General features: G+C 50.4%; 324 protein-coding genes, 8 tRNA genes, 2 other RNA genes and 4 pseudogenes (1 of these 338 cut by a window edge). 160 read left to right on the top strand and 178 right to left on the bottom strand.

What is annotated here, in order from left to right:
• From tuf (DFR47_RS13385) to rpsL, 4 genes are all read right to left on the bottom strand, one after another.
• The coding region (gene tuf, locus DFR47_RS13385) for an elongation factor Tu (RefSeq protein WP_113944899.1) at positions 1–1,141 on the bottom strand (1,141 nt) is incomplete at its 3' end.
• Between the two features lie 64 nt (positions 1,142–1,205).
• Positions 1,206–3,290, bottom strand: coding sequence for an elongation factor G (fusA, locus tag DFR47_RS13380; protein WP_113944898.1), 2,085 nt, complete (start codon positions 3,288–3,290; stop codon positions 1,206–1,208).
• Between the two features lie 30 nt (positions 3,291–3,320).
• Entirely contained in the window at positions 3,321–3,791 is a 471-nt protein-coding gene (gene rpsG / locus DFR47_RS13375) for a 30S ribosomal protein S7 (RefSeq protein ID WP_113944897.1), read from the bottom strand.
• Between the two features lie 70 nt (positions 3,792–3,861).
• The gene (gene rpsL / locus DFR47_RS13370) at positions 3,862–4,233 is read right to left on the bottom strand and encodes a 30S ribosomal protein S12 (RefSeq protein WP_022709963.1); all 372 of its coding nucleotides are present in this window, start codon (positions 4,231–4,233) and stop codon (positions 3,862–3,864) included.
• A gap of 486 nt (positions 4,234–4,719) precedes the next feature.
• Here rpsL and DFR47_RS13365 point away from each other — a divergent pair, with 486 nt between their 5' ends.
• Entirely contained in the window at positions 4,720–5,049 is a 330-nt protein-coding gene (locus DFR47_RS13365) for a hypothetical protein (RefSeq protein WP_483470855.1), read from the top strand.
• Positions 5,050–5,225: 176 nt separating this feature from the next.
• On the opposite strand, the gene rpoC is transcribed toward DFR47_RS13365, so the two are convergent.
• The 12 genes from rpoC to DFR47_RS13305 form a co-directional block, all read right to left on the bottom strand.
• Positions 5,226–9,428: a DNA-directed RNA polymerase subunit beta' gene (gene rpoC / locus DFR47_RS13360; RefSeq protein WP_113944895.1), complete on the bottom strand. Its 4,203-nt coding sequence runs from the start codon at positions 9,426–9,428 to the stop codon at positions 5,226–5,228.
• Between the two features lie 249 nt (positions 9,429–9,677).
• A complete protein-coding gene (rpoB, locus tag DFR47_RS13355) occupies positions 9,678–13,814 on the bottom strand; it encodes a DNA-directed RNA polymerase subunit beta (protein ID WP_113944894.1) in 4,137 nt (1,378 codons plus the stop codon).
• Between the two features lie 296 nt (positions 13,815–14,110).
• Positions 14,111–14,482, bottom strand: a complete 372-nt coding sequence (rplL, locus tag DFR47_RS13350; protein WP_113944893.1) for a 50S ribosomal protein L7/L12 — start codon at positions 14,480–14,482, stop codon at positions 14,111–14,113.
• Between the two features lie 50 nt (positions 14,483–14,532).
• Positions 14,533–15,051: a 50S ribosomal protein L10 gene (rplJ, locus tag DFR47_RS13345; RefSeq protein ID WP_113945018.1), complete on the bottom strand. Its 519-nt coding sequence runs from the start codon at positions 15,049–15,051 to the stop codon at positions 14,533–14,535.
• Between the two features lie 374 nt (positions 15,052–15,425).
• Entirely contained in the window at positions 15,426–16,124 is a 699-nt protein-coding gene (gene rplA / locus DFR47_RS13340; protein ID WP_113944892.1) for a 50S ribosomal protein L1, read from the bottom strand.
• A gap of 4 nt (positions 16,125–16,128) precedes the next feature.
• Positions 16,129–16,557, bottom strand: coding sequence for a 50S ribosomal protein L11 (gene rplK, locus DFR47_RS13335; RefSeq protein WP_113944891.1), 429 nt, complete (start codon positions 16,555–16,557; stop codon positions 16,129–16,131).
• 176 nt (positions 16,558–16,733) lie between these two features.
• Complete coding sequence (gene nusG, locus DFR47_RS13330) at positions 16,734–17,264, bottom strand: transcription termination/antitermination protein NusG (RefSeq protein WP_113944890.1); 531 nt, start codon at positions 17,262–17,264, stop codon at positions 16,734–16,736.
• Between the two features lie 51 nt (positions 17,265–17,315).
• A complete protein-coding gene (gene secE, locus DFR47_RS13325; RefSeq protein WP_113944889.1) occupies positions 17,316–17,516 on the bottom strand; it encodes a preprotein translocase subunit SecE in 201 nt (66 codons plus the stop codon).
• A 352-nt stretch (positions 17,517–17,868) separates the two neighbouring features.
• Positions 17,869–17,944: transfer RNA gene (locus DFR47_RS13320), tRNA-Trp, on the bottom strand.
• Between the two features lie 65 nt (positions 17,945–18,009).
• Complete coding sequence (gene tuf / locus DFR47_RS13315; RefSeq protein WP_113944888.1) at positions 18,010–19,185, bottom strand: elongation factor Tu; 1,176 nt, start codon at positions 19,183–19,185, stop codon at positions 18,010–18,012.
• Positions 19,186–19,397: 212 nt separating this feature from the next.
• Positions 19,398–19,471, bottom strand: a tRNA-Gly gene (locus tag DFR47_RS13310).
• Between the two features lie 24 nt (positions 19,472–19,495).
• Positions 19,496–19,580, bottom strand: a tRNA-Tyr gene (locus DFR47_RS13305).
• Between the two features lie 281 nt (positions 19,581–19,861).
• Between DFR47_RS13305 and DFR47_RS13300 the strand changes: the two genes are divergently transcribed.
• Positions 19,862–20,752, top strand: coding sequence for a TrmH family RNA methyltransferase (locus DFR47_RS13300; protein ID WP_113944887.1), 891 nt, complete (start codon positions 19,862–19,864; stop codon positions 20,750–20,752).
• Positions 20,753–20,829: 77 nt separating this feature from the next.
• Here DFR47_RS13300 and DFR47_RS13295 read toward each other — a convergent pair whose 3' ends face one another.
• Together DFR47_RS13295 and DFR47_RS13290 are read right to left on the bottom strand one after the other, a co-directional pair.
• The gene (locus tag DFR47_RS13295) at positions 20,830–21,264 is read right to left on the bottom strand and encodes a CBS domain-containing protein (RefSeq protein ID WP_113944886.1); all 435 of its coding nucleotides are present in this window, start codon (positions 21,262–21,264) and stop codon (positions 20,830–20,832) included.
• A 238-nt stretch (positions 21,265–21,502) separates the two neighbouring features.
• Positions 21,503–22,240, bottom strand: coding sequence for a rhomboid family intramembrane serine protease (locus DFR47_RS13290; protein ID WP_113945017.1), 738 nt, complete (start codon positions 22,238–22,240; stop codon positions 21,503–21,505).
• Positions 22,241–22,817: 577 nt separating this feature from the next.
• On the opposite strand from DFR47_RS13290, the gene DFR47_RS13285 reads away from it, so the two are divergent.
• The 3 genes from DFR47_RS13285 (at position 22,818) to DFR47_RS13275 (ending at position 25,962) form a co-directional block, all read left to right on the top strand.
• A complete protein-coding gene (locus DFR47_RS13285) occupies positions 22,818–23,756 on the top strand; it encodes a PAS domain-containing protein (protein ID WP_113944885.1) in 939 nt (312 codons plus the stop codon).
• A gap of 192 nt (positions 23,757–23,948) precedes the next feature.
• Entirely contained in the window at positions 23,949–24,581 is a 633-nt protein-coding gene (locus tag DFR47_RS13280) for a PilZ domain-containing protein (RefSeq protein ID WP_113944884.1), read from the top strand.
• 772 nt (positions 24,582–25,353) lie between these two features.
• On the top strand, positions 25,354–25,962 hold the full coding sequence (locus DFR47_RS13275) for a transglutaminase-like cysteine peptidase (RefSeq protein WP_113945016.1): 609 nt from the start codon (positions 25,354–25,356) through the stop codon (positions 25,960–25,962).
• Positions 25,963–26,058: 96 nt separating this feature from the next.
• Here DFR47_RS13275 and DFR47_RS13270 read toward each other — a convergent pair whose 3' ends face one another.
• Together DFR47_RS13270 and DFR47_RS13265 are read right to left on the bottom strand one after the other, a co-directional pair.
• On the bottom strand, positions 26,059–26,589 hold the full coding sequence (locus tag DFR47_RS13270) for a gamma carbonic anhydrase family protein (protein ID WP_113944883.1): 531 nt from the start codon (positions 26,587–26,589) through the stop codon (positions 26,059–26,061).
• 31 nt (positions 26,590–26,620) lie between these two features.
• Positions 26,621–27,076: an NUDIX domain-containing protein gene (locus tag DFR47_RS13265; protein WP_113944882.1), complete on the bottom strand. Its 456-nt coding sequence runs from the start codon at positions 27,074–27,076 to the stop codon at positions 26,621–26,623.
• A gap of 189 nt (positions 27,077–27,265) precedes the next feature.
• Here DFR47_RS13265 and DFR47_RS13260 point away from each other — a divergent pair, with 189 nt between their 5' ends.
• Positions 27,266–28,249: a metallophosphoesterase family protein gene (locus DFR47_RS13260; protein ID WP_113944881.1), complete on the top strand. Its 984-nt coding sequence runs from the start codon at positions 27,266–27,268 to the stop codon at positions 28,247–28,249.
• Between the two features lie 44 nt (positions 28,250–28,293).
• On the opposite strand, the gene DFR47_RS13255 is transcribed toward DFR47_RS13260, so the two are convergent.
• From DFR47_RS13255 to DFR47_RS13245, 3 genes are all read right to left on the bottom strand, one after another.
• Positions 28,294–28,971 carry a hypothetical protein gene (locus tag DFR47_RS13255; RefSeq protein ID WP_113944880.1) on the bottom strand — a complete coding sequence of 226 codons (678 nt, stop codon included), beginning with the start codon at positions 28,969–28,971 and terminating at the stop codon, positions 28,294–28,296.
• A 193-nt stretch (positions 28,972–29,164) separates the two neighbouring features.
• Positions 29,165–30,871, bottom strand: a complete 1,707-nt coding sequence (leuA, locus tag DFR47_RS13250) for a 2-isopropylmalate synthase (RefSeq protein WP_113944879.1) — start codon at positions 30,869–30,871, stop codon at positions 29,165–29,167.
• Positions 30,872–31,334: 463 nt separating this feature from the next.
• Positions 31,335–32,243, bottom strand: coding sequence for a cation diffusion facilitator family transporter (locus DFR47_RS13245; protein WP_113944878.1), 909 nt, complete (start codon positions 32,241–32,243; stop codon positions 31,335–31,337).
• Positions 32,244–32,893: 650 nt separating this feature from the next.
• Here DFR47_RS13245 and DFR47_RS13240 point away from each other — a divergent pair.
• Entirely contained in the window at positions 32,894–33,802 is a 909-nt protein-coding gene (locus DFR47_RS13240; RefSeq protein WP_113944877.1) for a cation diffusion facilitator family transporter, read from the top strand.
• A 109-nt stretch (positions 33,803–33,911) separates the two neighbouring features.
• On the opposite strand, the gene DFR47_RS13235 is transcribed toward DFR47_RS13240, so the two are convergent.
• From DFR47_RS13235 to DFR47_RS13205, 7 genes are all read right to left on the bottom strand, one after another.
• Positions 33,912–36,083, bottom strand: a complete 2,172-nt coding sequence (locus DFR47_RS13235; RefSeq protein WP_113944876.1) for an anthranilate synthase — start codon at positions 36,081–36,083, stop codon at positions 33,912–33,914.
• Positions 36,084–37,201: 1,118 nt separating this feature from the next.
• Positions 37,202–38,407, bottom strand: coding sequence for a zinc metallochaperone GTPase ZigA (gene zigA, locus DFR47_RS13230; protein ID WP_113944875.1), 1,206 nt, complete (start codon positions 38,405–38,407; stop codon positions 37,202–37,204).
• Positions 38,408–38,626: 219 nt separating this feature from the next.
• The gene (locus DFR47_RS13225; RefSeq protein ID WP_113944874.1) at positions 38,627–38,839 is read right to left on the bottom strand and encodes a DUF3126 family protein; all 213 of its coding nucleotides are present in this window, start codon (positions 38,837–38,839) and stop codon (positions 38,627–38,629) included.
• Positions 38,840–38,922: 83 nt separating this feature from the next.
• Positions 38,923–39,747, bottom strand: coding sequence for a serine O-acetyltransferase (cysE, locus tag DFR47_RS13220; RefSeq protein WP_113944873.1), 825 nt, complete (start codon positions 39,745–39,747; stop codon positions 38,923–38,925).
• Between the two features lie 176 nt (positions 39,748–39,923).
• Entirely contained in the window at positions 39,924–40,703 is a 780-nt protein-coding gene (locus tag DFR47_RS13215) for an alpha/beta fold hydrolase (RefSeq protein ID WP_374788314.1), read from the bottom strand.
• A gap of 54 nt (positions 40,704–40,757) precedes the next feature.
• Positions 40,758–41,240, bottom strand: coding sequence for a DUF192 domain-containing protein (locus DFR47_RS13210; RefSeq protein WP_113944872.1), 483 nt, complete (start codon positions 41,238–41,240; stop codon positions 40,758–40,760).
• Between the two features lie 91 nt (positions 41,241–41,331).
• Complete coding sequence (locus DFR47_RS13205; protein ID WP_113944871.1) at positions 41,332–41,913, bottom strand: cold-shock protein; 582 nt, start codon at positions 41,911–41,913, stop codon at positions 41,332–41,334.
• A 224-nt stretch (positions 41,914–42,137) separates the two neighbouring features.
• On the opposite strand from DFR47_RS13205, the gene DFR47_RS13200 reads away from it, so the two are divergent.
• Positions 42,138–42,578, top strand: a complete 441-nt coding sequence (locus DFR47_RS13200; protein ID WP_113944870.1) for a VOC family protein — start codon at positions 42,138–42,140, stop codon at positions 42,576–42,578.
• 36 nt (positions 42,579–42,614) lie between these two features.
• On the opposite strand, the gene recJ is transcribed toward DFR47_RS13200, so the two are convergent.
• The 6 genes from recJ to DFR47_RS13170 form a co-directional block, all read right to left on the bottom strand.
• Positions 42,615–44,417, bottom strand: a complete 1,803-nt coding sequence (recJ, locus tag DFR47_RS13195; RefSeq protein WP_113944869.1) for a single-stranded-DNA-specific exonuclease RecJ — start codon at positions 44,415–44,417, stop codon at positions 42,615–42,617.
• A 357-nt stretch (positions 44,418–44,774) separates the two neighbouring features.
• Positions 44,775–45,764: a class II fructose-bisphosphatase gene (gene glpX / locus DFR47_RS13190; RefSeq protein WP_113944868.1), complete on the bottom strand. Its 990-nt coding sequence runs from the start codon at positions 45,762–45,764 to the stop codon at positions 44,775–44,777.
• Between the two features lie 289 nt (positions 45,765–46,053).
• Complete coding sequence (locus DFR47_RS13185; RefSeq protein ID WP_113944867.1) at positions 46,054–47,583, bottom strand: ABC-F family ATP-binding cassette domain-containing protein; 1,530 nt, start codon at positions 47,581–47,583, stop codon at positions 46,054–46,056.
• A 507-nt stretch (positions 47,584–48,090) separates the two neighbouring features.
• Complete coding sequence (locus tag DFR47_RS13180) at positions 48,091–49,410, bottom strand: homoserine dehydrogenase (RefSeq protein ID WP_113944866.1); 1,320 nt, start codon at positions 49,408–49,410, stop codon at positions 48,091–48,093.
• A gap of 102 nt (positions 49,411–49,512) precedes the next feature.
• Positions 49,513–50,706, bottom strand: a complete 1,194-nt coding sequence (locus DFR47_RS13175; RefSeq protein ID WP_113944865.1) for an LL-diaminopimelate aminotransferase — start codon at positions 50,704–50,706, stop codon at positions 49,513–49,515.
• 198 nt (positions 50,707–50,904) lie between these two features.
• Positions 50,905–51,249 carry a hypothetical protein gene (locus tag DFR47_RS13170; RefSeq protein WP_113944864.1) on the bottom strand — a complete coding sequence of 115 codons (345 nt, stop codon included), beginning with the start codon at positions 51,247–51,249 and terminating at the stop codon, positions 50,905–50,907.
• A gap of 389 nt (positions 51,250–51,638) precedes the next feature.
• On the opposite strand from DFR47_RS13170, the gene DFR47_RS13165 reads away from it, so the two are divergent.
• From DFR47_RS13165 to map, 5 genes are all read left to right on the top strand, one after another.
• Positions 51,639–52,829 (top strand): YcbK family protein, encoded by a 1,191-nt coding sequence (locus DFR47_RS13165; protein ID WP_245416550.1) that lies wholly within the window; start codon positions 51,639–51,641, stop codon positions 52,827–52,829.
• A gap of 324 nt (positions 52,830–53,153) precedes the next feature.
• A tRNA-Glu gene (locus DFR47_RS13160) sits at positions 53,154–53,228 on the top strand.
• Between the two features lie 239 nt (positions 53,229–53,467).
• Positions 53,468–53,542 (top strand) — tRNA-Glu (locus DFR47_RS13155).
• A gap of 92 nt (positions 53,543–53,634) precedes the next feature.
• Positions 53,635–54,339 (top strand): DNA/RNA nuclease SfsA, encoded by a 705-nt coding sequence (gene sfsA, locus DFR47_RS13150; protein WP_113944862.1) that lies wholly within the window; start codon positions 53,635–53,637, stop codon positions 54,337–54,339.
• An 80-nt stretch (positions 54,340–54,419) separates the two neighbouring features.
• Complete coding sequence (map, locus tag DFR47_RS13145) at positions 54,420–55,247, top strand: type I methionyl aminopeptidase (protein ID WP_113944861.1); 828 nt, start codon at positions 54,420–54,422, stop codon at positions 55,245–55,247.
• A gap of 45 nt (positions 55,248–55,292) precedes the next feature.
• Here map and pdxY read toward each other — a convergent pair whose 3' ends face one another.
• Together pdxY and DFR47_RS13135 are read right to left on the bottom strand one after the other, a co-directional pair.
• Positions 55,293–56,147 (bottom strand): pyridoxal kinase, encoded by an 855-nt coding sequence (gene pdxY, locus DFR47_RS13140; RefSeq protein ID WP_113944860.1) that lies wholly within the window; start codon positions 56,145–56,147, stop codon positions 55,293–55,295.
• Positions 56,147–57,382 carry a benzoate/H(+) symporter BenE family transporter gene (locus DFR47_RS13135; protein ID WP_113944859.1) on the bottom strand — a complete coding sequence of 412 codons (1,236 nt, stop codon included), beginning with the start codon at positions 57,380–57,382 and terminating at the stop codon, positions 56,147–56,149. The genes pdxY and DFR47_RS13135 overlap by 1 nt, the downstream gene beginning before the upstream one ends.
• A 140-nt stretch (positions 57,383–57,522) precedes the next feature.
• Between DFR47_RS13135 and pdxR the strand changes: the two genes are divergently transcribed.
• From pdxR to DFR47_RS13085, 10 genes are all read left to right on the top strand, one after another.
• The gene (gene pdxR, locus DFR47_RS13130) at positions 57,523–59,019 is read left to right on the top strand and encodes a MocR-like pyridoxine biosynthesis transcription factor PdxR (RefSeq protein ID WP_113945014.1); all 1,497 of its coding nucleotides are present in this window, start codon (positions 57,523–57,525) and stop codon (positions 59,017–59,019) included.
• Positions 59,020–59,130: 111 nt separating this feature from the next.
• A complete protein-coding gene (locus tag DFR47_RS13125; protein ID WP_113944858.1) occupies positions 59,131–59,931 on the top strand; it encodes a YggS family pyridoxal phosphate-dependent enzyme in 801 nt (266 codons plus the stop codon).
• A gap of 277 nt (positions 59,932–60,208) precedes the next feature.
• Positions 60,209–60,979, top strand: coding sequence for a RadC family protein (gene radC / locus DFR47_RS13120; protein ID WP_374788323.1), 771 nt, complete (start codon positions 60,209–60,211; stop codon positions 60,977–60,979).
• Between the two features lie 210 nt (positions 60,980–61,189).
• Entirely contained in the window at positions 61,190–61,831 is a 642-nt protein-coding gene (locus DFR47_RS13115) for an outer membrane protein (RefSeq protein WP_113944856.1), read from the top strand.
• Positions 61,832–62,204: 373 nt separating this feature from the next.
• Positions 62,205–63,329, top strand: coding sequence for a dipeptidase (locus tag DFR47_RS13110; RefSeq protein ID WP_113944855.1), 1,125 nt, complete (start codon positions 62,205–62,207; stop codon positions 63,327–63,329).
• Positions 63,330–63,465: 136 nt separating this feature from the next.
• Positions 63,466–65,088 (top strand): ABC transporter substrate-binding protein, encoded by a 1,623-nt coding sequence (locus DFR47_RS13105; protein ID WP_113944854.1) that lies wholly within the window; start codon positions 63,466–63,468, stop codon positions 65,086–65,088.
• Positions 65,089–65,094: 6 nt separating this feature from the next.
• Positions 65,095–66,159: an ABC transporter permease gene (locus tag DFR47_RS13100; protein WP_113944853.1), complete on the top strand. Its 1,065-nt coding sequence runs from the start codon at positions 65,095–65,097 to the stop codon at positions 66,157–66,159.
• Positions 66,156–67,085, top strand: coding sequence for an ABC transporter permease (locus DFR47_RS13095; protein WP_113944852.1), 930 nt, complete (start codon positions 66,156–66,158; stop codon positions 67,083–67,085). Before DFR47_RS13100 ends, DFR47_RS13095 begins: the two co-directional genes overlap by 4 nt.
• Positions 67,082–67,918, top strand: coding sequence for an ABC transporter ATP-binding protein (locus DFR47_RS13090; protein WP_113944851.1), 837 nt, complete (start codon positions 67,082–67,084; stop codon positions 67,916–67,918). Before DFR47_RS13095 ends, DFR47_RS13090 begins: the two co-directional genes overlap by 4 nt.
• Positions 67,915–68,679: an ABC transporter ATP-binding protein gene (locus DFR47_RS13085; protein ID WP_113944850.1), complete on the top strand. Its 765-nt coding sequence runs from the start codon at positions 67,915–67,917 to the stop codon at positions 68,677–68,679. Before DFR47_RS13090 ends, DFR47_RS13085 begins: the two co-directional genes overlap by 4 nt.
• Positions 68,680–68,947: 268 nt before the next feature.
• On the opposite strand, the gene DFR47_RS13080 is transcribed toward DFR47_RS13085, so the two are convergent.
• The 3 genes from DFR47_RS13080 to DFR47_RS13070 all read right to left on the bottom strand — a co-directional run bounded on the left by DFR47_RS13080 (position 68,948) and on the right by DFR47_RS13070 (position 71,172).
• The gene (locus DFR47_RS13080) at positions 68,948–69,433 is read right to left on the bottom strand and encodes a hypothetical protein (RefSeq protein WP_162930513.1); all 486 of its coding nucleotides are present in this window, start codon (positions 69,431–69,433) and stop codon (positions 68,948–68,950) included.
• A gap of 171 nt (positions 69,434–69,604) precedes the next feature.
• Positions 69,605–70,468, bottom strand: a complete 864-nt coding sequence (locus DFR47_RS13075) for an alpha/beta hydrolase (protein WP_113944849.1) — start codon at positions 70,466–70,468, stop codon at positions 69,605–69,607.
• A gap of 161 nt (positions 70,469–70,629) precedes the next feature.
• Entirely contained in the window at positions 70,630–71,172 is a 543-nt protein-coding gene (locus DFR47_RS13070; RefSeq protein WP_113944848.1) for a flavin reductase family protein, read from the bottom strand.
• A 475-nt stretch (positions 71,173–71,647) separates the two neighbouring features.
• On the opposite strand from DFR47_RS13070, the gene DFR47_RS13065 reads away from it, so the two are divergent.
• On the top strand, positions 71,648–72,772 hold the full coding sequence (locus tag DFR47_RS13065; protein WP_113944847.1) for an ABC transporter substrate-binding protein: 1,125 nt from the start codon (positions 71,648–71,650) through the stop codon (positions 72,770–72,772).
• A gap of 22 nt (positions 72,773–72,794) precedes the next feature.
• Positions 72,795–73,847, top strand: a complete 1,053-nt coding sequence (locus tag DFR47_RS13060) for a P1 family peptidase (RefSeq protein ID WP_113945012.1) — start codon at positions 72,795–72,797, stop codon at positions 73,845–73,847.
• 161 nt (positions 73,848–74,008) lie between these two features.
• On the opposite strand, the gene DFR47_RS13055 is transcribed toward DFR47_RS13060, so the two are convergent.
• On the bottom strand, positions 74,009–74,461 hold the full coding sequence (locus DFR47_RS13055; protein ID WP_113944846.1) for a tellurite resistance TerB family protein: 453 nt from the start codon (positions 74,459–74,461) through the stop codon (positions 74,009–74,011).
• Between the two features lie 240 nt (positions 74,462–74,701).
• On the opposite strand from DFR47_RS13055, the gene DFR47_RS13050 reads away from it, so the two are divergent.
• Positions 74,702–75,487, top strand: coding sequence for a TSUP family transporter (locus tag DFR47_RS13050; RefSeq protein WP_113944845.1), 786 nt, complete (start codon positions 74,702–74,704; stop codon positions 75,485–75,487).
• Here the strand turns inward: DFR47_RS13050 and DFR47_RS13045 are convergent.
• Positions 75,484–75,912 carry an EamA family transporter gene (locus tag DFR47_RS13045; RefSeq protein ID WP_210207310.1) on the bottom strand — a complete coding sequence of 143 codons (429 nt, stop codon included), beginning with the start codon at positions 75,910–75,912 and terminating at the stop codon, positions 75,484–75,486. The two genes, DFR47_RS13050 and DFR47_RS13045, sit on opposite strands and share 4 nt — an antisense overlap.
• Before the next feature lie 854 nt (positions 75,913–76,766).
• On the opposite strand from DFR47_RS13045, the gene DFR47_RS13040 reads away from it, so the two are divergent.
• The 3 genes from DFR47_RS13040 to DFR47_RS13030 all read left to right on the top strand — a co-directional run bounded on the left by DFR47_RS13040 (position 76,767) and on the right by DFR47_RS13030 (position 79,923).
• The gene (locus DFR47_RS13040; RefSeq protein ID WP_113944843.1) at positions 76,767–77,777 is read left to right on the top strand and encodes an ABC transporter substrate-binding protein; all 1,011 of its coding nucleotides are present in this window, start codon (positions 76,767–76,769) and stop codon (positions 77,775–77,777) included.
• Positions 77,778–77,987: 210 nt separating this feature from the next.
• Positions 77,988–78,878, top strand: coding sequence for an ABC transporter permease (locus DFR47_RS13035; protein ID WP_113944842.1), 891 nt, complete (start codon positions 77,988–77,990; stop codon positions 78,876–78,878).
• The gene (locus DFR47_RS13030) at positions 78,868–79,923 is read left to right on the top strand and encodes a quaternary amine ABC transporter ATP-binding protein (protein WP_113944841.1); all 1,056 of its coding nucleotides are present in this window, start codon (positions 78,868–78,870) and stop codon (positions 79,921–79,923) included. The genes DFR47_RS13035 and DFR47_RS13030 overlap by 11 nt, the downstream gene beginning before the upstream one ends.
• A gap of 76 nt (positions 79,924–79,999) precedes the next feature.
• Here the strand turns inward: DFR47_RS13030 and DFR47_RS13025 are convergent, their stop codons facing one another.
• Positions 80,000–80,134 (bottom strand): entericidin A/B family lipoprotein, encoded by a 135-nt coding sequence (locus tag DFR47_RS13025; protein ID WP_113945011.1) that lies wholly within the window; start codon positions 80,132–80,134, stop codon positions 80,000–80,002.
• Between the two features lie 600 nt (positions 80,135–80,734).
• On the opposite strand from DFR47_RS13025, the gene DFR47_RS13020 reads away from it, so the two are divergent.
• Entirely contained in the window at positions 80,735–81,733 is a 999-nt protein-coding gene (locus DFR47_RS13020) for a GlxA family transcriptional regulator (RefSeq protein WP_113944840.1), read from the top strand.
• A 131-nt stretch (positions 81,734–81,864) separates the two neighbouring features.
• Here DFR47_RS13020 and DFR47_RS13015 read toward each other — a convergent pair whose 3' ends face one another.
• The 3 genes from DFR47_RS13015 to DFR47_RS13005 form a co-directional block, all read right to left on the bottom strand.
• Positions 81,865–84,375 carry a GcvT family protein gene (locus DFR47_RS13015; protein ID WP_113944839.1) on the bottom strand — a complete coding sequence of 837 codons (2,511 nt, stop codon included), beginning with the start codon at positions 84,373–84,375 and terminating at the stop codon, positions 81,865–81,867.
• Between the two features lie 335 nt (positions 84,376–84,710).
• Positions 84,711–84,995: a hypothetical protein gene (locus DFR47_RS13010; protein WP_374788313.1), complete on the bottom strand. Its 285-nt coding sequence runs from the start codon at positions 84,993–84,995 to the stop codon at positions 84,711–84,713.
• 183 nt (positions 84,996–85,178) lie between these two features.
• A complete protein-coding gene (locus tag DFR47_RS13005; RefSeq protein WP_170137499.1) occupies positions 85,179–87,668 on the bottom strand; it encodes a mechanosensitive ion channel domain-containing protein in 2,490 nt (829 codons plus the stop codon).
• A gap of 415 nt (positions 87,669–88,083) precedes the next feature.
• On the opposite strand from DFR47_RS13005, the gene DFR47_RS13000 reads away from it, so the two are divergent.
• From DFR47_RS13000 to DFR47_RS12985, 4 genes are all read left to right on the top strand, one after another.
• The gene (locus DFR47_RS13000; protein WP_113944837.1) at positions 88,084–88,473 is read left to right on the top strand and encodes a hypothetical protein; all 390 of its coding nucleotides are present in this window, start codon (positions 88,084–88,086) and stop codon (positions 88,471–88,473) included.
• 129 nt (positions 88,474–88,602) lie between these two features.
• Complete coding sequence (secD, locus tag DFR47_RS12995) at positions 88,603–91,137, top strand: protein translocase subunit SecD (protein WP_113944836.1); 2,535 nt, start codon at positions 88,603–88,605, stop codon at positions 91,135–91,137.
• A gap of 241 nt (positions 91,138–91,378) precedes the next feature.
• Complete coding sequence (gene ybaL, locus DFR47_RS12990; protein WP_113944835.1) at positions 91,379–93,163, top strand: YbaL family putative K(+) efflux transporter; 1,785 nt, start codon at positions 91,379–91,381, stop codon at positions 93,161–93,163.
• 174 nt (positions 93,164–93,337) lie between these two features.
• Positions 93,338–94,288: a lysylphosphatidylglycerol synthase transmembrane domain-containing protein gene (locus DFR47_RS12985; RefSeq protein WP_113944834.1), complete on the top strand. Its 951-nt coding sequence runs from the start codon at positions 93,338–93,340 to the stop codon at positions 94,286–94,288.
• A gap of 56 nt (positions 94,289–94,344) precedes the next feature.
• On the opposite strand, the gene DFR47_RS12980 is transcribed toward DFR47_RS12985, so the two are convergent.
• Positions 94,345–95,199 (bottom strand): branched-chain amino acid aminotransferase, encoded by an 855-nt coding sequence (locus tag DFR47_RS12980; RefSeq protein ID WP_113944833.1) that lies wholly within the window; start codon positions 95,197–95,199, stop codon positions 94,345–94,347.
• A 643-nt stretch (positions 95,200–95,842) separates the two neighbouring features.
• Between DFR47_RS12980 and DFR47_RS12975 the strand changes: the two genes are divergently transcribed.
• From DFR47_RS12975 to DFR47_RS12960, 4 genes are all read left to right on the top strand, one after another.
• Complete coding sequence (locus tag DFR47_RS12975; RefSeq protein WP_245416565.1) at positions 95,843–96,856, top strand: ABC transporter substrate-binding protein; 1,014 nt, start codon at positions 95,843–95,845, stop codon at positions 96,854–96,856.
• A 292-nt stretch (positions 96,857–97,148) separates the two neighbouring features.
• The gene (locus DFR47_RS12970) at positions 97,149–98,243 is read left to right on the top strand and encodes an ABC transporter ATP-binding protein (protein ID WP_113944831.1); all 1,095 of its coding nucleotides are present in this window, start codon (positions 97,149–97,151) and stop codon (positions 98,241–98,243) included.
• Entirely contained in the window at positions 98,240–99,433 is a 1,194-nt protein-coding gene (locus tag DFR47_RS12965) for an ABC transporter permease (protein WP_113944830.1), read from the top strand. Before DFR47_RS12970 ends, DFR47_RS12965 begins: the two co-directional genes overlap by 4 nt.
• Positions 99,430–100,221 carry an ABC transporter permease gene (locus DFR47_RS12960; RefSeq protein ID WP_113944829.1) on the top strand — a complete coding sequence of 264 codons (792 nt, stop codon included), beginning with the start codon at positions 99,430–99,432 and terminating at the stop codon, positions 100,219–100,221. Before DFR47_RS12965 ends, DFR47_RS12960 begins: the two co-directional genes overlap by 4 nt.
• Before the next feature lie 64 nt (positions 100,222–100,285).
• Here DFR47_RS12960 and cysW read toward each other — a convergent pair whose 3' ends face one another.
• The 8 genes from cysW to DFR47_RS12925 form a co-directional block, all read right to left on the bottom strand.
• Entirely contained in the window at positions 100,286–101,158 is an 873-nt protein-coding gene (gene cysW, locus DFR47_RS12955; protein WP_281011638.1) for a sulfate ABC transporter permease subunit CysW, read from the bottom strand.
• A complete protein-coding gene (gene cysT, locus DFR47_RS12950; RefSeq protein WP_113944827.1) occupies positions 101,142–101,984 on the bottom strand; it encodes a sulfate ABC transporter permease subunit CysT in 843 nt (280 codons plus the stop codon). Before cysT ends, cysW begins: the two co-directional genes overlap by 17 nt.
• 77 nt (positions 101,985–102,061) lie before the next feature.
• Complete coding sequence (gene cysP / locus DFR47_RS12945) at positions 102,062–103,072, bottom strand: thiosulfate ABC transporter substrate-binding protein CysP (protein WP_113944826.1); 1,011 nt, start codon at positions 103,070–103,072, stop codon at positions 102,062–102,064.
• Positions 103,073–103,320: 248 nt separating this feature from the next.
• Entirely contained in the window at positions 103,321–103,494 is a 174-nt protein-coding gene (locus DFR47_RS21785) for a hypothetical protein (protein ID WP_170137498.1), read from the bottom strand.
• A gap of 184 nt (positions 103,495–103,678) precedes the next feature.
• Positions 103,679–104,248 carry an NADPH-dependent FMN reductase gene (locus DFR47_RS12940; protein WP_113944825.1) on the bottom strand — a complete coding sequence of 190 codons (570 nt, stop codon included), beginning with the start codon at positions 104,246–104,248 and terminating at the stop codon, positions 103,679–103,681.
• Positions 104,249–104,543: 295 nt separating this feature from the next.
• On the bottom strand, positions 104,544–106,103 hold the full coding sequence (locus DFR47_RS12935; RefSeq protein ID WP_113944824.1) for a TerC family protein: 1,560 nt from the start codon (positions 106,101–106,103) through the stop codon (positions 104,544–104,546).
• A 13-nt stretch (positions 106,104–106,116) separates the two neighbouring features.
• Complete coding sequence (locus DFR47_RS12930; RefSeq protein ID WP_113944823.1) at positions 106,117–106,422, bottom strand: hypothetical protein; 306 nt, start codon at positions 106,420–106,422, stop codon at positions 106,117–106,119.
• Between the two features lie 481 nt (positions 106,423–106,903).
• Positions 106,904–107,581, bottom strand: a complete 678-nt coding sequence (locus DFR47_RS12925) for a DedA family protein (protein ID WP_113944822.1) — start codon at positions 107,579–107,581, stop codon at positions 106,904–106,906.
• A gap of 524 nt (positions 107,582–108,105) precedes the next feature.
• Here DFR47_RS12925 and DFR47_RS12920 point away from each other — a divergent pair.
• Positions 108,106–108,181: transfer RNA gene (locus tag DFR47_RS12920), tRNA-Lys, on the top strand.
• Between the two features lie 80 nt (positions 108,182–108,261).
• Here the strand turns inward: DFR47_RS12920 and DFR47_RS12915 are convergent.
• The 7 genes from DFR47_RS12915 to DFR47_RS12880 all read right to left on the bottom strand — a co-directional run bounded on the left by DFR47_RS12915 (position 108,262) and on the right by DFR47_RS12880 (position 113,033).
• Positions 108,262–108,786, bottom strand: a complete 525-nt coding sequence (locus DFR47_RS12915) for a Lar family restriction alleviation protein (RefSeq protein ID WP_113944821.1) — start codon at positions 108,784–108,786, stop codon at positions 108,262–108,264.
• Positions 108,783–108,998 carry a hypothetical protein gene (locus DFR47_RS12910; protein ID WP_113944820.1) on the bottom strand — a complete coding sequence of 72 codons (216 nt, stop codon included), beginning with the start codon at positions 108,996–108,998 and terminating at the stop codon, positions 108,783–108,785. The genes DFR47_RS12915 and DFR47_RS12910 overlap by 4 nt, the downstream gene beginning before the upstream one ends.
• 361 nt (positions 108,999–109,359) lie before the next feature.
• Positions 109,360–109,902, bottom strand: coding sequence for a hypothetical protein (locus DFR47_RS12905; protein WP_147245563.1), 543 nt, complete (start codon positions 109,900–109,902; stop codon positions 109,360–109,362).
• Positions 109,903–109,979: 77 nt separating this feature from the next.
• Positions 109,980–111,167: a site-specific integrase gene (locus DFR47_RS12900; RefSeq protein ID WP_113944818.1), complete on the bottom strand. Its 1,188-nt coding sequence runs from the start codon at positions 111,165–111,167 to the stop codon at positions 109,980–109,982.
• A 227-nt stretch (positions 111,168–111,394) separates the two neighbouring features.
• Positions 111,395–111,583: a hypothetical protein gene (locus tag DFR47_RS12895; RefSeq protein ID WP_113944817.1), complete on the bottom strand. Its 189-nt coding sequence runs from the start codon at positions 111,581–111,583 to the stop codon at positions 111,395–111,397.
• Positions 111,584–111,841: 258 nt separating this feature from the next.
• Positions 111,842–112,141: a hypothetical protein gene (locus DFR47_RS12885; RefSeq protein ID WP_113944815.1), complete on the bottom strand. Its 300-nt coding sequence runs from the start codon at positions 112,139–112,141 to the stop codon at positions 111,842–111,844.
• Positions 112,142–112,400: 259 nt separating this feature from the next.
• On the bottom strand, positions 112,401–113,033 hold the full coding sequence (locus tag DFR47_RS12880) for a helix-turn-helix domain-containing protein (protein WP_147245562.1): 633 nt from the start codon (positions 113,031–113,033) through the stop codon (positions 112,401–112,403).
• A 60-nt stretch (positions 113,034–113,093) separates the two neighbouring features.
• On the opposite strand from DFR47_RS12880, the gene DFR47_RS12875 reads away from it, so the two are divergent.
• The 33 genes from DFR47_RS12875 (at position 113,094) to DFR47_RS12725 (ending at position 145,835) form a co-directional block, all read left to right on the top strand.
• Complete coding sequence (locus DFR47_RS12875) at positions 113,094–113,369, top strand: helix-turn-helix domain-containing protein (protein ID WP_170137497.1); 276 nt, start codon at positions 113,094–113,096, stop codon at positions 113,367–113,369.
• Positions 113,366–113,638 (top strand): hypothetical protein, encoded by a 273-nt coding sequence (locus tag DFR47_RS12870; RefSeq protein ID WP_113944812.1) that lies wholly within the window; start codon positions 113,366–113,368, stop codon positions 113,636–113,638. Before DFR47_RS12875 ends, DFR47_RS12870 begins: the two co-directional genes overlap by 4 nt.
• 54 nt (positions 113,639–113,692) lie before the next feature.
• Entirely contained in the window at positions 113,693–113,992 is a 300-nt protein-coding gene (locus DFR47_RS12865; RefSeq protein ID WP_113944811.1) for a Gp49 family protein, read from the top strand.
• A gap of 73 nt (positions 113,993–114,065) precedes the next feature.
• Positions 114,066–114,323, top strand: a complete 258-nt coding sequence (locus tag DFR47_RS12860; protein WP_113944810.1) for a hypothetical protein — start codon at positions 114,066–114,068, stop codon at positions 114,321–114,323.
• Entirely contained in the window at positions 114,316–114,597 is a 282-nt protein-coding gene (locus DFR47_RS12855) for a hypothetical protein (RefSeq protein WP_113944809.1), read from the top strand. The genes DFR47_RS12860 and DFR47_RS12855 overlap by 8 nt, the downstream gene beginning before the upstream one ends.
• A 1-nt stretch (position 114,598) precedes the next feature.
• Positions 114,599–114,862, top strand: coding sequence for a hypothetical protein (locus DFR47_RS12850; RefSeq protein ID WP_113944808.1), 264 nt, complete (start codon positions 114,599–114,601; stop codon positions 114,860–114,862).
• Between the two features lie 54 nt (positions 114,863–114,916).
• On the top strand, positions 114,917–115,993 hold the full coding sequence (locus tag DFR47_RS12845; protein WP_113944807.1) for a DUF7146 domain-containing protein: 1,077 nt from the start codon (positions 114,917–114,919) through the stop codon (positions 115,991–115,993).
• Entirely contained in the window at positions 115,993–116,922 is a 930-nt protein-coding gene (locus tag DFR47_RS12840; protein ID WP_113944806.1) for a hypothetical protein, read from the top strand. Before DFR47_RS12845 ends, DFR47_RS12840 begins: the two co-directional genes overlap by 1 nt.
• Positions 116,923–116,994: 72 nt before the next feature.
• Entirely contained in the window at positions 116,995–118,839 is a 1,845-nt protein-coding gene (locus DFR47_RS12835; RefSeq protein ID WP_113944805.1) for a hypothetical protein, read from the top strand.
• A 394-nt stretch (positions 118,840–119,233) separates the two neighbouring features.
• A complete protein-coding gene (locus DFR47_RS12830) occupies positions 119,234–119,827 on the top strand; it encodes a hypothetical protein (protein ID WP_113944804.1) in 594 nt (197 codons plus the stop codon).
• A complete protein-coding gene (locus DFR47_RS12825; RefSeq protein WP_113944803.1) occupies positions 119,824–120,324 on the top strand; it encodes a hypothetical protein in 501 nt (166 codons plus the stop codon). Before DFR47_RS12830 ends, DFR47_RS12825 begins: the two co-directional genes overlap by 4 nt.
• Positions 120,324–122,015, top strand: coding sequence for a hypothetical protein (locus DFR47_RS12820; protein WP_113944802.1), 1,692 nt, complete (start codon positions 120,324–120,326; stop codon positions 122,013–122,015). The genes DFR47_RS12825 and DFR47_RS12820 overlap by 1 nt, the downstream gene beginning before the upstream one ends.
• On the top strand, positions 122,012–122,440 hold the full coding sequence (locus DFR47_RS21585; protein WP_147245558.1) for a hypothetical protein: 429 nt from the start codon (positions 122,012–122,014) through the stop codon (positions 122,438–122,440). Before DFR47_RS12820 ends, DFR47_RS21585 begins: the two co-directional genes overlap by 4 nt.
• 153 nt (positions 122,441–122,593) lie before the next feature.
• The gene (locus DFR47_RS12810; RefSeq protein WP_113944800.1) at positions 122,594–124,165 is read left to right on the top strand and encodes a portal protein; all 1,572 of its coding nucleotides are present in this window, start codon (positions 122,594–122,596) and stop codon (positions 124,163–124,165) included.
• Positions 124,165–124,530 (top strand): hypothetical protein, encoded by a 366-nt coding sequence (locus tag DFR47_RS12805; RefSeq protein ID WP_113944799.1) that lies wholly within the window; start codon positions 124,165–124,167, stop codon positions 124,528–124,530. The genes DFR47_RS12810 and DFR47_RS12805 overlap by 1 nt, the downstream gene beginning before the upstream one ends.
• Positions 124,531–124,544: 14 nt before the next feature.
• Positions 124,545–125,387, top strand: coding sequence for a hypothetical protein (locus tag DFR47_RS12800; protein WP_113944798.1), 843 nt, complete (start codon positions 124,545–124,547; stop codon positions 125,385–125,387).
• A gap of 142 nt (positions 125,388–125,529) precedes the next feature.
• Positions 125,530–126,405 carry a phage capsid protein gene (locus DFR47_RS12795; protein ID WP_147245554.1) on the top strand — a complete coding sequence of 292 codons (876 nt, stop codon included), beginning with the start codon at positions 125,530–125,532 and terminating at the stop codon, positions 126,403–126,405.
• A gap of 62 nt (positions 126,406–126,467) precedes the next feature.
• Positions 126,468–126,743 (top strand): hypothetical protein, encoded by a 276-nt coding sequence (locus tag DFR47_RS12790; protein ID WP_113944796.1) that lies wholly within the window; start codon positions 126,468–126,470, stop codon positions 126,741–126,743.
• Positions 126,744–126,811: 68 nt separating this feature from the next.
• The gene (locus tag DFR47_RS12785; protein ID WP_113944795.1) at positions 126,812–127,441 is read left to right on the top strand and encodes a phage connector family protein; all 630 of its coding nucleotides are present in this window, start codon (positions 126,812–126,814) and stop codon (positions 127,439–127,441) included.
• 2 nt (positions 127,442–127,443) lie between these two features.
• Positions 127,444–129,480 (top strand): phage tail protein, encoded by a 2,037-nt coding sequence (locus DFR47_RS12780; RefSeq protein WP_113944794.1) that lies wholly within the window; start codon positions 127,444–127,446, stop codon positions 129,478–129,480.
• A 9-nt stretch (positions 129,481–129,489) separates the two neighbouring features.
• Positions 129,490–130,050 carry a hypothetical protein gene (locus DFR47_RS12775; RefSeq protein ID WP_113944793.1) on the top strand — a complete coding sequence of 187 codons (561 nt, stop codon included), beginning with the start codon at positions 129,490–129,492 and terminating at the stop codon, positions 130,048–130,050.
• Positions 130,050–132,395 (top strand): hypothetical protein, encoded by a 2,346-nt coding sequence (locus DFR47_RS22110; protein ID WP_245416548.1) that lies wholly within the window; start codon positions 130,050–130,052, stop codon positions 132,393–132,395. The genes DFR47_RS12775 and DFR47_RS22110 overlap by 1 nt, the downstream gene beginning before the upstream one ends.
• A gap of 312 nt (positions 132,396–132,707) precedes the next feature.
• Positions 132,708–137,609 carry an LPD38 domain-containing protein gene (locus tag DFR47_RS12765; protein ID WP_113944792.1) on the top strand — a complete coding sequence of 1,634 codons (4,902 nt, stop codon included), beginning with the start codon at positions 132,708–132,710 and terminating at the stop codon, positions 137,607–137,609.
• 231 nt (positions 137,610–137,840) lie between these two features.
• Entirely contained in the window at positions 137,841–138,113 is a 273-nt protein-coding gene (locus DFR47_RS21580) for a hypothetical protein (RefSeq protein WP_147245552.1), read from the top strand.
• A 33-nt stretch (positions 138,114–138,146) separates the two neighbouring features.
• Positions 138,147–138,365, top strand: a complete 219-nt coding sequence (locus DFR47_RS12760) for a hypothetical protein (RefSeq protein WP_113944791.1) — start codon at positions 138,147–138,149, stop codon at positions 138,363–138,365.
• A gap of 83 nt (positions 138,366–138,448) precedes the next feature.
• Entirely contained in the window at positions 138,449–141,592 is a 3,144-nt protein-coding gene (locus tag DFR47_RS12755; protein ID WP_113944790.1) for a hypothetical protein, read from the top strand.
• Between the two features lie 59 nt (positions 141,593–141,651).
• Entirely contained in the window at positions 141,652–142,761 is a 1,110-nt protein-coding gene (locus DFR47_RS12750; RefSeq protein ID WP_113944789.1) for an N-acetylmuramidase domain-containing protein, read from the top strand.
• Positions 142,758–143,018, top strand: a complete 261-nt coding sequence (locus tag DFR47_RS12745) for a hypothetical protein (protein ID WP_113944788.1) — start codon at positions 142,758–142,760, stop codon at positions 143,016–143,018. Before DFR47_RS12750 ends, DFR47_RS12745 begins: the two co-directional genes overlap by 4 nt.
• 142 nt (positions 143,019–143,160) lie before the next feature.
• The gene (locus tag DFR47_RS22345; RefSeq protein WP_374788312.1) at positions 143,161–143,373 is read left to right on the top strand and encodes a hypothetical protein; all 213 of its coding nucleotides are present in this window, start codon (positions 143,161–143,163) and stop codon (positions 143,371–143,373) included.
• Between the two features lie 560 nt (positions 143,374–143,933).
• On the top strand, positions 143,934–144,665 hold the full coding sequence (locus DFR47_RS12735; protein ID WP_245416547.1) for a MarC family NAAT transporter: 732 nt from the start codon (positions 143,934–143,936) through the stop codon (positions 144,663–144,665).
• Between the two features lie 272 nt (positions 144,666–144,937).
• Positions 144,938–145,216, top strand: a complete 279-nt coding sequence (locus tag DFR47_RS12730) for a DUF4282 domain-containing protein (protein WP_113944786.1) — start codon at positions 144,938–144,940, stop codon at positions 145,214–145,216.
• A gap of 91 nt (positions 145,217–145,307) precedes the next feature.
• Positions 145,308–145,400 carry a GrpB family protein gene (locus tag DFR47_RS22105; RefSeq protein WP_147245550.1) on the top strand — a complete coding sequence of 31 codons (93 nt, stop codon included), beginning with the start codon at positions 145,308–145,310 and terminating at the stop codon, positions 145,398–145,400.
• A 15-nt stretch (positions 145,401–145,415) separates the two neighbouring features.
• Positions 145,416–145,835 carry a GrpB family protein gene (locus tag DFR47_RS12725; RefSeq protein WP_113944785.1) on the top strand — a complete coding sequence of 140 codons (420 nt, stop codon included), beginning with the start codon at positions 145,416–145,418 and terminating at the stop codon, positions 145,833–145,835.
• 784 nt (positions 145,836–146,619) lie between these two features.
• On the opposite strand, the gene DFR47_RS12715 is transcribed toward DFR47_RS12725, so the two are convergent.
• From DFR47_RS12715 to DFR47_RS12700, 4 genes are all read right to left on the bottom strand, one after another.
• Complete coding sequence (locus tag DFR47_RS12715) at positions 146,620–146,814, bottom strand: hypothetical protein (RefSeq protein ID WP_113944783.1); 195 nt, start codon at positions 146,812–146,814, stop codon at positions 146,620–146,622.
• Between the two features lie 3 nt (positions 146,815–146,817).
• The gene (locus DFR47_RS12710) at positions 146,818–147,759 is read right to left on the bottom strand and encodes a PhzF family phenazine biosynthesis protein (RefSeq protein WP_113944782.1); all 942 of its coding nucleotides are present in this window, start codon (positions 147,757–147,759) and stop codon (positions 146,818–146,820) included.
• A gap of 154 nt (positions 147,760–147,913) precedes the next feature.
• A complete protein-coding gene (locus DFR47_RS12705) occupies positions 147,914–148,621 on the bottom strand; it encodes an NUDIX hydrolase (RefSeq protein WP_113944781.1) in 708 nt (235 codons plus the stop codon).
• Positions 148,622–148,651: 30 nt separating this feature from the next.
• Positions 148,652–149,815 carry an endonuclease/exonuclease/phosphatase family protein gene (locus DFR47_RS12700; RefSeq protein ID WP_445482830.1) on the bottom strand — a complete coding sequence of 388 codons (1,164 nt, stop codon included), beginning with the start codon at positions 149,813–149,815 and terminating at the stop codon, positions 148,652–148,654.
• 185 nt (positions 149,816–150,000) lie between these two features.
• On the opposite strand from DFR47_RS12700, the gene DFR47_RS12695 reads away from it, so the two are divergent.
• A complete protein-coding gene (locus tag DFR47_RS12695) occupies positions 150,001–150,429 on the top strand; it encodes a BA14K family protein (protein ID WP_113944780.1) in 429 nt (142 codons plus the stop codon).
• A gap of 71 nt (positions 150,430–150,500) precedes the next feature.
• Here the strand turns inward: DFR47_RS12695 and DFR47_RS12690 are convergent, their stop codons facing one another.
• The 13 genes from DFR47_RS12690 to miaA all read right to left on the bottom strand — a co-directional run bounded on the left by DFR47_RS12690 (position 150,501) and on the right by miaA (position 165,843).
• Positions 150,501–152,066: an ABC transporter substrate-binding protein gene (locus tag DFR47_RS12690; protein WP_245416562.1), complete on the bottom strand. Its 1,566-nt coding sequence runs from the start codon at positions 152,064–152,066 to the stop codon at positions 150,501–150,503.
• Between the two features lie 318 nt (positions 152,067–152,384).
• Positions 152,385–153,602 carry an aminotransferase-like domain-containing protein gene (locus DFR47_RS12685; protein ID WP_113944778.1) on the bottom strand — a complete coding sequence of 406 codons (1,218 nt, stop codon included), beginning with the start codon at positions 153,600–153,602 and terminating at the stop codon, positions 152,385–152,387.
• Between the two features lie 301 nt (positions 153,603–153,903).
• Positions 153,904–154,413 carry a GNAT family N-acetyltransferase gene (locus DFR47_RS12680; protein WP_113944777.1) on the bottom strand — a complete coding sequence of 170 codons (510 nt, stop codon included), beginning with the start codon at positions 154,411–154,413 and terminating at the stop codon, positions 153,904–153,906.
• A 123-nt stretch (positions 154,414–154,536) separates the two neighbouring features.
• Positions 154,537–155,556, bottom strand: coding sequence for a ketol-acid reductoisomerase (gene ilvC, locus DFR47_RS12675; protein ID WP_113944776.1), 1,020 nt, complete (start codon positions 155,554–155,556; stop codon positions 154,537–154,539).
• A gap of 66 nt (positions 155,557–155,622) precedes the next feature.
• Positions 155,623–156,255, bottom strand: coding sequence for a TetR/AcrR family transcriptional regulator (locus tag DFR47_RS12670; RefSeq protein WP_245416561.1), 633 nt, complete (start codon positions 156,253–156,255; stop codon positions 155,623–155,625).
• A 176-nt stretch (positions 156,256–156,431) separates the two neighbouring features.
• Positions 156,432–158,276: a potassium transporter Kup gene (locus tag DFR47_RS12665; RefSeq protein ID WP_374788322.1), complete on the bottom strand. Its 1,845-nt coding sequence runs from the start codon at positions 158,274–158,276 to the stop codon at positions 156,432–156,434.
• 360 nt (positions 158,277–158,636) lie between these two features.
• A complete protein-coding gene (locus DFR47_RS12660; RefSeq protein WP_113944774.1) occupies positions 158,637–159,374 on the bottom strand; it encodes a pyridoxine 5'-phosphate synthase in 738 nt (245 codons plus the stop codon).
• A gap of 60 nt (positions 159,375–159,434) precedes the next feature.
• Complete coding sequence (locus DFR47_RS12655; RefSeq protein ID WP_113945008.1) at positions 159,435–160,562, bottom strand: ATP-dependent DNA helicase; 1,128 nt, start codon at positions 160,560–160,562, stop codon at positions 159,435–159,437.
• Positions 160,563–160,606: 44 nt separating this feature from the next.
• On the bottom strand, positions 160,607–161,209 hold the full coding sequence (locus DFR47_RS12650) for a LysE family translocator (RefSeq protein ID WP_113944773.1): 603 nt from the start codon (positions 161,207–161,209) through the stop codon (positions 160,607–160,609).
• A 98-nt stretch (positions 161,210–161,307) separates the two neighbouring features.
• Positions 161,308–161,880: an acetolactate synthase small subunit gene (ilvN, locus tag DFR47_RS12645; RefSeq protein WP_113944772.1), complete on the bottom strand. Its 573-nt coding sequence runs from the start codon at positions 161,878–161,880 to the stop codon at positions 161,308–161,310.
• 22 nt (positions 161,881–161,902) lie between these two features.
• Entirely contained in the window at positions 161,903–163,717 is a 1,815-nt protein-coding gene (locus DFR47_RS12640; protein WP_113944771.1) for an acetolactate synthase 3 large subunit, read from the bottom strand.
• Positions 163,718–164,085: 368 nt separating this feature from the next.
• Positions 164,086–164,844, bottom strand: coding sequence for a GGDEF domain-containing protein (locus tag DFR47_RS12630; RefSeq protein ID WP_113944770.1), 759 nt, complete (start codon positions 164,842–164,844; stop codon positions 164,086–164,088).
• Between the two features lie 90 nt (positions 164,845–164,934).
• Entirely contained in the window at positions 164,935–165,843 is a 909-nt protein-coding gene (miaA, locus tag DFR47_RS12625) for a tRNA (adenosine(37)-N6)-dimethylallyltransferase MiaA (protein ID WP_113945007.1), read from the bottom strand.
• Between the two features lie 41 nt (positions 165,844–165,884).
• Here miaA and serB point away from each other — a divergent pair, with 41 nt between their 5' ends.
• Positions 165,885–166,784: a phosphoserine phosphatase SerB gene (gene serB / locus DFR47_RS12620; protein ID WP_113944769.1), complete on the top strand. Its 900-nt coding sequence runs from the start codon at positions 165,885–165,887 to the stop codon at positions 166,782–166,784.
• Positions 166,781–167,359: a GNAT family N-acetyltransferase gene (locus DFR47_RS12615; RefSeq protein ID WP_113944768.1), complete on the top strand. Its 579-nt coding sequence runs from the start codon at positions 166,781–166,783 to the stop codon at positions 167,357–167,359. The genes serB and DFR47_RS12615 overlap by 4 nt, the downstream gene beginning before the upstream one ends.
• Before the next feature lie 193 nt (positions 167,360–167,552).
• On the opposite strand, the gene DFR47_RS12610 is transcribed toward DFR47_RS12615, so the two are convergent.
• The 7 genes from DFR47_RS12610 to DFR47_RS12580 all read right to left on the bottom strand — a co-directional run bounded on the left by DFR47_RS12610 (position 167,553) and on the right by DFR47_RS12580 (position 173,608).
• A complete protein-coding gene (locus tag DFR47_RS12610; RefSeq protein WP_374788321.1) occupies positions 167,553–169,055 on the bottom strand; it encodes a DegQ family serine endoprotease in 1,503 nt (500 codons plus the stop codon).
• Positions 169,056–169,312: 257 nt separating this feature from the next.
• The gene (locus DFR47_RS12605; RefSeq protein WP_113944767.1) at positions 169,313–169,498 is read right to left on the bottom strand and encodes a DUF2065 family protein; all 186 of its coding nucleotides are present in this window, start codon (positions 169,496–169,498) and stop codon (positions 169,313–169,315) included.
• A gap of 15 nt (positions 169,499–169,513) precedes the next feature.
• On the bottom strand, positions 169,514–170,437 hold the full coding sequence (hflC, locus tag DFR47_RS12600) for a protease modulator HflC (RefSeq protein WP_113944766.1): 924 nt from the start codon (positions 170,435–170,437) through the stop codon (positions 169,514–169,516).
• Positions 170,437–171,579 carry an FtsH protease activity modulator HflK gene (gene hflK, locus DFR47_RS12595; RefSeq protein WP_113944765.1) on the bottom strand — a complete coding sequence of 381 codons (1,143 nt, stop codon included), beginning with the start codon at positions 171,577–171,579 and terminating at the stop codon, positions 170,437–170,439. The genes hflC and hflK overlap by 1 nt, the downstream gene beginning before the upstream one ends.
• A 293-nt stretch (positions 171,580–171,872) precedes the next feature.
• A complete protein-coding gene (locus tag DFR47_RS12590; RefSeq protein ID WP_113944764.1) occupies positions 171,873–172,376 on the bottom strand; it encodes a dihydrofolate reductase in 504 nt (167 codons plus the stop codon).
• Positions 172,377–172,379: 3 nt separating this feature from the next.
• Positions 172,380–173,174, bottom strand: a complete 795-nt coding sequence (locus DFR47_RS12585; RefSeq protein ID WP_113944763.1) for a thymidylate synthase — start codon at positions 173,172–173,174, stop codon at positions 172,380–172,382.
• A 122-nt stretch (positions 173,175–173,296) separates the two neighbouring features.
• Complete coding sequence (locus DFR47_RS12580; protein WP_113944762.1) at positions 173,297–173,608, bottom strand: DUF2853 family protein; 312 nt, start codon at positions 173,606–173,608, stop codon at positions 173,297–173,299.
• 271 nt (positions 173,609–173,879) lie between these two features.
• Between DFR47_RS12580 and ssrA the strand changes: the two genes are divergently transcribed.
• Positions 173,880–174,246, top strand: a transfer-messenger RNA (tmRNA) gene (ssrA, locus tag DFR47_RS12575).
• A gap of 73 nt (positions 174,247–174,319) precedes the next feature.
• On the opposite strand, the gene DFR47_RS12570 is transcribed toward ssrA, so the two are convergent.
• Positions 174,320–175,537: a multidrug effflux MFS transporter gene (locus tag DFR47_RS12570; RefSeq protein ID WP_113944761.1), complete on the bottom strand. Its 1,218-nt coding sequence runs from the start codon at positions 175,535–175,537 to the stop codon at positions 174,320–174,322.
• Between the two features lie 446 nt (positions 175,538–175,983).
• On the opposite strand from DFR47_RS12570, the gene DFR47_RS12565 reads away from it, so the two are divergent.
• From DFR47_RS12565 to DFR47_RS12555, 3 genes are all read left to right on the top strand, one after another.
• A complete protein-coding gene (locus tag DFR47_RS12565; RefSeq protein WP_113944760.1) occupies positions 175,984–176,586 on the top strand; it encodes an SspB family protein in 603 nt (200 codons plus the stop codon).
• Between the two features lie 63 nt (positions 176,587–176,649).
• A complete protein-coding gene (locus DFR47_RS12560; protein WP_113944759.1) occupies positions 176,650–176,859 on the top strand; it encodes a DUF4169 family protein in 210 nt (69 codons plus the stop codon).
• Positions 176,856–177,125 (top strand): ribbon-helix-helix domain-containing protein, encoded by a 270-nt coding sequence (locus DFR47_RS12555; RefSeq protein WP_113944758.1) that lies wholly within the window; start codon positions 176,856–176,858, stop codon positions 177,123–177,125. Before DFR47_RS12560 ends, DFR47_RS12555 begins: the two co-directional genes overlap by 4 nt.
• A gap of 9 nt (positions 177,126–177,134) precedes the next feature.
• Here DFR47_RS12555 and DFR47_RS12550 read toward each other — a convergent pair whose 3' ends face one another.
• Positions 177,135–180,971: an AsmA family protein gene (locus tag DFR47_RS12550; protein WP_113944757.1), complete on the bottom strand. Its 3,837-nt coding sequence runs from the start codon at positions 180,969–180,971 to the stop codon at positions 177,135–177,137.
• Between the two features lie 356 nt (positions 180,972–181,327).
• On the opposite strand from DFR47_RS12550, the gene DFR47_RS12545 reads away from it, so the two are divergent.
• The 5 genes and pseudogenes from DFR47_RS12545 to DFR47_RS12530 all read left to right on the top strand — a co-directional run bounded on the left by DFR47_RS12545 (position 181,328) and on the right by DFR47_RS12530 (position 187,041).
• Positions 181,328–182,404 (top strand): serine/threonine protein kinase, encoded by a 1,077-nt coding sequence (locus DFR47_RS12545; RefSeq protein ID WP_113944756.1) that lies wholly within the window; start codon positions 181,328–181,330, stop codon positions 182,402–182,404.
• Positions 182,405–182,625: 221 nt separating this feature from the next.
• A pseudogene (locus tag DFR47_RS22340) lies at positions 182,626–183,517 on the top strand (ATP-dependent helicase); the annotation flags it as partial.
• Positions 183,518–183,627: 110 nt separating this feature from the next.
• Positions 183,628–185,241 (top strand): annotated as a pseudogene (locus DFR47_RS22335) (3'-5' exonuclease); the annotation flags it as partial.
• Positions 185,238–185,465, top strand: a complete 228-nt coding sequence (locus DFR47_RS12535) for an NUDIX domain-containing protein (RefSeq protein WP_113944754.1) — start codon at positions 185,238–185,240, stop codon at positions 185,463–185,465. The pseudogene DFR47_RS22335 and the gene DFR47_RS12535, both read left to right, overlap by 4 nt.
• Before the next feature lie 199 nt (positions 185,466–185,664).
• Complete coding sequence (locus tag DFR47_RS12530) at positions 185,665–187,041, top strand: dicarboxylate/amino acid:cation symporter (protein WP_113945005.1); 1,377 nt, start codon at positions 185,665–185,667, stop codon at positions 187,039–187,041.
• 52 nt (positions 187,042–187,093) lie between these two features.
• Here DFR47_RS12530 and DFR47_RS12525 read toward each other — a convergent pair whose 3' ends face one another.
• The 3 genes from DFR47_RS12525 to DFR47_RS12515 all read right to left on the bottom strand — a co-directional run bounded on the left by DFR47_RS12525 (position 187,094) and on the right by DFR47_RS12515 (position 189,870).
• Complete coding sequence (locus DFR47_RS12525; protein ID WP_113945004.1) at positions 187,094–188,458, bottom strand: Nramp family divalent metal transporter; 1,365 nt, start codon at positions 188,456–188,458, stop codon at positions 187,094–187,096.
• A 211-nt stretch (positions 188,459–188,669) separates the two neighbouring features.
• Positions 188,670–189,167 (bottom strand): CreA family protein, encoded by a 498-nt coding sequence (locus DFR47_RS12520; RefSeq protein WP_113944753.1) that lies wholly within the window; start codon positions 189,165–189,167, stop codon positions 188,670–188,672.
• Positions 189,168–189,222: 55 nt separating this feature from the next.
• Positions 189,223–189,870 carry a DapH/DapD/GlmU-related protein gene (locus tag DFR47_RS12515; protein ID WP_113944752.1) on the bottom strand — a complete coding sequence of 216 codons (648 nt, stop codon included), beginning with the start codon at positions 189,868–189,870 and terminating at the stop codon, positions 189,223–189,225.
• A gap of 108 nt (positions 189,871–189,978) precedes the next feature.
• On the opposite strand from DFR47_RS12515, the gene DFR47_RS21570 reads away from it, so the two are divergent.
• From DFR47_RS21570 to DFR47_RS12500, 4 genes are all read left to right on the top strand, one after another.
• The gene (locus DFR47_RS21570; RefSeq protein WP_147245548.1) at positions 189,979–190,158 is read left to right on the top strand and encodes a hypothetical protein; all 180 of its coding nucleotides are present in this window, start codon (positions 189,979–189,981) and stop codon (positions 190,156–190,158) included.
• Between the two features lie 11 nt (positions 190,159–190,169).
• On the top strand, positions 190,170–190,757 hold the full coding sequence (locus DFR47_RS12510; protein WP_113944751.1) for an SCO family protein: 588 nt from the start codon (positions 190,170–190,172) through the stop codon (positions 190,755–190,757).
• 79 nt (positions 190,758–190,836) lie between these two features.
• Positions 190,837–191,715: a 50S ribosomal protein L11 methyltransferase gene (locus DFR47_RS12505; protein WP_113944750.1), complete on the top strand. Its 879-nt coding sequence runs from the start codon at positions 190,837–190,839 to the stop codon at positions 191,713–191,715.
• Positions 191,716–191,757: 42 nt separating this feature from the next.
• The gene (locus tag DFR47_RS12500) at positions 191,758–193,581 is read left to right on the top strand and encodes an aminopeptidase P family protein (RefSeq protein ID WP_113944749.1); all 1,824 of its coding nucleotides are present in this window, start codon (positions 191,758–191,760) and stop codon (positions 193,579–193,581) included.
• A gap of 69 nt (positions 193,582–193,650) precedes the next feature.
• Here the strand turns inward: DFR47_RS12500 and DFR47_RS12495 are convergent, their stop codons facing one another.
• From DFR47_RS12495 to DFR47_RS12370, 26 genes are all read right to left on the bottom strand, one after another.
• Positions 193,651–193,950, bottom strand: a complete 300-nt coding sequence (locus DFR47_RS12495) for an AzlD family protein (RefSeq protein WP_113944748.1) — start codon at positions 193,948–193,950, stop codon at positions 193,651–193,653.
• Positions 193,947–194,738: an AzlC family ABC transporter permease gene (locus DFR47_RS12490; RefSeq protein ID WP_245416558.1), complete on the bottom strand. Its 792-nt coding sequence runs from the start codon at positions 194,736–194,738 to the stop codon at positions 193,947–193,949. The genes DFR47_RS12495 and DFR47_RS12490 overlap by 4 nt, the downstream gene beginning before the upstream one ends.
• Positions 194,739–194,915: 177 nt before the next feature.
• Positions 194,916–197,069, bottom strand: coding sequence for an NAD-dependent DNA ligase LigA (ligA, locus tag DFR47_RS12485; protein ID WP_113944746.1), 2,154 nt, complete (start codon positions 197,067–197,069; stop codon positions 194,916–194,918).
• Between the two features lie 174 nt (positions 197,070–197,243).
• Complete coding sequence (recN, locus tag DFR47_RS12480) at positions 197,244–198,923, bottom strand: DNA repair protein RecN (RefSeq protein WP_113944745.1); 1,680 nt, start codon at positions 198,921–198,923, stop codon at positions 197,244–197,246.
• A 19-nt stretch (positions 198,924–198,942) separates the two neighbouring features.
• Positions 198,943–199,779, bottom strand: coding sequence for an outer membrane protein assembly factor BamD (locus tag DFR47_RS12475; RefSeq protein ID WP_113945003.1), 837 nt, complete (start codon positions 199,777–199,779; stop codon positions 198,943–198,945).
• Between the two features lie 387 nt (positions 199,780–200,166).
• Positions 200,167–201,027: a UDP-3-O-acyl-N-acetylglucosamine deacetylase gene (gene lpxC, locus DFR47_RS12470; protein ID WP_113944744.1), complete on the bottom strand. Its 861-nt coding sequence runs from the start codon at positions 201,025–201,027 to the stop codon at positions 200,167–200,169.
• A gap of 146 nt (positions 201,028–201,173) precedes the next feature.
• On the bottom strand, positions 201,174–202,934 hold the full coding sequence (ftsZ, locus tag DFR47_RS12465) for a cell division protein FtsZ (protein ID WP_113944743.1): 1,761 nt from the start codon (positions 202,932–202,934) through the stop codon (positions 201,174–201,176).
• A gap of 241 nt (positions 202,935–203,175) precedes the next feature.
• Positions 203,176–204,498 carry a cell division protein FtsA gene (gene ftsA, locus DFR47_RS12460; RefSeq protein ID WP_113944742.1) on the bottom strand — a complete coding sequence of 441 codons (1,323 nt, stop codon included), beginning with the start codon at positions 204,496–204,498 and terminating at the stop codon, positions 203,176–203,178.
• Positions 204,495–205,430: a cell division protein FtsQ/DivIB gene (locus tag DFR47_RS12455; protein ID WP_374788311.1), complete on the bottom strand. Its 936-nt coding sequence runs from the start codon at positions 205,428–205,430 to the stop codon at positions 204,495–204,497. The genes ftsA and DFR47_RS12455 overlap by 4 nt, the downstream gene beginning before the upstream one ends.
• Positions 205,418–206,344 carry a D-alanine--D-alanine ligase gene (locus DFR47_RS12450; protein ID WP_113945001.1) on the bottom strand — a complete coding sequence of 309 codons (927 nt, stop codon included), beginning with the start codon at positions 206,342–206,344 and terminating at the stop codon, positions 205,418–205,420. The genes DFR47_RS12455 and DFR47_RS12450 overlap by 13 nt, the downstream gene beginning before the upstream one ends.
• A gap of 556 nt (positions 206,345–206,900) precedes the next feature.
• Entirely contained in the window at positions 206,901–207,866 is a 966-nt protein-coding gene (gene murB, locus DFR47_RS12445; protein ID WP_113944741.1) for a UDP-N-acetylmuramate dehydrogenase, read from the bottom strand.
• Positions 207,867–208,023: 157 nt separating this feature from the next.
• Positions 208,024–209,430: a UDP-N-acetylmuramate--L-alanine ligase gene (murC, locus tag DFR47_RS12440; protein ID WP_113944740.1), complete on the bottom strand. Its 1,407-nt coding sequence runs from the start codon at positions 209,428–209,430 to the stop codon at positions 208,024–208,026.
• The gene (murG, locus tag DFR47_RS12435) at positions 209,427–210,554 is read right to left on the bottom strand and encodes an undecaprenyldiphospho-muramoylpentapeptide beta-N-acetylglucosaminyltransferase (protein WP_113945000.1); all 1,128 of its coding nucleotides are present in this window, start codon (positions 210,552–210,554) and stop codon (positions 209,427–209,429) included. The genes murC and murG overlap by 4 nt, the downstream gene beginning before the upstream one ends.
• Positions 210,555–210,631: 77 nt before the next feature.
• The gene (ftsW, locus tag DFR47_RS12430) at positions 210,632–211,783 is read right to left on the bottom strand and encodes a putative lipid II flippase FtsW (RefSeq protein ID WP_113944739.1); all 1,152 of its coding nucleotides are present in this window, start codon (positions 211,781–211,783) and stop codon (positions 210,632–210,634) included.
• Positions 211,783–213,192 (bottom strand): UDP-N-acetylmuramoyl-L-alanine--D-glutamate ligase, encoded by a 1,410-nt coding sequence (murD, locus tag DFR47_RS12425; protein WP_113944999.1) that lies wholly within the window; start codon positions 213,190–213,192, stop codon positions 211,783–211,785. The genes ftsW and murD overlap by 1 nt, the downstream gene beginning before the upstream one ends.
• Before the next feature lie 126 nt (positions 213,193–213,318).
• A complete protein-coding gene (mraY, locus tag DFR47_RS12420; RefSeq protein ID WP_113944738.1) occupies positions 213,319–214,401 on the bottom strand; it encodes a phospho-N-acetylmuramoyl-pentapeptide-transferase in 1,083 nt (360 codons plus the stop codon).
• Positions 214,402–214,548: 147 nt separating this feature from the next.
• A complete protein-coding gene (locus DFR47_RS12415) occupies positions 214,549–215,988 on the bottom strand; it encodes a UDP-N-acetylmuramoylalanyl-D-glutamyl-2,6-diaminopimelate--D-alanyl-D-alanine ligase (protein WP_113944737.1) in 1,440 nt (479 codons plus the stop codon).
• A complete protein-coding gene (locus DFR47_RS12410; RefSeq protein ID WP_113944736.1) occupies positions 215,985–217,439 on the bottom strand; it encodes a UDP-N-acetylmuramoyl-L-alanyl-D-glutamate--2,6-diaminopimelate ligase in 1,455 nt (484 codons plus the stop codon). The genes DFR47_RS12415 and DFR47_RS12410 overlap by 4 nt, the downstream gene beginning before the upstream one ends.
• 86 nt (positions 217,440–217,525) lie before the next feature.
• Positions 217,526–219,334, bottom strand: a complete 1,809-nt coding sequence (locus tag DFR47_RS12405; protein WP_113944735.1) for a peptidoglycan D,D-transpeptidase FtsI family protein — start codon at positions 219,332–219,334, stop codon at positions 217,526–217,528.
• On the bottom strand, positions 219,331–219,747 hold the full coding sequence (gene ftsL, locus DFR47_RS12400) for a cell division protein FtsL (RefSeq protein WP_113944734.1): 417 nt from the start codon (positions 219,745–219,747) through the stop codon (positions 219,331–219,333). Before ftsL ends, DFR47_RS12405 begins: the two co-directional genes overlap by 4 nt.
• Complete coding sequence (gene rsmH / locus DFR47_RS12395; protein ID WP_113944998.1) at positions 219,744–220,814, bottom strand: 16S rRNA (cytosine(1402)-N(4))-methyltransferase RsmH; 1,071 nt, start codon at positions 220,812–220,814, stop codon at positions 219,744–219,746. The genes ftsL and rsmH overlap by 4 nt, the downstream gene beginning before the upstream one ends.
• 417 nt (positions 220,815–221,231) lie before the next feature.
• An RNA gene (gene rnpB, locus DFR47_RS12390) (RNase P RNA component class A) lies at positions 221,232–221,644 on the bottom strand.
• Positions 221,645–221,808: 164 nt separating this feature from the next.
• A complete protein-coding gene (locus DFR47_RS12385; protein WP_113944733.1) occupies positions 221,809–222,519 on the bottom strand; it encodes a lytic transglycosylase domain-containing protein in 711 nt (236 codons plus the stop codon).
• Positions 222,520–222,761: 242 nt separating this feature from the next.
• On the bottom strand, positions 222,762–223,565 hold the full coding sequence (locus tag DFR47_RS12380; RefSeq protein WP_113944732.1) for an N-acetylmuramoyl-L-alanine amidase: 804 nt from the start codon (positions 223,563–223,565) through the stop codon (positions 222,762–222,764).
• Positions 223,549–224,286 carry a J domain-containing protein gene (locus DFR47_RS12375; RefSeq protein WP_113944731.1) on the bottom strand — a complete coding sequence of 246 codons (738 nt, stop codon included), beginning with the start codon at positions 224,284–224,286 and terminating at the stop codon, positions 223,549–223,551. The genes DFR47_RS12380 and DFR47_RS12375 overlap by 17 nt, the downstream gene beginning before the upstream one ends.
• Before the next feature lie 111 nt (positions 224,287–224,397).
• A complete protein-coding gene (locus tag DFR47_RS12370; RefSeq protein WP_113944730.1) occupies positions 224,398–224,805 on the bottom strand; it encodes a hypothetical protein in 408 nt (135 codons plus the stop codon).
• A 252-nt stretch (positions 224,806–225,057) separates the two neighbouring features.
• Between DFR47_RS12370 and DFR47_RS12365 the strand changes: the two genes are divergently transcribed.
• Both DFR47_RS12365 and DFR47_RS12360 read left to right on the top strand, forming a co-directional pair.
• Positions 225,058–225,891 (top strand): glycoside hydrolase family 25 protein, encoded by an 834-nt coding sequence (locus DFR47_RS12365; protein WP_113944729.1) that lies wholly within the window; start codon positions 225,058–225,060, stop codon positions 225,889–225,891.
• Positions 225,892–226,047: 156 nt separating this feature from the next.
• Positions 226,048–227,313 (top strand): lytic murein transglycosylase, encoded by a 1,266-nt coding sequence (locus DFR47_RS12360; protein WP_113944728.1) that lies wholly within the window; start codon positions 226,048–226,050, stop codon positions 227,311–227,313.
• 250 nt (positions 227,314–227,563) lie between these two features.
• On the opposite strand, the gene DFR47_RS12355 is transcribed toward DFR47_RS12360, so the two are convergent.
• From DFR47_RS12355 to DFR47_RS12345, 3 genes are all read right to left on the bottom strand, one after another.
• Positions 227,564–227,875 (bottom strand): hypothetical protein, encoded by a 312-nt coding sequence (locus tag DFR47_RS12355; protein ID WP_113944727.1) that lies wholly within the window; start codon positions 227,873–227,875, stop codon positions 227,564–227,566.
• 210 nt (positions 227,876–228,085) lie between these two features.
• On the bottom strand, positions 228,086–228,982 hold the full coding sequence (gene metF / locus DFR47_RS12350; protein WP_113944726.1) for a methylenetetrahydrofolate reductase [NAD(P)H]: 897 nt from the start codon (positions 228,980–228,982) through the stop codon (positions 228,086–228,088).
• 90 nt (positions 228,983–229,072) lie between these two features.
• A complete protein-coding gene (locus tag DFR47_RS12345) occupies positions 229,073–230,059 on the bottom strand; it encodes an ArsR/SmtB family transcription factor (protein WP_113944725.1) in 987 nt (328 codons plus the stop codon).
• A 134-nt stretch (positions 230,060–230,193) separates the two neighbouring features.
• On the opposite strand from DFR47_RS12345, the gene DFR47_RS12340 reads away from it, so the two are divergent.
• A complete protein-coding gene (locus DFR47_RS12340; protein WP_113944724.1) occupies positions 230,194–230,514 on the top strand; it encodes a DUF2293 domain-containing protein in 321 nt (106 codons plus the stop codon).
• Positions 230,515–230,644: 130 nt separating this feature from the next.
• Here DFR47_RS12340 and DFR47_RS12335 read toward each other — a convergent pair whose 3' ends face one another.
• The 3 genes from DFR47_RS12335 to ettA all read right to left on the bottom strand — a co-directional run bounded on the left by DFR47_RS12335 (position 230,645) and on the right by ettA (position 233,947).
• Positions 230,645–231,256 carry an MOSC domain-containing protein gene (locus DFR47_RS12335; RefSeq protein WP_113944723.1) on the bottom strand — a complete coding sequence of 204 codons (612 nt, stop codon included), beginning with the start codon at positions 231,254–231,256 and terminating at the stop codon, positions 230,645–230,647.
• A complete protein-coding gene (tam, locus tag DFR47_RS12330; RefSeq protein ID WP_113944722.1) occupies positions 231,256–232,026 on the bottom strand; it encodes a trans-aconitate 2-methyltransferase in 771 nt (256 codons plus the stop codon). Before tam ends, DFR47_RS12335 begins: the two co-directional genes overlap by 1 nt.
• Positions 232,027–232,297: 271 nt before the next feature.
• On the bottom strand, positions 232,298–233,947 hold the full coding sequence (gene ettA, locus DFR47_RS12325; RefSeq protein WP_113944721.1) for an energy-dependent translational throttle protein EttA: 1,650 nt from the start codon (positions 233,945–233,947) through the stop codon (positions 232,298–232,300).
• Positions 233,948–234,146: 199 nt separating this feature from the next.
• Between ettA and DFR47_RS12320 the strand changes: the two genes are divergently transcribed.
• The gene (locus DFR47_RS12320) at positions 234,147–235,076 is read left to right on the top strand and encodes an alpha/beta fold hydrolase (RefSeq protein ID WP_113944720.1); all 930 of its coding nucleotides are present in this window, start codon (positions 234,147–234,149) and stop codon (positions 235,074–235,076) included.
• A 7-nt stretch (positions 235,077–235,083) separates the two neighbouring features.
• Here DFR47_RS12320 and DFR47_RS12315 read toward each other — a convergent pair whose 3' ends face one another.
• Positions 235,084–235,773 carry a D-lyxose/D-mannose family sugar isomerase gene (locus DFR47_RS12315; RefSeq protein WP_113944719.1) on the bottom strand — a complete coding sequence of 230 codons (690 nt, stop codon included), beginning with the start codon at positions 235,771–235,773 and terminating at the stop codon, positions 235,084–235,086.
• Between the two features lie 341 nt (positions 235,774–236,114).
• Between DFR47_RS12315 and DFR47_RS12310 the strand changes: the two genes are divergently transcribed.
• From DFR47_RS12310 to DFR47_RS12290, 5 genes are all read left to right on the top strand, one after another.
• The gene (locus tag DFR47_RS12310) at positions 236,115–237,359 is read left to right on the top strand and encodes an aromatic ring-hydroxylating oxygenase subunit alpha (protein WP_113944718.1); all 1,245 of its coding nucleotides are present in this window, start codon (positions 236,115–236,117) and stop codon (positions 237,357–237,359) included.
• A gap of 254 nt (positions 237,360–237,613) precedes the next feature.
• Positions 237,614–238,696 carry an FAD-binding oxidoreductase gene (locus DFR47_RS12305; protein WP_113944717.1) on the top strand — a complete coding sequence of 361 codons (1,083 nt, stop codon included), beginning with the start codon at positions 237,614–237,616 and terminating at the stop codon, positions 238,694–238,696.
• A 74-nt stretch (positions 238,697–238,770) separates the two neighbouring features.
• Positions 238,771–239,385, top strand: a complete 615-nt coding sequence (gene pncA / locus DFR47_RS12300) for a bifunctional nicotinamidase/pyrazinamidase (RefSeq protein WP_113944716.1) — start codon at positions 238,771–238,773, stop codon at positions 239,383–239,385.
• 104 nt (positions 239,386–239,489) lie between these two features.
• A complete protein-coding gene (locus tag DFR47_RS12295) occupies positions 239,490–240,671 on the top strand; it encodes a BaiN/RdsA family NAD(P)/FAD-dependent oxidoreductase (RefSeq protein ID WP_113944715.1) in 1,182 nt (393 codons plus the stop codon).
• 179 nt (positions 240,672–240,850) lie between these two features.
• Positions 240,851–241,510 (top strand): outer membrane protein, encoded by a 660-nt coding sequence (locus tag DFR47_RS12290; RefSeq protein ID WP_113944714.1) that lies wholly within the window; start codon positions 240,851–240,853, stop codon positions 241,508–241,510.
• A gap of 97 nt (positions 241,511–241,607) precedes the next feature.
• Here DFR47_RS12290 and DFR47_RS12285 read toward each other — a convergent pair whose 3' ends face one another.
• The gene (locus DFR47_RS12285; RefSeq protein ID WP_113944713.1) at positions 241,608–242,501 is read right to left on the bottom strand and encodes a dihydrodipicolinate synthase family protein; all 894 of its coding nucleotides are present in this window, start codon (positions 242,499–242,501) and stop codon (positions 241,608–241,610) included.
• A 215-nt stretch (positions 242,502–242,716) separates the two neighbouring features.
• Between DFR47_RS12285 and DFR47_RS12280 the strand changes: the two genes are divergently transcribed.
• Entirely contained in the window at positions 242,717–243,082 is a 366-nt protein-coding gene (locus DFR47_RS12280) for a hypothetical protein (RefSeq protein ID WP_113944712.1), read from the top strand.
• A gap of 23 nt (positions 243,083–243,105) precedes the next feature.
• On the opposite strand, the gene DFR47_RS12275 is transcribed toward DFR47_RS12280, so the two are convergent.
• Positions 243,106–243,465, bottom strand: coding sequence for an MmcQ/YjbR family DNA-binding protein (locus tag DFR47_RS12275; RefSeq protein ID WP_113944711.1), 360 nt, complete (start codon positions 243,463–243,465; stop codon positions 243,106–243,108).
• A 106-nt stretch (positions 243,466–243,571) separates the two neighbouring features.
• Here DFR47_RS12275 and DFR47_RS12270 point away from each other — a divergent pair, with 106 nt between their 5' ends.
• The 8 genes from DFR47_RS12270 to DFR47_RS12235 all read left to right on the top strand — a co-directional run bounded on the left by DFR47_RS12270 (position 243,572) and on the right by DFR47_RS12235 (position 250,769).
• Positions 243,572–243,766: a hypothetical protein gene (locus DFR47_RS12270; RefSeq protein WP_113944710.1), complete on the top strand. Its 195-nt coding sequence runs from the start codon at positions 243,572–243,574 to the stop codon at positions 243,764–243,766.
• Positions 243,767–243,793: 27 nt separating this feature from the next.
• A complete protein-coding gene (locus DFR47_RS12265; RefSeq protein WP_147245546.1) occupies positions 243,794–244,060 on the top strand; it encodes a hypothetical protein in 267 nt (88 codons plus the stop codon).
• A 151-nt stretch (positions 244,061–244,211) separates the two neighbouring features.
• Entirely contained in the window at positions 244,212–244,739 is a 528-nt protein-coding gene (locus tag DFR47_RS12260; RefSeq protein WP_113944708.1) for a putative pterin-binding protein, read from the top strand.
• A 332-nt stretch (positions 244,740–245,071) separates the two neighbouring features.
• On the top strand, positions 245,072–245,899 hold the full coding sequence (locus DFR47_RS12255) for an FkbM family methyltransferase (RefSeq protein WP_113944707.1): 828 nt from the start codon (positions 245,072–245,074) through the stop codon (positions 245,897–245,899).
• A 99-nt stretch (positions 245,900–245,998) separates the two neighbouring features.
• Entirely contained in the window at positions 245,999–246,997 is a 999-nt protein-coding gene (locus DFR47_RS12250; RefSeq protein ID WP_113944706.1) for a glycosyltransferase, read from the top strand.
• A complete protein-coding gene (locus DFR47_RS12245; RefSeq protein WP_113944705.1) occupies positions 246,990–247,922 on the top strand; it encodes a hypothetical protein in 933 nt (310 codons plus the stop codon). The genes DFR47_RS12250 and DFR47_RS12245 overlap by 8 nt, the downstream gene beginning before the upstream one ends.
• Positions 247,923–247,957: 35 nt before the next feature.
• Positions 247,958–248,926, top strand: a complete 969-nt coding sequence (locus tag DFR47_RS12240) for a hypothetical protein (protein ID WP_113944704.1) — start codon at positions 247,958–247,960, stop codon at positions 248,924–248,926.
• Positions 248,927–249,008: 82 nt separating this feature from the next.
• Entirely contained in the window at positions 249,009–250,769 is a 1,761-nt protein-coding gene (locus DFR47_RS12235) for an ABC transporter ATP-binding protein (RefSeq protein ID WP_113944703.1), read from the top strand.
• A 430-nt stretch (positions 250,770–251,199) separates the two neighbouring features.
• Here DFR47_RS12235 and DFR47_RS12230 read toward each other — a convergent pair whose 3' ends face one another.
• From DFR47_RS12230 to dnaG, 9 genes are all read right to left on the bottom strand, one after another.
• Complete coding sequence (locus tag DFR47_RS12230; protein WP_113944702.1) at positions 251,200–251,994, bottom strand: glycosyltransferase family 25 protein; 795 nt, start codon at positions 251,992–251,994, stop codon at positions 251,200–251,202.
• 46 nt (positions 251,995–252,040) lie between these two features.
• A complete protein-coding gene (locus tag DFR47_RS12225; protein ID WP_113944701.1) occupies positions 252,041–252,817 on the bottom strand; it encodes a glycosyltransferase family 25 protein in 777 nt (258 codons plus the stop codon).
• A gap of 28 nt (positions 252,818–252,845) precedes the next feature.
• A complete protein-coding gene (locus tag DFR47_RS12220) occupies positions 252,846–253,613 on the bottom strand; it encodes a glycosyltransferase (protein ID WP_113944700.1) in 768 nt (255 codons plus the stop codon).
• 807 nt (positions 253,614–254,420) lie between these two features.
• Positions 254,421–254,497: transfer RNA gene (locus DFR47_RS12215), tRNA-Ile, on the bottom strand.
• A gap of 243 nt (positions 254,498–254,740) precedes the next feature.
• A complete protein-coding gene (locus tag DFR47_RS12210) occupies positions 254,741–255,103 on the bottom strand; it encodes an antifreeze protein (RefSeq protein ID WP_113944699.1) in 363 nt (120 codons plus the stop codon).
• Positions 255,104–255,224: 121 nt separating this feature from the next.
• On the bottom strand, positions 255,225–255,671 hold the full coding sequence (locus DFR47_RS12205; RefSeq protein ID WP_113944997.1) for a YcgN family cysteine cluster protein: 447 nt from the start codon (positions 255,669–255,671) through the stop codon (positions 255,225–255,227).
• A 112-nt stretch (positions 255,672–255,783) separates the two neighbouring features.
• Complete coding sequence (locus tag DFR47_RS12200) at positions 255,784–256,077, bottom strand: HlyU family transcriptional regulator (RefSeq protein WP_113944698.1); 294 nt, start codon at positions 256,075–256,077, stop codon at positions 255,784–255,786.
• A gap of 120 nt (positions 256,078–256,197) precedes the next feature.
• A complete protein-coding gene (rpoD, locus tag DFR47_RS12195) occupies positions 256,198–258,219 on the bottom strand; it encodes an RNA polymerase sigma factor RpoD (RefSeq protein WP_113944697.1) in 2,022 nt (673 codons plus the stop codon).
• Positions 258,220–258,679: 460 nt separating this feature from the next.
• Entirely contained in the window at positions 258,680–260,653 is a 1,974-nt protein-coding gene (dnaG, locus tag DFR47_RS12190) for a DNA primase (RefSeq protein ID WP_113944696.1), read from the bottom strand.
• Between the two features lie 512 nt (positions 260,654–261,165).
• Here dnaG and DFR47_RS12185 point away from each other — a divergent pair.
• Entirely contained in the window at positions 261,166–262,842 is a 1,677-nt protein-coding gene (locus tag DFR47_RS12185; protein ID WP_113944695.1) for a Na/Pi cotransporter family protein, read from the top strand.
• Between the two features lie 74 nt (positions 262,843–262,916).
• Here DFR47_RS12185 and DFR47_RS12180 read toward each other — a convergent pair whose 3' ends face one another.
• The gene (locus tag DFR47_RS12180) at positions 262,917–263,372 is read right to left on the bottom strand and encodes a GatB/YqeY domain-containing protein (protein ID WP_113944694.1); all 456 of its coding nucleotides are present in this window, start codon (positions 263,370–263,372) and stop codon (positions 262,917–262,919) included.
• A gap of 605 nt (positions 263,373–263,977) precedes the next feature.
• Between DFR47_RS12180 and carA the strand changes: the two genes are divergently transcribed.
• A complete protein-coding gene (carA, locus tag DFR47_RS12175; protein WP_113944693.1) occupies positions 263,978–265,198 on the top strand; it encodes a glutamine-hydrolyzing carbamoyl-phosphate synthase small subunit in 1,221 nt (406 codons plus the stop codon).
• Between the two features lie 295 nt (positions 265,199–265,493).
• Here carA and ypfJ read toward each other — a convergent pair whose 3' ends face one another.
• The gene (ypfJ, locus tag DFR47_RS12170) at positions 265,494–266,414 is read right to left on the bottom strand and encodes a KPN_02809 family neutral zinc metallopeptidase (protein WP_113944692.1); all 921 of its coding nucleotides are present in this window, start codon (positions 266,412–266,414) and stop codon (positions 265,494–265,496) included.
• A 322-nt stretch (positions 266,415–266,736) separates the two neighbouring features.
• Between ypfJ and carB the strand changes: the two genes are divergently transcribed.
• From carB to DFR47_RS12155, 3 genes are all read left to right on the top strand, one after another.
• Complete coding sequence (carB, locus tag DFR47_RS12165) at positions 266,737–270,228, top strand: carbamoyl-phosphate synthase large subunit (RefSeq protein WP_113944691.1); 3,492 nt, start codon at positions 266,737–266,739, stop codon at positions 270,226–270,228.
• Positions 270,229–270,638: 410 nt separating this feature from the next.
• Positions 270,639–270,848 (top strand): cold-shock protein, encoded by a 210-nt coding sequence (locus tag DFR47_RS12160; RefSeq protein ID WP_113944690.1) that lies wholly within the window; start codon positions 270,639–270,641, stop codon positions 270,846–270,848.
• Positions 270,849–271,316: 468 nt separating this feature from the next.
• Positions 271,317–272,519, top strand: a complete 1,203-nt coding sequence (locus DFR47_RS12155) for a pyridoxal phosphate-dependent aminotransferase (RefSeq protein WP_113944689.1) — start codon at positions 271,317–271,319, stop codon at positions 272,517–272,519.
• A gap of 550 nt (positions 272,520–273,069) precedes the next feature.
• On the opposite strand, the gene DFR47_RS12150 is transcribed toward DFR47_RS12155, so the two are convergent.
• Together DFR47_RS12150 and trxB are read right to left on the bottom strand one after the other, a co-directional pair.
• Positions 273,070–273,975 carry a LysR family transcriptional regulator gene (locus tag DFR47_RS12150; protein WP_113944688.1) on the bottom strand — a complete coding sequence of 302 codons (906 nt, stop codon included), beginning with the start codon at positions 273,973–273,975 and terminating at the stop codon, positions 273,070–273,072.
• 244 nt (positions 273,976–274,219) lie between these two features.
• Positions 274,220–275,179, bottom strand: coding sequence for a thioredoxin-disulfide reductase (trxB, locus tag DFR47_RS12145; protein WP_113944687.1), 960 nt, complete (start codon positions 275,177–275,179; stop codon positions 274,220–274,222).
• A gap of 408 nt (positions 275,180–275,587) precedes the next feature.
• Between trxB and DFR47_RS12140 the strand changes: the two genes are divergently transcribed.
• Positions 275,588–276,988 (top strand): TrkH family potassium uptake protein, encoded by a 1,401-nt coding sequence (locus DFR47_RS12140; RefSeq protein ID WP_113944996.1) that lies wholly within the window; start codon positions 275,588–275,590, stop codon positions 276,986–276,988.
• Between the two features lie 252 nt (positions 276,989–277,240).
• Entirely contained in the window at positions 277,241–277,711 is a 471-nt protein-coding gene (locus DFR47_RS12135) for an Lrp/AsnC family transcriptional regulator (RefSeq protein WP_113944686.1), read from the top strand.
• A gap of 151 nt (positions 277,712–277,862) precedes the next feature.
• Here the strand turns inward: DFR47_RS12135 and DFR47_RS12130 are convergent, their stop codons facing one another.
• Entirely contained in the window at positions 277,863–278,942 is a 1,080-nt protein-coding gene (locus DFR47_RS12130) for a glycosyltransferase family 4 protein (protein ID WP_113944685.1), read from the bottom strand.
• A 3-nt stretch (positions 278,943–278,945) separates the two neighbouring features.
• Positions 278,946–279,419: a transcription elongation factor GreA gene (gene greA / locus DFR47_RS12125; protein ID WP_113944684.1), complete on the bottom strand. Its 474-nt coding sequence runs from the start codon at positions 279,417–279,419 to the stop codon at positions 278,946–278,948.
• 706 nt (positions 279,420–280,125) lie between these two features.
• Between greA and DFR47_RS12120 the strand changes: the two genes are divergently transcribed.
• The 9 genes from DFR47_RS12120 to DFR47_RS12090 all read left to right on the top strand — a co-directional run bounded on the left by DFR47_RS12120 (position 280,126) and on the right by DFR47_RS12090 (position 289,120).
• Entirely contained in the window at positions 280,126–281,043 is a 918-nt protein-coding gene (locus DFR47_RS12120) for a DMT family transporter (protein ID WP_113944683.1), read from the top strand.
• Between the two features lie 297 nt (positions 281,044–281,340).
• Complete coding sequence (locus DFR47_RS12115; protein WP_113944682.1) at positions 281,341–282,516, top strand: alpha/beta hydrolase; 1,176 nt, start codon at positions 281,341–281,343, stop codon at positions 282,514–282,516.
• 232 nt (positions 282,517–282,748) lie between these two features.
• Positions 282,749–283,306, top strand: coding sequence for an SH3 domain-containing protein (locus DFR47_RS12110; protein WP_113944681.1), 558 nt, complete (start codon positions 282,749–282,751; stop codon positions 283,304–283,306).
• A gap of 176 nt (positions 283,307–283,482) precedes the next feature.
• Positions 283,483–286,200, top strand: coding sequence for an excinuclease ABC subunit UvrB (gene uvrB / locus DFR47_RS12105; protein ID WP_113944680.1), 2,718 nt, complete (start codon positions 283,483–283,485; stop codon positions 286,198–286,200).
• A 65-nt stretch (positions 286,201–286,265) separates the two neighbouring features.
• Positions 286,266–286,388, top strand: coding sequence for a hypothetical protein (locus tag DFR47_RS22230; RefSeq protein WP_281011633.1), 123 nt, complete (start codon positions 286,266–286,268; stop codon positions 286,386–286,388).
• Positions 286,389–286,448: 60 nt separating this feature from the next.
• A complete protein-coding gene (locus DFR47_RS12100; RefSeq protein WP_113944679.1) occupies positions 286,449–287,345 on the top strand; it encodes a lytic transglycosylase domain-containing protein in 897 nt (298 codons plus the stop codon).
• A 419-nt stretch (positions 287,346–287,764) separates the two neighbouring features.
• On the top strand, positions 287,765–288,022 hold the full coding sequence (locus DFR47_RS21565; RefSeq protein WP_147245544.1) for a hypothetical protein: 258 nt from the start codon (positions 287,765–287,767) through the stop codon (positions 288,020–288,022).
• A gap of 27 nt (positions 288,023–288,049) precedes the next feature.
• On the top strand, positions 288,050–288,265 hold the full coding sequence (locus DFR47_RS12095; RefSeq protein ID WP_113944678.1) for a cold-shock protein: 216 nt from the start codon (positions 288,050–288,052) through the stop codon (positions 288,263–288,265).
• A gap of 354 nt (positions 288,266–288,619) precedes the next feature.
• A complete protein-coding gene (locus DFR47_RS12090; protein WP_113944995.1) occupies positions 288,620–289,120 on the top strand; it encodes a BA14K family protein in 501 nt (166 codons plus the stop codon).
• Positions 289,121–289,187: 67 nt separating this feature from the next.
• On the opposite strand, the gene DFR47_RS12085 is transcribed toward DFR47_RS12090, so the two are convergent.
• Together DFR47_RS12085 and DFR47_RS12080 are read right to left on the bottom strand one after the other, a co-directional pair.
• On the bottom strand, positions 289,188–289,832 hold the full coding sequence (locus DFR47_RS12085) for an MBL fold metallo-hydrolase (RefSeq protein WP_113944677.1): 645 nt from the start codon (positions 289,830–289,832) through the stop codon (positions 289,188–289,190).
• Between the two features lie 169 nt (positions 289,833–290,001).
• A complete protein-coding gene (locus DFR47_RS12080; RefSeq protein ID WP_113944676.1) occupies positions 290,002–290,280 on the bottom strand; it encodes a hypothetical protein in 279 nt (92 codons plus the stop codon).
• Between the two features lie 292 nt (positions 290,281–290,572).
• Between DFR47_RS12080 and DFR47_RS12075 the strand changes: the two genes are divergently transcribed.
• The 3 genes from DFR47_RS12075 to DFR47_RS12065 all read left to right on the top strand — a co-directional run bounded on the left by DFR47_RS12075 (position 290,573) and on the right by DFR47_RS12065 (position 293,318).
• Complete coding sequence (locus tag DFR47_RS12075; RefSeq protein WP_170137494.1) at positions 290,573–291,082, top strand: MarR family winged helix-turn-helix transcriptional regulator; 510 nt, start codon at positions 290,573–290,575, stop codon at positions 291,080–291,082.
• A gap of 146 nt (positions 291,083–291,228) precedes the next feature.
• Entirely contained in the window at positions 291,229–291,936 is a 708-nt protein-coding gene (locus tag DFR47_RS12070; RefSeq protein ID WP_113944674.1) for a response regulator, read from the top strand.
• Between the two features lie 86 nt (positions 291,937–292,022).
• Positions 292,023–293,318, top strand: a complete 1,296-nt coding sequence (locus DFR47_RS12065; protein WP_113944994.1) for an ATP-binding protein — start codon at positions 292,023–292,025, stop codon at positions 293,316–293,318.
• Positions 293,319–293,325: 7 nt separating this feature from the next.
• Here the strand turns inward: DFR47_RS12065 and DFR47_RS12060 are convergent, their stop codons facing one another.
• The 4 genes from DFR47_RS12060 to DFR47_RS12045 all read right to left on the bottom strand — a co-directional run bounded on the left by DFR47_RS12060 (position 293,326) and on the right by DFR47_RS12045 (position 295,509).
• Positions 293,326–293,718: a DUF4354 family protein gene (locus DFR47_RS12060; protein ID WP_113944673.1), complete on the bottom strand. Its 393-nt coding sequence runs from the start codon at positions 293,716–293,718 to the stop codon at positions 293,326–293,328.
• A gap of 120 nt (positions 293,719–293,838) precedes the next feature.
• A complete protein-coding gene (locus DFR47_RS12055; RefSeq protein ID WP_245416543.1) occupies positions 293,839–294,186 on the bottom strand; it encodes a tRNA-binding protein in 348 nt (115 codons plus the stop codon).
• A gap of 66 nt (positions 294,187–294,252) precedes the next feature.
• A complete protein-coding gene (locus tag DFR47_RS12050; protein ID WP_113944671.1) occupies positions 294,253–294,753 on the bottom strand; it encodes a type III secretion system chaperone family protein in 501 nt (166 codons plus the stop codon).
• A 462-nt stretch (positions 294,754–295,215) separates the two neighbouring features.
• Complete coding sequence (locus DFR47_RS12045; protein ID WP_113944670.1) at positions 295,216–295,509, bottom strand: accessory factor UbiK family protein; 294 nt, start codon at positions 295,507–295,509, stop codon at positions 295,216–295,218.
• A 297-nt stretch (positions 295,510–295,806) separates the two neighbouring features.
• On the opposite strand from DFR47_RS12045, the gene lgt reads away from it, so the two are divergent.
• The 7 genes from lgt (at position 295,807) to DFR47_RS12010 (ending at position 302,613) form a co-directional block, all read left to right on the top strand.
• The gene (gene lgt / locus DFR47_RS12040) at positions 295,807–296,649 is read left to right on the top strand and encodes a prolipoprotein diacylglyceryl transferase (RefSeq protein ID WP_113944669.1); all 843 of its coding nucleotides are present in this window, start codon (positions 295,807–295,809) and stop codon (positions 296,647–296,649) included.
• Positions 296,650–296,661: 12 nt separating this feature from the next.
• On the top strand, positions 296,662–297,753 hold the full coding sequence (locus DFR47_RS12035; protein WP_113944993.1) for a class I SAM-dependent methyltransferase: 1,092 nt from the start codon (positions 296,662–296,664) through the stop codon (positions 297,751–297,753).
• Between the two features lie 25 nt (positions 297,754–297,778).
• Positions 297,779–298,558 carry a peptidoglycan editing factor PgeF gene (gene pgeF / locus DFR47_RS12030; RefSeq protein WP_113944668.1) on the top strand — a complete coding sequence of 260 codons (780 nt, stop codon included), beginning with the start codon at positions 297,779–297,781 and terminating at the stop codon, positions 298,556–298,558.
• Between the two features lie 89 nt (positions 298,559–298,647).
• On the top strand, positions 298,648–299,799 hold the full coding sequence (locus tag DFR47_RS12025) for a M24 family metallopeptidase (protein WP_113944992.1): 1,152 nt from the start codon (positions 298,648–298,650) through the stop codon (positions 299,797–299,799).
• A 221-nt stretch (positions 299,800–300,020) separates the two neighbouring features.
• Positions 300,021–300,575, top strand: coding sequence for a hypothetical protein (locus DFR47_RS12020; RefSeq protein ID WP_113944667.1), 555 nt, complete (start codon positions 300,021–300,023; stop codon positions 300,573–300,575).
• Between the two features lie 376 nt (positions 300,576–300,951).
• Positions 300,952–301,884 (top strand): ribose-phosphate pyrophosphokinase, encoded by a 933-nt coding sequence (locus DFR47_RS12015; RefSeq protein WP_113944666.1) that lies wholly within the window; start codon positions 300,952–300,954, stop codon positions 301,882–301,884.
• Between the two features lie 111 nt (positions 301,885–301,995).
• The gene (locus tag DFR47_RS12010) at positions 301,996–302,613 is read left to right on the top strand and encodes a glutathione S-transferase family protein (protein WP_113944665.1); all 618 of its coding nucleotides are present in this window, start codon (positions 301,996–301,998) and stop codon (positions 302,611–302,613) included.
• Here the strand turns inward: DFR47_RS12010 and DFR47_RS12005 are convergent, their stop codons facing one another.
• On the bottom strand, positions 302,614–304,128 hold the full coding sequence (locus DFR47_RS12005; RefSeq protein WP_113944664.1) for a helicase HerA domain-containing protein: 1,515 nt from the start codon (positions 304,126–304,128) through the stop codon (positions 302,614–302,616).
• Positions 304,129–304,502: 374 nt separating this feature from the next.
• On the opposite strand from DFR47_RS12005, the pseudogene rplY reads away from it, so the two are divergent.
• The 5 genes and pseudogenes from rplY to DFR47_RS11980 all read left to right on the top strand — a co-directional run.
• Positions 304,503–304,796: pseudogene (gene rplY / locus DFR47_RS12000) on the top strand (50S ribosomal protein L25); the annotation flags it as partial.
• A 124-nt stretch (positions 304,797–304,920) separates the two neighbouring features.
• Complete coding sequence (pth, locus tag DFR47_RS11995) at positions 304,921–305,661, top strand: aminoacyl-tRNA hydrolase (RefSeq protein WP_113944662.1); 741 nt, start codon at positions 304,921–304,923, stop codon at positions 305,659–305,661.
• 195 nt (positions 305,662–305,856) lie between these two features.
• The gene (ychF, locus tag DFR47_RS11990; RefSeq protein ID WP_113944661.1) at positions 305,857–306,960 is read left to right on the top strand and encodes a redox-regulated ATPase YchF; all 1,104 of its coding nucleotides are present in this window, start codon (positions 305,857–305,859) and stop codon (positions 306,958–306,960) included.
• A 227-nt stretch (positions 306,961–307,187) separates the two neighbouring features.
• Positions 307,188–307,601, top strand: coding sequence for a MaoC family dehydratase (locus DFR47_RS11985; RefSeq protein ID WP_113944660.1), 414 nt, complete (start codon positions 307,188–307,190; stop codon positions 307,599–307,601).
• 20 nt (positions 307,602–307,621) lie between these two features.
• Positions 307,622–308,095, top strand: coding sequence for a MaoC family dehydratase (locus tag DFR47_RS11980; protein WP_113944991.1), 474 nt, complete (start codon positions 307,622–307,624; stop codon positions 308,093–308,095).
• A gap of 176 nt (positions 308,096–308,271) precedes the next feature.
• Here DFR47_RS11980 and DFR47_RS11975 read toward each other — a convergent pair whose 3' ends face one another.
• The 7 genes from DFR47_RS11975 to DFR47_RS11945 all read right to left on the bottom strand — a co-directional run bounded on the left by DFR47_RS11975 (position 308,272) and on the right by DFR47_RS11945 (position 316,254).
• On the bottom strand, positions 308,272–308,817 hold the full coding sequence (locus DFR47_RS11975; protein ID WP_113944659.1) for an adenine phosphoribosyltransferase: 546 nt from the start codon (positions 308,815–308,817) through the stop codon (positions 308,272–308,274).
• 141 nt (positions 308,818–308,958) lie between these two features.
• A complete protein-coding gene (locus tag DFR47_RS11970; RefSeq protein ID WP_113944658.1) occupies positions 308,959–309,819 on the bottom strand; it encodes a cytochrome c1 in 861 nt (286 codons plus the stop codon).
• 29 nt (positions 309,820–309,848) lie between these two features.
• A complete protein-coding gene (locus DFR47_RS11965) occupies positions 309,849–311,126 on the bottom strand; it encodes a cytochrome b (RefSeq protein WP_113944657.1) in 1,278 nt (425 codons plus the stop codon).
• A gap of 20 nt (positions 311,127–311,146) precedes the next feature.
• A complete protein-coding gene (petA, locus tag DFR47_RS11960) occupies positions 311,147–311,710 on the bottom strand; it encodes a ubiquinol-cytochrome c reductase iron-sulfur subunit (protein WP_113944656.1) in 564 nt (187 codons plus the stop codon).
• 140 nt (positions 311,711–311,850) lie between these two features.
• Entirely contained in the window at positions 311,851–312,228 is a 378-nt protein-coding gene (locus tag DFR47_RS11955) for a hypothetical protein (protein ID WP_113944655.1), read from the bottom strand.
• A gap of 60 nt (positions 312,229–312,288) precedes the next feature.
• Entirely contained in the window at positions 312,289–314,166 is a 1,878-nt protein-coding gene (locus DFR47_RS11950) for an ABC transporter ATP-binding protein (RefSeq protein ID WP_113944654.1), read from the bottom strand.
• Between the two features lie 222 nt (positions 314,167–314,388).
• Positions 314,389–316,254: an ABC transporter ATP-binding protein gene (locus DFR47_RS11945; RefSeq protein ID WP_113944653.1), complete on the bottom strand. Its 1,866-nt coding sequence runs from the start codon at positions 316,252–316,254 to the stop codon at positions 314,389–314,391.
• A gap of 234 nt (positions 316,255–316,488) precedes the next feature.
• Here DFR47_RS11945 and DFR47_RS11940 point away from each other — a divergent pair, with 234 nt between their 5' ends.
• Together DFR47_RS11940 and DFR47_RS11935 are read left to right on the top strand one after the other, a co-directional pair.
• Positions 316,489–316,692: a hypothetical protein gene (locus DFR47_RS11940; protein ID WP_113944652.1), complete on the top strand. Its 204-nt coding sequence runs from the start codon at positions 316,489–316,491 to the stop codon at positions 316,690–316,692.
• Positions 316,693–316,924: 232 nt separating this feature from the next.
• Positions 316,925–317,380, top strand: a complete 456-nt coding sequence (locus DFR47_RS11935) for a tRNA (cytidine(34)-2'-O)-methyltransferase (RefSeq protein WP_113944651.1) — start codon at positions 316,925–316,927, stop codon at positions 317,378–317,380.
• A 223-nt stretch (positions 317,381–317,603) separates the two neighbouring features.
• Here the strand turns inward: DFR47_RS11935 and DFR47_RS11930 are convergent, their stop codons facing one another.
• Positions 317,604–317,864, bottom strand: coding sequence for a hypothetical protein (locus DFR47_RS11930; RefSeq protein ID WP_113944650.1), 261 nt, complete (start codon positions 317,862–317,864; stop codon positions 317,604–317,606).
• A 334-nt stretch (positions 317,865–318,198) separates the two neighbouring features.
• Here DFR47_RS11930 and hemF point away from each other — a divergent pair, with 334 nt between their 5' ends.
• Positions 318,199–319,113, top strand: coding sequence for an oxygen-dependent coproporphyrinogen oxidase (hemF, locus tag DFR47_RS11925; protein WP_113944990.1), 915 nt, complete (start codon positions 318,199–318,201; stop codon positions 319,111–319,113).
• 36 nt (positions 319,114–319,149) lie between these two features.
• On the opposite strand, the gene blaOXA is transcribed toward hemF, so the two are convergent.
• The 4 genes from blaOXA to DFR47_RS11905 form a co-directional block, all read right to left on the bottom strand.
• Positions 319,150–319,959, bottom strand: coding sequence for a class D beta-lactamase (blaOXA, locus tag DFR47_RS11920; protein ID WP_113944649.1), 810 nt, complete (start codon positions 319,957–319,959; stop codon positions 319,150–319,152).
• 87 nt (positions 319,960–320,046) lie between these two features.
• Positions 320,047–321,297, bottom strand: a complete 1,251-nt coding sequence (locus DFR47_RS11915) for a CCA tRNA nucleotidyltransferase (protein ID WP_113944648.1) — start codon at positions 321,295–321,297, stop codon at positions 320,047–320,049.
• An 11-nt stretch (positions 321,298–321,308) separates the two neighbouring features.
• Entirely contained in the window at positions 321,309–321,920 is a 612-nt protein-coding gene (locus tag DFR47_RS11910; protein WP_374788320.1) for a CoA pyrophosphatase, read from the bottom strand.
• A gap of 79 nt (positions 321,921–321,999) precedes the next feature.
• Positions 322,000–322,638, bottom strand: coding sequence for a DUF1285 domain-containing protein (locus DFR47_RS11905; protein ID WP_113944989.1), 639 nt, complete (start codon positions 322,636–322,638; stop codon positions 322,000–322,002).
• Between the two features lie 167 nt (positions 322,639–322,805).
• Here DFR47_RS11905 and DFR47_RS11900 point away from each other — a divergent pair, with 167 nt between their 5' ends.
• From DFR47_RS11900 to DFR47_RS11885, 4 genes are read left to right on the top strand one after another with little or no spacing between them, the layout of a single operon-like run.
• A complete protein-coding gene (locus DFR47_RS11900; RefSeq protein WP_113944646.1) occupies positions 322,806–323,810 on the top strand; it encodes an AAA family ATPase in 1,005 nt (334 codons plus the stop codon).
• On the top strand, positions 323,810–324,724 hold the full coding sequence (locus DFR47_RS11895; RefSeq protein WP_113944645.1) for a DUF58 domain-containing protein: 915 nt from the start codon (positions 323,810–323,812) through the stop codon (positions 324,722–324,724). The genes DFR47_RS11900 and DFR47_RS11895 overlap by 1 nt, the downstream gene beginning before the upstream one ends.
• The gene (locus DFR47_RS11890; protein WP_113944644.1) at positions 324,725–327,613 is read left to right on the top strand and encodes a DUF4159 domain-containing protein; all 2,889 of its coding nucleotides are present in this window, start codon (positions 324,725–324,727) and stop codon (positions 327,611–327,613) included.
• Positions 327,614–327,615: 2 nt separating this feature from the next.
• Complete coding sequence (locus DFR47_RS11885; RefSeq protein ID WP_113944643.1) at positions 327,616–329,703, top strand: glutamine amidotransferase; 2,088 nt, start codon at positions 327,616–327,618, stop codon at positions 329,701–329,703.
• Positions 329,704–329,750: 47 nt separating this feature from the next.
• Here DFR47_RS11885 and DFR47_RS11880 read toward each other — a convergent pair whose 3' ends face one another.
• Positions 329,751–330,275, bottom strand: a complete 525-nt coding sequence (locus DFR47_RS11880; protein ID WP_113944642.1) for a GNAT family N-acetyltransferase — start codon at positions 330,273–330,275, stop codon at positions 329,751–329,753.
• A gap of 403 nt (positions 330,276–330,678) precedes the next feature.
• Here DFR47_RS11880 and DFR47_RS11875 point away from each other — a divergent pair, with 403 nt between their 5' ends.
• On the top strand, positions 330,679–331,656 hold the full coding sequence (locus DFR47_RS11875; RefSeq protein WP_113944641.1) for a glutathione S-transferase family protein: 978 nt from the start codon (positions 330,679–330,681) through the stop codon (positions 331,654–331,656).
• A 272-nt stretch (positions 331,657–331,928) separates the two neighbouring features.
• Positions 331,929–332,627 (top strand): OmpW/AlkL family protein, encoded by a 699-nt coding sequence (locus DFR47_RS11870; protein ID WP_113944640.1) that lies wholly within the window; start codon positions 331,929–331,931, stop codon positions 332,625–332,627.
• Positions 332,628–332,675: 48 nt separating this feature from the next.
• On the opposite strand, the gene DFR47_RS11865 is transcribed toward DFR47_RS11870, so the two are convergent.
• Positions 332,676–333,647 carry a small ribosomal subunit Rsm22 family protein gene (locus DFR47_RS11865; protein WP_113944639.1) on the bottom strand — a complete coding sequence of 324 codons (972 nt, stop codon included), beginning with the start codon at positions 333,645–333,647 and terminating at the stop codon, positions 332,676–332,678.
• A 166-nt stretch (positions 333,648–333,813) separates the two neighbouring features.
• A complete protein-coding gene (locus DFR47_RS11860; RefSeq protein ID WP_113944638.1) occupies positions 333,814–335,031 on the bottom strand; it encodes a DUF2333 family protein in 1,218 nt (405 codons plus the stop codon).
• Positions 335,032–335,729: 698 nt separating this feature from the next.
• Between DFR47_RS11860 and DFR47_RS11850 the strand changes: the two genes are divergently transcribed.
• The 3 genes from DFR47_RS11850 to choV all read left to right on the top strand — a co-directional run bounded on the left by DFR47_RS11850 (position 335,730) and on the right by choV (position 338,614).
• Positions 335,730–336,611: a choline ABC transporter substrate-binding protein gene (locus DFR47_RS11850; RefSeq protein WP_245416557.1), complete on the top strand. Its 882-nt coding sequence runs from the start codon at positions 335,730–335,732 to the stop codon at positions 336,609–336,611.
• Between the two features lie 126 nt (positions 336,612–336,737).
• Positions 336,738–337,574: a choline ABC transporter permease subunit gene (gene choW / locus DFR47_RS11845; protein WP_113944636.1), complete on the top strand. Its 837-nt coding sequence runs from the start codon at positions 336,738–336,740 to the stop codon at positions 337,572–337,574.
• A 2-nt stretch (positions 337,575–337,576) separates the two neighbouring features.
• The gene (gene choV / locus DFR47_RS11840) at positions 337,577–338,614 is read left to right on the top strand and encodes a choline ABC transporter ATP-binding protein (protein WP_113944635.1); all 1,038 of its coding nucleotides are present in this window, start codon (positions 337,577–337,579) and stop codon (positions 338,612–338,614) included.
• A gap of 120 nt (positions 338,615–338,734) precedes the next feature.
• On the opposite strand, the gene DFR47_RS11835 is transcribed toward choV, so the two are convergent.
• The 5 genes from DFR47_RS11835 to DFR47_RS11815 all read right to left on the bottom strand — a co-directional run bounded on the left by DFR47_RS11835 (position 338,735) and on the right by DFR47_RS11815 (position 344,025).
• The gene (locus DFR47_RS11835) at positions 338,735–339,577 is read right to left on the bottom strand and encodes a dipeptide ABC transporter ATP-binding protein (protein ID WP_113944634.1); all 843 of its coding nucleotides are present in this window, start codon (positions 339,575–339,577) and stop codon (positions 338,735–338,737) included.
• Complete coding sequence (locus DFR47_RS11830) at positions 339,574–340,428, bottom strand: ABC transporter ATP-binding protein (RefSeq protein ID WP_113944633.1); 855 nt, start codon at positions 340,426–340,428, stop codon at positions 339,574–339,576. Before DFR47_RS11830 ends, DFR47_RS11835 begins: the two co-directional genes overlap by 4 nt.
• Positions 340,429–340,430: 2 nt before the next feature.
• Positions 340,431–341,339 (bottom strand): ABC transporter permease subunit, encoded by a 909-nt coding sequence (locus DFR47_RS11825; RefSeq protein WP_113944632.1) that lies wholly within the window; start codon positions 341,337–341,339, stop codon positions 340,431–340,433.
• An 8-nt stretch (positions 341,340–341,347) separates the two neighbouring features.
• Positions 341,348–342,355 carry an ABC transporter permease subunit gene (locus DFR47_RS11820; RefSeq protein WP_113944631.1) on the bottom strand — a complete coding sequence of 336 codons (1,008 nt, stop codon included), beginning with the start codon at positions 342,353–342,355 and terminating at the stop codon, positions 341,348–341,350.
• 62 nt (positions 342,356–342,417) lie between these two features.
• Positions 342,418–344,025: an ABC transporter substrate-binding protein gene (locus tag DFR47_RS11815; protein WP_113944630.1), complete on the bottom strand. Its 1,608-nt coding sequence runs from the start codon at positions 344,023–344,025 to the stop codon at positions 342,418–342,420.
• 342 nt (positions 344,026–344,367) lie between these two features.
• Between DFR47_RS11815 and DFR47_RS11810 the strand changes: the two genes are divergently transcribed.
• From DFR47_RS11810 to DFR47_RS11800, 3 genes are all read left to right on the top strand, one after another.
• Positions 344,368–344,865 carry a HugZ family pyridoxamine 5'-phosphate oxidase gene (locus DFR47_RS11810; RefSeq protein ID WP_113944629.1) on the top strand — a complete coding sequence of 166 codons (498 nt, stop codon included), beginning with the start codon at positions 344,368–344,370 and terminating at the stop codon, positions 344,863–344,865.
• 490 nt (positions 344,866–345,355) lie between these two features.
• Complete coding sequence (locus DFR47_RS11805) at positions 345,356–345,691, top strand: ArsR/SmtB family transcription factor (RefSeq protein ID WP_113944628.1); 336 nt, start codon at positions 345,356–345,358, stop codon at positions 345,689–345,691.
• Positions 345,692–345,700: 9 nt separating this feature from the next.
• The gene (locus tag DFR47_RS11800; protein ID WP_113944627.1) at positions 345,701–346,528 is read left to right on the top strand and encodes a TrmH family RNA methyltransferase; all 828 of its coding nucleotides are present in this window, start codon (positions 345,701–345,703) and stop codon (positions 346,526–346,528) included.
• A gap of 725 nt (positions 346,529–347,253) precedes the next feature.
• On the opposite strand, the gene mnmA is transcribed toward DFR47_RS11800, so the two are convergent.
• Positions 347,254–348,465, bottom strand: a complete 1,212-nt coding sequence (gene mnmA / locus DFR47_RS11795) for a tRNA 2-thiouridine(34) synthase MnmA (protein ID WP_210207309.1) — start codon at positions 348,463–348,465, stop codon at positions 347,254–347,256.
• A gap of 309 nt (positions 348,466–348,774) precedes the next feature.
• Between mnmA and sciP the strand changes: the two genes are divergently transcribed.
• A complete protein-coding gene (gene sciP, locus DFR47_RS11790) occupies positions 348,775–349,050 on the top strand; it encodes a CtrA inhibitor SciP (protein WP_075655983.1) in 276 nt (91 codons plus the stop codon).
• Positions 349,051–349,452: 402 nt separating this feature from the next.
• On the opposite strand, the gene DFR47_RS11785 is transcribed toward sciP, so the two are convergent.
• A complete protein-coding gene (locus DFR47_RS11785) occupies positions 349,453–349,839 on the bottom strand; it encodes a flagellar export protein FliJ (RefSeq protein WP_113944986.1) in 387 nt (128 codons plus the stop codon).
• 447 nt (positions 349,840–350,286) lie between these two features.
• On the opposite strand from DFR47_RS11785, the gene ctrA reads away from it, so the two are divergent.
• Entirely contained in the window at positions 350,287–350,988 is a 702-nt protein-coding gene (gene ctrA, locus DFR47_RS11780) for a response regulator transcription factor CtrA (protein ID WP_113944626.1), read from the top strand.
• Between the two features lie 218 nt (positions 350,989–351,206).
• Here the strand turns inward: ctrA and chpT are convergent.
• Positions 351,207–351,833: pseudogene (gene chpT, locus DFR47_RS11775) on the bottom strand (histidine phosphotransferase ChpT); the annotation flags it as partial.
• Positions 351,834–352,342: 509 nt separating this feature from the next.
• On the opposite strand from chpT, the gene DFR47_RS11770 reads away from it, so the two are divergent.
• Complete coding sequence (locus DFR47_RS11770) at positions 352,343–352,927, top strand: DUF1134 domain-containing protein (RefSeq protein WP_113944624.1); 585 nt, start codon at positions 352,343–352,345, stop codon at positions 352,925–352,927.
• A 160-nt stretch (positions 352,928–353,087) separates the two neighbouring features.
• Positions 353,088–354,014, top strand: coding sequence for a coiled-coil domain-containing protein (locus DFR47_RS11765; protein ID WP_113944623.1), 927 nt, complete (start codon positions 353,088–353,090; stop codon positions 354,012–354,014).
• A gap of 84 nt (positions 354,015–354,098) precedes the next feature.
• On the opposite strand, the gene DFR47_RS11760 is transcribed toward DFR47_RS11765, so the two are convergent.
• The 3 genes from DFR47_RS11760 to DFR47_RS11750 form a co-directional block, all read right to left on the bottom strand.
• The gene (locus tag DFR47_RS11760) at positions 354,099–355,184 is read right to left on the bottom strand and encodes a siderophore-interacting protein (protein ID WP_113944622.1); all 1,086 of its coding nucleotides are present in this window, start codon (positions 355,182–355,184) and stop codon (positions 354,099–354,101) included.
• A gap of 193 nt (positions 355,185–355,377) precedes the next feature.
• Positions 355,378–356,496 carry a DegT/DnrJ/EryC1/StrS family aminotransferase gene (locus DFR47_RS11755; protein WP_113944621.1) on the bottom strand — a complete coding sequence of 373 codons (1,119 nt, stop codon included), beginning with the start codon at positions 356,494–356,496 and terminating at the stop codon, positions 355,378–355,380.
• A 361-nt stretch (positions 356,497–356,857) separates the two neighbouring features.
• The gene (locus tag DFR47_RS11750; RefSeq protein ID WP_113944620.1) at positions 356,858–357,817 is read right to left on the bottom strand and encodes a Gfo/Idh/MocA family protein; all 960 of its coding nucleotides are present in this window, start codon (positions 357,815–357,817) and stop codon (positions 356,858–356,860) included.
• 171 nt (positions 357,818–357,988) lie between these two features.
• Here DFR47_RS11750 and DFR47_RS11745 point away from each other — a divergent pair.
• From DFR47_RS11745 to DFR47_RS11730, 4 genes are all read left to right on the top strand, one after another.
• Positions 357,989–358,065 (top strand) — tRNA-Met (locus DFR47_RS11745).
• Positions 358,066–358,324: 259 nt separating this feature from the next.
• Positions 358,325–358,774: a ribose 5-phosphate isomerase B gene (gene rpiB, locus DFR47_RS11740; RefSeq protein WP_113944619.1), complete on the top strand. Its 450-nt coding sequence runs from the start codon at positions 358,325–358,327 to the stop codon at positions 358,772–358,774.
• A gap of 288 nt (positions 358,775–359,062) precedes the next feature.
• Positions 359,063–360,001, top strand: a complete 939-nt coding sequence (locus DFR47_RS11735; RefSeq protein WP_113944618.1) for a DUF3137 domain-containing protein — start codon at positions 359,063–359,065, stop codon at positions 359,999–360,001.
• Positions 360,002–360,332: 331 nt separating this feature from the next.
• Positions 360,333–362,642 (top strand): Tex family protein, encoded by a 2,310-nt coding sequence (locus DFR47_RS11730; protein WP_113944617.1) that lies wholly within the window; start codon positions 360,333–360,335, stop codon positions 362,640–362,642.
• Positions 362,643–362,703: 61 nt separating this feature from the next.
• On the opposite strand, the gene DFR47_RS11725 is transcribed toward DFR47_RS11730, so the two are convergent.
• The 3 genes in view from DFR47_RS11725 to DFR47_RS11715 are tightly spaced (each overlapping or abutting the next) and all read right to left on the bottom strand, a layout consistent with a single transcriptional unit that may run on beyond the window.
• Complete coding sequence (locus DFR47_RS11725; protein ID WP_113944616.1) at positions 362,704–363,447, bottom strand: 5'/3'-nucleotidase SurE; 744 nt, start codon at positions 363,445–363,447, stop codon at positions 362,704–362,706.
• Positions 363,447–364,607 carry an MBL fold metallo-hydrolase gene (locus tag DFR47_RS11720; RefSeq protein WP_113944615.1) on the bottom strand — a complete coding sequence of 387 codons (1,161 nt, stop codon included), beginning with the start codon at positions 364,605–364,607 and terminating at the stop codon, positions 363,447–363,449. The genes DFR47_RS11725 and DFR47_RS11720 overlap by 1 nt, the downstream gene beginning before the upstream one ends.
• Positions 364,604–365,424, bottom strand: the 3' portion of a protein-coding gene (locus DFR47_RS11715; RefSeq protein WP_113944614.1) for an ABC transporter ATP-binding protein. The gene runs 253 nt beyond the window's last position; the window shows 821 of its 1,074 coding nt (coding positions 254–1,074); its start codon lies off the right edge, out of view; the stop codon is at positions 364,604–364,606. The genes DFR47_RS11720 and DFR47_RS11715 overlap by 4 nt, the downstream gene beginning before the upstream one ends.

The following is a 365,424-nucleotide window of genomic DNA, read 5'->3' as shown; positions in this document are numbered from 1 at the left end:
CAGTGCGGCCACCTTCACGGATCGCGAAACGGAGCTTTTCTTCCATAGCGATTGGCACGATCAGCGCAACATCAACAGTTACGTTGTCGCCCGGCATAACCATTTCCACGCCTTCTGGCAAGGTCACAATACCGGTTACGTCAGTTGTACGGAAATAAAACTGCGGACGGTAGTTTGTGAAGAATGGTGTATGACGGCCACCTTCGTCTTTAGTCAGAATATAAGCTTCTGCCTTGAACTTGGTGTGTGGCTTAACGGAACCTGGCTTGCAGAGAACCTGACCACGTTCAACGTCTTCACGACCAACACCACGTACCAGTGCACCGATGTTATCGCCAGCCTGGCCCTGATCGAGCAGCTTGCGGAACATTTCAACGCCGGTAACAGTTGTTTTGCCGGTGGCTTTCATGCCAACGATTTCAACTTCTTCACCAACCTTGATGATACCGCGCTCTACACGACCGGTAACAACTGTACCACGACCGGAGATCGAGAATACGTCTTCGATTGGCATCAGGAACGGCTGGTCAACTGGACGTTCTGGTGTAGGGATGTAAGCATCAACTGCTTCCATCAGCTTGCGAACTGCATCTTCACCGATTGTCTTGTTGCTGTCTTCCAGAGCAGCAAGAGCCGAGCCCTTGATTACTGGAATGTCATCACCTGGGAAGTCGTATTTCGACAGAAGTTCACGAACTTCCATTTCAACGAGTTCCAGAAGTTCTTCGTCGTCAACCTGATCAACTTTGTTCAGGAATACTACGATCGCAGGAACACCAACCTGACGAGCGAGCAGGATGTGCTCACGGGTCTGTGGCATTGGACCATCAGCAGCGTTAACTACGAGGATCGCGCCGTCCATCTGCGCCGCACCGGTGATCATGTTCTTAACATAGTCAGCGTGACCTGGGCAGTCTACGTGTGCGTAGTGACGGTTTTCGGTTTCGTATTCAACGTGCGAAGTCGAAATGGTGATACCGCGGGCTTTTTCTTCCGGTGCGTTATCGATCTGGTCGTAAGCGCGGAAGTCACCAAAGAATTTGGTGATAGCAGCTGTCAACGAGGTCTTACCATGGTCAACGTGACCGATTGTACCGATATTGACGTGCGGTTTATTACGTTCAAATTTGCTCTTTGCCATCTGAGCTCTCCATTAATTTAGCCTGCTCAGGCATTCTTATTTTAACGAGCGTAAGCCAAAAGGCTTACGCAAACTTCTTCTGGATTTCTGCGGCTACAGCTGCAGGAACCGGCTCATAATGGTCGAACTGCATGGTGTACTGGGCGCGGCCCTGTGACATCGAGCGCAGGTTGTTCACATAACCAAACATGCTGGCCAGTGGAACATTTGCGTTAACTACAGTAGCGATACCACGGGCTTCCGTACCGGAAATCTGACCACGACGGGAGTTCAGATCGCCAATAACGTCACCAACGTAATCCTCAGGTGTCACGACTTCGACCTTCATGATCGGTTCGAGCAACTGAGCGCCGGCTTTCTGTGCACCCTCACGGAATGCTGCACGGGAAGCGATTTCGAAGGCCAATACGGAGGAGTCAACATCATGGTATGCACCATCGATGAGAGTTGCCTTCACACCGAGCATCGGGAAGCCTGCAAGAGGACCCGCACCCATGACGCTTTCGATACCCTTCTGAACGCCTGGGATGTATTCCTTAGGAACAGCACCACCAACGATCTTGGATTCGAAGATGAAGTCATCGCCGTCATGCGGTTCGAAAACAATCTTGACGCGAGCGAACTGACCCGAACCACCGGACTGCTTCTTATGTGTGTAATCGATTTCCGCTTTGCGGGTGATCGATTCACGGTAAGCAACCTGTGGCTGACCAATGTTAGCTTCAACCTTGAACTCACGACGCATACGGTCAACGAGAATATCGAGGTGAAGTTCACCCATACCAGCAATAATTGTCTGGCCGGATTCTTCATCGGACTTAACGCGGAACGAAGGATCTTCAGCAGCCAGACGGTTCAGGGCGATACCCATCTTTTCCTGGTCAGCTTTAGTCTTTGGTTCAATCGCGATTTCGATAACTGGCTCTGGGAATTCCATGCGTTCTAGAATAACAGGCTTCAGCGGATCGCAGAGCGTGTCACCGGTTGTGGTTTCCTTGAGGCCAGCCAGCGCAACGATATCACCAGCAAATGCTTCTTCGATATCTTCACGGGAGTTGGAGTGCATCTGCAGCATACGGCCGATACGCTCACGCTTACCTTTAACGGTATTCTCGAGAGAAGTACCCTTGGTCAGCTTACCTGAGTAGATACGCGCGAATGTCAGCGAGCCAACAAACGGATCGTTCATGATCTTGAATGCGAGCAGCGAAAGCGGCGCATCATCCGTTGATTCACGAGTTGTTTCTTCTTCAGTCTTTACGTCGATACCTTTAATCGCAGGCACTTCGTTCGGAGCTGGCAGATAGTCAACAACTGCATCCAGAACAGGCTGAATGCCTTTGTTCTTGAACGCGGTGCTGCAAAGTACAGGATGGAACTGAACAGCAATCGTACCCTTACGGATCAGCGCACGCAGCTCATCATTGGTAGGCAGAGTGCCTTCCAGGTAAGCTTCCATTGCAGCTTCATCAACTTCAACAGCAGTTTCGATCAGCTTTTCGCGATATTCTTCTGCTTTAGCCTGAAGGTCAGCAGGAATTTCACCAACCTGCGTCGGAGCGCCGATTGTACCATCCCATGTCAGTGCCTTCATCTCAACGAGATCGATCACACCGCCGAATTCGTTTTCAGCACCGATTGGCAGCTGGATAACGAGAGCAGTTGCACCCAGACGGGTTTTGATCATTTCTACGCAGCGATAGAAATCCGCACCGATCTTGTCCATTTTATTGACAAGAACCATACGCGGTACGTGGTACTTCTCAGCCTGACGCCATACGGTTTCAGTCTGCGGCTCTACACCGGCGTTCGCATCGAGAAGTGCAATCGCACCATCGAGAACGCGAAGGGAACGCTCAACTTCAATCGTGAAGTCAACGTGACCAGGAGTATCGATGATGTTGAAGCGACGCTTCTTGCCATCACGGCCTTCCCAGAACGTAGTTGTTGCAGCAGAGGTAATGGTAATACCACGTTCCTGCTCCTGCTCCATCCAGTCCATTGTGGAGGCGCCGTCGTGGGTCTCACCGATCTTATGGTTCTTACCTGTGTAGAACAGGATACGCTCAGTCGTTGTCGTTTTACCGGCATCGATGTGCGCCATAATACCGAAATTACGGTAGTCTTCGATTTTATATTCGCGGGCCATAATATTTGCTCTTTGAATAGAGTTCGACGATTACCAGCGGTAATGCGAGAATGCGCGGTTGGCTTCAGCCATACGGTGAGTATCTTCACGCTTCTTAACGGCAGAACCACGGTTGTTTGCAGCATCAAGCAATTCGCCGGACAAACGATCAATCATCGTTGTTTCATTGCGATTGCGAGCTGCATTGATCAGCCAGCGGATCGCCAGAGCCTGACGACGCTCAGGGCGAACATCAACAGGAACCTGATAAGTCGCACCACCTACACGGCGTGAGCGCACTTCCACGTGAGGCGCAACATTGTCGAGCGCCTGATGGAACATCACCAGACCATCCTGCTTAGCTTTCGCTTCAACAGAATCCAGAGCACCATAAACGATGGACTCTGCAACAGATTTCTTACCATGAAGCATGATTGCATTCATGAATTTTGTAACAACCAGATCACCAAACTTCGGATCCGGATTGATTACACGCTTCTCAGCACTATGACGACGTGACATGTCGATCTCTTTAATTACATCGGGCTCAACTCACCTGAGGATCAGGTGGCCGGTATCCCCGGAAAATTACTTATTTAGGACGCTTAGCACCATACAGCGAACGACGCTGCTTACGGTTTTTAACACCCTGGGTATCGAGAACACCACGAATGATGTGATAACGCACACCTGGCAAATCCTTGACGCGGCCGCCGCGGATCATGACAACGGAGTGCTCCTGAAGGTTGTGACCCTCACCCGGAATATAACCGATGACTTCAAAGCCGTTGGTCAGACGAATCTTTGCTACTTTACGCAGCGCCGAGTTCGGCTTTTTCGGGGTTGTTGTGTAAACGCGGGTACATACACCGCGCTTCTGTGGGTTTGCCTGCAGAGCAGGAACCTTATTACGCTTAACCTGCGCCTGGCGAGGTTTGCGAATTAGCTGGTTTACGGTAGGCATTGAACCTTCCTCTACTGAATTAACTCATATCTTTTGCCCCAAAGGGACGTTTCACCACTATGCAAATACACAGAATCGGACATTAAGCCAATGTTTGCATTGGCATGCCCGAACAAAAGCAGAGGAAGTTACCTTCATGCGAACGAGATTTACATATTAGATCGTAAAACGAACCCTGTTTGAGACAAACTCCAGAGCGAGACACTCCGGAACAGCCAGCCTCACATCGGCTCAGATGGTGTGCTGATACGCTTAAAGGTACGTTTCGTCAAGACCAGTGGCTTAGTTTTCTGATTTATGACAGGAAAAACCGGTTTCAGCCCTCCGTTTGGAGGTCATTTGGTCTGCTTTTGCCTGTTTTGTAATGCTAAACACATAAATCTTGGGCAGAATCCGTATCCCACTGTCTTTTTCTCGGATTATCTTTTATGCAGACAGTCTGATTCAGCCGTTTCAGGCCCTGATACAGGGCAGCTTTAACCGGAAATTAAGGAATACCCCGTGTCAGACACAAATCCCGATTCGAATGAAGTTTTTCTCATTATTGCAGATGCCTGGAAAGAGGGCGAGAGCGATCCCGTCAATGTCCACATCCTGTTTAAGTCAGAACCGGAAGAAGATGTCATTCAGGCCGCTTTGGAAATTCTTGCTAGTGAAGGTTTTGCTGAAGCCGAGATTTCTGAAATCGGCACCCTGAAAGAACAGCCGGAAGAAGAGCCATATCTGAGCGGTTATAATACTGCCCTCTCCGGTCAGGTTGCCATGATTGAATTCGATGGTTCCAGCGAAGAAGATGAGGATGAAGACGAGGAATAATCCCCTCTCTCATTTTAACGATCAAAGAGCATTTTCAGTGAAACTGGGAATGCTCTTTTTTTGCGCTCAAGTTGGCTTGCTAAAACTATTCCGATCACAAGCCTTTAAACTACCCTGCCCGAGCAACAAAAAAGGCCACCCGAAGGTGGCCTTTTCTTTATCTTATAAGAGGCAGATTATTCTGCAGCATTATTGGTCATATCAACCAGCATTGCATTTGCAGCATCCGCACCGGAAGTCTTGCGACGCTCATCGATGATCAGATCATCACGGGCTGTCGCAATACGACGGATCTGGCTCATCATACCGCCGGTACCGGCAGGGATCAGACGACCAACAATCACGTTTTCCTTCAGACCCTGCAGCGTATCCATCTTACCGGCAACAGCAGCTTCGGTCAGAACGCGGGTTGTTTCCTGGAAGGAAGCAGCCGAGATGAACGAAGGTGTCTGCAACGAAGCTTTGGTAATACCGAGCAGAACCGGCAGACCTTCAGCAGGTTTCTTACCATCTTCAACCAGACGATCATTAATTTCGTCAAGTTCAATACGGTCAACATTGTCACCAGGAATATAGGTGCTGTCACCGGATTCCGTGATTTCAACTTTCTGCAGCATCTGACGAACGATCACTTCGATATGCTTATCGTTGATCGTCACACCCTGCAGACGATAGACTTCCTGAATTTCGTTCACGAGGTAAGAAGCGAGTGCCTCCACGCCCTTGATCGCCAGAATGTCATGCGGCGCAGGATTGCCGTCGAGAATATAGTCACCCTTTTCAATCGCATCGCCATCCTGAAGATGGAAAGGCTTGCCTTTAGGGATCAGATATTCAACCGGCTCCAGATTATGGTCGTTTGGTTCAATAATAATGCGGCGCTTGTTCTTGTAGTCGCGGCCGAAACGGATTGTACCATCAACTTCAGCGATGATCGCATGATCTTTCGGACGACGTGCTTCGAACAGTTCAGCAACACGTGGCAGACCACCGGTAATATCCTTGGTCTTCGCGCTTTCCATCGGCAGACGGGCAATCACGTCACCGATGCGAACCGTTGCACCTGGCTCAACCGAGAGAATGGTTTCAACGGAGAGCTGGAAGCGGGCTTCCCCCCCCTTCGACAGTTTCGCAACTTTGCCGTTCTTGTCTTTAACAACGAGAGCAGGCTTCAGATCCGCACCGCGAGGTGTTGAACGCCAGTCAATAACAACGCGCTTGGTGATACCTGTGGATTCATCGGTATTTTCTGCAACCGACAGACCGTCAACCATATCTTCGAACTCAATCACACCTTCAACTTCGGTGATGATCGGACGGGTATACGGATCCCACTCAGCCAGACGCTGACCACGCTTCACGCCGTCGCCGTCATCGACGAACAGACGCGAACCATAGGTTACACGATGGCTTGCACGTTCCTTACCGGAAGCATCCATGATGAGAACAGCCATATTACGGCCCATCACCACGAGGTTGCCGTCAGCATTGCGAACCACATTGCGGTTACGCAGAGCAACAGTACCTTCATACGAAGCTTCAAGATACGAACTATCCACAACCTGCGCTGTACCACCAAGGTGGAAAGTACGCATGGTCAGCTGGGTACCAGGCTCACCGATCGACTGAGCAGCGATAACGCCGACAGCTTCACCTTTGTTCACCGGAGTACCGCGTGCAAGGTCACGACCATAGCACTTACCGCACACGCCGGAGCGTGTCAGACAGGTCAGAGCCGAACGGATACGAACAGTCTGGATACCAGCCTTTTCGATCACTTCAACATGACGTTCTTCGATCATATCACCGGAGGCAACAATCACTTCACCCGATGCCGGATGTGTAATGTCGTCCAGAGCAACGCGACCCAGAATACGCATGCCGAGCGAGGCAACGATCTGACCGGCATCAACGATCGGGTTCATCGTCAGACCAACGGTCGCACCGCAATCTGGCTCAGAAATGATCGCATCCTGCGCAACGTCAACGAGACGGCGTGTCAGATAACCGGAGTTAGCGGTTTTCAGAGCCGTATCGGCCAGACCCTTACGGGCACCGTGTGTCGAGTTGAAGTACTCGTTCACGGTCAGACCTTCTTTAAAGTTCGAGATAATCGGTGTTTCGATAATCTCGCCCGAAGGCTTGGCCATCAGACCGCGCATACCGCCGAGCTGACGCATCTGCGAAGGCGAACCACGGGCACCGGAGTGCGACATCATGTAGATGGAATTCATCTGCTTCTGACGACCGGTTTCCTTGTCGAATTCAACAGCCTTAATACGGGCCATCATTTCGTCGGCGATCTTGTCAGTCGCTTTACCCCAGGCATCAACAACTTTGTTGTACTTTTCGCCCTGAGTGATCAGACCGTCATTGTACTGCTGTTCATATTCCTTGGCCAAAGCTTCTGTATCAGCAACGATTTTCGCCTTGGCATCAGGAATGACCATGTCATCCTTACCAAACGAAATACCGGCGCGACAAGCATGAGCAAAACCAAGCTGCATCACGCGGTCACAGAAGATCACTGTCTCTTTCTGACCGCAATGACGGTAGACCAGATCGATCATCTTGGAGATGTTCTTCTTGGTCATTTCCTGATTGCAGATATCGAAAGGAACATTGGCGTTCTTCGGCAGCAACTCACCGAGGATCAGACGGCCAGGCGTTGTATCAAAGATTTTCGACACAGGCTTGCCTTCCGCATCAACTGACTTGTAGCGGCCTTTGATCTTGGTGTGCAGCGTAACGATCTTGGTTTCCAGCGCATGCTGCAATTCACCCATATCGGCGAATGTCATTCCCTGACCAGGTTCGTTTTCAGCAACGATCGACAGGTAGTAGAGGCCGAGAACCATATCCTGCGACGGCACGATGATCGGAAGACCGTTTGCCGGATGCAGGATGTTGTTGGTCGACATCATGAGAACGCGTGCTTCGAGCTGCGCTTCAAGCGACAGCGGCACGTGAACAGCCATCTGGTCACCGTCGAAGTCCGCGTTAAACGCAGTACAAACGAGCGGGTGCAGCTGGATTGCCTTACCTTCAATCAGAGTTGGTTCGAAAGCCTGAATACCCAGTCTGTGCAGTGTCGGCGCACGGTTGAGCAGAACCGGATGCTCGCGGATAACCTCATCAAGGATATCCCAAACTTCCGGACGTTCTTTTTCAACCAGCTTCTTCGCCTGCTTAACAGTCGAGGAGAAGCCTTTGGCGTCAAGACGTGCATAGATAAACGGCTTGAACAGTTCCAGAGCCATTTTCTTAGGCAGACCGCACTGGTGCAGTTTCAGCTCAGGACCGGTCACGATAACCGAACGACCGGAATAGTCGACGCGCTTACCAAGGAGGTTCTGACGGAAACGACCCTGCTTACCTTTCAGCATATCCGAAAGCGACTTCAGCGGACGCTTGTTCGCACCGGTAATAGTACGACCGCGACGGCCGTTATCGAACAGAGCATCCACAGCTTCCTGCAGCATACGCTTTTCGTTACGGATAATGATGCCAGGCGCACGAAGCTCCATCAGGCGCTTCAGACGGTTGTTACGGTTGATCACACGACGGTAAAGGTCGTTCAGATCGGAAGTCGCAAAACGACCGCCGTCCAGCGGTACAAGCGGACGCAGATCCGGCGGGATCACCGGAACGATCTTCATGATCATCCACTCAGGGCGGTTGCCGGATTCCATGAAGTTCTCAACGATTTTGAGACGCTTCATCAGTTTCTTGGTCTTCAGTTCCGATGTGGTTTCGGCCAGATCAGTGCGCAGCTGCACAGCAATCTTGTCGAGTTCCATCGAAGCCAACAGATCATAAATCGCTTCCGCACCGATCAGCGCTGTGAACTGGTCTTCACCAAATTCATCAACAGCGATCATGTATTCTTCTTCTGAAAGCAGCTGATGCTCTTTCAGGGAAGTCAGACCTGGTTCGGTAACAATGTAGTTTTCGAAATACAGAACGCGTTCGATATCCTTCAGCGTCATATCAAGCAATGTGCCGATACGCGAAGGAAGCGATTTCAGGAACCAGATATGGGCAACAGGAGCAGCCAGTTCGATATGGCCCATGCGCTCACGACGCACGCGTGACAGCGTTACTTCAACGCCGCACTTCTCACAGATAATGCCCTTGTATTTCATGCGCTTGTACTTACCGCACAGGCACTCATAGTCCTTGATCGGGCCGAAGATACGCGCGCAGAAAAGACCATCGCGTTCAGGCTTGAACGTACGGTAATTGATCGTTTCTGGCTTTTTGATCTCGCCGTATGACCAGGATAGAATCTTCTCAGGGGACGCAATCGAAATCCGGATGGAATCGAATGTCTGCGCCGGAGCCTGAGGATTGAAAAGATTCATGACCTCTTGGTTCATGCCGTTCTCCTTCGGGCATCATGCTTCACAAAAAGTTGGCCTACTCTTAGCAAAAGCATCATGCGTTTGAATCTATATGCAGAGCAGTATCCGGCACGCAATCTTGGCGCCTTGACACTCTCTGACGGGCAATTGCCCTTTGACCGCAACAGTCAGACGCTGGGTCTGAAACCGTCATAATTTCAAAACATATTGCCAAATAATGGCAATAATGGCGTGGCGCGGAAAACCGCGTCACGCCTGTTGTTTTTACTCTGCTGCGTCAGGCAGCTCTGCCGGCGCTACGAAGTCGCGTGTATCGTCGAGTTCAACATTCAAACCAAGCGAACGCATTTCCTTGACAAGAACGTTAAAGCTCTCAGGAATACCCGCTTCGAATGTATCATCACCGCGTACAATCGCTTCATAAACCTTGGTACGGCCTGCCACGTCATCAGACTTGATGGTGAGCATTTCCTGCAGCGTATAAGCTGCACCATAGGCTTCAAGCGCCCAGACTTCCATTTCACCGAAGCGCTGACCACCGAACTGCGCCTTACCACCCAGCGGCTGCTGTGTGACGAGCGAGTAAGGTCCGATCGAACGGGCGTGGATCTTATCATCAACCAGATGGTGCAGTTTGAGCATATAAATATAGCCCATTGTCACCTGACGATCAAAAGGTTCGCCTGTACGGCCGTCATAGAGTGTCGACTGACCGGAAGTTGCCAGACCTGCATCAGCAAGCATCGCATTGATGTCTGCTTCAACGGCGCCGTCAAAAACCGGTGTTGCAATCGACACGCCGCGCTTCACCTGATCTGCAAGCATGAGGACGGAATCGTCATCATAAGAGCGAACCGGTTCGTTACGGTCATTGTCAGGATAGATATGTTCCAGAGTGTCACGCAGCGGCTGGATATTTGCGGTCTCTTTATAGACCTCGATCAGTTCCCCGATCTTCTTACCCATACCGGCACATGCCCAGCCCAGATGTGTTTCAAGAATCTGGCCCACGTTCATACGGGACGGCACACCCAGAGGGTTAAGCACGATGTCCGCATGGGTACCATCTTCAAGGAACGGCATATCTTCTACTGGCAGAATGCGGGAAACCACACCCTTGTTACCGTGACGGCCGGCCATCTTGTCGCCTGGCTGGATCTTGCGCTTAACAGCAACAAAGACCTTAACCATCTTCATGACGCCCGGAGCCATTTCGTCGCCGCGCTGTACCTTTTCGACCTTATCCATGAAGCGTGTTTCAAGCAGCTTCTTGGAGGCGTCGTACTGGTTGCGCAGAGCTTCGAGTTCGCTCTGGCTTTTCTCGTCTTCAACGGCAAACTGCCACCACTGGGAACGCGGGTATTCAGTCAGAATGTCGCGTGTAACGGCAACGCCCTTCTTGAAACCCTTAGGACCCGCAGCAGTCATCTTACCTTCCAGCATATCTGCCAGACGACCATAGGTGTTACGGTCAAGAATAGACTGTTCGTCGTCGCGGTCTTTTGCCAGACGTTCGATTTCTTCACGCTCAATAGCCATTGCGCGTTCGTCTTTTTCAACGCCGTGGCGGTTGAATACGCGAACTTCCACAACAGTACCGTATGTTCCCGGAGGCATACGCATTGAGGTGTCACGAACGTCAGAAGCCTTTTCACCAAAGATAGCGCGCAGAAGCTTTTCTTCCGGCGTCATCGGGCTTTCACCCTTTGGTGTGATCTTACCGACGAGAATATCGCCAGGATGAACTTCCGCACCGATGTAGACAATACCGGCTTCGTCGAGGTTCTTCAGCGCTTCTTCCGAAACGTTCGGGATATCGCGTGTGATTTCCTCAGGTCCGAGCTTGGTATCACGGGCAGCAACTTCGAATTCTTCGATATGGATCGAAGTGAACACGTCATCCGAAACGATCTTTTCAGAAAGCAGGATGGAGTCTTCGTAGTTGTAGCCGTTCCAAGGCATGAACGCGACGAGCACGTTACGGCCAAGCGCCAGATCACCGAGATCAGTTGACGGACCATCAGCAATGATGTCGCCCTTGCCTACACGGTCGCCAACGCGCACAAGCGGACGCTGGTTAATGCAGGTGCTCTGGTTGGAGCGCTGGAACTTCATCAGACGGTAAATATCAACACCGGACTTCGAAGGATCGAGGTCTTCGGTCGCACGGATAACGATACGTGTCGCATCCACCTGATCAACAATACCACCGCGGCGTGCACCAATAGCTGCACCGGAGTCACGGGCAACAATCGGCTCCATACCGGTACCGACAAACGGCGCTTCTGCACGTACCAGAGGCACGGCCTGACGCTGCATGTTCGAGCCCATGAGAGCGCGGTTGGCGTCGTCGTTTTCCAGGAACGGAATAAGCGCAGCAGCAACAGAAACCAGCTGCTTCGGCGAAACGTCCATCAGATCCACGTTTTCACGCGGAGCCATCAGAACTTCACCCGAGTGACGCGAAATTACGAATTCTTCAACGAATTCACCATTGTCGCCCACTTCAGCATTGGCCTGTGCAACATAGTGCTTGGCTTCTTCCATAGCGGAGAGATAAACGACTTCATTGGTGATCTTACCGTCGATAATCTTACGGTAAGGGCTTTCAATGAAACCATATTTGTTGACGCGCGCAAAAGTTGCGAGCGAGTTGATCAGACCGATGTTCGGACCTTCCGGTGTTTCAATCGGGCAGATACGGCCGTAATGTGTCGGATGAACGTCGCGGACTTCAAAGCCTGCGCGTTCACGGGTCAGACCGCCGGGTCCGAGAGCCGACAGACGGCGCTTATGGGTAATTTCAGACAGCGGGTTGGTCTGATCCATAAACTGCGACAGCTGCGAGGAACCAAAGAATTCACGCACAGCGGCAGCAGCCGGCTTCGCGTTGATCAGATCCTGCGGCATCACTGTATCGATTTCGATCGAAGACATACGCTCTTTGATCGCGCGCTCCATGCGCAGCAGACCAACGCGGTACTGATTTTCCATCAGCTCACCGACAGAACGCACACGACGGTTACCGAGGTTATCGATATCGTCGATTTCGCCTTTACCGTCACGCAGCTCTACGAGTGTCTTGATAACAGCCAGAATGTCTTCCTTGCGGAGAACACGGACTGTATCTTCCGCATCGAGGTCAAGACGCATATTCATCTTAACACGACCAACGGCCGACAGATCATAGCGCTCTGAATCAAACAGCAGCGATTCGAACATCGCTTCTGCGGAATCCATTGTCGGAGGCTCACCCGGACGCATCACACGGTAGATGTCGAACAGTGCATCCTGACGGGACTGATTCTTGTCAGCAGCCAGCGTATTGCGGATGTAAGCACCCACATTCACATGGTCGATATCAAGAATATTGATCTCGTTGCCACCGGTTTCGAGCAGAACCTTCAGAGTCTTCTCGTCAATTTCATCACCGGCTTCGAGATAGATCTCACCGGTTGCATAGTTGACGATATCCTCTGCCAGATAAGAACCGAGCAGATCATCATCCGTTGCACGGATAGCTTTAACACCCTTCTCCGCGATCTGCTTGGCAGCACGCGCAGTCAGCTTACGCCCGCTTTCAGCAACAACTTCACCGGTATCAGCATCGAGCATATCGCCGATGATTTTCATACCTTTGAAGCGGTCAACCGAATACGGGATACGCCAATTTTCACCGTCACGCGAATAGGTGACAGCGTTATAGAAGGTCGAAAGAATTTCTTCACCATCCATACCCAGCGCCATCAGCAGCGATGTGGTTGGAATCTTACGACGGCGATCAATACGCGCGTAAACAATATCTTTGGCGTCAAATTCGATATCAAGCCATGAACCGCGATACGGGATAACGCGCGCTGCGAACAAAAGCTTGCCCGAAGAATGCGTTTTACCTTTATCGTGATCGAAGAATACACCAGGTGAACGATGCATCTGCGAAACGATTACACGCTCCGTACCGTTGACAATAAAGGTACCGTTGTCTGTCATGAGCGGCATATCGCCCATGTAGACATCTTGCTCTTTAATGTCTTTGATCGACTTGGCGCCGGTATCTTCGTCAATATCAAAAACGATAAGACGCAGCGTCACTTTCAGCGGTGCTGAATAGGTCAGATCACGCTGGCGGCACTCATCCACATCGAACTTTGGCGCGTCGAATTCGTATTTGACGAATTCGAGCATAGATGCCCCGGAAAAATCCGAGATCGGAAACACCGACTTAAAAACAGCCTGCAAACCTTCGTCAGGACGTCCACCCTTAGGTTCATCGACCATAAGGAACTGGTCATAGGATGCCTTCTGAACCTCGATGAGGTTCGGCATCTGGGCGACTTCTGGAATCTTGCCGAAAAATTTGCGTACGCGCTTACGACCGTTAAAAGAGTGGGTCTGAGCCATCGTCGCTCCTCGTTCTGTGCCTTACGGCGTTCTGAGCCATGGGAATACCAAGGCCTGTTGCTTGCCGTCTTACGACGGTCCTATGAACGGGTCAAAACCCGTTTCCTGACAGCTGCTCTTCTGTCAGGAAAAGGGTTTGTAACCGTTTGAACTTGATAATCTGCCATTAACTATGAAAGACATATTAAGTTCATTATGCTATCTGCTTTTGTTTGTCACCTAAAATCAGGCACTTACCAAAAACTTCCGCTACAAGCGGAAAACGGCGGGGTGTTAGGCCCGCCGAATAACTCAAATTACTTGAGTTCAACCTTAGCGCCAGCTGCTTCGAGCTGAGCTTTGATTTTTTCAGCTTCGTCTTTAGATGCAGCTTCTTTAACAGCTTTAGGTGCACCTTCAACGAGGTCTTTAGCTTCTTTGAGGCCCAGACCGGTGATTGCGCGAACTTCTTTGATCACGTTGATCTTGTTTGCGCCGCCATCAGCGAGGATAACGTCAAATTCAGTCTTTTCTTCAGCGGCTGGTGCAGCAGCACCGGCAGCAGCAGCAACTGCTACAGGAGCAGCAGCAGATACGCCCCACTTTTCTTCAAGAAGCTTGGACAGTTCTGCAGCTTCCAGAACGGTCAGAGCGGACAGGTCTTCAACGATCTTTGCGAGATCAGCCATGGTATATTCCTTTAATTAAGGTTTGAACTGTTGTAACAGCGAGAACGGCCTTACGCCGCTTCGTTCTTCCGGGCATGTGCGCCGATAACGCGAGCAATTTGACCTGCTGGCGCGCTTGTAAGCACAGCGAGACGGGTGGCTGGTGTCTGAACCATACCAACCAGCTTGGCGCGCAGTTCGTCGAGCGACGGCAGGGAAGCAAGAGCTTTCACACCTTCTGCATCGAGAGTTGTCGCACCCATAGAACCACCAAGAATGACAAGCTTGTCATTGGTCTTAGCGAATTCTACCGCTACTTTTGGAGCTGCAATTGGATCAACTGCATAAGCAATTACAGTCTGTCCAGTGAACAGATTTGCAATGCCTTCGGACTCCGTGCCCTGAAGAGCGATTTTGGCAAGACGGTTCTTCGCGACTTTAACGGCGCCGCCTGCTGCACGGATTTTTTCGCGAAGATCGCTCATCTGTGCAACTGTGAGACCGCTATAGTGGGCCACGACGACCGAGCCGGACTCTTTGAAAGTGCCGTTCAGCCAAGTGACAAATTCGCGCTTTTCCGCTTTTTCCACTGTCTCTCTCCAGTTGGCAAGAATGCACAGGAGCATCCTTACCGGGTTGCCTTTGCCGGATAACGTGTAAGAAGTGTCATCCAACATACGAGGTTCCTGTCCCCTTCCCCTTCACCGCCCGAGAGCAGATCCGGTCAAGGCAACTACGGTTCAAACCTTAAACACAGCAGAGCTGTAAAAAATAAGGTCATTCCACGTCTCATGCAGGCTCATAAAATTAAGGCGAGCCACCTGCAATCTCGGACAGGATACCGGAATTTTACTTCCGGTGATCCGGGCCCAAAGGCCCCGGAAACTTTTAAAAGATTCACATACTGCATTTACTCGGACAGCATTTGAATCAGGCTTTTACAGATTTATTCTGTAAATGCAAATCAGACGATTTTAACGCTTGCAGGTTCAACCTTGACGCCAACGCCCATGGTTGAAGAAACAGCAACGCGCTTCAGGTATTCACCCTTGGCACCGGCTGGCTTGGCTTTGAGAACTGCATCTGCGAAAGCGCGGATGTTTTCTTCCAGAGCCTTAACTTCAAAAGAAGCCTTACCAATACCTGCATGGATGATACCGGCTTTTTCGACGCGGAATTCAACAGCGCCGCCCTTGGAAGCCTTAACAGCACCAGCAACATCAACAGTTACAGTACCGACTTTAGGGTTTGGCATCATGCCGCGCGGGCCGAGAACCTTACCAAGACGACCAACGAGTGGCATCATGTCTGGTGTAGCAATACAACGATCGAAATCGATGTTGCCGCCATTGATGATTTCGTAGAGATCTTCCGCACCAACGATATCCGCACCGGCTTTCTTAGCTTCTTCAGCTTTGTCACCACGGGCAAATACAGCAACGCGAACAGTACGGCCTGTGCCGTTTGGCAGATTGACAACGCCGCGAACCATCTGGTCAGCATGACGTGGATCAACGCCGAGATTCATCGAAACTTCGATAGTTTCGTCGAATTTCGCAACAGCACGCTCCTTTACGAGACCGAGCGCGGTGCCCAGATCGTAAAGTTTCATTGGCTCTACGCCTTCACGGATTTTAGCGACACGCTTTGAAATTTTCGCCATCGTATCAGCCTTCCACCTTCAGACCCATCGAACGGGCCGAACCTTCGATCATGCGCATTGCAGCTTCGATGTCAGACGCATTCAGGTCTTTCATTTTGGCTTCAGCAATTTCGCGCACTTTGTCACGAGAAATCGTGCCGACTGAAGATTTACCTGGCTCTTTCGAACCGGACTTCAGGTTAGCAGCTTTCTTGAGGAAGTAGGTTACAGGAGGAGTCTTCATCACGAATGTGAAGGACTTATCCTGATAATAGGTGATGACAACAGGAATTGGCGAACCTTTTTCAAGTTCCTGTGTGGCAGCATTAAATGCCTTACAGAATTCCATGATGTTAATACCGCGCTGACCCAGAGCCGGACCAATTGGTGGCGATGGGTTTGCGGCGCCAGCAGCTACCTGAAGCTTAAGCTGGCCTGCAATTTTCTTAGCCATTACTATCTGCCTTTATTCTTGCCCCTCAGGGCAAAGTTAAATGTCTTTACAGACACTCTTTTACGCTGTGCAATACAGCGTTGCAGCGGGTGGTTCGGTTAACAGAGCGGCTAAGCCTGCGTTCCTTCCACCCATTTGGTCGCCTGAGCGACCTTTCAGCCCGAAGGCCGAATTGATCAGAGTTTATCAACCTGACCAAAATCCAGATCAACCGGGGTAGCGCGACCAAAGATCGAAACCTCAACCTTCAGACGGGCACGATCCTCATCAACCTCCTGAACGATACCGTTGAACGAAGCAAACGGACCATCGGAAACGCGTACAGATTCACCCACTTCGAACGATACAGAAGCACGCGGACGCTCAACACCATCCTGCACCTGAGACAGAATCTGCTGAACTTCACGGTCACTGATCGGAACAGGCTTTGATTCAGAACCAAGGAAGCCGGTTACCCGTGGAGTATTTTTGATCAGATGATAAACGTCATCTGTCAGATTGGCACGAACAAGAACGTAACCAGGGAAGAACTTGCGCTCTGCGTCAACCTTACGGCCGCGGCGCACTTCCACGATTTTTTCTGTAGGTACGAGAATTTTTTCAAAAAGATGAAACAGACCTTTCTGCTTCGCCTTTTCTTCGATTGCTTCAGCAACCTTTTTTTCGAAATTCGAATATGCGTGTACGATATACCAACGCGCAGTCATTATGCTTCTCCCGTATAGCTCACACCAGCCGAAACGCCAACAAAGCCACTCTTAACGCCCGAGACTCAGAAGCAATTCAACGCCATAAGCCATCAACTGATCAGCAACAAAGAAAAACAGCGCCGCCAAGAAAGCCATAATCACAACCATGATTGTTGAAATTACAGTTTCACGCCGGGTCGGCCACGTTACTTTAGCCGTCTCAGCACGAACCTGACGGAAAAAGGTAATCGGATTTGTTTTGGACGCCATTTGCCACTCTGCGCTTGATTAAAATTATTCCCAATCAAAACAAGTCATTAAGAATGCATTAATCAGAAAGAACCCACAAGATTACGGCACGCCGGACGAAAGCTCAATCCCACGCACCGCTATTTATCGACCCTACATAGTGCCGATTCCTCAAAAACACAAGCCCATATGCTAAGATATAATAAATTCCCGCATATCATGCACCAAAAGTGCATATTGATGCCCCTACCCTGCTACAGGCTGCACAGCTGCCCGACAGATATTATCAGGTCAGCATCTGCATTATGTATACACCAATAATCTAAGCATAAAAAAACGGCACTGTAAATTAATACAGTACCGTTTCTTAAAATGGCAGGGGCAGCAGGGCTCGAACCCGCGACCTACGGTTTTGGAGACCGTCGCTCTACCAACTGAGCTATACCCCTAAACTTTTCACTCTAAATCATTAGAGCAGAGACAAGGCTGGCTGACCAGCCTTGTAAAATCTTTATTATTCGATGATCGAAGCGACGATACCTGCACCAACGGTGCGGCCACCTTCACGGATCGCGAAACGGAGCTTTTCTTCCATAGCGATTGGCACGATCAGCGCAACATCAACAGTTACGTTGTCGCCCGGCATAACCATTTCCACGCCTTCTGGCAAGGTCACAATACCGGTTACGTCAGTTGTACGGAAATAAAACTGCGGACGGTAGTTTGTGAAGAATGGTGTATGACGGCCACCTTCGTCTTTGGTCAGAATATAAGCTTCTGCCTTGAACTTGGTGTGTGGCTTAACGGAACCTGGCTTGCAGAGAACCTGACCACGTTCAACGTCTTCACGACCAACACCACGTACCAGTGCACCGATGTTATCGCCAGCCTGGCCCTGATCGAGCAGCTTGCGGAACATTTCAACGCCGGTAACAGTTGTTTTGCCGGTGGCTTTCATGCCAACGATTTCAACTTCTTCACCAACCTTGATGATACCGCGCTCTACACGACCGGTAACAACTGTACCACGACCGGAGATCGAGAATACGTCTTCGATTGGCATCAGGAACGGCTGGTCAACTGGACGTTCTGGTGTAGGGATGTAAGCATCAACTGCTTCCATCAGCTTGCGAACTGCATCTTCACCGATTGTCTTGTTGCTGTCTTCCAGAGCAGCAAGAGCCGAGCCCTTGATTACTGGAATGTCATCACCTGGGAAGTCGTATTTCGACAGAAGTTCACGAACTTCCATTTCAACGAGTTCCAGAAGTTCTTCGTCGTCAACCTGATCAACTTTGTTCAGGAATACTACGATCGCAGGAACACCAACCTGACGAGCGAGCAGGATGTGCTCACGGGTCTGTGGCATTGGACCATCAGCAGCGTTAACTACGAGGATCGCGCCGTCCATCTGCGCCGCACCGGTGATCATGTTCTTAACATAGTCAGCGTGACCTGGGCAGTCTACGTGTGCGTAGTGACGGTTTTCGGTTTCGTATTCAACGTGCGAAGTCGAAATGGTGATACCGCGGGCTTTTTCTTCCGGTGCGTTATCGATCTGGTCGTAAGCGCGGAAGTCACCAAAGAATTTGGTGATAGCAGCTGTCAACGAGGTCTTACCATGGTCAACGTGACCGATTGTACCGATATTGACGTGCGGTTTATTACGTTCAAATTTGCTCTTTGCCATCGCTGTCGCTCTCTTTCACCACAACGCTAATTTAAATGCGCTGCAATAATTTTAATTGCCATATAACTTATTCCTGATCTTTCGATCTGGAAATTATATAGTAGAACAAAAGCTCCACACCATAGTAGCGCGAAACTTTATCAACTCGCTTCCGGCTTAGCTTAATTCAAAGCCCGCCAAGTTACTACACGCCAAACCGCTCTGAAATAATCTGGAGCGGGTAGCGGGAATCGAACCCGCGTATTCAGCTTGGAAGGCTGCTGCTCTACCATTGAGCTATACCCGCGCACTCTAAGTTACCGTCCGGTAATGGTGGAGGAGGTTGGTTTCGAACCAACGTAGGCTAAGCCAGCGGATTTACAGTCCGCCCCCTTTAACCACTCGGGCACTCCTCCACGTTACTCATTACCACCGGAACTGAGCGACTAGGCATTCCGTTCACTGTGACCCCGTAGCGCTTGGCTCGTTTGTCGCTGTGAACGAGGCGGGTTATGCCGATAACACACTGATAAGTCAACAGCTCTTTTTGAAAAAAATGCATAAAATTTTCACAGACTTATCAATAATCCACAATATCAGGGTTTTTCAGCCTGTTTTTTCCGCATCCCGAAACTTTCCGGCCTGTGAATAAGGAAAGACGCTACCTTGAGAGCATAAAAATCGCTATAGAAAGCCTATGAAAGATAAAAAATCGTCACCGGACTCATCCGGCTCCTCATCCGGCACACCAAAAGATTCGCATTATGCGCGTCTGCGGCGCCAATTTCGTGATCAAAAAACCGGTGGCAGCGAACAAAATTCGCAAAATCACCGGTTCAATAAGCGTAAGCCTGTAAAAGGTACGCCCGCAGGCGACGGAATCACCCGTCTTTATGGCCTGCATACGGTTAAAGCAGCGCTTGAGAATCCCCGTCGCCAGATTTTCCGTATGATGGTGACGAAAAACGCCCTCGCCCGTCTTGAATTAGACGAAGCAACGATTGCCCGTCTCGCACCAGAAATGGTTGAGCCGCGCGATATTGATGCTTTAACCGGCTCGGATGCCGTGCATCAGGGTGTTTTGATTGAAACCGCTGCCCTGAAGCCACGCAAATTGCAGGATCTTAAAGAAGGCAAACTGCTTTTGATTCTGGATCAGGTTACCGATCCGCATAATGTCGGCGCTATTTTGCGCTCCGCAGTTGCTTTCGGCGCCGATGCGCTGATCACCACATCACGTCATAGCCCGCAGGAATCAGGTGTATTGGCCAAATCAGCTTCCGGCGCACTGGAAATGATTGATCAAATCGAAGTTCGTAATCTTGCAGAAGCGATTCTTGAGCTGCATGAACTCGGCTACATGACCATTGGTCTTGATTCAGAGGGCCCGCTGGAAATGGAACACACCTTAAAGGGTGATAAAGTTGCCCTGGTGCTGGGTGCGGAAGGAAAAGGCCTGCGTCAGAAAACCCGTGAGACAGTGAATGCATTGGCACGACTCGATATGCCGGGCGCGATCAAATCACTGAACGTCTCGAATGCCGCAGCAATTTCTCTCTATGCTGCACAACGTTTTCTCAGCAAATAATAACCGGCGATAAAAACAAGCCCTGCCTGCATGATCTCCGGATCACACAGGCAGGGCTTTTTATTTTCAAATAAAAATCAGGCCGTCGCGATATATTGAATAATTTCGGCTGTCTCCTGCTCTGCCTGCTCAATACGACGCTTAACCACGTCACCAATAGAAATAATCCCGACAAGATCGCCTGAATCATTGACCACCGGCAGATGGCGAAAACGGTGACGGGTCATCATCTCCATCACATAATGCACAGTATCCTGAGGATTACAGTGCAGAACCTTCGTCGTCATGGCTTTAGATACCGGCAATTGTAAAGCCTGTACGCCATGATTGGCACAAGCTCGCACAATATCGCGCTCAGAAAGAATCCCTGCATATTTCCCTTTGCCTTCATCAACCAGCAAAGCACCGATACGGTGTTGGGATAGCAGCTTTGCAGCTGTTTCCAGATCTGCATCAATTTTCACAGTGAAGACACTGCTGCCTTTTTGTTCCAGAATTGCGCGTACAGTCATTCTTTCCTCCCGACAAAAACAAATCACAACCTCACCCCGTCGCAGGAGCGACTGTGTATCTGATCAGTTACCGGCACGAAAAATGCGGAATGATTATAATTATACTGAACATGCAGGCTACGTACCGGAGACCGCTCCGGCACTATAGCACAATTTACGCAGAAACATAAATGCGCATAGAGGCAAAGAACAAAGCGGCCTCAGTGATTCAAGCAACGCTGAAATCGCTCCGCTATATTCAGGAGCGACCACGCAATAAAAGCGCAATGCCGAAAAAGCCTGCAACAAAACCACCGATATGCGCCTCCCAAGCGATGCCGGACAATTCTCCCGGTGCAACACCATAAACACCGGTAATCACGTTAATAATCAGCCAGAAGCCAACAAAGGTGAGTACGGTTTTATTTTGCAATGTTTGCGAAACAGAAAGCAGCGGTCCGCCAAACGCAGGCACTTCCCGCCCTGTCCTGCTGTAATAAGTCACCCGCTGAAAACCAAATCGTGCAGCAGCGCCCATCATTCCCGATATCGCGCCGGATGCCCCGACAAGCGGTATATTACTGTCCGGATACAATGCGTAATGGGTAAAGGCAGCAATGATCGATGTCAGAATCCAGAAGAACAGAAATTTGCGCGTGCCGATCCGCCCTGCGAGAGGCGATCCGAAAGCGGCAAACCACACGCTGTTAACGGCAAGATGCGCAAAACCACCATGCATGAATGAATAAGTGACTGCGGTCAGCCATGCAAAAGGATCAAAGAAACCGCCAGCCAGACTGAATCGCTGCGGGATGAAAGCAAAGTTCAGCAAAAACCAGATATATTGCTGGTCACTGAGCAGATAAGCTTGTGTGATATAAACTGCTGCGCACAGACCGATAAGAGCGACAACGACCGGCGGCATATTAAAGACCGGTTGAGAACCGCCCTGCCCGCCATGATTATTGCTGCGGGAATCATTTACCGGTTGCTGCATATTTTCCTCATCATAACTGCGATCTGCCAGAGCGAGCACAACAGATAAAGCATTCTCAGCAAAAAGGAGAACCGCTCTGACTGCGCACTGCTTATATGATCTTTGAAGTACGAACCCAGCCAAATCAAGACAAGAAAAAACCGCCTGTCAGACAGGCGGTGAACGGACAACATTGGTCCGAATATAAATTCTGGAGTTCAGGCATCGAAAGCAGCCGACCATTCCCTATAAAAAGCCCGCAACTTATGCCTAAATGTATATAAACATAATTAATTTCTTAATGCAATCAAAGCAAAGCGTTAACCATATTTTTTATTGTTCGTGGATGTTCAGGCCATAATCATGGCTTGTTTACAATCATGTGCGCATATTATTGCCAGCAAAAGACACTGAAAATCAGCCATTCAAACCACAACCGGTGATGGATTTTTACGCAGCGTTTTAAATTTTAATGGTTTCGCGAAAGCATTGTTTCAATCTGAAAGACAAGCGCGCGCAATATGTTAAACGGGTTCCGGCATTGCAGACGAGTGCTGAAAATGTCTGATCTTTGGGATAATCGAGGAAGCGCCACCTCATGAAACATGACTGGACGGCAGATCTGCTCACTTATTGGGACAGGTTGCGCGGCACCCGCGCGGCGCCGGATCGTCGTGACATCAGCCCGCGCGATTTGAGCGGCAAGCTTCCGAATATCTTTATCCTTCGTAGCGACAATGAAGATATCATTCACGACGAATTAGCCGGTATTCCGCGTGCCAGACAATGGCAATTCAGACTTGCAGGAACACGCCTCTGCACAATCTATGGGCGAGAATTGCGCAATACACGTTTTCTCTCCCTCTGGCATGAAGATGTGCGCTCATGGCTTGCTGAACAGCTTCATCTTTCAGGAATGGACTATCGCCCGTTAAGACTGGAACATACCAGCCTGACACTGAACGAAAAAAGCTGTCATTTTGAAACATTGCTATTACCATTACATGAGAGCGACGGTTCACTGGCATGGATCGGCAGTATGGTTGCGCTTGACCAGCCGCTCTGGCTGGGTAGTGAACCGCTGATTTCCAACTATATGGGACTGACTTCCGCAGCCCCTGCGCATGCCGACAGTCTTCAGGCAGCAAAAGGCATGAAATCTGTTCTCCAGGTTCTACTCGATCGCCATCATGAATTATCACCTGTTGCGCAAACAAATCCGACGCAGGAAAACGTCCCCTTGGTCGCCACAAACCTGACATCAACGGGCGAAGCCTTTTCATATGACAGTGCCGTTGCCGATACAGCTTTTGCCAGAGCGCTCCTGCCGCAGATTGAAGCGCTTATGCCTTCCGCCCGTTCGTCTGATACCGCTCAGCATTCTGTGCGGTCTGCCCCTGTTAGCAGCCCTGCCCCGCTGACCGTTGCCGATCTGATCAAAAGTATTCATCCCGCTGCACCACAAAGCGAAGCTGTTCAAACAACATCAAAAACAGCACATCTCAAGGTGATCACCGGCGGCAAAGACAAAAACTGATCTGATCACAGTATATGCAGGGATAAACAGCAGAAAACAGTGCCAAAACCAACACCATCAAGTATAACTAATATAAAATAAACTTTTACTGGCCTGATGGTGAAAATTACTATAGCATATTAAAAAAGCCGGTGACATTGTTCGCACCGGCTTTGGTACTTACAGAATCATTCAGAGGCACATTTCAGTCATATGACGGCACAAACACCTGCATCTTCGCACGCATCAGAAACATCGCCTGCCAAGACAGCGGAGCAATCCGGTGCAACGATCAGACTGACTTTAAAAACACCGCTGAATGGTCGCTTTATGCGTACCGATGGCAGTGAATATACGTGCAGATTATGGCGTATCTCTGCCAACAATGCCGATCTCGGCGTGACAGGTGATGAGGCTGCGCTTCAGCCGGATGAACATATTATCGCTTATATTGAGAATCTCGGACGTATCGAAGGCACCATCATCAATATTCATCGCGATGATTTCAGCCTGCAATTGCAGCATAGCGAACATCAGAAGAAGAAGCTGCTGACAAAGATTAAATGGCTGAGCCAGCATGCCGATCAAAAAGATGCAGAGCAAAGACGTCACACCCGTCACACACCGGCACGTTCCGATGCGGTTTTAACGCTCAGCGACGGCTCTCAGCATGCCTGTAAAATTCTCGATCTGTCTCTGTCCGGTGCAGCGGTGGAAACGGCTTTGCGCCCGCCTCTGCGCAGTATCGTAACGCTCGGCAATAGTCAGGCAAAAGTTATGCGCCATTTCGACGACGGCATCGGTATTGAATTTCTCGTTCTGCAAACCGATTTGCCGAGAAATTAAGACCGCATCTCTTCCGGCGTCCTATTTTCAATTAATTAGCTGTCGTATATCGCTCTGGTGAACTCACGCGGGCATCAGATGAATCCACCTGTATTCTTCTCATGCTCTACGCTGTTAACATTCAGCGTAGATAAGCACTTTCAGCTCTTCATTTTATGCGGCCATAGCTTCTGAAATGCGGATTTTGCCTTGTGAACAAGCAAATCAGCACAATTTCAGCGATTCTCAGCCCTTTTTGATAAAGACCCAACCTCTTAAAAAAGGCAGAAACTGCATAATCATCCGCAATTTCAGCAAAATTTAATCCACAGCCGCAATGCATTGCTTTCTATAGTTAGCAAAGGCTGAAAATAATTTTCTTAAATTTTTCTGAAGCCAAAGTGGTGAGGTAAATATAAGCTTATCAGCAAGCGCAGAGTTTACATGGCCTGTTAACCAGCACCTGTGGACATCTCAGCAATTTCAACCCGCTGTTAACTGCACAACGCTCTGTTAACCTCAAGCTTTCACACAACTGAAACCTGCATGAATTTTGCGTATAGTAAGTACTAATTTTCGTTAAAACACTGATTTCACAGGTAGTTAAGGTTTACGAAAACTCACCTTCGTGTTTACTTTGTCTTATGCATATCCCTTTGGATAGTATCAATTTCTGACTGCCATGGTGCTCTCAACAAGGAGCGTCACAATGTATAACAAGACAGCACATAAAAAGAGTGCGCATGGCAAAACAGCAAAGCATAAGCTGGCCGCCGCAACTCTGCTGCTTACAATGACAGTGTTCGGAAGCGTATTTGGTACAACGGCCAGTCAGGCCGGACAGAACGCTAATCCGTGGATGCAAACCGGTGGCCGCACAAGCCAGCCTGTTGGCCATTACGATTTTTGCAAGCAGTATAAAAAAGAATGTAACCAGACCAGCCGTAACGAAGCCCCCCTGAAACTTACACAGGGTCTGTGGAATAAGATCGTTCAGGTCAATGCACAGGTAAACACCGCTATTATGCCACGCACCGATATGGAAATGTGGGGCAAGGAAGAGGTTTGGTCTTACCCGACCCAATATGGTGACTGTGAGGATTATGTTCTGCTCAAGCGCCGTATGCTGATCAATGCCGGTTTTCCGGTCAACACCCTGCTGATCACTGTTGTGCGCCAGAACAATGGCGAAGGCCATGCCGTGCTGACAGTCCGCACAGACCGTGGCGACTTCATTCTCGACAACTTGGAAGACAGCGTCAAAAACTGGAATCAGACCGATTACACCTATCTGAAGCGTCAGTCGGCCCGTCATACCGGCCAGTGGGTTGATATCCATAATGCGCCGCAGATGCTGCTGAGCGATATTCCGACATCGGCACTAGAGCGCCGTGTGCCATAGTTGGCACACAAAGGTCGCTCTAACACTTTAAATTTAGAGCATAATTTCACCTTAAACTGATCCAAGTTTAAGGAATTATGCTCTGGGTAACTAATTTTAAGGAGCAACTTCTAGTCCGCGCTGATAACGGCGACCATTGGCCACGTAATTTTGTGCTGACAAGCGCAATTTCTCAATCTGCTCGGTAGAAAGTTCGCGGACAACCTTGGCCGGAGAACCGACAATCAGTGAATTATCCGGAAACTCTTTGCCCTCGGTCACCAGTGCACCGGCACCGACCAGTGAGTTCTTACCAATTTTTGCGCCATTGAGAATAATCGCGCCAATACCGATCAGGCTGTTTTCACCAATGGTGCAGCCATGCAGCATCGCACGATGCCCGATTGTGCAGCCTTCACCAATTGTCAGCGGAAAGCCCATATCCGTGTGCAGAACAACATGCTCCTGCACATTGCTGTCCTTGCCGATGTGAATCAGCTCATTATCGCCACGGGCAATAACGCCGAACCAGATCCCTGCATTCTCGCCTAACCGTACTTTACCGATCAGCGTGGCATCCGGAGCGACCCAGTTGCTGGCACGGTGATCAAATTGCGGGCTGTGACCATCAAGAACATAGACCGGCATCAGGCACTTCTCCTCAATCGCTATAATCGTCTCACCATAATTCATCCGGCGAGGTCTGGGTGGCAACTTCTTGCAACCGGCGCATCGTGGCCTGTGTCACGCCCTCAGGCAAGTCGTTCAGCGGAAAAAAGCAGGCTTCCGCAATTTCCCGATCTGGCATACGTGGTTTCAGCTGTCTGAATGCACGGCAAATATAAAGCGCGACATGATCGCGGTTTGTAACATGCGCATTTTTATACAAGCCAAAGAGTTGCGGTGGTGCTGTCAGCTCAATATGCCCCTCCTCGCACAGCTCCTTAATCAGCGCCTGCATAAATGTTTCTCCGCGCTCCACACCACCACCCGGCAAATGCCAGCCTTTAACATAGGTATGGCGCACGAGAAAAACGCTTTGCGCCTCTTCGTCCAGCACAACAGCACGCACACCCAAAGTCATAGGACGGCGCAGCAAAAAATAAATATGGAACAGCCAGCTTTTAAATTTCATCGAATTTTCCGGATAATGCAGTCCTGTAGTCAGACCGGAAATTGCTCTGAAACGCAAAACAAACTTGCCATACAGGCCGATTTGTTTTCAACAGGAGTCGATACTATATGAACAAGCTACAGGCATTTTCATTCTCTGCATGCATGCTTTTCCATTGACTATGCTGCTATGAAGGCTAAATCTTCGCCAATGTTCAGACTTGCCCATATATCAGACATTCATCTGTCACCTTTACCGCAGGTACGCCTGCGTGAACTGGCCTCCAAACGCATCACCGGCTATATTAACTGGAAGCGCCACCGCAAAGGTGCGATGCATGACTGGGTACTTGAAAGCCTGATTAAAGATCTGAAAAGTAAAAAGCCTGACCATATTGCCGTGACCGGCGATCTGGTAAACCTCGCGCTTAATCTGGAAATTGACAACGGCTATGAATGGCTGAAGCAACTGGGTGACCAGCAGGACGTTTCCTTTGTGCCCGGCAATCATGATGCTTATGTACCGGGTGCGCTGAACAAAAGCTGCTGCAAGTGGGAACCGTGGATGCGCGGTGACGGCATCGACAATCACGAAAAACGACCGCAATTCCCTTATTTACGGGTGCGTGACGGCGTTGCTATTATCGGCGTCAGCTCAGCGCGTGCGACCGGCCCTTTTATGGCCAGCGGTGATTTTCTGCCGGCACAGGCGGAACGGCTTAAAAAAATCCTACAGGAAACCGGCGAGCAAGGTTTGTGCCGCGTTATTCTGATTCACCATCCGCCAATACGTAATGCAACACCCGCTTATAAGCGCCTGTTTGGTATTGCCCGCTTCCAGAAAGTAATCCGTGAAGTCGGTGCAGAGCTGGTGCTCCACGGTCACACCCATCTGGCTACGCATTATGAAATTGCTGCGCCTAATGGTGCAGTTCCGGTAATCTGCGTGCCATCGGCCAGTCAGGCTCCCTATGCACCTGGTCAGGAAGGGCGTAAGCCACCGGCACGTTATAATATGTTTTCTATTGAGGCTCTCAGGCAGCCGCAAAGCTGGAAATGTCATTGGCAGCAATATGGTTTTACCAATGAAAGCAATGAAGTGGCCTTGCTTGCAGATCAGGAACTGATGCTTGGCAAAGCTGCACCGCAAATTAGAGCGCCGTGTGCCAGTCTTGGCACACAAAGGTCGCTCTAACACTTTAAAATTAGAGCATAATTTCACCTTAAACTGATCCAAGTTTAAGGAATTATGCTCTGGTGCGGCATCACTTTCCACAGAAACGGCAGAGTAACGCCGTAAAGGTGCAAGACCGTAATCAGCACTAAACAGCCGAGCAATGCACCGCCTGCAAACCATAGAAGTTTAGCAGGCAAAGCATTGTTTGTTGATTCTGCTGTTACGCGCGGTTCTACCGCCGGTTCAGATGCAGCCACTTGCTGCCCTGCCTGTTCGGCAGGCTGAAGTGGCAGATCATCCATTAACCGCTCACGCTCCAAAATGCGTGATGCAATATAGCGTGTCACCGCATCAGAGATGACCTTGATGTCTTTATTTTCCGACAGAATGATCCGTCCCAACCGCGTATCACGGACGAAACGGTAACTGCGGCGGTCACGACCAACCATAATAAAAGCACTGGCATCCAGCCAAAGCCGTGGCTGCATTCCCCTATTGAGACAAAAATCCCATTGCTCGTCTGTCGCTGGCACCACATCAAAAACCGGTTGTAAATCCTGCAACAGCAATTCAAGCCGAGCAATATCGGTTTCTCTTATATCCGAAATACTGTCCAGACGATCCGCCTGTGCGGTTTTTGCTTGTCTGATCGCAGTTTTCAGCCGCTCCTCACCGGATAAGTCTTTCTCCGGTTGAGGCAATGACGGATATGCAATGAACTCATCTTCGGTTTTATTCATGCCGCGCTCTTGTCTGATCTTTCAATTTACAGGCAGTCATATGCGTGGCGATTTTATGGCTTTAAAGCGCCGTGTGCCCTCTTGGGCGCACAAAGGTCGCTCTAACATTTATACTGCAAGGCCGAATAATAGCAAAAAGGCCTGAAACCGCATGGTTTCAGGCCTTTTCATCTCATCTCTGTTCAGTCTGATCTTATTTGATCAGGCGGTTCGCAGCAGAAACAATCGCTGCAAGCGATGATGTCACAATATTATGGTTGACCCCGACGCCGAAGACCGCGCCTTTCGGATGTGAAAGCTCCACATAGCTGATCGCAGAAGCATCAGAACCGCGCTGGAGCGAATGTTCTGAATAGTCTGCCACCGAAATATCAATGCCGATATGTTTTGACAGGGCATCAATAAAGCCGTCAACCGGTCCGGTGCCGCGACCTTCAATGGTCTTGGTCACACCATTATCAATGATCTCAGCCTGCATAATACGGACCGCTTTATTATCCGGATCTGCAAAAGTGTGGTGATCAACAAATTCCAGACGCGAACCCGGCTGGCTCACATAGGCTTTCTTGAACTCTTCATAAATACGCTCTGCCTGCAGTTCCTTACCTTCATCATCCGTAATCTGCTGAATGATTTCTCGGAACTCTACCTGCATTTTGCGCGGAATGTTCAGACCGTAATCCTGCTGCAGGATATAAGCGATACCGCCCTTACCCGACTGGGAGTTAATACGGATAATCGCTTCATAAGAGCGGCCGACATCCTGCGGGTCAATCGGCAGATAAGGCACTTCCCATACCGGTGAGTTGGCACCTTTTTTGGCTTTCATACCCTTATTGATCGCATCCTGATGGGAGCCGGAGAAAGCAGTATAAACCAGTTCGCCGACATATGGATGACGCTCAGGAATCACCAGCTGATTGGAATATTCGTATACTTCTTTCATGCGGTTGATGTCCGAGCAGTCCAGCTCAGGATCAATCCCCTGCGTGAACATGTTCAGCGCCAGCGTTACAATATCCACGTTACCGGTACGCTCACCATTACCGAACAATGTGCCTTCAACACGGTCGGCACCAGCCATCAGCCCCAGTTCCGTTGCAGCAATGCCCGTACCGCGGTCATTATGCGGATGCAGCGAGATAATCAGGTTTTCACGATTATCGAGATTGCGGCACATCCATTCGATCTGGTCGGCATAAACATTCGGGGTGTTCATTTCCACAGTGGAAGGCAGATTGAGGATCAGCTTGTTTTCTGCTGTCGGTTTAACGATTTCGGTCACCGCATTACAGATTTCCAGCGCAACTTCCAGCTCGGTACCGGTAAAGCTTTCCGGCGAATACTGGAAACGATAACCGCCACCGGCTTTCGCAGCCATATCCATAATCATTTTAGCAGCATCGGTCGCAATCTGCTTAATGCCTTTAACATCCTTGCCGAATACCACGCGACGCTGCAATTCACTGGTGGAATTGTAGAAATGGATAATCGGGGTATTCGCACCTTCCAGTGCTTCAAATGTACGGGTAATCAGCTCCGGACGGCACTGCACCAGCACCTGCAAATCCACATCATCCGGCACATTGCCCTGCTCAATGCACCAGCGGCAGAAGTCAAAATCTGTCTGGGAAGCCGAAGGAAAGCCGATTTCGATTTCCGGAAAGCCCATATCCAGCAACAACTGGAACATGCGGGCTTTGCGGTCATGCCCCATCGGATCAATCAGCGCCTGATTACCGTCGCGCAAATCCACAGAACACCAGATCGGAGCCTTTTCAATCATTTTTGAAGGCCACTGGCGATCCTGCAAGATTGTGGTTCTGAACGGGTTATACTTTTCTGCCGCAATCGGCATACCTTTGCGGGAAGACTTGGAAACGGAAGCAATATTGGTCATTTTGAACTCTCATCAGCACTGCAACTGTTATAACCGGATAACAGCTGACTTATACTCGCCCTGTCTGCTCAATTTATGAAATGAGGATGCAGAAATATCGGGCACAATCGAAACGGATTCTTTGACCGGAGCGTGAGTCTGACGGCTCTGTACGACCGCCGGACGCTCCAATCAACGAGCCCGGCGATCGCCGCTAAGGCCGAGTAGAAGTAGAAGCGAGAGTGGACGCGCGCAAGTATCAGCGGCTGCAAAGCCCTGATCTGCTCCAAAGCTCATAAAAGAGCTGATATGTTGATGCGCGTTGTTCATGGGGCAAATGCTATACGCCTTGGCAACAAGTTGCAAGAGACTTCCCCGAAAACGAAATAAAATTACCTGTGTTTTTTACCGCCAATAAAAAATGCTGCCACACAGAATTGAGCGGCAGCATTTTATTATTTTATATCAATAACTTGCAAAAGCATCAGGCAAAAGGCACAGCAGCCGTTCCTAAAGGTAACTTGGCTTCATCTTCCGGCTCGACATGAATAACAACCTGCGAGTTTTCATATTTTTCATGCAGCGCATCTTCGATGCGGTCACAGATAATATGCGAGTCGCCAACAGTCATATCTGCCGCCACGACGAGATGGAATTCAATGAAAGTGACCCGTCCGGCAATACGCGTTTTCAGGTCATGAACTTCCAGCGCACCTTCTGCATTAGTGGAAATAATATCGCGCATTTGCATTTCTTCGGCAGGCTCAACCCCGACATCCATCAACCCTTGCACGGAAGCATTGATAACGTGCCAGCCCTGCCAGAGAATGTTGATTGCCACGATGATAGCGAGCAGCGGATCAAGGATTGCCCAGCCGGTGACAATAGCCGCCACCAGACCAACCAGCACACCGGCCGAGGTCACCACGTCAGTCATGATATGCTTGCCGTCGGCCAGCAATGCCGGAGATTTTGCAGCACGCCCTGCGCGGATCAAAATGCCAGCCCAGACCATATTAATCACACCGGCAATCAGGTTGATACCAAGTCCCAGCCATGGTTCATCCATTGTGCGCGGGTTCTGTAAAGCGCCCCATGCTTCATGCACAATCAACAGAGCAGCAACAACAATCAGCACACCTTCAACCACAGCTGAAAGATATTCCGCTTTATGGTGTCCGTGCGGGTGATTATTGTCCGCGGGCATAATGCTGACAGTGATCGCCCACCATGCACCGACAGAGGCGATAACATTCACAATGGATTCCAATGCATCAGAATAAAGCGCAACAGAACCAGTGAGCAGATAGGCCAGATATTTAAGCCCCATGACGAAAATGGATACGGGAATTGTCCACGTAGCCAGTCGCCGGATTCTCAGATTAGCTTCCATATCCAAACCTTTTTACATCTCCGGACATGGTATTGCGCCGTTCTGATGAGAAACGACGGTACAGCCGGAGATTTACAATTTTGCAGTTTTATAAAATTCGGCGGCCTATGCGGAGACTGTTTAACAGTCATCCAGCGCCGCCATCATCGAAAATGAATTCAGTTCAGCAATCTGCTGAAGCACTAACCGTCTTTAGCGCAAAACGCGCCAATTCCAAATCTCTAAAGTACCAAACCTGTCAATTTTCGCTTGTTTTTCTTGTCCAGTTGCAACTGATTTTCAGTCAGGCATATTAAAACAATAAATCAGCAAATTCAGAGGCTTAAAATCATTTGTACTGCAAATCATTTGCAAAAACTTTTGTCAAAACAGCTCAAACGAATCAGTAAAGCAAAGCTCTGAAAGCACGAGAAAAGTGCCTCAGCTTCCATTTTTCATCAAAATACTATATAGAAGCGCTATTCTTCAGTGCGCAGTTTTAAATTAACACTCCGCCCTCTGTTTTGGTTGTCAGCACAACCTCCTGCGGATCGGCGCCATCAGAATGCAAAAAAGTTTAAGAAGCAGCCATAAACCGTGCTTCACGGTATAAGTCTCTGTGCCCTGCAGTTTCTTAGCGGCTGCTGTTTCTACAAAGGCAGTATCTTTAAATGCAACGTCTTGCACGTTTTGAACAACTGATTTTACGACGATCAATATATGCAACTATCTTTATCGGACTATTCGGGATTGTTTTCGGCCTGATCTCAGGCTCCAGCGCCGTTATTTTTGACGGCATGTTCTCTTCCACCGATGCCGCAATGTCTATTCTTGCGCTGTTTGTTGCCCGCCTGCTGACCAGTGAAGGCACACGCCGTTTCCAGCATGGTTTCTGGCATATTGAACCACTGGTACTGGCGTTTAACGGCGTCGTCCTCATCCTTTTCTGTCTCTATGCTTTCGTCAATGCTATCAGCACCCTGCTTCAGGGCGGCACAGATTTGAGTTTTGACTGGGCGATTATCTATGCCGTCATTGTTTGCGTCATCTGTTTTGCGATGATGGTCTATCAGCAGAAAATCAACAAACGCCTGAAATCCAACTTCATCGCGCTTGATACACAAAGCTGGCTGATGACCGCTTTGATTACTCTGGCTCTTCTGATTGCATTCAGCATTGCATGGGCATTACAGGGTACCAGCTATCAGGAATGGACAACCTATGTTGATCCGGCCATTCTGATGGTTCTCTCTGCCGGTCTGATTTTTGTACCGATGAAAACCGTCGTCTCCGCCTTCAAGGAAATTTTGCTGGTGACGCCGGAGCGCATGGATTTGCGGGTACGCAAAATTCTCAATGAGATGAAGGTCAAACACGGCTTCAAAAAATATGCCAGCTATGTTGCCAAGATCGGCCGAGCACGTTTCATCGAAATTCACATTGTCCTGCCGGCCAACTTCCCGATTGCATCCATCGCGACACTCGATGCTATTCGCGAAGAAATCGCAGAAGAAATCGGCGGCGCAGGCCCACAACGCTGGATTACAGTGAGTTTCACCGGTGATGAGGTCTGGATCTAGAGCATTTCACAGTCAAGTTGGATCAACTTGGACAGTCCAGGATAATGCGTAAAACAAAAAAAAGCCGCAGATTTTCATCTGCGGCTTTTTCTTTAAGCATCAGCAATGCTTATTTTTTAACGAGCTTTGACACCACATTTTCAATCATCTGCATACCGGCATTGCCGCCAAGCGTCATGATTGATTCCGGATGGAACTGCACAGCCGCAACCGGCTCGCTTTTATGCTCCAGCCCCATGATCACACCGTCATCGGTTTCCGCTGTAATTGTGAAATCTGCAGGTAGTGTCGCTTTATCTGCATAGAGCGAATGGTAGCGACCAACGGTGACTTCCGAACCTAGACCATCAAAGACCACGCCGTTTTTCAGAATTTTGATGCGTGACGGCTTGCCATGCATCGGAATTTCCAGCTGCTTCAGCGAACCGCCATAGGCTTCCGTCAGTGCCTGCAAGCCCAGACAGACGCCGAAGACCGGCAGATCGCGCTCACGCGCTTTACGGATCGTGTTGGTGCAGTCGAAATCTTTCGGCGTGCCAGGCCCCGGTGAAAGCACTACCAGATCCGGTTTGAAGCGATCAAAAATTTCATCACTCACCGGCGAGCGTACTGTTGCAACATTTGCACCGGTCTGGCGGAAATAATTGGCAAGCGTATGCACGAAGGAATCTTCGTGGTCGACCAGCAAAACAGACGTTCCGGTTCCTGCTTTCATAGACTGCGCCTTCTCCTGCAATTCCGGCTTGATATGTGCCTCGCGGATCGCGGTCAGCATTGCCGATGCCTTCAATTCGGTTTCGGCTTCTTCTTCCTGCGGATTTGAATCATAGAGCAAGGTTGCCCCTGCCCGCACCTGCGCCACACCATCTTTAATGCGAATAGTGCGCAGTGTCAGGCCGGTATTCATATCGCCATTGAAATGCATCATGCCTACCGCACCGCCATACCATGCACGCGGGCTGCGTTCATTCTCTTCAATAAAGCGCATTGCCCAGAGCTTTGGCGCACCGGTAACAGTTACTGCCCATGCATGGCTGAGGAAGCCGTCAAAAGCATCCATGCCATCACGCAAGCGGCCTTCAATATGGTCAACCGTATGGATCAGACGGGAATACATCTCGATCTGACGGCGACCGATCACACGCACGGATTCCGGCTCACAAACACGGCTTTTATCGTTGCGATCCACATCAGAACACATGGTCAGTTCGGATTCATCTTTTTTGGAATTAAGCAGTTTCAGAATCTGCTCAGAATCTGAAATCGCATCCTCACCACGCTTGATGGTGCCGGAGATCGGGCAGGTTTCGATACGACGACCATTCACACGCACAAACATTTCCGGTGAAGCACCGATCAGATATTCCTGATCACCCAGATTGATGAAGAAAGAATATGGCGACGGATTAATGCTTTTCAGCTTGCGGGAAATGGCTGACGGCTGATTTTCGCATTTTTCATAGAAAATCTGTCCCGGTACCACCTCAAAAAGATCACCGCATTTGAAGCTGTCTTTGGCGCGTTCAACCAAAGCAGCATATTCGCCTTTTTGATGATCGCCTTTTGCTGCCAGTGTTTTAGCCGCTTTGAATTCATCTGCCGGTGTTTCACGCGGCAAACCATCGGTTTTTTTATTACCAACGGTAAAATCATAAGAGTCGACCCACGCTTTAGCGGAATAATGGTCAACGACAAGAATTTCATCCGGAATAAACAGAACCAGATCACGCTGATCTTCAGGACGCTTCAGCTTGTAGGTGATCGGCTCAAACTGGAAGGCCAGATCATAACCAAAAGCACCATAAAGACCGAGGTTGCTGTCTTCCTCGGAAAAGAACAGCGCTACAATCTCACGCAGTACGGTGAATACCGACGGCATACGCGAACGTTCTTCTTCCATATATTGCCGTGTCGGCTCAGCAATAGTCAGCTCAAGCTTCTGTTCGCTCTCAGCTTTAATTGTCACTTCCTGCAAGGCTGCAACAACAGGGCGAATACCACCGAGCAATATTTCACCACGGGCGTTCAGCGCTTCAATTCGCATTGAGCGGCCTTTGGAGGTGATAACCAGCGGCGGATCAATAATAGCGGTATCCCAGCGCGTATAACGACCCGGATATTCATAATTGGAAGAGAAAACTGCGCCACGTCGTGTATCCAGCGCATCAATGCGCTTATCAATAGCCGTTTTATATTCCACCGCATGACGGCGACGCGCGACGGTGACCCCGCCCTGCGTTCTGTAATCGTGCTGATCCTGATCGGCAGTCTTTGCCATAATCGCCCGCTCCTGTTGTTGCGATCCCTATAATGCCAAATGGCGGGTTTCGCACCTGTTTTTCAAAAGAGCATTTCTGCTCTGTTTTCGTAAATTACGATCAGGAGCTACAAGATTTCTGGGCTAAATATGAAAATGGCCGCCCGGTGAAACCTTGAGCGACCTGAATGACACTTATGCAAATGTCTGCGTTGGCCGCTAGAAGCGAGCCCACCACCAAACAAGAGATGCAAAAGTAAACTTAATCATGTCCTATTGTTATCTCCGCAAAGCAAAGCATGCAAGACCGATTGTCGTGTTTTTCTGTCCATTCAGAATTTTATTTAAAAGCAGAACACTCTTAAAAGTTGTAATTACTTATATAATCAATCACCCAATAGTCACATGCAACAACAAGCAATCAGATAAACCGCATTAATCAAGACCACTCGTGTTCCTCTTGTTAAACATATCAGTTGATGCCCGACGAACGAGAAAGCGCTTCAGCATATATAAATACAAAAAATATTTTAAGTAACAAAATTATACCATTAAAATCAATTCAATAGCACATACAAGAAAAACCCGGACCATAAATCGATCCGGGTTAAAGTGTCCGATATGCGAACCGTCAGGCGGGCCATAATAAAAGAGGAAGCTTGCCCGTCCCTTATTCCATAAGCAATTAATTTCAAAAAAATATTATGCTTTGATCTAAAATATATAGGTAAAATATGCTTTTCAGTACAAGGACAAAGCTACCTTGGGTTGCATATTTCGTCAACAGATTTCTGTGCATAAGTGTGAAATAAAAATTGCCCACCACACTTAATGTATGGCAGGCGAATCTTTTACAAAAACCGAAATTTTCTACTGTATGACAGCGAATAAAGAAAATCCTCTCTCAAGTCGTCAGAGCCATAAAATGCTATGCGCATTTAAAATACCGTAAAGCCGCAGATCAGTCATTTGCGGTGAGTCTCCCACCGGCAATGATAATTATTGCCTATTGCGATCAGCGAAGCATTACAACCGGCTACCGCAGGGTTAATCTACGCACTAGATCCGAAGTAAACACAGTGCCTTTGTGTGAATCTAATTCTTCACACAAAGGCGTAGAATATTGTTTTACAATAATAAACTTATGCTGCGCGCTGATCCCATGATTCAAACGGATCATAAAGCGATGCCCATTCATCGGGCACAAAATTATCAGCCTCGACCAGACAATCATCAAGGGCCGCACAGATTGCCCCCTCGTCCAGCGCTGCGGTGCCTATAAAAACCAGTTCCTGCCGACGATCACCCCAGAACGGATCAAGATAGGGCTGCATAGACTGACGCCAGCCCTCGTCTTCCGGCCAATATTGCTTGGGAATTGACGCCCACCACAGGCCGCGCTTGCCCGTGCGCAACAATGCACCCGCCTGACTTAACTCCCCCACATAGCGCGGACGTGTCGCCAGCCAGAAAAAACCTTTGGAGCGGATCAGCCCTGCCCAGCTCTCCTGAATAAAATCGTGGAACTTTGCCGGATCGAACGGACGACGTGCACGATAAACAAACGAACGGATGCCATATTCTTCTGTCTCCGGTACATGATCTTTGAAACCATAAAGTTCTTTGAACCATAGCGGATGTTGCTCGGCCTTTTCAAAACTGAACCGTCCGGTCTTCATAATCCGCGCTAACGGCACCTGCCCGAAATCGGCTTCTACCACATCGCAATCCGGATTGAGCGCACGGATAATTTTATAAATATCCTGCTTTTGCTCAAGAGACACTTCGCTGATCTTATTCAGCACCACGACATCAGCAAATTCTATCTGTTCAACCAGCAAATCCACCAAACCGCGCTCATCGCCCTCTCCGGCTGTTTCGCCGCGATCTTTCAGGAAGTCCTGCGAAGCATAATCGCGCAAGAGATTAGCACTGTCCACAACCGTTACCATCGTGTCCAGCCGTGCAATATCAGACAAGCTGAAACCCTCTTCATCCCGAAACTCGAAGGTCGACGCCACCGGTAAAGGTTCGGAAATACCTGTCGATTCAATCAGCAGATAATCAAAGCGCCCCTGTTTGGCGAGTTGTGACACCTCTTGCAAAAGATCGTCACGCAATGTGCAGCAGATACAGCCATTGGTCAGCTCAACCAGTTGCTCCTGTGTGCGGGACAAATTGGCACCACCATCACGCAGCAATGCAGCATCAATATTCACTTCACTCATATCATTAACGATCAGTGCAACGCGCGCCTGTTCACGATTATTCAGAATATGATTGAGCAAGGTGGTTTTTCCGGCTCCTAAAAATCCGGACAGCACTGTAACGGGTAATCGTTGATCCATAACATCTCCTGAATAGCAAAAACTGCAGACAGCTGTGACGCCGCCTGCATTTTAAAAAGCGTCAAGATTGATATGTTATACAATAACATTTGACAAGCCAGTTTCAGGTGAAAATAAAAAATGGCGGCTTGTAAATGTGAATCTCTTCACGCACAAACCGCCATAAATATTTATTTTTACTGATAAATTTATATCTTCAAAAGATACAAATAAAATCTATCAGCCTTCCAGATCGATATCCAGGATGGCCATGGAGAAGTTGTAAGACAGTTCGCCTTCGTCTTCATCCTTATAGATCAGGCCAAGGAATTCATCATCAAGGAAAACCTCGCAGGAGTCATCCTTACGTGGACGCGCCTTAACAGCGAGGCCCTGATTGTCAAAAGTCCGCTTGAAATAGGCGTCCAGTTTCTTAATTTCTTCGGGTTTCAAACGGATTCTCCTGTTTCATTTTTACGGGCTGTCTCATGCGCCTCTGCGCCCGATAAGTAAAGGGGCAACATGTCGCCTGTGTATTACTCGGCTGCGCTGATCAGCTGATCCATAGCACGCGACGGCTCTGCACATTCGCAGCCACCAATCACTTTCGCCGGAACACCGGCAACCGTGACATTATCCGGTACGGCTTTCACAACAACAGAACCGGCAGCAATTTTTGAGCATTCGCCAACGGTGATATTGCCGAGAATTTTTGCACCGGCACCGATCAGCACGCCGCGACCGATCTTCGGATGACGGTCACCACCAGCCTTACCGGTGCCGCCCAGTGTCACCTCATGCAGGATCGACACATCATCGCTGATCTGCGCTGTCTCACCAACAACCAGCCCTGTTGCATGATCGAGAAAGATACCGCTGCCAAACTTTGCAGCCGGATGAATATCCGTCTGGAAGATTGAAGAAGAGCGGCTCTGCAGATAATAAGCGAAATCCTTACGCCCGTCCTTCCACAGCCAATGTGCTAGACGGTGGGTCTGAATAGCGTGAAAGCCCTTCATATAAAGCAGCGGGTCAAGAAAACGGCTTGCAGCCGGATCGCGGTCATAAACTGCCTGCAAATCAATACGCAGTGTCTGTGACCATTCCGGCGAGGCATCGCGCATAGCAACGAAGGTCTGGCGCAGCAAATCAGCCGCAACATCCGCATGACCAAGACGCTCGGAAATGCGATGCATGACCACATCTTCCAGACTATCCTGATTAAGCACGGTGGAATAAAGAAATGCAGCCAGCAAAGGCTCTTTCAATGCCGCAGCTTCCGCTTCAGCACGCACCGAATGCCAGATCGGATCCATATGATCAACGATCTTGCTTACCGGCAGAGAATTTTGTGCGGCCATAACATGCCTCCTGCTTTGCATCTCTTTCAACGCAGATATCTTCAAACTCAAATCACGGCAGACAGAAAAACCGTCATCGCCTTCACCTGAGCCTTTATCTGGGAAGTCTACCCCTCATTGCAAGAGATGAAAATACCTCTGTCGCCCTTGTATGGAATTTCCTCACCAGACAAACATCAAACGATAGGATGTTCTTTCAAAAACTCCAGAACCGCCTGCTTGTAGACTTTATCACCGACAGCCAACATATGATCGCGATCAGGAATATCCACGGCGGATGCATTTGGCATTAAATCAGCCAGCTCCTGCGCGTCACCCGCAATATCGTCTTTTGTACCGACAGCCACCAATGCCGGCTGGCTGATCATGCCCATCGCCTGCGCCGGAATAAGTTCTTTAGAGGTAATAACACAGGCAGCCAGTGCAAAACGATCGCTCTTGGTCTGATCGGCAAATTTACGGAACATCAGGCCGCGCGGATGGGTAACACTGTCCACATCTTCCGCCAGCAGCGCTTCATAGATCGGATCCCAGTCACCGGCACCGGTAACCATGCCTATCCCCAGACCACCAAATACCAGACTATGCACGCGTGTCGGATGTTCCAGCGCCGCAAATGCACTGATGCGCGCGCCCATCGAATACCCCATCACATGAGCTTTTTCGATATTCAGATGATCCAGCAGTGCAACAGCATCAGCAGCCATTAATGACGGGTAGTAAAGTTCACGGTCATGCGGCTTATCGGAACGGCCATGGCCACGATTATCAATCGCAATAGCACGATAACCTGCATCGGTCAGTGTTTTGATCCAGCCCGGATTAAGCCAGTTGACCATACCGGAGGAAGCAAAACCGTGGATCAGCAAAATCGGCTCACCTTGTCCTTCATCACGATAAGCCAGTTTTAATCCGTCATGTTCGAAATAACGGACTTCATTCACATTCACGACCATAGTTCACTTCCGCAATCTTATTCCAGCTCGCCCTACCCTCAGGCAGGACTCATATTACTTACATTGCCCGCATATTATCCGGTGCTGCACCTTATCGCCAGCCTTGATGCCTTCTTTCTCAGCAATGCCCGCGTTCACTTCGATGACAAAAGCCACCGGCGCACCGGAAGAAACAATATCTTTTGAAAAAGGCTTTGTATTTTCAGCAATGTGGGCGATGGTGCCGTCCTTACGCACAAACAGCATATCCAGTGGCAGCGGCGTATTAGCCATCCACATCATTACGGGACGCTCTTCACCGAAAACAAAAATCATTGCCCGATCAGCAGGAAAATCCGTGCGATACATCAGCCCTGTGCTACGACTTTGATCAGTATCGGCAATTTCCAGCGCAAAATTATTCTCACCCGCAGCCGTTTGTATTTTTAATCCTTGCGCATCCACAGCAAGCTGCATCGGCGCTTCCTGCGCGGAGACAGACACACTGCCGGTTATAAGAGCTGCAATAAAAACAACAAAAGCAAACCACTGTTTCATCGGGCAAACCATACTTCAAAACGAGTTTAGAGAAATTAGAGGTGCAGTACATGATAGCACATATGAAAAAACCGGTCAGTGACCGGTTTTCTTAATGAGGATTTGTAAAAGGCGAACCAATATCCGGATGGATTTCCGCAGCCATCAGGCCTTTATCACCATCACCAAAACGCACCAGAACCACCTGTCCCGGACGCAATTCCATCATACCGAAACGGCGCAGCGTTTCCATATGCACAAAAATATCTTCAGTCCCCTCACCACGGCTCAGGAAACCAAAGCCTTTGGTGCGGTTAAACCACTTCACAATGGCACGTTCCAGACCGCTCGACGGGGTAACAACCACATGGGTCCGTGCTGGCGGCAAAGTCGAAGGATGCGCAACAGTCGACAGATCAAGCGCAACGACACGGAAACACTGCCAGCCGCGCTCACCGCGGCGAATTTCACAGACAACACGTGCGCCTTCCTGTGCCGTTTGGAAACCGTCTCGGCGCAGAATTGTTACGTGAACCAGAATATCGCCGTAGCCCTCCTGATCAGGAACGACAAAGCCGTAGCCCTTGGCTACATCGAACCATTTAATAACCCCGGAAATTTCAACAATATCCGTTGCGCTATCAGCGGAGTTGGCACCGTCCACAAACTCACGGGACAAAGACTTGTCGGTCATGGCACTCTCCTCCTTTCATCTGCAAGGCAAATCAGGTTGATTCTCGTCTCCAAGATAACACTTCCTTAACCGTATCCGGCAAGAGCAAAGTTTCATTATTCCTGTTTCGATCACAGACTTTATGAGTGTTACCGCAAAATAGTGATGAACCATTTGCGTTCTGACCTGTTTCTTAGCCAAGACCTGTTACAACAAACAGGAATCAGGTCACAGAGGAGCAATACATGCGCTATTTGCACACAATGGTTCGTATCCGCGATATCGATGAAGCCCTGGATTTTTATGTCAATAAATTCGGACTGGTTGAAACCCGCCGCACGGAAAGCGAACAAGGACGCTTTACCCTGATTTTCCTCAGCGCATCGCAGGATCAGGAAAATGTCGAAACCAACCGCGCACCGGAACTGGAATTGACCTATAACTGGGATGCGGAAACCTATAGCGGCGGTCGCAATTTCGGGCATCTCGCCTATGAGGTCGATAATATTTATGACTTCTGCCAGAACCTGAAAGACAAAGGCGTCACCATCAACCGTCCGCCACGTGACGGCCGCATGGCTTTTGTTAAATCACCGGACGGCATTTCCATTGAGATCCTGCAAAAGGGTGAAAAACTCGCACCACAAGAACCATGGGCATCCATGGAAAATACCGGAAGCTGGTGAGCTGACATCAAAACAGACTATAGCTGGTAAGCTATCTTACTGGCGCGAGAGATCAACTTTCGCAGCATCCACAATACGGATTTGGGTTGAGACTGAACCATTCCAGTGATTGAGCGATAAATGGCCGGCGATATGCACCATATGACCGGCCTGATCGAACAGGAAACGCCCCAGATCACTATCAGCAGCACGGAAGGCAATGCCGTCCACACGTTTGCCATCCAGCCCCTTCAGCGCGACTTTAACATGGTCGCGACCAACAGTACGCACATCGGCGATCGTATGGTTCGGCAATGCCAACAATGGCTGCACATGACCGGCACCATAAGGCCCTGCTTTTTCCAGTGCATTATATAATGCAACGGTCGCACCGGTGGCAGAAACAGCACCGTCAATCGCCAGACTTTGCTCGGAGCGCAACTCGTCCACCTGCTCGGCGGCCTGTTCTTCAAAAAATGCCCGCAAAGCACCAAGTTTGGATTTCTCCACCGTGATACCCGCCGCCATAGCATGGCCACCGCCTTTAACCAGCAGCCCCTGCTCAACGGCTTTGCGCACCAGCTTGCCAAGATCAAAACCGCTGATTGAGCGTCCGGAACCGGTGCCCACACCATTGGCATTGAAAGCAATGGCGAAGACCGGCCGCTTGGCTTTATCCTTCAGACGGGAGGCCAGCAGACCGACAATACCCGGATGCCATTCTTCATTCGCGGTGACCAGCACGGCTGGCCCTGACTTACCGGAAAGCTCAGCAAAAGCTTCAGCTTCTGCCTGTTGCAGCATGATCGCTTCCATCGCCTGACGTTCGGCATTCAGCCTGTCCAGCTCTTCTGCAATGGTATTGGCTTCAACAGGGTCGTCCAATGTCAGCAACCGGCTACCCAAAGCAGCATTGCCGATACGCCCGCCGGCATTGATGCGGGGGCCGATGAGAAAACCGAAATGGAAACTATTAAGCGGCTCACCGATACGTGAAACCCGCGCCAAAGCCGCCAGCCCTGCATTGCTCTGATTGCGGGCGGCAAGCAAACCTTTGACCACAAAAGCGCGGTTCACGCCAATCAGCGGCACCACATCACAAACTGTGGCCAAACCTACCAGATCAAGATAGCCCAGCAAATCCGGCGTGCCATTGGGCGCTTTAATACCCCGCTCGCGCAATTCCCGCGCCACCTGCACCAAGGTCATAAAAACAACACCGGCAGCACAGAGATGTCCCTGCCCTGAAATATCATCCTCGCGGTTCGGGTTAACAATCGCCGCAGCATCTTCCGGCAAGGCACCGCCAAGCTGGTGGTGATCCAGCACCACAACATCGGCACCGGCATCTTTTGCAGCCGTGATTGAGACAGCACTGTTGGTGCCGCAATCCACAGTCACGATCAGAGAAGCCCCCTTCGTGACCAGCTCGCGCATCGCGTCGGGATTAGGGCCGTAACCTTCAAAGATACGATCCGGAATGTAGATCAGATTTTTAATGCCATAGGCAGTGAGAAAACGTGACAGGAGTGCTGAAGAACAGGCACCATCGACGTCATAGTCACCGAAAATGGCTACATTCTCACGGCGCTGAATTGCATCGGCGATACGTACCGCGGCCTGTTTCATATCTGTCAGAGTAAGCGGATCAGGCATCAGGGAGCGGATGCTCGGATTGAGAAATTCTTCGGCGGCTTCAAGACCAACGCCACGACCGGCCATAACGCGGGAAACCAGATCAGGGATGCCGTAATTCTGGGCGATAGCGAGGGCGGTATTGGCTTCACGCAGACCTAAACGATCAACCCATTTCATGCCCGTTGCAGAAGAACGTATTCCGAGAAACAAACGCTCACTCATATCCACGCGGGCAACTCCTGTTCAGTATATTCGTGTATTACAAAAGCAAAAGGCGACATTTTTCAATGTCGCCTTATAGCAGAATTTAATTGTCGTGCCACTGTCTGGACTCTGCCGTAGCAGGCAATCTAGCGCCGAGGTTAAAAACCGTCAGGTTGCGGCGAAAATGGTGGCTGTTTTGGAACCGGAGCGGAGCGTACTTCTGCATAATCCTTTCATCTTACAGATGAAAGATAAGATTATGCAGCATCTAAAAGTCACGGCATACTTTGCACGTCCAATAGGACGTGCGTTGCCGTGTGTACGTGAGCACCGGATTTCGAGACAGACGCCATTTGCAGACCAAGCTGGCGATTTTTACGAGAACTTGGACAGGTCCTGATGACGCGCCTTAATCTCACGCACAGTCTGGGACTGGGCACGCATGACGATGGTGTGGGTCTGGATGTAGTCGCGGGCAAATTTAACGCCGGAGAGCATGTTACCATCGGTTACACCGGTGGCTGCAAACAGAACGTCACCTTTCGCCATTTCTTCCATCAGGTAGACCTTGTTCGGGTCTGTAATGCCCATCTTCAGAGCGCGGGCGATCTGTTCATCTGAATTGAACTGCAGACGACCCTGCATCTGACCGCCAATGCAGCGCAGAGCAGCAGCTGCGAGAACGCCTTCAGGTGCGCCGCCGATACCGATATAAATATCGATGCCGGTTTCATCAGGATTGGTGGTGTGCATAACACCGGCAACGTCACCATCACCGATCAGACGAATAGCAGCGCCGGTTGCGCGTACTTCTTCGATCAGGCGTGCGTGACGCGGACGATCCATGATGCAGGCAGTGATTTCATTGACCTTAACGCCTTTGGCTTTGGCCAGAGCGTGGAGGTTTTCAGTGGCGGAAGCATCAATATCCACAACGCCGCGCGGGTAGCCCGGACCAACAGCAATTTTCTGCATGTAAACATCTGGTGCGTAAAGCAGGTTGCCTTTTTCAGCAATCGCAACAACAGCCAGAGAGTTTGGCAGGTTTTTGGCACAGATGGTGGTGCCTTCCAGCGGGTCGAGCGCGATGTCAACTTCAGGACCGTTACGAGTACCAACTTCTTCACCGATATAGAGCATCGGCGCTTCGTCGCGTTCACCTTCGCCGATAACAACAGTACCGGAGATCGGCAGACGGTTCAGCTCTTTACGCATTGCATCAACAGCAACCTGATCCGCAGCTTTTTCATCACCGCGGCCACGCAGACGGGCAGCAGCCACAGCGGCGCGCTCGGTCACGCGAACCAGCTCAAGTGTCAGAATACGGTCGAGACCCTGCGGGGTCTGATCTGCAGAATTGGCCATTTAAACAGTCCTAAATTCGTTATCGAAAGTTATGCCTGCAATCCGGTATGGTATCTCTGCGCAACGGATACAAAACTGCTGTAGCCGATTATGATGACAGGGGATTGTCAGACATGGTCGCCATCTTTTGTCAAAATCGGGCTCTCCCTGCAAGAGACAAAGCAAGGCAAGTGAAAGTAAATCGATTATACTCGGTTGAAAAACCATCACATTTGAAAACGAATGATACCGGCAGTGTATTTTCGTGAAAATTCACTGCCGGTATCCTGTTTAACGAAACGCGTTTATGTCAGCCTGCGGTCTGTGCAGCTACTTCAAAAAACGGCTCAGGGCTTTCCACTTCCACCAGCTTGTTCTTCACAATCTGCCAGAAACGATTGCCGGTATTCCGCACAAAACTGCGATCGTGAGAAACCAGCAAACAAGCGGCATCACTATTGAGCAATTCGGCTTCCAGTGCCTCTTGGCCCTCAATATCCAGATGGTTGGTCGGCTCATCGAGAATATAGAAATTCGGATGCGTCAGACGCAGTACCAGCATGGCAAGCCGCGCTTTCTGCCCGCCGGACAAATGCGCAACCGCCTTACCCTGCATATCAATATTCATACCGGCACCAGCCAGAAGCGAACGGGCTTTCTGGTCACCGATATCAAAGCGCCGAATAATGGTTTCCAGAGGCGTAAATTTATCATTCAGCTCGGACAATGCCTGATCACTATAGCCCAGCACCAGAGACGGCGTGGCTTTAAGCGCAGCACTTTCCAGCTCAACACCCGTAATCACATTACGCACCATAGTCAGCAGGCGTGTTTTGCCCGTACCATTGGCACCAAGTAAAACAATACGATCCCCCGGATTGATCCATAAACGGCCGGTTTTATACAAAACGCGGCTATCCGGCGTGACCACATCGAGATTGTCAATCACCACCAGCGCACGGGCATGACTGCTCTGCCCTGCCAGCTTAATAACACCGGCAGAGCGCTCCAGATGCGCAGGCTTGGCTGCATCTTCGAGTTTCTCCGCACGGTCTTTCAGTTGCTTGGTTTTCACCACCAGCAGATCACTGCCCGAATTGATGCCGATATTATTGAGCTTTGCAGCCTGTTTGCGCAATTGTTGTGCCGTTTTCATATCTTTCTGATATTGGCGGGCATCAGCAGCATCGGCCTCATCCAAAGCAAGGCGGGCACGGCTATAAGGCAGCGCATAAATCTGCGAATTTTCCGGCCGCAAAAACAATGTGCGCTTGGTCACGGCATCGAGAAAAGCACGGTCATGACTACACATAATCACTGCCGTTGATCGTGGCAGATCATTCAGCCAGCCTTCCAGCAAGGCGATTTTCTCTAAATCCAGATGGTTGGTCGGCTCGTCCAGCAGTAACAAATCAGGCTCGGCAATCTGTGTTCGCGCCAGCAGTGCAAGGCGCTGCCAGCCGCCGCTCAGATGCCGCATTGCACGGTCGCGCATATCCTGCGGAACACTCAAATCATCGAGTATAATATCAACGCGCCAGCTCTCATGCATCTGCGCATCTTCATCCAGACCACCCAGCACGACATTATATAATGTGATATCCAGCCAGTCCTGCGGCACATATTGCGGCACCACACCAGTTTTCAAACCACGGGCGCGTGTCACCATACCATCAGTCGGCTCAAGCTCACCGCTGATCACACGCATAAGGCTGGATTTACCCCGACCATTAGCGGCAACCACACCAAGCCGCTCGCCCTCACCTACTACGAGGCTCAAATTGCGAAACAGATCAACAGACAGGACAAGAGAAAGATTTTGGAGATTCAATAAAGACATAGGTTCAGCTCAAAATTTACCATAGCCGTATACATCAGAAATTCTGCGAAAAGACAGAACTGGTTACGGAATGGCTCAGTCAGATACAGTTTGCCTGTCGCGAAACTGCACCTTTTAAAGAAAGGCTGAAAAAGACAGATTGTACGGTCTTAATCGGCCCTGCACGAATTAATGATGCAGGGCGTAATCAGGACCGAAAGTGTGATGATGCTGATGTCGCAGAGAAAACATCTTACGGCCCTCCTTATCTTTGCTGCGTTTGAACTCAAAGCATTTCGCAGTTAAATATTCTTATTTAACGTCCGCGAGAATGCGACCAGATAAAAAAATCAGAGCGAGTGCAACATCTATCAGATGTCACAAAACGCTCTGTGCTTTTTATCAAAAACATATTTTACTGACAAGACATATCAGCAATAAAAAGCCGCCGTAAAATCCGGCGGCTTTTCTTATTCATTACATGCTGCTCAGAGTACCCTGTACCAGACCTGATGCACGAAGGTCATTTTAACCTGCACGCTCAATGCGGATCATCTGCGGCTTGTCATAGAGATCACCATCCTCGGTAATCGCCTTCAAAGCCTGCTTCACAGCCGTTTCAGTGGTCGCATGGGTTACCAGAACCACTGTTTTAATCACAGCATCTTCAACGCTGGCACCGCTGCCACGCTGAACAATGGATTCCAGAGAAATATCATTCTCAGCCATACGCTTGGCAATGGTTGCAAAAACGCCTGCGCGATCATGAACATTGAGACGAATGAAATATCCGCCCGCATGAGTACGCATTTTTGCACGTGATGTTGGCTTCAAATCTTTAGCAGGCGTACCGAAAACCGGTCCGTGCTGGAAACCCGGACGGCTCTTGCCGATATCCGCAATATCACCGATCACCGCAGAGGCTGTGGCATTGCCACCGGCACCAGGACCGGACAACAGCAATTCACCAAGCAAATCAGTCTCAATCGCCACCGCATTGGTCACGCCATGTACCTGTGCAATCACAGACGATGTCGGCACCAGTGTCGGGTGAACGCGCTGTTCAATACCGGTTTCGGTTTTAACAGCAACGCCGAGCAACTTGATTTTGTAGCCCAGCTCTTCCGCAGCGCGGATATCCGCCAGCGAAATATTGCTGATACCTTCCAGATAAATATCATCGGCAGCAATCTGCGTACCGAAAGCAATGCTCGTCAGCAATGCCAGCTTGTGCGCTGTATCATTACCTTCAATATCAAATGTCGGATCAGCTTCCGCATAACCCAGACGCTGGGCATCGCTCAGACAATCTTTGAACGAAATGCCCTCCTCACCCATGCGGGTCAGGATATAGTTACAGGTACCGTTCATAATGCCGTAAACGCGCGATACTGTATTACCCGTCAGCGATTCACGCATTGCCTTGATCACCGGAATACCACCGGCAACCGCAGCTTCAAAATTCAGCAACACGCCTTTGGCTTCAGCGATTTTTGCCAGTTCCACACCATGATAGGCCAGCAGCGCTTTATTGGCTGTCACCACGTGACGACCGGCATTAAGCGCAGCCTCAACAGCGGCACGGGCTGTACCCTCTGATCCGCCAATCAACTCAACGAAAACGTCAATGTTTTCTGATTTAGCCAGCGCGACAGGATCATCGAACCATTCGATTTTGACAAGGTCAACACCACGGTCGCGCGTACGATCACGTGCGCTGACCGCAGTCACTACAATTTCGCGTCCGCATTGCCTTGTCATCATTTCGGCTTTATCGCGCAGGATGCGCAAAACCGATGCTCCTACGGTGCCAAGTCCGGCGACACCGATCCGCAATGCATTACTCATTATTGTGCCTCAGCAATATATACTATTCAGACAAAGCGGGAACTGTATGTTCCCGCCTCAATTGATTTGCACAGTTCAGGTGTCTGTCCTGAAACCACCTGTTCAGGCAGCTCCGTCAGCATTCCCTAAAAAACGCTTGATATTACGCGCGGCCTGACGAATGCGATGTTCGTTCTCCACCAAAGCGATGCGCACAAATTCATCCCCATGTTCACCGAAACCGAGGCCGGGCGCAACAGCTACATCCGCTTTTTCGATCAATAGTTTGGAAAAATCGAGCGAACCCATGGCGCGATAGCGTTCAGGGATCGGAACCCACGCAAACATTGTCGCTTGCGGAGCCGGAATTTCCCATCCTGCTCGGCCAAAACTCTCAACCAGAACATCGCGGCGCGTCTTATACACATTGCGCACATATTCAATATCGCTGCCGTCACCGTTCAGTGCAGCCGTTGCAGCCACCTGTACCGGCGTGAAAGCACCATAATCGAGATAAGATTTAACACGGGTAAGCGCCGCAATCAGTCTTTCATTGCCAACCGCAAAGCCCATACGCCAGCCAGCCATCGAGAAAGTTTTGGACATCGATGTGAATTCAACGGCCACATCCATAGCGCCCTCAACCTGCAACACCGATGGCGGCGGGTTGTTTTCGTCGAAATAGATTTCCGAATAGGCCAAATCCGACAGAATGATAATATTGTGCTTACGCGCAAAAGCTACAACGTCCTTATAGAAATCCAGCGTTGCCACACGTGCAGTCGGGTTCGACGGGAAACTCAGAATCAATGCAATCGGCTTCGGAATCGAGTGCTTAACGCCGCGCTCCAATGATACCAGAAAGCTTTCGTCCGGCTCTGCACTGATAGAGCGGATCACACCACCGGACATAATAAAGCCGAATGTATGGATCGGATAGGTCGGGTCCGGACACAAAACAATATCGCCCGGCGCAGTAATCGCCTGCGCCATATTGGCAAAACCTTCTTTAGAGCCAAGGGTTGCAACAACCTGTGTATCCGGATTGAGCTTCACACCAAAACGGCGTGCATAATAATTGGCCTGCGCTTTGCGCAAACCCGGAATCCCCTTGGATGAAGAATAGCGATGACTGCGCGGATCCTGCACGGCTTCGCAAAGCTTATCAATAATGCCCTGCGGCGTTGGCAAATCCGGATTGCCCATGCCAAGATCGATAATGTCGGCTCCGCCCGCTCGCGCACTCGCCTTCAGGCGGTTAACCTGTTCGAAGACATAAGGTGGCAGGCGGCGGATTTTATGGAATTCTTCCGACATATCTCTCTTCCATTAATTAGAATGCCAATGCAGCATCATTATCTTTAAAATCTGCATGGCTGTTAAAAGTCCGGATCAGTTTGACCCGAATCCAGAGCGCCAGAAACGACACCCCGATCTGTAAAATACTGAAATGCGAATAAATTTATGGCGTATAGCAGCGCCTGTCAGTCATTGGAGGCCACGATGAGCGGGAATTTACTGACCCGCTTCGATTGCCTTTAATGTGGCATCCGCCTCGGCCTGCATACGACGCTTCTGCGCCTCGATCTCCGCTCGGCTTGATCCGCTGGCGCTCACGGCACCCTGACGGGCTTTGGCGCTGCTGAGCGTACCGGCAATCTGGTCTTTTTCTTCAAAAGTCAGCTGCTTGGTTTCACCACGCGGCATAATACCGAAATTCGGATAAACACCGGTACGCAGCGCACCTTCCTGCGGCACACCGGCAGATGGCCCGCTTGTGCAACCCGCGAGCGCCAGAGCAGCCACAGCGAACAGTGCGAAACGCAGCGTTGCGGAGTGATTATTCTGTTGTGCGCTCATAAAGGACATTCCCTGCATATCGAAACTTTAGCCGAATAATCGGACAATAAACGTCTAGGCTCAATTGGCAACAGGAAGCTTACATTTACAGCCTGAAAAACGCAGTTATTCGCTATTTACTCTCAGCGCACACCGCGAACACGGAATGTAACAATTATTATTATAATGAAACTAATTGTTACGAATCGTAACTTGCACAGGATTTAATAAAGAATTAACACTTTTTTCCTGACTAAACTGGTCACTTCGCTTATAAATACATTAGAATTTCGCACAAATGCAGCTTCCTTTACAGCCATTTGTGCCACACGCTGCATAGGAAACATCTTATTTGGTCTCGGTTTCCGCAGATGCACTTCGTCAAGTCGCAGCATAATAAAGGGTTTGCTTTGTTCGATACGATAAAACGTATACGAGAAAAAAACGCTCAGCTTTTTTGCGGCTCGGCTATCATTCTCGCTTTAAGCATCAGCGGATGCACAACAAGCTCGGGCACGAACCTGCTGGAGAATGCGGCTGCTGACATCGCGGCGGCGGAAACAAGCGAATCTGCTGATAACGCAACGGCAACGAATACCAAGACTGCAAATGGCGCGGATACAGCCAAAGCGACGCTTGCAGCAAACACGCCTGTTCCGAACTCTCCTGAGGCCGCAAAGCAGCCTGCGGCAGCGCAGACTGAAAAACCTGTACAGGTCGCCTCCGCAGATACTGCTCTTGCCGCAACCGCACAGGTCATTCAACCTGCCGAGACTGTTGCACCGGCTGAACAACCTTCCACTCTGGCTGCGCTGTTTGGCACACGAAATAAACCAACGGCAGCACTCGCCGCCGCTGAACAGGCTGAAGCAGCACCGGCCAGCCAGCCGAAAGTGCAGGAAACCACCGCTCAGACTGAGACCACCAAGCCGGAAAATAATGCAAGAGCTGTACCGGTGGCTCCGGCCATTGACAGAACAAGCCAGAGCGCAGGCGCTGCAGCCCGTTTGTTCTCACCGGGTAAGAACAGCCCACGCGGCAATAGCAAGCAGGAAGCCACTGTAACCGCCTCCGCAACTTCGCCGAAGCGTACCACTGACTATAATTATACTCTGCCAGGTGTGCGTGCGAATGGTGGCATCGAGATTCGCCATAGCAACAAAGTCTTTGACGAGAGCGACATTGATCTTGATGAAGATGATTTCAGCGCACCGGTCACACTGGCCTCTGCCGGTGGCATGGCACGTCTTGCACCAAACGGCCTGCGTACCCAGCATGATAAAGTTCAGGTTTCCTGCCTGAAGCCGCAGCTGGTCTCAATGATCAAGCGTCTTGAAAGTCATTATCGCAAACCGGTTGTCATCACCTCCGGTTATCGCAGTCCGTCACACAATCGCTCTGTAAGTGGTGCCAAGCGCTCTTTACATATGTCTTGTGCTGCAGCGGACTTGCAAATCCCTGGCGTATCCAAATGGGAAATTGCCCGACAGGTACGCACATGGCCGGGTCGCGGCGGTGTCGGCACCTATTGTCATACAGAATCGGTACATATTGACGTTGGCCCTGAGCGTGACTGGAACTGGCGCTGCCGTCGCAAATAATTTTTTGCCGCTCAAAAACACAAAACAGCATTTTTTCGCAGGCCGGATCAAATCATTTGATTCCGGCCTGAATCATTTTTTGAGGTATTTTTCTCTCACCCGAGTGGTTTTGCATTTATTTTCGGGATAAATTTGCCCAGTCAAAACATTTTCAAAATTTTCGAAGCCCTAAACACCTCATTTCAAACGCAAAACACGGCTTCAGCCATAGTTTATGCACAGAGAGGAGCGTACAGAACAAAAAAATCTGCATTTTTTTCAAATTTCTTATTTTACCCACTTGCGCGATAAATATCCTGTCGCTATAAGCCGGTTCACCAGCAGGCGCCCATCGTCTAGCGGTTAGGACAGCGCCCTTTCACGGCGCAGACAGGGGTTCGATTCCCCTTGGGCGTACCATCTTCTCCACAGTGCAGAAGATTGAAAATCTCAAAAACTGAGATAAAAACTCTCCTCTTCGATACGACAAAACAATAAAAAGAATGCCTGAACCGCACCGAAAAATGCTGCGTATTTCGATTCACGCGCATTTACAGATATTTTCATAAGCATCAGATTTTTTTCACATATTTTGTATTTTTTTGCATTTTCCCTATTGCGTATTCAATACGGCTTAGCTATACAGCGTTCACCGGCAGGCGCCCATCGTCTAGCGGTTAGGACAGCGCCCTTTCACGGCGCAGACAGGGGTTCGATTCCCCTTGGGCGTACCACTTCTCTTCAAGAGAAACATCAATACCGGAACAAACCTACCAGAATAAAATTTCAGTTTTGCATTCAGATAAAGTCTGATCTATGCAGAAACATGCTTTTTCCCTCTCCCCTTGTTCGCGGCACTCTGTTGCAGCGTTATAAACGCTTTCTGGCTGATATCCGGCTTGATAGTGGCGAATCTATTACTGCCTCGGTGCCCAATACCGGTTCTATGCGCGGACTGACCACACCAGGCTCTGAAGCATGGCTCAGCATCTCCGACAGTCCGACTCGTAAATATGCCCATACGCTGCAAATTGTGCGTGCCGACGATACGCTTGTTGGGATCAATACCGGTCTGCCGAATAAAATTGCCGAAGAAGCGATTCTCTCCGGCATGATTCCGCAACTCTCCGGCTTCAGCACACTGAAACGCGAACAAAAATACGGGCAGAATTCCCGCATTGATTTATTGCTGCTTGGAGAAAGCGGTCAGCAGACCTATGTAGAGGTTAAGAATGTGCATTTTAAGCGCACAGGACAACTGGCAGAGTTTCCCGATAGTGTAACCGCCCGTGGTGCCAAACATCTCGTTGAACTCAGCGAGATGGTCAAAGCCGGTCATCGCGGCGTTATGGTTTTCGTTATCCAGCGTCAGGATTGCGATTCTTTATCGATCTGCGGCGATCTCGATCCTGTTTATGCCGCCGCATTTGCGAATGCGCGGCAGCATGGGGTTGAGGCTTACGCAATTCGGTGCCAAATAAGTCCTGAATCAATTATCGCGGATCAGACAGTACCCGTTCTGACCCTGTAAATTTTTGTCCTGCGGGATTCGCAAGGCAACAACTTCCGGCACAGCATTGCTGCTGTCCTAACATATATACGGATCACCCGATGGTAACCTATGTCAACGCCGACAGCGCCCCGATTAAATATACAGGCCAGATCAAACTTTACGGGCCTGAAGGTTTTGCAGCCATGCGCAAGGTCTGCGCAATTACGTCCGAATGTCTTGATGCACTGAATGATATTGTCAAACCGGGCGTTACCACCAATGAGATCGACCGTTTTGTTTTTGAATTCGGTGCGGATCGTGGCGTTGTGCCTGCCACGCTGAACTATCGCGGCTATACAAAAAGCTCCTGCACCTCGATCAACCATGTTGTTTGTCACGGTATTCCGGACGACAAGCCGCTGCGTGAAGGCGATATCGTCAATATCGACATCACCTTCCTGCAGGATGGTTGGTACGGTGATTCAAGCCGTATGTATGCAGTCGGCCAGATCAAGCGTGCTGCAGAGCGCCTGATGGAAGTCACCTATGAAAGCCTGCTGCGTGGTATTGCAGCCGTAAAGCCCGGTGCAAAAACCGGCGCAATCGGTGCAGCCATTCAATCCTATGTGGAATCAGAGCGCTGCTCTGCCGTACGTGATTTCTGCGGTCATGGCGTCGGCCAGCTTTTCCACGATGCACCGAATATTCTGCACTATGGTAAAGCAACAGACGGTATTGAAATGCGTGAAGGCATGATCTTCACTATTGAGCCGATGATCAATCTCGGTAAGCCGGATGTGAAAGTGCTGAAAGATGGCTGGACAGCAGTCACCCGTGACCGCTCGCTGACAGCGCAATATGAGCATACCATCGGCGTCACCAAAGACGGATGTGAGATCTTCACTCTGTCGCCAAAAGATATTTTCTACACAACGACTTCAAAATAATAAAATGGCCGCGATATCTCCCGATATCGCGGCCATGATCCTGCATTAAATGTCTGAAGCAGGCAGCAGGGCGGTAATAGCACCGCCCAACTGCATCTCATATTCGCCTTGTTCAGCAGTGCGCCCGACAACGTTGAGCACGGTTGACGCAGCATTGCGGGCAGCTTCGGTCAAAGTGCTGCCATGCGCCAGATTAGCGGTCAGCAGGCCGGTGAACAGATCACCGGTTCCCACCGGTACAATCGGCACACGCGATGAAGTCAGTCTTGTCTCTTCCCCGCCTTCAAACACCACATTCTCCAGTGAGCCATAGGGTGTATCGGGAAAGACACAGCCCGTTGCCACCAGTCGTGCATTGTTAAATGCCTGTATCTGACGCACCTTTTCCTGCAAAATATCGAAAGATGAAATCTCACTACCGGTAATCAGCCCGACTTCAAACTGGTTAGGCGTCAGAAGATCAGCCAGCGGCACCAGCTCATTGATGATACATTCCATCACCTGATCGGCCACGAATACGCCTAAGCCCGTATCGCCCATCACCGGATCACAAATATAGATGATATCAGGATTGATCTTGCGCGCCCGTTTGACAAAATCCGCCACAACCTCGCCATTGGCACGCGATCCCAGATAACCGGAAACAATATAACGGCTGGTACCGATTAGTCCGCGCTCTTCTACCCCGCGCAACAGATCACTCACCAGCTCCGGTTCCAGCACACGCCCGCGCATGGTTTCATAACCCGGATGGTTGGAGAGCAATGTCGTCGGCACGGCAGCAACATTCAGCCCGCGCGCCTGCATCGGCAGCACCGCAGCACTGTTGCCGACATGACCATAGACAACCTGACTCTGGATAGAAATGACCGAGGTCTGCATTGATAACGGGAACGACATTACTTTACTCCTTCTTTGGCAGCGACCAGCGCCTCACGATCCCGCTTAGGTAACTGTCCGTTGAGCAGAATATAGGCAACCAGACCAATCACCAGCCCCCAAAATGCCCCGCCAATACCCAACAGATTAATATTGGCAGCGGAGGCCAGAAAGGTGATCAATGCCGCTTCACGGGTTTTCGGATCAGCCAGCGCACCTGCCAAACTGCCGCCAATAGTACCGAGCAAAGCAAGACCAGCCAGCGTAGTGATGAATGTTGCCGGAAAAGCCATAAAGACCGCGGCAAGCGTGACACCAAACACACCGACAAGCACATAAAAAACGCCCGCAGCAATACCGGCAATCCAGCGCTTGCGCGGATCTTCATGTGCTTCACGGCCAGTGGCAATCGCAGCAGTAATTGCCGCAATATTAAAAGCATGGGAGCCGAATGGCGCCATGATCAGCGAGCCGAGGCCGGTGACTGTGACAATCGGATTGGCACTGGTTTTAAAGCCGTCATTGCGCAGCACCAGCATTCCCGGCATATATTGGCCGGTCAAAGTGATGAGGAATAGCGGCAGGGCAACACTCAGCAATGCATTCAGCGAGAAGACCGGCATTGTAAAGACCGGAGCCGCAAGCGTGAGGCTCAAGTTGGAGAAATCCACCCGCCCCTGCACCAGCAGAAAACCAATCCCCAGCACCAATATCCCAACCACCGCATAGCGGGCGGTAAAGCGCTTGAGCAACACATAAGCGACAATCAGCCCGCCAACGAGCAGTGGATCAATCGTTGCACCGCCAAAAGCACCGATACCGAATTGCAGCAAAATACCGGCCAGTAAACCGGAAGCGATACTCGCCGGAATAAGCCGGATTACTTTTTCAAAGGTGCCGGAAAGCCCCAGCACGACAAAAGCAAGAGCCGAGATAATATAAGCACCGACAGCTTCCGCATAAGGTGTTGTGGCCAGTGCTGTAACCAGAAAGGCCGCCGCCGGTGTTGACCATGCAGTGATGATCGGCTCACGAAAATACCAGCTCAGCATCAGCCCTGTCACACCGACACCGATAGACACAGACCAGACCCATGACGCAGTCAGCTCAGGACTGAGACCGGCAATCTTTGCCGCCTGAAATACGAGAATAAAAGTTCCCCCGTAATTGACGATCACAGAAATCAACCCGGCAACAATCGGATGGGGCAGATCGCTGAAACGCAACGGAGACGGTGGCGGAATAGTCTGGGACATAAGGCAGGCTTTCTAATATGGCTGCGGCTCTGCCGGTTCTGTGTAAAGCGGCAGATTGCAGGTTCGTCATGATGCGCTTGACTTTTAACTCGCAAATGGTCTGTTATCTCCCTCCACTTGTCTCATCGGAACCAGACCAATTGTTCAGGCACTCCCAACTTGAATCTGTCAAAGCATGGATCGCCCATCCGGCGAATGCCGCAATGCCGCTTCATGCACGTATACAGCGCGCTATCCGCCAACTGATCGTCAACGGGGCTTTGATGCCGGGAAAGCCGCTTCCCGCCTCCCGTGCTTTGGCCGTATCGCTGGATGTCTCACGCGATACGATTGAGGCCGCCTATAGCCAACTTCATGCAGAAGGCTTTATTGAGCGTCGCGTCGGCAGCGGTAGTTTTGTGGCTGAGATGACTGATTTTTCTGCAGGGCGCAGGCTTTCTCAACGGGATGCATTGGCACGCAATCAGGCACCCAACTTAAGCAAGCGCGGCAATGATATGTTTCGTAGCGGCGGCGTGCGTGAACAGCTGATTCCCCGCCCCTTTGCACCGGGTTTGCCGGAAACCCGCAGTTTTCCGATCCAGCTCTGGGAACGGTTAGAGCGGCAGGTTCTCAAAGAAACCGGCACACAGGCACTGCTGCATGGCAATCCGCAAGGCACAGAACCGCTGCGTCGTGCGATTGCCGACTATGTCAATCTGGAACGCGGTGCTCGTGCAACCGCCGACCGTGTGCTGGTGCTGACCAGTTCGCAACAGGCACTAACACTCTGCGCCAATATGTTGCTGGATGCAGGCGACAGTATTTTCATTGAAGACCCGGTCTATTACGGTGCCCGCAGAGCTTTTGATGCCGCTGGTCTGATCCCTGTCCCCGTTGCCGTCGACTGGCAGGGCATTGTTGCCGAGCATATTCTCGAAGACCCGTTCAGAGCCAAGGCTGTCTTTCTCACCCCGTCCCATCAGTTTCCGACCGGTGCAACACTGGCTCTGGACAGGCGTCTGGCCTTGATTGAATGGGCATCCCGTCATCAGGCATGGATTATCGAAGACGATTATGACAGCGAGTTTCGCTATACCGGCAAACCGACAGCCTGTGTGCAGGGGCTCGATCCTCATGACCGCACCATCTATATCGGTACTTTCACCAAGTCTCTGTTCCCGGGTCTGCGTATCGGTTACATCGTGCTGCCGCCGCAACTGGTCAAACCCATGACTACTGCGCGCACCCTGCTGGACGGTCACACGGCTTCGCTTGCACAGCTTACCCTTGCCCGCTTTATGGAAGGCGGGCATTTCGGTGCCCATATCCGCACCATGCGCAATATCTATGCAGAGCGGCTTGAGGTTCTCACAAGGCTTGTCACGACACATCTGAGCGAGTTTATCGAGCCGCGTGTGCCGATCGGCGGTCTGCAAATGCCGTGCCTGCTCACCTGCGAAATATCTGAGCGTGCAGCCATTGATGCTGCAAGACGCGTTGGTGTTGAACTGCTGGGGCTCTCTCCGCTGCATGCATCCGGCACAGGCAGAGCCGGTTTCTTAATGGGTTTTGCAGCCTATACACCGGCAGAGCTTGAATCTGCGGTTAAAAAGCTCAAAACGGCTTTTCAGAACATCAAAGTGCCAGTAGTTTAAATGGCCTGCCGGTGAAATGAAAAGCGGCCGGTTAAAAGCAACCGTCTCCGTAGTATGCTCTGTGCCGTATTTTGCCTGCATGTAAGGCAACCAGCATGAAAGATATGTGCCATGGATCAGTTGCTTTCCAGCCTTTCACCTGAAGATATAGCCCGCTTTGGTGAAACACCCGCAATTCGCTTTGCGGAGAATTTACAGCTGGTTCAGCAGCGTATTGCAGCTGCGGCTTTACGCAGTGGCCGCAAGCCAGAAGATGTACGTCTGCTGCCTGTTACCAAGACAGTACCGGCGCACATTCTGCGTTACGCCTTCGCTGCAGGGATAACGGATTTCGGCGAGAACAAACTTCAGGAAGCCCGCGATAAACGTGAGAAACTCGATGATCTGGCGATTAACTGGAGCATTATCGGCCATCTTCAGACCAATAAGGTCAAATATCTCACGCGCTTCGCCACAGAGTTTCATGCGCTCGACAGTATCCGCCTTGCGGAAGAACTGAACCGCCGGCTTGAGAATGAAAATAAAGATCTTGATGTGTTTGTGCAGGTCAACACATCCGGTGAAGAGAGCAAATATGGCCTTCATCCCGACGATCTGCTGCCTTTCATTGAGCGTCTGCCGGATTATCCGCGTTTGAGACCGCGCGGTCTGATGACCCTTGCTTTGTTCAGCTCTGATCTGGATAAAGTGCGCCCTTGCTTCCGGCTGCTGCGTAGTTTGCGCGATCAGGCGGCACAGCGCCATTCCGGCATCACCAAACTCTCTATGGGCATGTCCGGCGACTTTGAAGCCGCGATTGAAGAAGGCGCAGATATAGTCCGCGTTGGGCAGGCAATCTTTGGTGCACGCCCGACTGCGGATGTTTATTACTGGCCGGGTCTCATTCCTGCGCCCGATGAAAAGACAGCGTAAAATCAATTTAAGAAATACAATCAAATACTTAAATTGTTCAGCAATCCCGCTTCATCGCATTTTTTCATAGACCATTCTGTAAAATTCCGTTTAATTTGCAAACGGAAACCGCATCGAGAGGCGGTAGCCATCTGTGCATTCGGGGGCAAGTTACAGAATGGCCAAGCAATTTCCGCCTGCGGATGATGAAGAGCACTATCTGTCAGATGATGATAAACAGCATTTGCAAAGTTTTGACGAGGTGAGTGCGGTGCGTCAGCTGCCTGCTCGCCTTTCGATTTTAAAAGGGCTGGCAGAGAACCACCCGCCCCGCCCGCCGGATAGTTTTTTCGCACCTCCAGAAACTGCTAAGCCTGCCATCGCATCTAAAAAGGCCAAGCCGCATTATAGCGGCCACCGTCAGCGTCTGCGTGAGCGTTTTGTCAATCATGGCGATGACGTATTGGCTGATTACGAGTTACTGGAATTGCTGCTGTTTCGCACGATTGCACGGGCAGATACCAAACCATTGGCCAAAGCCTTGCTCAACCGTTTTGGCAGCTTTGCCGCTGTTCTTGGCGCGGAGCCGCACTTACTAAGGGAAGTTGCAGGCTGCGGTGAAGCCGTCGCACAGGATATTAAATTGCTCAATGCCTGTGTCCGCCGGTCAGGCAAAAGCGAAATCATGAAAAAGGATATTCTCGATTCATGGAGCAAGGTCATCGCCTATTGCATGACCTCTATGGCCTATGAAAATCGCGAGCAATTCCGCATTCTGTTTCTTGATAAGAAAAACCGGCTGATCGCCGATGAGGTGCAACAGATCGGCACCGTGGACCATACGCCTGTTTATCCCCGCGAAGTCATCAAACGCGCACTCGAATTATCCTCTACAGCCCTTATCTTATTCCATAATCACCCTTCCGGTGACGCCAACCCCTCACGGGCGGATATTGATATGACCAAGCTTATTATCTCGATTGCATCGCCGCTGAATATTGCTGTCCATGATCATATTATTATCGGCAAAGCCGGACATGTCAGCATGCGCGGACTGGGGCTAATCTGACTGTAGCACAGCATTCCATGCTGTTAACCCGCTGTTAATGATAAACAAAACAATAAGGTGTCTGACCCGCGATTATGGCAAACATAAACCAAATTGGTCACAATTAACCGTCATAACCGGCTCAAAGGCGCACGTCCCGAAAGACTCATCTGAGAAGATTGGCGCCAGCAAGTTTAAATATTGCCTCTCAGGTAAAGACGGAGCCGTACTATGCGTCACATTACACTTTTCAGCACAGCAGCACTCGCGCTGGCATTGACACAGGCCCCTGCTCTGGCAGCGGACGCCTTCAACAATAACGACTATAGCTATAATGACAGCTCATCAAGCTATGATGCCCCTGCAACTTGGGAAGGCAACTATGTCGGTGCGCAGCTTGGTACCACATCGTCCAAAACCCCTAGCCCTTTCTCAAGCCGTACTTCGGCTTTGGGCGGTATCGTTGCCGGTAAGAACTTCCAGTCCGGCAATTTCGTCTATGGTGGTGAACTCGAAGGTAATTTCGGTGAAGCCGAACACAAAATTCAGGACAATGGACGTTTGCAGCAGTCCTGGAGCGGTGTTGCCAAGGTGAAAGCCGGTTACGCTATGGATAAAACCCTTGTTTACGGTACCGTTGGTTATGGCACCACCAAGTTCAAGCCAAAAGACAATGTAACATCCGGTTCCAAATGGGCTGGTGGTGTACAGCTCGGCGCCGGTGTTGAACAGCAGCTTTCCGGTCCGTTCTCGGTGAAAGCAGAATACAACTACATGCGCCACAATGGTGTTAAAACCAGTGTGAATGACACCCGCTACGAAAACAATCTGAAGACACACGCCCTCAAGGCCGGTGTGAACTACCGCTTCTGATTCTTGATAGCTTAGTCAAAAAAATGCAAAGCGCCGTATTTTTAAAAATACGGCGCTTTTTTTATAATTTCAGAAATTTTGCTAAAATACATTGATTTTATTATAAAAAACAAAAGCTTGAATGAAGACATTCACTCTGAATATGGATTGTTTTTTCAGCATAGGTTTATGCATATTCTGCATATTGCTATTTGAAAAATGAAACATTCGCCTCTTTTTCCAGCATTTTGAGCTTCGTCTTCGTCATTTTGGATAGTTTCACAATCTGTCGCATATGTCGCAAAACGACATCAACAATCTGCTTCTCTGCCCCTGCTTGACTTAAACAGCCTCCCTGATTTTATGTAAGGCTGAGGAAATTGGGAATTATATCATGCAAGCAGTTTTTGACGGCCATAATGATGTGCTGCTTCGTCTGTGGGAGAGCCGCAATAAAGGCGAGGATCCGGTAAAAGAATTTATCGAGGGAACAGATCAGGGGCATATTGATTTGCCGCGTTCCCGTAAAGGCGGTCTGGCTGGCGGTCTGTGCGCCATTTACATTCCCAACCCTGCTACCGGAGAAACCATTTTCGACGAACCGGACAGTAACGGCCATTATGATACACCTCTGGCCGAACCGATTGACCGTACCTATTCTTTCGATATCGCCAGCGAATTTATCGACATTGCCTATAAGCTTGAACGTGCAGGCGGCTGGAAAATCTGCCGTACCGGTCAGGATATCGACAATGCGCTGGTTGACGGTGACTTTGCAGCTGTTCTGCATATGGAAGGCTGTGAAGCGCTTGATAAAGACCTGAAAGCACTGGAACTGTTTTATCAGGCCGGTTTGCGTTCACTGGGCCCTGTCTGGAGCCGCCACAATATTTTCGGCCACGGCGTACCTTTCTCCTATCCGATGAGCCCTGATACCGCTCCGGGTCTGACTGATGCCGGACGCGAACTGATCAAGGCCTGTAACAGCCTCGGCATTCTCATTGACTTGTCGCATATCACTGAAAAAGGTTTCTGGCATGCCGCTAAACTGAGCAATCAGCCGCTCATTTGCAGCCATTCCAATGCCCATGCTCTGACACCGGTCGCGCGCAACCTTACCGACAAACAGCTTGATGCAATTGCTGAAAGCAATGGTCTGGTCGGCCTCAACTATGTCACCACCATGTTGCGGGCAGATGGTCAGGTCAATACGGCTACGCCGTTCAGCGATATGGTACGCCATATTGATTATCTGGTCGGCAAAGTCGGTATCGACGGCGTGGCTCTCGGTTCCGATTATGACGGCGGCCCGATACCGGATGGTATTAAGGATGCTGCCGGAACACAGAACCTCGTGCAGGCGCTGCGTGAAGCAGGCTATGGCGAAGATGATCTGGCAAAAATCTGCCGTGACAACTGGCTGCGTGTGCTGCGTTCCGCATGGCATGAAAAGCACGAAAACAAACAGTTGACGACGAATGTTGGCCTGCTTGCGGAGTCCCGCCATTCGGACATATGATACATTATAAAATTTCTGCCGGTTGATATCGGCAGAAGTGAAATAAAACCCGGAATAACACGGTGTGATAGACGTGTATCAACTATCGCAAGCCGGTCAAACGGCTAATCATTTGGGATGAAATATGGGGTATATAATGATTAAAAATTCCGCTGGGATTAAATCTTTAAATCGTTTTGGATATCTGGCTGCGACCGCCGCTCTCGGCGTATTTGTCAGCGCCGCAGCTGTGCAGGCGGCAACACCGGCTGACACGCTGGTTCTGGGCTGGACATTCGATGATATGATCACGCTGGATCCGGCGGAATCTTTCGAGCTGTCCACCGGCGAAATTCTCGGCAACACCTATGACCGTCTGCTGCGTCTTGACCCGAATGATGCCTCGAAAGTTATCGGCGATGCTGCGGAAAGCTGGGAAGTTTCCGAAGACGGCCTGACCTATACTTTCAAAATCCGTGAAGGTCAGAAATTTGCTTCCGGCAATCCGCTGACTGCTGAAGATGTTGCTTACTCGCTGATCCGCGCTGTTAAAATCGACAAGAGCCCGTCTTTCATCCTCACACAGTTCGGCTTCACACCGGACAATATTGAAGAAAAAGTCAAAGCAACAGACGCCAACACTCTCGTCATCACTGTTGACCAGTCCTATGCACCAAGCTTTGTGCTGAACTGCCTTACCGCTGACGTGGCATCCATTGTTGACAAGAAGCTGGTTGAAGAAAACGCCAAAGACAATGATTACGGCTATGGCTGGCTGAAAACCAACTATGCCGGTTCCGGTCCGATGATCGTTCGCGACTGGCGCGCCAATGAAATCATCGTGCTTGAGCGCAATGATAATTACCGTGGTGACAAATCCCCGCTGAAACGCGCGATCTACCGCTATGTCAAGGAAAGCGCCACCCAGCGCCTGATGCTTGAAAAAGGCGATATCGACGTAGCACGTAACCTTGAGCCGGGCGACATTGATGCTGTTACAAAAACAGACGGCATTTCCCTGTCAGCTTCGCCAAAAGGCACTGTTTATTACTTCAGCCTCAACCAGAAAAACGAAACTCTGGCCAAGCCTGAAGTTCGTGAAGCGCTGAAATATCTCGTTGATTACGATGCGATTTCATCAACTCTGGTGAAACATATCGGTGTTCAGCACCAGACATTCCTGCCAAAAGGCCTGCTCGGTGCATCCGATGAAAAACCTTACAAGCTCGATGTAGCCAAGGCCAAAGAACTGCTGGAAAAAGCCGGTCTGAAAGACGGCTTCAGCATTTCCATGGATGTACGCTCTTCCCAGCCGGTAACCGGTATTGCTGAATCCATTCAGCAGACCTTTGCTCAGGCCGGCGTCAAAATGGAAATCATTCCGGGTGACGGCAAGCAGACACTGACCAAATATCGTGCCCGCAAGCACGATCTCTATATCGGTCAGTGGGGTACAGATTATTGGGATCCGAACACCAATGCGGATACTTTTGCCAGCAATCCTGACAATGCAGATGATGCATCGGCTAAAACACTCGCATGGCGTAACGCATGGGATATTCCTGAGCTGACAAAAGAAACCAAAGCTGCAGTTCTGGAACGCGATACAGAAAAGCGTGCACAGATGTATCTCGACCTGCAGAAGAAACTGCTGGATGATGGTCCGTTTGTCGTGCTGTTCCAGCAGACCGAAGTTGCCGCTTACCGCAACAATGTTGAAAACTACAAGCTGGGCGTGACCTTCACCACCAACTCTGTCTACAACGTATCGAAGAAATAACACGGTATGAGTGTAACTACTGTAACAACATCCGGGCGCAAAAACGCCCGGATCAGCAAATGGGCTCTCGGCATCGGGAGCTTCTTGCTGGTCGTCATCACAACCTATCTCGGATTGCTCGCAGTGACCTTCTTTATCGGTCGCGTCATTCCGGTTGATCCGGTTCTTGCAATTCTCGGTGACCGCGCACCGGCTCATGTTATTGAGCGCACCCGCGAAGAGTTAGGATTTAACTTACCTGTCTGGCAGCAGTTTATTATTTATGTCCAGAAGGCTCTGTCCGGCGATTTCGGCATGTCGGTTCTGACCTCTAATCCGGTCATGACAGATATCAAACGCGTTTTCCCGGCAACCATGGAACTGGCCACCATCGGTACGCTGATCGGTGCAGTTATTGGTATTCCGCTTGGCGTGCTCGCAGCTGTAAAGCGCGGCAGCTTTATTGATCAGCTGGTACGCGTTGTCGGCCTGTTCGGTTATTCTGTGCCGATTTTCTGGCTCGGTATGATCTGCCTGCTGATTTTCTACGCAAAGCTTGGCTGGGTTGCAGGTCCGGGTCGTATTGACGTGGCCTATGAATATACCTTTACCTCAATCACCGGTCTTTACATTCTCGATGCGATTATTCAGCGTCAATGGGATGCACTGGGCAATATTCTCTCGCATATTATTCTGCCTGCATCGCTGCTCGGTTATTTCTCGATGGCCTATATCAGCCGCATGACCCGTTCTTTCATGCTGAATGAACTGGATCAGGAATACATCGTTGCTGCCCGTGCAAAAGGCCTGAGTGAGACAAAAATCATCTGGGGTCATGCTCTGCGCAATGCTGCAGTGCCGCTCGTTACCGTGATTGCTCTATCCTATGCCGGTATGCTTGAAGGCTCGGTTCTGACTGAGACCGTATTCTCATGGCCGGGACTTGGCCTCTATATCACCAATTCTCTGCAAAGCGCTGATATGAATGCTGTTCTTGGCGGCACCATTGTCATCGGCTCTGTGTTTATTGCCCTTAATCTGCTTTCCGATCTGCTCTATCGGACACTCGACCCACGGACGCGCGCACGATGAGTGAGACGACACTTCCTAAAGAAACATGGCGGGAATGGCTGCTCTCCGAGCGTCCGCAATCCCGTGCACAGGCTAAACTCGGCCGCTCCTATATGATCTGGCGCCGTTTTACCGCGAATAAACTTGCGGTACTCGGTCTGGCGATTATCGGTCTGCTGGTTTTTGTTGCAGCTTTTGCACCATGGCTTGCACCACATTCACCGGTTTCCGGTGATCTGGCCAATTCACGCCTGCTGCCAATGGGTTCACCGGGCTACCTGCTGGGTACAGATGATCAGGGGCGTGATATTCTCTCCCGCCTGATCTACGGCTCCCGCTGGACACTCTATGTTGTTCTGCTGGTTGCTATTCTGTCCGCACCGGTCGGCCTTCTGGTTGGCACCGTTGCCGGTTATGCCGGTGGCTGGGTTGATGCGCTTCTCATGCGTATTACCGATATTTTCCTTGCGTTTCCGAAGCTCATTCTGGCGCTCGCTTTTGTTGCGGCTCTCGGACCCGGCATTGAAAACGCGGTTATCGCTATCGCCATCACCTCATGGCCGCCTTATGCCCGTATTGCCCGTGCGGAAACACTGACCCTGCGCAATTCGGATTATATCTCGGCTGTCAAACTGATGGGGGCATCGCCTGCCCGTATCGTTATCCGTCATATTATGCCGCTTTGCCTGTCCTCGCTGATCGTTCGTGTGACGCTGGATATGGCCGGTATTATTCTGACTGCTGCTGGCCTGGGCTTCCTCGGTCTTGGTGCTCAGCCGCCGCTGCCTGAATGGGGTGCAATGATTGCTTCCGGCCGTCGTTTCATTCTCGACCAGTGGTGGGTTGCCGCTGTACCGGGTATGGCCATTCTCATTGTCAGCCTTGGCTTCAACCTGCTTGGTGATGGCCTGCGTGACGCTCTTGATCCGCGAGGCAACAACCAATGAGTGACAAATTACTTTACGTTGACGATCTGCGGGTATCCTTCCCTACCCGCACCGGTGCGATTGAAGCCGTTCGCGGCGTCTCTTTCACACTTGGCCGCGAGCGTCTCGGCATTGTGGGTGAATCCGGCTCGGGTAAATCCCAGACCGGCCGTGCCATCATGGGGCTGACACCGCCCCATGCTAAAATCACTGCCAAGCGTCTAGAGTTTGATGGCATTGATCTGCTCGGCATCTCCGCAAAAGAACGCCGGTCTTTACGCGGCAGCCGTGTGGCCATGGTTCTGCAGGATCCGAAATATTCGCTCAATCCGGTGATGACCATTGGTCGCCAGATCATTGAGACCCTTTCGGCTCATGCCCGCATCAACAAATCCGAAGCCCGTCAAAAGGCTCTGGAAATGCTGGAAGCGGTGCAGATCCGTGATCCTGAGCGCGTGTTTGATCTCTATCCGCATGAAGTATCCGGCGGTATGGGACAGCGCGTAATGATCGCGATGATGCTGATTGCCCAGCCAGAACTGCTGATCGCTGACGAGCCGACCTCGGCTCTTGACGTGACCGTGCAGCTCGAAGTGCTCGGCATTCTCGACAAGCTGGTAGCTGATCGCGGTATGGGGCTGATTTTCATCAGCCACGACCTGCGTCTGGTTTCCTCTTTCTGCGACCGCGTTATCGTGATGTATGCCGGACGTATTGTTGAGGAAATTGCTGCAAGCGATCTGGCCAATGCAAAACATCCATATACTCAGGGACTATTGAACTGCATGCCAAAGATCGGTTCTGACCGTCATCCGCTGCCAACCCTGCAACGTCAGGCGGAGTGGCGCACATGACAACCGGCAACAGCACAAAAACACCGGCTCTTTTCATTGAAAATCTCAATGTGATGTTCAATGAATTCCATGCCCTGAAAGATGCTTCAATCACAGTTGAAAGCGGCTCTTCCTTTGGTCTGGTCGGCGAATCCGGTTCCGGTAAATCCACGCTGCTGCGCGCAGTGGCTGGATTGGCACCAACCTTCTCCGGCAAGGTAGAAATAAACGGCAAGCCGGTACCGACACCACGCGACAAGGCTTTTTACAATACTGTGCAGATGGTGTTTCAGGACCCTTACGGTTCCCTGCATCCGCGCCAGACTGTAGACCGCCTGTTGCTGGAGCCATTGGCGATCCACGGCATCAAGGATACAGAAAAGCGTATCGTGCGTGCATTGGATGAAGTGGGCTTAGGTTCCGGCTTCCGCTTCCGCTATCCGCACCAGCTTTCCGGTGGTCAGCGCCAGCGTATCGCAATTGCCCGTGCTCTCATCGTAGAGCCGAGCATTTTGCTGCTGGATGAGCCAACCTCAGCGCTTGATGCTTCCGTTCAGGCGGAAGTGCTCAATCTGCTGGAGCAGATCCGTCGCGACCGTAAGCTGACCTTCGTTATGGTCAGTCACGATCTGGCCGTTATCACCCATATGTGTGACGAACTGGCTGTGATGCAGAACGGTACGATTGTTGAGAAGCTGAAGGCAGATGATCTGGCCAAGGGCAATCTCAAAGAAGATTACACCCGCAATCTGATGAATGCGAGTGAAGGCTTCAAACGCTGATCTTATACCAAAACACCATGAGTATAACTCATGGTGTTTTGGTTAAGCCCGAGTGGCGATTGAAATTTTTCAAGGCGTGATGCGTCAGCATCTTAAAGCCTTGGTATTACGCATATAAAAACCAATCAGGCCGCACGTCTTACGACTGCGGCCTTTTTTATATTTAAAACCAATTTTTCAATACCTTACACGAAAAACCGGAATCATTTCCTCAAACAAAAAAGCCGCTCTGTTACAGAGCGGCTTTTTGTAATTCTCAGCTTTAATATCAGCTGGCTTTTTTCTGCTTTGCAGCTGCTTTCTTCGCAGGCGCTGCAGCCGGTGCACTGGCAGCTTTTGCAGCAGCTTCATTGGCTGCGCGCTGATCTGCGCTCATCGGGCTGGTATCAACGACCGAGCGCACAGTACCATTGGCGCTGATGGTGCAGCGTGCATCGCGTGAATCCACTTTCAGGATTACATCTGTATTGCCGCCGCCGCCGGAGCGGCTGTCAACGGCAGTGATCACACGCTCAGGAATGAAATAGCGGTTTGCAGCCGCTGTAATGCACGGATTGGCCAGCTCAGGAGCCACATTGCTGCGTACCAGCTGCGGGAAGCTTGGCAGCTGTGCTGCAACCGGTGCCGGAGCCTGTGCAGCGGCTGTGGTCGGCGCAGTCGTTGTTGTGCCTGATGTGGTTGTACAGGCGGCAACCAGCGGAGCAAACATTGCCAATAGTACCAAACGTTTTGCGTTACCCGTGCTGGTGCGCATTACATGCCTCATTTTTATAAAACAGATGATAACTCTGTGAAATCTTCACATTTTCTGAGCCGAAACTATTCGGTTTTTCTGAAATGTCGAGTGGCAGCACGGTCACACTGGTAAACAATCCTTCATGCTCCACAAACAAAACGCTTAGGGTTGCCTTTTACCTTTGCGTCATCATGGCGCTTTACTCGCCAGCCAGTTCAATGCAACCCGCCAGTCAGTCATACGGATCGGTGTACCGTGATTGCCGGTCTCATAACGATGCATCACCACCGGATATCCGCCCTTGGCTTTCCGCAACGAGCGATAAAAGGCTTCCTGACTATCAATGGCAAAAACCGGATCACGGCTGCCATGACTTAGGAACACCGGTATTTTGCGCTTAAACGCAGCACTCTTGCGAAACTCATCATCCCAGAGCGAGCCGAGCAGTGCCAGCCCGTCAATTTGCGTTGAGGCATTTGCATCGGATGCCAGCTGCCAGCATAAGACGCCCCCTGCTGAACCACAGGTAACAAACACTTTGGCCTTTGGTGCGTTTTGTTTTGCAACTGCAATCAATCCGGCAATTTCGGCAGTGCCCTTAGCAGCAAAATCGGAAAAGTCAGGCACCAGATAAACACCACCGGTCTGTGTGACCAGATTTTTCAGCCGGTTGAAATTCCCGCCAAAGGTAAAATCATTCACGCCCTGATGACGGCTGCCACCCTTGCCATGCAGATAGAGCACAATCATCGAGGTCTGCGGTGTCAGCTTGCCAATCTGGTAGGTTTTGACCATACCGGCCGCAGTCTGCACAGTCAGGTCTTTCTGCTGTGCACGTATTTTCAGCGAGACATATTTATCCTGAACGCGCTTTTCAACAATCGTATCGCGCCCGTTGATGTCGCGCATTTCATCATAATCAAGAATGAGATAATTGCCGCTATCCGCGCTTTTCAACACGGTTTGCGCAGAAAACAGGTCATCCTTAAACGGTGAAACAGACGGCTGACCATAGGCCATGCCGGACGCGAACAAACCAGCAGCCAGAACCATCACGCCCGCAGGCCGCAATGAATTACGTAAAATTCCCACTGCAATCTCCCTTTGCAGCCTCCCCTTTTAGTCCTTGAGCATTCCTATAATAAAAATACCCGCGCGCAGAGTGCTGCGCACGGGCTTCATTGTCAAACCATGTCTTTGTTAATTAACAGGCTTCAGATTTTAAGCTGATGATAGGCGCGGTTGAGATAAACCAGCGCTTCATTACCGTCAGCCTGTGACTGCTCTGCCGAAATCTGGCGTAGCGCCAGCACTTCCCCGAACAGCACATGATGCGTTGCATGATCCTGACAGGAGATAATTTTGCAATCGAGGCTTGCCAGTGCATTTTTCAGCACCGGTGAACCGGTCTGAAGCGTATCCCACTCACCCAATGCAAAACGCTCACCCATTGTCAGCTGATTGCGACCGGCAAAAGCTTCCGCGAGATCTTTCTGCCCTGCATGAAGTACATTGAAAGCAAAGACACCGTTTTCAATAAACATCAAATTATCAGTATGAATGCGCTGCAAGCAGATCAAAATCGTTGCCGGATTGTCTGAGACCGAGCAACCGGCAGAAAGCGTCAGAGCACGGCGCCCTGCAGGTCCGTCTGTCGTTACAATATTAACCGCACCGGCAAACTGGCTCATCGCATTGCGATAACTCAACGGATCCACGGCCTGATTTGTCGTCACGATAGACTTCACCATATTCATCTGCGTCGCTCTGTTTGTATAAATGCGTATAGATTTAGCACACCCTTACACGTCCGGTGCGCGTTTTACAGCATCATGTGTCTCATTTCGGCAATCAAATGACAGTGATGTCAGATTTTGCAACTCATAAAAACTAAATCCTGAGTTTACAGCGGTTCCAGTTAAGACTGAATCGTTGGAACCGCCGTAACTATTTGCTTTTACGCATTATCCGACGCAAAACCGCTTCGCACTTTTACTGGAAATGCTATAATACTCATTTTAAAGCACATCCCGAAAACTGCGAAGCGGATTTCGGAACAAGATGTACACCACAATAAATAGTTAGAGCATTTCCAATGCTTCAATCAAAACAGGAACTGTTCTAACGACAGATTATCTGCCCTCTCCTGCAAACTTATGCCATTGCAAGCGGATACAGAACATTCTACCTCTGGTGCAGGATCTTTTATTCATCAGGGTTGTACATAAACGCATGAGACTGGTCGCCAAATTTTGCTGTCTTTTTACAGGACTGAGCGTTCTGACAACGGGTTATGCCTACGGACAGGCAAATACTGATGATAAGCTGCAGAAGATCGCTGTCGTCGCCCCGTTTGAAGGCCCTTATGCCGTTTTGGCGCAGCAAATCCGGCTTGGAACCGAGGCGGCAAAATTACAAAATCAATATCCGGTCAGCCTTGTTTATATGCAGGAAGCTTGCAAAGCCGATCAGGATGCAGCCACGGCAGAAAAAATCCGGCAGGCCAATATCAAATATGTCATCGGCTATCTGTGCAGTGAATCGCTGGAAGGCGCTGCACCGGTTTTGGAACAGGACGGCATTGCCATCCTCAGCCTCGGCAGCCGCCAACCGATCCTTCAGGAGCAGGAAAACAGACAGAACTTAGGTATTTTCCGCCTCACTCCGGATCGCAAGCTCGCAGCTAATGTTCTTGCGGATAAGCTCGCACCTCAATGGCAGAAGACACCTTTCGCTCTGCTGGAAGATGGCACTGTGCAGGGACGTGACTTTGCGCGAACAATCCTGCAGGCATTGAAAGCCCGTGGTCTGGAGCCTGCCCTAAACGACACTTACCGCCCTGCCCAGACCTCGCAAAATGCTTTAATCGCCCAACTGAAACGCGCCGGTATCAACCATATCCTGCTTGGCGGTGAAGGGGATGATGCTGCAATAATTGCCCGTAGTGCTGCAGCAGCAGGCTGGCCATTGACCATTGCCGGTACGGAAAGCCTGTTGCGCTTCGATCCGCAAAACCCTCTGCCAGTCGGTTTGCTAATGAGCGGCCTACCGGACATGTCAATGCAAGCTTCGGCTGAGGGTGCCGTTAAAGCCATATCAGCGCTGGCACAAAAACAAACAGATACCGGTGACATGCTGGCTGATGGCTATGCGCTACCAGCCTATAGCGCCGTGCAAATTGTAGCGCAGGCATTGGCGGATCAATCCAATCCACCGAAACAACCGGCTGAAATCCTGCGCAGCACACAATTTGACACAGCCATTGGCGCTGTCAGCTTTTCGCCGGCAGGCTTGCGAAAACAAAACCCGTACCGGCTGATGCGCTATAACGGTAAGGACTTCGAGCCGGTCGAATAAAAATTACAGAGGAGGAATGGCAATGACACAACCGGCTAAGGGAACATCCGGTTCGCATCGATCCGGCAAGCGCAATCTCATTACCGATGTCGCGGGACTTCGCGTCGGTAATGCGCAGGATGATCATATCAAAACCGGTGTCACCGCCATTCTCTGTGATTGTGCCACAACCGCCGCCGTTCAGGTTTTAGGCGGCGCTCCCGGTGCACGGGAAACCGATTTGCTGGAACCGCATAATACAGTGCAGACAATCAATGCGATTGTGCTTTCCGGTGGTTCGGCTTTCGGACTGGATGCTGCTTCCGGCGTACAAGCCTATCTGCGCGAGCGTAAAATCGGTTTTGAGGCAGCCGGTCATCATATTCCCATTGTGCCCTCTGCCATCCTTTTTGATATGCATAATGGCGGCAATAAAGACTGGGGGCGCTACCCGCCCTATCGTGAGCTCGGCTATCAGGCCGCAGACAGTGCTGCGGAGGACTTTGCCCTTGGCAGTTGTGGTGCCGGAGCCGGTGCATTGGTCGCTGGTTTTAAAGGTGGTCTTGGCTCCGCGTCCCACATTCTGCTGAACGGCATCACAATGGGCGCACTGGTCGCCGTGAATGCAGTTGGCTCGGTGACGGTCGGCAGCGGCAAGCATTTCTGGGCTGCACCATTTGAGCTGAACAATGAATTTGGTGGGTTAGGCTATCCGCATCCACTGCCCGCTGACGCCACTGAGCTGCGAATTAAATTCCGTGATAGCGCCAGCGATGCTCCAGCTATGCCGCCACAAGCGAATACCACCATTGGGACAATCGCAACCGATGCAGTGCTCACCAAAGCACAGGCGAAGCGCCTCGCCATTACCGCCCATGATGGTTATTCACGCGCCATCTGGCCTGCACATACACCTTTTGACGGCGATCTGATCTTTGCACTCGCCACAGGTGCCAGCGGCATAGAGCCAACCGTTGAGGAATTTATCGATCTCTGCGCTTCCGCGGCCTCAACAATGGCACGTGCCGTAGCCCGTGGGGTTTATCTGGCAACGCCGCAAAAGAATGATCTCTTTCCATGCTGGAATGCAGGCTAGAGCGCCGTGTGCCATAGTTGGCACACAAAGGTCGCTCTAGCACTTTAAAATGAGAGCATAATTTCACCTTAAACTGATCCAAGTTTAAGGAATTATGCTCTAAAATAAAAAAGAGTACATCCGACGATGCGCTCTTATCCTATCTGTCATAGCAATTTTGATTAATTGTTATTCTGGCCAATATTCTGGCGACGCTCAAACAGTTCTTCCGGAGTAACATTGAGCTGCTCGATCACACGCGAGATCAAAGCACTTTCAGCCGGATGAATTTCATTATCCGCCTTTGCAATTGTCAGAAGGTGCCCGACCAGTGAATAACGACGCTCCGGCACCATTTCATTAAACAAAGCAGCAGCCTGCGTGCTGGTTGTTTCATAGGCATAGGTCTTCAGATAATCCGCCACTTCCGGCAGTTCTTCCGGCTTGATATCAAACTCATGCTGCATGATATGCAAAAGCGCGTTCATTTCAGCCGGATCTTTCTGCCCGTCGGCAAAAACCAGCCGCACCAGCAACAATAATTCAGAGACCAGAGCCGGATCTTCCGACAAGCGCTGTACAGCAGTCTTTTTGCTCAAATAAGCGCTGATACGCTCAAAAATCGTTTCACTCATCATTCGTCCCCGAAAAATGCATTCTTTTAAGAAATGCAGTGTTGGCAAGACTGTGACCAAATGACAAGCCCTCGCCCGCAATTCTTTAGATCTAACGCAGATTTAAAAAACAAAGCGGTTATCACTCGGCTGCATCTTGCACGGCAAACCGGCAATCTTTATGGATTGTTTTGCATTTTAGTTTGCTGCCTGCTTTGCCTCACTTTGCAAACCCGCTGCACAGTTCTGAACGGTTTCCCCATGTCTGCTTCCATTGATTCCATGCTTCTGCTGCTGGCCTTTGCCGGTTTTATTGCCGGTTTTATTGATGCTATTGCAGGCGGAGGCGGCATGATTACCGTTCCGACGCTGATGCTGGCCGGTATTCCGCCAGTCGAAGCACTGGGCACCAACAAGCTGCAATCCCTGTTTGGCTCGTCATCCGCCACGATTTCCTATGCGCGCAAAGGCCATGTGAACATCAAAGAGCAATGGCCGATGGCAGTTATGTCCGGTCTCGGCGCCGTACTCGGTGCCCTACTTGCCACCTATATTCCGGGCGATATGCTCTATGGCCTGCTGCCGGTTTTGTTGATTGCCATCGCACTCTATTTTGCTTTGAAGCCGAATGTTGGCGATGTCAGCCGTACACAGCGGATCAAGCCATTTCTGTTCGGTATGACTATTGTCCCGCTGATCGGCTTTTATGACGGCTTGTTTGGCCCGGGCACCGGTTCTTTCTTCATGTTATGCTTTGTGTCGCTGGCCGGCTTTGGCCTGCTTAAAGCAACCGCACACACCAAATTGCTGAACTTTGCTTCCAATTTCGGCAGCTTCCTAACCTTTCTGGCCTTTGGCGCAATCAACTGGAAGATCGGTCTGGTGATGGGCGCAGCACAGATGTTCGGTGCCACTGCCGGTGCGCATCTGGCTATGCGTGTTGGCGCAGGCCTGATTAAACCATTGCTGATTATCACCTGCGTCTTGCTGACAGTGCGCCTGCTTATGGAACCAACCAATCCGCTGCGTCTGTGGCTCGGTTTCTAAATCTTCAGGGTAAGCAGAATAACGCCACCGGCGATCAGCACAACGCCTGCCCAGTTGATCGCGGAGAGCTTTTCGCCAAGGAAAAGCACGCCGAAAATTGCCACCATAATGATTGATAATTTATCCACCGGTGCAACGCGTGCGGCATCACCGATTTTAAGTGCGCGGAAATAAGCAATCCACGATGCGCCGGTGGCAAGACCTGACAAGACCAGAAACACCCAGCTTTTCGCGGAGATATCCGAAGTCTTCTGCCACTGCCCGCTGATTGTCAAAAACAAACACAGCGCCGCAATAATCACCAATGTACGGATAAAGGTCGCAAAATCCGAATTAATACCGGCAATGCCCAGCTTGGCAAAAATTGCCGTGAGTGCCGCAAATGCCGCCGATACCAGCGCCCAGAACTGCCAGCTTTCCGTCATCATCTTTTCCTTAACTTGGATCAATCCGGCTTTTAATAAATAACCTTCTGAATTTTCTGAAGGTTTTAACAAGAATAACCGGTTTTCTCATCTTTAATTGCATTTCTGATGAGAAATAATCTGTATTGCAGGTGAAAAACAGCCAAAAAACTTCAATATTTACCAGTCATTAAACTCTTGATAACCGAACGGTAACGATGTGTCTTTAAAAGAGTGGATAAGAGACAGCGATGTCTCCTACTCCGGATCAGGTACTGCGTACCGGAGTTGTTATTTAATCTGCCGCGTTGAGTGAGGCAGATGAGCCAAGCGTATTTTGGCAATTACCGCGCAAGCTATTCAGCGACAGCGCGGTTTTTGCCGTCGCAAATATCGCTCCCGTTCAGGCCGTTACTTGTTGCTCTTGCCTGCCTCTCCCCAAGGCTTCATAATCCCATTTCAAGCCATCTTCCCGACGTCTCCGCTGGAAGCGATCGCATAACTGCATTCAAGTATTAAATATCCCTATTTTCAATTTAAAATTCAAAAATATTATTAAAATTCAAACAGATAAAAACAAACCTTGAATCAATTTCATAGAATTCAGAATAATCAAAAGCAAAATTAATCCGACAAAAACAGTCTTCTTTAAAATCTCCAATACAGCGCAATTATTGAATTCTTCAACACTGAAATAATCGTCTTTTCCGGCAACAAATAAACAAATGTCGTTAATTCGTTACAGTTCGTCGTTGAGGAACCGCACAGTTTCCTCCTTAAAATATTGCATATAGGCAGTGAAAAATAACTGTTTCCGGCACCGGTGCCACCGGACACAGAAAATAACCGGCACCACGGGGAACAGGAGAATAAACATGAAGAGGCTTCTTGCTTCAACTATTCTTGCCGCCGGAATTTTCAGCGCTTCCGGCCTGATATCCGCCTCTGCACAAGCTGCCGAATGCGGTGATGTCACCATCTCCAATATGAACTGGCAGTCTGCCGAACTGCTTTCCAATCTTGATAAAATCATTCTGACCGCCGGCTATGGCTGTAATGCCGAGATTGTTGTCGGCGATACAGTGCCAACCATCACCTCCATGGTGGAAAAAGGTCAGCCGGATATCGCGCCGGAAGGCTGGGTCGATTTGTTGCCGGATATTGTCAAACAAGGTTTTGATGATGGCAAAATCATCGCCCTGTCTGAATCTCTGCCTGACGGTGGTGAACAGGGCTGGTGGATTCCGAAATATATTGCCGATAAAAATCCTGATCTGAAAACCTTTGATGATCTGTTGAAACATCCCGATCTTTTCCCTGATCCGGAAAACCCGTCCAAAGGTGCTATTTATAATGGTGCGCCAGGTTGGGGCGGAACGGTCGTCACCAGTCAGTTCTACAAGGCATTTGAATTTGAAAAAGCCGGTTTCAATCTGATTGATACCGGATCGGCAGCCGGTCTTGACGGCGCTATTGCCAAAGCCAATGAGCGTAATGAGCCAATTGTCGCCTTTTATTGGGCACCAACCGCTCTGCTTGGCAAATATGACATGGTCATGCTGAAAACCGGCCATGACATTGATGAGGCCGAGTGGAAGCGCTGCAATACAGTGCTTGATTGCCCTGATCCGAAGAAAAACGGCTGGCCGAAAGACCGCGTGGAAACACTTGTTACCAAGAAGTTCTCCGACCGTGCCGGCCCTGCTCTTGATTATCTGAAAAACCGTTCATGGTCGAACGACACGCTGAACAAGCTGCTCGCATGGATGACTGATAATCAGGCAACCGGTGAGCAGGCAGCCGTTCACTTCCTGAAAACACAGGAGGATATGTGGACAAAATGGGTGCCTGCCGATGTTGCGGAGAAAGTAAAAGCCGCAATCTGACCAGCCAATCCAACCTGTCCGGTGCTCAATACCGGACAGGCATTGCCTCCGGATATCCTGTCAAAATTCACACAGAACCGTATGCCTGCCCGATCACCGGCTTTGCCGCTGTCAGGGGCGATTGAAGTGCAGAAACGCAGATATTTTCATGGCTCAGCGGCACATAATTGCGCTGGTTCCGCCTGAAAATAAAAGGAGAACAGACGCTTTATGGACTGGCTGTACCGCTTCCCCAATCTCGACAATGCTACGCTCACCAATCTCAAAAAAGCGATTGACGAGACATTTCGCAATTTTACCCGTGCTTACGGGGATGCCATTGAGGGCTTCTTCAATCCGCTGCAATATTTCCTGATTCAGGCTGAGCGTTTTATGACCGGCACACCATGGCCGGTGATCCTGTTGCTTATTGCTGCGATTGCATGGTTCTCCAGCCGCAGCATCAAAATCACCATCGGCTCCGTCATCACATTGTTTATCATCGGTTATCTCGGCATGTGGGAAGATACGATGAAAACCATCTCGATGATTTTCGTCTGTACTGTCATTGCCATTCTGGTCGGCATTCCGACCGGCATTCTGATGGCTAAATCCAACCGGCTGCAAAGCGTTATCAGCCCTGTGCTGGATATTATGCAGACCATGCCGAGCTTCGTTTATCTTATTCCGGTGGTGATGCTGCTTGGTATCGGTCGTGTTCCGGGGCTGATCGCTGTGGTGATCTATGCCATTCCGCCGATTATCCGCCTCACCAATCTCGGCATCCGGCAGGTTGACCGCGATGTTCTGGAAGCCGCCGATGCTTTTGGCTCCTCGCCATGGCAGAAACTGAAAAATGTGCAGCTGCCGCTGGCTCTGCCAACCATTATGGCAGGAATCAACCAGACAATCATGATGGCGCTGGCCATGGTCGTCATTGCCTCGATGATTGGTGTGCAGGGTCTCGGACAACCGGTACTTAAAGCGATTTCCAACCAGTATTTCACGCTGGGTATTTTCAACGGCATGGCCATTGTCGGCATCGCTATTATTTTCGACCGCATCAGTCAGGCTTACGGCGCAAGACTGCAGAAACATCTGGAGATCACCCATGGCCAATAATCCTGCTTCATCGGCTTCGGAACAGCCTGCGGCTGGTATCTCCATCCGCAATCTCTACAAAATCTTTGGTCATGACCCGAAAGCCTTTGTGCAACTGGTCAAAGACGGCATGACCAAAGCCGAGCTTAACGACAAACACGGCCATATTCTGGGGCTGCGCGATATTAATATCGACATGCCGGCAGGTGGTATTCAGGTGGTGATGGGGCTGTCCGGCTCCGGAAAATCCACCCTCATCCGCCATATTAACCGGTTGATTGACCCGACCAGCGGAGAGTTGCTGGTCGGCGATGAAGATGTTGTCACCATGTCTCCCGTACAGTTACGGGAATTCCGTCGGCACAAGACTGCGATGGTGTTTCAAAAATTCGCACTGCTGCCGCACCGTACAGTTTTGGAAAATACCGTTTACGGGTTGGAAATTCAGGGCGTGCCGCGCGCTAAACAGCTGGAAGAAGCCCATCGCTGGATTGAGCGTGTTGGCCTCAAAGGTTTTGAAGCCAAATATCCAAACCAGCTTTCCGGCGGCATGCAGCAGCGTGTCGGCCTTGCCCGCGCGCTCACTAATGATGCACCGATCCTGCTGATGGATGAGGCCTTTTCCGCGCTCGATCCGCTCATTCGTGTCGATATGCAAACTGTGCTGCTCGACTTACAGAAAGAAATCAAAAAGACCATCGTTTTCATTACGCATGATCTTGATGAGGCACTGCGCCTTGGTGACCGGATTGCAATTCTGCGTGACGGCGAGATCATCCAACAAGGCACGGGGCAGGATATCGTGCTCAGTCCGGCCGATGCCTATATTGAAAGCTTTGTGCAGGAGGTTAATCGCGGGCGCGTTATCCGTGTCGATACAATCATGTCAGCGCCACAAGGTGATAGCAGCAATCTGCCGGTGATCCGTTTTGATTGCCTGCTGGAAGAAGCCATGCGCAAACTGGTTGAGGAACAGGCAGAGCAGATTAATATCTGCTGTGAAAAAGGCACGATCATCGGCCAGACATCTGTCGGCTCCGTGATGGCAGCTATGGTAAGACGCTGAACATCAAAAATATTTTTATGCAATAAACCCGCATTGCTAAAGCAATGCGGGTTTTATTTTTAATTAAAATAGCAATTTATTCAATTGTCTGCTGCACAGCGCGGCCGGTATCTTTCACGTCTTTGCCCACACCGCGCACAGTATTCGCGCAGGCAGCAAGAGCAAAAGCACACACAACAAGTACAAGCGGGGTAAATACAGAAGTCTTCATCAATTTATCTCCCAAAAACATAACCGGAAAGGCTGTCCTGTTTTCAACCCTGAGCTGCTTTACTGAAATATTTCAAACCTCAGACAGCACAGATGCGCATCAACAGACAAAACAGTCTCATTCTTATGAACGCATAACGGCCCGCTATGGTTGCACAATAAAATCATATTTTGAGAAGGATGAAGCTCTTTTCCTGCGCGTAGCGACGGGAGAAAATCGTTTCCGGTACACATCATATACCGTTCGCGACATATTTATAATTTATAGCCATTCTAAGATTACAAAAAATCTGCTTTTGCGCGCCATTTTTCGATATCAAAATACCATTTAGCGACAGGCATTTGGCCGCACTTCCCTAACTGCGAAGAATATGTCTCAATACCGATATCCTGATTGCGTCGTCTGTATGGGACAGAGATAAGGCGTAACAAGATATCAACGATACAAAGTAGTGACGACAACAACAGAGGCCGCTTTTGCGGGGAGATTATCCTTCAGGATGAGATCCGTTTTCTCTCTGCTCAGTCCGGTGCTGCTTAAAATAAATAATTGAGCATTTTGCCTCAGGCAAAACAGCTCTGAATATGCGGGAACACGGCCATGAATGATAAAGCGCGGCTTAAGCGGTCTATTGTCTTTTTTCTGGTACCAAATTTTTCGATGATTGCCTTTGCCACGGCGATTGAGCCGTTGCGCATAGCCAATCGTATGCTGGGCTATGAGGCCTATCGCTGGCGCTTAGCGTCTGCAGACGGCAAGCCGGTTATGGCCTCCAGCGACATTGAGTTTTCCGCCAATACTTCGCTGGATGATGAGCGCCGTAACCTGATCGGTGAAAACCGCCCCAGCATGGTCTTTGTCTGCTCCGGCGTGAATGTGGAGAGCTACCAGAATAAGTCCGCACTGGCATGGCTGCGCGAATCCTATAATCGCGGTATTTCCGTCGGTGGCCTGTGTACCGGTGCTCATATTCTGGCCACCGCAGGGCTGCTGTCCGGCAAACGCTGTGCGATCCATTGGGAGAACCTGCCGGGTTTTTCTGAAGCCTTTCCGAAGGCTGAGGTCTATGCGGATCTGTTTGAGGTCGACAGTAATCTCTATACCTGTGCAGGCGGCACTGCGGCATTGGATATGATGCTGAAACTGATCGGCGATGACTTCGACGAAAATCTGGTCAACAGCATCTGCGAACAGGCTCTGACTGACCGTGTACGCAAACCGCATGACCGTCAGCGTCTGCCACTGCGTGCACGTCTGGGCGTTCAGAATTCCAAAGTGCTGTCTATCATTGAAATGATGGAAGGCTGCCTTACCGAGCCGCTGTCACTGCTGGATGTTGCTGGTAATGTCGGTCTGTCGCGCCGCCAGATAGAGCGCTTGTTCCGTCAGGAAATGGGACGTTCCCCTGCCCGCTATTATCTGGAAATCCGCCTTGACCGCGCCCGTCACTTGCTGATCCAATCCTCAATGCCGGTGGTTGAAGTTGCCGTTGCCTGCGGCTTTGTCTCTGCCTCGCATTTCTCCAAATGCTACCGCGAGCTTTATGGCCGCTCACCCCAGCAGGAACGTGCCGACAGAAAACAACTCATTGCTGCGTAATTCCATATAAAAGGCCGGTTGAACCGGCCTTTTTCTTTGCCTGTCTTTGATACCGCTACTATCAATCCGCACATAAAAACCACCGGCACTTCGTGAGAAATGCCGGTGGTTTTTATTTCAGTGCCTGAAACTTATCCCCGCAGACGCTCATTCTCCGGATCAAATGGCGATTCAGGAATAATCGTTACTTTATAGTCTTTGCCCAGAATGCTGATTTCCAGCTCTGTGCCGACTGCGGAATATTCCGGCTTCACCATAGCCAGTGCAATGCTCTTGTTGAGACGCCATGCAAAACCGCCATTGGTTGCACGTCCAACCAGCTTGCCGTCCTTATGGATCGCTTCAGAGCCGCGGGCATCGGCATCATCAACACCATGAACCTCAAGTGTCACGAAATTCCAGCGCAAGCCTTTTTCCTGAGCAGCAACCACGGCGTCACGACCGATAAACTCGCCCTTACTCGGATGAACAAAACGATCTAATCCGGATTCAAGAGCATTATATTCAACGGACATTTCACGCGGGATCAGGCGATAGGACTTTTCAAGCCCCATCGAAGACATGGCGCGGATACCAAACGGTTTAATACCAAACTCCGCCCCTGCTTCCATCACCAGATCATAGATCGTGTTCTGCTGCTCAATCGGATGATGCAGTTCCCAACCCAGTTCGCCGACAAAGTTAACACGCAGAGCATGGGCGGTTGCGGTGCCGACACTGATTTCCTTACCTGTCAGCCAAGGGAAATCCGCATTGGACAGGCTGGTGCGGGTCAGCTTCTGCAAGACTTTACGGCTGTTTGGCCCTGCAAGAACCAGCACACCATATTTCTGCGTGATCGGGCGCAGAGTGACCGAACCATCCTTTGGTGCAAGCTTATAGAGATAATCGTGATCAATATTCTCATAGGCACCGGCAGATACCAGATAAAATGTGCCGGGCTTCCACTCATAAACGGTGAACTCACTCTGCACGCCACCCTGCGGTGTCAGCAAATGGCTCAGCGCCACACGGCCTTGCTTCTTCGGCACACGGTTGGCCAGAATGCTTTCCAGCCACTGGCGGGCACCGGAGCCTGTCACTTCCATCTTGGCGAAAGCGGACATATCCAGCAGGCCGACATTATTGGTGACATTCTTCACCTCATTGCCGACATGCTCAAAATAATTCGAGCGGCGGAATGACCAGAGTTCCTGTATTTTGCCATTGGCATCCGGATCAGGATGGTTCTGATTAAGCAGCACATCCGGTTTGTCGAGCGAAGCCACATCAATGGCATAACCCTCCGGCGCAAACCAGTTGGCACGTTCCCAGCCATAGACAGAACCGAACACACCACCCAGCGCCTTCTGGCGGTCATAGGACGGCGAGCGCTTCAGCGGACGGGCACCACCGCGTTCTTCATCAGGATAATGAACAGAGAACACATCGGCATAGGCTTCTTCAGCTTTTTCTTTGAGATAACCTTCCGTGACATAAGGGCCGAAACGACGCGGATCAACACCCATCATATCAATCGACGGTTCCCCCTCGACAATCCACTCTGCCAGCTGCCAGCCAGCACCACCGGCGGCAGTCACACCAAAAGAATGGCCTTCGTTGAGCCAAAAATTCTTCAGACCCGGCGCCGGGCCAATAATCGGATTACCATCCGGGGTATAGGCAATCGCGCCGTTATAGACTTTCTTGATACCCACTTCACCAAAGGCCGGAACACGTGCAATCGCGGTTTCGATATAAGGCATCAGGCGTTCGAGGTCTTCCTGAAACAGCTCATATTCGCTTTCATCAGAAGGGCCGTCCTGATAGCAAACCGGTGCGCCGATCTCGTAAGGCCCGAGCAGCAAACCGCCATTTTCCTCGCGCATATACCATGAGCTGTCGCTCTCGCGCAGCACGCCCATTTCCGGCAGGCCTTTGGCCTTGCGCTCCATCACCGCCGGATGCGGTTCGGTCACAATATACTGGTGTTCGACCGGCACCACAGGCACAGTCAGACCTACCATCTTACCGGTTTTCGCAGCAAAGCTACCCGAGGCTGATACAACATGATCGGCGGTAATATCGCCCTTATCGGTTTTGACCAACCACTTACCATCCGGTAATTGCTCAATATCTGTCACAGCTGTGTAGCGATAAATTGTAGCGCCCATATCACGGGCGCCTTTGGCCAGTGCCTGTGTCAAATCGGCAGGCTGAATATAGCCATCATCCGGATGCTGGATCGCCCCGAGAATACCGTCTGTCTCTGCCAGCGGCCAAACCTCTTTGACCTCATCCGGCGTCAGCAGTTTAACCGGCACGCCAATGGTTTCGGCAACGCTGGCATAATACATATATTCATCCCAGCGGTCTTTGGTACGCGCCAAACGAATATTGGTGCAATTGCTGAAGCCGACATTCAGGCCGGTTTCTTCCTGCAGTTCCTGATAGAATTTGACGGAATATTTATGGATCTGCCCAACCGAATAACTCAGGTTAAACAATGGCAAAAGCCCTGCCGCATGCCATGTCGAACCGGAAGTAAGTTCTTTGCGCTCAATCAGCACAGAATCTGTCCAGCCTTTTTTCGCCAGATGATAGAGCGTTGATACGCCTACCACACCGCCACCAATAACCACCGCACGGGCATGGGTCTTCATGAAATCTATTCCTCTGAACCGACAATGCCGCGTCTCCTGAGGAAAGCGGTCCGGCACTGCATCACTCTGAAACAGCCTGTTATTTCAGTGCCTTCAACCGGCACAGCAACAACGTGGCAGGGCGCAAATCTCCCGTTACAAGCACTCCTCCCAAGGTAGGCCCGCAGCCGGTTTCGCTTACTATGCTGCCAGTTCAATGCGTTGTAAGGTCTGTTTGCGACACAGCCGAAAAGCGCCGCGACGCAGCCTCTGATCCGCAAAATTTTGCGTAATAAAAAAGCCGCAACGGTGATGACCATTGCGGCTTTTTATTTAATCTCTTAGGCTTTCAGCACTTACTTATGGGTGCCGCCGCCATTCAGAATGGTAATGGCTTCATTACCGGTCAGCGCCTCACGGTCACCATTCGGAAAAGTCACGAAACAACCGCTCGGGCAGATCGTTACTTTTTCACCCGGCTGCACTGTTACCTGCTGCTTGGTAGAACCTTCTGTGACCACAAGCGTTTGCGCGGTGCTGTCACTGTTCAGAACGGATGCAGCTAAGGCGGACACTGATCCGGCCAGAATAGTTGCAACCATTACAAGGCTGCCAAATCCGGTTTTTTTGATATTCACCATAGCACTCCTCAATCCCTGAACTCTGATACACATAAATGGCCTGTCATCAGTCACATTTTTGTCTGCAGTGCATCATTTCATGGCCTTATTTATAATCATTACCGATGAACCGCAACTGAATGGCCGGTTAATAAAAGCTTAATCCCGAAAAGAATAGAACAACTTTACGGGAGCACCATTATTCTAGCCCTCTGCAACCTCTTCTGAATTCACATGTGGCTCCGGATAAAGAATCGGTGACGGTAAAGGCATAACGCTGATGCCTTCTTCTGCAAAACGCTCAACAATGGTGAATTGCAGCTCATTACGCACACCGAGAGCACTGGTAATATCCGCAAGGAAGATACGAATTTCAAAACGCATCATCATATTACTGCTGACGAGTTCTGTCATATTGATCAGGAACACCATCGGCTCCGGATTTTTCAAAACCAGCGGCGTCTCTTTGGCAATCTCAAACAACATCGCCTGAATTTTACGCACATCCGTACGATAACCGATCAGAATTTGCAGATCAGACCGGCCAAGTTTATTGCGATGCGTCCAGTTACCAACATTATCATTAATCAGCGTTGAGTTCGGAACGATGATCGTTTCACGCTGGAAAGTCTCAACCTCGGTCGCGCGGACACTGATCTTTTTTACGAAACCGCTGACGGTTCCGGTCTGCACCCAGTCGCCTACTTTCAACGGACGCTCGGCCAGCAGGATAAGCCCCGAAACAAAGTTCGAGACAATATTCTGCAAGCCGAAACCGATACCAAGCGAAAGACCACCGGCCACGAGTGCCAGACTGGAAAGATTAATACCGGCAGCAGAAATACCAAGTAGCCCTGAGAGCGCCAGACCAACGTAACCAACCACTGTTTTAATGGAGTTACGTACCCCCGGATCAATGCGGCCCCGTGCCATCACACTGCCGTCCAGCCAGTTCTGGAACAAGCGGGTCAGAAAGTAGCCGAAAATAAACAGCAGAATACCGGTGATTATACTCAGCAATGAAATTGAAAAGGTGCCGATCTGGAAACCGGTCATAATGCGCACAAAGGTTGTACGCATTTCCGACCATTGGAAGCCGAACTGCATCAGGACCAGCGGCACACCAATGAAGAGTACAATCAGATTAATAAAAATACCGGCTGCTAGCCCGAGCTGATCCAGCGTTGCTTCAGTGGCATTGAATTTATCGCGGAGCTTCCGCCCCAGACTGGTATTAGCAAAAGCCTTCTCATGCGTAATTGCACGCGCCGTCAGGAAGCCCAGATACATGGTGACGATGAAAGCACCGGTCACCACAATCTGCTGCGCTACAAAACGTGCAAGACCAATATAACCGAAGATTGCCGCTAAAATCGGAACCAATCCGAGCACGATCAGAATAATCTTGGTAAGATTCGGCCATGCGCGCAGCTCACCCGTCCTCGGGTTCTGGATTGGCCTCAGGAAGGCGATTGCCAGCAGCAAAGCACCAACCGTGGCCGTGCCAATCACACTTTTCGCAACGGTCAGCGACAAGGGGGATGACATTACGCCATTCAGGATTTCCAGAAAATATTCAATACTCTGCGTAATGGCCGCTGCGGTCAGCAACCAGATCAGTATACGTGCCGGTTTTGGTGCAATCGGCAGAAGACGCCAGCTCGGCATATCCGGACTGAGTACACCGCAGGCCAGCCGGTAAATAAACAGCACCACACAGAAAAGTGTAAATAATGCCGCTAGCAGTTTTGCCACGTCCGGTCGCAAAAGATCAAAGCGCTCAAACAGCACATAAACCAGCGCAAGAAACACTACGATTGCCAGCGACGGAATAACCGTGGACCAGAAAGCTACGGATAAGCGACTGAGGTAGCTTGGTTTTTCTTCCAGCGGATCACGTTCATACAATTCCGCAAGCCAGCGCCTTGCGCCAAGATGGATCAGCAATGCAGGAATGACCGAAACAGCGATCACACCCAGTAATGTCCAGAGATTTGGATAGAGTGTGAAATCCCACCAGGATTTCAAAAGATAATAAAATGTCTTGGTTTCATAACCGGCCGCATTGATCACTTCTGTAACCAATGCCGTGTTAATATCCACACGCTGCGACAGGGTCTGCGTGAACAGATCACGGCGCATAGTGCCAATTTTTTCAATTATTTGACTGGTCTGAACTGATGCATCTTCCGTAAAACCAAGAACCGTATTGATCTCGGCTTTTTCCGCTGCCAGACGGGCGCGCTCAGTAGCTACAATTTCAGCTTCAGCGGGTTTTCCCTCTGCTGGCGGCGGGCCGATCTGATCCAGACGAGAATTGATTTCGCCTAACCGCGGACGAAATGCGATACCCGCATCAAGCAATTTCTTAGAGATGGCTTCCAGTTTAACTTTAATATTGGCCAGCGTCTCGTCATTATTCTTCGACTTGTCGAGTGACTTGGCAATATCCTCGATCTGCTTGCGCAAATCCTCCACGACAGCTTTTTGCTGCGTCACCAGATTTGGCTGCACGACTGCGTTTTGCGGTGCCTCTGGTGCTTTAAGTGTTGCAGGAGCTTCTGCACTCTCCGGTATCGTTTGTGCCTGCGCACTCATCCAGCCGGTATCCGCAATTTCTCCGGCAGTCAGCCCTGCAAACAGCAGGAACAAACTTAACACGAACCGTAAGGAAAATGCCGATAGCTTTTTCAAAATCTGTCTCTCAATAAACTGCTGTTTGTGATTCATCTCATTGGCTTTTTCGCGCCTGACAGTCCAGCAAAAACTACATCTGAAGATGCCGCCTGTGACAGCGCTCTTCACAAAGAATATAGACGTAAATAAGAGCAGCTGACAAATAGCCTGCCCAATGCTGTCTGACCTGTAGTTTTCCATAAAATTTTTACAACAAACATTAATCAGCGCCGGAGCAGCGGTTCACAGGTAAACAATGATGTACAAAGCCGCTATTTTTCTTGTGATTGCGGCGATGAATGGTTAATGAAGTCGTAAAGTTTATTTTGCAAATCAGCACAGAGAACGGGCCGGAACAATTTTCAGATCCAGACTTTGCAGTGATATAAAGAAAAAGACATGGGAAGAACAGCGGAAGCTGTCGCTTCGCTCTGTGCTTTATTCTTTTGGCCTGCTGTGGTTTCTGAGCGGCTTGCTCGCATTACAATCTGCGCTGATCGGTGCCAATGACCCCGCTTCTCTCAGTTACCAAACTGCAGCTGTTCTGCAGGAACGTCAGAATGTTCAAACAACTGATCCGGCTGGCAGGTCACAAAACGGCACACTGAGTGCACCGGTCAGAGCTATTCTGACCCCTGTTCTGTACTTCAGCAATAAAACTTTGCCTTTCAGCGGCAACGGGACATTCATTCTCCCGGCCCTGTTTACCCTTCTGGCAACCTTTACTGCATTATTTGTTGCCCGTTCGCGCAACAATCCGGCAGCCCAAATCTGCCGTCATATTGTCCGTGCGCGCGCACCACCCGCACTTAACTCCCTTTAATACTGCTTTTGCAGCTATTCTTCAGGCAACCTTGTCTCGGCACCGGTTTCCTTAAACTCCATCTGTCGCACTTTCTTCGCATCTGAACTCACATGCGGATTTAGCGAACACTCAGACCGGATATTTCTCATGCGTACACCCAAATGGGCTGTATATCTTTACAGCTTCATCATTCTGGCGGGGATGCTTATCGCCCTGCCCAATCTCTTTACCAAAGAGCAACTGGCCAATATGCCTGGCTGGTTCCCGAAAAATCAGGTCACACTCGGGCTTGATCTTCGCGGCGGCTCCTATCTTGTTCTTGAAGTCGATGCGGCTGGTCTGAAAAAAGACCGTCTGCGTTCTCTTCTTGATGATTCCCGCAGCAAGCTGCGCTCCGAGCGTATCCAGCCACAGTCCATTCGCCTTGCCGGTGATGCGGTTCTGGTAAATATCGCGGATACAGCGCAGCGTGAGCGTGCAGTGACAGCCCTTAAAACGCTGATCAACCCAATCTCGACCAGCGGTTTTGGTACACCGATCAATGATATTGATGTGACCACACCGGGCGAGCAGATCCGTTTGGCTCTGACCGATGCAGGCTTTACCTATCGTCTCGACAGCGCACTGACACAGAGCCTTGAGATCATTCGTCAGCGTGTGGATCAGGTCGGTGTATCCGAGCCTTCTATCCAGCGCGTCGGCAGTGACCGTATCGTTGTCCAGCTGCCGGGTCTGCAAGATCCGACACAGCTGCGTCAGCTGCTCGGTTCTACAGCTAAAATGGCCTTCCATATGGTTGCGGATGCAGATCCGAACAGCCCGCCGCCTCCGGGCGTCACCATTATGGAAGATTCAAAAGATCCGAATATCAAATATCCGATTGAAGATCAGGTCGCACTTAGCGGTGAACGTCTGACTGATGCCCGCGCCGGATTTGATCAGCGCTCCAATGAGCCGATCGTCTCCTTCCGTTTCGACAGTCAGGGTGCCCGCCAGTTCTCTGAAATCACCACAAAGAACGTTAATCGTCCTTTCGCCATCGTGCTCGATGACAAAGTGCTTTCAGCGCCAACCATTCGTGAACCGATTACCGGTGGTTCCGGTCAGATCAGCGGCTCATTCACAGTAGAAGACACTGTTGTGCTTTCTGCCCTGCTGCGTGCCGGTGCCTTGCCTGCACCGCTGACTGTTATTGAAGAACGTACCGTTGGTCCCGATCTCGGTGGCGACGCCATTAAAATGGGTGTCTATACCGGTATTCTCGGCTTTATTCTCGTCGCCGTCTTCATCGTCATGCTCTATGGCGTATGGGGTATGATCGCGAATTTCGCGCTGCTGCTCAATATCGTGCTGACTTTTGCGGCACTGACATTGATCGGCGCGACACTGACACTACCCGGTATCGCCGGTATTATCCTCAGTATTGGTATTGCTGTGGACGCGAATATTCTCATCAATGAGCGTATCCGTGAAGAAACCAAAAAAGGCATGGGCGCTATGGCTGCGCTCGATAAAGGCTTTAATTTCGCCTATTCGACCATTGTTGACGCCAACGTCACTTCTGTGATCGCAACCCTGCTGCTGTTCATGTTCGGTAGTGGTCCTGTTCGCGGTTTTGCGATTACCATGATGCTCGGCACCGGTATTTCCATGTTCACGGCTGTTTCGGTTGTCCGTATCATCATGGCCTGGTCGGTTCGTCGCCGTAAACTCAAAGTTCTCGAAATTGAACCTTGGATTCGCGTTGCGCCGGAAAACACCAACTACCAGTTTATGAAAGCCCGTTATTTCGGGATTCTCGTATCGGTGGTTCTCTCTATTGCCTCGCTGTTCCTGTTCTTCAAACCGGGTCTGAACTACGGTCTCGACTTTACCGGTGGTATTCAGGTTGAAATCACAACCTCTACACCGGCTGATCTTGCACAGCTTCGTTCTTCGCTCGGCGGCCTTGGCCTTGGTGAAGTGGCTCTGCAAAACGCAGGCAGCGATCAGAGCGTTCTGATCCGTGTTCAGCGTCAGGACGGCGGTGAAGAAGCGCAGACTGTTGCAGTCAATAAAGTCCGTGATGCGGTTGTTGCCATCGACAAAGATGTGAAAATCGAGCGTACTGAAGTCGTAGGGCCAAAAGTCAGTGGCGAGCTTGCCCGTTCCGGCTTTATCGCGCTGGTACTGGCTGCCGGTGCTATGCTGATCTATCTCTGGTGGCGGTTTGAATGGTATTTCGCTATTGGTGCGATTGCCACGCTGGTACTGGATACGACCAAGCTGGTTGGCTTCTTTGTTATCACACAGCTCGACTTCAACCTTACGGCGATTGCCGCAGTGCTGACGCTGGTCGGTTACTCCGTCAACGATAAAGTGGTGGTCTATGACCGTATGCGCGAAAACATGCGTATGTATAAGTCCAAGCCGCTGCGTGAAATCATTGATATGAGTATCAATCAGGTTTTCGCCCGTTGTATCTATACCTCGCTTTGTACCTTCCTTGCCGTTCTTCCGATGGCAATCTGGGGCGGTAGCGCGGTTGAGAACTTCGCGATCCCGATGCTGTTCGGTGTGTTCATTGCAACAACTTCGTCGATCTTCATTGCGGCACCAATTCTGATGCTGCTCGGCACATGGTGGGAACGCACACATAAGCGCGGTCTCGGCGATACAGATACGACTGTTACCGCTAAGTAATCAGGCACAAACTAGAGCGGTTTACGTCTAGATTAGATCATGGCACTCGCTCTAGATTTTTTAGTTGTCGCATTATCACGACGTCAAGTTGAAGCAACTTGACTGTAAAATGCTCCAGTATCACGCGGTTTAATTGCCGCGTGATACTCCTCCCTTACCGCCCTTTTTCTGAACTGCATAATTCCGCCGATATTGCAGTTGAGACAAACGGCACAAAGATACCTTATAAGGACAAGCCGCCATGCCTCACGACACACCTCTCATCGCCACGATTGTTGTCGGTCTGTGTCTGGCCTTTCTCTTCGGAGCCATTGCCAATCGTCTTCGTATCTCCCCGCTGGTCGGTTATCTGCTGGCAGGCGTTTTATGCGGCCCCTATACGCCGGGTTTTGTGGCCGATCAGGAGCTGACACTTCAGCTGGCTGAAATTGGCGTGATCCTGCTAATGTTTGGTGTCGGCCTGCATTTCTCGGTCAAAGAGCTGCTGTCGGTGAAAGCCATTGCCGTTCCCGGAGCCTTGGCGCAGATTTTTGCTGCCACCGTGCTGGGTACAGGTCTTGGACTGATTATCGGCTGGGATCTCACCGGTTCTGTTACCTTTGGTCTGGCGCTCTCCACAGCATCCACCGTTGTGCTTCTCCGTGCCATGCAAGAACGCCGTCTGATGGAAACGGATCGCGGCCGTATCGCTGTCGGCTGGCTGATCGTTGAAGATCTGGTGATGGTGCTGACACTCGTATTGATGCCAGCGATTGCCGGTCTGTTGCATGGCAATTCCGGCACTGTGCCGTCCGATCCGATTGCCTCATATCTGGGGCTTGGCATTACCGGCATCATTGTGCTGACTCTGATCAAGATTGCGCTTTTCATCGCTCTGATGCTGGTGGTTGGCAAGCGCGTTGTGCCTTGGGTTCTCGAAGTTATCTCCGCCAGCGGTTCGCGTGAATTGTTCCGCCTTGGTGTGCTGGCCATTGCGCTTGGTGTGGCCTTTGGCGCTGCCAATCTGTTCGGCGTGTCACTGGCGCTCGGTGCATTCTTCGCCGGTATGGTGATGAGTGAATCAGAACTCAGTCATCAGGCTGCCGAAGAATCTCTGCCACTACGCGATGCTTTCGCGGTGTTGTTCTTTGTCTCTGTCGGGATGTTGTTCGACCCGATGGTTCTGATCAACAATCCGCTGTCACTGCTGGCAACATTGCTGATCATTATGATCGGTAAATCGGCTGCCGCCTTTTTCATCGTTCGCGCCTTTAAACATCCGACAGGCACTGCACTGACAATTTCTGCCAGCCTTGCGCAGATTGGTGAATTCTCATTCATTCTCGCAGGCCTTGGTGTTTCGCTGAAACTGATGCCGAAAGAAGCGCAGGATCTGGTACTGGCAGGCGCAATTCTATCTATTCTGTTCAATCCGTTGGTGTTTATCGGCTTTGAAAAACTGCGTCCTTTCATTGAGCGCAAACTTGGCGCCAAACAATCACCGGATGTCACAGAGCTGACAAAAGAGGATGATGAATATCACACCATCAAATCTTTCAGCGCCTATGCAACATCCCTGACCGGCCATACGATTATTGCCGGTTACGGTGAGGTCGGTTCACGCGTTGCGGAAAAACTGCTCGCGGAAAAATGCCCGATCGTGGTGATCGAGAATGCAGAAAAACCGGCGATTGAACTGCGTGAAACCGGTGTTGAAGTCATTCTCGGCAATGCGGCCGAAAAGGAAACGCTGAACCGCGCCGGTCTCGCCGATGCGCAATGCCTTATCCTCGCACTACCCTATGCTTTTGAAACAGCACGCGTCATTGCACAGGCCAGCCAGAAGAATCCAGGCCTGCATATTATTGCCCGCGCTGAATCAGTAGTAGAGGCGGATTATCTGCGTGATCTCGGGATCGGCACCATTATTCTGGCTGAAGAGGAAATCGCACGCGGTATTCTTGAAAAAATTGCAGAGAATAATGCCGGAAAACAGGAAAAACTGACAGAAACTTCACCTGAAGAACCCTTAAGTTCCATAAATTAATGATTAAGACATAAAAATCGTTAAAAGTGCGAAACAGTAAAACTGACAACATGTGAATACCTGTTACAAATATGTGATGTGGAATCAATCAACAGAGAACCGGTCTTTTAAAGGTCTGCAATCCGGCGATTACATAAGTGACCACACCAACAGCAAGAAGGTGTCATCTGATAGATGAAATGGAAAGATTACATCTGGCCGGCAATCGGCCTCGGTGCGGTTACCATATCCGTATGGCTTCTTTATAAAGAACTGCGCAGCATTTCTCTTGAAGATGTAATTGACAGTCTTGCGGCAATTACGCTGAAACAATGGCTGCTAAGCGCAAGCTGCGCTTTGCTGTCCTATATGTCTTTGGCCGGTTATGACCGTATTGCGCTAAAACATTTGAACAAAAAGATCTCATGGCTGTTTATCAGCCTCTGTTCCTTCACCGCCTATGCACTGTCGCATAATATCGGTGCATCGGTGATTTCCGGTGCTGTTGTCCGTTATCGCGCCTATTCATCCAAAGGCCTGTCCGGTGCGGAAGTTGCAGTTCTCGTCGGTTTCTGTTCTTTCACCTTTGCGCTCGGCACGCTGATCCTCAGCGCGATTGTGCTGCTGATCGAACCTGAGCTGCTGCAGCGTTTTAATGGTGATATTCCTGAAAGCCTCGCAATTGCTGCAGGTATTGTCATTCTGATACTGGTTGCGCTTTATGTATTCGGCAGCTGGATGCAATTGCGCCCACTACGGATCGGCTCCAAGTTCCAGCTATCCTACCCGCGGCTTTCCGTGGTGAAATGGCAGCTTCTGATTGCACCGCTGGAGCTAATCGGCGCGGCAGGTATTATCTATTTCGCATTGCCGGAAGCCGGTCACCCGGGTTTCCTGATTGTGTTGGGTATTTTCCTGATTTCCTTCTCAGCAGCTTTGATTTCCAATGCACCGGGTGGCCTCGGTGTTCTGGAGTTCCTGTTCATCACCGGTCTGCCTAATCTTAATCCGGCAGATGTGCTGGCAGCGCTGATTGTCTTCCGCCTGCTCTATCTGCTGATACCATTCGGTATTTCCCTGATAGTGGTGCTGGTTTTTGAGAAAAGTGAATTCTCTAAAAAGCGCAAAATTGATATCAAATCATAACAACAAAAAAGCCCGCGACAATCGCGGGCTTTTTATTAACACAGTGAACAGCACTCTTATGAATGTGCCCAATCCCAGTAGAGCTTACGGGCTTTTTGCGCAACCGGACCATAGCTCAGCTGCTTGTCATCAAAGCCGATCACCGGCACAACTTTGGAATGATTGCCTGTTGAGAAAATCTCATCAGCTTCGCGGAAATCTTCCACGCGCAAAGTCGTTTCAGTCACGGTCACGCCATTATCGCGCAGCAGCCCCATCACACGCTGACGGGTAATACCATTGAGGAATGTGCCATTTGGCGCAGGCGTAAACACTTCACCGTCACGCACCATGAAAACGTTTGAAGAAGCCAGTTCCGCCACATTACCCAACATATCGCAAACCAGCGCATTGCCGAAACCTTTGGCACGCGCTTCACGGATCATGCGGGCATTGTTGGGATAAAGGCAGGCAGCCTTTGCATCCAGTGGCATGGTTTCAATCGTCGGACGACGGAAACGTGTGGTCGTAATAGTAAAGCCGGTCGGCTCGCCTAACGGAATTTCTTCCAGACACAGCGCAAAGTCAGTGCTTTCAGCCGCCGGCAGAACCACATTGGCTTCGCCCTCTTCCGCCCAATACATCGGGCGGATATAGACCGCAGCATTCTCGCCGAATTTCGCCATGCCCTGACGGGTCAGCTCCATGATTTCTTCCGGCGTATAGGTCGGCTTTAAGCCGAGCGCTACCGCAGAGCGGTTTACACGCGCACTATGGAGATCAAGATCAGGGATCACGCCTTCGAAACCGCGTGCACCGTCAAAGACAAGGGAACCAAGCCAGGTTGCCTGCGAAGATGCGCCCAGAATGCGCACATCGCCCTCATGCCATTTGCCTTTATAAAATGTCCAGCTGCGACCAATCTGGCCCATGTCACTTCTCCATATGCGAATCAAACTGAAATCCGGAAACCTGTCTCTAGCAAATTCCGGCCTGCTGCGATGGTTTGCATAACACAAGAACCGGCTGGTCCCGTCAAATATGACCCGTCACCTGCCCCACCGCATGCACGGATTACAATAAAATTCTTCGCCGGAAGTGCAACAGCGCAATTTAAAATCAGGTATTTTTTAAATTTATTCCTGTGTGCAGAAGCTGCAATAAAATCAGCAAACCATCATTTCAGCGCACAAATTCATTCCGAAATCGCATCAACTTAAACAGATGAAGCATACAGCCCGGCAAACTGACGTTTACGGAAGACAAGCATTTCAAGCGCTGGAAAACAAACACCATTCCCCGCATGGTTTCATATATCAGAAACCATTTTCAACCGCAGATAAGGTTCAAAAATTAATGAGAAACACGCAGAAGCTGTAACAAAAGGTCATGATTTAAATGAGAACAGCGCTAAATTAGCTCATCACTTATGCGACATTAATTGTACGCGAACCGCATAATCAGCACTTGCCCCTCTGCATTTCCTATGAATAACTTGTTGCAACAAATTTCATAACAATAAACTGTGGGGAATAATCAATGAAGCTTACGCATATTGCATTCACTGCCTGCACCATGCTTGGCGGTCTGGCTCTCGCAGCCGGTTCTGCTCAGGCACGCGACCTCACTGTCGTCTCCTGGGGAGGAAGTTATCAGGACGGTCAGCGCGAAATTTATTTCAAACCTTTTGCCAAAGAACTGGGCAAACCGGTGCTTGATGAAAGCTGGGACGGCGGCTACGGCGTGCTGCAAGCTAAAGTCAAAGCCGGTGAAACCAATTGGGACGTTGTTCAGGTTGAAGCCGAAGAGCTGGAACTTGGTTGCGCCGACGGCATCTATGAAACAATCGACTGGGAAAAGCTCGGCGGCAAAGACAAATTCATTCCGGCTGCAGTGCATGACTGCGGCGTCGGCGCAATCGTCTGGTCAACCGGTATTGCCTATAATGGCGACACGATGAAAGAAGCGCCGCAATCATGGGCTGACTTCTGGAATGTTGAAAAATTCCCGGGCAAACGCTCGCTGCGTAAAAGCGCCAAATACTCCCTAGAATTTGCTCTGATTGCAGACGGCGTTGCCGCCAAAGATGTTTATGATGTGCTGGCTACACCGGAAGGTGTGGACCGCGCATTCAAAAAACTCGATGAAATCAAACCGCATATTGTGTGGTGGGAAGCCGGTGCACAACCGGTGCAGTTGCTCTCCTCCGGTGAAGTTGTGATGGCTTCGGTCTATAACGGCCGTATCAACGCCCTGAACCGTACGGAAAACAAGAATTTCGGTTTTGTCTGGCCCGGCAGCATCTATGCCGTAGATAGCTGGGCAATCATGAAAGGAACGCCTTTCCCGAAAGAGTCGATGGATTTCATCGCCTTTACCAGCAAGGCAGACAATCAGGCCAAGCTGCCTGAATATATCACCTATGGTCTGCCGAATATCGAAGCCGATAAATTCGTTGATGAAAAATACCGCAAGGATCTTCCGACCACTCCGGCTAATATGACCGATGCCGCAGCTATCGGTGTGGAATTCTGGACTGATAACTCGGAAAGCCTGAACCAGCGGTTCAACGCATGGCTTGCCCAGTAAGCTGAGGCTTAGACCGGCATAATCATGCCAGTTTATACAGTCGTTCCGGCATGTTCATACCTTTCCCCCGTGAGGTTGCATCAATGCCGGAGCGGCTGCCTCCGCAACTTTATTTTGCCGGTTGCATAGCAGCTGTGCTGTTCCCCGACCATTGAGCGGTCATCTATTTACAAGCGCATTTCCTGTTGCCGCCCCGCAGCAGAGAACAGCAGTCACTGTTCTGTTTTAATCCCGAAAACAGTTTTGCCCACAGCAATTTTAACAGTGATCCGCTCCATTTGAGGTTTTACGCGTGAATAATCCATTCATTCATTTTGATAAGGTGAGCAAAGCATTCGGCTCCCTGACAGTCGTCGATAATCTGGATCTGACAATCGGCAAAGGCGAGTTTGTCAGTATGCTCGGCCCTTCCGGCTCAGGAAAAACCACATTGCTGATGCTGCTGGCCGGTTTTGAACGCCCTACCGGCGGCACGGTCAGTGTTGATGGCAAACGCATAGATCAGCTCCCGCCACATAAGCGCAATATGGGCGTTGTGTTTCAGAATTATGCGTTGTTTCCCCATATGACCATTGCTGAAAACGTCGCTTTTCCGCTTAAAATGCGCGGGCTCTCCAAGTCTGAAATGCAGAATCGTGTGAAGCGTGCACTGGATATGGTGCAGCTCGGCACCATGCTGGAGCGCAAGCCTTCTCAACTCTCTGGTGGTCAGCAGCAGCGTGTCGCTTTGGCACGCGCATTGGTGTTTGAGCCGGAAGTGGTGCTGATGGATGAGCCGCTTGGCGCGCTTGATAAGCAATTGCGCGAGCGGATGCAGCTCGATATCCGCGAACTGCATCACCGTCTTGGCCTGACCATTGTTTTCGTAACTCATGACCAGTCTGAAGCGCTGACCATGAGCGACCGTATCGCTGTATTCAATCGTGGCAAGATTGAACAGATCGGCACACCATCCCAGATTTATGACCATCCGGCGACGCAATTTGTTGCGGAATTTATCGGTGAAACCAACCTGATTGACGGCAAAGTCTCCGGTGCGCTCAACGGCCAGACCCAAATTCGCCTGAGCAATGGTCAGGATATTCGTGTTGATGCAGAAGCACCGCTGCTGGCTGGTCAGGATATCCGTCTGTCGCTGCGGCCTGAACGCGTGCGTCTGAATACCGATGACAGTACTTCCAATAAATTATCTGCCACCGTCAGTGATATTGTTTATCACGGCGATCATCTGCGTGTGGCGCTGGATTTTGCAGGCCAAAGCCTTGTCACCAAAGCTGACCGCAGTTTCCATACGCTGAAAGCCGGTGATCCGGTGACGCTGTCTTTCTCGCCTGCTGATTGCTGGCCGATTGCGGCTCAGGCCAAACCTGCAAAGGCAGCGGCATGAGCGAAATACAACGACAACGTTTAAAATCCTTCGCACTCGTCGCACCGCTGGGCCTGTTCCTGCTGGTGTTCTTCATCATCCCGCTGGTAACAATGATGAAAGAGGCAATATCCGATCCGGTTGCGGCCAAAGCTCTGCCGCTCTCCGCGCAGGCGGCAAGTAGCTGGAATCCGGAAACACCGCCAACGCCGGAAATGAAAGCCGCTTTGGCGGAAGATATCCGCAACAATGATGATGCTCAGCTTTACGGCGATTTGGTGCGCCGTCTCAACAGTGCACAACCCGGTTTTCGCACATTAATGAGCAAAACCCGCAATCAGCTGACCAAGCTGGAGGAACCGGTTGATTATAATCAGGTTGATCTGGTTGCGATTGATAAAAAATGGGGCGAACAGCCTTACTGGCAGGCCATTGCCAGTGCAGCCTCCGGCACAATGACTGACCGCAATCTGCTGGCGGCCATTGATATGGAACGCGATATTTCCGGCGAAATCCGCTCTCTGCCAGCGGATGCCTCTGCCAATGTCACCATTATGGTGCGCACTTTCATCACCGCACTCAGCGTTACCATTGCCTGTATTCTGATCGGTATTCCGTTCGCTATGGTTGCCGCCTCCGTAGAAGGCTGGAAACGTCAGCTACTGCTCGGCGCGGTCTTACTGCCGCTCTGGACTTCGCTGCTGGTGCGTACGGCCGCATGGTTCATCCTGTTGCAGGATCAGGGGCTGATTAATAATGCGCTGATTGCGATCGGTATCACCAGTGAACCACTGGCACTGATCTTCAACCGCACCGGTGTGATTATCGCCATGACCCATGTGCTGCTGCCATTCATGGTACTGCCGGTATTCAGCGTTCTCATCGGTATTCCGAAGAACCTGATGCCTGCCGCCGCCTCGCTCGGAGCACATCCGCTGCGTTCTTTCTTTCATGTGCTGTTGCCATTGATTATGCGCGGTGTGGTTTCCGGCTCGCTGCTCGTCTTCATGACAGCGCTTGGCTATTACATCACCCCTGCTCTGATTGGCGGCGCTAAAGATCAGCTGATCAGCTCGGTCATCGCCTTCTACGCCATGGGCGCTGCAAACTGGGGTATGGCCGGTGCGCTCGGTATGGTGCTGCTGATTGCAACCATCCTGCTCTACACAATCTATATGCGCCTCTCGACTGAGAAGGAGGTACGTTCATGAACGGCTTCAAACTCCTCAAACTTCTGTTTGGCACTGCGGTGGTGTTTTTCCTGCTGGCACCACTGGTGGCAATTCTGCCGCTGGCCTTCACCAGTGGCGCTTTGCTTGGCTATCCGATGGAAGGCTATTCCACTCGCTGGTTTCAGGAACTGGTGCAGGCGGACGCTTGGCGGCGTTCGATCATCAACAGCCTGATCATCTCCGTCGGCACTACAGCACTGGCAACAGTGCTGGGAACAATTGGTGCACTGGGACTGCGCGGCAACCAGTATTCCTTCCTGTTCAACTCAATTAAAACAGTGTTTTTGCTGCCGATGGTCGTGCCTGCTGTGGTGCTCGGCGTGGGCATGCAGCTGATGTTTGCACGATATGATCTGCTCAATTCCTATACCGGCGTGATCATTGCCCACACGGTTGTAGCAGTGCCCTTTGTGGTCATCAATGTGCTGGCCGTGCTGCAAAGCGTTGACCGGCGCGTGGAACAAGCCGCTGCCAGCCTTGGTGCGCCACCCTATGTCATCCTGCAAAAAGTGACACTGCCACTGGCAAAACCCGGCATTATTTCCGGTGCTGTCTTTGCTTTCGCAACCTCGCTGGATGAAGTCGTGCTGACCCTGTTCGTGGCAGGTCCGAACCAGCGCACACTGGCACGGCAGATGTTCTCCACCATCCGCGAGAATATCAGTCCGGCTATTGCCGCCGCTGCATTTGTCTTCATTGTCGGTACAATATTGATTGCACTGGTGATGATACTGACCCAGCGCAAAGCAGCAGCACAGCAGCAATAAAACAAACAATTACAAAACGATAAAAGCCGCCTTTGAATCAATTTCAGAGGCGGCTTCATCATTTTTAATCTACTTGCTTGCGTTCCAGCCAGACTTTCAGCACCAGCGTCAGCAGCGCCAGCACGGCCAATGTTGAAGCCGCGGCAAATGCACCAACCGTATTCTGATCCTGAAACAGCAGATCAACCTGCAAAGGCAGTGTATTGGTTTTACCGCGAATGGCACCGGAGACAATCGATGTCGCGCCATATTCGCCCATCACGCGCGCATTACACAACACTGCACCATAAAGCAGCGCCCATTTAATATTCGGCAACGTCACATAGAAGAAGGTTTGCAGACCACTGGCACCAAGCGACAGCGCCGCCTCTTCATCCTCGCCACCCTGCATTTCCATCAGCGGGATCAGCTCACGGGCAACAAAAGGACTGGTTACAAACAGGCTGACCAGAAAGATCGCCGGAATTGTGAACATGATCTTGATATCATAGCTCTCCAGCAAAGGCCCCAGCATCCCCTGCGCACCATAGAGAAACAGATAGGCTGTACCGGCAATGATCGGAGATACGGAAAACGGGATCTCGATAAAGCTGATCAGTAAGCGCCGTCCAGGAAAGCGGAACCGCGTCACCAGCCATGCCACGCAGACACCAAAGGCCATATTGACCGGCACAACCACAATCGCCGTCAGCACAGTCAGCCACACCGCATGCATGGTATCCGGCTTGGTAATTTCTGCCCAAAAGCGTCCCATACCGCTGCCGAAAGCGGCAGAAAAGATCACCGCCATCGGAATGCCAAGCACGATCAGTGACAGCACAACGGCCAGCCCGATCAGGAAGCGTCGCCCCCAAAGCCTGCGTCGAAACTGCGGTGAAGTTTTTTCAGAAGCTAAAGCAGGAAAAGCCAAAATCGCCATATCAGTTTCGCTCCGCATAGCGCAGCTGCCGTGCCTGCATCAGATTGGTTATCAGCAGCATGGCAAAAGCCATCAGCAACATCACCATCGCCAGAGCCGCCGCTGCCGGATATTCATATTCGTCCAGCCGCACAAAAACGAGCAGCGAAGTCACTTCGGTTTTAAATGGCAGATTGGCAGAGATGAAAACAATCGCGCCAAACTCCCCCAAGCCACGCGCAAAGGACAAGGCACTACCAGCCAGAAATGCAGGCAGGATCATCGGCCAGATCACATGAGCAAAAACCTGCAACGGATTGGCACCAAGCGTCTCCGCCGCCTCCTCCACATCATGATTCAGATCCTCAAGTACCGGCTGTACCGTGCGGATAACAAAAGGAATACTCGTAAAAGCCATCGCGATTATGATGCCCGCAGGCGTATAGGCCAGGTACAGGCCAAGCGGTTCAGTATATTGCCCGATCCAGCCGTTCTTCGATAAAACGGTTACCAGCGCCAGACCGGCAACAGCGGTCGGCAATGCAAAAGGCAAATCCACAGCAGCATCCAGCAGGCGCTTGCCCGGAAACTCGTAACGCACGAGCACCCATGCCATCAGCAGACCAAACAGAGCATTAAAAACAGTTGCGGCAGCAGAGGTAAGTATGGTCAGCTTGAATGTCGCAACAGCACGCGGCGAGCTGACAATCGCCCAGAAATCAGCAAATCCGAGACTGGCTGTTTTCATAATCAGAGCAAAGAGCGGCAGAGCCACAATCACTGTCAGATAGAGCAGCGTACAGCCCATTGTAATGCCAAAGCCCGGCATCACTGTTTTTCTGACTTTAAAGAATGGTCTTTTCATCACCGGTCTGCTCTGTATGGGATACGGGAAAACCGGCGCGCTTTTAAGGGCGCACCGGCTGTCATTTTCAGGTCACGTTATTTGCCCGTGAACAGCTGGTCGAGAATACCGCCTTCAGCGAAATGCTCTTTGGTCACATTTGCCCAGCCACCAAACTCATCTTCCACACGTACCAGTTTCACCTCAGGGAAATTAGCCTTGTGCTTTTCAATGGTTGCAGCGTCATGCACACGGTTGAAATTGCTGGCGAGGATTTCCTGACCCTCAGGTGCATAGAGGAAATCGAGATAAGCCTGAGCGATTTTACGGGAGCCGCGCTTATCGACAACCTTATCAACGATTGTCACCGGAAATTCAGACAGCAGGCTGATTGGCGGCACCACGACTTCATATTTGTCTTTGCCAAGCAGCTTCTGGGTACCCAGCACTTCGGCTTCAAATGTCACCAGAACATCGCCGATACCGCGCTCGGTAAAGGTTGTGGTCGCACCGCGTCCGCCGGTATCAAACACTGGAACATTTTTGAACAGCTTGGTAATAAAATCGCGAACCTGGGCATCATCCTTGTTAAAGGCTTCCCGCGCATAAGCAGTTGCCGCCAGATAGGTATAACGCGCATTGCCGGAGGTTTTCGGGTTCGGGAAAATCACCTGTACATCATCGCGCACCAGATCATCCCAGTTTTTGATCTGCTTCGGATTGCCTGCACGCACGAGGAAAGCAGGCAGCGAATAATAAGGCGAAGAATTGTTTGGCAGGCGGCTCTGCCAGTCCGCAGGGATCAGATTGCCTTTATCATGGAGAACCTGCACATCCGTGACCTGATTGAAGGTCACAATATCGGCTTCCAGCCCTTCCAGAATAGAACGCGCCTGTTTTGAAGAACCCGCATGAGACTGGTTAACTGTGATGGTTTCGCCGCTTTTCTCTTTCCATACCGGAATAAAAGCAGTGTTGATCTGCTCATAAAGTTCGCGGGCAATGTCATAGGAGACGTTGAGGATTTCTTTCGGCTCGTCTGCTTGTGCGGCAGTCAAGGGAAGTGTGAGACCGAGCGCGAGGCCGGCCGTCAACAAAAGCTTTTTCATATAATACCTGCGCTTAATCTTTGCTGAGTGCAAACGGGATGGAACTCTTGATGGCTCCGATACTCAGACAACGATCAACTAAAATCAACATTAAATCATTGATTTAAATAGATAATTTAATTTTCAAAATAAAAACAGAAATCTATAATCGCAGTAAAAACGAATGAGCAAGATTTTGCTAGAAACAAAGGGTTAAGCGCAATATGATTTCCGGAAACGGGGGCGAAAATCCGGATTTTCAGAAGATTTTACCAGATACCGCGATGGCGCCAGCAGCCGAATTTTTCAGATTGGTTCGGAGCAAGCCGGTTTTGACGACGTCGCTCGATGGTCTTCTCATCAGCAGAAATTTCCTGCCAAAACTTCTGAAATGCTTGCCGGCGTTGTTTCATCATTCCCTTCAGAGACTGAAAAAGAGGCATGAATAACACTCCTGTATCGTCAGGTTAACAAATTTAATATTTCGTTAATTTCTGCCAATCGGGTGTACTTGTCAATAATCCGATTAAATTTATGTGATTTAAAACCATCAATACTGGTGCTAAAAACAAGAAAACCGCTGCATCACTGCAGCGGTTTTTCTATAAATATCAATAAGATTTAATCTTATTTTTTGCGGATAACCTGAAGACCTTCGTTCCAGATTTTCAGTTCATCGAGAACAGTTTTCGCGCTGGCTTCAATCAGCTCATTGGCAACAAATTTGCCTTCATCACTGATATGCGCTGCGAAATTAGGAACATTAATGCCTTCCGGCAACGGTGTCATGCGCATGGATGCCAGATGCAGGCGGGCGATCTGTGCAGAACGGGTGCCGGCAGAAACGCCGCCATAGCTGAAAATAGCAGCAGGCTTGTAGTTCCATTCATAGAACAGATAGTCGAGCGCATTGGTAAACTCTGCCGGCGGGAAGCTGTTATATTCCGGCATCATGAAAACAAAGGCATCTGCTTCTTTGATCTTTGCACTCCATTTCTTGGTGTGCTCATGTTCATATTTCTGCATACGCGGATGATTAGGTTCGTTGAAGAACGGCAACCCCATATCAGCGAGATCAACGATTTCATTTTCAAAACCGCCATGTGCGGTTGCATAGTCATGGAACCACTGCGCCATAATCGGGCCTTTGCGGCCCGGACGGGTGCTGGTGACGATTGTAAACAGCTTAGGAGCCATAAGGCTGATCCTTATATAATCTTGACACGAAAACATTCTGCCCTGCTCCCGCAGGTTCGAAACTGCTTCCCGTCAATATGAGCAAAAGAAAAGCAGGCAGACGGATAGATAGCTGCCAATTCGCCTTTGTACTTAAAGCGTTTTGCATGAACTGCAAGGGTTCATGTTCACTCTTTTATGAAACATTGCGGTACGAATTAGTGAACAATACAGCGCTTAAAACAAAAAACCGCGCTGCTATCAGCGCGGTTTCTTCATTTATTGAACATTCTTCCAGAGAAAAATACGACAAATTTTAAATATCGTAGACAGTCGAAGCCGTAATCTTAACCTTGGCAATATTCCGGCGTTCCATGGTCAGCACTTCGAATTCAAAGCCGTTTGCCGTGAATTTCTCACCACCGATCGGGATGTGACCGAGATGCCAGAGAACATAGCCTGCCAATGTTGTATAACGGTCATCATCGTCCACCAGATCGGTATCCAGAACACCACTGAGGCGACGAATATCCGTGAAGCCGTCGACGATCCAGACGCCGTTTTCCAGTGTTTCCACACTCGGAGTGTCGCCGTCTTCGTCAGGGAACTCACCGGCAATCGCTTCAAGAATATCTGTCGGCGTTGCAACACCTTCAAACGAACCATGTTCATCGACGATAACAGCCATCTGCACAGGCGAACCACGCAGCTGCTCCATGACGCGCAACACATTACTGTGCTCGTGCACCACAAGCGGCTGCTTCATAGCCCCCTGCCAGTCAATCGGCTTGGAATCCGCCAGATAAAGCAGCAGATCTTTCGTCAGCGCAACACCAACAAATTCATCCACCTGACCACGGGCAAGAATAACGCGGGAATGAGCGAACTGACGCAACTCATTGCGCAATTCTTCCTCACTCGCATCGAGATCCAGCCATTCCACTTCGTTACGCGGGGTCATAATCGAACGTACCGGACGATCAGCCAGATCCAGTACACCACGGATCATTTCTTTTTCTTCCGGACGGAAGACATCGGCAGCAGCTGTATGTTCGGCAATCACGTCCACTGTTTCGGACAAAGCCATATCACTGCCACGTCCACCACCAAGCAAACGCAACACCGCACCGGCGGTGCGCTCTCGCAGATCATTTGTAGTCACGCGTTTTTCACGGTTGTGACGACCAATCTGGTTCGCAGCCTCGATCAGGATCGAGAAGCCGATAGCAGCATAGAGGTAGCCCTTAGGCACATGATAACCGAAGCCTTCAATCACAAGGCTGAAACCGATCATCATCAGGAAGCCGAGACAGAGGATAACAACGGTCGGGTGCTTCTCAACGAATGACATCAACGGCTTGGAAGCCAGCATCATCACGCCCATGGCGATCACAACGGCAATCATCATCACCGGCAGATGCTGCACCATACCAACAGCCGTAATCACGCTATCGAGCGAGAACACCGCATCCAGCACCACGATCTGAGCAATAACCTGCCAGAACACCGCATGAACCGGATTGCCCTCTTTTATGGCGCCTTTACCTTCAAGACGTTCGTGCAGCTCCATCGTACCTTTGGCAAGCAGGAACACACCACCAACAATCATGATGATATCGCGGCCGGAGAAGTCGAAAGAGAAAACGGTAAACAGCGGTTTGGTTAGTGTCACGATCCAGGAGATCGAGGCCAGCAAACCAAGGCGCATCAGGAGTGCAAGCGTCAAACCAAGCAAACGCGCTTTATTACGCTGGCTCGGCGGCAATTTGCCTGCAAGGATCGAAATAAATACAAGATTGTCGATACCAAGAACAATCTCAAGAATAATCAGTGTAACCAAGCCTATCCAGGCGTTGGGATCGGCAATCCATTCCATGGGTTGTCGTTTCCTAGAATTTCTGTTGCGGGATACGCTTGTATGTCAGCTCTATGCCGGACAAACGCGCAAGCATTGGTTCGGAACGAGAAGCGGTCACAAAAAACCGTTTCAGCCCCGCACCACAGTCACTTTTGAAATCAAAGTGCCGGAAATGCTTAGTTGCAGAGTATTTAAGCGCTGGCTCTACAAAGCCAGATAGCCCGTTTCGCTGATCCTTTTTCAGAATCCCAAGCGGGCTTGCAAAAAACACTTTGAAAAACAGGAGGATTTTATCCCGCTGGCCGGTCTCCTTTGCAGAAAACGGGCGTGCAAACATCTTCGTCCAAACAGACGCGATACTATGCAGCTTTGGTATGTAGCAGGATTTTTGCACAAGTTGAGAAACATCAGCCCGATTACTCCAAGGCGTGTTTCGTCGGCTATCACCGTGCAATGTAAACTTGTTTCGGATTGTTACCGACTGAGTGTGGCAACAATCCGTAATAGACGAATCGTCAGAAGTATCTTCCGGCATAAGAGTGTTTAAAGACCCCTGTTAGGCGCAAATGCGCGGTTAAAAAATTCTCTGTACAGCATGAGAGCGCCGTGTTCCAGACTTAGCACACAAAGGGCGCTCTAATACTGCATATTCATTTCAGAGCATACTAAAATTAACGCTCTAATCAATTGCCTTTATAATGAGTATAAATGCAATTCTAATCAAGATATTCCGGCAAATATTTCATATATCACGGACACTATGAAATGAGCAGCGTCGAAACAGTCAATTTTCCGCCGGTTTACAGTTTAAAAACAGCTCATTCTGCAGGTGTGGCAGAAACTTTGTTCTTCTTTACACCGCGTTTGCGCTCATGTTTCGGACGAGCGCGCATGAAGCGCACACCGATAATACTGGCAAGCGTTGCCACAACAGTCATGGCAACCGCCATCCAGACCCAGTCACTACCGTCAAGACGGGAAAAAATCCCTGCACCTTTACCGGCAAGCCAGCCCGGCAAAATCATGACCGGCGCCCATACCAGCGCGGAGGTCACGTTCGCTGTCTGGAAGCGCTTCTGATCCATCGACATCATACCGGCGACAAGCGGCACGGTACACCGAACAGGTCCGAAGAAACGACCAAAGAACACAGCAGCAAAACCATATTTGCGGAACAGCAAACGCGCCTGCGCAATATGAGAACGATATTTATTGAGCGGCCATTGGTGAATAACACGGCGACCAAGCCACCAGCCAAGAAAATAAGAAATAATATCGCCGATAACAGCACCGATAACGGCACCAATCATCACAGGGATCGGATCAATAATACCGGCCCCGACCAAACCGCCGATTGCCAGCATAATAGGCGTTGCAGGAATCAGCATACCGACAACAGCCAGCGATTCACCGAATGCTATCAATCCGACAATCGGTCCGGCCCAAGCCTGATTAGCCGAAATAAACTGTCCGAGATCACCGATAAAACCGTCCATTGAACCCTCTGATCATGCGAAACACAAAGATTTCTCTCAAGAATGCTTCACCATCAATTTCTTAAAAGATTAATACTGCCTAACAGACTGTTTAACCAATATCACAGCAGACGCTATGTCACTTTTTCCGTGCCGAATTATGGCGCAAAGATAAAACTCTGATGACAAAAACATCACGCATCACACGTACCGTCTGTTTATACCGCTTATATTATTAACAATCAGATCCACAGTGCACTCTTTGTGCAGTCTGATATACCCGTATAGCCATAATGCAAGATATATGTGCAGTTGATTATCACACATCAAGATTATGCACCCTGCACTGCCGGACAAATCAGAAGGAGAACGAGTTTTATTAGTGCAGGGAAAACACTCCATAAACGGGTGGTTGGCTGATAAATTTTACGAATAAAAATCAGCCGGCTTCATATTTTTTTGTAAAAAAATAATTTCATGACTAGACAGAGCAGCAGCACCACTTTATAGAACCGCTCACTTACTGAATGACAATTCAGAAAAGTGGGTGCGTAGCTCAGTCGGTAGAGCAGCTGACTCTTAATCAGCGGGTCACAGGTTCGATCCCTGTCGCACCCACCATAAAATCAAATACTTAGCAAATTTCGTCCGATTTTTATCCGATTTTTCCGACAGCATAAAGTCGGACAGATCGGATAGCATTATTTTATCGATCCTTCACTCGGCCAATTTAAACGTGGGCGCCATGCCCATGGGATAACCTCAGTTGGTTCGTAGCGACTATATTCAAGCCACACACCACGATCGCTATTAAACCCTGCATAACGCGGATAGCCTGCTGTAGCCTCAGGGTATCGTGCGAGCACATTAATAATGGTGCCATCGATTGGAGCACTTTTCATATTACGCCAAGGGGCTTCTGCGTGACTGGCTGCGATGATTTCAGCGGCTTGCGAATAAAGGACATATTCGCCTTCCATGCTGTCGACTTCCATGTGTGCGGTATCGAAATCAGACCAGTGAAGTCTATACCGCACCAATTCCGGCACGTCTGGCACGGCGCGGGTGTTCCAGTCGGCAATCGCAGTTTCCATGTCAGTTAGCGTTGTCCGTGGCCTAACCGCACAGCCCTCTGTCGAGCAAGACACTTCATATTCCCCCGCTTGGAATTCATGCGCTTCAGCATTCGCTCCACAAAACGGACACGGCTTCAATTCACTTGTCATATTGACGCTTCCTCTCCGCGAATATTATTAATCCGGAAGGCCGAAATTTCAGGGACATTATCGGTGTCACCTTTGCCTTCAAAATACCTGTCCGTTGCGCCGCGTTCATGCAGGCACACCATTCCAGTTGCGCGAACAGTCACTTCAACGGTGTCGGGCATGTCACTTAAAACGCGCCTCAGACGGCGGAACCATGTCAATTCACTTGTCATGCTGCTGTCCTTTCAGGGATTCATCGACCTCGAACCACTCGTCATGGCTGCAAGTTTCAACCTCTCCATGTCCATGGCAGTATTCGCAGTCCTCGTTGCCCCATCCGCAAATGCAATCCGCTGGCCAGCATTCACAATGGATATATCCGCGCCCTTGGCAGACAGGGCACCTTTCGGTTTCATTGTTCATTGCCTACCTCCTTGCGCCAAGGCTGCGCGGCCTGCGTCTGTAACGGTGACGTAATCTCCGTCTGCGCATTCATGTATTTTCACAAGACCGCGCTTTGCTAAGTCATAGAGTTCTATAATGCTGTAATTGTTGCGTTCGTCTCCGCGCTCGATAATAGATAAGAATGTTCGTTCATTGCGTGTCAGCTTCATTTGCCTGCCCCGTGGTCGGGGCGGTTGGGAGTTCCATGAAATGCGTCGGAACCCATTCTAAGTGCGGAGCATTCATAAAGAAGCCATCAGCAGATTTTGCTTGCTGGTCACGCAAATACTGCGTGTGCCACACTTCTGCACACCACAAACCTTTAGTGTTATAGCTGCCGATGATAATTAAGCGCTCTTTATCGCCAACTAACTCAATAGACTGCCACTGCTCGCCCTGTGCCGGTTCAGCAGGTGCAATACGCTGGCCGTTTTCAGAGAGCATCATACAAAGGTTTGCAACGTCTACAGGGTCGCCCTTTTCGACGTGTTGGCGGAGAATAACAGTCAAATCGTCCGCGTTCATACTTTGCCACCCGCTGCGGCCTTCCTTTCGCTTCTGCGCAAGTTTGGCTTTCATCGTTCTCGCAAAGTTATCGACCGCCGTATCGTCAGCGTGTTGTGCTGGTTCAGCAGGGGAATGAGCCTGAAGGGCGGCTGCAAGTCCTGTCCTGATAATTTCATCATAACTCATAGGGCGTTCGCCATGGAAAACGTCCTTGAATGCTCTTACGGCCTTATCGGTTATCATCCTCAATCTCCAAGATATTGCTAAATTGCCATTTCGGTACTCGCCCCACTATCAAACCAAGACACGAGATTACCGATCGCGGTGTCGGCCATGTCTGGATGGAGAGCGAGGTAATGCTTTAGGATTTGATGCGCGCCCTGGAGCGAGTGGCCGGACACAGCGCAGATCTGCGGCAGCGTGTTTCCAGCCAGTGCCATCCATGTGATAGCGGTTGCACGCATGTCCTTTTCCATGACCGTGGCAACGCTTGGCAGTTTCTTTGCTGCAGCAGCTCGCACGGCTGAAAACTCATTACGGTATGTCCATTGGTTCCATGGCTCCCATGTGTTTTCATTCAAATGAACAAACGGGCTTTCAATCTCTTTTGCCTCGCGCCGACGTGCGGCCGCGTTCAAACGTTCCTGATAGGCGGATGCGATCGGCGGATTAACCACCATGCCGGTCTTTGACTGCTTGAGCGCAAAGCGGCCATTGCGCAGTGCGCTGTTCTGCAGAGCAAGTCGATCAGTCTGCCGTTGCCCCGTCCACACGCCGCAATAAAGCATATCGGCCAGATCAACCCGACCTGCAGCTTCTGCCGCATTAATGAGCGCTTCAAATTCTTGGCGCGTAAGGAAGCGAGCACGCGGCTTTGGTGACTGCATATCCAGATCACGCGCAGGATTATATTTCAGCCCCCGCACCTTCCCTGAACGCATGCCCCATTTGATTGCCATGCCAAGCACAACCAGCACACCGCGCGCTGTGGCTACGCCTCGGTTTTCCCATAGATCTTCATACAGGCCATAGCAGATAGTCTGATCCAGTGAGGCGACTTCTGCCGCCCATAAATCCGGATCGTGGTTTTCAATGGTATGTGATTTTTGTCGGTAGTCTCTGATCGTGGCCGGTCGCTTCGTCTGCACACGCGGACTGGCAAGCCAATCCTCAATCAATCGCGATATGGGATATGTGCCTTTAGGTTTAAGCGGAGCTATTATTGTTGGCTCCGTTCTTTCCGTTCTGGCCTCCATGCGCTGCCGTGCGGCCTCAAGATCGCGTTCCTTGCTGAAATTCTGCGACCAATCCAAGGCTTCGCCAGCTGTAAACCACTGGCCATCCGAATGGCGCAGATCCTGCCCCTTATAACCAAGTTGCCGCAAAGCTGGCCCAGGCTCAAAGCGGGGGCGTCCATCGCGCCAGGCGATGTGTTTTATTTTGATACTCATTACTAAAATCCCTGTGAAAAGGATCCGGCGGCCACTCAATACTAAAGACCGCCGGATCAAATAACCCGGCTTCGGGGGAAAACACGGGCGTGCATACGCTGAGGCAAAAGGGGGATTTTCAGCGCAGAATTACTTGGTTGGTGGCATAATGAATGCACAAAGCATCAAGCCGCCAATGCCTGCAAATATGCAGCAGGCGATTATTCCAATGAGAATGCCTTCCAGCATTATTGCAGCACTCCGGATCCGGTCTCATCATTTGATGAGTGGCGGTTATTTTTTAAAAAGCGGGAGTTACCGAGCATGTCGCGGAAGATCCGTTTACGTTCACGAATATTATCAATGAGCGCGGCAGATAGCGGATCATCCGGATCTGAGTTCGCAATCAAGCTTCTGATTAAATCATCATGATCCATGATTGCCTCCGATTAGCTTATCTCGTGCGAGCTGGCCGCCAACGGTAAGTTGTAGCCCTGCCCTGCTTTCACGTACCAGCTCGGCCGCCATGAGATTACGGATTGTTTTATCTTCAAAGCGTTGCGAGCCAATCAGCCAGCAGCCGGACGTAATGCGATTTTGACGCTTATAACTGGCGATCGCCTTAAGCGCCTCCCGCTGTGAGCGTGGCAAATTCTTGACTGGATTTAAAACAGCCGGATTTTCACATATGGAAATCATACCGCCCTCGCTTTCGAGTACCGATCGCGCAGCATCTGATTTTCAGTAAGTGTAATAATCTTTAGATCCGGATTGAGAGGTGTGACGTGCTCAATACTTTCTTGCGAGAACACAGCGCCCTGCTGTTCAATCCAGTTTTCCATTGCCTTACGCGGCCAAACCCAGTTGGTAGGCAGCTTTCGAGGCATGCCTTCCTCCATATGAAGATTAAGCCATTGACGTTTTATCCATTGTTCAGATCGTCCGAGAGCAAGCGCGAGCTCGCTTATCCCGACAACTCTATCTGCTAAAGACATTTCCTGCCTCCTACTGCAAATCAGTTGCCTAACATTGATGAATTTTCATGTGAAAATCAAATGAAAATATGAAAAAAGTGAATTTGAGAAGATTTTTAGATGAAAACAGGAATTCAAATATGATTAAAATCTGTGAATAACTTTGAAAATTTATGACGAACAATATGCAAATTCGTTTGAATTTTGACGATTTACGCAAATTAGAGACAAATAAAAAGCGCCCATATAGGGCGCTTTCTTCGTATGATATTAGCAATAACTAGCCACGTAATCGGCAGCCGCCTACAACAACGCCCTTGATAACAACATTCTCATTATCAACAATATCAGGCAGACCAGGCTGCCCATCTGCCAGCGCAGTTAAAAGATATGGCGTCCTGTAAACCCTAAATACAGTCTCAGAAATCCCGCGCCGATGATCAAACTTCAAAGCACAGACAGCATCGCCCGGGCGAACTTTTTCATCTCTATCAACAACTACCACATCACCACGATCGAAGCCTGCAGCTGATAAAGCTGTTGTCTTTAAAGTCCATAATTCAACGGCTTTTGAGCGATCTGCCACGGCACGCAGAGCATGTATCATGATGTCCTGCGCCTTATCATTGAAAATATAAGGCTCCCCCTCTTCCTCACTAAAGAAGGCCATGCTCGGGCGTATGCGCTGCTCATAAGCAGGGACACCTGTAGCATCTTCAATCTTCTTCACTGAGCGTGAGGTAAGTGTGTGGCCGCTATCATCATTGGCATGAAATCGCGACAACGTGGACGGGTTTAAACCGGCACGCCTAGCAATATCAGTCAATGTTAAGCCGCTGGACGAAATAATGTTGTCCAACCATGCCAGCTGTTGTGCGCGTAAATCACTCATAGGCGCAATTAGACCAGCCATCTCAAGCACATTCAAAACGCAATACTCCGCTTGACAATGTGCAGCAAATCACATGTTCATATGAAAATTCAAGTCCTATGTGAAAAAATGGTCTGCGTCATAATGGAAAAATCATTCATAGAGATTGATCAGTTGCGTAATCGCCTTGGCATTGCTCAAGCAGAGATGTGCCGTGCAGCTGATGTCTCAGAGAGTACGATTTCAAAGGCGAGATCCAGCCAACGAGAGCTTTCGCCTCGTATTCGCAGGAAGTTACTCCGCGCGTTAGATCAAATTGCCTTTGCGCGTGGTGTCACAGTCATAGGTGATGATCGTAAGGAAGGCGCAGATCAATGAGCACCATCCTGTCATTAAGCACAGCCGCCAGACGGCCGGACAATATCTCAGACAACACGGCAATCCATAAAATGTTGCTGGATGAACTCAATGCTGAAGCTCAAGCCCATGGATGGGCTGGATCAGCCATTGATTGCTACCGTGTAACAGGCGGCATTATCGGGATCTCAGTGATTGCAGGTGTCATGCCAGCAACGATCGATGATCTGCGTGCATATCGAGACAATCAAAAACTTCACGAAGAAGAATTAACGCAACCAGCCTCTTGAATTGGATGCGGAATAGCTCCTACCAAATGGTTGGCAGGCAATGAGGAGAGTGAAATGGAAAGTTTAAGAGTAGGTGATGAACTTGCTGCAGGGGTTCAAAAAACGGCTAATCGTGTGACGCTGGATAGTATGATCGAAAAGATTGAAAGCGAAGATTACATCAGCCCTGAATGTCTTCCATCGATGACCATTTGTGTAATGAAAATGAAAAATGGCTTTGTTCTTGTGGGCAAAAGCGCGCCTGCAGATCCAGAAAATTTTGATCCTGAACTTGGCCGAAAATTTGCACGTGAAGACTGTATCCGCCAGCTCTGGCCGCTCGAAGGCTACGCCTTGCGGGAAAAACTCGCCTGAAAATAAGGCATAAGCGCCGGATTTGTCCGTAGTACCGGCGCGTCAATCTCTACCGAAAATTTGAAAGACTGCCATGGAAAAGAAACGGACGCCTTACAGACCGGATCAGCGGCTTGCTTTGCAGCGTATCGAAAGTGCTCGCATTAAGATGGGCATAACTCGTTCTGATCTTTGTCTTTCCGCTGATTTGTCAACCCGCACCTATCGGCGCATGTGCACGAGTGGTCGCGGCTTTGACCGCCATATCAGGGCTCTGCGCTTTGCTCTTCGTACTATTGATCAACGGCGCCGTGCTGCTGAGCAAATGTTTAGTGAGATTGCTGATGTCTGAGATGCGCGCAATTCGCCGCGCAGCCGGCGTTGCTCTTAAAGGGATCCGCTTCGCCCTTTCTGCGAGCAAGGTTCGTCCTACCGATCGGCGTTCTGTCGAGATTTATCTGCTGGTGACTGTCTGCGGCATAAGCCAGCCACTGACGGCCGATGTGTGCGGCTGCACAAAGCAGAACGTTTCGAAGCTGCTGCGGGCGGTGGAAGACCGTCGCGATGATCAAACCTTTGAAGCTGCACTTTCTGATCTTGAATATTTTTTCACAGAAGGAGTTTGATATGAGCGACGGCATTAAACTCGGCAAGATTGCTCTTGCTCTACTCGATCGCATGATCGGAAAAAGCCTTATCCTTATCAGACAAACCTCTGAAACAGCAGTAGCTGTGAAGCAAGGTGGATATGTCTATTTCTCACACCCTGATTGCCGTGCTGTACGCGCTGATGTTGCGCGCCAACTGATTGGCCTCGGAATTCTTGTGTCTCAGAAGGACGATCTGTTCTCTGAAGCTGATGGGGGGGGGGCAAAGTTATGTCGTCTCTAATCATCTGCCTAATATCATTAGATCAAAACCGCGTAAGCGCAGGAAAGCTTTAATATGAGCCGTTTTTCTGTCGCCAAAGACCGTGTTCTGGATGATCTCGAGAATATTATCGAGCAGCTTTTGCGCGCCAACCGTAAGCATAGACGCTCCGGCCTCTGGAATGTTGCTAATCCATATCGCGCAAAATCCAAGCCTGACCAGATGGCTGTATGGCTGCAGGGCAATCGTCGCGGTGCATGGAAAGACTTTGTATCTGGTGACAAGGGCGATGCGATCGATCTGGTGGCCTTCGGCCTGACCGGTGCAGTGACAGATGAAACACGCATTGCAGCTGTTGAATGGGTTGAAGACCGGTATGGCCTGAAAAGCATGTCTGCCGATCGGCGTGAGCAGCTGGCAGCGGAGGCTGCAACTCGGAGAAAAGCAGCGGATGCAAAAGAAGCAAAGCGCCGTGAAGCCTCCATATCTCGCGCTCGCAAGTTCTTCTTCAGCTGCAGTAGTCAGATCCTGAACACACCGGTCGAGACATATTTCAAGTCCCGCAACATTGATATTTCTAAGGTTCCAAATCTCGGCCGGTCACTGCGCTACCGCCCAGATTGTGAATATTGGATGGATCCGCAGCGACCTCATATCCCTGCCCTCATATCGGCAATGGTTGATAGCGGCGGCCGGATTGGTGCCTGCCATTATACATTTTTGCGCAATGACGGATCCGGCAAGGCTGATGTGGAGAAGTCCAAACTCATGTTTCCGGAAACTTCCGGCCTTGTCATTCGGCTGACCAATGGCGCGAGCGGATTGTCGGCCGAAGATGCTGCAGAACAAGGCGTTAAAGGCATATGCGGAATTGTCGAGGGCATTGAGGATGGCGCATCTGTCGCGATCTCAGAGCCAGAGCTGCGCATGTGGTCAGCAGGTAGTTTGTCCGGTCTTTTGACCGTTCCGGATCATCCGGCCGTCTCGAGCTGGATCATTTTCAAAGACAACGATTGGGGAAAACCCCAAGCGCAAGCGCTGTTCGAACGAGCAGTCGCGCGCATCAAAAGCTTCAGGAAGCCGGTCGAGGTTATCTCGATGCCGGCTGAATGGGGAAAAGACGTCAACGATGCAATAAGGAGTGGCTGGTAATGGCCGATATTCTCAAAATCAATGCCGTGGAATATGGCGGTGCTGTTGCACATGTCGCGGCATTTCGTGCCTTTGAAATTCTGACTGAAGGCAATGCCGATCTGCATGGCAGCAGCTTTGACTGGTATGGCGGCAGTCAAGATCCGGAGGCTGAGGAAACCGAAGTAATGGCGCTTGCGGAATATACCGCGAATACCGGCGCGATCGGTGAGCAGCTTTGGCGCTATGGCATTATTGCTGGCCTGATCGTGCAGGATGAACTGAAGCAACTGCAATTTGATCAGCTTACTTTTGCGCATCAGGTGGCCTTCAACACATTTACCAGTACGTGCCTCGGTGCCGAATTGGAAATGCGCAAGGCGCAGCTGGCAGCTGAAAAGGCTGAGCGGGAAGCTAATCGGGCTGATCCTGCGCCCCTCGCCCTCGAGGATAGTATTTTTGAGCCGGAAGCCTCGCTCAATGATCAGCATGACTATCAAAAGCAATTTCTGAAAGATCAGGCGGACGCTGCCAAGCGCCAAGCTGCAGCTGTAATTCCGCCTGCGGAGCCTGTTGGCTTCACGCTGCCAGTAGCATCTGGCTCCCTATCTTTAGGCAAAATCGATCAGGATGAAATCAATGCGAAAACAGCTTCAGAAAACGGATCGGAAGTTGGCGGCACGCCGTCAGCAGATACAAATGCACAGGGTGAAGCACCTGAACTGGACGCTACAGCAGACGGCGGAAGGGGCGAAGAACTTTCACCGGCCGCTCCAGGAGCGGGTGAGAATTCTGCTGAACTGGCACCGGCGGTGGCAAATGAAGCTTCCGAAGCGGCTGGCGAAAACGATGCTGCAGGTGGAGCAGAAACAGATGCTGCCAAAGCCGAACTGACTGCTGATGACAGCCAGACGGCTGAAAAATCATCAAAAGGCAAAAAGCAAAACTGAAACTGTCCGGTCAAAAGTCAACCGGAAGGCGGGTTTTGACCCGTTTTCCGGAGCTGGGGAAAAATATTTTTGATGCAACAGGAAAACGAGGCGGGCATCCGGAAAACAGGCGGATTGATAGGCGGAGCCGTCAACCGTGTGAAGCTCGCAGAAAAACGAAAAACTGCTGCGTATCCGGAACGTGGCAAAGATCTTGATGGTATTAAGCCTGGTGGCTGGATCGATGATGGTTTTGTCGATACTACCGGCTATCTGCCATATAACTGCCCTGTGCGTCCGCTCGGATATGACGGCGAGCACTTTTATTTCATCGATACTATGGGGCAGGTTTTTAACACAGGTGACGGCGCTCTTGGTGTTGAGCGCCTGCAAAAGCTGTTTGCCGGCCATGAAGAGTGGCTGGATTGGGCTTTCCCCGCCTATGATAAAGGCGGCCGTGTAACCGGTTTTAAGTCCGAGATGGTCAGACGCGCAATGTTTGCGGCATGTCGTGAGCGAGGCGCGTGGTCTTCAACCGATATGGTTCGCGGACGTGGTGCATGGCGCGATGGCCAAGGCAAACTGATTTTGCATTGCGGCGATCATATGTGGATCGATGGCGCGATCGAAGACACCGGTGAATATGGTGATCATCTTTATGTGCGGCGGCCACGATCGATGTCCCCATGGGCAGATCCGGTAGCGCCAGAAGATAATCCGGCAGCATCTGTCGTGAAAATTCTCAGAACGTGGAATATGGATCGCGGTGACGTTGATGCAATCCTGCTGCTTGGCAGTATCGGCGTTGCCATGCTTGGCGGCGCTTTGGATTGGCGGCCTTCCCTCTTTATTGTTGGTGATGCTGGCACCGGTAAATCTGAACTCACCGGTAAATTCGGTGTGCTGAAAACAATTCTCGGCCGGATGATGGTCTCGACAACGAACGCATCTGAGGCTGGTCTATATCAGCTTGTCGGGCATGACAGTGTTCCGATCGCGATCGACGAAATGGAAGGTGATGAAGGGCAGGAGCAAGCGCAGCGTGTAATCAAAATGGCGCGTGATGCTGCCAGTGGCTCCGTACGTATTCGCGGCGGTCAAAATCACAAAGGCGTTGAATTCCAAGCGCAATCGACCTTTTTCTTTTCAGGTATTAATCCTCCGCCTCTGCCGCCTGCCTCATTAACACGTCTCGCAATCATTCAGCTGCTACCGCTCAAATCCACCAGTACAAAAGCGCCGGTGCTGCCTGCGGCTGAGACCGTAGGGCCTCGCCTTTTACGTGTATTAACAGATGGATGGGACGAGCTCCAATATCGACTGGATGATTACAGCAATGTATTGCGCGAGCATGGTCACGATAGCCGTGGTCAAAAAACTTTTGGCACATTCCTCGCTGTTGCGCACACTATGCTTGGTGATGTAGGCATGCGTGAACTTGGCCTACCTGATCGTGATCTCTCACAATGGGGTGAATGGCTGGCAGCAGACAATCTGCCTGAGCTGGAAGGCAAAGCCGCCACTTGGGAGCAATGTCTCGGATATATTCTCACATCTGTCATCGATGGCTTTACCGGTGGTCAGCGCAAGACTGTAGCGCAGGAGCTCGAGCTATTACGTAAAGAAACGCAGGGTTTTAGTGACACCAAAGAAAAACTCGCGGCCATTGATCTCGGTCTTATGGGGACAGCAAGACAGCCGATGTTGGCTATTCCTAACCAAAGCCGCATTCTCGCACGAGCGCTGACTGGTACGCCATTCTCGAGCGGAACACAGGGCAGCTGGAACTTTGCATTCAAGCGCGGTGAGCCAACCGTTGTGAAACAGAAAATCGATGTTGGTGGAGGTCGCATGGACAATCGTGTGACTGTCGCCGGCCGTCAGGTGCGGTGCACCTTCATTTCCCTTTATGAGTTCGAGCGATGGCAAAGTAGATGATGAATGCAACCTATGGCGGTATAGACCCGCCATTTTGTCCGATTTTTCAGGGTGAAAGCCCGACCCTAACCCTTTTGCATGCTGAAAACTTCGCGGTTGACAGTTTTCGACCTGTTGTAGCCTAACGCATAACGAGTGGTGAGCCGCAATAAACTGTCTAACTGTCTAATGAGTGTCTAACGGACATTATTCAAATATTACAGACAGTTAGTCATAAAATTAGACACTTAGACAATCAGACAGCGTTATCTCTCATAACACACGTACATACGCATACGTATGAGATTATTAATATGTCTAATTGTCTAAGTGTCTAAATATAAAAGTAAGTAACTGATTTAATTAAACAATCACCATTAGACAATCACTAGACAGTCATTAGACAGCGTGAACAATGGCAGAGAATAAAATAATCGATAATGATCAGAATACGGGGCATGATTGGCGCTCCGATGCGGCCTCGTCGCTGGAGCGCGAAGATCCGGCGAAGGCTGCGCTGCGTGGACGTGGCAGGCCAAAGGGCGCAACAAATAAGAAAACCAAAGACTTTCAGGCTTGGTATGACGCGCAGGGCTTCAAGGATCCGCTGGAATTGCAGGCTGAATTCATGTCTTCCGATCCTGTGGCGCTTCAAGCCTTCTTCATCGAGCATGAGCGGACACAGAAAGCGATTGGGAAGAAATTTGGCCTCGCGGTGCCAGCGCTGATCGATATCGTGAAAGAGCAGATGTCCTGCGCTCGTGATCTGGCACCATACCTGCATGGCAAAGCACCGGTGCGCATTGTGGTTGAAGATGAGCGTCTGCCAATGCTGGTGATCAATTCCGGCACCAACCAGATCGACCAGGCAAAGCAAATTGCAGCGCAAAAGGGACTGACTGTCGGTCGGCCTATCGTTGAACTGACTTCCAATAAAATCAATGACTTAGCTAACGATGAAAATCAAAGTCGGACAGCAGGAAGTCGGACGGAAGGTAAAAGCAAATGAAATCAATCACATGCAATAAAAAGCAGATGACACAATATCATTTGTATAACACCATGTGTTTTGAGGGGACCGGCCATTTTCGACCGATCGACCTTTCTTCCCAGTGCGACGCCAGCACTGAGCAGGCGGCCGTCACCGGCAGCAGTGCCATGGCCTCCGGCCATGGCCTTCCCGAAGATGGCCCCCTCCCCCCCTATCAGGGGTATGCTTACGCGCACCGATCCCTATTTTCGCAATTCAGACTAAAGGTTAACAATTTCGCCGGGAGCGTTTTGCCTCGCCTTGGGGTTCGGGGGTGGCGTTATGGGTGCACCGCGCCCGTTCTCGCCTCCCCAGGGGTCGGGGAAAAGTCTTTTCGATTTTTAGAGGAATGGAATGAAAAGCGGACGCTGCGCAGCAATCGCCTTCGGCTTCTGCTGCTTAGCGGCTTATTTTTATTCGGCGCGCATGCGCTATCGCGCGCGCCGATCAGCGCCATATCTGGTGAGGTCTCCTGATGTCACATCACATCGCCAATATTGTCAGTCGCGACGACATTAAAATTTTTAGCGAAGATGAAGTCCGCGAACTGGTTTCTAAGCTTGAAATCTTTGGTGACTTCGATCCGTTTAATTACACTCCGCCTGGTCCCATAGGTGAGGAATTCTTAAACTCCACGTTTCTAACCGCCTTCATTATGGGGCCATTGGGTGGAGGAAAGACGACCCTTTGCGCGTTCAGACGTATTCTCGCAGCTACTCTTGCGCCTGTAGCTTGGCATCCGGAAGATGGTAAGCCAACGCGCATGTGCCGGTGGATTGTTCTCCGCGATACCTTTCGATCAGCAGAAAAGACAGTTCTGGAGAGCTGGAAGCAATGGTTTCCTAAAACATTCCCAGGCTGTAAATGGGCGGGGGGCAATGATCGACCGGTAACACACACGCTCCGCTTCATGGGATCGGACGGGATCCGCATCGAGGTTATTACCGAATTTGCTGGCCTTGGTGAAAACTCGATCGAAACTTTGATGAAAGGCCGTGAATATTCCGGTGGCTGGCTTAATGAAGCAGATACGCATTCTGAGGGAGCTCTAGACGACCTCGAGCAGCGCGTCGGCCGTTATCCCTCGGCTAATATTTTGCTAACAGTTAAGGAGCTCGAAGACCTTAGTAAACAGCTCGGGCATAAGGTGTTTTCAGGTCAGCGCCAGCGCTTCGTTATCGGTGATCTGAATGCTCCGACGGTTGATAATTGGGTCTATAAGGATTTCGTCAAAAAAGTAACCGAAGATAGAAAGTTATATCGCCAGCCTTCAGGCCAGTCTGAGCAGGCAGAAAATTTATTCAACCTCGAGGTTGATTATTATTCCCGTATTATCCGCAACCAGGATGAGCATTTCGTTAAACGAATGGTTGATAACGAGTTTGGTTATTCTCGTCACGGCAAGCCTGTCTATGAAAAATTCAATCGCACTATCCATGTTGCTCGCTTCCGGATTACATTCGAGCCTAAGCTAACGCTTGGTATAGGTATCGATATTTCAATGAATACGCTCAACCCAGCTGCCGTATTTGGCCAAGTAAAAGGCACTGGACGTATTTCTGTTATCGATGAACTCTATCTCGGCCATGGTGTTGGTGCTGCACGCTTCGCGGAAGGGCTTCTAAGAAAACTTGAAGCTGATTATTCGAGTGCCAGCAATGTTCGGATTTGGTGTGACCCTGCAGCTGAGTACGGCGCCGATCGTGAAGGTGGTCAGCTCGCGGCGATGGAAACCATTGCCATGATCCTGAGTTTGCCCGTTCTCATTCCTGCAGGTGGCTCAAATGAGCTCGGCATGCGTATGGATGCCGTGAAAACTGAATTGCGTGGCTATCATGAGCCCGATAGCGAAATGATCATTTGCCCCGAAAAATGTCCTTTTCTACTTGAGGGCTTTGATGGGAAATATCGGTTTAAGCGTCGAAAAGAAACAGCCTCGACGGAATTCGAGGAGCAGCCAGAAAAAACGCACCCGTGGTCAGACGTGCAAGATGGCCTTCAATATCTGATCCTTGGTTTTCGTGGGCGTACCGGTGTTCTTCGTGGTGCTGCAGACCACTCACGGCAAGGTAATAGATTTTCAAATTCGAAACCATCAGCTGGTGGTTCGCCATGGAGTTCCGGATCTCGTGGTGGGTTTGATCCTCATAGGGTTGGCCGGCGATGAAATATCAAGTCATATCTCCTGCAACTATTTTTGATATGGCCGAGTTGGCAGGTGCAAAAACACAACTCCATTGGGCTGTTGTCAAGGAAATGTGGTCCGGTGGTGATACCTTCACACTGCGTTTTGATGATAAGTTGATTGGTCTTTTCGGTTTATATCCAATCGAAACCGGTGCTGAGGGGTGGTTTATAGTAACCCCTGATGCCGCCAAACACATGCATTTCCTAATCAGTCAGATACGGTTGACGCTAGCCTCGAGCTCTTACTCTGAGATTGTGGTGCTCTGCACCTCCGAAGCCGGAAAACGCATCGCGTGTCTTCTGGGCTTTTGTTTCATCGAAAAAACAGAGCGCGGAGAAATATGGCATGGGCGGAATTTTTGGCGGATCAAACAAAGCAGCAGATCTGCAAAAGCAACAAACTGAAGCGCAGCAGCGCCAAACGCTTGCCAATCTTGCTGCACAGCAAGCTGAAACAGATCAAGCTGCAGCTGGAAAAACCGGACGTAAAACAGGCAGCCGTATGCTGACATTCCTAACCGACACTACTGGCGGCAACTCTAAATTCGGGCAGGCATAATGTTCGAAACCAGCAAACTGAAAACCCGCCGCAATGCGGCAAAAAAAGAGCGGGACAGCTTTCAGCCTCTTATGGATGAAGCCTATCAGTTTGCTATCCCCTTCCGAAAATCTACACGCGATACCGGAACAGGCGAAAAACGTGTTGATCAGGTCTTTGATCATACCGCGATCGATAGTGCCTTCCGTTTTGCAGGTAAAGTACAGCAGGATTTTTGGCCGGCCGGTGAAGAAAACTTCGAGCTTGAACCAGGTGCGATTGTTATCGACACCAAAGAACGCGAGCAGATGAAAGCCGCGCTTGAACCAATCAGCAAAGTCGCGCAGGCTTTCTTTGATGACGGTGATTGGGATATGGCGTTTCACGAAATGGCGCTTGATCTTTCAGCTGGTACCGGTGCGCTTCTAATGAACCCGACAGATGATCCGGAGCTCATGTGGGAACCGATTTCGGTTTCCATCGATGAGCTGCTCATTGAACAGGGGCCGAACAACAAAATCGCAGCAATTTTTTGGACACGAAAAATGTCCATCCGTGTGCTGTTTGATACGTGGGCTGAAGGCAGCTTTGGCAAGAAGCTAAAAGAGCTTCATAGAACGCATCCAGAAAATGAAATCGAAGTTTATGTCGATACAGTATATGACCGGAAACGAAAGCGCTGGAATATGCTGGTCTGGTGCCAAAAGCAGGAAACAATCATCTATCAAACCGAGAGCCGCACTTGCCCTTGGCTGATCCCCCGTTATTTTCGTGTTCCTGGTGAAACTTATGGCCGTGGTCCGGTCATGCTCGCTATGCCGACTATCAAAACGCTGAACACCACTGCGCGCCTTCAGCTTCAGGCTGCTGCAATAGCAATGCTTGGTATTTACACGGCAGTTGATGATGGTGTTTTTAATCCTGATCTTGCACCGATTGAGCCTGGTGTATTCTGGAAAGTTGCGCGCAATGGCGGCACGCTTGGTGCTTCTATCAATCGTTTTCCAGATCCGCGACTAGATCTATCTAACATGGTACTTCAGGACATGAGAATGTCTGTTAAGGCCACAATGATGGATCAGTCATTGCCTCCAGATGGCGGTGCGGTGCGATCGGCAACAGAAATTCTTGAACGTGTGAAACGTCTAGCCTCAGATCATCTTGGTGCATATGGCCGCCTGATTAAAGAGGTAACAATACCTGCAGTTAAACGGGTGATTGAGCTTGCCTATAATCGCGGCCTTATCAAGTCTGAGATACCAATCGACCAGCTCCTTATCCGTGTGAAAATTAAATCTCCACTGGCCATGGCGCGGGAAGCCCAACGCATAGAGAAAATTGTCCAGTGGCTTCAGATGGTGATTATGATCCTGCAGCAGCGTGCTAGCCGTGTTGCAAAACTGGAAGATGCTCTTTCGGATATCGGTCGCCAGTTGGGTGTACCGACCAACTACATTGTTACCTCAGATGAAAGAACCGCCATGGATAAACAGGAGCGAGAGGCAGCAGCAGCGGCCGCGGCCGCCGGTGCAATCGGTTCCAGTCCAGAATTAGCAGGTGCTGCTGCCGCGGCAATGGGGGCAGCACAATAATGAATGCACAATCATTTCAAAGCATGGTTGAAGGCGCGGCGAAAGAAGGCTGGGGCTGGTTTGAGCAGATGGATCCATCTGTGCGTGAAAAACTCGATGTGCGCCAAAGTAAAGATGCAGAGGACAGCAAGGCTATCTCCGCAGCATGGGCACGCTTTGCAGATACTCCGGACGGTCGAAAGGCACTTGAAAAGCTTTTTGATACTACATTACGCCGTACAGTGTTTTTCGCAGCATTAGGCCTCGACCCGACATCCATGGCTGTTTTTGGTGCCATGCGTGAGGGGCAGAATGCAGTTGCATATGAGATTGCCAGGCAGATCGCGCTTGGTAACCAAGAGACTATCCAGCCTCGTGAAACTTAAAGGGAAAGCGTGAAATGAAAAATTTTCTTCTGAAATATAAGCCTGTTTTCGATGCTGCTGATCTTGGTGGTGGCGGTGGTGGCGGTGGTGACGGTGGTGACGGCTGGTCTGCCCCTCAAGGTTTACCATCTGAATTTGCCGGCTCCAATGCGGATGAAACGCTTGGTAAATTGCTTGGTGGTTATAATGATCTCAACACGCGCTTCGGTGGTATGCGTGAAAAACTATCAAAATTGCCGACTGCGCCAGAGAAAGCGGATATGTATGCTTTCGAGCCTGGTGATAATCTGAAGCCATATTTTGGCGATCTCAGTCAGGATCCCGTATTCGCATCCGCTCGCAATGCCGCACACAAACACGGGTTAAGCCAGGATCAATTCTCTGGTTTTATTTCTGATCTTTATTCTCCCCTCGTTGAGCAAGGTGTGCTTGCACGGCCTTTTGATCCAGGCACGGAATTGAAGTCGTTTCAAACTGCAACCGGCATGGATGCTCGCTCAACTCAGGAAGCACTTATCGCCTCAGAAACATTTGCCAAAGGTTTGATGAACCAATTGAAAGATGTTCCTGATGCATTGAAAAATGACGTGAATGCGATGCTGCTCGGGATGACCGATACAGCAGCCGGCAACGTTTTACTCCGCGCTCTTTCAGGCCGTCTCTCTGAAAATGGTATTCGAGTTGAAGGTCAGGGCGGCGCTGAAGGTGCCCTAACTGCAGAAGATTTGAAAAAACTTGATAAAGATCCGCGCATTGATCCCCGCAACCGCGATCATACAGATCCTAATCAGCGCTATGATGAGAGCCTTCGCAAACGGTATGATGAGGGCTATAATCGCTTATATCCATCTCGCTAAGTTGACTGAACTTACCCTGTTCTATCGTCAGGATCAGCACAGGGTGGACCTGCATACCTCGCGGCCTCTCCGGCTTTGACCGGACCCGCGAGCCTCTGCGGCCTCTCCTCCTCGGTGTTTTCCTTCAACATCGGAGATTAAAATGTCGCAGAACTCTCCTAATTGGAATACTACTCAGTACGCCAATCGTGCCATGCACATCTACCAGAAAGAAGGCAATCGCCTTCGCCCTACCGTTACGCAGGCAATGCGTATCGAAAATAACGAAAAGGGCGTTTTCTGGCTTGCCGGTAAAACCAAAGCCAAAAAGATTGAACGCCGCGAACGCAATCAGCCTGGCAATGGCGAGCGTAAAAAATTCGAAGTGCCGTTGGCCACGTGGAAGGCTTTTGATACCATTGAGGAATACGATGTTGATCGTATGTCTGTCGATGAAAAAGAAGTGATCTACCAGAGTGGTGCCAACGCCCTTGGAATTGCTACCGACATCGAAATCTATGCTCAAATGGCAGCGAAGAAGCCTTCTGCAGATGCTGGGCTTGATTTCTCATCCGGTGCATTTTCCGCAGCCAATGCATTGATGCTTTGTGCAGCGCTTCAGGAAGATAAGGTTAAATGGGATGGGCAGGTATATTGTGGCCTTCCGCCCCTTCAATACAACCAGCTTCTTGCGAATAAAATTGTCAACTCGGCTGATCATGTTGGCAGCGACATCCCATTTGTGAAAGCGACAGACACGCGCTTCTGGAACGGGGTAAATTGGTTCTTGTTCCCCGAAGAGGATCCGTTGGATCTTTATCCTGTACCAAGTGCGAATAAGCAGGATCTGTTTATCTGGCATAAGACCGCCAACGGCTGGTGCAACAATGATGATCTTAGCGTCATCACCGCGTGGGACAACTATGAGAATTGGTGGACTGTCAACATGACCTGTAAAGGCGCTGCCAGTACTTTGCAGGAAGGTAAAGGAATTAAGCGCTTTACCACCTCATCTAACACTCCAATCACAGTCGTTTAAACAAGGCAGGTCCGGCGATCTGCCGGACTTCTTTTGTTTTACAGCAATTGAGGAAAGTCCTTATGGCTTACGATGCAAAAGGGTTTCGCACCCACGATTTCATGTTCAATCCAAGTGGTGCTGCCGGATCCAATCTGAGCAAGCATAGCTATGTCACCAATGATGATCAGGCGGCGGTTGAAACAGCGGGCTATTTCAACGCGCTCAAGACGCGCGTGAAGAAAGGCGATCACATTGATATGACGCTTGCTCTTGGTACCACCCCTGTCCGTCGCAATTACATTGTTTCCAACGTGACCAGCACGGCGGTTACAATCGCTGCTCAGAACGTCGCTTAATCGCTGGCATCTGTGCGCAGCCCTTGCGGGTTTTCACGCACCCGCAGGGGTTCTTTTAGGAGGTTGATATGGCGCTGCTGACCGTTCTCGACATTGTTAATGTTGCATGTGCTCGCATCGGCGAAGAGCCTGTCGAAAGTTTGACTGAAGATTTGAACGGCGGTCAATCGGCATCACTACTTTATGAGGAGGTTGTCGATTTTAATCTTGGTCTGCAGCCCTCCGGTTTTGCTTTTGCACGCGAAGTCCGGCAGCTGACACGGCTGACCGACGCAGAGCCATTGACCGGTTATAAATATGTATTTGATGTTCCTCGTCCATATACCGGCCTACCCGTCTATCTCACAGATGATCTGAGAAGTCCCGATCGCAGATATGACGATTTCATTCTGACAAATGGTCAGGTGAATGCGGATGATGACCCGTTATTCGCAATGGTAAAATTCCGGCCGGATCCACATCGCTGGACGGCCACATTCCGTACTGCCACTATCTCAGCACTTGCGGGGCGAATGGCTTTTGCGATCGCATCCGATCGCAACACTATGGAAAGCCTTTATCAGGAAGCTTACGGTTCTGTTTCTGATAATTTTCGTGGTGGACAGATCCGCGCCGCACTTCACGAGGATGGATTTGCAAATCCGCCCCGTCGTATTGCGACGCATCGTAATCCGCTCGAACGTGCCTGGAGATCGTAATCATGGTCGGTCGTCCAGGCAGAATGCAAACAGCTTTTACTTCCGGCGAACATGATCCGTTGCTGGAAGAGCGAACCACGTTGAAATACTTCAGCACTGGATTAAAATACGCTGAGAATATTGCTGTTGCACCACAAGGCGGCTTTCGTCAACGTGACGGTCTCCGGCATATCGGTGTTCTCGCGAATAATGCAGAGAAAATTATTCCCTTTGATGCTTCGAACGGTACTTCTTTCGATCTGGTTTTTGCAGGTGAAAATTGTCAGGTTTGGTCCGCATCAAGTGCTGTGGCTTCGTTTAATATTAGTGGTATATCCGGTTTAGTCTCAGATATGACCTATGCGCAGCGTCTGGATACGTTGCTGCTATTTCATGAAAATTTGAAAAGTAAAAGATTGAAACTGGGGGATGCGGGCTGGGCTGTAGATGATCTACCCTATGAAGCAATCCCAAATTATGACTATGGCGCGAATTATACCAATGGCGTGGCGGCGATCTGGCGTATTGAATTTGTAGGATTGGAAAGTGGAACTTCTATTTTTGTGTTGACTGTTTCAGGACAGGAAACACAATCAATAACCTTCTCTGATACTGCAGCCACACTTCAAGATGCAATCAGAGTTGCGATTGCTGACCTGCCGAATGTAAGTGCAGGATTTAATGTCGTCGCTGAGTTTACAGACAAAAAAATTGTTAAGATAACATTCTCTGGCGCAGGAAATGAAGGTGACGGCTGGGCTGTATCTGGCCGCATTATTAATAAGGCAGATGCAGCTATCGTATCTGTAAAAGAACGCCCGGGTGTTTCCCCAGGCGAGCCGCTTATTTCAGCCGGCCGTGGCTGGCCGCAGTGCGGGACATTTTATAATCAGCGCCTTTTAGTCGGTGGATTTAAATCACTGCCTAATGCTTGGATGGCTTCCAAGAGTGCTGACTATTTTAATTTTGACGAGCGTTTCACTGAAGCAAATGGCCCGTTTCTTGTGCCTATGGATAGCGCTGGCGGTGAACGTATTGAAGCTATAGTACCGTCATTGAACTTGCTGATTTTTACCAGTCAGGCAGAATACTGGATTGCCGAACGTGCTATCTCAAAAACTGATGCTCCGAACCACGTCCAATCATCCAGATACGGCATCAAGCGTGGTGTGCCGGTCGTTGATAATGAAGGAGCGGCAATTTGGTGTCATCGAAATGGCGCTACGCTCGGTGAACTTCGATATACTGATGTTGAAGGTAACTTTGTAGCAACTGATATCTCGCTGCTCGCATCACACTTATTTACTGACATTGCAGATATGGCTGTGCGTCGCTCGAATGCTTCAATGGATGGCAATCTTCATGCGATCATTAGGAGCGATGGACAGGCTCGCTTGGCAACAATTCTTCGGGAGCAGGAAGTTACTGCTTTCACTCGCATGACCACTGATGGCCTGTTTAAGGCGACGTGTAAAAACGGTCGCAATGATTTGTCGTTTATCATTCAGCGCAATGGGCAAAGATATTTTGAGCGCTTCGAGACCGGCCTTCTATTGGATGAAGCTCAAGATTTCCAGTTCGGATCACCGCAAAATGTCATATCAGGCTTAGCTCGCTTTAACGGTCGTTCTGTTTGGGTCGTTGGCGATGGCAACGTATTCGGACCATTCAGCGTTTCAGGCGGTACTATTGAACTGACAATGGCAGTCACAAAAGCAACGGTCGGCACATGGAAACCACCGGTAATCTCTACCCTTCCACCTCCAAGAGATATTGGGCCGAATACAATATTAAAGAGAAAGGCTCGGATCCACAGCATCCATCTTTCTCTATTGGATACGACAAGTGTCGCGATTTCTGTCAATGGTAATCCGTTACAAGATGTTGACTTATATCGTTATGGATTACTCGCGGATGTGCCGGAGCTTTCGCAGGGTGTCACCACAACAATCAAAATCCGCAATCTGCGCGGATATTCTGATGCGCCATTTGTGACAGTCTCTCAGCTGCGTCCTGGTAGACTTAACGTCCGTGCGATTACTGTGGAAGCAGCACTATAGGAGGTCGCTTTGGAATTAGCCATTGCTGCAATTGGAAAAGTCGCTGCCGGTTTAGGGATGTCATCAGCTGGCGCTGCGGCAGGAGCAGCCGGCACTGCTGTCGGTGGTGCAACCGCCGCAGGGTCTGGTGCATTGACCGCGCTTCAAGGGTTTTCAACAGCCCTTCAGGTGCTAGGCGGACTTAGTGCCGGCGCAGCATCAGCTCGAGCCTCCGAACAGCAAGCTGTTCAAGCTGAGCTCGAAGGTGGTCAAGAGCAGCTGGCTGGCGTTCAAAGACAAAATAAAATGCGTCGAGAACTCGCGCGTGTGCTCGGACAGAATGAGGTTGCTTATTCTGCGGCCGGCATTGATCTGACACAAGGGGTTGCTGCTGATGGTGCTGCACGAGCAAAGCAGCAGGCCGCACAAGAAATTTCTATTGATCAACAGGATACTGATTTCAGACGTTCACTGTATCGCATGCGAGCACAGGGTTTAAGGCAACGCGCAAAATCTGAGCGTGGTGGCGCGCTTCTTGGCGCGCTTGTTCCGGTTGCACAATTTGGTATCAGTGTTGCGGAGCGTGGATAATGGCAAACAGGCAGCGTCGTTCCCCTGGTGAAGTTTCTCGCTTCTCTGGTAATGCTTTAATTTCAACCGATCTTCCGGCTTATGCTGTTGATACGGGGCAAGCATCGCGTGTTCTGGCTGATGCGGCCGGAAGTCTTTCCGGCACATTATCAAAACTTGCAGATAAGGCACGTCAGCGCGAGGCTATCCAGGATGCAGAACCTTATGTTCAGCGTCAGGCTACCGGCTATCTTGAAGCTCGTGCTCTGGATAGAGAGTCCATTGTTAAAGGCAATTCGTCTTATCGTGATGCAATTGCATCTATCGAAAGCCGTGGCAGCGGAGATTATTCTGCTGTTGGTCCCAAAAATGATAAAATGGGACGTGCGCTCGGCCGATACCAGATCATGGAAACCAATATTGGCCCGTGGTCAAAAGCGGCTCTCGGCCGTGAAGTTTCAGTTCAGGAATTTATGAGCTCGCCTGATATTCAGGATGCTGTGTTTGATCATAAATTTGGTGGATATGTTAAACAGTTTGGACTTGAAGGAGCCGCGCAAGCTTGGTTTGCAGGTCCTGGTGGAGTTGGTAAAACCAACCGCACAGATGCTTTAGGCGCTGATGTAGGGTCGTACGGGAAAAAATTTATATCTGCGCTTGGGCAGGCTCCGTCTGCTGAAGCTCAGGCCAAAGCTAATACTTATCAGGCTCCTGTGCTTTCAGTGGAGCCGCTCGCGCTTCGCCGTGATGGTACGGTTTATAGTGAGGCTTTTGACAATGCTGTTATGTCCGGATGGGCGTGGCGTATGCAGGCAGGTCTATCAAATGACTTGTTTAATGCCCAACAGCAATTTCAGGATGATCCCACGGGTTTTGCGGATGCTGCAAACAAAATACACGAGACGTATCTAAAGGATATCGATGATCCTCAAATGCGAGAGGTCTTCGATAAATCATTTTCACAGCGTACTGAAGCTTATCGTCAAAGTGTCTTTGCGCAGTATGAAGCAAAATTGCGTCGTCAACAGGAAGCTGACTTTGCTACAGGACTCGAGGCACAACAGAGGGACATCGAGCGACAAGCCCAAGTGCTTGGTGCATCACCCAAAGGAGACGAACTCATTAAGCAGCAAGTGACTGCTGCACAAGCAGCAATTGATGGTGCAATTCATGCCGGCACGCTCACACCTGCGCAGGGAGAAAAAGCAAAGATTGAGATTGCGATGACAGCTGCCCGTGGCCGTATACAAGGTGTATTTGATGCTCTTCCCACTCCTGAGCAAAAAGAACAATATTCTCTTGGGTTGCTGAGCGATTGGAAGGACAGCAAAGGCCCTTTGGCAGATTTACCATATGCAACAGTGAAGGCGATGTCCGACACGTTGCGGCGGGATGCGCTTGAGCAAAAGAATAAAGCTCAAGCTCAAAACAAAGTGGAAGCTGCAAAAATCGGTTCCCTAATTGATGATGATATTGCAAGTGTTTCAGCAACAGGAAAAGGCCTAGACCCAAGTACATCCAACCTTACGCCTGATCGCGTGCAGGCATATTTAGGGGAAGATGGCCTCAGAAAATGGCAAGAAAAACGCGATTACGCCGGCCGCGTTTTTGACGCCACCAACGGAATGAACACACAATCTGCCGCTGATATAGCTGCAAGAATATCAGGCATGCAACCAACACCTGGCACACCAGGTTTTGCGGAAGATCTGGAAGTATTTACCGCAGCTCAAAAACAAGCTTCAGCTGTTATTAAAGAACGAGCTGCGGATCCTGCTTTATCCGTGCAAAAGGCTTTCCCTGACGTTCAGGCTGCTGCCGATGCAGCAGATCCTCAGGATCCTTCATCAATGCAGTCATTAGTATCAGCTCGTCTGCAGGCGCAGCAGGCGCTCGGTGTTTCAGACTTTGAGCAGGCGCCGCTTACTGCAGATGAAGCTCGAGCGCTTGCACGGCCAATTTCTGCGCAAGCGGATCCGTCTTTAGCATCCAAGGCAATGATGGCAACTGTCGAGCAGATCCAGCAAACCTATGGCAGTTATGCAGATCAGGTCGTAGCGCAGATGATTGCTTCACAGGGGGTGAGTAAGGAAATGGCCGGATTAGGAGCCGGATATTTTCGCCGCTTGTCAAAAGGTCAGGCTTTTTCTGCATCTGATAAACGGCAAGGACAAGTCATCAGTGAGGTCGATGCTGCTGATGCTTCAGGCGCTCCGATTGCTACAGATGCTTTCCCTATACCAAATTATAAGCAGCGCCAGGCATTAATATCACAGCCTGAGAAAGCTGGTGAATTCGATGAAAAATTTGGCTCTGGATCTGCACAGAGAATACTGGGACGTACTGAACCGGCATGGGTTGAATGAGAAAACTTATTCGCTTCTTCTTGTTTCAATAATGCGCCAAACTCCCCACTAGAAGAATCGACTACTAAGGAAGAGGCAAAGTTGAAAGTTTGGCGCTGGATTCAGATAATCTATTTGAGTATTTACTTTCTCTACGTTGGAAGCGCTGCATACTGGGCATGGGATAAAATGTCATTATTCGAATGGTACAGATATGTTGGCTGGCAAGCGCTTTATGGTGCGTTTTGGCCACTCGTGTTTTTAACACATCGGTTGTTTAGTTGACCTAACGCATAGTTCCTTAGGCTTATCTCATAATTTATGAGGTAAATTATGGCCAATTACTTTGACCAATTTGATGGCGTTGAAGATACAATTTCAGCGGCAGCTGAGCCTGGGCTCATCGATCGATTTAAATTAAACTTTGAGGCTGGCAATCGCACCAACACTATTCTTGGTGCTACCTATGATGCATCCACTCCTTCGCGCCAAGCTGATCGTGCGCGATTTGATCGAAACTATGAAGCATATCCTGAATGGCAAGGCTTTCTCGAAGGGTCTACAGCACTTGCCGGCCAGATTGCCGGTACCGCTGCCAGCATCGAAAATTTTATTCCTATCGGTCTTGGTGAAAAAATTCTGGTCGGCAGCAAAATGGCTGTCACCGGTTTGTGGGCAAAAATTTTTGCCGGCGCTGTTGATGCGGCCGCAGTGAACGCTGTCACAGATGCTGCCATCCAAGGGATCGATATCGCCGGTGGAAATGCCGAAGAGTTTGACCCCAAGCGGTATGCTATCAGCGTTCTTCTCGGGGCTGGTATTGGTGGCGCTGCAGGCGGCATTACGCATGGTGTTGGTAAAAAAATCGAACAGAGCCGTGCGGCAAAAAATGCTGAAACAGAAGCTGGTAAAGGCGCGAATTTCTTCGATGCTCTTGATGATAATGCGCCCTCACCTATTGCTGATACTTCTAATGTTGCGGCGCAAATTGCACCAGAGCCAAATCCAGTCGCCCCAATTATCGAAGCGCGCCCGTCTCCGACTAGTGTTCCAGCAGCTGAACCGGTTCCTGCGCCTAAAGCTTCTCCCACTTCGCCGGTTACAATTGAATACGTTGTAAATGATAGTGCTCTTGATGGTCTTCCTGCCGGAGAACTCCATGGACAGCGTGTAACGCTTTCAACAAACCAAGAGAACGTACCGGGGACAATGCGCCGTGTGGTCGATACGAATGGTGATGAGCGTATCATTGGCAACGGTCTTTTAATGCCTGTAGAGCAGGTTGAAAAATTAGGGGGTGGCGCACGCCCCGAGACGGTTAGTCAGGTCTCTTCCGATGTCCCGCCAACGATCGGTGAACGTCTATCTGATCAAGCGGCAGACGTACGTGGCATTGAAAAATTCAATTCATCGCGACAGGTCGAGCCGCTCCGTGAGGCAGCGCTCATTGCCGATACGGTAAAAACAATCGATGATCCATCGATAGCCCCGCCCCGTGTTGATAAAGCGGCTGATGTAACCGGCAAGCACGATATGCCGCTTATCGCTGCAGCCACAAAAGATGTCGGCGATTTTATGATGGCTACACCTTCAGCTGGATTGCGATCTCAACGCACAAGAGCGACCGAGGTGGCGGCTCAAGTGCAAAGTGCTGCAACACATGTGCAGCGTATTCGCGAAACAGCTGATGCTCTTGCAACAGCGCTGAATATTACAGCAACAAGGCAAGGACGGATCACCGGTGGCAAACGCGTTCTCGGTACATTCGATACCCGCGATAGCGTTGTTCGTGTTCGATCGCTTGAAGACTTTGACACGCTCACTCACGAATATGGTCATCACATTGACGCGCATATTCCAGATATTAAAAACTTTATCCAGCAGCACTCTAAAGAGCTTTCTGTGCTCGATTATGATCCTACGGACGGTCGCGATTATGAAGGTTTTGCTGAATTCTTTCGCCTTTGGATTACCAATCGTGAATACTTGAAAAAAAGCTTGCCAGATATCTCTGATAAATTTGGAAAATTGCTCGACGAAAAAGCGCCTGAAATGGCGAAGGCTATCAATGATGCAACAGCGGCTTGGGATGCATTTCTGACAGCTCCAAGTACGGTTGCGGTTAAATCCACTATCGTTTCTTCAAAAAAAGACGGCTGGTTTAAGTCTGCACGTAAAGAGCTGAAGAAAGGCGGATTTGGCGGGACAATCGCCGATGTCTTGCAGCGTATGTATACTTTTTCGCTTGATGATCTCAACCCAATTAATCGCGCTGTCTCACATTTGAAAGACCTTCATCTTTCCAATACAGGCAAGGTTCTGGATATCAATACATCGTCAGATCCTTACAAGCTCGCGCGCATGTCGCGCGGTGCATATTCGGCTGGACATATGGATGTGATGTATGGTGTAGCTCCATATAAGAGCGTTAATCCTGAGAGCCCTTCCCTGCGTGATGCTATTGTTGAGGCAACAGGTAAGCCAAATGCTTTGTCCGGCTGGGATAATGAGCGTGTCGCCGATTTTGGTTCCTATCTTTGGTCGAGGCGTGCACTCGGTGAATGGGAGCGGTATCGCAATGGCGAAATTCCAAATCCACCAGATAAGCTCACTCATGCAGATCACACAGCAAATGTTGCCGAACTTGAAAAGCAGTTTCCTTCTTTTGTTGCAGCTGCAGCCAAAGTTCATGAATTCAACCGTGCACTTTGGAAAAAGAAATATGATGCCGGTTTGATTGATCTCGAGACTTTTGAGCGTGGCAATCTGATCAAGGATTACGTGCCAGGTCTGCGGGATTTTTCGGCTGATAGTGAAGTCAAGGCATCCGGAAAAAAGTCTGGCCGAGGTGGCTCTATGAAGGGCGGCTTTGTTAAGCGTTTTAAGGGTTCTAAGCGCGATGTCATTAATCCGCTAGAAAGCCTTGCGGCTGATGCTTATGAAACCAGCATGTCAATTGCACGTAATGATGTGGTCAAATCCCTTCATAGACTAGCTCTGAACGCCGGCCCAGGCGGAGGTGCCATTGCCGAAATCGTTCCGACAAAAGAGCTTCGCGCCAATATGGTGGATCCGATCGAGGCAATCCAGTCTGCAGCAAAAAATGCTGGGCTTAATGATGCAGACATCACTGTGTTACGTGACGCGGTGGAAAGCGCTGTTGGCTCTGAAAAGGCTGCTGTCTTCCGCCCCGCTATGATAAATGAAAAGGGAGAGCCTATTGTCTTTTTCCGTGATGGCGGTGATTTGAAAGCATTGCGTCTCGCTGATGGGAAATTCGGTCATGAAATGTATCGTGCGCTCACAATGATGAGCCGCAGTGAGAATAACTTCTGGGTGAATATGGTTGCAGTACCAGCACGTATTCTTCGTGCTGGTATTACACTGACACCAGAGTTCATCGCCGCAAACTTTGTTCGTGATCAGACAATGGCTGCAATATATTATGGCCGTCCATTCCACAGGATCGGTGTGACCATACGTGGCGCGGCCGATGACATTATCGGAAGCGATGTCGCTAAATCATATAGTCGTTTGTATGGAATATCTGGCGGTGCAGAAACAGCATCTCTTTCTGCAGTTATGGCTAAGCGTGACATTGATGGTTTGCGCCGCCGTGGATGGGTGGCTAATCGCCTGAAATCTTTACACGGGATTATGCAAACTGCGGAGATCTCTGAAACTGCAACCCGTGTCGGACTATTCAGGACATTCCAGGAAGAGGCCAAAAAACGCGGATTAGATAATTATGAAGCACTCCTCGAGGCTTCATGGCGCGCAAGGGACTATATTGATTTTGACCGGCGTGGGTCCGGCATGGGGGCTGTGGCTCGGGTAATCCCATTCTTGAATGCTACAATTCAGGGGACTGACAAAATGGCTCGTCATATGATTGCACCATTAGCTAAAAAGTTCCTTGGTTTGGCTATGGACGCAGAAGACATTCGTGCTTTACCGGATGCCTGGAAAGCCTGGGCTCGTCTCTCAGCGTTAACCGTAGCCTCGATGTCCCTATATGCTCTCAGCAGTCGGCATGAAGATCATGATGAGATTTCAGAAACGACACGCGCCACGCACTGGATGATTAAAGCCGGTGATAAATGGATTGCTGTACCTAAGCCTTTTGAAATGTCAGCTATGATCAATTTAGGGGAAGCGGTCTACGATATGTGGGGGCAGAAAGATCCTCGCGCAATGAGCCGTTGGGGCGATAGCCTTTATGAAGTTTTGGTCCCGCCGAACCTTCTTGAAAGTAATCCGCTGATAAAAAGCTATTTCGAGCTGAAGTCGAATACAAACTTTTTCACTGGATCACCAATCGTTCCCGATGATCTGAAGGGGATGGAGCCATTTCTGCAGTACACATCAAGATCCAGCGCAATATCCAAACAGCTTGGTAGGATTTTCAACGAACCACCGGTGATCATCGATCATCTCATAACAACGCACTTGGGATCATGGGGGCGTAATGCTCTGTCATTGTATGATCTTGCCCAGCCTGATGCTCCAGGCTTTGCTTGGGACGATGCCCCTATTTCCCGCCGTTTCATTAAGGATGCGGCGCGTGGAGCACAGTCATCTACTATGTTTTGGAAAATGGCCGGCCAGCGTGAAGGCACCCTCGAAGGAAAGGTTAAAAGCTGGCAGGCAATGGTAGAAAGCGGTGATGAGGCTGGGGCTGCAGATTATTATGCGAAGCTTGATAAGGTTTCAAAAGCGTATGTTGCAGTTTCCAGTCTCGACGCTGATGCGAAACGCCTGCACCCCATGATCCGCGCCCGAAACGCTATTCAGGCTATCGGCATGGTTCGCAGGGAAATGTCCGCTGGAAAGCTTCTCGATCATGATGGCGAGCCAATCCATGTGTCACCGGCCGAGCGTACTGCTGCTGATGATGTCTTGTCCTCCCTCTCCATGGCTCTAGCACGCAATGGGCTGAAAGAAGCAGGCGTTGAAGGTTGGGCACAGCGTCAAGCAATGTCTGAGGACGGTTTCTATCGAGAACTGTTCGCCGTCAACCCTGGTATAGCTGAGCGCCTTGGTGATGCTTATGCCAATAAAAAGGTATGGACTGCTGAAGCAACCAATGCAGTCTGGTCTGAAGTAAAAGATCGCGTACTCGCTGATGGATCCACTGCATTTGTTGGTGATCTGGTAGCAGAGGTTAAAGGTGGCGGCCTTGCTCTCGCAGGTATGAAGCGGCCCCGGAAGAAGAGGCCTGTTCTTTTACCATAATTGAAGCGATAGATGTTGAACAGAAAGAGCGTGGCCAGGCAATAACAGGTTTGCTAGACCGGCTAGGAGACCGGCAGAGCACAGCCCTCCCATTACGTCCGACCATAAACAACGCACCATCAAGGCGCGTTGGGCGCTCCTAGTATCAAGCCCGCTTGCATTCAGGGCTTTACCTTTTTCACAAAGCGTTATTAGGTCGAGTCATGATGAATCATTTGTCAAGGGGGAAAAATGACAAGTAAGTTTTTTGGTATTATAGCAATAGGTTTAATTGTAGCGGGATGCGGCCCACAAACATTCTATTACGAACGATCTTCAGGGTTGCGCGTCGATACCAAGCCATCAATTTTAACCCCATTTCAACTTGCGAAAACTGAGTGTCAAGGTGAAGTCGCTCAGACACGTCTTGGTGGTGGTGGCAGAGCCCCATTCGATGAAGCGATACTTGCAGAGAAGGCGATGTTCGGCTGCATGAGTAAACGAGGCTACGATGTGCGTCCATAATAAATTTCGGCTGGTTTATTGAAGGGTTCTAATATGGATAAATACACAAAGTTTGTTCTGACAATTATCGCTGGAGCACTATCGATCATTGCCTTTCAGAATATGAGTACTCCTGCTGTGGCGCTTGGTGAAAGCTGCGGCTCTCGTCACGATCCCTGCTATATTGAATACAGTGGCTTCAGTGGCCTTCCTGTGAATGTGCAGAATAGAGTAGATCTAGTTCAGCCAGTGCTGGTTTCTCCAACAAATTAATTTAGCAAGCGCACACTACTCTTATGGTTGACCAAAGTGTTCCCCTGCGATGATTGCAAGATCTAATCGCAGGGGATTATTCTATGAGCATTGCACTTCCAATTGAAGAAGATCCGCGTTTCCGTCGCTACACAGCGTCTCAAGGGCAGAAGGTATTTTCAGTGCCCTTCCCCTTCCAGCAGGATGAAGATCTTTCAATTCGGCTTTTTATCGATGGCGCTTATTCGGAAATTGATCGCTCGCTGTTTACTCTTTCTGGCGCGATGGATCCACAAGGAGGCAGCATTGCGTTTCATAATGGCCGCTCTGCTGGTGAGATCATTGTCATTGTGGGTGCGGCTATTCTTGAACGATTATCCTCCATCGTTCGTGATGGCCGCTTTTCGTCTAAAGTTACTGACGATGAATTCGATCGCAATCGATTAATTCAGCAAGAGCAGCGGCGCGAAACAAATCGGGCTCTAAAGTTTGATTTTGATGTTGATAAAATCAAACCTCTGCCTCTACCAGAACGCGGCAAGGCTCTTGTCGGCAATTCTGATGGGACCGGATACATCAACGCACCTATCGCCGAAGGTGATATCGCGGTCGCAGTTGAGGAAGCAGAGGCGGCGCGTGCTGCTGCTGTTAGTGCCAAAGAGGGTTCCGTTACTGCTAAAGATATTGCGGTCGAACAAGCGGGCATTTCCACCAGTGAAGCGGAACGTTCTAAGCAGGAGCGAATTGCCGCCGAACTTGCCGCTCAAATTGCCAATACGGCTAAAGACGCCGCATTTATAAATGCTGATGTTTATGCAAGTGTTGCAGAAGGTCTTGCCGCTATAGCTTCCGGCGCGCAGTTTCAGATCGAGGTCGGTGATGATAATGTTCGTTACCGCAATGATGCGGGAGTGGCAGTTGAGGTGGCTCGATACCCAAGTGCTGCTAAGGTAAATGGCCTACTCACCCCGAAAAAGAACTTAGTAAACCCCGCAGAAATACGCCGAGGCAGGCGTTATAGCCCGGCGGCAGGTGCAATTATTGAAGACTGGTCTTGGCGCTGCACTGGGTTCATTCCGGTCACACCGGGGCAGAGTTATGCAATCTCTGGTGCAAAAACGTCACCAGCGCCAACAGGGGCATGGTTTCAGTCCGCGAGTGATACAGCACCTTGTTTGCAGGTAGACCCTAATAATCTAATTCTAGACGGTGGCGTAAGAGTTGCGCCTGCAGGATATCACTATTTGGTCGTAAATATTACGAACGGCGGACAAGACGACACAACCTATGACTCTACAATTCAAGTCGAAGAAGGCTTGGCGATTACCGAGTATGCGCCGTACTTCCTACGTGTTGCTGATGATCGTCTACCAGGTTATCTGCGCGGGGATGAAATCCTAGAAGACTGGTCTCTCAATATGATTGATCCGTCCGTCATACAATGGACTAGACGGTACTCAGCCGCGAGTAAGACTATGATCTTAGCCGACGCCACTGCCATTGTTGCAAGTGGTCGTATCGCAGTGAAAGAAGGGGAATTCTACACCATATCGGGAGAAGGTATTTATACCGGTTATCAAGGCGGGTATTTCGGCGATACCAGCCCGATTAACGCTATAGATAACATAACTTTTGCCGCGCCTCCTTCTGGATCGGGACGCATATTTCAGGTGCCCGTCGGTCTTGGCATCACGCATGTGGCTCTTAACCTTGCATCGACTGATAAGATTGTTCTCAATGGCAACGCCCAGATGGAACGGGGTGAGGTCGCTACTACGTACCAGCCCTTCAATGCCATTGAGCAGATAAAGCCAGAGCTTCTACCGACTGGTTCTACACCTGCTCCGTCAGGCGGGTTTAATGCGAATGCTTGGTATAACTTCGTTGAAGCAGACGGCGGCGGGTCAGACCTTTCGCACAAGCTCCCGCTATTCCGCGATAAGTGGTTAAAGCGCAATGCTGATCTCACTGTCGTCAACACTGGCACAAGTCTCACGGCACGATCAACAGAACATTGCACCGATCATCCCAAAGCATCACTGCGCCCGCCGCTGATGCACAGCATGAACTTTGCAACGCATGTATGGGATAAGCTCAATTGGGAAGGCCAGCAGTATCGACGGTATGATGCTCCTGCGTTCTTCACTGAGACAGGAACATGGGCTACATCGAGCAATCTGACCGAATGGGATGATGGTGCTTATAGGCATGGTCTGACACGCTATAGTGAGGGTGCCGCCGCATCTGTGGCCTTCACGATCCCTGAGGGCATGTGGGCAGCACGGTTCATTTACCGCACAGATAGTGTGGGTTGTTCTGCAACCGTTGCAGTTTCGGGCGGTAATGGCTTGGTGCAGGTTTATGATGAGGCTGCATTAGCTTGGGTTGAGGCCAATGGCTATGTGTTCAGTCAGGCAGAGGCTGCACCTGTTGCGCGTAATGTTCTGGTTCCAACAACAGTTTCCGGTGCAACCGCCACGCAAAGCCTGACCAGCAAGGGCAATACAACTTATCAGAAGCGCCTTAAAATGCGAGTTATTAACCGTTCGGCAGCCCGTACCATCACCATCAGTCGGACAGGTGGTGGCGCTCGCTTCATGTATTGGGGTGTGGAATGGTCGCCGCGCGAGCATATGGTTACTTACGTCAATGCGGCCCGAGGCAGTCATAATGCCAGCGTTGCCGCTGCCGGTCTGATGCGGTTTCAGGATAATGAGGTCTGGGGCTTTAAGCCCGATCTCATGCTTTTTGAAAACCCGATCCATAACGATGGCGCTGCTGGCGTATCAGGTGACTATCCGGAAGGTTATTGGGCTTGGCTGACTGAGCGTTTCATCTGGCAAGAGAGTTTTGAACTTTCCATGAAAGGCAGCTGCACACGGCTCAGCCTACCTTTCCCGGAAATCGCTGTCTTCACAGCATCAATTTCTTGGAATTTCAACGGCATTGATGATGACGGCCAATTGAAATTTAAGGCCACCTCAGACACCGGCCACATGATGACGCCACTGGATCGCTTTGCAGAAGCGCATAATCATGTTGTGGCAAATCATCCAAACTCAGTCAGCATTCATGCAACTCAGCGATGGTGTGATGCGGCGGTTGCAATATTTGCCAACTTGAAAGCTGCGACCGAGGGCAGCGGAAAAGCAGGCGCAACTTTTACCAATGAAGGCAGTCATTGGAATGACACCGGCTCTCGCATCATGGCCAAGGCTGTGCTGCCCGTCATTCCGCGAGTTTGGTAATAATGTCCATGTCTTGCATTTAAGTATCTCAAGACGGTTGATCGAACGCAGTCACATTTATGATCGGCTCCAGAAATTATCTGGAGCCGATCATGTTTGACAGCAAAACCTATTTAATGATTTCCGAAATCGCGAAATTGCGCGGAATTTCTGCGCCAGCGCTTGCCGCTGTAGTTGAGGTCGAAAGCAATGGTATCGCATTTGCAAAAGTCGATGGTCGCGATGTCCCGCTGATCCGCATTGAAGGGCATTATTTCGACCGTCTGGTTCCCGCGAAAAAGCAAAAGCAAGCCCGTGATGCGGGTCTCGCATCTCCAAAAGTAGGCGCTGTTAAAAACCCAAAAAACCAATTGGACAGATATCGCATGCTTCAGCGCATGTGCGATATCGATCAAGCAGCAGCCATTATGTCTTGCAGCTGGGGCGTTGGGCAGGTGATGGGGGTGCTTTGGAAGAAGCTTGGTTTTTCATCCACTGATGATTTTCGCATATTTGTTATGTCCAGCCTGAAAAACCAAATCGAAGTAATGGTCCGCTTCATCGAATTTTCTGGCCTGATCGACGAGTTGAAACGCCTAGATTGGGCTGGGTTTGCACGTGTTTACAATGGCCCCGGCTACAAAGCGAACGCATACGACACTAAAATGGCCAATGCGTATGCTCGTTATGGCGGCAAGGCGAGTTCGTCTCCTGCATCCGGAATGCTACGATCAGGATCATCAGGAGCTGGCGTGCGAGAACTTCAAACATTGCTTCAGCGCGCCGGATACTCTGTTGCCGTAGACGGCGATTTTGGACCAGCCACAAAAAAGGCAGTGTTCGAATTCCAGCAGGAGCGAAACCTTGAAGTTGACGGCGTTGTTGGCCCAAAGACACAAGAAGCATTGCGGCTAATCGTTCTTAGTCCAAGCGAACAGCCAGGGCGGCAAGATGTCTCGTCAGTTCCTGCGGTCAAGAATGCTGTCAAAGGAGGAGGTGCAATTGCTATCGTCCTGTCAATTCGTGATCAGATTGGTGAAACCGCCTCGTATCTTTCCGGTATGGGGGCAAAATTTGCAGACAATCTTTCATCCGGGCTTCTCGCTGTTTCTGGTTTCATCGGTATCTGTCTCGCAATTTATGCCGCTTATGGATGGTGGAAGTCTCGCCAAACAGTGGAGCAAGGATGATGGCTCTGCTGTTAATCGCATTTATGAAAAAGCATGGGCCAGCGTTAGTGTTCGTTGGTCTTCTTCTGCTCATCGGTGGATCGATTTACCTAAAGGGTTGGTCAGATCGTGGTGTGAGAGAAATATCCGCTTCTCAAACGCGAACAATCGACCGAACAGATAACCGAGGAAAAACCAATGAGAAAGTTCGTAAGTTTGATAGCCGTGCTTTGTGCAATGCTCTCGACGGGGTGTACAGCAACAACGAGTGCAAGTGACGGCGCCGGCTACGAAAAGCTGCACCCTAATGCGGAAACCCGTGCTTTTATCATTAGCAATGATCGGCCATTCGCGAATGAGGTCGCTGCCCATAATATCCAGTGCTCAAAAGATCGCGCTTGCAGAAAGTAGGAGTGGCCGATGTCAGTAAATGATTTTCTGGACGCGGCCGGCATAAAGATAGGCGTATTCGTTGCAGGGCTTTCTGGCGGCATCCTGCGCGGCTTATCGCGCCGCCGGTATACAGCAAAGGAAATGATCGCATCGCCTATATGTGGCGCGCTGGCGGCCGCATATTTAACAATGCCTATACTCCATTATCTCCGCGCCATTAACTGGCCTCTTCCTGAATAGCCGATAGCTGCAACAAATGCCACAGCTTTTGTTGTCGGAGCATGCGCTATGTGGATCTCCGATATTATGCTGGAAATCGTTTCACGCTGGATTCGCGGCGGACAAATAAAAGAATAAAATCTACAGCTGTTTAATGCTGAAAATATGAAAAAGATTGATCTAAAATTGAAAAAGTCGGATAAATCGCAAATGCTAAGTATTTGATTTATAACAGTCTCATAATGACTCTTAATCAGCGGGTCACAGGTTCGATCCCTGTCGCACCCACCAAGCTTTTTCAATAGCTTAGTGGTATTTTCAAAACTACAACATTGAACAAGCGCTTAAAATATTGCTTCCAGCATTGAGAAATCACTTTTTAATTAGCATCTACCACCGATATCCGCTTTGCTCCTGAGCACGCGGTCAAATATGCATCCAGATTGTATAAACATTCTGACTAATGCCCGAAGCGGCAAGCCCTCTTCACACGCAAACTGGCGAAGGCCTGTCCTGTTAACCCTTCAATTGATCAGCTTCCCAATAATAAACCGATATATTCTCTGCATTATTATTAAGATTTGCCATTTGTTGAGAAATTTCCCATACGCATTTCTAAAAGGAAGTGCTTAATGACCTATATTGCAGATTTTTTTAAATACACAGCGATTGTAGTGATCGGGCTTTTGCCTATTATGAATCCTTTGACAACAATCCCGCTGTACATGTCACTAACAAACCGTATGTCTGCCGAGAATAAGCGCAAACAAGCTGCCAAGGCCTGCGTTTATGCTTTCAGTATTCTCGCAACTTTTCTGCTGCTCGGAAAAGGTATTATTTCTCTCTTCGGTATTTCTATGCCGGGCATTCGGGTTGCTGGTGGTATTATCATCCTGATATTGGCGCTGCGGATGATTTTCTCAGGCAGCGATCCGTCTTCAGAGGTTGATTCATCCGCTTCTGACATCAAAAAAGCCGATATGGATTATTCTTTCTCACCACTTGCCATGCCAAGTCTTGCAGGCCCTGGCTCGATCGCTGTGGTGATGGGCTTAGGCTCACAAATTCCGGCAGGACAAATGATTATGGGGCATATCCATATTCTGATCGGCATCACTATTGTCGCATCAATTGCCTATATCACTTTGTCCGCATCCAAATGGATTGAAAAACTGCTGGGAAAACACGGCACACAAGCGATTTCAAAGATCATGGGCTTCCTGCTGACTTGTATCGCTGTGCAATTTTTAGCATCAGGAATACGGGACTTTTATATAGATTTCTCCGCCTTAACACCCGCAGGTACGCTATAACCATCAGGGTAAAACTGCGCTACTTTACTGGACGCAATTTACTCCTCAGTACCACTATATCTGTGACCAAGAGTATAATTTGATAAAGACATCTACGCGCATCAGCAATATTATCATGGATATATAGTAAGTGATTACGTTTGAACAAAAACTGCCCCCAGCGCTATACTCAGGAGATTTAAATTCAAATACAGTTATATAGTCTTATTGACATGAATGATACTTTTAATAAAAAACCTTTCAATAACCACCAATAGACAGAGAAATCCCTGATGAACTTTCAAGATATGACGAGTTTCGATAAATTTTTAACGCCATCCCTGATCAAGATTGTTTATTGGCTGGGCATTGCGGCAATTGTCATTGCTTCGCTGATCACTATCTTCTCAGCATTCAGCTTTATGGGTGGTGGGATCAAGCAAGTTATTGGCGGTCTTTTCATGCTCGTTGCCGGTACAATTTTCTGGCGCGTTGCCTGTGAAGGCATCATTCTGTCCTTCCGGATTTATGACCGTCTGACAGAAATCAGAGACCGGTTGCCACGCAACTAAGCTCTTACAAACGGCGACCTTCGGGTCGTCGTTTTGCTATGAACTACGCGACAATCATTCAGACTATCCAACATAGGTACAGGATGGAAATATGAATATTGGTGTTGCACTTAATCAGGTCGCACTGGAGGATTATAATCCGGACTGGAAAGCACTTTTTGAACAGGAAAAAGCTGCCCTGTAACAAGTATTAGACGGCATACCTGTTACAATAGAGCATATCGGGAGTACGTCAGTTCCTGACTTAAAATCAAAACCAATTTTGGATATCGGCATTGGCGTTGATAATAAAGGTAACATTGCGATTATCACCGATATTCTGAGTAAGAATAATTATAACAATTTAGGTTTCCGATCAGAACAGATGGGCGTGATACTTGAACGTCTGCGCGATGGAAAAAGAACCCATTGTATCCATATTCTTGAACTAACCAGCCGACACTGGACAGATTATCTGAATCTGCGCAATCTTCTCAGAGCCAATGAACATATCCGAAAAGACTATGAGCTGTTGAAAGAGAATTTAGCAGCTCTGCATTACAATAACCGGAAAGCATATACGGCCGGAAAAGCTGACTTTATCCAAGCGCATTTAAAGACGATGAGAAACATACCTTAAAGTAAGCTTCACTATGGAAACCATACTATGTATGCCACCGGAATTTCCATCTTTATAATCTCAGGCCTCATCGCGCTTATCGCGAATTATAAGCTCCGGCATCTGCAAAGATTACCTATGCAATGGGGATTTTCAGGATAAGTTAACTGGACAGCGCCGAGACCTTATGCGCTCGCACTTTTCCCCGCGCTTTATGCCCTTATTGCAGTATTCATTATTTTTACCGGCATCAGCGGCCATGAAGCAATCACAACCCGCTCCTTACTCATCCTTGCAATTACTTTGGTGGGAGCGCAGCTTTTGCATCTGCTGCTGATCGATAAAACCAAAAGTTTTTAAATCGCTCTTCAATCATACTTTACAATAATATTTTGCGCCCTAATTCGTTCAAAACAAGCGCTTACTGATGCTCAATGCCCCTCTCATCGCTTTACTATGCCGAACTATTACAGCCGAATTTTAAAGTGATATATAAGAGAATAATCTCTTAAGACATTAACAGCAATGATGACCTTACGAGTACTTGTCTGAGTTTTTAATCTTGCCGGTTGCCACGACATGACCTTTTCAGCCTCATAAAAAATTCACATTTCTAACAATAATTAATTTTGCAACTTTTGTTGTCGAAATACATTTACCTGTGAATGCAATATCCTTGGAGAAGATAAAGCAATGCGAATTCGTTACGATATGAAAAAACTGCCCAATGGCCAATGGTGTGTTTATGACATCTTCACCGGCACTGTAGCCAGGCATAATGGCAGCAAAGTTATAGGCCTTAATATTACTGAAACTGACCAAATGGTGGATCTGCTGAATGAACAGGACGCAGAAACATGTCCGGCTCTGAAGCCAGAGCCGACATATCACTAAGCAAACGGATAATACCAATGGATATCAACAGTTTCACAGCCAGATTTCCGAAATACAGACTGTCGAAAAGCTGCGGCCAGCCACCGAATATTTCCGGTAGCTTCATTCTCTAAATTTGCAAATAGCCTTCTGCCACCTTCACCGCGCTACCGCCAATGCGAGCGCCAGTGAGCTTTTTCCCCGCGACATCCAGCTCCAGACGAATACGCGATGGTCGCCCCATCTGTATCCCCTGCTCAATCCATAACTGCGTCAGTCCGTCCACCGGCCTGTCAAAATCATGGATAGCACCGGCAAAAGCCGCAACGGCTGACCCTGTGGCCGGATCTTCATAAACATGCTTGCCTGATGTGAACATACGCGCGTGATAACTGCTCTCAAACAACCGCGTCTCACGGGTATAAATGTAAAACGGGATCGCGCGCCCTTCAAAAGCCTGCATGTGATCTTCCACAAAAACCGGATCAACCACAACCTTTGCAGCTGCAATCATATTCTTGACCGGCACCAGTACAAATGGCTTACCGCCACTCCATACAGATGGCACATGGTTTTCAAAGCCGATTTCATGCGTATTCAAACGCAAAGCAGCAGCAACCTGCTCTTTTTCAACTGTGATATTCACCCGCTCCGGTAATCGCGGAAGATCGAACTCTGCAAAAGCAGATGACTGCTCATTGCTGTTACAATGAACAGCAACCCGTACAGGACCGACCTTTTCTTCCAAGGTCATAATCAAATCAGTCTGAGGCTTCTGTCCGTCATTGTTTTTATAGGCCAGAGCAACTGCTGTCCCGACAGTAGGATGACCGGCAAAACTCAGCTCATATTCCGGCGTAAAAATCCGGATAGATGCCGAATGCATCGGATTCTCGGCAGGCGATACAAAGACGGTTTCTGAGAGATTAAACTCCCGTGCAATAGCCAGCATCGTGGCATCATCCAGCCCGTCAGCATCATGAACAACAGCGAGCGGATTTCCCGCCAGTGGCTTTTCTGTGAAAACATCGTAGATTTCGTAGAAACGCCCCTGCATCCGTTTGCTGCTCATAATCTCTGCCCTTCCCACTGACCTATGATGATCACTGCCGCCTTTAAAAAAGATGGCATCTGATTCAACACATTTGCATTCCCTGCTAAAACATTCAAACGATTCATGAACTGCTTTTCAACAAGCAGAATATCGCAGTCAACACAGACTGAAATTATTGCGTAAAATACCAATCCGTAAACGCACGGATATAAGGCGGGCTGCGTTCATCCAGCGCCTCGCCCTGCCCGATCATAAGCACGCCCGACAATTCCGGTTTTTCCTGTGATGCAATAAACTGTCTGACTTGCGCCTCTAGCTGCACCGCCGTCCGATCGAAGTAATAGCAACGAAACAGCGCCAGACTGCGCTCACTCATCACCAAACTATAACCGCCCGTGCGTTGTGCATCGGCCAGATCAATGCCGGTTTCTTCCAGCACCTCGCGGCGGGCATTGCCGGCAAAATCGACCTGTCCGTCAACGATATCCTGATCATCATTGGAACCGGCCGGAAAATAAATGCGTCCGGCCACAGCATTATGCGAGGCCATCTGTCCGAGCAGCAATTTATTGTCGGATGAAACAATCACACCGCTGCCAAAAATATGAAACGGCTTATCCGCGCTTTTATCTCTGCGCCAATAAAGCAAACTGCGGAAAGACGTGCGCTGATAAGAGGCTGTCAAAATTCCATTACGCAGTTCAGCACGTGTCGCCAGATAAATCTCACCATCATAGAGCGAAGAATTAGCAGCGACCTCCTGCTGCCAGTTCTCATCAATTTTCTGCCTGTTATGCACGACATAATCCGGCTCACCGGCTTCAACCAGAACCCTGACGTCCTGCACCGGATAAATTTTATTCTCGGCTATATCCTGCATTTTTATCACTCCGTTACACCGCGCATTGCCTTACAGCTCAAGTGTGACAGCAACAGGACAATGATCACTTGCCTTTGGTCTGTCCCAGCCAATTCGCGGAAAACGCACCACATCCTGCCCCTCAGGAAATACCGTACGATAAGGCTGCCCGTTGCGGATAATCTCCGGCACCACGTGCGCATTGCGCTGCGCCAGAGCAGGTGATGCCCAGATATAATCCAGCTGACACAGATGGCGCTCCTGCGGCCCTCGCGTATGATAGAGTGTCCAGCGATCCAACTCAGGCCGCCGCTCTACCAAATTCACAGCAAAACCGTCTTCCAGAAAGACATTAAGACAGTTTTCCGGCTCATGCACTGGCGTAAATTGATAACCATCCCACTGGTCACCACTGATCGCTATCTTTTCATAATAATCATTGAAGTCACCACAGATCACCCACGGGGCATTTGCGGCTTCTTCACGACCAAAGCGCTTTTCGATAATCATACGTACTGCACGGGCTTCAGCCATGCGCACCGGCAAGGTCGTCAGTTTCGGGTCCTGCCCGTAGCGCACGCCACCCATGGATTTAAAATGCGTCACAAACAGTGTCAGCGGCTTGCCGCCAATCCGCAGATCAAGCATCAGACAATCGCGCTTAAACACACGCTCATGCGCCTCAATACCGACATTGGCCAGTACCGGATCATAGACACCTAAATCCTGATAGGTCAGATGCGCATTGCTCTCCAGCTTGACCAGTTCAATCTCATGTCCGCTTTTTGTGGTGTCGCGCATCATCACGCTGACATCAATGCCACGACTGTCATTGCCGTCGATCAGATATTTATGCTTGTAGCCCTGCCCGACCATTTTGAACAAATAGCCATATTCAAAGGCATTCAGTGCTTCGAGGTCGTCAACCTCCTGCAAGCAGAGAATATCCGCGCGGGTCTGCGCAATCGATAAAGCCGAAAGCTGACGGGTATCATCCGTATGTGCCACCATACGCGCCTGCTCAAGCAACCGGTACTGCGCCTCGCTATCGATCTCAAAGAGCTGCAAGGAACGATCCTGACGGTTCTCATTGCGATAACCTGTAAAATCAAACCGCCGCATCAGGTTTTCAATATTGAATGTCGCCAGCGTAAATAAAACAGGCTTTTCAGATGAGGTATTATCACTTACCGGCGCAACCTGCGCAGAAATCATCTCAGACATTATGGTACCATCATTACGTTCATCAGCGGCTGTCCCCAACCTAAACAGCATCGCCTGAATTGCAATCGCTGATATGAGCGGTAACATTTTTGTGGCACTGTGCCCGCCCCTTAAATTGGCGGCAATTAATAGTTATATTAAAATACAGTTTTATAGCTTTATGAACGGATATTGCCATGTCCAGATCCATTTTAAAAACCGCTCTAACGCTGAGCATCGCTCTGTTTTCGGGCGCTTCTGCCTATGCAGGCGGCAATCAGATCAGCGGTGGTCTTCCCTCACTCAATCCGACCGGCATATTGATTATCGGTGGTATTACTGGTGGCAACCGCACCGATCCTGCAGCCCGCAACTGCTATGGCTCGACTTTGTGTAAAGAAAGCGGCTCCTACTACACCGAGGACGGTGTACTCAATTATAAGAACCGTGATCCGCTGGTACAGCGCGGTGCTACAAAACGTATAGGCTCTGATGCCTCACCAACTGTCAGTGACAACAGCAACCATATGCAATGGTGCAGCAATCAGTATCGCTCTTACCGCGCTTCCGACAATAGCTATCAGCCTTTTGCCGGTGTGCGGAAAACCTGCAACTCACCTTTTTGAGTGCAAAAAACAGCGCCCCTTCAAACCTATGTCTGAAGGGGCGTTATTACATTTAATGGGAGACTGAAAAATTAGTCTTTGCTGACTTCTGTAATATAATTGGCATCAGCAACCATGTTGAAATTCTTCACATTTTTAGCTGCAACAGCGGTTTCAATCTGCTGATAGAGCATGACGAACGGGCTGGTTTCCTGAAAATCCTTCTGGATTTTGTGATACATCTGCTCGCGCTTCACTGTGTCGGTTTCTTTTGCCGCGTCCATGGTTTCCTTGGACATTTCCGGAATATCCCAAGAACTGCGCCATGCTGTTGTTTTCATAGCAACATCTTCGCCGTTATCGGGATTATAGGAGAATGTCGAAGCATTGGTATGCGGATCCCAGTAATCCGGCCCCCAGATACCCAGTGAAAGCTCATGCTTACGGGCGCGAACTTTGGTGGTGGTCAGCTTGCCATCGCCCTGCAACAGCTCAACTTTGATGCCAGCCTTGGCAAAAGTCTGCTGAATGCTTTCAGCAATACCAACACCTGGCTGTGTATTACGCACATCAAGCGTCACACTGAAACCATCTTGCAGACCGGCGTCAGCCAGCAATTGCTTGGCTTTATCAACATCCAGCTTGAACGGCTTATCATCAATCGCACCGAACATGCCAAGCGGCAAGAAAGACTGATGCGTGCGGCCAATACCTTTAATCAGGGTATTTTCAATCGCATCATAATCGACGAGATATTTCATCGCCTGACGCACTTCCAGCTTGGCAAGGTTTGGCACATTCTGATTGGCTGTCAGATAGTAGGTGCGGCCTTTAGGAGCACTTAGCACATTGAAATCGCTGCTTTTAGCAAGTTCTTCAATATCACCCGGCTCCAGATTACGGGCAACATCAATATCACCGGCCTGCAACAGCAGACGCTGCGACATGCTTTCTTTCACATGACGATAAATAGCACGCTCAACAGCCGGTTTTGTGCCGCTATAGTTTTCATTGCGATCCAGCAGAATAACTTCATTCGGACGCCATTCTTTCAGGCTGTACACACCCGAACCCGCATAATTGCGCTTCAGCCAGTCATAGCCGAAATCCGTATCAAAAGGCTTGGCGTCGGTTTTCTCTACCTTAACCGCATGTTCCTCGACCAGCTTGCTGTCAACGATAGAGGCAACACTGGAAGACAAGCCATTCAGCACAAAACTTGGCGCGAATGTTTCTTCCGTTGAAAACACAACAGTATAATCATCCGGCGCGGTCACCAGCTTATCGACATTGTCTTTATTCAGACCAAACTGGCTGATGATGAATGCAGGGCTGAGATCAAGCTTGATCGCGCGGTGCAGAGAATAAACCGCATCATGCGCTGTCAGCGGGTTGCCGGAGGCAAATTTCAAACCCTGCTTGATTTTAAATGTAATGGTCTTGCCGTCTTCAGAGATCGTCCAGCTTTCAGCAACCTGCGGAATGATCTTGGTCGGATCTTTCGGATCGGTTGTGATCAGGCGCTCATAGGTGTTTGTCAGAATCTCTGATGTGGTGATTTCGAAAATTTCTGCCGGATCGAGAGAAATCACGTCGTCAATGGCCATGGCCACAACCAGCGTATTCGCCGGTGTTGCGGCATAAGCCCCTGCACTCATACCGAGTACCGATGCACAGGCCAGCGCCAAAGTGTATTTTTTGATTAAAGTCATGAGTTTCCCCTCATTCTCCGCCTGAACCGCTCACCATTATCCGGACTCAAGCCTGTAAAATTATTGCATATCCAAGCTACAGGATTGCCCGCTAAATCCAAGCATCTTTTATAAAGAAAGCCGTAAATTCAGCAAGTTAAGTGCCAAAACATATCGCCGTTAAATACATCCATTTAACGGCGATATACTTGAGCTGAAACTCTGCTCTGAAGACATAAAAAAGCCGGAGCAAGGCTCCGGCTTTTCCAGTCTCAACAGATATTATTATTTCTGATGCGCACGGATCAAATTGCCAAGGCGCTTAATGCCTTCTTCAATCATCTCGTCATTGGCACAGGAATAGGCCAGACGCACTGTATTGGCACCGCTGCCATCAGCATGGAATGCTTTACCCGGGACAAAAGCGACTTTTTCAGTCTCAATAGCCGCGGCAAGCAGATCAGCGCCGTTCATGTAATCCGGCAGGGTTACCCAGATGAACATACCGCCCTCAGGCTTGGTCCATGTGGCCGATTTCGGCATATATTTATCCAGCGCTTCAAGCATTTTGTTGCGGCGATGGGAATATACAGCCTTGATCTTAGCAATCTGCGCATCAAAACCATTGGCAGCAACATGATGCACAGCCAGCTGATTGATGGTCGAAGAGTGCAGATCAGCAGCCTGCTTCATCAGTACCAGCTTGCGAATAACTGTGCTGTTGGCCACAACATAACCAACGCGCAGACCCGGCGCCAGTGTCTTGGAGAAACTGCCGGAATAGATGGTGCGGGTATTTTCAATCGAGCCTTTACGCTCAATTTCCAGCGCCAGAACCGGCGGGATCGGCGTACCGTCAAAACGCAGATACTGATAGGCAGCATCTTCGATCAGCGCGATATCCATTTCATCGCCCAGATCAATCAGCTTTTCACGGCCTTCACGATCAATGGTTTCGCCGGTCGGATTGCTGAAATCTGCCGAGAAATACGCAAATTTCACCTTGCCGCCAGCCTTGGCAGCAGCTTCTTCATAGGAAGCCGGTGTGCGGTTGCCGTTTGGCTGCAGATCATCATAGGTCGGCTCATAGGCATTGAAAGCCTGTAACGCACCGAGATAGGTCGGGCGAACAACCAGCGCCGTATCATTTGGCGACAGGAACAGTTTGCCCAGATAATCCAGTGCCTGCTGTGAGCCTGAAGTGATGAAAATATTCTCCGGTGCACATGGTACACCGAGCTTTGCCATTTCACCCTGCAGCCATTCGCGCAGCGGCTTATAGCCTTCACTTACCGAATATTGCAGTGCTGCATCGGATTTGCCGGATGCGAAAATGTCAGCATAGGCTTCTTTAAACTCTTCCGCCGGAAACAGCTTCGGATCAGGAATACCGCCAGCGAAAGAAATAATATCCGGACGCTCAAGCAGTTTCAACAATTCACGAATTTCAGACGCTTTCATACGCGAGGAGCGCGTTGCGAATATTTTTTCCCAATCCAACATGGGGAGTTCCTCATCAATTCAAAAAGATGCAGCCGAATAGACCATAAAACTTAACCAAAAGCTGTGTGCCTTTGGGTATCACCTTATGCGTATTTCACAACAAAACAAGTAAAATATGTCAGCAATACTGACCTTTTATTCGCATTGTTGCGAGATGGGCATAAATTCAGTCATATTCGTACAAAAATTACCGCCAAAAACTAATAATCATGCATTATAGCTCATTCCGAAAAGTGCGAAGCGGTTTTCGGAATACGCGTAAAAACAAAAGCTAGAGCGGTTTCAACGATTCAACATTAACTCAAACCGCTCTAAGCGTAACCGGACGCACCATCATCACTTCGTCATACATTTCACCATTCAGTGATATCCAGTTCGGCCGGCGTCCGAATTCCGTATAACCTTCGCGTAAATAAAGCTGCAAAGCAGATTTGTTTTCAGCGAGTACACTGAGTTCGAGCTGGCTGAAGCCATTATCACGCGCATAGGCCTCAACAGCCTGCATCAGCTTCTGGCCAATATTCCGGCCGCGCATTTCGCTTTTCACATAGACCATTACTACGATCGCACGATGCGATGTCCGTGCGCCGTCCTGAGGCCACAGACCAATCAGACCAACCGCCTTCTTTCCGTCGAAAGCAGCAAAAACCGGTGCATTTAACTTTGCACGCCAATCAGCTTCAGAGAATTTTACCCAGTCTTCATAAGCAGAACTATAAGCTTCCGGATGCAGTTGCAGCGCTTCCAACCGAATATCCCGAAGAATAGCAAAGTCATCGGACTTCAACTGCCGGATCGTTATTTCACTCATATCTCATTCCTCCCGTCAGCAGTACTGCCACAAATAGTCAGGCCCGCACAAACAAAACTTTGTGCGGGCCTGATATTCAGCGATTAGACAATGCCAGCTTCTTTGCGGGCTTTGTCAACCGGATTAGTTGCGAGCCTTGTCAACCAGCTTGTTCTTGGAGATCCAAGGCATCATGGCGCGCAGCTTGGCACCAACTTCTTCGATCTGGTGATCGTCGTTCATACGACGGATACCCTTGAAGCGTGCAGCACCGGCACGGTATTCCTGCATCCAGTCGGATGTGAACTTACCGGTCTGAATGTCGTGCAGAACGCGCTTCATTTCAGCTTTGGTTTCTGCAGTGATGATGCGCGGACCAGTTACATATTCGCCCCACTCAGCAGTGTTGGAGATCGAATAGTTCATGTTGGCGATACCGCCTTCATAGATCAGGTCAACGATCAGCTTCACTTCGTGCAAGCACTCGAAGTAAGCCATTTCAGGTGCATAACCACCTTCAACCAGTGTTTCAAAGCCAGCGCGGATCAGCTCAACCAGACCGCCGCAGAGAACTGCCTGCTCACCGAACAGATCGGTTTCGCACTCTTCTTTGAATGTGGTTTCGATAACGCCCGAACGACCGCCGCCAACGCCGGAAGCGTAAGACAGAGCGAGATCATGTGCGTTGCCGGAAGCATCCTGATGGATAGCGATCAGGCAAGGAACGCCGCCGCCCTTCTGGTATTCGCCGCGTACAGTATGACCCGGGCCCTTTGGCGCGATCATCACAACGTCAACAGTCTTTTTGGTTTCGATCAGGCCGAAATGAACGTTCAGACCATGAGCAAAAGCAATAGCAGCGCCGTCGCGCAGATTGTTGTGGATGTGTTCTTTATAGATGTCAGCCTGAAGTTCATCAGGGGTTGCCATCATCATCAGGTCTGCCCATTTAGCAGCATCTGCAACGCTGAGAACTTCAAAACCGTCAGCTTCAGCTTTTTTAACAGTGGCAGAATCCATACGCAGTGCAATACGAACATGCTTTGCACCGGAATCTTTGAGGTTCAGCGCGTGCGCGCGACCCTGGCTACCGTAACCAACGATAACAACATTCTTGCCTTTGATCAGATTTACGTCTGCATCGCTGTCATAATAAACGCGCATAGGATATTCCCTTCCTTCTATGCTATGTCCGGCTTTTTACAAAACCGGTGTTTCTTATCCGGTTTTTCAGGAACCGGCTTTATTTCCGTAAAGAGCAAAAAACTGACGCGTTGCCGTTCTGGCATCGCGAATAATTTCTGCATCACTGACTTCATGATGATCGCCGAGCAACAGACGGATCTGCATATCGCGCACCACAAGGCCAAAGAATGAAGCGAATGCTTCATCAATATCATCAAAGTCCAGCAGGCCTGCATCGCGACCGGTTTCCAGAACCGGCTTGAGACGACGCGCCATTGCGATCGGACCATTATTCAGCACGATCTCACCGAGATCCGACTTGCCGGAACCCGCATGGCTCACGGCCAAACGGTTCAGCGCAATCGATGTGCTGCCGGACAGAACCAGCAACCAGTCACGGGCAAAATGCTCCAGACTGGTAAAGAGTGACTCTTCATCCAGCCCTTCCTTCGCCACCGGCACAACGCGCACTTTCGACGCCTGCCACTGCACTGTTGCAGTCAGCAAACCATCACGATCGCTGAACCACTTATAGAGCGTTTCCTTGGAGCAGCTTGCCCGTCGCGCAACACCAGCCATAGTCAGACTGTCGCCGCCTTCAACGAGTAGCTCGAGTGCAGCATTCAGCACATCTTTCTGACGATCTGTCAGATCGAAGCCATTTCCGACATTGCTCACGACATTATCAGGCTGCTGCAACTGCACGCTTCCACGCTCCTTTTAAACCTATTTCATACGTGCCTCACAGATTCTCATCATGCGTACCGTACGTTACGGTTCGGACTATGCCGCTACAATTTCAACAATGCAAGAGGGATTTTTAATCCGCCGCGAAATTTTATGCAGCAAATTGATCAGAGATTGACCTGTGTGCCAATCTCCACCACACGACCAGTCGGAATCTGGAAATATTCCGTGGCATCCGAAGCACTGCGGGCAAGCGTAATAAATAATTTTGCCTGCCAATGCGGCATTGGCGAGCGCGGCGATATTCGTAACACACGCCGCGAGAGGAAAAAGGATGTGGTCATAATATCATATTTCCAGCCAAGCCTGCGGCAAATTCCCAATGCACGCGGAATATTCGGTGACTGCATATAACCAAAGGTCAAAGTCACTTGCATGAAGCGGTCGCTATATTGCGAGATGCGTGCACGATCATCCGCAGACACCCATGGGCGCGGCGCCGTCACCACAGTCAGAATAACATTGTTCTCGTGCAGAACTTTATAATGCTTGAGGCTATGCATCAGCGCTGTCGGCACACTGGCCGGATCACCTGTCAGAAAAACCGCTGTGCCTGCCACAATCACCGGCTCTTTGCGTGTCATCTGATTGACAATCAAATCCAGCGGCACTTCTGTCTTACGGGTTTTCTCGAACAGATGGCGGCTGCCGCGCACCCATGTCCACATCACCAGCAAGACCAGTGCTCCGACCACAATGGATGCCCAGCCGCCCTGATGGACTTTCACCAAATTGGCGCTGAAGAACATCAGATCAACCACAGCAAATCCAATGATCGGCACCAGCACAACCGGCAGGCTCCATTTCCACAGACGGCGCATCACAAAAAACAGCAAAGTGGTCGTCACCAGCATATTGCCGGTTACCGCAATACCATAGGCCGCGGCCAGATTGCTGGATTTTTGGAAAGTCACCACCAGCAGGATCACTGTAATACCAAGTAGCAGATTAATGCGCGGCATATAAATCTGCCCGTGCAGCGTCTCCGATGTGTGCAAAACCTCAAGTCTTGGCAGAATATTCAGCTGCACTGCCTGCCGTGCCAGCGAATAGGTGCCCGTCAAAACCGCCTGACTGGCAATCACCGTGGCAATCGTTGCCAGCAGAACCATCGGCAGCAAAGCCCATTGTGGCATCATCTGGAAAAACGGATTTTGCACCGCCTCACCGGTTGCCGCACTATGCGTCAGGATAAATGCGCCCTGCCCGAAATAATTCAGGATCAGGCTTGGAAACACAATCCACAGCCATGCACGTACAATCGGCTTACGCCCGAAATGTCCGAGGTCGGCATAAAGCGCTTCTGCACCGGTGACCGCGAGAAAAATCGCACCAATGGTTGCGAAAGAGGTTGTCAGATTACCGCTGAGAAAAGCAAAGGCATAATAGGGATTAAGCCCTGCAAGGATGCCCGGATCATCAAATATATGAATAAAACCGGTTAGCCCTAATGCCAGAAACCACAGCAACATCACGGGGCCGAAAATACTGGCCATACGCCCCGTACCATGCCGCTGCACAAAAAACAGTATCAGCAAAATCGTAATAGTAATCGGCACCACATAGGGCTTCATATGCGGCGCAACAATCTCCAGCCCTTCCACCGCGGAAAGCACAGAAATTGCCGGCGTAATCACCGCATCACCGAAAAACAGCGATGCACCGATAATCCCGATACCGAGAATAATATCCGGACGGTTGGCAAAGCTGGAGCGCACCAGCGCCATGAGCGAGAGAATGCCGCCCTCGCCGTTATTATCCGCACGCAATACGAACAGCACATATTTCACGGTAACGATCAGCGCCAGTGACCAGACAATCAGGGAGATCACGCCAAGGATTTCAGCACGGAGCAAATTACCATCCGAGACGGAGGCATGCAGCGCTTCGCGAAAAGCGTAAATCGGGCTGGTACCGATATCGCCATAGACGACACCAAGCGCGCCCATCATTAATAGCTTCAGGCTTCCCGTATGGCTGTGAGGATCATTTTGATCCTCATCGGGGCTGACCGGAATATCCTGATGGGCAATCTCTTCACGCTGCGACTGCTTCATACATAACCTATAACTATGTGATGCTATCAATACGCCGGTCTGTGCTTCGATCTTAGCCTTATAAACAAGCGAAGGAAATGGCCGGAGTGCAGTATATAAATGCTCAATTTTTCTGAATGACAATAGCAAAGAAATGCATATCTGCCCTGATGAGCCATCTGTATTTGCGATGGCTCACCAGGATAGAAGATTACAAAAATTATTTAAAATCAGTAACTTATAAAATAAAATTGAATCAAAACACAAAAAACGATTTTAGCCGAGTGCTTTGATAAAACGCTGTACCGACTGGCGCATACCATATTCCAGTGCATCTGCCGTCAGGCCATGCCCGATTGAAACTTCGCTCAATGTCGGCATGACTTTCACCAAAGCAGGCAGATTAGCGACCGTCAGATCATGCCCTGCATTAATGCCCAGACCAAGCTCCACAGCTTTCAAAGCCGCGCGTTCCAGCAAGGCCAGCTCATGTGCCTGCGCCTTAGGATCAGCATAGGCACCGCCATAAGGACCGGTGAAAAACTCCACACGATCAGCACCGGTCTCTTTCGCAATTTCAAGACCATCCGGTGTCGGATCAGCAAACATGGAAACGCGCATGCCGCGGGATTTCAGACGCTTGGTCACCTCACTCAGCATGTTCTTATGTTTGGCAAAGTCCCAACCGTGATCCGAGGTATTCTGTGCCGGATCATCCGGTACCAGTGTAACCTGCTCCGGCTCATGCTGCTCAACCAGCGCCAGAAACTCTTCCGACGGATAGCCTTCAATATTAAACTCAGCCTGCGGAAACTCATCGTCAATCAAGGCACGAAGATCGCCGAGATCGGAGAAACGGATATGACGCTGATCAGGACGCGGATGCACGGTCAGGCCGGATGCACCTGCATCAAGCGCAACACGCCCCAAGCCTGTCACACTCGGCCATGGCAAATCGCGACGATTACGCAACATAGCCACAGCGTTGAGATTAACAGACAAGGTTGCAACCATGATCAAACTCCCTGATCCATTTTAGTCCCGCCCAGAGCGCTCCCGCTTTCGGGATACGTTCTAGCGAACGATTGTTAGTTTTTCTGCTGCACGGGTAATAGCTGTATAGAGCCAGCGCTCACGCGTATCGCGGAAGGCATAGCTCTCATCAAATAATACCACATTATTCCACTGCGAGCCCTGCGCTTTATGTGTCGTCAGCGCATAGCCGTAGTCAAAATCGTCAAAACGCTTTTTAGTCTGCCACGGAATTTCCGCATCCGGATCTTCAAACTGCGCCTTCAACAGTTTAATCTTGGCAACACCGCGGCCCGGCTCTTCATCTTCCGGTGCGATCAGCAGATTAATACCGGGCTTCACGGTCTCCTTGGAAGATGTCATCACCTTCCAGAGCGAACCATTGAGCAGACCTTTGGCCGGATCATTACGCAGACAAACCAGCTTGTCACCGGATTGCGGATAATCTGCAGTAAAACCTTTGAGCTCACGCAGGCGCTGATTATAACGCTTACGCGTGCGGTTGGTGCCAACCAGCACCTGATCGGCATCGAGCACCAGATCCTGTGTTACTTCCGCTTTGCTGATCACCCGCGCGGCACCATAGTCGCCATAAGGGATATCCCGTCCTTCGCGCACATCCAGCGCCAATCGGATAATCGGATTATCCTGCGCCTGACGATGAATTTCTGTCAGCAGATAATCCGGCTCCTGCTCGGTGAAGAAGCCGCCACCGCTGATCGGCGGCAACTGCCCCGGATCACCCAGCACCAGAATAGGCGTGCCGAATGTCATCAGATCGCGGCCAAGCTGCTCATCGACCATCGAACATTCGTCGACAACGATCAGTGCTGCTTTCGCCACAGGGCTCTGGCGGTTAAGAGAAAAAGTCGGAGAGATCGAAGTTTTACCCGTCGTCTCATCTTCAATCGCTTCTTCGCCTTTCGGGCGGTAGATCAGCGAATGCAGTGTGCGGGCATTGCTCGCACCTTTGGAGCGCAAGACCTGCGCCGCTTTACCGGTAAAGGCCGCAAACTGCACCTCACCATCCACATGCTCAGCAAAATAGCGCGCAAGCGTCGTCTTACCCGTTCCCGCATAGCCAAAAAGGCGGAAAATCGGGGAGCCGCCTTTTGCCAACCATTGCGCCACAGCTTGCAGCGCGTTGTCCTGTTCCGGTGAAAATTCCATCATGGTTCTGATTGACCGGATTCGCGCCTAAAGAGCAAGTTTTATCACCTCAGCATCGGCCACAGACTGGCAACCAGCAGCAGCGCCATGGTCAGGTTGAACCATTTGAGCCGCACCGGATCTTCTAGCCATTGGCGCAGCAGACTGCCAAATGCCGCCCATGACGACACACTCGGCAGATTAATAATCGCAAAAACAGTGCCGATCACCAGTACTGAAAGCGTATAGGCATCATGCACCGTATAGCTCGCCATAGCAGTGACGGCCATCACCCAAGCTTTCGGGTTCACCCACTGAAACAACAAAGCCTGCATAAAGCTCATTGGTTTGGCAGCGCTGTCTGTAACTGAACCGACCGAGGTTGAGGTAGCAATTTTATATGCCAGATAGAGCATATAGGCACCACCGGCGAATTTCAGCGCCAGATAGAGCATCGGAGCTGTTTCCAAAACCGCACCAAGCCCGTAGCCCACGCCCAGCAACAGCGTCAGAAAACCGACACCAATTCCCAGCATATGCGGGATTGTCCGGCGAAAACCAAAGTTCACTCCGGAAGCCAGCAGCATCAGATTATTTGGCCCCGGCGTGATGGATGTGACAAACGCAAACACCACCAGCGCCATGAATATATCGTAAGAAAGCAACATCTGAAGAAACAATCTATTTACAAAAAGCAACACCGCTGCCTCTTTTGAGAACAGCGGTGCTACTTTGAAGCAATTGCTTAGGCAATTTGCAAAAGGACTTACATGCCTTCAGCACCACGGATCATAGCCGCAACACCGGTACGGCACACTTCAATCAGGCCAAGCGGCTTCATAATCGCAATGAACTGATCAATCTTTGCACCCTTGCCGGTGATTTCAAAAATGAAATGCTCAACTGTTGCATCCACAACCTTGGCTTTGAAAGCATCGGCCAGACGCAGCATTTCGGCACGATCATCACCTTTGCCAACCACTTTGATCAGCGCCAGTTCACGTTCAACCGGACGTTCATGACCAAGCTGCTGGGCATGATAGGTCAGATCAACCACGCGATGCACCGGAACAATACGTTCCAATGAGTGACGAATCTGATCCAGCACATTGGCAGTGCCGCGCGTTACAATGGTAATACGCGACAGATGCTTTTCGTGTTCGGTTTCAGAAACTGTCAGACTTTCAATATTATAACCGCGACCGGAAAACAGACCAATAACACGGGCAAGAACACCCGGCTCGTTATCCACCAGTACCGATAGTGTATGTGTTTCTGTTAGCTGGGTTTCTTCGGTCAGAAAGTAAGCTGAACCGGAAGCTGCATTTTGTGCGTTCATAATGAATATCCTTGTTCCGGTATTAGACTAGGTGACGGTCTTTAGCGTCAATGGCATTGGCAACAGCTTCATCAGTCGCTTCATCCGGCAACAGCATCTCATTATGTGCCTTGCCTGAAGGGATCATCGGGAAGCAGTTCGCCAGATTGGCAACGTGACAGTCAAAGATTACCGGCCCGTCTGTTTCAATCATTTTCATGATTGCATCATCCAGTTCATCCGGCTTGGAGCAACGGATACCTGTGCCGCCATAGGCTTCAGCCAGTTTAACAAAGTCCGGCATCGCTTCTGTATAAGAATGCGACAGACGGTTACCATGCAGCAGCTGCTGCCACTGGCGCACCATCCCCATATACTGGTTGTTCAGAATGAAAATCTTGATCGGCGCATTATGCTGAATGGCCGCCGACATCTCCTGAATACACATCTGAATGGAAGCATCACCGGCAATATCAATCACCAATGCATCCGGATGGGCAATCTGCACGCCCAGCGCTGCCGGCAAACCATAACCCATAGTACCCAGACCACCGGAGGTCATCCAGTGATGCGGCTCCTCGAATTTCATAAATTGTGCAGCCCACATCTGATGCTGACCAACTTCTGTAGTGATGTAGGTCTTGCGGTCTTTGGTCAGTTCCTGCAGACGCTCCAGCGCATATTGCGGCATAATCACATCGCGGTTGTGCTTATAGGCCAGCGAATTGCGCGCACGCCATTTATCAATCTGGTTCCACCATGCCGCCATATCGGCCTTTTCAGGACGCTTGGAAGATGCACGGTACTGGCGCACCATATCTTCCAGAACATGGGCAACATCACCGATAATCGGCACATCCACGCGAACAGTCTTGTTGATTGAAGACGGATCAATATCAATGTGGATTTTCTTGGAATTCGGCGAAAAAGCATCCAGACGGCCGGTAATACGGTCATCGAAACGCGCGCCAACGCACAGCATGACATCACATTCATGCATGGTCATATTGGCTTCAAACGTGCCGTGCATGCCCAGCATACCCAACCAGTTTTTGCCCGATGCCGGATAAGCACCCAAACCCATCAGTGTCGAGGTGATCGGGAAATCGCTGATCTCAACCAGCTCACGCAGCAGTTTCGAGGCTTCCAGACCGGAGTTGATAACACCGCCACCGCTATAGATAACCGGTTTCTTGGCATTGGCCAGCAGTTCAACTGCTGCGCGGATTGCATTCTGATCACCGTTCAGAACCGGATTATAGCTGGTACGCGGGCTGGTTGCCGGTGGCGTATACATGCCGGTGGCAAACTGGATGTTCTTCGGAATATCAATAACAACAGGGCCCGGACGACCGGTACGCGCAACATGAAAAGCCTCATGCAAAATACGCGCCAGATCATTCACATCCTTAACCAGCCAGTTATGCTTGGTGCAAGGACGGGTAATGCCGACAGTGTCAGCTTCCTGAAACGCATCGGTGCCGATCAGCGACGTCGGAACCTGACCGGTAATGCAAACCAGCGGAATAGAATCCAGCAGCGCATCCTGCAACGGCGTTACCGCATTGGTCGCGCCCGGACCGGAGGTTACCAGCATTACACCAACCTTGCCGGTGGAACGCGCATAGCCTTCAGCCGCATGGCCAGCGCCCTGCTCGTGACGCACCAGAATGTGCTCGACAGTTTCCTGCTGGAACAACTCGTCATAGATCGGTAGCACAGCACCACCCGGATAGCCGAAAATATGCTCCACGCCCTGATCGATCAGAGCCTGTACAACCATTTCGGCACCGGTCATTTCCCGTTTGCCGGTTTCTTTTTGTGCTGCGGCAGCTGCGCCACTTGTATCTGTACTCATTGTCTTTCGATGTCCCGTCTGCTGTGCCGGTGATTACTTCCCTGATCTCACCGGAAGTCCCGTACTGTTTAGCTTTATTCGTTGTGTTTAGATAATAAAAAAGGCCCCCTGAGGGAGCCTGTGTTTCGCGCATGGGAGCTTTCGCCGGATGGTTACACCATCCTGCCCATACGCTTACCCACCACGAGAATAATTTTCTTAGCCATAAGGGGAGATTAAACAGCAGTTTTTTTCACGTCAATGGCAAAAAACGTAATCTTGTTATTTTCTTTGCAAATTTATGCCGAAAAACATCATCAGGCAAAAACTGCATTCCGCGATGAATCATTCTCATAGAGAACATCAGCAAAACCTTGAAATCAATATAATTAAACAGATGTGCCGATGGCGCTCTGCAAGGCTGCTCGGGCTTTTTTATATAATACCGGTGCTTTTTCTGTGCCATTCCATTCGGTCACGGCAGAGACTGCACGGATGATATGACTGTCATGTCCCATCCGCAATTCGCATTCTTCCAGTGCCTTGCAGATTCTCGCCGACATTTTTTTGGCATCAGCCGCTTCCAAATCCGGCACGATCAGCGCGAACTCTCCATCCCCCATATGCGCCAGCACATCATGATAACGGGTACAGTTGCGGATACATAAAGCCGCTTCCATCAGCAAACGGTCTGCCGCATCACGTCCGCGCTGCTCGCAGAGCTGCTGCAGACGCTCAACACCAATCATTACAACCGTGACCGGATGTTTGATTTTGGCAAATTGCAGCAAATATTCATGCAGCGCTGAATCAAAATAGGCCTTGCTCTGCAAACCTGTCAGAGAATCTGTAAAGCTGATCTGCTCCAGATCTTTGGTATTGCGGGAAATCATCCATGTGATGATTTTCAGCTGGCCTCTGTTTTTAACCTGCATACGGATTTGCGGCAGCAGCATCAGACTACCGGTTATACCGGCAGCAACCAGCAACATAAGCGCAATACCCAGCGGTGCATCTGACAAGCCGGACGATTTATACGTCTCTCCCAGATCATGGATCAGGCGATACTGCATAAACAACATCAGGCCTGCGCCGCACAGCAGCACAAGCATAATGATGAAAAACAGTTCTGCTCTGAAAAAACGCATTATCCCCCGCCGACCCACTGTCCTAAAACAACAGATTTCTGACCGAGATTAAAACTTAAGTGTTTCACCCACGTTAACGGGCCAAAAGGATCAGCCGACGTAGTCTTCAGCCCGTTCCAGCCGCCGCCATTCGTCACCAAACTGGTTACGGAACCATGTCATCTGCCGTTTGGCATATTGGCGCGTGGCGATCACTGACAGTTCCATTGCCTTTTCGCGTGATATTTCACCTTTGAGCCAGCTTTCAATCTCACGTACACCGATGGCTTTCATCACCGGCAAAGCCGCATCCGGCTGTAGGGCAAGCAGAGCTTGCACTTCCTGTACAGCATTGCCCTGCATCATCAGATCAAAACGCTGTGCAATGCGTTGGCGCAGCCATGCCCTGTCCGGCATCAACACCAGTTTTTCCGCATATAGCGGATCAATCAGTGCTTTACCTTTAGCTTCCTGCCATTCGATAAGCGAGCGTCCGGTGCTGTCGATTACTTCCAGAGCGCGGACAATCCGCTGACTGTCACCCGCCTTCAGCCGTTCTGCCATTGCCGGATCGCGCTGTTGCAATTCCTCGTGCAGGCGCGGTGCGCCTTCTTCCAGCATACGGTTGCGCCAATAGTCGCGCACTTCGTCTTTCACCAGCGGCATGTCTGAAAGACCACCGAGCAGCGCTTTGAAATAAAGACCGGTACCACCGGTAAAAACCGGTATGCGCCCCTGCAATTCCGGTCTGGCCAGCAGTGCCTCTACTTCTTCCAGCCAGCGACCGGTCGAATAAAGTTGCAATGGTGAAACATGGCCGTAAAGATAATGCGGAACAATTTGCAGATCGTCAGATTGCGGGCGCGCCGTCAGCTGATCCAGCACATCATAAACCTGCATGGAATCACTATTTATGATATAGCCGCCGCAATCCCTTGCGAGACGCAGTGCCAATGCTGATTTACCGCTGGCAGTCGGCCCCGCGATCAGAATTGCCTTTTGCCTGTCTCTCTGCTCTATCACTCAAACATTCTCCAAACGCACAAAGCGGAACCGGTTTTATGTCCCAGCCTGCCTCACTTGTTACCACACTGATCTGCAATCCTGCTAATCCGGTTCTGACACCTGAACTGGCGCATAAAGCCTGCGAGGCTGCTGATACGCAAGCCCTTTACTGGCTTGCAGACGGTATTGCCTGTGATCTGCCACTGAAAACCGGTGCGGATGCCGCACAGGTGGCTGAAAATATCCGCGCGGCACTGGGTGATGCTCCTGTGGATGTGGTTATTCAAGAACAGGATAGCCGCCGCAAGAAACTGCTGATTGCGGATATGGATTCCACCATGATCCAACAGGAGTGCATCGATGAGCTGGCCGAAGAAGTCGGCCTGCGCGAGCATATTGCCGGCATCACTGCCCGCGCAATGAATGGTGAAATCGCCTTTGAACCAGCCTTGCGCGAACGCGTCGCCCTGCTCAAAGGTCTGCCGGTCAGCATCGTTGATCAGGTAATCGCCAACCGCATCACCCTCACACCGGGCGGGCGTGAACTGATCGCCACCATGAAGAAAAACGGTGCCTATACGGCTCTGGTTTCCGGCGGGTTCACCAGCTTTACCTCCCGTATTGCCGCCATGCTCGGCTTTGACGAAAACCGTGCCAATCTTCTGCTGGATGACGGCACACATCTTACCGGCCTTGTTGAAGAACCAATTCTCGGTGCCGATGCCAAAAAAATCAGCCTTGATGAAATCTGTGCCACGCTCGGTATTACAGCTCAGCAGGCTATGGCAGTCGGTGACGGTGCCAATGATCTACCGATGATCAAACATGCGGGTAGCGGTGTTGCCCTCCACGCTAAGCCTGCGGTTGCCGCACAGGCACGCATCCGCATTGATCATGGCGACCTGACAGCACTGCTCTACATTCAGGGTTACAGAAAAACGGATTTTGTTAAATGAGCACCATCATTGAAACGCCCCGCCTGCTGCTACGCAACTGGCAGGAAGAAGACCGTGCATTCTTCCATGAGATCAATTCGGATCCGGAAGTGATGGAGTTCTTTCCGGCTTTGCGCAGCCGTGAAGAATCCGATGCACTGATGGATCGCATCGTGGCCATGATTACAGAAGACAGCTTCGGCTTCTATGCTTTGCAAGACAAAGCAACCGGTGATGTTGTCGGCTTCACCGGTTTAATGAGAACAGATCTGGAGCCATTCATGCCAAAAGGCGTGCTGGAAATCGGCTGGCGTTTGGCAAAGCGTTATTGGGGCAAAGGCTATGTGACCGAGGCTGCGCTTGCCTCGCTCGCCTATGCTTTTAATGAACGCGGACAGGATGAGGTTGTCTCCTTCGCTGTCCATAATAATCACCGTTCAACTTCAGTGATGCAACGCATTGGCATGGTCAATGATCCGAAGCGCGACTTTGACCACCCGAAAGTACCGGACAGCCATCCGCAGCTGAAACGCCATGTGCTTTATACCATCAGCAAACAGCAATGGTTGAATCAACATGGTAAGTCCGGCGCCTAATCCGTTCATCTGATTCAAGTTTTTACAAATAAAGAGGCCGGAGGATGCGCACATCCTCCGGCCTTTTCTGCATTCTTGTTATAGCATTTCCAGAAAAAGTGCGAAGCGGTTTTGCGTCGGATAATGCGTAAAAAACAAACAGTTACAGCGGCTCCAACGATTCATTCTTAACTGGAACCGCTGTAATGTAAGATCAATCGATACGCAGGGTCACAAAGCGCAGTTCACCACTTGGTGCTGCCAGCATCAGCAATGCATTCTTGCGTCCCTGCTGGCGCAGTTTTTCAATCTTCTTCTGAAGATCGGCAGGCGCTTTCACGGTTTCCTGCGCGAATTCAACAATCACATCACCGGCTTTCACCCGCTTTTCTTCAGCAGTGGATTTGGCTTCAACCGCGCTAATCAGCACGCCTTCAACATCCTCAGAGATTTCATATTGCTTGCGCTGGGCATCATCGAGCTTTCCAAGCGTCATGCCCAGAACAGTCACTGTCGCCGCTTCTTTAGCCTTAGCGCCATCTTTAGCCTCTGCGGCTTTGTCTTTGTTTTCGTAATCTTCCAGACGGCCGAGCTTGATCGTTACAGTCTGCTCTTTGCCTTTGCGCAGCACCAGAACACTCACTTCTTTGCCCACCGGACTTTCTGCCACCACGCGCGGCAATTCGCGGGCATTCTCGACATCTTTACCGTCGAATTTCAGAATAACGTCACCGGCCATCAGCTCTTTATTCTCAACACCGCTATTGGCGATAAGACCGGCAACCAAAGCCCCTTTGGCTTCTTTCATGCCGAAGCTTTCCGCCACATCATCCGTTACCGGCTGAATACGCACACCCAGCCAGCCACGGCGGGTTTCACCGAATTCTTCCAGCTGCTGGATAACTGACACAGCAAGCTCGGACGGAATAGCAAAACCGATACCGATAGAGCCGCCGGTCGGCGAAATAATCGCCGTATTGATACCAATAACCTTGCCATGCATATCAAACAGCGGGCCGCCGGAATTACCACGGTTAATGGCCGCATCGGTCTGAATGAAATTATCATATGGCCCCGCCTGAATATCGCGGTTACGTGCAGAGATAATCCCAAGGGTTACGGTGCCGCCCAAACCAAACGGATTACCGATCGCCATGACCCAGTCACCAATGCGCGATTTTTCAGAATCACCAAAACTGACATCCGTCAGCTTGTGTTTGGTCGGATCGACTTTCAGCAATGCAATATCGGTTTTGGTATCTGTGCCGAGCAATTCAGCTTTCAGCTTCTTGCCATCGGTGAAATTCACCTCAATCTCATCAGCATCCGCAATAACGTGGTTGTTGGTGACAACGAGCCCCTTCTGGGCATCAATCACAAAACCAGAGCCAAGCGACTGCATTTTACGTGCGGCACTGCCGCCGTCTTTCTGATTTTCTTCAGAGAAGAAATCATCAAAGAATTCCTGAAACGGCGAACCGTCCGGCACTTCCGGTGCTGGCTCAGCCTTTTCCTCACCATTCTCGTCCTTCACGGTCTGCGAGGTCGAGATATTCACAACCGCATCCAGCAAGCCCTCAGCCATATCAGCAACGGAAGCAGGCCCCGCAACAGACTGCCCCAGAGGCGCGAGCTTGCCCGCAATCACCGGCGATGTCTGTGGTGCCTCTGCAGCAGGTTTATCCTGCGCATAGCCGCTGACAGAGCTCAGCAACACTGTGCTTACGGACAAGGCAGCAAGAGCCGCTCGCATAGAAAACAAACCCGTGCTTTTATTCTGAATGCGAACCATCTGGGACTCCGCCTGCTTCTGTTATTTTTTGATGCTTACAACCGATTGGAAGTAAAATAAGGCCAGAGCATGTCACGGTCAAACACCTTCACTTCACTAAGCGATCAGATGAAAGACAACACACTCCGGAAATAAAAAGGCGTATGGAAAACCATACGCCTTTTTTGTTCAATTTCGGCAGATCAGCCTCTGACCAGCCATACCACACCGACACCCAGAACCAGCGCAATCATACCTGCTGTACGCAGATAATTTTCCGGTGCTTCTGACACATCTCTGGCCATACGTCTGGCGAAGTGCGGAAAGCCGCCATAGAGAAGCCCCTCTAAAACGAGAAGCAATCCTATGGCTGTTATCAGATCATTCACAATCGTATCCGACCCTTACTGAGCGGTCTGTCCGGCGCCCGCAGGCTGCGTTGTCAGTTTACCGGCTGCATCCTTAAAGAAGCGGAAGAACTGTGAATCCGGCGACAGAACCATGGTTGTGCCTTCAGCCTGCAAGGCCTGACGATAGGCATTCATCGAACGGTAGAATGCATAGAAGTCAGGATCCTGATTTGCGGCTTCCGCAAAAATACGACCACGTTCTGCTTCACCCTCACCGCGCAGGACTTCAGAGTCACGGCTGGCTTCGGAAACGATTTCCACAACCTGACGATCAGCAACAGCTTTGATACGCTGTGCTGCTTCACGACCACGCGCACGCAGACGTTCAGCTTCGGCAAGACGTTCGGCCTTCATACGATCAAAAGTCTGCTGGGAAACTTCAGCAGTCAGGTCAGTACGGCGAATACGCACATCCTCAATGGTCAGACCAAGGGATTCCGCATCCGGACGCAACTGATCACGCACTTCACGCATCATGCTGCCGCGTTCTTCCGACAGAGCCGATTCAAAGCCGCGCAGACCGTAAACCTGACGCAGAGCCGCATCGAGACGAGTACGCAGACGCTGTTCAGCAAGCATTGTATTTGCCGAAACAGTTTCACGGAATTTACGGGCATTGGTAATGCGGTAAACGAGGAACGCATCCACATCATAGAACTTACCGCCGGAAACCTGAACGCGAATATCGTCCAGATCAAAGCGCAGCATACGGTCATCAATCAGCTGCACATTATCTGCCTCAGCAAAGGCAAATGGCAGCTTGAAATAAATACCAGGCTCGGCTTTCACATCAACAATCTGACCAAAGCGCGAGACGATCGCTTGCTGGCGTTCATTGACCACAAAAACCGAGGAGTAAACCAAAAATGCGACAACAGCGAGCGCACCAACGATAAAAGGCAAACGATTCTGACCCATTACTGGCTGCCTCCCGCTTTATTCTGCTGACGCATCAGCTCAGTCAGGGGCAAATATGGCATAACATTATTGCCGCCTTCGATAATCACTTTATTGCTGTCTTTCAGCACCTGCTCCATGGTCTCAATGAAGAGACGATCGCGGGTAACATCAGGAGACTGCTTGTAAATACTCAGGACAGAGTTAAAGCGCTGGCTTTCACCTTCTGCTTCCTGAACCATACGGGTTTTATAACCGGCAGCATCTTCACGAACCTGCGCAGCTTCACCGCGAGCCTGACCCAGCTTCTGGTTAGAATACTGGTTTGCTTCTTCGACGAAACGGTCTTCATCCTGTTCAGCACGCTGTACTTCATCAAAGGCATCGGCCACTTCACGCGGCGGCGCTGCATCTTCGATGGAAAGTGCTGTGATCTGGATACCCGCGCCATAGCCGTTCAATGTTGCCTGAACGATATCACGTACCGATTCAGCAATGGCCGCACGATTATCACGGAACACGTCCTGTGCAGGACGGCGGCCAACGATTTCACGGATCGCGCTTTCAGAAACCTGACGAACCATATTGTCAGGATCCTGTACCTTAAACAGGTAAGAACGCGGATCGGAAACACGATAAAGCACGGAGAACTGAACATTAACAATGTTCTGGTCACCGGTCAGCATCAGACCCTGTGTGGCACCACGGGTGCCCTGACCGCCAATATTGATCTGGCGTTCACCGGTTGAGACTTTTTCATAAGTTTCAATCGGCCAGAGATGGAAATGCAGGCCCGGCTCAGAAACGACTTCCTTCGGCACACCGAAGCGCATCTCAACAGCAAGCTCATCAGGCTGCACAGTATACATGGCCTGAAACAGCCAGAAACCGGCCAGCGCAACCGCACCGATCACGAACATAGCCGGACCGCCACCATTGCCGCCACCGCCCGGGATCACCTTTTTCAGACGATCCTGACCTTTGCGCAGAATATCTTCCAGATCCGGAGGAGTTCCGCCGGGGCCTCCGCGCGGTCCTTTAGGGCCTTGTCCCCATGGTCCGCCCTGATTAGAGCCGCCATTATTGGAACCGCCGTTGCCGGATCCGCCATTTTTATCGCCGCCGCCCCATGGGCCGCCGCCATTTTGATTACTCCAGGGCATCCTCACCTCTCGTGCCAGATGTCAGAGGCGGAACACCTCTATTCATCAATCAGTATGTTCCGTTTATAGGTACGCAAAAGCACTCTTTCAACGCAAGACACGAAGATTCATCACGCTTTTGCAATTTTCAGTCAAATTAGTTGATCAGCATGGTAAAAAACAGGCATTTCCTGACCATGATCAGGCAATTAGAGCGGTTTCATTTATGGCAAAAACAGTAAATCCGCTCTGATTGTGTATTCTTATGCCTTATCCTGCGCAAAACCGGTGCCCGTTTTTAGCTCGCAAATGCTTTACCGGCGCTCATAAACCACATAGCGGGTCGCATAATTGTCTTTCTCACCCGCAGGCACATGCTCTTCGCTGGTGATCTGCCAAACGAGCGGATCAACAGGACCAAAAAAAGCATCGCCATCAATTGACGCTTCAATATGCGTCACATGCAGATGCGTGGCTTTATCCATCGCCTGTGCATAAATCTGCGCGCCGCCGATGATGCAAATTTCATCAACACCGGCTGCTTGTGCCGCTTTTTCACCAGCCATCAGCGCCTCATCAATTGACGGTACAACCAACGCGCCCTCTGCGGCATAATCCGTATCACGGGTGATGACAATATTGGTGCGGTTCGGCAACGGGCGGCCAAGCGATTCCCATGTCTTGCGCCCCATCACCACCGGCTTGCCGAGCGTGAGTTTCTTGAAGCGCTGCAAGTCAGTGGAAAGACGCCACGGCATGCCATTATCACGCCCGATCACACCATTTTCTGAAACAGCAACAACAAATGATACAATCATATCTTATACCGCAATCGGTGCTTTGATTGACGCCTCGGCTTCATAACCAACCAGCTTGAAATCCTCAAAGCGGAACGCAAACAGGTCCTTGATTTCCGGATTGATTTCCATCACCGGCAGCGCTTTAGGCTCGCGGCTCAGCTGCAGTTTCGCCTGATCAAAATGGTTATGATAAAGATGCGCATCACCGAGTGTGTGCACAAACTCACCCAGCTTCAAACCGGCAACCTGCGCAATCATCATGGTGAGCAGCGCATAAGAAGCGATATTAAACGGTACGCCAAGGAAAATATCCGCCGAACGCTGATAAAGCTGGCAAGATAATTTACCGTCAGCCACATAGAACTGGAACAGACAATGGCATGGCGGCAAGGCCATTTCATTGACCAGCGCAGGGTTCCATGCAGAAACAATCAAACGTCTTGAATTAGGATTTTGCTGCAAATCCTTCATAAGATTCGCAATTTGATCGATATGCGTGCCATCCGGTGCAGGCCATGAACGCCACTGCGCACCATAGACAGGGCCAAGGTCGCCATTCTCGTCAGCCCACTCGTCCCAGATGCTCACACCATTCTCTTTAAGATAAGAAATATTGGTGTCACCGCGCAAAAACCACAGCAATTCGTGGATGATAGAGCGCAAATGCAGCTTTTTGGTCGTCAGAACAGGAAAGCCCTGCGCGAGATCAAAACGCATCTGATAGCCGAAAACAGATCGTGTTCCGGTACCGGTACGGTCACCGCGATCTGTGCCATTGTCGAGGACGTGCTGAAGAAGATCAAGATATGTACGCATAGATACTATTTAACCCGTCCGCGCAGAAAGATCACCTATTAATCCTGCACTGCCCACAACACATCATGTTGATCGGAACAGCAATAAAAAAGCCCCGCTCTAGGCGGGGCTTTTAAAAAATCTCAGAGGCTTTCCAGCTTACCGAGCGACTTTGCGCAGAGATAATAGAAAGTCACGCGTTGCTTGTTATGGTCGCCTTTCATGGTTTCTACCACACTGGCGATAACTGCTTCAGCTTTGGCATCATCTTCAACGCCGAGTTTGCGGCCAAGCCAGCTGGTGCGAACAGTTGCGAGTTCGCTCGGATCAGACGCTGCAACCAGCGACGCATCGCGGCTGCGCAGAGCGATACCAAGATGCTTTACGATCTTGTCAACAACAGCCTCATCAGCAGCTGCATCGTAACGGCGCACATCGGCTAGATAATCAGTCATGAAACCATTCTCCTTCAATCTGACCGCTTTTACGGCCGTTAAATCTCAACAGGGTAATTGCTCCAATGGCTAATGAATCGCCATTTAATTTAATTACCTGTATATTATGAAAGAATTGACCAGCACGCAGAAGCTGTCAATGCGTTATATCGTGAGAGTGCCGGAAAACGCATCAAACTGTTATTTCAGTCTTTTTTGATAAATGATGGCGCAGTTATAAATTCGCCAAACCGCATATTTTTCGTAAGCAAAAGCATCGAAAGCGCTTTGCCCTCTTTTCAAGCGGGCAGAAGCCTCCTATATAACCAGTGTCGGCTTGACCGGCTATGGTGATAAATGGACTACGTAATAAACCTATTGGACCCGGGGGCGGTACCCGGCGCCTCCACCAGAATACAGCTTAGACTGAAACGGCTGTATTGTGGCGGGGGCGAAATAGGATCGACAAGGGCGTAAAGGTTGATCTTTCACTCGGCATTGTACCACCGTTATCGGGCTAATTGAGTAGTTGCAAATGACAACAAAGCTCAGGGTTACGCTCTCGCTGCCTAATGGCGGTGCGGGAAACCCGACCTAAGTCCTTAGGGTTAGCCCCTTAAGGCGGGGTTCGGAGGCACCTGGCAACAGAAGCCTCCACTTTCTCTCTTCTATATCTGCATATGAAAAAGGCACCGGATTTCCCCGATGCCTTATTTTGTTTGTACCGATAAATTATCGGATAATTGTCTCGGGCGATGCAGGCTTCTTTAAACCGTGACGCATAATTGTCAGGTAAGCCAGCACCCAGCCGGAAAAACCACACAAAGCAATAGCCACCAGCATCGGCAGCACAGTGCCGTTCATGATGAATGAGCTAAGCCCCATCGCTGCCGCCGCGACCAGCAATTGCAAAGTTCCGAGCAGTGCCGCCGCTGTACCGGCAATCTCACCATGATCATCCAGCGCCAAAACGCTGGTACCGGGCAGAACCAGCCCCAGAAAAGCATTACCGATAAACAGGAATGTCATAATCACCCACAGGCTTTGCGAAAGCAGCAGCGCAGCCAATACCATAGTGATCATCGTCACCAGATATCCGGTTATCGCATAGGCCACCAGACGGTTCAGACCATAACGGCTGGCCAGCATACCGTTGAACTGCGAAGCACCGAAAAACGAAATCGCATTCACGGAGAAAACCAGCGAATATTCGCGCGGGCTCAAACCGTATTTATCCATGAAGATAAAGGACGAATTGGCGAGATAGACAAAAAATGCAGCCATGCAAAAACCACCGATGCAGGTCAGCCCGATAAATTTACTGTCGCGGATCAGAAGCGCATAGCCACGTAAAGCACGCCCTACCCCGCCGGAAATCCGTTTTTCTACCGGACGCGTTTCTTCCTGCGCGAAGCACACCAGAGCAAGCCCCAGAATAGCTGCCAGCAATACCGCCCAGAACACACCGCGCCAGCCGAAATCATCAATGATAAAGCTACCGGTCAGCGGCGCGAGAATTGGCGAGATCGAGAAAACCAGCATCAGCATCGACATCAGTCGGGCAGCATCTGCTCCGGTATAAAGGTCGCGCACAATAGCACGCGGCACAACCATTCCGGCGCTGGCACCAATCCCCTGCACAAAGCGGAAGAAAATCAGCATCTCAATATTGGTCGCCAATGCTGAACCGACACTACCGGCAGCAAACAGAACCAGCCCCAGATAGAGTGGCAGTTTACGGCCATAAATATCGGAGAACGGCCCGCAGAACATCTGCATCAGCGCTGTAGCCAGAAAAAAGACCATCAGGCTCATCTGCACCGCAGCCTCATTGGCATGCAAATCTTTGGCAATTGCAGGCAATGCGGGCAGATACATATCAATAGCAAACGGCCCGATTGCCGATATAAAGCCAAGCACCAGCGCAGTGCGTATCAAATGAACAGACATTTCAATAAACTTTCAGAATAGCAGACAGATTACCGCTCTGCCTCTGCGTGTCAGCCATTATTCCGGCCTGAAGGGAGTGCGAAAATAGTGACGGAACCTTAAATGGTCAACCGGCAAATGCAGCTCTTAAAACGTTAAAACACCGGAACTGTTCCGAAATATATGCGGTGGTTTTCGGGATAAAATACACGTAAAACAATGAGAGGTTTCGTTAGAAAAAGTAATAATTATAAAAATCCCTTTCACCTTTCATTACAGCGGTATATTGATAATGAGACAGGGATACAGCGCTTTTTTCACACAAAGGACAAAAGCTGCTGTACCAATGCATCAGACGATGCTGTTTTTGGCGGCAAACCGTTATTGATTATCGATTGATCATGCGGCAATGCTGACTTAGACAACATTTATGACAACACTCCTCGAATCCGCGGGATAAGGATTTAATGGTTCAGGATCTTATCCGTTACGATATTCTTGCTCAGGATGCGCTTCGCGGCGTTATCCGCAAAGTGCTTATGGAAGTGAATAAGGCCGGTCTGCCGGGCAATCATCACTTCTTCATCACCTTTCTGACTGAAGCACCGGGCGTCCGTATTTCATCTCGTCTGAAGGAAAAATATCCTGAACAGATGACAATTGTTCTGCAGCACCAGTATTGGGATCTGGTGGTCACCGAGCAGCTTTTTGAAGTTGGTCTGTCTTTTGGCGAAATCGCTGAAAAACTGGTCATCCCGTTCTCGGCTATTCGCGGCTTCTATGATCCGTCGGTGAATTTCGAGCTGGAATTTGATGTGTCCGTTGCCTTGCCAACCGGCGACAATGACACGGATAATCTCGAAATCGTCTCTGAACTGCGCCCGCAGGATGAGAGCATTGCAACGGATGATACCGAGACTGCGGCCAAGCCTGCGAAGAAACCGGCCAAAAAAGCTGACCGCAGCAAAACCGCCGCCAAAGATGACAGCACTGAGACAGCAGAAACGGAAGAAGAAGCTGCCAAGCCTTCAGCCGATGTTGTGTCTCTTGACGCTTTCCGCAAAAAATAATCAAATATCCGCATTTCGGCCACCGCCGGAATGCATCTCTGTTGCTTGTTGAGAGGCATCGTCATGAGTGACATTATCAATCTCAAACAGTTCAAAAAACGCAAAGCCCGCGCTTCCAAAGAAATGGAAGCCAATGCTAACCGCATTCTGTTCGGGCGCACCAAGGCAGAGAAAACCTTCGACAAAAATAAGTCTGCGAAAGACGAAAGATTTTTGGAATTGAACAAGCTGGAACCGCGTAATCCCGGCTCATCAGAAACTGAAACAGAATGAGCGAAAAAACCGCTCCCCTTGCCAGCACAACGGCTCGCAGCAAAGCACGCCTGCGCAAGCATTCCATTACCCTGCACGGTCATGCGACCAGCTTCTCACTGGAAGATGCTTTTTACGATATTATCGTAGAGATCGCAGCACAAAACGGCCAGTCTCTCGCTTCACTCATCGCGATGATTGATGATGAACGCGACCGTGAAAACAATCTCTCCTCCAGCCTGCGCCTTTATGCACTAGACTGGGTACTGAGCAAAACCGGCCTGTAAATCCAACTCTTACTGAATTGTTGTTTCCGGCAGCGTCTGCAAGAACTCATCCAGATTTGGTTTGAAATCAGGCGTCACACCTTGCTGCTTTGGCTGTTCCTGCGGCAATACTGTACCGGAACCTGCGGCTTCCTCAGCCCGTTTACGCACCGCTTCTTCGGCTTCGATACGCTGACGCTTCCGTGCTTCTGCCCGAGCGGTATAATAATCAGCCTCACGTTTCAGCCGTTGTTTCTCAATGATCAACGCCTGTGCCGCCTCTACCCGCAGCTGCTCACGTAGCAGGCTGCGCTGCGTTAAAAACTGTACCATCGGCTGATAGTCAAAACGGATTTGCGGCTGGCTCCAGGAGCCGGACAAAGCAAACTGCACCTGCGCTGCCACATCATTGCGCTCATGCTGCGGCAGAACCATATCCAATGCACCGGAACCACCCCAAGCAAAACGGTTAAGGTCAAACTGAATATCTGTACGTAATACCGCCTGATCACTCTCAATTTTAACTGATGGCGCTCGGAGAATACCACCGGCAAGCGACAGCGGCGCCTGCACCGGATTGGCATTCATCTGCCCGCCTTGCGTCAAAGCGTGCGATAGTTTGGTACGCTCGGCCTCTGCTTGTTTCGGCTCAAGCGGTGCTTTGCCAGATCCTGTCAGTTCATCGGATTGGCGTAGCATTTCCGGCATTGCGGCAATATCCAGTCCGGCAATCACCGGATTTTCAATTGTCAGCGCCCCTTCTCCCGCCAATGAATGAACAAGATCAGCCATAGATTTACCGCTGCCGGTAAAGCCCAGTTTGATATCGCTTTCACCGCGCACAGGTGCCTGCATATTTTCAGGCTGATAGAGTGCCGCCATATCACCTCCGGACAAGCGCAGATCGCCATTTACCAGCACTGTTCCATTGGCATTATTGAGTTCCAGCTTGCCCGATAATTTGCCGTCAGCCCATTGGCCGCCAAGGTCAGCGACCTGTAATTGCTGATCATTTTTAACCAAACGGGCAGAGAAGTCCGTTAAGGCCAGCGTGTCTGTGAGTGCTGCCTCTGTGGCCAGCATTTTCAAATCCAGTCCGAGCGGCAGGTTGCTTCTTTTTCCAAACGCAGTTTGCGACCAGTTCTTGCCATTCATCGCTGAGAGATCTGTGAGCGGCAGACCGGTCATGCCTGCGAAGAGTGCAGCCAGATCAAAGCGGTCCAGCTTAATCTCGCCACGCAATTGCGCTACAGCCTGATCACTCAGTGAGCCGTCCAGCCGCGCAGTCACTGCCTCATCATCGATTTTGCCCTGCAAATTCGGCAAACGGACAATATTTTTTCCGAACTGAAAATCACTGGTTATATCCACTGGCAATCCGGCACCAAAGCCACGACCGAAAGGCAAAGCATAACCTGCGGTCGCCAGAAACGGCTCAAGATCGTCACTTTTCAGAGCGGCTTTACCACTGGCAGTCAGCTCATCTCCGGTCAGCGTAATCACACCGTCGAGACGGGCATTGCCGTCATCACTGCTGATTTCCAGTGCCGTTTTCATACCGGCAACGGGCGCGCCCTGAGCCTGCAAATTCAGCTCCGCCTCACCCATCATCCCCAATGGCACAACCGGCAAGCCAAGTAATGCCAAAGCCGCCTCACCGGAGTCTGCCTTCGCATTGGCTGTCAGAGAAAGCTGCATTGGTTCGGCACCGGTCAAAGTGCCCTTGGATGATCCCGCAACGGAGAGCATCAGAGCACCGCTTTGACCATTCAGACTAAAGGAAAACTCGGCAATATCGCTCTTGTCAGCATTCGCCGCTTTGCCGCCGGATTTAACCCGGCTACCACGCGCTTTTTCAACTTCTGCAGCTGGCTGCTTCGCATCCGCTTCACCAGCCTGCTCTGCATTGTCACCATCGCCGAACAAATTGACCGCATTAACCAGCAGGTCGAGCTTCGTACCCGAAAATAAATCAGGATAGGACACAGCACGCGCAGCAAGTGCCGAGATCAGCGGCTCGCGCGGGAAGCTGGCATTGAGCTGACGTAAGACAGGGCTGAGATCATCTGCCAGGATGGTCGCATCAAGATTGGCATTCACCGAATTATCAAACGGACGCAATGATCCGGTCGCAGTAATCGTTGCGCCGTCCAGACCACTGATCAGCAAGCGGTCGAAATCCAGCTTACCATTACTCAAACGAAACGCGGTATCAAGCTGCTCGGCTTCCAGCTCGGCAAATTTAACCGGTCCTGCCTTGAGATTGACTGTCAGGTTCTCTCCGGCAAGCGCAGATAAATCACCTTCCCGCAGAAACAACCCGCTCAGCAACTGCATCGTACCGGCATCGAGCGCTTTGCCCTGAATATTCAGCACCGAGGACGTCGCGCGTTTTTCGCCACCGCTGCGTTCAAAACTACCATTCAGTATTGTTTCGCCCAGCACAATTTCCAGATCATCGATCTTCTGAACATCATTATTCAGATTGATTTTTCCGGAGAAACCCGCCGCGGGTACCTGCGCTAGCGCAGGTTTGCCATTCTCACCGGAAAGCCATGCTGCAAATCCGGCAGGCTGGCGCGAAGCCAACAGAAAGTTTCCCTGAAAACCGAAATCCGAACCAAGCTGTAATTTGCCCTTGGCTTCAATCTGAGTACGCCCCGGCAAATCAGCCTGTAACTGACTGATATTCCACGCGCCATTATCCGGCTCGGCACGAATAATCACCGAGCGGATCGTTGTGCCGCTGGCGACAATTGCGGGCAAGCGCAGATCAATATTGCCCGGAATATCCGGCACCGGAATGCGCTCCAGCAATACCTGCAGAAAATCCACTTTCTCACGGAAAGACAATACCGGCTGCGATGATGCAGCCTTGTCATCTTTCACGCTGATATCAGGCTTCATCCCGTCGAGATAAACCTGCTGGCCATCCGCACTGATCATAAAATGCGGATTATCCGCCAGATCAAGCTGCGCCTTGCCATTAATCACATAGGGCGCATCAGCCTCGCCCTGCTCCATACGGAATTCTTCAATATTGAAGCCGCTATTCTGCGCTTCAAACTTTCCGGTCAGCCGCAGCTTATCCAGTGTGACAGCCGGTGTATTACCTTGTTTCTTGCGCTCTTCATCGCTCAAGGTCAGAAAAGAGAACTGTCCCTTATAGAGCGGCTGGCCATCGGCAATGGTGACATCGCCTTCTGTCTCCAGCGACAAAGCCAGATTGACCGGCTGCAAACCAATGCGCAAGCGCAGCGGACCATCCGCTTTTTTCTCAGCTGTATTGATTTCAAAGCCGAAAGACTGGCCATCGGCCTGCAAGCGACCGTTAATTCGCCAAGGCCCTGCCAGACTGTCAGCCGACAGTGTCGCATTGATATTCTGCAATTCCTGCTGGCGGCCACGCATACCGTCCTGCAGCGTAATCTGCCCGTCCCGCAACGCCAGTTTTTCAATGCGGACTTTCGATCCGGCCAGATTGCTGTTTTCAGGCAATGTCCAGTTCAGCTTCCCCTGAGCATCGAGACCGGCAAACAGATGCGGCTTTTCCATCCGCATATCAAAAATCAGAATTTCGCCGCGCAAAAACGGCATCAGCTCCGCATCCATGGAGAACTGAGCCATCGTCAGCGCATCACGGCCATCTTCGCCTTCAACACGCACATCAGAAAATGTCACAGAAGGAAATGGTAAAAGACGAGCTTTGGCAGTGCCGTTCACATGTACAGGGCTGCCTAAAATGCGGCTGGCTTCCTGTTCAAAACGGTCACGATAGCCTGTCCAGTCGATAAATGGCGGTACAACCAGCGCTAATGTCAGCACCAGAACCAGCAAACCACCAATAACAACGAACAAACGCCCCAAAGTCTTACTCCGGCTGTTCTACAGCCATATATCCAAACATGCTGCCTTGCAGCCATTAATCAACAAAGCTGCTAGCCAGCAATTATCAGAATAGCTGCATAGCAGCTGGCATGAATCACATTTCAGTGCGCACCATAGCGGCACAAAGCCTGCTGCACCAAGGTAATTTCACATCTGAAAAGCCTGAGCACCGCTGTCCACAAGCTTGAAACAAATTGCCAAAGACCATCACATGACTTGATCCGCCGCGCGCTAATCTTTACAGGTGTCATATAACAGCCAATATCATTTTGTTTTTCTGCTCTTCGGGCAGCAAAAGCTCATCACTCAATTGACTTTATATCTGTGACATTATCATGAATTATTCAACATCCGAGACCGATGCCCAACTCATGGAAACCATTCCGGCTTTCTATGAGACTGCTGTTTTCAAGCGGGATGTTTTCTCGGAAACCCGTGCCGGCTATTTTGAAGGCGAACCGGAAACCCGCATTATCCGCCGCGTAGTCAGCGCAGCTCCATGGTGGTCAAGTCCGCTGGCCTGGTGGCTGGCACGTCGTGAAATCCGCGGCCTGAAGAAAGTGCGTGGCATCAAAGGCACCCCGCAGCTACTCGCGACAGATAAAGACGGCCTGTATCGTTCATGGACTGACGGCACGCCATTGCATCTTGCACGCCCTTCCCATCGCGAATGGTATTTGTCGGCACATCGCATTCTGCGTGACATGCGCCGCATGGGTGTGACCCATAATGATTTGCAAAAGCCGCAAAACTGGCTGATGACACCGGAAGGCGAAGCCGCTGTGATTGACTTCCAGCTGGCTTCTGTTCATCGCCGTCGCGGCGCTTATTACCGTCTGATGGCCTATGAAGATTTCCGTCACCTCATCAAACAGAAGCGCAATTTTGCACCTGACCTGATGACCCCGACGGAAAAACGCATTCTGGCACGTCGCTCCTTACCGTCGCGTATCTGGCTGGCTACAGGCAAAAAAGCCTATAATTTTATCACCCGCACCATTTTCAATTGGTCTGATGGCGAAGGCACCGGCGACCGTATTGATAATGAAGGTCCGGCGATTATTTCCGCGTTGAAATCTGATCCGCGTGTGAAGGATGTTTCCCTGAGCCTCTATTCCCTGCCAGCCAAAGGTGTGGGGATTTATGCTTTTGTTGAAACGCTGAATGCCGATGAGAAATCGCTGCGTGCACGTCTGAAGGGCTATAAAGTCGAGCTGCTTCAGCCGGTTGCGCATTTGCCGCGCCGTGCGGATGGTTCTGTCCGTGAGGATATTTTGCGCCTCGTAGCCATGAACCAGATGACCGAGCTGGATGAATTGCTGCTGCGTGAACCGGAAATGCGTGCACTGGTGGAAGCACTGGCTGCCCATCGCCTTAACTTCACAGACCGCCGCATTACACAGATGGAATAGCCTCGTTTCTATCCATCATTCTATCAAAACGACCTGAATAAAGTACCTGCTTACAGCGGTTCCAGTTAAGACTGAAGCGTTGGAACCGCTGTAACTGTTTGTTTTTACGCATTATCCAACGCAAAACCGCTTCGCACTTTTGCTGGAAATGCTATAAAATACAGGTACTTTATTTGTTCTGGTCTATGGCGTTTCGCTTAAGAATCATTACATTCGGAACCATGTCAGATTTTCCAGATGATATTCCCTTCTTCGGGGAGCCGGATGTACCGGCCACACCTAAACCGCAAGCTGGCCCATCGGCAGGTATTGCTGCGCGGGCTATGCAGGCGCGTAACCAGCAGCGCGGTGAACCAGACTATCTGCAAGGGTTGAATCCCGAGCAGCGGCAGGCGGTTGAAACGACTGAAGGACCGGTTCTGGTTCTGGCTGGTGCTGGCACCGGCAAAACCCGTGTACTGACTACCCGTATTGCCCATATCATCCGGCAAAATCTCGCTTTTCCGAGCCAGATTCTCGCAGTGACTTTTACCAACAAAGCTGCACGCGAGATGAAAGAGCGTATTGGCCATCTGCTCGGCGGTGCCGTTGAAGGCATGCCTTGGCTTGGTACTTTCCACTCGATCGGCGTCAAAATTTTGCGCCGTCATGCCGAACTGGCAGGACTGCGCTCTGACTTTACTATTCTTGATACGGATGATGTGATCCGCCTGCTCAAGCAGCTTATTCAGGCTGAAGGACTGGACGACAAACGCTGGACGCCGCGCTCTTTCTCGATGATGATCGATGGCTGGAAGAATAAGGGCTATGGACCGTCCGAAATTTCCGAAGGCGATGCGCGTGCTTTTGCCAATGGCAAAGGGCGTGAGCTTTATTATGCCTATCAGGAACGATTGAAAACACTGAATGCCTGTGACTTCGGTGATCTTTTGCTGCATCCGATCCGGATTTTCCGCAAATATCCGGACATCCTGCGCGAATATCACGCAAAATTCCGCTATATTCTGGTGGATGAGTATCAAGATACCAATACCGCCCAATATATGTGGCTGCGGCTGCTTGCGCAAAGGCCTAGCAACTCAAATGCCCACTCAGCACCAACACAACCAAACAATGCACCCAACGCGACCGACTGGTCGTCGGCTGACTTTTCAGCCGCCCCTGCGGAGCGCAGCCGCGATAGCGGCGACAGCGTGAGCACAAATAAAACTACACAACAGATTAACATCTGTTGTGTAGGCGATGATGATCAGTCGATCTATGGCTGGCGCGGGGCGGAAGTCGACAACATTCTACGCTTTGACAAAGATTTTCCGGGCGCGACGATTATTCGTCTTGAGCGCAATTACCGCTCCACACCGCATATTCTCGGTGCCGCTTCCTATCTGATCGCGCATAATGAAGGGCGCTTTGGCAAGACACTATTGCCACAGGCAGCCAGTGACGACGACCAGAAAGTGCATGTTCACGCGGCTTGGGATTCCGAAGAGGAAGCCCGCGCAGTCGGTGAAGAAATTGAACAGGCACAGCGCCGCGGACATCTGCTTAATGATATGGCTATTCTGGTACGTGCTTCGTTCCAGATGCGCGAGTTTGAAGACCGCTTTGTAACACTCGGCCTGAATTACCGCGTTATCGGTGGCCCGCGCTTCTATGAGCGTCAGGAAATCCGTGATGCCATGGCCTATTTCCGTGTGGTTGCCCAGCCCGCCGATGATCTGGCTTTTGAGCGTATCGTTAACACACCAAAGCGCGGTCTTGGTGAAGCCAGTCTGCGACTGGTGCATGATTATGCACGTGCAAAAAACATGCCGATGCTGCTTGCGGCAGAAGATCTGATTGCAACGGAAGAGCTGAAACCAAAAGCCCGTTCAGCACTGCGCGAAGTGGTCGAGAACTTCCGGCGCTGGCAGGGATTACTTGATAATAAATCCCATACGGAACTGGCAGAAATCATTCTTGATGAATCCGGTTATACGGCGATGTGGCAGAATGACCGCTCCGCCGAAGCACCGGGTCGTCTGGAAAACCTGAAAGAACTGATCCGTTCCATGGAAGACTATGAAAGCCTGCGCGGCTTTCTCGAGCATGTAGCTCTGGTCATGGATACGGAACAGAATGAAGGCATGGATGCTGTCAGCATCATGACACTGCACTCTGCCAAAGGTCTGGAATTTCAAACCGTGTTCTTGCCGGGTTGGGAAGAAGGTCTGTTCCCGCATCAGCGTGCGTTGGATGAAGGCGGTCGCTCAGGTCTGGAAGAAGAACGCCGCCTCGCTTATGTCGGCGTTACCCGCGCCAAGAAAAATCTGCATATCTGGTTTGTGTCCAACCGCCGTATTCACGGCATGTGGCAGACCACGATCCCTTCCCGCTTTTTGGAAGAACTGCCGGAAGAGCATGTGGATATTGCGGAATCTGACAGTTCCTATGGCGGCGGCTACGGCCAGTCGCGTTTTGATAGTGTGGGGCGCGGTGATCCGTTCGCCAATTCCTACTCCACACCGGGCTGGCAGCGCGCGCAACAAAACCGCTCCGATGCGACACGCAATAATTGGGGCTCGCGCTCGGGTGCCAATGTCGAGCGTATCGGTTATGGCGAAACGGATTCCGGTTTCGGTGCCGGTCGCGGTTCGGTCAAAGGCAAAGTGATTGACGGTGAACTGGTTGCAAAATCCGTTTCCTCAACTGCGTCTGCGTTTAAAGTCGGCGACCGTGTTTTCCATATGAAATTCGGTAACGGCAATGTCGCCTCAATCGACGGCAACAAGCTGACAATCGACTTTGACCATGCCGGACAGAAACGCGTCATTGACAGCTTTGTAAGCCCTGTATGAGCCATATCAGCAATGTCCTGCTCTATCGCAACGGACAAATTCTGCTAGGCAAAAGATCACCGCACCGCCGGACATACCCGAATTGCTGGGCATTGTTCGGCGGACATCTAGAGGGTGGTGAAACACCCGATCAGGCTGAGGCAATGCAATTGCCGGATCTTGCGCTGGACGAATACAGGTCTGCCTTTCAACAGGCACTACCCCTTATCCGACAGAGTCTCTGATCAGGATAAAAATCCGCACAAAAAAGAATAGCAGAATATTTTTCCAATACTGCACTGTATAAGAGCATAGTGTCATAAAGGGCAGCTCGTCAGTAGCATCCCATTGCTTAACGGGCATATAAATCTCGGATAAATTTCAACTCAACAAGCGGAGGAGCAAATTTGCCCCTTCGCTTCACTTGTTTTGAAAGAAAAATCCATGTCCGACGCTCATGTGAAAAAATCTTCTGCGCAGGCCAAACCACTCTACCTGAATTTCGGTTTTCAGGTATTGACCGCAATGGTTATCGGTCTGCTGCTTGGTCTACTTGCCCGCAATATGGGGCCTGATATTAACGGCAATGCCAACTGGCTCTCTGTTACGCTGCAGACAATCGGCTCGATCTTCGTGCAGATGCTGCGCGCATTGGTGCCACCACTGGTATTCACCGCGATTGTGGCTTCTATCGCCAATCTGGCTGCGCTTAACAATGCCGCCAAGCTGGTCTGGCAGACCCTGCTGTGGTTTGCGATCACCTCATTCATTGCTGTGCTGATCGGTATTGCCCTCGGCCTGATTATTCAGCCGGGTATCGGTTCCGGCGTTGCTGCAGAAGCTGCCAAGGCGCCTGCCTCTGCCGGTTCATGGCTCGACTTCCTCAAAGGCTTGGTGCCTGCCAATATGCTCGGCCTCGAAGCTAGCACCAAACTGGGCAAAGACGCCGCCACCACTTCGCTGAACTTCAACGTATTGCAGATTCTCGTTGTTGCGATCACCTTTGGTGTTGCAGCACTGAAAGCCGGTGATGCTGCGAAGCCGTTCCTTGCCTTCAACCAGTCGCTGCTGGTGGTCGTGCGTAAAATTCTGTGGTGGGTTATCCGCCTGACCCCGCTCGGCACTATCGGTCTGCTTGGCCGCGCTGTTGCACAATATGGCTGGGAAACTCTGGTTCAGCTCAGCTGGTATGCAGCGGCCGTTTATATCGGTCTGGCAATCGTGCTGTTCGTGGTCTATCCGGTTATCCTGCTGATGCACGGTCTTAAACCATCGCGCTTCTTTGCCGGCGCTTGGCCTGCAATTCAGCTGGCTTTTGTGTCCCGCTCCTCCGTCGGCACCCTGCCGGTGACAGAGGCCGTGACCGAACGCAATCTCGGTGTACCGCGTGAATATGCAGCTTTTGCTGTGCCGCTCGGTGCAACAACCAAGATGGATGGCTGTGCTGCAATTTATCCGGCGATTTCGGCTATCTTTATCGCCCAGTATTTTGGTCTGCCACTCGGCCTGCAGGAATATGTGCTGATCGCCTTTGTTTCCGTGCTTGGTTCGGCAGCGACAGCCGGTCTGACCGGTGCGGTAGTGATGCTCACCCTCACCCTTTCCACCCTCGGCCTGCCGCTTGAAGGTGTTGGTCTGTTGCTCTCCATCGACCCGATCCTCGATATGGGACGTACAGCAGTCAATGTTGCCGGTCAGGCATTGGTGCCGGCAGTTGTTGCCAAGCGAGAAGGTATTCTCGATGAGGCTGTCTACAACAGCGAAAAGAACATCGACGATATCGATCCGTCACATCTGACAGCGCAAGGCGTTGCCGCTTAAAATACGACACAAAAAAAGCCGGAGTTTTCTCCGGCTTTTTTATTATCAACTGTCAGGCCGCTACCGTAGCCACATCATAAATCAGCTTCAGGTTCAGCAGGATTACGATCAGCGCCACCAGCCATGCACTGGCTGTCAGCCAGAGAGGTGAGCGCAAAGCCCCCATCTTTTTACGATCAGACGTAAACATGATCAGCGGCACAATCGCAAAAGGCAGCTGCAAACTCAGCACAACCTGACTGAGGATCAGCAAATTGGCTGTCCCTTTATTCCCGTAAAGCATCGTCACAATAATCGCCGGTATAATCGCCAGCCCGCGCGTGATCATCCGTCTGACCCATGGGCGGATGCGGAAATTGATGAAGCCTTCCATCACGATCTGACCGGCCAAGGTAGCCGTAACTGTCGAGTTCAGCCCCGCACAGAGCAAGGCCACGCCAAACAGGATTGGTGCAAGTGTGCTGCCAAGCAGAGGGGCAATCAGTGCTTCGGCCTGCTCAATCTCAACCACATCTGTACGACCGACCTTGTGGAAAGTCGCTGCCGCCAGAATGAGAATAGACGCATTAACCGCCAGCGCCAGCATCAGCGCAATGGTGGAATCCCATGTGGAATAGGTAATCGCCTCACGTTTTTCTTCTAAATTACCGCCATATTTGCGCGTCTGCACGATGCCCGAATGCAGATACAGATTATGCGGCATTACCGTTGCGCCGATAATTCCCAGCGACAAATAAAGCATTTCCGGATTGGTCACGATCTCGGTTGTCGGTGCAAAACCACGCAGAACGGCGCCCCACTCCGGATCGGCAAGTACAATCTGCACCAGAAAACACACGGCAATCACGCCCAGCAGAACCAGCACATAGGCCTCAATCCAGCGAAAGCCTTTGCTCTGCATATAGAGAACCACAAAGACATCCAGAGCCGTGAGCAAAACACCAAGTTCGAGCGGCATACCGAACAGCAAATTCAGCGCAATCGCCGTACCTATCACCTCGGCAAGATCAGTCGCACAAATCGCAATTTCTGCACCAATCCATAAGAACCAAGCCATTGCCGGTGAATAGGCATCGCGACACGCCTGCGCCAGATCGCGTCCGGTAGCAACAGCCAGACGAGTGCAGAGTGATTGCAGCAGGATAGCCATAATATTGGAAACCAGCGCCACAACCAGCAGCGTATAACCGAATTTCGAACCACCGGCGATGGATGTTGCCCAATTACCGGGGTCCATATAGCCCACGGCCACGAGATAACCGGGGCCCGTAAAGGCCATCAGTTTTCTCCAGCGACTACCATGGCGCGGAACTGCAATTGATCCGTTCACCTCGGCCAGTGATTTGGCTGCACCCTGTTGCCGCCAGCCTGCGGACTTATCCGCACTTTCTGCCAGAATAAATTCATCTGTCTTCATCAAATTATCTTCATTGCAACAGTTAGTAATGAAATTCATTTGCAACTAGGCGCTTGATTTTAATTTCCGTCAAGTGAAAATTCTGGACTATGAAGCAGACATAAAAAATGCCGGTCAGAACCGGCATTTTCTCATTACAGCGCTGTGTGCCAGACTTGGCATACAAAACTCGCTCTAATACTTTAAAATTAAGACATAATTCCTTAGTCGTTTATTGGGGCTTACCCTTTTCCCACATCACATCGCCACGATAGAGCGGCACAGTAGAGAGGGATGTCTTGGCAGAACCATCCTGCACCTGAGAGGCATGCGCCAGATAGACCAGCGTATTGTTTTTCTGATCATAGACACGGGTAATCACCAGCTTCTTCCAGATCAGGCTGGTGCGCTCGGAAAATACCCGTTCACCACCTTTGCCTAACTTGATATCACCGATGGTTATCGGCCCTGTCTGCTCGCAGGAAATTGACGCATTGGACGGGTCTTCAAACCAGTTGCCTTTTTGCAGACGATCTATCATCCCGCGCGAGAACGAGGCGAGATGGCAGGTCACACCCTGCACCTTCGGATCCTGAACGGCATCAATCACGATATCATTGCCAAGCCAGTCCACGCCGACTTTTCCGATCTCTTCAGTCTGCGCGGTGCCTGCCAAAGCAGACAAGATCAGACCTGTACCCAGAGCAGCGACAGTCAGAAAGCGTTTCATCAACATCTCCTGTTTTCGGGATCAGAAACAAAGTGCAAGGTTGAATATAAGTGTCTTAAGCACCTTCTGCCAGTGGCAGCCACTTATCCAGAAACGCATTGATCTCCATGGTCTGGATATCCGGCAGTGCCTTATAAATCAGTTCCACCGGCCAGTCCCACCAGGCACTTTGCAACAGGCGCTCCACGGTTTTCTCATCAAAACGCGGCCGCAGAATTTTAGCCGGTACACCGGCAACAATCATATAAGGCGGCACATCTTTCGAGACCACAGCATTGGCACCAATCACCGCACCGGTGCCGACATTCACACCGGGCAAAATCACCGCACCATGACCAATCCACACATCATTGCCAATCGTCACCCGTCGGGACGAGCGATGCGCACGATAGTCCATATCCACGCCGATATTGCGGAAATATTCATTCGGACGATAGGTCATCTTATGCATGGTCAGACGCTGCATCGGATGCTCAAGCGCATTAATCCGCACATTCGAGGCAATCGAGCAAAAATGCCCGATCTCGGCATAAATCCCCTCGCCGTTACGCTCCAGATAGGTAAAATTGCCGATCTGCACATCGCGCAAAATCACGCGCTCGCCGATTTCGGTATATTTTCCGAGCTTCACTGATTTCAGCTGCGAACTCGGATGGATTTTCGGCTGCACATCGCGCGAGAACTCCGGCGCATCTTCAATCATAGCATTTCATTCCCGCACATCGTCAATTTCAAAATTTTCTGAAATTTCATTAAAGATGGAAAAACCACACAGACAACCTTTGCCAAACAGATCAGTCCGCGTTATAACATGATTATGACGACCGCTGACAGACAGGCCGACAGGCAAGACAACAGAAAATTGCTCTGGATTACCAGCACAGTGCTAATCACCGCACTGATTGCAGCTGCTTTGTTTGCAGGCTGGATGAATTACAGCGACACCATATTCATGACCATGCTGATGGATGGTGTTTCATGGTGCTTCTGAGGAACTGATCTATGCGCAAATATCTTCCCGTTCTGGTGCTGTTCGTAGCAGCCTTCACAATCGGCATTGTCGGTTTTCAGGCTTATCGCGATAAACAAATGGCTTCGGGTGAAGAAAGTGCTTATGGCGGCGCATTTAAGCTGGTTGCCATGAATGGCAAAGAAATCACCGACCAGTCTCTGCGCGGCAATCCTTCAGCGGTCTTCTTCGGCTACACCCACTGCCCTGTCGTTTGCCCGACCACTCTGTTTGATCTCGACAGCTGGCTGAAGCAGCTCGGCCCTGAAGGCGAAACCATTCGCGGCTACATGGTTACGGTTGATCCGGAGCGCGACACACCGGAATATATTGAAAAATACATTACCAATGTATCTGACCGCATTACCGGCATCACCGGCGATCCGAAAGACATCGCAACCATGCTGAAAGCCTATAATATTTATTCCAAAAAAGTCGATGAAGATGGTGAGAACTACACCATGGACCACACAGCATCCATTCTGCTTCTCGATAAAAACGGCCGCCTGCGCTCAACCATCGCCTATGGCGAACCGGCTGAAACTGCAATTTCCAAGCTGAAACGTCTGGCTGCAGGCTGATTAAAATTTCTAAGCACTCCCAATCAAACCCGCTTCGTGATAAGCGGGTTTTTTTATAACTCCAATTCAGAGAACCAACATGGCACAGTACCGCTTATACCTTACACGGGACAAAGATCAGGCTGAGCAGATTTTTGATCTGCTGGAACCGGTATTTGAAGAAGATGGTCTGCCGCTTGCCAATACTGAAATTGATGAAGACAAGCAGATTTATGAAATCTCGCTCTATACCGAAGACAAAGCCGGTGCTGATGAAGCCTTGCCGCGCATGGCTGCCTGTCTCGGTCTGAAACCGGATGAAATCAGCATTGAAGAACTGCCGGATATTGACTGGGTGCTGCATTCTCTCGAAGGCCTGAAACCAGTGCGCGCAGGTCGCTTCTTTGTCCACGGTTCTCATGACCGCGATAAGCTGCAGGACGGTGATATCGGCATTGAAATTGATGCAGGCCTTGCTTTTGGTACCGGTCATCACGGTACCACTGCCAGCTGCCTTGAAATGATTGAAGAAATCGTCGCGCTTGAAGAGCCTAAAAATGTGCTCGATCTCGGCACCGGCAGCGCGGTTCTCGCCATTGCAGTTGCTAAATTGCGCGATATTCCGGTTCTGGCCACCGATATTGATCCTGTTGCGGTCGAGGTTGCGCAGGAAAACGTGGTCAAGAACGGCGCCGACAAATGGGTTTCTACACTCACTGCCACCGGCTTTGATGATCCAGCAATGCAGGCACGCGCTCCTTTTGACCTGATCGTGGCCAATATCCTTGCCAATCCGCTGATTGAACTGGCAAATGAGATGCGCGCCCATGTGAAAGATAATGGTTCGCTGATCCTGTCCGGCATTCTGGAAACGCAGCGCGACAGCGTTCTTGCTGCCTATGAAGCCGCAGGTATCGAACATCACAAAACTATTTACAAAGAAAGCTGGGTTGCTCTTCACCTCAAGCCAAAGCTCTGATTATAATCAGACTTCGAGGGAAATTTTCAGGATCAGAATCTCATGTTTCAGAACTTTGAAGTCAGCAGCAATCCGGCAACCGGTGCGCCGCGTGTAGCCAAATTGCGCGAGGAACTAAACCGCCTGCAACTGGATGGTTTTCTTGTACCGCGTGCCGATGAGCATCAGGGCGAATATGTGCCGCTGCGTGCTCAGCGTCTTGGCTGGCTGACAGGCTTTACCGGTTCTGCCGGTGCAGCGCTGATCCTGAAGAATAAAGCCTATGTCTTTGTTGACGGGCGTTACACATTGCAGGTGCGCACGCAGACCGATCCGGCCGTATTTGACATTGAAAGTCTGGTCGATAATCCGCCGACCACCTGGCTGGAGAAAAACGGCAAAGGTCTGGTGATCGGCTTTGATCCTTGGCTGCACACACTGGCAGAAACCCGCGCTCTGAAAGCAGCTTTGGAAGCACAGGGCGGCAAACTCGTGCCGGTGCAGGATAATCTGGTGGATCTGGTCTGGACTGACCAGCCTGCCGCACCATTAGAGCCGGTGACAATTCAGCCACTGCAATATGCCGGTCAGGAACCACTCGCCAAACTCAACCAGTTGAGCGAAGCCGTTGCGAAAAGTGGTGCCGATGCAACCATCCTCACTGATCCGTCTTCCGTTGCTTGGGCATTCAATATTCGCGGCCGCGATGTCAGCAATACACCGCTGCCTTTGAGCTTTGCACTGATTGCGGCAGATGGTCAGCACATTCTGTTTATTGATAAGCGCAAGCTGCCGATTGAAACCGAAGCCTATCTCACACAGTTGACCAAGATCGTTGCTCCAAATCAGATGGAAAGCACGCTGGCGCAGCTGGCTGGCGAAGGCACCAGCTTCATGCTGGATCCGGTACTGGCTGCGGAAAAGCTGCGTATGATCATCACGCAGGCCAATGGTACCGTGATTGAAGGCACCGACCCTGCCCGCCTGCCCCGCGCGATGAAAAACAAAGCAGAGCTTGATGGCTCCCGTGCAGCGCATGAGCGTGACGGCGTGGCCATGGTCAAGTTCTTCTCATGGCTCGGCAGCCAGCCTGCCGGTAGTGTGGATGAAATCAGCGCCGCACAGCAGCTTGAAACAAGCCGTCGCACCGTCGGTGAAATGTTCCAGAAGCCTCTGGAAGACCTGTCTTTTGACAGTATCTCCGGCGCAGGCTCCGACGGCGCAATCATCCACTACCGCGTCAACACCGATACCAACCGCAAGCTCAATGACGGCGAGCTATATCTGATTGATTCCGGCGCTCAGTATCGCGACGGCACCACAGATATCACCCGCACCGTAGCAATTGGCGAAGTCTCTCCTTTTGAGAAGAAGGCTTTTACACTCGTGCTGAAAGGTGTGATTGCTTTGTCCCGCCTGCGCTTTCCTGTCGGCACACGCGGTCAGGATATTGACGCCTTTGCCCGCGCTGCGCTTTGGCAGTATGGCTATGACTACGCGCACGGCACCGGCCACGGCGTTGGTTCTTATCTCGCGGTTCATGAAGGGCCGCAGAGCATCTCCAAGCGCGGTGCGCAGGAACTCAAAACCGGTATGATCCTCTCCAATGAGCCGGGCTATTACCGTCCGGGCGAATTTGGCATCCGTATTGAAAACCTGATCATCGTCAAAGAGCCGGAAGCAATTGATGGCGGCGATATCGCTATGCATAGCTTTGAGACGCTGACCTTCTGCCCGATTGATCGTCGTCTCATTGATGTCTCTCTGCTCAATACAGACGAACTGGCATGGCTCAATGATTATCATGCGCAGACGCGTGACAAGCTGATGCCGCATTGCTCGGAAGCTGAAAAGAACTGGCTGATTGCAGCAACTGCAGCGCTGTAAATCATATTCATCTGCACAAAGAAAAACCGGCGCATGCGCCGGTTTTTTTATTATCAATTTCAAGCCATTTCAGAACGGCATATATTGGCGCAACAGCACAATCAGCACACCGCCAAAAATACACAGCGGAATGATACCGATGCGAAATGCCGCTAAGGTGCAGATCACCATCGTCACGAACTCTTTCCAGCCTGCATTAAATGCAGCCGGTGCAACAAGCGTTGTCAACACAGCGGCAGGTACAGCATTAAGACCGGCCTCAACGCGATAATGCACACGCGCAAATTGCGAGAGAATAAGATGTCCGCCGATACGGGTGATATAAGTCAGCACCGCAGCGCCGAAAATAATCCAGACAGTTGAACTCATTGAGCCTGCTCCTTGCCAGCCTGTGCAGGCTCATCATCCAGTGTAATCACGGTTTCGCGCCCTGCCTGCGGCTTGGCAATCACCACAGCCATAACAATACCACCGATTGCACCAACGGTGACATGCCACGGGGAACCGATCCAGAAATAAGCCGCAACGGAAGACACAGAACTCGCTGCAACAATAGGGAACCAGTTGGTGCGGGATCGAAAGCCCATTACCAGTCCGAGGAAGTAAATCGGCAGCAGCATATCAAGGCCGATTGATTTCGGATCACCAATCAACCCGCCAAAAGTCGCGCCGATATAGGCTTCCACTACCCATGACAGATAAAGCGGAATGGCCAGCCCCATATACCAGACAAAAGTAATCGGCTTCTTCTGCTCGGCCTGTTTTTCACTTTCCGCATATTGAACATCGGTCAGGAAAAAGAACGCCACAATTTGCTGTAAAGGTGTGAAATGCTTAATCAACCGTCCGGTGCCTGCGGAATAAAGCACGTGACGAAAATTCACTGCAAAAATCGACAGCAGGATCATCCATGGTGCAACATGTTTGCCAAACAGCTCCATGCCCACCAGCTGGCTGGCACCGGCAAACAAAGCCGCGCTCATCCACACGGATTCACTGACATTCAGGCCGTTATCGACGGCAACCACGCCAAACAAAATGCCAAAAGGTGCGACCGCGGCCATAACAGGCCCGCCGCGTTTTGCGCCATCCCAGAATTGCGCAAGTTTACCTGTCTGCGCGTCAGACAGGCTTTTCGGATTACATCCATCCATCATCATTACCAGTATTTTTTAAAACGCGTTGTTAAAGACCGCGTTCACAATCGAGGAATAGACTAAACCAGAAAAACACTTTCCGTTCCCCCTCTGGTTATGAATAGGCTGATGCATAAAACCAATCAAGTGCAGGGCAGACACACCTGCCCTGCCTTATCAGATAATGTCTTGTTTAATTTAATCAGCTCCGACCAGTGTAAACCACGCATCTTCATCAATGACTTCAATGCCCAGTTCAGCAGCTTTTGCCAGTTTTGAGCCTGCGCCGGGGCCTGCGACTACCAAATCTGTCTTTTTTGAAACAGAGCCTGCTGCTTTTGCGCCATAGCGCTCCGCCATGGTCTTGGCCTCATCACGCGACATGCGCACCAGTGATCCGGTGAAGACAATTGTTTTACCCGCAACCGGAGAACCGCTCACAACTTCGTGAACTTCATCCAGCGGCGTCACTTCTGCGAGCAAGGCACTCAGCACTTCGGTATTATGCGGCTCCTGATAAAAGTCCACAATTGCCTCAGCGACGATCGTACCAATACCTTCCACATCCGTCAGTTCGCGCCATGCATCATTGCCCTTATCGCTCTTTTCCAGCGGCACCAGAGCGGCCAGCGCCACTTCTGCCAACTTGGCATAAGAACCAAATGCACGCGCGAGTTTCTTGGCATTGACCTCACCGACATGACGAATACCAAGCCCGAACAGAAACCGGCTCAGCGCAATCTCGCGCCGCTCATTAATCGCGGCATAGAGTTTCTTCACCGATGTCGCGCCGAAACCTTCAATATTTTCCAGTTTTTTGAGCGGTGATGCCGCCTGACGCTTTTCAAGCGTGAAAATATCAGCGGGTGTGCGAATTTTTAAACTCTCATCCTCAGCATTGAAGAAGAACTCAACCTGCTTTTCGCCCAAGCCTTCAATGTCAAAAGCATTACGCGAAACGAAATGGCGGATACGCTCAACCGCTTGCGCCTCACAGATCAGACCGCCGGTGCAACGGCGCACTGCCTCACCTTCTTCACGCACCGTATGGCTGCCGCAGACAGGGCAGAGGCGCGGGAATTCATAGGCAACACTCTCCATAGGGCGTTTATCCGCAACAATATCCACGATCTGCGGGATCACATCACCGGCACGCTGAATAATGACAGTATCGCCGACGCGGATATCGCGTCCTTCACGCAATAGATTGCCCTTCTGGTCAAACCCGCGAATATAATCCTCATTATGCAGCGTGGCATTGGTCACGACCACACCACCGACCGTAATCGGCTCCAGACGCGCAACCGGCGTCAGCGCACCGGTACGACCGACCTGAATATCAATGCCTTTGAGAATGGTAAAAGCACGCTCTGCCGGAAATTTATGGGCAATTGCCCAGCGTGGACTGCGCGAGATAAAACCAAGGCGCTGCTGGAGAGCCAGATCGTCAATTTTATAGACCACACCGTCAATATCATAGCCGAGCGTGGCACGCAGTTCTTCAATCGCATGATAATGAGCAACCAGCTCCGGCACGCTCTCAAAACGGCGCATCAGCGGATTGATGGTGAAACCATAGGACTGAAATTTTTCCACCATGCCCATTTGTGTAGAGGCAGGCATTTCGCTCACCTCACCCCATGCATAGGCGAAAAAGCGCAATACACGGCTGGCGGTGATTTTGCTGTCCAATTGGCGCAGTGAGCCTGCCGCCGCATTGCGCGGATTGGCAAAAACCGGTTTGCCGTCTTTTTCCTGCTTCTCATTAAGCGCCGCAAAGTCCGCATGGCTCATATAGACTTCGCCGCGCACTTCCAGTACGTCCGGCGCAGCGCCATTCAGTACCTGCGGAATATCCGCAATAGTGCGGGCATTATTAGTGACATTCTCCCCCACTGAGCCATCGCCGCGTGTTGCGGCACTGACCAGCCTCCCCTGCTCATAACGCAGTGAGAGCGACAGGCCATCAATCTTCGGCTCTGCGGTAATACCCAACGGGCTGCCCGGAAAAAGCTTGAGAAAGCGATAAATACGCCCGACAAACTCACCGACATCTTCATCGCTGAAAGCATTGTCCAGCGATAGCATCGGTACTTTATGGGTGACTTTGGAGAATTTCTCGGAAACGGCTGCGCCGACTTTCAGCGAAGGCGAATCTTCGCGGATCAGCTGCGGAAAGCGTTGTTCAATCGCCTGATTGCGGCGGCGCAGTGCATCATAGTCCGCATCGGAAATAACCGGTGCATCCTGCGTATTATAAAGGAAATCATGCTCAGCAATGGTTTTAGCCAGCCGCTCAAGCTCAATTGCGGCCTGCTCTTCGCTCAGTTGTTCAACGCTGATTTCACTCATATTCAACCCGTCTCCGTTTACGGATTGAATATAGAGCATTTTCAGCAAAAGTGGAAACCGGTTTTGCGTCAGGACAATGCGTAAAAACAAATAGATAGAGCATTTCCACCCATTTAGCAAAAGTTGGAAATGCTCTGATACAGTCGGATAAAATCAAACGCTCAAGACTGAATTTTATACAGTCAAAGCGCCGTTTTCCCGCAGCAAACGCTCAGCAGCTGCACGAGCCTCATCGGTCACACTGGCACCGGCCAACATACGCGCGATTTCTTCCTGACGCTCAGCGACTTCCATCGTGCGGATCGAGGTACGCATCTGCTCACTCTCCCCTTGCGCCTTGGCGATCAGGAAATGTGTCGTCGCACGTGCAGCAACCTGCGGCGCATGGGTGACAGAAAGCACCTGCACATTGGAAGAAAGCCGCGCCAGTCGCTGACCAATAGCATCAGCCACGGCACCGCCAACACCGGTATCAATTTCGTCGAACACAAGGGTTGGTGCCGAACCGCGATCAGCAAGCGCCACTTTGAGTGCCAGCAGGAAGCGAGACAATTCACCACCCGAGGCCACTTTCATCATTGGCCCTGCGCGTGTTCCCGGATTGGTTCGCACCCAATATTCAACAACATCAATACCTTCAGCACTGCGGTTTTCCGCATCGGTTTCAATGTTGACGATAAATTCCGCACGCTCCAACTTCAGAGCCGGCAATTCCTGCATCACAGCCTGTGTCAGCGACTGTGCAACTTTTGCACGCTCTCCCGAGAGCGCAATAGCCGCCGCATCATAGATTACACGGTTTTCCTGCGCCTGCGCTTCCAGTTGCTCCAGCTTTTCCGCACCTGCATCAAGATCGAGCAAATCTGCATCCATCTTTTCGCGCAATGCAGCCAGATTGGCCACCGGCACAGAGAATTTGCGCGATGCGGCACGCAGCGCAAATAAACGTTCTTCGACAGTTTCCAGCACACGCGGATCAAAATCGATCTCACGCATGGCGGTATCAATACCGCTCTGCGCATCGCCAAGGCGATCCAGTGCCTCATCAATCGCTTTAATCACCGGCTCCAGAAGATGCGGCGCTTCCGGCATTTTGCGCTCAAGACGGCGCACCAGTGCAGCCAATGACGGCACCGGCGATTCATGACCGGACAGCAGATCATTGGCTTCGCTGACATCGGTCGCGATCTTCTCGGATTTCATCATGATAGAGCGCTTTTCAGCCAGCTCATCTTCTTCATCCGGTTGCGGATCCAGCTTGGAGAGTTCTTCCGCTGAAGCACGCAGATAATCAGCCTCACGCGCAGCGGCTTCCACCTTGGCACGATGCTTGATCAAAGCACTCTCACTGTCCCGCCATTGCTTATACAAGCGGCGCAGCTTCAGTGTCTGCCCGTCCAGCCCGCCAAACGCATCCAGCAATGTGCGGTGCAAATCTGTGTCAATCAGTGCACGGTCATCATGCTGACCGTGAATCTCAACCAGATGGCGACCGAGCTCACGCAGCAAACCAACGCTTGCAGCCTGATCATTGATGAAAACACGCGAACGGCCGTCACTATTCTGCACGCGGCGCAGAATAATATCGCCGTCATCACTGATTTCATTGTCTTTGAGAAAATTGCGGGCGGGATGGTTGATGCCGACATCAAACACCGCCGTCACCTGCCCCTGATCCGCACCATGGCGCACAAGGGAAGCATCGCCTCTGGCGCCGAGCGCCAGAGACAAGCTGTCGAGCAAAATAGATTTACCCGCACCGGTTTCACCGGTGAGAACAGACAGTCCCTTTTCAAACTCGATATCGAGTTTCTCAATCAGGACAATATCGCGGATCGACAGTTGCGCTAGCATGGCTGCCTTTATTTATGAATTAAGCGCCGCCCGTAATGAGCGATGATGCTTTGGAAAGCCATGAACCTTTGTTTTCGCGCGGCTCAAGCCCACCGCCCTGCAACAATTTATAGGAATCTTTATACCACTGGCTGTCCGGGAAGTTTTTACCCAGAACTGCCGCAGCAGTTTGCGCTTCCGAAACCAGACCAAGGGCATAATAGGCTTCTGTCAAACGAGCCAGAGCTTCTTCCACCTGACGGGTATTGGAATATTCCTCAACCACATTGCGGAAACGCTTGATCGCGCCCAGATATTCCTTGCGCTCAAGGTAATAACGGCCAACCTGCATATCCTTACCGGCGAGCTGGTCACGGGCAAAACGGATCTTGGTTTTAGCGTCTTCAACATATTCCGATTTAGGGAAGCGGTCGACCACTTCCTGCATCGCGGAAATTGCACGGCGGCTTGCCGCCTGATCGCGCGTTACATCCGGAATCTGACGGAAATAGCTCAGGCCGATAATATAATAGGCATAAGCAGATTCATCCGAAGTCGGGTAAAGCGTGTTGTAACGCTTGGCCATCGAGATCGCTTCCTCATAATTACCTTTACGGTAATTGGTGAAAGCGGCCATCACCAGCGATTTACGCGCATATTCTGTATAAGGATGCTGACGGTCAACGGCAGCAAATTTCTTGGAAGCTTCATCAAGACGTCCTGCATCAAGATTGGCAAGACCTTCATTGTACAGCTTATCCGCCGGATCAATGCTTTCAACATATTTGGACAGGTCGATATCTTTGTCGCCGGACGCACAACCTGCAAGTGCCATTGTCAGCATAACAGCGCCAGATGCCAATGCCAGCTTTGTCATTTTACGAATTTGAGAACCCTCAGCACCAACAAGATTGGCTGCATTATCTGGGAATTTAGAAATCGTCATGCTGTCTCCGGTGTTTCGGCAACACAAATCATGGGCAAATCATTCCTGTGTCAGAGGGTTCATAAACCATAGCTGAGAACAATCGGCAATGTTAATACAAGTTTATTCGCACTGCATCGAGACTGCAATGCCTGCCGGACACGACTTTTTCAACCCGAAAGTCCTTAAAACAGCAAAATCTCTTACAAACTGTCACCACACTACACGTGTTCACGGCTCAATTATGGCTGATAGTACACAGTGTAAAAGAATCATTCTGCTTTGTATCCGGTTTAGTCTTATAATTCTCCGGTGTGTTTTTCATGTCGTCTGGAAAGCTCAGCTTTCAAGACGATAATGCTCCGGATTCTCCAGCAGTGCTTTGACCAGAGCGCCATTCAGCTTGTGACCGCCACGGTAAGAGCGGAACAATCCTCTGAACGGATGACCGGCCAGCGCCAGATCACCAACGGAGTCCAGCAGCTTATGGCGCACAAATTCATCCGGATAATACAAACCATCCGGATTTAGCACCTGCCCTTCATCGCCGATCGCAATGGAATTTTCGAGCGACGACCCAAGTGCCAGCCCCATAGAGCGCAATTTTTCAACATCACGCATAAAGCCGAAGGTGCGTGCTTTGGAGATTTCTTTCTCAAACACATCGCCATCCAGATCAAAACTGAAAGACTGACGACCGATTGATGCCACAGGGAAATCAATCTCCACCTCATAACGTGTACCGTCATATGGCACGAATTCAGCCCAGTTCTGCCCGTCTTCTACCCGTACCGGCTGCAAAATGGTCAGATACTGACGCAGCGCATCCTGCTCAATCAAACCCGCATTGCGGAATGCAGTAATAAACTCTGCAGAACCACCGCCAAGGATCGGCACTTCAGGCCCGTCAATTTCAATGAGCAGATTATCAATCTCAAGCGCAGTAATTGCTGCCATCAGATGTTCAATCGTGCTGACACCAAAATCTACCGAGCCGATTGATGTATTCAGTGTTGTCGAGCCAAGCGAAGAAGATAGCGCCGGAATATTCTCGCGCCGTCCCTCAGCATTATGGCGAATGAAAACAATGCCGTGGTTCACCGTCGCAGGGCTGATTTGCAGCGTAACAGGCTTACCGCCATGCACACCGAAACCGGCAAGCGAAAATGATCCGGCAATAGTTGTCTGCAAAGTTTTCATCTCAATCCTGCTCTCTGTCATCTGATGCATTCCAGTATCAGCTTTATATAAAGCGCACAAAACACAGGCTCAACCATCCCAACAAATAAAAACACCGCGTTCTTGGCAGAACGCGGTGAAGTTTAAAGCAAAAGGTAGTTATTTGATCAGTTGGCCTGACGGCGCAGGAACGCCGGAATTTCAAGCTGATCATCTTCAGAAGCCACGCGCGGCTGTGCGCGGCCCTGATTGTCGAGCTGACCGTTGCGCGGTGCGTAGATCGACGCATCCTGCGACAGCGGACGACGCTGTTCCGGACCACGTGCCTGCATCGGAGCCGCTGGCATTTCGCGTTTCTGCGCTGGTTCCAGACGAGCGGTTGGCTGCTCGTCTTCGCGACGGGACAGGCTGGCTGTCAGACGGCGCAGCAGACCGAGCGGACCGCGTTCTTCGTGTGCAGGTGCTGCCTGCTGCGGAGCTGGTGCGCAACGGGCATTCATTTCCGCCTGAACCGACGGAGGAAAGTCCGAAACGCTAGGCATACGCGGAGCCTGACGCTGCTGCGGAGCCAGAACAGGATCCATGTGCTGCTGCGGCTGGAACTGTGGCTGCGGTGCCAGATTATGTGCAGTTTGCTGCTGCATCTGTGGCTGAACCGGTGCCTGCATCTGCGGGCGTGGTGCAACTGGCTGCTGGCGCATTTCCATCATATCCGGTGCAGGTGCCTGGAAAATACGGCTCTGCGGCTGGAAATCTGCTTCAGCGGATGCTGCAGGCGGTGCATAGGAGCGCTGCTCGCTTTCACCAAGATGCAGGGACTGCTGTGCAGGCGCTGGCTGTGCTACAGGCTGGGCCTGTGCTGCCGGCTGTTGGATCGGAGCCTGTGCAACAGGCGCAGCTGGTTTAGCTACTGGCTTCGCTGGCTGGCGAAATTCCAGCGGCGCAGGCGCCGCGTCTCCGATCTGCTTATCGATTCCGGTCGCAACGACAGAAACACGGATCACACCTTCGAGACCTTCATCGAAGGTCGCGCCGAGAATGATCATAGCGTCCTGATCAACTTCTTCACGGATACGGGTAGCAGCTTCGTCAACTTCAAACAGGGTCATGTCACGGCCACCAGTGATCGAGATCAGCAGGCCGCGTGCACCGCGCATGGAGGTTTCATCCAGCAGCGGGTTCGCAATAGCAGCTTCAGCAGCGGCGATCGCACGGCCGTCACCGGAAGCTTCGCCGGTGCCCATCATTGCCTTGCCCATTTCGCGCATTACGGAACGCACGTCAGCAAAGTCCAGATTGATCAGGCCTTCTTTAACCATCAGATCGGTGATGCAGGCAACACCGGAATAGAGCACCTGATCGGCCATCGCAAAAGCGTCAGCAAAGGTGGTCTTGTCATTCGCAATACGGAACAGGTTCTGGTTCGGAATGACGATCAGAGTATCAACATTCTTCTGCAGATCTTCGATACCCATATCAGCCGTTTTCATACGGCGCTGGCCTTCGAAGTGGAAAGGCTTGGTCACAACACCAACGGTCAGAATGCCTTTTTCGCGCGCTGCGCGGGCAACAACCGGTGCTGCACCTGTACCTGTGCCACCACCCATACCGGCGGTTACAAAGCACATATGCGTGCCGTTCAGGTGATCATTGATTTCGTCGATGCACTCTTCTGCAGCAGCGCGACCAACTTCCGGCTGGGAACCTGCACCCAGACCTTCAGTTACAGCTGCGCCCAGCTGAATGATGCGTTCAGACTTGGACATGGTCAGAGCCTGAGCGTCAGTATTCGCGACAACGAAATTTACACCGCGCAGACCCGCGTTGATCATGTTGTTGACAGCGTTACCGCCGCCGCCGCCGACACCGAAAACGGTAATGCGCGGCTTAAGCTCGGTAATATCCGGCTTTTGCAGATTGATTGTCATCAGTTTCGTTCCTTTTGCCTTTCACCGCTTCGCCGCCGCGGTGCCGTATTCTGATTTGTTTTTTTGTACGCATTTACCCTGAAAGGAACCGCGTTTGCATTTTGAAATTATCTGGTCATTTACCATGATTTGGCAAAAAGCCCAGAGTGTAATCGGGTCAGAAATGAAAAATCTCAAACCCTTGTTTCAAAACTGCTTTCCTTCAATTTTACTCCTCAGGAAAGCCGCGATACCTCTCTAATTAAAAACTTGTTTTCAGCCATTGGCCGACCCGTGAGATACGTCCGCCGGACCCTATAAGGCGTCCGCCGGAAGCAGCCCGAACCGAGCGTTCCTCAATACCTGCAACCTGCGGATAAATCAGCAGGCCCACTGTTGCCGAGAAAGCGGAGCCCTTAGCAGCTTCCGGCAATCCCGCAATTCCTAACGGCCGTCCGATGCGGACATTGCGCGCCAGAATACGGCGTGCAACTTCCGGCATACCGGTCAGCTGGCTTGCGCCACCTGTCAGCACCACACGTTTACCGACAATATGCCCCAGCCCCGAAGCATTGAGCCGATCACGAACCAGCTCCAGTGTTTCTTCAACACGGGCACGAATGATACGGGTCAGAACAGAACGCGGATACTGGTTCGGCACATCACGGTCGTCGTCGCCAATCGGCGGCACGCTGATCATATCCCGGTCATCGGCAGCGCTTGGCAGCGCCGAGCCATACATAACCTTGAGACGTTCAGCATCTTCCATGCGGGTGGAGAACCCGCGCGCCACGTCCATTGTTACATGCATACCGCCAATGGCAATGGCGTCTGCATGGATAAATTTGCCTTCCGAGAATACGGAAATCGTTGTGGTGCCACCGCCCATATCAATACAGGCCGCGCCCATTTCCGCTTCGTCATCCACCAGAGCCGCCAGACCGCTTGCATAAGGGGTGGCAACAATCGCTTCGACCGAGAGGTGGCAACGGTTAATGCAGAGCTCCAGATTGCGTAAAGGTGCGCTATCAGCAGTCAGCACATGCATATCTACGCCGAGCGTATCGCCGAGCATGCCCAGCGGATCACGAATACCGCGTTCGCTGTCCAGCGTGTAACCAATCGGCAAAGAGTGAACCAGATGACGCTCTGCCTGCAAAGCCTGTTTCGCACCGGCAGCAAGCACACGGCGAATATCGGTTTTCTCGACTTCGTGGCCGCCCAGATCAATGCTGGCATTGAAAGTTTCGCTTTTCAGACGACCAGAAGAAATATTCACGATCAGCGATTCAACTGTCAGACCGGCCATACGTTCAGCCGCATCAACGGCCAGACGGATCGACTGTTCCGCTGCGTCCAGATCAATCACAACACCGGATTTAACACCGCGTGATTTCTGGTAGCCGATACCCAGAACATCCATGCGATGAGTACGACCTGGCAGGAATGCACTCTCATCTCTAGGGCGCAAACGGGCAATCACACAGGAAACTTTAGAAGAACCAACATCAAGCACAGTCAGCAGTCGCGTACGGCGACCTGAAGATGCGGAACCGGAAGTGTTTTTTGAAGACCAGATACTCATGCGCGCCTACCCGCTGCCTTGGCAGCCTTTTCGCGGTCTTTCAACATTTTCTCACGCTGTTCCATACCGCTTGGCGTAAGCTGCACTGTCACACGGTCATCCAACCGCATGTCGAGGCTGAGAATATCCCGACCCAGAATATTTTTAGTCCGTTGCAGGGTTTCAACCTCAGCCAGAGCGCGTTTCACGTCCTGTTCCGGCAATAAAACCCGTACACCATTATCAAACAATAAATCCCAGCGGCGATCAGAGACACGCGCATAGGCACGCACTTTAGCGGCCAGATCAGGATAAGCTGCTACAGTTTCAATGAAGGCTTTACCCCGACTAGATGCGCCCTCACCGACAACAAGCGGCAGTGAAGCGTAGCGGGATCCATTCAGCGGTACGATCGGTTTACCCGCTTCATCAACAACCAGCAATTCACGACCGCTTTGCCAGAGTGCAAATGCCTTGCGCTCTTCCAGAGAAACCACGACCGAACCCGGATAGACTTTGCGGATTTCAACACCGGCAACCCAAGGCAGCGTCTCAATAGCCAGACGCGCCTCATCAGCATTGAAACCGATCAGGGATGTTTCCCCGTCCAGACCAAGCTTTTCCAGAATATCAATTTCAGATGTTTCGTTATTACCGGCAACGCTCACTCTCTCGATTGCAAAACCGAAAGTTGAGGCAGTTGCCTTAACAACAGTATGGGTATGATCGCCGACAATCATACCATAGATGCCGGTGGCACCCAGAAAGCTGACCAGCCCCAGAGTACCGGCATAGCGAGGTATATTGACCCCGCCGCCAAACAGGCGCGAGGCAATACGAAAAGGCTTACGAAGAAAACGTGGCAGAACAAAAGCACCACTATGCGACAGAGATGTACGGGACATCATCGCATCATGATCACTTCTGTCAGATCTCGTTTTTAACGCATGCACGAGGCATCCTCCACCATCCAGCTCAACAACTCACCGAATGAATACCCTTCAGCCTTGGCAATATCCGGCACCAGAGAGGTCGGCGTCATGCCCGGCTGTGTATTCACTTCAAGCCAGATCAGCTCACCATCACCGGAGCCATTCTCATCAAACCGGAAATCGGAACGACTCACGCCGCGACATCCGACCGCCTGATGTGCCTGAAGTGCCATTATTTGTATTTTTTGGTAAATATTTGGTGAAATTTTCGCAGGACATTCATGTCGCGAGCCACCATCTGCATATTTTGAGTCATAATCGTAGAAAGAATGTGCCAGCGGAATGATTTCGCAGACACCAAGTGCACGATCACCCATCACGGCACAGGTCAGTTCGCGCCCTGCAACATAGCGCTCGACCATAACTTCATCGCCGTATTTCCATTCATCGGAGCCAAGAATCTGCGGCGGGGCACTCTGGCCTTCGCGCACGATCACTACACCGAAGCTCGAGCCTTCACGAACCGGCTTCACCACATAAGGCGGCTGCATCGGATGCTCATTCCCGATATCGAAGCGGTTCATCACACGCGATGGAGCAACAGCCACACCGGCAGCGCTTGCCACCAGCTTGGCGCGCGCCTTATCCATTGCCAGCGCCGAGGCCAGCACGCCGGAATGTGTGTAAGGAATTTGCAAATATTCAAGAATGCCCTGAATGGCACCATCTTCGCCAAAAGGACCATGCAAAGCGTTAAACGCCACATCAGGCTTCAGCTCAGTCAAAACAGCAGCAACATTGCGATCAACATCAATGCGCGTTACGCGATAGCCCTGCTCTTCAAGCGCCTTGGCACAAGCCGCACCGGAAGAAAGACTCACCGGACGCTCCGATGAAAACCCGCCCATCAAGACAGCAACATGTTTACCTGTCATTTTAACCATGTCCCCTCTGCCAGCAAAGCTGATACACATAAAACAAAAAACACTTCAAACCCGCCGAAGCCGGTTCGTGCGCATCATGCAGATACGCCAAACTCATTAAAAATACCCCTCGAGTTCTGCATGACTGAAAGTCCGAACCTCCCCGAACTCAGAGACAATCATACAGCGCTCCGGCGGAAGATTTCCGCAGAACCCCAAGGCAAAATTAACTTGCCGACCCAAATCACTAACGCTTGTTCACTATAAGAATCAGAGAGTTGATTCTATGGCAAGCCCTTACAAAATATTACGTTGAAAGCACCCGAATCATTTTTATCGGAAACCACTGATTTATTAAGGTTTTTCATTAATTAGTTAGTTCGGAAATTTATTTTAGCAAAATGCAAAGGTGAGACTCTTGACAGGGGCAAATCACCTCAAAAACCATGATTTCAACCCCACAAAAACAAATCACCGCTGCCCTCTTCAAATGAAGAAAACAGCGGTGACGTTAAAGATAGCCTGCAGCTTTCCGTTTAGGAGGCAACTGCTGAAATAAACAGGATGATTAATCCAAAAATTCGGTAACTTCACGCCCTTCAAGGAACTGGCCGAGACGACGAATTTCCCAGTGCAGTTTAATACCCGAATTAGCGCGTACTTTATTGCGTACAGTCTCGCCCAGCAGCTCCAGATCATAACCGGTGGCATTGTCGCCATTGATCATGAAATTGCAGTGCATGGTCGACATATGCGCGCCGCCAATGGTCAGACCACGGCAACCGGCTTTATCGATTTCTTTCCATGAGGACGTTCCCTCGGGATTTTTGAAAGTAGAACCACCGGTTTTCTCACGGATCGGCTGTACAGTCTCGCGATGGTTCTGCACTTCATCCATTGCAGTGCGAATAGCTGCAGCTTCGCCACGCGGCCCCTCAAACAATGCTGAGGTGAAGATAAAATCTTTCGGTGCAGAGCAATGACGATAGGCATAGCCCATATCCGCATTGCTCAGAATATGCAGATGACCTTTACGGTCGAGCGCACGCACTTCCACAACACGTTCACAGGTTTCAACACCATTGGCACCGGCATTCATGCGCAAGGCACCACCGATGCCGCCCGGAATACCGTGATAGAAATGGAAACCGGCAATTTCAGCTTCAAGTGCTGCTGCTGCCACACGCTTGTCCGGTGTCGCCGTACCGGCGCGCAGACGCGTATCAGATACACGCTCAACCTCACCAAAGCCTTTGGCAGACAAACGTATCACAAAGCCCGGAATACCGCCTTCACGCACCAGAAGGTTGGAACCGATACCAACAGTCATCACCGGAATTTCCTCCGGTACATTTTTCAGGAATTCCGCCAGATCATCTTCATCGGCAGGCTGGAACAGAACTTCAGCAGGGCCGCCTGCGCGGAACCATGTGATCTTATCCATACCTGAATTTGGCGTCAGACGTCCGCGAATACCGGACAGAGGTTTTTCAAGCTGCTTGAGCAGCGCTTCACCATCGAGCTTTACAGCCATTTCTACTCATCTCTCTTAAAGCAATCCGGACTTCAAATTTTCCGGATTATAAGCGTCATAACAATTCGGATAAGGTCAGGAAAAACACGGCAGGATCAAGGCATTATTCCTCAAATCCTGCCAAGTAAATGAAACAGCGCTAACCGCACATGTTGTCTCAGGCAGCGCTTGTACCACCCAGCTGTTTAGGCAATGCATAGGCCCATTGCGTGATATTACCTGCACCGAGGAACACCACGAAGTCACCTTCCTGTGCCAGCCCTTTGATGATTTCAGGCAAATGCTCAGGATTTTCCAGATAACGGGCATCGCGATGACCAGCGGTCTTGATCTTGCTCACCAACGTTTCTGATGTCACGCCTTCAATCGGATCTTCACCGGCAGTATAGACCGGCGCGATCAGAACAGTATCGGCATCATTAAAGCAGGTTGAGAACTCATCAAACAGGCTCGCCAGACGCGTAAAGCGGTGCGGCTGTGCAATTGCAATCACGCGCTTTTGCGCGGCTTCACGGGCAGCTTTCAGCACAGCTTTGATCTCAACCGGATGATGACCATAGTCGTCAAATACTTCCACGCCGTTCCATGAGCCGGTATGGGTAAAGCGGCGCTTCACACCACCAAAACCGGACAGACCCTTGCGGATATCATCAGCAGTCAGACCAAGTTCGTGGGCAACAGCAATCGCCGCAGTCGCATTAGACACATTGTGACGACCCGGCATCGGCAGACGCAGATCTTTGATCTCAACAGTTTCACCTTTACGGTCACGGATAACCACATCAAATACTGAAACCGCACCATCCATGTGATGGTTGGAGAAACGCACATCCGCCTGCGGGTTTTCTCCATAGGTGATCACACGGCGGTCTTCGATGCGACTTACCAATGCCTGCACTTCCGGATGATCAAGACACATCACGCCGAAACCGTAGAAAGGTACATTCTCAACAAACTGACGGAAGGCAGCACGAACATTATCGAACGAACCGTAATGGTCGAGATGCTCGGGATCGATATTGGTGATCACGGCAATATCGGCTGGCAGTTTCAGGAAGGTGCCGTCGCTTTCATCAGCTTCAACCACCATCCACTCACCCTCACCCATACGGGCATTGGTGCCATAGGCATTGATGATACCGCCATTGATAACGGTCGGGTCAAGACGACCGGCTTCAAGCAGTGTCGCCACCATCGAGGTTGTGGTGGTCTTGCCATGCGTACCACCAATGGCAATTGCCTGACGGAAGCGCATCAGCTCGGCAAGCATTTCTGCACGGCGTACAATCGGCAGCAGATTTTCACGCGCCTCAACCAGCTCCGGATTATTCGGGCGGATAGCGGTGGAAACCACAACCACATCAGCCTTGCCGATATTCTCAGCTTTATGGCCGACAAAAACCTCAATGCCCTTATCACGCAGACGCTGCACATTCGCACCATCAGCCTGATCGGAGCCCTGAACCTTATAGCCCAGATTATGCAGCACTTCTGCAATGCCGCTCATGCCAATGCCGCCGATTCCGATAAAATGAACCAGACCAATATTCAGAGGCATTTTCATACGCGTTTTCCTTGCTTATAATCAGAAACAGACAATCCCGCTGCAATAGCCTCGACAAGATCAGCAAGCAACCGTGTTGCATCAGGACGACCGGAACTTTTTGCCCGTGCGGCCATATCTGCCAGTCTTTGCGGCTCATTCAGCGCAGCAATCAGAATTTGCGCCAGTTTTTCCGGCTTCAGCTCGGACTGACGGATCACTTCACCGCCGCCAGCCTTTGCCAGCGCTTCGGCATTCGCAGCCTGATCATGATCAAGCGCAAACGGAAACGGCACCAGCAAACTCGGGCGACCAATCGCAGCAATCTCAGAAACAGTGGAAGCACCGGAACGCGACAATACAAAATGCGCCTGTGCCATCATCTCCGGCAGATTGCCGAAGAAAGGTGCAACCTGCGCTTTAACACCGAGCTTTTCATAAGCTTTACGACAGATCACTTCATCTTCCGGGCGTGCCTGCTGGGTGATAAACAGTCTTTCGCGTTCATCAATCTCAAGCAGCGCAACGGCGGCAGGAACAACGGTCGAAAAATACTGCGCGCCCTGACTGCCGCCAAACACCAAAAAGCGGAACACATCCGGCTCTGCAGAAGGCTTATAGGCAACATTGGTCTGCGTCAGCACAGTCGGGCGCACCGGATTACCGGTCTGCACGGTTTTGGCTGCATGCACACCGCTATCCGCAGACAAGAAGCCACCGGCAATTGCTGTCACGCGGGCAGACAACCCCTTATTGGCACGCCCCATCACCGCATTCTGTTCATGGATAATCGTCGGAATACCCATACGCGAGGCTGCATAGAGCGGCGGCAAGGTCGGATAGCCGCCAAAACCGACGACCAGCTTTGGCTTCAAACGGCGGAACAGTTTGCGACAATCAAGATTGCCCTGCCACAGACTGTAAAAAGTTTTCGCCAGAGCAACCGGATTTTTACCGGCAATGGTTGCAGAACGCACCACATGCACATGATGATCATCAAAACCGGACACAAAGCGCTGCGCACGTTTGTCGGTTACCAGATGCACATCATAGCCGCCTTTTGTCAGTTCATGCGCCAGCGCTTCGGCAGGAAACAAATGTCCGCCGGTACCGCCTGCTGCCAAAACGATAACACCTTTTGTCATCATCATCCGTTCTGTATTTTTTTAAACACGCAGTTCCGAAATCATGGGTCGGAACTGCTCAATTCAGCATTAAATTTTTAAAGCGCAGGAATACGTTCGCCTACGCCCTTCAGCGAGGCAGACATTCTCCGCTCAGGATTTTGTCGCGTCAGCGCCAGCAGGAAGCCCATGGTCACGGCAATCGCCACCAGAGACGAGCCACCGTAGGAAATAAACGGCAAAGTCATACCCTTGGCAGGCATCAGATGCAGGTTTACCGCCATATTAATGATCGACTGGAAGCCGAACAAAATCACAATACCGGAGATTGCCAGACGGGTGAAAGCATCACGCTCCTTCATCGCCACAACCAGCCCGCGGATAACGATGAAAGCAAACAGCAGCATAATCAGAATGCACAGGATAATGCCGTATTCTTCTGCCGCGACAGAGAAAATAAAGTCCGTATGACTATCGGGAATAATACGCTTGATCGTACCTTCGCCCGGCCCCTGCCCGAACCAGCCGCCGCTGATAATCGCTTCGCGGCCGCTATCAACCTGAAACGTATCGCCCTCGCCAGTCATAAAGCGGTCAATACGACCGGCCACATGCGGGAAGAACAAATAGGCGCTCAGTCCGCCGACACCGGCAAGACCGCCGAGCAGAATAATCCAGATCCACGGCATACCGGCAAGGAAGAACATTGCCCCCCAGCTGACCGCTGTCAGTGTTGTCTGGCCGAAGTCAGGCTGCGCCATCAGCAAGGCTGCAACCAGCACAAACAACAACATACCCAGCAGATTGCCCGGCATATCGCCGTTGCGCTCCTGCTCCGAGAACAGCCACGCGCAAATGACCACAAAAGCAGGCTTCATAAATTCGGACGGCTGAATGGAAATACCGGCCAGCGATACCCAGCGCCGCGCGCCCTTGACCTCAATACCGAAAAACAGTGCTGCCACCATCAGCAAGAGTGAAACACCCAGCAGGATCAGCGCGAAACGACGAACAAGACGGCGACTTAAAAAGGACGTACCGATCATCGCGATCAGCGCAGGGATCATGAAGAATATCTGACGTTCCACAAAGTGAAAGCTGTCGAGACCAATGCGCTCCGCCACCGCAGGGCTTGCCGCATAGGACAGCAAGATGCCAAGCCCCATCAGCGCCAGACAGGCAGCAAGGAAGTAACGGTCAATCGTCCACCACCAATTGGCGACAGGGCCTCTGTCTACGCGGCTAACCATCAGTCGGCTCTCCCTATTGGTGCAAATCCCTGCAGCGTCATCACCTTATCGCGAAATGCCGCGCCGCGCTTTTCAAAATTCGGAAACTGGTCAAAGCTGGCACAAGCCGGAGACAGCAACACCACCGGCTCATCTGCAGTATCCAATGCCGCATCCTGTGCCGCATGTTCAATGGCCGCATCCAGCGTATGGCTGATTTCAAACGGCACATCATTCCCGAGCGTTGCAGCAAATTGCGCTGCGGCCTCACCGATCAGATAGGCTTTGGTAATACGCGGAAAAAAATCACGCAGACTATCAATACCGCCGCTTTTTGGCAGCCCGCCGGCAATCCAGTAAAGCTTCGGGAAAGATGACAGCGCTGGCGCTGTTGCTTCCGCATTGGTCGCTTTGGAGTCATTGATAAACAGGGTTTTGCCCTGATGTCCCACCTGCTCCATACGATGGGCAAGGCCGGGGAAACTACGCAGGCCTGCGCGAATATCTTCCAGCGTCAGACCAACGGTCAGACAGGCAATAAGTGCAGCCAAAGCATTTTGCGCATTATGCGCACCGCGCAGCGAACCGATCCCGTCCAGCGACAACAGCAGTTCTGTCTTGCCATTACCAGCACGATAAATATCCGCACCCTGCGCATAGAATCCCTCTGCAAGCACCTGATCTTTCGAGAAACGGATCAGCTTCTTGCCGGACTTTTCAAGGCGGTCTGCAATAGCAATGCAATAATCATCGTCCACCGCCACGATAGCTGTATCACTGCCGGCAACCAGCCGCTCCTTGATCGCGGCATAATTTTCCATTGTGCCATGGCGATCCAGATGATCAGGCGTCAGATTGAGCAGAATACCTGCTGCAGGATTAAGTGATGGCGCCAGATCAATCTGATAGGAAGAACATTCGACCACATAATTGCGGCCATCAGCCGGTGCTTCAAGCGATAATACAGCCGTGCCAATATTGCCGCCAAGCTGCATATCGCGACCAGCCGCTTTGATAATATGCGCAATCAGGGCAGTCGTTGTCGATTTGCCATTGGTACCGGTAATGGCGACAAACGGTACATCATCGCCTGCAGCCAGCGCCGCATTGCGCTCACGGCAGAACAGCTCGACATCACCGATAACCGGCACTTGGCGCTGATGCGCCAGTTCGGCACTCCAATGCGGCTGCGGATGGGTCAGAGGCACACCGGGAGAAAGCACAAAAGCACTGAAAGAAGACCAATCAGTATCACGCAAATCCTGCGTGGTAATGCCCTCACTGGTCGCACGGGCAACACTGTCCGGATTATCATCCCATGCCACAACCTTAGCGCCACCGGCTAGCATGGCTTTAGCTGTTGCAATGCCGGAGCCGCCAAGGCCAAACAGCGCAACAGTTTTATCTTTCAGGGTCAGGGTTGGGATCATGATCAGGCCGCCAGTCGACAATGCGTTCAGTCAATATTGTAAAAACATATTCGCCGGATTATCGCTCCGGCACCTTTATAAACAATGAAGCTGCCTGTTTAACAGGCAGCTCATATGTTTTCAGTTTTAACGTAGTTTCAGCGTTGAAAGGCCGATCATCGCCAGAATAATCGCAATGATCCAGAAGCGGATAACCACCTGGCTTTCCGTCCAGCCTTTTTTCTCAAAATGGTGATGGATCGGCGCCATCAGGAACACGCGCTTACCGGTCAGCTTGAACCAGCCAACCTGAATAATCACCGACAATGCTTCCATAACGAACAGGCCGCCGATGATTGCCAATACGATTTCGTGTTTGGTTGCAACCGCAACCGCACCCAGCATACCGCCCAGTGCGAGCGAACCCGTATCACCCATAAAGATCGCAGCTGGCGGTGCGTTGAACCACAAGAAGCCAAGACCGGCACCAATCACCGCACCAAGAATAACTGCCAGTTCACCGGTGCCCGGTACGAAATGGATTTGCAGGTAATCAGCAAAAATCGCATTACCTGACAGATAGGCGATAAAGCCGAAAGAAGCCGCAGCCACCATCACCGGCACAATCGCCAGACCATCGAGACCATCGGTAAAGTTAACCGCATTACCGGAACCGACCATAACAAAAGCGGCAAACGGAATGAAGAACCAGCTCAGATCCAGCAACATGCCTTTAATGAACGGGAATGTCAGCGAAGAAGAAAACGGTTCCTGACCGGTACGCATAATGACATAGGCAGCAATCGCCGCGATAATGAATTCAAGACCCAGACGGGCTTTACCTGAAAAACCTTTATCCGACTGTTTTGTAACCTTCAGATAGTCATCGTAGAAACCGATGGCACCGAAGCTGATCGTCACCAGCAACACAACCCAGACATAAACGCTCTTAAGATTACCCCAGAGCATGACCGAGGCCAGCACACCAAACAGGATCATCAACCCGCCCATGGTCGGGGTACCGGCTTTTTTGAAGTGAGTCTGCGGGCCATCGGCACGGATCGGCTGACCACGCCCCTGACGTACACGCAAACTGTTGATGATGCTTGGTCCAAGCAGGAAGACCAGCATTGCTGATGTAATCAGCGCGCCACCGGTGCGGAAAGTAATATAGCGGAAGACGTTGAAAAACGACAAATGATCCGCAACAGAGGCTAATAACATCAGCATCGGGTGAATGCCCTTCGGTCGGTATCGGCACTTTAACACATTGCATTTATTGAAAAATACAATGTTTAGTTCCTGTTATTCTTAAGCAGTCACAAGGACTGTAGATGATAAAGCGATTTCGCAAGAAAATCACAAAGCCGCTATAAACTATTCTGCGGCCTCAGAGACAGCATATTTTTTCAATAATGCATTGACGATTTTCACAAAGCCGATCGACTTTGACGATTTAACCATCACAACATCTCCGGGACGCACTGCTTTGACTACAAGTGGCAGCAGTTCGTCAACATGTTCCCGATACTCAACATGAATTTCTGCCGGCATTGCGGATTTCAGGGCACTCATATGTGCGCCACCGATAAACAGCATATTCACTTTTGCATCGACAATCGGCCGCGCCAGGTCGCCGTGCAGTTTGGAAGATTGTTTGCCAAGCTCAAGCATATCGCCGAGAACGGCGATACGGCGTCCCACCTCTTCGCCATGTTGCTGCGGTTCAGTTGCTTCCAGAAGGGAAAGCGCTGCACGCATAGATGTCGGATTGGCATTATAGCTTTCATCAATCAGCGTGAAAGTGCCATCACCGTGGCGCAGACGATATTGCGCACCGCGACCGGCCTCTGCCTGCAATGTGCCCAGCGCCAAAACGACCTGCGTCATGTCTGCGCCCACCAGATGCGCGGCACCAAGAACGGCCAACATATTCTGCACAATATGACGTCCCGGCGCGCCGATCTTCACGGCCGCTTCCTGTCCGGCAATGGATACCGTGATGCAGGAACAATCGGTCTTCATCACCAGATCACGGAGCTTATAGGTCGAACGGGCATTTTCACCGAAAGTAGCAATATGCTCGACACCGGCGGCAGTTGCAAGTGCTTCCAGCTGCTTGAAACGCTTGTCATCACGGTTGAGAAGAGCATAACCGCCGGGCATAACACCTTCAAAAATCTCGGCTTTGGCAACCGCGATTTCTTCGAGGTTAGCGAAGTGTCCCAGATGCGCCGGCGCAATCAGCGTGATCGCGGCCACATGCGGCTGCACCATTTTCACCAGCGGGCGAATTTCATCATGATGGTTCATACCGATTTCAAAGACACCATAATCGGCATCTTCCGGCATCCGCGCCAATGTCAGCGGCACACCCCAGTGATTATTGAAAGACGCAGCAGAGGCATGAACCTTACCGCAAGCTGACAACACATGGCGCAGGGCTTCTTTGGTGGTGGTTTTTCCCACCGAACCGGTCACGGCAATGATTTGTGCTTTGGAGCGGGCACGCGATGCGAGGCCAAGACGGGTCAGTGCAGCCAGCACATCATCCACCACAATCATCGGCACCTGCATTTTACCCAGAGCAGGCAAACGCGCTTCTGTTACCACCAGCAGACCTGCTCCCGCCGCCATCGCAGCCGTTGCAAAATCATGACCGTCAAAAACATCGCCTTTGATAGCGAAAAAGGCTTCGCCTTTACGCAATGTGCGGGAATCGATCGAAATACCGGTAATGCCCTCAGGAAGCTGACCGACAGGTCGTCCTTCCATCGCTTTTACCATGTCTGCCGATTTCCAAAGAATTTCACTCATTTAAAACGCGCCTCAAGCGAACGGGCAACTTCAGCATGATCGGAGAACGGCAATGTCACATCATTGATGGTCTGCCCTTCTTCATGCCCCTTGCCCGCAATAATAACTGTATCACCTGCCTGTGCGAGCAGCACAGCATGGCGGATAGCTTCATGACGATCACCGATTTCCAGTGCATCCGGTGCCGCAGCCAGAATTTCTGAGCGAATAATAGCCGGTACTTCTGAGCGCGGATTATCATCGGTAACGATCACCACATCGGCCAGACGGGTTGCAATTTCACCCATGATCGGGCGCTTGCCCTTATCGCGGTCACCACCGCAGCCAAACACCACGATCACACGACCGGTGGTGAACGGACGAACCGAGGTCAGCACATTTTCCAGCGCATCAGGCTTATGGGCATAGTCCACATAAACCGGCACGCCCTCTTCTGTTGACCCTACCAGATCCAGACGACCCGGCGCACCTTTCAGACGCTCCAAGGCGCGGAAAGCAGCATCCGCAGGAACACCGGAAACCAGCGCCAAACCGGCAGCTACGAGTGCATTGGCAACCTGAAAATCACCGGCCAGCGGCAGAGTAATTTCATAAATTTTGCCGTCATGTTTCAGTTCAATATGCTGGCGGTGACGCTCATGTTCAACGCGCTTCAGCGTAATGAAATCGCCTTTACGGCCAACAGTTTTGACAGCACAACCGGCTGCAGTCGCCGCTTCAATAGCTTGAGCAGAATACACATCATCCGCGAAAATGATCGCCGGAGCACCTTTCGGCAACAGCGTATCAAACAGACGCATTTTTGCGTTGAGGTAATCTTCAACCGTCGGATGATAATCCATATGATCGCGGCCAAGATTGGTAAAAGCAGCAGCTGTCAGCTTCACACCATCCAAGCGGCACTGATCCAGACCATGTGATGAGGCTTCCATACAGGCATGGGTCACACCTTCATCACTTAGCTCTGCCAGAACTTTCTGCAATTCCACAGGATCCGGCGTGGTCAGCGAACCATATTCATTGCGTGTCGGTGAGAAAACACCGGTCGTGCCGATGCTCGCCGCAGCAAAACCTGCATAGGCCCAGATTTGCTGGGTGAAAGAAGCGACAGAGGTTTTACCGCTGGTGCCGGTGACTGCCGTTACAATCTGCGGCTGCTTGCCATAAAAAACGGCAGCGGCCATTGCCAGCGCATGGCGCGGGTCTTTGCTGCGCAAAACCGGAACGGAAATACCGCTGGCGTCCATATCTTCATCAGCGAGAATGGCAACTGCACCGCGTTTAACCGCGTCTGCCGCATAGGCCGAGCCGTCATTCTTTACGCCTTTGAGTGCAGCAAACAAAGTACCCTTCTGAACAGTACGGGAGTCGGAACTCAATCCGGATATCTCAGTCTGTGCAACTGAGTCTGCCATATCATTTACATAGGCTGCGATACTTTGAAGTTTCATGCCATTCAGTTCCCGATTTTTGCATTCACTCTGCCTGATGATTTCCTTTTTAAGGACAACAACATCAGGACAACACCCGTTTCAGATCAGTCATTTTCATAAGCGGCCAGAATTGGCGCGCCGTCTTGCGCAAAGTCAGGCGACACACCTAAGAAAGAAGCTGACCGGCGTATGATATTTGCAACCATTGGGGCAGCATTGAGTCCGGCGGTCGCAGAAAGTTTACCTTCTTCCGGTTTTGGTTCATCAATAATGGTCAAAACGACATAAGTCGGGTCATCCATAGGGAAAGCCGCAAGGAATGCGTTAAAGCGCACGTCTTTCGAATAACGGCCATTGATAACTTTTTCCGCTGTACCGGTCTTACCGCCAACACGATAACCTTTCACCTCAGCGCGACGGCCGGAGCCGATCTCGGAATTGAGACGATAAAGATAACGCATGTCATCACTGGTTTTAGGTTTCAGCACCTGTGTGGCAACAGCATTCGCTTCATCCTGCGTGCGTGGCAGGAATGTCGGTGGAATAAGCTTGCCACCATTAACCAGCGCCGCAGCGGCAACCGCAGTCTGCAATGGCGTGGTCATCATACCATGACCATAAGAAATGGTGATGGAATGTACTTTCTTCCAGACGCGCGGCTCCACAGGACGTGCCACTTCCGGCAATTCTGTCTGCATACGATCCAGCAAGCCAACGCGTTTCAGGAATTCGCGATGGCCTTCAATACCAATCGCATCAACTTCCTTACCTGAACCGATGTTGGAAGAATAAATAAACACTTCGGCCAAAGTCAGCCAGCGGGCTTTACCGTGGAAGTCACGGATCGTCTGACGACCGATTGTAATCGGACGGGTCGCATCAAACTTGCTTTCCAGATTGAACTTGCCGGAATCCAGCGCCATAGCTGTGGTAAAGCTCTTAATCGTCGAACCCATTTCATACGTACCGGCAGACATCCGGTTCAGACGGTCTTTTTCCAATGCGTTAAACGGGTTATTCGGATCAAAATCCGGCACCGAAGCCATAGCAACGACTTCACCGGTCTTGGCATTCAGCACCACAGCACCGGCAGCAATCGCGCGGTATTTCTCAACAGCGCGCACCAATTCGTCGCGCATAATATGCTGCACGCGCAGATCAATCGACAGGCGGAATGGCTCGAGATTATCCGGCTGGGCAAGGCCAGCCATACGCAGATCGCTCAGACCCTGACTGTCGATATATTTCTCCATACCGGCAATACCCTGATTGTCGATATTCACCAGACCGAGAATATGGGAAGCGGTCGGCCCACCTGGATAGAAACGGGATTTCTCCGTGCGGAAACCGATACCCGGCACACCCAGCGCCATAATTTGGCTCTGCTGACGTGGTGTCAGACCGCGCTGAATCCACACGAAACCTGCACCGCTTTTCAGGCGGCGATATGTATTTTCCCAGTCAAGATTCGGCAGAACCGTTGCCAGCAGCTCCAGTGTTTCATCCGGATCGGCAATCTTTTTCGGCTCAGCATAGAGCGAAGCAGTCTTAATATCTGTCGCCAGCACTTCACCATTGCGGTCAAGAATATCCGGCCTTGCTGCAAGCGTGCTCGCCGCACCGGCGCGATAACCGTCATTCTCACCGCCTTGCAGACCATAATAAACAAGACGGCCGCCAATAACGGCATAAATACCGACAAAGCAGGAAATCGCCATAATCAAACGATTACGGGCGCGGTTTCCGTGTTTTTTGCGATTTCCGGCAAAGGCAACACTGTCATTGAGCGGGGAAGTGGCAATGCCGCGCTCGCTCTCAAGCACGGCATCATCAAATTCCGGCGCCTGTCCTAAAGACGGAGCAGCATCGGATATAATTTTTTTACGCCGGAACCAGCCTTTTTTTCCACTCATGGCCGCACTCCCGGAACAACAATGCGCATAGGAGCTGCTGTGCTCTGTGCGATGCTGCCTGTGCTCATTGAATCAACCGAAGCCACCAGATCAGCGCTGCCGCCAATCAGCTTTTCAATATCATCTGCCTGTTTCATCGGAATATCGTCGAACAGACCGATCTGCGTCACATCAACCGGCTGCAGTTTAAGCTGCGCCTGATAAATATCCGACAGGCGCTGCAAACGGTTCGGCTGCGTCATCAGGCTCCAGTCCGCTTTCAGCAAATTGATTGTGTCTTTTTCAAACGCAATCTGGCGCTGAATTTTCTTGATCTCAACTACCTGCTTTTCGGCATCATGCTTGATCTTATAAGTCACCGTAGCGGCCACCAGCATGACTGCGATCAATATAATATCTATAGTTCGCATCATGATGATTTCCTCTTCGCATTATCAGTTTCTGGCAGAACAGGCAGGGTTGGCAGGCCGAAAATACTATAATCCGCTTTAAGCGGCGGATGTTCTGTGCGGATGCCTGCGCGCAGTTTAGCAGAGCGCGCGCGCGGATTGCGCAGGGATTCTTCTTCACTGGCGCTCACAGCGCCTTTAACGGCAGGGTTAAAACTGCCATGACGCATATGGGCTTCCGGCAAATGGCGCGAACCGCCACCACCACCGGCACGATCAGCAAAGAAGCGCTTCACAATACGATCTTCCAGTGAGTGGAATGTCACCACAACCAGACGACCGCCAGGTTTCAGCGAGCGTTCTGCCGCAATCAAAGCCCGTGCCAGTTCGCCCAGCTCGTCATTGACATGGATGCGGAGCGCCTGAAAAACGCGTGTCGCCGGATGGATACGGTCTTTCGGGTGGCGTCCGACCAGCATTTCAATGGCATTGGCCAGATCGCGGGTACGGCTGAAAGGCTCAGTTTCACGACGTTTTTCAATCATGCGCGCAATGCGTCCGGCATGACGTTCTTCGCCGAGAAAATTAAAAATTCGAGCCAGATCACCCATTTTATACTGATTAACAACATCAGCAGCGCTCAGGCCATGCGATGACATGCGCATATCAAGCGGGCCGTCTTTCTGGAAAGAAAATCCGCGATCAGCCTCATCAATCTGCATGGAGGAAACGCCGATATCCAGCACAACACCATCCGGCTGCACATCGCTCAGCACCTCTTCCATCTGGGAGAAGCGAGCCTGCACCAGACGCAAACGCCCCTGATACTCAGCAACCACGGATTGTCCCGCAGCAATAGCGTTCGGGTCGCGGTCAATGGCGAGAACATCCGCACCGGTTTTCAAAATACGCTTAGTATAACCACCGGCGCCGAATGTGCCGTCAACATAAAGCTTACCGGCTTCCGGCTGCAATGCGCTCACAACCTCTTCCAGCATCACCGGAATATGGCGGGAATAGTCCTCTTCACCGGAAGATACGGCACCATCGGCAATCTGAGCTGTTTGATTGTTATCTGCGCCTGTGATCATGCTTTCATCCCGCCCTGTCATTATTTTGCTTGTCCTTCCGGATTGCACTGAGTAGCAGCAAATCCTTCTATGCAGGCATCATCACCGCAACCACAGATTTCAGCAATCTGCATGCCAGCTTGTGCCGGATGCAGTAAAAAATGTCTGGGAACTGAACAAAGTCTGGACGCAACAAACTGCATTAAAAAATACCACCAGGGCAAGGTAGGCGTCAACGGAGGCACAGAAACCGCTCCGCCCGCTGCCGTATTATATGGTTACTCGGCTGCACGCCCGTGAGAGCGCACAATATGCCGTGAATAATTTATCCAATATTAATATTAAGGAAGGGTTATTTTACGGAAGCAATTATGCTTTATCATCGGTTAAAATGACACTTTTTACCGCTCATCAATGCGGGCAATTATTTAAAACAGAAGTGTCAGCCGGTCTGTAAGCCGGGTTCTGTATGGCCGGACTGTTACCAGCCCGACGCGGCAGCCATTCATCTGGGACGGATGTCGCCACCCGCCTCTTGCAACCCACCCGGACGGCTATCCGGAAACTGATTACCAGACCGAAGTCTGATGCGCCGTCCCTATTCGGTCTTGCTCCCGATGGGGTTTACCGTGCCACTCCCGTTACCGGCAGCGCGGTGGGCTCTTACCCCACCCTTTCACCCTTACCTGCCCGATACCCTTGCGGGCGATGGCAGGCGGTCTGCTCTCTGTTGCACTTTCCCTGAGGTCGCCCTCGCCGGGCGTTACCCGGCATCGTGTTTCCATGGAGCCCGGACTTTCCTCACTTGCCACCTTTCGGTATTGAACAAGCGCGGCTGCCCGACCGGCTGACAAGCGTCTATAGGCTGTATCCGTCACAAAACGCAATAAAAAAGCTGGGTATCCGTTCCGGAAACCCAGCTTTTGTTTAAAATCTCAGCCCTGTCATACAAGGGCTGTTTAGATTTAGGTTATGGCGCATCATTTGTCCCGCCAGAGCCTGAATATAAACAGGCTTAAAATTTGGCCATGTAAGTCTTAACGTTGCTGCAATATTTTGCAGATGTCGGGTTCATACGTTTGGCACCATGACCGGCATTATATTTCAGGATCGTGCCGCAGGTTGTACCGCCGCCAAGCTTGTGAGCCTGCGCCAGATATTTCATACCATATTGCACATTGGTTGCCGGATCATACAGGCCTTTAGCGGAACCGGTATATCCAAGACCACGGGCAGTACCGAGCTTGATCTGCATCAGACCGATTTCACCGGCACGACCGCGAACATTTGGCTGATAATTGCTCTCATGGCGCACAACGGCATGAGCCAGCGACAAAGGCACACCATAGCTTGAGGCATAACGGGCAATAATTGCAGAATATGGACGACCCGACTTTGCGGATTTGCTTGCCTGTGCCTGCTTGGTTTCAGCCTGACCTTTAATCTGTTTGTTCAGATCAATACGGGTACGTGCTGAACGGCGCTCAATCACCGGCATTTTCGCTGAAGTACCGGAAGCCTGCTTTTCATAGGCTGTGCGGCTGGCATCAGATTTATTCTGTGTCTTCTCACTTTTCTTGGAAGTCTTTTCCGAAGCTTCTTTTTTCGCTTTCAGAAGATCCACAAGGTTTGTTTTTTCGAGTACCGGCGCACTCATAGCTGGTGCAAGAGCGAACGAAACCATCGCTCCGCTAAGAGCGCATAAAAATCCTAATTTTTTAATCATAAACCTTACCGTTGGAACTGTTGTATACATCCGTCGAAAGGATTTGCGCTCACGCAAAACCATCTTTCAACGTCTTCCTTTAAGGAAACAGTCCGCCCCCATCGTCAGATCTGCTCAAGGAAATTGAGGTTGTATCTGACGTCTGATTGCAGCCGAAGATTGTTCCTACAAATCACAGATTGCAAAAACCTGTAACATTAACGGAAATACAATTATCAAAAAACAATAAGCTATTTTAAAAATCAGCTAGTTACGCTTTCACGTAAAATCGTTGAAATCAGCCTGTGTAAAGTCTCAATTGTCGAGGTATCGGCAACGCCGTCGATCTGATTTTGACGAAAATGGCGCTGAAATGCGCTCAGAACCACCTTCGTCTGTTCATTGAACTCGCCATTAATCATGATGTCATAGCCATACATGGCCAGCATGGATTGTAAGGCTTCCACCGGCTGACCACGGTCGCCCATAGCAAAAAAACGCCCGCCACGGATTGGTGCTGGTTCAACCCAATGACCAATACCGGCCTCAAACAAGGTTTTCCAAGGGAAATTCTCGCCCGGATCAATCTTACGCTCCGGCGCAATATCGGAATGGGCAAGTACATGCTCCGGCGCGATATTGTAGCGTTCACAAATCGAGTGGCACAGCGCAATCACTGATTCAATTTGCTTCTCAGGGAATGGCGGGAAATTCTCCAGCACACCCGGATTGACGATCTCGATACCGATAGATGCTGAATTGATATCCCGCTCGCCTTTCCAGCAGCTGTTACCCGCATGCCATGCACGTTCGCTCTCTGCGACCATCTGCACAACTTGCCCATCCTCATGCACTAAATAATGGGCAGAAACTTCCCGCTCTGGGCATTTCAGAATATCCAGCGCTTCCTGCGCGGTTGCCAGCCCAGTGTAATGCAGGATCAGAAAGCGCGGTGTCTTGCCGTCTTTGCGCGGGCCAAAATTGGCTGAAGCGTCAATAATCGCATCCGTGTAATCAGCTTTGCTCAATAAAGCGCGGGTTGCAATCTGATTATCCTGCATAGTCATGCTGATCCAATTTTTTCTCTATAGTCGCCCAAGCTGCATTAATCGCAGCAAGACGGTGATTGGCTATCTTCTGAAACTCATAGGGCATACCGCGCGCGATAACCAGATCCGGATGGTTCTGACGCACAAGTTTACGGTAATGCTGCTTCGCTTCCTGATATGTGACGCCACGGGTTAATCCAAGCACAGCATAGGGATCGGAAGGGCCTAAATTCACATGCCGGCCGGCAATCAGCAAAAATTCATCTTCTTCTATCGCAAAGATTTCCGCCACACGGCGCAAAAAGGCCATTTCCTTGTCATGTACATAGCCGTCAGCTTTGGCGATATAGAACAGACCATCAAGCACGTCGGCCAGCGCATCGCAACCAACCTCCATACCATCCGTTTGCGAACTGCGGCACAAAGAGGCAATCTGACCGGCATAGCTTTCAAAACCGGCAACATCCTGCTTGGCAAGATTGTAAAGCCGCGAAACATGATGCGCCTCTTTTTCAGGCACTTCAAAAATATCCTGAAACGCCCGCACTTCCTGCTCGGAGACAATACCGTCCGCTTTTGCCATCTTAGCAGAAAGAGCAATCATCGCGATGGAAAAAGCCACGCGGCGACGTGTTTCGGCATCGCCTTCGAAATAAGTGCGAACAGCTTCAATCACATTGGAAAATGCGCTGTAAGCCGTCTGCGTAAAAAAATCAGCAATGCTGGACCAAATCGACATAAGCTTCTGTAATTCAAAACAAGTATGAAGAAAACCATGAAGCGTATTCAACCGGACAATATCCCGATAATGTGTCCGGCAGAAATGCAGCGCGAATAAATTTTCGCCTTATTACAAAGCTTTATTACCAGCCTGCTCTTCCCGCATCCGGCGCTCCATATGGACCCGCACAACATCTTCAGCCGTTTTTCTGGCGAGAGCAGCTTGTTCTGCATTATGTCCGACACGCAAAGCGGTTTGCTCTGCATCCAATCCGGCTTGCTGTACAGCATTTTGCACATCTTCCGCTGTCAGCGGCTTATCCAGTTTCAGTGCATCAAGATTAAGCACTGCACTGCCATCACCTTCCGTCACACCCTGTTCTGTTCCAACAGGTACTGTCTTTTCCGTATCGGCAATAATTGCAGCAATATTATCTGTCTGTTTTTCCGCAGGCTTATTCGAAAACAAAAAGCCACTCCAGAATGCCGCTGTCCCCAGCAACACAACCACAACAATCAAAGTCAGCAAACGATACATCTAATCACCTCCGCGCCGGATCACGATAATTATGACAGGCACCATATTATGCCGCATAAGTTATGATCCGCTCGCACAAAAAATATATTCAAAACAAATATTCAGTCACTGTTATACATGCTGCAGCTCCAAAAAAGTGCAAGTGCAACGGAATGACCAGCAATGCAATATTGATGATCTAAAGGAAAAATTTAACCTTTTACGGTAAGAAACAATTCATGATTTCCCTGCGACCTGTGTGAGATAAAATTAATGAAGCCAGCAGTTCTTGCCGTTTTCAGCCTGATGCTGAGTGCCTGCACATCAATGGATTATGATTTTTCAGATGTGAAACCATCGGCCGGTTCTGCTTCAGGCTCAGGTACAGCTATCGCACTGCCATCGGGCAGCGCCAAGGCTCCGCGTTTCTACGACCGCAAACCGCATGATTATACCGGCAAAACACCATGGCATTATCCGGTGCACGGAACCGATGTTTCCAAATATCAAGATAAAGTCGATTGGCAGCAGGTACGTAGTAGCGGTGTTTCCTTTGTCTTTATCAAGGCAACTGAAGGCGGCGACCGCGTCGATGACCGTTTTGCGGAGCATTGGGCTGGCTCCCGTGCTGCCGGTATTCCGCGCAGTGCTTATCACTTCTATTATTTCTGCCGCTCGGCCGCAGATCAGGCTCGCTGGTATATCCGCAACGTACCGAAAGATCCGGGTGCGTTGCCACCCGTACTTGATATGGAATGGAACCCGCTGTCGCCATCCTGCAAGCTTCGCCCAGATCCGGCGGTAGTGCGCAAGGAAATGCGTACATTCCTGACCATGATCGAACGCCATTACGGCAAGAAGCCGGTCATTTATACCACTGTCGATTTCTTCGATGATAATGATCTGCGCAGCTTCAGCGATTATCCGTTCTGGCTGCGTTCGACAGCCGGTCATCCCGATGAGAAGTATGGCCCGCATCCTTGGGTATTCTGGCAATATACCGGCACCGGTACCATTCCCGGCATTAAAGGCGATGCAGATATCAACGTCTTCTCCGGCAATCATGCACAATGGAGAAAGTGGCTGGAAAGCAACAAAGTCAGATAAAAGCAGCTTTGGCTGCAAAATCTGACTTTACCATCTTCTTTTTCACAAAATATTTCGGCAGGACATAATTCAGAAATTTCGAACGCTCCGGCCATAGAGCCGGATCACCCAAACCAGTCAGGTCTCCCAAGAGCCTGCTGTAGAAAGAACTGAGTTATGTCACGCCCTGCCTCCCTGCCTGCTTTCAGATCAGTTTTAAAGCCGCTCCTGACTGCGGCTACCCTCCTCGCCAGCGCCAGCTTTACTTTTGCCAATCAGGCACAACCTGCTGCTCCTGTTGCACCCGCAACAACAGCCGAGGTTGAAAAGCCTGCTTGTGGCGGTGATTATAATGTCTGGCTTGAAGGCGTTATAACGGAAGCTAAAGCTGCTGGTATCTCCGACAGCGCCATTGCAGAGCTCGAAAAAGCAACAATTGATGAGCGCACACTCAAGCGCGATCGTACCCAAACTGTGTTCAATCTGACCTTTGCTGAATTCTCCAAACGTCTGATTTCAGAACAGCGCCTTAAGAAAGGCCGCGAGAACCTCGTTAAATATGCCGACATCTTCAAAAAAGCTGAAGAGACCTATGGCGTTCCGGGCCCAGTGATTGCAGCCTTCTGGGGGTTGGAAACTGACTTCGGTGCCATTCAGGGTGATTTTGACACGCTGAACTCTCTTGTCAGCCTGTCCCATGACTGCCGCCGTCCTGAATTGTTCCGCCCGCAATTAATGGCAATGTTGCAGTTAATTGATAAAGGCGTTGTCGATGCCGGCACTATGGGCGCATGGGCTGGTGAAATCGGCCAGATGCAATTGCTGCCAAAAGACTATCTGGAACGTGGTGTTGACGGCGACGGCGATGGCAAGGTGGATTTGCGTAACAGCGTGGCCGATGCAGTTATGACTGCGGCTCGCATGTTATCTGAACTGGGCTGGCAGCGTGGTGAACCTTGGCTGGAAGTTGTGCAACTCACACAGGATATGCCTTGGGAGAACTCAATCCGCACCTATCGCCTGCCACACTCCAAATGGAGCGGCTGGGGCGTAAAAGCAGCAGACGGAGCCGCACTTGGTGCTGACGACGGTGACGCCTCCCTGCTCATACCAATGGGACGCAAGGGCCCTGCATTCCTGTCCTACCGCAATTTCGATATTTTCGTCGAATGGAACAAGTCTATCGTTTACGCAACAACCGCCGCTTATTTTGCCACGCGTCTGGCTGGCAGCGAACCTTTTGTTCTCGGAACACCGGAACCAGGCCTGACAACAGAAGAGCTAACCGAACTGCAAAACAAGCTGGTTACTCATGGTTATGACATGGGTCGAATCGATGGTGTATTCGGCACCAAAACCCGTGATGCTGTGCGCACAGAACAGCTGCGTTTAGGCATGCCGGCGGATTCATGGCCGACCCGTGAATTGCTCGAAAAGCTATAATTTTAGTGGGATTTTGATGCCGTTCGTAAAATAATTTACGGCGGCATCAAAGCTGATCGCAACCACGCAATGCATTGTAATTATTATAAATTTAAAATTTAAAAATACACAATTATACAAAACGCACCCCGCCTCTAAAACTCCGCCTTCAAATTTAGGCTTTTCTTTGACTGATTATGTCGGTAAAATGACAGCAACAGGAAACTTGCTGGCAAAGTTAAGAAACAGTCAATTTCATCCCTGCATCGCGTCAATGGCGCAACAGTTTGAAACGATTGGTAGCTACAAATTTCCGGTTTGAAGTAAGACAAATGTTTCTGAATTTTACTGTTTCAGAAATATGTTTCCGGACTTTATGTGTTGCACAGGCAGCATATAAAACTGAACTTACAACCTGCTCAGGAGGCATCCATATGGGTTTAACGCGTTCAATCAATGCCTTGGTATTTTGCGCAGCTTTTGTTTTCGTCGCAGCAATGATTGTCGGTGTATTTCCCTGACCTCGCATCCCCTTCTCTGAAACACAGATGACGTTCAGATAGTCAAAGCGCACTGTCACCATCACAATTTCTCAGAGATTGATTTCAGTAACAGAGTTTTTTGCAGATATACGCTTTACGACAATCATCGCAGGCACTCCGCAAATTTCAGTAAAAAACATTGTGTTTTAAATCTTGAAAAAAGCCCTGCGGAAACATTTTTCCGCAGGGCTTTTTCTTGAGCATATTCCCAAAAGAGGTCCCCGGTTTTGGGAACATGCCTCAAATATCAATCAGGCCGCCACCGGAGCCCGCACCCCCAGCAAATGACAAATTGCAAAGGCCAGATCTGAACGGTTCATGGTGTAGAAATGGAAATCATTCAGGCCGCGCTCAATCAGATCATTGACCTGCTCGGCTGCCAGCGCCGCTGACACCAGCATATGGGTCTGCGGGTCATTATCCAGCCCGTCAAAGCGATCCGCCAGCCACGCCGGTATACGCGTCCCTGCCCGCTTCGAGAAATTAGCCACCTGTTTGAAATTATGGATCGGCAATACACCCGGAACAATCGGGATATAAATCCCTGCACGGCGTACACGTTCCACATAACGCTCATACAGATCATTATCGAAGAAAAACTGTGTAATCGCTCGGGTCGCGCCGTTATCGACCTTACGCTTGAGCATCTCGATATCAGTGGCAAAATCCGGGCTTTCCGGATGCTTCTCCGGATAGGCGGAAACGCTGATATCAAAATCGGCAATGGATTTAAGCCCTGCCACCAGATCAGCGCCATTCTGATAGCCGTCAGGCGTTGGCTGGTAAGCCTCACCAATACCACCCGCCGGATCACCACGCAGCGCGACAAAGCGCGTTACGCCCAGCGATGCAAAAGAACGCACAATCGAGTTGACCTCTTCTTTGGTCGCATCAACGCAGGTCAGATGTGCGGCAGGGGTAATCGAGGTTTCTTTAATAATACGGGCAATGGTCTTATTGGTACGTTCACGGGTCGAGCCGCCTGCACCATAGGTCACCGATACAAAAGCCGGATTGAGCGGCGCCAGCCGTGTGACGGTCTCCCAGAGGCGTGTTTCCATTTCCTCGGTCTTCGGCGGGAAGAACTCAAAGGAAACACGGATCGGGTGCGCGCTCTCGGAACGGCGCTGCTGACCAAAACTAGACATCGGAAATCTCCGTTATTCTCTCCGTCATGGTATTTTCCATACGGCAATCAAAACTGAACGCTAAAATGCTAAATCAATGCCAATACTGCTTCAGGCAGCATCAGCGATCAGCATTCGCGGATCACGCGCCAGCCACATTTTGATCACCAAACCGGAAGCCTGACCGCCCTGCGGCTCCAGCGCCACAGATTTCTCCGGCTCAAGACCTGCAGCTTTCATCCAGCCGGTCATTTGCTCATCACTGAAACCAAGGCGCAAATGCGCATGTTCATCACGCAGGAACTCCAGATCATGCGGAGCAAAATCCACCACCAGCAAGCGCCCCTGCGGACGCAGCGCCCGTGCGGCTTCGCGAATGGCCGATTGCGGCTCATCAAGGAAATGCAGCACCTGATGGATTGTCACGAGGTCATAGCCGTCACGATCAACCGGCAAGGCATAAATATCGCCCTGACGCACCTGCGCATGGGCAACACGCGCCTGATCCAGATTGGTACGGGCAACAGTCAGCATATCGCGGTTGATGTCGATACCGACACCACGCACATAAAGCGGGCTGAACATTTCCAGCAAACGGCCGGTACCGGTGCCGATATCCAGCATGGACTGGAAACTCTGCTCGCCGATAATCGAGCGCAGTGCATCTTCAACCATGGCCTCATCAATATGCAGCGAGCGGATCTGATCCCAGCTTTCGGCATTGGCGCTGAAATAGGCCGTCGCACGTTCATGGCGCTCGGCTTTCACCTGTGCCAGACGTTCCTGATCGCGCAACAGCAACGGATCCTGACTATCCTGCCAGCCGATCAGCGCACGGGATAGTCCCTGCTGGATCGGCGCTTCGGACAGACGGAAATATGCCCATGAACCTTCCTGATAACGGCTGATCAGTCCGGCTTCACTCAACAGCTTGAGATGACGCGACACACGCGGCTGCGACTGGTTCAGAATTGAGGTAAGATCGGAGACTGTGAGGTCACCTCCCGCCAGCAGCGAGAGAATACGCAAGCGGCTAGGTTCAGCCGCCGCTTTCAGTACTTCCACCATTTCTTCGAGAGCCAGAGGCTTACCAGTCATACCGCACCACAATTTTAAAACACATAAAGATATGTTTATGTGATATGCATCGACATTGCAACAATAATCGTCACAAACAATGCGTAAAACAGTGTATCAATGTTCCTACCCTCTTAACGACAAACAGGATTGCCATGGCTGTCTCTGCCAAACGCCGGAAAGATATTGCACAGGCGCTTACATTACTGGCGCCACGCATGCCTTTTTATGATGCCGAGCAAATCAGGGAAGCAGCATCTGCGCCGCATATGCGCGCGCTCACCGCTCAAAATGCCGTGCGACTGGCAGCGCTGGCCTATATTCGCCATATCTACACGGATTACGACAAGTTACGCGATGAAGGACTGGATAAAGACAGCGCTCTTTACTGGATCAACGATCAGGTTATAGAAATCCTGAACCAGTGGAGTGCTACAAAATTAATGTCTGATAGTGACCACAGCATAATTCCTTAAACTTGAAACAGCTTAAGATAAAATGTCAGAGCGCCGCGCGACTAAGATGGCGAACGACGCTCTGGAATATAATTTTATACAGATATCGAATTGCCATTATTCACCACAGTCAAAAGGCTTATGCACCGGCTTAAAGGGCGTAATAAATCTGCTCCGGTATCCGTACCGAGATTTTATCACCCGCTTTTACCTGCCCGGCCCGCTCCACCCAACCGGTTTGTCCGCGCAGATATTTCGCCGCTTTGACAAAAGACATAGCTACAATAGCTTCATTTTCAGCGTTAATATGTTGCGCGATGCTGGCTCCGGAAAATTTACACGGTGCATTCACACCATCCAGTTTCAGTGTCAGACCGCCTTCAAAAAATAACAGAGTTCCGGCAGGCAGCAGTGTGAAATCAGCAATATCGTCTACAACGATATTCGCGCCAATCCATTCCGGGGCAACATGCTCTATGCCCATTGCTGTGGCAATCTTTTCCAGTTCGACCCTGCTCACCAGTGATAATTGCCGGTCATTACGAATAGGCGTGCCACGCTCATACCAAGGCTCACGCCCGCCAGCCTTGCGGGTATGTCCGTGATGGTAATCACCAATAATGCCGCCACTATCGCAGTTTAGCTGATCTGTTTCACGGGTCAGGAAATCCTGACCCTCCGCAATATAAACCGAACGAACACGGCCTTCGAGTTTACGCGCCGGTAAACGCTTACCATGCTCACTCATTAGCAAATCAGACATTAGGCACCTCGCACGGCCACGATAAAGACACGCGGGAAATGCAGCAGCACCTTGCCGTCAACAGTCAAAGGATAATGCTCGGCCAGACGCTCGGTATATTCCTCCAGATAATCCTGCTGTTCTTCTTCATTCAGCGGATTGAGGAACGGCCGCAAGCCGGTGCTTTTCACCCATTCAGTAATCGCCGCATGGCCATCAAGCGGGTGGTTATAGATTGTGTGCCAGATATCAATGTGGGAAGCAAAAGGTGCCAATGCATCATAATAAGCATTCACACTCGGCATCGGCGGACGGGACGCTTTATTGAGGCGCTCAATCCAGCGGCTGTCTTTCGCCACTTCCCGCATCATCCGATGCGACGGCTCATTCCAGTTATCCGGCATTTGCACGGCCAGCACGCCACCTTGCTTCAGCTCTTTCAACAGGCGCTGCAAATGCTGAATATGATCGGGTACCCACTGAAACACAGCATTGGAAAACAGCAGATCAGTCGCCGCATCCGGCTGGTATTGCGTTGCATCATTCAAAGCAAAAGACACATCCGGCAACCGTGCCTGCGCTTTTTCAATCATATCAGGCGATGAATCAAAACCGGACAATTGCGCCTGTGGCCAGCGTTTTTTCAGCTCTTCTGTCGAGTTACCGGGCCCGCAGCCAATATCAACAATCGCCTGAGGATTCTCCAGAGGAATACGGGCGATAAGATCGTTTACCGGCCTTGTGCGTTCGTCTTCAAATTTCAGATATTGCTGTGCCGACCAGTCTTTCATCGTGATACTCCTCTGCCTTACCTATAACAGACAATCTATAGTACCGATGCATTTTGCCAAGCATTTACCTACGCATAAACAAAAACGCCCTCCTTTCGGAGAGCGTTTTTATCATTTCAGCTCGCGGTAATTTCTGTAGTCAAAAATTGCAGGCAGTGGCGAAAATGGTGATTTTCGAGAACCGGAGCGCAGCGTACTGTTTGTACGTGAGCACCGGAAGTCGAGAAAAACGCCATTTGCAGCCCTGCATACGGCTTTTGAACCAGAAATTTTAGCGTGTAAGCGGCTTATATGTAACCCGCTTAGGATTGACGCTTTCAGGACCGAGACGACGGACCTTGTCAGCTTCGTAGTCCTCGAAGTTACCTTCGAACCACTCAACATGGCTGTCGCCTTCGAATGCCAGGATATGTGTCGCAAGACGGTCGAGGAACATACGATCGTGCGAGATGATAACGGCGCAACCAGCGTATTTTTCCAGCGCATCTTCAAGCGCCGCCAATGTTTCTGTATCCAGATCGTTGGTCGGTTCGTCGAGGAGCAACACGTTGCCGCCAGCTTGCAGCATCTTAGCAAGATGCACGCGGTTGCGCTGACCGCCGGACAGATTGCCGACCTTGGCCTGCTGATCGCCGCCCTTGAAGTTGAACGCACCGCAATAAGCGCGCGAGTTCATTTCAAACTTGCCGAGCTTGATAATGTCGTTACCGCCGGAGATTTCTTCCCAGACATTCTTGTTCGGGTCGAGGTGATCACGGCTCTGGTCAACATAACCGAGCTTCACTGTGTCACCAATACGGACAGAACCGGTATCCGGCTGTTCCTGACCGGTGATCATCTTGAACAGGGTCGATTTACCGGCACCGTTCGGACCGATCACACCAACGATACCACCCGGAGGCAGTTTGAATGTCAGATTGTCGATTAGCAGACGATCGCCAAAGGATTTCGACAGGTTTTCAACTTCGATAACCACCTGACCAAGACGCTCACCCGCAGGAATGAGAATCTGGGCATCGCCCGGACGCTGATTTTCAGCGGCTTCGACCAGTTTGTCATAAGCTTTAATACGTGCTTTCGACTTGGACTGACGCGCCTTAGGGCTTGCTGCAATCCACTGACGTTCACGCTCAAGAGCTTTCTGGCGGGAATCGTCTTCACGGCCTTCCTGAATCATGCGCTTGGCCTTGGCTTCCAGATAGGCAGAATAGTTGCCTTCATAAGGAATACCACGACCGCGATCGAGTTCGAGAATCCAGCCGGTCACATTGTCAAGGAAGTAGCGATCGTGCGTGATGAGCAGCACAGCGCCCTTATATTCACGCAGGTGCTTTTCAAGCCATGCAGTGGTTTCAGCATCCAGATGGTTGGTCGGTTCGTCGAGCAGCAGCAGGTCTGGCTTGGAAAGCAACAGCTTGCAAAGCGCAACGCGGCGACGCTCACCGCCGGAAAGCGTAGTTACATCAGCATCGGCTGGCGGGCAGCGCAGAGCTTCCATCGCCATTTCAACCTGACTTTCCAGATCCCAGAGGTTCTGGCTGTCGATAATATCCTGAAGTGCCGCACCTTCGTCGGCAGTTTCATCAGAATAATTCATCATCAGCTCATTATAACGGTCAAGAATGGCCTGTTTGTCAGCCACACCTTCCATCACATTGCCGAATACTGTCTTTTCCGGATCAAGATGCGGTTCCTGAGCTAGATAGCCACAGGTCGCACCATCGGCGAGCCAGGCTTCACCGGTGAACTCTTTATCGAGACCAGCCATAATCTTGAGAATTGTCGACTTACCAGCGCCGTTCGGGCCGAGAATACCGATTTTTGCATCAGGATAGAATGACAGGTGCAGATTTTCGAGAATCTTCTTTGTGCCGTAGTTTTTATTCAAACCCGACATATGATAAATAAATTGACGTGCCATTGGGTGGCTGTTCTCCGAGAATTTGAGCCCGTATTATGCGGGAATTCGCTTTGATGCGCTATTTAGGCTAAATATCGCGCAGGGGCAATGCCACAACGCGCTTAAAGCGAGCGCGAAAAGCTGCACTCCCCTGTTTAAAGGCTCAATAAACGATTATTATCAGTCACATAGTTTTGCATGCGGGGAGCAAGGTATTATAATGTCATTTGATGTTCCTGAAATCCTGTTGAGCCCGAGTGGTGCGAAACTGGCACTGCGCTTTCAACCCGCAAATCAAGCAGCCGTGGGCATTGTGCAGATCAGCCACGGTCTTGCAGAACATGCTGCCCGCTATCAACTATTTGCGCGATATTTGGCGGATCACGGTTTTCACGTCTATGCCCATGATCATCGCGGCCACGGCCACACACAAGCACCTGACGCCCCCCTTGGCCAGTTCGCAGTGAGAGATGGTGACGAAAAAACGCTTTCGGATATGGGATTCGTTGAGAAGACAATCCGTGAGCGCCATGCAGGTCTGCCGCTCATTCTGTTTGGCCATTCCATGGGCGGCTTGATTACACTGGCCGCACTTTGCGGCAGATTCTGCAAACCCGATGCTGCTGCGATCTGCAATTCAAACTTTGCCAATGCGCTGAACCAGACACTGGCCTTCACATTACTTAAAGCAGAGCGGATGTTTCTCGGCTCTGATGTGCCGAGCAACTTTCTGCCAAGCATGACATTTCGCACATGGGCAAAGCAGATAGAGAATTATCAAACGCAGTTTGACTGGCTGTCACATGATGCAGCAGAAGTTGCACTCTATAATAATGATCCGCTTTGCGGCTTTGCGCCGTCTGTTAGTATGTGGCTTGATGTTTTCCGCTTCATGCGCCGTTGCAACGGATCAGCCCCGCAGCAAGCTATTGCATTGAACTTACCGCTCTATCTGCAAGGTGGCGGACAAGACCCGTCCACCGAAGGCGGAAAATCACTGTTTGCTCTGGAAAAAAGACTGAAAACAGCTGGTTTCAGTAATGTTACCACCCGTATTTATCCGGATATGCGCCATGAGAGCCTGCATGAAACGGACAAAGCGCATTTCATGCAGGACTTTACGACATGGGCTTTAAAGGCAATTGCCTGATATCACATCAGGCTAGCCATTTATCATAATCTGATACCAGCAGATGAACCGGTGTCACATCATCTTCGACGTCTGAAAAACGACCGATCGGTTCACGGAAGATATTATCCGTCAAATCATCATTAACGGTTGAAACCTCGCCGATCAGCACGTCTCCGCCTTCACCCCAGAAAGCATGCCAGTTGCCGGGCATCAGAGTTACACTCTCACCCGGAGCAAGGGCGAGTTTGCCGCCCGCTGGCAGGCATTTGATCCGCCCGTCGCAAGCCACAACCACATCGCTTTCTTCATCAATTGAGCCGTCCGCTTTGGAGTTAAACATCTCAAGCACCAGCTTAGCGCCGCCGCGATTGATAATATCCTCCGCTTTCATCACATGGCGATGCATTGGCGACAGCTGATTTTCCCGAGAAATCATAATCTTCTCGGCATAGAGCATACCGGTGCCGCGCTTTAAATCTTCAGCCTGACCATTACGCACCGTAAACAAAAACAGTCCCAGCTCATCAAAACGCCCCTGCCCGTAATCAGTAATATCCCAGCCAAGACGGGCACTGCGGATCGCCGCGCTGTCATCCTTGACGCGCGTGCGCATCTCTTCCGGCGACCAATAGGCAAAAGGCGGCATAACAAACCCGAACGAGCGGATAAAGCGGTCGCTTTCGCGGATAATCTCATTAATTTCCGAGCGTTTCATGGGCGTTTTCCTCCACCGGTAATCTGTTTGATACGGCTCTCAACAAGGCAACAGAAAAGCACAGCAGCACGTGGCTGAACAGGCATTATTTCTGCGACGCTTTGGCGTGTCGTCTTTATGCGAAGCCCATGTCGTTTTCGTATGCGCCTCTATGATTTTTCAATGCTTGAATGAGCCTAATCAGAGCAGTTTTGAGAGAAATATTCTGAGACTTAACACAAACCAGACCCATACGGGATCAGACGCAGAGGCATGTCGCTCACAAGCTATATCAAAGCGACAGCAAAGCCCCGAATAAGCCGTCTGGCACCCCCGATGAACAACGCTATGCGAGGCATATCATGGACGTCCGCAATCAAATGCTGAGTGACTTGTTGGGGCGCGACCCGAATTTCAGTCTTGGACAGAAATTTTATACTGATCCCGACTATTACAAGCTGGATCTTGAACATATCTGGTATCGCGAATGGATTTTCGCCGGTCATGATTGTGAATTGCCGAAAGCCGGCAGCTATATCACCGTGCAAATCGGCGAGTATTCGGTGATTGTTGTACGCGATAGTCATGGCAGTATCCGCGCATTTCACAATACCTGCCGCCATCGCGGTTCACGTATTTGCACCGCTGAAAAAGGCACTGCTGCACGTCTCGTCTGCCCTTATCATCAGTGGACTTACGATCTTGATGGCAAGTTGTTGTTTGCCCGTCAGGTCGGCCCTGATTTCAAACCGGCAGACTTCGGTCTGAAAACTGTTCATTGCGAAACCGTCGCCGGTTACATTTATATCTGCGTCGCAGATGAAGCACCGGATTTTAACGCATTCCGCGCAACGGTTGAACCTTATCTCGCGCCGCACCAGATCAAAGATGCAAAAATCGCCTTTGAAAGCACCATCATCGAAAAGGGCAACTGGAAGCTGGTCTGGGAAAACAACCGCGAATGCTACCACTGCGCTGCCAACCATCCGGAACTATGCCGCACCTATCCTGAAGCACCAAGCGCTACCGGCGTACAGGGTATGATGGATGATGAGGAAACCAACCAGCTCTGGAAGCGCTGTGAAGATACCGGCCTGCCAGCCAAATTCAACATGGCAGAAAGCGGCCAGTACCGTATCGCCCGTATCCCGCTGCTGCGCGATGCCGACAGTTATACAATGTCCGGCAAGCCTGCTGTGACCAAAAGCCTGAGCTCAGAGGTCACCGCCTCCAAGATCGGCGCAATGCTGCTGTTCAACTATCCGTCGACATGGAACCATGTGATGATCGATCACGCGATCTCCTTCCGCGTGCTGCCGATCAGCGCTGAGGAAACCATGGTCACCACCAAATGGATGGTCAATAAAGATGCGGTTGAAGGCGTTGATTATAATCTCGACGAGTTGACCCATGTCTGGATTGAGACCAATGATCAGGATCGCCGGATTGTGGAGGAAAATGCCCGCGGCATCCGCTCACCGGCCTATCAGCCGGGGCCTTATTCTGTGGAACATGAAGGCGGTGTCATGCAATTCATCGAATGGTACGACAACTTCATTACCCCGCGACTGAAAGGCGAAGTCGCGAAACTCAGCCGCGTAGCCTGATCGTAATAGAGGTTTCCGGAGTGTGCTCACATTCCGGAAACCTGCCAGACATAATGCAGCATGAATGCCTCCTACAATAGAGAGTGTTAGAATGACCTTTGTGCGCTCTAGAGCGGTTTACGTTCATGTTGGAGCACAGTGTTCGCTCTAGTTTCTTTAGTTTGTCGCATTATCCCAACGCCAAGTTGATCCAACTTGGCTGTGAAATGCTCTAGAACTCATTCAAGCCCCATATCAAGCAGAGAGCAGCACATATGAAATATCTTGATGAAATGCTGCCGTGGAACGACAGGCTTCAGGTTCTGGAATGTGATGCGGCGATTGAAGAAGCGCCGGACGTGATGACCTTCTCGTTCCGCACGCCGGAGAATAATAACTGGTTCCGCTATATGCCGGGTCAGTTCATTACGATTGAAATTCCGTCGACGCCGGAACCGGTCATGCGCACCTATACGCTGTCCTCCACACCGTCGCGCCCTTACTCCGTTTCCATCACCATCAAAGCGCAGATCGGCAGCATCGGCACGCGCTGGATGCTGGATAATATGCGTCCGGGTATGCAACTCAAAGCCTTTGGTCCCGCCGGAGATTTCTCGCTGGTATCGCATCCGGGTAAAAAATATCTCTTTATTTCAGCCGGTTCCGGCATCACACCAATGATGTCGATGACGCGCTTTCTCTATGATACACAACCTGACAGCGACGTGGTGTTTCTGAACTGCGCCCGCTCTCCGGATGAGATCATTTTCCGCAAAGAGCTGGAATTGCTTGCCAGCCGCATGGACAATCTGCGCCTGCAGCTGGTTGTTGAACGTTCCATTGCGCGCAATGTCTGGAGTGGCGTGCACGGGCGTATCAGCCATAGTGTCATTGATATTTCCGCACCTGATTTCCGTGATCGCACTGTTTTTTGCTGCGGCCCCGAGCCATTTATGCGGGCGGTGCGTGAAATGCTGGAAGCCAATGGCTTCAATATGGATAATTATCATCAGGAGAGCTTTCAGCCAGCCTCAGAAACACCGGCTATCCCTGTTCCTGCCGCCGCCGATGCAGCTGCAAGTGAAGTGGAAACCGAAGCACCCGTCGTTATTTTCACGCTCTCAGGCATGGAAGTCCAATGCAGCCCCACAGATACGGTGCTGCTGGCAGCGCGCAACGGCGGCCTGAAAATTCCAAGCGCCTGTGAGTTTGGCGTTTGCGGCACCTGCAAGGTCAAATGCCTGAGCGGTGAAACTTCAATGAATCATAATGGCGGCATCCGCGATGATGAGATTGAGGAAGGCTATATTCTCGCCTGCTGCTCGCATCCGCTTGGCCGTGTCGAGATCGAAGCCTGACAGCAGAGGGCTTGACCTTTGGCTACTCTTTCGTCACTGATCACAGACAGAAGTGAGAGCGACGGGAGAGCAGCATGACGGAACGCGATCAAAAAACCAGTGCGTTTATCGTTATTGATATTCAAAATGATTTTTGTCCTGAGGGCGCATTGGGTGTCGCTGGCGGCGACACAATTATTGCCGACATCAATCAGGAAATTGAGCGCTTTGACCATGTTATCCTGACACAAGACTGGCATCCTGCGGATCACTCCAGCTTTGCATCCCAGCATCAAGATCGCTCGCCTTATGAAATGATCACAATGCCTTACGGCAAGCAAACCTTGTGGCCGGATCATTGTGTACAGGGAACGCATGGCGCCGAGTTTCATAAAGACCTGCAATGGACAAAAGCCGAGCTGGTAATCCGCAAAGGCTACCGCAAAACCATCGACAGCTATTCCGCCTTTTTTGAGAATGATCACATGACCCCGACAGGGCTCGGCGGTTATCTAAAAGAGCGCGGTATCAAGAACATTACACTGGCGGGTCTGGCCACTGATTTTTGTGTCGCCTACTCCGCTCTCGATGCCGCAGCACAGGGGTTCAATGTTACCGTTCTGACGGATTTGAGCCGCGCGATTGATATCGACGGATCACTGCAAACTATGATGAAACAAATGCGCAATGCAGGTGTCAATTTCCGCTGATATCAACCAGGACAAACTTCCGCAATGAAAGGCAGCGCTCGACGGCTGCCTTTTTTGCTTTATATAAGCCCTTCCCCTTAATAGCCGGATCAGAGAGCCTCACCGTGACAGAGAAAAAAGACGTTGTAATTATTGGTGCAGGTGCCGCAGGCATGATGTGTGCGATCCGCGCCGGTCAGCGGGGGCGCTCGGTCGTGTTGATTGATCATGCAAAATCAGCTGGCGACAAAATCCGCATTTCCGGCGGCGGCCGTTGTAACTTCACCAATATTCACGCGACAGCGAAGAATTATCTGTCCGAAAATCCGCATTTCTGCAAATCCGCACTGGCGCGTTTTACGCCGCAGGACTTCATCGCCATGGTCGACCAATATGGCATCAACTGGCATGAAAAGACTTTAGGACAACTGTTCTGCGATAACAGTGCCAAAGACATTATCAATATGCTGCGGACAGAAATGCAGCAGGCCAATGTCCGGCTCGATCTTAACACCACCGTTTCCGATATCACCAAGACCACAGATGGTTTTGCGATTACAACAAGCTATGGCAAAATCGAAGCCAGCTCTCTGGTCATTGCCACCGGCGGCAAGTCTATTCCAAAAATGGGTGCAACCGGCTTCGCCTATCAGGTTGCCGGTCAGTTCGGCCATAGCCTGATTGAAACGCGTCCGGGTCTTGTGCCGCTGACACTGGAGCCAAATCTGCTCGAACAGCTCAGCCCGCTATCGGGAATCGCGGTCGATGCAGAGCTGCGACATGGCAAAACCCGCTTCCGCGAAGCACTGCTTTTCACCCATCGCGGCATGAGCGGACCTGCGATTCTGCAGATTTCATCCTATTGGCGTGAGGGTGATGAGGTCGTTTTGACCGTTGAACCGGACTTTGACTTCCTCGCATTGTTAAAAAATGCACGAAAAATGAACGGAAAACAGTCTGCCCAGACAGCTCTTGCAGAAAAATTACCCCGCCGTTTGGCGCAGTTTTTCACGGAAAAGACACAATTGAACAAGCCTTTGGCTGATTTGTCCGACAAGGTTTTGACCAGTCTCGTTGCCGCAATTCAGGACTGGCATTTTAAACCGGCAGGTTCCGAAGGTTACCGCACGGCAGAAGTGACACTCGGCGGCATCAACACCAATGAACTCGACTCAAAAACAATGGAGTCGAAAAAGGTACAAGGCCTTTATTTCATTGGAGAATGTGTGGATGTAACCGGCTGGCTCGGCGGATTTAACTTCCAATGGGCATGGGCATCGGGGCACAGCGCTGGCCAGATCGTGTAATATTAACGTGAGGAATAACACGTTTTCGTGAGCGGCGCGCACAATTACATTATGGCCGAAAAGTGTCAATGCGATCACATTTACTTCAAGACGATAAGAACTTGCTGTTGCATATTTGTGACAGACATTTTGATGGGTACATCTTATGTTTCTAACGAAATCAAAAAGGAGTTCATCAAATGAAATATACAACTCTGGCAGCTGCTCTGCTTCTCTCCTCCACAAGCGCTTTTGCAGCTGATGCTATCGTATACAACGAACCAGCTCCTGTTGCTGTAGTAGACACCTTCTCCTGGACAGGTGGCTATGTTGGTGTGAACGCCGGTTATGCTGGCGGCAAGAACAAGCTGAACGTATATGACGGTATCTCCGCTAAAGACAATTCGAACGGCTTCCTCGGCGGTATTCAGGCCGGTTACAACTGGCAGTTCGACCAGATGATCGTTGGTCTGGAAACCGACATTCAGGGCGCAGGTCTGAAGTCTGATGTTGAAGTTTCCGGCCTCGGTGGCGCAGAAGCGAAAATCAACTGGTTCGGTACAACACGTGCACGTCTCGGTTACACACCGGTTGACCGCTTCATGGTTTACGCAACAGGTGGTGTTGCTTACGGTAAGATCAAAGCATCTTACGGTGACTTCTCCCAGTCCGACACTAAAGTTGGCTACACTGTAGGTGCCGGTGCAGAATACGCACTGACCAACAACGTAACTCTGAAGTCGGAATACCTCTACACCGACCTCGGCAAGCTGAAACTGGACGATGTTAACGGCAACCGCTTTGGCGAAGTTAAAGCTCCGTTCCACACCGTTCGCGTTGGTGTAAACTACAAGTTCTAATCTGTTACGGCAGATTAAAAAGAAAGCCCCGGATTTCCGGGGCTTTTTTGTATCTGCATTTGAGCAAATATCTCTGATACCTCACGAAACGCCGCCGTCAAACCAGCCCCTCCAGCGCCTGTGCAACTGCCTCTCTGGCAGTAGATGGAATTGGCTTAAGCGGCGCAGGCGGCAGACCTGCCGGCAAACCGAGCTCTTCCGCAATCGCATACATAACCCGCAAGCTGCTATATTGGCGGAACAACGCCCATAAAGGTGCAAAAGCATCATCCCAAGTAGCAGTTGCATCTTTATCGCCGGTTTGCGCAGCCTTGGTCAGTTGCAGTGCAGGAACCGGCAGCAAACCCGCCACCACACTATACCAGGTCTTGGCTCCGGCGAGTAACGCAGGTGCAGCATACCAGTCCCCGCTATAGCCAATTGCAAAGTCCGACGCGCACAGAGATTGCAAGCGCCCGATCTCACTCGCGAAATCACCATCTGCCGGTGCTGGCATTTTAACCGCTGCAACATTCTTCAGTGCAGATATCCGTGCGAGCAATTCCTGCGTAAATGTAAAATGCGTTGTACCAGGATTATTATAAACACACAGCGGCAGAGCCGTTGCTCCGGCCACGGCTTCAAAATGCAGCGCCACCTCATCGGCAGTCAGCGGCGTATAGGAAACCGGCGCCAGCAATAATCCGTCTGCACCGGCCTTTTCTGCGTCCCGTGCAAATTGCTGCGCCCAGTCTGTGCGTATCGCACCAACCCCGACAACCAACGGCACCCGCCCGTTAATCGCTTCAACGGCTGCAGCCAAAACCTGCGATCTTTCATCTGCACTCAGATAGGCATAGGTGCCTGTACTGCCAAGCAGACCTATGGAATCCACACCGGCTGCTACCTGCCGCTCCAACATCTGAGCCAGCCTGTCTTTATTGATCTGTCCATCCGCTGCTACAGGCGTTAAAGGAAACGCTGAGAGCCCCTGAAATAATTTTATTGGCATTCATCTCCTCCTGCGTGATCCCTTTTATAATCAACGCATTATTATAAAAATTCGGCAACAGTCCTTGCAAACGGACGCTACAATTATTTGAGCGAATCCGTATCCCCCGCCCGATCATATTCACGGCATCAGAGCGAATAAAACGACAAAGCCCTACCGCTCCACACGTTTTATGCCTATGTATTAAATATGCGTGACAATACTTCCGGAGAGATATGAATAAGACCTGTTTAGCTTTTATTGCGGCGCTCAGCCTGTTTCCGTCCACGCTGCATGCCGCCCCTATTGCGGAAGTCATTGCTGATATGGCGGCGAAGTGCTGGGTTCTTCCTGAGAAAATGGACTATCAAAAAGCCCGCGCTGTTTTTGAAGTTACCTACAACGCCGAAGGCGATCTCACAGAGGTCATTGCTGTCGAATATCAGCCTGTGCGTGAGGCCGGCAAGATTTTTGCTCTCAGCGCACAGCAGGCTTTGCTTGATTGCGCCAGTAAGGCTGCGATCAAATCCAGAACGATACGTGTCGTGATGAACTATACTGCCCCAAGATCCGGCGACACTTTAATCATGAAAAAGCGCTAAAAGCCTTAAGGTTTGTAAGCACCCTATTCAAGCAAGCCAAGCTCTCTCTGCTTCTTTTTCGACAGTCCCTGCGCAACCAGATGATGGGACTGTCGGATATAATCCCGCAACTCTTCATCGTTCAAACCAGGCGCAGCATAATGCTGAATCCACTTCATCCCACGCGAAGCAAGATAAGGTGCAGGGCGTAAACCCGGCTGTTCCTGCAACATTTCATAAGCTATGTGGCTGACCTTAAAGCTGAAGCTTGGCTCGTCTTTATTCCAGCCGCCTATCACAAAAACTTTGCCGCCGACTTTCCAGACATGCGCTCCGCCCCATTGAACAACATGGGATGTTGCGGGCAATGACGCACAAAATGCGTTATATTCTTCATAAGTCATAAGCTGACCGCCATATCAAAAACGCTCTGGGCAGAAGCCGTATAATACCGTACTGAAGAAATACAACAAATTACGACCACATCTCTTGTAGAAGCTTAAAATATTTATGGCTAATGAATTATCCAATTTAGAATCCGCAACGAAATATCTCTCACCGGAAGACAAAGAGCGCTTTTTCAAATTGAAGCGCGACTTGGAAAAATCCGGAACATCACGCAAAGCGATGGAAGAGCGCCTGCGTGCTTTTCTGTGGGAGGTTGTGGAGGCCGATGACGAAGAGGATGAGGACGATGCCTATTAAACGAGATACGGCTATATGAAACCCGATATGAGCTCTGCCGTCACATTGACAATACTCGCGCTACTGTTCGGCGCCAGTAAAGCTTTGGGCAAATTAGTGTCGGGAGCCGGAAACGCCGAGATACTAACAGCTTTCGCCGGAAGTGCCGTTATCGGCACTCTGGTAACATGGGCTGTCGTCTGGTGTGTTTTAAGATTATTCGAGAAACAACAATCTGCCATCACAGTCACCAACTGGATTCTGTCACTAGGCATAGCGGTTAGCCTTGCCCTGACTTTTGTCCGGATGAGCTGATACTGCGTGTTACTGATCCTTGCCATAAAGCCAATAGAATAAGGCGATATCCCTGCCACAAGAAAAACATACATCTCTTGTCGCAACCTGAATGACGGTATATTTCTTGTAGAAGACCTTCTAAATACCGAAATAAAAAGGGGGAGTAGTTATGACCGGAACAACAAAGCGCAAGATTTTAAGCAAACTGTTCTTCGTTGCTGCGTATGGGATTTTCAGCCTCATATTTTCAGGCATACATACTGCAAATGCAGAAAAAATCGGTGACTTACGTGTCACAAACCAATCCGGCACATCAATTATTTTATCAGAAGATGAGCTTTTAAAACTGCCAAGGTCCTCGATAGAAACGCAAACCGCATGGACTGATGGCGTCCACCATTTTGAGGGTATCGCTCTCACTGACGTCCTGAAAAAGGCAAATATCGAAGCCGGCTCTTTTACATCGGAGACCCTGCTCCGTCTGACAGCATGGAACGATTACATCGTCGACATTCCGCTTCGCGACGCAACAGATTATAAGACACTTATTGCTGCCTTTATGGATGGCAAAAGGCTGACGATTAAAGACAAAGGGCCATACTGGCTTGTCTATCCGCGTGATGATCATAGCGAACTACAGGATTCGCGGTTCGATCACCGATGGTCGTGGCAACTTAAAGAGCTCACCATAAAATAACATGTCATTTTGTCATAATATGTTTTTAAGCAGAACCTAATAATTCTGCTAACATTGATTCATGGGAATTTATGCATTTATGCGCAACATAAAAAACCGGATCATAATGACACATTATGATCTTCAAATTTTTCGAAAACGCCAGCGCCGCACGTAACGAGCACACCTAACCAATTAAACAAATTTTCACACAACTCAACCATCGATAATGAGTTTCATACGAAGCTAAAAAATATTTGTCCTAAAATACAAAAACATCACCATCTGCAAGGCACATACTAAATTGCATATTACTGAAAGATATCAGCACACCACATAATAAAGGTTCCGTCATGTCTCACATTAATCGCTTTGTGTACGAAGAATGCATCAGGAGAGATGTCAGAACGCCGGATATTCCTGTACTGGAAAAGTCATATTTCGGTCAATGCGGCGAAGACCTGATAGTGATTGCATTATTACGCGCACTGGCACGACGCAAAAATATCAATCTTGCTGATCACAGATATTTAGAAATTGGCGCCAACCATCCAATTGCAACCAGCGCCACCTACCTAATACATAACCAGTTACACATGCGCGGCGTGCTTGTCGAAGCGAATTCACAACTACTGCCTGCCCTGCAAAAAGTTCGCCCCCTCGATACGATTAAGCATGCCGCAATAAGCACTTCGGATGAAACATTCATCGATTTTTATATTTCAAATCAAAATGAGCTCAGCTCTCTGAATCGTAAATTCGTCGAAGAATGGCAAGACGGGGCTGTGGGCATAGCCCGAATTGATAAGGTTCCCGCCTGCCGTATCAATAAGCTGCTTGCAGATGAGTTTGCCGATAAGGCTCCACTTTTTCTATCTCTTGATATTGAAGGGATGGACTTAGACATCTTACGAGATTGGGATTGGGCTCGCTGGCGCCCTGCAATTATACAAGTCGAGCCCTCAGACCACTTCCATCCCAATAATTCCATATCCATAATTCAATATCTGGAAAGCCAGCAGTACTTATTGATTGCCTCAACTGAGGTTAATTTGATTGCACTTGATGTTCACGACTGGGTCAACAGTGCAGAAGGCATTTCCGCTGCAAAACCACACACTATATCCCAAAATCATACCGCTCCGTACGTGACTGGCACAGACACTAATCAAATTTTGTAAGCTCTGCAGGCAAATAGCACTTATCAGCAAACATATCTTCAAAACCGATAAATATAAAAAACATCAATAAAATACACAATAAATTACATGAGGCATTAATTGAGTGATTTAATAATCAACAGTACAGATTTGAGTGTAGGTATTGTAACAAGAACTAAAAACAGAATAGTTTTACTGAGACGCGCCCTTGAAAGTGTAAAAAATCAATCACACGAAAACTGGATTTTAGTGATTGTGAACGATGGAGGGGATCCGGCTCCGGTTGATCGTTTGGTTGCCTCAATATTCAATACAGATAGCAGAGTGCGCATTATCCATCACCCTGAATCAAAAGGAATGGAAGCTGCCAGCAATGCAGGCATCAGCGCACTTGATACAGATTATGCGATTATTCATGACGATGATGATAGTTGGGCACCAGAATTTTTAAAAGTTACAACTCAAACCCTGATTGAAAAACAAAAAAAATTCCCGTCCATTCGCGGAATTGTTACTCAGTTAAACAGTGTTTTCGAAACTGTAACGGCAAACCTTATTGAAATCGATCGGGTTGAACCGTGGTATGCAGGTCAGTTTGACCACCTGGAAGAAGGCTTTCTCAGCGTACAAAAGATGCTTGTACGCAATCAGTTCCCACCAATCGCTTTCTTATTTAATCTCAGCATTTGCAAAGAACTCGGAATGTTTGACAGTTCCCTGCCTGTATTAGGAGACTGGGATTTTCACACCCGCTTTGTATTGCGACACGACATATGGGTACATCCGGAATATTTAGCTTTTTATCATCATCGTACAACTGCCACCGGCGCGATGGGAAATACAATTCATGCCGGCGCGCATATGCATCGCGCTTATCGGCAGATACTACGCAATAAATGGATCAGAGCAGATCTGAATGGTGCAAGCGGCAGTAACAGAATGGCAATGATTATAGGCATGGAAATTCAGGATGAAATCAAAACTGAATTTCACCAATTAAATGCCAATATTCACGCATACAATTATCACCGTTCTAATTACAAATCTCCTTTTAGACAGGCAATTTCAAACGGTGTTCGCAAATTAAAATACATTATTAAGGGGAAGAAAAATGTCTGAAGCGCAGCGCATCGATATTGTCACCTTTGATATTTTTGACACGCTTGTTCATCGTAAAATTTGGGCTCCGGCAGACATCTTTGAATGTGTTCGTCTCAAACTTTATGAACATGAATGCTCTCTCTTAATGCACGACACTTTCAGGAATTTTCCCTATGATCGTATCAAGGCAGAAAGCAACAGCCGGAAACGCAGACAACAAGAACATGGTGGTGATGCTGAAGTCACGTTCGATGAAATTTATGCCGAATATGCTCAATTGACAGGCTGCCCATCCGCAATTCTCGACTTAATCAAGTCTACAGAACTCTACATTGAAGAACATATGCTCGTGACGAGCCCCATTGGGCTCGAATTATACAATAAGTATCGCAGCGCAGGTAAGAATATAGCCTTCATTTCAGATATGTACCTGCCATCTGACTGGCTATCTCAAATGCTTGAGGCAAAGGGTTTCTCCGGAGCGACCGAACTGCCTCTTTTTGTGTCCTGTGAGCATCGGGCCAGTAAACATTCAGGATCACTTTATGAAGTGACAAAAAAACAGCTGGCAATTTCTGACACCCAGCGATGGCTACATATTGGCGATAATAAATATGCTGATATCAATAATGCGCAAAAACATAACATACAAACGCATCACGCAGATTGGAGCACCATAGATAACCGCTTCCTGCCTGCCAGCGGCGCCGGAGCCAATCACATTGTTGCAAAAATTATTTCATTTCTGGAGACCAAACAGGCCAGTCAATATATACCTAAAGACAATCTGGAGGCCATAGGCTATCAGGTTTTTGGTCCGCTCTTATTCGGGTTCAATACATGGCTATTAAATGCATGCCGTGAGAGCAAACTAAAAAAATGGTGTTTGTTGCAAGAGATGGCTAGCTACTGCGCTCACTCTTCGAAAAAAGCAAATCCTTAGCAGGTCTTTCAGACGTCCAGACCCATTATTTACACATGTCCAGAAAAGTCGGTTATCAATCCGGCATACGTGAGTGGGATTTACACACAAACTGGTATCTGATCGGCGGCAGAACCCCGTCCAAACTGCTCAAATCTTTTAAAAATGCCAATATAAATATCGATAACAACCAGCGCCATTTATCGAATTTTGGTTTGCATGATGTAGATACATTACCGAGCAATCCGGATTACAACCGCTTTAAACAAGCATTAGATACGCTCTTTTATGACTCACTGACTTCTACCAAGGCCAACCGTGATCAATTCAGAGATTATTATAATGTTTTGCCGGATGGCGACGAGCCAATCGGCTTGGTAGATATTGGCTGGGCAGGGAATATTCAAAAATCTTTGATACATGCAATTGGCGATGTATCAGCACGCGAACGAGTTCACGGCCTCTATCTAGGCACTCTGTCCAGCAGCAACAGAATGAAAGAAAAAGGGCTACAGCTCAAAGGCTGGATTTGCAACGGAGGTGCACCTCATCACTGGGAGCAGTTATTAACATCCGGCGCGATTGAAATATTAGAGTTTCTGCTCACTGCAGATCATGGATCAACACTATCTCTGCAAAAAAATGAAGACGGAACAATTCATCCGATTATGGAAGAACTCAGCGAAGCTGAAGCCCCCTATCGGGAAAAAGCACTTAGAGTTCAGGCCGGCGCGAATAAATTTTTTGATGATTATGCATTTTTACTCACATTATACGATCCCGCCACATTAATCACATCCGCATGGATTAACCCATTTGAGCGGTTGGTTTCCAATCCAACAGATTTAGAGCTGGAAGAATTGGCTGGCCTAACGCATTCTAATCTGCCCGGCGCCAATGATGATCGGCAACCATTAGCAAGCCGCCAGCCATTTCACACACGTTACCGTAAACGTCACTTAAAACGCGCTCGTGATAAGTCATATTGGAAAGCAGCTTTTGATAAATTAAATAAAGGCTTTTGACCAATGACACGTATCAGACACAAAAAGCCTAAACAGCGATATGCGAATTACTGCAATAAATTAGAGAAATCAAAAACACGCTATGCCTGGTAAATCCTTATCATCGATGGATAAAAACCTTATCTATCGGCTTTTAAAAGACAATTTTTCTAAACATGCACGATTGTATGTTGTAGCAATCATTGCGATGCTCATTGTGGCAGCAACTACCGCTATGAGCGCATGGATCATGCGCGATATCGTCAATGAAATGGTTGTTTCGCGTGATATTCAGCAGGTTATGCAGATAGCAATTGCGGTCGCCGTCATTTTTACGGTCAAAGGCTTCGCAACCTTCTTTCAGGGCATGTTTCTCAGCCGGGCTGGTAATAGCATTATCGCTGAACAACAGCGTAAAATTTATAACCGCCTGCTGCAACAAGGCGTATCCTTTTATAATAATATGCCGTCATCGGACATATTAGTACGCGTGACACATAACGCACAGGCTGCCCGTGCGGTCATTGATACTGTTGTCACCTCTTTCGTCAGGGATATGTTTACCCTGCTGGGACTGGTTGCTGTTATGTTTTATCAACAGCCCCTGCTCTCGCTAATCTCATTTATTTTTGGCCCATTAGCAATTTTTGGCGTACGTATTTTGATGAAAAAAGTACGCAAAATCATGGAGCAAGAACTCTCATCCTTAACAAAGATCGTAGAGATTGTTCAGGAGACCACAGTTGGCATTCGCATTATTAAAACCTTCTCGCTTGAGCACATCATGCGCAAGGAAATGGATTCTGCGGTTAAAGCCGTAGAAAAGCGCGCAAATAGTATTGCTGTTCTGGAGTCGGCGACCAGCCCGATCATGGAAACACTTGCTGGTCTGGCCATTGCAGGTGCTATTGCGCTCAGCGCAATTTGGGTTCTGGAAAAGGGCAATACGCCAGGCGAAATGATGTCTTTCATCACAGCACTCTTGCTCGCTTACGAACCCGCTAAACGTCTGGCAAGAATGCGAGTTAGTATCGAAGCCGGTATGATCGGCGTTCGCATGATGTATGAACTCATTGATAAACCAATTACTCTTACAGAAGCAGAAAATGCGATTGAGCTGCCCAAAGGAAAAGGTGAAATCTGCTTCAACAATGTCAGATTTAGTTATTTAGAAAATCAACCTATTCTGCATGACATTAACTTGCAGTTTCCGGCAGGAAAAATGACAGCGCTGGTTGGCGCTTCGGGCAGCGGTAAATCTACGATCATTAATCTTATTATGCATATGTATGACCCTGATCATGGATCGGTTGAGATTGACGGCACAGACATAAAATATGTAACTCTGAGCTCACTGCGCGAAAAACTGGCCTATGTCGGACAGGATACATTCCTGTTCTCCAATACCATTATGTATAATATTGGTTTAGGGCATCCGGACGCGACCGAAGAAGATATTCAAGCTGCGGCAAAAGCTGCGAATGCCCATGATTTTATCATGAAAATGCAGGACGGGTATCATACTCAGGTAGGTGATAACGGTAACAAACTCTCCGGCGGTCAAAAACAACGCATTGCTATCGCCCGCGCTATGTTACGCCACAGTGAGGTGCTTATTCTGGATGAAGCAACAAGCGCACTGGATTCAGAATCAGAAGCGTCTATTAAAGAGGCTCTGCAACGGCTGACAGAAGGTAAAACTACCATTGTAATTGCACACCGCCTGACAACGATTACAAGCGCTGACAAAATCATTGTAATGGAAGACGGTAAAGTCGCCGAAGAAGGCACTCAGCGCGAGCTCCTCGCCTCTGAAGGTATCTATTCACGCTTGTATAATTATCAGTTCAATACAGCTGAATAATTACTCTCAAAGTAGCAAAACATATTTCCAAAAACCAACGCCATCCATCCTGTATTGCGATGTGATGGCGTTAAACTGCTGCATACTTAAGTTACACAACACAAAGTGTATATAGAACTTGTTCCAGCTGAAAAAAACCAAGATTAAAATATGGGATTTTAAAAGTGGCGGATAAGGATGCTTTAATTAACATTCCTAAATAACGGCCACATTGAAACGCAAGCAGCGTGATTTGGACGTCAACACTGCCTCGTCATCCGAAGGAAGTGATCTATATTTTCTGTAACGATGCCAAGTCAAAAGCATGGTGCATATAACACTGATGCAGTTTTAATTCATCATTGAGATGTTCTACACACATTGTGAAAAGCCGAACTTAAAAACGCCTCTGACAACCTTAATTAATACGAGTGCAAGTACAGCACTATTGTCATTTAAAGGGGACCTTCAGCCAGCGTTTACCTGTTGTGATACGTATCCAGATATTAACCGGACCAATGATGTGCGCATTTCGCTTGTATGGACGCGTCAACTCGCGCCAAATGAGAACGGGCAATGAAAGTCGCTTCTTATATTCTTTTCTTAATTTTTTCCGATCCTCTTCAATGAGACTATCAGCATCAATTTGCATGCACAAAGCAGGTACGAACTGGTAGATAGTCAACTGATGGAATAACTCATATTGAGGATCGTAGATTAAATTGTCGACCGGAACAGAAATTTTTTCCATACAACTTAAAATAAGCGCAGCAGCCTTGCGAGATACGATATAGCCACCACAACATAGATGCGAGGTACAGAGACGAGCCAGCTCATAACCCGTCTCATCTATAGTTTGAAAATTTTCCAAAACAACGAGAGTATTGTTTGTATCAATTTTGATAATATCAGCACCGGTCGGTATCCAGTTCGTGTCATTCAAAAATCGCGAACAATTGGCAGATAATGTTACATCATCTTCAAATATCGCGGCGTATTCATCCTCACCATTCGCAATCAGTTCAATACATTTTTTATGACTAAGAAAACACCCAATTTCCGATGCTGGCATTGGGATTTCCCAACGCCGGATAGGATCAATAACCGCTGTTAATTGTTCAGTAGATAACAATTTCCCATCTACGGCAGGCACACGGGTAAAATCGATACCAATGCTATCAAATTGCTTTTGCATCCTTGAAAGACGCTCTTTGGAACGATCAAGATTTATGAGATAGCATTTCATTTTATCAAAAAATCCATTGCATAAAATTACAACCGTTTACAATATACTATTCAGTATAAAACGGTATAATACATTTTTTATAAATAAGACGTCTTACAGGTTGCACAAAATTCTGTAAAAATCTTTTTAAGCCTTTCTTCTTTTTCAAATGATACTGAGTTCTTATTTCACCATCCTTTGAATCAATCGTACTTTCATGCCCTTCTTTATGCTCAATAAGCCGTGTTTGAATACAAAGCGCTGGCGACAAATGATATATTTTTTTATTTTTTTTAGGGTAAAAACTTTTATAGAATAAGAAATTATCTACTGCACATGGTAAAAAAGCATCAGTTTCTTTAAGAAGTTCGGTCGCAGCTTCTCTAGATAAAATATAACCAGCTCCACCGGGATGAATACTTACAGCCCTCAACATAGAAAATTTTTTCGTGACACGTTGCTTCCGGCGTCTAAAAAAAACTTTTGCCAAGAAAGTTTCCACCTTTAAAACATCTACTTTATTCAGCCATATTGGGATATCCTCGAGAATCTCCCAAGCATCTGATGAAATTAAGACATCATCCTCAAATACTGCACCATGACTATCGCTGCCATGCGCTATTTTTTCCCAACACAATCTATGACTAATAAAACAAGCTATCTCGTTCACCGTAAGCGGCACATCCATTATCTGACAAGACGAATTATTTAAATAAGGCCCCTTATAATTGGCACCATCAATGGCATTAACTATCTCATATTCTGCCTTTTTTCCCACAAACTGGATAAGCATATCATTTAAGCGCTCTGTTGATCGCTCCAAATTGATTATATAACTACGCATCGAGAGCACCTAAAGTAAAAACAGCACTTCACTTAGACTGGATAATTTCATACAGCGGCGTATCTTCAATAACTTTACGCCCTTTTAAAGCAGAGTTATAAAGATGCACACCTTGTGTTCTGGAACCAATAAAGTCTGCCACTCTCAAACCAGGCTCAAATAACAAATCAAGCTGTTCCCAGTGCAATGGGTAAAAAATATCAATCGCACTCACACGATCCAGCAACCCTTGCTCCTTAACACAATGAGTTATGAGACTGGGACCTATTGTTCCCCACTTATGGCGCGAGATATGCATCGGAAAACCAATGGCTTTACGAAATTTAGCGTAAAGCCCTTTATGCCCCTTTCGCCATGGCGGAACAAAATACAAATCTTCAGAAGCCTCCAGAACTTGCTTCAAAAATTTGCTATCATGCGGCGCGTTAAGTACGGCATTATTAATTGTATCATGACTATGCCAACCAAACGTATATTCGTTTTCAGAAAATGGGCGTACACAATACATGTCGCAATCGACATATAATCCCATACCTTCACGCAAAATACGATACCGATACCGATCAGAGGCCAAAGTTAAGCTATTCGTTTTTTTATGAAGGATAATCTCCTCTTCCTTCATAAGCTTATTCGCATCGAACAGCCGAACACCTTCAGGTGTATCATGAGGACGTCCATAAGCATGCAACACAACTTCATGCCCATGGCGTAAAAAAGAACGCAAACATGCTGCATGTATCGGCCCCAGCTCATTCCCTATCCAAATAGTATTAACTAGCAAGACCTCACCTTTCATTGCAAAATTGCAGATGCTTAATCACGAATTAACGATTTCATATTTTGGGTATTAGGCTTTATCTCTTTACCTCGGAGGTCGAAATTGTAAAGGCGCAATCTAACAGATCGCTTGGTCAGCAAATCGCTTGCCGCGTGTCCTTCCTCAAATAGTAAATTGGATAGGCCCATTCATCGGTGAAAAAACATTTATTGGAGAACTTAAACGCTCCAGTCCAAGCCTTTTTACGTGATAAGTTAGCAATACGGATCCTATTACGCCCCAATCCTGATCTGCAACATGCTTTGGTCGTCCAAGTATTTTTGAAGCCTATGCCTTCTTTGTTTATTTCTAAACTTCCAAGAGGAAGTGAACTATGGATCTTCAGATGCCGCAAAAAGATTTTTTTAACAACTCGCTATCATGTGGAAATCTTCAAATAACAGAATTTGACCAAGTGTTACTCTCTATATCTAAAGTATATTCATTATTAAAAAAATGCCCTTAAACAATAAACATCACAATTCACATAAAACTGAAGCCTTCACATTGAACGCGATACCTGTACATATCAGAAGCGATTACTAAGCTTCCGGTATCTTTACACAAAAAAATCTCTTTCTCATTCATTAATTTTTGAACATCAAATAATCGGACACCATCCGGAGTATTATCTACTTACTATATGTATATAAAATAACATCATAGCCGTTTCTAATCATTGAACGAATACAGGCAGCATTAGATAGGTCGGATTGAACAAGAAATGTTCCTCTTGGATGCCCCCACCTGAGAACTCCAAGATCTAGTCATTATTTTTAAAGAGAATGGTGGGCCCGGAGGGACTCGAACCCCCAACCAAGCGGTTATGAGCCGCCGGCTCTGACCAATTGAGCTACAGGCCCACACAATTCCGATCTACCTGAATCGATACATGATCGCAAGACCAACAAGCATCATGAATGAAACATTATCATTTCCTCTTTAATCAAATGACTAAATCAGAAGCAACAACAGCATATCTTGCTGTAAAATAATATTTTTCTATAAATATCACACCTTACTCTCTGGCAGCAGATTCAAAGCAAACAAGCCGCAAATTTTTCATATTCGCGGCTTATTTTTAATTGATTGAAAGCTGGAACTGCTTAGCGCAGGATCGGGCAACCACGCGCTTTACCAAAAAGCACACTTGCCGGGCGACCATGACGATAGCCCGAGACGCGGATTGTCGAGCGGTTACTATGAACACGCGTACCGCGGATACCCATACGCGAAGCTTTTGATGCAGCATCGCGTGGCGAACATGCATAACGGTTCGGGCGATATTGTGGGCGGTTATAGTGGCCATGACGGTGATTAACCTGCACCACCGGCACGCCTGCACTCGTGCCACTCACAGCGACTGATACCATTGGCGTAGCGGCTTGCGCCGAAGCACCGGCAGAGAAAACGCCTGCAAGACCAATCAGACCTGAAACAACTGCTGCTTTCATTGAGAAACCCGACATAGCATCCTCCTTGGATTATTTTTGTTGTGAAATTCAATATCCAATAGATAGCAGGCTATTTCTGAATGCAGCAGCAATCAATCATTCATGTTGAGTTCATCACACTGCGCCTCATGCCCTGTCAGGCAATATGGCCGGTCATATGTTTCAGGAAAGCTTCTTCGTCCGGCAGATCATGATCATAAGCTGTGATTTTGCCACGCACGGAAATCCCTGCTTCGTGTACCGTATCCTTTGAACCGGACACCAGCGGATGCCACCAGTCCAGATCCCTGCCCTCAGACACACGGCGATAGCCACAAGTCTCAGGCAACCAGCGCACAGTTTCAATAATTTCAGGTGTCAGAAACACGCAATCCGGCACAGTTTTCCTTCGGTTCGGATAATCCGAGCACTGACAACTCGTACCATCCAAAAGAGTACAGGCAACACCGGTGCCGTAAATCTCATCCGTATCATCATCCTGCAACTTATGCAGGCAACACTGGCCGCAACCGTCGCAAAGACTTTCCCATTCCTGTTTGTTGAGTTCACGCAGTGTCTTGGTCTGCCAGAATGGTTTGCTCATAACATCCTCACCTTTCCGCATGATTGTAACAAATTAACTGCGGCCGGATAAATCAATTTCAAAATAAAAGGCCCGGAAACCGGGCCTTTATGCATTTCAATTTCGCTTCTGTTTAGCGAAACAAGCCCTCACCCTGCTCATCAATGATCTGACGCGCTTTGATGAGGGTAATATTCACTGCATCATCCATTGTCGCAAAGCGATCTGCGCGGATAAATTTGTGCTCCTGCAATACACCATCAATTTCTTTGCGGATAAGGCCGCATGTCTGGAACTGTCCGCCTTCATTGTAAGGCGTAGCCAGAATGATGAAGCCTTTATGCTCACTGCTTACCGGTTCAGCCTGTTCTTTACTGTCAGCAGCTTCAGAACCACCAAGGCCAAAAAGACGTTTCAGAAAAGACATTCTATCCCCCAGAGCATTTCGCAGTTACAAGAATTGAGAGCGAGCGCTGTAATCCAGCTTGGGCACAACACGCTCTGAAAAAATGCCGCCACCACAGGGATGACGGCATCTTTGTATTTTTTAGCTATCCAGGAACGAACGCAATTTACGCGAGCGGCTAGGATGCTTCAGCTTGCGCAAGGCTTTTGCCTCGATCTGACGAATACGCTCACGGGTAACCGAGAACTGCTGACCAACTTCTTCCAGAGTATGGTCGGTATTCATACCAATACCGAAACGCATACGCAGAACACGTTCTTCACGTGGTGTCAGCGACGCCAGAACGCGGGTCGTGGTATCGCGCAGGTTTGCCTGAATGGCTGCATCAATCGGCAGCAGCGCATTCTTATCTTCGATGAAATCGCCCAGATGTGAATCTTCTTCATCACCAACCGGCGTTTCAAGGGAAATAGGCTCTTTAGCGATCTTCAGCACCTTACGCACTTTTTCCAAAGGCATAGCCAGCTTTTCAGCCAGTTCTTCCGGTGTCGGTTCACGGCCGATTTCATGCAGCATCTGGCGCGATGTGCGAACGATCTTGTTGATCGTTTCGATCATATGCACCGGAATACGGATGGTACGTGCCTGATCCGCGATAGAACGGGTGATCGCCTGTCTGATCCACCATGTCGCATAAGTCGAGAACTTATAGCCACGGCGATATTCGAACTTATCAACCGCCTTCATCAGACCGATATTGCCTTCCTGAATAAGATCAAGGAACTGCAGACCACGGTTGGTGTATTTCTTGGCAATCGAAATCACAAGACGCAGGTTTGCTTCAACCATTTCTTTCTTAGCAATGGTTGCTTCGCGCTCACCCTTCTGCACCTGGTTAACGATGCGGCGGAATTCACCGATCGAAATCGCGGTTTCAGTGGCCAGATTCTGAATTTCCGAACGTAGATTATCAATGCCGCGTTTTTCTTTAGCAACAAACTCTTTCCAGCCGCGGGCTGTCAGGGTTTCCAGACGGTCAGTCCAGTTCGGGTCAAGCTCATTGCCCTGATATTCTTTGAGGAATTCTTCACGGCGCACGCCGAAAGATTCCGCCAGACGCAGGAGCTTACCTTCGTTCTGAACAAGGCGCTTGTTAATGTCGTAGAGCTGCTCAACCAGCGATTCAATACGGTTCTGGTTCAGCGACAGCGACTTAACTGCTTTGATCAGCTGATCTTTCAGTTCCTTATAGCGACGCTCCTGCGAGGTCGACAATTCACCGGCAGCTGCCAGACGACCTTCCACCTGCTGATCCTGCAATTTACGCAGTTTCTTATAGGTGTCAGCAATCAGATCGAGCGTTTCCATGACTTGAGGACGCAATTCGGCTTCCATCGCAGCGAGCGACAGATTGGCCTCATCGTCTTCATCCTCGTCATATTCTTCCTGAACTTCACCACCGACATTGGTAATGTCATCATCATCGCGCGAACGGCGACCCGGCTTTTCGTCGCCGCGTGCAGGCTGTTCTTCAACGCGCTCGATAACCGGTGCCTGTTTGGCTTCAGGACCCGCATAAGTGGTTTCAAGGTCAATGATTTCACGCAGCAAAATCTGCTGATCATTGAGCGCTTCACGCCAGATAATCAGAGCCTGAAAGGTCAGCGGGCTTTCGCAAAGTCCGGCGATCATTGTTTCGCGGCCAGCTTCAATACGCTTGGCAATCGCGATTTCACCTTCACGCGACAACAGCTCGACCGAACCCATTTCGCGCAAATACATACGTACCGGATCGTCGGTACGATCCGTTGGTTCTTTTTTGGTTGTTGTTGTTGCAAGCGCGGTGCCGCCGGCTTCTACCAGATCACCGCCGCTTTCTTCACTGTCATCGTCGCGCTCTTCTGCGTCGGCATCCTGCTCGTCGTCCTCAACAACATTGATGCCCATATCGGACAGCATCGACATTGTGTCTTCGATTTGCTCGGATGTAACTTCTTCAGAAGGCAGCACGGCATTCAGCTCGTCCATCGTGACATAGCCACGTTTCTTGGCGAGCTTGATCATTTTCTTGACAGCGTCGTCTGAAAGGTCGAGAAGCGGCCCATCGGTCGCGCCATCGCGCTCGACTTCAGCTTCTTCGTTTTCCTTTGTCTTCGTTGCCATATATTTATCTCCAGACGATCAGTTCGTTTTGTCCATCGGGCAGAATGAACAACAAAACGAGCGATTCGCGTTATGCCCCGTGACTATCGATAGAACCGGCAATAGCGCTTTCACGTTAAAACCGGATTAACCGTGTTCACTGCCGGATGCGGCAAATAAAACACCGGTTTGCAAATTTCATATTTACAGAGGCTGTTCAGCCCCTTATTGACCTTGTACCGGTAATGAACCACTGTTCAGATAGTGTCTTTTTTCGCCATTGAAGCGACTGACATGTCTTCACCAGTACAGTCAAAGAATGCGACTCATATGATTCGTTCAAAAAAAGCGAATCATTTATGTAGATTCGCGACAGTGTGACGCCAATTAACCACTAAAGAGTGCATTTTTCGGCGAATTTCCGACCAAACACCCCTATTTGACGTGTTTATATTCATTTTTGCTCATTTTCAGATGCCCGTCAGAAACCGCCGGGTGGTCGTCCTGAAGATTGCCCGAAGCCTTCAATCAGCGCCTCAGTCGCATCAGTCTTGCGAATTTCACTTTGAATATCAATCAAACGTGCAAAAACCTCCGCTGAAGCTTCAGTAGTAAGAGCCTCCTCTACGGCTCTTAGTTCTTTATGTAGTGTTCGTGCCCGCAGATGCAAGTGCATGGCCTGTTTGAGCGCCTCACGGGCATCATCCTCTGCTGCTAATAGCGTGGCAGGCCACAGGCGCGCACGGCGTACAACCAGCTCCAGCTCATCCAGCAATTCAGCAAAACCGCTTTCATTGAGTGTTTTGCGCATGGCTTTGCCGTCTTCAGCCAGATGGCTGGCCATTACGTCCAGAACTGCCGCATGCAATGCTGTCAGCCCTGCATGACTAAGCTCCAGCGTGGCCACAGTTTCAAAATTCTCATCGATCAGCGGCGGGTGATTGATCAGCGTCAGCACAATCGTAGCTTCACGCAAACTTGGCGCAGATGATCCGCCTTTAACAATCGCTGATCGGGTCAGGCTATCAGACGCCTTGGTTGAGGCCGCATTGCCAAAACCACCGCCAAAGCCGCCACCTTTACCGCGCTGCGGCTGAAAATTACCTTTACCGCCAAAGCCGCCGGCCTGCTTGCCATTATTCTGCCGCCCCCATTTCGGGCCGAAGAAGCTCTGCGACTTCTCACGCATATGCTGGCTGTAATAATGTTTGACGCTCTCATCCTTGATACGCGCCACATGGGTACGCATTCGGGCATCCAGCTCAGCACGGCGTTCCGGCGTTTCAAAATTGCCACCAGCGGTTTCGCGCATCCATAGCATTTCTGCCAGCGGTTTAGCGTCTTGCAGCACGGTTCTGAAAGCGGAAGGCCCCTGCTCCTTGACCAGATCATCCGGATCTTTGCCATCAGGCAGCAGAGCAAAAGCCAGCGATTTGCCTGGCTGCAAATTCGGCAAACCGGTATCGACCGCACGATAGGCTGCGCGAAGACCTGCCTGATCGCCGTCAAAACACAAAACCGGTTCCGGACTGATGCGCCAGAGCAGTGCCATCTGCTCTTCAGTCAAAGCGGTTCCCAGCGGCGCCACAACTTCATTGAAGCCTGCCTGCGCCAGCGCGATCACATCCATATAGCCTTCAACGGCAATAACCGGCTTGGCTTCTTCGCCATGCTGTGCCTGACAGGCACGACGCGCACGCACCATATTGTAGAGCACGCGCCCTTTATGAAACAGCTCGGTTTCCGGCGAGTTAAGATATTTGGCCGGTGCATCCGGCGACATCGCACGCCCGCCAAAAGCGATAACGCGGTTACGGCTATCGGTGATCGGGAACATAATACGATCACGGAAACGGTCATAAGACACCGCGATGCCTTCACCATGCACCACCATGCCACAGGCTTCGATCTGCTCGCGTGTTGCACCTTTGGATGCCAGATATTCTTTCAGAATATTGCGCCCTTCCGGCGCATAACCGATGCGGAATTCGGCCTGTGTCTGGGCACTCAGCCCGCGATCACGCAAATAAGACCGCGCCTTTGCACCAACAGAAGCCTGCAACTGATCTTCAAAAAAGCCGGCAGCCAGCTCCATGACATCATAGAGCGTGCCGCGTTTTTCCTCACGCTTTTGCTGTTCGGCATCCATCACCGGCATCGGCACACCGGCCATGTCAGCAATGCGGGTCACAGCCTCAGGAAAGCTCAGGCCTTCCAGCTCGGTCAGAAAACGAAAATGATCGCCGGTCACACCACAGCCGAAGCAATGGTAACGGCCTTTGCGGTCTTCACAATGGAAGCTCGGACTCTTCTCCCCGTGGAAAGGACAACATGCCCAGTAATCGCCCTTGGATGCGTTGGTTTTCTTGCGATCAAAGCTCACCCGTGTCCCGATCACTGTCGATATCGGAACGCGCTCGCGGATTTCATCAAGGAAGGACGGGGGAAAACGCATACGCCTCTAAATTCTCTCTCAACTATCTTACCGGCAACAGTCCGGCAAGCCTGAACAGTCTGACTGCTCTTCTATGTAATAGCACGAATTCCGGAAAAACACGCCTGTCCGCCATATCTTTCCCCGCTACACACATATTGGTGCGGCTGCTTCTATAAGCAAACAACACAACTGTCATAATTATCGCTTATGATCTTATTCAATCATGCACAATAATACGCCTTGCAGCCTGAAAACAAAGGAATAAGTGTTAGTCGGCTAAATGTCATAAATTTGTCATGAAAACTTTAAATATCACCTTTCAGAGGTATCTCCCCTCTTCCAAATTAAAGATAATATGCCTAAATTGATTAGCCAGTGCATGATTTTTGCACGGCAATTATCCGTCCCGAACATTCTGCAAGTGCGCCCTCTATACGCTGGCAGTGTGTCCGGAAACGGATCGTCCGGAGCTAAAAACCGGGAACAAACAAGGATGAGCTAATCATCCAGCAATAAAAAGGAATACGCATTTGAATGGTTCAGTCGTTCTCCTGCATCTGGCAGGGGCAGTCGCGTTGCTGTTATGGGCAACACGTATGGTTCGGGCAGGTGTTGAAAGCGCCTATGGCGACCGTTTGCGACGACGACTGCGCAAATATATGCAAAATCCGCTGCTTGCCGTGAGCTTTGGTGTATTGCTGGCCGTATGCCTGCAAAGCTCTACGGCCGTCACTTTGCTGGTTGGTTCTTTTGTCGGGGCAGGCTTTGTTAGCGGCGTCGCAGGCCTCATGGCTGTGCGCGGCGGCGAACTTGGTTCTGCTCTTGTTGTTAAAATCCTCAGCTATGACCTGACCTTGCTGGTACCTCTGGCATTGGTGGCGGGTACGTTCCTGTCCATGTCTTCCGAACGTCTGTTCTGGCGGCAGAATGGTAAAATTCTGGTCGGCATCGGACTGCTCATTCTCTCGCTCGAACTGACAGGCGAAGCGACAACACCGTTGCGCGACAGCCAGTTGCTGCCGGTGATCGTCGATTACCTCTCCAGCGATCCTGTTACCACCTATCTGCTTGCAGCCCTGATGACATGGCTGTTTCACTCATCCATTGCAGCCATCATTCTGCTGATCTCTTTTGCATCACGTGGGCTGATCCATCCGGACCTCGCTGTCGTCATGGTGCTGGGCGTCAATCTTGGCTCCTCCATTATCGCACCATTGCTCACCCGTAATGCACCTCCGGAAACCCGCGTTGTGCCGTTGGGTAACCTGCTGATGCGCGGTGCCGGTTCGCTGATCATTCTGATCCTGTTCCTGACTTTCAAACCATCAATTGACTTCATCGGCTCTGACCCGGTCAGTCAGGTTGTGAACACGCATATCCTGTTCAACATGATCATTCTGGTGGCGGGCATCCCGCTATCCGGTCTGGTTCTGCGCGCCACGGAAGCACTGGTTAACCTCAAGGCGAAACCGGAAGCACCGAGTGAGACCATCTTCACGCAGGAAATCAGCGCGCTGGATATGAGCGTGATCACCTCTCCGCCGCTGGCACTCGGCAATGCCACGCGCGAGGTTGTTCGCACCTGTGAAACGGTTGACGTTATGCTGCGCCGTATCATTGATCTCTATGAGAAACCGGACCAGGTCAGCATTAATGAACTGGCCAAGCTGGATGATCGTCTGGATGCGCGCCATGCCGCGATCAAGCTCTATCTGGCCAAGCTGGCGACACAAAAGCTGACCGAAGACGAAGCCCTGCGCACTCAGGAACTGCTTGGTGCCTGCGTTAAACTGGAACAGGTCGGCGACATTATCGTGCGCAATATGCTTGTTCACGTGCAGAAGAAAATGGATCGCAAGCTGGAATTCACCGAAGAAGGCTGGGATGAGCTAACAGAATTCCACGCAATGGTTCTCTCCAACGCGCATCTGGCCTTTAACGTACTGGTATCGCGCGACAGCTATACCGCGCGTCAGCTTGTGCGTGAAAAAGACCACCTGCGGGATATGGAAAAACGCACCAGTGAAATGCATTTCCAGCGCCTTCGTGAAGGAACAGTGCGCAGCGTTGAAACCAGCTCAATCCATCTGGATACGATCCGCGATCTCAAGCAGATCAATTCGCTGCTGGCTTCGATGGCCTATCCGGTTCTGGAGGAAAAAGGCATGCTTGGCGGCACACGCCTGAAAGCTGTTACAGAAGGCTAAAACACTTCTCCGCCCTATAAAAAAGCCGCGCTGTCACCGGCGCGGCTTTTTTTATAAATGTATGCCCACTAAACTTAGCTGCCCAGCAGTTCTTTCAGAACAGCGCTGGCTTTAGCGAAGTCCATCTGGCCGGTATAACGCTCTTTAAGAACCGCCATCACCTTGCCCATATCGCGCAGACCTTCAGCACCGATTTCTGCAATTGCTGCGGCACTATTGGCGCGAACTTCTTCATCGCTCAGCTGCTGTGGCAGAAATTCTTTAATGATGGCAATTTCCGCACGTTCAGTTTCTGCCAGCTCAATACGATTGCCTTCTTCGTACATCTTGGCGGATTCTTCGCGCTGTTTGATCATCTTAGCGAGGATCGCCAGAATTTCATCATCCGACACAGGGTCTTTACCTGCGCCGCGGTTGGCAATGTCGCGATCCTTCAGTGCAGCCATAATCAGGCGCAGCGTTGAAGCACGCATTTTTTCATGGGCTTTCATAGCCGTTGTCAGAGCTTGAGAAATTTCCTGACGCAGCATGTCTTGTCTCCTTGGACAGGATAGCAATCGTGTTTTGGTTATCCGGTCTGTTAAATTTATAAAATCCGGCACAGGCTCAGCTCAGAAGTCGCAGCACTCAAACAATCTTTTGAGTGCGAACATCGCGCTGCATTTAAAGAAACAGAAACATGCGCAATGCATAAGAGCGGAACGCTTCTGCAGACAATAAAGCTGGCCGGAATAAGCAAATCACTGGCCTTATAGCGCAATTGACTATCAAGGCGAAAGTGCATGGGTGATTTTTCTTCAAATCCCTGTCTGCTTCATATAGGCTGAAATCAGAAAATTTCGAGCCTTCCGGTCGTTTTTCAGCCCTTCATCCGCTTTTCTCGGGAAAACATCCCGATCAGGAATTGACCGCAGGCTCAGTTTTCTTTACATTGTTAATCTTAGCAGAAGATTTTATTCATTCTCGCGACGGGGCTTATTGTATCCGGCGCGTTTTTGCACACCTGGTGTTTATCATACCGGGTTGCCTCTGCACATATAATACATAGTTGCCGTTCAGATCGCCGGCCATCCAGCAGGCTCCGGACGCAACATGCTCAACAGCACAGCGCGCAATTTTGATCAGGAGTGCCTTTATGACCGAAACCACACCGAAAACTGCACCCTGGACGACCTCCAAGCCTACAGCTGTTCTCGTATTGGCAGATGGCACTGTTATCGAAGGCAAAGGCGTCGGCGCAGTCGGTGCGATTGAAGCGGAAGTCTGCTTCAACACCTCCCTCACCGGCTATCAGGAAGTTCTGACAGATCCGTCCTATGCAGGCCAGATCGTAACTTTCACATTCCCGCATATCGGCAATGTCGGCACCAATGAAGAAGACAGCGAGCGCCTCAATCCGGCCAGCCGCTCCGGTGCAGTCGGCACCATTCTCAAAGCCGATATTACCTCACCGTCAAACTACCGCTCCACGCAGGATTTTGACAAATGGCTGAAACAGCACGGCATTATCGGCCTCAGCAACATTGATACACGCGCACTGACCGCCCTGATCCGTGAGAAAGGCGCAGCCAATGCTGTCATCGCTCATGATCCGAGCGGCAATTTCGACATTCCGGCCTTGAAAAAACGTGCGGCTGCATGGGCTGGTCTGGTTGATCTCGACCTCGCCAAGAATGTGACATCCGGCCAGTCTTCCGTATGGACAGAAAAGTCATGGGTCTGGAACGAAGGCTACAGCAATCAGGCTGAGGAGCAGTTCCATGTTGTGGCTGTAGACTACGGCATCAAGCGCAATATTCTGCGTCTGTTTGCTGATCTCGGCGGTAAAGTAACGATCGTTCCGGCAACAGCATCGGCAGAAGATATTCTGGCACACAATCCGGACGGCGTATTCCTGTCCAACGGCCCTGGCGATCCGGCTGCTACCGGTGAATATGCTGTACCAACTATCCAGAAGCTGATCGAAACCGACATTCCGCTGTTTGGTATCTGCCTCGGTCACCAGATGCTGGCACTGGCAGCAGGCGGCAAAACTGTGAAGATGCATCAGGGCCATCACGGCGGCAACCATCCGGTTAAAGACCATACAACCGGTAAAGTTGAAATCGTTTCGATGAACCACGGCTTTGCAGTGGATGCAGACAGCCTGCCAGCAGGTGTGGAAGAAACACATATCTCGCTGTTTGACGGCACCAATTGCGGTCTGCGCATTATCGGCAAGCCAGTCTTCTCGGTACAGCACCATCCGGAAGCATCACCGGGTCCGGAAGATTCATTCTACCTGTTCCGTCGCTTTATCAACCTGATCCGCGCACGCAAAGGTCAGGAACCATTGCCGGAACGCGACGCGGCTTAATTTAAACATTACACAAACAATAAAGGCCGGTGATTTTCACCGGCCTTTTTCATTTCTTCTTATTTTTCTATCAAGCGCAGCGTTGTATTCGGGATGATGACATGGCGAAAATGGTAATCTCGAGAACCGGAGCGCAGCGTACCCTGCATAATCCTTTCATCGGCTGATGAAAGACTAGATTATGCAGCCTTAAAGATCACGGCACTGCACGTCCTATTGGACGTGCAGTGCCGTGTGTACGTGAGCACCGGAAGTCGAGAAAAGCGCCATTTGCAAACCGTCAGCGCCCGAATACTCACACAGGGTTGTTAAAGGTATCGCAGGCATCAACCTTGCCGGTATCGAAGCCGCGTTTGAACCATTTGGCGCGCTGCTCGGAAGTACCGTGGTTGAAGCTTTCCGGTACCACGTAACCCTGCGAACGCTTTTGCAAGGTATCATCACCGATCTGATGAGCGGCATTCAGAGCTTCCTCGAGGTCGCCCTGCTCCAGCAGACCTTTCTGCTCGGTATATTTACCCCAGACACCGGCAAAGCAATCCGCTTGCAACTCCACACGTACAGACATGGCATTGGACTGCGCTTCGCTCATGCTCTGACGCATCTGGTTGAACTTCGGCAGAATACCCAGCAGGTTCTGAACATGGTGGCCGACTTCATGCGCCAACACATAGGCATGGGCAAAATCACCTGAAGCACCGAAACGCTTATCCAGCTCATTATAGAAGCTCAGGTCGATGTAAACTTTACTATCACCCGGGCAATAGAACGGCCCCGAGGCAGCTCCGGCAAAACCGCATGCGGATTTAACCTGACCATCAAACAACACCAAAACCGGCTTTTTATAAGTCTGACCGGCAGCCTGAAAAATACCGCTCCAGACTTCTTCGGTTTCCTTCAGCACAACACGGCTGAACTTAGCAGCTTCATCATCGGCGCGCGGAGCGGTTGCCCCGCCGCCAGAATAGCTGCCGGAACCTTGTGTACTTTGGATCGAACCATCGCCGAACAGGATCGGCAGCGGATTGATGCCTGCCATCCACAGAACAAGCGCGATCACACCCATAATCACAATACCGGAGACGCCGCCGCCTTTTACAACACGAAAGCCGGGGCCGCCGAGACCGCCGCCGCGCATACCACCACGGCCTAAACCTCCGCCATTACCACGACGATCTTCAACATTGTCACTCTCTTCGCGACCTTGCCAGCGCATCAGCGCTCTCCTTATTTTTCACAATTCCGTGTTAGCCATAATAAAGCGGAAAAGCCGTGCCAGCTACTCTGTCGTGGTGTAATTTAGCCAAGTTCAAACACAGATCATTTTAAAACCGCTCTCAAGCCGGTCAATTTTCAATAAGATTTGTTATAAACTCGGTTTTTCTCGCAAATATCGCATTTAAGGGGTTACTTTCCGTGGATTGATTACCTATAAGACACGCTTAGCCCAGACGCATCATACAGCCTCTGAACCCGACGGTCTTACCGTTCGGGCTTTTGTCGCAGAGCCAAATAAGCGCTAAACACAGGATAGAGCCATGCCAAAACGCACAGACATCAAATCGATTCTGATTATCGGAGCGGGACCAATTGTTATCGGTCAGGCATGTGAGTTTGACTATTCAGGTACACAGGCCTGTAAAGCCCTCAAAGAAGAAGGCTACCGGATCATTCTGGTGAACTCCAATCCGGCAACCATCATGACAGACCCTGATCTGGCAGATGCAACTTATATTGAACCGATCACACCGGAAGTTGTTGCCAAGATCATTGCCAAAGAACGCCCGGACGCCCTGCTGCCAACCATGGGCGGCCAGACAGCACTGAATACAGCGCTTTCCCTGAAACGCATGGGCGTGCTTGACCGCTACAATGTGGAAATGATCGGCGCCGACGCCAAAGCCATTGATAAAGCTGAAGACCGCGCATTGTTCCGCGAAGCTATGGCTAAAATCGGCCTCGAAACACCTAAATCCATGCTGGCCAATGCCACGGATGTAAAAGACGAAGATCGCAAAGCGCATAAGATCAAACGTGAAGAGCTGAAAGCTAAACTCTCCGGCGACGATCTCGACAAAGCCCTCGACAAGCTGGAAACCGAATGGCAGCTCGGCGAAACTGATCGCAAGCAGCGCTATATGACCCATGCTATGGCTATGGCAGCGCAGGCGCTTGATCATGTTGGTCTGCCGGCGATTATCCGCCCGAGCTTCACCCTTGGCGGCACCGGTGGCGGCATTGCCTATAACCGCTCTGAATTCTTTGAAATCGTAGAAGGCGGCCTTGATGCTTCGCCAACCACCGAAGTGCTGATCGAAGAATCCGTACTCGGCTGGAAAGAATACGAAATGGAAGTTGTGCGCGATAAAGCGGACAACTGCATTATCATCTGCTCGATCGAAAATATCGACCCGATGGGCGTTCACACCGGTGACAGTATCACTGTTGCCCCTGCCCTGACGCTGACTGATAAAGAATATCAGATCATGCGCGATGCCTCGATTGCAGTTCTGCGTGAAATCGGCGTTGAAACCGGTGGCTCAAACGTACAGTTCGCGGTTAATCCTGAAAACGGCCGTCTGATCGTTATCGAAATGAACCCGCGTGTATCGCGCTCATCCGCTCTGGCTTCCAAAGCAACCGGCTTCCCGATTGCTAAAGTTGCGGCCAAGCTGGCTGTCGGCTACACCATGGATGAGCTGGAAAACGATATTACCGGCGGTGCAACACCAGCTTCGTTTGAACCAAGCATTGACTATGTTGTCACCAAAATCCCGCGCTTCGCTTTCGAAAAGTTCCCGGGCGCCAACAATGTCCTGACCACCGCAATGAAATCGGTTGGTGAAGTTATGGCCATCGGCCGTACTTTCCAGGAAAGCTTGCAGAAAGCTCTGCGCGGCCTTGAAACCGGCCTGACCGGTCTTGATGAAATCGCTATTCCGAATATCGAAGACGGCGATGAGAAAAGCGCAATCCGCGCTGCCATCGGCACACCGACGCAGGATCGTCTGCGTATGGTTGCTCAGGCGATGCGCCTTGGCATGCCGCTGGATGAAATTCACGCAGCCTGCAAAATCGATCCTTGGTTCCTTGAGCAAATGGCTGAAATCGTTGCGACCGAAGAACGCGTACGCGAACACGGCCTGCCACAGGATGCCGAAAATATGCGTCATCTGAAAGCCATGGGCTTCTCGGACAGCCGCCTTGCCGGTCTTATCCGCAAAGATGCCAAAGATGTTGCCAAACATCGTGCGGATCTGAGCGTGCATCCGATTTTCAAGCGTATTGATACCTGCGCTGCGGAATTCGCATCCCCGACCGCCTATATGTATTCAACCTACGAAACACCATTTGCAGCAGGTGATGCCTGCGAAGCCGGTGTATCGACACGCAAAAAGGTTGTTATTCTCGGCGGCGGCCCTAACCGTATCGGACAGGGTATCGAGTTCGACTATTGCTGCTGCCATGCGGCCTTCGCACTGAGCGATGCCGGTTATGAAGCGATCATGATCAACTGTAATCCGGAAACGGTTTCGACAGACTATGACACTTCAGACCGTCTGTATTTCGAACCGCTCACCGATGAAGACGTAATCGAAATTCTGCGTAAAGAGCAGGAAAAAGGCACTTTGCACGGCGTTATCGTACAGTTCGGCGGTCAGACCCCGCTGAAACTGGCCAATGCGCTGGAAAAAGCCAATATTCCGATCCTCGGCACCTCACCGGATGCGATTGATCTGGCTGAAGACCGTGACCGCTTCCAGAAACTGCTGATCAAGCTCGGCCTGAACCAGCCGAAAAACGGCATTGCTTATTCTGTAGAGCAGGCACGTCTGATTGCCAGCGACCTCGGCTTCCCGCTGGTTGTTCGCCCGTCTTATGTTCTGGGTGGCCGCGCCATGCAGATCATTCATGACGAACGTATGCTGCAGAAATATCTGCTGGAAACCGTTCCTGAACTGGTGACAGAAGATATTAAAGCCAAATATCCGAACGATAAAACCGGCCAGATCAACACGCTGCTGGGCAAAAACCCGCTGCTGTTTGATACTTATCTGACCGATGCAATCGAAGTGGATGTGGACTGCCTCTGCGATGGTAAAGATGCCTATGTTGCCGGTATCATGGAGCATATTGAAGAGGCCGGCATTCACTCCGGTGACAGTGCCTGCTCCCTGCCGGTTCACACCTTGAGCGATGAAATCGTTGCTGAACTCGAACGTCAGACCATTGCTATGGCCAAGGCGCTCAATGTCGGCGGCCTGATGAACGTGCAATATGCGATCAAAGACAATGTGGTCTATGTGCTCGAGGTCAACCCGCGTGCATCGCGTACCGTGCCTTTCGTTGCTAAAACCAACGGCACACCGATTGCCAAGGTTGCAGCACGCATTATGGCCGGTGAAAGCCTTGAACAGGCACTCGCAGCCTATGGCGGCAAGCCGGACGTGAAAGCACAGCGCCACATCGCCGTTAAAGAAGCCGTGTTCCCGTTTGCCCGCTTCCCGGGCGTAGACACCCTGCTCGGCCCTGAAATGCGCTCGACCGGTGAAGTCATGGGTCTCGACTATGACTATCCGCTGGCTTTCGCAAAAGCGCAGCTCGGCGCCGGTGTTGACCTGCCACGCGATGGTACACTCTTCGTATCCGTTCGTGATCAGGACAAAGCACGCATCGTCTCGGCGGTTAAGCGTCTGGCTGATCTCGGCTTCAAAATTCTGGCAACCGGCGGCACACAGCGCTATCTGGCTGAACAGGGCATCGAAGCCACCAAGATCAACAAGGTTCAGGAAGGCCGCCCGCATATTGAAGACGCCATCCGCAACCGTCAGGTTCACATCGTCTTCAACACAACAGACAGTGTGAGCGCGGTTTCCGACAGTAAGTCGATCCGTCGTGCCGCTCTGATGCACAAGCTGCCATATTACACCACTATGGCCGGTGCTGAAGCTGTGTCGGAAGCAATCGCCGCCCTCAAGGCCGGTTCTCTCGAAGTTCGCCCACTGCAGGATTACTTCAAGAAAGCCTGATATAAGGCTGGATGAATGACCAATACAGAAAGGCAGCCCTCACCGGCTGCCTTTTTTCTTAGAGCGCTCTGTGACAGACCTGCCCCACAAAACTCGCTCCGACACTTTAAAATCAGAGCGCATTTTAAGAAAATAAATTAGCTCTCCAAACGCTGTCTGATGTGAATAATCCTGCAAGTTACAGATATAACTCAAAAAATTATTCTCACCTCATGCGAGAATTCGTGAGCGCCCGCCTTGTATTGGTCAATAATGTCGCATATGTTAACTTCATCGAATTTTCGGTCGAGTGATTTTGCGGCCCGCACGGCAACGCCTTGCATCTCATCATCTTCCATCAATTACTTCGATCCACCGGGAACGCCTTCACGGGTGAACCTGAATTTACTATGAACTTGAAGGAATTTCCCATGACTACGGGAACAGTTAAGTGGTTCAACACGACCAAGGGTTTCGGTTTTATTCAGCCTGATCAGGGCGGCACAGACGTGTTCGTTCACATCTCCGCTGTACAGCGCGCTGGCCTGGCTCAGCTCGATGAAGGCCAGAAAGTCTCTTACGAAATCGTGCAGGACCGCCGCTCTGGTCGTTCATCTGCCGACAACCTCGTTGCAATGTAATTTGCAATAGGTTCAGAGTTGCATTTATGCGGCTCAGGGTTGAGATACAGGGCGTTCTGGTCACACTGACTGACAATCTGGGATCGAATAAAAGGCGGGTTTACCCGCCTTTTCTTTTAGCCTTAAATCCCGTTTAAATCACCGCAAATAATCTGCTACCTAAAAGCTTTCCTTGCACTTTCTCCGGCTTTGCGACATAAAGCTGTAGCCTCTGTCTGAACAGTCCGGCTCTATATCAGCGTTGCTCCCCACCGGCATAAAACAGTATTCACTGTCACTTCTCCGGATACATTATGCGACCAGATCAATCTGCGTTCGCGAAGGGTTCAACAACGCGTTATAGCGGTTGCTCAGTCACCGGTTACAACGCTTGAATAAGCGCAGTTGAGGAGATTGCGTATTGTTTAAGTTTTCCTTTATTTTCCGGCTTATCAGCCGGATCGCCAGTTCCATTCAGGAGTAATGATCATGGCATTCCTCGCCGACGCACTGTCCCGCGTAAAACCATCTGCCACAATCGCTGTCAGCCAGAAAGCACGTGAGCTGAAAGCCAAGGGCAAAGATGTTATCAGCCTTGGCGCAGGCGAGCCGGATTTTGATACCCCTGAGAATATTAAAAAAGCTGCAATCGACGCGATCACCCGCGGCGAAACCAAATATACCCCGGTTTCCGGTATCCCTGAGCTGCGCAAGGCAATTGCTGCGAAGTTCAAGCGTGAAAACGGTCTGGACTATACACCGGAACAGACAATCGTTGGTACCGGCGGCAAGCAGATCCTGTTCAACGCATTGATGGCAACTCTTAATCCGGGCGATGAAGTGATCATCCCTGCGCCTTATTGGGTCAGCTATCCGGAAATCGTTGCTCTGTGCGGCGCAACACCGGTAACTGTTGAAACCACAATGGATAACCAGTTCAAGCTGCAGGCAGCTGATCTGGAAGCAGCGATCACGCCAAAAACCAAGTGGTTGATCCTCAACATGCCATCCAACCCGACCGGTGCAGCCTACTCGGAAAGCGAAATCAAAGCGCTCACCGATGTACTGCTGAAACACCCGCAGGTCTGGATTCTGACCGACGATATGTATGAGCATCTCGTTTACGGCGAATTCAAATTCATGACCCCTGCGCAGGTTGAGCCAAAGCTCTATGACCGCACACTGACCATGAATGGCGTTTCGAAAGCCTATTCTATGACCGGCTGGCGTATCGGTTATGCAGCAGGCCCTCTGGAGCTGATCAAAGCCATGGATATGGTGCAGGGTCAGCAGACTTCTGGCGCATCCTCGATCTCCCAATGGGCAGCGGTTGAAGCACTCAACGGCCCGCAGGATTTCATCGAAACCAACAAGGCAATCTTCCAGGGTCGCCGCGATCTCGTTGTTTCCATGCTCAATCAGGCCAACGGCATTTCCTGCCCGACACCGGAAGGCGCATTCTACGTCTATCCTTCCTGTGCAGGCCTGATCGGCAAAACCACCCCATCGGGCAAGGTTATTGAAACAGACGAAGATTTCGTATCCGAACTGCTGGAAGCAGAAGGCGTAGCGGTTGTGCACGGTTCGGCTTTTGGTCTCGGACCAAACTTCCGTATCTCCTATGCAACTTCTGAAGCTCTGCTTGAAGAAGCCTGCATCCGCATTCAGCGCTTCTGTGCTTCCCTGCGCTAATCCGCGTTATTGCTAAAGCATCTAAAACTCCCGAACGGTACGCACCGTTCGGGAGTTTTTCTTTATGCAGGTTATCGATAAGGGCACTAGTATAAATGCCACAACAATGCCGACAGGTTAGCGCATTTCAAAGTCAAGCTGGACAATCAGGGATAATGCGACAAACTAAAGGATCTAGAGTGAGCATTGCAACCCGACATGAACGTAAGCCGCTCTAGCACACCGCATATCAAACAGTGTATGTACAGACAAAAATTTAGACAAAAAAAAGCCGGACATAAGCCCGGCTTGGAATTTTGAAGGCGTCATATGGACAAGCCTTCGAGGGGAACACTTAGGATGCGCAATGGGAGGAGGAGACGCATCACTAAGATGTCCTGTATATGCCTTTTTATACCGGATATCACAACGGACGATATTGCAGAGCAGCTATGCATTTTCGAATAGCTCCCTATCTTGAAACAATTTTCTTTGCACAGATGCGTATTTCAGCCCTTTAAACACAAAAAAAGCCGGTAAAACCGGCTTTCTGAGACTGTTTTCTTCGTTTTTAAAACGACCAGTTTCTCGCTTTGGAGAAAATAAAGTCACGAAACACATGCAGCTTAGCTGCATTCTTCAACGCTTCCGGATAGCAGAAGAATGTATCGAAAGAAGGAATCTCTCCCAAGGCCGGTAACAGACGCACCAGACCGGATGTTTTATCTGCCATATAATCCGGCAAAACACCGATGCCAACGCCACCGAGCACTGCGCGGCGGATCGACAGCAAATTATTCACCTGCAATGTCGGAATGCGCTCACCGCCATCGGATTTACCGGCAGTCTCCAGCCAGTTCAGCCCCATCAGATAAGACGGCGCAGATTCACCGAATGTCACGATACGGTGCTCATCCAGCTCTTCTATCGAATTCAGCTTACCGTATTTGGCAATATAACCTTCCGATGCATAAACATGCATATGTACGGTAAACAGTCTGCGCTGGATCAGATCCGGCTGCTGCGGCTGACGCAGACGCAAAGCGCAATCCGCATGGCGCATTGTCAGATCCAGCTCCTCGTCATCGAGGATCAGCTGAACCTGAACATCAGGATAGAGATCAGCAAATTCTTCCATCCGCTCAATCAGCCAGCCGGAACCCAAACCCACCGTTGTCGTAACACGCAGGCGACCGGAAGGCTTCTCGCGATTTTCATTGAGCTTGGAGCGAACATTTTCAAGCTTCATCAGCACGTCATGTGCTGTACGATACAGGATTTCACCCTGCTCTGTCAGAATAAGGCCACGCGCATGACGATAGAACAGCGCCACACCGACATCCTGCTCCAGTGCGCTTACCTGACGCGAAATCGCTGATTGCGATAAATGCAATGTCTGCGCCGCATGGGTAAACGAGCCGGCCTCAGCAGCGGCATGAAAAATGCGTAGCTTATCCCAGTCAAGTGGTGCCACCACACGATCCCCTTTTCATGCAATGCCCGTTATCACTTAAACGGACATTGCCTTTCATCCTCCGGCACAATGCGGTCATCCGCCCTGCACTTCCCATTTCACTTCATACTAATATCCGACAATAAATCAGAATCAGCTAATAACTACCACAAGATAAACAACAAAATTTTGTGGCAACTTTAAAGAGCAACCGCAGGAAATATCAGTTACCGGCCAAGTTTATTTGCGAACTTAACCTTTATACAGATCAGGCAACCGGCTGTGCTGCCAGCCAACGCTCAACTTCCAGCGCGGCCATGCAACCCATACCAGCAGCAGTCACAGCCTGACGATAAATATCATCAGCCACATCACCGGCAGCGTAAACCCCCTCAATGCTGGTCGCTGTTGAGTCCGGAGCCGTCCACAAATAACCGCTATCCTTCATTTTCAGCTTATCTTTGAACAATGACACCGCAGGAGCGTGACCAATTGCGACAAATACACCATCTGTTTTAACCTCAGTGATCGCGCCGCTCACTGTGTCTTTCAAACGCGCACCAGTCACTAGAGGCCCCATTGGCGGCGTTGCCGGATTACCAGTGATTTCTTCGACCGCATGGTTCCAGATCACTTTTACATTCTCACGCGACAACAGGCGTTCCTGCAAAATCTTTTCCGCACGGAAACTGTCACGGCGATGCACAACAGTCACCGATTTCGCGATATGTGAAAGATACAGCGCTTCTTCAACAGCAGTATTACCACCGCCGACAACAATCACATCTTTGCCGCGATAGAAGAAACCGTCACAGGTTGCACAAGCAGACACACCACCGCCCATGAAATGCTGTTCGCTTTCCAGACCCAGCCATTTGGCCTGCGCACCGGTCGCAATAATCAGCGCGTCACTGGTATAAACAGCACCGCTGTCGGTTTTAGCTGTAAACGGACGCTTGGAAAGATCAACTTCCGATACCAGATCATAGACGATTTCAGCGCCGACATTTTCTGCCTGCTTGGCCATCTGTTCCATCATCCACGGGCCCTGCACAGCTTCGGCATAGCCCGGATAATTTTCAACATCCGTCGTGATCATCAGCTGGCCACCCTGCTCCAGTCCGGTAATGATAACCGGTTTCAGCATGGCGCGGGCTGCATAAATGGCCGCCGTATAACCGGCAGGGCCCGAACCGATAATGAGGACTGGAACATGGCGCTGTGTCATAAACTCTTCTCTTTCCGCATAACTTTCTGACTGCTTGTGACATGGGTTAAGGGCATGCCGTGCAGCGATACTGTGAAACTAGGTTTCGCAGTCTGCGATTACAAGCTGAAGTCAGGCTTAATCACAGGCAAGTTTGTACCGGCCGTGAAAATATGAACGGGTGTTTCTGAGAAGTCACAAACCCGCTTTTGTATGAGTGCCCCATAGGAAATGCATAAATTTTTTGCTAGGTTCTTATAGTTTTCCTATAAAGATGCAAATCCTGTGCTGCTTTATACGCAAGCGGGCATTTCTGCTTGCGGAGCACCAAGGTCAGCAGTCCCGTGTGCAGGAAACAATTATTACAGCCGAGAGGGCAGGATCATATTTCGTTTTGTCAGTAATATCTGCGCGCGCTTAGGCATGATCATGGCGGTGGCCATGTTATTTCCTGCGATCTTTGACTTGCGCGACGGAACGCCGGACTGGTTGATTTTCATCCGTTCATCACTGTTTACCGCAGTCGTATCCTCTCTGGTCTTTCTTTCCACACAAAACAGTCAGGTGCGGTTTTCACCACGCCTCGGCTTTATGCTCACTGTATCCCTGTGGGTAACAGCCGCATTGCTCGGCTCCATCCCGTTCTATTTCTCGCATTTGCCGATCAGCTTTGCGACAGCGCTGTTTGAATCCACTTCCGGTATTACGGCAACCGGCTCCACCGCCCTCACCGGCCTCGATCAGATGCCGCGCGGCATCTTAATCTGGCGCTCACTGCTTTGCTGGATCGGTGGTATCGGGTTCATCGGTTTGGCATTGTTACTGCTGCCATCACTGCGTATCGGCGGTGTGCAGCTTTTCCATATGGAATCGTCCGATAAATCAGAGAAAATTCTGCCGCGCGTTAACCAGCTGGCTATTGGCATTATTATCGCCTATTGCGGCCTGACAATCCTCTGCATTCTGGCCTTCTTTGCTGCCGGTATGGGCATGTTCGACGCGATCAATCATGGTCTGACAACGATTTCCACGGCCGGTTATTCAACCCATGATTCTTCATTCGGCTTCTTTGAAGGCAATAATGCCATTCTGATCGTGGCCATGGTCTTTATGACCCTCGGCTCTTTACCGTTTATTCTCTACATCAAAGCCGTCATTCCGCAGCAAATGCCCAATCTGCTTGACCCGCAGATCAAGCTATTTCTTGCGCTGATTGCGATCTTCACTTTTGGTCTCGCCGTTCTGCTGCGGATCAGCTCCGACATGCCGTTTGGCACCGCTTTGCTGACCGCCGGCTTTCACTTCATCTCCGTGATCACCACAACCGGTTTTGCCACAGAAGATTATACGCTTTGGGGGCCTGCGGCCGTCGGTGTGTTCTTTCTCGCCTCTTTCGTCGGCGGCTGTGCCGGTTCGACATCCGGCGGTATGAAAATCAACCGTATCATCATTTTGTGGCGCACTACGCAGGCCAGCCTGACCCGTCTGGTCATGCCACATGCGATTGTAAAAGCCCGCTATGGCACATCAGAAATCACACCCGATATTGCGCAAAGCGCCCTGCTCTATCTGTTTTTGTACTTCGCCTCGCTGGTGCTCGGCACAATGGCACTGGCGATTTTCGGGCTGGATTTCGTCTCTGCCTTTACCGGTGCACTTACAGCTTTGTCCAATGTCGGGCCCGGCCTTGGCGAAACCATTGGCCCTGCAGGAAACTTCTCAACCATCAACGACAATGCGCTCTGGGTGCTCAGCTACCTCATGCTGGCAGGGCGCCTCGAGCTGATCACCGTCGTTATTCTGTTCACCCGTGCCTTTTGGGTACGGTAAACAGCATTGTTCACGAAAAACTGATCTGAGCATTAAAAAGAAAATGACGCAGAATGGTTGATAATTTCAATTAACCATTCTCATTTTTCCATTCATGTTATAATGCAGAGACTCTAAAGCAATTCTTGGAAATGCCGCCAATAGCGTGATGCCTTGCATTGTTGTTATATAATTGCTTTATGCATACAAACGACTTTCATGCTGCCCCGTGGCAGTTCACCGCTTTTTTATTGCCTCTCTTATGGAGTTCCTATGCCGATTAAGGTTGATCTTGACGATATTGACTGGAAAATTCTGCGGGAACTGCAAAATGACGGGCGGATGACAAATGTCGAGCTGGCGGAACGCGTCGGCATCTCGGCACCGCCATGCCTGCGTCGTGTACGCAAGCTGGAAGAAAGCGGCATTATTCAGGGCTATCAGGCCATTATCAAAGGCGAGGCCGTTGGTCAGGATCTGGTTGCATTCTGCTCTGTCGGCCTGAAACATCAGTCAGACAGCGAACTAAAAGCTTTTGCCGAGAAAACCAAATCATGGTCGCTGGTACGCCGCGCATGGATGGTCTCCGGCGAATCTGACTTCCTGCTGCATTGCGTTGCGCCGAACCTCAATGCTTTCCAGACTTTTGTGATTGAAGAACTGACTTCAACGCCGAATGTGGATTCAGTGCGCACTGCGCTGACCATCAAGCCGGTCAAAGATGAAGTGCTGATTGCAATTTAGAGCATTTCCAGCAAAAGTGCGAAGCGGTTTTGCGTCAGACAATGCGTAAAAACAAATAGTTACAGCGGCTCCAACGTTTCAGTTTTAACCGGAACCGTTGTAGTTACAGATTGCACTAAACATGAAAAAAGCCGGTGAAAACCGGCTTTATTTATTTTTGCTCGAAAATGCGCTCGTAAAAGGCGCCGATTGTCTTCGCCTCCCGATCCAGCGGAAAAAACTCCCGTACGCGCTGTAAACCCGCCGCAGAATGTTTGGCGGCGAGTTCAGGATCGCGCAGATAGTTTTCAATCGCAGGCACCATGGTTGCGCCCGACGGTACAACATATCCGGTTTCACCTTCAATCACGATTTCAGGATAAGCACCGGCATCGCTGGTCACAACAGCCGTTTCAGAAGCCATAGCCTCCAGCGGCGTCAGGCCAAAACCTTCAGTACGCGACGGCGCAACATAAACATCCAGACGGCGATACCATGAGCTGATGCTATCCGCCTGCGGATCGCTACTCACAAACGGCACCTCGCCTAAGAAAACAATACGCTCTGCCAAACCGGCTTTACGTACCTTTTCCTGTAATTCTTTTTCAAAGCCGACATGCTCAGCCGTAGCACGCCCTGCCACCACCGCAGTCCAGTCCGGATAGCGCGGCAGCAGCTCGATCATCGCATCAACAAAAAGGTCTGTGCCCTTCTGGTGACGTACACGTCCGAAACAGCCAATGGCATATTTGCCTGGCAAACCACTTGCAGCAAAACGATCCTGTTCGCTGCGCGGCGGATGAAATTGCTCCAGATCAATGCCGTGCATGCTCACAGTATTCGGCACTTCCAGATAGCTCGCGGTACGGCCACTGGTTGCCAGAACGCCGTCCATACGACGGATCAGCCATTTGGTGAATTTCTTATGGCGGCGCTGTGAAGCTGAAGTGAAAATCACTTTCAGCTTCATACGCAGCACATCGCGCATGACAATGCCCGCAAGCATTTCAACATTGCGGCGGGCATGCCAAATGCGGAATTTCTTACCGGATGAAGGCTTACGCCACAAACCGGTCAGGTCGCGCAAATTCACATGTGGTAGATCATCCGGCAAACCCCTCCCGACAGCTGCAATTCTGATCCCCATTTTACGCTGCACCGGCACCAGCTGGACAATCGTCGAGGTGACGCCGGAGAGGCGTTTTTTAAAATTAGGAGCCAGAATATCTGTATCGGTCAGAGGTACACGCACCGGTTAAATAAATCTCATACCAAGAATTTCATAGGAACGGGCACCGCCCGGCGCATTGAATTCTACAGTATCACCTGCACTTTTGCCAATCAAAGCACGCGCAATCGGTGACGAGATCGAAATACGGCCTTTTTTAACATCCGCTTCCTGATCGCCAACGATCTGATAGATACGCTCTTCTTCGCTGTCTTCATCGATCAGCGTTACTGTCGCGCCGAATTTAATCGTCGTGCCGGACAGTTTAGCAACATCAATCACTTCGGCGCGGGCGATATAATCTTCCACTTCGCCGATGCGGCCTTCATTATGGCTCTGCGCTTCTTTCGCTGCATGATATTCGGCATTTTCAGAGAGATCGCCATGCGCGCGCGCTTCCGAAATCGCTTCGATAATGCGCGGACGCTCCTCCTGCTGACGCCAGCGCAGTTCCTCTTTCAGCTGATCGAAGCCAGCCTGTGTCATAGGGAACTTTTCCATGCCCTGTCCTTTCTCATGCCTGATGCGCGACTTGAAATCGCGCTTAACCATCCCGCAGCTACAGGCTGCGAATATGCAGAAACAAAAACCAAGAGTATTCCGCCCCATTTCCGGCCGGAGATTACCCTCAAGACTCAAAAATAAAACGGTCGCCGAAGCAGTGCCTCGGAACCGTTCACCATTCATCACCTATTTGGGTTATCGTGCCAGCTTTGCAAGCAAAAAGAAAGAGTAAAAAGCATCGTCAAAAAACTTGTGAAAAAGTCGGACGCTGCCAACCTCTTCACAAGTTTTTCTGCAACAAAAGTTTAAAAAAACTGATCTTTTTTACTCAAAGTCTCCAAGAATATTTACATAAGAAGATTATCATAAAAGGCATCAGATAATCAACAAGACTTCAGTATTAAGTATTATAAATGAGATCAGGCAGGAAAAACTGCTGAGATGAGCATGAGAATCAATTTGTTAATACGTCATCACACTGTATTCTCAGCTGAAATACACCTTGCTTTCCTGCAATAATACAGCATAGTGGCCGCGCTTCTGCCCGTAATCCTGAACGTTTCGGCCGGATATCTATTGAACTCTGCCTTATAATAAAAAGCAGAATTTTCATTTTCCGGCAGGCAGACAGCAGCGCTTTTGCAAGCACTGACCAACAAAGCTGAAACATTATTTGCGATTTTCTGTATACCGCAGGCCTTTGATGACCCAGACACGTGCTAATTTGCTGCTTCTTTTTGCCGGCCTGATCTGGGGGCTTGGCTTTGTTGCCCAGTCCACGGCGATGGACAATATCGGCCCGCTGACCTTTATCGGCCTGCGTTTTATCGTGGCGACCGCCGCCGTTTTGCCCTTTGCCCTGCGGGAAAAAGCGCGGGCAACCAAACCGCTCAGCACCTCCGATTACAAAGCTTTTGCAATCCTCGGCACCATGCTATTCTCCGGCATGGTTCTGCAGCAAACCGGCCTGCTCACCACTTCTGTCACCAATGCAGGCTTCTTGACCGGTCTTTATGTGGTGCTGGTTCCGCTTTTAGGGGTACTACTCTTCTCACACTGGCCGCATCCTGTGGTCTGGGTGTCAGCCGTTTTCAGCCTGACCGGCATTTTCCTGCTATCCGGCGGCTCACTGGATGGTTTCAGGCAAGGTGACTGGCTGATGATCGCCGGTGCATTTTTCTGGGCTTTGCAAGGTCTGTTTATTGCCCGCTACGCCCTGCGGATCGGCAGACCAATCACAATGGCCTGCATCCAGTTTAGCGTTGTCGCCATTGCAGGTCTTATCGCCGCGATGATTTTTGAACAGATCGAATGGAGTGCCGTTCAGGCCGCAGCACCAGAAATTCTGTTTACCGGTATATTCTCGTCCGGCGTTGCTTTTACACTGCAAGCAATTGGTACACGTTACACCAGCGCCCCCCAGGCCGCGATTTTTCTGTCTTCAGAAGCTCTGTTTGCCGCACTTTTCGGCGCTATCATTTTAGGCGAACGCCTGCCGACAATCGGCCTTGCAGGCTGCGCTCTGATTTTCCTGTCCATGATGATGGTGGAAATCGTGCCGCGACTACGCTTTCGCAAATCCGCACACACAAAAACGGCTTCTGCAGAACATATCAACTAGAGCATAATTCCGTAAACTTGGATCAGTTTAAGGTAAAATTATGCTCTGATTTTAAAGTGTTAGAGCGACCTTTGAGTGCCAAATTTGGCACACGGCGCTCTAATATTTTAGAAAAATATGATATGATCTAAAAGACACGCCGGCCTTTCAAATGGCTGTGTACTGCCTTTTAACGGATTGCCAGAGCCCTCAATTACTGCTTTTAGAACAGTGAGCATCCCTTTCACTACGGGGATGCCCTTATATATTACTATTCGTGTTTTCAGACCCCAATTACCGGTAAGGATAAAGCAGCGAATGACTCGTATTTTGTTTCTGGCATTCGTATCCATTATACTCAGTGGCTGCACAGGCAACCGTGCCGTTCTCTGGCATGGTCCTAATTCCAGCCCTGCATCGATTGCCGCAGGTAATGCTGCCATTGTAAAACCGGCCCAACCCGCTGCTGTTGTGCCTGTGTTTGTTGCAACAAGCCGCGAGCACAGCAATGATTTCTCATTGCCGTTCAACTCCAAGCGCTCGGACCACCTCAACTTCGCCCGCGTTGATGTCGGCATACCGAAAGCGCATGTGAAAGGCGTCGTCGAGAAAACCGGTTATAAACCTGATCCGGCCAAACACTTTGCTGCTGTCAGCATGCAAAACTTCGACAATGGTAATGTCTTTGTAAATCAGCTTAATCAGGCGCTGGATCAGCGCGGTCCCAAAGATCAGGAATTACTGATCTTTGTGCATGGCTACAACAATAATTTCGCGGACAGTACTTTCCGTGCCGCACAGTTTACCCATGACTACGGCCTGAAATCCGTGACCGTTCATTATGCATGGCCGTCAGCCGCATCGCTTGGCCTTTATGTGTATGATCGCGACAGTGCGAACTTTGCCCGCGACGGACTGGCAGAACTGCTGAAACTGGCTGCGAAAACCAAAGCCAAACGTATTCTGCTGGTTGGTCATTCCATGGGCAGCTTTGTGACGATGGAAGCACTGCGCACGCTGTCGCTCAATGAAGAACAGCGCACGCTGAACCGCCTGACCAATGTCCTGCTCGCCGCACCGGATATCGACCTGAATGTGTTTGAAAATCAGGTCAAGGATGTCAAACCGTTGCCGCCGATGGGCGTTATGGTTTCCCGTAACGACAGCGCCCTGAATATTTCAGGGCGCATTACAGGTGGTCATGCCCGCGTCGGCGACGGCACAGGCATTGCAACATTGCAGAAATACGGCATTGCTGTTCTCGATGCCAGCAAGGTAGATGGCGGCGACCATAGTGTCTTTGCCTCCTCGCCGACCCTGATGACTTTGGTCAGCGATGGCAGCCTGTCCTTTGACACACTGAAAGGTGAAGGCCAAACCTCCGGTCAGGCAATGCTGGCAGACGGTACAAATGTCGTTGCCGATGCCGCCTCTATGGTCATTTATTTGCCGGGGCGTATTCTCACAGCAGCAGCCAGCGGTTTCCAGCAATAATAACCACCACAATTACATCATCCCCTTCACACTTATCTGAAGGGGATGATGATCAAAGAAGCTCTGCAAAGTAACTATATTTTACAATATTTATTTCTCCTGTAACAGCAAAGCATTATACTAAAACAATGTGCATTCAGGCTACATTCACATAAGCCCGTATATTTTTTCAAAAAAGCACACTGTTTTGCGCTCTGCACAATAAAAACAGCAAGTTTACGAGGAGATCAAAATGAAACGGGTTATCAAGTCGGCGATCATTGCCGTGGCTCTGCTTTCGGCCACTGCCGCACAGGCAGCCAATGCGATTGTTACCACCAATCTGAATCTGCGTACTGGTCCGGGCACCAATTACCCTGTTATCGGCTCTATCCCGAATGGCGCTCCGGTCGATGTCAGCGGCTGCACCAGCGGCTATGGCTGGTGTCAGGTCAGCTATGCCGGTCGTTTCGGCTGGGCTGCTTCCAATTATCTGGCCGTGCGTCAGGGATCCGCCGGTAATTACAGCAACAATAATTTCAGCAGCAATGCTGCAATGATCGGTATTCCGCTGATCGCCGGTGTCGTGATCGGCTCTGCAATCAGCAAGAATAACAAGCATGATTATTATGATCGCCCGCATTACCGGCCAAATAATAATCACTACCGTCCAAGACCATCCCATCCGCGCCCGCCACATTCAGGCTGGAACAATAATCACCGCCCGAAACCTTCGCAGCCAGGCTGGAACGGTAACCACAACAACCGTCCGCACAATTCCAACTCGGGACGTCCAAGTCATCGCAGATAAGATTTGCGCAGTCAGTTGATCATAACCAAAACGCCGCAGACCAATCTGCGGCGTTTTTCATTTTATAAAATTGCGTATCAAACTACACGTACCCTTTTCGTTCTATACTTATATGCCTATATTCGGTATATCTGAGCACCCTGACTTCCGTTTCTGCCCGCCGAGAGAGTTCTGACATGTCCAAAAAAGATAAGTCATCGCAAAAACCTGAGGATCTGAACGCGCCTTCGCACGACTCAGGTTTCGGCGAAGCGCCTCAGGCAGAATTTTCCGGTATCCCGCTTTCCTCTTCAGTTGGCGACTGGTCACGTATGATCAGTGAAATGGCGGAACAGCCGGAAGCTATGCCTTCCGCACCAGCGACTAAAAAACCGGCAGCAAAAAAGACAGAAACAAAAAAAACACCGTCTTCCAGAGCCAAAGCCGCCACGCTGAAAGAGCGCGTTGCAGCTGGTCTCAATCCGGTTTCCGGCATGGACATCACCATGGAAGATGCCGCCAATATGCCGTCCAGCGGTGCAACAGCAACGGTTGAGGCGCTCTCGGCTCTGATTGAGTCCGGCAACCCGCTGTTCAAGAACGGTAAGCTCTGGACACCGCACCGGCCGGAACGCCCCGCGAAATCCGAAGGCGGCATCCAGATTAAAATGGAAACCGAATATACCCCTTCCGGTGACCAGCCGACGGCCATTGCCGATCTGGTGGAAGGTATTGAGAATAATGATCAGACACAGGTTTTGCTTGGTGTCACCGGTTCAGGTAAGACCTTTACCGTTGCCAATATTATTGAACGCACCCAGCGCCCTGCTCTGATCCTCGCACCGAATAAAACACTGGCAGCCCAGCTTTACGGCGAGTTCAAAAGCTTCTTCCCGAACAATGCGGTCGAATATTTTGTCTCTTACTATGACTATTATCAGCCGGAAGCCTATGTGCCGCGCTCCGATACCTTCATCGAGAAAGAATCCTCGATCAATGAAGAAATCGACCGGATGCGCCACTCCGCCACCCGCTCGCTGCTGGAACGCGATGATGTAATTATCGTAGCCTCGGTCTCCTGTATTTACGGTATCGGTTCGGTCGAAACCTATACGGCGATGACCTTTGAGATGAAGATCGGCGACCGTCTTGATCAGCGTCAGCTGCTCGCCGATCTGGTGGCACAGCAATATAAACGACAGGATATCAATTTCGTGCGCGGCTCCTTCCGTGTGCGCGGCGATACGATTGAACTGTTCCCTGCCCACTTGGAAGACCGTGCATGGCGCATCTCGCTGTTTGGCGATGAGATTGAGACCATCACCGAATTTGATCCGCTGACCGGTCAGAAAACCGGCGATCTCAAATCGGTCAAAATCTATGCGAATTCGCACTATGTAACACCACGCCCGACACTCAATCAGGCGATCAAGTCCATCAAAGAAGAGCTGAAACATCGTCTCGTCGAGCTGAACAATGCCGGACGTCTGCTCGAAGCCCAGCGTCTTGACCAGCGTACGACCTTCGATCTGGAAATGCTTGAAGCAACCGGCTCCTGCGCCGGTATTGAAAACTATTCACGTTATCTCACCGGCCGTCAGCCGGGTGAACCGCCTCCGACTTTGTTTGAATATATCCCTGACAATGCTCTGGTTTTCATCGATGAAAGTCACGTTACCGTGCCGCAGATCGGCGGCATGTATCGCGGCGACTTCCGTCGCAAGGCAACGCTTGCGGAATATGGCTTCCGCCTGCCCTCCTGCATGGACAACCGCCCACTGCGCTTTGAAGAATGGGACGCAATGCGCCCGCAAACCGTTGCGGTATCGGCGACCCCCGGCAAATGGGAGATGGAGCAATCCGGCGGTGTCTTCGCTGAACAGCTGATCCGCCCGACAGGTCTGATCGACCCGCCAGTGGAAGTGCGCTCTGCCCGCTCACAGGTTGATGATGTGCTGGGTGAAATCCGCGAAACAGCGAAAAACGGCTACCGCTCACTGGTAACAGTGCTGACCAAGCGCATGGCAGAAGACCTCACCGAATATCTGCACGAACAAGGCGTGCGTGTCCGTTATATGCACTCGGATATTGATACGCTGGAACGTATCGAAATTATCCGCGATCTGCGCCTTGGCACATTTGACGTTCTCATCGGCATCAACTTGCTGCGCGAGGGTCTGGACATTCCGGAATGCGGCTTCGTCGCGATTCTTGATGCCGATAAAGAAGGCTTCCTGCGCTCGGAAACCTCTCTGGTACAGACAATTGGCCGTGCGGCGCGAAACGTCGACGGTCGGGTCATCCTCTATGCCGACAAAATCACCGGCTCGATGGAACGCGCAATGAGCGAGACAAGCCGTCGTCGCGAAAAGCAAGTTGCCTACAATACAGAACATGGCATTACACCGGCCTCGGTGCGCAAGAATATCTCGGATATTCTCAACTCCGTTTATGAGCGAGATCATGTCCGTGCTGACATCAGCGGCTTTGCGGAACAAGGCGGCATGGTCGGCAATAATCTCGGCGCACATCTTGAGCACCTTGAGAAGAAAATGCGTGATGCCGCGGCTGATCTCGACTTTGAAACAGCGGCAAGACTGCGCGACGAAATCAAACGTCTGCGTGAAAAAGAACTGGCAATTGCCGATGACCCTCTGGCGCGCGAAGCGGAAATGTCGCTTGAACGGCCATCACGTGGTGGTGGCAGAACCTCGCCTTCGCCATCGCTGTTCAAAAAACCATCGCTCGACAATATGGGGCCCGGTACGGATATGGCAAAACCACTCGGGCCACAGAGAGAAGACGACCCTGCCCCGATCCGGAGACACCGTGCCGGTGCAGGTTCCTATGAAGATCCGGTGGATGTAAAACGTAAAACCCGACGCTCAGGAAAGACAGGACGGCCAGGAAAATAACCTCCTGTAAAAAGCGGCAGAACTCCTGTCACTCCTGTATATTGACAGTAAACAGCGAAGAACGCATGAAAGCTCAAACGCATTCCGAAACCTATGAAGCAATTTTTGGAATAAATGCGCGTAAAAAAGATAGAGCATATCCAATGGTTCTGCCCGAACCGGAAATGCGTTCTTCATATTTTGCTTAACATCTATCCTGCCTGAAACCGTTTCAGAATAATCAGGATACGCTCTGACAGGGTCATTTTATGCGTCTTCCTGCCGGTATACTTGCTGCATTGCTGTTGTCTTTTCCGGCCTACAACCTGCCGGTTGCTTTTGCTCAGTCTGAAACAGAAAGCAAAGAGACCGCACCGGCAAAAGAAGCTGGTGCGAAATCTGAAAAACCTGATATTGCACAAATTTGCGGCCTGATTGCCAGTGCAGCAGACAAGCACGGCATTCCGCCAAACTTCTTCGCACGTCTGATCTGGAAAGAAAGCCGCTTTGATCATCTGGCGGTCAGCCCTGTCGGCGCACAGGGTATTGCGCAATTCATGCCCTACACAGCCAAAGAACGCGGCCTGACAGATGCTTTCAACATTGAACTGGCACTTCCCGCTTCTGCGTCCTTCCTCAAAGACCTGCATGGCAGTTTCGGCAATTGGGGGCTGGCCGCCGCCGCCTATAATGCAGGCCCCACGCGCCTGTCGAACTGGATTAAGAATGGCGGCTTCCTGCCGCTGGAAACGGAAAATTACGTTCTTTCAATTACCGGCAAAAGCGTGGATCATTTCAGTACCGGACAGGAACTAACCGACACACCACTGGATGAAAAACTGCCCTTTGAGCAGGCCTGTCAGTTGCTGCCAATCATGCAGACCCGTTCAATACCAATGGCACGCCTGAATCCGTTCCCTTGGGCGGTACAGGTTGCCGGAAACTTCCGGCAAAGTGCAGTCAGTGCGCAGTGGAACCGGTTGCGTAAACAAAATCCGATACTGTTTGCCGGACGTGAAGTCTATATTTCCCGCGTCCGCAGCCCGATGGGTAAAAGAGGGATTTATGTTGCCCGCCTTGGCGCGAATAACCGTCAGTCGGCAGATGCACTCTGCCAACAGATCAGAATCAGTGGCGGCTCGTGCATTATTCGCAAAAACCGATAAATTCAGGGCATTTAAGCAAAGGTTCCATTTTTCTGGAACCACCTCCCATTGGATAACGGGAATAACGTGAACGTAAATATTCAGTCGCCTGACAAGACCGTCACAAACGAAATATTATTTCGCCTCTCTGACAGAGACATATCTCAAGGACGGGCATTTTTTACGAAAAAGCAGCACTGAAAAATCATATCCGGCAGTGGAAAGGGCGCCCTCTCTAATGCAAAATACGTTTTTTGTATATTTTTGACGCAAAATAGTGAAAAATTTAAGTGGTTTTCACTTTCTTTAGTACATTGAACTACATTGCATGCTCATTTTGCTGAGGCTTATAAAACTAAATACAACTTATTTTATCTTATTATGCTTTTTAATGAAGTATCTTTGACTTTATGACTATTGTTCCTTTATTATGAACCAACTTGGCAAAGAAAAAACACCCCTTTAACAAAAATTTGCTTGCCAAATATCTTTCAATAGATCAGTCTGAAATTGTTCGGGCATTTGGCGAACAATGGAAGACTGGAAGAACGGCGCGCCGGAACCGCTACAAGCTCCGGGTCAGGCAACTGACAATGATCGGCTCCTTTCCTGATTTCGATAACTGCCTGCATACCCCTACCGCTGGGCGTGTGGTGCGCATAGCGGTTCGAAAAATTCCGTTTTGGATAAAACCTTAACGGCGCCAAGGAAAAGGAACGTATCCCATGGCACAGACCGGCATAGTCAAATTCTTTAATGGTGAAAAAGGCTTTGGCTTTATTAAACCGGATAATGGCGGACCAGATATCTTTGTTCATATCTCTGCTGTTCAGGCTTCAGGTTTGACAAATCTCGCCGACAACCAGAAAGTTTCTTACGAAACTGAACCGGATCGTCGCGGCAAAGGCCCTAAAGCAGTTGATATCAGCATCACTGAATAAGAAACACGCGCAGCATATACGATCACTTAGTGAGCAAACTCACTAAGCCGTTATGCAGTCAGTGCTTCTACACAGAAACCCCGGTTATGCCGGGGTTTTTTATTACCTGCATATTTCCCGCCCGATCCGCAATGCAATCCGATTCATGTTTTTTCGTTACCAAATGTGAAAGACAAACCTCTTTGAAAAGCTGAACATTACCCCTATTTCTTGTTCAGCAAGCATTCATGTGCCCTGCTTTAATGATAGGTCAACATCCGGTCAGCAGCTCAACAGCCCGCAGATCAGAGAAGACCAAACGGCAAAATGCCGACAGAGCTGAATGCATAGCTTCGTAAGGAGGCAAAGATTATGATGAACAAACTGGCTAAGACCACCCTGATCGCAGGTCTCGCTTTTGCTACAGCTGCCGGCAATCTCTCAGTCGCAGCCGCTGATGGCTGGGGACGCCGCCACGGCGGTGGCTGGAATAACGGCGGCTGGCATCATGATAATGGCTGGCGCAACCGTGACAGAGACTGGGATCGTCGTGATCGTCGCCGTGACCGCAACAATGCTATTGCCGCAGGCGTTCTCGGTCTTGCAGCCGGTGCTATTATTGCCGGTGCAATGTCTCAGCCGCAGCCACAGCCGGTCTACCGCGAACCGATTTATAACGCACCACCGCCGCCGCCACGCAACTACTACCCTGCGCAGCCGGCACGCGGAAACTACGGTAATAATTATGGCGGCTCCTACCAGCCATGGACACGTGAATGGTATAATTGGTGTTCGCAGAAATACCGTTCATTCAATGCACAGACCGGCACATTCCGGGGCTATGACAGCCGTGATCACTTCTGTGTCGTAAAATAAGCAACACACCTTGAATACAGAAACCGCCGGATTATCCGGCGGTTTTTTATTACTATAACGCGAAGGCTTATCCGACCAAAAACGGATTACCGCGCCGTTCATCCCCAAAGCGGCTGCCTGCGCCGTGACCACAGATAAAGCTGTATTCATCACCCAGCGGCAGCAGTTTTTCTTTAATCGAGCGGATCAGCGTTTCATGATCGCCACCCGGCAAATCCGTACGCCCGACCGAGCCGTTGAACAGAACATCGCCGACAATAGCAAAGTGCATGGCCTTATTGATAAAGACCACATGCCCCGGCGAATGACCCGGACAATGCAGAACTTCAAACTTCTCTCCGGCGACTTCTAAAACATCACCTTCTTTCAACCAGCGATCCGGCTGAAAATTACGATAGCCGCTGCCTAAGCCATATTTGGCCGCTGATGATTCCACATTATCATAGAGAAATGCATCTTCTTCCTGCGAGCCGATAATCGGCACCTGTAAAGCATCGCGCAGATCGGCAGCGGCACCAATATGATCCACATGGCCATGGGTGATCCAGATTGCTTCAATCTTCAACTGATTGTTCTCAATCACTTCTTTGATCGCATCAACATCCCCGCCCGGATCAACAACAACACCTGCTTTAGTATCCTTGTCAAAAAGAATGGTACAATTCTGCCGGAACGGCGTTACCGCAATTATAATTGCCTGAAGCTGGCTCATTTCTCACCCGATTAATTTGTCCGAACAGGCCATCTTCTCTTGCTGCACTACTGCGCAAACAAAAAAGGATAGCCGAAGCTACCCTTTATATAGACTTATTAAAATAAAATTGCAGCGGCTGACAGGACAAAACATCCTGTCAGTTATCAGCTCAGACCTGAGCAATCACTCAGGCTTTAGACATGCTATTCTTAATCAGGCCGACAACAGCCGTCAGCACAGCACCACCGGCACCGCCGCCGATTAACTGACCGACAATACCGTTCAGCGCGGAATCAACACCGCCACCTGTCAGCATTGGCAGTAGCTGACTCAGGATCAGACCACCAATACCACCGGCAATCGTGTTACCTGTTGTACCAAGACTAAGATTTTTAATTGCGCCGGCAAGATTACCGCCAACAGCACCGGCGACCAACTGCACGAGAATAGGTACTATCGCATCCATAATTGTCACCCCAAATATTGTTTCACATCAAAGTAAAACACTTTGACTTGCTGATGATGCCAAGAAATAGAAGCCTGTCAATTCTTATAATAATTACCTGTCAAATTGAACAATCGGCTAACGCATACCCCTTCACTGATAAATCAGATAAAATGCTGCATTTCCTGTAACCGATGTTGCTATAAATAACACTAAAGCAGATAATTGAGGGTAAGATACTGATATTCTATCCGCACGGAGAAAGCGCTGATAGAGAAACAGACAGCATTTTATAAACCAACCGGAGACCAACGTGCGCTTCAATACCAATGATACAACTATTCGTTCAGCCCTGTCAGAAGATGAGGTCAACGATCTGGGCATCATTGAGCTCCTGTTTTTCTCCTATCGTGATTTTACAGCTGACCCCGACAAACAGCTCGAAACCATGGGGTTTGGCCGCGCGCATCACCGTGTTCTCTATTTCGTCAACCGCAAACCCGGCATGAGCGTTGCCGAATTGCTGGATGTGCTGAAAATCACCAAACAGAGCCTCGCACGCGTTCTCAAACAACTTGTCGATAACGGCCATATTATTCAGCTGACAGGCGAAGCAGACCGCCGTCAGAGAGAGCTTTATCCGACCACTTCCGGCCGCGAGCTTATTCTGTCACTCACGCAGCCGCAGTCAAACCGCATTGCCGCGGCACTGGCTGAAAGCAATGTCACCGAAAAACGTATCATCCAGAATTTCCTGAAAGCCATGGTCAACAGTGACCAGCGCGATCAGATCGACAGCCTTCCTATCAACCAATCAAACTGAACCGGTAAATATAAACAGCCATCATTCACATAGTGTGTATATCCGCGAACCAAACACGCAGGTAAAGACTAGCAATAAAGAATGAGATGACTGGCTTCACGCCTGTTTAAAGGCATCAAAAGCTCTGTACTGAAAGGGTAAAACCAATGACCAGCGAAGACACAATTCTGTCCGACGATGCACCGCACCTGCTGGTGGTTGATGATGATACCCGTATCCGCAGCCTGCTGTCGCAATATCTGAGCACCACCGGCTATCGTGTGACGATGGCCGCCAATGCACAGGAAGCCCGCCGCAAGCTGGAAGGCATTGATTTTGATCTGATCGTCCTCGACGTCATGATGCCAGGCGAAAGCGGTGTGGAACTTACTCGCTCGCTGCGCGAGAAAAAATCTGTACCAATTCTGATGCTGACAGCATTATCGGAAACCGACAGCCGTATTAACGGCCTTGAAGCCGGTGCAGATGACTATCTCTCCAAGCCGTTTGATCCGCGCGAGCTGACGCTGCGCATCAATAATATTCTGCGCCGTGGCGCGCAACCAACACAGCATATTATCGAGCAGATTGTTTTCGGCCCTTACACATTTTCTATTCCGCGCAAGGAACTCAAACAGGGCGGCGAAGTTATTAAACTGACGGATCGTGAACAGGATATTATGACGATCTTCGCGGAACGTGCCGGTGAAACCGTGCCGCGCCATGAGCTGACCGGTCAGGACGGCGAAGTTGGTGAACGGACAATTGATGTGCAGATCAACCGCCTGCGCCGTAAAATCGAAGTTGACCCTGCCAACCCGATCTGGCTGCAAACTGTGCGCGGCATCGGCTACAAACTGAGCATTGAGCAATAAGAGTAGCCAGCAAACGGATCTGTATGTGGTATAACAGGAGACATTAGCTTTTGCTGAGACGGTTTTCCGACTGGCTGGCCTTGCGCATGCCCAAGCGGCTTTATGCACGCTCGCTCATCATCATCATCGCTCCGATGGTGCTGTTGCAGTCGGTTATTGCCTTCGTGTTTATGGAACGGCATTGGCAAATGGTCACCGAGCGGCTTTCCACCGCCGTAGTGCGTGACATCTCGGCGATTATTGATATTCTTGAGACTTATCCGCAAGAACCGGATTACGCCAATATTATCCGTATCGCCCAGCAACGGCTGGATCTCAACGTATCGGTTCTGCCATCAGCACCACTACCGCCGCCTGGTCCAAAACCGTTCTTCTCTATTCTGGACTACTTCCTGAACGAAGAAATTACCCGTCAGATCAACCGCCCGTTCTGGATTGATACGGTCGGCGATTCCGATCTGGTGGAAATCCGCATTCAGCTGGAAGATAAAGTGCTGCGCGTTTTTGCCAAACGCAGTCAGGCTTACGCTTCCAATACGCTGATCTTCCTGACATGGATGATCGGCACAGCTTTGGTTTTGCTGACCATCGCGATTGCCTTCCTGCGCAATCAAATCAAACCGATCCAGCAATTGTCTGAGGCCGCAGAGAGTTTCGGTAAAGGCCAGCCGATGCCAGCGGACTTCTATCCGCATGGTGCTGAGGAAGTTCGTAAAGCAGGCATAGCCTTCATACAGATGCGGGAGCGTATTGAGCGCCAGATTGAACAGCGCACAGCCATGCTGAGTGGCGTCAGCCATGACCTGCGTACCATTCTCACCCGCTTCAAACTGCAACTGGCTATTGCCGGTACCAAGATTGATACGGTGCCGCTCAATCAGGATATCACCGACATGCAGAATATGCTGGAGGGTTATCTGGCTTTTGCGCGCGGTGAAGGCAGTGAAGAGCAGGATGTGCTTGATATGCAAATCCTTTTCCGCAAGCTGGAAGAAGAAGCCAAATTGCGCGATCGCGGCTTCTCAAGCGAGATGCATGGCAGCAGCCAGATACAAGTACGGCCGAATGCTTTCACGCGCTTGGTCAGCAATCTGGTCGGCAATGCCTTCCGCTATGCACAATCGGTACATCTGACAGCAACGCACAAAGATGACTGGCTGATCATCACGGTGGATGATGACGGTGCGGGTATTCCGGAAGATAAGCGGGAAGAGGTCTTCAAGCCTTTTGTTCGCTTAGATGAAGCGCGCAATCAGGATGCCGGTGGCACCGGTTTGGGGCTAGCCATTGCCCGTGACATTGCCCGTAATCATGGCGGCGATATCACATTGGAAAGCAGCCCGACAGGCGGGCTGCGCGCTATTATCAGCATTCCGGCATAAGACTGTATTACTGGCAGGTCGTCTGATATTTAACGGCTACGGCCTTGTATATGCTGTTATCACTCGCGGAGAACTCGACAAAGCTCTTACGGTTGTCACCAACTTTTAACAAACCTTCAGTCAGCTCTTCATCAATCATACTGAGAGACCGCGTGCTATTGTCAGGCATAACAGCCTCAAAACAACCTTTGCTCAGATCAAGTGGTTTTTTACCTAAATTTGAGATCGCAACGTCAAAGGTTATATTGTATTCAATCTTATCACCGTAAACTGTTGTTGAATGTTCCCGGACAGACGAAATAACCATCGGCTGAACATTCTGATCCGGCGCAGCAGCATAAGCTCCGCCGGAAACAGCAACTAAATATAATGTTAAAAATATACTTTTAATATTAAACATAAAAAATCTCCGAAAGAAACAATTCGGAGATTTATAAAATCTTATGACAATATTATGAGCAATTCAAAGCGAATATTTTTATGTGATTTTAATTAAAACAATTAACTCACAACAAGAATATCAGATAAGTTTACGTCCGTTCGGAACATTTTTCTCAGTTGCTGCCAGCACAATATCGCCATTTTCATCCGAAAGTCCGAGTGTCAGAACTTCCGACATAAAAGGGCCGATCTGGCGTGGCGGAAAATTGACAACAGCCAGAACCTGCCGTCCGATCAGTGTTTCCGGTGTATAATGCACTGTAATCTGTGCCGATGATTTCTTAACGCCGATCACGTCACCAAAATCAATTTTCAGCTTATAGGCGGGTTTGCGAGCCTGAGCGAAAACTTCTGCTTCAATAATCGTACCGGTACGGATATCGACTTTTTCAAAATCCGCGAAAGTAATTTCCTGATGCTCAGACACACGATCCCCCATACATATCTATAGTCAGCGCTGCCTGCCCGAACAGGACAGCGCTTATTGAATTTTTCAGGCGCGACCAACAGTTTCAAACAATACGCCCTGCAGCGCTTCCTTCGCCGGAACGCCGGACCAGATAACAAACTGAAATGCCTGGTAATAACATTCACAGGCTTCCAGTGCGCTGGCCAGCAGAACCTCAACCTGACGGCTGGTCGGCTTTGCGCCGCCCGCCAGCAGCAAGGACTGGCGATACATAATCGCCCCTTCCTGCCGCCACAGATCAAAGTGCCCCATGAGCAATTGCTCATTGATAAGCGAGAGCAGACGCATCACTTCATTGACGCGAGGCTCACTCACCTTCACATCAAAAGCGCAGGCCAGATGCAGCGCTTCAAACTCTTCCATCCAGGAAAAGGAAAGATGATAATCCGTCCAGTTACCGACAACAGAGACCGCAATCTCATCATCACCGGTACGGTCAAAGGCCCAGTCATTGGCGTGCGCAACCTGTTCAATGACATCCACCGGATGTGCATCGCGAGCGATATCGAGCTCAAGAAGGTTCATGTTCGTTCCCTGTCTTTGGACTTGCTGGTGAAGGCAAAATCCGGATTCCGGCTGTCATAAACACGCAGCCGGAGTGCGACATGTGCGGCGAATGCCACACAAAAGACACACTGGTTAATAGGCCGAGACAAAAGTTGCTAAACGCTGCAACCCCGCCTCCAACACACGCGCAAACACATGACTGTTACACTGAGGCATCAATCGGATCTGTGCGGCTGAATCTTTCGCTTCGCCACTCCCCGTTTCTGCCCTGCATTATGACTCAATTACGAATCATGCAGTGTTTTCAGTCTATTGATGCTGAGTCAGAGTGCCAGCCCTTTTTGTCAAAACGCTAAGAAACCATGTGGAAAGAACAAACGGCGCCCGATGGGGCGCCGCTGTAACCGATTCTGGAATAAGGGCTTTTAGGCATTCGCCCCTGTGAATAAAAAGTTAAAAAATCTTTTAGATTTTTAGACCTTAAGCACCTTTTTTCGCAGGCTTTTCCGCGAGCGATGCTTCAATTTTAGCAATACGCTCTTCCAGCTCTGCAATTTTGACTGTCAGAGCACTGTTTTCAGTGCGGGTTTTGACCGCCATTTCACGCATTGCTTCAAAATCTTCACGCTGCACAACATCCAGAGTGTTGAGCAGTTTTTCGCCCTGTGAGCGCATCGCGGTTTCAACTTCACGACGTACGCCCTGAGCAGCACCCGCAGCGTCAGTGACGAGTTTTGCGAGTTCATCAAGAACTTTACCGGTTGCATTACTCATTGGATCACCTCTTTTAAAGCCGCTACAGACGGCATCATTACAAAATCCGCTATGACGGAAATCAATCTCTGTCTCTGAGATAAGCCTGCAATATAAAGGATGCAAGACTAAACAAATCTTACTTTGCCGCACATTTAAGACCGGCTTAAGGCTGACAGCCAAATAAAGCCATAAAAGCAACGGACTTTTATCCTGCACAAAAATTCGCTATGCCTCATCAACGGCAAAGCAAACCGATGCTGATCTTAATGCGCATGCCTGTAACGGCTTTCAAGCGCAGCCATAACGGAGAGAAGAATGACCGAACCGCAGATCATGATGGCTGCACTCCCCTTCCCGAATATTGACCCTGTTCTCTTCTCGGTAGGCCCGCTCTCCGTTCACTGGTATGGTATCGGCTATGTCATCGGCATTTTATTTGCCTGGTGGTACGGCAAAAGACTCGTCAACAATGCCCGTCTGTGGCCGAACAACAATGCGCCGATGGATCCGCTTGCATTGGACGATTTCGTCCTCTGGGCAGCTCTTGGCGTCGTCATCGGCGGCCGCATTGGCTACGTATTATTCTATAATTTCAGTTTTTATATCAGCAATCCGCTGGAAATTCCGGCCGTCTGGGACGGCGGCATGTCCTTCCACGGCGGCATTCTCGGCACCACCGTCGCCATGATCTTGTTCGCCAAAAAGCGTGGCATTCCGGTCTGGAGCATGTTTGATACTATTGCTGCCGGTGTGCCGATCGGCCTCGGTGTTGTCCGTATTGCCAATTTTATCAACTCCGAGCTCTGGGGTCGTGTCAGCGATGTTTCATGGGCGGTATACTTTCCGAATGGCGGACCATTGCCGCGCCATCCAAGCCAGCTTTATGAAGCAGCGCTCGAAGGCTTTGTGCTGTTCTTTGTGCTCGCCCTCCTGATCTGGAAGGGCAACAAGCTCAAAGCGCCGGGCTTTATCGCCGGTGCGTTTGTCGCCGGTTACGGCCTGTCGCGTATTCTGGTGGAATTCTTCCGCGAGCCGGATGCGCAGCTCGGCTATCTCGTTGGTGGCTGGATGACCATGGGAATGGTTCTGTCCGTACCAATGGTACTGCTCGGTGTCTGGGCAATGGCGCGCGCCAATCGTGCGGCGGCAAAGGCCTGATTAATGACTGAAATGACAATTCCCGCTGCCGACAAACTGAAACAACGCCTGATCCGTCTCATCAGCAATGGCGGGCCGATCAGCGTTGCAGATTATATGGCCTTCTGCCTCGCCGATCATGATGGCGGCTATTACATGACCCGTGAACCATTCGGCACGAAAGGTGACTTCATCACAGCGCCGGAAGTCAGCCAGATGTTCGGCGAACTGATCGGCGTCTGGGTGGTCAGCCATTGGGAGGCTTTAGGCAAACCTGCGCAATTCACCATTTGCGAAATCGGTGGCGGTCGCGGAACTTTAATGAGCGACCTGCTGCGCGCCGCTGGTAAACTCGCACCCGAGATGTTGCACAGTGCCCATATCGCAATGGTGGAAACCAGCGAACGCCTGACGGGTGTGCAGAAGAAAAAGCTTGATGGCGCCGCACCGCATATGAGTTGGTATAAAAGCTTCGAGGAAATCCCGCAGAATACGCTGATCCTCGTTACTAATGAGTTGTTTGATGCCCTGCCGGATCATCAATATATCAAACATGAAGGTCGTTTTGTCGAGCGCATGGTCGCGACCCACAATGAGGCCGAACCGCAGCTTTGCTTCACAACAGGCACCGGCGGCATTGACCCCGCATTGCTACCTAAAGGGCATGAAGCAACACCGGAAGGCACAATCTTTGAGGCATCACCGGCACGTGCAGCTCTGATGCAGCAAATCAGCGAGCATATCCGTAAATATCAGGGTGCAGCTCTGCTGATCGATTACGGCTCACATGAAGCCGGTTTCGGCGACACTTTGCAGGCACTCTATCAGCATGCCTATCAGGATGTATTTACCGCCCCCGGTCAGGCCGACATCACCACCCATGTCGACTTTGCCTCTCTCGCACAAATCGCCGGTAGCCTTGGCTGTGCATTCAAAGCTGAAGAGCAAGGTGATTTTCTGCTGAGAATGGGGCTGCTCAGCCGCGCCGGTCAGCTTGGTGCCGGTAAATCTGCTGCCGTGCAGGAGCAAATCCGTGATGATGTGGAACGGCTGGCAGCACCGAACCAGATGGGCAGCCTTTTTAAAGTCTTAAGCGTCACATACCCTGACCTGAAAACAATCTGACATTTCATTTTCCAGAGAGACTATCATGACCGACATGCCTGATCCGATCCGCTCTCCTTTGCTTGAAACCAATGACCGTATCGCGCACGGCTTCTTCACCACCCTTGGTGGCGTATCTTCCGGCATTTATAACAGTCTCAATGTCGGTGCTGGCTCCAAGGATGAGCCTGAGGCTGTGGCAGAAAACCGCCGCCGCGTTGCTGCTTATTTTGACCTGCAACCAGAAGACCTGCAGACACTTTATCAGGTGCATTCACCAACCGTTCTGACCATCACTGAAGCACTGCCTTCACCACGCCCTCAGGCCGACGCGATGGTGACCAATGTGCCGGGACTGATTCTGGGTGCATTGAGTGCCGATTGCGGCCCTGTGCTGTTTTGCGAGCCGGAAGCAGGCATTATCGGCTCCGCTCATGCCGGTTGGCGCGGTGCTTTGGCCGGTGTTCTGGAAAACACGGTCGAGGCCATGGTCAATCTGGGCGCTGAACGGTCAAAAATCCGCGCAGTTCTGGGGCCCTGCATCGGTCAGGACAATTATGAAGTGGGGGCTGAATTCGTTGCAGAATTCACCGCGCGCGACCAGACTTATGAACAATATTTCCGCCCTTCTACAAATCCGGCGCGTAAAATGTTTGATCTTTGGAGCTTTATCGTTGATCGTCTGACAAAGAGCGGTGTGCAGGCTGCATCTCTTAATCTTTGTACCTATGCGGATGAAGCGCGGTTTTTCTCCTATCGCCGCACCACTCACCGCAGGGAACCAGATTACGGTCGCCAGATCGCCGCTATTGCAATCCGGAAGTAAGTGCTTCCGGTTCAGAGAACATGCATGATCCTGCGAGGCTGGATAGTGGTTTCAGCCCGCATGGTTATGTGTTCAATGCGGAGATAATGATGGCACTTCACTTTGCACCGGAAGAATTTGCAGCACGCCGCGACAGGCTGATGCTGTGCATGGCCGAAAATAAGCTGGATGCGATGCTGCTGTTTTCGCAGGAGAGCATGTATTGGCTCACCGGCTATGACACGTTCGGTTTCTGCTTCTTCCAGTGCCTGGTGGTCAAGCAGGACGGCAGCATGGTGCTGATGACCCGTTCTGCAGACCTGCGACAGGCACGCCATACCTCCACGATTGAACATATCGTCCAATGGACAGACCGTGAGAACGCCAATCCTGCGATTGATCTGCGTAATCTGCTCAATGATATGGATTTGCTCGGCGCCCGCATCGGCGTTGAATATCAGACCCACGGTCTGACTGCCGCCAACGGCCGCAAACTGGATGAGCAGCTAAACAGCTTTGCCAAAGTGATTGATGCCTCCGGTATGGTGGATCGTCTGCGCCTGCTCAAAAGCCCTGCGGAAGTTGACTATGCCCGCAAAGCAGCGGCACTCAGCGATGCGATCTATGATGCCGCTCTGGAGCAGATGCGCAAGAACGCTAATGAGGCCAATATTCTCGCAGCAATGATGGAAGCCAATTTTCTCGGCGACGGCGATTTTCCGGCCAATGAATATATTATCGGCTCCGGCCCTGATGCCTTGCTCTGCCGTTACAAATCCGGCCGCAGACAAATGTATAAAAACGACCAGCTCACGCTGGAATGGTCCGGCGTTTTCCGTCACTACCACGCACCGATGATGCGCACAGTGCTGACCGGCAAAGCAACCAAGCGTCATGAAGAACTGTATAATGCCGCGCATGAAGCCCTGATGGCTGTAGAAGCGGCCCTGACCCCTGCCTCAACCTTCGGCGATGTTTTTGAAGCTCATGCCAAAGTGCTGGAGGCGCACTCTCTTACACGCCACCGACTCAATGCCTGCGGCTATTCCGTAGGCGCGCGCTTCACACCGTCATGGATGGATCCGCAGATGTTCTATGCGGGTAGTGCAGAACGGATTGAACCGGATATGACGCTGTTCGCCCATATGATCATCATGGATTCCGAGACTAACACGGCCATGACACTCGGCCAGACCTATCTGACAACCAACGGCCCTGCCGAGAGCCTGTCAAAAAGCAGCCTCGAGCTGATCGTCATCTAAAGCATTTCACAGTCAAGTTGGATCAACTTGGACAGTCCGGGATAATGCGAAAACTAAAGAATTGAGACGCGAGCACTGCGATCCAACATGAAAGTAATCCACTCTAGAGAATTTCCAGTTTAGCTTGAATCATAAAAACGCTTTATCTTTTGTTTTTACGTGTATCTTATCCGAAAGCGGCTCCCACTTTTCGGGATACGCTCTGAAAAGGACTGAAACCGATGCCAGTGTGCGTATCTGCCTCTGTTCATGCTTCCTTCAAAAAACTTGCATTCTTTTCAGCCACGGCTGGCGCTCTCATACTGGCGGGCTGTACGTCCCCTAGTGGTGGCAGCGCCAATCTGGCACCGCTGACATCCGATTTCGGCCAGCCTGCACAGACCAGTAAAGCGCCGGTCAATATGTCCAAGGTGCGCAATTACAAATTGTTCATCGCACCGATCATCGGCGCACCGCTGGAAGTTGTGACACCGCTTTCCCTGCGTTTTGATACAATCGTCAAAACACAGTCCATCACGCTGGCTACCAATATGGAAACGGATGCCGATTACATTCTCAAAGGCTATTTCTCTAACCTCACTGAGAATAATCAAACCACCGTGCTCTATGTCTGGGATGTGATGGATAAACAGGGCAACCGTGTCCACCGCCTGCAGGGTCAGGAGAAGGTTTCCGGTAAAAACGGCTGGTCGGCTGTGTCTGCGACAGTCATGAGCAAAATTGCTGATGACACGATGGCAGATTATTTCCGCTGGGTTTCAGCCAACGCGCAATAGATGCCTGCACCGGTGAGACTCACTCTCACCGGTGCAGGCTTGTCACGTTAAGCCTGTTGCAAAAAACTTCACACAAGCGTGTCTTTTTGGCCTATAGAGGGCGGGAAAAGACAGGTTTTGTAAAATATCGGGGCATTAATGCTGCCCTGCGGCTTTTGTACCCTTGCAATACGGGCCAAGCTTTGTAAAAGGCCGCTCATCAGACCAATTTTATGCAGACTTGTATAAAATTGATGGAATTTAACAATACGGGATGCACGGCCTTATAAACCGCACATTCCGATGAAAACCCGGATACAGGGAATCCGCGCATGACCAATGCGAAATGCATCCAAGGTTCATGCGTTAGGCAAACCAGCGCCAGAGGCAAAAAAGCATGAAACTTTTCGCGGGCAACTCCAATCGTGTCCTAGCAGAATCCGTCGCAAAACATCTCAATATTCCACTCGGCAAAGCCGTTGTGAAGCGTTTTGCCGATCAGGAAATCTTCGTAGAAATTCAGGAAAATGTGCGCGGCGAGGACGTTTTCGTTCTGCAGTCCACCTCTTATCCGACCAATGATCACCTGATGGAACTACTGATCATGATTGATGCATTCCGCCGCTCTTCAGCGCGCCGCATCACAGCAGTGATCCCTTATTACGGCTATGCCCGTCAGGATCGTAAACCAGGCCCGCGTACACCGATTTCCGCTAAACTGGTTGCCAACCTCATCACTGAAGCCGGTGCAAACCGCGTTCTGACCCTTGATCTTCATGCCGGTCAGATTCAGGGCTTCTTCGATATTCCGACCGACAATCTCTATGCGGTTCCGGTTATCGCCCGTGATGTTAAAGCCAATTACGCAACCGGCAACTGCATGGTTGTTTCGCCGGACGTTGGTGGTGTGGTTCGCGCCCGCTCACTGGCCAAGCGTATTGATGCACAGCTGGCAATTGTTGACAAGCGTCGTGACCGTCCGGGTGAATCGGAAGTGATGAACGTGATCGGTGATGTAACCGGCAAAGACTGCCTGCTGTTCGACGATATCGTTGATTCCGGTGGCACACTCTGCAATGCGGCCGAAGCTCTGCTGGCCAAAGGCGCAACCAGTGTTACTGCCTATATCACGCACGGCGTACTCTCCGGCGGCGCGATTGCCCGTATCACCAATTCCAAGCTGAAAGAACTGGTTATCACCGATTCCATTCAGCCAACCGCTGCAATCGATCAGGCGCATAATATCCGCGTATTGTCGATTTCCGGCCTGATCGGCGAAGCAATTGCCCGCACCGCCGCTGAAGAATCCGTATCCAGCCTGTTCGACTAACAGACTGCAGATATCACACTTTTGAAAAGCCGGATTTCGATCCGGCTTTTTTGTTTTCTTCTGCCTCAAGAGAGTGCATTCTCTGCTGCGAATTAGCTGAGGAAGCCTCTCATGACAGATATTATTCTCTATACCCATCCGATGTCGCGTGGCCGTATTGCCCGCTGGATGCTGGAAGAAACCGGCGCTGCCTATACAACCAGCATCGTGTCTTTCAACGAGATGAAAGGTGCAGAGTACCGCACCATCAATCCGATGGGCAAAGTCCCTGCCCTCAAGCACAAGCAGCATATTATTACTGAAACTGCTGCGATTTGCGCTTATCTGGCAGATACATTTCCGGATGCGAAGCTATCACCTACTGCGGTCGAGCGCGCAGACTATTACCGCTGGTTGTTTTTCGGCGCAGGTCCTGTGGAAGCGGCGATCAGCAATCATGCCATCGGTTTTAATCCGACAGAAGAGCAAAGCCGTTTCGTCGGCTACGGCTCTTATGAAACGGTGATGGATGTGCTGGATCAGACCTTATCAGCAAAACCATATATCACCGGATCGCGCTTTACCGCTGCCGATGTTTATATCGGTGCGCAAATCAACTTCGGACTGGGCTTCAAAACAATTGACGCTCGCCCGAGCTTTCTCGCCTATAGTGAAAGGCTGAAAGAGCGCGCCGCCCTGCAACGGGCAACAGCACTGGATGAGGCCGATATGGCGAAAGTGAAAACCTGATTATTCCGCTGCCTCAGCGCTGTCCGCGCTTTCATCGGGGCCATTCGGGTCACCGGCTGCGGTTTCACAGCCCATGTCGGGGAAAGCCACAACGCGCATGCCTTTAAAGTCATTGCGCACAACCAATAAGCCGCGCTCCTCAAAATATGTCAGCAGTCGACGGGCGCGGCTGGTAGAATGGCTGCCATAGGCACGCGCCAGCGTGGCATCAGACGGGCATGGTGCAGCTTTAACCGCAGCCTGTGCCACAATCAGGAATACACCCTGCACATCATCTGTCAGGCTTTCTGACAATCGTAGTGCAGTCTGCCACTTCTCATCATCAATCAACTCATCGCCACCGCTGGCTTGCGCCACAGCAAGACGTCTGCGGAATGCAGGCAGTGCAAGCGGCTCACCCGGCACACGATGAATACGGCAACGCACCAGAAAATCCTGATACAGCACAGCAACTGTGCGATAGGCTGCTTCCGGATCGTCGATGATCTCTGTCATCACCTTATCCAGCAATTCCTCACGTTCAGCTTCCACCAATCCCGGGAACAGTGGTTCATCCGGCACTTCCGCTTCCGGCTTGGATTTAACCACCTGCTCCAGAATTTCCGCAATCGGGCGCGGCGGTGGCGGTGGTGGTGGCGGACGGCGCACAATCATCTTCGCCTCTTCCGCGCTCGGCGTGAAAATCAGATCAGCCGCATCCACCGGAGAATCCGGCAATGGCATCAGTTTCGGGCTGGATGAACGCGCAGACGTTTCCACTTTACCGATTTTCACCGGCAACGGGCGGCGCGACAAAGCAGGCCCCAGCGCTACAAAATGACCGCGCTGCAAATCACGGAACTGCTCGGCCTGACGGCGATCCATCCCCAACAAGTCAGCCGCACGCGCCATATCAATATCGAGGAAGGTACGTCCCATCAGAAAGTTGGAGGCTTCAGCCGCAACGTTCTTGGCAAGTTTGGCGAGACGCTGCGTAGCAATTACACCGGCCAGTCCGCGCTTACGGCCACGACACATCAGGTTGGTCATGGCACTCAGCGAGATCTTGCGTGCTTCGTCGGAGACTTCCCCACCAACGGCCGGTGCAAAAAGCTGCGCCTCATCCACAACCACCAGCATCGGATACCAGTAGTCACGATCCGCATCGAACATACCATTGAGGAATGCCGCAGCGGCTTTCATCTGCTGGTCAATATCCAGCCCTTCAAGATTAACCACCACAGAAACACGGTGCTGGCGGATACGCGCGGCAATACGGGTCAACTCGGCTTCAGTGCGCGCAGCATCAACCACCACATGGCCGTAAACATCGGCCAATGTGACAAAATCACCTTCAGGATCAATGATACACTGCTGCACCCACGGCGCGCTCTGCTCCAGCAGACGGCGCAGCAGATAGGATTTACCGGAACCGGAATTCCCCTGCACCAGCAGACGTGTGGCCAGCAGCTCTTCGAGATCGAGCATAGCCGCGGTGCCGTTGGTTGTGGCTCCCATGTCGATGCCGACCTTCATATGACCTCCTGAAATACACGTGAAAAAGCTCCCATCAGAACGGGTGCGGATAAAATAAGATTCGGGATATGGGTATTCTCTATCAGTTATGTATCATAACACCAAGTCACGAAGCTTGTGCATTTGTCACGCCATGCCCCGCAATACACAACCACAGGGCTTATGCTGTAAAAGTGACCACGATCCTGCACAAAACCTTGCATAATCCGGCTTAATCCCCTATGAGAGCGCATCCGCGTAGACACCCTTGGAGGCAACGCGGAATGATATGTCCGCATTATCGCTGTTTTTGCTGCGTATTTCACGGATGTATCATGTTTCGGAATCTCATCTGATTTTGCGGAACACTCCAAATTACTTGATAAGGAAAAGCCATGAGCGAAGTTAAAACTCTCAAGGCCGTAAAACGCGAACGGGCTGGTAAGGGGTCCTCCCGTGCACTTCGCAACGACGGTCAGATTCCAGCAGTCATCTATGGTGACAAGCAGCCTGCTCTTTCGGTCGCTATCGACTATAAAACAGTTTATTATCTGATTTATGGCGGCGGCTTCAAATCTACCGTTTTCAACATCGAAGTTGACGGTCAGATCATCAAAGCTCAGCCTAAAGACTACCAGATGGATCGCGTTAAAGACACGCCTCTGCACGTAGACTTCATCCGCGTAGCATAAATTTCAAGCCTTCAGGCTTCTGATTTATCAAACATCTCCGGTGCAAACCGGAGATGTTTTTGTTTGTGATAGTGCAACAGCCTGATAAAACGCTTGCCATATCTAATTCTCGGAGACGACCATGCTGCTGATAACCGGCCTCGGCAATCCCGGTGCGCAATATGCGCGAAACCGTCACAATATCGGTTTTATGGCCGTGGATGAAATTCATTCCCGCCATCGCTTTTCGCCATGGTCGAAAAAGTTTCAGGGCTTGATTTCCGAAGGTATGATTGATGGTGAAAAGGTACTGCTGCTCAAGCCGCAAACCTTTATGAACCTCTCCGGCCAATCTGTCGGCGAAGCCATGCGCTTCTACAAACTGGCGATCAGCGACCTTGTTGTGATCTATGACGAGCTTGATCTGCCGCCAGCCAAATTGCGTGTCAAAGCCGGCGGTAGTGCCAATGGTCATAACGGCATCAAATCCATTGACCAGCATATGCACGGTCTTTTGAACTCCAAGGAATATCGTCGTATGCGCCTTGGCATCGGCCATCCGGGCTCGAAAGATCTGGTGCATCATTATGTACTGGGCGACTTTGCCAAAGCCGACAATGAATGGCTGGATCTGCTCTTTACCGGCATTGCTGACAATCTGTCCTATCTCGTCAAAAAAGACGATAACGGTTTCATGAATAAGCTCTCTCTTGTCATGGGCGGCAAGCAGGATGCCAAAGCAGAAGCACCGGTAAAAGCTGCGCCAAAAGCACAAAGCCACATTCGTCAGGCACGACAGAGTAATACTATCGCGCCGAAGCTGCCTGCCTCAGGTCCTATGGCCGACATGCTGGCCAAACTCTTCGGCAAAAAAGACAGCTAATTTGATTTTTGGGTCACAGCCGCTAAATTTCAGCGGCTTTTTCCCGTAATCCGTACCACCGCCCTTGACCTGTGCTTACCCCATAGCGCATAGGCAATGGTAATATTCATTACGTTTCATGCTGAAGGATAAGGACAGAGCCGCACTATTGCCGGTCGTTCTTAAAACTCGCACCAGACCGGATAAGGTTCTACCATGGGTTTCAAATGCGGTATCGTTGGTCTGCCAAATGTTGGCAAGTCCACCCTCTTCAACGCACTGACCAAAACTGCTGCTGCACAGGCTGCAAACTATCCTTTCTGTACCATTGAGCCGAATACCGGTGAAGTTGCAGTGCCGGACAGCCGCATGCGCCAGATCGCTGATATTGCCGGTTCAAAAGAACTGATCCCGACCCGCATCAACTTTGTTGATATTGCCGGTCTGGTACGCGGCGCTTCCAAAGGCGAAGGTCTGGGCAACCAGTTCCTTGCCAATATCCGCGAAGTTGACGCCATTGCGCACGTTTTGCGCTGTTTTGAAGACGATGACATCACCCATGTCGAAGGCCGTATTGATCCGGTATCCGATGCGCAGACTGTTGAAACAGAACTGATGCTCTCTGATCTCGAAAGCCTTGAGCGCCGTATCGTACAGATCCGCAAGCGCGCGACAGGTAAAGACAAAGAAGCAACAACGGTTCTGCCGATGATGGAAGAAGCCCTGAAGCTGCTGCAGAACGGTGAGCCGGTTCGCATGTTGCTGAAAGGCATTGCACCGGACGATCTGCTGATCCTCAAGGGTCTGAACCTGCTGACTTCCAAGCCTGTTCTCTATGTCTGCAATGTCGCCGAAGGTGATGCAGCAAAAGGCAATGAACACACTGAAGCTGTCGCTAAAATGGCGCAGGAACAGGGCGCACAGTCAGTGATCATTTCCGCAGCAATCGAAGCAGAAGTTTCGCAGCTACCTGATGAAGATGCACAGCTGTTCCTCGGCGAAATGGGTCTGGAAGAGCCGGGTCTCGACCGTCTGATCCGCGCTGGCTACAGCCTGCTCGATCTGATCACCTATTTTACTGCAGGACCAAAAGAAACACGCGCATGGACTGTCCATCGCGGTGCCAAAGCTCCGCAGGCTGCCGGTGTGATCCACACTGATTTTGAACGCGGCTTCATCCGCGCACAGACCATTGCTTTCAACGACTATGTTGCCTTTAAGGGTGAAGTCGGCGCCAAGGAAGCCGGTAAAGCCCGTGATGAAGGCAAGGAATATGTTGTTCAGGACGGCGATGTAATGCTGTTCAAGTTCAACACCTGATCTGTCCATCAGAAAAATTTTAAGCCCGCGATTTTCGCGGGCTTTTTATTGTGTTTATCACACAAACACTATTTGACGTTTACGTCAAAAATCATAGGATAGGATCAGAAGTAAAGCAGGCTCCCATAATATAAGGAGCAGTCTGCTTGTTGTATAAACGGAGGAGAACGCCGTTGCACCAATCCCGTCATCACTTCACGTATCATGATTTCACTGTCGGCGAGAGCATGCCGCTTGGCTCGAAAGAGGTTACGGCAGAAGAAGTTATCGCTTTTGCAAGCGAGTTTGACCCTCAGCCCTTTCATCTCAGTGAAGAAGCCGGCAAGGCAACCATTCTTGGCGGCTTGGCAGCTTCCGGCTGGCACACCTGCGCAATGCTGATGCGGATGATGGCTGACAGTTATATCAGGAATTCAGACAGTCAGGGTGCTCCCGGCTTGGAATATGTCAAATGGCTCAAGCCTGTGCTGGCAGGTGATACGCTCTCGGCAACATCAACTGTGCTGGAAAAACGTGTTTCCCGCTCACAGCCTGCGCTCGGCATCATACGGATGAACCATAAAATCACTAACCAGCATAATATTCCGGTTTGTGAAGCGCAGGGGTCGATTTTCATGCGCGTGGACACGCAGGAGGCATGACAATGACGGACACTGCAAAACTGTCGCTGCTGGAAGAGAGCATCGGTCAAATCGTTACTATCGGTTCTTACGAATTTACAGAAGCCCGCATTATCCGCTTCGCCGAGAAATATGACCCTCAGCCTTTTCATACCGATCCGGTCGCAGCCAAAGACAGTATCTTCGGTGCGCTCTGTGCCTCCGGCTGGCATACCACAGCCGTCTGGATGAAACTGAATGTGCTGTCCATGGCAGGCATAATTAAAACCTGTATGGAACGCGGTGAAAAACTCCCCGTATTCGGCCCCTCACCGGGTTTTGAGAACCTGCGCTGGGAGCATCCGGTTTATGCGGGGGATGTTATCGCCTATACCGCTCAGATCACGGCTCTGCGCCCGCTGGCGTCGAAACCAGGCTGGTCTATGCTCAACCATCATGCCACTGGCACCAATCAGCATGGCGAGCGCGTTATGGAATTTGACGGGGCAGCACTTGTGATGCTGCCGCAACAATAATCTGCTGATAAAGTCAAAAAAGCCTGCCGGAGTTATCAGGCAGGCTTTTAATTGTAGCATTTCCAGCAAAAGTGGGAACCATATTTGCGTCGGATAATGCGTAAAAACAAATAGTTACAGCAGCTCCAACGTTTCAGTCTTAACTGGAACCGCTGTAATCTCGCATATAAGCAAACTTAATCGCCTTCAAATTCCAGCAAGGTGCGTACATTCACGCCGAGTTCTTCCAGCTTCTTACGGCCACCAAGATCAGGCAGGTCAACGATAAAGCAGGCTGCAACAATTTCAGCGCCCATCTGGCGCAGCAAGTTCACTGCTGCAACCGCTGTACCGCCTGTGGCGATCAGATCGTCAACGAGGAGCACGCGTTCGCCCGGCTGGATCGCATCGCGATGCATTTCCATTTCATCAATGCCATATTCAAGACTGTAAGCAATGCGCACGGTTTCGTAAGGCAATTTGCCTTTTTTACGGATCGGCACAAAACCGGCAGACAGCTGATGCGCCATAGCACCACCGAGAATGAAGCCACGCGCCTCGACACCAGCGATTTTGTCTGCTTTGCCACCGGCATAAGGAAAGACCAGTTCATCAATCGCACGGCGGAAAGCCTGCGGATTGCCCATCAGCGTTGTCACATCGCGGAACATCACGCCCGGACGCGGATAGTCCGGAATTGTACGCAGTGAAGCCTTCAGAAACTCTTTGGTCTCGTCATTCATGGCAAATCCTTACCTGCAAGCCTGACTTGCAATTTTTGGTCCTGCCATCATCAGAGACAGGCTTAACGCATCCCATAAAAAAGGACGCCTGAAGCGTCCTTTTTCTTTTTATATGATCACACAATATGTGTGAAGCCCGTATTAGTGTTTAACACCGGCAAAAACACGACGTTTTGCGGCATAAACCAGTGCACCAAGCAGAAGCAGGAACACAATAACGCGGAAACCGATTTTCTTGCGTTCTTCCAGATGCGGCTCTGCAGCCCACATCAGAAATGCGGAAATATCCGTTGCATATTGCTCAACGGTTTCCGGTGAGCCGTCATCATAAGTCACCTGACCATCGCTCAGCGGCTTAGCCATTGCCAGAGATTTACCAGCAATAAACGCAGGATTATAATGCGTGCCTTCCGGAATCTGCATACCGGCAGGTGGTGTCTCATCATAATGCGTCAGCAATGAGTGGATATAATCAGGACCTGCTTCCGCATATTGTGTGAACATATCAAACACAAATGTCGGGAAACCGCGTTCCACACCGCGTGCTTTAGCAATCAATGAGAAATCCGGCGGCACTGCATTATTATTAGCAGCGGCTGCGGCTTCCGCATTGGCGAAAGGTGACGGGAAGTAATCGCCCGGACGTGCTGCGCGGGTGAACATTTCACCATCAGCATTCGGACCGTCCTGAACTTCATATTCAGCCGCGAACGCTTTGATCTGGTCATCATTATAGCCCAGATCGCTCAGCGTACGGAACGATACCAGTTTCATAGAGTGACAAGCCGAACAGACTTCTTTGTAGATTTTCAATCCACGCTGCAGCTGTGCCTTGTCATAGGTACCGAAAGGACCTGAAAACGACCAGTTCTGCTGTACCGGATGTTTAATCGGGAAATGTGCCGGTTCTGCCTCACTGCCTGCGGTCTCAGCCTGCACAGCGCCCAGAGAGAGCGCTGTGGCCAGACCAAAAGCAGCAAGACCGGTAAAGAACATTTTCATAACTGTACTCTTCCTATCTCGTGCGGCAATCAGGCTTTGGATTCTGCTTTTGCAACTTCATCATCTGAACCGAGAACCGCTTCAGTAATGGAGTTTGGTATGCGTTTCGGTTTTTCGACCAAACCGAGCACCGGCAGAATAACAAGGAAAAATGCGAAATAATACAGCGTACCGATCTGCGCCATGAAGGTATAAATACCTTCAGCAGGGCGTGAACCGAGCCAGCCGAGGAAAATCGCATTCACGACAAATACCCAGAAGAACATTTTGAACCAAGGGCGATAAACCGCTGAACGTACTTTTGAAGTATCAAGCCAAGGCAGCACAAACAGAATTGCAATCGAGCCAAACATCACCAGAACGCCGCCAAGCTTGGAGTCGATCGGGCCGATATTGAAGGTAATCGCACGCAGCATTGCATAGAACGGCAGGAAGTACCATTCAGGAACGATGTGCGAAGGCGTTACCATCGCGTTTGCTTCAATATAGTTATCCGGATGGCCAAGGAAGTTTGGCATATAGAAAACGAAATAAGCAAAGAAGATGAAGAACACGACCGAACCGAATGCGTCTTTAATCGTCGCATAAGGTGTGAAAGGCAGTGTGTCTGTCTTTGATTTCACTTCAATACCGGTCGGGTTAGTCTGACCGGTCACATGCAGCGCCCATACGTGCAGCACAACCACACCTGCAATCATGAATGGCAGGAGGTAATGCAGCGAGAAGAAACGGTTGAGCGTCGGATTATCAACGGCGAAACCACCAAGCAACAGCTGCTGGATCGGCTCACCGATAATCGGAAACGCCGTGAAGAAACCGGTAATAACAGTCGCACCCCAGAAGGACATCTGTCCCCACGGCAGCACATAGCCCATGAAAGCGGTCGCCATCATCAGCAGGAAGATCACCACACCGAGGATCCACAGCAGCTCGCGCGGTGCCTTATAGGAACCGTAATAGAGACCGCGTGCAATATGCAGATAAACCGCGATGAAGAAGAAGGATGCACCATTGGAGTGCATATAACGCAGCAACCAGCCTGAATTTACGTCACGCATAATTTTTTCAACCGAGCCGAAAGCCAGCTGAGTCGATGCTGCATAATGCATAGCCAGAACGATACCGGTCAGCAGCTGAGAAATCAGCATGAAGGCCAGAATACCGCCGAATGTATACATATAGTTCAGGTTACGCGGAACCGGATAGGCAATAAACGAGTCATAGACGAGGCGCGGCAAAGGCAGCCGTGCGTCGACCCATTTTTCGATACCGGTCTTTGGCGTATATGAAGAGTGTCCGCCGCTCATAAAATTTCTCCTCAGACCACTCAACCGACTTTAACGACGGTATCGGAAATGAATGCAAACTGCGGGATGTGCATGTTTTCCGGTGCCGGACCACTGCGGATACGACCAGCCGTATCATAAGTCGAACCGTGGCACGGGCAGAACCATCCGCCGAATTCACCGGACTCACCAAGCGGCACGCAACCCAGATGGGTACAAACGCCGATCATAACGATCCAGTTCTCTTTGCCTTCACCGGCTGTACGTTCCAGATCCGAAGCCGGCGCATCTGCTGCCAGATTGGCATTGCGCGCCAAAGGATCTTTCAGTGCCGACATCGGCGTATTCTTGGCATCTTCGATTTCTTTAGCCGTACGGTTACGGATAAATACCGGCTTACCGCGCCATTTTACTGTCAGCGATCCGCCTTCCGCGAGGGAGGAAACATCCACCTCGATAGATGCTGCCGCAAGGGTCGAAGCATCCGGCCGCATCTGGTCAATAAATGGCCATGCCAATCCGGCAGCACCGACCACGCCGGCCATTCCCGTCGCTATGTACAGAAAATCACGCCGTGTCGGCTCAGCTGTGTCGTGTGTGCTCACGTACCACTTCCTTTTTGACTTGCATGTTGAACTGTCCTCTTTGTCCGCGAGCACATGCGTCCGTTTCTTATGATCTCATGTGCTGAGAGCTGAAAGACCTGAAAAACAGGTACAAACCGGACATAAAACCCCCACCTATCTCAAGGTGTAGGCAGGATAAAAAAGCTTGTCCAGTCGTCAGAAGCGCTTACGGCACCATGTCGCAGGCACTGAAACTGCGCCGATATATCTCTTTTAGCTTTGCAAAAGTGTCCGTTAAAACCACTTGAAACCTGCGGAACGCAACGCACCGAACCCGCACTGTGTTCATGACAAAGAACCGGCGGGCGATGTTTGGAGCCTGTTTGCCGGACCTGTTCATCGGAAGAAAATAACATGCCGTCCGAAATCAATGCATAATGTGCAGCACAACAAACAAGCAAAAATGCATAAAGCCAATAGTCAGGCTCATTTTTAAAATGTTTAAAAAAACCATCATAAAATCGTAGTTTTTTGCCTTTATTCGGCCATAAAAGCACAAAAAATCTGTTCGTGCCTTTATGACTGAAAGAGTCTGGCTCAGAAATTTCAAGCCAAACTCAGGCTTCCGTTTCCGCCTCGCCAATGAAACCACCGGACTGGCGCGCCCAGAGACCGGCATAAATACCGCCGCGTGCAACCAGTTCATTATGCGTACCGCTCTCTGCAATCCGCCCGCGATCCAGAACCACCAAGCGGTCCAGCTGTGCGATTGTCGACAGGCGATGCGCAATGGCGATCACGGTTTTGCCTGTCATCAGCTTTGTCAGATTCTCCTGAATGGCTGCCTCCACTTCGGAATCCAATGCGGATGTAGCCTCGTCCAGAATAAGAATCGGGGCATTTTTCAACACCGCACGGGCAATACTGATTCTCTGCCGTTGCCCGCCCGAAAGTTTAACACCCCGCTCGCCGACAAAAGCATCATAAGCTTTGCGTCCTTTATAGTCTTCCAGCGCACCGATAAACTCTTCAGCCTCCGCCTGACTGGCTGCAAAGCGCAACTCTTCCTCTGACGCATCTGCCTTTGCGAGCATTATATTATCGCGTAGCGAGCGATGCAGCAGCGCTGTCTCCTGACTGACCACCGCGAAAGCAGCCCGCAGAGAACTTTGCGTCACATCACGCACATCCTGTCCGTCAATACGCACAGCCCCCTCGTCCACATCATAGAGCCGCAGCATCAGATTGATCAGGGTGGTTTTACCGGCACCGGAATGACCGATCAGACCAATGCGCTCCCCCCCACGAACCGAGAGACTGATATCACTCAAAACACCGGCTTTTTCTTTATTCTCATTCTCTGATCCGTAACGGAACGTCACATGATCAATATCAATCGCGCCGGAGGTAACAGTCAGTGGCTTGGCATCAGGCTTATCTTCCATCCCCAAAGGAGCGGAAATCAGCCGCATCGAATTTTCGATCACACCATAAGAGCGCAACATGCCATTCATCTGCATCATCAGACGACCAAGCAACATATTCATGCGCAGAACCAGACCCAGCGTGAAAGCAACCTCACCGACTGTTGCCTGCCCCTTCGTCCACAAGTCCATGGAAAACACAGCCACCAGCACGATCATCAGACTGGACAGTGCTGTCATAGCCACGCGCATACCCGTCAAGGTACGCATAAAAGGCAGCATGGTGGTGATATAGCTGCTGAAGCCTGACCGCAGATAAGCCTGATCCATATCCGGCGTGTTCAGTTTGATTGTCTGAATATTGGTGTAACTGTCGACAATACGGCCATTGATCAGCGATCCGGCTTCCGCACTGGCCTCAGCCTGTTTGCGCATCTTAGGCAGATAAAGCCGTGCGATCCATGCAAACAACACCATCCACACAACCACCAGCGCGGCAAGCCGCCAATCCAGCTGACCAAACAGCAACAGCGTTGTGACACTATAAATCAGCATGAACCAGACCACCTGAATAAAACTGGTGATCAAATCCCCTGCCGCCTGCCCTGCCTGCCAGACTTTGGTAGCGATGCGGCCGGAAAAATCATTCTGGAAAAAAGCATAGGACTGGCGCAATACATAGGAGTTCGCCTGCCAGCGGATCATATTGTAAAAACCTGGCGTAATCGTCTGGTCATCCAGCAGCGAGCTGAGTGCGGTCATCAGTACCCGCACGATCAGCACGATAAAGCCCATCAACAAAAGTTCGGTACCGGCAGAAACATAGAGGCCATGCCAGCTGCGCACCACAGCGCTCTGATCAAGGATATCCACAATACGACCGGTGAAATAAAACAGCCCCGCTTCAAGCAACGGCAGAATACCGCCGACGAACAAAGCCAGCAGCAAAGGCCATCGTGCCTGATACATATAATGCATCAAAAAACGCATCGTCGTCTGGGGCGGACGTTTACCGTCGAAATCCTGTAACGGGTCAATCCAGTTTTCAAACCAGCGATAAATCATATTCATCGGAAAAGCCTTTCCGCAGCACCCCGCAACCCAACATAATCAAAGCTATCAACGGGAAGGCGCATGTAAACGAATGCCATCAGGCATACTGCAAATAATCTTAAAATATAAAGTAAAAAAGAGTTCTGTCCGTTATGCAAACAGGACAAAGCGTTTTTAAGAAGAGAAAATGGCAGCCGCCCCTTATCAAGCGGCTGCCTTTCTTCTAACTCTGCACCAGTATTACTGTGCAGGCTCAGCCAGTTCGGCCTCTTCTTCCTCGTCAAAACCGAGGAAACCACCGGACTGACGCGCCCAGAGCGAAGCATAAACGCCACCCTGCGCAATCAGTTCTTCATGGGTGCCATCTTCAATGATCCGCCCCTGATCCATAACGATCAGACGATCAAGCGCTGCAATGGTCGACAGGCGATGCGCAATCGCGATAACGGTCTTGCCTTCCATCAACCGGTACAGACTATCCTGAATCGCCGCTTCCACTTCGGAATCGAGTGCGGAAGTTGCTTCATCCAGAATAAGGATCGGCGCATCTTTGAGGATCACACGGGCGATTGCCACACGCTGACGCTGACCACCGGACAGTTTCACACCACGCTCACCGACATGCGCATCAAAGCCCTGACGGCCTTTGAGATCGCTGAGATGTGGCAGGAACTGATCAGCCTGAGCCTGAATCACCGCCTCCATCATCATCTCGTCGGTCGCATCAGGACGGCCATAGCCGACATTGTCACGCACCGAGCGGTGCAGCAGCGATGTATCCTGTGTCACCATACCGATATTGGCACGCAGACTGTCCTGCGTAACTTTGCAGATATCCTGACCGTCGATCAGGATTTTACCCTGTTCCAGATCATAGAAACGCAAAAGCAGGTTCACCAGCGTTGATTTACCCGCACCGGAACGGCCGACAAGACCGACCTTTTCGCCCGGACGAATGTTCAGCGACAGATCATTGATGATGCCTTTGCCTTTGCCATAGTGGAAACCGATATGATCAAAGGTGATCTCACCGGAACGCACATGCAGCGGTTTTGCATCTTCATGGTCAATCACTTTGCGTGGCTGCGCGATAGAGCGCATACCATCCTGCACTGTACCGATATTCTCGAACAGCGCGGACATTTCCCACATGATCCACTGGGACATACCGTTCAGACGCAGACACAAAGCAATACCGATCGCCACAGCACCAACCGAGGCAACATTATCGATCCACAACTTGATACCCAGCGCGCCGACTGAAAACAGCAGCACAGAGTTCATAAAATACAATGAGCCGAAGAACTGCGTTACCATACGCATCTGACGGTTCACCGTATCCTGAAACTGCTCCAGACTGTCACGGACATAGCTTTCCTCGCGCTTTGTGTGCGAGAACAGTTTAACCGTGGCAATATTGGTGTAGCTGTCGACGATACGACCGGTCATTTCAGAACGGGCATCGGCCTGCGCCTCGGAGATCACCCGCAGACGCGGAATGAAATAACGAAGCAGACAGACATAAGCACCTAGCCAGACGACAAACGGGATCATCAGGCGCCAGTCAGCTGTGGCTGCGATAAACAATGTACCGGTGAAATAGACCGAGACATAGACCATCACATCCGCAAGCTTGATAACCGTTTCACGCACAGCCAGTGCGGTCTGCATCAGTTTGGTGGAGATACGTCCGGCAAATTCATCCTGAAAGAATGTCATCGACTGACGGATCAGATAACGGTGCATCAGCCAGCGGATACGCATCGGGAAATTCCCGATCAGCGTCTGGTGCAGAACCAGTGATTGGAGCAGAACAATCAATGGCAGGATCACCAGAATAACGCCGCCGATCAGCGCCAGCTTCCACCCTTCCTGCTGCAGGAAGGTTTCACGGCTATGCTCGCCCAGCCAGTCCACGACATTACCGAGAAAAGCAAACAGCGACACTTCAAAAATCGCGATCAGCGCCGTGAGCAATGCCATGACAATGATCCACGGCCATGCACCGCGGCTGTAATACATACAGAATTTGAACAGGCCTTTTGGCGGCTGTTCCAGCGGCACGTCCGGATAGGAGTGCAGCCGTTTTTCGAACCAACGAAACATTTCAGACCTCAAATACGGGGAATCCCGTGCGAACCGTCCTCTATGCCTTTTCCGCAAAACGGATATGACAGGAACGGCTTGTTTCATGTGCGGCTTCGTCTTGTCTCTTACAAGCAGAGCGTAAAACGAAACTTTAGCAATTTTGAGAGCACCGAAGATCCGCGGACATAACACCCGAAAACCTTCAATGCTGATTGAGGATTAAATGCGTGAGGACATTTAACCGGAAGATGGATGGAAGATCGTATTTTGCCTGCAGGTCCGGCGGCACAACTCAACGCCGGAAACAGGTTATCAGGTGGTTTGCTACAGCAATCTGATGAATACGTTATTTTATCAGTCCCGTTTACTGCAACGCCGCAGACGGTGAACCAAAGCAGGCGATGGTGCCTGCAACAGAAGCGGCTGCTACTGGGCAAAGATTCAAAGAAATCTTAATGGTCATCACAGCCTCCTTCATGGTCAATCTGATAAAACGGACGCTCCGTATAGCACCATGATTTTTATGCGGCTAGCTTAAAGCAGAGTTTTTCCGTTCACTTTGCCGAGAACATGCCGAACTGTGACAGATTACACACAATTCTTATTCTTTGAAATTATATGCTATAGGCCGCTCATCTGATAACATTGCTACAAACCCGATGCCCTTTGCAGAAGAAATGACTACCTGATGACAATACATATCGCGCTTTTTCAACCGGACATTCCCGGCAATACAGGAACCATTTTGCGTATGGCCGCTTGTCTGGGTGTCGCAATTCATGTGATTGAGCCTGCCGGTTTTGATCTCTCTGATCGCGGGTTGAAACGTGCAGGCATGGATTATCTGGAACAGGCAGCTCTGACCCGTCATCTTGACTGGGAGCATTTCAACAACTGGCGTCTGTCAGAAAACCGCAGGCTGGTCTTGCTTTCAACCAAGGCCGCGCAACCCTATACGGATTTCAGCTATCAATCGGGTGATATTCTGCTGTTTGGCCGGGAGTCCGCGGGCGTGCCTGATTACGTGCATGAAACCAGCGAAGAGCGCATTATTATTCCGATGGTTGAAGGCGCGCGCTCACTCAATCTCGCACTTTCAGTGGCAATGGCCGCCGGAGAATTTATTCGACAAACTAAAAACTAGAATTTATTCGACAGGCGAAAAGTTAAAGACAAAGCTTTAGATTTCAGTCAATTAGCGAAAAAAGCGGAATCTGTTTCTGATCCTGTTGAATCAGAACATCAGCAAATTCCGCTAAATAGCTTAGAGCGCCGTGTGCCATACTTGGCACACAAAATTCGCTCTAACACTTTAAAATTAGAGCATAATTTCTTCTTAAGCTGATCCAATTTTAAGGAATTATGCTCTAGTCGGAACTTGGCAGGCGCCGGATGGTAAACTCGATCACATCATTCGGCCGCACATACCAGCTTTCAATCTCTGTCCAGTAGGCTGCCTTCGGATAGGCATCAAACCACTCGCGCGCTTTGACACGGGCAATACTGCGCGGCAGTGAGAATGTTTCACGGATATAGCCATCGCTGATATTCGGCTTCACGCCGGATGCAGCTTTGCGCATCTGCCTGCGCAGACCTTCAAGCGGCGGTTTTGGCGGAATGGATGTCATAAGCGATCTCCTTTACAGCACCATCGAAGGGTCAAAAGACAAAGCGGACATTTTAAGCTCGGCATAAATTAGTCACTTACAAAGGGTTACAATCCGCAGCTGCACCACTCACACAACCCTGTATTGTAATTTACCGCAGAATCTCGCTAGAAACGAGTCATTTCCGTGTCTCTTATCGCTATAAAGTGTGAACGGAATCTGTCTTTTTCCAAAAAACAGAAAGCTTTCATAAACATAATCCGGTTTATGAAGACTATATAACCTGTTGACAGCTGCTGATATGCTGGTGCTGCGGCTTCACCCAAAGCACCCAAAACATAACAAGGAACCAAGCATGCAACGTCCGGATCTTCCAGCTCATCTTCCAGATAATATCGATGAGAAAAAACAACTGGCGCAAAACTGGTTCGAAGAACTGCGTGACCGTATCTGCTCCCTGTTTGAAACGCTTGAAGACGAAGTCGCAGGTCCACTGAGTGACCGCGAAGCCGGCCGTTTTGTTCGCACACCTTGGGTAAAAGATGAAGGTCGTGGTGGCGGCGGTGTCATGTCGATGATGCATGGCCGTGTTTTTGAAAAAGTCGGTGTGCATGTCTCCACAGTCTATGGTGAGTTTTCACCGGAGTTCCGCGCACAAATTCCGGGTGCCGATGAAGACCCTCGTTATTGGGCAAGCGGCATCTCGCTGATTGCACACCCGCAAAATCCGAATGTACCGGCAGTGCATATGAATACCCGTATGGTTGTCACAACCCGCCAGTGGTTCGGCGGTGGTGCCGATCTGACACCAGTACTTGATCGTCGCCGGACACAGGAAGATGCCGATAGTCAGGCCTTCCATAAAGCGCTGAATTTCGTCTGCAACAAACATGCAGGCATTGCCGATTATGACCGCATGAAACAATGGTGCGATGAATATTTCTATCTGCCGCACCGTCAGGAACCGCGCGGTATTGGCGGTATTTTCTATGACTGGCTGCATTCAGCCGACGAACAGGGCGGATGGGATGCTGACTTTGCATTCACCCGCGATGTCGGCCGCTGCTTTGCGGTGGTCTATCCGCATATTGTGCGCCAGAATTTCAACCAGCCGTGGACAGAGGAAGATCGCGAAGAACAGCTGATCCGCCGTGGCCGCTATGTGGAATTCAATCTGCTGCATGACCGTGGCACGATCTTCGGCCTCAAGACCGGCGGCAATATTGCATCGATTCTGTCTTCCATGCCGCCAGTGGTAAAATGGCCTTAATATAAATATCAGAACGGGGGCATTAGCCCCCGTTTTTTATTGATCAAAATTTTTCAGGAATTGTGCGCGGATCAGCATACCGGAGCTCACTTTTACCGGCTTATCAAAGACCTGCATATTCGCAAAAACCAACTGACGGCCGTCTTTTTCCGCCCAGCCGACAAACCAGCCTAAGCGCTGTTCACCTACAAACTTGCCTTTTGCATCACGCAGCCGCGCTGCACCGGTTTTGCCGGTAACCTTCCAGCCTTTTTCCGATGCAAAAACTGTCATTGCAGCTTTGGCTTTCTGTTGTGCCTGCTTGGATACCGGCAAAGTCTCATGCACAAGCTTATTCAGAAATTGTATCTGCTCGTCCGGTGAAATCTCCAGTGAAGAGCCAATCCATGAACCTGTCAGCCCGTCCTGTTTTCCGGCTCTGCCCGAAACATCCATATTGCCGTAATCAAGTGCTGCTACAGCTTCAGAAAACTGCTTCTGTCCCAATTGCCGTGTAATTTCACGCGAATACCAGACAACTGATTGCTCCAGCCATCGTGCCGGATCAACCGCAATTCTGTCACGCTCCGGTGCTTCCATTTCTGGCTTCCACTGCCAGACCGGATCATGTTCCGAGTGGAGGATGTTTTTGTCGTAACCGATCACAGCGAGCGGCACTTTAAATGTCGATGCCGGCGTGAAACGCTTATCACAGACACCTTTGCGGGAAAGGATTCTCTGCGATGCGGCATCCATGACCACCGCGCACTCAGCTACAACGCCCTTTTCAGCGGCTTGTGCCTGAAAGCTGATCCCGCCTGTCAAACCCAAAGCCAATAATACTGCTGATCGCAATCTTTTATCCATAATACACAACTCCGGAATACTGAAAATATTAAGCACCTGTACCCGTAGTTAAAAACAAAAACGGGGCGGAAATTCCGCCCCGATATGTCAGGATAAAGATGCTAACAGATTTTCTTTTGTGAGCTCAAATCCGGAAGCCAGCCATGTTGCCTCGAGTGCTTTGAGCCGCTTGCCAAGCTCGGGGCCTTTTTCAAAACCAAGCTTCATAAGATCAGCACCGCTGAGCGGAAACACCGGCACATCTGCCGTTTCTGCAACCTCCAGCAAACGACTATACTGCCCTGCCCGCATCATCGCCTGATTATCATTTTCCGCTTCTGCGCGCGCAGAGACCAATGCCAGTTTCATCCGGTCAATAAGAGCCTGCCGCGAACCGCCATAGATAAGCTTGATCAGACCGGTATCAGACAATTCAGGCTTTGGCAGGTCAGCCAGCGCCCAGGCTTCCAACCGTGCTTTATCGGCATTGGAGAGGCGCAGCCTTTTGCCAAGCTCAGTCATTCGCGCGGCATCCGGCGGCACAATTGTCTGCAAACGCAACAGAGCATCCGGCTTCCAGCCCAGATCGCGCTCACTGCGCACCAGCGCATGAATGCCATCAATGCCCCATTTTTCGCTTTCCGGCAGAATTTGGCTAAGCACACCGGACTGGCGCATCCATAGCAATGCACGTGACGGATCAGGTGCAGAGAGCAGTTTTTTCAGCTCCGACCACACCCGCTCGGCAGACAATGACTGTAAATGGCTTTTCAGTTTGGCACTGGCTTTCAGACCTGCCGCATCCGGCCGTCCTGTTCCATACCACGCGAAAAAGCGGAAGAAGCGCAGGATACGCAGATAATCTTCCGTAATCCGTGTCTCGGCATCGCCGATAAACCGCAGAACTCTGGCTTCAATATCCACCAGTCCGCCGACATGATCCACCACATCGCCGTTAGCGCACACATAAAGCGCATTAACGGTAAAATCACGGCGCTCGGCATCGGTCTGCCAGTCACGGCCAAAGGCAACCGTCGCTTGGCGTCCGTGTGTTTCCACATCGGCGCGCAGCGTTGTCACCTCATAGGGCACACCGTGTGCAACAACCGTTACAGTGCCATGATCGATACCCGTCGGCACAACTTTAAAGCCGCATTTCTCAGCACGCGCTTTGGTCTCTTGCGGTAGCGTTGTGGAGGCAATATCAATATCGCCCACCGGCTCGCCCAGCAATGTATTGCGCACAGCACCGCCAACAACACGTGCCTCTTCACCATCTTCTGAAAGCGCTGCCAGCAATTGCTGCAAAGACGGCACATTCAGCCAGTCCGCACGATCTGCAATATTCAGCACTGTCATTGTCTTCTCACTCACGCATAAAGCCTTTCATAGAGGCTGCGGATAATCCCCGCTGTTGCGCCCCAGATATTCCGATTCTGATAATGGATGGCATAGAAAAACCGTTCATGTCCTGCAAAGATGCGGCTCTCGCGCTGATGCTGCTGCGGGTCCATAAGAAAGTGCAGCGGTACTTCAAAAATATCCGCCACTTCATCCGGATTAGCGCGCAGTTCAAACGGTGTGCGTACAACGGCCAAAACCGGTGTAATCGTATAGCCGCTGCCGGTCATATATTGCGGCAAACGCCCCAGTGTCTGAGCCTGTCTCACGTCCAGCCCGATTTCCTCATTAGCCTCGCGCAGTGCCGCATGTTCCGGGCTTAAATCCTCTGCATCAATCTTGCCACCGGGAAAAGCGACTTGTCCTGAATGGCTGCGCATCTGCGCATTACGCGTGGTCAGCAACACGCTGGCATGATCGCCGCGATCCACCACAGGGATCAACACGGCTGCCGGTTTGAGCTTGATCTTCAGGCGCGGATCAGCACCTGCCATAACATGAGAGGCAGTCCATTGCGGATTGAGCGCATGATCGCCGCCTACTGGCAGGCCGCTTGAATCAAATTCATCGGCAACCGCCATAGCGCTTTGTTTTTGTTCAACTCTGCGCATCAAATCCTGCGCCGTAAAACCCGTATCCGTTATAAAATCTGTCATCTTATCACTGTAAGTTTTCAGCTGCCATTACCGGAAATAACTGCCCGCTTGAGCGCAAGGCAAACATTAGCTGCCCGTCGATCAGCAACTCTTCACCAAGGGCTACCAGATCATACATCACAGCACGGCTGACCAGCGCCTCAAGACGTCCTCTGACCAATATATAGGGTTTCAATCCGCCAGTTTCATCATCAATCACAAAACGCAGCGGATGTTCTGCATCGGCCTTCACAACATCACCGACATTAGTACGGAAAGTCAGAACCTGTGCGTCCCCCTCACCGGAAACGTGCATCTCAACGGCATTGAAATGTGCATCCTCTACACGGATGGCGATCTTTTCAACCGGTGTCACCAGATAGGTTTTGCCATCTGCATCTTTGCGCAGCACCGTGGAAAACAAACGCACCAGCGCCGGACGGCCAATCGGTGTGCCCATATAGAACCATGTGCCGTCGGCCTTGATTTCCATATCCAGCTCACCGCAAAAATCCGGTTCCCAGCGCTCCACCGGCGGCAATCCCTTATTCTCTTTGCCCTCTCCAAGCTGGTTGGCAGCACGACGCATCAGCGCATCCAGACCACCTGAATCAGCGGCAATCCCTTTAGCAACAACACCGGCATTCTTGTTTGTTTCCGTCATATTGCCGCTGTTCATTTCAGTTTCCTGTTAAGAGCTGTGCCTAATCGCCGGATGCATGTGCGATTAAACAGACCGATACCATTTACGCTTCCATCAGCATGACATAGTCTTGCCCGATGATTCAAGTAATCCGGATAAAGCATCTGTTCAGGAATTAAGAGGACATTATGAATTTTACCACTGCGCCGAACATAGATCCTGAGGCCGTAATACAGGCTGCCGATCAGGCTGTCAGTGATATCAACCGGATACGCGAACAAATCGGGCAGGTCATCTATGGTCAGCAACAGGCCGTTGAGAATACGCTGGTCGCATTGCTTGCCGGTGGTCATGCCTTGCTGGTCGGTGTGCCGGGTCTGGCAAAAACACGTTTGGTGGAAACGCTTGGCACTGTTCTCGGTCTTGATGAAAAGCGCATCCAATTTACACCGGATCTGATGCCGTCTGATATTATCGGTTCGGAAGTGATGGATCAGGACAGCGATGGCCGCCGCTCCTTCCGCTATATTAAAGGGCCGGTTTTTGCCCAGTTGCTGATGGCTGACGAAATCAACCGTGCCTCACCGCGCACCCAGTCTGCATTGTTGCAGGCAATGCAGGAATATCATGTCAGTGTCGCCGGTCAGCGCCACGATCTGCCAAATCCGTTCCATGTGCTGGCAACGCAAAACCCGCTGGAACAGGAAGGCACCTACCCGCTGCCGGAAGCACAGCTTGACCGTTTTCTGATGCAGATCGATCTGGATTATCCTGATTTGGAAGCCGAACGCGCCGTGCTGCTCAACACTACCGGCACAGCACAGGCACGACCGGTCAAAGTGATCGAAGCTGCCCGCTTGCAGGAAATCCAGCAGCTGATCCGTCAGATGCCGGTGCCGGAAACCGTGCTTGAAGCGATCCTCAAACTGGTACGTTCTGCCCGCCCTGATGCGCATAACATCCATGCGAAAAATCACATCAGCTGGGGGCCGGGTCCGCGCGCCGGACAGGCATTGATGCTCTGCACCCGCGCCCGTGCACTTTATGAAGGCCGCCTTGCGCCATCTGTTGATGATGTGAAAGCGCTGGCCGAGCCGGTTCTCCAGCATCGTATGGCGCTAAATTTTGCAGCGCGTGCCGATGGCGTGAGCGTGCGTGATGTGATTGCCAAACTGACACAGGCTCTCAATTAATGGCTGCAATCGGTACCATAACCAGTCCGGAACAGGCCATTGACCTGCTTAGCCCTTCCCGTCAGCAGGCGGCACTGATGCCGGATCTGATCACACAGGCACGTCACATTGCCGGTTCTGTGATCAATGGCTGGCATGGCAGACGCAAACGCGGTACCGGCGATAATTTCTGGCAGTTCCGCCCATATGCACAGGGCGATATGCTCTCGCGCATTGACTGGCGGCGCTCTGCCCGTGATGATCATACCTATATGCGTGACCGCGAATGGGAAACGGCGCATACGATCTGGCTGTGGTGCGATCCTTCGCCGTCCATGCTTTATCAGTCCCGTTTCAGTCCGGTTTCCAAACAACACCGTGCATTGGTGCTGACTTTAGCGCTGGCCGAATTGTTCAGCCGCTCCGGTGAACGCATCGCCTATCCGGAAATTATGCCGCCATTGCTTGCCCGTAACGGCGCTGAGCGGCTGGCAACTGCATTGCTGCAACAAAAGACTGTCTCCGCAGAGCCTGATCTGCAATCTTTGCAGCGTTTTAACGAACTGGTGCTGATCAGCGATTTTCTGCAACCGGCAGATATCCTGAGTGCCAAGCTGGATCAAATTGCGAGGCGTGGTATCCGCGCTCATCTTATCGCCGTTGCTGATCCTGCCGAGGCGGATTTTCCTTTTGCAGGCCGCACAGAATTTCGTGATCCGGTCAGCGGAGCGGTTCTGATCGCCGGTCAGGCGCAGACCTATGCGGAAGAATATCGCAGGCTCTATCAGGCACAGCGCAATTTTTTACGTGAGACCTGCACAAAATTTGGCTGGAGCTTTATCACCAGCTCTACCGACAAACCGGCCGCACAGGCGCTCACGACATTGCATGGCTTTTTGGCGCAGTCTCACACCGCATCCGGAGGCGCGTTTTAAATGCCGCTGATTTTCACTGCCCCGTGGCTGCTTGCCGGTCTGGCGACTTTACCCGTTATCTGGTGGCTGTTGCGGGCAACGCCGCCAAAACCGGCGCAGGAACCATTTCCGCCGCTGGCTATTCTAGCAAAAATTGCCCGCCACGATCAGGAAGCCAGCAAAAGCCCGTGGTGGCTGACGGCACTGCGCCTGCTGCTGGCAGCACTCGTCATTTTCGCTGTTGCAGGCCCTGTCTGGAAACCACAGCCTGTTACTTTCACCGGCACACAGCCGGTTGTCATTATGATTGATAATGGCTGGGCTTCGGCACCGCATTGGGCAGAATTTGAAAATCAGGCACAATGGCTGATCGCCAATGCAGAGAAAAATGACGCGCCAGTCTTTTTGACTGCCACAGCTGAACCGCAAAATGCTGCAAGCGGGCCGTTTACCGCTGCACAAGCACTGGAACGTCTGCAAGCATTGGAACCACGCCCCGTCCCCGTTGAGCGTCTTGCTACAGCGGAGCGCCTGAGCACTGCTCTGAAAAACACACCGGAAGCCCGCATATTTTATCTGAATGACGGACTGGAAAGCGCTCAGGACAAACAGGCTTTTGCTGCGCTGGATAAGGTTCAGGCGGTTTCCGTGCAACTGATCATGCCTGAAAGCCTGCCGCTTTATGCCATTCAGGGCGTCTCCAATCAGCAGGATGCTTTGACCGTCAGTCTGTTGCGCCCGTCTGATGATCGTAAAGCTGTGCGAGCCCGGATCAGCGCCTATGATAATCAAGGGCGCGTATTGGCACAGACCCAAGCGGAATTTGCAGAAAATGCTGACAAGGCAACAGCGCAACTGATCATACCGGTTGAGCTGCGCAATGATATTGCCATGGTGCGTGCAGATCAGATGCGCCACGCCGCTGCAACATGGTTGCTGGATGATAATAATCGCCGCCGCCGTGTCGGCCTGCTCGATGCCGGCAATGCGGATAAGGCACATTCACTGCTGTCGCCGCTGCATTATATTTCTTCAGCCATGGCACCCTTTGCCGACCTGATCAGCGCTAATGACCGCGATCTGGCTCAGTCCGTGGACAGTCTTCTGGAAAAGAAACCATCCGTCATCATCTTGTCTGATATCGGACGTCTGCCGGAAGGCGCGACCACCAAACTATTGAAATGGGTAGATGAAGGCGGCACATTGCTGCGTTTTGCGGGGCCGCGTCTGGCGGCAGCGCAAAGCGGCGATCAGAATAATAAACGTGATCCGCTGCTGCCTGTGCAATTGCGCAGCGGCCAGCGTAATCTTGGCGGCACATTGTCGTGGTCAACACCGCAATCCATTGCTCCCGCACCGGAAAACAGCCCGTTCCGCAATATCCAGCTCCCCGATGATGTGACTGTGCTGCGGCAAGTGCTGGCAGAACCATCACCGGATCTGATGCAGAAAAGCTGGCTTAATCTGGCGGATGGTACACCACTGATTACCGGTGAGAACCGTGGCACCGGTCGTTTGGTGCTGTTTCATATCGCGCCGGATATCGGCTGGTCGAGTTTGCCGCTCTCCGGCGGCTTCGTCGATCTGCTGCGCCGCATTACGGAAACCTCCGGCGCACAAAGTGCAGCGGGTAGCACTGATCAGACAATTACCCTGCCAGCCTATCGCCTGCTCGATGCTGTCGGCAATCTGGCAGGGCAGCCGGTTGCCGCGCGTCCGCTGGTGATTGAAAAAGGCAAAACCCCTGCAAGCTCAATTCTCAATCCGCCCGGCCTTTACGGCACAGAGCAGGCGCATAAAGCTTTGAACCTGATGACCAGCGATACAGTTCTGAGCCCGCTGTCCAAACCAGATATGACCAGCAATGTCAGTATGGTACCGGCCACACGAGCCCAGACCATCAACCTGCAAGGCCCGTTATTTGCATTGGCTGCTCTGTTGCTGGCGCTTGATGGTCTGCTGATGTTGTGGATTGGCGGTACGTTTTCAGGTCGCCGGTTGCGCGGTTTCACGTCAAAATCCTCCGGCACAGTCAAATCCCTGCTGATCCTTTTTGTTTTGTCAGCGGCATTTGTTGCCTCACCTTTCGCCGTCCAACCGGTACAGGCGCAGGAAACAGCAGTAAAAGATGACAGTAAACCGGATGATCAGGCAAAGATTGATGTGCTTGATGTTACCCATCTGGCCTATGTACTGACCGGAGACAAAGCCACAGATGATCTGAGCCGCATTGGTCTGAGCGGTCTCAACCAGTTTGTTGCCGACAAAACCTCACTGGAACCCGGTGCACCAATTGGCGTTGATCCGGAAAAGGATGAGCTGGCTTTTTACCCGATGATCTATTGGCCGGTGGATGAGAAAGCGCCGTTTCCGAGTGAAAAAGCTCTGCAGCGCATTGATGCTTATATGCAGCAAGGCGGTACAGTCATTTTCGACACTCGCGACCAGCTCTCAGGGAATACGAGTGGTCTGAGCGGCAGCAGCCCTGCCACCGAGCGCCTGCGCGAAATGCTGGATGCGATGAATATTCCGCCGCTGGCACCGGTCGCGGATAATCATGTTTTGAGCAAAACCTTCTTCTTAATGCCCGATTTTCCCGGTCGCTATCGTGGCAGCCCGCTCTGGGCTGAGGCACCCGTTGAGACCACAGATACCGCTGAGCAGAGTGCTGACAGGCCGGTGCGCAACGGGGATGGTGTCAGCCCGATCCTGATCACCGCCAATGATCTCGCAGGCGCATGGGCGATGGATGAAAACTGGCAGCCGCTTTATCCGACAGTACCGAATGATCCGATGCAGCGGGTCTATGCGCTGCGCGGTGGTGTGAATATGGTTATGTATGTGCTGACCGGTAATTATAAAGCAGATCAGGTGCATGTACCCGCTTTGCTGGAACGGTTGGGGAATTGATGATGAGCCTGTTTTCCCTCAACTTCTCCCCGTTGCTATCTTCTCTCTGGCTGGCACTCTGTCTGGTGCCGCTGGCGCTCATCACGCTTGCAGGTTTAGCCTTACGCAAACGTGGCAGCCTGTTGCGCCTCGCCGGTTTTGCAGCCCTCGCATTGGCCTTGTTCAATCCTGAAATAACACGCGAACAACGGGAACCGTTGAAAACGATTGTCGGCGTTGTGGTTGACCGCAGCGCCAGTCAGTCTCAGGGCAATCGCACACAGGATACTGACAGTGCGCTTGAAGCTTTAAAACAAAAGCTCAGCGCCCAGCCGGATATTGAAACACGGATTATCGAAGCCGGTGCTGGTACAGAAAACCGCGATACTACCCGCCTGTTTACAGCACTGAACGAAGGTCTGCGCGATGTACCGCCATCGCGGATCGGCGGCGCGGTAATGATTACCGATGGTCAGGTGCATGATGTGCCTGCAAAAGCCGATGAGCTGAATCTCCAGGCTCCCGTTCACGGGCTGATTACCGGTACAGGCGATGAATTTGACCGCAACATCCGCTTTATCCGCGTGCCGCGCTTTGGTCTGAGTGGCAAACCGCAAGAACTGGTTTTCCGTGTTGATGATGCCGGTAAAATCCCCGTAAATGCATCGCAAGCCACGGTTACCATTCGTATCAATGGTGAAATGGTTGCCACAGTTCCGACACCTGTTGGTCAGGATGTTAAAACCGAGATCACCCTGCCCCATGCCGGTCGCAACATTGTGGAAATCGCCACAGAGCCGCTGGAGGGTGAAGTTACCACAGCCAATAATCAGGCTGTTGCGCTGATAGATGCAATCCGCGAAAATCTGCGGGTGCTGCTGGTTTCCGGTGAGCCGAATAATGGTGAGCGCACATGGCGCAACCTGCTCAAATCCGACACCTCTGTCGATCTCGTGCACTTCACCATTCTGCGTCCGCCGGAAAAACAGGATGATACGCCGATCAATGAATTATCACTGATCGTTTTTCCGACACGCGAATTATTCGTCGACAAGGTTGAAGATTTCGACCTGATCATTTTCGACCGCTACCAGCACCGCAATGTGCTGCCGCTGCTCTATTACGATTACATTGCCCAATATGTGCAGAATGGCGGCGCTCTGCTGATCGCGGCAGGCCCCGAATATGCGGACAGCATGTCCATCGCCCGCACGCCGCTGCTCAGTGTTTTGCCTGCCTTGCCAACCGGTACTGTCACGGAAAAAGGCTTTTATCCGCGTCTGACTGAATCAGGTAAACGTCATCCTGTGACACGAGGTCTTGAAGGCAGCGAGCAGGAACCACCGCAATGGAGTCGTTGGTTCCGCTCTATCGATATTAATACACCGCAGGGCGAAACCGTGATGCAAGGCCCTGACAACAAACCATTGATGGTACTTGGCCATCAAGGCAAAGGCCGCGTTGGCATGCTGCTCTCTGATCAGGGCTGGCTCTGGGCGCGCGATTTTGAAGGTGGCGGCCCCTATGCATCGCTCTATCGCCGTATGGCGCATTGGCTGATGCAGGAACCGGAACTGGAAGAAGAAGCTCTGACCGCCAAGGGGACTTCCGACCGGCTGGACATTACCCGCCAGACGATGAGTGATAAGGTACCTGCTGCCAAAGTCACAACACCATCAGGTAAAGTGCTTGACGTACCACTGACGCAATCTGTCGCCGGTCAGTTCACCGCGCAATTGCCGGTCAGTGAACAAGGGCTCTATAAAATTGAGAATGGTGATTATTCCGTTCTTGCCCATGTCGGCAATGTGGATACACCGGAATTGCGCGACAGCATTTCCACCACGCAGAAACTGCAACCGGTAGCACAGGCCAGCGGCGGCAATATTATGCGCTTGCGGGAAACAGCCCAGCAAACGACCATCACCATACCGGATGTCACTCTGATGAACCGCGCACAAACGCAAAGCCCTGCTGATATGCTGGGCTTCAAACCGACACAGGATACAAGTCTGGTAGCGGTGCATCGCATTCCGCTTTTCACCAGCCTGCTGGCCTTGGCAGCATTACTGCTCATTCTCGGCGGGACGTGGTATCGTGAAGGGCGTTAAAAATGAAAAGGCGGTTTCAGTAATCTGAAACCGCCTTATTTTTAAGACTAAAGCTGATTGAGATGTCTGACCTGCCCCGCCAGCTCTTGCAACTCCGGCCCTGTCAAATGCGCGGCACCCGGCAAGATACAAGCCAGCAATCTCTCCGGATTAACCGGCGCAGGCATAATCACCTTATTGGCGTCCACTTTAACAAAGCCAAACTTATTATAATAAGGGGCATCACCGACCAACAGGCTCAGCCGGTGTCCGGCTTTTGCTGAGGCTTCCATCGACTGGTTCATCAAAATCCGGCCAATGCCGCGGCTTTTCCAGCCATCGCGCACAACCAAAGGCCCCAGCAGCAAGGCCGGTGTGGTGCCGATTGCAATCGGTGTCATTCTGATAGAGCCGATCAGCCGTCCGCCATGGAGTGCCACAAAAGACAAATCGCGATCATGCGCCCCACCCTCACGGATACGTGCAGCAGCACGGACAAATCTGCCCGGACCAAAAGCAAGCGCATTAATTTCTTCGATTTCCGCATCGTGGGCGCAGGTTTCCTGCACGTAGGTCAATTCAGACTGCAACATGGCACATCACAATTTCAGAGATTTTGAATTCAGAATTTTCGCGTTCTTCTGTCGCCGTCAGAGGGCGTAAAACGCAAACAGGTGTCCACCGGTGCCGCGCACCGTTTACAATCTCATCGTCGGATGAACTGCAGACCTGTCAATTCCGTTCTCCTGAAAGGTGAAGTGCCGCAAACTGATGCGGATAAGATTGCTTAGCATCATTCTTTTTCATCGTAAAGAGCTATGATGAAAATACCATAGACGCAGTATCGTCCTGTTTTCAGGACAGCGTGTTCTGCAAAAACACTCAGATCAAACGAGACTTTCCGGCATTATGTACTACATTAATGCTCAGAACTTTCTGCCGCTGTCGTTGATGTGAACTATCCGGTCTAAAGCGGCCAATATAAGGAATATTTTCATGGGTCTTTTAGTTGACGGCAAATGGCACGACCAATGGTATGATACGAAAGCGACCGATGGGCGCTTTGTCCGCTCGGCATCGCAATTTCGTAACTGGGTCACCGCTGACGGCAGTGCAGGCCCAAGTGGCACCGGTGGCTTTAAGGCTGAAGCCGGACGCTATCATCTCTATGTCTCCCTCGCCTGTCCGTGGGCACACCGCACACTGATTTTCCGCGCTTTGAAAAAGCTGGAAGATGTCATCAGCGTTTCTGTTGTTGATTATCTGATGGCCGAAGAAGGCTGGACATTAACCGGTAAAGACGGCGCCACACCGGATCACCTCTATGGTGCCAAGCGCCTTTATGAAATCTACACCCGCGCCGACCCGCATTATTCCGGCCGTGTGACTGTACCGGTTTTATGGGACAAGCAGCAGCAGACGATTGTCTCCAATGAATCTGCCGAGATCATTCGCATGCTCAATACTGCCTTCAATGAATTCGGCGATGCATCACTGGATTTCTATCCGGCAGAACTACGCAGTGAAATTGATGCGCTGAATGATTTTATCTATCCGAACATCAATAATGGCGTTTACCGTGCAGGTTTTGCCACTGCACAGGATGCCTATGAAGAAGCCTATAACAATGTATTCGATGCTCTGGATAAGATCGAAGACATTCTTAGCAAGCAACGCTATCTGGCCGGTACCCGCCTCACAGAGGCAGACTGGCGCCTGTTTACCACGCTGATCCGCTTTGATCCGGTCTATGTCGGGCACTTCAAATGCAACAAAGCCCGCATTGCGGACTATCCAAACATCTCAAATTATGTGCGCGAGCTCTATCAGATGGAAGGTATATCCGGCACGGTTAACTTTACTCATATCAAAAATCATTATTACATGAGCCATAAAACCATCAATCCGACCGGCGTAGTACCTTCAGGCCCGAAATTAAACTATAATGAGCCGCATGACAGAGATCGTTTTTAATTTTTCAACTTAATACAAATTGATTCACCAAGTAAAAACTACCTGAAAAACACGATCTATACATAAAAATACTCTGAATGAATATAAAAGAGCACCTTACTCAACGTGTCAATTTTATCACACCGCATTACAATCAATCTGTAATGCGGTGTTTTGCTATGCCTGATTGATTTCAATCAATGGAGAGTTCCTTGCCGCCTGTCATTTTACATGCATTCATAAGCACAACTTAATTTAAACCTGTGCATTCCTGAGCTTTAAGGATATCTGACATGGCATTATTTTCGGCAAACCGTCACACCTGCGCCCTTCTGGCCGCAACAGCACTCACTGCTCTTGCAGTGCAGCCTGTTCTGGCTGCCGATGCAATTATTGCACCGGTTGAACCTCAGATTACAGAAAATCTGCCGGTTGTACTCAGCCCGTGGCAGGTTCGCGTTCGTGCGCTTGGCGTCGTTCCGGAAAATCGTGGTTATGTCAACGAAGTACCGGGTTCAGGCATTAAAGCCTCCAATACAGTCGTGCCGGAACTCGACATTTCCTACTACTTCACCAATAATATTGCCGCTGAGCTGATCCTTGGTACAACCTATTCCAACATTACCGGCAAAGGCGCTATTGATGGTCTTGATGTTGGTAAAACATGGCTGCTGCCACCAACTCTGACCCTGCAGTATCACTTCACTGATTTTGGTGCTTTCAAGCCATATATCGGTGCCGGTGTGAACTACACCTTCTTCTATAACCAGAAGAACCACGATGCAGACTATCTGAAAGTTAAGAATACTTTCGGCGGTGCGCTTCAGGTTGGTTTTGACTACATGATCGACGATCATTGGGGCTTCAACGTTGACGTTAAAAAACTCTATCTGCGTCCGAACTTCGACGTTACTGTCGGCGGCACAGAAATGAGTGGCAAAGCCAAGCTTGACCCATGGCTGATCGGTACAGGTATCACCTACCGTTTCTGAATTTCATGGAAAAGCCCGCTTTCAGCGGGCTTTTTTATATCTCAGATTTTATTCAATACCGATCAGATCACCCCAATCGGCTCGTCGCGCCTGCGCAAACAGGGCTTTATCACGTTTAGTAATCAGCGCCTCGGCAACCGTACCATCCGTGTGGCAAAGTTTGACCGTAACTTTGCCACCACCGATTTTCGGCTGCATCAATACGCGCTGTCCGCCGAGTGCCACAGGCTGACGGGACACGGCCAGATAACTGAACTTCTCGTCCTCCCAAGGCACATCCGCCTCTTTGGTCATCCGGTGAATTTTGGTTCGCGCAACACGCCGTGAAAAATGACACCAATCCGGTGCCTGCACAGCACAAGACTGACTATGTGTACATGGTGCTACAATATATGCGCCCAAAGCCTGTAATTGTGCGCGGGCATCAAGAATACGCTGCCAGCCAGCCGGTGTGCCGGGCTCGACAATCACAAACACGCCTTCTGTGAGATTCCACAATTGCGCGATCAACTGTTGTCGCGCTGCCTCGCTCAGCTCATCCAGCACATAGGCCAGTGTCACCAGATCTGAAGCTTGTGCATTTTTCAAACCTGTTGTCACATCAGCAGCGACCCATTGCACATCCGCAACCGGTGCATGGGCGGAAAGCTTCTCTCCCACTGCACGGATCGCATTGCTGCCCTCCAGCAAACAGGATTGCTCAATCTCCGGCCAGACGTCAGAAGCAGCCCAAAGTGCCGTTCCAGGTCCTGCACCAATATCCAGATGGCTACGCGGAGAAAACTCGCCACATAAATGCGCTGTTTCCTGCAAAGCAGAGGTGACAGCGGCAAAAGTCGCAGGTAAGCGTGCCGCCAGATAAGCATATGCTGCCAGTTCGTCAGATAAGTGCCACTTGCCGTCACGGGTTTCTGCGCGATAACGACGGCTCAGCACCGCCGAAGCCTTCTGCAAATCAGCCAGCGCAACGCCTTGTAATTGCGCATCAACGACCTGTCTCAATGCAGCCGGTAATTCCATAGTCTCATCCTGATAAAAAACTCTGCCACGCCTGGAGCATTTCCAGCAAAACCGTTGCACGATTTTGCTCCGGACAATGCGACAAACAAAAAAATAGAGCGGTTCCTATTTCATGGAACCGCTCTATCATGCGGCAGAGTGATTTAAAACATAGCTGCCCTGATAATCAGCGCTCCAGAACCTGACGGATATCCACCAGATTGGAACGCACGCGCAGGATGTGGAAACCCATCGTTGTCAGATGCGAAGGCGTAAACCATGCATCCTGCCGCCCGTTGGAAACGATTACCGGCTGCATGTCCAATGCGGAGCGCAATTGCTGCTCCATTGTATCCCACAGACCATCCAGATGTTTTTCGGCCAGAACAGCTTTAAAATCCGAATGCGTTGCACGGATCAAACCATAATAAGCATAGAGCTGACCATAGGCGAACCAGAAACGATCATCCGCACGGGTATCAAACCAACCCGCATGATAATTGTCTGAGCGGTCCTTCAGGATTGCCGAGGTTGAACCAAGATCACTGGCGATACGATCGACATATTGAATAAGATTGTCCGCACGAGCATCAAATGTCGCTTCGCAATTCTCGAGACGCGTATTGAACGAGCGTAGTTCTTTGATTGCCGAGCGATAATAGCTTGGCGTCGGTGTTTTCGGACCAAACGGGCTCAGGCCGAAATACCATGTATCTTCACGGAACTGCACATTACCGCGGGCTTTCTGCAGATCACCGTCGATCTGCGAAGTGCCACGCAGACGGCCAAGAGAGTCAACCAGTTCAATCGTCGTCCGGCGAACAGCCGAATGCACACCGCGCTGGAACGAGGCTTTGTTATCCAGAAACGGCGTTCTATCCCAATCCAGCCCGAAGAAACCCATTTTATAGAACAGCATGGAGGAGATCCACGCATTCTGATTGACGTTAAAATCGGTCAGCTCAGCGGTCACCTCTGCCAAAGCAGACGGCGCGCAAACTCGTGGTTTTTGTGATTGCAAAAATGCACTCTGCGGTGCCGGTTGCGGCTCAGGAGTATCCGGACTTGCCGGAACATTCTCTGCATTATCTTTTGGTGTCTCCGCAGGCGTGGCCGTTGGTTCAACCAGTTCTTTTGCCGGTTCCGGTGCAGGTGTTGGCGCAGCAATTTTGGCAGGATCAACTGCCTCACCCGGCGTAACAGCATTCTGATAAGCGTATTTAGCTGGATAGTCCGGATCAAAATTTGTCCAGATCTGTGTCTGTAGCATGAAATAGCCGTAGAGCCCTGCCCAGCCGATAACGACGACCGCAATAATGGTTTTCCACAAGACGCTTCGGCCGCGATAAACGCGCCAAAGTGCCCCGAGCGGCACAGCGATCAGGCGCAGCAATGCTGCAATCATACGCCCTATAAAAGCAAAGATATTTCCGATGATCCTCACGGCCTTGTCCTTTATTTCAGCTCATATCCGGCATGCTGATCAGCCTGAAACCGGACAAAACATTTTTCCCGTAAACCCTTGCATAGTTTCACAGAAATACGCAACAGCACCGGATTTTTAAAATCCTGAATGCCGCAGATCCGGCAATGCACTTCAAACTCTGCAACTGTCTCACAGACAGCGCAGATATTGCGGCACAATCCTTACCGTCAATTTAGTTATTCTTATCGGGATATAAAACGGCGCATCCGGCATTCAATGGTGATTCTGAATTTAATTTTCAGCTTTAGCCTTGAAATTACTGCATATTATTTTTAGCCTGCCTCATTCCGACTTTAATTGTCGTGTTTGCGGATTCTAGAGGAACAAAACAGCTTGAAGACTCCGGACTTTGATGCTTGTTTAACTTTGAGGGGCCGGAACATGTCGCACAAAACTGTGCTGCGGTTTTCTGTCAAACTGCATAAATACAAACAACAGAGCAGTTTCGGGGAAGCGGAAATGCTCTGTGATAAATAAATATAATCCGGTCAATGGAGAGATTCATGCATTTCCAGTCAGCAAAACAGCTGTACCCAACCAAATTGTCGATGACGAAAACCCGGGCTGCAGCTCTGGCGTTGAGCTGCGCCGCCTTTTTCGCCGGCAGTTCCGGTACAATGGCTGCGGAACCTGAAGCCTGCTCAACCATCCGTTTTTCTGATGTCGGCTGGACAGATATTACCTCGACCACTGCCGTCACAACAGAAATTCTCAAAGCACTCGGCTATAAAACTGATATCAAAATTCTGTCTGTGCCGGTGACCTATGCATCACTGAGCAAGAAAGATATTGATGTGTTCCTCGGCTTCTGGAACCCGTCAATGGCTGCGGATTTGCAGCCTTATCTTGATGATAAAACTGTTATTACCCTGCGCACCAATCTGACCGGCGCAAAATACACATTGGCAGTCCCTGCATTTGCCTATGATGAGGGGCTCAAAAACTTCTCTGATATCGCCAAGTTCAAAGACAAGCTCGGCAATAAAATCTATGGCATTGAACCGGGCAATGACGGCAACCGTCTGATTCTCGACATGATTTCCAAAGGTGCCTTTGACCTCAAAGGTTTTGATCTCGCGGAATCCTCAGAACAGGGCATGCTGGCACAAGTCGCCAAGGATATTAAAGCTAAGAAGCCTGTGGTCTTCTTAGGCTGGGAACCGCATCCGATGAACTCGCGCTTTGATATGCGCTATCTCGAAGGCGGCGATGAGTTCTTTGGTCCGAACCTCGGCGGTGCAAAAGTCGAAACCAATGTCTGGAACGGCTACACCGAGCAATGCCCGAATGTCGGAAAATTCCTGACCAATCTTGAGTTCACCCTTGAAATGGAAAACCAGATCATGGGTCAAATTCTTGATGATGGTGAAGATCCGGCAAAAGCAGCAACTGCATGGGTCAAGGCCAATCCGGATGCGCTCAGCCCGTGGCTGAAAGACGTCACCACACTGGATGGTAAGGACGGACTGGCAACTGTGAAAGCAGCTTTCGGCCTTTAAATATTACCGATAAAAGCAGCTGCTCTGAACTTCAGAGTAGCTGCTTCAGATTGACAGCAGTATTTTCGATTATTTTTCAACCGGATATGCTCCGGACTATACTGACAGGAAACGGGGGCCTGACTTTTGGACTGGCTGACTTCACAAAAAATTCCCGTCGGGCGCACGGCAAAAAATGCTGTCACCTGGTTAACTGAAAATCTGAGCTGGCTGTTCGACGGTATTGCCGCCGTTATGCAGACTTTGATTGACGGCTTGCTGGCCGTATTGAAATTTCCGCATCCCTTTATATTGATTGCGATTTTTGCAGCCATCGCATGGGGTTTGCAGCGTAAAATCTCGACTGTTGTCCTGACTATTCTGGGCTTTTTGTTTATTCTCAATCAGGGCTACTGGGATCAGACACTGGAAACCCTGACACTGGTTCTCTCAGCCTGTTTTATCTGCATGGCGCTCGGCGTACCGCTTGGTATTGCCTCCGCGCACCGGCCAAAACTCTATGCAGTACTGCGCCCGATCCTCGATCTGATGCAGACTTTGCCAACCTTTGTCTATCTCATTCCGGCGATTGTATTTTTCGGCATTGGTATGGTACCGGGGCTGCTGGCCACAGCAATTTTTGTCCTGCCCGCCCCTGTGCGCCTGACCCATCTCGGTATTTCTTCAACACCATCGCATTTGAAAGAAGCCGGTGAGGCATTCGGTGCATCCCGTCGCCAATTGCTCTGGAAAATTGAACTGCCTTACGCCATGCCGCAAATTCTGGCAGGTCTCACACAGACCATTATGCTGTCTTTGTCGATGGTCGTGATTGCTGCGCTCGTTGGCGCCAATGGTCTTGGCGTGCCGGTCGTACGCGCATTGAACTCCGTGAATACCGCACTGGGCTTTGAAGCCGGATTAGTCATTGTTGTTGTCGCTATTATTCTCGACCGCATCTTCCGTCCGGGCAGGGAAAAATAATCATGGCTTCAATCAGTCTTCAAAATATCAGTATTGTTTTCGGCAATAAGACGGATCGTGCGCTTGATCTTGCTGATCAGGGCTTTAGTCGGACAGAAATTCAGGAAGAAACCGGACATATCCTTGGTGTTCATAATTGTTCACTGGATATCCGTGAGGGCGAATTACTCGTTCTGATGGGCTTGTCCGGTTCCGGAAAATCCACATTATTGCGCGCCATCAACCGCCTCACCCCGATCAGCCGCGGTTGTGTCACTGTTTATCACGATAATCAGGCGTTTAATGTCACGGATACCGGTACAAAAGAATTGCGCTATCTGCGTACCCATCTGATCTCGATGGTGTTCCAGCAATTCGGCCTGCTGCCTTGGCGCACAGTCGCAGATAATGTCGGCTTCGGTTTGGAAATTGCAGGACTTAAAAAGCAGGAACGTGCAGAAGCAGTCGCACATCAGCTTGAATTGGTAGGCCTACAGGACTGGGCAACACGCAAAGTCGGGGAATTGTCCGGCGGCATGCAGCAGCGTGTCGGTCTTGCCCGCGCTTTTGCTACCGGCGCTCCGATCCTGTTGATGGATGAGCCATTCTCCGCGCTTGATCCTCTGATCCGCGCACGTTTGCAGGATGAATTATTACATTTGCAAGATCATCTGAAAAAGACCATCGTCTTTGTCAGCCATGATCTGGATGAAGCAATGAAACTCGGCAACCGCATCGCCATCATGGAAGGCGGTCGTATCATTCAGTGTGGCAACGGGCAGGATATTCTCAGCAAACCGGCCAATGATTATGTCGCGGACTTCGTCGCCAATATGAACCCGCTCAGTGTCTTGTTGGCTGCCGACATCATGTCAGCACTTGACCGTAGTGCACCGCCGCGTCCTTTCGCAGCAACGGCCAAGCCGGATACCCCTATTCAGGATATTATGCAGGCGATGGTGCGCAATAATGGCGATGTTGGTGTGGTGCATAATGGCGCAATTGTCGGCAAAATCTCTGCGGATGATGTGGTGCGCAGCCTGACCCGCCATCAGAAATGAAGTCTAAATCTTAATATAAAAACGCCGCGCTGAGCAATCAGCGCGGCGTTTTCATTATCTAATCTGCTTTATTAAAGCGCATCTTATCCGAAAACCGTTTCACACTTTTCGGGATGCGCACTAAGCAGCAGAGCGTTTTTTCGCACGTTCTGCAACACGCTGACGGATACTTTCAACATCCGAGCGCGGTGTGGCCGCAAACAGCTTCTTGGTATAGTCGTGACGCGGATTATTGAACACATCATCACGTGTGCCGTATTCAACCACTTCACCGTAATACATCACCATCACTTCGTCAGCGATATAGCGCACCACTGACAGGTCATGGCTGATGAAGACATAGGTCAGGTCAAACTCTTCCTGCAAATCGGCAAGAAGGTTCAGCACCTGCGCCTGTACGGACAGATCGAGCGCCGACACCGGCTCATCGAGAACCAGCAGACGCGGGCTGAGCATCAAAGCGCGGGCAATCGCAATACGCTGACGCTGACCACCGGAGAACATATGCGGATAGCGATTGAAATGCTCACGGCCAAGACCGACCTTGAGCAGCATCTGCATCGCTTTTTCCTGACGCTCTTTTGCGGACAGATTGGTGTTCAGCAAAAGCGGTTCTGCCAGCACATCACCGATCTTCTGGCGCGGATTAAGCGAACCATAAGGGTTCTGAAACACGATCTGCACACGCTGGCGCATTTCGCGGGTCAGGCCATCAGTCGCAATATTCACCGGATGCCCGTCAATCAGCAATTCACCGGATGTCTGCGGATCAATCAAAGTCAAGATGCGGGCAAGTGTTGACTTACCGCAACCACTTTCACCGACAATCGCCAATGTCTTGCCCTTCTCTACTGAGAAGCTGACATTCTTCACCGCATGAACGGTTTTTGCCTTGGAGAACAATCCGCCGCCGCTGTGATAATCCCGCACGATGTTACGGGCTTCAAGAACGATCTCACTCATAGGGCTGCTCCTGACGATGCGGCATTTTGCAGGACAAAATCAGAAACCGTTGGCAAACGGTCACCGGTCGCATTTTCCGGTAAGGCTGAAAGCAGAGCTTTCGTATAAGGATTTTGCGGGTTCTCGAACAAGGAGAGCACATCCGCATCTTCCATTTTATGGCCTTTATACTGCACAATCACACGGTCTGCGGTTTCTGCCACAACACCCATGTCATGCGTAATCATGATCAGCCCCATGCCATGCTCTTCCTGCAACCGCATCAGCAGATCCAGAATCTGCTTCTGAATGGTCACATCAAGTGCTGTTGTCGGCTCATCTGCGATCAGCAACTTCGGATTGCAGGCAATCGCGATGGCAATCATAACGCGCTGACACTGACCACCGGACATCTGATGTGGATAGCTGCCAAGGCGATCCCCAGCATCACGGATACCAACCAGTTCCAGCAATTCAATGGCGCGGGCACGGCGCTGCGCCTTGCCCATTCCGAGATGAAAGCGCAGAACTTCTTCAAGCTGAAAGCCAACGGTAAAGCACGGATTGAGACTGGCAATCGGCTCCTGAAAAATCATCGAGATTTCACGACCGATAATTGCACGGCGTTCTTTATCGCTCATTTTGAGCAGATCACGTCCGTCAAATTCCATCTTGTCAGCAGTAACAGTTGCCGTTTTAGGCAACAGCCCCATCACTGCCAGCATACCGACAGATTTACCGGAACCGGATTCACCGACAATCGCCAGCACTTCACCGGCATCGACAGAAATATCGATGCCATCCACCGCTTTAAACGCACCTGTCGATGTATCAAAAGCTACTGTCAGGTTTTTAATTTCCAAAAGAGCCATCGTCAGCTCCTCTTCAGTTTTGGATCAAGCGCATCGCGCATACCGTCACCAACCAGATTAATGGCCAGAACAGTGATCAGAATGGCAAGCCCCGGAAAGGTCACAACCCACCATGCACGGGTGATGAACTCACGCGCTTCGGCAAGCATTGTGCCCCATTCCGGTGTCGGCGGCTGTGCACCCATACCAAGGAAGCCAAGAGCCGCGGCATCAAGGATCGCATTGGAGAAGGACAAAGTGCCCTGCACGATCAGCGGCGCCATGCAATTTGGCAAGATGGTCTTGAACATCAGACGCAGACGGCTGGCACCGGCCAGACGGGCTGCAACCACATATTCACGGTTCTTTTCTGCCATAACTGCTGCACGGGTCAGGCGTGCAAAATGCGGCTGCAAAACCAGAGCAATCGCAATCATCGCATTCATCAGACCAGGTCCGAGAATGGCCACCAGAACCAGCGCCAGAATAAGCGACGGGAAAGACAGGATGATATCCATCACGCGCATAATGATTGTATCAACCACGCCACCGAAGAAACCGGCGATGAGACCGACAGTCACACCGGAAACCAGCGATAGCACAACAACAACCAGACCGATAAACAGCGAATATTGTGACCCGTAGATCAATCGGGAGAGCACATCACGGCCAACCGCATCAGTACCGAGCAGATAGGCAGCCTTACCGCCCTCCTGCCATACCGGCGGAGTCAGCAACGCATCGCGATATTGCTGCGTCGGGTCATGCGGCGCCAGCAAAGGGGCAAAAACAGCCACCAGCACCAGCGTTACAAAAACAAACAGTCCGATAACCGCGCCGCGGTTAACACTGAAGTAAAACCAGAAATCTGCAAGCTGACGTCGGAACGACACATCAACCGGCTTTTCCAGTGGTACAGTAGAATTACTCATTGGAAACCTCACTTATGCCGGATGCGTGGGTTGATTAAGCCGTAGAGCAAATCAACAGCCAGATTAACAACCATCACAAGAATCGCGATCAGGAGCAAACCGCCCTGAACAGACGGATAGTCACGACGGAAAATACTGTCGATCATCCATTTGCCGATCCCCGGCCAGGAGAAAATAGTTTCAGTCAGGATCGCACCGCCCAGCAATACGCCTACCTGCAAACCGATTGTGGTAATAACCGGAATGAGTGCATTACGCAGGGCATGCATACCGATAACACGGCGCTGGCCAAGACCTTTAGCACGTGCTGTGCGAACGTAATCCTCGCCCAGTACTTCCAGCATCGCGGAACGGGTCTGTCGGGCAATGACCGCCATCGGAATAGTTGCCAGTACCACTGTCGGCAAAATCAGATGTGAAACAGCTGATGCGAAAGCACCTTTTTGTCCGGACAGAAGACTGTCAATCAACATAAAACCTGTGACCGGCGGGAAGAAATACATCAGCGAAATACGCCCCGATACCGGTGTCCACTGCAGAATACCCGAAAACAGGATGATAAGCAGCAGGCCCCACCAGAAAATCGGCATCGAATAACCGACCAGTGCCACACCCATGGATGTCTGATCGAACCACGAGCCGCGCTTAACAGCGGCAAATACACCAGCAGGAATACCAATAAGAACAGCCAGAATAATAGCACAAAATGCTAATTCGACTGTTGCAGGGAAAAGTGTAAGGAATTCTGCGATAACCGGTTTTTTGGTAACCATGGACATACCAAAGTCACCATGAAGCAGGTTCCAGATGTAATCCAGATACTGCTGCCACAGCGGTTGATCAAAACCGAACTGTTTCATCAGTTCCGCATGCCGCTCCGGAGAAACGCCGCGTTCCCCTGCCATCAACAGAACCGGATCACCCGGCAAAACGCGCACAAAACCGAAAGCCAGAATAGTGATACCGAAAAATGTCGGTATCAAATAGGCAATTTTGCTTAAAATGAATCGTATCATGAATATAGCAAGACCGGGCGCTGAATTTTCTCATCCAGCGCCCGGTCATTCTCCTTTAGCGGTTACTCGGAAATATCAACACCGTCGAAACGGTAATCGCCGAGAGGGCTCATTTTGAAGCCTGTAACCTTAGCTGACATAGGGACATAAACCGTCGAGTGAGCCAGTGTATTCCAAGGAGCCTGTTCCTTGAAGATAACCTGAGCCTGTTCATACAGCTTCACGCGTTCTGCCTGATCGGAAGTAATTTTTGCCTTCTGGATCAGATCTTCAAACGGCTGATAGCAGAACTGTGCACGGTTGTTACCACCAACACCTGCGCAACCAAGCAATACGCCGAGGAAGTTATCCGGATCACCATTATCACCGGTCCAGCCGAGAATAACTGCACCATCGCGGTCTTTTTCGCCCGATTTCTTGAGATATTCACCCCATTCCATCGATACGATTTCAGCTTTTACGCCAACTTTTTCAAAGTCAGCCTGCATCAGTTCAGCAGTACGGCGCGCATTCGGCATATATGGACGGCTGACAGGCATCGCCCAGAGCTTCATGTTCAGATCTTTTACACCGGCAGCTTCCAGAGCCTTTTTAGCGGCTTCCGGATCATACTTGTCGTCTTCAATCGCGTTATTATAGCCCCACATTGTCGGCGGGATCGGGTTCTTCGCTACCTGACCGGAGCCCTGGAACACAGCATCAATAATTGCCTGCTTGTTAACAGCCTGATTGAGCGCCTTACGCACTTCCGGCTTATCAAAAGGCGCAACAAGGGTGTTATAGGCAAAATAAGCGATATTCAGACCAGCTTGCTCATCAACTTTCAGGTTTTTATCTTCCTGAAGGCCTTTAATGTCAGCAGGTGCCGGATAGGACATCAGATGACATTCACCTGCTTTGAGCTTCTGCGCACGCACAGAAGCGTCAGTGGTGATCGCAAAGACCAGATCATCGATCTTCTGCTTTTCACCCCAGAAATCCGGGTTGGCTTTATAACGGATAACCGCATCTTTCTGATAAGCAACGAAAGTAAACGGACCGGTGCCCACAGGGAACTGGTTCAGGTTTTCTTTCTTGCCGTCAGCTGCCAGCTTATCCATATATTCTTTCGACATGATCGAAACGAATGGCATCGCAATATTAGCGAGGAACGGTGCTTCAGGACGGGTCAGCACGAATTTAACAGTATGATCGTCAACTTTGACGATGTCCTTGATCAGCGTGATCATTTCCATGCTGTTAAAATATTCATAGGAAATACCGGCAGTATATTCATACCAAGGATTGTCCTTGTTACGCTGACGGTCGAATGAATAGATAACGTCATCCGCATTCAGTTCGCGGCTAGGTGTAAAATAATCCGTAGTCTGGAACTTTACGCCCTTGCGCAGATGGAATGTATATTCCAGTCCGTCTTCAGAGACTTCCCACTTTTCAGCAAGACCTGGCTCAACAACGGTCGTGCCGTTCTGGAATTCCACCAGACGGTTATAGACCGTGTGCGCTGCGGCATCAAAAGTATCACCGCCGGTATAAGGTGCCGGATCAAAACCCTCCGGTGATGCCGGCGAGCAATAGACAAATGTCTTGGCAGATGCCGCGCCTGAGTAACCGGCCATCATGGCAGCAGTCAGCGCAGTCGCAGCAAGAAGTTTAGTGTGAAATTTCATTATAGGCCTCCACCCGATAACAAGCTGCGCCCCTAACGTCGCAGTCTGAACGGTAAAGAAGCATTGAGTACGGTAAAAAGGCAAGTTTATTTTACGTCTAGGTCAACGCCTTGAAATTTAAATCCCTTCTAAACGATTAGCAGCAAATAACATATATTTGATATTTAAAAGAAATTTCGCAAATTGAACCGTTTCAAAATCATGAGCATAACGGTATGATTTTATGTATAAAATGCCCCGCAGAAGCATTTTGCATGATGCAAGACCAGAATCGCATAAGCGTACTCTGCGTTACGCAAGTCATTGACAGACCACAATAAGATGGAGATCTGAGGCAGGATTATGAGTGAAAAGAAAGATGTTATTCAACAGACTACCGATGAAGCACGTGCTCTCGCTTTGCGGCTGCTGACCGATGCAACTTACGGATCGCTTGCCGTACTCGATCCTGCCACTGGTCGTCCGAGCGTCACCCGTGTCGCTATTACCACAGATACGGACAATACACCGCTGCTTCTGGCCTCCGGTCTCGCCACGCATACACCAGCTCTTGATGCCAATCCGGTCTGTTCGCTTTTGCTCGGAGAACCGGCGGATAAAGGTGACCCGCTCGTGCATCCGCGTATAACACTCGCCTGCGTGGCGGAGAAATTCACACGGCAACATGAAGGCTATCAGCGCCTGCGAGATTTATTTTTGCAAAAGCGTCCTAAAGTTAAACTGTACATTGATCTCGGCGACTTTGTGATTTTCCGGCTCAACATCGAAAGCGCCGGTCTGAACGGCGGTTTTGGCAAAGCGTTCCATCTAAAGCCTGAAGATATTCTGCAATCTCATTAATTGCTCATATCCAAACAGTTTGAAATCCTTAGAGCGGTTCCAGTTAACATTGAATCGTTGGAACCGCTCTATAATTTTGTTTGTACGCATTATCTTTACGCAAAACTGCTGCGCACTTTTACTGGAAATGCTTTGAACAGCTCGAACAACCGGCAATTCACAAAAATGTGTTTTATTTAGAAACATACTTTCCTGACGCGTCGTGCTTTCCAAAAGCAGCTGTTCCGGCTCATCTGCAAGAATTGTTTATAATACAAATTTAGTCACATTTTAAATGAAAACACCCTTTTTATCGTTTTCGAAAATGCACCCCGTTCAAAATATGAAGTGTTTTTCAGGCCACAGCACCAGCATGAATAAGAGTAATTATTCTGAGACTTTTAAAATAATTCTTGCAAATATTAATTCTATTGGTAGTTGTAATAGTGCGCTGATATTTTTCTTATAAGCGTATCATCAAAATTGCTGTCATACGGGGGTAGGACTGCACATGAAACATGACAATATATACGCAAATCTTGTTGATAATGCAGATCAGGCCGCAGATTTTTTGTCGGCACTGGCAAACAACAAAAGATTGTTGATCCTTTGTAAGTTACTGCACAATGAAATGTCTGTCGGAAGTCTTGCGAAAGCAATTGACCTGAGCCAGTCAGCATTGTCTCAGCATCTTGCCAAGTTGCGTGCACTTAATCTTGTTTCAACAAGACGCGATGCGCAGACAATCTATTATGTTGTTTCATCACCGCATATTGAACTGGTATTATCAACGCTAGGCGGTCTTTATCTGGAACGCAGCGAAAGAAGACGCGAAGCATTCGCTTAATCTTTATAGATGAATAATCAGACTGTGAATAATTCCGTCATATTTATCAATGACCTAGCAGATAAGCGCCTCGGCGCTTATCTCAATATTAAAGAGAGAGATCTGACAGGGCGTCAGTCTCGTTTTATCGCGGAAGGCAAAGTTGTTTTGCGCGTTCTGCTGCAATCCGCACAATTTGAAGCGGAGTCCCTGCTTATAACTGAGAATAAATTAGCCGGCCTTCAGGATATTCTGTCAATTTGTCCTACACATGTACCTGTCTATGTGGTTTCCGCTGAGAATATGGATCAGATCGCCGGATTTCATGTACATCGTGGTGTTCTTGCCGTTGGTATTCGTAAAACTCCGAATGATATCAATACATTAATTAATCACATGCCGAAAAATGGCCTGATGCTCATTCTGTGCGGCATATCCAATCATGATAATATCGGCTCGATTTTCCGTAATGCAGCGGCTTTTGAAGCAGCCTGCGTTTTACTTGATGAAACCTGCTGTGATCCGCTTTACCGTAAAGCAATCCGCGTTTCTGTCGGCGCAACTCTGCAGGTTCCTTATGCACATTCCTGCCAGATTGATGATATTGTGAAGACTGTGGCTGAGGCGGGAATTAACCTCATCGCCCTCTCGCCGCAAAGCACGCAATCTCTCTATGATCTGCCTGTGGAAGGCCGTACAGCGCTGTTATTGGGCACAGAGGGCGAAGGACTGCCAAACCACTTGCTCTCCTCGCTGCAAACGGCACGCATTCCGATGTCACGCCGGTTCGACAGTCTGAATGTTGCAACAGCTTCCGGTATTGCACTGTCTTGCCTGAGCCGCTCCAGCTTTCTCTGACTTTTTAAACTGACTAAATTAACAGTCTTAACAGCAAGATCTGCAACCTCAATATTCGCTATCATTTCAGCCAATATTGACATCGCAACGGAAGATAAAAAAGTAAAAACTACGTCTTAAAATTTCGATCAAACAATCATAGGTTGCATTGAATTGATCGAATATAAAAGTTTCAGCTTTTGTAAATATATGAATTTCAATGTTCTTTTTTCACAAAAATCGACCCCTCAATTTTATTGATGAGATATATAAATTTTGAGAATAACAGCCTCAGCTTCCGGTGTTATAATTGACGGGCATCAGGCTCCTCAAAATCACACACTCGGATCAGAGACAGTGCGAGCGTCCCCACCGGAACAAGATACGCTCAAATTTTCACAGATTAACTGCCCGCCTGCCGCTTAATCCGTCACAAAATAATCAATTGCATGAAAAGGAAACGCCGCAATACGTCCATTTCTTATGGTGCTTAGCTTAATCGGAAAAGGTGACGTATGGCGAGAACACAGCTAGCTATAAGCTGGACATGGCTAGCTTAGAGCAGGATTGGTTTAATTAACCCACGTGGATCAGCGACAGTCAAAAGAAACCAGAGCAAGCGCAGTGGCCACAATTAAACGTGACGCACTCCAGTGACAGCCCTTGCTCAGAATGCTCAAAACAAAACAGCAATCAATCCGGAGATTGATTGCTGTTTTAAGTGTTTCAGATTGTGCAGAGCTTTATCAGGCAGCAGAAATAGACTTGGAGGCCGTTTCTGAACCGGTGCCGGTCAGTTCGCGCAGCATTTTTTCAGCTTCTGGTGCGCGTTCCGAGCGAGCAATGAAACCACCACCGAAGACACGGGCAGTATTGCTGTCATCAGAATAGAGCACGCAGGCCTGTCCTGGCGCGATACCGCTTTCACCGTCAATCAGCTCAACCCAAGTCTGACCATCAGCGTGATGCAGCACAGCAGGCTTTGGCGGACGTGTCGAACGCACTTTGGCAAAAACTTCAACGCCTTCAGCAGGCAAATCTTCCAGAGAACCGTCACCCAGCCAGTTCACATCACGCAGGAAAACTTTATGGGTTTCAAGCGCTTCGCGCGGACCAACGATAACGCGCGCATGTGCAGCATCGAGATGCACCACATAAAGCGGCTCACCGGTAGCAATACCAATGCCGCGACGCTGACCGACAGTATAATGAACAATACCGTCATGATCACCCAGAACACGACCATCAATATGGACGATATGGCCACGTGTCGCCGCTTCCGGCTTCAAACGGGAGATAATATCGGAATATTTACCCTGCGGCACAAAGCAAATGTCCTGACTGTCCTGCTTTTTGGCAACTGTCAGACCCATTTCCTCGGCCATTTCACGAACCTGCGCCTTTGGCAGATTGCCCAGCGGGAAACGCAGATAATCGATCTGCTCCTGCGTGGTGGCAAAAAGGAAGTAGCTCTGATCGCGATCGGCATCTACAGGGCGGAATAAAGCTCTGTGGTCGCCGTTTGCACCGCTGCGGATATAGTGACCGGTTGCAAGTGCTGCCGCGCCCAGATCACGCGCTGTGGCCAGCAGATCAGCAAATTTTACTGTCTGGTTACAGGCTACACATGGAATTGGTGTTTCGCCGCTTACATAGCTGTTGGCAAAAGGATTAATCACGGCTTCGCGGAAGCGCGCTTCATAATCCAAAACATAATGCGGGATGCCAAGGCTTTCAGAAACACGGCGCGCATCTTCAATGTCCTGCCCTGCACAGCAGGAACCGGCACGATGCACAGCAGCGCCATGATCATAAAGCTGGAGGGTTACACCAACAACATCATAGCCTTCACGTTTGAGAATACCGGCAACGACCGAAGAATCAACGCCTCCCGACATTGCAACAACAATGCGTGTATCTTCCGGCTTTCCCGGCAAATCGAGGCTGTTCAGTTTCATGATTAGATCCATATCCGGGGTCAAAGCCCGATATCTTGCTTCAAATTCTCTCCTTATATAGGCCATTGTGACCCGCCTTGCCAAGATGCCGCAGCTTAAACACATTTTTTTTAATATTTTTTTTGGCCTGAAAAGACGCGAAAAAGGCTTAAAACGACCAAAATATGGCGTTTTCAAGCTTCTTCTACTTAATGATTAATAAAAATTATTATTTATTACCAGAGCCTTACCGAGTGCTTAGCTCTTTTTTAAAGCTGTGACGCTATCGTGAAGCGTGATTAGGTCCTTGAGTGTTGTGTAGAGAGTACAATGACCGATCTGGTAAGACCACGAGTAAAGTACGTCATCGGTCCGGATGGAAGTCCGCTCACCGTTGCAGACCTCCCGCCGTCAAATACACGGCGCTGGGTTATCCGCCGCAAGGCTGAAGTTGTTGCTGCTGTACGCGGCGGCCTCCTCAGCCTTGAGGAAGCCTGTCAGCGTTATACGCTGACAGTCGAAGAGTTTCTGTCTTGGCAGTTGTCCATCGACGAGCATGGTCTCGCCGGTTTGCGGACAACCCGCATTCAACAATACAGACACTAATTTCATCTTCGTCGTTAAGGACGCAGATGAAAACAAAATAAGGATATGCCGCAAGCGGCGCATTCTACAGATCAAGCCGGAGAGTTCTGCTCTCCGGCTTTCTTTGTTTTCAGGGGCTTATACCGCCCCCTCGCCTTCACCAACATCCTGATCCAGAAACAAAAAAATGCATAATTCCTTAGACCATGGGGTTTAAGGAATTATGCATTGATAGGGCTGCAGTCACGCTCCAATAGTATCAGAGCGGCTCAGCGAAGCCGAACTGGTTAGATTTTGGTTATGATGAGACGAAAATGGTGAATTTTGAGAACCGGAGCGGAATGTACTATTGGTACACGAGCACCGGAAGCGCAAAAAGTCGCCATTTGCAGGCCATCAGAGCCGAAATCCAGACCGAAATATTTAGCCGATCATGACGCGACGATCATAGACAGGAGCCTCTTCAATCTCTTTGAGCTTGCCGTCACGAGTTTCGAGGGCTTCGGCGCGAGCGAGATTGGCTTCGGCTTCCAGAAGGTCAGCTTCAGCTGCATCTTTCTGGGACATCAGATCGCGGATCGAATCAAAAAGATTATCGCGACGCTGGCGCGCTGCTTTGGCAAAGGTCGGATAAGCAAAATGCGTTGTATCCGTAATACCTGCTTTGCGCTCTTCTGACTGGATTTGCGCATCAAGCTCACCGGCCATCCGCTCAAACTCACCCATCATCAGATCAAGCTGACCAATTTGCCGGCGCTTTTCTTTAACCTGAAACAGTTTCAGCCGGACAAGACTTTCACGTGGCTTCATACGCATTACTCCTTGAACACCAACTCCACAGGCAGTTTTTGACGGCATTCCGCCTGCGACCACCCTGTCACGCAAAGAAATCACTTAATTTCGAAACAAAAAATTAAGATTTCGGGCTTTTGGTAACCATTCCTTTACGTACTGCGTTAATCATAGCGGTTAGGACTTAAGGCTAAGTAAATTCGCTGTGTTTTTTCAGCAACATTGAAAAAATGAATCTGCTGAATCACTTATAACGATTTCTTAAACTAATTTATTAAGAAATTTTTTGAGTGATTATACTGCAAATTCAAATAGTTAAGTGAAAATGCTACAAGACTCATATTTACTATTGCCAATGAGAATCATATTTTGTTAACCATTCGGTGGCAGACTTGGTTCAAAGCGAGTGCTGTTAGGCAGTTAACTGCTGGATCAGGTTAAGCGGCGGAAAAAAGGGATTCTGAGATGCGCGTTCTTTTGATTGAAGACGATAGTGCAATTGCACAAAGCATCGAGTTGATGCTCAAGTCAGAGAGCTTCAATGTTTACACGACAGATCTGGGCGAAGAAGGCATCGATCTGGGTAAGCTCTACGATTATGATATTATCCTGCTCGATCTCAACTTGCCGGATATGTCAGGTTATGAAGTGCTCCGCACACTGCGCCTTTCCAAGGTAAAGACCCCTATTCTCATCCTGTCCGGTATGGCTGGCATTGAAGATAAGGTTCGGGGCCTCGGCTTCGGCGCTGACGACTATATGACAAAACCTTTCCATAAAGATGAACTGATTGCACGTATTCATGCGATCGTTCGTCGTTCGAAAGGCCATGCACAGTCTGTTATTACAACCGGCGATCTGATCGTTAATCTGGATGCCAAGACTGTTGAAGTCGGCGGCCAGCGCGTTCACCTTACCGGCAAAGAATACCAGATGCTGGAACTGCTCTCCTTGCGTAAGGGCACAACCCTGACCAAGGAAATGTTCCTTAATCACCTTTATGGTGGCATGGACGAACCGGAACTGAAAATCATCGACGTTTTCATCTGCAAACTGCGCAAAAAACTCGATGCTGTTTCCGGCAGCCAGAACTATATCGAAACAGTCTGGGGTCGTGGCTATGTGCTGCGCGATCAGGATGGTATCGAACATCGCGAAATCGCATAATCTTTTATGCATCAGCGATAGCCAAAAGCCCCGCCTCAGCGGGGTTTTTTATTGCCTGAACACAGGCACAAAAAAAAACCGCGCAGTTTTTACACTGCGCGGCTTTATCAATATTCTATGTTTAATCAATCGTCTGCGAGCGTACCGGCATCAGCGGCAACTGCTCCATCGTCACTTTCAGGAACATCGCCCTGGAAAGCCGGTTCAACTTCGGCCTTCTGCGCGCGGAAGATAATTTCCTCTTCGCTTACATCAATCACGATTTCCATACCGGCCTCTTCAGCCAGCAGCAGCGTGTAATAAGGCTGCACGGCATGGGCATCAATCGCTTCTTCCGGCACGATACCTTCATGCAGTTCTTTAAATTTTGGCGGGACCCGCAGCATACGGCCACGGGTTTTGATGCTGATTTTTGGATCTGTTTCCATGTCCTCCATCACCACATCCAGATTACCGCCACGCGGAATGGATGAAATGCCGATCAGGATCAGGTTCAGCAGCAATTTAACCTGATTTTTCGGCAGGAAAGCACGTGTACCGATCCAGGTAAATTCAGGTTTTTCATTCGCCATATAGGCGGTAGCAACATTTTGCGCATCACCGGTATCAATCTGCACACCGGCAGAACCGGCAGCGCCAAAAGCGATACGGGCAAATTGTAAACGGGCAGATGCATTGCGCGCGCTGGCAGCAATCAGCGCCATCGCATCTTCATCCGCACCGCCCTCTTCCAGCAGTTCCAGACCATTATTAATCGCGCCAACCGGTGAAATAATGTCATGGCAAATGCGGCTGCACAGCAATGCACCCAAATCAACCGCAGAAAGAACAACAGGCAAGGCCATTGATTGCATCTCCAAATTTCATATCTGCCCGCAGGCAGGCTCAACTCAAACATTCCGGTTCAGTTTACGGGCAAAGATTTGTCACATCGTTAAACGAATCACCGGAACACAAACTGCTAAAAGGATATTAGTGTATCCCTGTGCCGCAATTATGCGCGAAGAGGCTTAATGATTACCAAATAACGCGACAAAAACAATTTTAATGCTTTTTCATTAAGTCATTGAAAGGACAATTTTTCATATAAACAATTCGACAAGGTTTTTGACGCACAATGAGCGTCATAGCCGTGCAGAAAACAACAAAAATCGTTTTCGCACATGAAGCATCCCGGAATGAAAAGCGGATGCACACCGGACAGAGCCATCATCAGAATTGCTCATCCGGACAGGGATTTAAGCATATGCGCAACAATTCGCGCATGTTTAAGGAGCAGGATTAGTCATTTCCGTCAGGAGTGTTGATTGTCCGTGTCAGACAGAATGAGCCAAGCAGCCAGAAGGAATTTTTAATGGCTACCTTAAACTTGTCCTCTTTCCGCATGCGTCTTGCATCGGCCATAATAGGATTCATGGCTCTGATCAGCGTTTTGCCGCAACAGGCCAAAGCTGCTGAAGGCTTCAGCATGGAGGAAATTGTTGCCTCCGGTCATCGTTTTTTTGGCTCGACTTCGGGCGGCGTTGCTTCCGCAATTGAGAAGGTATTCCAGAGTTACGGCCTGCCAAACGGCTATATTCTGGGTGAAGAAGGTTCCGGCGCCTTTGTCGGCGGCCTGACTTATGGTGAAGGCACGCTCTATACAAAAAACGCTGGTGATCACAAAACATTCTGGCAAGGCCCGTCCCTCGGCTGGGACTTTGGCGGTCAGGGTTCGCGTGTCATGATGCTGGTTTACAATCTGGATGATGTGAACATGCTCTATGGCCGCTATGCCGGTGTTTCCGGTTCGGCCTATATTATTGCCGGCGCGGGCTTTAACGTGCTGAAACGCGGGAATATTCTGCTGGTACCGGTTCGTACCGGTGTAGGTGGCCGCCTCGGCGTTAATATCGGCTATCTCAAGCTGACACCATCCGCCACATGGAACCCGTTCTAAGCTTTTAGAACAGCCATATTTGTACCTGTGCCAATCAACTATGAATTTTGGCACAGGCTCTGACGAAAGCGCCCTGTGCCTGATTTGGCATATAAAGGCCGTTCTAAAAAATTTTAGTGCATTCAAATGATCCTCTGAAAGCACCGGAGATCGGCAGATCGTGATACAATCCGTACTGGTTTTTCTGCTGGGCTTTTTATGCGCAGCCTTTCTGATATTGCTGGCTGCGCCGCTGTTCTGGCGGCGTGCGCATTATCTGTGGCAAAAGCAGATGGCAGCACAATTACCGATGTCCCTCACTGCCATTGAAGCAGACCGGGATATGTTACGCGCGGCTCATGCTGTAAGCCTGCGTAAAGCTGAAATGCAAACTGCAGAGGTCCGCGAAAAACATACGCAAGCTCTGCTAAAAATCAGCACAGATCGCAATGAGTTGGAAAAAATTAAGCCTTTGCAGCAAGAGCTGGAAGTCTTAAAAATACAGCTGCAGGACGACAAACAGCAATTAAAAGCACTGCAAAACAATTTGAAACAGCTTCACGCCAAACAGGAAGCTGCAATAACAGAGAATAACCGGTTACAGCGCCAGAGTGAGGCGCTGAACCAGCTCTCTGAAACTTTGCGTCAGGAAACAACGCAAAAAGACACTGAGGCAGATCGCCTGCGCCGCGAGGCAAATGATCTGCGTCAGGACAAAAAACAACTCAACAGCATTAATTCAGAACTGGCTTCTCAGGTGACCGCATTGAAAACATCTCTAGAGAGTGAGAAACACCGTAATCAGGCGCTTGAAGAAAAACTGCACAGACTGATTACCGAGCTTTCTGATGTACAGGAAAAGCTGGATCACCAGAGCAAAATTGCCGGCACGAACAGCCGTGGCTTGAGCGATCAGGATTATAAGCTGCGTGAAAGCATCAGCGAACTTGCAGCCGAAATGGTCATTAAAACAGCGGCGCAGGAAGGCGAAGCATCACCTATTCCTGCTCTTCTGCAAGAAAAAGCTGAACCATCTGCGCCGTCCCCTTCCGGTAAAAAGAGAAAATCCAAAAGTCTGGCCAAACGGATCAAAGATAAATCCGTTTGATAGGTCTACGGCAGTGCAATACTTCATCGCACTGCCGTCTGTATTAATTTCAGTAATGGTCAGATTATTGTTTCGTGAAGGCTGTTAATCGCGCCCTGCAACGCCACGGCGCCAATAGGCAACGGCCATATGATCATCACGGCTTAGCCCGCATTCTTTGCGCCAAAAGGCACGAATAGCCTTAAAAGCATCAAACTCGCAGCCTGCCCATGCAAAGATACGCTGGCCATCAATCGGCATCGGTGCCGCGTCCTGCACCGCATCTATCAACAGCGAGGTCGTTCCGGCTTCAGCACCATTGCGATGCAGCCATTCCAGATCCAGCATGGCCGCTGTTTCCAGCACTTGCTCTTCATCCTCATCTGCCACTTCAATACGAACTGTCGCCATCGCTGTAGCCGGTAACCGCTCCAGAATGCGGGAAATTGCCGGTAATGCTGTCTCATCGCCAATCAGTATATAGACATCCGCCTCACCGGCATCGCCGCCACCGGGGCCGGTCATGCCAATAATATCACCGATCTGCGCCTGCATCGCCCATTCCGTACCGGGAGCCGTGTCCGTGCTCGGATGCACGACCATATCAATATCAAGCCAATTCTCTTCCACATTGATCGTGCGGATCGTGTAAACGCGATTGGTCAGCTTCTGCTCGCCATCCGGCCAGACAGGTCGTCCGTCTGCGCCCAAATGCGGCCATTGCGGTTTTAACGGCGGCTTTGGCGGCAAGACCAGACGCACATGCAAACCACCGGTTGCATAGCGTGCCAGATCATCGCCACGCAGGCGTATACGGCGCATATGCGGCGTTACATTCTGCACACCAATCACTGTCATCTCCCGGAAAAACGGCGGCAGACTGCCCTCACCGGCACCATCACCTTCCCAGCGGAAATTCAACGCCTCTCCGGCTGCATGGTGGATAATGCCTTCAGCGACAGCGAATTTCAGATAAGACAGATCGCTCTCATTCTTGGCCTCTGTCACAACAGCCAGATGCCCTTGCTCTAGCGTCAGTTTTGCAATGCCCATCTGCAAGGCAATCGTGGCCTTATTGTCATCGCGTTCCACCGGATAATGCTCAGCGTAACCGGACCACAGGTTTTCAAATATTTTTTCAGGCTGCGCTGAGGAAATTTCCGTCTGCGCAATAAAGACAGGCTTATTCATAATCTCTCCTGTTGCTTCTGTCTGATCAGAAACCAATCAGTTTTCGTCAGCTAACATCCAATAATATGAATTTTCAACTCATCTTTGTATTTTCAATCCTTCCACCTGTTTTTCACTGCCTCTTTGAAAAAGCAAAAAGGCCGGATGTTTCCATCCGGCCTCATTATTTATTTCATCACGCTGATTGCGTTGCTTATTTACCGTGGAACTCACGAATCGCGGAAATGATGCGTTCCTGATCTTCATCCGAGAGATAAGCATGCATAGGCAGGCTGAGGATGCGTGAAGGCAGAGCTTCCGACACCGGCAGACCGCCTGGCGCAACCATGTAATGCTTATAAGCAGTCTGCAAATGCAGCGGCTTCACATAATAAATAACCGACGGAATACCCTGAGCCTGCAGATGGGCTTTCAGCTCATCGCGACGTTCGGTTTCAATCGAATACTGCGCCCATGCGGAACGCACACCAGCAGCAGGACGGGTTACTTTAACAATGTCACCCAGACCTTCGGCATAACGATTGGCAACCTTCTGACGGGTTTCCATTTCGTCTTCCAGAATGGCCATTTTTTCAAGCAAAACAGCGGCCTGAATAGTGTCCAGACGCGAGTTCAGACCAATACGCACGTTGTCGTACTGGGTTTCACCCTTACCGTGGAAATGGATGGAGCGCAGAACATCGTTCAGCTCGTCATCATTGGTGAAAATCGCACCACCGTCGCCATAGCAGCCGAGCGGCTTGGCAGGGTAGAAGCTGGTTGCACCAACATGGCCAAAAGAACCGCACATTGCGTTATCGCGCTTGCCGCCGATCGACTGGGCAGCATCGGAAATCACTTTGAGGCCTTCTTTATCAGCAATCGTCATGATTGCGCGATAATCAGCAGGCAAACCGAACAGATCTACCGGAATGATCGCTTTTGGCGTCAGACGGCCTTCTTTGCGCACGGCATCAATGGCTGCCTGCAGCTGTTCAACGTTCATGTTGTAGGTGTCTTCTTCAACATCTACGAAAACGGCTTCCGCACCAACCAGCGCCACCACTTCAGCGGTTGCAGCAAAGGTAAAGCTCGGGCAGAAAACAGCATCGCCGGGACCAACGCCCATTGCCATCAGCGGCATCTGCAAAGCGTCTGTACCATTAGCACAGGCCAAAACATGCTTGACGCCCACGTAATCAGCAAGTTGCTTCTCAAACTCAGCAACCTCAGGTCCGAGAATATACTTGCCTTCTGCGATAACTTTCAGAACAGCAGCGTTAAGACGGTCTTCAATGCGAGCGCGCTGGCTCACAAGATCAATGAATTGCATGTCGGCTCCAATATCAATTGATCCGCACCATGCACGCGCGCACCAGCGAATCGAGTAGTATTTAGTCTCTCGAAAGAGACTTCGCCATGTCGGATCATTCACGGTTTAGCAAATAATGTAACACAGCTTGAAGCAATTGCGGAATGTCGCGTCTCCCGTCACTCCGCTCTGCAGTCGCGATAAGCGGCCAGCTCGGTTCTTACACTAGAAAAGCCGCTCTATCTCTTTGTTTTTTATATTCCCGTCGTCTGTCCACATAGATCAGGGCAAATGCCCCTCTCTATGCGCCATATTATGGGCCAATCTAGCGAACACGTCAGCGCAGCACAGAGCCGGATATCTCAAATATTTGTGATTCCGCTCAGCCTGCCGGATGGCTCACTGTGCCTTTGGTCAGAATACGCAGCACGCTCACGGCTTCTTCACCATTGGTACGCGGGGTTTCCCGTGTTTCGATGCAATGAATAAAATGCTCCAGCTCGCGGGTCAGTGGCATACCTTCCTGCACCGGCACATATTCCGGATCAGCTTTCGTGAAAGCAATCTGACCGTTTTCCTGCCAGACTTTATGACGGAACAGGGTCAGCTTGCGCTCCCACGGCTCAGCATCATCAAAAACAGCCATTGCCTTGTCACCAACCACAGCAAGACGACGATCCATGATCGGATTCAGGCGCGATGCAAAAAGATGACTGCGAATACCGTTCGGGAATTCCATGTGCAGATGAGCAAAATCGCTCAAATGATCGACCATTGCCGCACCTTCACCACGGACAGCGGTCGGCTCACAACCGGTCAGTGCCAGAATCATCGACAAATCATGCGGTGCCAGATCCCACAAAGCATCATTCTGGCCATGGAACTTACCAAGACCGATGCGATGTGCCTGAATATAGCCGATTTTGCCGAGTTCACCGCTCTGTGCGAGTTCCAGCAGTTTTTCAAATGCCGGATGGAAGCGCAGAATATGGCCAACCATAAAGATGCGCCCATGCTGCTTGGCAGTAGCAATTTCAGCTTCACCGTCAGCAACAGTCAGAGCAATCGGCTTTTCAACCAGAACATCCTTGCCGCTTTCCACGGCGCGGATAGCATATTGCGCATGAAACTGCGCCGGAAGCGCCATAACAATCGCATCAATATCTTTAGAAGCGAACAGATCATCAACACTGATTTGCGCTACATCATAATCTGCGGCGAATTTTGCGGACCGTGCCGGGTCAATATCGCTGACAGCAGCCAGCACGCCGAGACCTTTTAGAGTACGGGTATGGTTGTTGCCCCAATAGCCACAACCGAGAACTGCGATACGCGGTGCCATGTTTTCCTGCCTTTGCTTGTTGAAAACTCAATAACTTTGCAAAAGATGGATTACAATACCGATTTCTGCATAACAGCGCTTGACAGCTATGCACATACCGACTTATACGACCCCCGTTCCCAACGAGAACAAGTGCTTCGCGAAACAGTTTAATGCTTCGCAGCATCGGGGGGCGGAGTAGCTCAGTAGGTTAGAGCAGAGGAATCATAATCCTTGTGTCGGCGGTTCGAATCCGTCCTCCGCTACCAACAAATTTCCCAATTAAAATAACGATTTACATTGAAATTATATTGCTGGCGCTTATCGCTGTAATGATGCATGTTTCAAAAATACACACAGTCATCGCAAAGCTTTTTTAAGCTCCCTGCTGCATCGCATAACATCCGTTTAATTGTACCTTATATTAAATCAGGGCGATAACAGAGCGACTTTCTGTTACTCAAATAGCGACTTATGCGCTTAGATTCGTTTTTCAAAAATACAGACAACAAGACAGGAGCCGTCTCCATGACCACCAATAAACGTATCGTCCTTTCCAGTGATCATGCAGCAATTGAGCTCCGCAAGACAATTGCCGACCACATCACCAAACAGGGCTGGACTGCTGTTGACATCGGCCCGACCACACCGGAAAGTACACATTATCCAAAACATGGTGAAGCAGCTGCAAAGCTGGTTGCATCAGGCGACTGCCAGCTCGGCATTATTGTTTGCGGCACAGGTCAGGGCATTATGATGGCTGCCAATAAAGTTAAAGGCATTCGTTGCGGTGTTTGCTCCGATACATTCTCCGCACGTATGATCCGCGAACATAATGATGCAAATATGCTGTCAATTGGTGTGCGTGTTGTTGGTGAAGGCCTTGCCCTTGATATCGTCGATGCATTTTTATCAGCCAATTTTGAAGGCGGTCGTCACGCAACACGCGTAGACATGATCAAAGAGCTTGAGCTCTGAGACAAAGCTAAAACCCGACAGACAATATATTTGATAAGAGTAAATACACAGGCGTGCGGGTCATCCCGGCGCCTGTTTTCCATTCTGAGTTATCAGTTTTAATTTTTGTATCTCAATCAGGTGCCGACACGTATCGTTTAGATGGAAAACGCTTAACACTCAGATGACGTATAAAAATCAAAAAACACAGCTTCACCTTCCTGTGCAGCATTGATATTTACGTTACACAATAATTCCTCATAAGATTGCAAATCTATCTTCGAATGCGGCAAAGAGCTCAACACTCATATGAAAACCGAAGTGCCCGATGAATCCACACCATTACTTTCCTTTTCGCAAGAAAGAGAAAATGTTGTAACAGCTTTAACCCAAGCCGAGGATAAACGTAAAACAGCACTGTCAGCCTCCATCTGCTTTGCATTTTCTGCAGGGTTTGCTGCATTTCAATCCAACTTATTTGATGTTGCAGGTATCGGCTCTTACGTTGCAGCAATCATATTTGCTGCTCCTTGCTGGAAATTATCAAACTGGATGTGGCACAGTTTGGCCATTTGCAGCATCGCGCCTGAGATTGCCAGCCGCTACGGACAAAAAACTATCCGCAATGCGTGGGAGTTTTGGGACTTTGAAAGTTGGATTACAGCACAATTCAATAATCAGGAGCAACAACTGACATCATGGCAGAGCGAAGGGAATTACCGTAATATTGCCTATCGCCTAAGAGAAGTATCCGTCCAACCTGCACGAAGAACAAGACCTTCTTCCCCGCCGCGATATTATCTCATGGCCGAAATTTCAGTCCCTGCTTCATTTAGCGGACGCATTGAAATTAGACTTCGCAACTCAGTAACAGACCCGTTCATCAGCTTTATAAAACAAATGCTCGGGGATGACAGCCGTATCTATACCAGCGATCAAAGCTTTGATGAAATATTTGAAATCTATGGTGAAAACTGCCCTGACTATCAGGATTTACTCACCCCTGCATTGAGAAAAGCCCTGCTCACCATCGCTCAATATGGTGTGCGACAGAGGTTTTCTGCCCGCTTTGAGAAAGGCTGGTTTTATCTGGATTTTCCGATAGAAACTCCGATTTTTAAAAACGCATCACTCCTGCAACCTATGCCGCAGTTAATGGATGCGATACAGCAATTATGGTGGGATCTGACAATGCCACAACGCCTGATCGATGGCCTTACGGGCAATTATGAAGGACCTTTGCTATAAGCAATCATTCCGCGGCAGATAAACCCCACAGTTTTGCATCATCAAGACTGCCATGCGTCCTGACGCAGCCTTCAGCGCCCTGATTGTAGCCTGATCATCAGGAATGTCATTTTCTCGAACTTCCTGCCGGTCTGAACTTCAACCCCTTGCTTCCCATCACTCATAGATAGAAGACTCCATAGCTCTTGCATAGCAAACTATAACATCACCGCTTTATCCCGTCTTCGTAATCACGAAACACTGGCATAATCAGACCAGAGGGTAATTCCCGCCTTCAATGCGCCGCATCAAAGCTCTATGATCATGCGGTTATTATCAGCATGAGATTCTTATGACAGACATTACCAGACGGATTGCCGCGATCATTGCCGGTGAAATCAATGCGAGACCTGAACAGGCGGTTGCTGCAATCGGCCTGCTTGACGAAGGTTCAACCGTACCTTTCATTTCCCGCTACCGTAAAGAAGTCACCGGTGGTCTTGATGATACGCAATTGCGCAACCTGTCCGAGCGTCTGACTTATTTGCGCGAATTAGAAGCGCGCCGTAGTTCTATTCTGGACTCCATCCGTACACAGGAAAAGCTCACACCGGAGCTGGAACTGAAAATCGCAAATGTCAGCACCAAAGCCGAACTTGAAGATATCTATCTTCCCTATAAACCAAAGCGTCGTACCCGTGCGGAAATCGCGCGTGAGCGTGGCCTTGGTGCATTGGCTCAGGCAATCCTCGACAACCGCGCTGCGGTACCTGCCGAATTGGCCACCGCCTATATCACGCCGGATGTGGCCGATGTAAAAGCCGCTCTTGAAGGCGCGCGCGATATTATCGCCGAAGGTATCACCGAAAATGCTGACCTGCTCGGCCGTCTGCGTAGCTACATGAAGGACAATGCGGTCCTGCAGTCTCGTGTCGTTGCGGGTAAAGAGACAGAAGGTGCAAAATTCTCGGACTATTTTGCCCATAGCGAACAGTGGAACAAGGTTGCCGGTCACCGTGCGCTTGCCATGCTGCGCGGCCGCAATGAAGATTTCCTGACACTCGACATTGTTGTCGACCAGCAGGATACATCGCCGGTCAAACCGGTTGAGCGCATGATCGCCCATAGCTATCAGGTCGGCGGCACGCTGGCCGGTGATAAATGGCTGATGGAAGTGATCGGCTGGACATGGCGCGTGAAACTCTCGCTGTCTCTCTCCCTCGATCTGATGCGCGATCTGCGCGAGCGTGCGGAAGAAGAAGCGATCAATGTTTTCGCCCGCAATCTGAAAGACCTGCTGCTGGCTGCCCCTGCCGGCTCCCGTGCTACCATGGGTCTTGATCCGGGCATCCGCACCGGTGTGAAAGTGGCGATTGTTGACGGTACCGGCAAGCTGCTGGACACTGCAACGGTCTATCCGTTCCAGCCTCGCAATGATCTGCGCGGTGCACAGGCTGAAATCGCAGCCCTCATCCGCAAATATAAAGTAGAACTGATCGCCATCGGCAACGGCACCGCAAGCCGTGAGACCGAACGCATGGTTGCTGATCTGCTTGGCGACATGCCTGCACCAAAGCCACTTAAAGTGATCGTTTCAGAAGCCGGTGCATCGGTTTACTCAGCGTCGGAAACAGCGGCAGCAGAATTTCCACAGCTTGATGTATCGCTGCGCGGTGCGGTTTCTATCGCCCGCCGCCTGCAAGACCCGCTGGCAGAGCTGGTGAAAATCGAGCCAAAATCCATCGGTGTCGGCCAGTATCAGCATGATGTGGATCAGGCACGCCTTGCCCATATGCTGAATGCGGTTGTGGAAGATGCGGTGAACGCGGTTGGTGTTGATCTCAATACGGCTTCCGCTTCACTGCTCGCCCGTGTTTCCGGCCTTGGCACATCGCTTGCCGAAGCCGTTGTTGCGCATCGCAACGAAAATGGCCCGTTCAAGAAGCGCAAAGACCTGCTCAAAGTTGCCCGTCTCGGCAACCGCACATTTGAACAGGCCGCAGGCTTCCTGCGTATCCCGAATGGTGCCGAGCCGCTTGATGCCTCATCCGTGCACCCTGAAGCCTATGGCGTGGCTGCAAAAATCGTTGCCGCTTGCGGCCGAGATGTGCGCTCGCTGATGGGCGACGCCAGTGCGTTGCGTGCGCTTGATCCGAAACTCTTTGTCGATGAGCGCTTTGGCCTGCCAACGGTAAAAGACATTCTGTCAGAACTGGAAAAACCGGGTCGTGACCCGCGTCCGGAATTCAAAACCGCCACCTTTGCCGATGGCATTGACGATATTAAAGACCTCAAACCCGGTATGTTGCTGGAAGGCACCGTGACCAATGTCGCTGCTTTTGGTGCCTTTGTGGATATCGGCGTGCATCAGGATGGTCTCGTGCATGTGTCCCAGCTTGCCGATAAATTCGTCAAGGACCCGCATGAAGTGGTAAAAGCCGGTGATGTGGTCAAAGTACGTGTGACGGAAGTTGACGTGCCGCGCAAACGTATCGGCCTGACCATGCGTAAAGACGGCGGCGGTGAAGCGGCTCCTAAGCCTATGGGTGAGCGTGGGCAGCGTCCGGCACAGAAGCATTTCACGGCCAAGCCGCAGGAAAAGCCCGCTGAAGCTCAGGGCGGTTTTGGCGCAGCGCTGCTGGAAGCCATGAAACGCAAATAATAAAAATAAAAAAGGCCGCTCAATTGAGCGGCCTTTTTCATATCTGAATCAAAAGACGAATTTATCTGTCTAAGGATTTGATAAGATTTTCACTTAGTGTCGTCTCACCAAACCAGTTGAGCCGGTTGATGCAGATAAATCCGCGATCAATCAGGTCATTATCATCACCTTCGGAAGATGAATGAGGACGTCCGCGCGGCACCATCAGCACTGTCTCATCACCATCTGTACTGACTACCTCAGAGGCAGCTGCAATCTTGTCGCGACCAATGCGCGGCTGAGCCACCGGCGCAGGCAAACTATGCGGCAGATTAATGCTCAGCCAATGCCCTTCGTGCTGCCAGTCAGCACGCTGCTCTAACAGGTTGCGTAACAATTGCACCAGTGCCGCCAGATCTTCTTCGCCACGGCGCGGCTGTTTGACCTGTGAGAAACCAATGGCCGAAATACCCCAGAATGTCGCCTCGCGGGCAATGCCAAGCGTGCCGGAATAGGCCAGATCTTCTGCCACATTGCGCCCGTCATTAATCCCCGCCAGCACCAGATCGGGCTTGGCCTGATCTTTGAAAATCCAAGTCATTGCTGACACAACACAGTCCGCAGGCGTGCCGGAACATGAATAGCGCTGCTCACCACGTTTCACCATTGTCAGCGGTTTGCCGATAGTGATGGATGCACCCGCAGCCGTGCGCTTGCCGTCCGGTGCCACCACCCACACATCATCACTCAACGCCCGTGCAGTACGTTCCAGAAAAGCCAGACCTTCGGCATCAATACCGTCATCATTGCAAAGCAAAATACGCATCAGGCTTCTCCCAGTTCTATCATATCACCGCTCTTCACATCCTGACGCACAACCGGGATATGCTCTGCCAGTTCGCGAAGCAATGCAGCGGAACAGGAATGACCGAGCATATCAGGCTTACCCGCCTGCTCCCACAGCGATACCATACCGCTCAAAGTCGGGTGGGTCGGCAGTCTGATCCAGTCCGCCAGTTCATCACGCAGCATATCAAAGGCCGGTGTATCTTCCGGCACGTGACCGGTCAGCAACACCGGCCAGCCGGTGCGTAATGCACGGGTCATTGCATAGGCAGAAGGCCCTGCCCGTCCCATTGCATCGAATGTCAGCAATGGGCAGCGCGGCAGTGCCTGATCCTCACGCCAGCCCTGCGCATTATGCAGAAATTGTTTTAGCCGTCCCGCCACACCATCCCTCAGGGCACCAGACGCTGCAATCTGCTCTGCCAGTGCAGCACGCATATCCGCATGAATGGCAAAATTAACCGGCATCAGCGCCATCAGTTCCAGCGAACGACCGGAGAGCGGCGTCGGCAGCAGGCAACCGTCACGGTTCTGCAAAATCCATTCGCGGATTTGCTGTGCCCGTGTGTCCCCTGAAACAGCATCAGCGCCATAAGAGGCATCCAGCAACAACAGATCACAAACCGGAAATGCATCCATCTCCAGCACCGGACTATCCGGCACCACATCCCCGCTATAGAGCACCTTGTGCCCTTCGGCTTCGACACAGAACCACACGCCGCCTGCCACATGGCCGGAACGACCCGTCATGATTTCTGCATCACCAATGGTCAGCATATCGCCTGCTTTGAACAGTTCAATGCGTTCCTGCGGAAATGCAACATTCTCCAGATGCCGCTGTTCCGCATAGTTCTTCAGAGTTTGACCTGTTTCAGCTAAGGTCTCGGCAGTCATCAGGATACGCCCCTGAAAGCCCTGCTCCAGCAACCACAACAACCCGCCGACATGATCCTCATGGGCATGGGAAATCAGCACAGCATCCAGCGCGGCGATCGCATCCACCTCAATCAGCGGATAATAATCGCGCCCTGTAGCACCGACTTTAATGCCGATATCAAACAGCAGCTTGGTAGCCGTTGTGCTGATGCCGACGCCTAAACGTCCCTTTTCACCGAAACCGCCATAGAGATTGATCTTCATACTGCACCTGCTTCCGGTATTACCCAGCCTGACCGGATACGTAATTGCGCCACATCATCCGCTTTGAGATGCAGCGGATCCGGCAGATTGAAATGCAGGTTCAGTTCCGGAGCCTGCTCGGCAACAGCTTCAATCCGCGATGCGCCGCCCTGATAGACCGAGCGTTTCACCCGCACGGCAAATCCGTCCTGTTTCACCAGTTCCAGATCATCCTCACGGATACAAATCTGTGCATCTTTGCGCACCACTTCATCGGCACGGCAACGCAAACGCACTTGCTGCCCCAGCACCATGGCTTCACAGGCACCACTGCCATTGACGCTCAAAATCTCCGCAGGCAGCACCATGCCCTGCGCGATGAAGGACGCGACCATCGCATTGGCCGGTTCATTATAAAGCGTTTTAGGGGAAGCAAACTGCATCAGCCTGCCTTTGTCCATCACCGCAATACGGTCGGCCAGTGCCATCGCTTCGGCCTGATCATGAGTGATATAGACAATCGTTGTGCCGCTGCGCTTATGAAAACGGGCAAACTCGTCTTCCATCGAAGCACGCAGATGCACATCCAGATTAGCCAGCGGCTCGTCAAACAGTACCAGCGACGGCGCAGCCACCAGACAACGTGCCAATGCCACGCGCTGGCGCTGCCCACCGGACAAATTGGCCGGACGACGATCCCCATAGCCTTGCAGATCAACCAGCTTCAGCGCTTCTTGCACACGGCGCTCGCGCTCGGCTTTTTCCACCTTGGCGATTTTCAGACTATAGCCGACATTCTCGGAGACAGTCATATGCGGCCACAAAGCATAGTTCTGGA

The sequence above is a fragment of the Pseudochrobactrum asaccharolyticum genome, assembly GCF_003314995.1.
Lineage (GTDB): Bacteria > Pseudomonadota > Alphaproteobacteria > Rhizobiales > Rhizobiaceae > Pseudochrobactrum > Pseudochrobactrum asaccharolyticum.
Note: the sequence above shows the minus strand (reverse complement) of the source record. Positions and strands in the feature narration are given on the sequence as shown.

What these genes read in the sequence shown, in the direction of transcription:
- DFR47_RS12685 (WP_113944778.1), bottom strand. Translation starts at nt 153,602, where the DNA reads ATGTTGGATTGGGAAAAAATATTCGCAACGCGCTCCTCGCGTATGAAA.
- DFR47_RS12230 (WP_113944702.1), bottom strand. Translation starts at nt 251,994, where the DNA reads ATGAAATGCTATCTCATAAATCTTGATCGTTCCAAAGAGCGTCTTTCA.
- DFR47_RS12965 (WP_113944830.1), top strand. Translation starts at nt 98,240, where the DNA reads ATGAGCGAAATACAACGACAACGTTTAAAATCCTTCGCACTCGTCGCA.
- DFR47_RS12525 (WP_113945004.1), bottom strand. Translation starts at nt 188,458, where the DNA reads ATGAAGACAGATGAATTTATTCTGGCAGAAAGTGCGGATAAGTCCGCA.
- DFR47_RS12530 (WP_113945005.1), top strand. Translation starts at nt 185,665, where the DNA reads ATGTCCGACGCTCATGTGAAAAAATCTTCTGCGCAGGCCAAACCACTC.
- DFR47_RS13295 (WP_113944886.1), bottom strand. Translation starts at nt 21,264, where the DNA reads ATGACTGTACGCGCAATTCTGGAACAAAAAGGCAGCAGTGTCTTCACT.
- metF (WP_113944726.1), bottom strand. Translation starts at nt 228,982, where the DNA reads ATGTCTAGTTTTGGTCAGCAGCGCCGTTCCGAGAGCGCGCACCCGATC.
- ybaL (WP_113944835.1), top strand. Translation starts at nt 91,379, where the DNA reads ATGCCTCACGACACACCTCTCATCGCCACGATTGTTGTCGGTCTGTGT.
- DFR47_RS12245 (WP_113944705.1), top strand. Translation starts at nt 246,990, where the DNA reads ATGTCTGAAGCGCAGCGCATCGATATTGTCACCTTTGATATTTTTGAC.
- DFR47_RS11945 (WP_113944653.1), bottom strand. Translation starts at nt 316,254, where the DNA reads ATGTTTCGTTGGTTCGAAAAACGGCTGCACTCCTATCCGGACGTGCCG.
- DFR47_RS12265 (WP_147245546.1), top strand. Translation starts at nt 243,794, where the DNA reads ATGAGCTCTGCCGTCACATTGACAATACTCGCGCTACTGTTCGGCGCC.
- DFR47_RS12380 (WP_113944732.1), bottom strand. Translation starts at nt 223,565, where the DNA reads ATGACTATGCAGGATAATCAGATTGCAACCCGCGCTTTATTGAGCAAA.
- DFR47_RS12715 (WP_113944783.1), bottom strand. Translation starts at nt 146,814, where the DNA reads ATGAAGCTACCGGAAATATTCGGTGGCTGGCCGCAGCTTTTCGACAGT.
- DFR47_RS11750 (WP_113944620.1), bottom strand. Translation starts at nt 357,817, where the DNA reads ATGGCACCGCGTATCGCAGTTCTCGGTTGTGGCTATTGGGGCAACAAC.
- DFR47_RS11935 (WP_113944651.1), top strand. Translation starts at nt 316,925, where the DNA reads ATGACAATACATATCGCGCTTTTTCAACCGGACATTCCCGGCAATACA.
- DFR47_RS11835 (WP_113944634.1), bottom strand. Translation starts at nt 339,577, where the DNA reads ATGAGTGAGATCGTTCTTGAAGCCCGTAACATCGTGCGGGATTATCAC.
- DFR47_RS13075 (WP_113944849.1), bottom strand. Translation starts at nt 70,468, where the DNA reads ATGGTTCTGGCTGCTGGTTTGTTCGCGTCCGGCATGGCCTATGGTCAG.
- DFR47_RS11975 (WP_113944659.1), bottom strand. Translation starts at nt 308,817, where the DNA reads ATGAATGACGAGACCAAAGAGTTTCTGAAGGCTTCACTGCGTACAATT.
- DFR47_RS12095 (WP_113944678.1), top strand. Translation starts at nt 288,050, where the DNA reads ATGGCACAGACCGGCATAGTCAAATTCTTTAATGGTGAAAAAGGCTTT.
- DFR47_RS11755 (WP_113944621.1), bottom strand. Translation starts at nt 356,496, where the DNA reads ATGCAATTCATTGATCTTGTGAGCCAGCGCGCTCGCATTGAAGACCGT.
- DFR47_RS12865 (WP_113944811.1), top strand. Translation starts at nt 113,693, where the DNA reads ATGGAAAGTTTAAGAGTAGGTGATGAACTTGCTGCAGGGGTTCAAAAA.
- DFR47_RS11890 (WP_113944644.1), top strand. Translation starts at nt 324,725, where the DNA reads ATGCCGCTGATTTTCACTGCCCCGTGGCTGCTTGCCGGTCTGGCGACT.
- DFR47_RS12505 (WP_113944750.1), top strand. Translation starts at nt 190,837, where the DNA reads ATGGCACAGTACCGCTTATACCTTACACGGGACAAAGATCAGGCTGAG.
- murB (WP_113944741.1), bottom strand. Translation starts at nt 207,866, where the DNA reads ATGGCTGTAAAGCTCGATGGTGAAGCGCTGCTCAAGCAGCTTGAAAAA.
- sfsA (WP_113944862.1), top strand. Translation starts at nt 53,635, where the DNA reads ATGCTTTTTCCCTCTCCCCTTGTTCGCGGCACTCTGTTGCAGCGTTAT.
- DFR47_RS13080 (WP_162930513.1), bottom strand. Translation starts at nt 69,433, where the DNA reads ATGCGCACCAGCACGGGTAACGCAAAACGTTTGGTACTATTGGCAATG.
- cysE (WP_113944873.1), bottom strand. Translation starts at nt 39,747, where the DNA reads ATGGCCGCACAAAATTCTCTGCCGGTAAGCAAGATCGTTGATCATATG.
- DFR47_RS11915 (WP_113944648.1), bottom strand. Translation starts at nt 321,297, where the DNA reads ATGACAGTGCTGAATATTGCAGATCGTGCGGACTGGCTGAATGTGCCG.
- DFR47_RS12870 (WP_113944812.1), top strand. Translation starts at nt 113,366, where the DNA reads ATGAGCACCATCCTGTCATTAAGCACAGCCGCCAGACGGCCGGACAAT.
- DFR47_RS13055 (WP_113944846.1), bottom strand. Translation starts at nt 74,461, where the DNA reads ATGAGTGAAACGATTTTTGAGCGTATCAGCGCTTATTTGAGCAAAAAG.
- DFR47_RS11720 (WP_113944615.1), bottom strand. Translation starts at nt 364,607, where the DNA reads ATGAAGATCAATCTCTATGGCGGTTTCGGTGAAAAGGGACGTTTAGGC.
- DFR47_RS12305 (WP_113944717.1), top strand. Translation starts at nt 237,614, where the DNA reads ATGAAATATCTTGATGAAATGCTGCCGTGGAACGACAGGCTTCAGGTT.
- cysT (WP_113944827.1), bottom strand. Translation starts at nt 101,984, where the DNA reads ATGAAAAGACCATTCTTTAAAGTCAGAAAAACAGTGATGCCGGGCTTT.
- ettA (WP_113944721.1), bottom strand. Translation starts at nt 233,947, where the DNA reads ATGGCACGTCAATTTATTTATCATATGTCGGGTTTGAATAAAAACTAC.
- DFR47_RS11970 (WP_113944658.1), bottom strand. Translation starts at nt 309,819, where the DNA reads ATGAAAATGTTCTTTACCGGTCTTGCTGCTTTTGGTCTGGCCACAGCG.
- DFR47_RS12680 (WP_113944777.1), bottom strand. Translation starts at nt 154,413, where the DNA reads ATGAGTGAAATAACGATCCGGCAGTTGAAGTCCGATGACTTTGCTATT.
- DFR47_RS12045 (WP_113944670.1), bottom strand. Translation starts at nt 295,509, where the DNA reads ATGAGTAATGCAACCGGTAAAGTTCTTGATGAACTCGCAAAACTCGTC.
- DFR47_RS12615 (WP_113944768.1), top strand. Translation starts at nt 166,781, where the DNA reads ATGAGCACCATCATTGAAACGCCCCGCCTGCTGCTACGCAACTGGCAG.
- DFR47_RS12795 (WP_147245554.1), top strand. Translation starts at nt 125,530, where the DNA reads ATGTCGCAGAACTCTCCTAATTGGAATACTACTCAGTACGCCAATCGT.
- DFR47_RS12025 (WP_113944992.1), top strand. Translation starts at nt 298,648, where the DNA reads ATGGCACTTCACTTTGCACCGGAAGAATTTGCAGCACGCCGCGACAGG.
- DFR47_RS12280 (WP_113944712.1), top strand. Translation starts at nt 242,717, where the DNA reads ATGAATAAGACCTGTTTAGCTTTTATTGCGGCGCTCAGCCTGTTTCCG.
- DFR47_RS13215 (WP_374788314.1), bottom strand. Translation starts at nt 40,703, where the DNA reads ATGGTCGTGAATGTGAATGAAGTCCGTTATTTCGAACATGACGGATTA.
- DFR47_RS11895 (WP_113944645.1), top strand. Translation starts at nt 323,810, where the DNA reads ATGGCTGCAATCGGTACCATAACCAGTCCGGAACAGGCCATTGACCTG.
- DFR47_RS11950 (WP_113944654.1), bottom strand. Translation starts at nt 314,166, where the DNA reads ATGAATATGATTTATCGCTGGTTTGAAAACTGGATTGACCCGTTACAG.
- DFR47_RS22345 (WP_374788312.1), top strand. Translation starts at nt 143,161, where the DNA reads ATGTCAGTAAATGATTTTCTGGACGCGGCCGGCATAAAGATAGGCGTA.
- greA (WP_113944684.1), bottom strand. Translation starts at nt 279,419, where the DNA reads ATGGAAAAGTTCCCTATGACACAGGCTGGCTTCGATCAGCTGAAAGAG.
- DFR47_RS12235 (WP_113944703.1), top strand. Translation starts at nt 249,009, where the DNA reads ATGCCTGGTAAATCCTTATCATCGATGGATAAAAACCTTATCTATCGG.
- DFR47_RS12930 (WP_113944823.1), bottom strand. Translation starts at nt 106,422, where the DNA reads ATGTTTGCACGCCCGTTTTCTGCAAAGGAGACCGGCCAGCGGGATAAA.
- DFR47_RS11930 (WP_113944650.1), bottom strand. Translation starts at nt 317,864, where the DNA reads ATGACATCCATTCCGCCAAAACCGCCGCTTGAAGGTCTGCGCAGGCAG.
- DFR47_RS12640 (WP_113944771.1), bottom strand. Translation starts at nt 163,717, where the DNA reads ATGAGTACAGATACAAGTGGCGCAGCTGCCGCAGCACAAAAAGAAACC.
- DFR47_RS13255 (WP_113944880.1), bottom strand. Translation starts at nt 28,971, where the DNA reads ATGAATAAAACCGAAGATGAGTTCATTGCATATCCGTCATTGCCTCAA.
- DFR47_RS12035 (WP_113944993.1), top strand. Translation starts at nt 296,662, where the DNA reads ATGACAATTCCCGCTGCCGACAAACTGAAACAACGCCTGATCCGTCTC.
- DFR47_RS11905 (WP_113944989.1), bottom strand. Translation starts at nt 322,638, where the DNA reads ATGACGGAAACAAACAAGAATGCCGGTGTTGTTGCTAAAGGGATTGCC.
- ftsW (WP_113944739.1), bottom strand. Translation starts at nt 211,783, where the DNA reads ATGGTTAGCCGCGTAGACAGAGGCCCTGTCGCCAATTGGTGGTGGACG.
- DFR47_RS13125 (WP_113944858.1), top strand. Translation starts at nt 59,131, where the DNA reads ATGGATCAGTTGCTTTCCAGCCTTTCACCTGAAGATATAGCCCGCTTT.
- glpX (WP_113944868.1), bottom strand. Translation starts at nt 45,764, where the DNA reads ATGGCCAATTCTGCAGATCAGACCCCGCAGGGTCTCGACCGTATTCTG.
- DFR47_RS12800 (WP_113944798.1), top strand. Translation starts at nt 124,545, where the DNA reads ATGAAAAATTTTCTTCTGAAATATAAGCCTGTTTTCGATGCTGCTGAT.
- DFR47_RS12975 (WP_245416565.1), top strand. Translation starts at nt 95,843, where the DNA reads ATGCTTGGCGGTCTGGCTCTCGCAGCCGGTTCTGCTCAGGCACGCGAC.
- DFR47_RS12695 (WP_113944780.1), top strand. Translation starts at nt 150,001, where the DNA reads ATGTCCAGATCCATTTTAAAAACCGCTCTAACGCTGAGCATCGCTCTG.
- DFR47_RS12065 (WP_113944994.1), top strand. Translation starts at nt 292,023, where the DNA reads ATGCCCAAGCGGCTTTATGCACGCTCGCTCATCATCATCATCGCTCCG.
- DFR47_RS12650 (WP_113944773.1), bottom strand. Translation starts at nt 161,209, where the DNA reads ATGTTGCTTTCTTACGATATATTCATGGCGCTGGTGGTGTTTGCGTTT.
- DFR47_RS12405 (WP_113944735.1), bottom strand. Translation starts at nt 219,334, where the DNA reads ATGAGTGGAAAAAAAGGCTGGTTCCGGCGTAAAAAAATTATATCCGAT.
- DFR47_RS12875 (WP_170137497.1), top strand. Translation starts at nt 113,094, where the DNA reads ATGAAAATTCAAGTCCTATGTGAAAAAATGGTCTGCGTCATAATGGAA.
- DFR47_RS12565 (WP_113944760.1), top strand. Translation starts at nt 175,984, where the DNA reads ATGGTTCAGGATCTTATCCGTTACGATATTCTTGCTCAGGATGCGCTT.
- DFR47_RS12270 (WP_113944710.1), top strand. Translation starts at nt 243,572, where the DNA reads ATGGCTAATGAATTATCCAATTTAGAATCCGCAACGAAATATCTCTCA.
- DFR47_RS11800 (WP_113944627.1), top strand. Translation starts at nt 345,701, where the DNA reads ATGAATAATCAGACTGTGAATAATTCCGTCATATTTATCAATGACCTA.
- DFR47_RS12200 (WP_113944698.1), bottom strand. Translation starts at nt 256,077, where the DNA reads ATGTCTTTTCTGAAACGTCTTTTTGGCCTTGGTGGTTCTGAAGCTGCT.
- DFR47_RS13065 (WP_113944847.1), top strand. Translation starts at nt 71,648, where the DNA reads ATGAGACTGGTCGCCAAATTTTGCTGTCTTTTTACAGGACTGAGCGTT.
- DFR47_RS12520 (WP_113944753.1), bottom strand. Translation starts at nt 189,167, where the DNA reads ATGAAACGCTTTCTGACTGTCGCTGCTCTGGGTACAGGTCTGATCTTG.
- DFR47_RS13070 (WP_113944848.1), bottom strand. Translation starts at nt 71,172, where the DNA reads ATGAATATGGTGAAGTCTATCGTGACGACAAATCAGGCCGTGGATCCG.
- DFR47_RS12385 (WP_113944733.1), bottom strand. Translation starts at nt 222,519, where the DNA reads ATGATTAAAAAATTAGGATTTTTATGCGCTCTTAGCGGAGCGATGGTT.
- DFR47_RS12590 (WP_113944764.1), bottom strand. Translation starts at nt 172,376, where the DNA reads ATGATTGTATCATTTGTTGTTGCTGTTTCAGAAAATGGTGTGATCGGG.
- DFR47_RS12155 (WP_113944689.1), top strand. Translation starts at nt 271,317, where the DNA reads ATGGCATTCCTCGCCGACGCACTGTCCCGCGTAAAACCATCTGCCACA.
- ilvN (WP_113944772.1), bottom strand. Translation starts at nt 161,880, where the DNA reads ATGAACGCACAAAATGCAGCTTCCGGTTCAGCTTACTTTCTGACCGAA.
- DFR47_RS12285 (WP_113944713.1), bottom strand. Translation starts at nt 242,501, where the DNA reads ATGCCAATAAAATTATTTCAGGGGCTCTCAGCGTTTCCTTTAACGCCT.
- DFR47_RS12810 (WP_113944800.1), top strand. Translation starts at nt 122,594, where the DNA reads ATGTTCGAAACCAGCAAACTGAAAACCCGCCGCAATGCGGCAAAAAAA.
- DFR47_RS12290 (WP_113944714.1), top strand. Translation starts at nt 240,851, where the DNA reads ATGAAATATACAACTCTGGCAGCTGCTCTGCTTCTCTCCTCCACAAGC.
- DFR47_RS13100 (WP_113944853.1), top strand. Translation starts at nt 65,095, where the DNA reads ATGAGTGTAACTACTGTAACAACATCCGGGCGCAAAAACGCCCGGATC.
- tam (WP_113944722.1), bottom strand. Translation starts at nt 232,026, where the DNA reads ATGAAAGACTGGTCGGCACAGCAATATCTGAAATTTGAAGACGAACGC.
- DFR47_RS13170 (WP_113944864.1), bottom strand. Translation starts at nt 51,249, where the DNA reads ATGAGCGCACAACAGAATAATCACTCCGCAACGCTGCGTTTCGCACTG.
- DFR47_RS22105 (WP_147245550.1), top strand. Translation starts at nt 145,308, where the DNA reads ATGAATATTGGTGTTGCACTTAATCAGGTCGCACTGGAGGATTATAAT.
- rpoD (WP_113944697.1), bottom strand. Translation starts at nt 258,219, where the DNA reads ATGGCAACGAAGACAAAGGAAAACGAAGAAGCTGAAGTCGAGCGCGAT.
- pncA (WP_113944716.1), top strand. Translation starts at nt 238,771, where the DNA reads ATGACGGAACGCGATCAAAAAACCAGTGCGTTTATCGTTATTGATATT.
- DFR47_RS13270 (WP_113944883.1), bottom strand. Translation starts at nt 26,589, where the DNA reads ATGCCGGTCTATGTTCTTGATGGTCACAGCCCGCAATTTGATCACCGT.
- DFR47_RS12730 (WP_113944786.1), top strand. Translation starts at nt 144,938, where the DNA reads ATGAACTTTCAAGATATGACGAGTTTCGATAAATTTTTAACGCCATCC.
- DFR47_RS12570 (WP_113944761.1), bottom strand. Translation starts at nt 175,537, where the DNA reads ATGTCTGTTCATTTGATACGCACTGCGCTGGTGCTTGGCTTTATATCG.
- DFR47_RS12545 (WP_113944756.1), top strand. Translation starts at nt 181,328, where the DNA reads ATGAATTATTCAACATCCGAGACCGATGCCCAACTCATGGAAACCATT.
- map (WP_113944861.1), top strand. Translation starts at nt 54,420, where the DNA reads ATGGTAACCTATGTCAACGCCGACAGCGCCCCGATTAAATATACAGGC.
- DFR47_RS12515 (WP_113944752.1), bottom strand. Translation starts at nt 189,870, where the DNA reads ATGATTGAAGATGCGCCGGAGTTCTCGCGCGATGTGCAGCCGAAAATC.
- DFR47_RS12360 (WP_113944728.1), top strand. Translation starts at nt 226,048, where the DNA reads ATGTCACGCCCTGCCTCCCTGCCTGCTTTCAGATCAGTTTTAAAGCCG.
- DFR47_RS12080 (WP_113944676.1), bottom strand. Translation starts at nt 290,280, where the DNA reads ATGGATGCGATAGTACCTATTCTCGTGCAGTTGGTCGCCGGTGCTGTT.
- DFR47_RS12900 (WP_113944818.1), bottom strand. Translation starts at nt 111,167, where the DNA reads ATGAGTATCAAAATAAAACACATCGCCTGGCGCGATGGACGCCCCCGC.
- DFR47_RS12275 (WP_113944711.1), bottom strand. Translation starts at nt 243,465, where the DNA reads ATGACTTATGAAGAATATAACGCATTTTGTGCGTCATTGCCCGCAACA.
- rpoB (WP_113944894.1), bottom strand. Translation starts at nt 13,814, where the DNA reads ATGGCTCAGACCCACTCTTTTAACGGTCGTAAGCGCGTACGCAAATTT.
- DFR47_RS12860 (WP_113944810.1), top strand. Translation starts at nt 114,066, where the DNA reads ATGGAAAAGAAACGGACGCCTTACAGACCGGATCAGCGGCTTGCTTTG.
- serB (WP_113944769.1), top strand. Translation starts at nt 165,885, where the DNA reads ATGTCCCAGCCTGCCTCACTTGTTACCACACTGATCTGCAATCCTGCT.
- DFR47_RS12070 (WP_113944674.1), top strand. Translation starts at nt 291,229, where the DNA reads ATGACCAGCGAAGACACAATTCTGTCCGACGATGCACCGCACCTGCTG.
- DFR47_RS13020 (WP_113944840.1), top strand. Translation starts at nt 80,735, where the DNA reads ATGAATGATAAAGCGCGGCTTAAGCGGTCTATTGTCTTTTTTCTGGTA.
- DFR47_RS11870 (WP_113944640.1), top strand. Translation starts at nt 331,929, where the DNA reads ATGGCATTATTTTCGGCAAACCGTCACACCTGCGCCCTTCTGGCCGCA.
- DFR47_RS12140 (WP_113944996.1), top strand. Translation starts at nt 275,588, where the DNA reads ATGGCGGTGGCCATGTTATTTCCTGCGATCTTTGACTTGCGCGACGGA.
- DFR47_RS12705 (WP_113944781.1), bottom strand. Translation starts at nt 148,621, where the DNA reads ATGCAGGATATAGCCGAGAATAAAATTTATCCGGTGCAGGACGTCAGG.
- DFR47_RS11875 (WP_113944641.1), top strand. Translation starts at nt 330,679, where the DNA reads ATGGGTCTTTTAGTTGACGGCAAATGGCACGACCAATGGTATGATACG.
- DFR47_RS12785 (WP_113944795.1), top strand. Translation starts at nt 126,812, where the DNA reads ATGGCGCTGCTGACCGTTCTCGACATTGTTAATGTTGCATGTGCTCGC.
- DFR47_RS12660 (WP_113944774.1), bottom strand. Translation starts at nt 159,374, where the DNA reads ATGGTTGCAACCTTGTCTGTTAATCTCAACGCTGTGGCTATGTTGCGT.
- DFR47_RS12410 (WP_113944736.1), bottom strand. Translation starts at nt 217,439, where the DNA reads ATGAAACTTCAAAGTATCGCAGCCTATGTAAATGATATGGCAGACTCA.
- DFR47_RS12310 (WP_113944718.1), top strand. Translation starts at nt 236,115, where the DNA reads ATGGACGTCCGCAATCAAATGCTGAGTGACTTGTTGGGGCGCGACCCG.
- DFR47_RS13185 (WP_113944867.1), bottom strand. Translation starts at nt 47,583, where the DNA reads ATGTCTTTATTGAATCTCCAAAATCTTTCTCTTGTCCTGTCTGTTGAT.
- DFR47_RS12780 (WP_113944794.1), top strand. Translation starts at nt 127,444, where the DNA reads ATGGTCGGTCGTCCAGGCAGAATGCAAACAGCTTTTACTTCCGGCGAA.
- DFR47_RS12490 (WP_245416558.1), bottom strand. Translation starts at nt 194,738, where the DNA reads ATGATGGATGGATGTAATCCGAAAAGCCTGTCTGACGCGCAGACAGGT.
- DFR47_RS12115 (WP_113944682.1), top strand. Translation starts at nt 281,341, where the DNA reads ATGACTCGTATTTTGTTTCTGGCATTCGTATCCATTATACTCAGTGGC.
- secD (WP_113944836.1), top strand. Translation starts at nt 88,603, where the DNA reads ATGCGTACACCCAAATGGGCTGTATATCTTTACAGCTTCATCATTCTG.
- DFR47_RS11825 (WP_113944632.1), bottom strand. Translation starts at nt 341,339, where the DNA reads ATGAGTAATTCTACTGTACCACTGGAAAAGCCGGTTGATGTGTCGTTC.
- DFR47_RS12980 (WP_113944833.1), bottom strand. Translation starts at nt 95,199, where the DNA reads ATGGGCCAGATTGGTCGCAGCTGGACATTTTATAAAGGCAAATGGCAT.
- DFR47_RS13240 (WP_113944877.1), top strand. Translation starts at nt 32,894, where the DNA reads ATGCAACGTCTTGCACGTTTTGAACAACTGATTTTACGACGATCAATA.
- murC (WP_113944740.1), bottom strand. Translation starts at nt 209,430, where the DNA reads ATGAAAATGCCTCTGAATATTGGTCTGGTTCATTTTATCGGAATCGGC.
- DFR47_RS13275 (WP_113945016.1), top strand. Translation starts at nt 25,354, where the DNA reads ATGACAGTGTTCGGAAGCGTATTTGGTACAACGGCCAGTCAGGCCGGA.
- DFR47_RS13105 (WP_113944854.1), top strand. Translation starts at nt 63,466, where the DNA reads ATGATTAAAAATTCCGCTGGGATTAAATCTTTAAATCGTTTTGGATAT.
- ctrA (WP_113944626.1), top strand. Translation starts at nt 350,287, where the DNA reads ATGCGCGTTCTTTTGATTGAAGACGATAGTGCAATTGCACAAAGCATC.
- ligA (WP_113944746.1), bottom strand. Translation starts at nt 197,069, where the DNA reads ATGAGTGAAATCAGCGTTGAACAACTGAGCGAAGAGCAGGCCGCAATT.
- DFR47_RS13015 (WP_113944839.1), bottom strand. Translation starts at nt 84,375, where the DNA reads ATGAAGACCCATGCCCGTGCGGTGGTTATTGGTGGCGGTGTGGTAGGC.
- DFR47_RS12840 (WP_113944806.1), top strand. Translation starts at nt 115,993, where the DNA reads ATGGCCGATATTCTCAAAATCAATGCCGTGGAATATGGCGGTGCTGTT.
- rplL (WP_113944893.1), bottom strand. Translation starts at nt 14,482, where the DNA reads ATGGCTGATCTCGCAAAGATCGTTGAAGACCTGTCCGCTCTGACCGTT.
- DFR47_RS12225 (WP_113944701.1), bottom strand. Translation starts at nt 252,817, where the DNA reads ATGCGTAGTTATATAATCAATTTGGAGCGATCAACAGAGCGCTTAAAT.
- DFR47_RS12855 (WP_113944809.1), top strand. Translation starts at nt 114,316, where the DNA reads ATGTCTGAGATGCGCGCAATTCGCCGCGCAGCCGGCGTTGCTCTTAAA.
- DFR47_RS13115 (WP_113944856.1), top strand. Translation starts at nt 61,190, where the DNA reads ATGCGTCACATTACACTTTTCAGCACAGCAGCACTCGCGCTGGCATTG.
- DFR47_RS12700 (WP_445482830.1), bottom strand. Translation starts at nt 149,815, where the DNA reads ATGATTTCTGCGCAGGTTGCGCCGGTAAGTGATAATACCTCATCTGAA.
- DFR47_RS13090 (WP_113944851.1), top strand. Translation starts at nt 67,082, where the DNA reads ATGAGTGACAAATTACTTTACGTTGACGATCTGCGGGTATCCTTCCCT.
- DFR47_RS13290 (WP_113945017.1), bottom strand. Translation starts at nt 22,240, where the DNA reads ATGCAGCAACCGGTAAATGATTCCCGCAGCAATAATCATGGCGGGCAG.
- DFR47_RS13135 (WP_113944859.1), bottom strand. Translation starts at nt 57,382, where the DNA reads ATGTCCCAGACTATTCCGCCACCGTCTCCGTTGCGTTTCAGCGATCTG.
- DFR47_RS21570 (WP_147245548.1), top strand. Translation starts at nt 189,979, where the DNA reads ATGATTATGACGACCGCTGACAGACAGGCCGACAGGCAAGACAACAGA.
- DFR47_RS11865 (WP_113944639.1), bottom strand. Translation starts at nt 333,647, where the DNA reads ATGGAATTACCGGCTGCATTGAGACAGGTCGTTGATGCGCAATTACAA.
- DFR47_RS12135 (WP_113944686.1), top strand. Translation starts at nt 277,241, where the DNA reads ATGCCGATTAAGGTTGATCTTGACGATATTGACTGGAAAATTCTGCGG.
- DFR47_RS13045 (WP_210207310.1), bottom strand. Translation starts at nt 75,912, where the DNA reads ATGACGGAAAGCTGGCAGTTCTGGGCGCTGGTATCGGCGGCATTTGCG.
- DFR47_RS12885 (WP_113944815.1), bottom strand. Translation starts at nt 112,141, where the DNA reads ATGTCTTTAGCAGATAGAGTTGTCGGGATAAGCGAGCTCGCGCTTGCT.
- mraY (WP_113944738.1), bottom strand. Translation starts at nt 214,401, where the DNA reads ATGCTGATGTTATTAGCCTCTGTTGCGGATCATTTGTCGTTTTTCAAC.
- DFR47_RS12845 (WP_113944807.1), top strand. Translation starts at nt 114,917, where the DNA reads ATGAGCCGTTTTTCTGTCGCCAAAGACCGTGTTCTGGATGATCTCGAG.
- DFR47_RS13265 (WP_113944882.1), bottom strand. Translation starts at nt 27,076, where the DNA reads ATGAAATTTAAAAGCTGGCTGTTCCATATTTATTTTTTGCTGCGCCGT.
- DFR47_RS11770 (WP_113944624.1), top strand. Translation starts at nt 352,343, where the DNA reads ATGGCTACCTTAAACTTGTCCTCTTTCCGCATGCGTCTTGCATCGGCC.
- rsmH (WP_113944998.1), bottom strand. Translation starts at nt 220,814, where the DNA reads ATGATCACAGGCGCAGATAACAATCAAACAGCTCAGATTGCCGATGGT.
- DFR47_RS21585 (WP_147245558.1), top strand. Translation starts at nt 122,012, where the DNA reads ATGAAATATCAAGTCATATCTCCTGCAACTATTTTTGATATGGCCGAG.
- carB (WP_113944691.1), top strand. Translation starts at nt 266,737, where the DNA reads ATGCCAAAACGCACAGACATCAAATCGATTCTGATTATCGGAGCGGGA.
- DFR47_RS12910 (WP_113944820.1), bottom strand. Translation starts at nt 108,998, where the DNA reads ATGACAAGTGAATTGACATGGTTCCGCCGTCTGAGGCGCGTTTTAAGT.
- DFR47_RS11830 (WP_113944633.1), bottom strand. Translation starts at nt 340,428, where the DNA reads ATGGCTCTTTTGGAAATTAAAAACCTGACAGTAGCTTTTGATACATCG.
- DFR47_RS12850 (WP_113944808.1), top strand. Translation starts at nt 114,599, where the DNA reads ATGAGCGACGGCATTAAACTCGGCAAGATTGCTCTTGCTCTACTCGAT.
- DFR47_RS12940 (WP_113944825.1), bottom strand. Translation starts at nt 104,248, where the DNA reads ATGGCTCCTAAGCTGTTTACAATCGTCACCAGCACCCGTCCGGGCCGC.
- DFR47_RS11850 (WP_245416557.1), top strand. Translation starts at nt 335,730, where the DNA reads ATGGCTGCGGAACCTGAAGCCTGCTCAACCATCCGTTTTTCTGATGTC.
- DFR47_RS12765 (WP_113944792.1), top strand. Translation starts at nt 132,708, where the DNA reads ATGGCCAATTACTTTGACCAATTTGATGGCGTTGAAGATACAATTTCA.
- DFR47_RS12255 (WP_113944707.1), top strand. Translation starts at nt 245,072, where the DNA reads ATGTCTCACATTAATCGCTTTGTGTACGAAGAATGCATCAGGAGAGAT.
- DFR47_RS12340 (WP_113944724.1), top strand. Translation starts at nt 230,194, where the DNA reads ATGGCTGTCTCTGCCAAACGCCGGAAAGATATTGCACAGGCGCTTACA.
- DFR47_RS12825 (WP_113944803.1), top strand. Translation starts at nt 119,824, where the DNA reads ATGAAATCAATCACATGCAATAAAAAGCAGATGACACAATATCATTTG.
- DFR47_RS12510 (WP_113944751.1), top strand. Translation starts at nt 190,170, where the DNA reads ATGCGCAAATATCTTCCCGTTCTGGTGCTGTTCGTAGCAGCCTTCACA.
- blaOXA (WP_113944649.1), bottom strand. Translation starts at nt 319,959, where the DNA reads ATGGATAAAAGATTGCGATCAGCAGTATTATTGGCTTTGGGTTTGACA.
- DFR47_RS12655 (WP_113945008.1), bottom strand. Translation starts at nt 160,562, where the DNA reads ATGGAATTTTCACCGGAACAGGACAACGCGCTGCAAGCTGTGGCGCAA.
- rpoC (WP_113944895.1), bottom strand. Translation starts at nt 9,428, where the DNA reads ATGAACCAAGAGGTCATGAATCTTTTCAATCCTCAGGCTCCGGCGCAG.
- trxB (WP_113944687.1), bottom strand. Translation starts at nt 275,179, where the DNA reads ATGACACAGCGCCATGTTCCAGTCCTCATTATCGGTTCGGGCCCTGCC.
- DFR47_RS13030 (WP_113944841.1), top strand. Translation starts at nt 78,868, where the DNA reads ATGGCCAATAATCCTGCTTCATCGGCTTCGGAACAGCCTGCGGCTGGT.
- DFR47_RS11860 (WP_113944638.1), bottom strand. Translation starts at nt 335,031, where the DNA reads ATGATTGCAGCATTGCTGCGCCTGATCGCTGTGCCGCTCGGGGCACTT.
- recJ (WP_113944869.1), bottom strand. Translation starts at nt 44,417, where the DNA reads ATGAGTGAGCGTTTGTTTCTCGGAATACGTTCTTCTGCAACGGGCATG.
- DFR47_RS12710 (WP_113944782.1), bottom strand. Translation starts at nt 147,759, where the DNA reads ATGAGCAGCAAACGGATGCAGGGGCGTTTCTACGAAATCTACGATGTT.
- DFR47_RS12100 (WP_113944679.1), top strand. Translation starts at nt 286,449, where the DNA reads ATGCGTCTTCCTGCCGGTATACTTGCTGCATTGCTGTTGTCTTTTCCG.
- DFR47_RS13205 (WP_113944871.1), bottom strand. Translation starts at nt 41,913, where the DNA reads ATGACCGACAAGTCTTTGTCCCGTGAGTTTGTGGACGGTGCCAACTCC.
- tuf (WP_113944888.1), bottom strand. Translation starts at nt 19,185, where the DNA reads ATGGCAAAGAGCAAATTTGAACGTAATAAACCGCACGTCAATATCGGT.
- DFR47_RS13280 (WP_113944884.1), top strand. Translation starts at nt 23,949, where the DNA reads ATGACGGCACAAACACCTGCATCTTCGCACGCATCAGAAACATCGCCT.
- DFR47_RS12375 (WP_113944731.1), bottom strand. Translation starts at nt 224,286, where the DNA reads ATGTCGATTTGGTCCAGCATTGCTGATTTTTTTACGCAGACGGCTTAC.
- DFR47_RS12495 (WP_113944748.1), bottom strand. Translation starts at nt 193,950, where the DNA reads ATGAGTTCAACTGTCTGGATTATTTTCGGCGCTGCGGTGCTGACTTAT.
- DFR47_RS13110 (WP_113944855.1), top strand. Translation starts at nt 62,205, where the DNA reads ATGCAAGCAGTTTTTGACGGCCATAATGATGTGCTGCTTCGTCTGTGG.
- ftsZ (WP_113944743.1), bottom strand. Translation starts at nt 202,934, where the DNA reads ATGACAATCAATCTGCAAAAGCCGGATATTACCGAGCTTAAGCCGCGC.
- DFR47_RS12010 (WP_113944665.1), top strand. Translation starts at nt 301,996, where the DNA reads ATGACAGATATTATTCTCTATACCCATCCGATGTCGCGTGGCCGTATT.
- DFR47_RS12760 (WP_113944791.1), top strand. Translation starts at nt 138,147, where the DNA reads ATGGATAAATACACAAAGTTTGTTCTGACAATTATCGCTGGAGCACTA.
- DFR47_RS12020 (WP_113944667.1), top strand. Translation starts at nt 300,021, where the DNA reads ATGCCAGTGTGCGTATCTGCCTCTGTTCATGCTTCCTTCAAAAAACTT.
- sciP (WP_075655983.1), top strand. Translation starts at nt 348,775, where the DNA reads ATGACCGATCTGGTAAGACCACGAGTAAAGTACGTCATCGGTCCGGAT.
- DFR47_RS12915 (WP_113944821.1), bottom strand. Translation starts at nt 108,786, where the DNA reads ATGACAAGTGAATTGAAGCCGTGTCCGTTTTGTGGAGCGAATGCTGAA.
- DFR47_RS12755 (WP_113944790.1), top strand. Translation starts at nt 138,449, where the DNA reads ATGAGCATTGCACTTCCAATTGAAGAAGATCCGCGTTTCCGTCGCTAC.
- ftsL (WP_113944734.1), bottom strand. Translation starts at nt 219,747, where the DNA reads ATGATGCGAACTATAGATATTATATTGATCGCAGTCATGCTGGTGGCC.
- DFR47_RS12085 (WP_113944677.1), bottom strand. Translation starts at nt 289,832, where the DNA reads ATGAGCCAGCTTCAGGCAATTATAATTGCGGTAACGCCGTTCCGGCAG.
- DFR47_RS12370 (WP_113944730.1), bottom strand. Translation starts at nt 224,805, where the DNA reads ATGTATCGTTTGCTGACTTTGATTGTTGTGGTTGTGTTGCTGGGGACA.
- DFR47_RS12365 (WP_113944729.1), top strand. Translation starts at nt 225,058, where the DNA reads ATGAAGCCAGCAGTTCTTGCCGTTTTCAGCCTGATGCTGAGTGCCTGC.
- DFR47_RS13245 (WP_113944878.1), bottom strand. Translation starts at nt 32,243, where the DNA reads ATGGAAGCTAATCTGAGAATCCGGCGACTGGCTACGTGGACAATTCCC.
- DFR47_RS13175 (WP_113944865.1), bottom strand. Translation starts at nt 50,706, where the DNA reads ATGTCGGAAGAATTCCATAAAATCCGCCGCCTGCCACCTTATGTCTTC.
- DFR47_RS22110 (WP_245416548.1), top strand. Translation starts at nt 130,050, where the DNA reads ATGGCAAACAGGCAGCGTCGTTCCCCTGGTGAAGTTTCTCGCTTCTCT.
- cysP (WP_113944826.1), bottom strand. Translation starts at nt 103,072, where the DNA reads ATGAAAAAGCTTTTGTTGACGGCCGGCCTCGCGCTCGGTCTCACACTT.
- mnmA (WP_210207309.1), bottom strand. Translation starts at nt 348,465, where the DNA reads ATGAAACTGAACAGCCTCGATTTGCCGGGAAAGCCGGAAGATACACGC.
- DFR47_RS12060 (WP_113944673.1), bottom strand. Translation starts at nt 293,718, where the DNA reads ATGTTTAATATTAAAAGTATATTTTTAACATTATATTTAGTTGCTGTT.
- murG (WP_113945000.1), bottom strand. Translation starts at nt 210,554, where the DNA reads ATGACAAAAGGTGTTATCGTTTTGGCAGCAGGCGGTACCGGCGGACAT.
- hflC (WP_113944766.1), bottom strand. Translation starts at nt 170,437, where the DNA reads ATGGGTCAGAATCGTTTGCCTTTTATCGTTGGTGCGCTCGCTGTTGTC.
- DFR47_RS12805 (WP_113944799.1), top strand. Translation starts at nt 124,165, where the DNA reads ATGAATGCACAATCATTTCAAAGCATGGTTGAAGGCGCGGCGAAAGAA.
- pgeF (WP_113944668.1), top strand. Translation starts at nt 297,779, where the DNA reads ATGACCGACATGCCTGATCCGATCCGCTCTCCTTTGCTTGAAACCAAT.
- rpsL (WP_022709963.1), bottom strand. Translation starts at nt 4,233, where the DNA reads ATGCCTACCGTAAACCAGCTAATTCGCAAACCTCGCCAGGCGCAGGTT.
- DFR47_RS12090 (WP_113944995.1), top strand. Translation starts at nt 288,620, where the DNA reads ATGAACAAACTGGCTAAGACCACCCTGATCGCAGGTCTCGCTTTTGCT.
- DFR47_RS13300 (WP_113944887.1), top strand. Translation starts at nt 19,862, where the DNA reads ATGAAAGATAAAAAATCGTCACCGGACTCATCCGGCTCCTCATCCGGC.
- DFR47_RS12475 (WP_113945003.1), bottom strand. Translation starts at nt 199,779, where the DNA reads ATGACAAAGCTGGCATTGGCATCTGGCGCTGTTATGCTGACAATGGCA.
- DFR47_RS12120 (WP_113944683.1), top strand. Translation starts at nt 280,126, where the DNA reads ATGACCCAGACACGTGCTAATTTGCTGCTTCTTTTTGCCGGCCTGATC.
- dnaG (WP_113944696.1), bottom strand. Translation starts at nt 260,653, where the DNA reads ATGCGTTTTCCCCCGTCCTTCCTTGATGAAATCCGCGAGCGCGTTCCG.
- hflK (WP_113944765.1), bottom strand. Translation starts at nt 171,579, where the DNA reads ATGCCCTGGAGTAATCAAAATGGCGGCGGCCCATGGGGCGGCGGCGAT.
- DFR47_RS11940 (WP_113944652.1), top strand. Translation starts at nt 316,489, where the DNA reads ATGGAAGATCGTATTTTGCCTGCAGGTCCGGCGGCACAACTCAACGCC.
- DFR47_RS12205 (WP_113944997.1), bottom strand. Translation starts at nt 255,671, where the DNA reads ATGAGCAAACCATTCTGGCAGACCAAGACACTGCGTGAACTCAACAAA.
- DFR47_RS11885 (WP_113944643.1), top strand. Translation starts at nt 327,616, where the DNA reads ATGAGCCTGTTTTCCCTCAACTTCTCCCCGTTGCTATCTTCTCTCTGG.
- rpiB (WP_113944619.1), top strand. Translation starts at nt 358,325, where the DNA reads ATGACCACCAATAAACGTATCGTCCTTTCCAGTGATCATGCAGCAATT.
- DFR47_RS11805 (WP_113944628.1), top strand. Translation starts at nt 345,356, where the DNA reads ATGAAACATGACAATATATACGCAAATCTTGTTGATAATGCAGATCAG.
- DFR47_RS11820 (WP_113944631.1), bottom strand. Translation starts at nt 342,355, where the DNA reads ATGATACGATTCATTTTAAGCAAAATTGCCTATTTGATACCGACATTT.
- DFR47_RS13085 (WP_113944850.1), top strand. Translation starts at nt 67,915, where the DNA reads ATGACAACCGGCAACAGCACAAAAACACCGGCTCTTTTCATTGAAAAT.
- nusG (WP_113944890.1), bottom strand. Translation starts at nt 17,264, where the DNA reads ATGACTGCGCGTTGGTATATCGTACACGCATATTCGAATTTCGAAAAA.
- DFR47_RS12745 (WP_113944788.1), top strand. Translation starts at nt 142,758, where the DNA reads ATGATGGCTCTGCTGTTAATCGCATTTATGAAAAAGCATGGGCCAGCG.
- DFR47_RS12500 (WP_113944749.1), top strand. Translation starts at nt 191,758, where the DNA reads ATGTTTCAGAACTTTGAAGTCAGCAGCAATCCGGCAACCGGTGCGCCG.
- DFR47_RS12580 (WP_113944762.1), bottom strand. Translation starts at nt 173,608, where the DNA reads ATGACTGATTATCTAGCCGATGTGCGCCGTTACGATGCAGCTGCTGAT.
- ychF (WP_113944661.1), top strand. Translation starts at nt 305,857, where the DNA reads ATGGGTTTCAAATGCGGTATCGTTGGTCTGCCAAATGTTGGCAAGTCC.
- DFR47_RS12240 (WP_113944704.1), top strand. Translation starts at nt 247,958, where the DNA reads ATGTCCAGAAAAGTCGGTTATCAATCCGGCATACGTGAGTGGGATTTA.
- DFR47_RS12905 (WP_147245563.1), bottom strand. Translation starts at nt 109,902, where the DNA reads ATGAGTTATGATGAAATTATCAGGACAGGACTTGCAGCCGCCCTTCAG.
- DFR47_RS21580 (WP_147245552.1), top strand. Translation starts at nt 137,841, where the DNA reads ATGACAAGTAAGTTTTTTGGTATTATAGCAATAGGTTTAATTGTAGCG.
- lgt (WP_113944669.1), top strand. Translation starts at nt 295,807, where the DNA reads ATGACCGAACCGCAGATCATGATGGCTGCACTCCCCTTCCCGAATATT.
- DFR47_RS11735 (WP_113944618.1), top strand. Translation starts at nt 359,063, where the DNA reads ATGAAAACCGAAGTGCCCGATGAATCCACACCATTACTTTCCTTTTCG.
- rplA (WP_113944892.1), bottom strand. Translation starts at nt 16,124, where the DNA reads ATGGCGAAAATTTCAAAGCGTGTCGCTAAAATCCGTGAAGGCGTAGAG.
- DFR47_RS11725 (WP_113944616.1), bottom strand. Translation starts at nt 363,447, where the DNA reads ATGCGTATTTTGCTTTGCAATGATGACGGTATTGATGCCGAAGGTCTG.
- DFR47_RS12110 (WP_113944681.1), top strand. Translation starts at nt 282,749, where the DNA reads ATGAAACGGGTTATCAAGTCGGCGATCATTGCCGTGGCTCTGCTTTCG.
- DFR47_RS12015 (WP_113944666.1), top strand. Translation starts at nt 300,952, where the DNA reads ATGAAACTTTTCGCGGGCAACTCCAATCGTGTCCTAGCAGAATCCGTC.
- DFR47_RS12935 (WP_113944824.1), bottom strand. Translation starts at nt 106,103, where the DNA reads ATGGAATGGATTGCCGATCCCAACGCCTGGATAGGCTTGGTTACACTG.
- DFR47_RS12180 (WP_113944694.1), bottom strand. Translation starts at nt 263,372, where the DNA reads ATGCTGCGTCAGGAAATTTCTCAAGCTCTGACAACGGCTATGAAAGCC.
- DFR47_RS12985 (WP_113944834.1), top strand. Translation starts at nt 93,338, where the DNA reads ATGAAATGGAAAGATTACATCTGGCCGGCAATCGGCCTCGGTGCGGTT.
- fusA (WP_113944898.1), bottom strand. Translation starts at nt 3,290, where the DNA reads ATGGCCCGCGAATATAAAATCGAAGACTACCGTAATTTCGGTATTATG.
- DFR47_RS12220 (WP_113944700.1), bottom strand. Translation starts at nt 253,613, where the DNA reads ATGAAAGGTGAGGTCTTGCTAGTTAATACTATTTGGATAGGGAATGAG.
- DFR47_RS12450 (WP_113945001.1), bottom strand. Translation starts at nt 206,344, where the DNA reads ATGACAGGTAAACATGTTGCTGTCTTGATGGGCGGGTTTTCATCGGAG.
- DFR47_RS12560 (WP_113944759.1), top strand. Translation starts at nt 176,650, where the DNA reads ATGAGTGACATTATCAATCTCAAACAGTTCAAAAAACGCAAAGCCCGC.
- DFR47_RS12005 (WP_113944664.1), bottom strand. Translation starts at nt 304,128, where the DNA reads ATGAAGGTCGGCATCGACATGGGAGCCACAACCAACGGCACCGCGGCT.
- DFR47_RS11760 (WP_113944622.1), bottom strand. Translation starts at nt 355,184, where the DNA reads ATGAATAAGCCTGTCTTTATTGCGCAGACGGAAATTTCCTCAGCGCAG.
- cysW (WP_281011638.1), bottom strand. Translation starts at nt 101,158, where the DNA reads ATGCGGAGCGAAACTGATATGGCGATTTTGGCTTTTCCTGCTTTAGCT.
- DFR47_RS22230 (WP_281011633.1), top strand. Translation starts at nt 286,266, where the DNA reads ATGAAAGCTCAAACGCATTCCGAAACCTATGAAGCAATTTTTGGAATA.
- DFR47_RS11815 (WP_113944630.1), bottom strand. Translation starts at nt 344,025, where the DNA reads ATGAAATTTCACACTAAACTTCTTGCTGCGACTGCGCTGACTGCTGCC.
- DFR47_RS13040 (WP_113944843.1), top strand. Translation starts at nt 76,767, where the DNA reads ATGAAGAGGCTTCTTGCTTCAACTATTCTTGCCGCCGGAATTTTCAGC.
- DFR47_RS12415 (WP_113944737.1), bottom strand. Translation starts at nt 215,988, where the DNA reads ATGAGTGAAATTCTTTGGAAATCGGCAGACATGGTAAAAGCGATGGAA.
- DFR47_RS12820 (WP_113944802.1), top strand. Translation starts at nt 120,324, where the DNA reads ATGTCACATCACATCGCCAATATTGTCAGTCGCGACGACATTAAAATT.
- DFR47_RS12630 (WP_113944770.1), bottom strand. Translation starts at nt 164,844, where the DNA reads ATGCGTTTTTTCAGAGCAGAACTGTTTTTCATCATTATGCTTGTGCTG.
- DFR47_RS12835 (WP_113944805.1), top strand. Translation starts at nt 116,995, where the DNA reads ATGCAACAGGAAAACGAGGCGGGCATCCGGAAAACAGGCGGATTGATA.
- leuA (WP_113944879.1), bottom strand. Translation starts at nt 30,871, where the DNA reads ATGACCAATATTGCTTCCGTTTCCAAGTCTTCCCGCAAAGGTATGCCG.
- DFR47_RS11880 (WP_113944642.1), bottom strand. Translation starts at nt 330,275, where the DNA reads ATGTTGCAGTCTGAATTGACCTACGTGCAGGAAACCTGCGCCCACGAT.
- DFR47_RS12315 (WP_113944719.1), bottom strand. Translation starts at nt 235,773, where the DNA reads ATGAAACGCTCGGAAATTAATGAGATTATCCGCGAAAGCGACCGCTTT.
- DFR47_RS12830 (WP_113944804.1), top strand. Translation starts at nt 119,234, where the DNA reads ATGGCAGAGAATAAAATAATCGATAATGATCAGAATACGGGGCATGAT.
- DFR47_RS12160 (WP_113944690.1), top strand. Translation starts at nt 270,639, where the DNA reads ATGACTACGGGAACAGTTAAGTGGTTCAACACGACCAAGGGTTTCGGT.
- DFR47_RS12210 (WP_113944699.1), bottom strand. Translation starts at nt 255,103, where the DNA reads ATGTCGGGTTTCTCAATGAAAGCAGCAGTTGTTTCAGGTCTGATTGGT.
- uvrB (WP_113944680.1), top strand. Translation starts at nt 283,483, where the DNA reads ATGTCCAAAAAAGATAAGTCATCGCAAAAACCTGAGGATCTGAACGCG.
- DFR47_RS12260 (WP_113944708.1), top strand. Translation starts at nt 244,212, where the DNA reads ATGACCGGAACAACAAAGCGCAAGATTTTAAGCAAACTGTTCTTCGTT.
- DFR47_RS12925 (WP_113944822.1), bottom strand. Translation starts at nt 107,581, where the DNA reads ATGGACGGTTTTATCGGTGATCTCGGACAGTTTATTTCGGCTAATCAG.
- lpxC (WP_113944744.1), bottom strand. Translation starts at nt 201,027, where the DNA reads ATGAAAACTTTGCAGACAACTATTGCCGGATCATTTTCGCTTGCCGGT.
- DFR47_RS12535 (WP_113944754.1), top strand. Translation starts at nt 185,238, where the DNA reads ATGAGCCATATCAGCAATGTCCTGCTCTATCGCAACGGACAAATTCTG.
- DFR47_RS11985 (WP_113944660.1), top strand. Translation starts at nt 307,188, where the DNA reads ATGCCGCTTGGCTCGAAAGAGGTTACGGCAGAAGAAGTTATCGCTTTT.
- DFR47_RS12750 (WP_113944789.1), top strand. Translation starts at nt 141,652, where the DNA reads ATGATCGGCTCCAGAAATTATCTGGAGCCGATCATGTTTGACAGCAAA.
- DFR47_RS13180 (WP_113944866.1), bottom strand. Translation starts at nt 49,410, where the DNA reads ATGAGTAATGCATTGCGGATCGGTGTCGCCGGACTTGGCACCGTAGGA.
- DFR47_RS11810 (WP_113944629.1), top strand. Translation starts at nt 344,368, where the DNA reads ATGAGTGAAAAGAAAGATGTTATTCAACAGACTACCGATGAAGCACGT.
- DFR47_RS12960 (WP_113944829.1), top strand. Translation starts at nt 99,430, where the DNA reads ATGAACGGCTTCAAACTCCTCAAACTTCTGTTTGGCACTGCGGTGGTG.
- DFR47_RS12320 (WP_113944720.1), top strand. Translation starts at nt 234,147, where the DNA reads ATGTCATTTGATGTTCCTGAAATCCTGTTGAGCCCGAGTGGTGCGAAA.
- DFR47_RS12050 (WP_113944671.1), bottom strand. Translation starts at nt 294,753, where the DNA reads ATGAACCTTCTTGAGCTCGATATCGCTCGCGATGCACATCCGGTGGAT.
- murD (WP_113944999.1), bottom strand. Translation starts at nt 213,192, where the DNA reads ATGATCCCAACCCTGACCCTGAAAGATAAAACTGTTGCGCTGTTTGGC.
- ilvC (WP_113944776.1), bottom strand. Translation starts at nt 155,556, where the DNA reads ATGCGCGTTTATTATGACAGCGATGCAGACGTAAATCTGATCAAAGGC.
- DFR47_RS12790 (WP_113944796.1), top strand. Translation starts at nt 126,468, where the DNA reads ATGGCTTACGATGCAAAAGGGTTTCGCACCCACGATTTCATGTTCAAT.
- DFR47_RS13025 (WP_113945011.1), bottom strand. Translation starts at nt 80,134, where the DNA reads ATGAAGACTTCTGTATTTACCCCGCTTGTACTTGTTGTGTGTGCTTTT.
- DFR47_RS13060 (WP_113945012.1), top strand. Translation starts at nt 72,795, where the DNA reads ATGACACAACCGGCTAAGGGAACATCCGGTTCGCATCGATCCGGCAAG.
- DFR47_RS11785 (WP_113944986.1), bottom strand. Translation starts at nt 349,839, where the DNA reads ATGAAGCCACGTGAAAGTCTTGTCCGGCTGAAACTGTTTCAGGTTAAA.
- DFR47_RS11730 (WP_113944617.1), top strand. Translation starts at nt 360,333, where the DNA reads ATGACAGACATTACCAGACGGATTGCCGCGATCATTGCCGGTGAAATC.
- DFR47_RS13035 (WP_113944842.1), top strand. Translation starts at nt 77,988, where the DNA reads ATGGACTGGCTGTACCGCTTCCCCAATCTCGACAATGCTACGCTCACC.
- pdxY (WP_113944860.1), bottom strand. Translation starts at nt 56,147, where the DNA reads ATGTCGTTCCCGTTATCAATGCAGACCTCGGTCATTTCTATCCAGAGT.
- DFR47_RS13210 (WP_113944872.1), bottom strand. Translation starts at nt 41,240, where the DNA reads ATGAAACAGTGGTTTGCTTTTGTTGTTTTTATTGCAGCTCTTATAACC.
- hemF (WP_113944990.1), top strand. Translation starts at nt 318,199, where the DNA reads ATGCAACGTCCGGATCTTCCAGCTCATCTTCCAGATAATATCGATGAG.
- secE (WP_113944889.1), bottom strand. Translation starts at nt 17,516, where the DNA reads ATGGCGTCCAAAACAAATCCGATTACCTTTTTCCGTCAGGTTCGTGCT.
- pth (WP_113944662.1), top strand. Translation starts at nt 304,921, where the DNA reads ATGCTGCTGATAACCGGCCTCGGCAATCCCGGTGCGCAATATGCGCGA.
- DFR47_RS11910 (WP_374788320.1), bottom strand. Translation starts at nt 321,920, where the DNA reads ATGGCGGTTGCCGATGAATTTGATTCAAGCGGCCTGCCAGTAGGCGGC.
- DFR47_RS12665 (WP_374788322.1), bottom strand. Translation starts at nt 158,276, where the DNA reads ATGATGGGCGCGCTTGGTGTCGTCTATGGCGATATCGGTACCAGCCCG.
- rpsG (WP_113944897.1), bottom strand. Translation starts at nt 3,791, where the DNA reads ATGTCACGTCGTCATAGTGCTGAGAAGCGTGTAATCAATCCGGATCCG.
- DFR47_RS12690 (WP_245416562.1), bottom strand. Translation starts at nt 152,066, where the DNA reads ATGAGTGCAGGGGCTTATGCCGCAACACCGGCGAATACGCTGGTTGTG.
- DFR47_RS13285 (WP_113944885.1), top strand. Translation starts at nt 22,818, where the DNA reads ATGAAACATGACTGGACGGCAGATCTGCTCACTTATTGGGACAGGTTG.
- DFR47_RS21785 (WP_170137498.1), bottom strand. Translation starts at nt 103,494, where the DNA reads ATGCCTCTTTTTCAGTCTCTGAAGGGAATGATGAAACAACGCCGGCAA.
- ftsA (WP_113944742.1), bottom strand. Translation starts at nt 204,498, where the DNA reads ATGAGTATCTGGTCTTCAAAAAACACTTCCGGTTCCGCATCTTCAGGT.
- DFR47_RS12355 (WP_113944727.1), bottom strand. Translation starts at nt 227,875, where the DNA reads ATGGTGACAGTGCGCTTTGACTATCTGAACGTCATCTGTGTTTCAGAG.
- DFR47_RS13095 (WP_113944852.1), top strand. Translation starts at nt 66,156, where the DNA reads ATGAGTGAGACGACACTTCCTAAAGAAACATGGCGGGAATGGCTGCTC.
- recN (WP_113944745.1), bottom strand. Translation starts at nt 198,923, where the DNA reads ATGCTAGCGCAACTGTCGATCCGCGATATTGTCCTGATTGAGAAACTC.
- carA (WP_113944693.1), top strand. Translation starts at nt 263,978, where the DNA reads ATGACCGAAACCACACCGAAAACTGCACCCTGGACGACCTCCAAGCCT.
- DFR47_RS13050 (WP_113944845.1), top strand. Translation starts at nt 74,702, where the DNA reads ATGTCTGCTTCCATTGATTCCATGCTTCTGCTGCTGGCCTTTGCCGGT.
- DFR47_RS12555 (WP_113944758.1), top strand. Translation starts at nt 176,856, where the DNA reads ATGAGCGAAAAAACCGCTCCCCTTGCCAGCACAACGGCTCGCAGCAAA.
- DFR47_RS11900 (WP_113944646.1), top strand. Translation starts at nt 322,806, where the DNA reads ATGAATTTTACCACTGCGCCGAACATAGATCCTGAGGCCGTAATACAG.
- rplK (WP_113944891.1), bottom strand. Translation starts at nt 16,557, where the DNA reads ATGGCTAAGAAAATTGCAGGCCAGCTTAAGCTTCAGGTAGCTGCTGGC.
- DFR47_RS12585 (WP_113944763.1), bottom strand. Translation starts at nt 173,174, where the DNA reads ATGCGTACATATCTTGATCTTCTTCAGCACGTCCTCGACAATGGCACA.
- DFR47_RS13260 (WP_113944881.1), top strand. Translation starts at nt 27,266, where the DNA reads ATGTTCAGACTTGCCCATATATCAGACATTCATCTGTCACCTTTACCG.
- DFR47_RS13010 (WP_374788313.1), bottom strand. Translation starts at nt 84,995, where the DNA reads ATGGTGAATATCAAAAAAACCGGATTTGGCAGCCTTGTAATGGTTGCA.
- DFR47_RS13200 (WP_113944870.1), top strand. Translation starts at nt 42,138, where the DNA reads ATGCGCTATTTGCACACAATGGTTCGTATCCGCGATATCGATGAAGCC.
- DFR47_RS12880 (WP_147245562.1), bottom strand. Translation starts at nt 113,033, where the DNA reads ATGGCTGGTCTAATTGCGCCTATGAGTGATTTACGCGCACAACAGCTG.
- ypfJ (WP_113944692.1), bottom strand. Translation starts at nt 266,414, where the DNA reads ATGCGCTGGCAAGGTCGCGAAGAGAGTGACAATGTTGAAGATCGTCGT.
- choV (WP_113944635.1), top strand. Translation starts at nt 337,577, where the DNA reads ATGGCTTCAATCAGTCTTCAAAATATCAGTATTGTTTTCGGCAATAAG.
- DFR47_RS12335 (WP_113944723.1), bottom strand. Translation starts at nt 231,256, where the DNA reads ATGTCTGATTTGCTAATGAGTGAGCATGGTAAGCGTTTACCGGCGCGT.
- zigA (WP_113944875.1), bottom strand. Translation starts at nt 38,407, where the DNA reads ATGGATCAACGATTACCCGTTACAGTGCTGTCCGGATTTTTAGGAGCC.
- DFR47_RS11965 (WP_113944657.1), bottom strand. Translation starts at nt 311,126, where the DNA reads ATGAGCGGCGGACACTCTTCATATACGCCAAAGACCGGTATCGAAAAA.
- DFR47_RS12345 (WP_113944725.1), bottom strand. Translation starts at nt 230,059, where the DNA reads ATGACTGGTAAGCCTCTGGCTCTCGAAGAAATGGTGGAAGTACTGAAA.
- DFR47_RS12895 (WP_113944817.1), bottom strand. Translation starts at nt 111,583, where the DNA reads ATGGATCATGATGATTTAATCAGAAGCTTGATTGCGAACTCAGATCCG.